Annotated in this window: 481 protein-coding genes, 7 tRNA genes, 1 other RNA gene, 10 pseudogenes, 1 riboswitch and 1 other annotated feature (2 of these 501 only partly in view); of the genes and pseudogenes, 159 read left to right on the top strand and 340 right to left on the bottom strand. The window is 59.3% G+C overall.

Features of this window, described 5'->3' with window-relative positions; genetic code table 11:
- The 8 genes from B5G34_RS03135 to B5G34_RS03100 all read left to right on the top strand — a co-directional run.
- Window positions 1-202 carry the 3' portion of a DUF6054 family protein gene (locus B5G34_RS03135; protein WP_087334130.1) on the top strand. 137 nt of this gene lie to the left of the window's left edge, so 202 of the gene's 339 nt are visible here — the last part of the coding sequence; its start codon lies off the left edge, out of view; the stop codon is at window positions 200-202.
- Between the two features lie 12 nt (window positions 203-214).
- Entirely contained in the window at window positions 215-1270 is a 1056-nt protein-coding gene (gene ruvB, locus B5G34_RS03130; protein WP_087334129.1) for a Holliday junction branch migration DNA helicase RuvB, read from the top strand.
- 69 nt (window positions 1271-1339) lie between these two features.
- Window positions 1340-1618, top strand: coding sequence for an SdpI family protein (locus tag B5G34_RS03125; RefSeq protein ID WP_087334127.1), 279 nt, complete (start codon window positions 1340-1342; stop codon window positions 1616-1618).
- Window positions 1619-1624: 6 nt separating this feature from the next.
- On the top strand, window positions 1625-2977 hold the full coding sequence (glmM, locus tag B5G34_RS03120; protein ID WP_087334126.1) for a phosphoglucosamine mutase: 1353 nt from the start codon (window positions 1625-1627) through the stop codon (window positions 2975-2977).
- A gap of 75 nt (window positions 2978-3052) precedes the next feature.
- Entirely contained in the window at window positions 3053-3688 is a 636-nt protein-coding gene (locus tag B5G34_RS03115; RefSeq protein ID WP_087334124.1) for a sigma-70 family RNA polymerase sigma factor, read from the top strand.
- 71 nt (window positions 3689-3759) lie between these two features.
- Entirely contained in the window at window positions 3760-4041 is a 282-nt protein-coding gene (locus B5G34_RS03110; RefSeq protein WP_087334122.1) for a zinc-ribbon domain containing protein, read from the top strand.
- 133 nt (window positions 4042-4174) lie between these two features.
- Window positions 4175-4648 (top strand): spore coat protein CotJB, encoded by a 474-nt coding sequence (locus tag B5G34_RS03105; protein ID WP_087334120.1) that lies wholly within the window; start codon window positions 4175-4177, stop codon window positions 4646-4648.
- Window positions 4648-5253, top strand: a complete 606-nt coding sequence (locus tag B5G34_RS03100; protein ID WP_087334118.1) for a manganese catalase family protein — start codon at window positions 4648-4650, stop codon at window positions 5251-5253. Before B5G34_RS03105 ends, B5G34_RS03100 begins: the two co-directional genes overlap by 1 nt.
- Window positions 5254-5295: 42 nt before the next feature.
- Here the strand turns inward: B5G34_RS03100 and B5G34_RS03095 are convergent, their stop codons facing one another.
- From B5G34_RS03095 to B5G34_RS03065, 7 genes are all read right to left on the bottom strand, one after another.
- The gene (locus tag B5G34_RS03095; protein ID WP_087334116.1) at window positions 5296-5676 is read right to left on the bottom strand and encodes an S-layer homology domain-containing protein; all 381 of its coding nucleotides are present in this window, start codon (window positions 5674-5676) and stop codon (window positions 5296-5298) included.
- 26 nt (window positions 5677-5702) lie between these two features.
- On the bottom strand, window positions 5703-5924 hold the full coding sequence (locus B5G34_RS03090) for a hypothetical protein (RefSeq protein WP_140397182.1): 222 nt from the start codon (window positions 5922-5924) through the stop codon (window positions 5703-5705).
- A gap of 196 nt (window positions 5925-6120) precedes the next feature.
- Entirely contained in the window at window positions 6121-7824 is a 1704-nt protein-coding gene (locus B5G34_RS03085; protein WP_087334113.1) for a recombinase family protein, read from the bottom strand.
- Window positions 7825-7909: 85 nt separating this feature from the next.
- On the bottom strand, window positions 7910-8194 hold the full coding sequence (locus B5G34_RS03080; RefSeq protein ID WP_087334111.1) for a hypothetical protein: 285 nt from the start codon (window positions 8192-8194) through the stop codon (window positions 7910-7912).
- Window positions 8195-8243: 49 nt separating this feature from the next.
- A complete protein-coding gene (locus B5G34_RS03075; protein WP_087334109.1) occupies window positions 8244-9554 on the bottom strand; it encodes a relaxase/mobilization nuclease domain-containing protein in 1311 nt (436 codons plus the stop codon).
- A gap of 1 nt (window position 9555) precedes the next feature.
- Window positions 9556-9873 (bottom strand): hypothetical protein, encoded by a 318-nt coding sequence (locus tag B5G34_RS03070; protein ID WP_087334108.1) that lies wholly within the window; start codon window positions 9871-9873, stop codon window positions 9556-9558.
- The gene (locus B5G34_RS03065) at window positions 9861-11048 is read right to left on the bottom strand and encodes an AAA family ATPase (protein WP_087334106.1); all 1188 of its coding nucleotides are present in this window, start codon (window positions 11046-11048) and stop codon (window positions 9861-9863) included. The genes B5G34_RS03070 and B5G34_RS03065 overlap by 13 nt, the downstream gene beginning before the upstream one ends.
- 157 nt (window positions 11049-11205) lie before the next feature.
- Here B5G34_RS03065 and B5G34_RS03060 point away from each other — a divergent pair, with 157 nt between their 5' ends.
- The 4 genes from B5G34_RS03060 to B5G34_RS03045 all read left to right on the top strand — a co-directional run bounded on the left by B5G34_RS03060 (window position 11206) and on the right by B5G34_RS03045 (window position 15304).
- On the top strand, window positions 11206-12330 hold the full coding sequence (locus B5G34_RS03060) for a DUF6076 domain-containing protein (protein WP_087334104.1): 1125 nt from the start codon (window positions 11206-11208) through the stop codon (window positions 12328-12330).
- Window positions 12327-13289 (top strand): sigma-70 family RNA polymerase sigma factor, encoded by a 963-nt coding sequence (locus B5G34_RS03055; protein WP_087334102.1) that lies wholly within the window; start codon window positions 12327-12329, stop codon window positions 13287-13289. Before B5G34_RS03060 ends, B5G34_RS03055 begins: the two co-directional genes overlap by 4 nt.
- Window positions 13290-13375: 86 nt before the next feature.
- Window positions 13376-13717 carry a hypothetical protein gene (locus tag B5G34_RS03050; protein ID WP_087334100.1) on the top strand — a complete coding sequence of 114 codons (342 nt, stop codon included), beginning with the start codon at window positions 13376-13378 and terminating at the stop codon, window positions 13715-13717.
- Between the two features lie 30 nt (window positions 13718-13747).
- Window positions 13748-15304: a hypothetical protein gene (locus tag B5G34_RS03045; RefSeq protein WP_087334098.1), complete on the top strand. Its 1557-nt coding sequence runs from the start codon at window positions 13748-13750 to the stop codon at window positions 15302-15304.
- Here B5G34_RS03045 and B5G34_RS03040 read toward each other — a convergent pair.
- The 7 genes from B5G34_RS03040 to B5G34_RS03010 all read right to left on the bottom strand — a co-directional run bounded on the left by B5G34_RS03040 (window position 15299) and on the right by B5G34_RS03010 (window position 22842).
- Window positions 15299-15601 carry a DUF6809 family protein gene (locus B5G34_RS03040; protein ID WP_087334096.1) on the bottom strand — a complete coding sequence of 101 codons (303 nt, stop codon included), beginning with the start codon at window positions 15599-15601 and terminating at the stop codon, window positions 15299-15301. The genes B5G34_RS03045 and B5G34_RS03040 overlap by 6 nt on opposite strands.
- A gap of 93 nt (window positions 15602-15694) precedes the next feature.
- The gene (locus B5G34_RS03035; RefSeq protein ID WP_087334094.1) at window positions 15695-16378 is read right to left on the bottom strand and encodes a TIGR02391 family protein; all 684 of its coding nucleotides are present in this window, start codon (window positions 16376-16378) and stop codon (window positions 15695-15697) included.
- A 21-nt stretch (window positions 16379-16399) separates the two neighbouring features.
- Window positions 16400-18388, bottom strand: coding sequence for a site-specific DNA-methyltransferase (locus B5G34_RS03030; protein ID WP_087334092.1), 1989 nt, complete (start codon window positions 18386-18388; stop codon window positions 16400-16402).
- Window positions 18378-19010 (bottom strand): hypothetical protein, encoded by a 633-nt coding sequence (locus B5G34_RS03025; protein WP_140397181.1) that lies wholly within the window; start codon window positions 19008-19010, stop codon window positions 18378-18380. Before B5G34_RS03025 ends, B5G34_RS03030 begins: the two co-directional genes overlap by 11 nt.
- Before the next feature lie 5 nt (window positions 19011-19015).
- Window positions 19016-21874 (bottom strand): DEAD/DEAH box helicase family protein, encoded by a 2859-nt coding sequence (locus B5G34_RS03020; RefSeq protein WP_087334089.1) that lies wholly within the window; start codon window positions 21872-21874, stop codon window positions 19016-19018.
- Window positions 21874-22068, bottom strand: a complete 195-nt coding sequence (locus B5G34_RS03015) for a DNA-binding protein (protein ID WP_087334087.1) — start codon at window positions 22066-22068, stop codon at window positions 21874-21876. Before B5G34_RS03015 ends, B5G34_RS03020 begins: the two co-directional genes overlap by 1 nt.
- Window positions 22069-22374: 306 nt before the next feature.
- Complete coding sequence (locus B5G34_RS03010; protein ID WP_087334085.1) at window positions 22375-22842, bottom strand: YhcH/YjgK/YiaL family protein; 468 nt, start codon at window positions 22840-22842, stop codon at window positions 22375-22377.
- A gap of 150 nt (window positions 22843-22992) precedes the next feature.
- Between B5G34_RS03010 and B5G34_RS03005 the strand changes: the two genes are divergently transcribed.
- The 8 genes from B5G34_RS03005 (at window position 22993) to B5G34_RS02975 (ending at window position 29723) form a co-directional block, all read left to right on the top strand.
- Entirely contained in the window at window positions 22993-23700 is a 708-nt protein-coding gene (locus tag B5G34_RS03005; protein WP_087334083.1) for an N-acetylmuramoyl-L-alanine amidase, read from the top strand.
- Window positions 23701-23715: 15 nt separating this feature from the next.
- Window positions 23716-25077 (top strand): DNA repair protein RadA, encoded by a 1362-nt coding sequence (gene radA / locus B5G34_RS03000; protein ID WP_087334081.1) that lies wholly within the window; start codon window positions 23716-23718, stop codon window positions 25075-25077.
- Between the two features lie 87 nt (window positions 25078-25164).
- Window positions 25165-25371 (top strand): DUF1858 domain-containing protein, encoded by a 207-nt coding sequence (locus tag B5G34_RS02995; protein WP_087188762.1) that lies wholly within the window; start codon window positions 25165-25167, stop codon window positions 25369-25371.
- Window positions 25372-25426: 55 nt separating this feature from the next.
- Complete coding sequence (locus B5G34_RS02990; RefSeq protein ID WP_087334079.1) at window positions 25427-26140, top strand: class I SAM-dependent methyltransferase; 714 nt, start codon at window positions 25427-25429, stop codon at window positions 26138-26140.
- Window positions 26128-26925, top strand: a complete 798-nt coding sequence (locus tag B5G34_RS02985) for a Nif3-like dinuclear metal center hexameric protein (protein WP_087334077.1) — start codon at window positions 26128-26130, stop codon at window positions 26923-26925. The genes B5G34_RS02990 and B5G34_RS02985 overlap by 13 nt, the downstream gene beginning before the upstream one ends.
- A gap of 71 nt (window positions 26926-26996) precedes the next feature.
- Window positions 26997-27725 (top strand): YebC/PmpR family DNA-binding transcriptional regulator, encoded by a 729-nt coding sequence (locus B5G34_RS02980; RefSeq protein ID WP_087334075.1) that lies wholly within the window; start codon window positions 26997-26999, stop codon window positions 27723-27725.
- A gap of 276 nt (window positions 27726-28001) precedes the next feature.
- Window positions 28002-28334, top strand: a complete 333-nt coding sequence (locus B5G34_RS18350) for a hypothetical protein (protein ID WP_140397180.1) — start codon at window positions 28002-28004, stop codon at window positions 28332-28334.
- A gap of 516 nt (window positions 28335-28850) precedes the next feature.
- A complete protein-coding gene (locus B5G34_RS02975; protein WP_087334073.1) occupies window positions 28851-29723 on the top strand; it encodes a hypothetical protein in 873 nt (290 codons plus the stop codon).
- A gap of 58 nt (window positions 29724-29781) precedes the next feature.
- Here B5G34_RS02975 and B5G34_RS02970 read toward each other — a convergent pair whose 3' ends face one another.
- The 3 genes from B5G34_RS02970 to rnpB all read right to left on the bottom strand — a co-directional run bounded on the left by B5G34_RS02970 (window position 29782) and on the right by rnpB (window position 34437).
- Complete coding sequence (locus tag B5G34_RS02970; RefSeq protein WP_087334071.1) at window positions 29782-32988, bottom strand: S-layer homology domain-containing protein; 3207 nt, start codon at window positions 32986-32988, stop codon at window positions 29782-29784.
- Window positions 32989-33241: 253 nt separating this feature from the next.
- Entirely contained in the window at window positions 33242-33880 is a 639-nt protein-coding gene (locus B5G34_RS02965) for a MerR family transcriptional regulator (RefSeq protein ID WP_087334069.1), read from the bottom strand.
- 105 nt (window positions 33881-33985) lie between these two features.
- Window positions 33986-34437, bottom strand: an RNA gene (gene rnpB / locus B5G34_RS02960) — RNase P RNA component class A.
- Between the two features lie 120 nt (window positions 34438-34557).
- On the opposite strand from rnpB, the gene murD reads away from it, so the two are divergent.
- The 8 genes from murD to ligA all read left to right on the top strand — a co-directional run bounded on the left by murD (window position 34558) and on the right by ligA (window position 43735).
- Window positions 34558-35949, top strand: a complete 1392-nt coding sequence (gene murD, locus B5G34_RS02955; RefSeq protein WP_087334067.1) for a UDP-N-acetylmuramoyl-L-alanine--D-glutamate ligase — start codon at window positions 34558-34560, stop codon at window positions 35947-35949.
- A gap of 33 nt (window positions 35950-35982) precedes the next feature.
- Window positions 35983-36996: a M42 family peptidase gene (locus B5G34_RS02950; RefSeq protein ID WP_087334364.1), complete on the top strand. Its 1014-nt coding sequence runs from the start codon at window positions 35983-35985 to the stop codon at window positions 36994-36996.
- Window positions 36993-38018 carry a M42 family peptidase gene (locus B5G34_RS02945; RefSeq protein ID WP_087334065.1) on the top strand — a complete coding sequence of 342 codons (1026 nt, stop codon included), beginning with the start codon at window positions 36993-36995 and terminating at the stop codon, window positions 38016-38018. Before B5G34_RS02950 ends, B5G34_RS02945 begins: the two co-directional genes overlap by 4 nt.
- A 4-nt stretch (window positions 38019-38022) precedes the next feature.
- Complete coding sequence (locus B5G34_RS02940; protein ID WP_087334063.1) at window positions 38023-39021, top strand: M42 family metallopeptidase; 999 nt, start codon at window positions 38023-38025, stop codon at window positions 39019-39021.
- Window positions 39022-39090: 69 nt separating this feature from the next.
- Window positions 39091-40338, top strand: coding sequence for an aminotransferase class I/II-fold pyridoxal phosphate-dependent enzyme (locus tag B5G34_RS02935; RefSeq protein ID WP_087334062.1), 1248 nt, complete (start codon window positions 39091-39093; stop codon window positions 40336-40338).
- Between the two features lie 44 nt (window positions 40339-40382).
- On the top strand, window positions 40383-41057 hold the full coding sequence (gene yunB, locus B5G34_RS02930) for a sporulation protein YunB (RefSeq protein ID WP_087334060.1): 675 nt from the start codon (window positions 40383-40385) through the stop codon (window positions 41055-41057).
- Between the two features lie 64 nt (window positions 41058-41121).
- Window positions 41122-41811: a VanZ family protein gene (locus tag B5G34_RS02925; protein ID WP_087334058.1), complete on the top strand. Its 690-nt coding sequence runs from the start codon at window positions 41122-41124 to the stop codon at window positions 41809-41811.
- Window positions 41753-43735, top strand: a complete 1983-nt coding sequence (ligA, locus tag B5G34_RS02920) for an NAD-dependent DNA ligase LigA (protein ID WP_087334055.1) — start codon at window positions 41753-41755, stop codon at window positions 43733-43735. The genes B5G34_RS02925 and ligA overlap by 59 nt, the downstream gene beginning before the upstream one ends.
- Before the next feature lie 53 nt (window positions 43736-43788).
- Here the strand turns inward: ligA and B5G34_RS02915 are convergent, their stop codons facing one another.
- From B5G34_RS02915 to purB, 7 genes are all read right to left on the bottom strand, one after another.
- Complete coding sequence (locus tag B5G34_RS02915; RefSeq protein WP_087334053.1) at window positions 43789-44808, bottom strand: tyrosine recombinase XerC; 1020 nt, start codon at window positions 44806-44808, stop codon at window positions 43789-43791.
- Window positions 44809-45090: 282 nt separating this feature from the next.
- The gene (locus tag B5G34_RS18665; RefSeq protein WP_158100239.1) at window positions 45091-45621 is read right to left on the bottom strand and encodes a tyrosine-type recombinase/integrase; all 531 of its coding nucleotides are present in this window, start codon (window positions 45619-45621) and stop codon (window positions 45091-45093) included.
- Between the two features lie 92 nt (window positions 45622-45713).
- Window positions 45714-46715, bottom strand: coding sequence for a hypothetical protein (locus tag B5G34_RS18660; protein ID WP_162609407.1), 1002 nt, complete (start codon window positions 46713-46715; stop codon window positions 45714-45716).
- Window positions 46716-47946: 1231 nt separating this feature from the next.
- A complete protein-coding gene (locus B5G34_RS02900) occupies window positions 47947-48618 on the bottom strand; it encodes an ATP-binding protein (protein ID WP_087334049.1) in 672 nt (223 codons plus the stop codon).
- Window positions 48619-49101: a replication initiator protein A gene (locus B5G34_RS02895; RefSeq protein ID WP_087334047.1), complete on the bottom strand. Its 483-nt coding sequence runs from the start codon at window positions 49099-49101 to the stop codon at window positions 48619-48621. It lies immediately after the preceding gene.
- 120 nt (window positions 49102-49221) lie between these two features.
- Window positions 49222-50205 carry an ATP-dependent 6-phosphofructokinase gene (locus tag B5G34_RS02890; RefSeq protein ID WP_087334046.1) on the bottom strand — a complete coding sequence of 328 codons (984 nt, stop codon included), beginning with the start codon at window positions 50203-50205 and terminating at the stop codon, window positions 49222-49224.
- Between the two features lie 34 nt (window positions 50206-50239).
- The gene (gene purB, locus B5G34_RS02885; protein WP_087334044.1) at window positions 50240-51679 is read right to left on the bottom strand and encodes an adenylosuccinate lyase; all 1440 of its coding nucleotides are present in this window, start codon (window positions 51677-51679) and stop codon (window positions 50240-50242) included.
- 152 nt (window positions 51680-51831) lie between these two features.
- Between purB and pap the strand changes: the two genes are divergently transcribed.
- A complete protein-coding gene (gene pap / locus B5G34_RS02880) occupies window positions 51832-53304 on the top strand; it encodes a polyphosphate:AMP phosphotransferase (RefSeq protein WP_087334042.1) in 1473 nt (490 codons plus the stop codon).
- Window positions 53305-53359: 55 nt separating this feature from the next.
- On the opposite strand, the gene B5G34_RS02875 is transcribed toward pap, so the two are convergent.
- A complete protein-coding gene (locus B5G34_RS02875; protein ID WP_087334040.1) occupies window positions 53360-54097 on the bottom strand; it encodes a hypothetical protein in 738 nt (245 codons plus the stop codon).
- Between the two features lie 12 nt (window positions 54098-54109).
- A complete protein-coding gene (locus B5G34_RS02870) occupies window positions 54110-55438 on the bottom strand; it encodes a Mur ligase family protein (protein ID WP_087334038.1) in 1329 nt (442 codons plus the stop codon).
- A 199-nt stretch (window positions 55439-55637) separates the two neighbouring features.
- Between B5G34_RS02870 and B5G34_RS02865 the strand changes: the two genes are divergently transcribed.
- The 3 genes from B5G34_RS02865 to B5G34_RS02855 are packed head-to-tail and all read left to right on the top strand — an operon-like array spanning window position 55638 to window position 58798.
- Window positions 55638-56015 carry a BlaI/MecI/CopY family transcriptional regulator gene (locus B5G34_RS02865; RefSeq protein ID WP_087334036.1) on the top strand — a complete coding sequence of 126 codons (378 nt, stop codon included), beginning with the start codon at window positions 55638-55640 and terminating at the stop codon, window positions 56013-56015.
- Window positions 56012-58564 carry a M56 family metallopeptidase gene (locus tag B5G34_RS02860; RefSeq protein ID WP_087334033.1) on the top strand — a complete coding sequence of 851 codons (2553 nt, stop codon included), beginning with the start codon at window positions 56012-56014 and terminating at the stop codon, window positions 58562-58564. The genes B5G34_RS02865 and B5G34_RS02860 overlap by 4 nt, the downstream gene beginning before the upstream one ends.
- Window positions 58565-58618: 54 nt before the next feature.
- Window positions 58619-58798 carry a hypothetical protein gene (locus tag B5G34_RS02855; protein ID WP_087334031.1) on the top strand — a complete coding sequence of 60 codons (180 nt, stop codon included), beginning with the start codon at window positions 58619-58621 and terminating at the stop codon, window positions 58796-58798.
- 57 nt (window positions 58799-58855) lie between these two features.
- Here B5G34_RS02855 and B5G34_RS02850 read toward each other — a convergent pair whose 3' ends face one another.
- Window positions 58856-59362 (bottom strand): amidase domain-containing protein, encoded by a 507-nt coding sequence (locus B5G34_RS02850; RefSeq protein ID WP_087334029.1) that lies wholly within the window; start codon window positions 59360-59362, stop codon window positions 58856-58858.
- Between the two features lie 97 nt (window positions 59363-59459).
- Window positions 59460-60425 carry a class II fructose-1,6-bisphosphate aldolase gene (fba, locus tag B5G34_RS02845; RefSeq protein ID WP_087334028.1) on the bottom strand — a complete coding sequence of 322 codons (966 nt, stop codon included), beginning with the start codon at window positions 60423-60425 and terminating at the stop codon, window positions 59460-59462.
- A 132-nt stretch (window positions 60426-60557) separates the two neighbouring features.
- Between fba and B5G34_RS02840 the strand changes: the two genes are divergently transcribed.
- Window positions 60558-61799 carry a 6-phosphofructokinase gene (locus B5G34_RS02840; RefSeq protein ID WP_087334027.1) on the top strand — a complete coding sequence of 414 codons (1242 nt, stop codon included), beginning with the start codon at window positions 60558-60560 and terminating at the stop codon, window positions 61797-61799.
- Window positions 61800-61855: 56 nt separating this feature from the next.
- Here the strand turns inward: B5G34_RS02840 and B5G34_RS02835 are convergent, their stop codons facing one another.
- The 4 genes from B5G34_RS02835 to B5G34_RS02820 all read right to left on the bottom strand — a co-directional run bounded on the left by B5G34_RS02835 (window position 61856) and on the right by B5G34_RS02820 (window position 66177).
- Complete coding sequence (locus B5G34_RS02835) at window positions 61856-63502, bottom strand: acyl-CoA dehydratase activase (protein ID WP_087334025.1); 1647 nt, start codon at window positions 63500-63502, stop codon at window positions 61856-61858.
- Window positions 63499-64779 carry a 2-hydroxyacyl-CoA dehydratase family protein gene (locus tag B5G34_RS02830; protein ID WP_242956777.1) on the bottom strand — a complete coding sequence of 427 codons (1281 nt, stop codon included), beginning with the start codon at window positions 64777-64779 and terminating at the stop codon, window positions 63499-63501. Before B5G34_RS02830 ends, B5G34_RS02835 begins: the two co-directional genes overlap by 4 nt.
- A 94-nt stretch (window positions 64780-64873) precedes the next feature.
- On the bottom strand, window positions 64874-65773 hold the full coding sequence (locus tag B5G34_RS02825; protein ID WP_087334024.1) for a DNA/RNA non-specific endonuclease: 900 nt from the start codon (window positions 65771-65773) through the stop codon (window positions 64874-64876).
- Entirely contained in the window at window positions 65770-66177 is a 408-nt protein-coding gene (locus tag B5G34_RS02820; RefSeq protein WP_087334022.1) for a ribonuclease Z, read from the bottom strand. The genes B5G34_RS02825 and B5G34_RS02820 overlap by 4 nt, the downstream gene beginning before the upstream one ends.
- Before the next feature lie 205 nt (window positions 66178-66382).
- On the opposite strand from B5G34_RS02820, the gene B5G34_RS02815 reads away from it, so the two are divergent.
- The gene (locus B5G34_RS02815; RefSeq protein ID WP_087334020.1) at window positions 66383-67699 is read left to right on the top strand and encodes an MATE family efflux transporter; all 1317 of its coding nucleotides are present in this window, start codon (window positions 66383-66385) and stop codon (window positions 67697-67699) included.
- A gap of 62 nt (window positions 67700-67761) precedes the next feature.
- Window positions 67762-68427 carry a hypothetical protein gene (locus tag B5G34_RS02810; RefSeq protein ID WP_087334019.1) on the top strand — a complete coding sequence of 222 codons (666 nt, stop codon included), beginning with the start codon at window positions 67762-67764 and terminating at the stop codon, window positions 68425-68427.
- A 49-nt stretch (window positions 68428-68476) separates the two neighbouring features.
- Here the strand turns inward: B5G34_RS02810 and B5G34_RS02805 are convergent, their stop codons facing one another.
- The 14 genes from B5G34_RS02805 to trxA all read right to left on the bottom strand — a co-directional run bounded on the left by B5G34_RS02805 (window position 68477) and on the right by trxA (window position 80602).
- Window positions 68477-69667 carry a pyridoxal phosphate-dependent aminotransferase gene (locus B5G34_RS02805; RefSeq protein WP_087334017.1) on the bottom strand — a complete coding sequence of 397 codons (1191 nt, stop codon included), beginning with the start codon at window positions 69665-69667 and terminating at the stop codon, window positions 68477-68479.
- Between the two features lie 171 nt (window positions 69668-69838).
- On the bottom strand, window positions 69839-70423 hold the full coding sequence (locus B5G34_RS02800) for an ECF transporter S component (RefSeq protein ID WP_087334015.1): 585 nt from the start codon (window positions 70421-70423) through the stop codon (window positions 69839-69841).
- 251 nt (window positions 70424-70674) lie between these two features.
- The gene (locus tag B5G34_RS02795) at window positions 70675-71463 is read right to left on the bottom strand and encodes a type III pantothenate kinase (RefSeq protein WP_087334013.1); all 789 of its coding nucleotides are present in this window, start codon (window positions 71461-71463) and stop codon (window positions 70675-70677) included.
- 344 nt (window positions 71464-71807) lie between these two features.
- Window positions 71808-72686 carry a site-specific tyrosine recombinase XerD gene (xerD, locus tag B5G34_RS02790; RefSeq protein ID WP_087334011.1) on the bottom strand — a complete coding sequence of 293 codons (879 nt, stop codon included), beginning with the start codon at window positions 72684-72686 and terminating at the stop codon, window positions 71808-71810.
- 25 nt (window positions 72687-72711) lie between these two features.
- A complete protein-coding gene (locus B5G34_RS18655) occupies window positions 72712-73344 on the bottom strand; it encodes a hypothetical protein (RefSeq protein ID WP_162609406.1) in 633 nt (210 codons plus the stop codon).
- Between the two features lie 442 nt (window positions 73345-73786).
- Window positions 73787-75166, bottom strand: coding sequence for a thioether cross-link-forming SCIFF peptide maturase (gene scfB / locus B5G34_RS02780; protein WP_087334007.1), 1380 nt, complete (start codon window positions 75164-75166; stop codon window positions 73787-73789).
- A 68-nt stretch (window positions 75167-75234) separates the two neighbouring features.
- Complete coding sequence (gene scfA / locus B5G34_RS02775) at window positions 75235-75375, bottom strand: six-cysteine ranthipeptide SCIFF (RefSeq protein WP_087188745.1); 141 nt, start codon at window positions 75373-75375, stop codon at window positions 75235-75237.
- A gap of 58 nt (window positions 75376-75433) precedes the next feature.
- Entirely contained in the window at window positions 75434-75859 is a 426-nt protein-coding gene (locus B5G34_RS02770; RefSeq protein WP_087334005.1) for a TIGR04086 family membrane protein, read from the bottom strand.
- A gap of 61 nt (window positions 75860-75920) precedes the next feature.
- The gene (gene yajC, locus B5G34_RS02765) at window positions 75921-76226 is read right to left on the bottom strand and encodes a preprotein translocase subunit YajC (RefSeq protein WP_343286547.1); all 306 of its coding nucleotides are present in this window, start codon (window positions 76224-76226) and stop codon (window positions 75921-75923) included.
- Between the two features lie 164 nt (window positions 76227-76390).
- On the bottom strand, window positions 76391-77521 hold the full coding sequence (gene tgt / locus B5G34_RS02760) for a tRNA guanosine(34) transglycosylase Tgt (RefSeq protein WP_087334003.1): 1131 nt from the start codon (window positions 77519-77521) through the stop codon (window positions 76391-76393).
- A 108-nt stretch (window positions 77522-77629) separates the two neighbouring features.
- Entirely contained in the window at window positions 77630-78907 is a 1278-nt protein-coding gene (locus B5G34_RS02755; RefSeq protein ID WP_087334002.1) for a cytochrome c biogenesis protein/redoxin, read from the bottom strand.
- Window positions 78904-79338 carry an Rrf2 family transcriptional regulator gene (locus B5G34_RS02750; protein WP_087334000.1) on the bottom strand — a complete coding sequence of 145 codons (435 nt, stop codon included), beginning with the start codon at window positions 79336-79338 and terminating at the stop codon, window positions 78904-78906. Before B5G34_RS02750 ends, B5G34_RS02755 begins: the two co-directional genes overlap by 4 nt.
- A gap of 16 nt (window positions 79339-79354) precedes the next feature.
- A complete protein-coding gene (gene trxB, locus B5G34_RS02745; protein WP_087333998.1) occupies window positions 79355-80272 on the bottom strand; it encodes a thioredoxin-disulfide reductase in 918 nt (305 codons plus the stop codon).
- A gap of 15 nt (window positions 80273-80287) precedes the next feature.
- The gene (gene trxA / locus B5G34_RS02740; RefSeq protein ID WP_087333996.1) at window positions 80288-80602 is read right to left on the bottom strand and encodes a thioredoxin; all 315 of its coding nucleotides are present in this window, start codon (window positions 80600-80602) and stop codon (window positions 80288-80290) included.
- A gap of 259 nt (window positions 80603-80861) precedes the next feature.
- Between trxA and B5G34_RS19060 the strand changes: the two genes are divergently transcribed.
- The 12 genes and pseudogenes from B5G34_RS19060 to B5G34_RS19050 form a co-directional block, all read left to right on the top strand.
- The gene (locus tag B5G34_RS19060) at window positions 80862-81155 is read left to right on the top strand and encodes a hypothetical protein (protein ID WP_242956776.1); all 294 of its coding nucleotides are present in this window, start codon (window positions 80862-80864) and stop codon (window positions 81153-81155) included.
- Between the two features lie 482 nt (window positions 81156-81637).
- Entirely contained in the window at window positions 81638-82582 is a 945-nt protein-coding gene (locus B5G34_RS02730; protein ID WP_087333992.1) for a DUF6017 domain-containing protein, read from the top strand.
- Window positions 82583-82618: 36 nt separating this feature from the next.
- Entirely contained in the window at window positions 82619-83092 is a 474-nt protein-coding gene (locus tag B5G34_RS02725; RefSeq protein WP_007860263.1) for a PcfB family protein, read from the top strand.
- Window positions 83089-83388 (top strand): annotated as a pseudogene (locus B5G34_RS02720) (type IV secretory system conjugative DNA transfer family protein); the annotation flags it as partial. The gene B5G34_RS02725 and the pseudogene B5G34_RS02720, both read left to right, overlap by 4 nt.
- Window positions 83389-83444: 56 nt before the next feature.
- The gene (locus B5G34_RS02715) at window positions 83445-85295 is read left to right on the top strand and encodes a recombinase family protein (RefSeq protein ID WP_206197938.1); all 1851 of its coding nucleotides are present in this window, start codon (window positions 83445-83447) and stop codon (window positions 85293-85295) included.
- A 78-nt stretch (window positions 85296-85373) separates the two neighbouring features.
- Complete coding sequence (locus tag B5G34_RS02710; RefSeq protein ID WP_005930684.1) at window positions 85374-85553, top strand: transposon-encoded TnpW family protein; 180 nt, start codon at window positions 85374-85376, stop codon at window positions 85551-85553.
- 134 nt (window positions 85554-85687) lie between these two features.
- The gene (locus B5G34_RS02705) at window positions 85688-85984 is read left to right on the top strand and encodes a hypothetical protein (RefSeq protein ID WP_005930687.1); all 297 of its coding nucleotides are present in this window, start codon (window positions 85688-85690) and stop codon (window positions 85982-85984) included.
- A gap of 185 nt (window positions 85985-86169) precedes the next feature.
- Complete coding sequence (locus B5G34_RS02700) at window positions 86170-87003, top strand: methyltransferase domain-containing protein (protein ID WP_002584969.1); 834 nt, start codon at window positions 86170-86172, stop codon at window positions 87001-87003.
- Between the two features lie 131 nt (window positions 87004-87134).
- A complete protein-coding gene (locus B5G34_RS02695) occupies window positions 87135-87431 on the top strand; it encodes a DUF3847 domain-containing protein (RefSeq protein WP_016147288.1) in 297 nt (98 codons plus the stop codon).
- Between the two features lie 321 nt (window positions 87432-87752).
- A pseudogene (locus B5G34_RS19055) lies at window positions 87753-87947 on the top strand (topoisomerase); the annotation flags it as partial.
- A gap of 86 nt (window positions 87948-88033) precedes the next feature.
- A pseudogene (locus tag B5G34_RS02680) lies at window positions 88034-88285 on the top strand (type IV secretory system conjugative DNA transfer family protein); the annotation flags it as partial.
- Window positions 88282-88491: pseudogene (locus B5G34_RS19050) on the top strand (ArdC family protein); the annotation flags it as partial. The pseudogenes B5G34_RS02680 and B5G34_RS19050, both read left to right, overlap by 4 nt.
- Here the strand turns inward: B5G34_RS19050 and B5G34_RS02670 are convergent.
- The 3 genes and pseudogenes from B5G34_RS02670 to B5G34_RS02660 form a co-directional block, all read right to left on the bottom strand.
- Window positions 88488-89033 (bottom strand): annotated as a pseudogene (locus B5G34_RS02670) (relaxase/mobilization nuclease domain-containing protein); the annotation flags it as partial. The pseudogenes B5G34_RS19050 and B5G34_RS02670 sit on opposite strands and share 4 nt — an antisense overlap.
- Window positions 88994-89323 carry a plasmid mobilization relaxosome protein MobC gene (gene mobC, locus B5G34_RS02665; protein WP_002584958.1) on the bottom strand — a complete coding sequence of 110 codons (330 nt, stop codon included), beginning with the start codon at window positions 89321-89323 and terminating at the stop codon, window positions 88994-88996. The gene mobC and the pseudogene B5G34_RS02670, both read right to left, overlap by 40 nt.
- Window positions 89324-89524: 201 nt before the next feature.
- Window positions 89525-89881: a helix-turn-helix transcriptional regulator gene (locus B5G34_RS02660; RefSeq protein ID WP_002584957.1), complete on the bottom strand. Its 357-nt coding sequence runs from the start codon at window positions 89879-89881 to the stop codon at window positions 89525-89527.
- Between the two features lie 398 nt (window positions 89882-90279).
- On the opposite strand from B5G34_RS02660, the gene B5G34_RS02655 reads away from it, so the two are divergent.
- The 8 genes from B5G34_RS02655 to B5G34_RS02615 all read left to right on the top strand — a co-directional run bounded on the left by B5G34_RS02655 (window position 90280) and on the right by B5G34_RS02615 (window position 96572).
- A complete protein-coding gene (locus tag B5G34_RS02655; protein ID WP_003431289.1) occupies window positions 90280-90465 on the top strand; it encodes a cysteine-rich KTR domain-containing protein in 186 nt (61 codons plus the stop codon).
- 16 nt (window positions 90466-90481) lie between these two features.
- Window positions 90482-91465 (top strand): 23S rRNA (adenine(2503)-C(2))-methyltransferase RlmN, encoded by a 984-nt coding sequence (rlmN, locus tag B5G34_RS02650; RefSeq protein WP_002584956.1) that lies wholly within the window; start codon window positions 90482-90484, stop codon window positions 91463-91465.
- Between the two features lie 473 nt (window positions 91466-91938).
- On the top strand, window positions 91939-92376 hold the full coding sequence (locus B5G34_RS02645) for a sigma-70 family RNA polymerase sigma factor (RefSeq protein WP_002604474.1): 438 nt from the start codon (window positions 91939-91941) through the stop codon (window positions 92374-92376).
- Window positions 92360-92602: a helix-turn-helix domain-containing protein gene (locus B5G34_RS02640; protein WP_002604473.1), complete on the top strand. Its 243-nt coding sequence runs from the start codon at window positions 92360-92362 to the stop codon at window positions 92600-92602. The genes B5G34_RS02645 and B5G34_RS02640 overlap by 17 nt, the downstream gene beginning before the upstream one ends.
- A 47-nt stretch (window positions 92603-92649) precedes the next feature.
- The gene (locus B5G34_RS19045; RefSeq protein WP_242956774.1) at window positions 92650-93333 is read left to right on the top strand and encodes a DUF6870 family protein; all 684 of its coding nucleotides are present in this window, start codon (window positions 92650-92652) and stop codon (window positions 93331-93333) included.
- Window positions 93334-93428: 95 nt separating this feature from the next.
- Window positions 93429-95111 carry a recombinase family protein gene (locus tag B5G34_RS02625; RefSeq protein ID WP_007860184.1) on the top strand — a complete coding sequence of 561 codons (1683 nt, stop codon included), beginning with the start codon at window positions 93429-93431 and terminating at the stop codon, window positions 95109-95111.
- 81 nt (window positions 95112-95192) lie between these two features.
- Window positions 95193-95438, top strand: a complete 246-nt coding sequence (locus tag B5G34_RS02620; RefSeq protein ID WP_087333986.1) for a hypothetical protein — start codon at window positions 95193-95195, stop codon at window positions 95436-95438.
- Window positions 95439-95498: 60 nt separating this feature from the next.
- A complete protein-coding gene (locus tag B5G34_RS02615; RefSeq protein WP_087333984.1) occupies window positions 95499-96572 on the top strand; it encodes a glycosyltransferase in 1074 nt (357 codons plus the stop codon).
- Window positions 96573-96625: 53 nt separating this feature from the next.
- On the opposite strand, the gene B5G34_RS02610 is transcribed toward B5G34_RS02615, so the two are convergent.
- From B5G34_RS02610 to B5G34_RS02590, 5 genes are all read right to left on the bottom strand, one after another.
- Complete coding sequence (locus B5G34_RS02610) at window positions 96626-96922, bottom strand: STAS domain-containing protein (protein ID WP_087333982.1); 297 nt, start codon at window positions 96920-96922, stop codon at window positions 96626-96628.
- Between the two features lie 23 nt (window positions 96923-96945).
- Window positions 96946-98118: an anti-sigma factor antagonist gene (locus B5G34_RS02605; protein WP_087333980.1), complete on the bottom strand. Its 1173-nt coding sequence runs from the start codon at window positions 98116-98118 to the stop codon at window positions 96946-96948.
- Between the two features lie 58 nt (window positions 98119-98176).
- Window positions 98177-98740 carry an HD domain-containing protein gene (locus tag B5G34_RS02600; RefSeq protein ID WP_162609405.1) on the bottom strand — a complete coding sequence of 188 codons (564 nt, stop codon included), beginning with the start codon at window positions 98738-98740 and terminating at the stop codon, window positions 98177-98179.
- 349 nt (window positions 98741-99089) lie between these two features.
- On the bottom strand, window positions 99090-100115 hold the full coding sequence (queA, locus tag B5G34_RS02595) for a tRNA preQ1(34) S-adenosylmethionine ribosyltransferase-isomerase QueA (protein ID WP_087333976.1): 1026 nt from the start codon (window positions 100113-100115) through the stop codon (window positions 99090-99092).
- Entirely contained in the window at window positions 100112-101794 is a 1683-nt protein-coding gene (locus B5G34_RS02590) for a SpoIID/LytB domain-containing protein (RefSeq protein ID WP_242956772.1), read from the bottom strand. The genes queA and B5G34_RS02590 overlap by 4 nt, the downstream gene beginning before the upstream one ends.
- 95 nt (window positions 101795-101889) lie before the next feature.
- Window positions 101890-102062, top strand: a riboswitch (Lysine riboswitch).
- 154 nt (window positions 102063-102216) lie between these two features.
- On the opposite strand from B5G34_RS02590, the gene asd reads away from it, so the two are divergent.
- From asd to dapB, 3 genes are read left to right on the top strand one after another with little or no spacing between them, the layout of a single operon-like run.
- Window positions 102217-103302: an aspartate-semialdehyde dehydrogenase gene (gene asd / locus B5G34_RS02585; protein ID WP_087333973.1), complete on the top strand. Its 1086-nt coding sequence runs from the start codon at window positions 102217-102219 to the stop codon at window positions 103300-103302.
- Between the two features lie 7 nt (window positions 103303-103309).
- Window positions 103310-104203, top strand: a complete 894-nt coding sequence (gene dapA / locus B5G34_RS02580) for a 4-hydroxy-tetrahydrodipicolinate synthase (protein WP_087333971.1) — start codon at window positions 103310-103312, stop codon at window positions 104201-104203.
- 22 nt (window positions 104204-104225) lie between these two features.
- Window positions 104226-104993: a 4-hydroxy-tetrahydrodipicolinate reductase gene (dapB, locus tag B5G34_RS02575; protein WP_087333970.1), complete on the top strand. Its 768-nt coding sequence runs from the start codon at window positions 104226-104228 to the stop codon at window positions 104991-104993.
- Between the two features lie 32 nt (window positions 104994-105025).
- On the opposite strand, the gene B5G34_RS02570 is transcribed toward dapB, so the two are convergent.
- The 26 genes from B5G34_RS02570 to B5G34_RS02445 all read right to left on the bottom strand — a co-directional run bounded on the left by B5G34_RS02570 (window position 105026) and on the right by B5G34_RS02445 (window position 128518).
- Window positions 105026-106219: an AI-2E family transporter gene (locus B5G34_RS02570; protein ID WP_087333968.1), complete on the bottom strand. Its 1194-nt coding sequence runs from the start codon at window positions 106217-106219 to the stop codon at window positions 105026-105028.
- Between the two features lie 147 nt (window positions 106220-106366).
- Window positions 106367-107596 (bottom strand): tyrosine--tRNA ligase, encoded by a 1230-nt coding sequence (gene tyrS / locus B5G34_RS02565; protein ID WP_087333966.1) that lies wholly within the window; start codon window positions 107594-107596, stop codon window positions 106367-106369.
- 93 nt (window positions 107597-107689) lie between these two features.
- Window positions 107690-107933: a binding site (T-box leader), on the bottom strand.
- Window positions 107934-107999: 66 nt separating this feature from the next.
- Window positions 108000-109697, bottom strand: a complete 1698-nt coding sequence (recN, locus tag B5G34_RS02560) for a DNA repair protein RecN (protein ID WP_087333963.1) — start codon at window positions 109695-109697, stop codon at window positions 108000-108002.
- Window positions 109698-109751: 54 nt separating this feature from the next.
- Entirely contained in the window at window positions 109752-110204 is a 453-nt protein-coding gene (locus B5G34_RS02555; RefSeq protein WP_087333961.1) for an arginine repressor, read from the bottom strand.
- Between the two features lie 3 nt (window positions 110205-110207).
- On the bottom strand, window positions 110208-111071 hold the full coding sequence (locus B5G34_RS02550) for an NAD(+)/NADH kinase (protein ID WP_087333959.1): 864 nt from the start codon (window positions 111069-111071) through the stop codon (window positions 110208-110210).
- Window positions 111068-111889 (bottom strand): TlyA family RNA methyltransferase, encoded by an 822-nt coding sequence (locus B5G34_RS02545; RefSeq protein WP_087333956.1) that lies wholly within the window; start codon window positions 111887-111889, stop codon window positions 111068-111070. Before B5G34_RS02545 ends, B5G34_RS02550 begins: the two co-directional genes overlap by 4 nt.
- Window positions 111876-113720: a 1-deoxy-D-xylulose-5-phosphate synthase gene (gene dxs, locus B5G34_RS02540; protein ID WP_087333954.1), complete on the bottom strand. Its 1845-nt coding sequence runs from the start codon at window positions 113718-113720 to the stop codon at window positions 111876-111878. The genes B5G34_RS02545 and dxs overlap by 14 nt, the downstream gene beginning before the upstream one ends.
- A gap of 45 nt (window positions 113721-113765) precedes the next feature.
- A complete protein-coding gene (locus B5G34_RS02535; protein ID WP_087333952.1) occupies window positions 113766-114227 on the bottom strand; it encodes a divergent PAP2 family protein in 462 nt (153 codons plus the stop codon).
- A 7-nt stretch (window positions 114228-114234) separates the two neighbouring features.
- Complete coding sequence (locus B5G34_RS02530) at window positions 114235-115116, bottom strand: polyprenyl synthetase family protein (protein ID WP_087333950.1); 882 nt, start codon at window positions 115114-115116, stop codon at window positions 114235-114237.
- Window positions 115113-115349, bottom strand: a complete 237-nt coding sequence (gene xseB / locus B5G34_RS02525; protein WP_087333948.1) for an exodeoxyribonuclease VII small subunit — start codon at window positions 115347-115349, stop codon at window positions 115113-115115. The genes B5G34_RS02530 and xseB overlap by 4 nt, the downstream gene beginning before the upstream one ends.
- A gap of 30 nt (window positions 115350-115379) precedes the next feature.
- The gene (gene xseA / locus B5G34_RS02520; protein ID WP_087333946.1) at window positions 115380-116567 is read right to left on the bottom strand and encodes an exodeoxyribonuclease VII large subunit; all 1188 of its coding nucleotides are present in this window, start codon (window positions 116565-116567) and stop codon (window positions 115380-115382) included.
- On the bottom strand, window positions 116564-117496 hold the full coding sequence (locus B5G34_RS02515; RefSeq protein ID WP_087333944.1) for a DNA-binding protein: 933 nt from the start codon (window positions 117494-117496) through the stop codon (window positions 116564-116566). Before B5G34_RS02515 ends, xseA begins: the two co-directional genes overlap by 4 nt.
- The gene (nusB, locus tag B5G34_RS02510; RefSeq protein WP_087333942.1) at window positions 117496-117984 is read right to left on the bottom strand and encodes a transcription antitermination factor NusB; all 489 of its coding nucleotides are present in this window, start codon (window positions 117982-117984) and stop codon (window positions 117496-117498) included. Before nusB ends, B5G34_RS02515 begins: the two co-directional genes overlap by 1 nt.
- A gap of 187 nt (window positions 117985-118171) precedes the next feature.
- A complete protein-coding gene (locus tag B5G34_RS02505) occupies window positions 118172-118552 on the bottom strand; it encodes an Asp23/Gls24 family envelope stress response protein (protein WP_087333940.1) in 381 nt (126 codons plus the stop codon).
- A gap of 86 nt (window positions 118553-118638) precedes the next feature.
- Window positions 118639-119223 (bottom strand): SpoIIIAH-like family protein, encoded by a 585-nt coding sequence (locus B5G34_RS02500; RefSeq protein ID WP_087333938.1) that lies wholly within the window; start codon window positions 119221-119223, stop codon window positions 118639-118641.
- A 12-nt stretch (window positions 119224-119235) separates the two neighbouring features.
- Entirely contained in the window at window positions 119236-119781 is a 546-nt protein-coding gene (locus B5G34_RS02495; protein WP_087333936.1) for a stage III sporulation protein AG, read from the bottom strand.
- On the bottom strand, window positions 119778-120269 hold the full coding sequence (locus B5G34_RS02490; protein WP_087333934.1) for a stage III sporulation protein AF: 492 nt from the start codon (window positions 120267-120269) through the stop codon (window positions 119778-119780). Before B5G34_RS02490 ends, B5G34_RS02495 begins: the two co-directional genes overlap by 4 nt.
- A gap of 4 nt (window positions 120270-120273) precedes the next feature.
- Window positions 120274-121365, bottom strand: a complete 1092-nt coding sequence (locus B5G34_RS02485; protein WP_087333932.1) for a stage III sporulation protein AE — start codon at window positions 121363-121365, stop codon at window positions 120274-120276.
- Between the two features lie 27 nt (window positions 121366-121392).
- On the bottom strand, window positions 121393-121779 hold the full coding sequence (locus tag B5G34_RS02480) for a SpoIIIAC/SpoIIIAD family protein (RefSeq protein ID WP_087333930.1): 387 nt from the start codon (window positions 121777-121779) through the stop codon (window positions 121393-121395).
- A 2-nt stretch (window positions 121780-121781) separates the two neighbouring features.
- Window positions 121782-121976: a stage III sporulation protein AC gene (gene spoIIIAC / locus B5G34_RS02475; RefSeq protein WP_087333928.1), complete on the bottom strand. Its 195-nt coding sequence runs from the start codon at window positions 121974-121976 to the stop codon at window positions 121782-121784.
- 13 nt (window positions 121977-121989) lie between these two features.
- Complete coding sequence (locus B5G34_RS02470) at window positions 121990-122502, bottom strand: stage III sporulation protein AB (protein ID WP_087333926.1); 513 nt, start codon at window positions 122500-122502, stop codon at window positions 121990-121992.
- Complete coding sequence (locus B5G34_RS02465; RefSeq protein ID WP_087333923.1) at window positions 122499-123410, bottom strand: stage III sporulation protein AB; 912 nt, start codon at window positions 123408-123410, stop codon at window positions 122499-122501. Before B5G34_RS02465 ends, B5G34_RS02470 begins: the two co-directional genes overlap by 4 nt.
- Window positions 123411-123649: 239 nt before the next feature.
- Complete coding sequence (gene lgt / locus B5G34_RS02460; RefSeq protein WP_087333921.1) at window positions 123650-124720, bottom strand: prolipoprotein diacylglyceryl transferase; 1071 nt, start codon at window positions 124718-124720, stop codon at window positions 123650-123652.
- A complete protein-coding gene (locus B5G34_RS02455; RefSeq protein ID WP_087333919.1) occupies window positions 124717-125997 on the bottom strand; it encodes a pitrilysin family protein in 1281 nt (426 codons plus the stop codon). Before B5G34_RS02455 ends, lgt begins: the two co-directional genes overlap by 4 nt.
- A 4-nt stretch (window positions 125998-126001) precedes the next feature.
- Window positions 126002-127336: an insulinase family protein gene (locus tag B5G34_RS02450; RefSeq protein WP_242956770.1), complete on the bottom strand. Its 1335-nt coding sequence runs from the start codon at window positions 127334-127336 to the stop codon at window positions 126002-126004.
- Window positions 127337-128518, bottom strand: coding sequence for an FtsW/RodA/SpoVE family cell cycle protein (locus B5G34_RS02445; protein WP_087333914.1), 1182 nt, complete (start codon window positions 128516-128518; stop codon window positions 127337-127339).
- A 140-nt stretch (window positions 128519-128658) separates the two neighbouring features.
- On the opposite strand from B5G34_RS02445, the gene tsaE reads away from it, so the two are divergent.
- The 3 genes from tsaE to upp are packed head-to-tail and all read left to right on the top strand — an operon-like array spanning window position 128659 to window position 130434.
- Window positions 128659-129087, top strand: a complete 429-nt coding sequence (gene tsaE / locus B5G34_RS02440; protein WP_087333912.1) for a tRNA (adenosine(37)-N6)-threonylcarbamoyltransferase complex ATPase subunit type 1 TsaE — start codon at window positions 128659-128661, stop codon at window positions 129085-129087.
- Window positions 129084-129794: a tRNA (adenosine(37)-N6)-threonylcarbamoyltransferase complex dimerization subunit type 1 TsaB gene (gene tsaB / locus B5G34_RS02435; protein WP_087333911.1), complete on the top strand. Its 711-nt coding sequence runs from the start codon at window positions 129084-129086 to the stop codon at window positions 129792-129794. The genes tsaE and tsaB overlap by 4 nt, the downstream gene beginning before the upstream one ends.
- Window positions 129795-129804: 10 nt before the next feature.
- Window positions 129805-130434, top strand: a complete 630-nt coding sequence (upp, locus tag B5G34_RS02430; RefSeq protein ID WP_087334356.1) for a uracil phosphoribosyltransferase — start codon at window positions 129805-129807, stop codon at window positions 130432-130434.
- Window positions 130435-130487: 53 nt separating this feature from the next.
- Here the strand turns inward: upp and B5G34_RS02425 are convergent, their stop codons facing one another.
- The 3 genes from B5G34_RS02425 to B5G34_RS02415 all read right to left on the bottom strand — a co-directional run bounded on the left by B5G34_RS02425 (window position 130488) and on the right by B5G34_RS02415 (window position 133632).
- Complete coding sequence (locus B5G34_RS02425; RefSeq protein WP_087333909.1) at window positions 130488-132695, bottom strand: ATP-dependent RecD-like DNA helicase; 2208 nt, start codon at window positions 132693-132695, stop codon at window positions 130488-130490.
- Between the two features lie 62 nt (window positions 132696-132757).
- Complete coding sequence (locus B5G34_RS02420) at window positions 132758-133093, bottom strand: hypothetical protein (RefSeq protein ID WP_087333907.1); 336 nt, start codon at window positions 133091-133093, stop codon at window positions 132758-132760.
- Window positions 133094-133140: 47 nt separating this feature from the next.
- Window positions 133141-133632 carry a small multi-drug export protein gene (locus B5G34_RS02415; protein ID WP_242956769.1) on the bottom strand — a complete coding sequence of 164 codons (492 nt, stop codon included), beginning with the start codon at window positions 133630-133632 and terminating at the stop codon, window positions 133141-133143.
- 167 nt (window positions 133633-133799) lie between these two features.
- On the opposite strand from B5G34_RS02415, the gene pyrE reads away from it, so the two are divergent.
- The 7 genes from pyrE to B5G34_RS02380 all read left to right on the top strand — a co-directional run bounded on the left by pyrE (window position 133800) and on the right by B5G34_RS02380 (window position 143020).
- On the top strand, window positions 133800-134474 hold the full coding sequence (pyrE, locus tag B5G34_RS02410; protein WP_087333905.1) for an orotate phosphoribosyltransferase: 675 nt from the start codon (window positions 133800-133802) through the stop codon (window positions 134472-134474).
- Between the two features lie 35 nt (window positions 134475-134509).
- A complete protein-coding gene (gene radC, locus B5G34_RS02405) occupies window positions 134510-135184 on the top strand; it encodes a DNA repair protein RadC (RefSeq protein ID WP_087333904.1) in 675 nt (224 codons plus the stop codon).
- A 64-nt stretch (window positions 135185-135248) separates the two neighbouring features.
- Window positions 135249-137210 (top strand): excinuclease ABC subunit UvrB, encoded by a 1962-nt coding sequence (gene uvrB / locus B5G34_RS02400; RefSeq protein ID WP_087333902.1) that lies wholly within the window; start codon window positions 135249-135251, stop codon window positions 137208-137210.
- Window positions 137211-137234: 24 nt separating this feature from the next.
- On the top strand, window positions 137235-137783 hold the full coding sequence (locus B5G34_RS02395) for a hypothetical protein (RefSeq protein ID WP_087333900.1): 549 nt from the start codon (window positions 137235-137237) through the stop codon (window positions 137781-137783).
- Window positions 137784-138020: 237 nt separating this feature from the next.
- Window positions 138021-139034 (top strand): aldo/keto reductase, encoded by a 1014-nt coding sequence (locus B5G34_RS02390; RefSeq protein WP_087333898.1) that lies wholly within the window; start codon window positions 138021-138023, stop codon window positions 139032-139034.
- 29 nt (window positions 139035-139063) lie between these two features.
- Window positions 139064-141889, top strand: a complete 2826-nt coding sequence (gene uvrA, locus B5G34_RS02385) for an excinuclease ABC subunit UvrA (protein ID WP_087333896.1) — start codon at window positions 139064-139066, stop codon at window positions 141887-141889.
- A gap of 186 nt (window positions 141890-142075) precedes the next feature.
- Window positions 142076-143020 (top strand): 3-hydroxyacyl-CoA dehydrogenase, encoded by a 945-nt coding sequence (locus tag B5G34_RS02380; RefSeq protein ID WP_087333894.1) that lies wholly within the window; start codon window positions 142076-142078, stop codon window positions 143018-143020.
- A gap of 48 nt (window positions 143021-143068) precedes the next feature.
- On the opposite strand, the gene B5G34_RS02375 is transcribed toward B5G34_RS02380, so the two are convergent.
- Window positions 143069-143524, bottom strand: coding sequence for a pyridoxamine 5'-phosphate oxidase family protein (locus B5G34_RS02375; protein ID WP_087333892.1), 456 nt, complete (start codon window positions 143522-143524; stop codon window positions 143069-143071).
- A gap of 165 nt (window positions 143525-143689) precedes the next feature.
- Between B5G34_RS02375 and B5G34_RS02370 the strand changes: the two genes are divergently transcribed.
- Genes B5G34_RS02370 through B5G34_RS02360 form a run of 3 tightly spaced genes read left to right on the top strand, consistent with a single transcriptional unit; the run spans window position 143690 to window position 146155 of the window.
- Window positions 143690-144052 (top strand): metalloregulator ArsR/SmtB family transcription factor, encoded by a 363-nt coding sequence (locus B5G34_RS02370; protein WP_087333891.1) that lies wholly within the window; start codon window positions 143690-143692, stop codon window positions 144050-144052.
- 15 nt (window positions 144053-144067) lie between these two features.
- Entirely contained in the window at window positions 144068-144289 is a 222-nt protein-coding gene (locus B5G34_RS02365) for a cation transporter (RefSeq protein WP_087333889.1), read from the top strand.
- 12 nt (window positions 144290-144301) lie between these two features.
- Window positions 144302-146155 (top strand): heavy metal translocating P-type ATPase, encoded by a 1854-nt coding sequence (locus B5G34_RS02360; protein ID WP_087333887.1) that lies wholly within the window; start codon window positions 144302-144304, stop codon window positions 146153-146155.
- Between the two features lie 38 nt (window positions 146156-146193).
- Here the strand turns inward: B5G34_RS02360 and B5G34_RS02355 are convergent, their stop codons facing one another.
- Both B5G34_RS02355 and B5G34_RS02350 read right to left on the bottom strand, forming a co-directional pair.
- Window positions 146194-147324: an S-layer homology domain-containing protein gene (locus tag B5G34_RS02355; protein ID WP_087333885.1), complete on the bottom strand. Its 1131-nt coding sequence runs from the start codon at window positions 147322-147324 to the stop codon at window positions 146194-146196.
- Window positions 147321-147953, bottom strand: a complete 633-nt coding sequence (locus tag B5G34_RS02350; RefSeq protein WP_087333883.1) for a redox-sensing transcriptional repressor Rex — start codon at window positions 147951-147953, stop codon at window positions 147321-147323. The genes B5G34_RS02355 and B5G34_RS02350 overlap by 4 nt, the downstream gene beginning before the upstream one ends.
- A gap of 129 nt (window positions 147954-148082) precedes the next feature.
- Between B5G34_RS02350 and B5G34_RS02345 the strand changes: the two genes are divergently transcribed.
- The 3 genes from B5G34_RS02345 to B5G34_RS02335 are packed head-to-tail and all read left to right on the top strand — an operon-like array spanning window position 148083 to window position 150235.
- Window positions 148083-148472 (top strand): spore cortex-lytic protein, encoded by a 390-nt coding sequence (locus B5G34_RS02345; protein ID WP_087333881.1) that lies wholly within the window; start codon window positions 148083-148085, stop codon window positions 148470-148472.
- 12 nt (window positions 148473-148484) lie between these two features.
- Window positions 148485-149705, top strand: a complete 1221-nt coding sequence (locus B5G34_RS02340; RefSeq protein WP_087333879.1) for a peptidoglycan-binding protein — start codon at window positions 148485-148487, stop codon at window positions 149703-149705.
- A complete protein-coding gene (locus tag B5G34_RS02335; RefSeq protein WP_242956767.1) occupies window positions 149702-150235 on the top strand; it encodes a peptidoglycan-binding domain-containing protein in 534 nt (177 codons plus the stop codon). Before B5G34_RS02340 ends, B5G34_RS02335 begins: the two co-directional genes overlap by 4 nt.
- 22 nt (window positions 150236-150257) lie before the next feature.
- Here the strand turns inward: B5G34_RS02335 and B5G34_RS02330 are convergent, their stop codons facing one another.
- The gene (locus B5G34_RS02330) at window positions 150258-150506 is read right to left on the bottom strand and encodes a hypothetical protein (RefSeq protein ID WP_087333877.1); all 249 of its coding nucleotides are present in this window, start codon (window positions 150504-150506) and stop codon (window positions 150258-150260) included.
- Between the two features lie 105 nt (window positions 150507-150611).
- Between B5G34_RS02330 and B5G34_RS02325 the strand changes: the two genes are divergently transcribed.
- Window positions 150612-150836 carry a helix-turn-helix transcriptional regulator gene (locus tag B5G34_RS02325; RefSeq protein ID WP_087333875.1) on the top strand — a complete coding sequence of 75 codons (225 nt, stop codon included), beginning with the start codon at window positions 150612-150614 and terminating at the stop codon, window positions 150834-150836.
- Between the two features lie 58 nt (window positions 150837-150894).
- On the opposite strand, the gene hisE is transcribed toward B5G34_RS02325, so the two are convergent.
- The 31 genes from hisE to B5G34_RS02170 all read right to left on the bottom strand — a co-directional run bounded on the left by hisE (window position 150895) and on the right by B5G34_RS02170 (window position 181660).
- Window positions 150895-151224 (bottom strand): phosphoribosyl-ATP diphosphatase, encoded by a 330-nt coding sequence (gene hisE / locus B5G34_RS02320; RefSeq protein WP_087333873.1) that lies wholly within the window; start codon window positions 151222-151224, stop codon window positions 150895-150897.
- Complete coding sequence (gene hisI, locus B5G34_RS02315; RefSeq protein ID WP_204245894.1) at window positions 151221-151547, bottom strand: phosphoribosyl-AMP cyclohydrolase; 327 nt, start codon at window positions 151545-151547, stop codon at window positions 151221-151223. The genes hisE and hisI overlap by 4 nt, the downstream gene beginning before the upstream one ends.
- A 12-nt stretch (window positions 151548-151559) precedes the next feature.
- Complete coding sequence (locus B5G34_RS02310; RefSeq protein WP_087333870.1) at window positions 151560-151793, bottom strand: hypothetical protein; 234 nt, start codon at window positions 151791-151793, stop codon at window positions 151560-151562.
- Window positions 151794-151815: 22 nt separating this feature from the next.
- Entirely contained in the window at window positions 151816-152571 is a 756-nt protein-coding gene (gene hisF, locus B5G34_RS02305; RefSeq protein ID WP_087333868.1) for an imidazole glycerol phosphate synthase subunit HisF, read from the bottom strand.
- Window positions 152565-153287: a 1-(5-phosphoribosyl)-5-[(5-phosphoribosylamino)methylideneamino]imidazole-4-carboxamide isomerase gene (gene hisA, locus B5G34_RS02300; RefSeq protein WP_087333866.1), complete on the bottom strand. Its 723-nt coding sequence runs from the start codon at window positions 153285-153287 to the stop codon at window positions 152565-152567. Before hisA ends, hisF begins: the two co-directional genes overlap by 7 nt.
- On the bottom strand, window positions 153284-153895 hold the full coding sequence (gene hisH, locus B5G34_RS02295; protein ID WP_204245893.1) for an imidazole glycerol phosphate synthase subunit HisH: 612 nt from the start codon (window positions 153893-153895) through the stop codon (window positions 153284-153286). Before hisH ends, hisA begins: the two co-directional genes overlap by 4 nt.
- A complete protein-coding gene (gene hisB, locus B5G34_RS02290) occupies window positions 153892-154467 on the bottom strand; it encodes an imidazoleglycerol-phosphate dehydratase HisB (RefSeq protein WP_087333862.1) in 576 nt (191 codons plus the stop codon). Before hisB ends, hisH begins: the two co-directional genes overlap by 4 nt.
- A 12-nt stretch (window positions 154468-154479) precedes the next feature.
- Complete coding sequence (gene hisD / locus B5G34_RS02285) at window positions 154480-155754, bottom strand: histidinol dehydrogenase (protein WP_087333859.1); 1275 nt, start codon at window positions 155752-155754, stop codon at window positions 154480-154482.
- Window positions 155751-156392, bottom strand: coding sequence for an ATP phosphoribosyltransferase (gene hisG, locus B5G34_RS02280; protein ID WP_087333857.1), 642 nt, complete (start codon window positions 156390-156392; stop codon window positions 155751-155753). Before hisG ends, hisD begins: the two co-directional genes overlap by 4 nt.
- Window positions 156389-157558 carry an ATP phosphoribosyltransferase regulatory subunit gene (hisZ, locus tag B5G34_RS02275; protein ID WP_087333855.1) on the bottom strand — a complete coding sequence of 390 codons (1170 nt, stop codon included), beginning with the start codon at window positions 157556-157558 and terminating at the stop codon, window positions 156389-156391. Before hisZ ends, hisG begins: the two co-directional genes overlap by 4 nt.
- Before the next feature lie 119 nt (window positions 157559-157677).
- Window positions 157678-158190, bottom strand: a complete 513-nt coding sequence (locus B5G34_RS02270; RefSeq protein WP_087333853.1) for a ferritin — start codon at window positions 158188-158190, stop codon at window positions 157678-157680.
- Window positions 158191-158276: 86 nt separating this feature from the next.
- Window positions 158277-162431 carry a PolC-type DNA polymerase III gene (locus tag B5G34_RS02265; protein WP_087333851.1) on the bottom strand — a complete coding sequence of 1385 codons (4155 nt, stop codon included), beginning with the start codon at window positions 162429-162431 and terminating at the stop codon, window positions 158277-158279.
- Between the two features lie 16 nt (window positions 162432-162447).
- A complete protein-coding gene (ispG, locus tag B5G34_RS02260; protein WP_087333849.1) occupies window positions 162448-163485 on the bottom strand; it encodes a flavodoxin-dependent (E)-4-hydroxy-3-methylbut-2-enyl-diphosphate synthase in 1038 nt (345 codons plus the stop codon).
- Between the two features lie 15 nt (window positions 163486-163500).
- A complete protein-coding gene (locus B5G34_RS02255; protein WP_087333847.1) occupies window positions 163501-164574 on the bottom strand; it encodes a site-2 protease family protein in 1074 nt (357 codons plus the stop codon).
- 18 nt (window positions 164575-164592) lie between these two features.
- Entirely contained in the window at window positions 164593-165732 is a 1140-nt protein-coding gene (locus B5G34_RS02250; RefSeq protein ID WP_204245892.1) for a 1-deoxy-D-xylulose-5-phosphate reductoisomerase, read from the bottom strand.
- Between the two features lie 2 nt (window positions 165733-165734).
- Window positions 165735-166559, bottom strand: coding sequence for a phosphatidate cytidylyltransferase (locus tag B5G34_RS02245; protein WP_242956765.1), 825 nt, complete (start codon window positions 166557-166559; stop codon window positions 165735-165737).
- Complete coding sequence (locus B5G34_RS02240; RefSeq protein WP_087333843.1) at window positions 166560-167303, bottom strand: isoprenyl transferase; 744 nt, start codon at window positions 167301-167303, stop codon at window positions 166560-166562.
- A gap of 74 nt (window positions 167304-167377) precedes the next feature.
- Window positions 167378-167932, bottom strand: coding sequence for a ribosome recycling factor (gene frr, locus B5G34_RS02235; protein ID WP_087333841.1), 555 nt, complete (start codon window positions 167930-167932; stop codon window positions 167378-167380).
- Between the two features lies 1 nt (window position 167933).
- The gene (gene pyrH / locus B5G34_RS02230) at window positions 167934-168656 is read right to left on the bottom strand and encodes a UMP kinase (RefSeq protein ID WP_087333839.1); all 723 of its coding nucleotides are present in this window, start codon (window positions 168654-168656) and stop codon (window positions 167934-167936) included.
- Between the two features lie 175 nt (window positions 168657-168831).
- Window positions 168832-170697 (bottom strand): cation-translocating P-type ATPase, encoded by a 1866-nt coding sequence (locus B5G34_RS02225; protein ID WP_087333837.1) that lies wholly within the window; start codon window positions 170695-170697, stop codon window positions 168832-168834.
- A gap of 101 nt (window positions 170698-170798) precedes the next feature.
- Window positions 170799-171092, bottom strand: coding sequence for a thioredoxin family protein (locus B5G34_RS02220; protein ID WP_087333835.1), 294 nt, complete (start codon window positions 171090-171092; stop codon window positions 170799-170801).
- 13 nt (window positions 171093-171105) lie between these two features.
- A complete protein-coding gene (locus tag B5G34_RS02215) occupies window positions 171106-172119 on the bottom strand; it encodes a permease (protein ID WP_087333833.1) in 1014 nt (337 codons plus the stop codon).
- A 56-nt stretch (window positions 172120-172175) separates the two neighbouring features.
- Window positions 172176-172460 carry a metalloregulator ArsR/SmtB family transcription factor gene (locus B5G34_RS02210; RefSeq protein ID WP_087333831.1) on the bottom strand — a complete coding sequence of 95 codons (285 nt, stop codon included), beginning with the start codon at window positions 172458-172460 and terminating at the stop codon, window positions 172176-172178.
- 111 nt (window positions 172461-172571) lie between these two features.
- Window positions 172572-174119 (bottom strand): phosphodiester glycosidase family protein, encoded by a 1548-nt coding sequence (locus B5G34_RS02205; RefSeq protein ID WP_140397178.1) that lies wholly within the window; start codon window positions 174117-174119, stop codon window positions 172572-172574.
- A 140-nt stretch (window positions 174120-174259) separates the two neighbouring features.
- Window positions 174260-176221 carry a YgiQ family radical SAM protein gene (locus B5G34_RS02200; RefSeq protein ID WP_087333827.1) on the bottom strand — a complete coding sequence of 654 codons (1962 nt, stop codon included), beginning with the start codon at window positions 176219-176221 and terminating at the stop codon, window positions 174260-174262.
- A 10-nt stretch (window positions 176222-176231) separates the two neighbouring features.
- Entirely contained in the window at window positions 176232-177395 is a 1164-nt protein-coding gene (locus B5G34_RS02195; RefSeq protein ID WP_087333825.1) for a bifunctional histidine phosphatase family protein/GNAT family N-acetyltransferase, read from the bottom strand.
- Between the two features lie 36 nt (window positions 177396-177431).
- Entirely contained in the window at window positions 177432-178349 is a 918-nt protein-coding gene (locus tag B5G34_RS02190) for a dihydroorotate dehydrogenase (protein WP_087333823.1), read from the bottom strand.
- On the bottom strand, window positions 178342-179121 hold the full coding sequence (locus B5G34_RS02185; RefSeq protein ID WP_087333821.1) for a dihydroorotate dehydrogenase electron transfer subunit: 780 nt from the start codon (window positions 179119-179121) through the stop codon (window positions 178342-178344). The genes B5G34_RS02190 and B5G34_RS02185 overlap by 8 nt, the downstream gene beginning before the upstream one ends.
- A 19-nt stretch (window positions 179122-179140) precedes the next feature.
- Window positions 179141-179395 (bottom strand): hypothetical protein, encoded by a 255-nt coding sequence (locus B5G34_RS02180; RefSeq protein WP_087333819.1) that lies wholly within the window; start codon window positions 179393-179395, stop codon window positions 179141-179143.
- A 12-nt stretch (window positions 179396-179407) separates the two neighbouring features.
- Complete coding sequence (gene pyrF, locus B5G34_RS02175) at window positions 179408-180334, bottom strand: orotidine-5'-phosphate decarboxylase (RefSeq protein ID WP_087333817.1); 927 nt, start codon at window positions 180332-180334, stop codon at window positions 179408-179410.
- A 45-nt stretch (window positions 180335-180379) separates the two neighbouring features.
- Window positions 180380-181660, bottom strand: a complete 1281-nt coding sequence (locus B5G34_RS02170; RefSeq protein WP_087333815.1) for a dihydroorotase — start codon at window positions 181658-181660, stop codon at window positions 180380-180382.
- A 212-nt stretch (window positions 181661-181872) separates the two neighbouring features.
- Here B5G34_RS02170 and B5G34_RS18860 point away from each other — a divergent pair, with 212 nt between their 5' ends.
- Complete coding sequence (locus B5G34_RS18860) at window positions 181873-182049, top strand: hypothetical protein (protein ID WP_204245891.1); 177 nt, start codon at window positions 181873-181875, stop codon at window positions 182047-182049.
- Between the two features lie 42 nt (window positions 182050-182091).
- Here the strand turns inward: B5G34_RS18860 and sigE are convergent, their stop codons facing one another.
- The 5 genes from sigE to B5G34_RS02145 all read right to left on the bottom strand — a co-directional run bounded on the left by sigE (window position 182092) and on the right by B5G34_RS02145 (window position 185411).
- The gene (gene sigE / locus B5G34_RS02165) at window positions 182092-182814 is read right to left on the bottom strand and encodes an RNA polymerase sporulation sigma factor SigE (RefSeq protein WP_087333813.1); all 723 of its coding nucleotides are present in this window, start codon (window positions 182812-182814) and stop codon (window positions 182092-182094) included.
- Window positions 182815-182826: 12 nt separating this feature from the next.
- Window positions 182827-183675, bottom strand: coding sequence for a sigma-E processing peptidase SpoIIGA (locus B5G34_RS02160; RefSeq protein ID WP_087333811.1), 849 nt, complete (start codon window positions 183673-183675; stop codon window positions 182827-182829).
- A gap of 136 nt (window positions 183676-183811) precedes the next feature.
- Window positions 183812-184153, bottom strand: a complete 342-nt coding sequence (locus B5G34_RS02155) for a DsrE family protein (protein WP_087333809.1) — start codon at window positions 184151-184153, stop codon at window positions 183812-183814.
- A gap of 2 nt (window positions 184154-184155) precedes the next feature.
- Window positions 184156-185220 carry a histidinol-phosphate transaminase gene (hisC, locus tag B5G34_RS02150; protein ID WP_087333807.1) on the bottom strand — a complete coding sequence of 355 codons (1065 nt, stop codon included), beginning with the start codon at window positions 185218-185220 and terminating at the stop codon, window positions 184156-184158.
- The gene (locus B5G34_RS02145; RefSeq protein ID WP_087333804.1) at window positions 185217-185411 is read right to left on the bottom strand and encodes a DUF951 domain-containing protein; all 195 of its coding nucleotides are present in this window, start codon (window positions 185409-185411) and stop codon (window positions 185217-185219) included. Before B5G34_RS02145 ends, hisC begins: the two co-directional genes overlap by 4 nt.
- Before the next feature lie 145 nt (window positions 185412-185556).
- On the opposite strand from B5G34_RS02145, the gene B5G34_RS02140 reads away from it, so the two are divergent.
- The 4 genes from B5G34_RS02140 (at window position 185557) to B5G34_RS02125 (ending at window position 190533) form a co-directional block, all read left to right on the top strand.
- A complete protein-coding gene (locus B5G34_RS02140) occupies window positions 185557-186492 on the top strand; it encodes a S1 RNA-binding domain-containing protein (protein ID WP_343286546.1) in 936 nt (311 codons plus the stop codon).
- Between the two features lie 147 nt (window positions 186493-186639).
- Window positions 186640-187338, top strand: a complete 699-nt coding sequence (locus B5G34_RS02135) for a response regulator transcription factor (RefSeq protein ID WP_087333802.1) — start codon at window positions 186640-186642, stop codon at window positions 187336-187338.
- A complete protein-coding gene (locus B5G34_RS02130) occupies window positions 187313-189355 on the top strand; it encodes a HAMP domain-containing sensor histidine kinase (protein ID WP_087333800.1) in 2043 nt (680 codons plus the stop codon). Before B5G34_RS02135 ends, B5G34_RS02130 begins: the two co-directional genes overlap by 26 nt.
- Window positions 189352-190533 (top strand): DUF4358 domain-containing protein, encoded by a 1182-nt coding sequence (locus tag B5G34_RS02125; RefSeq protein ID WP_087333798.1) that lies wholly within the window; start codon window positions 189352-189354, stop codon window positions 190531-190533. Before B5G34_RS02130 ends, B5G34_RS02125 begins: the two co-directional genes overlap by 4 nt.
- A gap of 57 nt (window positions 190534-190590) precedes the next feature.
- Here the strand turns inward: B5G34_RS02125 and B5G34_RS18650 are convergent, their stop codons facing one another.
- The 11 genes from B5G34_RS18650 to B5G34_RS02075 form a co-directional block, all read right to left on the bottom strand.
- Complete coding sequence (locus tag B5G34_RS18650; RefSeq protein WP_162609374.1) at window positions 190591-190737, bottom strand: hypothetical protein; 147 nt, start codon at window positions 190735-190737, stop codon at window positions 190591-190593.
- A 159-nt stretch (window positions 190738-190896) separates the two neighbouring features.
- Entirely contained in the window at window positions 190897-192135 is a 1239-nt protein-coding gene (locus B5G34_RS02120) for a PepSY domain-containing protein (protein WP_087333796.1), read from the bottom strand.
- The gene (locus B5G34_RS02115; protein WP_242956761.1) at window positions 192132-192716 is read right to left on the bottom strand and encodes an RNA polymerase sigma factor; all 585 of its coding nucleotides are present in this window, start codon (window positions 192714-192716) and stop codon (window positions 192132-192134) included. Before B5G34_RS02115 ends, B5G34_RS02120 begins: the two co-directional genes overlap by 4 nt.
- Window positions 192717-192950: 234 nt before the next feature.
- On the bottom strand, window positions 192951-194570 hold the full coding sequence (locus B5G34_RS02110; protein ID WP_087333794.1) for a recombinase family protein: 1620 nt from the start codon (window positions 194568-194570) through the stop codon (window positions 192951-192953).
- Between the two features lie 279 nt (window positions 194571-194849).
- Window positions 194850-195413 carry a site-specific integrase gene (locus B5G34_RS02105; protein WP_343286549.1) on the bottom strand — a complete coding sequence of 188 codons (564 nt, stop codon included), beginning with the start codon at window positions 195411-195413 and terminating at the stop codon, window positions 194850-194852.
- 33 nt (window positions 195414-195446) lie between these two features.
- Window positions 195447-195731, bottom strand: coding sequence for an IreB family regulatory phosphoprotein (locus B5G34_RS02100; RefSeq protein WP_087286488.1), 285 nt, complete (start codon window positions 195729-195731; stop codon window positions 195447-195449).
- Between the two features lie 64 nt (window positions 195732-195795).
- Window positions 195796-197112, bottom strand: a complete 1317-nt coding sequence (locus tag B5G34_RS02095; RefSeq protein ID WP_087333791.1) for an ATP-binding protein — start codon at window positions 197110-197112, stop codon at window positions 195796-195798.
- Between the two features lie 95 nt (window positions 197113-197207).
- Entirely contained in the window at window positions 197208-197702 is a 495-nt protein-coding gene (locus tag B5G34_RS02090) for a DUF6075 family protein (protein ID WP_242956759.1), read from the bottom strand.
- An 84-nt stretch (window positions 197703-197786) separates the two neighbouring features.
- Complete coding sequence (locus B5G34_RS02085) at window positions 197787-198623, bottom strand: tyrosine-type recombinase/integrase (protein WP_242956757.1); 837 nt, start codon at window positions 198621-198623, stop codon at window positions 197787-197789.
- Between the two features lie 197 nt (window positions 198624-198820).
- Entirely contained in the window at window positions 198821-199069 is a 249-nt protein-coding gene (locus B5G34_RS02080) for a helix-turn-helix domain-containing protein (protein ID WP_087333787.1), read from the bottom strand.
- A 1-nt stretch (window position 199070) separates the two neighbouring features.
- A complete protein-coding gene (locus B5G34_RS02075) occupies window positions 199071-199487 on the bottom strand; it encodes a sigma-70 family RNA polymerase sigma factor (RefSeq protein WP_087333785.1) in 417 nt (138 codons plus the stop codon).
- A gap of 378 nt (window positions 199488-199865) precedes the next feature.
- Between B5G34_RS02075 and B5G34_RS02070 the strand changes: the two genes are divergently transcribed.
- The 3 genes from B5G34_RS02070 to B5G34_RS02060 all read left to right on the top strand — a co-directional run bounded on the left by B5G34_RS02070 (window position 199866) and on the right by B5G34_RS02060 (window position 202270).
- Window positions 199866-200225, top strand: a complete 360-nt coding sequence (locus tag B5G34_RS02070; protein WP_242956803.1) for a helix-turn-helix transcriptional regulator — start codon at window positions 199866-199868, stop codon at window positions 200223-200225.
- A gap of 990 nt (window positions 200226-201215) precedes the next feature.
- Complete coding sequence (locus tag B5G34_RS02065; RefSeq protein WP_087333781.1) at window positions 201216-201728, top strand: hypothetical protein; 513 nt, start codon at window positions 201216-201218, stop codon at window positions 201726-201728.
- A gap of 41 nt (window positions 201729-201769) precedes the next feature.
- The gene (locus B5G34_RS02060) at window positions 201770-202270 is read left to right on the top strand and encodes a hypothetical protein (protein WP_087333779.1); all 501 of its coding nucleotides are present in this window, start codon (window positions 201770-201772) and stop codon (window positions 202268-202270) included.
- Between the two features lie 110 nt (window positions 202271-202380).
- Here B5G34_RS02060 and B5G34_RS02055 read toward each other — a convergent pair whose 3' ends face one another.
- On the bottom strand, window positions 202381-202962 hold the full coding sequence (locus B5G34_RS02055) for an SOS response-associated peptidase (RefSeq protein ID WP_087333777.1): 582 nt from the start codon (window positions 202960-202962) through the stop codon (window positions 202381-202383).
- 159 nt (window positions 202963-203121) lie between these two features.
- Between B5G34_RS02055 and dinB the strand changes: the two genes are divergently transcribed.
- Together dinB and B5G34_RS02045 are read left to right on the top strand one after the other, a co-directional pair.
- Window positions 203122-204372, top strand: coding sequence for a DNA polymerase IV (gene dinB, locus B5G34_RS02050; RefSeq protein WP_087333775.1), 1251 nt, complete (start codon window positions 203122-203124; stop codon window positions 204370-204372).
- A gap of 5 nt (window positions 204373-204377) precedes the next feature.
- On the top strand, window positions 204378-204620 hold the full coding sequence (locus B5G34_RS02045; RefSeq protein ID WP_006573122.1) for a hypothetical protein: 243 nt from the start codon (window positions 204378-204380) through the stop codon (window positions 204618-204620).
- A 48-nt stretch (window positions 204621-204668) separates the two neighbouring features.
- On the opposite strand, the gene B5G34_RS02040 is transcribed toward B5G34_RS02045, so the two are convergent.
- The 17 genes from B5G34_RS02040 to B5G34_RS01960 form a co-directional block, all read right to left on the bottom strand.
- Entirely contained in the window at window positions 204669-205091 is a 423-nt protein-coding gene (locus tag B5G34_RS02040) for a response regulator transcription factor (RefSeq protein ID WP_087333773.1), read from the bottom strand.
- Window positions 205092-205158: 67 nt separating this feature from the next.
- Window positions 205159-205527: a metal-dependent transcriptional regulator gene (locus tag B5G34_RS02035; RefSeq protein WP_087333771.1), complete on the bottom strand. Its 369-nt coding sequence runs from the start codon at window positions 205525-205527 to the stop codon at window positions 205159-205161.
- Between the two features lie 12 nt (window positions 205528-205539).
- Window positions 205540-207168 carry an ABC transporter substrate-binding protein gene (locus B5G34_RS02030; protein ID WP_087333769.1) on the bottom strand — a complete coding sequence of 543 codons (1629 nt, stop codon included), beginning with the start codon at window positions 207166-207168 and terminating at the stop codon, window positions 205540-205542.
- 3 nt (window positions 207169-207171) lie between these two features.
- Window positions 207172-207900 (bottom strand): dipeptide/oligopeptide/nickel ABC transporter ATP-binding protein, encoded by a 729-nt coding sequence (locus B5G34_RS02025; RefSeq protein WP_242956755.1) that lies wholly within the window; start codon window positions 207898-207900, stop codon window positions 207172-207174.
- Window positions 207873-208676 carry an ABC transporter ATP-binding protein gene (locus B5G34_RS02020; RefSeq protein WP_087333767.1) on the bottom strand — a complete coding sequence of 268 codons (804 nt, stop codon included), beginning with the start codon at window positions 208674-208676 and terminating at the stop codon, window positions 207873-207875. Before B5G34_RS02020 ends, B5G34_RS02025 begins: the two co-directional genes overlap by 28 nt.
- Window positions 208673-209455 carry an ABC transporter permease gene (locus B5G34_RS02015; protein WP_087333765.1) on the bottom strand — a complete coding sequence of 261 codons (783 nt, stop codon included), beginning with the start codon at window positions 209453-209455 and terminating at the stop codon, window positions 208673-208675. Before B5G34_RS02015 ends, B5G34_RS02020 begins: the two co-directional genes overlap by 4 nt.
- On the bottom strand, window positions 209452-210387 hold the full coding sequence (locus B5G34_RS02010; protein ID WP_087333763.1) for an ABC transporter permease: 936 nt from the start codon (window positions 210385-210387) through the stop codon (window positions 209452-209454). The genes B5G34_RS02015 and B5G34_RS02010 overlap by 4 nt, the downstream gene beginning before the upstream one ends.
- Before the next feature lie 17 nt (window positions 210388-210404).
- Window positions 210405-212141, bottom strand: coding sequence for an ABC transporter ATP-binding protein (locus B5G34_RS02005; protein WP_087333761.1), 1737 nt, complete (start codon window positions 212139-212141; stop codon window positions 210405-210407).
- Complete coding sequence (locus B5G34_RS02000) at window positions 212134-213894, bottom strand: ABC transporter ATP-binding protein (RefSeq protein ID WP_087286408.1); 1761 nt, start codon at window positions 213892-213894, stop codon at window positions 212134-212136. The genes B5G34_RS02005 and B5G34_RS02000 overlap by 8 nt, the downstream gene beginning before the upstream one ends.
- Window positions 213895-213972: 78 nt before the next feature.
- Complete coding sequence (locus B5G34_RS01995; protein ID WP_087286703.1) at window positions 213973-214158, bottom strand: cysteine-rich KTR domain-containing protein; 186 nt, start codon at window positions 214156-214158, stop codon at window positions 213973-213975.
- Window positions 214159-214166: 8 nt separating this feature from the next.
- Complete coding sequence (locus B5G34_RS01990) at window positions 214167-214802, bottom strand: TetR/AcrR family transcriptional regulator (protein ID WP_087333759.1); 636 nt, start codon at window positions 214800-214802, stop codon at window positions 214167-214169.
- 72 nt (window positions 214803-214874) lie between these two features.
- The gene (locus B5G34_RS01985; protein WP_087333757.1) at window positions 214875-215300 is read right to left on the bottom strand and encodes a winged helix-turn-helix domain-containing protein; all 426 of its coding nucleotides are present in this window, start codon (window positions 215298-215300) and stop codon (window positions 214875-214877) included.
- 61 nt (window positions 215301-215361) lie between these two features.
- Window positions 215362-215742, bottom strand: coding sequence for a metal-dependent transcriptional regulator (locus tag B5G34_RS01980; RefSeq protein WP_087333755.1), 381 nt, complete (start codon window positions 215740-215742; stop codon window positions 215362-215364).
- Window positions 215732-217234 carry an ABC transporter ATP-binding protein gene (locus B5G34_RS01975; protein ID WP_087333753.1) on the bottom strand — a complete coding sequence of 501 codons (1503 nt, stop codon included), beginning with the start codon at window positions 217232-217234 and terminating at the stop codon, window positions 215732-215734. The genes B5G34_RS01980 and B5G34_RS01975 overlap by 11 nt, the downstream gene beginning before the upstream one ends.
- A 12-nt stretch (window positions 217235-217246) precedes the next feature.
- A complete protein-coding gene (locus tag B5G34_RS01970; protein WP_087333751.1) occupies window positions 217247-217978 on the bottom strand; it encodes an energy-coupling factor transporter transmembrane component T in 732 nt (243 codons plus the stop codon).
- Window positions 217978-218565 carry an MptD family putative ECF transporter S component gene (locus B5G34_RS01965; protein WP_087333749.1) on the bottom strand — a complete coding sequence of 196 codons (588 nt, stop codon included), beginning with the start codon at window positions 218563-218565 and terminating at the stop codon, window positions 217978-217980. The genes B5G34_RS01970 and B5G34_RS01965 overlap by 1 nt, the downstream gene beginning before the upstream one ends.
- Window positions 218566-218689: 124 nt before the next feature.
- Window positions 218690-219307, bottom strand: a complete 618-nt coding sequence (locus B5G34_RS01960; RefSeq protein ID WP_087333747.1) for a TetR/AcrR family transcriptional regulator — start codon at window positions 219305-219307, stop codon at window positions 218690-218692.
- Window positions 219308-219433: 126 nt separating this feature from the next.
- On the opposite strand from B5G34_RS01960, the gene B5G34_RS01955 reads away from it, so the two are divergent.
- The gene (locus B5G34_RS01955) at window positions 219434-221185 is read left to right on the top strand and encodes an ABC transporter ATP-binding protein (protein WP_087333746.1); all 1752 of its coding nucleotides are present in this window, start codon (window positions 219434-219436) and stop codon (window positions 221183-221185) included.
- The gene (locus tag B5G34_RS01950; protein WP_087333745.1) at window positions 221178-222902 is read left to right on the top strand and encodes an ABC transporter ATP-binding protein; all 1725 of its coding nucleotides are present in this window, start codon (window positions 221178-221180) and stop codon (window positions 222900-222902) included. The genes B5G34_RS01955 and B5G34_RS01950 overlap by 8 nt, the downstream gene beginning before the upstream one ends.
- Here B5G34_RS01950 and B5G34_RS01945 read toward each other — a convergent pair.
- From B5G34_RS01945 to B5G34_RS01925, 5 genes are all read right to left on the bottom strand, one after another.
- Window positions 222897-223316: a winged helix-turn-helix domain-containing protein gene (locus tag B5G34_RS01945; protein ID WP_087333744.1), complete on the bottom strand. Its 420-nt coding sequence runs from the start codon at window positions 223314-223316 to the stop codon at window positions 222897-222899. The two genes, B5G34_RS01950 and B5G34_RS01945, sit on opposite strands and share 6 nt — an antisense overlap.
- A gap of 68 nt (window positions 223317-223384) precedes the next feature.
- Window positions 223385-223753, bottom strand: a complete 369-nt coding sequence (locus tag B5G34_RS01940; RefSeq protein WP_087333743.1) for a metal-dependent transcriptional regulator — start codon at window positions 223751-223753, stop codon at window positions 223385-223387.
- Between the two features lie 31 nt (window positions 223754-223784).
- Window positions 223785-225176, bottom strand: a complete 1392-nt coding sequence (locus B5G34_RS01935) for an ABC transporter ATP-binding protein (RefSeq protein WP_087333742.1) — start codon at window positions 225174-225176, stop codon at window positions 223785-223787.
- On the bottom strand, window positions 225173-225865 hold the full coding sequence (locus B5G34_RS01930) for an energy-coupling factor transporter transmembrane component T (RefSeq protein WP_087333741.1): 693 nt from the start codon (window positions 225863-225865) through the stop codon (window positions 225173-225175). Before B5G34_RS01930 ends, B5G34_RS01935 begins: the two co-directional genes overlap by 4 nt.
- Window positions 225862-226464: an MptD family putative ECF transporter S component gene (locus tag B5G34_RS01925; protein ID WP_006573090.1), complete on the bottom strand. Its 603-nt coding sequence runs from the start codon at window positions 226462-226464 to the stop codon at window positions 225862-225864. Before B5G34_RS01925 ends, B5G34_RS01930 begins: the two co-directional genes overlap by 4 nt.
- Before the next feature lie 190 nt (window positions 226465-226654).
- Between B5G34_RS01925 and B5G34_RS01920 the strand changes: the two genes are divergently transcribed.
- Window positions 226655-227614, top strand: coding sequence for an AraC family transcriptional regulator (locus tag B5G34_RS01920; protein WP_087333740.1), 960 nt, complete (start codon window positions 226655-226657; stop codon window positions 227612-227614).
- A 23-nt stretch (window positions 227615-227637) separates the two neighbouring features.
- Here the strand turns inward: B5G34_RS01920 and B5G34_RS01915 are convergent, their stop codons facing one another.
- The 11 genes from B5G34_RS01915 to B5G34_RS01865 form a co-directional block, all read right to left on the bottom strand.
- Complete coding sequence (locus B5G34_RS01915; protein ID WP_087333739.1) at window positions 227638-229401, bottom strand: ABC transporter ATP-binding protein; 1764 nt, start codon at window positions 229399-229401, stop codon at window positions 227638-227640.
- A gap of 16 nt (window positions 229402-229417) precedes the next feature.
- Window positions 229418-231211: an ABC transporter ATP-binding protein gene (locus B5G34_RS01910; protein ID WP_087333738.1), complete on the bottom strand. Its 1794-nt coding sequence runs from the start codon at window positions 231209-231211 to the stop codon at window positions 229418-229420.
- A gap of 58 nt (window positions 231212-231269) precedes the next feature.
- Window positions 231270-231887 carry a TetR/AcrR family transcriptional regulator gene (locus B5G34_RS01905; protein WP_087333737.1) on the bottom strand — a complete coding sequence of 206 codons (618 nt, stop codon included), beginning with the start codon at window positions 231885-231887 and terminating at the stop codon, window positions 231270-231272.
- Between the two features lie 182 nt (window positions 231888-232069).
- The gene (locus B5G34_RS01900) at window positions 232070-232300 is read right to left on the bottom strand and encodes a hypothetical protein (RefSeq protein WP_087236158.1); all 231 of its coding nucleotides are present in this window, start codon (window positions 232298-232300) and stop codon (window positions 232070-232072) included.
- A gap of 57 nt (window positions 232301-232357) precedes the next feature.
- On the bottom strand, window positions 232358-234466 hold the full coding sequence (locus B5G34_RS01895) for a heavy metal translocating P-type ATPase (RefSeq protein WP_087333736.1): 2109 nt from the start codon (window positions 234464-234466) through the stop codon (window positions 232358-232360).
- A 57-nt stretch (window positions 234467-234523) separates the two neighbouring features.
- A complete protein-coding gene (locus B5G34_RS01890) occupies window positions 234524-234784 on the bottom strand; it encodes a DUF6110 family protein (RefSeq protein ID WP_087236630.1) in 261 nt (86 codons plus the stop codon).
- A gap of 217 nt (window positions 234785-235001) precedes the next feature.
- The gene (locus B5G34_RS01885) at window positions 235002-235883 is read right to left on the bottom strand and encodes an AraC family transcriptional regulator (protein WP_087236154.1); all 882 of its coding nucleotides are present in this window, start codon (window positions 235881-235883) and stop codon (window positions 235002-235004) included.
- Window positions 235884-235921: 38 nt separating this feature from the next.
- The gene (locus B5G34_RS01880; RefSeq protein WP_087236152.1) at window positions 235922-236170 is read right to left on the bottom strand and encodes a heavy-metal-associated domain-containing protein; all 249 of its coding nucleotides are present in this window, start codon (window positions 236168-236170) and stop codon (window positions 235922-235924) included.
- A 127-nt stretch (window positions 236171-236297) separates the two neighbouring features.
- Window positions 236298-237113 carry a class I SAM-dependent methyltransferase gene (locus B5G34_RS01875; RefSeq protein ID WP_087333735.1) on the bottom strand — a complete coding sequence of 272 codons (816 nt, stop codon included), beginning with the start codon at window positions 237111-237113 and terminating at the stop codon, window positions 236298-236300.
- A 17-nt stretch (window positions 237114-237130) separates the two neighbouring features.
- Window positions 237131-237643 (bottom strand): hypothetical protein, encoded by a 513-nt coding sequence (locus B5G34_RS01870; protein ID WP_087333734.1) that lies wholly within the window; start codon window positions 237641-237643, stop codon window positions 237131-237133.
- A 38-nt stretch (window positions 237644-237681) separates the two neighbouring features.
- Window positions 237682-238332, bottom strand: a complete 651-nt coding sequence (locus tag B5G34_RS01865) for a class I SAM-dependent methyltransferase (RefSeq protein WP_087236145.1) — start codon at window positions 238330-238332, stop codon at window positions 237682-237684.
- Window positions 238333-238568: 236 nt separating this feature from the next.
- On the opposite strand from B5G34_RS01865, the gene ahpC reads away from it, so the two are divergent.
- The 8 genes from ahpC (at window position 238569) to B5G34_RS01825 (ending at window position 244575) form a co-directional block, all read left to right on the top strand.
- A complete protein-coding gene (gene ahpC / locus B5G34_RS01860) occupies window positions 238569-239132 on the top strand; it encodes an alkyl hydroperoxide reductase subunit C (protein WP_087236143.1) in 564 nt (187 codons plus the stop codon).
- Between the two features lie 3 nt (window positions 239133-239135).
- Window positions 239136-240755 (top strand): FAD-dependent oxidoreductase, encoded by a 1620-nt coding sequence (locus B5G34_RS01855; protein WP_087333733.1) that lies wholly within the window; start codon window positions 239136-239138, stop codon window positions 240753-240755.
- Between the two features lie 273 nt (window positions 240756-241028).
- Complete coding sequence (locus B5G34_RS01850) at window positions 241029-241580, top strand: DUF3793 family protein (RefSeq protein ID WP_087333732.1); 552 nt, start codon at window positions 241029-241031, stop codon at window positions 241578-241580.
- 42 nt (window positions 241581-241622) lie between these two features.
- Window positions 241623-242045 carry a flavodoxin gene (locus B5G34_RS01845; RefSeq protein ID WP_087333731.1) on the top strand — a complete coding sequence of 141 codons (423 nt, stop codon included), beginning with the start codon at window positions 241623-241625 and terminating at the stop codon, window positions 242043-242045.
- Between the two features lie 142 nt (window positions 242046-242187).
- Entirely contained in the window at window positions 242188-242886 is a 699-nt protein-coding gene (locus B5G34_RS01840) for a class I SAM-dependent methyltransferase (protein ID WP_087333730.1), read from the top strand.
- A gap of 11 nt (window positions 242887-242897) precedes the next feature.
- The gene (locus B5G34_RS01835) at window positions 242898-243218 is read left to right on the top strand and encodes a hypothetical protein (protein WP_087333729.1); all 321 of its coding nucleotides are present in this window, start codon (window positions 242898-242900) and stop codon (window positions 243216-243218) included.
- A gap of 29 nt (window positions 243219-243247) precedes the next feature.
- Window positions 243248-243892 carry a GNAT family N-acetyltransferase gene (locus tag B5G34_RS01830; RefSeq protein WP_087333728.1) on the top strand — a complete coding sequence of 215 codons (645 nt, stop codon included), beginning with the start codon at window positions 243248-243250 and terminating at the stop codon, window positions 243890-243892.
- Complete coding sequence (locus tag B5G34_RS01825) at window positions 243889-244575, top strand: DUF2249 domain-containing protein (protein WP_087236128.1); 687 nt, start codon at window positions 243889-243891, stop codon at window positions 244573-244575. Before B5G34_RS01830 ends, B5G34_RS01825 begins: the two co-directional genes overlap by 4 nt.
- 89 nt (window positions 244576-244664) lie before the next feature.
- Here B5G34_RS01825 and B5G34_RS01820 read toward each other — a convergent pair whose 3' ends face one another.
- The 4 genes from B5G34_RS01820 to B5G34_RS01805 are packed head-to-tail and all read right to left on the bottom strand — an operon-like array spanning window position 244665 to window position 247670.
- Window positions 244665-245243 (bottom strand): ABC transporter ATP-binding protein, encoded by a 579-nt coding sequence (locus tag B5G34_RS01820; protein WP_087286301.1) that lies wholly within the window; start codon window positions 245241-245243, stop codon window positions 244665-244667.
- Window positions 245244-245246: 3 nt separating this feature from the next.
- Entirely contained in the window at window positions 245247-245996 is a 750-nt protein-coding gene (locus B5G34_RS01815) for an ABC transporter permease subunit (RefSeq protein ID WP_087333727.1), read from the bottom strand.
- 5 nt (window positions 245997-246001) lie between these two features.
- A complete protein-coding gene (locus tag B5G34_RS01810) occupies window positions 246002-247048 on the bottom strand; it encodes an MqnA/MqnD/SBP family protein (RefSeq protein ID WP_087333726.1) in 1047 nt (348 codons plus the stop codon).
- 46 nt (window positions 247049-247094) lie between these two features.
- Window positions 247095-247670, bottom strand: coding sequence for a Crp/Fnr family transcriptional regulator (locus B5G34_RS01805; RefSeq protein WP_242956753.1), 576 nt, complete (start codon window positions 247668-247670; stop codon window positions 247095-247097).
- Window positions 247671-247918: 248 nt separating this feature from the next.
- Between B5G34_RS01805 and B5G34_RS01800 the strand changes: the two genes are divergently transcribed.
- Genes B5G34_RS01800 through B5G34_RS01790 form a run of 3 tightly spaced genes read left to right on the top strand, consistent with a single transcriptional unit; the run spans window position 247919 to window position 250283 of the window.
- The gene (locus tag B5G34_RS01800; protein WP_087286295.1) at window positions 247919-248632 is read left to right on the top strand and encodes a GTP-binding protein; all 714 of its coding nucleotides are present in this window, start codon (window positions 247919-247921) and stop codon (window positions 248630-248632) included.
- Window positions 248620-249363 carry an ATP-binding cassette domain-containing protein gene (locus B5G34_RS01795; RefSeq protein WP_087333724.1) on the top strand — a complete coding sequence of 248 codons (744 nt, stop codon included), beginning with the start codon at window positions 248620-248622 and terminating at the stop codon, window positions 249361-249363. The genes B5G34_RS01800 and B5G34_RS01795 overlap by 13 nt, the downstream gene beginning before the upstream one ends.
- Entirely contained in the window at window positions 249360-250283 is a 924-nt protein-coding gene (locus tag B5G34_RS01790) for a hypothetical protein (RefSeq protein ID WP_087236116.1), read from the top strand. Before B5G34_RS01795 ends, B5G34_RS01790 begins: the two co-directional genes overlap by 4 nt.
- Window positions 250284-250584: 301 nt before the next feature.
- On the opposite strand, the gene B5G34_RS01785 is transcribed toward B5G34_RS01790, so the two are convergent.
- The 7 genes from B5G34_RS01785 to B5G34_RS01760 form a co-directional block, all read right to left on the bottom strand.
- Window positions 250585-251751, bottom strand: coding sequence for an alpha/beta fold hydrolase (locus B5G34_RS01785; RefSeq protein WP_087333723.1), 1167 nt, complete (start codon window positions 251749-251751; stop codon window positions 250585-250587).
- A 66-nt stretch (window positions 251752-251817) separates the two neighbouring features.
- Window positions 251818-252579, bottom strand: a complete 762-nt coding sequence (locus B5G34_RS01780; protein WP_087333722.1) for a helix-turn-helix transcriptional regulator — start codon at window positions 252577-252579, stop codon at window positions 251818-251820.
- Window positions 252579-253439, bottom strand: coding sequence for a class I SAM-dependent methyltransferase (locus tag B5G34_RS01775; protein ID WP_087333721.1), 861 nt, complete (start codon window positions 253437-253439; stop codon window positions 252579-252581). The genes B5G34_RS01780 and B5G34_RS01775 overlap by 1 nt, the downstream gene beginning before the upstream one ends.
- 8 nt (window positions 253440-253447) lie before the next feature.
- On the bottom strand, window positions 253448-254239 hold the full coding sequence (locus B5G34_RS01770) for a class I SAM-dependent methyltransferase (protein WP_242956751.1): 792 nt from the start codon (window positions 254237-254239) through the stop codon (window positions 253448-253450).
- Between the two features lie 69 nt (window positions 254240-254308).
- The gene (locus tag B5G34_RS01765; protein WP_087286271.1) at window positions 254309-254686 is read right to left on the bottom strand and encodes a hypothetical protein; all 378 of its coding nucleotides are present in this window, start codon (window positions 254684-254686) and stop codon (window positions 254309-254311) included.
- A 29-nt stretch (window positions 254687-254715) separates the two neighbouring features.
- A complete protein-coding gene (locus B5G34_RS18335; protein ID WP_140397177.1) occupies window positions 254716-254898 on the bottom strand; it encodes a hypothetical protein in 183 nt (60 codons plus the stop codon).
- A 150-nt stretch (window positions 254899-255048) separates the two neighbouring features.
- Window positions 255049-255336: a DUF4491 family protein gene (locus tag B5G34_RS01760; RefSeq protein WP_306792531.1), complete on the bottom strand. Its 288-nt coding sequence runs from the start codon at window positions 255334-255336 to the stop codon at window positions 255049-255051.
- Between the two features lie 146 nt (window positions 255337-255482).
- On the opposite strand from B5G34_RS01760, the gene B5G34_RS01755 reads away from it, so the two are divergent.
- The 6 genes and pseudogenes from B5G34_RS01755 to B5G34_RS19035 all read left to right on the top strand — a co-directional run.
- Window positions 255483-256100, top strand: a complete 618-nt coding sequence (locus tag B5G34_RS01755; RefSeq protein WP_087333719.1) for a TetR/AcrR family transcriptional regulator — start codon at window positions 255483-255485, stop codon at window positions 256098-256100.
- 78 nt (window positions 256101-256178) lie between these two features.
- Window positions 256179-257927: an ABC transporter ATP-binding protein gene (locus B5G34_RS01750; protein WP_087333718.1), complete on the top strand. Its 1749-nt coding sequence runs from the start codon at window positions 256179-256181 to the stop codon at window positions 257925-257927.
- The gene (locus tag B5G34_RS01745; RefSeq protein WP_087333717.1) at window positions 257924-259675 is read left to right on the top strand and encodes an ABC transporter ATP-binding protein; all 1752 of its coding nucleotides are present in this window, start codon (window positions 257924-257926) and stop codon (window positions 259673-259675) included. The genes B5G34_RS01750 and B5G34_RS01745 overlap by 4 nt, the downstream gene beginning before the upstream one ends.
- 150 nt (window positions 259676-259825) lie before the next feature.
- On the top strand, window positions 259826-260449 hold the full coding sequence (locus tag B5G34_RS01740) for a TetR/AcrR family transcriptional regulator (RefSeq protein ID WP_087333716.1): 624 nt from the start codon (window positions 259826-259828) through the stop codon (window positions 260447-260449).
- 84 nt (window positions 260450-260533) lie between these two features.
- Window positions 260534-261397: pseudogene (locus B5G34_RS19040) on the top strand (ABC transporter ATP-binding protein); the annotation flags it as partial.
- A 63-nt stretch (window positions 261398-261460) separates the two neighbouring features.
- A pseudogene (locus tag B5G34_RS19035) lies at window positions 261461-262852 on the top strand (ABC transporter ATP-binding protein); the annotation flags it as partial.
- 142 nt (window positions 262853-262994) lie between these two features.
- On the opposite strand, the gene B5G34_RS01730 reads toward B5G34_RS19035, so the two are convergent.
- The 8 genes and pseudogenes from B5G34_RS01730 to B5G34_RS01700 all read right to left on the bottom strand — a co-directional run bounded on the left by B5G34_RS01730 (window position 262995) and on the right by B5G34_RS01700 (window position 269478).
- Entirely contained in the window at window positions 262995-263438 is a 444-nt protein-coding gene (locus tag B5G34_RS01730) for a winged helix-turn-helix domain-containing protein (RefSeq protein WP_087333714.1), read from the bottom strand.
- 61 nt (window positions 263439-263499) lie between these two features.
- Window positions 263500-263868, bottom strand: coding sequence for a metal-dependent transcriptional regulator (locus B5G34_RS01725; protein ID WP_087333713.1), 369 nt, complete (start codon window positions 263866-263868; stop codon window positions 263500-263502).
- Window positions 263869-263880: 12 nt separating this feature from the next.
- Window positions 263881-265215 (bottom strand): annotated as a pseudogene (locus B5G34_RS01720) (ATP-binding cassette domain-containing protein); the annotation flags it as partial.
- Complete coding sequence (locus tag B5G34_RS01715; RefSeq protein WP_343286545.1) at window positions 265205-265975, bottom strand: MATE family efflux transporter; 771 nt, start codon at window positions 265973-265975, stop codon at window positions 265205-265207. The pseudogene B5G34_RS01720 and the gene B5G34_RS01715, both read right to left, overlap by 11 nt.
- On the bottom strand, window positions 265972-267021 hold the full coding sequence (locus B5G34_RS19030) for a hypothetical protein (RefSeq protein ID WP_275532286.1): 1050 nt from the start codon (window positions 267019-267021) through the stop codon (window positions 265972-265974). The genes B5G34_RS01715 and B5G34_RS19030 overlap by 4 nt, the downstream gene beginning before the upstream one ends.
- A gap of 455 nt (window positions 267022-267476) precedes the next feature.
- Window positions 267477-267782 (bottom strand): TnpV protein, encoded by a 306-nt coding sequence (locus B5G34_RS01705; protein ID WP_242956800.1) that lies wholly within the window; start codon window positions 267780-267782, stop codon window positions 267477-267479.
- Window positions 267783-268859: 1077 nt separating this feature from the next.
- Window positions 268860-269021: a replication initiator protein A gene (locus B5G34_RS18330; RefSeq protein ID WP_140397175.1), complete on the bottom strand. Its 162-nt coding sequence runs from the start codon at window positions 269019-269021 to the stop codon at window positions 268860-268862.
- A 106-nt stretch (window positions 269022-269127) separates the two neighbouring features.
- The gene (locus B5G34_RS01700) at window positions 269128-269478 is read right to left on the bottom strand and encodes an RNA methyltransferase (protein WP_204245890.1); all 351 of its coding nucleotides are present in this window, start codon (window positions 269476-269478) and stop codon (window positions 269128-269130) included.
- Here B5G34_RS01700 and B5G34_RS01695 point away from each other — a divergent pair.
- Together B5G34_RS01695 and B5G34_RS01690 are read left to right on the top strand one after the other, a co-directional pair.
- Window positions 269431-269541 (top strand): annotated as a pseudogene (locus B5G34_RS01695) (helix-turn-helix domain-containing protein); the annotation flags it as partial. The gene B5G34_RS01700 and the pseudogene B5G34_RS01695 overlap by 48 nt on opposite strands.
- A complete protein-coding gene (locus B5G34_RS01690) occupies window positions 269538-270755 on the top strand; it encodes a HAMP domain-containing sensor histidine kinase (protein ID WP_087333709.1) in 1218 nt (405 codons plus the stop codon). The pseudogene B5G34_RS01695 and the gene B5G34_RS01690, both read left to right, overlap by 4 nt.
- Window positions 270756-271204: 449 nt before the next feature.
- On the opposite strand, the gene B5G34_RS01680 is transcribed toward B5G34_RS01690, so the two are convergent.
- From B5G34_RS01680 to B5G34_RS01670, 3 genes are read right to left on the bottom strand one after another with little or no spacing between them, the layout of a single operon-like run.
- Complete coding sequence (locus tag B5G34_RS01680; protein ID WP_242956749.1) at window positions 271205-272581, bottom strand: HAMP domain-containing sensor histidine kinase; 1377 nt, start codon at window positions 272579-272581, stop codon at window positions 271205-271207.
- Complete coding sequence (locus tag B5G34_RS01675) at window positions 272566-273231, bottom strand: response regulator transcription factor (RefSeq protein ID WP_087333707.1); 666 nt, start codon at window positions 273229-273231, stop codon at window positions 272566-272568. Before B5G34_RS01675 ends, B5G34_RS01680 begins: the two co-directional genes overlap by 16 nt.
- 9 nt (window positions 273232-273240) lie before the next feature.
- Window positions 273241-274101, bottom strand: coding sequence for a TraX family protein (locus B5G34_RS01670; RefSeq protein ID WP_087333706.1), 861 nt, complete (start codon window positions 274099-274101; stop codon window positions 273241-273243).
- A 270-nt stretch (window positions 274102-274371) separates the two neighbouring features.
- Here B5G34_RS01670 and B5G34_RS01665 point away from each other — a divergent pair, with 270 nt between their 5' ends.
- A complete protein-coding gene (locus tag B5G34_RS01665; protein ID WP_087333705.1) occupies window positions 274372-275703 on the top strand; it encodes an AAA family ATPase in 1332 nt (443 codons plus the stop codon).
- A gap of 129 nt (window positions 275704-275832) precedes the next feature.
- Here B5G34_RS01665 and B5G34_RS01660 read toward each other — a convergent pair whose 3' ends face one another.
- The 15 genes from B5G34_RS01660 to B5G34_RS01595 form a co-directional block, all read right to left on the bottom strand.
- Window positions 275833-277404, bottom strand: coding sequence for a hypothetical protein (locus tag B5G34_RS01660; protein WP_087333704.1), 1572 nt, complete (start codon window positions 277402-277404; stop codon window positions 275833-275835).
- Window positions 277397-278104: an ABC transporter ATP-binding protein gene (locus tag B5G34_RS01655; RefSeq protein ID WP_087333703.1), complete on the bottom strand. Its 708-nt coding sequence runs from the start codon at window positions 278102-278104 to the stop codon at window positions 277397-277399. The genes B5G34_RS01660 and B5G34_RS01655 overlap by 8 nt, the downstream gene beginning before the upstream one ends.
- Window positions 278105-278145: 41 nt before the next feature.
- Window positions 278146-278316: a hypothetical protein gene (locus tag B5G34_RS18645; protein WP_162609404.1), complete on the bottom strand. Its 171-nt coding sequence runs from the start codon at window positions 278314-278316 to the stop codon at window positions 278146-278148.
- A gap of 53 nt (window positions 278317-278369) precedes the next feature.
- Entirely contained in the window at window positions 278370-279311 is a 942-nt protein-coding gene (locus B5G34_RS01650) for a hypothetical protein (protein ID WP_087333702.1), read from the bottom strand.
- 364 nt (window positions 279312-279675) lie between these two features.
- Entirely contained in the window at window positions 279676-280200 is a 525-nt protein-coding gene (locus tag B5G34_RS01645; protein WP_087333701.1) for an XRE family transcriptional regulator, read from the bottom strand.
- An 84-nt stretch (window positions 280201-280284) separates the two neighbouring features.
- Window positions 280285-280818, bottom strand: coding sequence for a sigma-70 family RNA polymerase sigma factor (locus tag B5G34_RS01640; protein ID WP_087333700.1), 534 nt, complete (start codon window positions 280816-280818; stop codon window positions 280285-280287).
- Between the two features lies 1 nt (window position 280819).
- Entirely contained in the window at window positions 280820-281284 is a 465-nt protein-coding gene (locus B5G34_RS01635; protein ID WP_162609403.1) for a zinc-finger-containing protein, read from the bottom strand.
- A gap of 447 nt (window positions 281285-281731) precedes the next feature.
- Window positions 281732-282286 carry a hypothetical protein gene (locus B5G34_RS01630; RefSeq protein ID WP_087333698.1) on the bottom strand — a complete coding sequence of 185 codons (555 nt, stop codon included), beginning with the start codon at window positions 282284-282286 and terminating at the stop codon, window positions 281732-281734.
- A gap of 17 nt (window positions 282287-282303) precedes the next feature.
- The gene (locus B5G34_RS01625) at window positions 282304-283833 is read right to left on the bottom strand and encodes a S1 RNA-binding domain-containing protein (RefSeq protein ID WP_087333697.1); all 1530 of its coding nucleotides are present in this window, start codon (window positions 283831-283833) and stop codon (window positions 282304-282306) included.
- 49 nt (window positions 283834-283882) lie between these two features.
- Window positions 283883-285232 carry a type IV secretory system conjugative DNA transfer family protein gene (locus tag B5G34_RS01620; RefSeq protein WP_242956748.1) on the bottom strand — a complete coding sequence of 450 codons (1350 nt, stop codon included), beginning with the start codon at window positions 285230-285232 and terminating at the stop codon, window positions 283883-283885.
- Between the two features lies 1 nt (window position 285233).
- Window positions 285234-285896, bottom strand: a complete 663-nt coding sequence (locus B5G34_RS01615; RefSeq protein ID WP_242956747.1) for a cell wall anchor protein — start codon at window positions 285894-285896, stop codon at window positions 285234-285236.
- A 40-nt stretch (window positions 285897-285936) separates the two neighbouring features.
- The gene (locus tag B5G34_RS01610; RefSeq protein ID WP_087333696.1) at window positions 285937-286329 is read right to left on the bottom strand and encodes a hypothetical protein; all 393 of its coding nucleotides are present in this window, start codon (window positions 286327-286329) and stop codon (window positions 285937-285939) included.
- 190 nt (window positions 286330-286519) lie between these two features.
- Window positions 286520-287146 (bottom strand): hypothetical protein, encoded by a 627-nt coding sequence (locus B5G34_RS01605; RefSeq protein ID WP_087333695.1) that lies wholly within the window; start codon window positions 287144-287146, stop codon window positions 286520-286522.
- Window positions 287115-288182, bottom strand: a complete 1068-nt coding sequence (locus B5G34_RS01600) for a hypothetical protein (RefSeq protein WP_087333694.1) — start codon at window positions 288180-288182, stop codon at window positions 287115-287117. Before B5G34_RS01600 ends, B5G34_RS01605 begins: the two co-directional genes overlap by 32 nt.
- 1061 nt (window positions 288183-289243) lie before the next feature.
- The gene (locus B5G34_RS01595) at window positions 289244-290560 is read right to left on the bottom strand and encodes an ATP-binding protein (RefSeq protein WP_087333693.1); all 1317 of its coding nucleotides are present in this window, start codon (window positions 290558-290560) and stop codon (window positions 289244-289246) included.
- A 527-nt stretch (window positions 290561-291087) separates the two neighbouring features.
- On the opposite strand from B5G34_RS01595, the gene B5G34_RS01590 reads away from it, so the two are divergent.
- The gene (locus tag B5G34_RS01590) at window positions 291088-291837 is read left to right on the top strand and encodes a metallophosphoesterase (RefSeq protein WP_087333692.1); all 750 of its coding nucleotides are present in this window, start codon (window positions 291088-291090) and stop codon (window positions 291835-291837) included.
- Between the two features lie 153 nt (window positions 291838-291990).
- On the opposite strand, the gene B5G34_RS01585 is transcribed toward B5G34_RS01590, so the two are convergent.
- From B5G34_RS01585 to B5G34_RS01575, 3 genes are read right to left on the bottom strand one after another with little or no spacing between them, the layout of a single operon-like run.
- A complete protein-coding gene (locus B5G34_RS01585; protein ID WP_087333691.1) occupies window positions 291991-292719 on the bottom strand; it encodes a DUF3226 domain-containing protein in 729 nt (242 codons plus the stop codon).
- Window positions 292716-293849, bottom strand: coding sequence for an ATP-binding protein (locus tag B5G34_RS01580; protein ID WP_087333690.1), 1134 nt, complete (start codon window positions 293847-293849; stop codon window positions 292716-292718). Before B5G34_RS01580 ends, B5G34_RS01585 begins: the two co-directional genes overlap by 4 nt.
- Before the next feature lie 2 nt (window positions 293850-293851).
- A complete protein-coding gene (locus B5G34_RS01575; RefSeq protein WP_087333689.1) occupies window positions 293852-294151 on the bottom strand; it encodes a helix-turn-helix transcriptional regulator in 300 nt (99 codons plus the stop codon).
- Between the two features lie 383 nt (window positions 294152-294534).
- On the opposite strand from B5G34_RS01575, the gene B5G34_RS01570 reads away from it, so the two are divergent.
- Window positions 294535-294843, top strand: a complete 309-nt coding sequence (locus B5G34_RS01570; protein ID WP_242956746.1) for a hypothetical protein — start codon at window positions 294535-294537, stop codon at window positions 294841-294843.
- Between the two features lie 69 nt (window positions 294844-294912).
- Entirely contained in the window at window positions 294913-296112 is a 1200-nt protein-coding gene (locus B5G34_RS01565) for an ATP-binding protein (RefSeq protein ID WP_162609402.1), read from the top strand.
- A 167-nt stretch (window positions 296113-296279) separates the two neighbouring features.
- On the opposite strand, the gene B5G34_RS01560 is transcribed toward B5G34_RS01565, so the two are convergent.
- From B5G34_RS01560 to B5G34_RS01550, 4 genes are all read right to left on the bottom strand, one after another.
- Window positions 296280-296672, bottom strand: a complete 393-nt coding sequence (locus B5G34_RS01560) for a sigma-70 family RNA polymerase sigma factor (protein ID WP_242956797.1) — start codon at window positions 296670-296672, stop codon at window positions 296280-296282.
- 20 nt (window positions 296673-296692) lie between these two features.
- The gene (locus B5G34_RS01555; RefSeq protein ID WP_087333686.1) at window positions 296693-298357 is read right to left on the bottom strand and encodes a recombinase family protein; all 1665 of its coding nucleotides are present in this window, start codon (window positions 298355-298357) and stop codon (window positions 296693-296695) included.
- The gene (locus B5G34_RS18640) at window positions 298344-298505 is read right to left on the bottom strand and encodes a hypothetical protein (protein WP_162609401.1); all 162 of its coding nucleotides are present in this window, start codon (window positions 298503-298505) and stop codon (window positions 298344-298346) included. Before B5G34_RS18640 ends, B5G34_RS01555 begins: the two co-directional genes overlap by 14 nt.
- 85 nt (window positions 298506-298590) lie before the next feature.
- Window positions 298591-299964, bottom strand: coding sequence for a VWA domain-containing protein (locus tag B5G34_RS01550; RefSeq protein ID WP_087333685.1), 1374 nt, complete (start codon window positions 299962-299964; stop codon window positions 298591-298593).
- A 185-nt stretch (window positions 299965-300149) separates the two neighbouring features.
- On the opposite strand from B5G34_RS01550, the gene B5G34_RS18635 reads away from it, so the two are divergent.
- Window positions 300150-300296, top strand: a complete 147-nt coding sequence (locus B5G34_RS18635) for a hypothetical protein (RefSeq protein WP_162609400.1) — start codon at window positions 300150-300152, stop codon at window positions 300294-300296.
- 30 nt (window positions 300297-300326) lie between these two features.
- On the opposite strand, the gene B5G34_RS18630 is transcribed toward B5G34_RS18635, so the two are convergent.
- On the bottom strand, window positions 300327-300473 hold the full coding sequence (locus B5G34_RS18630; protein ID WP_162609399.1) for a hypothetical protein: 147 nt from the start codon (window positions 300471-300473) through the stop codon (window positions 300327-300329).
- 25 nt (window positions 300474-300498) lie between these two features.
- On the opposite strand from B5G34_RS18630, the gene B5G34_RS01545 reads away from it, so the two are divergent.
- On the top strand, window positions 300499-300837 hold the full coding sequence (locus B5G34_RS01545) for a hypothetical protein (protein WP_140397174.1): 339 nt from the start codon (window positions 300499-300501) through the stop codon (window positions 300835-300837).
- 175 nt (window positions 300838-301012) lie between these two features.
- Complete coding sequence (locus B5G34_RS01540; protein ID WP_087333683.1) at window positions 301013-302122, top strand: hypothetical protein; 1110 nt, start codon at window positions 301013-301015, stop codon at window positions 302120-302122.
- Window positions 302123-302175: 53 nt separating this feature from the next.
- On the opposite strand, the gene B5G34_RS01535 is transcribed toward B5G34_RS01540, so the two are convergent.
- The 11 genes and pseudogenes from B5G34_RS01535 to B5G34_RS19360 all read right to left on the bottom strand — a co-directional run bounded on the left by B5G34_RS01535 (window position 302176) and on the right by B5G34_RS19360 (window position 315917).
- The gene (locus tag B5G34_RS01535; RefSeq protein ID WP_087333682.1) at window positions 302176-305607 is read right to left on the bottom strand and encodes a serine/threonine-protein kinase; all 3432 of its coding nucleotides are present in this window, start codon (window positions 305605-305607) and stop codon (window positions 302176-302178) included.
- Between the two features lie 85 nt (window positions 305608-305692).
- The gene (locus tag B5G34_RS01530) at window positions 305693-307978 is read right to left on the bottom strand and encodes a protein kinase (protein ID WP_087333681.1); all 2286 of its coding nucleotides are present in this window, start codon (window positions 307976-307978) and stop codon (window positions 305693-305695) included.
- A gap of 1 nt (window position 307979) precedes the next feature.
- Window positions 307980-309353 (bottom strand): trypsin-like peptidase domain-containing protein, encoded by a 1374-nt coding sequence (locus B5G34_RS01525; RefSeq protein ID WP_087333680.1) that lies wholly within the window; start codon window positions 309351-309353, stop codon window positions 307980-307982.
- Window positions 309354-309369: 16 nt separating this feature from the next.
- The gene (locus B5G34_RS01520) at window positions 309370-310077 is read right to left on the bottom strand and encodes a protein phosphatase 2C domain-containing protein (RefSeq protein WP_087333679.1); all 708 of its coding nucleotides are present in this window, start codon (window positions 310075-310077) and stop codon (window positions 309370-309372) included.
- A gap of 46 nt (window positions 310078-310123) precedes the next feature.
- Window positions 310124-311305, bottom strand: coding sequence for a PP2C family protein-serine/threonine phosphatase (locus B5G34_RS01515; protein ID WP_162609397.1), 1182 nt, complete (start codon window positions 311303-311305; stop codon window positions 310124-310126).
- Window positions 311298-311990, bottom strand: coding sequence for an FHA domain-containing protein (locus B5G34_RS01510; protein ID WP_087333677.1), 693 nt, complete (start codon window positions 311988-311990; stop codon window positions 311298-311300). Before B5G34_RS01510 ends, B5G34_RS01515 begins: the two co-directional genes overlap by 8 nt.
- Before the next feature lie 30 nt (window positions 311991-312020).
- Complete coding sequence (locus B5G34_RS01505) at window positions 312021-312626, bottom strand: FHA domain-containing protein (RefSeq protein WP_204245889.1); 606 nt, start codon at window positions 312624-312626, stop codon at window positions 312021-312023.
- 451 nt (window positions 312627-313077) lie between these two features.
- Window positions 313078-313947, bottom strand: coding sequence for a radical SAM protein (locus B5G34_RS01500; RefSeq protein WP_087333675.1), 870 nt, complete (start codon window positions 313945-313947; stop codon window positions 313078-313080).
- A 97-nt stretch (window positions 313948-314044) separates the two neighbouring features.
- Window positions 314045-314254 (bottom strand): annotated as a pseudogene (locus tag B5G34_RS01495) (RNA polymerase subunit sigma-70); the annotation flags it as partial.
- A gap of 61 nt (window positions 314255-314315) precedes the next feature.
- Window positions 314316-314828, bottom strand: a complete 513-nt coding sequence (locus B5G34_RS01490) for a hypothetical protein (RefSeq protein ID WP_087333674.1) — start codon at window positions 314826-314828, stop codon at window positions 314316-314318.
- A 282-nt stretch (window positions 314829-315110) separates the two neighbouring features.
- Entirely contained in the window at window positions 315111-315917 is an 807-nt protein-coding gene (locus B5G34_RS19360) for a MerR family transcriptional regulator (protein ID WP_087333673.1), read from the bottom strand.
- Window positions 315918-315992: 75 nt separating this feature from the next.
- On the opposite strand from B5G34_RS19360, the gene B5G34_RS01480 reads away from it, so the two are divergent.
- A complete protein-coding gene (locus B5G34_RS01480) occupies window positions 315993-317342 on the top strand; it encodes an MATE family efflux transporter (protein WP_242956744.1) in 1350 nt (449 codons plus the stop codon).
- Between the two features lie 53 nt (window positions 317343-317395).
- On the opposite strand, the gene B5G34_RS01475 is transcribed toward B5G34_RS01480, so the two are convergent.
- The 16 genes from B5G34_RS01475 to B5G34_RS01400 form a co-directional block, all read right to left on the bottom strand.
- Window positions 317396-318223: a Cof-type HAD-IIB family hydrolase gene (locus B5G34_RS01475; RefSeq protein WP_087333672.1), complete on the bottom strand. Its 828-nt coding sequence runs from the start codon at window positions 318221-318223 to the stop codon at window positions 317396-317398.
- A complete protein-coding gene (locus tag B5G34_RS01470) occupies window positions 318220-319167 on the bottom strand; it encodes a transketolase family protein (protein WP_087333671.1) in 948 nt (315 codons plus the stop codon). Before B5G34_RS01470 ends, B5G34_RS01475 begins: the two co-directional genes overlap by 4 nt.
- 3 nt (window positions 319168-319170) lie before the next feature.
- Window positions 319171-320016 (bottom strand): transketolase, encoded by an 846-nt coding sequence (locus tag B5G34_RS01465; RefSeq protein ID WP_087333670.1) that lies wholly within the window; start codon window positions 320014-320016, stop codon window positions 319171-319173.
- Between the two features lie 129 nt (window positions 320017-320145).
- On the bottom strand, window positions 320146-321483 hold the full coding sequence (locus tag B5G34_RS01460) for an MATE family efflux transporter (protein ID WP_087333669.1): 1338 nt from the start codon (window positions 321481-321483) through the stop codon (window positions 320146-320148).
- A 158-nt stretch (window positions 321484-321641) separates the two neighbouring features.
- Window positions 321642-323039, bottom strand: coding sequence for an NADPH-dependent glutamate synthase (gltA, locus tag B5G34_RS01455; protein WP_087333668.1), 1398 nt, complete (start codon window positions 323037-323039; stop codon window positions 321642-321644).
- A 14-nt stretch (window positions 323040-323053) separates the two neighbouring features.
- Complete coding sequence (locus B5G34_RS01450) at window positions 323054-323911, bottom strand: sulfide/dihydroorotate dehydrogenase-like FAD/NAD-binding protein (protein WP_087333667.1); 858 nt, start codon at window positions 323909-323911, stop codon at window positions 323054-323056.
- 212 nt (window positions 323912-324123) lie between these two features.
- The gene (locus tag B5G34_RS01445; RefSeq protein WP_242956742.1) at window positions 324124-325026 is read right to left on the bottom strand and encodes a HAMP domain-containing sensor histidine kinase; all 903 of its coding nucleotides are present in this window, start codon (window positions 325024-325026) and stop codon (window positions 324124-324126) included.
- A gap of 64 nt (window positions 325027-325090) precedes the next feature.
- On the bottom strand, window positions 325091-325834 hold the full coding sequence (locus tag B5G34_RS01440; RefSeq protein ID WP_087333666.1) for a hypothetical protein: 744 nt from the start codon (window positions 325832-325834) through the stop codon (window positions 325091-325093).
- A 23-nt stretch (window positions 325835-325857) separates the two neighbouring features.
- Window positions 325858-326613: an ABC transporter permease gene (locus tag B5G34_RS01435; RefSeq protein ID WP_087333665.1), complete on the bottom strand. Its 756-nt coding sequence runs from the start codon at window positions 326611-326613 to the stop codon at window positions 325858-325860.
- Window positions 326606-327526, bottom strand: coding sequence for an ABC transporter ATP-binding protein (locus tag B5G34_RS01430; protein WP_087333664.1), 921 nt, complete (start codon window positions 327524-327526; stop codon window positions 326606-326608). The genes B5G34_RS01435 and B5G34_RS01430 overlap by 8 nt, the downstream gene beginning before the upstream one ends.
- Before the next feature lie 82 nt (window positions 327527-327608).
- Window positions 327609-328298 (bottom strand): response regulator transcription factor, encoded by a 690-nt coding sequence (locus B5G34_RS01425; RefSeq protein ID WP_087333663.1) that lies wholly within the window; start codon window positions 328296-328298, stop codon window positions 327609-327611.
- Between the two features lie 11 nt (window positions 328299-328309).
- Window positions 328310-330034, bottom strand: coding sequence for an NFACT RNA binding domain-containing protein (locus tag B5G34_RS01420; protein ID WP_087333662.1), 1725 nt, complete (start codon window positions 330032-330034; stop codon window positions 328310-328312).
- Window positions 330025-330438 carry a ribonuclease III domain-containing protein gene (locus B5G34_RS01415; protein ID WP_087333661.1) on the bottom strand — a complete coding sequence of 138 codons (414 nt, stop codon included), beginning with the start codon at window positions 330436-330438 and terminating at the stop codon, window positions 330025-330027. Before B5G34_RS01415 ends, B5G34_RS01420 begins: the two co-directional genes overlap by 10 nt.
- A 61-nt stretch (window positions 330439-330499) precedes the next feature.
- Window positions 330500-331039 (bottom strand): hypothetical protein, encoded by a 540-nt coding sequence (locus tag B5G34_RS01410; protein WP_087333660.1) that lies wholly within the window; start codon window positions 331037-331039, stop codon window positions 330500-330502.
- Between the two features lie 90 nt (window positions 331040-331129).
- Window positions 331130-331834 carry a DUF6320 domain-containing protein gene (locus B5G34_RS01405; RefSeq protein ID WP_087333659.1) on the bottom strand — a complete coding sequence of 235 codons (705 nt, stop codon included), beginning with the start codon at window positions 331832-331834 and terminating at the stop codon, window positions 331130-331132.
- Between the two features lie 15 nt (window positions 331835-331849).
- Complete coding sequence (locus B5G34_RS01400; RefSeq protein ID WP_087333658.1) at window positions 331850-333142, bottom strand: hypothetical protein; 1293 nt, start codon at window positions 333140-333142, stop codon at window positions 331850-331852.
- Between the two features lie 142 nt (window positions 333143-333284).
- Here B5G34_RS01400 and B5G34_RS01395 point away from each other — a divergent pair, with 142 nt between their 5' ends.
- Complete coding sequence (locus B5G34_RS01395; RefSeq protein WP_087333657.1) at window positions 333285-334229, top strand: alpha/beta hydrolase; 945 nt, start codon at window positions 333285-333287, stop codon at window positions 334227-334229.
- Between the two features lie 46 nt (window positions 334230-334275).
- On the opposite strand, the gene B5G34_RS01390 is transcribed toward B5G34_RS01395, so the two are convergent.
- The 12 genes from B5G34_RS01390 to glgB all read right to left on the bottom strand — a co-directional run bounded on the left by B5G34_RS01390 (window position 334276) and on the right by glgB (window position 348197).
- The gene (locus B5G34_RS01390; RefSeq protein ID WP_087333656.1) at window positions 334276-335124 is read right to left on the bottom strand and encodes a bifunctional 5,10-methylenetetrahydrofolate dehydrogenase/5,10-methenyltetrahydrofolate cyclohydrolase; all 849 of its coding nucleotides are present in this window, start codon (window positions 335122-335124) and stop codon (window positions 334276-334278) included.
- Window positions 335124-335741, bottom strand: a complete 618-nt coding sequence (locus tag B5G34_RS01385; protein WP_087333655.1) for a cyclodeaminase/cyclohydrolase family protein — start codon at window positions 335739-335741, stop codon at window positions 335124-335126. The genes B5G34_RS01390 and B5G34_RS01385 overlap by 1 nt, the downstream gene beginning before the upstream one ends.
- A gap of 55 nt (window positions 335742-335796) precedes the next feature.
- Complete coding sequence (locus B5G34_RS01380) at window positions 335797-337467, bottom strand: formate--tetrahydrofolate ligase (protein ID WP_087333654.1); 1671 nt, start codon at window positions 337465-337467, stop codon at window positions 335797-335799.
- A 199-nt stretch (window positions 337468-337666) separates the two neighbouring features.
- Window positions 337667-337879, bottom strand: coding sequence for a cold-shock protein (locus B5G34_RS01375; protein ID WP_009259878.1), 213 nt, complete (start codon window positions 337877-337879; stop codon window positions 337667-337669).
- Window positions 337880-338111: 232 nt separating this feature from the next.
- Window positions 338112-339032, bottom strand: a complete 921-nt coding sequence (argF, locus tag B5G34_RS01370; RefSeq protein ID WP_087333653.1) for an ornithine carbamoyltransferase — start codon at window positions 339030-339032, stop codon at window positions 338112-338114.
- A gap of 31 nt (window positions 339033-339063) precedes the next feature.
- Complete coding sequence (locus B5G34_RS01365; protein ID WP_087333652.1) at window positions 339064-340242, bottom strand: aspartate aminotransferase family protein; 1179 nt, start codon at window positions 340240-340242, stop codon at window positions 339064-339066.
- A gap of 9 nt (window positions 340243-340251) precedes the next feature.
- On the bottom strand, window positions 340252-341106 hold the full coding sequence (argB, locus tag B5G34_RS01360) for an acetylglutamate kinase (RefSeq protein ID WP_087333651.1): 855 nt from the start codon (window positions 341104-341106) through the stop codon (window positions 340252-340254).
- 37 nt (window positions 341107-341143) lie between these two features.
- A complete protein-coding gene (gene argJ / locus B5G34_RS01355) occupies window positions 341144-342406 on the bottom strand; it encodes a bifunctional glutamate N-acetyltransferase/amino-acid acetyltransferase ArgJ (protein ID WP_087333650.1) in 1263 nt (420 codons plus the stop codon).
- Between the two features lie 19 nt (window positions 342407-342425).
- Entirely contained in the window at window positions 342426-343367 is a 942-nt protein-coding gene (gene argC / locus B5G34_RS01350) for an N-acetyl-gamma-glutamyl-phosphate reductase (protein WP_087333649.1), read from the bottom strand.
- A 212-nt stretch (window positions 343368-343579) separates the two neighbouring features.
- Window positions 343580-344965 (bottom strand): argininosuccinate lyase, encoded by a 1386-nt coding sequence (gene argH, locus B5G34_RS01345; RefSeq protein WP_087333648.1) that lies wholly within the window; start codon window positions 344963-344965, stop codon window positions 343580-343582.
- 94 nt (window positions 344966-345059) lie between these two features.
- The gene (locus B5G34_RS01340; RefSeq protein ID WP_087333647.1) at window positions 345060-346280 is read right to left on the bottom strand and encodes an argininosuccinate synthase; all 1221 of its coding nucleotides are present in this window, start codon (window positions 346278-346280) and stop codon (window positions 345060-345062) included.
- 156 nt (window positions 346281-346436) lie between these two features.
- Window positions 346437-348197, bottom strand: coding sequence for a 1,4-alpha-glucan branching protein GlgB (gene glgB, locus B5G34_RS01335; RefSeq protein WP_087333646.1), 1761 nt, complete (start codon window positions 348195-348197; stop codon window positions 346437-346439).
- Between the two features lie 175 nt (window positions 348198-348372).
- Between glgB and B5G34_RS01330 the strand changes: the two genes are divergently transcribed.
- Genes B5G34_RS01330 through B5G34_RS01320 form a run of 3 tightly spaced genes read left to right on the top strand, consistent with a single transcriptional unit; the run spans window position 348373 to window position 350878 of the window.
- Window positions 348373-349263, top strand: a complete 891-nt coding sequence (locus tag B5G34_RS01330; RefSeq protein WP_087333645.1) for a metal ABC transporter substrate-binding protein — start codon at window positions 348373-348375, stop codon at window positions 349261-349263.
- The gene (locus B5G34_RS01325) at window positions 349260-350030 is read left to right on the top strand and encodes a metal ABC transporter ATP-binding protein (protein ID WP_087333644.1); all 771 of its coding nucleotides are present in this window, start codon (window positions 349260-349262) and stop codon (window positions 350028-350030) included. The genes B5G34_RS01330 and B5G34_RS01325 overlap by 4 nt, the downstream gene beginning before the upstream one ends.
- Window positions 350030-350878, top strand: a complete 849-nt coding sequence (locus tag B5G34_RS01320) for a metal ABC transporter permease (RefSeq protein WP_087333643.1) — start codon at window positions 350030-350032, stop codon at window positions 350876-350878. The genes B5G34_RS01325 and B5G34_RS01320 overlap by 1 nt, the downstream gene beginning before the upstream one ends.
- Window positions 350879-351231: 353 nt before the next feature.
- Here the strand turns inward: B5G34_RS01320 and B5G34_RS01315 are convergent, their stop codons facing one another.
- Window positions 351232-352674, bottom strand: coding sequence for a sigma-70 family RNA polymerase sigma factor (locus B5G34_RS01315; protein WP_087333642.1), 1443 nt, complete (start codon window positions 352672-352674; stop codon window positions 351232-351234).
- A 149-nt stretch (window positions 352675-352823) separates the two neighbouring features.
- On the opposite strand from B5G34_RS01315, the gene B5G34_RS01310 reads away from it, so the two are divergent.
- From B5G34_RS01310 to B5G34_RS01290, 9 genes are all read left to right on the top strand, one after another.
- Window positions 352824-353504, top strand: a complete 681-nt coding sequence (locus B5G34_RS01310; RefSeq protein WP_087333641.1) for a VTT domain-containing protein — start codon at window positions 352824-352826, stop codon at window positions 353502-353504.
- Window positions 353501-354151: a lysoplasmalogenase family protein gene (locus B5G34_RS01305; protein ID WP_087333640.1), complete on the top strand. Its 651-nt coding sequence runs from the start codon at window positions 353501-353503 to the stop codon at window positions 354149-354151. The genes B5G34_RS01310 and B5G34_RS01305 overlap by 4 nt, the downstream gene beginning before the upstream one ends.
- Before the next feature lie 4 nt (window positions 354152-354155).
- Window positions 354156-354809 (top strand): TIGR01906 family membrane protein, encoded by a 654-nt coding sequence (locus B5G34_RS01300; RefSeq protein WP_087333639.1) that lies wholly within the window; start codon window positions 354156-354158, stop codon window positions 354807-354809.
- Between the two features lie 105 nt (window positions 354810-354914).
- Window positions 354915-355088: a hypothetical protein gene (locus B5G34_RS18625; RefSeq protein ID WP_162609396.1), complete on the top strand. Its 174-nt coding sequence runs from the start codon at window positions 354915-354917 to the stop codon at window positions 355086-355088.
- Window positions 355089-355099: 11 nt separating this feature from the next.
- Window positions 355100-355288 carry a hypothetical protein gene (locus B5G34_RS01295; RefSeq protein ID WP_087333638.1) on the top strand — a complete coding sequence of 63 codons (189 nt, stop codon included), beginning with the start codon at window positions 355100-355102 and terminating at the stop codon, window positions 355286-355288.
- 167 nt (window positions 355289-355455) lie between these two features.
- The gene (locus tag B5G34_RS19355) at window positions 355456-355581 is read left to right on the top strand and encodes a hypothetical protein (RefSeq protein ID WP_275532285.1); all 126 of its coding nucleotides are present in this window, start codon (window positions 355456-355458) and stop codon (window positions 355579-355581) included.
- A 116-nt stretch (window positions 355582-355697) separates the two neighbouring features.
- Window positions 355698-355958: a hypothetical protein gene (locus B5G34_RS18320; protein WP_140397171.1), complete on the top strand. Its 261-nt coding sequence runs from the start codon at window positions 355698-355700 to the stop codon at window positions 355956-355958.
- Between the two features lie 16 nt (window positions 355959-355974).
- Window positions 355975-356349: a hypothetical protein gene (locus B5G34_RS18315; protein ID WP_140397170.1), complete on the top strand. Its 375-nt coding sequence runs from the start codon at window positions 355975-355977 to the stop codon at window positions 356347-356349.
- Window positions 356330-356587 (top strand): hypothetical protein, encoded by a 258-nt coding sequence (locus tag B5G34_RS01290; RefSeq protein ID WP_162609395.1) that lies wholly within the window; start codon window positions 356330-356332, stop codon window positions 356585-356587. Before B5G34_RS18315 ends, B5G34_RS01290 begins: the two co-directional genes overlap by 20 nt.
- A 120-nt stretch (window positions 356588-356707) precedes the next feature.
- Here B5G34_RS01290 and B5G34_RS01285 read toward each other — a convergent pair whose 3' ends face one another.
- From B5G34_RS01285 to B5G34_RS01115, 37 genes are all read right to left on the bottom strand, one after another.
- Window positions 356708-357160: a phage holin family protein gene (locus tag B5G34_RS01285; RefSeq protein ID WP_087333636.1), complete on the bottom strand. Its 453-nt coding sequence runs from the start codon at window positions 357158-357160 to the stop codon at window positions 356708-356710.
- A 1-nt stretch (window position 357161) separates the two neighbouring features.
- A complete protein-coding gene (locus tag B5G34_RS01280) occupies window positions 357162-357917 on the bottom strand; it encodes a peptidoglycan recognition family protein (protein ID WP_087333635.1) in 756 nt (251 codons plus the stop codon).
- Window positions 357910-358350, bottom strand: a complete 441-nt coding sequence (locus B5G34_RS01275) for a hypothetical protein (protein WP_204245888.1) — start codon at window positions 358348-358350, stop codon at window positions 357910-357912. Before B5G34_RS01275 ends, B5G34_RS01280 begins: the two co-directional genes overlap by 8 nt.
- Before the next feature lie 18 nt (window positions 358351-358368).
- On the bottom strand, window positions 358369-358524 hold the full coding sequence (locus B5G34_RS18310) for a hypothetical protein (RefSeq protein WP_242956740.1): 156 nt from the start codon (window positions 358522-358524) through the stop codon (window positions 358369-358371).
- Between the two features lie 55 nt (window positions 358525-358579).
- Window positions 358580-358906: a toxin-antitoxin system toxin subunit gene (locus B5G34_RS01270; protein ID WP_242956739.1), complete on the bottom strand. Its 327-nt coding sequence runs from the start codon at window positions 358904-358906 to the stop codon at window positions 358580-358582.
- Window positions 358890-359981, bottom strand: coding sequence for a sigma factor-like helix-turn-helix DNA-binding protein (locus B5G34_RS01265; RefSeq protein WP_087333634.1), 1092 nt, complete (start codon window positions 359979-359981; stop codon window positions 358890-358892). The genes B5G34_RS01270 and B5G34_RS01265 overlap by 17 nt, the downstream gene beginning before the upstream one ends.
- Complete coding sequence (locus B5G34_RS01260) at window positions 359978-360232, bottom strand: hypothetical protein (RefSeq protein ID WP_087333633.1); 255 nt, start codon at window positions 360230-360232, stop codon at window positions 359978-359980. The genes B5G34_RS01265 and B5G34_RS01260 overlap by 4 nt, the downstream gene beginning before the upstream one ends.
- Window positions 360233-360236: 4 nt before the next feature.
- Window positions 360237-360884, bottom strand: coding sequence for a hypothetical protein (locus B5G34_RS01255; protein ID WP_087333632.1), 648 nt, complete (start codon window positions 360882-360884; stop codon window positions 360237-360239).
- Window positions 360881-361189, bottom strand: coding sequence for a hypothetical protein (locus B5G34_RS01250; protein ID WP_140397167.1), 309 nt, complete (start codon window positions 361187-361189; stop codon window positions 360881-360883). The genes B5G34_RS01255 and B5G34_RS01250 overlap by 4 nt, the downstream gene beginning before the upstream one ends.
- A 10-nt stretch (window positions 361190-361199) precedes the next feature.
- Entirely contained in the window at window positions 361200-361466 is a 267-nt protein-coding gene (locus B5G34_RS01245) for a hypothetical protein (protein ID WP_140397166.1), read from the bottom strand.
- A 6-nt stretch (window positions 361467-361472) separates the two neighbouring features.
- Window positions 361473-361838: a PF13754 domain-containing protein gene (locus B5G34_RS01240; protein WP_087333629.1), complete on the bottom strand. Its 366-nt coding sequence runs from the start codon at window positions 361836-361838 to the stop codon at window positions 361473-361475.
- Complete coding sequence (locus B5G34_RS01235; RefSeq protein ID WP_087333628.1) at window positions 361831-362715, bottom strand: Ig-like domain-containing protein; 885 nt, start codon at window positions 362713-362715, stop codon at window positions 361831-361833. Before B5G34_RS01235 ends, B5G34_RS01240 begins: the two co-directional genes overlap by 8 nt.
- Before the next feature lie 18 nt (window positions 362716-362733).
- Complete coding sequence (locus B5G34_RS01230; protein WP_087333627.1) at window positions 362734-363306, bottom strand: putative phage tail protein; 573 nt, start codon at window positions 363304-363306, stop codon at window positions 362734-362736.
- Window positions 363307-363319: 13 nt separating this feature from the next.
- Window positions 363320-364402 carry a baseplate J/gp47 family protein gene (locus tag B5G34_RS01225; protein ID WP_087333626.1) on the bottom strand — a complete coding sequence of 361 codons (1083 nt, stop codon included), beginning with the start codon at window positions 364400-364402 and terminating at the stop codon, window positions 363320-363322.
- Window positions 364389-364817 (bottom strand): DUF2634 domain-containing protein, encoded by a 429-nt coding sequence (locus tag B5G34_RS01220; protein ID WP_087333625.1) that lies wholly within the window; start codon window positions 364815-364817, stop codon window positions 364389-364391. Before B5G34_RS01220 ends, B5G34_RS01225 begins: the two co-directional genes overlap by 14 nt.
- Window positions 364814-365269, bottom strand: coding sequence for a DUF2577 family protein (locus B5G34_RS01215; protein ID WP_087333624.1), 456 nt, complete (start codon window positions 365267-365269; stop codon window positions 364814-364816). Before B5G34_RS01215 ends, B5G34_RS01220 begins: the two co-directional genes overlap by 4 nt.
- Complete coding sequence (locus tag B5G34_RS01210) at window positions 365266-366252, bottom strand: hypothetical protein (protein ID WP_087333623.1); 987 nt, start codon at window positions 366250-366252, stop codon at window positions 365266-365268. Before B5G34_RS01210 ends, B5G34_RS01215 begins: the two co-directional genes overlap by 4 nt.
- Window positions 366249-366902: a LysM domain-containing protein gene (locus tag B5G34_RS01205; protein ID WP_087333622.1), complete on the bottom strand. Its 654-nt coding sequence runs from the start codon at window positions 366900-366902 to the stop codon at window positions 366249-366251. The genes B5G34_RS01210 and B5G34_RS01205 overlap by 4 nt, the downstream gene beginning before the upstream one ends.
- Before the next feature lie 10 nt (window positions 366903-366912).
- A complete protein-coding gene (locus B5G34_RS01200; protein ID WP_087333621.1) occupies window positions 366913-369015 on the bottom strand; it encodes a tape measure protein in 2103 nt (700 codons plus the stop codon).
- A 33-nt stretch (window positions 369016-369048) separates the two neighbouring features.
- Window positions 369049-369180 (bottom strand): hypothetical protein, encoded by a 132-nt coding sequence (locus tag B5G34_RS19350; RefSeq protein WP_275532284.1) that lies wholly within the window; start codon window positions 369178-369180, stop codon window positions 369049-369051.
- A gap of 29 nt (window positions 369181-369209) precedes the next feature.
- Window positions 369210-369629, bottom strand: a complete 420-nt coding sequence (locus B5G34_RS01195) for a hypothetical protein (RefSeq protein ID WP_087333620.1) — start codon at window positions 369627-369629, stop codon at window positions 369210-369212.
- Between the two features lie 12 nt (window positions 369630-369641).
- Complete coding sequence (locus tag B5G34_RS01190) at window positions 369642-370070, bottom strand: phage tail tube protein (protein WP_242956737.1); 429 nt, start codon at window positions 370068-370070, stop codon at window positions 369642-369644.
- Complete coding sequence (locus tag B5G34_RS01185) at window positions 370067-371149, bottom strand: phage tail sheath C-terminal domain-containing protein (RefSeq protein ID WP_087333619.1); 1083 nt, start codon at window positions 371147-371149, stop codon at window positions 370067-370069. Before B5G34_RS01185 ends, B5G34_RS01190 begins: the two co-directional genes overlap by 4 nt.
- The gene (locus B5G34_RS01180; protein ID WP_087333618.1) at window positions 371150-371608 is read right to left on the bottom strand and encodes a DUF6838 family protein; all 459 of its coding nucleotides are present in this window, start codon (window positions 371606-371608) and stop codon (window positions 371150-371152) included.
- A gap of 4 nt (window positions 371609-371612) precedes the next feature.
- Entirely contained in the window at window positions 371613-372059 is a 447-nt protein-coding gene (locus tag B5G34_RS01175) for a hypothetical protein (protein WP_087333617.1), read from the bottom strand.
- The gene (locus tag B5G34_RS01170) at window positions 372059-372622 is read right to left on the bottom strand and encodes a hypothetical protein (protein ID WP_087333616.1); all 564 of its coding nucleotides are present in this window, start codon (window positions 372620-372622) and stop codon (window positions 372059-372061) included. The genes B5G34_RS01175 and B5G34_RS01170 overlap by 1 nt, the downstream gene beginning before the upstream one ends.
- Window positions 372623-372625: 3 nt before the next feature.
- Window positions 372626-372934, bottom strand: coding sequence for a DNA-packaging protein (locus B5G34_RS01165; protein ID WP_087333615.1), 309 nt, complete (start codon window positions 372932-372934; stop codon window positions 372626-372628).
- Window positions 372935-372938: 4 nt separating this feature from the next.
- The gene (locus B5G34_RS01160; protein ID WP_162609394.1) at window positions 372939-374111 is read right to left on the bottom strand and encodes a phage major capsid protein; all 1173 of its coding nucleotides are present in this window, start codon (window positions 374109-374111) and stop codon (window positions 372939-372941) included.
- A gap of 19 nt (window positions 374112-374130) precedes the next feature.
- Window positions 374131-374790, bottom strand: a complete 660-nt coding sequence (locus tag B5G34_RS01155; protein ID WP_204245887.1) for a hypothetical protein — start codon at window positions 374788-374790, stop codon at window positions 374131-374133.
- A gap of 1 nt (window position 374791) precedes the next feature.
- Complete coding sequence (locus tag B5G34_RS01150; protein WP_087333613.1) at window positions 374792-376087, bottom strand: phage portal protein; 1296 nt, start codon at window positions 376085-376087, stop codon at window positions 374792-374794.
- Window positions 376084-376305 carry a hypothetical protein gene (locus B5G34_RS01145; RefSeq protein ID WP_087333612.1) on the bottom strand — a complete coding sequence of 74 codons (222 nt, stop codon included), beginning with the start codon at window positions 376303-376305 and terminating at the stop codon, window positions 376084-376086. The genes B5G34_RS01150 and B5G34_RS01145 overlap by 4 nt, the downstream gene beginning before the upstream one ends.
- 9 nt (window positions 376306-376314) lie before the next feature.
- Window positions 376315-378120 carry a terminase TerL endonuclease subunit gene (locus B5G34_RS01140; RefSeq protein WP_204245886.1) on the bottom strand — a complete coding sequence of 602 codons (1806 nt, stop codon included), beginning with the start codon at window positions 378118-378120 and terminating at the stop codon, window positions 376315-376317.
- Entirely contained in the window at window positions 378110-378625 is a 516-nt protein-coding gene (locus B5G34_RS01135; RefSeq protein ID WP_087334331.1) for a P27 family phage terminase small subunit, read from the bottom strand. Before B5G34_RS01135 ends, B5G34_RS01140 begins: the two co-directional genes overlap by 11 nt.
- Before the next feature lie 215 nt (window positions 378626-378840).
- Complete coding sequence (locus B5G34_RS01130; RefSeq protein ID WP_087334329.1) at window positions 378841-379206, bottom strand: HNH endonuclease; 366 nt, start codon at window positions 379204-379206, stop codon at window positions 378841-378843.
- 300 nt (window positions 379207-379506) lie between these two features.
- Complete coding sequence (locus tag B5G34_RS01125) at window positions 379507-380301, bottom strand: hypothetical protein (RefSeq protein WP_087333610.1); 795 nt, start codon at window positions 380299-380301, stop codon at window positions 379507-379509.
- Complete coding sequence (locus B5G34_RS01120) at window positions 380285-380545, bottom strand: hypothetical protein (protein ID WP_087333609.1); 261 nt, start codon at window positions 380543-380545, stop codon at window positions 380285-380287. The genes B5G34_RS01125 and B5G34_RS01120 overlap by 17 nt, the downstream gene beginning before the upstream one ends.
- On the bottom strand, window positions 380545-380748 hold the full coding sequence (locus B5G34_RS01115; RefSeq protein WP_087333608.1) for a hypothetical protein: 204 nt from the start codon (window positions 380746-380748) through the stop codon (window positions 380545-380547). Before B5G34_RS01115 ends, B5G34_RS01120 begins: the two co-directional genes overlap by 1 nt.
- Before the next feature lie 64 nt (window positions 380749-380812).
- Here B5G34_RS01115 and B5G34_RS18620 point away from each other — a divergent pair, with 64 nt between their 5' ends.
- Window positions 380813-380986 (top strand): hypothetical protein, encoded by a 174-nt coding sequence (locus tag B5G34_RS18620; RefSeq protein ID WP_162609392.1) that lies wholly within the window; start codon window positions 380813-380815, stop codon window positions 380984-380986.
- A 21-nt stretch (window positions 380987-381007) separates the two neighbouring features.
- Window positions 381008-381199 (top strand): hypothetical protein, encoded by a 192-nt coding sequence (locus tag B5G34_RS01110; RefSeq protein WP_087333607.1) that lies wholly within the window; start codon window positions 381008-381010, stop codon window positions 381197-381199.
- Window positions 381200-381423: 224 nt separating this feature from the next.
- Here B5G34_RS01110 and B5G34_RS01105 read toward each other — a convergent pair whose 3' ends face one another.
- The 11 genes from B5G34_RS01105 to B5G34_RS01055 form a co-directional block, all read right to left on the bottom strand.
- Window positions 381424-381765, bottom strand: coding sequence for a hypothetical protein (locus B5G34_RS01105; protein ID WP_087333606.1), 342 nt, complete (start codon window positions 381763-381765; stop codon window positions 381424-381426).
- On the bottom strand, window positions 381762-383585 hold the full coding sequence (locus tag B5G34_RS01100) for a PcfJ domain-containing protein (RefSeq protein ID WP_087333605.1): 1824 nt from the start codon (window positions 383583-383585) through the stop codon (window positions 381762-381764). The genes B5G34_RS01105 and B5G34_RS01100 overlap by 4 nt, the downstream gene beginning before the upstream one ends.
- 8 nt (window positions 383586-383593) lie before the next feature.
- Entirely contained in the window at window positions 383594-383932 is a 339-nt protein-coding gene (locus tag B5G34_RS01095) for a hypothetical protein (RefSeq protein WP_087333604.1), read from the bottom strand.
- Window positions 383929-384903 (bottom strand): DUF3102 domain-containing protein, encoded by a 975-nt coding sequence (locus B5G34_RS01090; RefSeq protein WP_087333603.1) that lies wholly within the window; start codon window positions 384901-384903, stop codon window positions 383929-383931. Before B5G34_RS01090 ends, B5G34_RS01095 begins: the two co-directional genes overlap by 4 nt.
- A complete protein-coding gene (locus tag B5G34_RS01085) occupies window positions 384890-385675 on the bottom strand; it encodes a ParA family protein (RefSeq protein ID WP_087333602.1) in 786 nt (261 codons plus the stop codon). Before B5G34_RS01085 ends, B5G34_RS01090 begins: the two co-directional genes overlap by 14 nt.
- Before the next feature lie 12 nt (window positions 385676-385687).
- Complete coding sequence (locus B5G34_RS01080; RefSeq protein WP_087331157.1) at window positions 385688-385888, bottom strand: hypothetical protein; 201 nt, start codon at window positions 385886-385888, stop codon at window positions 385688-385690.
- A complete protein-coding gene (locus B5G34_RS01075; RefSeq protein WP_087333601.1) occupies window positions 385885-387366 on the bottom strand; it encodes a DnaB-like helicase C-terminal domain-containing protein in 1482 nt (493 codons plus the stop codon). Before B5G34_RS01075 ends, B5G34_RS01080 begins: the two co-directional genes overlap by 4 nt.
- Entirely contained in the window at window positions 387360-388163 is an 804-nt protein-coding gene (locus B5G34_RS01070) for a helix-turn-helix domain-containing protein (RefSeq protein ID WP_087333600.1), read from the bottom strand. The genes B5G34_RS01075 and B5G34_RS01070 overlap by 7 nt, the downstream gene beginning before the upstream one ends.
- Window positions 388164-388304: 141 nt before the next feature.
- Window positions 388305-388613, bottom strand: coding sequence for a hypothetical protein (locus tag B5G34_RS01065; protein WP_087333599.1), 309 nt, complete (start codon window positions 388611-388613; stop codon window positions 388305-388307).
- Window positions 388614-388748: 135 nt separating this feature from the next.
- Window positions 388749-389210 (bottom strand): helix-turn-helix transcriptional regulator, encoded by a 462-nt coding sequence (locus B5G34_RS01060; RefSeq protein ID WP_087333598.1) that lies wholly within the window; start codon window positions 389208-389210, stop codon window positions 388749-388751.
- Between the two features lie 39 nt (window positions 389211-389249).
- Entirely contained in the window at window positions 389250-389459 is a 210-nt protein-coding gene (locus B5G34_RS01055) for a helix-turn-helix transcriptional regulator (RefSeq protein ID WP_087333597.1), read from the bottom strand.
- 121 nt (window positions 389460-389580) lie between these two features.
- Here B5G34_RS01055 and B5G34_RS01050 point away from each other — a divergent pair, with 121 nt between their 5' ends.
- The 6 genes from B5G34_RS01050 to B5G34_RS01025 all read left to right on the top strand — a co-directional run bounded on the left by B5G34_RS01050 (window position 389581) and on the right by B5G34_RS01025 (window position 394580).
- Window positions 389581-389835 carry a hypothetical protein gene (locus tag B5G34_RS01050; protein WP_087333596.1) on the top strand — a complete coding sequence of 85 codons (255 nt, stop codon included), beginning with the start codon at window positions 389581-389583 and terminating at the stop codon, window positions 389833-389835.
- 303 nt (window positions 389836-390138) lie between these two features.
- A complete protein-coding gene (locus B5G34_RS01045; protein ID WP_162609391.1) occupies window positions 390139-390693 on the top strand; it encodes a helix-turn-helix transcriptional regulator in 555 nt (184 codons plus the stop codon).
- Between the two features lie 119 nt (window positions 390694-390812).
- On the top strand, window positions 390813-391736 hold the full coding sequence (locus B5G34_RS01040) for a BRCT domain-containing protein (RefSeq protein WP_087333594.1): 924 nt from the start codon (window positions 390813-390815) through the stop codon (window positions 391734-391736).
- Window positions 391737-391768: 32 nt separating this feature from the next.
- Window positions 391769-392209, top strand: coding sequence for a PH domain-containing protein (locus B5G34_RS01035; protein ID WP_087333593.1), 441 nt, complete (start codon window positions 391769-391771; stop codon window positions 392207-392209).
- A gap of 93 nt (window positions 392210-392302) precedes the next feature.
- Complete coding sequence (locus tag B5G34_RS01030) at window positions 392303-393787, top strand: recombinase family protein (RefSeq protein ID WP_087333592.1); 1485 nt, start codon at window positions 392303-392305, stop codon at window positions 393785-393787.
- Window positions 393788-393968: 181 nt separating this feature from the next.
- A complete protein-coding gene (locus B5G34_RS01025) occupies window positions 393969-394580 on the top strand; it encodes a hypothetical protein (protein WP_242956735.1) in 612 nt (203 codons plus the stop codon).
- Window positions 394581-394628: 48 nt separating this feature from the next.
- Here B5G34_RS01025 and B5G34_RS01020 read toward each other — a convergent pair whose 3' ends face one another.
- Window positions 394629-395813 (bottom strand): MFS transporter, encoded by a 1185-nt coding sequence (locus B5G34_RS01020; RefSeq protein WP_242956793.1) that lies wholly within the window; start codon window positions 395811-395813, stop codon window positions 394629-394631.
- Here B5G34_RS01020 and B5G34_RS19010 point away from each other — a divergent pair.
- On the top strand, window positions 395713-395979 hold the full coding sequence (locus B5G34_RS19010; RefSeq protein ID WP_242956807.1) for a hypothetical protein: 267 nt from the start codon (window positions 395713-395715) through the stop codon (window positions 395977-395979). The two genes, B5G34_RS01020 and B5G34_RS19010, sit on opposite strands and share 101 nt — an antisense overlap.
- On the opposite strand, the gene B5G34_RS01015 is transcribed toward B5G34_RS19010, so the two are convergent.
- Window positions 395942-396029, bottom strand: a tRNA-Leu gene (locus B5G34_RS01015). The genes B5G34_RS19010 and B5G34_RS01015 overlap by 38 nt on opposite strands.
- Window positions 396030-396200: 171 nt before the next feature.
- Between B5G34_RS01015 and B5G34_RS01010 the strand changes: the two genes are divergently transcribed.
- The 6 genes from B5G34_RS01010 to B5G34_RS00980 all read left to right on the top strand — a co-directional run bounded on the left by B5G34_RS01010 (window position 396201) and on the right by B5G34_RS00980 (window position 401847).
- On the top strand, window positions 396201-396524 hold the full coding sequence (locus tag B5G34_RS01010; protein WP_087333589.1) for a helix-turn-helix transcriptional regulator: 324 nt from the start codon (window positions 396201-396203) through the stop codon (window positions 396522-396524).
- Window positions 396521-397801 (top strand): DUF2812 domain-containing protein, encoded by a 1281-nt coding sequence (locus B5G34_RS01005; protein WP_087333588.1) that lies wholly within the window; start codon window positions 396521-396523, stop codon window positions 397799-397801. Before B5G34_RS01010 ends, B5G34_RS01005 begins: the two co-directional genes overlap by 4 nt.
- A 27-nt stretch (window positions 397802-397828) precedes the next feature.
- Entirely contained in the window at window positions 397829-398548 is a 720-nt protein-coding gene (locus tag B5G34_RS01000) for a DUF2812 domain-containing protein (RefSeq protein ID WP_087333587.1), read from the top strand.
- 544 nt (window positions 398549-399092) lie between these two features.
- Window positions 399093-400214 carry a DUF2812 domain-containing protein gene (locus tag B5G34_RS00990; protein ID WP_087333585.1) on the top strand — a complete coding sequence of 374 codons (1122 nt, stop codon included), beginning with the start codon at window positions 399093-399095 and terminating at the stop codon, window positions 400212-400214.
- A 31-nt stretch (window positions 400215-400245) separates the two neighbouring features.
- A complete protein-coding gene (locus B5G34_RS00985) occupies window positions 400246-400851 on the top strand; it encodes an NAD(P)H-dependent oxidoreductase (RefSeq protein ID WP_087333584.1) in 606 nt (201 codons plus the stop codon).
- Window positions 400852-401847 (top strand): asparaginase, encoded by a 996-nt coding sequence (locus B5G34_RS00980; protein WP_087333583.1) that lies wholly within the window; start codon window positions 400852-400854, stop codon window positions 401845-401847.
- Between the two features lie 47 nt (window positions 401848-401894).
- On the opposite strand, the gene B5G34_RS00975 is transcribed toward B5G34_RS00980, so the two are convergent.
- Both B5G34_RS00975 and B5G34_RS00970 read right to left on the bottom strand, forming a co-directional pair.
- Entirely contained in the window at window positions 401895-402320 is a 426-nt protein-coding gene (locus B5G34_RS00975; protein WP_087333582.1) for a flavodoxin, read from the bottom strand.
- Window positions 402321-402343: 23 nt separating this feature from the next.
- Window positions 402344-402907: a DUF3793 family protein gene (locus tag B5G34_RS00970; protein WP_087333581.1), complete on the bottom strand. Its 564-nt coding sequence runs from the start codon at window positions 402905-402907 to the stop codon at window positions 402344-402346.
- A gap of 193 nt (window positions 402908-403100) precedes the next feature.
- Here B5G34_RS00970 and B5G34_RS00965 point away from each other — a divergent pair, with 193 nt between their 5' ends.
- From B5G34_RS00965 to B5G34_RS00955, 3 genes are read left to right on the top strand one after another with little or no spacing between them, the layout of a single operon-like run.
- Entirely contained in the window at window positions 403101-404054 is a 954-nt protein-coding gene (locus tag B5G34_RS00965; RefSeq protein ID WP_242956791.1) for a tRNA-dihydrouridine synthase family protein, read from the top strand.
- Window positions 404055-404059: 5 nt separating this feature from the next.
- A complete protein-coding gene (proC, locus tag B5G34_RS00960; protein WP_087333580.1) occupies window positions 404060-405130 on the top strand; it encodes a pyrroline-5-carboxylate reductase in 1071 nt (356 codons plus the stop codon).
- A 10-nt stretch (window positions 405131-405140) separates the two neighbouring features.
- A complete protein-coding gene (locus B5G34_RS00955) occupies window positions 405141-406130 on the top strand; it encodes a DUF4085 family protein (RefSeq protein ID WP_087333579.1) in 990 nt (329 codons plus the stop codon).
- Window positions 406131-406146: 16 nt separating this feature from the next.
- Here B5G34_RS00955 and B5G34_RS00950 read toward each other — a convergent pair.
- A tRNA-Gly gene (locus tag B5G34_RS00950) sits at window positions 406147-406220 on the bottom strand.
- Window positions 406221-406411: 191 nt separating this feature from the next.
- On the opposite strand from B5G34_RS00950, the gene B5G34_RS00945 reads away from it, so the two are divergent.
- The gene (locus B5G34_RS00945; protein WP_087333578.1) at window positions 406412-407047 is read left to right on the top strand and encodes a TetR/AcrR family transcriptional regulator; all 636 of its coding nucleotides are present in this window, start codon (window positions 406412-406414) and stop codon (window positions 407045-407047) included.
- A gap of 64 nt (window positions 407048-407111) precedes the next feature.
- On the opposite strand, the gene B5G34_RS00940 is transcribed toward B5G34_RS00945, so the two are convergent.
- Window positions 407112-407615 carry a GreA/GreB family elongation factor gene (locus tag B5G34_RS00940; RefSeq protein WP_087333577.1) on the bottom strand — a complete coding sequence of 168 codons (504 nt, stop codon included), beginning with the start codon at window positions 407613-407615 and terminating at the stop codon, window positions 407112-407114.
- 1 nt (window position 407616) lies between these two features.
- Entirely contained in the window at window positions 407617-408015 is a 399-nt protein-coding gene (locus B5G34_RS00935; protein WP_087333576.1) for a DUF3783 domain-containing protein, read from the bottom strand.
- 101 nt (window positions 408016-408116) lie between these two features.
- Here B5G34_RS00935 and B5G34_RS00930 point away from each other — a divergent pair, with 101 nt between their 5' ends.
- From B5G34_RS00930 to ppk1, 3 genes are read left to right on the top strand one after another with little or no spacing between them, the layout of a single operon-like run.
- The gene (locus B5G34_RS00930; protein WP_242956734.1) at window positions 408117-408332 is read left to right on the top strand and encodes a DUF6774 domain-containing protein; all 216 of its coding nucleotides are present in this window, start codon (window positions 408117-408119) and stop codon (window positions 408330-408332) included.
- A gap of 37 nt (window positions 408333-408369) precedes the next feature.
- The gene (locus B5G34_RS00925) at window positions 408370-409284 is read left to right on the top strand and encodes a hypothetical protein (RefSeq protein WP_087333574.1); all 915 of its coding nucleotides are present in this window, start codon (window positions 408370-408372) and stop codon (window positions 409282-409284) included.
- Window positions 409274-411415: a polyphosphate kinase 1 gene (gene ppk1 / locus B5G34_RS00920; protein ID WP_343286544.1), complete on the top strand. Its 2142-nt coding sequence runs from the start codon at window positions 409274-409276 to the stop codon at window positions 411413-411415. Before B5G34_RS00925 ends, ppk1 begins: the two co-directional genes overlap by 11 nt.
- Window positions 411416-411467: 52 nt before the next feature.
- Here ppk1 and B5G34_RS00915 read toward each other — a convergent pair whose 3' ends face one another.
- Window positions 411468-412742, bottom strand: a complete 1275-nt coding sequence (locus B5G34_RS00915) for an adenylosuccinate synthase (protein ID WP_087333573.1) — start codon at window positions 412740-412742, stop codon at window positions 411468-411470.
- Between the two features lie 293 nt (window positions 412743-413035).
- Here B5G34_RS00915 and B5G34_RS00910 point away from each other — a divergent pair, with 293 nt between their 5' ends.
- The 9 genes from B5G34_RS00910 (at window position 413036) to B5G34_RS00870 (ending at window position 417104) form a co-directional block, all read left to right on the top strand.
- Entirely contained in the window at window positions 413036-413344 is a 309-nt protein-coding gene (locus B5G34_RS00910; protein WP_087333572.1) for a YerC/YecD family TrpR-related protein, read from the top strand.
- Entirely contained in the window at window positions 413334-414080 is a 747-nt protein-coding gene (locus tag B5G34_RS00905; protein WP_087333571.1) for a class I SAM-dependent methyltransferase, read from the top strand. The genes B5G34_RS00910 and B5G34_RS00905 overlap by 11 nt, the downstream gene beginning before the upstream one ends.
- A 4-nt stretch (window positions 414081-414084) precedes the next feature.
- Window positions 414085-414963 (top strand): Hsp33 family molecular chaperone HslO, encoded by an 879-nt coding sequence (gene hslO / locus B5G34_RS00900; protein ID WP_087333570.1) that lies wholly within the window; start codon window positions 414085-414087, stop codon window positions 414961-414963.
- A gap of 98 nt (window positions 414964-415061) precedes the next feature.
- Window positions 415062-415137 (top strand) — tRNA-Val (locus B5G34_RS00895).
- A gap of 36 nt (window positions 415138-415173) precedes the next feature.
- Window positions 415174-415250, top strand: a tRNA-Asp gene (locus B5G34_RS00890).
- Between the two features lie 60 nt (window positions 415251-415310).
- Window positions 415311-415386, top strand: a tRNA-Phe gene (locus B5G34_RS00885).
- 95 nt (window positions 415387-415481) lie between these two features.
- Window positions 415482-415557, top strand: a tRNA-Gly gene (locus B5G34_RS00880).
- A gap of 42 nt (window positions 415558-415599) precedes the next feature.
- Window positions 415600-415673, top strand: a tRNA-Cys gene (locus B5G34_RS00875).
- Window positions 415674-415955: 282 nt separating this feature from the next.
- Window positions 415956-417104: a site-specific integrase gene (locus B5G34_RS00870; protein WP_162609390.1), complete on the top strand. Its 1149-nt coding sequence runs from the start codon at window positions 415956-415958 to the stop codon at window positions 417102-417104.
- A 39-nt stretch (window positions 417105-417143) separates the two neighbouring features.
- On the opposite strand, the gene B5G34_RS00865 is transcribed toward B5G34_RS00870, so the two are convergent.
- From B5G34_RS00865 to B5G34_RS00765, 31 genes are all read right to left on the bottom strand, one after another.
- On the bottom strand, window positions 417144-417770 hold the full coding sequence (locus tag B5G34_RS00865; protein ID WP_087333568.1) for a hypothetical protein: 627 nt from the start codon (window positions 417768-417770) through the stop codon (window positions 417144-417146).
- A gap of 20 nt (window positions 417771-417790) precedes the next feature.
- Window positions 417791-418102 carry a hypothetical protein gene (locus B5G34_RS00860; protein WP_087333567.1) on the bottom strand — a complete coding sequence of 104 codons (312 nt, stop codon included), beginning with the start codon at window positions 418100-418102 and terminating at the stop codon, window positions 417791-417793.
- A gap of 19 nt (window positions 418103-418121) precedes the next feature.
- Window positions 418122-418469, bottom strand: a complete 348-nt coding sequence (locus tag B5G34_RS18300) for a hypothetical protein (RefSeq protein WP_140397163.1) — start codon at window positions 418467-418469, stop codon at window positions 418122-418124.
- A gap of 14 nt (window positions 418470-418483) precedes the next feature.
- Entirely contained in the window at window positions 418484-419335 is an 852-nt protein-coding gene (locus B5G34_RS18295; RefSeq protein WP_140397162.1) for a hypothetical protein, read from the bottom strand.
- Window positions 419336-419459: 124 nt separating this feature from the next.
- Window positions 419460-420512, bottom strand: a complete 1053-nt coding sequence (locus B5G34_RS18290; protein ID WP_140397161.1) for a hypothetical protein — start codon at window positions 420510-420512, stop codon at window positions 419460-419462.
- A 233-nt stretch (window positions 420513-420745) separates the two neighbouring features.
- A complete protein-coding gene (locus tag B5G34_RS00850; RefSeq protein ID WP_087333565.1) occupies window positions 420746-421417 on the bottom strand; it encodes a hypothetical protein in 672 nt (223 codons plus the stop codon).
- Between the two features lie 187 nt (window positions 421418-421604).
- Complete coding sequence (locus tag B5G34_RS00845; RefSeq protein WP_087333564.1) at window positions 421605-421985, bottom strand: hypothetical protein; 381 nt, start codon at window positions 421983-421985, stop codon at window positions 421605-421607.
- Window positions 421985-422878, bottom strand: coding sequence for a hypothetical protein (locus tag B5G34_RS18285; RefSeq protein ID WP_140397160.1), 894 nt, complete (start codon window positions 422876-422878; stop codon window positions 421985-421987). Before B5G34_RS18285 ends, B5G34_RS00845 begins: the two co-directional genes overlap by 1 nt.
- A 101-nt stretch (window positions 422879-422979) precedes the next feature.
- Complete coding sequence (locus B5G34_RS00840) at window positions 422980-423231, bottom strand: hypothetical protein (protein ID WP_087333563.1); 252 nt, start codon at window positions 423229-423231, stop codon at window positions 422980-422982.
- 14 nt (window positions 423232-423245) lie between these two features.
- Entirely contained in the window at window positions 423246-423503 is a 258-nt protein-coding gene (locus tag B5G34_RS00835) for a hypothetical protein (RefSeq protein ID WP_087333562.1), read from the bottom strand.
- A gap of 25 nt (window positions 423504-423528) precedes the next feature.
- Window positions 423529-423783, bottom strand: coding sequence for a hypothetical protein (locus B5G34_RS18280; protein ID WP_140397159.1), 255 nt, complete (start codon window positions 423781-423783; stop codon window positions 423529-423531).
- 1 nt (window position 423784) lies between these two features.
- A complete protein-coding gene (locus B5G34_RS00830) occupies window positions 423785-424243 on the bottom strand; it encodes a putative ABC transporter permease (RefSeq protein WP_242956732.1) in 459 nt (152 codons plus the stop codon).
- Window positions 424244-424253: 10 nt separating this feature from the next.
- Window positions 424254-424835: a hypothetical protein gene (locus tag B5G34_RS00825; RefSeq protein WP_087333561.1), complete on the bottom strand. Its 582-nt coding sequence runs from the start codon at window positions 424833-424835 to the stop codon at window positions 424254-424256.
- A gap of 2 nt (window positions 424836-424837) precedes the next feature.
- Window positions 424838-425107, bottom strand: coding sequence for a hypothetical protein (locus tag B5G34_RS00820; RefSeq protein ID WP_087333560.1), 270 nt, complete (start codon window positions 425105-425107; stop codon window positions 424838-424840).
- A gap of 1 nt (window position 425108) precedes the next feature.
- On the bottom strand, window positions 425109-425510 hold the full coding sequence (locus B5G34_RS18275) for an isoaspartyl peptidase (RefSeq protein ID WP_140397158.1): 402 nt from the start codon (window positions 425508-425510) through the stop codon (window positions 425109-425111).
- Entirely contained in the window at window positions 425491-426660 is a 1170-nt protein-coding gene (locus B5G34_RS00815; RefSeq protein ID WP_087333559.1) for an RNA-directed DNA polymerase, read from the bottom strand. Before B5G34_RS00815 ends, B5G34_RS18275 begins: the two co-directional genes overlap by 20 nt.
- Window positions 426661-427090: 430 nt before the next feature.
- Window positions 427091-427549, bottom strand: a complete 459-nt coding sequence (locus tag B5G34_RS00810) for a hypothetical protein (protein WP_087333558.1) — start codon at window positions 427547-427549, stop codon at window positions 427091-427093.
- Window positions 427550-427676: 127 nt separating this feature from the next.
- Window positions 427677-429464 (bottom strand): DUF6273 domain-containing protein, encoded by a 1788-nt coding sequence (locus tag B5G34_RS18270; RefSeq protein ID WP_140397157.1) that lies wholly within the window; start codon window positions 429462-429464, stop codon window positions 427677-427679.
- A gap of 53 nt (window positions 429465-429517) precedes the next feature.
- Window positions 429518-430405: a hypothetical protein gene (locus B5G34_RS00805; RefSeq protein ID WP_087333557.1), complete on the bottom strand. Its 888-nt coding sequence runs from the start codon at window positions 430403-430405 to the stop codon at window positions 429518-429520.
- A 59-nt stretch (window positions 430406-430464) separates the two neighbouring features.
- Entirely contained in the window at window positions 430465-431730 is a 1266-nt protein-coding gene (locus tag B5G34_RS00800) for a hypothetical protein (protein ID WP_087333556.1), read from the bottom strand.
- 21 nt (window positions 431731-431751) lie between these two features.
- Window positions 431752-432807, bottom strand: coding sequence for a hypothetical protein (locus tag B5G34_RS00795; RefSeq protein WP_087333555.1), 1056 nt, complete (start codon window positions 432805-432807; stop codon window positions 431752-431754).
- A gap of 17 nt (window positions 432808-432824) precedes the next feature.
- Entirely contained in the window at window positions 432825-433397 is a 573-nt protein-coding gene (locus tag B5G34_RS00790; protein ID WP_087333554.1) for a hypothetical protein, read from the bottom strand.
- Between the two features lie 12 nt (window positions 433398-433409).
- Window positions 433410-433652 (bottom strand): hypothetical protein, encoded by a 243-nt coding sequence (locus B5G34_RS18265; protein WP_140397156.1) that lies wholly within the window; start codon window positions 433650-433652, stop codon window positions 433410-433412.
- A gap of 4 nt (window positions 433653-433656) precedes the next feature.
- Window positions 433657-434406, bottom strand: coding sequence for a hypothetical protein (locus B5G34_RS18260; protein WP_162609389.1), 750 nt, complete (start codon window positions 434404-434406; stop codon window positions 433657-433659).
- A 9-nt stretch (window positions 434407-434415) separates the two neighbouring features.
- Window positions 434416-434823 carry a hypothetical protein gene (locus B5G34_RS18255; RefSeq protein WP_140397154.1) on the bottom strand — a complete coding sequence of 136 codons (408 nt, stop codon included), beginning with the start codon at window positions 434821-434823 and terminating at the stop codon, window positions 434416-434418.
- Between the two features lie 13 nt (window positions 434824-434836).
- Window positions 434837-435181, bottom strand: a complete 345-nt coding sequence (locus tag B5G34_RS00785; RefSeq protein WP_087333553.1) for a hypothetical protein — start codon at window positions 435179-435181, stop codon at window positions 434837-434839.
- Window positions 435165-435332 carry a hypothetical protein gene (locus B5G34_RS18615; RefSeq protein WP_162609388.1) on the bottom strand — a complete coding sequence of 56 codons (168 nt, stop codon included), beginning with the start codon at window positions 435330-435332 and terminating at the stop codon, window positions 435165-435167. Before B5G34_RS18615 ends, B5G34_RS00785 begins: the two co-directional genes overlap by 17 nt.
- 18 nt (window positions 435333-435350) lie before the next feature.
- Window positions 435351-436580 (bottom strand): fibronectin type III domain-containing protein, encoded by a 1230-nt coding sequence (locus tag B5G34_RS00780; RefSeq protein ID WP_087333552.1) that lies wholly within the window; start codon window positions 436578-436580, stop codon window positions 435351-435353.
- 21 nt (window positions 436581-436601) lie between these two features.
- Window positions 436602-440018: a hypothetical protein gene (locus B5G34_RS00775; protein WP_087333551.1), complete on the bottom strand. Its 3417-nt coding sequence runs from the start codon at window positions 440016-440018 to the stop codon at window positions 436602-436604.
- 13 nt (window positions 440019-440031) lie between these two features.
- Window positions 440032-440817 (bottom strand): phage tail domain-containing protein, encoded by a 786-nt coding sequence (locus tag B5G34_RS00770; RefSeq protein ID WP_087333550.1) that lies wholly within the window; start codon window positions 440815-440817, stop codon window positions 440032-440034.
- A 41-nt stretch (window positions 440818-440858) separates the two neighbouring features.
- A protein-coding gene (locus B5G34_RS00765) for a phage tail tape measure protein (RefSeq protein ID WP_162609387.1) crosses the window boundary here: on the bottom strand, window positions 440859-445095 show its 3' portion. It continues 1565 nt past the right edge of the window; only the last 4237 of its 5802 coding nucleotides appear in the window; its start codon lies off the right edge, out of view; it ends in the stop codon at window positions 440859-440861.

Genomic DNA, 445095 nt, shown 5'->3' with positions numbered 1-445095 from the left:
CGTCCGGGTGTATGAGCGGTACAGCATGATCGGCGGCAACCGTGTGAGCCTGAACCTGACCCTGGTAGGGGAGGGGAACCGGGTTTTTGTGTCCGCCATCACCTCCGGCGGCAGTCAGGCCGTGCTGTTCAAGATCAACACCCTGGGAGAGGGCGCCTTCCTGGACCAGGTGGAGGAGCTGCTGGACGGCTGGCAGGGATAAGGAAGTGAGACTTTGAGCATTGCATTTTCTGAAGACGGATTTGAGACCGAGGAGCCTCTGGTGACCACATCCCTTACCCGGGATGATGAGAACGAGGGCTCCCTGCGGCCCAAAACCTTACATGAATACATCGGCCAGGAGAAGGCCAAGGGCAACCTGGAGGTCTTTATCCAGGCCGCCAAAATGAGAAATGAGCCCCTGGACCACGTGCTGCTCCACGGCCCGCCCGGCCTGGGCAAAACCACCCTCTCCAACATCATCGCCAATGAGATGGGGGTCAACATCCGCATCACCTCCGGCCCCGCCATCGAAAAGCCCGGCGATCTGGCCGCCCTGCTCACCAATCTGGCGGAAAACGATATTCTGTTCGTGGATGAGATCCACCGGCTCAACCGGTCGGTGGAGGAGATCTTATACCCCGCCATGGAGGACTTTGCCATCGACATCATCATCGGCAAGGGGCCTTCCGCCAACTCCATCCGGCTGGATCTGCCCAAGTTCACCCTTATCGGAGCCACCACCCGGGCGGGCCAGCTGTCCGCCCCGCTGCGGGACCGGTTCGGGGTGACCCTGCGGCTGGAGCTGTACACCCCGGAGGAACTGGCCCTCATCGTCACCCGGTCGGCGGGCATCCTGGAGGTGCCCATCGAGCCCGACGGCGCCATGGAGATCGCCAAGCGCAGCCGGGGCACCCCCCGCATCGCCAACCGGATGCTCCGCCGGGTGCGGGACTTTGCCCAGGTAAAGGCGGGGGGCGTCATCACCCGGGAGGTGGCCGACGTGGCCCTGTCCGCCCTGGAGGTGGACCACCTGGGGCTGGACGCCATCGACCGGCGGATGCTCCATTCCATCATCGAGCACTACGGCGGCGGCCCGGTGGGTCTGGAAACTCTGGCCGCCACCATCAACGAGGAGGCCGTCACCCTGGAGGACGTGTACGAGCCCTATCTGATGCAGATGGGCTTCCTCACCCGCACCCCAAGAGGCCGGTGCGTCACCCGGCGGGCCTATGAGCACCTGGGCCTGTCCGTCCCCGGCGGGGTGGGCATGGACCAGCTGAGTCTTTAATAAAATGAACGGGCGACCGTAAAGGTCGCCCCTACAGGGGTTTGCGGGCAGCGGAAAGGGGAGAGGACGATGGGCTTCTGGATCTTCTGTCTGGCCATGAATCTGCTGCTGCCCGTGATTATGCTGGTGTTCGGCCGGCTCTTCCAGACCCGGCCCCCAAAAACCATCAACGGCCTGTTCGGCTACCGCACCGCCCGATCCATGAAGAGCCAGGAGGCCTGGAACTTCGCCCACCGGACCTGCGGACGGCTGTGGTTCAAGCTGGGTCTGGTGGTGCTGATGGGCAGCATTCTTCCTGTAGAGCGGGCTTTGAAACAAAACTTTGACGATTTCGGCAGAAAGAGGTAATCATATATGGGTAAACTGTTTGGAACCGACGGCATCAGGGGCGTGGTCAACGCCGGTCTGGACGCGGAACTGGCTTACGACGTGGGCGTGGCGGCGGCCTATGTGCTGGCCCAGGCGAAGGGGGAGGGCCGTCCCCGCTTCGCCATCGGCAAGGACACCCGCATCTCCTCCGACCTGCTGGAGGGTGCCCTCATCGCCGGGCTGTGCTCCGCCGGAGCCGACGTGCTCCACCTGGGCGTGATCCCCACCCCCGGCGTGGCCTGGGTGACGGTGGACAGCGGCTGCGATGCCGGCATCGTCATCTCCGCCTCCCACAACCCCTTTGAGCACAACGGCATCAAGATCTTCAACGGTCAGGGCTTCAAGCTGTCCGACGAGCTGGAGGGCAAGATCGAGGACATCATCCTCAACAAGGTGGAAGTACCCCGCAAGACCGGCGGCGACATCGGCCGGGTGGTGTACGCCGACCAGAAGGAGAGCCAGGACTACATCGACCACCTGGTATCCACCATCGACTCTGACCTGTCCGGGCTGAAGATCCTGGTGGACTGCGCCAACGGCGCCTCCTCCGCCACCGCCGGCCGGCTCTTCGATTCCTTCTCCGACCTGCACACCGACATCATCAACGCCGACCCCGACGGCGTGAACATCAACAACGGCTGCGGCTCCACCCACCTGGAGGGCCTGAAGGCCATGGTCACGGCAGGGAAGTACGACCTGGGCATCGCCTTTGACGGCGACGCCGACCGCTGCCTCATGGTGGACGAGACCGGCGAGGAGATCGACGGCGATCAGGTCATCGCCGCCTGCGGCCTGGACCTGCTGTCCAAGGGCCAGCTGCCCGGCGGCGCCATCGTGGGCACCGTCATGAGCAACCTGGGCCTGCACGTCTTCTGCCGGGAGCATAACATGGAGCTCTTCTGCACCGCCGTGGGCGACCGCAACGTGCTGGAGAAGATGGAGGCGGAGGGCTGGGTCCTGGGCGGCGAGCAGTCCGGCCACACCATCTTCCGCAAATACGCCACCACTGGTGACGGCCAGCTTACCGCCCTGCAGTTCCTGGCCCTGCTCCACCGCTCCGGCAAGAAGGCCTCCCAGCTGGTGGAGGGGTGCAAGCGCTACCCCCAGACCCTCATCAACGTGCCGGTGGCCGACAACGCCGCCAAAGAGGCCATTATGAACGACGCCGACATCATGGCCGCCGTGGCCGAGCAGGAGAAGCTGCTGGCAGGCACCGGCCGGGTACTGGTGCGCCCCTCGGGCACCGAGGCCCTGGTGCGGGTCATGGTGGAGGCCCAGAGCCAGGAGAATGCAGAGAAAGTTGCATCCCTCTTGGCAAATGTCATAAAAAATCGCTGAGAATCCCGAAGTATTTTTTCGGAATCGCTTGACAAATTCAGGTATCTACGCTTATAATGTGCAAGGAGAAACGGCATGAAAGCTGACCATTTCCAACCGCTGGAGCCGGACGACGAACAGCTGTGCGCGCTGGCCGCCTCCGGTGACCGCCAGGCCGAGGAGGCCCTGGTGGTGCGCTACAACCGCCTGGTGCGCATCTGCGCCCGGCCCTATTTTCTGGCCGGCGGGGACAGCGAGGATCTGATCCAGGAGGGAATGGTGGGGCTGCTGGCAGCCATCCGGGAGTACGATCCGGAGAAGGCTGCCTCCTTCCGCACCTACGCGGAGGTCTGCATCAAAAACCGTCTGTTCTCCGTTATCAAAGCAGCAGCAAGAGATAAGCACATACCGCTGAACAACTCCGTCTCGTTCGGGAACCCTCTTTTTAGTGGGAACGGCGATCCATTGGCGTTCGGCGCGTCTGACGGTCCGGAAACCGACCCGGAGGAGATCCTCCTCAGCCGGGAATCCTTCCGGGAACGTCTGGAGGCGCTGATGGGCCAGCTGTCCGGCTTCGAGGCAAGCGTACTTCGGTTGTATCTGAACGGTCTGTCCTACTCCGAAATTGCAGCCGAGGTAAACAAGTCCCCCAAATCGGTGGACAACGCGGTGCAGCGTATCCGGCGCAAGCTGGCGCAGCAATCTTCTTCCGGCGACATCAGCAAAGGCTGATCGCAATATTACACTGACCCAGCACATGGATCATCCGGACCTGGGCAAAGAAGCAAAGAGAGGGTAACATCATGTACGAAGACAAGACTCTGGTATGTAAGGAATGTGGCCAGGAGTTCGTGTTCACCGCCGGTGAGCAGGAGTTCTACGCTGAGCGCGGCTTCCAGAACGAGCCCCAGCGCTGCAAGGCTTGCCGTGACGCCCGCAAGGCTGCCTCCCGCGGCCCCCGCGAGTACTTCACCGCTACCTGCGCTGCCTGCGGCGGCGAGGCCAAGGTGCCCTTCGAGCCCAAGTCCGATCGTCCTGTTTACTGCAGCGACTGCTTCGCCCGCATGCGCGGCGAGCAGCACTAATCTGCAACCGAAAGGCCGCCCCTGTTGGGGCGGCCTTTTTCTGTCCTCTCGGTGTCCCCGGCCCGGGCCGGTGCATAGGATGGTGTGGACGGGGCTCCCGTCCCGTCCCATTCTATAGGAGGAGGGACACCCCTTGTATCCCGAACTGGATCCAAACGTCAAAGATTCCGGCGCCTGTGACGACAGCTGCGGCACGCTCCCTGCATGCGCGCCCCTGGCCGTTCCCTATGTGCCGTTTCAGCAGAAGAATCCCAAGCGCTACTCCCAGCAGGACGCCCTTGCCAACGGCACCCTGTTTCCCGGCCTGAACCTGCCCTTCCACATCAAGGCGGAGGCGGTGAAGATGCTGGGCACCCAGCTGGCAGAGCTCCAGGCCCTGGAGTTCGTGCTGCAGGAGCTGGGCCTCTACCTGGACACCCATCAGGATGACAGCGAGGCCTTCAAGCTCTTCCAGCAGTACACCGCAATGGAGGCCGAGGCCCGCAAGCGTTACGAGGCCGCCCACGGCCCCCTGACCCAGAGCGCCGCCGCCAACGCCGAGAGCTGGAGTGCCTGGCTGGAGGGCGACTGGCCCTGGCACTACACCGCGGAAGGAGGGGCCAAGTAATGTTCCAATACGAGAAGAAGCTGCAATACCCCGTACGCATCAAGACCCCCAACCCCAAGCTGGCCGCCTGGGTCATCAGCCAGTACGGCGGACCGGACGGCGAGCTGGGCGCCTCGCTGCGCTACCTGTCCCAGCGGTACGCCATGCCCTATCCCGAGCTCAAGGGCCTGCTCACCGACATCGGTACCGAAGAGCTGGGCCACCTGGAAATGATCGGGGCCATCGTTCATCAGCTTACCCGGGGTCTCACCCAGGAGCAGCTGAGGGAGGGGGGCTTCGCACCCTATTTTGTGGACCACACCACCGGCATCTATCCCACCGCCGCCTCCGGCGCACCCTGGAACGCCGCCGGCATCGGCGTCAAGGGGGATGTGATCGCCGACCTCACCGAGGATATGGCCGCCGAGCAGAAGGCCCGGGTCACCTACGACAACATCCTGCGCCTCAGCGACGATCCCGACGTCAGCGACGTCATCCGCTTCCTGCGGGAGCGGGAGGTCGTCCACTTCCAGCGCTTCGGTGAGGCGGTGCGCCTGGCCAAGGAGAAGATGGACCAGAAGAACGTCTACTTCACCAACCCCGCCTTCGACACCGCGAAGAAATAACAAAAGAGGCCGACCCTGATGGGTCGGCCTCTTGTCATAGGCTCAGGCTACGTTCTCCAGGAAACGCATGAGGATGGTGGCCAGCTGAGAACGGGTGAGGGTATTGCTGGGGAGGAAGGTGCCGTTGCCGGCGCCGTTCATGATGCCCTTTTCCGCCACGTAGCTCACAGCGTCGGCATACCAGGCGGAGGCATCCACGTCGTCAAAGGTGTAAGCCATGTCCATGGAGTAGGTGGGCATCTTGTTCTCGGTGAGGTCGGCCAGCTTCTCCACGCCGTCCCGGGCGGACTCGGCGGACATCAGGATCACAGAGGTGAGGGAGATCTCACAGATGCCGGTGTCCACCAGGGGATCGGCGGCCTTCACGTTGTCGTTGTTGGAGGTGGACACCGTGGCGCTGACGGACACGCCCTTCTCGTTCATGCCCGCCTCGCCGTAGGCCTCCGCGATCAGATTGCCGTCTGGGCGTGATCGGCCGCCGGGCGCACCTCAAATACCTTGTCGTACAGCTTGCCGATGTCCTCCGAGCGGCCCACATAGGTTGAGCCGTTTTCCGACTGCTGGCTGCCCACATAGAGGCCGCAGCACGCATTGGCGCTGACGCCGCTGCCAATTACCATGGAACCGGCCAGCACCACCGCTCCAAGCTGTTTGTACCATTCAGCCCGCAAGCGTGCGCGCTGCGCGCGTGCGACGCAGCGGGCTGCATCCCCTCGAAAAAATGCTGGCATTTTTGAGAAGCGTGTCGAGACTTCTCGACACGCGAAAACGACCGCCCCGTGTGATAGTTCCCATAGGTACATTTTCTGAACCTTGTGAATTGTCAGGCACACAGGCGGACAGCGGAAGCTGTCCGCCTGTTGTGTTTTATGCCAGCAATCGCTTGATTTCTTCAATATCTGTAATCTGCTTTGTGATATGCGGTATGTGCTCACCTTCCTGCATAGGGCTGTCCACTCTGCCGATGTCCCTGTACACGATCCTGATACTTTGTCCTGCGGAGCGGGAATACTTTTGGCTCCGTTCTCCCACCTCAATCCGCTGGATGAAGAGCCGCAGCAGCTCCGGCGTCAGTTCGTCGATGGTAGTGTACCGTTTGGCCTTCTCAATGAAGGCGTCCACATTGGCGGCTGAGGCTTTCAGTTTCTCCAACTGTTCCTCCTTGGCTGGAATGGCGACAGACAGATTTTTTTGCTCGGCGTTGTAGTCTGCGGAGAGCATGCGGAACTGTTCATTGGTCACCCGTCCCAGAACATTGTCTTCGTAGAGACGCTTGAACAGCGCGGACAACTCATCGTATCTCCGACGCATAGAATCCAGTTCCTTCTGCAGACGGTTGATCTCTCGGCGCAGTTCTGCAGTGTTCCTCTGGTTGATATACTGGGCGAACTGCCGCTCTTTCATCCGTGCGAAGTGTGTGACTCTGCGCAGGTCATCCAGCACGATGGCTTTCAGATCCGCCTCCCGGATCTGATGGGGTGAGCAGGCGCTTTTCCCGCGCTTGCTGTAAGTTGAACACCGGAAATAGTACTGATCCTCCCGCATCTTTTCCGTCCGACAGAGCACCATGTATTTTTTGCAGTCGGCACAGTAGACCAATCCGGAGAACAGATTGGGTTCCTCCATGTGCTTGGGTGGCCGCCGCTTGTGCGCTCGCACATCCTGCACGATCTCCCAGACCTCCATGGAGATAAGCGGCTCATGGGTGTTCTCCACGAGGATCTGCTCGCTCTCCGGTTTCTGGATCTGCTTTTTGTTTTTGTAGGAGAGCGTTGTTTTCTTCATGTTGAGCGTATGCCCGATGTAAACCTTGTTTTCCAAGATCTTAGCCACTGTCTTGCCAGACCAGGTGTAGGGACGTGTGGTATCCAGATTGGTGCAGGCGGCTCCGGTAGTCTGGTAGTACTGGTTGGTCGGATTCAGCACCTGCTCTCGGGTCAGGATTCTGGCGATCTGGTTTGGCCCTTTCCCCGCTGCACACAGGTCAAAGATCTGACGCACAATGGGGGCGGTTTCTTCATCGGGGATAATCTCCTTGGAGTCCTTGTCCTTTTTCTTGTAGCCGTAAGGCGGTTTGCCGCCCAGCCGCTCTCCGCGCTCCGCTTGCATCTTCTTGATGGCGCGTACTTTCTTACTGGTGTCCTTGGCGTGGAGTTCGTTGGCCCAGTTACGGATAGGATTAAAGTCGTTGCTGCTCTCCACCAGGGAATCCACGCCATCATTGACCGCGATAAAGCGGACACCCTTTTCCGGAAAGTAGATCTCCGTGTACTGTCCCACCTGAAGGTATTCTCGTCCCAGGCGGCTGAGATCCTTGACGATGATGGTCTCCACCTCGTCCCGTTCCACCATTTCTATGATCTTCTTCCAGGCCGGACGGTCAAAGTTTGTACCGGAGTAGCCATCGTCCGCCAGGAACAGTGTGTTTTCAAATCCATGATCCGCTGCGTACTGCTCCAGGAAGAGTTTCTGATTGTGGATGGAATTGGACTCTTTCTGCCGGTCATCCCTCTGCCGCTCATCCTCCTGACTGAGTCTTCCGTATAAGATATTATATTTTTGGCTTGCCATATATCTGTAACCTCCTTTTACTGGGGCAAGCCGGTATGGGGTACGGACAGTATACCCCACCGGCCTGCACAAGTCCACGGAAACCTTACGCGCTGTGGGCTTCCTTCTTTAGGTCTGCGTCAATGAGCGAGAGCAGTCTGTCTGTGGGTGTCGCTGTGGCCTCAATCGGGAACACGGAGGTCACATGAAAGACCTTCCCTCCAATGAGCATCTCCCTTTGATTGATGTTGTGATCGCCCTGGTGCTGGTAGCAGGTGTCACGAAAACTGGTCAGTACCTCTCCGCTTTCCGTTTCCCGCAGTATTGCTCCGCCGGGATCGTACCCGCCCAGCATTCCAGTATCCCGGTATTCCTCGTATTCTGTTCTCATAGAACTCCTTTCCTCCGGACATGATCCGGACAATAAAAATAGCAGACCGTCACATGGTCTGCTGCCAAGTTGGTTCTTCTTCGTGATCGTCCGCCTTATGACCGAGGGCGATTTTTATTTGCCGTTCCCGACGGAGCGTTTTTCGGTCCGTGTGCTGGTGCATGGTGGTGGCATCCCTTATGGAATCAGCAGCTTGATCACGCTCCAGAGAGCGGCCAAGCCGGACCAGATCACCTGCAAGACCACCGTACCCACCATAGTTCCCAGCAAAATCAGAGCCAGCCATACCATGACCGACATTGCCGTTCCCAGACTGGGCGGAGAAATAGAAATCTCTTTCCTCTTCCCAGCCTGTCGCAGCAATGCCTGTATCTCTGCCACATCCCGCGCCAGCGCCTCCGTCTGCTCCTGAGTGGGGTACAGTTCCCTCCGGCTGGAAGCCTCCCGCAGAAGGGCTGTGTGTGCCGCTGTGTGCCGCTCCAGCTCGTCCAGCCGATGGAGCAGCTCCTGCCACTCCTCCTTGCTGGGACAGTTCTGCGGTATCATACTCTGCGGAGCGTTCCTCCGCTTCAATTCCTCCATGGGCAAACGCTGCCCGGATTCTGAACTCATGTTCCATGACCTCCTTTGTGTACTTTTCCTCGTGGAGCCGGTCGTCCCGGCACTTCATTCCCGTGGGCGTGGTGTAGGTGATGTTCTTCCGGCTGTCCGTCCAGCGCACCTGATACCCCTCACTCTCCATCAGGGAGATAAATTCCTCCTTGCTGGCAGCGTACCGCATGCACTGGTCGATGGTGTTCATGAGGCGGAATTTCCAGCTTTCACCTTTCACGGCAGAGCGGTACTCCCTGGTGCTCATCCGCTTTTGCTTGACCTGTTTCTGTGGCGGCGGAAGAATCTCCAAGCCATGTGCAGCACATATTTCATCATTGGCAATCCGGTGGGTTTGCAGGTCAGCGGCACTCTGGTGAAGCTTTTTACCATCCTGAAAGCTCACACTGTTCACCACCAGGTGATTGTGGAGATGCTCTGTGTCCACATGGGTGGCCACCAACACCTCAAAGTTTGAAAACTCACGCTGGGCCAGTTCCAGCCCCATAGCGTGAACTTCCTGTGGGGACAGGTCATCCTGCTTGTCAAAGGACTGCACGAAATGATAGTACTGTCTGCCATCTGTCTTATGGAACCGCTCCTTGGTGAGCTGCATTTCGGAGCAGACACTTTGGGCGGTGCAGTTCCAGCCGGAGACCAGCCGACGATCTTCCCATGTGGCTTTCTCCTCCTGCTGGACATAGCGCAGAACACCGCCCAGAGCACCTCTGCCACCGCCACGATTTTTGATTGCGGTGAAGGTTGCCATCTCAAGTCACCTCCCGCAGCAGCTCCCGGAGCTGTTCATAAATTTTTCCGTAGTTTTCTGCCAGCGCGTCACCCTTCAGAACTGTTACCCTCCCCATGTTGGCCAGGGTTGTGAGCTGATTCAGATTTCGCCCCTGGGCTTTCAGTTCAGACAGCACTTGTTCTAACCCTTCCACCCGCACGATCTCTTTTCCCAGTCCGCTGTAGCACAGGTAATCGGTGACTGTCAGGCCAGCAGCCCTGGCTCGTTCCCGGATAGCTTCTTTCACACGGGGCGTCACCCGCAGGGTGATGATCTCGCTCTTTTTTACTCTCTGCATTGCTCTTCCTCCCCCTCAGGGGCCGGGTACGGGGCAGCGCCCCGAAACTGTGCGCGGCGTATAGCCGGGCGCGATGCTTGCCCTCCCCAAAGGGAGGAATCCGTCTCCACAGCCCCCGCCGCGCCCTCTCCAGACGGTTGGTCAACAGCAGTAGGGTCGATAGGGACGATTTCTCCGGCACCCTCCAAATCGACACTATCGGCACGATTCAGCTCGATTACACGCTTGCCGTTGCTTCGGCGGATCACTGCAGCAATTCCGTTCTTCCTTAGGGCCTCAACGCTTTGCAGGATCAGCCTTGAAATCTTTTTGGGCGTTACCCCTTCGGCCTTATCAGGGTCGATCTTTTCGGAGAGCTCCGTGGGAGTGCCGATAAATACTGTTCTGGTGCTCATAAATGCGGAGATGAGAACGACGATCCGATCCTCACGCAGCACGGGTTCTTCTCTGCTGTCCGAAACCAACTCCCACACATTTTCCTCGCTGCGTCGAAGCTCCAGCTCCCGGTATTCGATGTCCCGGCCCACACAGGTCAGTCTGGCTCTGCCGCTGCCCCGCTTTTCTTCCACCAGGGTGAAGCTGGAATCCACTGCACCGCTGATGGCAGTGGTCCCGGAGATCCGGTGGAACACATCTTCCGCCTTTTCTTTCCGCAGATGGTGGATGAGCAGGATGGCGATGCCGTGCTTGTCCGCCAACCGCTTGAGCACAGACAGATCCCGGTAGTCGTTGGCGTAGGTGGCATCGTGGACTGGGCGGACCATCTGCAGGGTATCGATGATGACCAGCACGGTGTCCGGGTGGGCGGTGAGGAATGTTTCTATCTGTTCCTCCAGTCCCTGACCGATGAGGGCGCACTCGGTACAGAAGTGGACGCTGCTTGGTGCGTCCTCCGTGATCTCAAACAGCCGGTTCTGGATGCGGAGGACGGAGTCCTCCAGACAGAGATAGAGGGTGGTACCCTGCCTGGTGGTCATGTTCCACACCGGTTCTCCCTTGGCCACTGTCACGGCCAGCCACAGAGCGAGCCAGGACTTGCCCACTTTCGGGGAGCCTGCCAGGATGTGCAGGCCCTGCGCAAGCAGGGTGTCCACCACAAAATTGGGCGAGTGAAGTGGTTGGCTCATCAAGGTTGCTCCATCCACTGTGCGGAGCGGTGCGTTGTTTTTTCTCATAGTCAATTCCTCCTTGTTCTGAATATGAAAAGCGCCCACATCAGTGAGCGCTTCCGGGAAAGGTATTTTTCCTTTCACTTGATTATTCTGGGAGTTTTGATAAAATGAGAATATCACAAGACAGGGCTAAAACAGATATAGGACAGGAGGAGGACACATGCCGCTGGGGATCAAGCAGAACAACAACCTGCTGTACCTCACACTGGACGTGTGGCAGGATTTAGTTTTTCTGAACGAGCAAGCCTATCCCGCCGGATATTTCGCGGCCAATATCATGAATCAGGATCAGGCAACCCTTCAGGCCCTGATCCATTACGGCGGTGCCATCAGCAAAGAGGCGGAAGCACTCCTGAACGCAGATCGGGACACCTTTGCCCGTCTGCTCCCACAGGTGCGCTCAGATGTGTCCGCCCTGCTGGATGTGCTGTGGACATACCCGCCCTTCTGCTTTCTGGACAAGTCTGGAGAACTGGAGGTGCTGGATCAATATTGCCGCGAGAACATGGTGGATGCCCTGATGTCGACCGAGGCCCCGTATCGGGATTTTTTCTTGCACTACCTGGCCGCCGCCTTTGCGATCCCCCTGGGGATCTATCATTTTGTTGTAGCGGCGGACTACTTTGAGCGGGGATATCTCTACCGGCTCAAGGAGCGGAACGAGACCTTCTTTGCCATTGCCGCCCACGACTGTTTCACCAGCGACGACTTCTGGCATGTGATGGACGCCCTCCCCTTGCCGGATATTGAAAAATTTACGGTGTCCCCAGTCATGGAGTCCACGTACATCTTTGCCAGGAACCCTACCCAGGAAGAAAAGATGGTGTTTGTCCAGCGCGTCCGCTTTCACAGGATCATGTCGTTCTACTGCTTCGACCTGATGAACGGGCTGCATCATGGCCACGCCCCCTGCGTGTGTCAGAACTGTGAGAGGTATTTTCTTACCCGCAGCGGGCACAAGCCTAAATACTGCAGCGGCATAGCTCCCCAGGACAGCCGCCTGACCTGCCGCCAGTACGGAGCCATGATGCACCAGAAGGAGCAGAACAAGCAACACCCTGTCTACCGTCTGTTCAGTACCCGCACCAACACCATCCGCAAGCATCACCAGAGAGGAAAAATTTCCGACGAGCTGCGGCGGGAAGCACTGTATCTCGCGGAGGCCTATCGGGACCGGGCGCTTATGGACAACGACTATGCCGCTGGAGACTATGCCCACGATATGGAACAGGAGACACTCTACGCCCAGGCCAGGCAGCGGCTTGCCCAGGAGGACAAGCCATGAGCATGTATCTCTGTGACGCGCCCTGTCCCAGCAACGAGGAGCTTGCCCGGCGTATACAGGCAGGCAATCCAGGGGCCGCTTCGCTTCTGCTTTCCCAGAACGAGGGATACCTGACCATGCTGGCCGCAAGCTACTGCGAACAATTTTCTCAGGATTTTCTGGTGGACGATCTCAAGCAGGAGGGTGCGCTGGCACTGCTGGACGCGGCACAGCGGTTTGAGCCATCCATGGGAACCAGGCTGCTGACCTACGCCACGCCTGCCATTGAATCAGCCATGAAGGACTGCGCCGCCCAAAGTTCTTTTTCTCTGTCGCTCCCGCTGGACCGTTACTACCAACTGCGCCAGGTAGCGTTCCTCTATGCCACACACGAGCAGGACACCGAAGCAGATCTTCTGACCGCCATTCAAGAGAAGCTGGAAGTCTCCGTCAAAGTGGCCAAGCGTCTGCTGGAAGAATATCGCACCGTGTTTCAGATCGAGCCACTGGGTGATCGTGTCTTCGATATTAGTTTCGGCGGTGATCCCGCCAGGGCCTATGACCGTTTCATGCGCCGGACGCTGCTTCTCCAGCGTATGGAGGAGGTGCTCAAGCCCAGAGAGTTGAACTTGGTGCGCTGTTATCTGGGGATCGGCCAGCCCAATGAGCAGGGCATGACCTTTCAGGAACTGGCCATTCGGCTGAACTACAACGGCCCCAGCGGGGCGGAGAAGGCGTATAAGAGCGCCATCCGGAAACTTAGAAAACAGTTGAACGGCGGCACTTACGGTCAGTGGCTCTCCATCCAGAAAGCGATTCAAGCTGCACGCCGGGAGGCCTGCGAGGTAAAAGCGTACAGTTCACCTCAGGCCACATGGATGGATGAACAGAAGCTGGTTCATGGCTTTTTGTGCAAAACTGCGGTATTATCAGATGTGTATTGTGTCCTACATGAAGCGTGGGAGACAAATGGGCCGTAACGCAACCGGTCTGTACACCAGAGTACATCACTCGTTTCTTCCTGCATGCCGGTACTTTTTGCTTCATTTTACGAGGAGATTTCTCTATGGAGTATGTTGCTTTTGATTATAATGAGCCCACCAATCAGTGCTGGAAGGAGATCATGGCGGAAAAGCTGAAAACTGCCTCCACTTTTGAAATCCACTGTTGGACGGAGGAAACAGAGGAGATCACCATGGCACTTCCGTTTGGAACATTCAAAGAAAGCACCTGGCAATACGGAAAAATCATTGAAGGTACGGTAACGCCGGAATTTACTTCTTTTTTATTGGGCTTACCCAAGCCCACCGATACCGAGATCTATAACAAAATGACGCCGTTCTTTACCATTGCGTTGGACAACGGCTTTTGGTCGGAGCATTACGGCAGCGAACTGGACGGCATTTGACGAAACCCTACTTACCGGGAGGAGATTCCAATGAAACTTACCTATCTGAAATTCTTAAAGTATGGCATCGATTTGGCTCCTCTGGGGCTGGAACGGAGTACCGGGGACGAGACCTATTTTTGCACCCCCAAGGGGGCCAAAGTCATTGGCTGGGCTGGAGCGGATGGGATTCACTTTTGCTTTATTCGCGGCTTTGGCGAGATGGTGTTTGCCGTCAGCCCCATGAATATTGCGCCCGACTATGTCCACCCTCTGGCGCGAAATTTTCCTGATTTCCTGCGTCTGCTGCTTGCCTGTGGCGATAGTGCGGCACTGGAACAGTCGTGGCAATGGAATTTCGAACAGTTTCAGGCGTTTCTGGCGGATAATCCGCCCACAGAGGAGCAGAAAACTGTGCTCGCACAGATTTCCCGTCAGACCGGCCTCTCTCCCTTAGAGGAGCCGTGGCAGTATCTCCATGAACTACAGAACACATTTGATTATAGCAAAATCAAATATACAGAGGAATTCTATGACCTGGATCTGAATCCGGATGCACCTCAGCAACCTCCGCAGTGGAAGGTATTCTATGACGGAAACTTCTGGGGTCATTCCGGCCGCGGAAGAGCCGGAAAAGAGGTGGCCATCCATAAGGAATTTGACTGGGCGGGCCGTCATTGGCTCATTCCTTCCATCTACCTGTGCGGCAAAGGGCTGGTCGTAGATTTCTGTATGCAGGTAGCGCCTTCTTATATCCGAGCGTTCATGGAAAAGTGGGATCTGTACCCAGAAACCGAATCTCTCCGAGAATTCACCCAGGAACAACGAATGCAGATCGATTTGGACAGCCCGATGAATCTGGATTTTCACGCCATCCTGCACCTGAACGGGAAAGATCTAAACCCAGACAATGGCTGTGGAACCGCCTACAACCCCTGTCTGCCCCCGGAGTATTCCGTGGGAGACGAGGCCAGACTGGCTGTGGAACACTATGGCCTGGACCCAAATTTCGGGTGGATGCTCTGGCGCTCCGCCTATCCCTGGGCGACCAAGCGCAAGCCGGAGATTCGCAGCCTTTCCCTGACAATCATCCAGGACCCAGTCTCTATCCCTGGCCCACATTTTCAGGTAAGATGTCCGGGGGATACCGCTGTCTTTTCCCATGGCGGCACGGAGCATATCCTGACCGTGCAGGAATATGAAGCCCAGGCTATGGACTGGAGCCGTATGCCGGACACTGGGCTGGAGCACCCCAGCCACTATGTGGCCATGAGCTATACTGTCACCCCGGAACTACCAGACGGTGTTTTGACCATTGTGGACTGTGACGATGGCGACCGGCCCAGGCAGGCTCCTTCCTCCCCCGATCAGCCTGTAGCTACCTCGTGCACTGTGGTCATGGGGATTATCGGCGGTGCGGACGGTCCTACAGCAATCCTTTACGGGCCGGATAAACATGGAAAACTTCACGCAGTCTGTTCTTCGCTGCATTTTGAGCCTGTGGAACAGGTAGAGTGGCGGTTGGTATTTCATGAGAAGCAGTTTGAGGATACGGTCATTGATCTATTCCATAATGCCTCACCTATACCCGGAAATTTCATTCTATAGCATAGAACAGGCATCCGTCTCAGCTTCTTCAGCTGACAATGGATGCCTGTTCGCTTCATAATGATTCAGTTCGTTTGCCATTTCCCACGCCAGACGAAAACCGCAGATGAAGCTATCCACGGAGCGTTGTTCTATCATCAGATTCTGGGCGTCGATGATCCGCAGCACCAACTTCCGCTCCGGCTTGTCCAATCGCTCAATGAGCTGCCGGTGGCAGTTTTCCACTTCCTGTTCTGATTCCACCATAGGCAGAGGGGTGTAGAATCTGTCATACAGCAATCGCAAAGTTTCATTCATGTGTCTCGCCTCCTTATAGCACGACACAATAGCACATGTCAGGGGAAATAGCCATCATTTTATCTGTAAATGCATATTGAATCTTCAGAAATTTCAATCCTCTGACAACCGCGTGTAACGAATTGCTTCATCAACTTTTTCCATCAGCAAACTCGCAAGGATGAGTCGTTTTATTGCATCTTCCCGTGAAATATATGTATTTTCATGGGCTTTAGGATTTCGTATCCCTTGAATCGCACCAGCAAAAATCTGCATATATCCTTCCTGCACATTTTTCCCACTCTCAGTGTCCAAGCCTTCAAAAATAAGAAATGGATTTGACGGAGAAAATGTTTTTCGCATCAAATCCTGCCCATCCTTTTCTTCCCCTCGATAACGCCTATAAATTCGTTTTATTCGGGAATTGACTTCCTTCATTGCAGACTCAACCGCATCTGCATAAAACCCTTGGTTGAATTTGTCTCCTGAAACCTTATAAATCAGGGGATGAAGGTAGGACCAAAACCCTTCGTTTTGCCTTGACAGAATTCTTCGTTTCAGAGAATCAAGTTGAATCAAAATTTCATCTGCTTCGGATCGCGTCATATACTGAGAAGATTTGTATACAAGATTTTCGGAGATTTTTTGCCATTCTGGTGTCATTTCAAAATGATTCTCATATATAAAATGCTGGAGATCATTGTGAAATTCTTCGTATACGGGAAGATTGAACCGAATGGTTTCTTTGACATTGTATAGTGCTTTCAACTTGGAAATTAATGTATCAATTTCTATCATTCCTATGATCACCCCTTTGGTTTATAGCTCCCACACCGTCTCATCTCCGCAGATATTGCGGATCTTCAAGCGAAGGGGGTTCTTTTCACCGCAAATGGTCCCATCCCAGAATTCTTTGGTTTTCTCACCGTTGCGGATGACATGGCCGTTTTTATCAATTTTAATTTCACTGTCCGAGTGCCATTCTCCCTGGGCTGCGGAGCAATCCAGGCTCAGGTATTCGATGAGCTCCAGACCGTCATCGCTGACCTCAATAGGTTTAAAGGGCTTCTTTGCTGTGGCGTTCATCCTGGCTTTCTCATTGAATTCGGTGATCTTCTGTAGTACACGGTCGCTGATAAAGGTATCTACCACCACGGCATAGCCACCGAAAAGGTCACCCTTCCGCTCCTCGATATGGAATTTGGCATAGTCGCCGATGACCACATCATCCAGAACGGTTTTCAGATCACGCAACTCAATTTCCACGGTGGTGCTGTCGTCCTGGTCAATGAATCTGCGGATCTCCTCCTCGCTGGTGATGTCGATGTAGTAAACGATGACTTTTTTGATACCGGCGTCCAGGTCGGGGATGGCCTGATGGATGATACGGTTCATCAGCACCACATCCAGCAGCTTGGAGGTGCTGTCCATCAGGTTGGGAACATAGACGGGGATAGTACCCAACTTGCTGTCGGTGATGGCACCCTCCCAGAAGGAGTCCAGGGAGTCCTCGTTTTTCAGGCCAGGAATCAATGATTTGATCTTGTCCATGGTCTGAACGGGGTTGCGATAGAGCTGCACACCATCCTTGATCTCCAGCACATCAAACTGCGCCCCGTCTACTTTCAGCCGATCTCGAGTGGTCTGAATGGAGTTGAGGCCAATGTCACAGTGGATGAAACGACGGCCCAGCTTGTTGGCCACCGTAGCGGAGACGCCGCTGCCGCCGAAGAAGTCGGCGACACACATTCCTTTATTGGAGGATGCATTAACAATGCGTTCTAAGAGAGCGGCTGGTTTTTGTGTAGCATAGTCAGAGCGCTCTACCGCCTGTGAATTAACCGGATTTATATCCATCCACATAGATTGTACTGGCATTCCAGGTAATTCGTCTAAATATAATTTTCGACGAATGCCACCATTTTTTGTGAAATACAGCCGTCCCTCTGAGTCAAGTTTTTCCATAGTTTCTATCGGACATCTCCAGAGGGATGTACACCCCTTATACTCATAGGTGTATCCTCCTCCTTGCAATCCTTTTGCAGAAAGGTCACGATCATCCCACTTGCGTCCGTCTGGGTCACTTCGCCTGAACCGAGCTGCATAGTCTTCGTCATATGGTACATAAACAGTATTGAATACATATTGTTCTTGAGATTTGGTATAGAAGTATATACAGTCAAAATTGTTTCCATAAAACTCTGCATCGCTGTGTGCAGTTGCGCGTTTCCAGATAATCTCGTTTCGGAAATTATCTTCTCCAAAGATCTCATCCATTAGAACTTTCATATAATGCCCGATGTGGTAATCCAAATGCACATAAATGGACGCAGTTTCGCTCATCACACTTTTAATGGACATGAGGTTCTCGTACATCCAGTTGAGATATTTTTCTTTATCCCATACATCGCCGTACATCTTTTCCTCAAAGGCTTTCAGTTCCTCGATGTCCAGCTCCTGCTCCGCCTGGTCGATGGCCTCGGCCACCTTGGGGTTACAGCGGAGATACACCTTCTTGGCATAGTCGGCGCCGCTGGCAAAGGGCGGATCGATGTACACCAGGTCCACCTGGATACCCTGCTCCTTCAAATAGGCGCAGGCGGAGACGCACTCTCCACGGATGACCAGGTTGCCATCCTTGTTTTCCCCCACGGTCTCCTGTTTTTCCATCTCGTACAGGGGCATTCCACGCTGGAGCACCATGGACATATCATCCGCGCCCTTATACTTGAGAATGCGGTTAAAGTTTCCCAATACAGCCTGTCCTTCCACAGGCTCCGGGATAAACGGTACATATTTAATCGGCATGGTCATGCTCCTCCTTGGAGTTTTTCCCTTTTCGAATATTGTAGTAATTCATGTGGTAGGAAAGCTTATCCAATGCTTCTTGAAGACACTTTATCTGTTTTATAGAATCACCGCTTGTATACTTAAAAGTATAACTTCTTATTTCATCTTCCGATATATCTCCTATGAGAAACTGACAAACTTTACTGTTGTCTTCTACCACGAGCAAATAAACCTTCCTAACAGATTCCCAGATCTCTTTGATTATCTTAGTAAGTTTGAAATGTTTATTCATTGAGAGTAACTGGCATATATAAAAATAAACCTCTTTTTTGTAGACTTTTTGCATCTCTTCAAGATTGTCTTTCAACTCATATATTCCAATCCTGTTGTCTACTCTCAGGTTCTTATTTAGAGCTTCCATAAAGTCATGGCAACCGTTATATAGAGAAAGCACCGCACGATTTCTCTCGTAAAAATAAGTTACAATAGCTGTTCCACATATTAAAATTCCACTCGAAAATAGGCCTAAAGAAAGATTGCTTGCAAATGAAAACTCGAAAAAATTTAAAATAATAGCTACAACTAATGAAAGAAGAGACAATATGCCAGATAAAGCGGCAATTCTACGCTGTAAATTCAAAGTTATCACCTCTGAAAAAATTCACAAATTTTCCTCTGCGTCATGACAAGCCTGTCCCGCTCGGGCAGCGTATCCTCCAAATACAGATACTCAAACCGCGCATAGCCAAAGGCGGCGTTGTTTTGCCGAAGGAACTCCGTCTCCACGAAGGCCTTTTTATCCTTAAATTTTGGATCGTTGGCATAGGCTTCGCCCTTGGTCTCGGCGATCATAGCCTTATGGATCTTGCCGTCTTTGCGCTGGAGAATGAGGAAGTCCGGCGTATACATCCCTACATACTGCCAAGCATTGCCGCTTCGTTTGTAGCACTTGATCTTAAACTCCGTCATGGACCGGTCACCGTTGTAATAGACCTCCAGGCCCAAACGCTCGATTTCGGGAAAGGTCAGCACTTCCCGCAGGAATATTTGCTCAAAGCCGCTGTCCGTGTGGTAGGGCAGGTAGTGGAAAGAGCGATCCTTTTGGGGGTGGGAAGAATACTTTTTGCGGAGCATGGTCAGGACATCTTCCTGCCCCATCTCCTGGGCCAACTCCATCATCGCCTGTGCCTTCTTGTCTAATTTCAGTTTACCCTGGTCATCCAGAACGATTTTTTGTGCCGTCTCCTGGTTGGGATAGTAATCCTGGGGCCGTTCTGTCTCAACTGTCTGAGTAAAGTTGGCGATATTCAGCAGGCTGGCCGACTGAGGTATCCGCTCTTCACGGGTCTCGTAGGAGCGAAGAGCGCAAAAGGTCTTGCGGATATTCGCCTCCACCTGGCGCAGATCATATTTGGAACTGAAATACCGCGAGTCATTCCGTTGATAAGTGATTTCCTCAAAGATAGACCTCAGTTGGGCATCATAGGGCTGCAATTCCTCCATGGTAAGAGTGTAGAGGGAACTGCGGACGATGCTATAAAGCCAGGCAGAATAAGACGCTGGGACAGTACCGTGTTCCTCATTATCCACTCTGGTATCCGTTACCTCCATGGAGAAATCGGTGGTTTTAATGGTGCCTGCTACAATACTTGCATTTTTGTAAACATCCGGGAGTGTTTTTTCCGGCTCAGCGGGGTCTACGATCAAGGTCTCATAGTGGATCTTCAGCTGATAGAAGTCTACCTTGGGCAGATGGAGATGATCGGTGCGGTCATACCGAGCCAGTGACACTTTATGGTGATCTGCTTCACAAAACTCTTTCAGAGAGATATGGTGTTGTTTCAGCAGTTGAGCGTTTAGTTTTTCAGCATTGCTGTTGTTTAGATAGATCAGAGCCGTTTCCAGTGCGTCTTTCTGTACCTGACGCAGGCAGCGGCAAGCGGTCTGCAGCACCATGTTTTTGGGGCAATCTCCCTCTTGGGAGAGAATGATTCCCGTCAGGCTGCGGCAATCCCAGCCCTCTTTTCCGATCTGCACCAACAGCACAATGCGGATTTTTGAGAAAGGCTGATCCAGGCTGTCAAACTCCATCTGGCTATCGGCTGGCTGGGGATACTGCTTATTTCCTTTGTGAAATTTCAAAACGGCATCGCCGGAAAGCCCATACTCCGACGCGATACGAGCTACTATGGGGTAGACCAGCTCCTCCAGTTTTTCAATAGTTCCGCAGTAGATGCCCAGCTTGGCCAGTGTCCCGCCAGGATATACAGTGTCCTGATAAGCATCGAGAAAATCTCTGACGCCATTTTCAATAATGCGGCTACTGTCAGGAATATCTGCAATCTTCACAATGGGCCGCTTGAGAAAGTTTCCTACGCCGTCGATAAGCGGATAGTAATAGACAATATTGGAAATCTCCGCCGAGGATACTAAGAGACCATCAGTCACCTTGATTTTCTCCGCCTTTTCCAGATAGGGTGTACCGGAAAAGCCGACCACAGAATTGACGGTCTGATTCGTCGCCCACTTGCTGACTACGGCACGGAGCTTGATCTCGTCGCTGACCGCATGGTGGACCTCATCGATGAAAATGGACAAGCCGGGGAGTTTTCCGATTAGGTTGCGCAACTCATTGGCCTGCCGATCCTTTTCGTCATCGCTCTCTTCAAACATACTAATTTGCCCCAACTTCTCCTGAATACGATCCAATATCACCTTTTCCGCGTTGGTGACGGCCACCAAGCCAAACAGTTCAGACAGCGGTTGATGGTTGGCGATCTTCTGCACATTGGGATTCTTCGTCTTATTGGATTTGTTGGCGGTCTTGCCTTGATCCAGCACTTCAAAGGAGATCTGACGCTTGATTTCCGATGCCGCTGGTTGTGGGATCACCCAAGAGGGATCAAATCGCTGGATGGTTTTCAAACTGGGCACAACCGAGGATTTCAGCCCAGAGGGAGCGAAGATCATGAAGTTATGGGCAAAGGCAGGATTATGGGGCTCGTTTTTGGCAAAGTATAGATCCAGATAAATAAATGCGGCCATCAGGTAGGTTTTTCCGGCACCCATGGGCAGGCTGAACAGATAGTCGGTATAAGATACCCCGTAAAAGGCGGATTGGAAAAAATCTTCATAATCTATGCTCTCCGGGTCTTTGCGTATCTGCTTTTCCAGCTTTTCGGAAACCTGTTCGCCGGAATCGGTTTTCAAACAGGCGTACTCGAACAGTGCGGCCGCGGCCGGATGGCTAAGTAAAAAAGTCCTTGTCTTTGCAGAAAGTTCCTCTTGCTCCAAATCCATAGTGTTGAACGCTCCCTGGCAGAATAATTTTGCCAGAGGCGCACAACCGCAGGCAATTTTCAGATACAGATAGGTTTTAATGGCATCTATCTGGGCATCGCGCATCTGGTTTGCTTTTTCAATATAAGCGATGATTCCCTGGGCAGTACACTCGGAGGACGCAAACCAACGGTTCCGTGCGTTGGTGATCATTTGGTAAAACATCAGCAATCTCCCTTTTGTGATTCTTTTGCTTGGCGCGTTCTACCGTCCAGGGGCTTTCTGGCATCCTTTGGAATGGCCCACACACGGCCCAGACGATACGCTCCGGGGATACGGCCATCCCCACATAGAATTTCAACACGTCGTTGTGTAATGCCCCATTCTGTTGCTTTATCCTTTGGCGTTACATACTCCATATCGGCAGGCTCCTTATTGTGCATCTAACTGTTTAATCGCATTATACATCCTTTGAACGAACAATACAACTTAGAAAAGACATTCGCAAACCTCTTAACTATTAAAGTTGGATGCCTTGATATATGCGCATGAAGCTCCACATCCTTATGGATACTGTATTATTCTTTTGCATTGGGATGTAAAAGGACCCGTCGCAGAAACTTTTAATTCTGCGACGGGTCTTTTCCCCATACGCGGCGGCCCCATAGGTCCACATTGTGTACCTATGGGGCTTAACCTGTGGGGGGCGGCCGTTTTTCCGGGGGTCAGGAGAGCTTCACCTTTGCCACGATGACCTTCACGGGCACGGGGGACTCCAGCGCCACGCGGGGGGCGTGGAGGTCCTGGGGCCAGACGATGTAGAAGGTGCCGGGGCGGACGGTGATGGTATCCCAGTCGGTGGTGAAAAACTGGATGTCGGGGGTGTACTCGCTGAGCTGCGTCAGGGGCGCGTCGGGCAGGGAGTAGCCCATGCCCTCGGTGCCGGACACCACATACTGGATATCGGCGTAGTTGCGGTGGCACTCCAGCTTGCAGTCGGCGGCAGGCTTGGTATCCACGTCAAACCGGGTGGCGTACACGTTGTCGCCGTCGATATCCACCCGCTGACCGGGGGTCAGGCTGTCCGGGTCCACCTGGGCCAGCCACTCCAGGGCCTGCTGGAACCGCTGGCCCAGACCGTAATACAGAGAAGCGTTTTTCATCTTATCAATGACCATTGCTCTCACCTCCATGGTTGCTGCTTCCAGTTTAGCCCCTGGGCGGTAAAAAGGCAACAGAAATTTGGACAAGCGGGGCGCTTCATGGTAGAATAACAGGGACGGTTTCTTCTATCCCGCTCTGCCGCCGCATATCCTTCCTTGATCTGAAAAGGGGGGAGCGGTATGAAGCGTGTGGGACAGTGGGCCCTGCTGTGGGTGCTGGCTCTGGCCACCGCCGGTTATTTGGTGTTCTGGCCGGGGGGTGCGGTCCAGACTGTAGGACCTGTGGACAGCGGACGGCCCGTGCTGGTGCTGGACGCGGGCCACGGCGGGGAGGACGGAGGCGCAGTCTCTTTGACCGGCGTGCCCGAGAGCCAGATCAATCTGGCCATCGTCCAGAAGCTGGACCTGCTGCTGGGTCTGTGCGGCCGGGCGCCGGTGGTGCTGCGGCAGGAGGACGTGTCTCTCCACGACCCGTCGGCGGATACATTGCGAGAGAAGAAGTCCTCCGACCTGAAAAACCGGGCGGCGGCGGTGGAGGAGACGGAAAACGGGGTGCTGCTGAGCATCCATCAGAACATGTTCACCAACGCCAAATACCACGGGGCCCAGGTGTTTTACGCCCCCACTCAGGGCAGCCAGGAGTTTGCCGTTTACACCCAGGAGGTGCTGCGGCAGGCGGTGGACCCGGCCAACGAGCGGCAGGCCAAGCCCATTCCGGACACGGTCTATCTCATGAACCACATCACCCGCCCCGCCATTCTGGTGGAGTGCGGCTTTTTGTCCAACCCGGAGGAGGAGGGCAAGCTGCGCTCGGAGGGCTATCAGCTCCAGCTGGCCGCCGCCCTGGCGGGGGCCTGGCTGCAATATGAAGGAAATTTCATCCCGTAGGAGGATTATCCACCCATGAAAGCCAAAACCATGTTTTACTGTACCGAATGCGGCAATGAGCTGCCCAAGTGGGCGGGCCAGTGCCCCGCCTGCAAGGCGTGGAACACCATTGTGGAGCAGCCCGCCGAGACCAAACGAAAAGGCCCTGTCGCCGCTCCCGTAGGAGAGCGGCGTGGCAGTATAAAACCCCGGCGGATGGACGAGGTGGAGACCACCAGTGAGCTGCGGTTCCAGACCGGCATGAACGAGCTGGACCGGGTACTGGGAGGGGGCGCGGTTCAGGGCTCCCTGGTGCTGGTGGGCGGCGCGCCGGGCATCGGCAAATCCACCCTCATGCTCCAGATCTGCCAGAATCTGTGCCGGTTCGCCAAGGTGCTCTACGTCTCCGGCGAGGAGTCCGAGCGGCAGATCAAGCTGCGGGCCGAGCGGCTGGGGGTGCGGGGAGAGGAGCTCTACCTGCTGGCCGAGACCAGCATGGACGACGTGGCCGAGGCGGTGACCGCCCTCCAGCCCGACGTGCTCATCGTGGACTCCATCCAGACCATGTACAACGGGGAACTGTCCGCCGCCCCCGGCAGCATCGGCCAGGTGAAGGACTGCACCATGGCCCTGATGAACCTGGCCAAGGGCCGGGGGATCACGGTGTTCGTCATCGGCCATGTCAATAAGGAGGGCTCCATCGCCGGACCCAAGGTGCTGGAGCACATGGTGGACTGCGTGCTCTATTTTGAAGGAGAGCAGCAGAACTCCTACCGCATCCTGCGGGCGGCCAAGAACCGCTTCGGGGCCACCAACGAGATCGGGGTGTTCGAGATGGGGGACGCCGGACTCACCGAGGTGCCCAATCCCTCGGAAATGCTGCTGTCCGGACGGCCCCAGGACGCCCCCGGCACCTGTGTCACCTGCGTCATGGAGGGGGTGCGGCCGGTGCTGGCGGAGGTCCAGGCCCTGCTGGCCCCCACCAGCTTCAACGTGCCCCGGCGCACCTGCAACGGCTTCGACTTCAACCGGGCCAACCTGCTGCTGGCGGTGCTGGAAAAGCGGGGCGGCCTGATGGTCAGCTCCTGCGACGCCTACATCAACGTCATCGGCGGCCTCAACCTGGACGAGCCCGCCGCCGACCTGGCCATGGTGGTGGCCCTGGCCTCCTCCTTCCGGGACCGTCCGGTGCCCGGGGACCTGGCCGCCATCGGGGAGGTGGGCCTCACCGGGGAGCTGCGGTCGGTGAACGCCCTGGGCCAGCGGCTCAGCGAGGTCCACCGGCTGGGCTTCACCAAATGCCTGGTGCCCCAGCGCACCGGCGCCAAGCTGGAGGTGCCCGACGGGCTCCAGCTCATCCGCGTCCGCAACATCCGGGAGGCCCTGGCCTTTCTGTAACGCCCAACTTTTTTCATCTCTCTCTTGCAAAAAGCGCAAAAATCGGATATACTACCAATATCCTAGAAATTTGGAGGTATTCCCTTTATGGCTCAGATCACCAAAGATACCATCATCGGCGATATCCTGGACATCGCTCCCGAGACCGCTCCCATCTTCCTGTCCATCGGCATGCACTGCCTGGGCTGCCCCTCTTCCCGCGGTGAGACCGTGGAGGAGGCCTGCATGGTCCACGGCGTGGATGTGGACGAGCTGCTGGCCAAGATCAACGCCAGCGTGGGCGCTGCTCAGTAACAAAGGCAAAAAAGGAGCGGTCAGACCGCTCCTTTTTTCGTAGGAGGTGACTGGGATGCGTCCCATGGAACTGACCCCCAGGCTGCGCTCGGTGGCCCAGCTGGTACCCCAGGGGGCCAAATTCGCCGACATCGGCACTGACCACGCCTATCTGCCGGTGTGGCTGCTCCAGCACGGCGTCATCACAAGGGCTCTGGCCTGCGACCTGCGGCAGGGGCCCCTGGACCGGGCCCGAGCCACGGCGGAGAAATACGGCCTGACGGAGCACATGGACTTCCGGCTGTGCGACGGGCTGGCCGGGGTGGCTCCCGGTGAGGCCGACACCATCGCCGTCGCCGGCATGGGAGGGGAGACCATCGCCGCCATTCTTTCCGCCGCACCCTGGGTGTGGCGGGAGAACTGCCTGCTGCTCCTCCAGCCCATGAGCGCCCAGCCCCAGCTGCGGCGCTGGCTCCAGGAGCACGGCTTTACCATTGCCCGGGAAATATTGACCCGGGAAGGGGATACCATTTATACCACCTTCCGGGTGGAGGCCGGACCCATGGCGGAGCTCACCGCCGGTGAGCTGTGGGCCGGGCGGCAGAGCAGGGGGGAGGACGACCCCCTGCGGGAAACATACTTAAACCGGCTCATTGACCAGACCGCCCGGGCGGTGGAGGGGCTGCGCCGCTCCACCCGGAGCGCCGACGGGGCACGGCTGGAAGAGCTGGAGCAGGTCCACCGGGATCTGCAAATGATGCGAGAGGAGTGGCTGTCATGGCAACCGTAAGAGAGATCTATCAGTATCTGGACACTCTGGCCCCTTTTTCCCTCCAGATGGATTTTGACAACGCGGGCTTTCTGGTGGGCCGGGGAGACCGGCAGGTGGACAAGGTCCTGGTGAGCCTGGACATCACCGAGGAGGTGGTGGCCGAGGCCGCAAAGCTGGGCTGCCAGCTCATCGTGTCCCACCATCCGGTGATCTTTTTCCCCGCCAAGTCGGTGACCGACGCCACCCCCGACGGCCGCATCCTGCTCTCCCTGGTGGAGCATAACATCGCCGCCGTGTGCGCCCACACCAACCTGGACGCGGTATGGGGAGGCGTCAACGACGCCCTGGCCCGCAAGCTGGGCCTCACCAGCGTGGAGCCCCTGAAGCAGGACGGGGTGGACGCCTCCGGCCGGCCCTACGGCATCGGCCGGGTGGGCAACACCGCCGGGGTGCCCATGTACGCCCCCGCCTTCGCCGCCTTCGTCAAGGAGACCCTGGGGGCAAACGGGGTGCGCTTCGTGGACGCCCGCCGCCCGGTGCGCCGGGTGGCCGTGGGGGGCGGAGCCTGCGCCGACATGCTGAAGGACGCCCTGGCCCTGGGCTGCGACACCTTTGTTACCGCGGACGTGAAGTACAACGGCTTCCTGGACGCCAAGGCCCTGGGGGTCAACCTCATCGACGCCGGCCACTATCCCACCGAGCAGGTGGTGGTGCCCGTGCTGGCCAAGTGGCTGGCCGACGGCTTTGCCAAGGTGGAGGTGCTCACCACCCAGACCCATAAAGAGGTGTTTTCCTACCTGTGAGGGCTTGTCAAGCGCCCGAAAAAGTGATAAACTAGTTGCGCTGATTTTCGACGAGAAGGGAACGAGTACCAATGTCAGGACATTCCAAGTGGCATAATATTCAGAAGACCAAGGGCGCGGCCGACGCCAAGCGCTCCCAGATCTTCACCAAGATCGCCCGCGAGATGATCGTGGCCGTCAAGACCGGCGGCAGCGGCGACCCCAACAACAACTCCCGTCTGGCCACCGTTATCGCCAAGGCCAAGGCGGCCAATATGCCCAACGACAACATCAAGCGCACCATCGACAAGGCTCTGGGCTCCGGCAACACCGACAGCTACGAGAACGTGGTGTACGAGGGCTACGGCCCCTCCGGCGTGGCCGTCATCGTGGACGCCCTCACCGACAACCGCAACCGCACCGCCCCCGAGGTCCGTCACCTGCTGGACAAGTACGGCAAGGGCCTGGGCGCCACCGGCTGCGTGTCCTGGTCCTTTGACCGCAAGGGCGTCATCATCATCGAGAAGGAAGACCTGGACGAGGACACCGTCATGATGGACGCCCTGGACTGCGGCGCCGACGACATGCAGGTGGAGGAGGACGTGTTCGAGGTGTACACCGACCCCGACTCCTTCGGCACCGTGCTGGCCGCCATGGAGGAGAAGGGCTACACCTTCGTCCAGGCCGCCGTGGAGATGGTGCCCCAGAACTATGTCAAGCTGGAAAATGAGGACGACATCAAGAACATGGAGAAGCTCATTGACCTGCTGGAGGACAACGACGACGTGCAGAACGTCTGGCACAACTGGGATCAGGACTAAAAGTAGCAAGATCAATTAAGTATCAAGAAGATTGCTAAATTTTAAGTGGCAAATGATTATTTGTCTAACTTTTCTGCTTAAATAATTAACTTTTAAAGCACCCTTTTCTGATTTGTGTAAACAAGCAGAAAGGGTGCTTCTTTATCTTAACTACTGATTATATCCATGGCCAATAGTAACCTTCAAATTTACAAATGCTTGCAAAGCACCAGATAATGGTTGACTTATTTATTCAACAAATATAAGATTATAAAAAACAATTAGGAGCTGATTTAATTGCGAGATAGATTTGTTAAAAGATTTGACGGTACAATGACAAAATTCGCAGAAGACGAATTAAATAAATTTTTGGATGAAAATCCTGATTATAGGATTTCGGCTATGACATACGTTAATCAAGGTGCTTTTTACTTGGGATTAGTGGTATATTTTGAGAAAATTGATAATACTGATAAAATAAATACAAAATCCAATTATATTGCTCCCACAAATAAAACGTATGCAATTAGCTCGACAAATCAGCCTAGCAAGGGAATGATCACCTGCCCCGAATGTAAGACTACCCAACCCAAAAGAGACAAATGTTGGCAATGCGGATATAAATTTTGAGTTCAAGAGAAAAACTAGTCAATTTCATTATTTTATAAAAATATTTAACTCTACTCTACCAAGAGTAAAACAGCATATAAAAGGCCCCTCCAATGTCAAATTGAGAGTTTGACCTGGCCCAGGATAAACGTTACCGCCTTGGTAATCTTCGCCAGTGTTGGCAGACGATTTCTACTTTTCCATAACGGATACGAGTATACTCACGTACTTTTACCATAAGGTTTCACCTCCATCCTGAATCAACGGAGGGGCACTAATATTGTAACACAGATAAACGGTATAAACAATTTATTCATAAGGGATATGCTCTAATGCATTACCACTTGTTTTTTTCTCAAATTATGATATACTTAACTTATATCATGTTGAATGCGACTCACAGAATTATAAATGCAATAACGACGTGCAGAACGTCTGGCACAACTGGGACCAGGACTGAGCACACAACCATATCACCCAAAAAGGAGGACCTGCACCAAAGGTCCTCCTTTTTTCTTCTGAAAAGGAGGCGCTGTCTTGGGTCTGAACCTGATCTGTGAATTTATCCTTCAATTTTTCCTGTTCTCCTGCCTGGGTTGGATCACCGAGGTGACCCTGAAATACATACAGTTCCACCGGTTCATCAACCGGGGCTTTCTCATCGGGCCCTACTGCCCCATCTACGGCTGGGGAGCCGTGACGGTGACCCTGGTGGTGGGCGGCCTCATCGCCCGGAAGGGCACGGTGTGGGAGACCTTTTTGGCCGGTATGGTGCTGTGCGGAGCCCTGGAGTATTTCACCTCCTGGTACATGGAAAAGCGCTTCCACGCCCGCTGGTGGGACTACAGCCAGAAGCCCATGAACCTCCACGGCCGTATCTGGATCGGCAATCTGCTCCTGTTCGGGGCGGCCTGCGTCATCATTGTTCAGGTCATTGACCCGGTGATTTTTGGCTGGATGGACCGGTGGAGCCCCCTGGTCCTGCGCATTGCCGCCCTGACGGTGGCGGCGGTCATGCTGGCCGACTACACCACCGCCCACTTCCTCATGGGCATGGTGCGCCGGAGCATCGACGATCAGCCCGGCGACAACACGGAGGAGATCACAAAGCAGGTCCATATTCTGCTGCACAACCGCACCCTGCTGCTCCGCCGTCTGCACCAGGCCTATCCCGACCTGCGCGCCTATCCCCAGCGGCTGACAAAGCAGCTTCAGGAGACCCGCAAGGCCTACAAGCAGGCGGCAAAGCAGGCCGAGCAGACCCTTCGTCAGGCCGCCAAGGCCAGAAAGCAGGGCCTGGAGGAAGGTCTGGAGGCCCGCCTGGAGCACGCCATGGCCGTCAAAAAGGAGGCCCGGGCCAAGCTGAAGGAGATCCAGCAGCGGCTGGCCCTCCATCGGGACGAGGATTGATCTTTGTAAAAAACACAACCACCAGCTCCGGAAAGCTGGTGGTTGTGTTTTTGTTTGTTTACCAGGTGAAAACGGACTGCTGCACGCCCCGGTAGAGCAGGGCGACGATCTGGCCCCGGGTGCAGTCCTTGTCGGGGCTGAAGCGGTTGGCGCCGGTGCCCTGGGTGATGCCCTGGGCGCTGGCCCACTGGGCGGCGGCGGCATAGTAGCTGCCGCTCTTCACGTCGGAGAAGGCGCTGGCCGTCCGGGCGGCGGGGGAGCCGGCGGCCCGGTGGAGGAGGGCCACCGCCTGGGCACGGGTCACCACCAGGTCGGGGCTGAAGGTGTTGGCCCCGGTGCCGCCGGTGATGCCCTTCTCCACCGCCCAGCATACCGCGTCATAGCAGTAGTCGCCGGACTTCACGTCCCGGAAGGGGAGGGTCCGGTTCTTGGGGGCGGGGGAGCCGGCGGCCCGCCACAGGAAGGTGACCACCTGAGCCCGGGTGCACTGAGCCTCGGGGGAGAAGGTGTTGGCCGAGGTGCCCTGGGTCACGTTCCTGCCCACCGCCCACTGGACGGCGGCATAGCAGTAGTCCTTGGGGGACACGTCCTTGAAAGGCACGGCGGCAGGGGTCGCCGGAGTGACCGGGGCCGCGGGGGTAGTGGGGACCGTGGGAGTGACGGGGGCCGCAGGCTTAGCGGGCACCAGCGGGGTTGCCGGCACTGCGGGCTTGGCCGGTTTGCGGGCGTCGGACTCCTTCACGAAGCTGGCCTGGATGGTAACGGCGGAGGCTGGCATGGCAAAGGTGTACTTGTTTTCGCTCTTCTGGGTCAGCTTGACCGCCTTGCCCTTCTGGTCGGTGACGGTAAGCTGGTTCAGAACATAGCCCTTCTCCGGCTTGACCATCAGACGCAGCAGATCGCCCTCTTCTGCCTGGCTGTCTTTGACGGACACGCTGCCATGGGAGGCGGCGGACACCCGCACGGTGTAAACGGTGTTCTTTCCGGAGGGCTTGGACTGGCCGGTGCCGGGTCGCTTATCGCCGGGCTTGCCCGAGCCGGGCTGGGTGGGCTTGGCGGTGGGAGCAGTCTGGGCGGTCACATAGGAAATGATCCGCTGGGCGTCCAGATAGCCGGGGGCGGAGGAGGTCCACCGGGGGATGCGGGGGTTCTCCCGCTCATTGCGGTAGGTAGGTCCGTCGTTCTTCACCGCTTTGGGGGCGTACACCCCGGTGGTAACGGCCTTGCCGCCGGTGCGGAAGGCCGTGCCGTTGAAGCTGGCTCCGCCCTGGAGGTAGGCCTTGGCCACCGAGAGGGTGCCCCGGCCGCTGACGGCGTCGCCGCCCCGGTCGTAGGAGCCGTCGCCGCCCACAGCCACCAGCGTGCCGCTGCCGGTGATATCGCCCCGGTCCAGCTGGATGGCGTCGGCTCCCGCGGTGGCTGCCATCTGCATCCCGCCGCCGTAGACCGCCAGCAGGGAGTTCCGGTCCAGAGTCAGGGTGCCGCCGCTGACCAGCAGGCCGGTGCGGCCCGTATAGCTCTTGCCGGTGCGCAGGCCGCTGCCGGTGAGCACCTCATCCCCCCGGAGGTAGACAGAGCCCTTCACCGTAACGTCGCCCTGCACCGCCACCACAGGCTGGGTGGCTCGGGCGGTCTGGCTGGCGGCCGCATAAATGGCGGCATTCTCCAGCACCGCGCCGGTCTTGAGCCGCAGCTGGCCGTTGATGGCGGCGCCGGTGAGGAATTTGCCGTTGTCATAGTTCATGGAGAAGGAGCCACCCTTCTCTACCTCCACCACGCCCTCAACGGTGGTGTTCCGCAGGGTGAGCCGGCCGCCGGACTGCACCACTACCTTCACGCTGCCCAGCAGGTCCATGTGCTCCATGGTCAGATCGCACCCGGCGGGGACCAGCAGGGTCTGGACAGGCTCACGGCCCTCAGGCAGGGCGTAGCCCAGCGTGCCCCGGGCTCCGGCGGTACCGGACCAGGTGCGGATCTGGGCGGGGACGGTCACCGTCTCCTGGAGGCCGCCGAACTCCTTGATGGCCTGGGCGGGCATCTGGAACCGGTAGCTGCCGTTCTGCTCCCGGACGCTGTTGCCCAGGGTGAGCCGGTCGGACAGCTTTTCCCCGACGGCGTACACCTGGAGGGGAACGGCGGTGGTGACGGCCTTGCGGCCCTGGCTGTCAGTGACGGTGACCGCCACCTGATAGGACCCGGCCTGGGCGGGGGTGCCCGTCAGGGTAATTGTGCCGTCGGCGGGGGAATAGGTGCCGGTCAGGCCGCTGCCCTGGGGGGTGATGGCCACAGAGGCCCCCTCCTGTGCCAGGATCAGACCGCTTTTGTGGAGGGGCTTCCAGTCATTTTCAGCAGGGGAGGCCCCCTTCTGGGCCAGGGCGCACTGTACCTCCAGGGTATTTTTGCCGTAGGCCTGGCCTGCCGGGGCGGCCGGAAGGGAACCGGCCAGACGCACATGGAGCACCTGCTCATCCGCGGGCTGGGGCTGCTCCTCCCGGAAGACCTGGACCTGATAGCCGTCGCCGGAACGGGTGATCTTCAGCAGCAGGTCCTTGTACTGGCCGCTGGTGATGCGCAGGGTGTCCCCGTCCTTGAGTGCGGGGTTCATGGCGTCGAAGTATACCGCGGATTCCGCCCCGTCCAAAAAATAGGTGGGGCCGTCCACATGGGTCCTGTTGGGGACCGCCGCCAGATCCGCCCCGCTGCCGTCGGGGGATGTGCGCCGGATGGCGGTGATGCCGTCCACATAGCCCTCCGCTCCGGTGATGGTCAGCTTCAGATAGACCGACATGGCCTGCTCCAGAGAGGCGCTCATGCCCCCGGGAAGCTCTGCGGCAGGCTGGGTGCCGGTGGGGGCGGGCGGGTTGACCGCCACGGTAGATGTGCTGGTATCCAGAGACAGGTTCAGCTCCTCATAGCCCTCGGCCCGGATCACACAGGTGACCTTGCCGCTGAGGCCGGGAGGCAGCACGATACGCCCGTCGCTGGGCTGTACCACATAGGTGCCGGTTTTGAGATAGATGGTGCTGCTCACCTTCTCGTAGGGCACACCATCCACCGAAAGGGCGGTGATGCGCTCCATCCAGCCGGAATTCTGATAGCCGAAGTCCAGCTTGAAGGCGTGGCTGAACTGGTCGCTGTTTACCGTGGTCTCGGGAACGGGGGGCTGCTGACCTGCCGCCGCCGCGTGGGCTGGGACCATCGTCAGCACCATGGCCAGCGACAGGGCCGCGGGCAGCAGGCGGTGTTTGTTGGGTTTGCGTTGCATGTGTTGTACTCCTTCCGGTCATAATTTGCGTACCATCCACCTCTCACAATGCTGGAATTGCCGCCAATCACCTCCTTATGGAATCAATGGGGACAAATGGTTAGAAATGGCTAACTTCTAAAAAAGCAACAGGCAGCGTCCCGGAGGACGCTGCCGTCAGAAAGCTGAGCCGTTTGTCCCTTGGATGGGCACAGTATAGCCAAAGGGGGCGGCCCTGTCAATTTCTCTTACCGAATCTTAAGGTAAGGGTCATTTATGGTACATATTCGAAGTGCCGGTAGATCCATTTGCCCAGCTTGCTGCCCGCCACCAGGGCGATGGGCAGGATTAAAACGGCGAAGGGCAGGATCACCATCAGGGGGTTCCAGGCGGCAAAAGAGATGTAGAACGAGACATCGGACAGGACGTCCCACAGGAAGGCGTACAGCCGCAAGGCCCCCAACACACACAGTACCATGCACAGGGTCTCCAGAATGGATTCCCAGTTCAGCCGGGAGGCGGGCCGGAAATCCCGCCGGGGCAGGGGCGTGCTCTTCACCTCCCGCTCCAGCAGGGCGGCATAGTCCTCCAGGTTGTCCGCTTCGCCGGTGTCGGTACCGCAGAGCCGCTCATAGGACGCGATGGACTCCCGCAGCCGCTGCCGCAGGGCGAAGGCGGCCCCGGCGGCGTTGGTTTGATAATTCTGGGTCATGGCGCGGATCTCCTCCAAGGTGAAGCCCGCCTTCCGCAGGGTGGCGATGGCGCGCAGCCTGTCCACGTCGGCGGGGGAGAAGTCCAGCCAGGTCCGCCCGCCCCGCCGCTGGGCCTGGGGGGTGAACAGCTTCTGCTGGATGTAGAACCGCACCGCCCGCTCCGTCAGGCCGGTCTGGGCGCATACTTCCTTGATTTTCATGGGTATCCCTCCTTGGGTAAGGCCAGTGTACCATCTGACGTAAGGGAAGAGTCAAGGGATTTTGCAAAAAAGACGGACCGGAGCTGTACGCTCCGGTCCATCATATCTGCAAGTAAGCCTGTAAGCCGGGTTCTGTCCTTTAAGACAGCCATCTATCTCGACGCACCGTTGCCGGTACGCTCAAGCCGCCTCCCCGGGACGGCCGGGCCGGCCTATGTGTCCCTCCACGGCGTTGCTCCGGATAGAGTTTACAGCGATGGACGCTTGGCACGCCATCGGGTGAGCTCTTACCTCGCCTTTCCACCCTTACTGGCCGGTCGCCTCCATCTGGAGGCGGTCCTGTTCCTAGTTTCGGAAAATGGGTGTATCACGTCGGCCTGAGGCCGCCGTGATGCATCCGCCTCCACATGGAGGCGACCGGCCAGCGGTTTATTTCTGTTGCACTTTTCCTAGGGTCGCCCCCGGCGGATGTTATCCGTTATCCTTGCCCTGTGGAGCCCGGACTTTCCTCACCTGCGGGCCTTTCGCCCCGCAGGCGCGGCTGTCCAGCTTGCTTGCCCGACTATTTTACTCTATCCCGCACCGATTGTCAAATCAAAAGCCCACTGCTTCCATTGAATTTTTCGCCCGGTTGGGATATAATAAATTGGTTAATCTATGAAAAGGGAGGAACTGTCATGAAGCGTTCCACCATACAGGAATACCTGGCGGGGCTGAAGGGCAAGCGGGTGGCCGTCATCGGCATCGGCGTGTCCAACACGCCCCTGATCAAAATGCTGCTGCGGGCAGGGGTGAAGGTCACCGCCTGCGACAAAAAGCCCATGAGCGCCTTCGCCGGTCTGGCCGAGGAGCTGGAAAGCCTGGGAGCCACCCTCAAGCTGGGGGAGGACTACCTGGAGGACCTGGACTTTGAGGTCATCTTCCGCACCCCTGGCATGCGGCCCGACCTGCCCCAGCTGGTGGCCGCCCAGCAGAGGGGGACCATCCTCACCTCCGAGATGGAGGTCTTTTTCCAGGTCTGCCCCTGCCGCACCGTAGCCGTCACCGGCAGCGACGGTAAGACCACCACCACCACCATCATCGCCGAGCTGCTCAAGGCCGCCGGTGAGACGGTCTACGTGGGGGGCAACATCGGCAAGCCCCTGCTGCCCGACGTGGACGGCATGGAGCCTGGCGACATCGCCGTGCTGGAGCTGTCCTCCTTCCAGCTTATGACCATGGACCGCAGCCCCGACATCGCCGTGGTCACCAATCTGGCCCCCAACCACCTGGACGTCCACAAATCCATGGAGGAATACATCGACGCCAAGAAGAACATCTTCCTCCACCAGGACGAGAAGGGCCTGCTGGTGGTCAACGCCGACAACGACATCACCCGCAGCTTCGCCGGGGAGGCCCAGGGCCGGGTGGCCCTGTTCAGCCGGGTGTCCCAGCCCGCCCGGGGGGCCTTCCTGCGGGACGGGGTCATCTGGGTGCGCAACGAGATGCACGAGCGCCCGGTGCTGCCGGTGGCCGACATCCTGCTGCCCGGCACCCACAATGTGGAGAACTACATGGCCGCCATCACCGCCCTGGACGGCATCGTGCCCGACCCGGTGGCGCGCACCTTTGCCCAGAAGTTCGCCGGAGTGGAGCACCGCATCGAGCTGGTGCGTACCCTCAACGGCGTGAAGTACTACAACGACTCCATCGCCTCCAGCCCCTCCCGCACCATCGCCGGTCTGCGCTCCTTCCACCAGAAGGTGATCCTCATCGCCGGCGGCTACGACAAGCACATCCCCTTTGACGTGCTGGGCCCTGAGGTGACAGCCCATGTAAAGGAGTTATTCCTCACAGGTGATACCGCCCTAAAAATCCGCGCCGCAGTGGAAGCCGCCCCGGATTACAGCCCCGAGGCGCTGCCCATCACCGTCATTGACGACTTTACCCAGGCGGTGCTGGCCGCCCACAGGGCCGCCAAGCCCGGCGACGTGGTGATCCTGTCCCCGGCCTGCGCCTCCTTTGACAAGTTCAAGAACTTCATGGAGCGGGGGGCCGCCTTCAAGAAGATCATCTACGAGCTGGCCTGAAATCAACCTCACAAGGAGGAATCACATTTGGATATGAAACATGTGCTGGAGACCCTGTGCGGCTGCACAGCGCCCTCCGGCTTCGAGGCCCCGGCGGCCCAGGCCGCCCGTGCCCTGCTGGAGCCCCTGGTGGACCAGGTCTCCATTGACCGCATGGGCAACGTCATCGGCGTGCGTAGCTGCGGCAGGGAAGGGGCCAAAACCATCCTGCTGGACGCCCATCTGGACGAGATCGGCCTCATCGTCACCGGGGCGGAGGAGGGCTTTCTCCGCTTCTCCACCATCGGCGGGGTGGACCCCCGGATGCTGCCCGGCCGTGAGGTGATCATCCTCACCGATCCCCCCATCCCCGGCATGGTGGCCCCGCCCAACCCGCTGCAGGACGACGAGAACAAGGCCGTGCCCATCGACCAGCTGGTGGTGGACGCCGGTCTGACCCAGGAGCAGGCCGAAAAGCTGCTGGGCACCCCCATGGTATACCGGGGCGCCTGCTTCCCCCTGGGGGAGGACCAGATGTGCGGCAAGGCCATGGACGACCGCTCCTGCTTCGCCGCCCTGCTGCGGTGTATGGAGCTGCTGAAGGACAAAACGCTGGACGTGGACGTGTACGTCATGGGCTCCACCCGGGAGGAGGTCTCCGGGGTGGGCGCCACCGTGGGCACCTGGTCGGTGCAGCCCGACTGCTGCATTGCCGTGGACGTAACCCACGGCCGCACCCCCGACGGCCCCTCCGACAAGACCTTCGTGCTGGGGGGCGGCCCCGCTGTGGGCGTAGGCCCCAACATGGCCCGCTGGATGACCCAAAGGCTTCTGGATAAAGCAAAGGAAAGGGAAATTCCTTTCCAGCAGGAGGTCATGAGCGGCCACACCGGCACCAACGGCTGGGAGATGCAGATCAGCCGGGAGGGCGTGGCCACGGCGGTGCTCTCCCTGCCTCTGAAGTACATGCACAGCCCCATTGAGGTGCTCTCCCTCACCGACCTGGAGCACACCGCGGCCCTGCTGGCCGCCTTTGTGGAGGATCTGGGAAAGGAGGGTCAGCTGTGAAGGAACTGCTGAGACGACTGTGCTCCCTGCCCGGCGTGGCCAGCTGGGAGGACCAGGTGCGGGACTGCGTCATGGAGGTGGCCGGTCAGTACGCCACCGAGCTGCGCTTGGACGCCATGGGCAACGTCATCGCCTTCAAGGAGGGCGCCAGGGCCACCGGCAGCAAGCTGCTGCTCACCGCCCACATGGACGAGGTGGGCCTGATGGTGCGCGCCATCACCGACGAGGGCTACCTGAAGTTTTCCGCCGTGGGGTCTGTGGACCGCCGGGTGCTGCTGGGCAAGCGGATGCTGGTAGGCCCCCGTCAGATCCCCGCCGTGGTGGGTCTGAAGGCCTACCACCTGGTGAGCCGGGACGAGGAGAAGAACGTCCCCAAGCTGGACGATTTTTATCTGGACATCGGGGCCAAAAGCAGGGAGGAGGCCGCCAAGCTGGTGGTCCTGGGCGACGTGGCCGCCTTTGACAGCCCCCCGGAGGAGCCTGTCCCCGGTCTGCTGAAGGGCCGGGCCCTGGACGGGCGCATCGGCTGCGCCGTGCTGCTGTGGCTCATGCGGGAGGAGCTGCCCATGGACTGCACCTTCGTCTTCACCGCCCAGAAGGAGGTGGGGGCCAGAGGTGCCTTTGGCGCCGCCTTCTCCGTGAAGCCGGAGATCGCCCTGGTGCTGGAGGGGGCTGCCGCCGCCGACATGGCGGGGGTGCCCGCCCACAAAAAGGCCTGCGCCCTGGGCAAGGGCGCGGTGCTCCCCTTCATGGACAAGGGGGTCATTGTAGACCGGAAGCTCTTTGAGACCCTGCGGAGCCTGGCGGAGGAACAGCACATCCCCTGGCAGCTGCGGGAGGACACCACCGGCACTGGCGACGCCATGGCGGTCCAGCGGGCTGCCTCCGGCGTGCGCACGGCGGTAATCGCCGCCCCGGTGCGCTATCCCCGCACCCCCGCCACCCTGGCCAACGCCGCCGACATCGAGGCGGTGCTCAAGCTGACCCGGGCCTTTATCACTCAACTGTCCAAGGAGGACTGACGATATGGATATGTTAGCGATCATGCAGACCCTGAACGCCTGCCACGGCCCCTCCGGCTGCGAGGGCCCGGTGGCGGACGCCATCGCCCAGCTGGCCCGTCCCTACGTGGACGAGATCACCACCGACGCCCTGGGCAACCTGATCTGCCATAAGAAGGGGACCGGCCCCAAGGTGATGTTTGCCGCCCACATGGACTCCATCGGCTGCATCGTCACCCACATCGACGAGCAGGGCTATCTCCGCTTCGGCCAGGTGGGCGGCCTGTCCGCCCACGATCTGCCCGGCACCCCCGTCCGGTTCCAGAACGGCACCCGGGGCGTCATTGCCGCCCAGGGCAAGGTGGAGCCCAAGGACTGGAAACTGGATCACCTTTACATCGACGTGGGCGCAAAGGATCGGGACCAGGCGCTGACCATGGTGCAGGTGGGTGACATCGCCGTGTTTGACACTGTGCCCTTCGTCAGCGGCAGCAAGCTGTTCTCCCCCTATCTGGACGACCGCATCGCCTGCGCCATCCTGCTCTCCGCCATGGAGCGGGTCAAGCGCACCGACAACGACCTGTACTTCGTCTTCACCGTCCAGGAGGAGGTGGGCCTCCGTGGCGCCCGCACCGCCGCCTACGGCATCGACCCGGACTACGGCATCGCCGTGGACGTGACCGACTCCGACGATATCCCCGACGCCCCCCATGAGTGCTCCAGCGTGGCGGGAAAGGGGGCCGCCATCAAAGTGATGGACAGCTCTGTGATCTGCCACCCCGCGGTGGTGAACCAGCTGAAAGAACTGGCACAGGCAAGGAATATTCCTTTCCAGATGGACGTGCTCCGCTTCGGCGGCACCGACGCCGGCGCCATCCACCAGAGCCGTGCCGGCGTGTACACCGGCGGCATTTCGGTGGCCTCCCGGTATATCCATACTCCCATGGAGATGGCCGACCTGGACGACATCGAGGCCTGCGTGGCCCTCACCGCAGCCTTCGCCCAGGCCAAGCTGGAGGGGTAATGGAGCGGGCCGTCCCCGACGGCCTGCAAAACCCGCAAACCATAGATAGAACAGGATGGATCAAGGAAAATGTCTTTACAGATCAGTGAGAAAGTAAAAGCCCTGGCGGCTCAGGCCCAGACCGACCTGGCGGAGCAGTTTGCCCGCATTGACGCCATTGCCGAGGAGAACACCCAGAAGGTGCTGGCCGCCTTCCAGAAGCACCGGGTGGCTGAGGCCCACTTCGCCGGTACCACCGGCTACGGCTACGACGATCTGGGCCGGGATACCCTGGACCTGATCTTCGCCGACCTCTTCCACACCGAGGACGCCCTGGTGCGGGTGCAGTTCGTCAACGGCACCCACGCCATCTCCTGCGCTCTCTTCGGCGCCCTGCGCCCTGGCGACATTCTGGTGTCCGCCGTGGGAGCCCCCTACGACACCATGCTGGGTGTCATCGGCGTGGTAGACAAGGGGCCCGGCTCTCTGAAAAGCTACGGCATCGAGTACAGGCAAGTAGATCTGGTTGACAATGCTCCCGACCCGGTGGGGCTGGCGGAGGCCGTCAAAGACCCCCGGGTGAAGGCGGTGCTCATCCAGCGCTCCCGGGGCTACGCCACCCGGGCCTCCCTGTCGGTGGCCGAGATCGGGGCCCTTGCCAAGGTGGTCAAGGACAACAACCCCAATGCCGCCGTGCTGGTAGACAACTGCTACGGCGAGTTCGTGGAGACCATCGAGCCCACCCAGGTGGGGGCCGATCTGGTGGTGGGCTCTCTCATCAAGAACCCCGGCGGCGGTCTGGCCCCCACCGGCGGCTACATCGCCGGACGCCGCGACCTCATTGAGGGGGCCGCCATGCGGCTCACCACCCCCGGCATCGGCAAGGAGTGCGGCTCCACCTTTGGTGCCAACCGCAGCCTCTATCAAGGACTTTTCCTTGCCCCCCACACCACCGCCCAGGCCGTGAAGACCGCCGTCTTTGCCGCCCGGATCATGGAGCTGCTGGGCTACCAGGTGGAGCCCGCCTCCGACGCGGTGCGCCACGACATCATTCAGATGGTCCACTTCGGCTCCCCCGAGCCCCTGAAGAAGTTCTGCAAGGGCATCCAGTTCGGCGCCCCGGTGGACTCCTACGTCACCCCCGAGCCCTGGGACATGCCGGGCTACGACTGCCCCGTCATCATGGCCGCCGGCGCCTTCATCCAGGGCGCTTCCATCGAGCTGTCCTGCGACGCCCCCATGCGGGAGCCCTACACCGCCTATTTCCAGGGCGGCCTCACCTATGAGAGCGGCAAGGCCGGCGTCATGCTGGCGGTGGAGGAGCTGCTCCGGGCATAAGACAACCACAGAGGCGCATAGTCTGCCCCAAAGGGGGTGAGGCTGTGCGGCCTCTGCGCACCTATCTGCCCCGGCGGGCCCGCCCGCCCAAAGGGCAGGGAAGGGGCCTGCTGTTGGCGGCGGCCGTGGGGATCGGTCTGGCCCTGCTGGTGATCTGTCTGGTGGACGCCGCCCTGCGGCCCGCCGTCACCACCCTGGCCTCGGTCCAGGCGGAAAATGAGATCACCGGCATCATCAACGACGCCGTGGCTGCCACCCTGGCCGACCAGGGGGTGGCCTATTCCGACCTGGTCACCGTGGAGCGGGACGAGAGCGGCAAGGTGAGCCTGCTGGCGGTGGATTCTGTCAAGTTGAATTCCTTGCGCACTCAGATATTGGAACAGGTTCTGGCGGAAGTGGAGGGGCTGGACGCCCAGGAGCTGGGGGTGCCTCTGGGCAGTCTCACCGGGTTTGCCACCGCCTCCGACTGGGGGCCGGTGCTGCCGGTGGGGGTGCTGACAGCGGCGGTGCCCAGGGCGGAATTCTCCAACCAATTCACCGCCCAGGGCATCAACCAGACGTTACACCAGATCATGCTGGACATCACGGTGGAGCTGACTCTCCTCATACCCGGCGGGCGCACCGAAACCAGCGTCACCGCCCAGGTGTGCGTGGCCGAGACCCTGCTGGTGGGGGAGGTACCGGACACCTATCTAGGATTGTCGGCCGCCGGTTCGTAAGAAAAGCGTAAGACACGCCCTCTTTTTTCTGTGGTATCATGTTTTCAGAAAAAGGAGGGATCTTATGGACACCCTGCTGTGGTATCTGGAGATCACACTGGACTATATCAAACAGATGCTGCCCTGCATGGCCATTGGGGCGGTGTGCTTTCTGGCCCTGCTGCCCCGCCGGAGGAAGGGCCTGTACTGCCGGGGGCTGGAGAGCGGCCCGGTGCGGGAAGCGGGACTGCTGCTCTTTGTGCTCTTCTGCGCCGGGCTGGCCGCCCTGACGGTGTTCCCGTCCAATTTCTGGACGGTCTATCACTGGCAGGAGGCTTTTCAGGGCCTGCGGCCCTTTTTCCCCATCACGCCCCTGAGCCAGTCGGCGGGGTACATCGGCTGGACGCCCACCCTGTTCCGGGGTGACAGGCTGGGGGAGTGGGGCTTCTATATGGTGCTGGCCAACGCCCTCATCTTCGTGCCGGTGGGCTTCTTTCCCAACCTGCTGTGGCGGCGGCCCCGGTGGTGGAAGGGGCTGGCCGTGGGCTTCTGCGTCTCCTTCGCCATCGAGTTTTTACAGCTGTTTGTCAACCGCTCCACCGACGTGGACGATCTGATCCTCAACACCACGGGGGCCTTCCTGGGCGGGCTTATTGCCCTGCTGCTGGACAAGCTGGTCCCCAAACTGACCCGAAAATTCCAAGTGGAGGTCCGCCATGGACGAAAAACAGGAGATCCTCGACCTGCGCCGGGAGCTGGAGCAGGCCAACTATGAGTACTATGTGCTGGACAACCCCAGCATGTCCGACTACGACTTTGACCACAAGCTGCGCCGTCTGGAGGAGCTGGAGGCCAAGCATCCCGAGCTGATCACCCCCGATTCCCCCACCCAGCGGGTAGGGGGCAAGGTAGCCAATGGCTTTGCCGAGGTCCGCCACCGGGTGCCCCTGGAGAGCCTCCAGGACGTGTTCTCCTTTGAGGAGCTGGGGGACTTCGACCAGCGGGTGCGGGACGCCCTGCCCGGTGGGGTGGAGTACGATGTGGAGCCCAAGGTGGACGGCCTGTCGGTGGCCCTGGAGTACGAGAACGGCCTCTTCGTCCGGGGCGCCACCCGGGGCGACGGCCAGGTGGGGGAGGACGTGACCGAGAACCTGAAGACCATCCCCTCCATCCCTCTGCGGCTGCCCGAGGCCCTGCCCTCCCTCATCGTCCGGGGCGAGGTGTTCATGCCCAAGAAGAGCTTTGAGCAGCTCAACGCCGACCGGGAACTGAACGGGGAGGCCCTCTTCGCCAACCCCCGCAACGCCGCCGCCGGCTCCCTGCGGCAGCTGGACCCCAAAATCGCCGCCTCCCGCAAGCTGGATATCCGGGTGTTCAACGTCCAGTGGGCGGAGGGGAAGACCTTCACCACCCACACCGAAACCCTGGAATACTTGCAGGAACAGCGCTTTAAAGTAATTCCCCATTACACCTGTTCCACCATTCAGGAGGCGGCGGAGCGCATCGCCGCCCTGGGGGACGGCCGGGAGGAGTTCCCCTTTGACATCGACGGAGCAGTTGTAAAGGTAAACAACCTTGCAGATCGAACCACCCTGGGTTCCACCGCCAAATTCCCCCGGTGGGCCGCCGCCTATAAATATCCCCCCGAGCAGAAGGAGAGCGTGGTGGAGGACATTGTGGTGCAGGTGGGCCGCACCGGTGTGCTTACTCCCAAGGCGGTTGTAAAGGCAGTTCGCCTTGCAGGCACCACCGTCACCAACGCCACCCTCCACAACCAGGATTTCATCACCGAGAAGGACATCCGCATCGGGGACACGGTGCTGGTCCAGAAGGCGGGGGAGATCATCCCCGAGATCGTGTCTGTCATCAAGGACAAGCGGCCCGAGGGCACCGTGCCCTACCATCTGCCCGACCACTGCCCGGTGTGCGGGGCTCCGGTGGCCCGGGACGAGGACGGGGCCCACATCCGCTGCACCGGCGCCGAGTGCCCCGCCCAGCGGCTGCGGCACATCGTCCACTTCGCCAGCCGGGACGCCATGGACATTGAGGGCCTGGGCCCCGCCGTGGTGGAGAGCCTGGTGGACGCGGGGCTGGTGAAGGGCCCCGGAGATCTGTACAGCCTCACCGCCGACCAGGTGGAGCCTCTGGAGCGGATGGGTAAGAAGAGCGCGGAAAACCTGATGGCCGCCATTGAGAAGTCCAAGTCCGCCGGTCTGGGGCGGCTGCTCTTCGCCTTCGGCATCCGGCAGGTGGGCCAGAAGGCGGGCAAGGTGCTGGCCGGGCGCTTCGGTACCCTGGACGCCCTCATGAACGCCTCCGAGGAGGAGCTCACCGCCGTGCCCGACATCGGCGGCATCACCGCCAAAAGCCTGCTGGACTGGTTCGCCAATGACCAGAGCCGCCACCTCATCGACGCCCTGCGGCAGGCGGGGGTGTCCTTCGACAGCACCGAGGCCCCGGTGGGGGACAAGCTGGCGGGGAAGACCTTCGTGCTCACCGGCACTTTGCCCACCATGGACCGGAAGGAGGCCGCCGCCCTCATCGAAACCCAGGGGGGCAAGGTGAGCGGCTCGGTGTCCAAAAAGACCAGCTACGTGGTGGCGGGGGAGGCCGCCGGGTCCAAGCTGACCAAGGCCAACGACCTGGGCATCCCGGTGCTCACCGAGGCGGAGCTGCTGGCCCTGCTGGAACAGGCATAAGGATAGAAACCCCCCGCCGCCGGGCGTGATCCGGCGGCGGGGGGTTTGCGATCTTATTCGCTCTGTTTGCTCTTTTTCCGCACCTTACCCAGGGGATTGGCCTTGGCGGCGGCACGGAGGTTTTCGTTGTCCACGTGGGTGTAGATCTGGGTGGTGTTCAGGTTCTCGTGGCCCAGCACCTCCTGGAGGGTACGCACATCCACGCCGTTTTGCAGCATCAGGGTGGCGGCGGTGTGGCGCAGCTTGTGGCTGGAGTAGAGGGACGGGTCCAGTCCTGCCTTCAAAAGCCGCTGCTTTACCATATAATGGACGGCCGCCGTGGTCATCCGGGTGTGGGAGCGGGTGAGGAAGAGGGCGTTTTTGTCCGCCGCCGCCTGGTTGTTCCGCTCCGCCAGCCAGTCATCCAGGGCGTCCCGGCAGGCCTCGTTTAGGAAAATCATCCGTTCCTTGTTGCCTTTGCCCAGCACCCGGAGCTGCTCCTGCCGCACATCGGTCAAGTTAAGACCAACTAACTCCGAAATTCGCAGCCCGCAGTTGAGGAACAGGATCAAAATGCAGTAATCTCTGGCCCGGTTGGGCTCGTCCACGGCCTCCAGCAGCAGGATGGACTCGTCCAGGGACAGATACCGGGGCAGGGATTTTTTCAGCCGGGGGGAATCCAGGTCCTGCATGGGGTTTTCACCGATCAGCTTGGCCTTGCTGGAGAGATACTTATAAAAGGAGCGGATGGCGGCGATCTTGCGGGCCCGGGCGGAGGGTTCCAGGCCGTAGCCGGAGGTGGGGCTGTTGGCGTGCTTGGCCCGGTCCCGGCTGAGGTAGCTCATGTAGCTGTACACGTCGCTGAGCGTCACAGAGCGGGCCAGGTCCAGGTCCAGGTCGTCAATGTCGATCTGGTCCAGGGGCGTGGTCCGGGGCACACGGCCTTTTTCCAGCTTGATGTAGCGGAAGAAGTTGCGCAGGTCCAGATAGTATTCATCCACGGTTTTTTTGGAGTGGCCCTGGATGGTCTCGTGGTAGACCAGGAAATTGCGCAGCAGCTCCGGGGCGGTCAGTTTATAGTCATTGTGGTCCATTGGGGGCTTTTCCCCTCCTCTCAACTCAACAAAATTTTTATTTTGTTGAGTTCGTAGTTTAAATTCATAGCCGTCCCCTCTCGGGGCCGGCTTCTTCAAGGACTGAACTTCCGCGGGCGGTATCGACCCGCCCGCCAACAAAATAGCCGTTTTGTTGAGCGCAAGGCTGCCTGGTGCGGGAGCCCGGAGCGATCCGCAGCACGTCCGTCACGTCGGCACCTCCTCTCAACGGAGCCAGCATACCACAGGCGGGGCCGGTGTGTCAACTGGGAATTGACGATGTCACCAGACGGTGATGCCGCCGCGCCCGGTCTTTGCCTTGCCCTTGGCGGTCATGAGCCGGTCGGCCATGGCGTAGATCATGGTGGTGGCACAGCTGCCGTGGTTGAGCGCCCGGCGCACCCGGTCCAGGTCGCCGTACTTGCGCAGCAGCTCCACGGCGTAGACCTTGCGGAAGCTGTGGGGCCCCACGTTCTGGACCAGCCGGAACGCCTTGGCGGCCCGCTTCACGTCGGCCCATACGGCCTGCCGGGTCCTGGGCTTGGCCGGGTTGCGGCCCGGAAAGGCCCAGACCTCCCCGGCCTGGGCCTTGATGTCGCGCAGCAGGCCCGCAGGCAGGCCCACCTGCCTGCGCTTGCCTGTCTTGCGCTCCACCACCCAGAAGTGGGGCGCAAGCTGCTGCGTCCGTAGGGCCAGCACGTCCCCCACCCGCAGGCCGGTGTGTAAACAGACCCGGCAGACCAGCCGGTTTGACGGCGTGAGGGCGGCCAGAACGTGGCCCACCTCCCGCTCCAACAGGTATCCTGTCCTCATGCATCCTCCCTTCTGCCCCCCGGATTCCGGGGGGCACTTTGCCGCCCCGCCCCGCCTGGGCCCTCTGGGCCCCAGGCTTTGGGCGGTCGGCTTCACTTTCCGAAAATTGTCAACTGCTCCTGATTCTCGAACTGGTATTCGGGCGCTTTGGTCCGCCGCCCAGCGCTCCGCGCACAGGCGGACATAGCCCACGCAGCTGTGGACGGCGCACTGACCCCACCAGGGGCAGCGCAGCGCAGGTCCCATCCCTGCCACTGTGGTTCCTCCTCTCTTGCCACTGGCCGGGTCCGGACCAGGACGAAGGACAGCCCGGCCTCCGGCACGTCGAAGTGGTGGACCCCGCCCTCCGGGGCCAGGTCCACCGCCTCCCGGATGCTCACGTCGGCGAACTCCACCGCCGGGCGCTGGAGATCGCCTCCGGAGTAGTACCATCGCCCGCCGGGCTTGTCGCCCTGCTTGCCGATGTACTTGCAGACGTAGCCCACAGCGGCGTGGTAGTCGCCATAGAGTTCGATGGCGGTGGTGAAGCCCAGGGACCAGGCGGGGAGGTTGTAGACGGGGTGCCCTTCCCTGTCCCTGTGGCCGCTGTCCACGGCCTTCACCGCGTCGTTGAAGAAGCCGTGGAAGTGGATGGCCCCGTCCTTGTGCCGTTCCGGCACCAGGACGTAGGCCAGGCCGTGGCGGCGCACCTGGTTGTCCAACCAGGCGTTGAGCCGCCGGGTGATGCTGGCCATGTCGTAGCGGTCCACCTTGGCCTGGTCCAGGGTGAGGGTGACGAACCAGCGGAAGGGGTTGGCCAGTGCCAGGTCCCGGACCTGGGCCCTGGCCCTGCGCAGGGAGCGGTCCAGATTGTCCCGCCCCCTGACCTCCGGGGGCCTCTCGGGAGTCTCCTGGGCCCGCCTGCGGCGAGGCGGGCGCTCCCCGGCCCTCTCCCATCCCTGGGGATGGAAGATGGCCTGATCGCAGACCAGGACCTCCCTGGAGCCGTCGGGATAGGTCTTGACCCTGGCGGTATGACACAGGCCGCCCCGGCCAGAGCCGGACCGAGCCAGCAGCGCCGAAACGCTCATGGGATTCTTGATGAAGTCGTCCATGGGTCTGGTGGGTGACGGAATACTGTCCCTGTATCAAGTAAGGGAGCCCGGCAGCGTGACCGCATGGAGCCGGGTCCTGCCCCCCGTCGAGGGGGGCGGCCCCGGTTGTTCCGCCGCTGGTGAGCGGCGGAACATCATCGGTATGCTCGGCCTTGGCCCCCCTGCGCTCCGGTCGGCCCGCTGCGGGCCTTGCCCGGCGGCCCGGCCTCCGCTCCGGGCTTGCTCCCGGCCTGGGCCCCTGCGGCCCCCTGGGCCGCGCTGGCCCTGGCTCGGGCCCCCTCCGCTCCCTTTGGGTCGCTGTGGGGGTCGCTTCGGCCTGTCGGCGGGCCGCCTGCGCCCGTCGGCGCGGTCCCGGTGCTCCCCCGGCGGCCCCCGCTGCGGCGTGGGCGGGTCCGGGCGTGGGCGGGCTTGCCTCGCCCCCGCCTCGGCCCCCGGCGTGGGGGTCGTGCGGTCCCCCCTGCGCGCCGCTGCGGGCTCGCTGCGGGGGTGCTCGCCCTTGGGCTGCTCCGGGCGGCCCTTCGCCCCGTCCGCGCCGCGCCGGTGCCCCCTCCCCGGGCCCCTGTCGGGCGGCCCGGCTATCGCCATGGGCCGCCGCGCCTTCCTCCCTCCGGGGGGCGCTGGGGGCGGCCTGCGGCCGCCCTTTGCCGCGCCGCGCCCCCCTCCGTTGGGGTATCAGACCGCGCAGCGGCGGTCAAGGGTCCAGCCAGGCGGCCAGGGGCCGCCCTTGACCGCCTCCCCCGGCCCGATCTTCGGACAGCAAGGGGCGGCGCGGTGGGGCCTGGGTCTTGACAACCTGGAACATCTGTGCTACCATGGGTGATGCAGGGGCGTCCCGCTCTCCACCGCCAGCCGCAAGGCTGGACGTAGGCCATGGTGGAGGGCGGGCGCTTTCTTTTTGCCCTTCCCCCTCCCGTCCCCCCTCCCGTGGGAGGGGGGAGGCGCAGGGGCATGGGGCCGCGCTGCGGCCCCCGCTCCCGCCACGGGCGGGGACGAAAGAAGGGAGTACGGACCTCTCCGCACTCCCTGTTATCTGCACCTTGCCCCGCCTTGTACTCAACAAAACGGCAGTTTATTTTGTTGAGTTTATAGTTGAGGCCCACAGGGGTCCCCCCGGCGGGTCCGGCCCCGGCCAAATTCCGGCCTCCGGCTCTCCGCCGCTCCAACAAAATAAAAAACGCTGTTGTGTGATTTGCATTTGCAAACTCAACGATACCATCCCGCGCCGGCTTTGTCAATCCGCCGGGCCGTCGGCCTCCAGCAGCTCCTTAGCCCGGCGGAGCTTCTGGGCGGCCTTTTCCCGCCGCAGGCTGGGCCCGTCGAAGCACACCGGCACACAGCGCTCCAGCACCCGGTCATGGATACGTCCGTCGTCCCGGTCGGCGTCTTTCAGCTCCTTCAGGGTCAGATTTGTGGTGACGATCATGGGCAGCCCCGACAGATACCGGCGGTTGACGATCTCGTACACCTGCTCCCGGGCGTACGGTGTCCGCCGCTCCACGCCGAAGTCGTCCAGGATGAGCAGCCCGCAGGAGGTCAGCTCCTCCAGATACTGGATGCGCCCCTCGCCGGTCATGCCGAACAGGTTGAGCAGCGCCTCGCCCAGAGTGATGAGCCGCACCTTCACCTCCCGGTCCGTCAGGGCGTTGGCGATGCAGGCGGCGGCGAAGGTCTTCCCTGTGCCCGCCGGGCCCCAGAACAGCAGGCCCATATTCTCCCGGTACATCTCCGGCCAGTGGTCCACATACCGCCGGGCGTAGGACAGCTGGGGCACGCCCCCGCTGTCCCGGTCAAAGGTGCAGTTCATCAGCCCCTGGGCGGAGCCGAACACCCGCTTGCGCTTCTGGGCAATGCGTCGGACCCGTTCCTGCTCCATAGCCTTGCGCAGCAATTCCTCCTCATCCAATTATAAACTCTCCTCCTCTTCATATTGATAAGAAAGGTGGTTCTCTTTTTGCGGTTCCCTTAGGTTGTTAGGGGATCCTTTTTGCACCCGGTCTGGGGTCCTTTTCGCACCAGGTCCCGGGTCTTTTTGGCCCCTGCCCCCGGTGCAAAAAGCGTCCTCGGGCAGGTACAAAAAAATTTGGCTGGCCTCCCCCCGCTTTGGGACCATCCGGTAAATCAAACCTGCCCGCTCCAGTTCGGCCAGCCTGCGCTTGACTGCGGTCGTCCCCCTCCCCAGCGCCGCCGCCAGTTTTGGAATGGGAAAGCGCACGTACACCCACCCCTCCCGGTCCCACCAGCCGTTCTTCTGGGACAGGGTGGCCCGGTCCAGCAGCAGGGCGTAGAGCAGCAGGGCCGTCCCCGACAGATCCAGCTCCAGCAGGGCTCTGGGCAGGGGCAGATAATTGGTCAGCCCCCCTCCCCTGGCATAGCGCACCAGCTTCATGGTCCTCCCCCCTTTCACCTATGGGGTGTTTGGGGGGATTTGTTGCACGTTTGGGTACACCCAAGGGCAAAAAAAGGCGGAGACGCGGCATTTGCCGCGCCTCCGCGCTGAGGTATGTACTTACTGCACGCCGGTGAGGGCCCGCATGACGGTGTAGGTCTGCTGGTCCAGACCCTTCTTCATGGCCAGGGCCTCGTGGATGTCGTAGTCCACATAGGACTCGCCGTCCATGGCCACCACCCGGCAGGTCTTGCCCTCGGCCAGCAGCCGCACGGCCTCATAGCCCATGTAGGTGGCGGCAACACGGTCCCGCAGAGAGGGCGCGCCGCCACGCTGGACGTGGCCCAGGATAGTCACGCGGGTGTCCAGAGAGGTGGCCTCGTGGATGTGCTTGGCGATCTCATAGGCGCCGCCCTCCACGCCCTCGGCCACGATGATCATGAAGTGGGTGCGTCCGGCCAGACGGGCCCGGCGGATGGGCTCGATCAGGTCCTCCTCGTAGTTGACCACCTGCTCGGGCACCACCACGGCGGTGGCGCCGCAGGCCACGCCCACGTTGAGGGCCACATGGCCGGCGTGACGGCCCATGACCTCCACCACGGAGCAGCGCTCGTGGGACTGCATGGTGTCCCGCAGCTTGTCGATGGACTCCAGGGCGGTGTTGCAGGCGGTGTCAAAGCCGATGGTGTAGGTGGAGCAGGCGATGTCGTTGTCGATGGTGCCGGGGATGCCGATGACGCTCAGGCCCTTGTCAGCCAGGGTGAGCAGGCCCCGGAAGGTGCCGTCGCCGCCGATGCCCACCAGGGCGTCCAGCCCCAGCAGCTTGCAGGTGGCGGCTGCCCGCTCCCGGCCCACCTCGGACTTGAAGTCCTCGCTGCGGGCGGAGTACAGCATGGTGCCGCCCCGGCGGGACAGACCGCTGACGCTGTCGAAATCCAGGGGCACAAAGTCGCCGTTGATGAGGCCGTGATAGCCCCGGCGGATGCCGATACACTCGATGCCCATGTGAACGGCGGTACGCACCACCGAACGGATGGCCGCGTTCATGCCGGGGGCGTCGCCTCCGCTGGTAAATACGCCAATGCGTCGAACTGCCTTTTCCATGACAATTACCTCCTTGTATTTCCCGAAACCTTGGTTATACCTTCAGCTCTGCGGTCTTGCCCTCCAGAGCATGGGGATAGCGGGCCAGCACCGGCTCCACCTCTTCGGTCAAAAACTCCTCCACCTGCTCCGGGCAGCGGCCGATGTAGCGGCTGGGCTCCAGATGGGCGGTGAGCTCCTCCCGGCTGAGCATGGCGAAGGCCGGGTCGGCGGCGATGAGGTCGATCAGGTTGTTGGACAGGCCCAGGTCCTTCACGTTGGCCCCCGCCTGCTGGCTGAGCACCCGGATGCGCTCGTGGAGGTCCTGGCGGTTGCCCCCCTTCTTGACGGCGTCCATCATGATGTTCTCGCTGGCCATGAAGGGCAGCTCCTCCAGCACGTGCTTCTCAATGACCTTCTCGTGGACCACCAGGCCGTCGGCTACGTTGGCCCAGATGTTGAGGATGGCGTCCACCGCCAGGAAGGCCTCGGGCACGCTGAGGCGCTTGTTGGCCGAGTCGTCCAGGGTGCGCTCGAACCACTGGCTGGCGGCGGTCACGGCGGGGTTGACCGCGTCGGCCATCACATAGCGGGCCAGGGCGCAGATGCGCTCGCAGCGCATGGGGTTGCGCTTGTAGGGCATGGCGGAGGAACCGATCTGGTTCTTCTCAAAGGGCTCCTCCACCTCCTTCAGGTGGCAGAGCAGCCGCATGTCGGTGGCAAACTTGCTGGCGGACTGGGCGATGCCGGACAGGGTGGAAACCACCTGATAGTCCACCTTCCGGGAGTAGGTCTGCCCCGACACGGCGGCGGTGGCCTCAAAGCCCATCTCGGCGGCGATCTTCTTGTCCAGCTCCCGGCACTTGGCATGGTCCCCGTCAAAGAGCTCCAGGAAGGAGGCCTGGGTGCCGGTGGTGCCCTTGCAGCCCAGCAGCTTCAGATTGGCGATGCGGTACTCCACATCGGCCAGGTCCAGCAGCAGCTCGTTCATCCACAGGGTGGCCCGCTTGCCCACGGTGACCAGCTGGGCAGGCTGGAAATGGGTGAAGCCCAGGGTGGGCAGAGCCTTGTACTGCCGGGCGAACTTGGCCAGCTTGTCCAGCACACGCACCAGCTCGTCCCGGATGAGGCACAGGCCCTCCCGCATGAGGATCACGTCGGTGTTGTCCCCCACGTAGCAGCTGGTGGCCCCCAGGTGGATGATGGGCATGGCGTTGGGGCAGGCCTCGCCGTAGGTGTGGACGTGGGCCATTACGTCGTGGCGCAGCTTCTTTTCGTACTGGGCGGCTTTGTCGTAGTCAATGTCGGTGAGATGGGCTTCCAGCTCAGCCACCTGCTCGGCACTTACCGGCAGACCCAGCTCCATCTCGGCCCGGGCCAGGGCCACCCACAGCCGCCGCCAGGTGGAGAACTTCTTGTCCGGGGAGAAGATGTACTGCATCTGGTCGCTGGCGTAGCGGGAGGACAGGGGACTTTCGTAACGGGCGTGATCCATGGCATAAAACCTCTTTTTCGTAAAATCGACTCAATACAGTATACTATAAAATGGGCCCAGCGACAAGGAAAACTTCCGCCGGGGCAAAGGCTTGTCATGGCAGGCCAGAGGGTGTAAACTGGAACCAAACCCACATAAAGGAGGCATGAGCCATGCTCAGTGACTTTATCTTTCACACCGAACGGCGGACCGAGGCCGAGTGCAAGGCCCTGCTGAAGGTACGCCGTGGAGAGCTGGCCGCCCTGCAGCACCGGCTGGACCAGGCGGGCCTGCCGGTGATCGTGCTGCTGGAGGGGTGGAGCGCCGCCGGCAAGGGCCGCACCATCCAGTCCCTCATCCGGGAGCTGGACCCCCGGTTTTTCAAGGTGATCAGCGTCAACTCCCCCACCGAGACCGAACGGCGCTGGCCCTTTCTCAAGCGCCATTTTGAGACCATCCCCGCCGCCGGCAAGGTGCTCTTCCTGGACACCGGCTGGATGGAGGAGACCGTCCAGGCCTATCTGCGGGGAGATCTGTCCGACCGGGAGTATGAGCACCGGCTGGAGAGCATCAATATCTTCGAGCGGCAGCTGGCCGCCGGGGGCTACCTGCTGGTAAAGCTCTTCCTCCACATCGACCCGGAGACCCAGAAGGAGCGGCTGGACAACCTGGCCGCCGACAAGGACACCGCCTGGCGGTGCAACGAGGCCGACCGGCGGCAGAACAAGAACTACGAACGGCAGCTGGCGGTGTTCGACCGCTATCTGGCCGCCACGGACAAGCCCTGGGCCCCCTGGAAGGTCATCGACAGCACCCAGGCCGCCCAGGCCAATCTGGCGGCGGCGGACTGGCTCCACGACCAGATCTGCGCCGCCCTGAAAAACCGGCCCTCCCCTGTCCATCCGGCCTATCAGTGGCCTCTGGCCCCCACCCTGCCCCTGGAGCAGGTGAAGCTGGACAAGGTGCTGGAGGAGCGGGACTACCGCAGGCAGCTCAAGAAGTGCCGGAAAAAGCTGGCCGCCCTCCACAACGAGCTTTATCGCAAGAAGGTGCCGGTGGTCATCGTGTACGAGGGCTGGGACGCCGCCGGCAAGGGGGGCAACATCAAGCGGCTGGCCTCCTCCCTGGACCCCCGCGGGTATGAGGTCCTCCCCATCGCCGCCCCCACCAAGGACGAGCTGGCCCGCCACTACCTGTGGCGGTTCTGGACGCGCCTGCCCAAGACGGGGCACATCGCCATCTTCGACCGCAGCTGGTACGGCCGGGTGATGGTGGAGCGGCTGGAGGGCTTCTGCACCACCGACGACTGGCAGCGGGCCTTTGACGAGATCAATGAGTTCGAGCAGGAGCTCACCGACAGCGGCATGGTGGTCATCAAGTTCTGGGTGCAGATCGACAAGGACACCCAGCTGGAGCGGTTCAACCAGCGGCAGGCGGACCCGGCCAAGCAGTGGAAGATCACCGAGGAGGACTGGCGCAACCGGGACAAGTGGGACGCCTATCAGGTGGCGGTGGACGAGATGCTCCAGCGCACCAGCACCACCTTTGCCCCCTGGCACATCCTGGAGTCGGTGGACAAGCGCTACGCCCGCATCAAGGCCATGAAGACCGTCATTGAGGCCCTGGAGCAGGCCCTGCGCCCGTAACCCCCACCCACTAACCACAAAAAAATGGCCGCCATTTGGCGGCCATTTTTGCGTTTCACTTCTTTGCCAGGGCGGACAGCTCCTCCAAGGTCACCTGGTAGGCCTGTTCGGCGTGAATCAGCCAGTCCGGCTCCTCCCCGGGCACCGGCAGGATCTCCCCCCTGTTTTGCAGGATGCGCTCGGCGATCCAGGCCAGGAAGGCCGGGTTCTTCACCAGCACCGGCCCGGTAATGTGGGTGCCCACCACATTGCCGTGGCGGAAGCCCTCAGGGCCTCCCTCCTGCTCATTGCCCATGCCCATGGTCATACCCTCAAAGAGGGGCTCCTCCACCCCGTCGGTGTGGGAGCACTTGTTCATAAAGCCCACCACCGGCTCGGGGAACAGGCCGGTTTTGGCAATGGCGTCGTGGGGTACTCGCTTGTCGGTCTCCACGGTGGCAAAGCCCCCAAAGCCCAGGCCCTCATGGGCCGTCCCCTTCTGGTCGGTAATGGAGGCCCCCAGCAGCTCCATGGCGTTGCCGGTAAAGAGCACCACAGCGTGCTCCGCCGCCTCCTTCAGGGCGTCCTTGTAGGGGGCCAGCCAGCCCAGCGCCGCCTTCTGGGTGCGCTCGGTGCCCGCCCCCATGTAGATGAGGTCGGCCCCGGTAAAGTCGGGAGCCTGGTCGCAGTCCACGGCCTGGATCTCCACCTGAGCTCCCCGCCAGGTGAGATAGCGCCCCAGCAGGGTGAGATTGGCGTACTCCCCGTACAGGCTCATGGCCTCGGGGTAGAGATGCAGCAGTTTGATGTTCATGTCCACCCCTCCTTATTCCGTCCGCTGGACCCGGCTGAGCAGCTTGTCCCGGTCGGAGAAGCAGGTGACCACGTACAGGTCCTCTTCCCCGTCCTTCTCCAGCAGCTCCGCCGCCTGGGCCACGGTGTCCAGGCACACGATCTTGTCCTGGGGCACCGCCGAGCAGTCAAACCGCAGGGCCAGGTCGTTGACATACTTGCCGCACAGCACCACCCGCTTCACGTGGGGGGCGGAGAGCTGGTCGAAGTCGATGTCCCACAGCCAGCTGGTCTCGCCGGTGAAGTATTTGCGGCTGATGGCGTCCACAATGACCAGCACCGAGCAGTCCTTGCCGGTATCCTTAATATACCGCAGGTTGGTGTCGTAGGCCACCGAGTTTTCGTGCTTGCTGGTGAGCAGGGTGCCGTGGTGCTTGCCCAGGGTGAAGGTGACCATCCGGCCGTTTTTCAGGATGTAGCTACCCAGCACGTCGGCAATGGTCTTCTTGTCCACTCCGCACAGCCGGCACAGGGACCAGGCCGCCAGGATGTTGTACACGTTATAGATGCTGCGGAAGCTGAGGGCAATCTCGGTGTCCCCGTCCAGCACCAGCTTGCCCTCCTTCAGGTCCAGGCTGGTGGCGGCAAAGTCGGGGTCGTGGCGGTGGTGACCGCAGACGGTGCAGCGGTAGTGGCCCACCTGATTGTAGTGGTAAAGGGTGTACTCCATTTTGCCTTTACACACCGGGCACCGGGCGCCGTCGTGGTAGATGCCGTGATGTTCCGCCGTGGCCCCCTCCCAGGCCTCCAGGCCGAACCACTTTACCTTGTCGTGGCCCTGGGCGAAGCAGGACACCAGGGGATCGTCAGCGTTGAGCACCAGGGTGGTGTCGTCGTGGATGGCGGGCAGGATGGCGTCATACACCCACTCGGGATGGCCGTTGCGGGTGAGCTGATCCCGGTACAGGTTGGTGATGACGAAGTGGGTGGGATGGAACCACTTGAAGCTGTAGCGGGCGTAGCGCTCGTCGCTCTCCAGCAGCAGCACGTCCCCCTTCATCTTCCCCCCCAGGGTGCAGTGGGTGAGGATGAGGGTGGTGACGCCCTCGATCTGGTTGGAGCCCTCAGCGTTGTACACCACGTCCTTGCCGGCGGCCCGCAGCACCGAGGCGATCATCTCCACAGTGGAGGTCTTGCCGTTGGAGCCGGTGACGGCGATGACGTAGGAGGGCAGCTTGACCCGGCGCAGCACGTCGGGACACAGCTTGAGGGCGAACTGACCGGGGAGGCTGCTGCCCTTCCCCACCAGCTTGCCCACGAAGCGCAGAGCCTTGCACAGAATGATGGACAGGGCCATTCTCATGGACATTCACTCCTTATCCGAATGCGTGCCTTATATTATACCCATCATGGTCGGCGGAAGTCAACGGCCCCGAACCGTTTGGCGGGGATTTTGTCGGGATAGGGGGCGGAGCCAAAACATTTGGTTGACAAGTGTCTACCTATGTGATATGCTCCAATCAGAAGAGGTAGACAACTGTACACCAATGGAGGGATGCCCTATGAAGATCCACCTGTCCGACGGCGAATGGAAGCTGATGGACCGCCTGTGGGAGGACGGCCCGGCCACCATTACCCAGCTGACCCACGCCCTGGCGGGGGACACCGGCTGGTCCAAGCACACCATCATCTCCATGCTCTCCCGTCTGGAGGCCAAGGGTGCGGTGACCCACCGGGAGGAAGGCCGGGCCAAGGAGTACACCCCCCTGCTCCCCCGCCAGCAGGCGGAGGAGACCGCCACCCGCCACTTCCTGGACAAGGTATACGGCGGCAGCCTGGGGCTGATGATGAGCACCCTGGTGGACAGCCGGGCCCTGACCCAGGAGGACATTGACCAGCTCTCCGCCATTCTGGAGCAGGCAAAGGAGGCGTCGTCATGAAAGAAGTCATCCTCACATCATCGGTCCTGATCCTGGCTCTCATCCTGTTTCGGTTCCTCTTCCGCAGCACCATCCCACGTCGGGTGCAGTACGCCCTGTGGGCCCTGGTGCTGGTGCGGCTGCTGGTGCCGGTGCAGGTGCCCGACCTGCCCATCGTTTCGGTGCTGGAGGTGAGCCGGCAGGCCGGGCAGCAGATCACCGCCGCTCTGGAGCGGCCGGTGGCACTGGCTCCCGTCCGGGAGCAGACGACGGAGGACCCCGTCCAACCGGCAACCGGTCCGGCCACGGAAAACACCCAGACCCAGGCGTTTGAAGGCCGCCCCACCGCCGGAGAGACCAGCGCCGCCCTCCCCACCTCCACCGTCTCCCCGGCCCGGGTGCTGGACGTGGTGTGGAAGGCTGGCATGGCCGCCATGGCTCTGTTCTTCCTGATCGCCAACCTGCGGTTCCGGCTGGCGCTGAACAGGAGCCGGGTCCCCTTCCCTGTGGCGGACTGTCCCCTGCCGGTCTATCTCAGCGACCGGCTCTCCTCCCCCTGTCTGGTGGGACTGGTCCGGCCCGCCATTTACCTCACCCCCGCCGCCGTCCGGTCGGACCGGCTGGACTATGTGCTCCTCCATGAGCGCACCCATGCCAGGCATCTGGACCCCCTGTGGGCTCTGCTGCGGTGCCTGTGCCTCACCATCTACTGGTTCCACCCCCTGGTGTGGGCGGCGGCCCTCCTGTCCCGGACAGACTGCGAGCTGGCCTGTGACGAGGGGGCCATGGCGGCCCTGGACCACCACCGGCGTCTGGACTACGGCCGTACCCTGCTGGCTCTGGTGCCGGTGTCCGGCCGTCCCGCCAATCCCCTGCTGGCCGCCACCACCATGGCCTCCGGCAGGCGGCAGCTGAAGGACCGCATCACCCGCATCGCCCATCATAAGCGCCCGGTGCTGGCAGCTATACTGGCGGCGGTGCTGCTGGCAGGGCTGGCGGGGGCCTGTACCTTCGCCGGGCCCAGGACCGCCGAGTATGAGAGCGGCACCTTTACCCTGTACGTTTCCGACCTGACCCCCTATACCGCGCCTACCTTCCAGCCCAGCCCGGACGACAGAGCGTTTTCCTCTTTCTGCGCAGGGGTAGACTCCTTCCGGGCCAAGGACGGCAGCGTCTACCCCGCCCTGGCCTCCGCGTCCACAGACGATTCCATTCCCTGGATCAAGCATGCCGCCGCTCCCGTTCTGTCCATTCAGTCCATCCAGCACGACTCCGGGCAGGGGCTGCAGAACACCTACCAGAGTCACTGCTATTCAGGGCTGTTCGGCACCTACGGCCTGATCTCCGTCTACCCCGGCATCCTGCCTGAGCAGCAGGAGAACTGGGTGTATGACTTCTTCGCCATGGACGAGACGCGGGGTGAGCTGTACCTGCTGCTGCGGGCCTGCGGCACTGCCGGCGGTCAGCTGCTGACCCAGGACCTGAACGGGGACGGGACCTATGAGCTATTTACCGACCAGCAGCTCATCCTCCAGCGGGAGGATACCCTCTGCGTCGTGGACTATGCCGGGCTGCTGGCGGAGCACTGGCCCGCCTTCCGCACCCTGGAGGAGGCCCGGCTGGCCGCCGGAGGCAGCTGCATCCTCCTCTCGGGCACCATGGAGGACCCAAACGGCCACACCGCCTCCTTCCTGCGCACCCTCACCCTCAGCGGGGATGCCCTTACGGTGGCGCAGCCCGCCATAGCAGCGGAGGGCGCTGTGACCGTCCCCCTGGCGGAGCTGGCGGTGTATGAAGCGCTCAGCGACCCGGCGCCAACGTCGTGGAGCAGCTCCACCAGGTACGGAGACAATTACAGCGATGATTTTCACTTCGGCATCAACGTCCAGAAGGACGGCAGCTACTCCCCCTATCTCTCCCTGGACAACGACGCCGTGGTGCCCGCCTTTGACCGCTTCCCCCGGGGGATCGTGAACGGCAACCGCTGCCTGGACGACTTCACCGCCCTGTTGGGCTATGAGGGCCTGCTGGTGGGCTGGAGCGCCAACTCTGCCCTGTCGGACAGCGTGACCGACTGGACCATCGACCTGTACCGCTGGAATGAGACGGAGGGCCTGGTTCGCTTCCTGCGGGCAGAGAGCACCTTCCAGCAATCCGTGCGCATCGTGGACCTGGACGGAGATGGGGACTGCGAGCTGGTCACCGATCGGCAGTTCTTCTTCCGCCGGGGCGGGACCGTCTATACCATCGCCTATGAGGACTTTTTAAAGGAGCGCTGGCCCGCCTTCTTCCGACTGGATACCGTCATAGCTGACCCGCTGGAGGGCCGCCTGGTGCTGGCTGGTATCTGCCGGGATGGAAGGGGCGGCACCGCCCCCTTCCTGCACACCCTCACCCTCGGCGAGGATGGTCTGACCCTCACCCGCCCTGACACAGACGGACCGGTGACCGTTCCCACAGAAGAACTGGCGGTGTACCGGCCGGAAAACAGCCCGGTCCCGCCCCCTGACGAGGGCCGGCGGCTGCTGGGCACCACCATCCCGGACCAGCTGAGCGCGGGGATCTATTAGGGCGGAGACCACAGCCTCTATCCGGGGCTGACCGCCCTCTCCCCGGACGGCGTTGTGGCAGCCGACCTGCTGGCGCAGATCCGCCTGGCGGGCAGCGGAATGACCCTGGAGGGCTTTACCGGCCTGCTGGGGCAGGACGGCGTGCTGACCACCTGGGCGGACGAGGACGGAAACGCCGTCTCCTTCCGCCGGTATCTGGACCTGGAGGCCTCCGGCCTGATTCTGCATGATTGAGAAATTACAAAAGGCGGGCAGCCAACTGAACTGGCTGTCCGCCTTTTGCCTCATCTGCTACCCCTCTCGCCAGCCCCCCAGGATGTGGAGGTACCGGACGGCCCGGAAGGAATAATTGCTCAGAGGCTTGCGGTCCACGTCGTAGGAGTGGGCGGCCACCAGGGTATTGCGCAGGGTGGGCTGGGCGCCCGCCTGGACCACAATGGCGGTGTGGGTAAAGCCCTCTCCCCGGGGATTGAACTGGACAAAGTCACCCGGCAGCAGCAGGTCCAGACTTGTCTCCACGGCGTAGGGGCCGGGCCGCACCTGGGTCTGGGTCAGGTAGCGGTAAAAAAACTCCACTCCTGACCAGGCCGGGGCCTTGTTGTTGGCGTCCAGGTAGTACCAGCCGTAGTCCGGGGTGTAGTCCATCACCCCGATGCCGGCGTACAGGCACTGGGAGGCGAAGCTGGTGCAGTCGCCCCCCACCTCCTCATAGTCGTAATAGGCCGGGTTGCGGCCAAAGGCCCACCGGTGGGCGTAGCGCACCGCGGCGCGGCGGTCATAGGGAACAGCTTCCCACATGGCATCTCTCTCCCTTCCCGCCATTCTATGCGGCCGCGGCTCAGGGCGCAAAAAAAGGAGAGGGTCTCCCCTCTCCTTTTATGGGTATGAAATTGGATTACGCCTTGCCGTCGCAGCCCAGAACGTAAACCAGCTTGTGCTTCACCAGCTCCTTGATGGCGGCACGGGCGGGCTTCAGGTACTCGCGGGGGTCGAACTTGTCGGGATGATCGTTGAAGAACTTGCGGATGGTGCCGGTCATGGCCAGACGCAGGTCGGAGTCGATGTTGATCTTACACACAGCGCCCCGGGCGGCCTGACGCAGCTGCTCCTCGGGGATGCCCACGGCGTCGGGCATCTTGCCGCCGTTCTCGTTGACCATCTTCACGAACTCCTGAGGCACGGAAGAGGAGCCATGGAGCACGATGGGGAAGCCGGGCAGACGGCGTACGACCTCGTCCAGGATGTCGAAGCGCAGGGGCGGGGGAACCAGCTCGCCCTTCTCATTGCGGGTGCACTGAGCGGCAGTGAACTTGTAAGCGCCGTGGCTGGTGCCGATGGCGATGGCCAGGGAGTCACAGCCGGTCTTGGTCACGAACTCCTCCACCTCTTCGGGGCGGGTGTAGTGGGAGTCGGCGGCGGACACATTGACCTCGTCCTCCACGCCGGCCAGAGCGCCCAGCTCGGCCTCGACGACGACGCCGTGGTCGTGAGCGTACTCAACCACCTTCTTGGTGATCTCGATGTTCTCGGCGAAGGGCTTGGAGGAGGCGTCGATCATGACGGAGGTGAAGCCGCCGTCGATGCAGCTCTTGCAGGTCTCGAAGCTGTCGCCGTGGTCCAGATGCAGGCAGATGGGCAGGCCGGTCTCAATGATGGCGGCCTCCACCAGCTTGACCAGGTAGGTGTGGTTGGCGTAGGCGCGGGCGCCCTTGGACACCTGGAGGATCAGGGGGGCGTTGACTTCCTTGGCAGCCTCGGTGATGCCCTGGACGATCTCCATGTTATTGACATTGAAGGCGCCGATGGCGTAGCCGCCGTTATAGGCCTTCTGGAACATTTCCTTGGTAGTTACGAGAGGCATATCAGTCATCTCCTTTTTTTATTGCACCATGATTTTAGCAGGTCTCCTTGATAATTTCAAGAGGACGTGATATGATATTCCCGCAAAATCAAAATTTGTAAAAATTTTTTCAACCAACAGGAGGCAACTTTCATGAGTGAACTGAGAGGCGCTTGTATCATCGGCCAGTCCGGCGGCCCCACCGCCGTCATCAACGCCAGTGCTCTGGGGGTCATCCGCACCGCCCTGGACACCGACTGCATCACCCGGGTGCTGGGCGCTGCCCACGGCATCAAGGGCGTGCTGGACGACAAGCTGTACGATATGGGTCAGGAGGACGCCGCCGAGCTGGATCTGCTCAAGTACACCCCCTCCTCCGCCCTGGGCTCCTGCCGCTATAAGCTGGCCGACCCCGACAAGGACGACACCGACTACAAGCGTATCCTTGAGATCTTCAAGAAGTACGACGTGCGCTACTTCTTCTATAACGGCGGCAACGACTCCATGGACACCTGCAACAAGATCTCCAAGTATATGCAGAAGGTGGGCTATGAGTGCCGCATCATGGGCGTGCCCAAGACCATCGACAACGACCTGAACGGCACCGACCACTGCCCCGGCTTCGCCTCTGCCGCCAAGTATATCGCCACCTCCTGCGCCGAGGTGTGGCAGGACGCCCACGTCTATGACACCGGCATGGTCACCGTCATCGAGATCATGGGCCGTCACGCCGGCTGGCTGGCCGGCTCCGCCGCCCTGGCTTCCGTGGCCGGCTGCGGCCCCGACCTGGTCTACCTGCCCGAGACCGACTTCGACATGGACCAGTTCGTCAAGGACGTGACCGACATCTACAACAAGACCGGCAAGTGCATGGTGGCCGTGTCCGAGGGCATCCACTACGCCGACGGCCGCTTCGTGTCCGAGGCTGAGACCTCCGCCACCGACGGCTTCGGTCACGCTCAGCTGGGCGGCCTGGCCGTCAAGCTGGCCGACATCATCAAGAACAAGACCGGCGCCAAGGTCCGCGGTATCGAGCTGTCCCTGCTGCAGCGCTGCGGCTCCCACGTGGGCTCCAAGACCGACATCGACGAGGCCTTCCTGGCCGGCAAGACCGCCGTGGACGCCGCTGTGGCCGGCACCACCGACAAGATGGTGGCCTTCCAGTGCACCCGCGACGGCGGCTACAAGTGCGAGACCGTGCTGCAGCCCCTGGACATCGTGGCCAACTTTGAGAAGAAGGTGCCCCGCGAGTGGATCAACGAGGCCGGCAACGGCGTGAAGCAGGAGTTCGTGGACTACGTCCTGCCTCTGATCCAGGGCGAGGCCAACGGCCCCAAGGAGAACTCTCTCCCCCGCTTTGCCCGCCTGAAGAAGGTCCTCACCGTCGACATGTAATCCAACCGACAAAAAGAGCCGTTCCCATCACGGGAACGGCTCTTTTCTTCTGTCTGTCAGGCCTCCATGGCGAAGAGGGCGGCCCCCAGAGCTCCGTTGAGCTGGGCACGGTCGGAGACAATGAGCTCCACCCCCAGCTCCCGCTGGATGGCCTCCACCACCCCACGGTTCTTGGACACGCCGCCGGTCATCATATAGTTGGCCTCGCCTCCCAGGCGGCGGCACAGAGCGGCGGTGCGGGACGCCACCGACTGGTTCAGGCCGTGGATAATGTCTCCCCGGTCCTTGTTCTGGGCGATGAGGGACACCACCTCCGACTCGGCAAAGACGGTACACATGGAGGAAATGGCGATGTCCTCCTTCCACTCCAGCCCCGCCCAGCTCATCTCCTCCATGGACAGCTCCAGGGTGCGGGCCATCAGCTCCAAAAACCGGCCGGTGCCGGCGGCGCACTTGTCATTCATCAGGAAGTTGACCACGTTGCCCTGGTCGTCCAGCCGGATCACCTTGCTGTCCTGGCCGCCGATGTCGATGATGGTGCGCACAGTGGGGTCCAGGAAGTAGGCCCCCTTGGCGTGGCAGGTGATCTCGGTGATGGACTTGTCCCCGATCTGGATGGCGGAGCGGCCGTAGCCGGTGGTGACGGTGGCGGCAATGTCCTCCATGGTCAGTCCACCCTGCTTCAGGGCCTCCTCCAGGGCCCGCTCGGCCCCCGCCGAGGCCCCCGCGCCGGTGGGCAGGATCACCCCCGCCACCAGCTGCTTGTTGCGGTCCAGAATGGCCACGTCGGTGCTGGTGGACCCGCTGTCGATGCCCACATAATACCGTCCCTTGTTCATCTTGCTTGCTTCCTTTCTCCCCTCGGTGCGGGCCGGGGCCATGGTCTCGGCAAAGGCCTCCAGCCGGGTGCTCAGCTGCCCGCTGCTCCCCGCCGTATAGTCCGATTCCAGCTTGAGCATGGGCACCGTGAGCTCATGGCGCAGCTTGGAGTACTCAAAGCCGTAGTAGTCGCAGAATTTTACCGTGTGGTACACCACCCCCTTGAGGTGGGGGTCGTTGACCAGCTGCCGCCGCCCGGCGGCGTCGGTCATGCGCATGCAGGGGGTCTGCTCCAGCAGAGCCCCGGCGTACCACTCCATGAGGGCATCAAAGTCCAGGCCCGGGGGCGGCGCTGCCACGCTGCGGTTGTGGACGCAGGTGTCGTTGCGCACCGGCAGGGGCAGGGCCTCCTCCATGGCCTGAAAGAGCTTGTCCCCCACTCTCCCCCCCAGCACGCTGAGGTAGGGCTCGGTGGGCCGGTCCAGGGGCTGGAAGGCCGACCGGAAGGCCTTCTCGTCAAATTTCGTGCCCTTGTACGCCCCGTAAGCCTCCGCCAGACGCACCAGCTCCCCCTTCATCCGGGTGCGGGCGCACTGGTCGGTGCAGTGGAGCAGGTCCATCAGGTAGAGGAAGTCCAGCTTGCCGTGCTGGGCCAGAATGTCGTACACGCTGCGGATCACGTCGCAGCAGTTGACCAGCACCAGCTCCTTGATCTGCCCCGACAGGCAGGCCTCCAGCACCGCCTTGCCGAAGCCGCACAGGTTGGGGTGGCCCAGCTGATCGCTGAGGGGGAAGGAGTCGGGCATGTGGTCCAGCACCACGCAGTCGCCCCCCAGGGCGGCCAGCAGCTCCACCGGGGTGTATTTGCAGATATAGTGGGTCATGCCTGCCCCCCCTTTCCCTGTTTCAGCATCTCCACAAAGGCCTCCATGCGGGTGGCCAGCTGGCCCTCGCCGCCGTGGCTGCGGTCGCAGCCGTCCCCGTCCAGCACCAGGGTGGGAATACCGGCGGCCTCAAAGGTCTCCTTGGCCAGCTGGGCGCCGCCCAGGGTGTGCTTGCACCCCCAGTGGCAGAACCACACCGCCCCGTCGGCCTTCACCTGACGGGCGGTCTGTACCCCCTTCTCAATGCGCCGGGCCACCGGGCCGTTGAAGGCGGAGTACACCACCCGCTGGGCCATGGCCTGGTAGGGATCGTCCGAGAAGGAGGGCTGGATGCCCTCAAAGCACATGTCGCAGGCCACCACCTGCACCTTCCGGTTAAAGTCGGTGACCTGCCGGAGGGGTGCCACCCAGAAGGGGGTGGTGTGGTGCCACAGCAGCCGCACCCCCTCCGCCGGAGCCGCCCCCTCTGCGTCCTTCAGGCACTGGAGGGTGAAGGCCTCGGTCTCCGGGGTGCCCAGCAGGTTGTGGAGGGCAAAGGCGGCAAACATCTCCCCCGTCATCTCACAGGGGATGCACTTGTCCGCCTTCAGAGTGAGGTAGCGGTCGTAGTTGGCAAGGCTGCGGTTGCTGCGGGCCACCGCCTCCTCCAGGGCGGACTGGCTCAGCTTCTGACCGGTCTGCTGTTCCAGAAAAGCCACCATGTCCTTCAGCTGGCGGGCCACATGGTCCACGGCGCTCTGGTCTGTGTGGTAGGGGATGTCCAGGGTGAAGTGGGGCACGTCGAAGAACTGGGCCAGCCGCCGGAAGGTGAGCATGTTGGCGTCGCAGGCCAGAGTGGTATTGAGGATAAACCGGGGCTTGGGCATCAGGCCCTTTTCCGCCGCCCCGATGAAGATCTTGTGGTAGGAGCAGAAGGTCTCAGGCAGGCCCTCGCTCTCGGCGTAGCGGAGGAAGGTCCCCTCCGCCTGGGTGCCCGACAGGAAGCAGCCGAAGCCCTCGCAGGAATAGGGGGCCAGCCCCAGCACCTGGAGGGGCTCGCAGGGCAGGAACAGGCTGACCATAGCGGCCTTCTCCGGGTGGGCCAGAGGGGCGATCATGGACTCCATGGTCTGGACCGCCGCCATCTGGGCGGACCTGGCGGTGAGCTTGTGGGGAAAGAGCTTTAATTGCAGGTCTTTGGCCCGGTAGCCGGTGGCAAGCCATTTCCGGGCCTTTTCCGGGTCCTTTTCACACAGGGCCTGGATCCAGGCCCCGAAGGATGTGACGATGTCTTTCATGGGATACCTCGCTTGGGATGAAATGGATACGGGCGACCGGAAAGGACGCCCCTACAAAGAGGCAGGGGCGGGGTTTACCCCCGCCCGCTTCCCCTTAGGGTTTACAGATTCCGCAGGGGTCATACCCCTGATCAATGAGTTCCTGCCGGGTGCCGGTGTAGTCCTGCCGGTTGGCCTGGCTCATGCTCTCCACGCCGGAGCAGTCGGGCAGGTGAAACTTCTTGGAGCTGGTGTTGAGGACGTACTGCCCGTCCTCCTCCGAGCCGCCGGTGGTCTGGGCGGGGGCGGAGACCTGGGGGACCTCCTCCCCGCTGGCGGCGCTGGCCCCGGTGGCGTAGTCGATGGTGACGCCGGGCTGCACGTTGTAGGCGTACACGCAGAAGGTGACCCCTTCCCCGCTGTCCTCCACGCTGTAGCCCTCCATCAGCACGCCGGAGGCCACCAGGTTGTCCCCCTCAAAGATAGGGGTCACCCGGTAGAGCACGTGGTTGTCGGTCTCCTTGACGTAGTCGGCCACCATGTTCTCAAAGGGCAGCATGCCCTCCACGTTCATGTACCGGGTGCCGGTGATGAGGTTCTTCTCGTTGGCGTTCTCCCCGGTGAGCTGGAAGCCGATGAGGTGGCAGCGGTTATAGAGGTACTGGCCGTCGTACTCCACGTTGATCCAGCCGGTGGGCTTCACCGAGCTGATGCTCTCCCGGTCCTCGGTGGGCATGAGATCGGTGCCCACGCAGGCGTAGGTCACCCCGCAGCGGCCCAGTGCGTCCAGGTCGCTGTAGGACTCAAAGGAAGTGGTGGTGTAGTCCTCTTCGGTAAAGTAGGGCACGTTGTCGTTGACTGGCACATAGGGGCTGCCGTCGTAGGCGGGCAGGCTGGTCAGGTCGTAGGACCCGGCTGGGGCGGCGCTGGAGCCTGTGCCGCCGGTCTGGCCGCAGCCCGTCAGCAGGGCGCACAGCATGACCAGGGCCAGCAGGGCGGAAGAAAGGCGTTTCATTTGGTATAGACCTCCTTGGTCAGGGTTTTGTGGGAGGAGCCGGGAAACTCCATGACGGAAGACAGGGTAAACCGGTTTGCCGGGTCAAAGTCCAGATGCCGGTCGGCGGGATAGGTCCGATTCCAGCGGTACAGGATCAGCCCCTCCGCCCGGTCCAGCACCTGAGCCAGGGGCGGGAACTCAGCAAAGCAGTACTCCCCCGCCCCCGCCCGGTCCAGAAAGTCCCCCGACACCCGCAGGCTGGCGGGAGCGGGGTCAAACTGCTTGGCGGTATAGGGGCTTACCCACAGGGGGCGCTCCCCCACGGTTTGCAGCAGGTCGGAGCGCAGCAGCCTGTCCATGCTCTGCCGCCGGCCGTTGAAGGCCATGCCCCCTTTGTCGTCCACGCAGATCACCAGGATCATTCCCATGCCTCCTCTCCTGTATTGGAACGTGCGTTCAATTATAGCACCATCTTTTCCCGGTGACAAGTTGACAAGCCGGGGCTTGTGTGGTAGGATAGCTCTGCTCACTCGGAGGGCAAGCTGTTCAGAAGAAACGGTAAGCCGGATAAGGTGGCAGGCTGAGACGCCTGTTCCTTGTCCGGCTTTTTTGTTTGGAGGGATCTATATGGACTTACTGCGGGACAGGGTGCGTCCCCTCTACTTCCGCTATCTGGCCGCCGCCTTCGGCAGTACCTTTATCAGCTCCATCTACAGCGTGGTGGACATGGCGGTGGTAGGCCAGTACCACGGCCCGGAGGGCACCGCCGCTCTGGCGGTGGTGGCCCCGGTATGGAACGTGATCTACAGCCTTGGCCTGCTCAACGGCATCGGCGGCTCGGTGTGGTACGGCCTGGCCAAGGGCCGGGGCTCCGGGGAGGAGAACCGCTACTTCACCACTGCCCTGCTGGGGGCCATGTTCTGGGCGGCGGTGTGCTGGGCCGCCGTGGTGTTCTGGGACGAGCCCCTGCTCACCTTCTTCGGGGCGGAGGGGGACCTGCTCCCCATGGCTCAGGCCTATCTGGGGCCCATCCAGTATGTGGTGCCTGCCTTTTTGCTGTCCCAGATGCTCTCCGCCTTCCTGCGCAGCGACGGCGCGCCGGGGCTGGCCACGGCAGCGGTGCTGTCCGGCGGCATCTTCAACATCTTCGGCGACGTGTTCTTTGTCTTCGGCCTGGACATGGGCATCCGGGGTGCCGGTCTGGCCACCGCCGTCGGGGCGGTCATCACCCTGGCGGTGGCGTTGAGCCACTTCTTCCGTAAAAACTGCACCCTGGCCCTGGCTCTGCCCGTGGGCCTGCCCAGGCTGCTGGGCCGGGTGTGGACAGCGGGCTTCTCCGCCTTCCTCATCGACGTGGCCATGGGGGTGCTCACCATCCTGTTCAACCGGCAGATCATGGCCTGGCTGGGCACCGACGCCCTGGCAGTATACGGCGTCATCGTCAACATCTCTACCTTTGTCCAGTGCTGCGGCTACAGCGTGGGCCAGGCCGCCCAGCCCATCCTGTCCTTCAATTTCGGGGCGGGCCGCCGGGACCGGATGGCTCAGGTGCTGAAATACGCCCTGTGTGCGGCGGCGGTCTTCGGTCTGGTGTGGACGGCGGCGGTGCTGGCCTTCCCCAACGGCTTTGTGTCCATCTTCATGAAGCCGGAAGCCGGTGTGCTGGCCATCGCACCCGCCATTCTGCGCACCTACGGCCTGTCCTTCCTGCTGCTGCCCTGCAACGTGTTCTTCACCTACTATTTTCAGTCGGTGCTCCGGCCGGGCAGCGCCCTGTTCCTGTCGGTGCTGCGGGGTCTGGCCCTCAGCGGCGGACTCATCCTGGTCCTGCCCACTCTCCTGGGCAGCGGGGCTTTGTGGCTGGCCATGCCCATCACCGAGGCAGTCACCTTCTGCGCCGCCCTGGTGCTGATGGGCCGGGCCAAAACCTTAACGAAATCATAGTGGAAGGGAGCGGACAGGCCGGGTATACTGGGGATGAACATCCAAGTGAAAGGAGCATCCCTATGGTCACACCCCATGCGCGGCGGGCAGGCGCCTGTCTGTTGGCTTTCACCCTGCTTCTGGCCGGGTGTCAGAGCCGGTCCCCACTGCCGGACAGCACCCCCGCGGAAACGACTGCCGTCACCCAGCCCAACACGGTTACCTCCATCGAGCCCCACATGATGGCTGACGGGACCACAGCTTCCATTATCTGCCGTGGGGGCGTCTTTGCCCTCCAGACCCAGAAGGAAACCCCCGGGGAGGTGTACTGCACCTCCATCACCTACGGCTCACAGCGGCTGGAGTTTGCCGAGCCCCTCTATCTGTGCGGGGGCAACTTCCGCAATGAGGTCTTTGTCACTGCTGACGGGGCCCTGGCACTGCTTCTCACCGGCGACAGCGGCTCCGACGGCTATTTCCTCACTAAGGACGCCGTGCATGAGTTCCACACGGCGGACGTGGCCGACGGGGCGGTCTTTCTCTTCCCCGACCGGGAGGGCGGCCTGGGCTACCAAAAGGTGATGGCCCCCTGCCTGGATCTGCTCCAGGCCGCCGGCTACCCGCCCGGGGTGTCCCCGGAGGACACCTACAGTGAGGAGGGCACCGCCGCCCTGGGGGCGGACGGCCTCACCTTCACGGTGGAGCACACCACCACCGTTCAGGAGCGGGTGGCCCAGTTTTCCGCATAAAAAGAGGACCCTCCGGCGCTGCCGGGGGGTCCTTATGTCTGTACAGGGATTACTCCGCCAGGAACTTCTCCAGACGGGCCAGGCCCTCCTTGATGTTGTCCATGGAGGTGGCGTAGGACCAGCGGACGAAGTTGGGGGCGCCGAAGCCGGAGCCGGGCACCACGGCCACCAGGCCGTACTTCAGGAAGGCGTCGGCGAACACGTCGTCGTTGGTGATCTCCACGCCGTGGATGGTCTTGCCGATGAGCTCGCTCAGGTTCATCATCACGTAGAAGGCGCCCTCGGGCTTGATGCAGCTGACGCCGGGGATCTGATTCATCCGCTCCACGATGTAGTTGCGGCGCTCCTCAAAGGCCTTCTTCATGGTCTCCACCTCGTCCTGGGGACCGGTGAGGGCGGCCACGGCGGCCTTCTGGGAGATGGCCACGGGAGAGCCGGTGGAGTGGCTGACGTAGTTGGCCATCACCTTGGCGACCTGCTCGTTGGCGCAGGCGTAGCCGATGCGCCAGCCGGTCATGGCGTAGGCCTTGGACACGCCGTTGATGAGGATGGTGCGCTCCTTGGCATCGGCGCTGAGGGAGGCGAAGCTGGTGAACTCCCGTCCGTCATAGGCCAGGCAGGCGTAGATCTCGTCGGAGATGACGTAGAGGTCGGCCTTCTCGCACACGGCGGCCAGGGCCTCCAGCTCCTCCTTGCTGTACATCATGCCGGTGGGGTTGGAGGGGTTGTTGAGCATGATGGCCTTGGTCTTGGGGGTGATGGCCCCCTCCAGCTTGCCGGTGGTGAGCTTGAAGTGCTCGGCCTCGGTGGCGGTGACCACCACGGGCACGCCGCCCACCATCTTGATCAGCTCAATGTAGCTCACCCAGTAGGGCGCGGGCAGAATGACCTCGTCGCCGGGGTTGACGATGGCACGCAGGGCCAGATACACCAGATGCTTGGCGCCGCTGCTCACCACCACCTGGGCGGGCTTGTAGCTGAGGCCGTAGTCGGCCTTCATGCGGTCGCACACCGCCTGGCGCAGCTCCACGGTGCCGGCGGCGGGGGTGTAGCGGGTCACATTATTCCGGATGGCGGCAATACCCGCCTCCTTAATGGCGTCGGGGGTGTCAAAGTCGGGCTCACCCGCGCCGAAACCGATCACGTCAATGCCGTCGGCCTTCATCTGCTTGAACATGGCGTCGATGGCCATGGTGGTGGAGGCCCGGACGGCCTGGGCGATGGTAGACAGCTCTTTCAATGGAATCTCTCCCTTGTCACACAATTTCTTGACATATTATATGCGCCGACTTGCAAAATTGCAAGTCCTTATTTGAGATTTTTCCCGTTTTTTGAATGAGAAGGTCAAAGAAGATGCAAAAAGGCCGCCGCACGGCTGTGCGGCGGCTCTTTTTCAGACGGTCATGGGGCTTCAGGCGTACTTTCTGGCCCCCACTACCCGGACGATGACGGTGCTGAGCACCAGGTTGATGGCCAGCTCCAGCAGGAAATTGACGCCGGTGAGGCCGAAGATGATGTAGTACACCAGATCGGTGCCGCCGGCCCAGGCCACCAGAGTGTCGTGGAAGAACAGGGTCAGGCCGATGCAGAAGATGCCGGTGTTGACCACCGGGCACAGGATACCGGCGGTGATGGAGGCGGCCATGGGGCTGCGCAGGTCGATGGCCCGGTAGGCCACGCCGGCCACCAGACCGGCCAGGGCGCCCTTGACCACGCACAGCACGGCGGTGAGGAAGGGGTTGGCGGTGAACAGGATGTTGCCGCCCACGTCCCAGCCCGCCACACAGGCGATAAAGACCACCACGCCGAACACGCCGCCCAGCCAGGCTCCGGCGCTGGCGCCGTACAGGGCCGCGCCGATGATGATGGGGGCCAGGGCCAGGGTGATGGAGAAGGGTCCGAACTTGACGAAGCTGGCGACTACCTGCAGGACGATGATGATGGCCGTCAACAGGGCCAGTCCGGTCAGGCGTCTGGTTTTTTCTTGTGCTCTCATTCTCAGTTACCTCCTGCTGCCGCTCCTTTTCAAAAGGATGCAGCGCATAATTGGGAATCTCCGAATCAATCTCCTGCGGCTGAGCGCCGGGCCTTTTGCCCCATTCGTGCAGTTTGCCAAACGGGAAATACATCCAGTATTCCTCCGTTTGCCAAACTTTCGCCTGTGTCAAAATTCCTCGGCGTCAGCTCTCGTCGATTGAATCAGAGCTTCCCTTATTTACCCACGGCAATCTGCCGTTGAGTACATAGTCAAGGGCGCCGGCTCTTGCGGGTGTTCTTCTGATAGAGCAGATAGAGACCCCGCATGACCAGGTCGGCGTCATAGTGGGCGGTGCGTTTGCAGTAGCGCAGGATGCGGGGGGCGCTGCCGCCGGTGGCCACCACGGTGACCGGGCTGCCTGCCGCCTCCTCCAGCCGGTCGATGACCCCGTCCAGCATGGCGGCGTGGCCGTACAGGGCGCCGGAGCGCATGGCCTCCTCGGTGGTGCGGCCCAGCAGCTCCACCGGGGCGGTGGACTCCAGGGAGATGGGCGGCAGGGCGTCCGCCCGGGACCACATGGCCTCCAGGGCCAGGGTGAGTCCCGGCATGATGACGCAGCCCTCATACACGCTGCCCGAAATCAGGGAGGCCGAGGTGGCGGTGCCCAGATCCACCATGACGATGGGGCTGGGATAGGCGGCTATGGCCGCCACCGCCGAGGCCACGATGTCGCTGCCCAGCTGGTTGTGGATCTCCGCCTTGATGTTGAGCCCGGTCTTGATGCCGGGGCCCACCACCATGGGGGTCTTGCCGGTGAGCCGGGTGATGGCGTCGGTAAAGATGGCGGTGAGGGGGGGCACCACGCTGGACAGGATGGACCCGTCCACCGCCCGGATGTCCGCGCCGTACAGGCCGAACACCCCCAGCAGATCGATGGCGCACTGGTCCCGGGTCTTGCTCCGGGAGGTCTCCAGGGTGGCCCGGAAGGTCAGCTTCCCCGTTTCGTCAAACAGGCCCACCGTGGTGGTGGAGTTGCCCACGTCTACCGCCAGGATCATGCCGAGCGCTCCCTTCGTTTGTGGTCTTCAAATCCAAAATATTGTAGCAGTTTTGCCCACCACCGTCAAGGCCAACGCAAACACCGGCCGCGGTTTCCGCGGCCGGTGTGAGGCTGTCGAAAAAGCGGCGCAGCCGCTTTTTCGAGAAAGACGCAGCCCGCCGCGCGCATAATTTGCCCGCTGCAAGCGTGCAAATTCCACACTTGCGGTCTGAGAAGTGTTTTCAGCCACGCACATGTCGCGGCTGAAAACAGATTTGGACTTTCTTCGCACCTGCGGGCGCGAACTCTGCGAGGCTTTGGGGGCAAACGAACACCGGCCGCGGTTTCCGCGGCCGGTGTGATTCATGCTCTGGGATGGGCCTTGTTGTACACGTCCTTCAGCTTCTGGCTCACCAGCTGGGTGTAGATCTGGGTGGAGGAAATGTCGGCGTGACCCAGCATCTCCTGGATGGAGTGGAGGTCCGCGCCGTTTTCCAGCAGGTGGGCGGCAAAGGAGTGGCGGAGGGTATGGGGGGTGATGTCCTTCTGGATGCCCGCCTTCTCCTGATAATGCTTGATGATCTTCCAGAACCCCTGGCGGCTCATCCGCTCCCCGCTCATGTTGACGAAGAGGGCCTTCTCGTCGGGGTGCTCCACCATCCGGGGCCGTACCCGGTCCACATAGTGCTGCAACGCCCGGATGGCCGTCTGGTACAGGGGGATGATGCGCTCCTTCCCCCGGCTGGCGCACCGCACAAAGCCGGCGGACAGGTTCAGATTGTCCAGATTGAGCCCGATAAGCTCGGATACCCGGATGCCTGTGGCGTAGAGCAGCTCCAGCATGGCCTTGTCCCGGCAGCCCTTGGCGTCGGTGGGGTCGGGCTGCTCCAGAAAGAGCTCCACCTCCCGGGAGGAGAGAATGTGGGGCAGCTTGCGCTCCACCTTGGTCTGGGTCAGCCCCCGGGCAGGATTCTCGCTGACCTGCCCGATCTCCATCAGCCAGGAGTAAAAGGATTTCAGGGAGGCCTGGCTCCGGGTCACCGTGGCCGCCGACTTGCCGTGGGCCGTCATGCCCCGGGAGTAGGCCTCCACATCGGCATGGGAGGCCTGGATGGGAGAGAGTCCCTCCTCCCCCAGCCAGCCCAGATACTGGCGTACGTCACGCAGATAGGAACTCAGCGTGTTGGGCGACGCCTTTTTTTCTTCTGTCAGATACCGTTCGTAGCCGTTCAGATATTCCATCCGTCCAACACCTTCCCGCATCTCTCTATCGGTTCAAAAGCACCCCTGCCGCTCCTGAGAGGAGGGCGGGCACCGCGGTCCGTTCCAGCAAAATACACACACACAAAACTCCGCCGCACATGGCGCAGCGGATGAGACAGTCCCGGCCCCAGAGCACCCGGCCCTTGCCGTCGCCCCTGACCCGGGCTGCCAGGGCCCGGGCGGACAGAAAGCTCTGCACCCCCAGCACAAAGAGCACAGGCAGGGACAGGGCCCCGCCGATGCCGAACACCAGACAGGCCAGCAGCCAGCCCGTCCCGCCGAAGGCCCGCACAAAGGAGGCAATGGAGAAGGCCAGCAAAAAGCCCCGCACGGCAAAGAGCACCGGCAGCCCCAGCACACCCAGGGCGGTAAAGCCCAGCAGCAGCGCCGCCAGCGGCCAGCGCAGGGTGTCCCACACCTGGCCCCAAAGGGCGGGAATATCCACGGCGCCCCCCTGGGCAGCCGCCAGAAATGCCTCCAGATAGGCGTGGAGGCTGGTCTCGCCTGCGCCGCCCACCCTGGCGGCCAGCAGGCAGCCCGTCAGGCCCCCGGCTCCCAAGCAGACCGACAAAATGACCAGGGCCGGAGCAATGCCGTCCGCCGGCACGTTCCAGGCCGCTACAATGGTCCTGCGCACATCCTTCACCTCCCGGAAAAGCCTATGCACAAGACCACATTTTCAGACCCGCTTGTTCATTTCTGATTATAACTATACCTGAATGGCAGACATTGTGCAAGGCGCGGCAAGGAAAAAAGTGATTTTTGGTGATTATGCCATATATTTATGTGAACTGTATTATGTAAATCTCGTAAGCAAAACAGCTGCCGGCGGGGTGTTTCCCTTGCCCGACAACGTATTTCAGCCTTCCTTTTCTGTAAAGTGATCCTACTTTTCAGCTCGCCAGGAGCCGCAAAGCGCCCCCTTCATTCTGTCCGGTCCATCAGGGTCCGCCCTCTCCCCCGCTCCGGCTGGCGGCAGCAAAAAAGCCCTGTCTCCCAAGGGTTTGAGCCTCGAGAGACAGGGCTTGCTGCGTTGATTACAATGATTACAGATGGTATAATTACGTTTTGTAATCGGCTCAGTCGGCCATACCGGCGTCGATGGCCTTGAGGGCGATGGCGCACTCCAGCCGCTTGCGCTCCAGCTCGCAGCCCACCTTGTGGGGGTGCTTTATGTCGCCGCCGACAAGCAGATTGGAGGCCGAGCAGCCGCCGGAGCAGTAGAACCGGGCCCAGCAGTGGGAGCACTCCTCACGGGTGTACACGTTGAGGCCGGCGAACTTGGAGGACAGGCTGCTGTCGAAGGAGCCGTCCTTCACGCTGCCCAGCTTGTACTCCTCGTTGCCCACGAACTGGTGGCAGGGGTAGATGTCTCCGTCGGGGGTGACGGCCACGTACTCGCAGCCGGCGCCGCAGCCCCGCAGCCGCTTGATGACGCAGGGGCCCTGCTGAAGGTCCACGTTGAAGTGGAAGAAGTTGGTCTCCCGGTGGTCCTTCAGGTACTCGGCCAGGCGCTCATACTCGGCCTTCAGCTCGGGCAGGTCGGACTCCTGAATGGCGTAGGGATCGGTCTCCTTCCCCACCACCGGCTCCACGGAGACGTTCTTGCCGATGGCGGCCAGGGCCATCACGTCCTCGGCGAAGTCCTTGTGGTAGCGGGTGAAGGTGCCCCGCAGGTAGTAGTCCTTGGTATCCCGGCCGGCGATGAGCTTTTTGAACTTGGGCACGATGACGTCGTAGGAGCCCTTGCCGTTGATGGTGGGCCGCAGGTCGTCGTTGACCTCCTTGCGGCCGTCCAGGGAGAGCACCGCGTTGGACATCTCACGGTTGATGTACTCGATGTTCTCGTCGTCCAGCAGCACGCCGTTGGTGGTCATGGTGAAGCGGAAGCACTTGTCATGCTCCTTCTCGATGGACCGGGCGTACTCTACGGTGGCCTTGACGGTGTCCATGGCCATCAGGGGCTCGCCGCCGAAGAAGTCCACCTCGATATTGCGGCGCTTGCCCGACTTGGCAATGACAAAATCGATGGCCTGCTTGGCGGTGTCGATGTCCATGGTCATCCGCTTGCCGGTGCCGAAGTCGCCGGTGGAGGCGAAGCAGTACTTGCACCGCAGGTTGCAGTCGTGGGACACGTGGAGGCACAGGGCCTTCACCAGGGCCTGCTGCTGCATGGAGGCGGCCTTGTCCCGGTCGATGTAGTCGTCGGCCTCAAAGAGCAGGCCCTCCTGCTTCAGACCCTGCAGCTCCCCCCAAGCCTCGGCCAGGGCGGCGGGGTCGTACTGGGGCAGGGCTTCGGCGGCCCAGGCAGGCAGCCCGCCCCCCAGGCTCTCCCCGTTTTCCTCCCGCTCCGCCAGAGCGGAGAGCAGATCATAGGTCAGCTGGTCCAGCACGTGGACGGCGCCGCTGTTCACATCCACGGCGATGCGCACGCCGAGGCACTGAAAGGTATGTACCATAAATTTTTGTTCCTTCCTCAGAGCATAGCAAAGGGTGGGCTAGCAGCCCACCCTTGCCTTTTTGTGTGTTACCGGTTCTCGCACTTCTGGTTGGCCACGGTGCAAGAGGTCTTACAGGCGGACTGGCAGGAGGTCTGGCACTCGCCGCAGCCGCCGTGGGCGGCGCTCTTCTTCAGAGTAGCGCCGTTGAGCGTCTTGATATGCTTCATTCTGATTTCCCTCCCAAATAGAGACTTTAGGACATTATACCATAGGGTCTTTCCGATTTCAACGCTTTCTGCGTTTTTTCCGTTTGCCCCCGGTGCTGCCGCTCCCCACCAGGCCGGCGGCCGCCCCGCCGCACAGGGCCCCGCACAGCAGGCCGATGCCCCCCGCCTCCAGGGACACGTCCCGGAAGCACAGGGCCCCCAGGGTGAGCACCAGCAGAAAGAGCACTGCCCCGGTGAGCAGACCGGCGGCCAGACCGCCGCCGCAGCGCCTCACCGTCAGCAGGCCCCCGCAGAAGCCGCCCAGTACGCAGCCCACAATGGTGATCTGGTAGGTCAGCTCCATGCCCAGCACGCCGCCGGAGATGGCCATGGACATGCCCAGCAGGAACAGCAGGCACACCCCCAGGGCCAGCAGGCCCCCCAACAGGATGCCAAGGGCGCAGCGCAGCAGCTTCGCCCCCTGGTCTTCCTCCTTTTTCCGCATAAAAAACACCCTCCCTTGCCACAGGTTCCTGATGAAACCTATGCCGGGAGGGCGTTTCTTATTACTTCTTGTCCTTGGCGTCCTTGGACTCGCCAGCGCCGTCCTCAGCAGTCTGAGTGCCGCGGGTGGACACAGCCCACTTGGTGAACTCCATGCGCACGCGATCAGAGCTGGTCTCGATCACGATGGTGTTCTCCTTCACCGCGCAGATGGTGCCCACAACGCCGCCGATGGTGGTGATCTGGTCACCCACGGTCAGCTCGGAGCGCATCTTGGCGGCTTCCTTCTTCTTCTTGTTCTCGGGCCGGATCAGCAGGAAGTAAAACACCGCGACCAGGAGCACCAGAGGAATGATCATGCTCAACATACTACCCGTTCCGCTTGTGGTGCTGGACAACATCGCATTGGTGATCTGTGCTGTCAATACAATCCCCTCCGATTTTTACTTTGACGCTGTGCGTCATCAATGGGACATTATAAAACGATTTGCAGGTTTTGACAAGAGTTTTTCCCTATCTTTCACAAATTGTTTCAGATACGGCCGGCCAGTTTCTCGGAATATTCCGCCCGGAAGGCGGCAAATTCACCGGCGTCCAGGGCGTCCCGGATGCGCTGGGCCAGCTTGTTGTAGAAATAGAGGTTGTGCATCACCGCCAGGCGCATGGCCAGCATCTCGTCCGCCACAAAGAGGTGGCGCAGGTAGGCCCGGGAGAAGTTCCGGCACACCGGGCAGTCGCAGTCGGGGTCGACGGGCCGCTCGTCGGTCTTGTACTTCTCGTTGCGGATGTTCATGGCCCCCGACCAGGTGAACAGCTTGGCGTGGCGGGCGTTGCGGGCGGGCATGACACAGTCGAAGAAGTCCACCCCCCGGGCCACGCCCTCGATGATGTTGGAGGGAGTACCCACACCCATGAGATACCGGGGCTTGTCCTGGGGCATATAAGGCTCCACCGCGTCGATGATGTCGTACATCACCTGGGTGGGCTCCCCCACCGCCAGGCCGCCGATGGCGTAGCCCTCGCAGTCGATCTTGGCGGTCTCCTTCATGTGCCAGATCCGCAGATCGGGGAAGGTGGCCCCCTGGTTGATGCCGAAGAGCATCTGATGGGGATTCACCGTGTCGGGCAGGGCGTTGAGCCGGTCGTGCTCCGCCTTGCACCGCTGGAGCCACCGCAGGGTGCGCTCGCAGGAGGCTTTGGCGTACTCATAGGTGGCCGGGTTCTCCACGCACTCGTCAAAGGCCATGGCGATGTCGCTGCCCAGGTTGGACTGGATCTGCATGGACTCCTCGGGGCCCATGAAGATGCGGCGGCCGTCGATGTGGGAGGCGAAGGTGACCCCCTCCTCCTTGATCTTCCGCAGGCCGGACAGGGAGAACACCTGGAACCCGCCGGAGTCGGTGAGGATGGGCCCGTCCCACCGCATGAATTTGTGGAGCCCTCCCATCTGGCGCACCACCTGGTCGCCGGGCCGCAGGTGGAGGTGGTAGGTGTTGGACAGCTCCACCTGACAGCCGATGTCCTTCAGGTCAAAGGCGGACAGGGCCCCCTTGATGGCCCCCTGAGTGCCTACATTCATGAAAACCGGCGTCTGCACGGTGCCGTGGGCGCAGGTAAAGACGCCCCGGCGGGCCTTGCCCTCGGTCTTGATCACTTCAAACACAGTAAAACCCCTTTATTTTGCAAGTGTTATTTATCATACCAGAAACCAGGGAAAATGACAACGCCCCAAAACCAGAAAGAGCGGCGCCATGCGCCGCTCTTCCCTGCTTTAATTTACACTGTCCATGGTCTGCTGCACCACCGACTCCATAATGGACGCCGACATGGCCCCGGGCACATAGCCGTACACGTTGCCGTTTGCGTCGATCATAAAGGTGGTGGGAAAGGCGGAAATGCCGTACCAGGCGAAAACCTGCCCCGTGGTGTCCATCAGCACCGGGAAGGTGTAGCCGTGATCCGTCAGAAACTGTTCCACCTCGTCCTGGGACACGTCCTGAACGCCGGGGTTGGCCACCCCCAGCACCACCAGGTCCCCGGCGTTTTCGTCATAGGCCTCGTACAGCGCCTGAACGTCGGGCATCTCACTTTTGCAGGGGCCGCACCAGGTGGCCCAGAAGTTGAGGAACACCGTCTTGCCCTTGTAGTCGGACAGGGTGTGGGTGTTGCCGTACTGGTCGGTGAGGGTGAAGTCGGGGGCCGCCACCGTCTGGGGCTGCTGGCTGGCCGAGGGCTCCGGCGAGGGGCTTTCCGAGGCCTCCGGGCTGGGGGTGACGCTCTCGCTCTGGTTGGGCGTCTCCGCCCCGGCGCTCCCCCCGCCTACCCCGGACAGATAGCCGGTAATTCCGTTCATAAAGCCGGTGAGGGTCATGATGCCCATCAGGATGAGCAGGGCCGCCCCCACCTTGCCGGTATACTTGACCACCTTCTGGTGGGTTTTGAAGAAGTTGAGCACCGTACCGGTGAAGACGCCCACCGCCAGGAAGGGGATGACAAAGCCGGCGGTGTACACCGCGATGAGCAGAAAGCCCTTGGCCGCGCTGGCGGCGGAGGAGGCCATCAGCAGCACGCCCCCCAGGGTGGGCCCCACGCAGGGGGTCCAGGCAAAGCTGAAGGTGAAGCCCAGCACCAGGGCCACCAGGGGATTCATGGACCACCGCTCCAGCCGGAAGGGCAGGCGGTGCTCGGTCTCCAGGGCGGCAGCCTTGCCGAAGAAGCCGAACTGGTAGACGCCGAAGAGGATCATGATGATTCCGCTGATCCGGGCAAAGAGGGTCTGGTGTCCGCTAAAGAAGCGGCCGGCGGCGGTAAAGCCCAGACCCAGCACAAAGAAGGCAAAGCTGATGCCCACAACGAAGAACAGGGTGTTGATCAGCACCTTCCCCCGGGGGTAGCGGATATTGCCCTTCTCATCCACCGTCCGGGCGCCCCCCGCCAGATAGCCCACATAGAGGGGCACCAGAGGGAGCACACAGGGGGAAAAGAAGCTGAGCAGGCCCTGCAGAAAGACGGTGAGCACCGGTACACCGGTTTCCAGCTGCAAATTCATAGGGTCTCTCCTTTTTGTATGGATTCCAGCTGCCCCTCCAGGTCGGTGAGGCGGAGCTGGGCCAGACGGGCCCTGCACCGGCCGTCCAGATCGTCAAAGAGGTGATCCATCACCCCGGCCATGCCGGAGGCCACCATGCAGCCGCAGTCCACCCCGCCGCCGCTGTGCCAGGCGGGCTCCACAAAGCGGACCGCCAGGGCGTCGGCCACCACGTCCAGGGTGAGGGCGGCGGGATCGGCGGTCAGCTGGTAGCCCCCGTCGGTGCCGGTGCGGGTGGTCACCAGCCCCGCCTTTTTCAGCTTGGCCATCACCTTGCGCACCCGGGCCGGGTTGGTGCAGATGTTGGCCGCCAGCTCCTCGCTGGAGAGCATGCACCCCCGCTTGTCCAGATAAATGAGGGCGTGGACCGCCACGCAAAACAGGCCGTTCATGACATGGATTTCCCCTTTACACTCGTTTCAGCAGATACTCTTCCGCCCAGTGGGCCGCGCTGGCACCGTCGGCGGCGGCGGTAATGACCTGCCGCAGGGCCTTGGTACGCACGTCTCCGGCGGCAAACACCCCGGGCACGCTGGTACGGCAGCTCTCATCGGCCACCAGGTAGCCCGCCTGGTCGGTCTCCACCTGTCCGGCGAAGAGGGCGGTGTCGGGCACCCGGCCCACCGCCACGAAGAGGCCGTCGCAGGCCAGCTCACTTTTCTCGCCGGTGACCACGTTCTCCAGCTCAATCCCTGTCAGGCGCTTTTCCTTGCGCAGGGCTGTGACCCGGGAGTTCCAGATGATCTCCACCCCCGCCTCCTCCAGGGCCTTGTGGTACACCGCCGAGGCCCGCAGGCTGTCCCGCCGGTGGATGAGGTACACCTTGCTGCACAGCTTGGAGAGATAGAGGGCGTCCTCCACGGCGGTGTTGCCGCCGCCGTTCACTGCCACCACCTTGCCCCGGTACATCATACCGTCGCAGGCGGCGCAGTAGGCGATGCCCCTCCCCCGCAGCTCGCTCTCGCCGGGGAGTCCCAGCTCCCGGGGGTAGGCCCCGGTGGCCAGGATCACCGCGTCGGCGGTAAAATCTCCCTCGCTGGTGTGGAGCACCTTGGGCACCGCGGTCAGCTCCGCCCCGGTGACCTCGGCGTAAATGGTCTCCGCCCCGTACTTCCGGGCCTGCTGCTCCATCTTCTCCCCCAGCTCGAAGCCGTCCACCCCTTCGGGGAAGCCGGGATAGTTGTCAATGGTGGAGGTGGTGGCCATCTGCCCGCCGGGAGACAGCTTCTCCACCACCGCTGTCCTGCGGCCGCTGCGGGCGGCATACAGGGCCGCCGTGTAGCCGGCGGGGCCACCCCCTACGATGAGAATTTCATAATGCGCCATGCCGTCCGCCTCCTTTTACAGTCCCATCCAGTCGATGATCTGAGCCTTGGAGCCGGGGTTCACGATGGGCTCCCCCGTCTCCCCGTTCTTGAAGAGGAACAGGGTGGGAATGACCTCCACCTCAAACTGCTCCTCCAGGCCGGGCTCCTCGTCAATGTTGATCTTGCCCACCACCAGCTGGCCGTCAAACTGCTGGGCGATCTGGTCCAGCACCGGGCTGATCCGGCGGCAGTAGCCGCACCAGGGGGCCCAGAAGTCCACCAGCACCGGCTTGTCGGAGTGAAGCACCACTTCTTCAAAATTGGCTTTGGTAATGGTAATGGGAGTCATATCCATCTTCCTTTCTGTTGTGTCAGGCCGTGGGCCCAATTTATCTTATGCTTTTATCTGTAACTTTATTTGTTTCACTTTCTAGTGTAACTATACCAGTTACAGTTAGTCTTGTCAACCCCCTTTCCCCTACTTTTTTACTATGGCTTTTCCGGAGGCACCGGCGGCCTGTGGTATGCATAGGCTGTCATGTGGCACAGCCACAAGCCAAGCGGATAAAGGAGTACAATATGAACCACTATCTTCCCTCTGATCGGGAGTGGAGACGGAAACAGGAGGGCGCTGCCTGCTGCTGTCCGCCGGGCTGCTGCCCGCCGCCCTGTCCCCCTCCCTGCCCCGTGCCCGGGCCTACCGGCCCCACCGGGGCAACCGGACCTGCAGGTGCCACCGGTCCCACCGGGCCTGCCGGCTCCGGCGCACCTGGCCCCACCGGTCCTACCGGCGCTGCCGGTCCCACTGGTCCCACCGGTCCTGCCACTCCCGGTCCCACCGGACCCACCGGCGCGGCTGGGGCTACCGGGCCCACCGGTCCCCAGGGCATCCCCGGCCCTGACGGCGCCACCGGACCCACCGGTCCTCAGGGCATTCCCGGCCCTGACGGCACTGCGGGGGCCACCGGGCCTACCGGTCCTACTGGTCCCACTGGCCCTGCTGGTGCGGACGGCGCCGCAGGCGCTACCGGTCCTACTGCCCCGTCAATATATGCACAACAAGGAAAATGCCGTAACCATGCGGCTTTCAGCACATTAAAGACAATTAAACAACCCCTATAATTACACCTAAAACGCCGTAGCAAGGTTGGACAAGCCTTGATATGGCGTTTTTAAGTGAGTAGGATATGTCGCCGCAGCTTGAAAAGAGTTGCGGTTTTTTTATGCCCGAAAACAGGCGGTAACGTGGAACGTTAGGCGCGAAAAAGCCCTTGCAATACAAGGCTTTTCAGACACAAAAACGGCAAAGGCATACTGCAATACCAAAACCGCCGAAAACGGCTTTCTAATATTCCACGCAGACCAAGAGAGGAAGTGATGAAACATGGCAGTTTTCAGAGTGGAACGCAATACGGGATATACCGTTATGAGCAACCACCACTTGCGCAATAAGGAACTCACCTTAAAGGCAAAAGGCTTGCTTTCGCAAATGCTGTCTTTGCCCGAAGATTGGGATTATACCCTTGCGGGCTTATCTCACATCAACCGCGAGAAGATCGACGCAATCCGCGAAGCGGTAAAAGAACTCGAAAAAGCCGGATATATCGTGCGCAGCCGGGAGCGCGACGAGAAAGGACGCTTGCGGGGCGCGGATTATGTCATATACGAGCAGCCGCAGCCGCGAGAGCCGGAAGCAGCTACCAGCGGCGAACAGCCGTCTATATCGGATTTACCTACATTGGAAAATCCAACATTGGATAATCCAACATTGGATAATCCAACGTTGGAAAAACCTACGTTGGAAAATCCAACGCAATTAAATAAAGATATATCAAGTAAAGAACAATCAATTACTGATTTATCAAGTACCCATTCCATTCCTTTCCATTCCCCAAACCCCTTGCCCTTTGCACAGGACGAAGCGGCTACGCCGCCGGAAAGGAAAAGAACGGAAGCGAAAAGCAATAGCGCAGTAGAGATTTACAGGGAGATTATCAAGGACAATATCGAATACGACCATCTCATTCAAAACTGTAAAATCGACGCAGACCGCCTAAATGAGATTGTTGACCTTATGCTGGAAACCGTCTGCACAGCCCGAAAGACAATCCGTATTGCCGGGGACGACTACCCCGCCGAACTTGTCAAATCCAAGTTTTTGAAGCTGAACAGCAGCCATATTGAATTTGTTTTGGACTGCATGAGGGAAAACACAACCAAAGTGCGCAATATCAAGCAGTATCTAAAAGCGGTGCTGTTCAACGCGCCGAGTACCATTGACAGCTACTATACCGCCCTTGTCAATCACGATTTTTACGGCGGCGAATGAGCATAGCCACACTTTACCGGGAAAGGAGTTGATACCTTGCAGGAGGAAGTAACCCAAAAAACGATTGCCCTATACGTCAAAGTGGGAAAAGGCGCGGCGCGGCTTACCGAACAGGCGTTGCAGAAAGCAATCCGAAAGTTTTTGGAGCAGAAAAGCAAGCCCGCGCATGGGAAACAGACCATGCGCCAGCTTATGAAGCAGAACGCGGGCGTTTCCAACATCGAGATCACCGACAGCAATATTAAAGCCTTTGAGAGTACGGCGAAGAAATACAACATAGATTTTTCGCTGAAAAAGGTTAAGGGCGAGCAGACCCGTTACCTTGTGTTTTTCAAAGGCCGGGACGCGGACGTTATGACCGCAGCATTTCAAGAGTTTTCCGCAAAGAAGCTGAACCGGGATAAAAAGCCCTCTATCCGCAAAGCCCTTGCCGCTGCAAAGGACAAGGCGAAGCAGCTTAACGCCGCCCGCGACAAGGTAAAGAAAATAGACAGGGGGCGCGAGATATGAAGCAAATAAACTACAAAAAGCTGATACTTCCGAATATCCCCTATGTGTTCTTTGTCTATCTCTTTGATAAAGTCGGACAGGCGGTGCGACTTGCCCCCGGCGCGGATATATCCGCAAAGATACTGAATATCACAAAAGGATTTTCCGCAGCATTTGAAAACGCCTTGCCGAGCGTGTACCCGCTGGATTTGCTTGTTGGCATTGTAGGCGCGGTGGTTATCCGCTTGATTGTCTATGTCAAAGGGAAAAACGCAAAGAAATACCGCAAGGGCGCGGAGTACGGCTCTGCCCGATGGAGTGCATAATTTTAAGTGTAAAGGACACCTACATGGACGCACAGGAGGTTATGCACATGACTGATTATAGCAAAATTACCGCCCTTTACTCCCGCCTTTCCGTGGGCGACGAGGACAGGGACGGCGGTGAGAGCAACAGCATACAGAACCAAAAAATCTTTTTGGAGAACTATGCCAGAGGACAGCACTTAACCAATATCCGGCACTACATTGACGATGACGAAAGCGGCAGATTTTTTGACCGTTCTGCCTATTCCCGCATGATGGACGATGTAGAAAACGGAAAAATCGGTGTCTGCATTATGAAAGACCTGACGCGCTGGGGGCGCGACTATCTCCAAGTTGGCAACGCTATGGAGATATTCAGACGGAACAATGTGCGCTTTATCGCGGTCAACAACGGGATAGACAGCGAGAAGCCCGACACATTGGAGTTTGCGCCCTTTATCAACATCATGTCGGAGTGGTACGCAAAGGACATCAGCAAGAAAGTAAAGACCGGCATTAAAACGAAGGGCATGAGCGGAAAGCCGATTGCCACCGAAGCCCCCTACGGCTATATGAAAGACCCGGACAACAAGGATTTTTGGATAATCGACGAGGAAGCCGCCGAGGTTGTGCGCCTTATTTTCCGTCTGTTTATCGGCGGGAAGAACCGCAACCAAATCGCCGTATATCTGACGCAGGAGCAAATCCCTACCCCTACTTTCTACATGAAAGACCGGGGACGGGGAACGTGTAAAAACAAGGCGCTCAATGAGGATAACCGCTACAAGTGGAACAAAGTCACCTTGACCCATATCCTCACGCGGCAGGAGTATTGCGGCGATGTAGTCAACTTCAAGACTACAAAGCATTTCCGGGACAAGCGGAACCACTATGTAGACCGGAGCCAATGGCAGATAACCGAAAATGTGCATGAGCCGATTATTGACCGCGCCGACTTTGAAACCGCACAGCGGATTTTGGAAAACGCGCCCGTCAGACGCCCCAACGGGGACGGGGAAATCCACCCTTTGTCGGGCTTGCTTTTCTGTAAGGATTGCGGCGCAAAAATGCACATCCGCATAGATTACAGGAACGGCGGCAAGCGGCATGTTGCCTATTGCAGCGAGTATCACAAGGGGAAAGCCAAAAACCCCAAGTGCCATTCCCCACACATCATCGACGCGGACTTGCTCATGCAGACCGTCGCGGAAGTGCTGAAGAAAATCGAGGACTACTCTATCAGCAACCGGGCGGAGTTTGAAGCCTTAGTGAAAAAGAACCTTGCCATGCAGCAGACCGACCAGACCAAGAAGCAGCAGAAACGTATCCCGCAAATCACGACACGCCTTGAACAGATTGACAAGGTGCTGAATAAGCTCTATGAGGACAACGCCCTCGGCACTATCCCGCAAGACCGCTATGAGCAAATGTCGCAAAAATATTCGGAAGAATACTACACACTGAAAACGGAGCTTGCCACACTCCAAGAGCAGCTATCCGCTTATGAGAACGCGGGAGGGCGGGCGCAGAAGTTTTTGAAGCTGACGGAACGCTATGCCGCCTTTACTGACCTGACCCCCGCCATTCTCAACGAGTTTATCAGCCGGATTGAAGTGCATGAGCGCGACAAGAAAAGGGCAAAACAGGCTGTTCAGCACATCGGGATATATTTTAACTATATCGGCAGATTTGAGAACGAAGTGACGCAGCTTGCAGAGCCTACGGAGCAGGAAGTCCGGCAAATGCGGGAGGAAATCGAAGAAGCCCAAAAGGAAAAGAGCCGCGCCTACCACCGGCAGTATTCAAGGGAGTACCGGGCGCGAAACCTTGAAAAGCAACGGGAATATGACCGCATGAAAGCGCGGGAATACCGGGCAAGGAGAAAGGCGCAGGCCGCCGCCGCAGCACCCGCACAGTAAAACAGAATACCGACAACTAAGAGGGATTTTCCGGGCTACGGGAAATCCCTTTTTCGCGCCCGGAGAAAGGAGCCGCCTATGGCAGAACAGACCCCCGACAGTATCATCACGACACAGAAGAACGGACAGACCATCGTTGCGGAATTGTTTTTCAATCACAGCGGCACAGAAACATTCCGCGACAAGCTGCTCAAAGTGATACTTGCCGACAGCTTGCAGGACGGTCAAGAGCCGGAAAAATCGGAAATTTTGCGATAACAGCCGCCCCGACGATACATTCCCCGTCCGGGCGGTTTTTATCGTCAAAAACGCCGTTTTCTCCAAGTCAAGAGCCGGAGAAAACACCCGAAAAATGCCCCTATTGCGTAACAGGGGCGCAGAAAGGAGAGTTTATGCGAACAGGGCTTCCCAAGCAAAAAAAGACCACAGACATCTGGTTTGATGAGAAAGACCCGTTGATCCATATCCGTACCCACAATACCGACTTGAAGAAGCGGCTTGCCGCCTATGCCGAGCAGCACCCCGATGTGTGCCGCCAGACCGACGCAGACCCGGAAACGGGCTGCATGGAGTTTGACATTGAGAAAGGCCGCTTCTCTTTCCGTCTGACCGCCCCATACAGCGAGGAACGGCGGGAAGCGGCGCGGCGGTACGCCAGAGAGAGCAACGCCGCCGACAGGCTGAAATAGAGTGGAAATGTTCATAGTTTTGTGCTATACTTTTTCTAAAAGCAGAGTAATACTGCGGAATTGATTGGAGGACAACACAATGGTTACATTTATGAGATTAAGATAAAACCGCGAGTTATGTTGCGGTTATCCGTATTGCATAACTCGCTTATTGAAGCAGAGATGTAATTACGGAGGAAAAACAAATGAATAATAATTTATCACGCTTTGCAGACAGCAAGGTTTATTTTCAATGCCCAATTTGCACAAAATCAATGGATATACAAGGCAATAGCCTAATTTGTAGACATGGACATTGCTTTGATATTTCAAGATATGGGTATGTAAATTTGTTGTTAAAATCATCGCCCAAAACCAACTACAGCAAGCGGTCTTTTGACAACCGGCACCAAATTTTGGAGTATGGCATGTATGATGTTGTGTTGGAGAAAATCATACAGTTTATTTCTGATACGCCATCTATAAGAAACATTTTAGATGTTGGTTGCGGCGAGGGTTTCTATGCAAGGCAGATACAGCAAAGAACAGAACGAAACATCTTTGCCTTTGACTTGTCAAGGGAGGCAATACAGATTGCATCAAAAAAAGACAAGCGCAAAGCAGTGAAGTGGTTTGTTACTGACTTATCAAAAATCCCTTTGAAAGACGGAAGTATGGATTGTATTTTAGACATATTTTCGCCTGCACACTACAAAGAATTTCAGCGATTGCTATCTCCTAACGGATATGTTGTGAAAGTAATTCCTACGAAAAATCATTTGAGGGAAATCAGGACTAAAGTGCAAGCACACTTGAAAAATCCAGATTATTCAAATGAGTCTGTCGTTGAATATTTTGAGAAATATCTTAAAACCATTTCAAGAGAAACGGTTTCAGCCACCGTACAGTTGTCATCAGAACAAAGAATGTCGTTTATTGAAATGACGCCGCTTCTCTTTTGCGTTGAAAAAGATTGCGTTGATTGGCGTACTCTCACACATTTGACAATCGAAGCTGATGTTTTAATAGGAATGTATTAAAGGGCGTATTGATATTTAATATTCCCATTTATTGAGCAGAACGGAGTAAACCAAACACCCTAATCAAAAGGACAGCCGAGGAAATCGACTGTCCTTTTTCTATGCCGACAGGTAGAAAGGAGTGACCACCCATGACGAAACCGAGAGAAAAAAACCGCGAGGAATTGCAAGCCGAGATTGAGGACGGGAAGAAGAAAATCCGGCAGCTTGAAAACCGGGAAAAGGTGTTGCGGCAAAAGTTATCCCAAGAGGAACGCAGGACGCGCAGCCATCGGCTGATCGTCCGGGGTGCGGTCTTTGAGAGCATTGTGCCGGAAGCCAAGACCATGACCGACGAGGAAGCCGCCGCCTTTCTCCGGCTTGCCTTGACGAGCGAGGAAGCGCGGGCTTATCTGAAAAAACGCACCAAGGGCGGGAAAAGCGAATAATCCCTTTGGCACAAAGGGCGCACTTATACACCCTTACGGGTGCGTGCGCTCTGCCGAGGGCTTGTCGGCACAGAGAGAAAGCCGCTTGCTTCCCTCTCTGACCGACATTGGCGGCTTTGCCGCAACAAGGGGCTGCACCCCTTGCGCCGCTTACGCGGCTATCCCTGCACACCCACAAAAACAGTACACCCGCCGTTGGCGTCTGTACCATTTTTGCGGGTTTTATTATCCTATCCGGGAGGTGATACCCATAGCCATCTACCATTGTAATATCAGCATTGTCAGCCGGGGCAAGGGCAAATCAGCCGTTGCCGCAGCCGCCTACTTGACCTGCTTGCAGACGGGAAAGAGCTTGCCAGCGAGGAAATTGTAAAGGCCGCAGCCGAAGCCGGAATATCTGAAAGGACGGTGCAGAACGCCAAGCGCAACATGGGCGGTGTTTTGGATGCAAGGCGCGTCGGCGGTCAATGGTACAACTTCATCAAGAAGAAGCAGCCGCCCGAACCCGCAAGCTGAAAACGCAAAGTGCAGACCCTTTGCGCTTTGCACTTTCGCGCTTTCACTTTGATTGTGCGTCAATAACTCAAAATAGCACTTGACAAAACGCTTCATGGGGCAACGCCGAAGATATAAAGCCCTACATTGACCCGGATTTTCAGAACAACATCATTTTGACGCAGACCGAACGCCTTACCATGAACAGCCGCCCGAAGCAGCCGAAATATGCGAGAAATAAAAACGTCGTGGTGATCGGCGGCAGCGGCAGCGGCAAGACAAGGTTTTTCGTAAAGCCTAATTTAATGCAGCTTCATTCTTCCTACGTCTTGACCGACCCAAAAGGCACCGTCCTAGTTTGAATAACACTATCCTAATTGCTATGCAGGGCGGCAATTTAGTAATGGGCTTCCGTCAATGGGAAAAGGAGTTTGACCGCCATGTAAAGAAAGGCGAGAAAGGCATTAAAATCTTTGCCCCCGCACCCTACAAGGTGAAAAAGCTGGTTGATAAAATCGACCCCGAAACGAGAAAGCCCATGCTTGACCGCGAGGGAAAAGTGGTATCTATCGCCGTTTTCAGCTTTGCTTTGTAGCTTGTCCCTTGCTTTTCGGCGGTGTATTCTGCATAGCTTTTTCCCTTGTCCTGTCCCGGTACGACGACGGATAGCCCATGCTCTTTACATATCCTGTCGCTGGTGCGCCGGATAAAGTGATAGCTTTGCTTGTTGGAATGGTACTTTTTGTAGTCAACGAAGCTAACCGCGTTGAAAATCAAGTGATTATGCAGATGGTCTTTATCGACGTGAGTTGTCAAAACAAACTCATACTTGCCGCCTAATACCGCCCCGGCAAGTTCCATGCCGATTTTGTGCGCTTCTTCCGGTGTGGTTTCTCCCACCGCAAAGGATTGTATCAAGTGCCGCCCTAAATGTGTGCCGCGATCTCCGGCAGCTTCCCGCGTCCATGCAAACTCAATATCGGCGGTTTCCAGCCCGCAGCCGAAAGAGGACGCAAGCAGCTTCCCGTCTGTCTTTTCGGGATTTAAGATATAGTCTATCGCAGCCTTTAAGGTTGATTTAATAGGGTGCGTCTTTGTAACCGCCATATCTCGTCCACCGCCTTTTTAATGTCCTCTATATCCTGCCTGTAAACCGTCCCCGTCGCATTGGCGCGTTTTGCAATTTGGTTGATGTTCCGGCTCACCGCTTGCAGTTCCCGGATATATGCTTTTGTGTCGCTTCGGTCAACGACAAGAATATACCCGTCTATCGCCATTTTACGGAAGTATGCCCCATACTGCTTTATGGGAAGCTGCTTCATCTTCTCGTCGATCAGCCGCTTTTCTTCTTCCGTAACGTAAAACTTCATCTGTATATTTCTCTTTCGGTTTTCCATTTCCGCACCGCCTTTCGGTATAAGGGTTTGGGATTATCCCAACAAGCATTTTCCGCAAACGGGTACTCGTTTGCTGTGCTTGCTATCTACTCCATACCCCCACCGAAAGGCGGTATTTGTTGCGCGTTCCTTTGATTTTGGACGCAAAAAAAGATTGCAGCCGCCATGCGCTGCAATCTCCCGATTTCTCATATTGTGAGGTTAATCCTCTGCTTTTTCGACTTCCGTTATCTCCCTTGCTGTTGCGGTTACAATCCGTATGCCTTTATCGCTCATACCGTCCAGCAGCGCGTCAAGCTGCCGCCGCCCGGTGGATTTCTCCGCATTGCTGTTCGGGAAGAAAAATTGATCTACCGAAATATGATACCGGGTTACAAGGTCATAGAATACCTGTAAACTCGGCTGTTGTCCCTTGTTCTCGATATTCGCAAGGTAGCGCGGGGAAATATATAACTCGTCGCTTACCTTTTTGCGGCTCTCGCCGTATTCATTTCTCGCGGCTTTTATAGCTGCCCCGAAAGCCTTAAAGTCGTACAATGGTACGGGTCTTTTTGCCATTTTCATTCACCCTGTTACATTTTACAGTTCACCTTTCTTTTTGGATATGTCCACACAATTCATATCATTAGGTTAAATACTTCCTGTTGTGTATTGACAGTAGACTGATTTTCTGATAAAATAAAATTTATGTAAAAGGAGGCGGCGTTTATGTTGCATAGCATGCGTATTAGATAAGCATTGAAAAAAAGGATTTTCCCATTTTCAACATGGGCTTTTTTGTCATGCTTATTTTGCGGATGCTATACAAAAAACTAACGACGTATAGATATAGTATAGACATAGTGCAAGCTATGCCTTAGTTTTGTTGTACTGCTCTGTGCATTATAAATGCAGGTCAATGCTCATGTTGAGGATTGACCTGCATTTTTTTGTGTAAAAAGGACGAGTGAAATATAATGCTTAAAAAATATTGGATAAAATGTCCGATTTGTAACGGAAAGACGAGAGTTCAAGTATTTCATAATACTGTATTAAAAGATTTTCCTCTTTTCTGCCCTAAATGCAAATTGACGCATATCATTGATGTAGAAAAATTAGAGATTGTAATCAAAAATACAGAAAAACAAACTTTTATTATTTAGAAGAAAGGATATAAAAATGAAACGTTTACCTAAATATACGCCTGCGGAAGTACGGAATGATCCATACGGATTTACTTACAAAGAAATGTCGGAAGTTATTGGCGAGAATGAAGCAAAAGCCTTATATGAAGAATTATATAAGCAATTACCACGCAAAAAAAATCTATCAATGTTGGTAAAAAATATTTGCAAAAGCAGTGATACTGAAAAGTATGTTTACGAACTGAAAGACAACAAATACATTGAAACGGTTTTTATCAAGCGGCGAGATGGTGGAACTGTTTGCGTGAGCACACAAGTCGGTTGTCCTGTTGGTTGTATTTTTTGTGAGTCCGGGCGAAATGGCTTTGTTCGTAATCTAACATCGTCAGAAATCGTACAACAGATTATATTGTTGCGTCGAAAAGTAAACCGTATCGTTTTTATGGGTATGGGAGAGCCTTTATTCAATTATGACAACTTGATAAAAGCAATCCATATTCTCCGAGATAGATATGGGCTCAACTTTCCAACCGACGGCATTACCATATCAACAGTTGGTCCGGTCGATCAATTAAAAAAATTGCGCGAGGAACATCTTAAAATTCAGTTGACAATATCTTTACACGCAGCAACACAATCTGCAAGAAATCGTATTATTCCTCACATGCGCATATATGCTATTGAAGATGTTGTTAAGCAAGCCTTATCCTATTCTGAAAGGCATAATCGCAAAATTGTCTTTGCGTATTTGCTTTTACCGGGTATAAATGACCGGCCCTCAGATGTAAGACAACTTGCAAAATGGTTTCGGGGCAAAAAAGTTATGATTAACGTGTTACAATACAACCCAACAAGCAATTCAAGAATTAAAGCACCACAGAAACGGGAAATAGTTGCATTCAAACATCAATTAGAGCAAGCAGGACTTGAAGTTACTATGAGAGTTTCTCATGGCAGAGAGATTAACGCGGCTTGTGGACAGTTAGCTAACACATATAATAAATTCAAAAAAAAATGATTAAAAGTGCCAGACGCATAGACGCAGAGCCGATAACGCATTAGGTCAAAAAACCTATGTGTTATCGGCTTTTTTATTTAATATTGCGCAAAAGCCGCTGTTCCCTATTATAGAATGGATTGCGGGTAGTGTATTAAAGTCGCCCTTTTTTAAGGATACGGCGGTATCGGGGAGGTATCGCCGTGTCCATTTTTATTTACTGTAACCCGCCTAATGCTTTGCGGTCAAAAAAAGCTATGCTCCGCAAGCGGGATATTCCGGCTATGAATGTGAACTGTCAATACATTTAGCTACTGCTTACATTTCCTTTGCGCCCGTCCGCGTCTTGCGGACGGGCGCATTTTGCTTTTTTCAACTTTTTTCTGAAAAGCGCACTCAAGAGCCATCTCCCGAACGGGTACGGAGCGAAAGGGGCAGAGAGGACAAGCCCTTAACTCCCGTCCTCTACTCCACGCGGGAAGGAGGTGAACTCTATGGAGCTATCTTCTTCCGACAAGGAAAGAATACAACATCAGTACGACGCATTAGCAAAGAAAACTTTGGTCGGCGAAGCGAAAAGCCACCGCCGCACTCTTGCGAAACGCGCAGCACGCGAAGTTACTTTTTCGGATTTGAGCGAAAGCGAACTCGCGCAGCTTTTCACAACGGACGAATACGAAAGCGATTATTTCCGTTTTCAAGTGTCCGGCTTTGATGTACTCGTCAAAAATGAACTGCTTGCCGAAGCCCTTAACGCTTTGCCCGAAAGGAAACGCGACATTATCCTTTTGTCCTACTTCTTGGATATGAGCGACGCGGAAATTGGCGAACTGCTGAATGTTGTACGCACGACGGTTTTCCGGCACAGGAAATCCGCGCTTGCGAAAATCAAACAGTATTTGGAGGGAAAAGCAGATGATGAATACCGTTAGGAAGTCTGAAAATCTGTTGCCGTTCCCTGTCATTTCCGCAGCGGCAAACGGCGACACAACCGCCATGTGCGCGATCTTGAAGCACTACGAGGGTTACATAGCGAAACTTTGTACCCGCACGCTGAAAGACGACGCGGGCAATACCTATTCCTATGTGGACGAGGAAATGCGTAACAGGCTGCAAGTGCGCCTTATTACCCGCACCCTTGCTTTTCATGTAGGATAATCTTTTAGCCCATGCGGGGAGCGTGTCCCCTTTCCACGATTCCCGTTATGGGCTATTTGTCGTTCCGCAAAAGCATATCCGCTGTTGATGTGCTTTTGCAGGCCGACAAAGCCTATTGCTTGACAAAGAAAGCGACCTTTGGTGCGCAGCATAACAGGCAACGGGTACATTCCGTCTGTATCGAGCCAGTCGGCGGGTACGCCATGACAGCTTTTCCCCTACGGGGAAAAGTCGAGCGACAACTACCGCGCCGTAAAACAGGTTTAGCAGCTTGTGGGCGACGACATACAAGGCGGCACAATGATACTCCCGCGTTGAACACCCTCAAAGTATTGCGCGGCGCACCCATAAGCATGGGCCGGGGTGAAACTCCCGTGAGGTTGCAGCTAACAACCGCCCGTTTCAGCCTTATTTCTCATATCGTACAAGCCGGAGCGCATATTCTGTACTATGCCGCTAACCGGGAGGGAAAGAAGATGATTACCAAGTTACAACTTCAACAAATGAGAAATGTTGATATTACACAGGTTGACCGCAGCACTTTGGTTGATATTCGTAATATCCATATTGACAGTTCTTTGCCAGCAGCAAAGAAAATGCAAAGCTACTTTGAGCAGATTGTAAATCCATACTGTTTTCTTTGTGGTGATACACCCGTAAGAATACGGTTTGTCGCAGAGGATAGAACGCTAAAGCAATCATTGTGTGATTACTTTTTAAGTCTGAAATAACCGCCGACTTTCCCTAACTCTACGGGTAAAGACCTTGTGATTACGGGGCGAAAATGGTATAATTAACTCGTAATTATAGGGGGAAAGGAGGTATAATGCCCCGCATACGCAAAGACAAAATGGCACGCAGTTATGCAGAGCCGTTTTGGAAAATTGGGCTATACATTCGACTATCCAGAGAGGACGACAACGAGGACGAAAGCGAGAGTGTTATCAACCAAGAAAAGATACTCCGCGACTTTGTAGACAGCTATTTTGAGCCGGGAACCTATGTGATTGTAGACGTGTTTGCCGACGACGGATTGACAGGCACCGACACAGCGCGACCAAACTTCAAACGGCTTGAGGGCTGCATTGTCCGCAAAGAAGTAAACTGCATGATTATCAAATCCCTTGCACGCGGTTTCCGCAACCTTGCCGATCAACAAAAGTTTTTGGAGGAGTTCATACCCATTCACGGCGCAAGGTTTATTTGCACAGGCACGCCATTTATTGACACTTACGCTAACCCCCATTCTGCAAGCGGTCTTGAAGTACCTATTAGGGGAATGTTCAATGAGCAGTTTGCCGCGACCACTTCCGAAGAAATCCGCAAAACATTCAAGATGAAACGGGAGCGCGGCGAGTTCATAGGCGCGTTTGCCCCTTATGGCTACAAGAAAGACCCAAACGACAAAAACAGCTTGATTGTAGATGAAGAAGCAGCGGAAGTTGTCAAAAGCATTTACCATTGGTTTGTCAATGAGGGGTACAGTAAAATGGGGATTGCAAAGCGGCTTAACCAAATGGGAGAGCCGAACCCCGAAGCCTATAAGAAGAAAAAAGGCTTTAAGTATAACAACCCTAATTCCGACAAAAACGATGGTTTGTGGTCTGCCAGCACGATTGCAAGGATATTGCAAAATGAAGTTTATACGGGCGTAATGGTGCAAGGCCGTAACCGCGTAATAAGCTACAAAGTACACAAGCAGATCAACGTCCCCGAAGAAGAATGGTTTGTCGTCCCCAACACACACGAAGCGATTATTGACAGGGAAACATTCGAGAAAGCGCAAGCCCTACATAAGCGCGACACAAGGACAGCCCCCGGCAAACAGGAAGTCTATCTCATGTCCGGCTTTGTCCGTTGCGCGGATTGCAAAAAGGCCATGCGGCGCAAAACCGCCCGTGATATTGCCTACTACTCTTGCCGTAGCTACACCGATAAGAAGATTTGCAGCAAACATTCTATCCGGCAAGACAAGTTGGAAAACGCGGTATTGGCAGCGTTGCAAATGCAAATTGCCCTTGTAGATCGGCTTGCAGAAGAAATTGAACGGATTAACAACGCGCCTGTTATCAACCGGGAAAGCAAGAGATTATCCCATTCCTTGAAACAGGCAGAAAAGCAGCTAAAACAGTACAATGACGCTTCCGACAGCTTGTACCTTGATTGGAAAAGCGGTGAGATTACCAAAGAGGAATATCGCCGCTTGAAAGGCAAGATTGCAGAACAGATACAACAGCTTGAAGCGAACATCTCCTATCTGAAAGAGGAAATGCAGGTAATGGCTGATGGTATCGGAACCGACGACCCGTATCTAACCGCCTTTCTGAAATACAAAAACATTCAGAGCCTTAACCGCGGGATTATGGTTGAACTCGTAAAAGCGGTTTGGGTGCATGAGAACGGGGAAATAACGGTTGACTTCAATTTTGCCGACGAGTACCAGCGAATTATTGATTACATTGAGAATAACCACAACGTTATCCGAGTGATTGAGAACAAGGCAATCTAACGGCTTGCCTACTCAACACAAAGGAAAATCTAATGTTGTGCATAAATACACGGCTCTACTGGTCCTACCGGCCCTGCCGGTATGGCTGGCACCGCAGGTGCCACCGGGCCCACCGGTCCCACTGGTCCTACCGGCCCTGCCGGTACGGCTGGCACCGCCGGTGCCACCGGGCCCACCGGACCCACCGGTCCTACCGGCCCTGCCGGCGAGACCAATGCGGCGGCTACGGTGGCTACCCTCCAGACCAGCGCCAGCCTGACCGACGCCATCAACACCATCAACCAGATCATTCAGAATCTTCAGGCCGCCGGTCTGATGAACTCCTGAACCCAGGGGAGGAGGGAATTTGCGCCCTCCTCCCCCTTCCTGTAAGGAGGAACCATATCCATGAAGATCGTCGTCTATGCCATCTGCAAGAACGAGGCCCAATTTGTGGACCGGTGGATGGACTCCATGGAGGAGGCCGACCGGGTGGTGGTGCTGGACACCGGTTCCACCGACGACACCGTGGCCCGGCTGGAGGCCCGTGGAGCCTCCGTCACCGTGGAGACCATTTCCCCCTGGCGCTTCGACGCGGCCCGCAACCGCTCCCTGGAGCTGGTGGATGAGGACGCGGACATCTGCGTTTGCACCGACCTGGACGAGGTGTTTCACCCCGGCTGGCGGGCAGCCCTGGAGGCTGCCTGGACCCCGGACGCAGGCCAGGCCCGGTACCGCTACACCTGGTCCTTCCGGCCCGACGGGGCCGAGGGGGTGGTGTTCTGGTATGAGAAGATCCATCGCCGCCACGGCTACCGGTGGGTCCACCCGGTCCACGAGGTCCTGCGGTGGGAGGGCACCGGCCGCCCCGGCCCCACAGTGACAGCTTTGGGGGTGCAGCTGGACCACCACCCGGACCCGTCCAAGTCCCGGGGGCAGTACCTCCCCCTGCTGGAGCTGTCGGTGCGGGAGGAGCCGGAGGATGACCGCAACGCCCACTACCTGGGCCGGGAGTACTTCTTCCACGGCCGGTGGGACGACTGCATCGCCACCCTCCAGCGCCATCTGGCCATGCCCACCGCCACCTGGGCCGACGAGCGGGCGGCCTCCATGCGGTACATCGCCAAGGCATATCTGCAAAAGGGCGCGGCCGACCAGGCACGGGGCTGGTTCCTCCGCTCCGCCGCTCAGGCCCCCCACCTGCGGGAGCCCTGGATGGATCTGGCCATGCTGTGCTACCAGCAGGAGAACTGGGACGGGGTGCTCTACTTCACCGGCATGGCCCTGACCATCACCGTCCGGCCGGACACCTACATCTGTGAGGCAGAGGCCTGGGGCCCCCTCCCCCACGACCTGCGCTGTCAGGCCTACTTCCGCACCGGGCGGACCGGCCTGGCGCTGGAGGAGGCCCAAAAGGCACTGGCCCTTTCTCCCGCCGACCCCCGTCTGGCGGGCAACGTGGAGGTTCTGAGCCGCATGTAAAAAAAGACCGGCGTCCCTGTGGGACGCCGGTCTTTTTTGGTCTAATCTATGGGTCACTGGATGTTCAGGATGTCGCTGAAGCCGGTAATGTCAAAGACCTCCATGATCATGGGGCCCGCCCCCCGCACCACCATGGACCCCTGCCGGTTCATGGTCTTCTGGGCAAACAGCACCACCCGCAGTCCGGCGGAGGAGATGTACTCCAGCCCCTCCATGTCGATGGTCAGCGCCTGAACACCGGGCAGGCTGTTTTTCAGTTCCTGCTCCAGCTCGGGGGCGGTGGTGGTATCCAGCCGGCCCTGCAGCTTCAGGACCAGGTCATTGCCGTTACGTTCCTTGATGATCTCCATAGTTCTCTCCCATTTCCTATGATTTAAAAGGTAAGGCTGTCCACCCGGTCCAGCAGCTCCTCCAGCCGCTCCTTGCACAGCTGGATGGTGGCTCTGCCCTCCTCGGTTTCAAAGCCGCTGCGGCGGATGGTGCGGCGCATGAGCCGGGCATAGCCGATGACCATGGCCTTCTCCTCCACCGCCCGGACGGCCTCCGGGTCGTCGGTGCACAGATACTTGGCCAGGGCCTTTTTCCAGAAGAGGCAGGCAGTCTCATAGGGCATCTTCAGGAAATTGACGGCCACGCTCTGGTCCCGCTCGCCGAAGGCCACAAAGGCCAGGTACATGGAGGCCAGCTCAAAGATGGGATGGCCCACGCACAGGGTGTCCATGTCGATGATGAGCACCTCGTTGTTCTGCATGACGATGTTGTTGGTGTGGTAGTCGCCGTGGAGCATGGTGTCCCGCTGGGGCACCTCCTCCACCAGGGCCACCAGCTTCTCCGCCTGAGGGGCGGGCAGGTAGTCCCGCAGGAAATGCACCCAGTCCAGGGCCACCGCCTTCATCTCGGGCATGTCGCCGGGCTTGACGTGGGTGGAGTGCATCTTCTGCAGCAGGTCCACGTACAGGTCCACATAGGTGTCCATTCCCTCGGGGTCGGCGGCGATGAGCTTGGAGAAGGACCTGGAGTTGAGCAGCTCGAACACTGAGCCGTAGCTCTCCCCCACCCGCACCACGTCGTAGGGGATGGCGGTGGGGATGCCCAGCACAAAGGCCTTCCGGGCCAGTTCCCGCTCCCGCTGCACGTCGGGCAGGCAGTCGGAGCTGTGGTACACCTTCACCACCGTGTCCTTGTCGATGCGGTAGACCGCGCCGTTGGCGCCCCGGCCGATGATCTCGCAGCCCTCCACCGAGAGGACCCGTCGGGCCTTCTCCACCGGCATCATCTCGATAAAGCCGGTCATGTCCAGGATCTCATAGACCTCGGCGGAGACGTTGACCAGCTTGAGCTGGGGCTCCCGCTTGCGCACCCGCAGCACCACCCGCAGGCCGGCGCTGGATATGTACTCCAGATCCTTCAGATCCAGCACCAGGCTGCCGTGGGCCTGCTGGTCCAGCATGGCCATGAGCTCGGCCTCCACCTCCTGGGCGTTGCCGGAGTCGATACGCCCGGAAAGGGCGATGCTCAGCGTGTCGTTTTCCATGGTCCCCGTCATTTGGGATTCCTCCTTGCCGCCCAGCCTGCGCCCCGGCGTGGCTGGGCTTTCGTTTGTCTCAGTCTTCGTCAAAAACCCGGCGGATCAGCCAGTCGTATTCCCGCCAGGCCGCCGTCTCCGCCAACGGCAAGAGCACCTGGGCCAGCGTGCGGTAATACCAGTGGTGCTGCTCCGGGTCCTTCTGGTGGAAGCAGTCCCACATAGCCGCCCCCTTCTCCTCCTTCCTGCGGTACAGGGCCCGCAGGTTGGACAGCTTGTCGCCCAGGGTCACCATGGCGGCGCCCGGGTCCTCCTCCGCCTCCAGTCTGGCAATGGCGGCCTCCTTGCGGGCCCGCCAGCTCCGGTCGGGGGGCAGATGGCGCATTTTGTCTTCGGTCTCCGTCCCCACCAGGGACGCTACCCGGTCTCCGAACCGGGCCCGGATCTCCTCCAGGTCGGCTCCCGTGTCCTCCACCGTGTCGTGGAGCACGGCGGCGGCCAGCACCTCCCTGTCATCGGTGAGGGTGGCGGCAATGACCGCCGCCTCCATGGCGTGGAGAATGGCGGGCGTGCCGTCCCCCTTGCGTACCGCGCCGCTGTGGGCGGCTATGGCAAAGGTCATGGCTGCGTCCAGCAGCTCCATTTCCATCCCTCCTCAGGTCGATCAGTATACGTCCGGCTGTGGGTGGACCGGCGCCGCAGCTTGTCATTCATACAGGATATTATAAACAAAATTCTTCCTATTTTCCAGTCCCAAAAAAGACCGGGACTGCCATGCAGTCCCGGCCCGTTACACGATAAATGAAAGCCTCGCAGAGTTCACGCCCGCAGGCGTGAAAAAAATCTGAGTCCGTTTTCAGCCGCGACATGTGCGTGGCTGAAAACACTTCTCAGCCTGTCAGTGTGGAAGCCGTTCGCCAAGGGCGAACGGCTTCTGCGCGCAACAGGCTGCATCCCTCTCTCCAAAGCGGCTCTGCCGCTTTGGAGAAGCGTCAGCAAATAAACATGGCGTCTCCGAAGGAGAAGAAGCGGTATTTCTGCTCCACCGCCTCTTTGTAGGCGGCCAGAACGTGCTCCCGCCCCGCCAGGGCCGACACCAGCATAATGAGGGTGGATTCCGGCAGGTGGAAGTTGGTGATGAGGCAGTCCAGGGTCTTGAATTTGTAGCCCGGATAGATAAAGATGTTGGTCCAGCCGGCGCTCTCCTTCAGGGTGCCGTCCTCCGCCGCCCAGCTCTCGATCGTGCGGCAGGAGGTGGTGCCCACGCAGATCACCCGGCCCCCCTCGGCCTTGGTGCGGTTGATGATCTCAGCGGTCTCGGCGGAGATCATGCAGTACTCGGAGTGCATCTCGTGGTCCAGGATGTCCTCCTCCTTCACCGGGCGGAAGGTGCCCAGACCCACATGGAGGGTCACATAGGCCAGACGCACCCCCATGTCCTCCACCTGCTGCAGCAGCTCCTTGGTGAAGTGGAGTCCGGCGGTGGGGGCGGCGGCGGAGCCCACCTCCCGGGAGTAGACGGTCTGATACCGCTCCGGGTCGTTGAGCTCGGCCTTGATATAGGGGGGCAGGGGCATTTTGCCCAGCTGCTCCAGCTTCTCCAGAAAGATACCCTCGTAGTCGAAGCGGACCAGCCGGTTGCCCCCCTCCAACACCTCGGTGACCTCGGCGGTGAGCTGGCCCTCGCCGAAGGATACTTTGGTGCCCGGTTTCATCTTGCGGCCGGGGCGCACCAGGCACTCCCAGGTCTTGTTCCCCCGGTCGATAAGCAGCAGCACCTCCACCGCGCCGCCGCCGGGCTCCCGGTGGCCAATGAGCCGGGCGGGCAGCACCCGGGAGTCATTGAGCACCAGGCAGTCCCCCGGTCTCAGCAGGGTGGGCAGATCGTAAAAATGCATGTGTTTCGTGGCGCCGGTCTCTTTGTCCAGCACCAGCAGCCGGGAGGAGTCCCGCTTCTCCAGGGGAGTCTGGGCGATGAGCTCCTCCGGCAGGTAAAAGTCAAAATCAGATGTTTTTATGGTGTGCGCACCTCGATTCCGGTATAGTAGAAGGTCAGGATATCAATATAGTCGTAGCCCTGCTGGGCCATGGCGTAGGCGCCCCACTGGCTCATGCCCACGTTGTGGCCCCAGCCGGAGCCGGTGATGGTGAACACGGTGGAACCGTCTCCCCCGCCGGCGGCGGCCTGGCTTACAGAGCCGTTGCCGTCAATGATGTAGGCGTTCCCGCTGAGGGCCCCCACGCTGCCGCTGCCGTCGATGGCATAGGCCCCGTCCAGACTGGTGAGGGAGCCGCTGCCGTCCACCACATAGTCGCCATTGGCAGATGTGGTCCCGCCCCCGCCGGAGCTGGTGACGGTGTAGTGGATGGACCGCAGGCCCAGGAAGGTGCGGCAGTCGTCCCGGATCTTGCTCCAGCTCTTGCCGGAGGAGTCGGTGAAGGTGATCTCAATGGCATTGCCGGTGGGGCTGGTCTTGGTCACCCGGAAATCCACGATGCCCGAGTTGGTATAGCCCTTGGAGTTGAGCAGGTCGGTAAGCTCCTGGGCGGTGTAGGTCACCGTCCAGTTGTAGTTGGGGACCTTGGAGGCCACCGACGCCTCATAGGGGTCGTACTTACCGATGAGGTAGGCCACGTTGCTCCCCCACACGTTGACAGAACTCTCGGTGGCGCCGCCGTCGTGGGAGGAATAGACCGCCTCAATGAGGGAGCCGTTGTACCAGGCATACTCGCCATAGGTCTGGTCCACCGCCTTGCTGCTGCTGGCCGTTACCCGGGCCATGCCCTCATAGACCTGACAGCAGGTGGAGTTGCAGATGTCAAAGCCCTGGCTCTTGTGCTTGCTGGCGGTGTAGTTGCGGTAGGCGTAAGTACGGGCGCACACCGCCTGGGCCTTCAGGGCCTCCAGGGGCCAGGAGGAGCTCATCTCCCGAACGATGACACCCTGGACATAGTCCTCCAGGCCGATGACGTTGCTCACCGTCAGGTTGCCCCCGCTCACCCGCTGGTACTGGAAGCCGCCGTAATAGGTGTTGCCCCGGAAGATGGTCTCGGTCTCTTCCCGGTCATTTAAGCCGGGCTGGATGCCCAGGCACATACTGCTGCCCCCGTCAAACTGGAAGAGGATCTGGCTGGTGCCCGTCTTGACCACCGACACGCCGTAGCTGGAGGTGCCCACCACCTCCCCATCGTACAGGCCCAGACTGGTCTGTGCGGCCTGGGCAGACTCCTTGTCCAGGTAGTTGCCCACTCTGGCCTCCCAGTCCCCGTCGATCCAGGCCACGAAGCCGCCGGGATAGGAGGATGCCTCGTCCCAGGCGTCCTCATAGGAGCGGTAGCTGCCGGGCAGCTTCACATGCCAGCAGCCCACGGCGATGTCGGAGGTAATGGTGTCGTAGTAGCCCGCCCAGTTGCCCACAGTGCCGTAACAGACATTCTGGGTCTTGACCACCGAGATGGCGGTCTCATCGGTGGAGGTCAGCTCCACAAACTCCCGGTCGCTGTCGTAGTAGCCCAACCGGTAGCCGCTTCCCACTTCGTTGAGCAGGTTGGCGCCGGCCAGGGCCGAGCTGCCGTAAAACAGGCCCACCTTCATGGTGGGGTCCACCTCCACTGAGGCGGCGGAGGCGGGCAGATTCCCCAGAGGCAGAGCCACGGCCAGAGCCAGAGCGGCAATCTGCACAAATTTCTTTAACATTCTCCTTCTCATTTGTCGGAAATCCCATCTCGCTTTCGTTGACACTTTGCCAGAACTTGTGGTACAATTTTGCAAACTAAACAGCGAAATTACATTTGCAGGATAGAGGCGCGGCTCTTCAGGAGTAGCGCGGGAAGGGCGCCGGGCCCGGTGAACCGCGTGAAAGGGGAGGCCGCCGAAGGGACGCTCCCGGCAGGGCGTTTGCCTGGTCCCCCGGATAAGATCCGTTGGACTGTCGCCGCGGACGCGGCGGAGTGCTGTCTGCTTTTGTCGGGTAGTGGCAAGGACGCGCTGTCCCTGTCATTATAGTACAAAATCAGCAGTTCTGTAAACTGCTGATTTTCTTTTTTCTGTTTGGTTCCCAGTTTCCGGTCTGAGACAGGCCGGGGTCGGAATAGAATTTGAGCAACGGAGGTATGGTCATGGAAAAATATAAAGTAGGCGTGATCGGCGGCACCGGTATGGTGGGTCAGCGTTTCATTTCCCTGCTGGAGAATCATCCCTGGTTCCAGCTTACCGTCATTGCGGCCAGCAGCCGCTCCGCAGGCAAGACCTATGAGGAGGCCATCGGTTCCCGCTGGGCCCTGGAGACTCCCATGCCCGAAGAGGCCAAGAAGATGGTGGTCATGAACGCCGAGGCCGATATTGAGGCCATTGCCTCCCAGGTGGACTTCGTCTTCTCCGCCGTGGACATGAAGAAGGAGGAGATCCAGGCCCTGGAGGAGGCCTACGCCAAGCACGAGTGCCCCGTGGTCTCCAACAACTCCGCCCACCGCTGGACGGCCGACGTGCCCATGGTGGTGCCCGAGATCAACCCGGAGCACCTGGCGGTGATCGCCGACCAGCGCAGGCGCCTGGGGACCAGCCGCGGCTTCATCGCCGTCAAGTCCAACTGCTCCCTCCAGAGCTATGTCCCCGCCCTGCACCCCCTGCGGGACTTCGGGCTGGAGCAGGTGCTGGTGTGCACCTATCAGGCCATCTCCGGGGCGGGCAAGACCTTCGAGACCTGGCCGGACATGGTGGACAACGTGATCCCCTACATCGGCGGCGAGGAGGAGAAGAGCGAGCAGGAGCCCCTGAAGCTGTGGGGCCGGGTGGAGAACGGCGTGATCGTCAACGCCGGTTCCCCCGCCATCACCGCCCAGTGCCTGCGGGTGCCCGTGTCCAACGGCCACATGGCGGCGGTGTTCGCCCGCTTCCAAAACAAGCCCACCATGGAGGAGATGAAAGAGATCTGGGCAAATTACAAGGGCCGTGCCCAGGAGCTGGCCCTGCCCTCCGCTCCCAAGCAGTTTTTGCACTACTTCGAGGAGCCCGACCGTCCTCAGACCCGGCTGGACCGGATGACCGAGGGCGGCATGGCGGTCTGCATCGGCCGTCTGCGTCCCGACACGCAGTACGACTACAAGTTCGTCTGCCTGTCCCACAATACCCTTCGCGGCGCCGCGGGCGGCGCAGTCCTTCTTGCCGAACTTCTGTGCGCGGAGGGTTACATTTCAAGGAGGTAACCCTATTATGAGAGAGCCTGTTTTTACCGGAGCCTGTTCTGCCATCATCACCCCTTTTGACCACAGCGGCGCCATCAACTACGATCAGTTTGGAAAGCTCATCGACGAGCAGATCGAGCGGGGCCTGGACGCCATCTGCGTCTGCGGCACCACCGGCGAGTGCTCCACCCTCACCATCCGGGAGCATATCGCCGCCGTGGAATACTGTGTCAAGCGGGTGAACGGCCGGGTCAAGGTCATCGCCGGCGCGGGGAGCAACGACACCTCCGCCGCCGTCTACCTGTCCCAGCACGCCCAGGACTCCGGTGCCGACGCCCTGCTGCATGTGACCCCCTACTACAACAAGGCGTCCCAGACCGGCCTCATCAAGCACTACGAATACATTGCCGACCGGGTGGAACTGCCCATCATCCTCTATAACGTCCCCTCCCGGACCGGCGTTTCCTTCACCGCCGATACCTACAAGGTGCTCTCCCAGCACCCCAACATCTGCGGCGTGAAGGAGGCCAGCGGCAACTTCTCCCTGCTGGCCCACACCCTGGCTATCTGCGGCGACGACTTCTACGTCTGGTCGGGCAACGACGACCAGGTGGTCCCCATGATGAGCCTGGGCGCCAAGGGGGTCATCTCGGTGGTGGCCAACATCGCCCCCGAGATCATGATTCAGATGACCCATCTGTGCCTGGAGGGCAAGTTCCAGGAGGCCTCCGCCCTCCAGCTGGGATACATGGACTTTATCGACGCCCTCTTCCTGGAGGTCAACCCCATCCCCATCAAGGCCGCCATGAATCTGGCGGGCTACGACATCGGCTCCCTGCGTCTGCCCCTGTGCGACATGAGCGACGGTCCTCTGGAGACCCTCCGCAGGTCCATGGTCAAGGCTGGCCTGCTCTCCGCCTGAGCCCCGGGAAAGGATGTTGGAAATGCTTCGTTTGATCCTCTCCGGCTGCAACGGCCGGATGGGCCGGGTGGTGGAGCACATCTGCGCCGCCCAGCCCGACCTGGAGATCGCCGCCGGCTTTGACCTGCTGGGCACCGGGGACCGGGACTTTCCCGTCTACTCCTCCCCCGCCGACTGTAAGGAGCAGGCCGACGCCGTAATCGACTTCTCCTCCCCTGCCGCCCTCCCCGCTCTGCTGGAGTTCTGCATGGAGCGGCACATTCCGGCGGTGCTGGCCACCACCGGCTACTCGGAGGAGCAGCTGGCCGCCATCGACCGTGCGGCCCAGATCATCCCCATCTTCCGCTCCGCCAATATGTCTCTGGGTGTCAATGTGCTGCTGGCCCTGGTAAAGCAGGCGGCTGCGGCCCTGGGCAGCGACTACGACATTGAGATCGTGGAGAAGCACCACAACAAGAAGGTGGACGCCCCCAGCGGCACCGCCCTCATGCTGGCCGATGCGGCGGCGGAGGTCCTGCCCTGGCAGCCGGAGTACGTCTATGACCGCCACAGCGTCCGCAAGGCCCGGGAGAGCCGGGAGATCGGCATCAGCTCGGTCCGGGGCGGCGGCATCGTGGGAGATCACGACGTGATCTTTGCCGGCCGGGACGAGGTCATCACCCTGAGCCACTCCGCCATGAGCCGGGAGGTCTTTGCCTCCGGCGCGGTGCGGGCCGCCCGGTTCCTTGCCGGTGCGGAGGCCCCCGGCCTCTACTCCATGACCGATCTGGTCCAGGCCACCCTTTTGTGACAAAAAAAGACCGCCCATTGGGCGGTCTTTTTTTACTCTTCTTTGGGCGGGGTCTGTTCCTTGTCCTCCAGAGGATGGCCGTTGCCGTCGATCTTTTTGGCTCTCAGGCGGTTGTTGACCCACTCCCGAACCAAAGCATAGAGCACAGCGAAGGTGGGCACGCCCAGGATCATGCCGGGGAAGCCAAACAGGCCGCCGCAGGTGACAATGGAGACCAGCACCCAGATGGCGGACAGGCCGGTGCTGTCGCCCAGGATCTTGGGACCCAGAATGTTGCCGTCAAACTGCTGCAGGCCGATGACCAGGGCGAAGAACCGCAGGGCGGCCCAGGGGTCCACGATCACCAGGATGAACAGACAGGGAATGGCGCCGATGATGGGGCCGAAGAAGGGGATCACGTTGGTGACGCCCACGGTAACGCTCACCAGCATGGGATAGGGAATGCGGAAGATGGCGCACAGGATGAAGCAGAGTACGCCGATGATGGCGGAGTCGATGATCTTGCCGTTGATGAAGCCTACGAACACCTCGTTGGCGTGGCTGCAGATCTGCAGCAGCCGGTCGGAGCGCCGCTTGGGCAGGATGGCGTAGAGCAGCCGCTTGAGCTGAGGCACCAGCCGCCCCTTCCCTGCCAGCATGTAGATGGAGGAGATGATGGCGGTGATGCCGGTGATGACACCGCTGCCGATGGCAAAGCCCACATCCACGATCTGGGGCAGGGCCTGGGCCACCTTGGCGCTGACATTGCTCATCATGCTCTGGAAGTCGCCCAGCGCCGTATTGATCCCCTCGGAATCCAGGTCAAACTGCACCGTCAGGTCCTGGACCAGCTGATTCAGGCCGTCCAGATAAAACTGCATGTTGCTGGCCAGGTCCTTCACGCTCTGCACCACCTGGGGGATGATAAGCCCCAGCAGGATGGCCACCACAGCGAAGGCCAGCACATACACCAGCAGGATGGACAGCACCCGCTTGTATTTGGAGTTGGCAAAGAGCTTGCGCTCAAAAAAGCACATGGGTGTGTTGAGCAGGTAGGCAATGGCAAAGCCCACAATGAAGGGGGACAGCACCCCCATGAACTTGTCGATCCGGACGGTCACCACATCGAAGTGATTCAATCCCACATAGAACAGGATGGCCACCAACAGAACGATAAGCAGCTGGATGTGATTTCCGTCCAGGATGTACCATTTTTTCTTTTTTCCCTGATCTTCTTTGTCGGGCACGTCGGTTTCCTCCTTTGCAGCTTGCCACACACAGTCTGGGGATGCCCCGTAAAGCATATTGTATCATGGCCGTACCGCCCCTGCAACGGGGACGATGTAAAAAAACAGAACAGGGGGCCGCCGCCCAGGCGGCGGCCCCCTGCTTACTCAGCCCTGAACAGAGGCCCGGTGGAACACCTTTTTGCCCTTTTTGATCATAACGCCGTCGCCGGAGAGCTGCCCGGCGGTCACGGCGGTATTCACGTCGGTCACCTTCTGGCCGTCCAGCTCCACGCCGCCCTGCTCGATGAGCCGGCGGGCCTCCTTCTTGGAGGGCACCAGGGCGCACTTGAGCATCAGGTCCAAAATACCGATGGAGCCGTCGGTGAGGTCGGCGGACTCCAGCACGGTGGAGGGCACGTTGCTCATGTCGCCGCCGCCCACGAACAGGGCCTTGGCGGCGTCCTGGGCCTTCTTGGCCTCCTCCTCGCCGTGGACCAGCTTGGTCAGCTCGAAGGCCAGGATCTCCTTGGCGGTGTTGAGCTGGCTGCCCTCCCACTGGTCCATCTCGTCGATCTGCTCCAGGGGCAGGAAGGTGAGCATCCGCAGGCACTTGAGCACGTCCTGGTCGCCCACGTTGCGCCAGTACTGGTAGAACTCGTAGGGGCTGGTCTTGTTGGGGTCCAGCCACACGGCGCCCTTGGCAGTCTTGCCCATCTTCTTGCCCTCGGAGTTGAGGAGCAGAGTGATGGTCATGGCATGGGCGTCCTTGCCCAGCTTGCGGCGGATGAGCTCGGTGCCGCCCAGCATGTTGGACCACTGGTCGTCGCCGCCGAACTGCATGTTGCAGCCGTAGTGCTGGAACAGGTGGTAGAAGTCGTAGGACTGCATGATCATGTAGTTGAACTCCAGGAAGGAGAGGCCCTTCTCCATGCGCTGCTTGTAGCACTCGGCCCGCAGCATGTTGTTGACGGAGAAGCAGGCGCCCACCTCGCGCAGCAGCTCAATATAGTTGAGCTTGAGGAGCCACTCGGCGTTGTTCACCATCTGGGCCTTGCCCTCGCCGAACTCGATGAACCGCTCCATCTGCTTTTTGAAGCAGTCGCAGTTGTGCTGGATGGTCTCGGGGGTCATCATGTTGCGCATATCCGTGCGGCCGGAGGGGTCGCCGATATAGCCGGTGCCGCCGCCGATGAGGGCGATGGGACGGTTGCCCGCCATCTGGAGCCGCTTCATCAGGCACAGGGCCATGAAGTGGCCCACGTGGAGGGAGTCGGCGGTGGGGTCAAAGCCGATGTAGAAGACGGCCTTGCCCTCGTTGATCATCTTGGAGATCTCCTCCTCGTTGGTCACCTGGGCGATGAGGCCCCGGGCCTTCAGTTCTTCGTAGCAAGTCATGTTCATTCTCCTTTTTCTTCTGTCATCCGGATTCCTGGTTTTCTCTGTGTCACAGGGCCCTGCCCGCATGCAAAAAGCCCTCTGTCCCTTGGGACAGAGGGCGTAAAAACGCGGTACCACCTCTGGTTCGCCGTTTTCTCACAAAAACGGCCTCAGGCCGTGCCAACACACGGCGGCGCAATAACGGGCGCACCCGACACGGCCCTACTGGGGGGTCTCCCCTGTTCAGGCGGCTGCTCCAGGGTGTATTTCCCAGCCTGTCCCCTCCCCCTCTCACCAAACCGGGGGCTCTCTGGGCGGGACGGGGGTCGGTACTTCTCCCTGTCATCGCAGTGTCATATTGATGAGGATTATAATCGCTCTTGCTCCGTTTGTCAAGCAGAAAAGCGGTACTCAACAAAACCTAACTTTTGTGCAGCTTCTTGTATTCCTCCGCGCTGTCCAGCAGCTCCCCGGCGGCGCCAAGGGTGGCGTCGGTGATGTGCTCGCCGGAGGTGAGCCGGGCCAGCTCCTCGCACCGGCGCTGACGGCTCAGCCGCTCCACCTGGGTATAGGTCCGGCCGCCCCTCTCCCCCTTCTCCACGGAGAAGTGGACGTGGGCCATGGCGGCCAGCTGGGGCAGATGGGTGACGCACAGCACCTGCTTGGTGCGGGCCACGTCGGCCAGCTTCTCCGCCACCTTCTGGGCGGCCCGGCCGGACACGCCGGTATCCACCTCGTCAAAGACCATGGTGCCCACCTGGTCGTTCTCCGCCAGCACGTTTTTCAGGGCCAGCATGATGCGGGCCAGCTCGCCGCCGGAGGCGATCTTCTGGATGGGCTTCAGGTCCTCGCCCACGTTGGCGGACATGAGGAACTGTACCTGATCCATACCGGTGTCGTCCATAGCAAACTCCCCCGGCTTGGGCTGAAATTCCACCATAAACCGCACTTTGGGCATGTCCAGCTGGGCAAGCTCGCTCTGAATACGCCCTTCCAGGGCCTTGGCCGCCTCTTTCCGGACCGCACTGAGGGTCTCCGCCGCCTTCTGTGCGTCGGCCAGGGCGCGGGTCTGCTCCTTCTCCAGCCGGGCAATGGTATCGGTGGAGAACTGGATCTCGTCCAGCTCCTTTTTGCAGCGGTTCAGGTAGTCCAGCATCTCCTCCACCGAGCCGCCGTACTTCTTTTTCAGCCGGTGGAGCACATCCAGCCGGCTCTCGATCTGGTCCAGCTCTCCCGGCTCAAAGTCGAAGGCGTCCCGCAGGTCCCGGATCTGCTCGGCGATGTCGTCGGCGGCGCAGCGGACCTCGGTGAGCTTTTCCAGCAATTCTGCGGCCTGAGTGCTGATGCGCCCGGCGGCGTGGAGGGACTGCACCGCCTCCCCCAGCAGGGCGGCGGCTCCCTCCCGCTCCTCGTCGCCGGACAGGGCCAGATGGGCCCCCTCCACGCTCTCCATCAGCTTCCCGGCGTTGCGCAGCAGGTCCCGGCGCTCGGTGAGCTCCTCCTCCTCCCCGCTACGCAGCTCGGCCCGCTCCAATTCGCCGATCTGGAACTCCAGGCTGTCGATGCGGCGGGCCTTCTCCGCCTCGTCCATCTGGAGGGCGGAGATTTCACGGCGGATGGCGGCCAGCCGGTTATAGGCGGTGCGGAAGCGCTCCAGTTCGGCCCCGGTGGCACCGAAGCCGTCCAGGTAGTCCAGGTGGCAGCGCTCGTCCAGCAGCTGCTGGCCGTCGTGCTGGCCGTGGATGTTGAGCAGCAGCCGGCCCAGCTGGCGCAGCTGAGACACGGTGATGAGCCGGCCGTTGATGCGGCAGATGTTCTTGCCGTCGGGCTGGATCTCCCGCTGGATGAGCAAGCTGCCCTCCTCGTCGGGGCCCACGCCGTTCTCCCGGAACCAATCCAGCTCCGGCAGGTTGGTAAACACCGCGTTGACCAGGGCGGACTTGGCCCCGGTGCGGATCAGATCCCGGCTGGTGCGCTCGCCGATGATGGCCCCGATGGCATCCACCACAATGGACTTGCCCGCGCCGGTCTCGCCGGTGAGGGCGTTGAAGCCCTTGTCAAACTGGATATCCGCCGTCTGGATCACCGCGATATTTTCAATGTGGAGCAGAGAAAGCATACAGGCCACCACCTTGGCAGACCCGCGCCGGGGGGCGCGGGTCTGATATCGATCTTATTTGAGCATTGCGTGGATCTCGTTGCAGAACTCCGCCGCATCCTCATTGGTACGCATAATGAGGATGGCGGTGTCGTCTCCCGCCAGGCTGCCCACCAGGCTGGGAATGTCCATGCCGTCGATGGCGGCGCAGGCCGCCGAGGCCAGGCCGGGCATGGTCTTGAGGACCACGATGTTCTGGGCCACGTCAAAGGAGGTGACCCCCTCCTTGAAGATGGTGCGCAGGCGGCCGGCAATATTCAGGGAGGCCTTCCGCTCTGAAACGGCGTACCGATAGGTGCCGTACCCGGTGAGCTCCTTAATCAGATGGAGCTCCTTGATGTCCCGGGAAATGGTGGCCTGGGTGGACTGCACGCCTCTGGCCCGCAGTTCGGTGAGAAGCTGGTCCTGGGTATCCACGTCCTGCTCTGCAATGATCCGCAAAATCTCCTGCTGCCGTTTCGCCTTCATGGCTTACGCACCTCCCAATTTGTGATTTAAGATCTCATAGAACGTCCGGCCGGTGACCCGGACCAGTCTGGTCTTGGATTTGGAGACCCTGGTCTCCACCACATCTCCCCCGTTGAGCTTGAAGGCCTTGCCCCCGTCCACCGACAGGAAAGCGGTCTTGCGGGCCATCCGGCCCAGCTTGATGGACACCGTCCGCTCATGGCCCAGCACGAAGGACCGGGCGGACAGGGCGTGGGGACAGATGGGGGTGACGATGATGTTCTCCGCCGTGGGCTCCACGATGGGGCCTCCCGCCGACATGGAGTAGGCGGTGGAGCCGGTGGGGGTGGAGATGACCACGCCGTCGGCGGACATCTTGGTGATGGTGGTCTTGTCCCCCAGCACCTCCAGGTCCACCACCCGGGCCACGGCGCCCTTGGTGAGGGCGGCGTCGTTGAGGGCGATGTCGGAGTAGATCACCTTGCCCTCCCGGCGCACGGTGACGTCCAGCATCATCCGCTCCTCCACGTCATACTTGCCCACGGGCAGCTTGGAGAGCATGGACAGCTCCCCCAGCTCCAGCTCCGCCATAAAGCCCACGCTGCCCAGGTTGACCCCCAGGATGGGCACATTGAACTGGTTGGCATCCTTGGCGGCGTGGAGGATGGTGCCGTCGCCGCCGAAGCACACCAGAATGTCGGCGCTCTTCAGCTCCTCCTCCGTCTGCTTGAACTGGATGTGCTTGGGGAACTCCACGTTGCTCCCCTCCACGGAGAAGGGCAGGCAGATGGCGGTCTCCACTCCCGCCGCCTTCAGGATCTTTTCCGCCGCCTGGGCGGCCTTCAGTCCCCGGTCCCGATAGGGATTGGGGCTCAGTACTACTTTCATTGTCCGGCTCCTTCCAGGGCCGCGTGGGAAGCCTCCACCAGGGCCGCCGGATCGCCGGTCCAGGCGTCTCCGCCTCCTCCGGCCAGCAGGTGTCCCAGGTATTCAATGTTGCCCTCGGGTCCTCTGATTGGTGAAAAGGTCATATCCTTTACAGTAAAGTCCGCTTCCGCGGCATGACCGAGAAAATTCTGAATGACTTCCAGGTGGACGGCGGGGTCCCGCACCACGCCCTTTTTGCCCACCTTTTCCCGCCCTGCCTCAAACTGAGGCTTGACAAGGCAAACTACTTGCCCATTCTCCTTCAGCAGGCCCCGCAGGGCAGGCAGGATGAGCTTTAGGGAGATGAAGGACACGTCCACGCTGGCAAAGTCCAACTCGTCGGGGATCTGCTCATGGGTCAGGTAGCGGGCGTTGGTGCGCTCCAGGCACACCACCCGCTCATCGCTGCGCAGGGACCAGGCCAGCTGGCCGTAGCCCACATCCACGGCGTACACCTTCACCGCGCCGTTTTGCAGCATGCAGTCGGTGAAGCCGCCGGTGGAGGCGCCGATGTCGCCGCACACCGCCCCGTCCAGGTGGATGCCGGTGAAGGTCTTCATGGCCTTCTCCAGCTTCAGGCCACCCCGGCTCACATAGGCCAGGGTCTGGCCCCGGACCTCGATGGGGGCGTCCTCGGGGATCTGGGCCCCCGCCTTGTCCACCTTCTGCTCCTTGACATAGACCTGACCGCTCATGATGACCGCCTGGGCACGCTGGCGGCTCTCCACCAGTCCCCGCTCCACCAGCAGCACGTCCAGTCTCTTTTTAACCATTGCCATGTCCGCAGACCTCCAACGCCTTTTGATACAGGGATGCCCCGTCCAGCCCGCACAGGGCCCGCAGCTGACCCACCGAGCCGTGGGTCACAAAGCCGGGGCCGGTGTTGACCAGGGTCGTCCGGGCGGACACCCCCCGCTCCAGCAGACCGGCGGCAATGCGCTGCCCCACGCAGTTGCCGGGGGCGCACTCCTCTGCCGCCAGCAGGCGGCCGGTTTTTCCCACCGACTCCACCAGCAGATCCAGGTCCAGGGGGGTGATGGTGTTGAGCTTGATGACCTCGGCCTGGATGCCGTCGGCCTCCAGCCGTTTGGCGCAGTCCAGCAGGCCGTTGATGGTAATGCCGTACCCTGTTAAGGTAATGTCCTTGCCAGCGCGCAGCACCACGGAGCCTGCCGGCCCGGAGTCCTCCTGATAGTCCCCCTGACCCCCTCTGGGATAGCGCACCGCCACCGGACCCTTTACCTCGTAAATGGCCCGGCGGAGCATGGCCTCCAGCTCGGGGTAGCTGGAGGGGCAGAGCACCGTCATGCCGGGCACCGTGTCCAGGAAGGCGGGGTCGAATACACCATGGTGGGTCTCGCCGTCCTCCCCCACCAGCCCGGCCCGGTCCACGCCGAAGACCACGTGGAGCCCCTGAAGGGCCACGTCGTGGATCAGCTGGTCGTAAGCGCGCTGCAGGAAGGAGGAGTACACCGCAAACACCGGCAGCATCCCCTGCTTGGCCATACCGGCGGCCATAGCCACCGCGTGGCCCTCGGCAATGCCCACGTCAAAGAACCGGTCGGGGAACTGGGCGGCAAAACCGTTGAGGCCCGTCCCCCCCTGCATGGCGGCGGTAACAGCGCACAGCCGGGGGTCCTTCTCCGCCAGACGGCACATGGTCTGGCCGAAGACGGCGGAAAAGTTGGTGCCGCTCCCCTTGAGGACCTCGCCGGTCTCCACGCAGAAGCGTCCCACCCCGTGGAACTGGTCCGGGTTGCGCTCGGCAGGTGTATAGCCTTTCCCCTTTACTGTCCTGACATGGAGCAGCACCGGGCCCTTCAGGTCCCGGGCGTAGGTGAGCAGGCGGGTGAGCCGTTTTACGTCATGGCCGTCCACGGGACCAAGATAGGTAAAGCCCATATCCTCAAACATACTGCAGGGCAGCAGGGTCTCTTTGATGGCCGTCTTGACCTTGTGGGTCACCCTGTAGACCCCCCGGCCCAGGGCGGTGGCCCCCATCACCTTCCGGTAGCCCCGCTTGAAGCGGAGGTACTGGGGCTTGAGCCGCTGGCGGGCCAGATGGTCGGCCACGCCGCCCACGCTCTTGGTGATGGACATGCCGTTGTCGTTGAGGATGACGATGAGGGGTTCCTTGCTGTCCCCCGCGTCGGACAGGCCCTCATAGGCCAGGCCGCCGGTGAGGGCGCCGTCACCGATCAGGGCCAACACGCTGTAGTCCTTATGCTGTAAAGTTCTTACCCTTGCCATTCCAAGGGCCACCGAAACCGAGTTGGAGGCGTGACCGGCAATAAAGGCGTCGGTGTCGCTCTCGGTGGGCTTGGGGTAGCCCGCCAGCCCTCCAAAGGAGCGCAGGCTCTCCATGGCCCCGTTGCGGCCGGTTAAAATTTTGTGGGCGTAGCACTGGTGGCCCACGTCAAAAACCAGCCGGTCCCGGCCGGTATCAAACACACGATGAATGGCAACGATCAGCTCCACCGCCCCCAGGCTGGAGGCCAGATGGCCGCCGGTGCGGGAGACCACATCCAGGATGCGGGCCCGCAGCAGGCCGCACAGGGCCGCGGCCTCGCTGTCGGTCAGGGCGCTGAGATCGTTGGAACATTGCTCCAGACTAAGAATGGTAACACCTCCCGGTGAAGGATGGGACAGGGGGCCTCAGCTCCACAGCCAGGCGCCGCCGATGCCGATGGCCACTCCCAGCAGACCGCCCATGAGCACCTGGAAGGGGGTGTGGCCCAGCAGCTCCTTCAGCTCCTTGCCGAAGATGGCGGGCTTCATCTCCGTCCAGTGCTCCATGATATAGTTGAGGATCTTGGCCTGCTCCCCCGCTGCCTTGCGGACGTTGGCGGCGTCGTACATGACAACGATGGCCAGCACCGCCGCGATGCTGAACAGGGGCGACGACCAGCCGTACATGAACCCCACCGAGGAGGCGCAGGCGCACACAAAGGCGGAGTGGGAGCTGGGCATGCCGCCGCTGGCCATGATGTAGTGCCAGTCCAGCTTCCGCTTGGTGAAGAGCACCACAAACACCTTGAGCACCTGGGCGATGGCCCAGGCCAGGATGGCCAGATTCAGGATCAGATTGCCGGTCAAAAAGTCCACTACATTTCGCATAAATTCCTCACTTATCCCGGCTTGCCAGAGAGCGGGCCAGCCAGCACAGGCTCTCGCTCTCCTCTCCGAACAGGGACAGGGCCTCCACCGCCTCATCGGTAAGCCGATCCACCAGGCGGTGGCACTCCTCCAGCCCCTTCAGGGTGACAAAGGTGTTTTTCTCGCTCTTGGCGTCGGAGCCCACCGGCTTGCCCAGAGTGGCCTCATCTCCCACCACGTCCAGAATGTCATCCTGGATCTGGAAGGCAAGGCCCAGGCGCTCGGCATAGCGGCACACGGCCTTCCGCTGCTCGTCGCTGCCGCCGGCCAGCACGCAGCCCATCTCGGCGGCGGCCCGGATGAGGGCGCCGGTCTTGAGCCGCTGCAGCTCCTCCACCTCGGTGAGGCCCATGGCGTGGCCCTCCCCCGCCATGTCCAGCACCTGGCCGCCCACCATGCCCTGGGCGCCCGCCGCCCGGGCCAGCACCCCCGCCGCCTCCAGCACCCGCTGGGGAGGCAGGGTCACCGACGGGTCCAGCATCCACTCAAAGGCCGCCGTCAGCAGGGCGTCTCCCGCCAGCACGGCTGTGGCCTCTCCGTATACCTTGTGGTTGGTGGGCCGGCCCCGGCGCAGGTCGTCGTCGTCCATGCAGGGCAGATCGTCGTGGATCAGGGAGTAAGTATGGATCATCTCAATGGCTCCGGCAAAGGGCAGAATCTGTTCCGGCTCCCCGCCGCACAGGCGGCAGGTCTCCAGCATCAGCACCGGCCGGATGCGCTTGCCCCCGGCCAGCAGGCTGTAGTTCATGGCGTCATACAGGTCGCCCCGGGGCGCCCGGTCCTGAAAACAGGTCTTGATCCAGGCCTCCGCCATGGCTCTGTGGCTGTCCAGCCGCTCCTGCTCGCTCATACCTGTCCCTCCTCAAACGGCTGCTCCACCGGCTGGCCCTCCGGCCCCGCCAGCAGCTTGCGCACCTTCTGTTCGGCGCTGTCCAGCTGAGCCGAGCAGCCCCCCAGCAGCCGGGTCCCCTCCTCAAAGAGGGTCAGGGCCTCCTCCAGAGGGGCGTCCCCCTGCTCCAGCCGCTTCACGATCTCCTCCAGCCGGCCCATGGCCTGCTCAAACGTCCGTTTTTCTTCCGCCATGCTCAGAATTCCTTTCCAAAAGCAGTTAAGCTAAACTACTTGACAGTTTATCTCCCCATCGGCCACCCGCAGCTTCACCCTGTCGCCGGGGGCCACGTCGCCGGTGGAACGGACCACGGAGCCGTCCTCCCTCCGGGGGATGGCATAGCCCCGGCCCAACACCTTCAGGGGGCTGAGGGCGTCCAGCTTGGAGGCCAGTGAGCCGAAGCGCTGCCGCTCCCGGTTCAGGGCCTGGCTGAGTCCTGCCGCCAGCTTCTCCCGCTGGTAGTCCAGCACCATCCGTTTGTCGTCCACATAGGTCATGGGGTCCTGGAGGGCCCGGCACCGGGCCGCCCGGTCCAGATCCCGCCGGGCAGACTCCAGCCTGCGGCCCATGGCCTGGGCCAGCCGCCCCTCCATCTGCCGCAGCCACACCGCCACCTCGTTCTGATCGGGCACCGCCAGCTCGGCGGCGTTGGAGGGGGTGGCCGCCCGCAGGTCGGCCACAAAGTCGGATATGGTCACATCAGGCTCATGGCCCACCGCCGAGATCACCGGAATGGCCGAGTGATAGATGGTACGGGCCACGTTTTCGTCGTTGAAGGCCCACAGATCCTCCATGGACCCGCCGCCCCGGCCGGTGATGATGAGGTCGGCCACCTGATGCTGGTTGGCCCAGGCAATGGCGGCGCAAATCTCGCCGGGGGCTTCCACGCCCTGGACCCGCACCGGCAGCACAAAAACCTCCGCCATGGGCCACCGGGCCCCCAGGATGCGCAGCATATCCCGCACCGCCGCGCCGGCGGAGGAGGTGATGAGGGCGATCCGTTTGGGAAATCTGGGGATGGGCTTCTTGTGGGCCGGGTCGAACAGCCCTTCGGCATACAGCTTCTGTTTCAGCTGCTCAAAGGCCAGATGGAGATCCCCCACCCCCTCCGGAGTGAGGGCGGAGCAGTACAGCTGGTACTGTCCGTCCCGGGGGAACACCGCCACCCGGCCGAAGGCGATGACCTTCATGCCGTTCTCCGGCCGGAACCGGAGGGACATGGCCTCCCGCTTGAACATGACGCAGCGAATGGCCCCCTCCCCGTCCTTCAGGGAAAAATAGTGGTGGCCCGAGGGATAGGCCTTGTAGTTGGAGATCTCACCCCGGACATACAGGGCGGCCAGTTCCCGGTCCCGGTCCAGCAGGGCTTTGATATACTGGTTGACCTGGGAAACCGTGTAAATGGCGCTCATGTAAGTTCACCCGCCTTTACAGCCCGCCAGGTGAGGATGGCGGTACCCATGGCGTTGTCGGTGGAGAACCGGGGCTGGGCAAACACCGCCCCCAGGGGCTCCATCACCTGCCGCAGCAGGGAGTTGGAGGCCACGCCGCCGGAGCACAGCACCGGCAGGCCGGGATAGCGCTCCAGGGCGGCCAGGGTGGTGCGGCGCACCACGTCGGCCACCGTCAGCAGGGCAAAGCGGGCGATGTCCGCCGGCTCCTTTCCCTGCTCCGCCATAGTCTTTACCTTGTTCTCCATTCCGGAGAGCGAAAACGTAAAGCCGTTCAGCTTTACGGTAAATTTCTGATCCTGACCCTCCCGGGCCAGCTGGTCCACCGCCTTGCCCGCCGGGAAAGGCAGCCCCAGCAGCACGCCGGTGCGGTCAATGAGCTGTCCGGCGGAGATGTCGCTGGTGCCCCCCAGCAGGGTGGCCTTGACATTGACCCCCTCCGGCTCCACATGAAGCAGCTCGGTGGTGCCGCCGGACAGGTGCCAGGCCAGCATGGGCCTGTCCAGCAGGTCCAGCCGCCCCGCCGACCAGGCGGCGGCGGCAATGTGGCCCTGCTGATGGGAGCAGGCAAAAAAAGGCACGCCCAGGGCAGCGGCCAGGGTGCGGCCCTGGCTCTCCCCCGCCAGGAAGCAGGGCATATAGGAGCCCTCCACCGCCCGGGGCCAGGTGGAAGCCCCCACGGCGGCGATGCCGGTGAGCCACCCACCCTCCTTCAGCTGGGCAAAGCGGTCAGGCAGGGCCTTGACGTGCTGGAACAGGGCGTCGCTCTGCCGCAGGCCCAGCTCGCCGGGGCGCACCTCCAGCAGGCGGCCGACGTTCTCGCCCCCCTCCCCGTCAAAGACGGCGGCGGAGGTGGTGTAGTTGCTGGTGTCAATGCCCAGAGTGCGCATCACTCCCCGGCCTCCGGCTGCTCCTTCAGGCCCACGGGATCGGGGATGTGCTCTCCCCGGACAAAGGAGCCCAGAATGCCGTTGACAAAGGAGACCACCTCGGGCTCCTCGTAGTGCTTCACCAGCTCCAGGGCCTCGTTGATGGCGGCAGCGTTGGGAATATCCTGCATATACAGGATCTCATACATGGCCACACGCATGATGGCCACCGCCACCCGGTTGAGCCGGGAGAACTTCCAGCCGATGGCATACTTGGAGATATACTCATCCAGCTCGGGGGCGTGGTCGTATACCCCCTCCACCAGGCGGGTGATATAGGTGCGCTGGGCCTCGTTGGGGAACTCGGCGTAAAGGGGCTCCTCCTCCCCGATGAGGGCAAAGGTCTTGCGATTCAGGGCCTCCTCCAGCAGCTCCCGGGCGGTCTGTCCGGTAAAGCCCAGCTCGAAGGTGAGATGAACGGCGATCTCTCGGGCGGCAGTTCTGGTCATGACGGTTCCTCCATTCCGGCGTCCTGGGCCGGTGATATTCACAGTTACTATGATTATACATCAAATATATACAAAAAGAAAAGGGCTAATTCAAAATTAGACTCCAGATTCCAGCCTCTTTTCCCGGAGCATACCGGCCAAAACGCACAAAAGGCCCGGGGCAGGGATGCCCCGGGCCTTCGGCTGTTTACTTGTGGTCCTTATCGAACACGATACCGGCCACGTGGACATTGACGTGCTCCACAGACAGGCCGCTGGTGTTCTCGATGGCGTTGTACACCGCGTTCTGTACCTCTTTGGCCACGTCCACGATGGTGTAGCCGTATTTGATGAGCAGGGATACGTCCACCCGGACGCTCTCCTCCACCATGGTAATGCGGATGCCCTTGGACAGGTTCTTCTTCCCGCCCAGCAGCTCCGCGATGTCGCTGCTCAGGTTGGTGGACAGACCGCCCACGCCCTCGATCTCAGTGGCGGCCGCCGCCGCGATGACAGCCAGGACATCCTCGGAGATGTGGATGTTGCCCAGCTCATCAGGCCGGGAGATATATTCCTTTCCGTCGCCCATTCCGGTCACGCTCCTTTTGTGTACTATGGACCCATTTTACCACAAATCCGAAAAATTACAACTGATTTTTGGGCGGACGGACCGGCTCAGGGCTGAGCCTCAATGATCTTGATGCTGCTGGCCTCCAGGCCGGTCTCGTCGGTGACGATCTCGGTGATGCGGGCCACGTCGGCATCGGTGAGCCCCTCCTCGGTGGCGGACACCACCACACTGGCGCTGTCGTCGCTGATGAAGGCCACGCAGTCGGCGTAGCCCTTGGCGGTGACCAGGTTCTCGATCTGGGCCTCGGACACGGTGTAGTTGGCCAGGGTCTGGATGGCCGCGCTGCTCTCCTCCTTCATGGTCTCGCTGGCGTTCTCATCGGCCACCGCCTCCTGGAGGATGGACAGGGCGCTGTCTCTGGCCTCCTGCCGGTTGAGCCGGGCGGAATCAAAATAGCCGCTGCCCTTGGCGGCGTCGCTGGGGGCGGCCGACGCCGCCGGAGAGGCCGACGGGTCGGGGCTGGCCGAGAGCAGCGGGTCGGCCGTCTGCATGGACACCAGCTCCGCCTCCCCCAGGGTCTTGCCCGCCGCCTCCGTCTGACCCTTCTGATAGGACCAGTTGAGATACACCGCGCCGCACACGAAGAGCACCACTGCGGCCACCACCGCGTTGCGTTTCCATACGTTCATACTGTTACTGCCTCACTTTCCTTTTGATACTGAGATCTTGTCGGCCCCAAGGCCGGTGAGGGCGGCCACCGCCTCCACCACCCGCAGCCGCACCCCGGGATCGTCCCCGCCGGAGCATACCACAAGGGCCCCCTGATATTGGGGCGAAAGCTGTTGGAGGACTACCGGCTCCTCCGTTCCCGACCCCCGGGAGATCACCACCGTGGTCTGGGAGGACTGGTTCTGATCCTCCCGCACCTCATGCTGGGTATCCTGGGCCAGGACCTGGGTGGGACCGCCCCGCAGGGTGAGCACCACCCGGGCCTGACCCACGCCGTCCATCTGAGACAGGGCCTCCTCCAGACGCCCCTCCAGCTCCTCCGTTCCAAACTCCACCTCCTGGACGCTCTGCCGGTGGGACTCCTCCCGGGTCTCTCCCCCGCCCAGGGCGGGCAGGGCCATGAGCACTACCCCCGCCGCCGCCACCAGCAGCGCGTATTTATATCGCTGGAACAGCTTTCCCAGCCGCTCCTTCCACACGGTCAGGGCCTTGCCGGCCTCCGGTTCCCGCCCCTTCATGGTTCTCCCCCGCTTTCGTAATACTGCCGGTCCGCCGGAATGGCAAAATCGGTCTCGATCTGTCTGGTCAGAGCCTGCCGCTCCTCCCGGCTCAGCGCCCCGGTGATGGTGACCACCTTGGGAACGGGGTATTCCGCCGCCTGGTCAGCCTCCACCTGTACCGTGCATGTGATGCCCAGCGCCGCCGCCTTGTCCTGAATATATGCGGCGGTCTGGGCTTCTATGATGTCCTTCATCAGGGTTTTGTTCTCTCCCTCCAGCGCCTGGGCGGAGTACTCCGCATCCAGGCGGTATTCCGTCATGGCCTGGGTCAGGGCGGACCCGTCCAGACTGAGCAGGGGCTTGACCACCGCCAGCAGCAGGAGCAATCCCCCCGCCAGCCGGGCCGCCCGCTTGGGTCCCCCAGCCGGGGACAGGCCTTCTGCCAGGGCCAGAATCATGGCCGCGCAGGTCACCCCCATCAGCCAGCTGCCCAACAGCTCCACCATATCCTCACCCCCCCGTCACCGACACGGCGGTAATCATGGAAATGAGCAGCAGCAGGGCGCAGGAGCCCGTCATGCCCAGCACCAGGCCGAAGGCCCCGCCGATCTGGTCGATGAGGGCGGCCACCCGGCTGCCCGACAGGGCGGCGCTGAGGGCGGAGGCCACCTTGTAGGTCAGATAGTGGAACCCCAGCTGGAAAAAGGGGATCAGACAGATGCCGATCACCACCAGCATACCAAACACCCCCACCGTATTTTTCAGCACCCCCGCCCCGGCCAGCACGGTTTCCGCCGCGTCGGACAGGATGCCCCCCACCACCGGCACCATGCTGGACATGGTGAATTTAGCGGCCTTGACGGTGAGGGCGTCGGTGGTGCCGGCGATGACCCCGCTGATGGTCAGGTAGGTCACAAAGAGGATGAGCACCCCGGTAAGCACCGTGGTCACCGCCCACTTCAGGGTGGCGGCCATTCGCTTGAGTCCCTCGTTGCCCACCGCCGCCCAGGCCACACAGGCGGCGATGTAGGTGTACACCAGGGGGAGGAGCACCCGGTTGATGAGGGTGATGAGCAGGTCGGAGAAGAGCATGGTGGCCAGCTGCCGGGCCACCGCCCCGCCGGGATTCCCGGCGGCGGAGGCCGCCGCCGTCACCGCGGGCAGCAGCAGCTTGGAGAAGGACTCCATATGCTCGATGGCCTGCCGCCCCATGCCGATGAGGGAATTGGCGTCGGCTGCCGCCACCGCTGTCACCGCCAGAGCGCCTACCAGGGCAGCCGCGTCCACCGGCCCCTTTCCCGCGCCCATGCCCTCGGCCAGGGAGCACAGCAGCACCACCGCCACCAGCAGGGCGCCGCTGCGCAGGGCCTTGCGGATCACGCCCCCCAGCTCGGCGCTGCCGGTGTCCAGGATCTGACTGATGCTCTCGTCCACATCCAGCCCGGCCGTGAGATCCACGTCGGGCACCCATTCCTCTCCCGCCTCCTCCAGCTCGTCCAGGCCCAGGGCCTCCCCCTGGGCCTCCACCACCCCCTGGCTGGCGGAAGCCGTCCCCATCAGCACCACCAGCAGCACCAGAAAAGCCGCCAGATGCCGTATCATGGTCCTCCCCTCCTCTTTGGTACAAACTCACAGCAGCGCACTCACCGTGTCCAGCACCGCCCGCAGCAGGGGCAGGGCGGCGCACAGGGACAGGGCGGTGCCCGCCGTCTCGGTGACGGCGGCGATGCCCCCCTCCCCCGCGTCCTTGCACACCTGGGCGGCAATGTGGGTGAGGATGGCGATGCCCACCGTCTTGAGGACGGGGGCCACCACCGCCGGGGACAGCCCTGCCATGTCCCGTAAATCCTCCGCCATGGCCACCACATCCTCCAGGGCCCCCAGGGCCAGTCCCAGAATGACGGCGGCGGCGGCCAGGGACAGGGCCAGGGACATCTGCCGGGCGGTGCCCTTCACCATGACGGCGCACAGGGCGGCGATGACCGCCACCGCCCCCACCTTCACCATTGTCTCCATGGCTACAGCCCGAACAGGTCCTTGACCAGCTCAAACAGGCTGCTGATCTGCTGGACCACCATCATGAGCACCACCACCAGCCCCGCCAGGGTGGTCATGGTGGCCTGCTCGTCCCGGCCCGACCGGGAGAGCACCTGATTGAGCACCGATACCAATATGCCGATGGCGGCGATTTTGAAGATCAGATCCACATCCATTTTCTTCGCTCCTTCACAGCAGCAGGATCACCACCAGCCCGCCGGAGGCCAGCCCCAGCGTCTGATACATCCTGCCCCGGTTCTCAGCCTCCTCCCGGGCCAGCTCCGCCTCCCGGGTCAGCTGGGCTCCCGCCCGGGCCAGGGCGGCACGCAGGCTTGACTCCTCAAACCGGCCCAGCACCTCCCCCAGCTCGTCCAGCACGGCGGCCCCACGGCCCTCCAGGTCCAGGTCGGTGTCCGCCAGAGCGGAGTGCCAGATCTCCGCCAGGGACCGCTCACCCAGATCCTCCAGGCCCCCGCGGCAGTTGGCGAACAGCGTCCCCACCGGCGGCGGATAGGCTGCCGCCAGCTCCTCCATCAGCTCCGGCATGGGGGTAAGCCGGAAGGAGATCTCCCGATCCATCTGCTCCATGGCCCCGGCCAGCTGCCGGAGCACTCCGGCCCGCCGCCGCAGCCGCCGGGCGGCGGCAAAGCCCCAAAAAGCCCCGCCAGCCGCCGTCAGCAGGGCCCCTATCAGCCGGATCACAGCCCACTCACCCGGCAGGCCCGCCCGGTCTCCTCCCGGGTGAGCACCACCAGCTTCTGAAAACAATGGTTCTCCAGCAGGGGCCGGTACAGGGGCCTGCGCTCCAGATCGGCCAGGTCGGCGGCGTGGGCGGTACACACCAGACTCACCCCGCAGTTGGCCGCCGCCAGCAGGGCGGCGCAGTCCTCCGGGGCGGTGATCTCGTCGGCGGCCAGCACCTGGGGGTTCATGCCCCGCAGCAGCATGAGCAGACCCGTCCCCTTGGGACAGCCGTCCATCACGTCGGTGTGCCGTCCCACCTGAAGCTGAGGGATGCCGTTCCACAGGGCGGCCAGCTCCCCCCGCTCGTCGGCCACCCCCACCCGCAGAGGCGGGTGGCCCTCCCCGTCGGACAGCCGCCGGATCAGATCCCGCAGCAGAGTGGTCTTGCCGCCCCCCGGTGGGGAGAGGATGAGGGTGCTCTGAAAGCGCTCCCCCTCCCACAGCCTGTCCACCACCGAGGCTGCCGCCCCCGGCACCTCATGGGAGATGCGGATGGCCAGGGAGGACAGCTGCCGCAGGTTGTAGACCGCCCCCTCCTTCACCACCGCGCTGCCGCAGATGCCGATGCGGTGGCCTCCCTGCACGGTGAAAAAGCCATCCCGCAGCCGCTCCAGGGCGGTGTGGGCGGAAGCCCGGGTGGCGATCTCCAGCACCAGGGCCAGATCCTCCGGCGTCACCGGCTCCTCCCCCGGCGCCTGGAACTCCCCCCGGGGGCACACCACCGTCATGGGCCAGCCGGAGCGCAGCCGCAGCTCCTCCGCTGCGGCCTGGTCGGCCTTGTCCACCTGCCCGGCCTGCCGCCGCAGATGGGGCGGCAGCAGGGCCGCCGCCTGTAAGTAGCGCTTCCCGTCCCCTTGTTCCCTCATGTCGTCACATCCTTCTTTGGTGTCTGCCCTATCCCTATGAGGGCCCGTCCCTGTTTATGCCCATAAAACTTCATGCGCCTGAGGCACACCACGAAAACAGGTCAAAGTCGGGCGCATGAAGTTTTTGCGCATGTGGGCCGTCCCCGGCCCACGCGCATGACAATCTTTTTTGCTATGCTTCTGCATAGCAAAAAAGCGCCTGCCGCAGACGCGGCAGACGCTTTGTAAAACAGACCGATTTATTTCTTTTTCTCCTCCATGACCAGCACTTCCTTCAGGTCGGAGCGCTCCTTCAGGGCGGCGATCAGCTCCGCCTTGTCCTCCGCCGGGGCGTCGGCAGGCAGGGCGTAGGCCTCGATGCGGGCAAAATCCCGCTCCAGGCGCTTCTTCTGCTTGTCCATCCAGGCCTCTCCTTTGCCCTCCTGGTACACCAGGGCCACCAGCCGGGGATGGGCCTTCATCTGATTGACCCACAGATTGGCGGGGTCGTGCTTCCGGAAGCCCAGCAGCACGATGAGCAGCACGATGGAGATGGCGGCGGTGGCAAAGCCGAACACCTGGCTCACTCGGATGGGGGTGTTGAAGAAGTACAGGCTGTCGGTGCGCAGGCCCTCGATGAAGCCACGGCCCACGCCGTACCAGGCAAAGTAGCTCAAAAAGAGCTGACCGTCGAACTTGCGCCACTTTTTGGCGATGAGGATGAGCAGTCCCAGCCCCACCAGATTCCACAGGGACTCATAGAGGAAGGTGGGATGGACCTCCACGTACTGGCGCACGCCGTCCACATACTGGTAGATGCCCATGCGCCAGGGCAGGTCGGTAGGGCCGCCGTAGGCCTCGATGTTGACAAAGTTGCCCCACCGGCCGATCATCTGGCCGATGAGCATGCCAAACACGCCCAGGTCCGCAAAGGCCAGGAATTTGATCTTGCGCACCTTGCAGAACACAAACAGGGTGATCACCGCGGCAATGACGCCGCCGTAGATGGCAAGGCCGCCGTCCCAGATGCGCACCATGGCCCCGAAGTCCAGGGAGCCGTCCTCCCGGCGGTAGAGATCCAGGTAGAAGATGATGTAGTACAGCCGGGCCCCGATGATGGACAGGGGCACGGCGAAAAAGAGCATGTCGATGATATCATCCTGGCGGATGCCGAACTGGGAGGCCTTCCGGGAGCAGAACACCACCGCCAGCAAAAAGCCGGCGGCGATGATGATCCCGTACCAGTAGACGGGCCAGCTGCCCAGATGGAAGGCCACCCGGTTCAGGGTGAGTTCCAGCCCCAGGCCGGGGAACGAGACGGTGCCCATCATACCGCTCCCTCCCCCGGGCGGACCACGGCCAGGCCGCACCGCTGGGCGGTGGCCCAGCTGCGGATGCAGTCCTCCACACAGGACTGATCGATGGAGTCAAAGATCTCCGGGAACTTGAAGTAGTCCACGCCGGTGAAGTGGGACTGGGCCATGGAGATACAGGTGTACTCAAAGGAGTTGAGCCCCCGTACCTTGGCGCCGTAGACGCCCTTTTTCAGGCGCTGGAACAGGCCGGGGTCGATGCCCTCTCTGGCCAGACGCTCCGCCTCGGCCAGCACCTCGTCCCGCACCTTCTGGGGGTCACGGCTCTCACCGCCGGCCACCATCATGGCGCAGCCGGGGTAGAGCTCAAAGCCGTAGCTGAAATTCTTGTTGATAAGCCCCTGGCTGTACAGCTTGGCATACAGGGGGGTGGAGTTGCCCAGCAGGGCCTCGCAGGCCAGCTCGCCCGCCAGCTCCCGGCGCATCCACTCCTCCCCCGCCTGGGCGGGGTCACACTTGAAGCCCAGCATAAAGATGGGGGTGGACACCTCCATCTTCAGCTCCTTCTCGGCGCAGGCCGCCTGGGGGGCCTCCTCCCCGCCGTAATCCCGCTGGATCTGGCCGGTGGACTCACGGGGCAGGATCTCCCGGGCAATGGCGCACACCTGCTCCGGGTCCACGTCTCCCGCCACGGTGAGCACCATGTTGGCCGGGGTATAGAAGGCCTTGTGGCAGGCGTACAGGGTGCCCGAGCTGATGCGGGAGATGGACTCCTGGGTGCCGGCGATGGGCACCCGGATGGGATGGTGGTCATACAGGCACTCCATCAGGGCGTAGAACACCTGGTTGTCCGGGTCGTCCTCCACCATGCGGATCTCCTGGCCGATGATGCCCTGCTCCTTGTCCACGCTCTCCTGGGTGAAGTAAGGAACAGATACGAAGGAGAGCAAAATCTTCAGGTTATCGAAGAATTTCTCGGTGCTCTCAAAGTAGTAGCCGGTGATGGCGGAGCTGGTAAAGGCGTTGGGAGAGGCCCCGTTGGCCGCCAGGTCCTGGAGGGCGTTGCCGTCCTCGGTGTCGAACATCTTGTGCTCCAGGAAGTGGGCCACACCCGCAGGGGTGTCCTTCCACCGGCCGTCCTGGTGAAAGCGCATGTCCATGCCGCCGTAGTTGGTGGCAAAGAAGGCGTAGCTCTTCTGAAAATCCCGGCGGCGGTCCACGTAGATGTGGAGTCCGTTCTCCAGAATCTCATGAAATACGGTCTCCCCCACACGGGGGTACTGCTTGCTTACCATAGAATCACTCCCTGCCTTTCAGGAAATACACGGTATCCAGGGTCAGGTCCTGGGCGGCCTCCACCACCTGGGCGCGGGTGACGGCCTCCACCTTCTGGGCCACCTGATCGGGGCCCTCAGTGAGCCCGGCGGCACTATGGCCCAGCCAGTAGTCCTCCAGCCGAGCCTGGGTGTCCAGGGTGGTGCGCAGCGTGCTCACCACCGACCGGCGGGCCCACTCCAGCTCGTCGTCGGAAAAGTCGCCGGTCTGGCACTTGTAGAGCTGGGAGAGGATCTCGGCCTCCGCCTGCCCCACCTTGTCAAACTCCACGCCGGAGGAGACCAGCATCACATCTTTATACTTCATCAGCCCCGAGCTGGCGTAGTAGCACAGGCTCAGCTTCTCCCGTACGTTCATAAACAGCTTGGAGGTGGTGGTGCCGCCGTAGATGGCGTTGACCAGCATGAGGGCGGGATACTGTTCGTCCCAGGCGTCGCAGTTGGTGCGCAGGCCCATGGCCAGCTTGCCCTGGGTCACGTCCAGAGCCTCCTCCACCCGGTTTGGCTGCTTGGGGGCCTTCTGCTTGGCGGGACGGGCCAGCTCCGCCCGCTCTCCCTCCGGCAGCAGGTCCACCAGAGGCTGGAAGGCCGCCTGCACCCGCTCGGCCTCTGCCGAGCCGCAGTAGTAGAGCTCCACCCGGCCCCCCTTCAGCAGGGCCTGGTAGCCCTCCCACAGGGCTTTGGGGTCGATGGCCTCCACGGCGGCCTCACTGCCCAGCTTGTCCACGCCGAAGGGCTCCCCGGCACACATCTCGGCCACCACCCGGATCTGGGCGTACTGTCGTTTGTCGTTGACCTGGGCCTTGATGCGGTCGATGAGGTTGGCCTTCTCCTGCCTGGTGTAGTCGGGGCAGAAGGCGCCGTCCACAGTATAAGGGGCGCCGATGAGCTCCGCCAGCAGGGCGGCGGCAGGCTCCAGCACCTGCTCGGCGTTCAGGGTGTAGGCGTCGTCCAGAAAGCTGCCCACAAAGCCCACGCACTGGGTCTCCCCCTTTTTGCGCACCATGGGCTCCAGGGAGCCGCCGTACAGCTCGTCCAGGGCGGCGGACAGGGACTCCATATCGGGATGCTTGGCCGTGCCCCGGCGGAGCACCATGGGGACCAGGGCGTTGCGGGAGGCGTCCTCCGCCGTCAGGGGGGTGAGGAACTGGGCCCCCAATACGCTGGATTTGAATTTCTTGGTCTGTACCGCCGTCAGCCAGACGCCGGGCTGCAATTCGATCCTTGTGACCTTCATGTGCTGGAACCGTCCTTTCTTGTTTACCACCATAGCCTGCCCCGTTGGGCAGACTCTATCCATTTACAGCCTGCTGCGATCCCGCAGCCAGCTGGGCAGAGAGCGCATTTTGATGCTGGATACCACACCCATGGCGGCAAACATGGTAACAATGGAGGAACCGCCATAGCTGAAGAAGGGCAGGGTCAGGCCTACCACCGGGAAGACATAGAGGCACATGCCCACGTTGACGCCCACCTGGGCCAGCAGCATACCGGCATAGCCCATGGCGATGAGGGCGCTCTGGGGGGAACAGGCCCGGCGGGCCACCCAAACGCACCGCAGGATGATGGCCGCCAGCAGGGCCAGCAGCACCAGGCAGCCGATGAGGCCGAACTCCTCGCCGCAGACGGCAAAGATCTCGTCGGTCTCCCGGGCGGGCAGACTGGACTTGTAGCTGCTCTGGGTCTGGATGCCCTGGAGGTAGCCCATGCCGGTGAGTCCGCCGCTGCCGATGGCCAGGATGCTGCGGGTCTGCTGCCAGCCCTGGCCCAAAGTCTGCTCGCTGATGGTATCCGGGTTGCCGGTGATGTGGTCAATGACCACCGTAAAGCGCTTCATGAAATACAAATCCTTCACGTGGGGCCAGATGAGCACCACGCCCACCACGCACACCACCACGGCCAGCAGGAACCAGCGCTTCTTCACCCCCGCCGACCAGGACATAATCACAAAAATGATGAGATAGGTCAGACCCATGCCGAAATCGCCGGAGGTCACCGCAACCACGCCGAACATGAACAGGGTGTGCCCCGCGAACTGGAACACCGAGGATGGCCTGCTGATGCCCCGCTCCTGGAGCCGGCTCATCTGCCAGGCCAGCAGCAGCACGAAGGTCAGCTTGGCGATCTCCGCGGGCTGTAGGTTGACGGGAAAGCCGGGGATGTGGAGCCAGCTGCGGTTGCCGTTGACCTCCACTCCCAGGGGGGTGCGCACCAGGCCGTTGATGACCACGTTGAACAGGATCAGCCATTTCCAGGATTTTTCCGTTAATAGCTCAATGTCCACCGAGGACATGATGATATAGACTGCCACGCCCAGCAGGATGCCCAATCCCTGGACGATCATATTACGGTTGGTTTCCAGGTAGCGAGTGGCGCTGAAAATCAGCACCATGCCATATCCGCTGGCCAGCAGGCACAGCGCCAGCAGCAGCCGGTCACCCTGCTGCCAGAAGGCGCGGATGGAATCTCTCAGCCAGGACAAGGGCTCACCTCCCTCGGTTTTTCTTACGTCAGGCCCACGCTCCGGGGCGTACGTCAAATTAGTTTACCATCTTTTTTGCGTTTGGTAAACAGGTGTGATATAATCTTGTCAGAATCTTCACATTTTTGAAGAGGTGTTTTATGGAAATTATAACCAACTCCCCTACTGAGACCGAGGCAGCAGGTGCCGCACTGGCCGCAGAGCTGAAACCGGGGAGCGTCATCGCCTTCACCGGCGACCTGGGAGCGGGCAAGACCGCCTTTACCCGGGGACTGGCCCGTGGTCTGGGGGTGGAGGAACGGGTGACCAGCCCTACCTTTACCATTGTCAACGAATACGAGGGGGGGCGGCTGCCCCTGTTCCACTTTGATATGTACCGGCTGGGCTCGTCGGACGAGCTCTTCGACATCGGCTGGGAGGACTATCTCTCCCGTGGCGGCGTGTGCGCCGTGGAGTGGAGCGAAAACATTGCCGACGCACTGGAGGAGGGTACCATCCGGGTGGATATCCGCCGGGGGGAGCACGACGACCAGCGCATCATCACCATCACGGGAGGGACCCAACCATGAAGATCCTGGCGCTGGAATCCTCTGCCACCGCCTGCTCGGCGGCTCTGTGCGAGGATGAAAAGCTCATCGCCCAGTCCTACCAGAACAACGGCCTGACCCACTCGGTCACCCTGATGCCCATGACCACTTCCCTGCTCTCCGGCTGCGGCCTCACCCTGGAGGACGTGGACCTGATTGCCGTGGCGGCGGGGCCCGGCTCCTTCACCGGCCTGCGCATCGGCGTGGCCGCCGCCAAGGGGCTGGCCTGGCCGGGCAATAAGTCCTGCGCCGCCTGCTCCACCCTGGAGTCCATGGCCTGGAACCTGGCCCATACCGGGCTGGAGATCTGCGCCGTCATGGACGCCCGGCGGCATCAGGTATACAACGCCCGCTTTGCCAGCGACGGCGAAAGGCTGGAGCGGCTCACCCCCGACCGGGCTATTTCTCTGGAGGAGCTGGGGACAGAATTAAAAATCAGCGGAAAAACGCAATTACTGGTTGGAGACGGCGCGGTTTTATGCTATACTACCCTCAAAGAGCTGGGGCTGGACGTCCGTCTGGCGCCCCCCCATCTCCGGTTCCAGAGCGCGTGGGGCGTGGCCCGGTGCGGTCTGGAGCTGGCTCGGCAGGGCAGGCTCACCGACGCGGCCGGCCTGACACCCGACTACCACCGGCTCTCCCAGGCTGAACGGGAGCGGCTGGCAAAAGAAGAAAGCAAAGGGGAATAGCGCCATGGATATGGAAAAAGTACACATTCTCGATCACCCGCTTCTGCAGCACAAGCTGTCCATCCTCCGGGATGAGAACACCGGCGTCAAGGACTTCCGCCAGGTCGTCTCCGAGATCGCCACCCTCATGTGCTACGAGGCCACCCGCGACCTGCCCATGGAGGAGGTTGAGATCAAGACTCCCATCACCACCGCCAAGTTCAAGACCATCGCCGGCAAGAAGCTGGCCATCGTCCCCGTCCTGCGGGCCGGTCTGGGCATGGTGGACGGCATCCTGACCCTGATCCCCTCCGCCAAGGTGGGCCACATCGGTCTGTACCGTGATCCCGACACCCTGGAGCCCGTGGAGTACTACTGCAAGATGCCCACCGATATCGCCGAGCGCGAGGTCATCATCCTGGATCCCATGCTGGCCACCGGCGGCTCCGCCTCCGCTGCCATCCAGTTCATCAAGAACTATGAGGTCAAGCACATCAAGCTGATGAACATCATCGCCGCTCCCGAGGGCATCGAGCGTGTCCATCACGATCATCCCGACGTGGACATCTACTGCGCCGCTCTGGATGAGAAGCTCAACGAGCACGGCTACATCGTGCCCGGCCTGGGCGACGCCGGCGACCGCATCTTCGGCACCAAGTAAGATCAAAAAAGATAAAAAGGTCCTCTTCCCCACCGGGAAGAGGACCTTTTTATTTATTCTTTCATCTGCACCAGCCGCCACCGCAGGCCGGAATACCGCCGCTGCTGGCGGTCGTTGGCGGTCATGGTGGCCACGACCTCCTCGTCGCCCACCAAAATCAGCAGCTCCCGGGCACGGGTGATGGCGGTGTACAGCACCCCACGGGTGAGCAGCATGGGGGCCCCCTCGCTCACCGCCAGGATCACCGCCCGGTACTCGCTGCCCTGGGCCTTGTGGACCGTAATAGCATAGGCGGGCTCCAGCTCCACCAGCATGTCCTGGGTGTACTCCACCACCCGGCCTTCAAAGTCCACGGTGAGGGTCCCTTCCCGGTTGTCCACCCGGGTAATGGTGCCGATGTCCCCGTTGAAGATGCCCATGCCGCTGTCGCCGTCCTCCCGCCAGAGCACATCGTAGTTGTTGCGCACCTGCATGACCCGGTCCCCCTGGCGGAATACATACTCCCCGAACCGCTTCTCCGGCTTGTCGGGGGCGGGGGGATTCACCGCCTCCTGGATGGCCCGGTTGAGGGAGGCGGTGCCGGTGACCCGCTTGCGGGTGGGGGACAGCACCTGGATCTGGTCGGCGGGTATGCCCATATTGTTGGGCAGCCGGGTCTGGATGAGCTCCACAATGGTCTCGGCCGCCCGGGCCGGGTCCTTCCGGCGGAGGAAGAAGAAGTCGTGCTCCCGGTCCTTCAGGTCGGGCAGCTCTCCCCGGTTGACCCCATGGGCGTTGCGGACGATGGCGCTCTCGGCGGCCTGCCGGAAGATCTCGGTAAGCCGCACCATGGGAATGGCCCCACTGCGGATGAGATCGGAGAACAGGTTGCCCGGCCCCACGCTGGGCAGCTGGTCCGGGTCCCCCACCAGGATCAGGCGGCAGTCGTCCCGCAGAGCGGAGAGCAGCCCCTGCATGAGCACGATGTCCACCATGGAGGTCTCATCCACAATGACGGCGTCCGCCTTCAGGGGGTCGCTCTCGTCGTGGGCAAAGATCAGCTTGCCGGAGCGGGGATCGTACTGGGTCTCCAGCAGACGGTGGATGGTGTACCCCTCCGCCCCGCACAGCTCCCCCAGCCGCTTGGCGGCCCGGCCGGTGGGAGCGGCCAGGGCGGTCTCCAGCCCCAGCTGGTCAAAGAGGGCCAGCACCCCCCGCAAAGAGGTGGTTTTACCGGTGCCGGGGCCGCCGGTGAGGAGCATCACCTGGCTGGTGGCCGCCAGGGCCACCGCCTCCCGCTGCTGGGGGGCGTACACGATGCCCTGATCGGCCTGGATGCGGTCGATGAGGTCGTCCAGCCCGTGGGGGGCCACCAGCTCCCCCCGGGACATCTCGGTGAGCCGCCAGGCCACATACTGCTCGGCCTCGCACAGGGCCTGGAGGTAGACGGCCTCCTCTCCTGCCACCGGCTCCTGGATCACCTCGCCCCGCTCCAGCAAAGTCTCCAAGGCGTCCTCCAGGCTCTCCCCCTCCACGCCGATGAGCTGGCCGGTGGCCATCAGCAGCTTGCGCCGGGGCAGAAAGGCGTGGCCGTTGTCCAGATTGTAGGTCAGTTCAAAGAGAAGGGCCGCCTCGATGCGCTGGGGGTCGTCCCCCTCCATACCCATGGACAGGGCCAGGGCGTCGGCGGTGGAGAAGTCCACGCCCAGCTCCTCGTCCACCATCAGGTAGGGGTTGCCCCGGATGACCTCCAGGGCCCGGTCCCCGTACCGGCGGTACAGGGGCATGGCCAGCTGGAGGGGCACCTCATGCTCCCCCAGAAAGGCCAGCAGCCGCCGCATGCCCATCTGCAGCCGGAAATTCTCCCCGATGGTCAGGGCCTTTTTGCGGGTGATGCCGCGGATGCGGGTGAGCTGCTCCGGGTGCTCCTCCAGCACGGTGAGGGCGTCCTCCCCAAATTCCTCGATCATCCGCCGGGCGGTGGCGGCGCCGATGCCCCGCACCGCCCCCGAGGCCAGATAGTCAAAGATGGCCTTGGCCCCGGCGGGCAGCCGCCGCTCCACCGTCTCCGCCTTGAACTGCTCGCCGTAGGAGGCGTGGCGGGTCCAGCTGCCCTGGACCGAGATGCCCTCGCCGGGGGCCACCCCCGGCATGCAGCCCACCACAGTGACCAGCGCTCCGTCCCCGATGTCAAGACGAAGCACCGTGTAGCCGTTCTCCTCGTTCTGGTAGATGACGGCCGACACGGTGCCCTGCATATAATCCTGTTCCGCCTCCTGCATGGCTGCCCCTCCTTGTATTACTCGGAGAATATGATACCATCTGGCGGCGGATTTGTCGAACGCTATTTTTCTGTGATGTACTGGCTCAGCCGGTCCACGGGACAGACCACCATCCCCGTAGCCCCCGACAGCAGCGCGGCGGCCACAGCCTTCCCTGTGGGGTCCAGTCCGCCGTCGGCAATGATGATGGTGAATTGCTTCCGCTTGTGTCCCCGCAGCCAGAGCAGGCTCTTCACATCCTGTTCCAGATGTTCCCCCTCCCCCGCCGCCGGGACCACGGCGTACACCGGGCCGCTCCAGTCCCCCGGCAGCAGCATCTGGCCAAAGAGTGCCCAGCCCAGGGCCAGCAGTCCGATGGCCGCCAGCAGGGCCAGGATCACCTGTAAAATTCCGTCCAAGTCCCTTCACCTCCGCCCCATCCTATGCACTCAGGGGCAAAAGGGACTCAGCCTCCCACGGTGGATACCACCACACCGGTGGCAAAGGTCATAATGAGTCCGGCGGTGGCCACGCCCAGGAAGATGGAGGGCAGTGCCTTGCGCAGGGGCATATCCAGGAAAGCCGCCGCCAGGGCGCCGGTCCAGGCGCCGGTGCCGGGCAGGGGGATGGCCACAAAGAGCCACAGGCCGATATACTTGTACTTGCTCACCTTCTCCCCCTTCAGGTGGGCCTTTCTCTCCAGCTTGTCCACCAGTCCGTTCAGCCGGGGGGACTTCCGGCGCATCCAGTAAAAGATCCGCCGGATATAGACAATAATAAAGGGGATGGGCAGCATGTTGCCCACAATGGCGGCAATCAGCGCCTGCCCCGGCGCCAGTCCCAATGCGGTGCCGAAGGGCACGCCGCCCCGCAGCTCAATGATGGGCGCCATGGAAACCATCATGGTGAAAAACATTTCGCCCAGATCATTGGACGTAAACCACTCTAATAAATCCAAACTGAAACACCTCGCAACGTCAGTTTCTGTATTGTATCACAGCGCAAGGAAAAAGACCATTTAAAAATGATGAAAGGAGACTTTTCTTTGGACGGCACAGGCTCTTGTTCTGTTCCCCAATAAATGATATAATAGTTCGACAATTTCGGGAAGAGAGGTTTTCTGACATGACCTACAAAGAAGAATTCATTGCCTTCATGGTGCGCTCCGGCGTGCTCACCTTTGGTGATTTCACCACCAAATCCGGCCGCAAGACCCCCTATTTCATCAACACCGGCAACTACAAGACCGGCGCTCAGGCCGCCAAGCTGGGCGACTACTACGCCGCCTGCATCCAGGAGAACCTGCCCGAGGGCGTGACCTGCCTGTTCGGCCCCGCCTACAAGGGCATCCCTCTGGCTGTCACCGCCGCCGCCTCCCTGTACCGCAACTATGACCGTGACCTGCCCTACTGCTTCAACCGCAAGGAGGCCAAGGACCACGGTGAGGGCGGCTCCATGGTGGGCTACAAGCCCCAGGACGGGGACGATGTGGTCATCGTGGAGGACGTGGTCACCGCCGGCACCGCCGTGCGCGAGACCATCGAGCTCTTCAAGCATGTGGCCAACGTGAACATGAAGGCCCTCATTGTCTCCGTGGACCGGATGGAGCGGGGCACCAAGGACTGCTCCACCCTGGACGAGCTGCGGGAGGACTACGGCATCTCCGTCTTCCCCATCGTCACCGTCAAGGAGATCATTTCCTTCCTCCACAACCGTGAGATCGACGGCAAGGTATATATCGACGACGAGATGAAGGGCAAGATGGAGGCATACCTGGCCCAGTACGGTGCCAAGGCCTAACAATATCCAGATGTGAAAGGGGGCGGATTCCGGCCATGGGCACCCACGACGGCCACCGTCAGCGGCTGAAAACTGAATTTCTGGCCCGGCCGGACTCCTTCCCCGACCACAAGCTGCTGGAGCTGCTGCTCTTCTACGCCAACCCCCGCAGCGACACCAATCCCCTGGCCCATGAGCTGCTGGACCGGTTTGGGTCCCTGGCCGGCGTGCTGGACGCCACCCCCGAGGAGCTGCAGAAGGTCAAGGGGGTGGGGGAGCACGCAGCCGTGCTCTTCAAAACCGTCAAGGAGCTGGCGGGCCGCTACCTCACCGCCCGCACCCAGGTGGACGACATTGCCCGGAACGCCCGGGACTACTTCGCCCTGCTCCAGCCCTATTTTTTCGGCGCCCGCAATGAGCAGCTCTGCCTTTTGTGCCTGGACGGCAAGGGCAAGGTGCTGGGCATCCGCAGGCTGGGCGAGGGCAATGTGAACGCGGTCAACGTCACCACCCGCCTCATCGCCGAGGCTGCCCTCTCCCTCAACGCCGCAGGGGTGGTGCTGGCCCACAACCATGTCTCCGGTATCGCCTTCCCATCCGGGGACGACATCGCCACCACCAACAGCCTGGCCCCCATCTTGGCTAAACTGGGGGTGGAGCTGGTGGACCACGTGATTTTTGTGGACGACGACATGGTATCTCTGCGGGACAGCGGCTTCTACAAACCGTGAGGCCTCCAAATAGGGCTTGCATTAGAACATTTGTTTTGATAGAATGGATGTACGAGGTGATGGTATGCCCAAGTTTGAAGTAGTCAGCGAATACTCCCCCGCCGGCGACCAGCCCGAGGCCATCGCCGCTCTGGCGGCAGGCATTGAAAACGGTCTGGACGAGCAGACCCTGCTGGGCGTCACCGGTTCGGGCAAAACCTTCACCATGGCCAAGGTCATCGAGGCGGTCCAGCGCCCCACTCTGGTGCTGGCCCACAACAAGACCCTGGCGGCCCAGCTGTGCGCCGAGTTCAAGGAGTTCTTCCCCAATAACGCGGTGGAGTACTTCGTATCCTACTATGATTATTACCAGCCTGAGGCCTATATCCCCCACACCGACACCTTCATTGAAAAGGACTCGGCGGTGAACGAGGAGATCGACCGGCTGCGTCTGGCGGCCACCGCCTCCCTGATGGAGCGGCGGGACGTGATCGTGGTGTCCTCGGTGTCCTGTATCTACGGCCTGGGCGAGCCGGAGGACTTTGCCAAGATGATGGTCTCCCTCCGGGTGGGCGCTCAGATGGAGCGGGACGAGCTTTTAAAAAAGCTGGTGGCCATCCGCTACGAGCGCAACGATATCGCCTTTGAGCGCAATATGTTCCGGGTCCGTGGGGACACTGTGGAGATCTTCCCCGCCTACTGGAAGGACTCCGCCATCCGGGTGGAGTTTTTCGGGGACGAGATCGACCGCATCAGCGAGATCAACGTGGTCACCGGCTCCCCCATCCGGCGGCTGACCACCATTCCCATCTGGCCCGCCACCCACTATGTCACCCCCAAGGAGAAGATGGACGCCGCTATCCAGGAAATTTATAAGGAACTGGAGGAGCGGGTGGCCTTCTTTGAACAGGAGGGCAAGCTGATCGAGGCCCAGCGCATCAAGCAGCGCACCCTGTACGACGTGGAGATGATGCAGGAGCTGGGCTACTGCACCGGCATCGAAAACTACAGCCGGGTCATCGAGGGCCGCCCCGCCGGGTCGCCCCCCCACACCCTGCTGGACTACTTCCCCAAGGATTTTGTTCTCTTCATCGACGAGAGCCACGTGACCCTTCCCCAGGTGCGGGCCATGTACAACGGCGACCGGGCCCGGAAGACCTCCCTGGTGGACTACGGCTTCCGGCTCCCCTGCGCCTTTGACAACCGGCCCCTGAAATTTGAGGAGTTCCAGAAGCGGCTCAACCAGGTGGTGTATGTCTCCGCCACCCCCGGCGACTATGAGCGGGAGCGCTCCGGCCAGATCGTGGAGCAGGTGATCCGCCCCACCGGCCTGCTGGACCCCAGGATCGAGGTGCGCCCGGTGGAGGGGCAGATCGACGACCTCATCGGGGAGATCAACGACCGCACTGCCCGCAAGGAGCGGGTGCTGGTCACCACCCTCACCAAGAAGATGGCGGAGGGTCTCACCGCTTACCTCACCAACGCGGGCATCAAGGTGCGCTACATGCACCACGATATCGACACCATCGAGCGGATGGAGATCATCCGGGACCTGCGGCTGGGTACCTTCGATGTGCTGGTGGGCATCAACCTGCTGCGCGAGGGCCTGGACCTGCCGGAGGTCTCCCTGGTGGCCATTCTGGACGCCGACAAGGAGGGCTTCCTCCGCTCGGAGACCTCCCTCATCCAGACCATCGGCCGGGCCGCCCGCAACGCCGACGGCCTGGTGGTCATGTACGCCGACTCCATCACCCCATCCATGCGCCGGGCCATTGACGAGACCGAGCGCCGCCGGGCCAAGCAGGACGCCTTCAACCAGGCCCACGGCATCGTGCCCAAGACCGTCATCAAGTCGGTGCGGGACGTCATCGACCTGTCCGAGGACAAGGGCGAGCTGCCTCACTCCAAGAAGGCTCTGTCCAAGAAGGAGAAGGAGGCTGCCATCGCCAAACTGGAGAAGGAGATGCGGGAGGCCAGCAAGCGGCTGGAATTCGAGTATGCCGCCGTCCTCCGGGACCGCATCATCGAGCTGCGGGGACAGGGATGACCTTCTTCAAGGAGGATTGCTGCTATGTATGACCGTCTGAAGAAAGTTCTGCTCATTCTGTTGGTTGTGATCTTAGTGGTGTTTTCTGTCCTTTACTTTTTCATTGGCCGCCAGTATGGCGTGAAGTATCAGGATGCCCTCTACTTCCCCAGCTCCGAGGAGGATACCACGGTGTACTCCGCCAAAGGAGGCGGCCAGCCCGCCTCCTTTACCGTTCAGGGCGACACCGTCACCTACCGCTGGAGGGACACGGTCTACGGTCCCTATACCATCCGGGAGGACCCCACCGCCGCCCCGGTTGTAGAATGGGAGTACCCGAAGCTTATCGGTGTAGAGATCCGCGAGGAGGACAGCATTCTCTTTCGGGGAGGATACACCGAAAATCTGTCTTTGTTGATAGGAGAGGACGACGAGTTTGATTCCAGCATCTCCCATTTCACCTACTCGGTCAACGGTGTCGAACGCGACGCCGACGGCAATGTGGTAGCCCCCCACCAGCCCAGTCTGAAAACCCTCATCCGTTTCTCCCAGCTGCCCAAAGCGGACGCCCATCGTGGCAGCCTGATGTACTGATTCTTTGGACTTTTAATAGCTGGAATTACCGCCCTGCTCATCAGGTTCGACGACACTCTGTTCCGCCTTCACCTGTCTTTCCGGGTCAGGCATCCGGAGGACGCCGATCCCTCCGACTGGGAACTTACCAGCCGGGTTCTGAGCTGGCTTGCATTTACTGTCTTTTCCTTCGGCGTATTTATCGCCGGACTGATGATCATTAACTGACCAAGCATCATAAAAAGTGAGGTTTTTGTCATGAATTACGTCACACTTGGTAAAACTGGTCTCAAGGTCGCCCAGGTTTCCTTCGGCGGCATCCCCATCCAGCGTTCCGACGCCGCCAATACCAAGGCGGTGGTGGACAAGCTGGAGCAGTACGGCATGAATTACATCGATACCGCCCGGGGCTACACCGTGTCCGAGGAGTATCTGGGGGCCGCCCTGGAGGGCCGCCGGGACAAGTTCATCCTGGCCAGCAAGTCCATGGCCCGGGACAAGGAATCCATGGCCAAGGACATCGACATCAGCCTGAAGAACCTGCGCACCGACCACATTGAGGTCTACCAGATCCACAACCTGCCTGAGGCCGAGATCGACAAGGTGTTCGGCGAGGGCGGCGCCTGGGAGGCTCTGGAGGAGGCCAAGGCCGCCGGCAAGATCGGCCATCTGGGCGTCACCGCCCACAACATCGGCGCGCTGAAGAAGATGCTGGAGCTCCACGGCGACAAGATCGAGACCATCATGTTCCCCTACAACATCGTGGAGATCCACGGCCACGAGGTGCTGAAGCAGGCCCGTGAGATGGGCATCGGCACCATCGCCATGAAGCCCATGGCCGGCGGCAACCTGGACGACTGGAACCTGGCCCTGCGGTTCATCGCCGCCTCCGGTGTCATCGACATCTCCATTCCCGGCATGGGCTCCCCCGAGGAGGCCGACCGCAACGCCGAGGCCGCCGAGCACTTCTCCCCCCTCACCCAGGAGGAGCTGGCTGAGTGCGACCGCATCCGCAAGGAGCTGGGCAACGAGTTCTGCCGCCGCTGCAACTACTGTGCCCCCTGCCCCAACGGCATCAACATCCCCAACTGTTTCCTGATGGCCAACTATGCCCGCAAGTACGGCCTGGCCGACTGGGCCAAGGCCCGGTACGACGCCATGCAGTACCACGCCGGCTCCTGCGTCCAGTGCGGCGCCTGCGAGAAGCGCTGCCCCTATAACCTGCCCATCCGTGACATGCTGACCAAGGTGGCTGATCTGTTCGGCTATTGATCTTTTCCCTCCAAAGGAGTACCTGAACCATGCTCGACCATATTTCCGTCAAAGGCGCACGCGCCAACAACTTAAAAAACATCGACGTGGACATTCCCCGGGACAAGCTGGTGGTGCTCACCGGCCTGTCCGGCAGCGGCAAGTCCTCTCTGGCCTTTGACACCATCTATGCCGAAGGGCAGCGCCGCTATGTGGAGTCCCTGTCCTCCTATGCCCGGATGTTTTTGGGCCAGATGGAGAAGCCCGACGTGGACTACATCGACGGCCTCTCCCCTGCCATCTCCATCGACCAGAAGACCACCTCCAAAAACCCCCGGTCCACCGTGGGCACCGTCACCGAGATCTACGACTACCTCCGTCTGCTGTGGGCCCGGGTGGGCACCCCCCATTGCCCCAAGTGCGGCAAGGAGATCCAGCAGCAGACCATCGACCAGATCATCGATCAGGTGCTGGAGCTGCCCGAGGCCACCCGCATTCAGGTCATGGCTCCGGTGGTGCGGGGCAAGAAGGGCACCCACCAGAAGCTGCTGGAGGACGCCCGCAAGTCGGGCTATGTCCGCTGCCGGGTGGACGGCTCCCTGTACGACCTGACGGAAGAGATCGAGCTGGACAAGAACAAGAAGCACAACATCGAGATCGTGGTGGACCGGCTGGTGATCCGTGAGGACATTGCCCGTCGGCTCACCGACTCGGTGGAGGTGGCCTCCAACCTGGCCGGCGGCCTGGTGGTGGTCAATATCGTGGGCGAGGACCGGGACATTCTCTTCTCCCAGAACTACGCCTGTGAGGACTGCGGCATCTCCATCGAGGAGTTATCGCCCCGGATGTTCTCCTTCAACAACCCCTTCGGCGCCTGCCCCACCTGTACCGGCCTGGGGGCCCAGCTGAAGGTGGATCCCGACCTCATTATCCCCAACAAGGACCTGTCCATCCTGGAGGGGGCCATCACCGCCTCGGGCTGGAACAACATCAAGGGGGACTCCATCTCCCGGATGTATTTTGAGGCCCTGTCCAAGAAGTACGGCTTCAAGCTGAACACCCCGGTAAAGGACCTGCCTCCTGAGATCATGGACATCATCCTCTATGGCACCAAGGGGGAAAAGCTGAAACTGACCTATGAGCGGGAAAACGGCCATGGCACCCTGATGCAGCCCTTCGAGGGCATCATCAACAACCTGGAGCGGCGCTACCGGGAGACCCAGTCCGACGCCATGCGCCGGGACCTGGAGGACTGCATGAGCGAGCGCCCCTGCCCCGACTGCGGCGGCAAGCGCCTGCGGAAGGAGGCCCTGGCGGTCACCGTGGGCGGTATCAACATCGATACCTTCTGCCGCAAGTCGGTGACCGAAGCCCTTGACTTTGTGGAGCATCTGGAGCTCTCCGAGCAAAAAATGCTCATTGCCGACCGGATTCTGAAAGAGATCAAAAACCGGCTGGGCTTCCTCCAGAGCGTGGGTCTGCAATACCTCACCCTGAGCCGGGCCGCCGCCACCCTGTCCGGCGGCGAGAGCCAGCGCATCCGCCTGGCCACCCAGATCGGCTCCTCCCTGATGGGGGTACTCTATATCCTGGACGAGCCCTCCATCGGTCTGCACCAGCGGGACAACGACAAGCTGCTGGCCACTTTGAAGCACCTGCGGGACCTGGGCAACACCCTGCTGGTGGTGGAGCACGACGAGGACACCATGCGGGAGGCCGACTACATTGTGGACATCGGCCCCGGCGCCGGGGTCCACGGCGGCCAGGTGGTAGCCTGCGGCACTGCCCAGGAGATCATGGACAATCCCGCCTCCATCACCGGCGACTACCTGTCCGGCCGGAAAAAGATCCCCGTTCCCTCGGAGCGTCGGAAAGGCAACGGCCACTTCCTCACCGTTCGGGGCGCGGCGGAAAATAACCTGCAAAACATCGACGTATCCATTCCTCTGGGCACCTTTACCTGCGTCACCGGCGTGTCCGGCTCCGGAAAGTCCTCTCTGGTCAACGAGATCCTCTATAAGCGGCTGGCATGCGACCTGAACCGGGCCAAGACCCGGGCGGGCAAGCACAAGGCCATTGAGGGCGAGGAATATCTGGACAAGATCATCGCTATCGACCAGTCCCCCATCGGCCGCACCCCCCGGTCCAACCCGGCCACCTACACCGGGCTCTTCAACGACATCCGGGACCTGTTTGCCTCCACCCCCGACGCCAAGACCCGCGGCTACGGCCCCGGCCGGTTCTCCTTCAATGTCCGGGGCGGCCGGTGCGAGGCCTGCCAGGGCGACGGCCTCATCAAGATCGAGATGCACTTCCTCCCCGACATCTATGTGCCCTGCGAGGTGTGCAAGGGCAAGCGGTACAACCGGGAGACCCTGGAGGTGCGCTACAAGGGTAAGAACATCTATGAGGTGCTGGACATGACGGTGGAGGAGGCCCTCCCCTTCTTCGAGCACCTGCCCAGGCTGTACAACAAGCTCCAGACCCTCTACGAGGTGGGCCTCAGCTATGTAAAGCTGGGCCAGCCCTCCACAGAGCTGTCCGGCGGCGAGGCCCAGCGGGTCAAGCTGGCCACCGAGCTGGCCAAGCGGTCCACCGGCAAGACCATCTATATCCTGGACGAGCCCACCACCGGCCTCCACACCGCCGACGTGCACAAGCTTATCGAGGTGCTCCAGAAGCTGGTGGAGGCGGGCAACACCGTTGTGGTCATTGAGCACAACCTGGATGTGATCAAGACCGCCGACCACGTCATCGACCTGGGCCCCGAGGGCGGCAGTGGCGGCGGCACTATCGTAGCCACCGGCACCCCCGAGGAGGTGGCGGCCTGCCCCGCCTCCTACACCGGCCACTACCTGAAGCGGATGCTGGAGTAAGCCGCAAAGCGCTGTCATTTTATTACAAACTGTAGAGAAACGGGCGCGCTGCCCATTGCAGCGCGCCCGTTTTCTGTCAAATTTACGGAAATCCGTTGACAAAACAGTGTTATTGTATTATACTGCTCGTAGTTAAACTATTTAGTTCATAATATAAACGTGAATTTTTTAACAGGAGGCAGCGTTATGAGCATTCAGAATGTGGTTCTCATCGGCGGCGGCGTGCTGGGCAGTCAAATCGCCTACCAGACCGCCTACAAGGGCTTTCACGTCACCATCTGGCTGAGGAGCGACGCCTCCATCGGCCGGGCCCAGCCCAAGCTGCAGCGGCTCCACGACATCTATGTGGCGGAGCTCACCGCCGCCAAGTCCAGCCCCGGTCCCTACAGCGCCGGTCTGCTGGAAAACGGCCGCACCTACACCCCGGAGGAGATCGACGGACGCATCGCCCAGGCGGATGCCGCCCTGGCAAATCTGACCCTGACCACCGATCTGGCCGGGGCGGTGAAGGATGCCGATCTGGTCATCGAGGCTCTGGCGGAGGTACCCCAGCAGAAGATCGAATTCTATCAGATGCTGGCCCCCCTGCTGCCGGAAAAGACCATTGTGGCCACCAATACCTCCACCCTGCTTCCCTCCTCCCTGGCCCAGTACACCGGCCGGCCGGAGAAGTATCTGGCCCTCCACTTTGCCAACAACATCTGGAAGCAGAATACCGCCGAGGTGATGGGCCACGCCGGCACCGACCCGGAGGCCTATGAGGAGGTGGCGCAATTTGCCGCCCGCATCGGCATGGTGCCCCTGCGGCTGAAAAAGGAGAAGAATGGCTACCTGCTCAACTCCATGCTGGTCCCCTTCCTGATGGCGGCCCAGAGCCTGTGGGCGGAGGATATAGCCGACTTCGAGACCATCGACAAGACCTGGGTGCTGGCCACCGGCGCTCCCATGGGTCCCTTCCGCATCCTGGACATCGTGGGCATCACCACTGCCTACAACATCCTCACCAACAATCCCGCTGCCGCCGATCCCAATACCACCTACGGCAAGATGGCAAAGCGGCTGAAAGAGGAGTACATCGACACCGGCAAGCTGGGCATCAACGCCGGTGAGGGCTTTTACAAGTATAAATAAGCACCCATTTCCCAAAGGGGCGTCGCGCAATGCGCGGCGCCCCTTCTCTCATTCCTTGTACAGACGCTCCCGCCCGCTGATCTGCTCCAGGTCGATCCGCCACACTGCGGTGCGGGGCAGGTGCTTCTCAATGACCTCCTCCACCCGCTCCGGGCAGTCGGGGGCATATCTTTTGCAGATGGCCCGCAGCGCCTCCTTCTGCTCCTCCGGGTCGGTCACTTCATGGGCGGCGCCCCGGGCCACGGCGCTGGTAAACTCGGTTTCATAGGCCTCCTGCACCACCCGCTGATGGCCCACGGCGGTAAGGCACACCTGGGGATGGAGCCTCAGGCAGTCCAGCTTCTCTCCCCCCAGCCTGGAGTGGAAATAGACCGACTCCCCCATCCGGACGCCGTTGAGGGGCATACAATAGGGCAGCCCCTCCCCGTCGGTCACCGCCAGCACCATATATTCACACCGGTCCAGGGCCTCCAGCCCTGTCTCCCGTCCATCTGTCCGCTTCATATCCATTCATCCTTTCCGCCCCAAAGAGCCTCGTATCTCCCCCATCATACCCCCGCAGACAGCCCGTCGCAAGAAAAACTTTCATTCCCCCCTTGACATCCTTCCCGGCAAGTATATAATAATATATGAACAATAGCTCATATATTATTAGAAAGGATGGTCACCATGACAGACAGCAATGGCGTGGAGCGGTGCGACTTCAGCCACGTCCACCAGGAGATCGTGGAGCAGGTGGAGCGCACCATGCCGGAGGACGAGATCCTCTATGATCTGGCGGAACTCTTCAAGATCTTTGGGGATTCCACCCGCATCAAGATCCTGTATGTGCTCTTTGAATCAGAGATGTGCGTGTGCGACATCGCCAAGCTGCTGGGCATGACCCAGTCGGCCATCTCCCACCAGCTGCGGGCGCTGAAGCAGAGCAAGCTGGTCAAATACCGCCGGGAGGGTAAAACCGTCTTCTACTCCCTGGCGGACGGCCATGTCCGCACCATTTTGGGCCAGGGCATGGAACACATTGCGGAATGAGAGGAGTTTACAACCATGAAAAAGACCTTTAAGCTGCGTGATCTGGACTGCGCCAACTGCGCCGCCAAGATGGAGAACGCCATCTGCAAGCTGGACGGGGTGAACAGCGCCACCGTCAGCTTCATGACCCAGAAGCTGACCCTGGATGCCGACGACGCCCGGTTTGACGAGATCCTCCAGCAGGCCGCCAGGATCTGCAAAAAGGTGGAGCCCGACTGCACCATCGTCCTGCCGTAAGGAGCACGAACTATGACCAGGAAGCAGAAGCGGATGCTCATCCGCATTGTGACCAGCGGGGTGCTGTTCGGGGCAGCCGCGGTTCTCCCCCTGTCCGGATGGGAGCGTCTGGCGGCCTTTTTGGTGCCCTACGCCGTCATCGGCTGGGATGTGCTGTGGCGGGCCGTCCGCAACATCGCCCACGGCCAGGTGTTTGATGAAAATTTCCTCATGGCCCTGGCCACTGTGGGCGCCCTTGCCATCGGCGAATACCCGGAGGCCGTCTTTGTTATGCTGTTCTATCAGGTGGGCGAGCTGTTTCAGAGCTACGCAGTGGACCGGTCCCGGAAATCCATTGCCTCTCTGATGGATATTCGCCCCGACTACGCCAACATTGAGACGGAGGACGGCCTGAAGCAGGTGGACCCGGAGGAGGTGGCGGTGGGAGACGCCATTATCATCAAGGCCGGCGAACGCATTCCCCTGGACGGCGTGGTGCTGGAGGGGACCTCCGCTCTGGACACCGCCGCCCTCACCGGTGAGTCCCTCCCCCGCCAGGTCCAGCCCGGCGACGACGTGATCTCCGGCTGCGTCAATCTCACCGGCCTGCTGAAGGTTCAGGTGACCCGGGCCTTTGAGGAGTCCACCGTCTCCAGGATTCTGGACCTGGTGGAGAATGCCGGCAGCCGGAAAGCCAGGGCGGAGCACTTCATCACCCGCTTTGCCCGCTGGTATACCCCCATTGTGGTGCTGGCCGCCGTGGCCCTGGCCGTTCTCCCTCCCCTCTTCACCCAGGTGGGCTGGCTGGACTCCATTCAGCGGGCCCTGAACTTCCTGGTGGTGTCCTGTCCCTGCGCTCTGGTGATCTCGGTACCCCTCTCCTTCTTCGGCGGCATCGGCGGCGCCTCCCGGGCCGGTATTCTGGTGAAGGGAGGCAACTACCTGGAGGTGCTGGCCAAGACCGAGATCGTGGTGTTTGACAAGACGGGCACCCTGACCCAGGGAGTCTTCAACGTCACCGCCATCCACCCCGACCACTGCGACGAGGGCCAGCTTCTGGAGCTGGCCGCCCTGGCAGAGTGCGCCTCCGATCACCCCATCTCCCGCTCCCTGCTGGAGGCCTGGGGCCAGATTCCCGACAGCAGCCGGGTGACTCAGGCGGAGGCCCTGTCCGGCCGGGGCGTCCGGGCCGTCATCGACGGCAGAGTGGTCTGCGCCGGCAACGACAAGCTGATGGAGGATATAGGCGTCACCTGGCATCCCTGTCACCATGTGGGCACCACCGTCCATGTGGCTGCCGACGGGGTCTATCTGGGCCACATCGTCATCTCTGACCAGGTCAAGCTGGACGCAAAACAGGCCATTACCGCCCTCAAGGCGTCGGGTGTCCGCAAGACGGTGATGCTCACCGGCGACGCCAAGCCGGTGGGCGAAGCGGTGGCCGCCCAGCTGGGGCTGGATGAGGTCCACGCCCAGCTGCTCCCTGCCGACAAGGTGGAACAGGTGGAAGCGTTGCTCAAACAGGTCTCTCCCAAGGGGGCCCTGGCCTTTGTGGGGGACGGCATCAACGACGCCCCCGTCCTCTCCCGGGCCGATGTGGGGGTGGCCATGGGCGCCCTGGGCTCCGACGCCGCCATTGAAGCCGCCGACATCGTTCTGATGGACGACAAGCCCTCCAAGCTGGCCCAGGCCATTGCCATTGCCCGGCGCACCCTGACCATCGTCCGGCAGAACATCGTCTTTGCCCTGGCGGTCAAGCTGCTGGTACTGGTACTCAGCGCCCTGGGCCATGCCAACATGTGGCAGGCGGTCTTTGCCGACGTGGGCGTATCGGTGATCGCCATTCTCAACGCCATGCGTGCCATGAGCGTCCCCAAAAATCCATAAAAAATGGGAGCCAGAGTGATCTGGCTCCCGTTTTCTATTTAGCTCAGCCGCAGGGCGGAGATTCCATTGAGAATGGCCTGCATGGAGGTCTGGTCATATCCCCCGTTGGAGGCGGTCTTGTCCAGCAGGATGCCGCCGGTCTTGGTGGGGGCGGACAGGGCACACACCGACAGGTAGACCACCTGGGCCCGGCAGAAGCTGCTGCCGGAAAGCAGGGCGGCCTCGCTCTGGCGGATGACGCCGTAGGCCACTGCCGCATCCATGGCGTTCTGCCAGTTGAAGTCGGGATTGGTCCCGCTCTCCGAATAGCCCAGCGCCCGCAGCACAAAGGTCATGTACTCCCCTGCCGAGATGGTATTGTTGGGGCCGAACATCAGCTGCCCCGCGGCGTTGGTGCCGATGCCGGTGGTATAGCCCTTCTCATAGGCGTAGGCCAGATAGCGGTCGGCCCAGCTGGGGCTGTCCGCGAAGGGATTGACCGCCGTGGAGGTCAGGGCGGCGTTCTCCTCGCCCATCAGGCGGATGAACATGACCAGCCCCTCCACCCGGAGAGCCTGCCGCTCCAGCTCATAGCCCGATCCATAGGCGGCCCCGGTACCCTTCAGCAGGCCCATCTGGGCAAGGCCGTCGGCCATGGCGTTGTAGTCCACGTTCCCGCTGGCAGAGAGGGTGTAGCTCCCCTCCAGGCTGAGCACCGCCGTGTCTGAGGTGATGGTCACTGCCGCGGCAGTCTCACCAGCCAGGCAGCGGTGCCGGGCTGTCAGCCCGCCGCCCGCCGCCACCGTGGTACCGGCAGTAGTATCCACCAGCACCCCGCCGGAGGCGGAGGCGCTCCCCGCCAGCAGCATCACGCCGGAGCCGGAGGACAGGGTGAGCACGTCCCCCTTTTTCAAGCGCCGGTCGCTGAGACCGGAGGAGACCGACGTGCCGCCGGTGCTCCCTCCCACTTGGCTCAGATAGCTGCTGTGCTTGCTGTTAAGTTCGTTCAGAGCCTGGTTGTAGGAGGCACTCATCTCCTCCTCCGCCCGCTTGCTCACCTGCTCCAGAGCCTGGGTGGTAAAGGTACCGTCCACATAGCTCTTGCTGACCAGGGACTCACTGGCGGTCACCACCGCCCCACCGCTCACCAGGATGGCCCCGGCAAGCAGGATTGACGCTGCTTTCTTCATGCTTCCTCCGAGATCATATAGCTGAGGGCCAGCAGGCTGTCGGCAAAGTGGACGTCCTCAATGACCACTCCCGGCGCCTCCACCGTCAGCTCGCTGTTGGTAAAGTTCCAGATGCCCCGCACACCGGACCGGACCAGCCGGCCCGCGGTGGCGTTGGCCACGCTGCGGGGTACCGTCAGCACCCCGATGCTGGCAGGATGCTCCGCCAGATACTCCTCCAGCCGGTCCACATGGTAGATGGGCACGCCGGAGCGTACCTGTCCCACGATCTCGGGAGCCACATCAAAGGCGGCGGCCAGAATCACGCCGGAGCGCTCAAAGTGGAAGTTCTCCATCAGGGCCCGGCCCAGGTTGCCGGCGCCCAGGATCACGGCGGTATGGCCCCGGTTCATGCCCAGGATATCCGCCACCTCTCCCCGCAGCTTTTCAATGTTATAACCATATCCCTGCTGACCAAACTCCCCAAAACAGGACAGATCCTGCCGGATCTGGGAGGCAGTCAGACCCATAGACCTTCCCAGAGCGCTGGATGAGATGCGCTCCACCCCCGCCAGATGCAGGTCGGTCAAATGGCGGTAATACCGAGGCAGCCGCCGGATCACCGCACTGGACACTTTTTGCTTTCTCATTGCTCCATCACACTCGTTCCAGAGGATATCTTTCCTATTCAGTTTACTCAAAACTGCCATCGATGTCAACGTCTGCGGGACAATTCCTCCCCTTCCGGCATAGAGTGGAAGGAAAAGGAGGAATGCAGTTTGGCCGCAACAGGAACCATTCTGACCCGGGTTTTCACCTCCCGGGCCCAGATCCCCGTGGCTGGGGCCACCGTGGCCTTCACCCAGCGGAGTACCGAGGGCCGCCATACCCTGCTGGCTCTGCGGGTCACCGACGCCAACGGCCGCACCCAGCCCGTCCGGGTAGGCACCCCGGACCCGTCCGCTAGCGAATCCTCCGGCACCGCAGAACCCTTCGCCGTGTGCGATATCTGGGTGGAGTCGCCGGGCTATGAGCTTCTGGTGGTGGAGAATGTACAGATCTTCCCCAACACCCAGACCCTGCAGGAACTGGAACTGATCCCCCTGCCGGAGCAGTCCGCCACTCTGCTGCCGGAGGACCCGGTGAATGTTCCGCCCCAAAATCTGTAAAGGAGGGATCGTATGCCGGAATCCCTGCCCATCACCCCCTATGTGCCCCAGTACATCACGGTCCATCTGGGACCGCCCGGCTCCGATGCGGAGAATGTGACGGTCTCCTTCCCGGAATACGTGAAGAATGTGGCCTCCAGCGAGATCTATCCCACCTGGGAGACCGCCGCCCTTCAGGCCAACATCCTGGCCATCATCTCCTTTGCCCTCAACCGGGTGTACACCGAGTTCTACCCCAGCCGGGGGTACCCCTTCAACATCACCTCGTCCACCGCCTACGACCAGAAGTTCATCAAGGGCCGCAACATCTTTGAGAACATCAGCCAGCTGGTGGATGAGATGTTCAACTCCTACATACGGCGCATCGGCTTTGTGGAGCCGCTGGCCGCCAAATTCTGCAACGGCACCACCGTCACCTGCGACGGGCTGTCCCAGTGGGGCAGCCAGGCCATGGCGGAACAGGGGGCGGACTACATGACCATCCTGCGCAGCTACTACGGCGACAACATCGAGCTGGTGACCAACGCCCCGGTGCGGGGCATCCGCTACTCCTACCCCGGCTATCCCATCCGCCGGGGGGACAGCGGCGAGGCGGTGCAGCGCATCCAGGTCATGCTCAACCGCATCTCACGGGATTACCCCGCCATACCCAAGGTCTACCCGGTGGACGGCGTCTTTGGTCCGGCCACCGAGGCGGCGGTGAAGAAGTTCCAGGAGATCTTTGACCTGACCCCTGACGGCATCGTGGGCAACTCCACCTGGTACAAGATGGTCTTTCTCTATGTGGGGGTGCTGGACCTGGCAGAGCTCATCAGTCAGGGCCAGACCTACTACCCCGGCGGCAGCGGCCAACCCTTCCCCAGCGTGCTCTCCGAGGGAGCACGGGGGGACTCGGTGCGTACCATTCAGTATGTGCTTTCGGTGGTGTCTGAGTTTTACAGCAACATCCCCCGGGTGGCCATCGACGGTATCTACGGCCCCGCCACCAAAAACGCCGTCATCGCCGTGCAGCGCATGGCCGGTCTGCCCCAGGACGGCATCATGGGCCCCCAGACCTGGGCCGCTCTCTACCGGATGTATGCCGGTATCGTGGATACGGTGGAGACCTATACCAATGTGATCCCCGAACAGTTCCGTCCCGATCTGCCCGAAAGCCAGGCCACCGGCCTGACCCAGTATCCCGGCCAGCCCATGACACTGGGCTCCGCCGACGAGAGAGGAGCCGCCTCATGATCATACCCCAGGAGATCCGTCTCATCGGGCAGCCGGTCCGCAGCCTCCAGACCATGCTGCGGGAGCTGTCCTTCCTCTATGACTTTCTGCCCCGGCTCACCCCCGACGGCATTTTCGGGGAGCGCACCCTGGAGGCCGTCATGCTCTTCCAGCGGGAGTTCTTCCCGCCGGTGACCGGCCGGGTGGACCAGGCCACCTGGGACGCCATCGCCGCCCTCTACCTTCAGGCCAGGGCCCGGCTGGCGGGCCCTCTCCCCTGCCGGGGCTATCCCAACTGTGACTTTTCCGTACAGCCCGACCAGGAAAGCGTTCATCTCTACCTGGTGCAGTCCATGTTCCGAGCTCTGGCCCGGCTGCTGGACGGCATTCAATCCGCCCCGGTCACCGGTCAGAACGACGCCGCTACCCAGTACAATATCCGCTGGGTGCAGCAGCTGGACGGCAAACCCCAGACCGGTGTGCTGGACCAGGGCAGCTGGAATACCATCAGCCGGCTGTATACTCTGTTCGTCACCTACGGGCAGAAATAGCAGAAGAACAAAGGACTGTGCCTTACCCAAAATCGTGTCTTGTCCCGCACCCGCTGCCTAAGTTCTCAAATACGCACACGATCTCCTCGATCTTTTGAAAGCATTCTGTATCATCCAGGCGATCATCCTTCAAGATCGCCTGGATTTTTTGTAAGGCTTGATAGCATCTTTGCTCCATGAGCGTGCTGATATCACAAGACAATTCCGGAAAAGAAATGCTCACAGTCGTATTCTGCAAAATGTGAGCCAGTATTTCCTGATATAGTTCCATCATGCCCTCCTTTATAGTACTTATAAGTACTGTATTAGACATTCTAATGAGAACCTGTTGTATTGTCAATAGTATTCATGAGTACTATTGCGAGGGGGCAAAGCAATGTATTTTCAGCGGCTGCGGGATCTCCGGGAGGACAGGGATCTGTATCAGAAGGATATTGCCGAGGTACTGGGGATCAGCCAGACGGTGTACTCCCGTTATGAGCGGGGCTTCCAGACCATTCCGGTGGTCCATCTTCTGACCCTGGCCGACTTCTACCATACCTCCACCGACTATATTCTGGGCCGCACCAATATCAGCAGCCCCTACGAACGTGCAAAATAAGAAACCGGGTCCTGCCGCTGTTGGCGGCAGGACCCGGTTTTGTCATAACTACAGCTTGTTAAGTCTCGTGATCGACGGTCTTCATCTGCTTCAGATTGCCGATCTTATGGCTGCGGTGCTCCAGCTCGGCCAGCACCGCGTCCAGGGGGATGTTCTGATCGGCCATCATCACCATCAGGTGGTAGATCAGATCAGAGATCTCTCCCACCGTCTCCTCCTGCTTGCCGTTTTTGGCGGCAATGATGGTCTCGGAGCACTCCTCCCCCACCTTCTTCAGGATCTTATCCAGACCTTTGTCAAAGAGATAGCAGGTGTAGGACCCCTCCTGGGGATCGCTCTTGCGGCCCAGCACCACCTGGTACAGGTCCTGCAAAATGGTGTCGCTCATGGTGTTTCCTCCCAAATCGTGTTGAAAAAGCAGCTCCTCGCCCCGGTGTGGCAGGTGGGTCCCTCCGGGGTGCAGAGGTAGAGCAGGGTGTCGGTGTCGCAGTCGGTGACCACCTTCTTCACGTGAAGGAAGTGGCCCGAGCTCTCACCCTTGTTCCACAGCTTCTGCCGGCTGCGGGACCAGAACCAGGCGGTTTTGGTCTTTAAGGTCAGCTCCACCGCCTCGCGGTTGGTGAAACCCAGCATCAAAATATCCCTGGTGTCCGCGTCCTGGATGATGACAGGGATTAGGTCGGACTTCTGGAACAGATCGTTCAGATCCATTATGATATCACCTCAAAATTCCCAGGGCGGCTTCTCTTCCTTCCAGTCCCAGGGGTCTTCACCGCCCCGCCGGTCCCGGCGTGCGGTCAGCTTGGGCGTCTTGTGGGCCGCCTTTTGCGTGGGGCGGTCTGCCGCCCGTTTTTTCTTCTGACTGGGCGAAGGCGTTCTGGGGACTGCTCCGGCCAGAGTGTTGACCTTGTTCTCTCCCAAAAGATCGGATACCAGATCAAAAATATCGTCCAGCATACCATATTCCCCCTTGTGTGAGTTATCGCACCGGGATCTCTCTGGTTGTAAGATACTCCTTTACCTGGGGCACTGTCAACTCCCCAAAGTGGAACAAGGAGGCCGCCAGGGCCGCATCGCAGTTTGTTCCCTCAAATACCTCCGCAAAGTGGGCCAGACTGCCGCAGCCGCCGGAGGCGATGACTGGGATGGACACCGCGTCCGTCACCGCTTTCGTCATGGCCAGGTCGAAGCCTGCCTTGGTACCGTCGGCGTCCATAGAGGTGAGCAAAATTTCTCCCGCCCCCAGGGCCTCGCCCTGCTTGACCCATTCGATCAGGTCCATGCCGGTGGGCTTTCTCCCTCCGGCCACCACCACCTCCCAGTTGCCGTCTCCCCGGGCCCGGGCGTCCACCGCCAGCACCACGCACTGGGAGCCGAACCGCTCCGCCGCCTCGGAGATCAGCTCCGGCCGGGCCACAGCGGCAGAGTTCACCGAGATTTTATCCGCCCCCGCCCGCAGCAGCCGCTGAAAATCCTCCAGGGTACGGATGCCGCCCCCCACCGTCAGGGGGACAAACACCTGAGCTGCGGTGCGCTCCACCACGTCGGCCACGGTGTCCCGGGCGTCGCTGGTGGCGGTGATGTCCAGAAAGACGATCTCGTCGGCTCCCTGGTCCGAATAATATTTGGCCAGCTCCACCGGGTCGCCGGCATCCCGGATATTGACGAAGTTGACCCCCTTCACCACCCGGCCGTCCCGCACGTCCAGGCAGGGGATGATTCGTTTGGCTAACACTGCGCCCCCGCCTCCTTTACCGCTTCTGCCAGATCCACCGTTCCGGCGTAATAGGCCTTGCCGATGATGGCGCCGTACAGGTCCATGGCATTCAGCCTGGACAGATCCTCATTGGAGGACACCCCGCCGGAGGCCACGATCTGACAGTCCACCGCCTTTTGCAAATCGGCCAGCCGGTCAAAAGAGGGGCCGGACAGCATGCCGTCGGTGGCAATATCCGTAAAGATGATGGTCTTTACACCCATTGTCTCCATAGACTTTGCAAAGTCCAGATAGTTGAGGCCGGAGAACTGCTCCCACCCGGCGGTCTTGACGATGCCGTCCATAGCGTCGATGCCCACGGCGATGCGCTCGCCGTACTTGGCCACCGCCTCTTTCACAAACTCCGGGTGGCTGACAGCGGCGGAGCCGATGACGCACCGCCACACACCCAGGGCAAAGACCTCCTCCAGGTCGGCCATGGAGCGGATGCCGCCCCCCAGCTCCACCTTCAGGCCGGAGCTCCGGGCCACCGCCTCCACGATGGCGCCGTTCTGCCGCTCACCGCTGCGGGCGCCGTCCAGATCCACCATATGGATGTGGCGGGCCCCGGCGTCATAAAAGGCCTTGGCGGTGGCCAGCGGATCATCGGCCACCTGATGAGCCGTTGCAAAATCTCCTTTGTAAAGGCGAACTGCCTTACCATCTTTCAAGTCAATGGCGGGAAATAAGATCATGTGTTCAGCCCTCCGAAGTTTCTCAGAATCTGCAGGCCCACCTCGCCGCTCTTCTCCGGGTGGAACTGGCAGCCGTACACGTTGCTCTTTCCCACCGCCGCAACCACGGGAGTACCGTAGTCGGTCTGGGCGATAACGGTGGCCGGGTCGGCCGCCACACCGCAGAAGGAGTGGACGAAGTAGACATAGCTGCCCTCCTCCACTCCGGCAAACAGGGGCGACGGGTTGGGGAAGCTCAGGCTGTTCCAGCCGATGTGGGGCAGCTTCAAATCGGTCTCAATCTTACGGACGCAGCCGCCTACAAGGCTTAGCCCTTTACACTCCCGCACCTCTTCACCCTGATCGAAGAGCAGCTGCATTCCCAGACAGATGCCCAGAATGGGCTTCCGTTCCGCCTGGGCGATGACCACCCGGTCCAGGCCGGTTCCCCGCAGCTTGTCCGCCGCGTCGGGAAAGGCCCCTACGCCGGGCAGGATAATGGCGTCGGCCAGCTCCAGCTCCCTTTGGTCGCTGGTAATGATGGTCTTCAGACCCAGATAGTCCATGGCGTTGGTGACGCTCTTCAGGTTGCCCACGCCATAGTCCACAACAGCAATACGTCCCATCACAGCACCCCCTTGGTGGAGGTGACCCCGGTGCCGGTGATCTGAACGGCCTCTTTCACCGCCACGCCCAGGGACTTGAACAGGGCTTCGGTGATGTGGTGAGCGTTCTTTCCGTAGTGGCACTTCATATGTAAAGTTAATCCACTGTTCACTGCAAAGGCCCGCATGAACTCCTCGGTGAGGCAGGAGTCATAGCCGCCGATCATGGGCTGGGGCATTTCTGCGTCAAACACCAGGAAGGGCCGGTTGGAGAAGTCCAGGGCAGTGAAGCACAGGGCCTCGTCCATGGGAATGAAGGCGGAGGCGTACCGGCGGATGCCCTTCCGGTCCCCCAGGGCCTCTTTCATGGCCTGGCCCAGCACGATGCCCACGTCCTCCACGGTGTGGTGGCCGTCCACCTCCAGGTCCCCCTTGACGGTGAGCTCCAGGCCCAGGCCGCCGTAAAAGGCAAAGGCGGTGAGCATGTGGTCGAAAAAGCCGATGCCGGTGTCCACCTTTACCTCTCCCCCCTCCAGGGTGAGGGAGAGGCGGATGTCGGTCTCCTTGGTGGCGCGGCTCAGTTGGGATGTTCTCATGGTCATTCTCCTTTATTCAAACCGCACCTTGATGGAATTGGCGTGGGCGGTCAGCTTCTCACTCTCAGCCAGGGTGATGATCTGGTCCTTGATGGGAGCCAGGCTGGCCTGATCATACTGGATGACGCTCATGGTTTTCAGGAAGCTGTCCACGCTGAGGGGTGAGAAGAACCGGGCGGTGCCGCTGGTGGGCAGCACGTGGTCGGGCCCGGCCAGGTAGTCCCCCAGAGGCTCCGGGGACCAGGCCCCCAGGAACACGGCCCCGGCGTTTTTGATTTTGGGCAGCAGGGCCCGGGGGTCCTCCGTCACGATCTCCAGGTGCTCCGGAGCCACCTCGTTGGCCAGGGCGGCACAGTCCTCCAGGTTTTCGCACACGATGGCGCAGCCGAAGTCCCGCAGGGAGCACTCCATGATCTCGGAGCGGCTGAGGTAGCCGGTCTGGCGGACGATCTCCCCGTCCACCGCCTGGGCCAGCTCCATAGAATCGGTGAGCAGCACGGCGGAGGCCAGCTTGTCGTGCTCCGCCTGGCTCAGCAGGTCGGCGGCCACAAACTTGGGGTTGGCCTTGCCGTCGGCAATGACCAGCACCTCGGAGGGGCCGGCCACCATGTCGATGTCCAGCTTACCGTAGGCCTGCCGCTTGGCGGAGGCCACAAAGGCGTTGCCGGGACCCACCAGCTTATCCACCCGGGGAATGAACCCGGCGCCGTAGGTCAGGGCGGCCACCGCCTGAACGCCGCCCACGGCGATTACCCGGTCCACCCCGGCGATTTTGGCGGCGGCCAGCACCGCGTCGTTGAGGTTTTCGGTGGGGGGCGTCACCATGACGATCTCCTCCACCCCCGCCACCTTGGCGGGCACCGCGTTCATCAGCACGCTGCTGGGATAGGCCGCCGTACCGCCGGGCACGTAGATACCCACCCGGGTCAGGCCCCGGACGATGCGGCCCACCACCCCTCCGTCGGGGGAGGTCCACTCCATGGTGCGGATGAGCAGCTTCTCATTGTAGTCCTTGATATTGGCGGCCGCCCGCTCCAGGGCGGCGATCAGGTCTGCCGGGCAGCGGTCATAGGCCGCCTGGAGCTCCTCGCCGGTGATCTCCCGGGGCTCGGCCTTGTCGAAGCGGAGGGAGTACTCCCGCACCGCTTCAAAGCCCTTCTCCCGGACGGTCTCCATGATCTCGGCCGCCGCCGCGTCAATGGCCTGGTTGGCCTGGGCCGCCCGGGCCTTCATGGCGGCCATGACCGCTTTTTCGGCGGCGCCGTCTGCTTTTACAATCTGAATCATGTCCGCTTCTCCAATTCTCCCTCACAACGGGCGATAAAATCTTCGATCTGGCTCTTGTACAGCTTCATGCTGGCAGTGTTGACGATGAGCCGGGCGGATACCGGGGCCACATCCTCGATGGGCACCAGGCCGTTGGCCTTCAGGGTGGCTCCCGTCTCCACGATATCCACGATGGCGTCGGCCAGCCCCAGAATGGGGGCCAGCTCCACGCTGCCCTCGATTTTGATGATGTCCACGTCCATGCCCTTGCCGGCAAAGAAGGCGCGGGTCACCTCCGGGTACTTGGAGGCGATGCGCCGGGTCTTGTAGGTGCCGTAGAAGTCGCTCCCCGCCTTGACCGCCAGGGCGAAGCGGCACTTGCCGAAGCCCAGGTCCAGCACCTCGTAGAAGGAGCCCCCCTTTTCCAGGATGGTGTCCTTGCCCACGATGCCCAGGTCGCACACCCCGTGCTCCACATAGGTGATGACGTCGGGGGCCTTGGCCAGCACCGCGTCCAGGGGGTAGTTGGGCACACAGTGGACCAGCCGGCGGCCCGGGTCCTTGATGGGCGAACAGTCCAGCCCGGCCCCCTCGAAGAGCTCCATGCTCTTGTCCAGCAGCCGCCCCTTGGTAATGGCGATCTTCAGCCGCTCGCTCATACCCGCACCGTCCTTTCTCCGTCCTTGTCGTACACCAGCACCATCTCCGCCCCTTTGTCCCGGGCCAGATTGAGGCTGGATTCCAGGGTACGGCAGGGGGACAGCTCGCAGGTACCGGCGGGGCGGCCGTCCACCGCCTCCAAAGCCTGGGCCAGATAGCCCGGCTCATAGTGGACCACGGTGCGCAGCACCGGCAGCACCATCTCGGGCAGGGTGCGGGCCACCGCGTCCACGTCCACGGCAAAGCCGGTGGCCTGGGCCTCCCGGCCGAAGATGCCCACCAGGTTGTCATACCGACCGCCGGAGAGCACGGCGTCCCCCGCTCCCTCCACGTAGCCCCGGAAGACCACGCCGGTGTAGTAGTCGATCTGATGGACCATGCCCAGATCGAAGCGGATGTAGGGGCCGTAGCCCGCGGCGGACAGCTCGTCATACAGCTCGGACAGATAATCCACTGCCGGGGTCTTCCCCGCCAGCTTTTCCGCCTGACCCAGCACCTCCACCCCGCCGAAGAGGCGGCTCAGCTGCTCCAGGGCGGCGCAGGCCGGGTTGCCCCGCCAGGGCTCCAGAAAATCCTTCAGGGCGGCAAAGTTCTTGCCCTCGATGAGGGACCGGATCTCCTCCACGGCGGCGTCATCCAGCTCCAGCCGGCCGGCCAGCTCCCGGAAATATCCGGCATGGCCCAGCTCCACATGGAACTTGGGGGCCCCGCAGCACCGCAGGGCGTCGATGGCGGTGACGATGATCTCCACATCCGCCTTCTTCCCTTTTGCCCCGATGAGCTCCACCCCGCACTGGGGGATCTCCCGGCTGCCGCCGTTGTGGGCGGGGTTGGCCCGGTATACCGTCTGGTCGTAGTACAGCCGCTGAGGCATGGCCACCGCCTTCAGCTTGGTAGCCGCCACCCGGGCAATGGGGGTGGTGGAGTCGGGCCGCATGACGCAGAACTTGCCGCTGGGGTCCCCCACCTTGATCATGCGCTCCTGGGGGATGGCGCTGCCCGACCGGGCAAACAGGTCATAGAACTCGGTCTCCGGGGTGGAGACCTCCAGAAATCCCCGTTGACGGAACAGCCGGGTCAGCTTGGCCTGGACCTGCCGCCGCTCCTGGCACTCGGCAAACAGCCGGTCCCGGGTGCCCTCGGGGGTGTTGATGTTGAATTTCATGGGATCACGCCCTTTGCTTTATCGCTTTACCACGCTAATATACTATGGTATCCGTTTTTTGTCAAGAGCCAACGATATAAAATGAGGGCAGCCCGTGAGGGGCTGCCCGTTTGAGCTGCTTAGAGGACCAGGCTGGGGGCGCTGTATACCCGGGCAGCCATTTCAGTATTGAGCATGTAAAGCCCCTTGGCGTCGTCGCCAAACAGCTTCATCTTCTTGATCATGTCCTCCGCGTTCTTTTCCTCCTCGCCCTGCTCCTTGACAAACCAGTCCAGGAACTGGGTGGTGCGGAAGTCCTTGGCGTTCTGAGCGGCCTCATAGATGGTATTGATCAGGCTGGTGACATACTGCTCGTGCTCCAGGCCAAACTCCAGAACTTCCAGCTTGTCCTTGAGCTCCTTGTCCGGCTTCTGGATGGCGTCCAGCGTGACCTTGCAGCCGTTGTTCTGCAGGTACTGCAAAAAGAGCATGGCGTGGTCCCGCTCCTCCTGGGCCTGGATCCGGTACCAGTTGGAGAAGCCGTCCAGACCGATGTCATCGTAATAAATGGAGAAGTCCAGATAGAGATAGGCGGAGTAAAATTCCTTGTTTACCTGCTCATTGAGCAGCGCGGCAACCTTTTGATCCAACATGGTGATACACCTCTATCATATGAAAAGATGAGTCTATAGTAGCATCCTTCTCTGGAAAAAACAAGTGGAGCGGGACACCCCTTTTCTTAAAATCCGTCAAACAAGGTAATCTGGCTCGTATCCGGCATGCCGTCCAGGGCGCCCACCGCCTTGAGCTGCTCAATGTGGGTCTTGGACACCTTGGGGCAGGCGGCGGAGAACTCCTCCACGGAGATGAACTGCTTGCCCTGCCGCTGCTCCATAATGGACAGGGCCGCCGTCTCGCCCAGGCCGGGGATGGAGGTAAAGGGGGGCAGCAGGGTACCCTTCTCCATATCGGGCAGGAAGTTGATGGCGTGAGACCGGTACAGGTCCATGTGCTCGAAGGAGAAGCCCCGGAGATAGAACTCGTACACCACTTCCAGGGTGACCAGGGTGTCCTCCTCCACGGGGGTGGGCTTTTCCTTGCTCTCGATCTCCTTCATCTTGGCCTTGCACACATCCATGCCCATGCACATGCAGGTGGCGTCGAAGGCCTTGGCCCGGATGGAGAAGAAGGCGGCGTAGAAGGCCAGGGGATGGTGGACCTTGAACCAGGCGATGCGGAAGGCCATCATCACGTAAGCCACCGCGTGGGCCTTGGGGAACAGGTACTTGATCTTCTTGCAGGAGCCGATGTACCAGTCGGGCACGCCGGCGGCCTTCATCTCCTCCTCCGCCCCCTCAGGCAGACCTCTTCCCTTACGCACCGCCTCCATGATTTTAAAGGAGCGCTTCTCCGGCATGCCGCAGGAGATGAGGAAGATCATGATGTCGTCACGACAGCCGATGGCCTGGCCGACGGGGATGCCCTGGTCCACGATCAGGTCCCGGGCGTTGCCCAGCCACACGTCGGTGCCGTGGGAGAAGCCGGACAGGCGGAGCAGGATGTCGAACTGGTGGGGCTGGGTGTCCACCAGCATGCCCCGGGTGAACTTGGTGTTGAACTCCGGAATAGCCACGGCCCCGGTGGGGCCCAGAATGGGGTCGTCCTCAAAGCCCAGCACCTTGGAGGAGGTGAAGATGCTCATGGTATCCTTGTCGTCCAGGGGGATGGTCTGGGGGTCTACCCCCGTCAGGTCCTGGAGCATGCGGATCATGGTGGGATCATCGTGGCCCAGCATGTCCAGCTTCAGCAGGTTGGACTCCATGGAGTGATATTCAAAGTGGGTGGTGATGATGTCACTGTTGGGGTCGTCGGCGGGGTGCTGTACCGGGCAGAAGTCGTAGATCTCCCGGTTCTGGGGGATGACCACCATGCCGCCGGGGTGCTGGCCGGTGGTGCGCTTGACGCCGCTGCATCCCAAAGACAGGCGGTTCTCCTCCGCCCGGGTGCCGTGGAGTCCGTGGTCGTCCAGGTAGTGCTTCACATAGCCGAAGGCGATCTTGTCCTTCACCGTGCCGATGGTGCCCGCCCGGAACACGTGGGTCTGGCCGAACAGCTCAAAGGTGTAGCGGTGGGCGCTGGACTGGTATTCGCCGGAGAAGTTCAGGTCGATATCAGGCACCTTGTCGCCGCCGAAGCCCAGGAAGGTCTCGAAGGGGATGTTGAAGCCGTCCTTGGCGTAGGGAGTGCCGCACACCGGGCAGACGGCGTCCGGCATGTCGGCGCCGCAGCCGATGCCCAACTCCTTGGCCGCCTCAAAGTCGGAGTGCTTGCACTTGGGGCAGCGGTAGTGGGGCGGCAGGGAGTTCACCTCGGTGATGCCCGACATGAAGGCCACCAGGGAGGAGCCCACCGAGCCACGGGAGCCCACCAGATAGCCGTGGTCCAGGGAGTCCTGCACCAGCTTCTGGGCCGACATGTAGATCACGTCGTACTTACATTTGATGATGTCCCCCAGCTCGGCATTGATGCGGTCCACCACGATCTGGGGAGGCTCCTCGCCGTAAAGGGCTTTCGCCTTATCCCACACCAGCCGGGTCAGCTCCTCGGCAGAGTTTTCGATTTTGGGGGCGAACAGGCCGCGGGGCAAAGGCACCACGTCCTCGCACCAGTCGGCCACCAGGTTGGTGTTGCGCACCACCACCTCGTAGGCCTTCTCCTTACCCAGGTAGGCAAACTCGTCCAGCATCTCCTGGGTAGTCTTGAAGTAGAGGGGCAGGGGCGAGTCGGCGTCGTCAAAGCCCTTGGAGGCCAGCAGGATATGGCGGTAGATCTCGTCCTCCGGGTCCAGGAAATGGACGTCACCGGTGGCGCACACCGGCTTGTCCAGGGCGTCGCCCAGGGCCACCACGGTGCGGTTGAAGTCCCTCAGATCCTCCTGGCTCTTCACCATACCCTTGCGCAGCATAAAGGCGTTGTTGCACAGGGGCTGGATCTCCAGAAAATCGTACCAGGAGGCGATGCGCTTGAGCTCGTTCCACTCCTTGCGCTTGACGATGGCCTGGAACAGCTCGCCGGCCTCACAGGCCGAGCCGATGATGAGGCCCTCCCGGTGCTGGTTGATGAGGCTCTTGGGCATGATGGGATAGCGCTTGAAGTGGTCCAGGTAGGAGGCGGAGATCAGCTTATAGAGGTTGCGCAGGCCCAGCTGGTTCTTGGCCAGCACAATGAGGTGCTTGGGCTGCCGCTTGGCCTTGCCGCCCGAGCGCAGTTTGGACATGGCCGGGTTGATCTGCTGCAGGGTGTGAACGCCCATATCGGACAGCATCCGGAAGAAGGGTACCAGCATATAGCCCACCGTGGCCGCGTCGTCATAAGCCCGGTGATGGTTGAAGGCGGGCAGATTCAGGTGGTTTGCCACAATGTCCAGCTTGTACTTGCCCAGATCGGGCAGCAGGTTCTGGGCCAAAATCAGGCTGTCCAGAGAGGTGTTCTCAAAGGGCCGCCCCATCCGGCGGCAGGCCTCCCCGATGAAGCCCATGTCAAACTCCGCGTTGTGGGCAGCCAGGGGCCGGTCCCCCACGAAGTCCAGGAAGGCATTGACCGCCTCCTCCTGGGAGGGGGCTCCCTCCAGCATCTCATCGGTAATACCGGTCAGCTGGGTGATCTCCCGGGTCAGGGGGCGGCCGGGGTCGGCGAAGGTGGAGAACTGCTCCACCACCTCCCCGTTGCGCAGCACCACGGCGCCGATCTCGGTGATGGCCTCGGTGCGTTTGTCCAGGCCGGTGGTCTCGATATCAAAGCAGACGATATCCTGTGTAAAGTTCTGATCCTTGTCACCATGGATGACCACCCGGTCGTCCACGTCGTTGATGAAGTAGGCCTCCACGCCGTAGAGGATTTTGATATTCTTGGCGGAGTGCCAGGCGTTGGGAAAGGAGTGGGCCACGCCGTGGTCGGTGATGGCGATGGCCCGGTGGCCCCACCGCTCCGCCCGCTTCACCACGTTCTTGTCCACGCCGATAGGAGAGTCCATCTTGGACCCTACAGCGGTGAGGGCATCCATGGCGGACATGTTGGTGTGGAGATGGAGCTCCACCCGCTTCTCGGGGGCGTTGTCCATCTTGGGCTCCTTCTTGCCCTCCATGACGGCGAAGGGCTCCAGCACCATGTCGCCCGTGAACCGGTCAATGTTCAGCTTGCCCTGAATGTAAAGGTGCTGACCTTTCTTTACCCCATCCACCAGGGGTTTGCCCTCGTCGCCAGGGAAAAACTTGTTGATGCGCACCGAGCCGGTGTAGTCGGTCATATCGAAGGAGACCACCCAGGCCCCACGCTTTTTCAGCTCCCGGTGGTCCACGGCGAACACGTCGCCCTCCACGATGACGGTGCCCATGTCCAGATCCAGGGTGCCCATGGGAATGGGCTCCTTCTTGATCTCATGGCGTCCATAAAGCAGTTTCCCTTTCCCCTCTTTGGGTGCCTTTTTCTCCACGGGACGAGCGGTCTTCAGGCTCTCCAGGGCCTTGCGGCGGATCTCCTCGGTGCGGCGGAAGGCGGCGGCAGCGTCGTCCTCCACCGGCGGCGTCTGGGGCTTCTGAACGGGCGCCGGCTGCTCCGGGGCAGGCGCAGCGGCGGGTTGCTCAGCCGCTGCCGGTACAGCAATCTCCAGCTCCACCAACTCCACCCGGTAAGCCAGGGCGATGCTGCGCTCGATGCGATGGCGCAGCCCCTCCGGGGGCGGCGCAGCGCACTCCACCTGGGCCTTGATGGACCGGGTATGCTTGTCGATGACCGCCCGGGTCACCAGGTAGTCCTGGGTCATGGCCGCCAGCTGATCGCCGGGCCGCCAGGCGGAAAAGAGTTTGAGAAATGGGATCTTTTGTGCTTCAGGCATAGGACACGCTCCTGCTTTACAGTTGGTCGATGAGATGGAACAGCTCGTCCACCAGCTGTTCCTGGGGTACTTTCTTCACGATCTCTCCCTTGCGGAAGAGCAGGCCTTCCCCCTGCCCGCCGGCAATTCCCACATCGGCGGCGGAGGCCTCGCCGGGGCCGTTGACCACGCACCCCATCACCGCCACGGTAATGGGCTTGTGGACCTCCTTCAGCCGTTCCTCCACTTGGTTAGCCAGGCCGATGAGGTCGATGCGGGTGCGGCCGCAGGTGGGGCAGGACACCAGATTGGGCTCATTTTCCGCCATACCCAGGGCCTTCAGAATATCCCGGGCGGCGTACACCTCCTCCACCGGGTCGGCGGACAGGGACACCCGCAGGGTGTCGCCGATGCCCAGGGCCAGCAGGCCGCCGATGCCGATGGCGGACTTGATGGTGCCCATCCGGGTGGTGCCAGTCTCGGTGACGCCCAGATGGAGCGGATAATCGCTCTTCTCGCTCATCAGCCGGTAGGCCGCCATGGTGGTGACCACCGAGGAGGACTTGAGGGACACGCAGATATTGTGGAAGTCATATTGCTCCAGCAGGGCGATGTGGCCGAAGGCGGACTCCACCAGGGCCTCTGGGGTGACCCCGCCGTACTTGGCCAGCAGGGGTTTTTCCAGGGAACCGCCGTTGACGCCGATACGGATGGGAAGCTTTCTGGCTTTACAGGCCTCCGCTACCGCTTTCACCCGGTCCTCCCCGCCGATGTTGCCGGGGTTGATGCGCACTGCGTCGCATCCCTCCTCCACACAGGCCAGGGCCAGCTTGTAGTCGAAGTGGATGTCCGCCACCAGCGGGATATGGATGCCCGCCTTGATGGCTCCCACCGCTTTGGCGGCGGCCATGTCGGGCACCGCCACCCGGATGATCTGGCAGCCCGCCTCCTCCAAGCGGAGGATCTGGTCCACCGTGGCCCGGACGTCGTCAGTGCGGGTGTTGGTCATGGACTGAATGGTGACAGGGGCACCGCCCCCCACCGGGACGCCGCCCACAAGGATCTGTTTGGTCATTGCGCTTCCTCCCTGTTAAAACAGCTTGATCACGTCGTTGACCGCCACCACCACCATCAGGGCGATGAGGCAGAAAAAGCCCACGGCGTTTACATAACCCAAATACTTTTCATTGATCTTCTTCCGGGTGAAGAGGCGGTAAATGCCTCCCACAAAGACAAAGAGGATCTGCCCGCCGTCCAGGGCCGGAATGGGCAGCAGGTTCATCACCGCCAGGTTGATGGCGATAAGGGCGGTGAAGTCCAGGATATTGATGAACAGGCCGAACAGGCCCGCCGCCTCCGCGCCTGCCTGGCCCACGTCCCCCGCCACCGCCACAATGCCGATGACGCCGGACATATCATTGAGGCCCACCGCGCCGGTGATCAGGTCGCCCAGACCCATCCACACCATGCGGACGTAGTCCACCGCCTGATACCAGCTGTTGCGCAGCAGGGTCAGGGGGGTGTCTTCCTGGAATTGGCCGATATAGATGCCCCGTTTGGTCACCTGGTTGCCGTTTTCATCACTAAGCTGGCGATAGGACAGATCAATGGTGCCCAGGTCCACCTTCTCCCCGTCCCGCAGCACCACCATATCCACCTGCTCTCCGGCCCGGCTCAGGAAAATGGAGGCGTCGGTCTGGAAGTAGATGCGGTGTCCGTCGATGGACCAGATCTGATCGCCGGGCTGCAGGCCGGTCTGGATGATATCCTCGGCCCCCGCCATGAAGCCGGTGACCACCGGCATGGAGGGGCTGCCCGCCGCCAGGAAGATGGCCACAATGATCACCACGCCGGCCACAAAGTTCATGAACGCACCGGCCACCAGAATGATGAGCTTCTTCCACCATGCCTTGTTGCCAAAGGCCCGGGGATCGTCGGAGGACTCCCCCTCCCCCTCCATGGCACAGAAGCCGCCAATGGGGAAGGCTCTAATGGTGTAAAGGGTTTCCCCCTTCTCCTTGTGCAGCAGCTTGGGGCCCATGCCGATGGCAAACTCGTTGACCTTCACCCCCAGAGTCTTGGCGGCGATGAAGTGGCCGAACTCGTGGATGGCGATGAGCAGGCCGAAAAACAGGATGATGAGCACAATGGAAAGTACGTTCATAGACACCTCAAAATCAGATTACTTGCCTGCCAGCGCCCGGGCGGCCTCATCCGCCGCCAGCACATCCTCCAGGGTGGGAGACTGCACCACCGGCACGCCGGCCAGGGCATGCTCCACCCGCCGGGCGATGTCGCCGAAGGGGATCTTCCCCGCCAGGAAGAGACCCACCGCCGCCTCGTTGGCGCCGTTGAGCACCGCGGTGGCGGTGCCGCCGGTTCTGGCGGCCTCCAGCGCCAGGGACAGACAGGGAAACGCCTCATAGTCCGGGGCGTGGAAGGTCAGGGGCGGACAGGTCAGCAGGTCCAGGGGCTTTGCCACCGCCTGGGTGCGGGAGGGCCAGGTCAGGGCGTACTGGATGGGCAGGCGCATGTCGGGCACCCCCATCTGGGCCAGCACCGCGTTATCACAGTATTCCACCATGGAGTGGATGATGCTCTCCCGGTGGACCACAATGGAGATTTTTTCAGGCGGCATGCGGTAGAGCCGCATGGCCTCGATGAACTCCAGGCCCTTGTTCATCAGGGTGGCGGAGTCCACCGTGATCTTGGCCCCCATGGACCAGTTGGGGTGGTTCAGGGCCTGCTCAATGGTAGCCGAAGCAATGCGCTCCTTGTCCCAGCCCCAGAAGGGCCCGCCGGAGGCGGTGAGGATGAGCCGTTTCACCTCTCCCCTGTCTTTGCTGCCCTGGAGACACTGAAAGATGGCGGAGTGCTCCGAGTCCACCGGCACGATCTCCGCACCGTACTGCTCCGCCCCGTCCATGACCAGCTCTCCGGCGCACACCAGGGTCTCCTTGTTGGCCAGAGCGATGCGCTTGCCCTGCCGGACGGCGGCCAGGGTGGGCACCAGGCCCACCATACCCACCACAGCGGTGAGCACGGTGTCCGCCTCCGCCAGGGTGGCGGCCTCCACCAGGCCCTCCGGACCGGAGGCCACCCGGATACCGGTGTCGGCCAGCCGGGTTTTCAGGTCAGCGGCGGCGGCAGGGTCCATCATAACCGCCAGACTGGGTTTGAACTGGCGGCACTGCTCCTCCAGCCGGTCCACGTCCCGGTTGGCGGTAAGCGCGGCCACACGCATGCCACAGGCGGCAATCACTTCCAGTGACTGCCGCCCGATGGAGCCGGTAGAACCCAGCAACGAAATGCAATTACTCATGTTCAGCCCCCCACTGCGGGCAGGAGATGGATCAGCAGCTCGATCAGAGGCGCGCAGAAGATCACGCTGTCAAAGCGGTCCAGCACGCCGCCGTGACCGGGAAAGATATTGCCGAAATCCTTGAGCCCGTATTCCCGCTTGATATAGGAAAAGGACAGGTCGCCCAGCTGGGACACCACGCTGCCCAGGGCGCCGTAGACAATGAGATAGAGATAATTGATCTGCATGGAGAACCCCAGCTGGAGCACCACACCGTAGAGCACCGTACACACGATGGCGCCGACAAAGCCACCGATAGCCCCCTCCACCGTCTTCTTGGGGGAGAGCTCAGGGGCCAGCTTGTGCTTGCCGAAGGCCATGCCCGCAAAGAGGGCAAAGGCGTCGCTGAGGAAGGCCACCACAAAGGGCAGGATAATGAGGGCCATCCAGTGCTCCATCTGCCGGATGCGCAGCAGTGAGGACAGGAAAAAGGGAATGACCACGCTGAGGAAGAAGGCGCCTCCCATTTTTTCCAGGGTGATGCGCTTATGGCTGCCGATGGCCTCGGCAAAGAGCAGCACCACATATACGAACATGCCGCACAGCGCAGGCAGCAGCTCGCCGCTGTAGTACACCCAGAAGGGGACCAGGCCGGCCAGCACAATGGAATAGCCCGACAGCCGGGTATGCTTCAAAAACCCGGTGGACCACAGCACCTCATGCACTGCGATCATGGACAGGGCGGCGATCAGAATGGGCAGGACCACCGGATATGCCGGGGAAACTCCATAGATCAGCACAACAAGCAGCGGAATAAAAATCACCGCCACCATGATTCGCTTCCCCACTCAGACACCTCCAAATCGGCGGGAGCGGCTCTGATAGGCCGCCAGCGCCTTATGCAGTTCTTCCTTGCTGAAGTCGGGCCACAACACGTCGGTGTAGTAGAACTCCGCGTAGGCCGACTGCCACAGCAGGAAGTTGGAGATCCGCAGCTCGCCGCTGGGACGGATCACCAGATCGGGATCGGGCACCCCGGCGGAGTAGAGATAGCCTGAGAAAAGGTCCTCCGTCAACTCCTCCGGGTTCCGCTTCCCGGCCAGGCAGTCCGCCGCGAAGGCACGGGTCGCCCGGACGATCTCGTCCCGTCCGCCGTAGTTAAAGCATACGTTGACCTGCATGCCCTCATACCGGGTGGAGATATCATCGGTACGGACGGTCAGCTCCCGCAGCTCCGGCGGCAGGGCGTCCAGATCGCCGAAAAAGTGCAGCCGGATCTTGTCCTTCTCCATCTTCTCGATGGATTCCAGCAGATATTTCTTCAGCAGCCCGATGATGGCAGAAACCTCCTCCATGGGCCGCTTCCAGTTTTCTGTGGAAAAAGCGTATACCGTCAGGTACTCCAGACCAATTTCCTGGCAGTAGGTGGCAATGGTACGGAAGGTCTCAGCCCCGGCGGCGTGACCTGCGGTGCGGGGCAGTCCCCGGCGCTTGGCCCAGCGACCGTTGCCGTCCATAATGATCGCCACATGACGGGGCAGGTGGTTGAAATCCACTTCCGCCAGCTCCGCCTTTGGTTTGAATAATGCCATGCTTAAACCCGCCTATACGACACCAGTGCGGGACGCATCAGGCGCCCCGCACCGGGTCTTTGTTCATTTTTGGATCAGACCGCCATCAGTTCTGCTTCCTTCTTGGCAGTCAGCTCGTCGATCTCCTTGATCCGCTTATCGGTGAGATCCTGGAGCTCCTTCTCGTAGTCCTTCCGGTCGTCCTCGGTCATCTCGCCCTTCTTCTCCTGGGCCTTGAACTTCTCCATGGCGTCCCGGCGGATGTTGCGGATGGCAACCTTGCCGTTTTCGCCGTACTTCTTCACCTGCTTGGACAGCTCCTTACGGCGCTCCTCGGTGAGCTGGGGGAAGGCCAGGCGGATGACGCGGCCGTCGTTCTGGGGGTTGATGCCCAGGTCGGAGCACTGGATGGCCTTCTCAATGGCCTTCAGCAAGGTGGAGTCCCAGGGCTGGATCATCAGGGAACGGGGATCGGGAGAAGAAATGGCGGCCACCTGGTTCAGGGGGGTGGGGGCGCCGTAGTAGTCCACCGTGATCTTGTCCAGCACGGCGGCGTTGGCCCGGCCGGCACGGACGCTGGCGAAATCGCTCATGACCACATCGATGGTCTTTTTCATTTTGGCGTCAAATTCCTGATTGAGTTCCTTCATTTCACGGTTCCTCCTTCACGATGGTTCCGATTTTTTCGCCCATGACCACCCGCAGAATGTTCTCGGGGTCCTTGAGCGCAAACAGGATCACCGGGATCTTGTTATCCATGGACAGGGACGTGGCGGTGGAATCCATCACCTCCAGGTGCTGGGCCAGCACGTCGTCATAGGTAATGGTGTCATACTTCACCGCGGTGGGATCCTTCCGGGGATCGGCGGAGTACACGCCGTCGATGTTCTTGGCCAGCAGGATGGCGTCGGCATCGATCTCGGCGGCCCGGAGCACGGCAGCGGTATCGGTGGAGAAGAAGGGATTGCCGGTGCCGCAGCCGAAGATGACCACCCTTCCCTTCTCCATGTGACGGATGGCCCGGGAGCGGATGTAGGGCTCGGCAATGGCCCGCATCTCAATGGCGGTCTGCACCCGCACATCCACGCCCTTCTGCTCCAGCACGTCGGCCACGGCCAGGGCGTTGATGGTGGTGGCCAGCATGCCCATATGGTCGGCACGGGTGCGCTCCATCCGGTCGCCGCCGTCCTTCAGGCCGCGCCAGAAATTACCGCCGCCTACCACGATGCCCACCTGAACGCCGGTGGCCACACACTTTTTGATCACGTCGCATACGCTGCCGATCACGTCGAAATCCAGCCCGCGGCTGGCCTCGCCGGCGAGAGCCTCGCCGCTGACCTTCAGAAGGATCCGCTTGAACTGCGGTTCACTCATATGTTCAACCCCTTTTCGGAAAATCATGCTATCTTATTTTAATATAGTTTTCCATTTTTGCATAGAGGTTAGGCTAAAGTTTTTCAAATTATTCACTGTCCGGCCGGTCTGTGCTGTAAAATTTGCCAAAGGCCCCGGAATACAGTCCCTTGGACCGCATCCGGGGCCTTACATTCTACTTTTTTCGCCAGCGCAGCAGCAGGGCAGAATTGAGGATGACCGCCACCGAACCGGCGTTGTGGACCAGGGCCCCCACCACCGGGTTGAGGACGCCGGTGATGGCCAGGGCGATGGCGGCAAAATTCAGGGCCATGGAGAAGGTCAGGTTGCACTTGATGGTGAACAGCATCCGCCGGGACAGCCGCAGCAGGTGGGGCAGCTGACGCAGGTCGTCCCCCACCAGGGCCATGTCGGCGGCGTCCACGGCGATGTCGCTGCCCACGCCTCCCATGGCGATGCCCACCATGGCCTTCTTCAGGGCGGGGGCGTCGTTGATGCCGTCGCCGATCATACACACCGGCCACCCCTGCTCCTGGGTGCGGGCGATCCAGTTCAGTTTGTCCTCTGGGAGACAGTCCGCCTTCACTTCGCCGATGCCCAGCAGTCCCGCGATGTGGGCGGCGGCGCTGTGATGGTCCCCTGTCAGCAGCACCGGCTGTACCCCGGCGGCCCGGACCGCCCGGATGGTATCTGCCGCGTCGGGCCGCAGGGTGTCCGCCAGAGCCAGCACCCCCAGCATGGTCCCCTCACCTGCCAGATAGATGAGGGTGCAGCCCTCCCCCAGCCGTTGGGCTGCAAAGGCCTCCCCCTCCGGCGGCAAAGGAACCGCCAGCTGCTCCATGAGGGTGCAGTTGCCCGCCCACAGGGGCCTTCCGTCCACCGTACCCCGCAGACCCAGGCCGGGCAGCACCTCCACACCCTGTCCCGCCGGGGCCAGATGGGGATAGCGGACCCTGCCGTCGGTGGCCACCGCCTTGCCCAGAGGGTGCTCCGACCAGGACTCCAGTCCCACCGCAGCCGCCCATACCGCTTCCTCGGTCTGACCGTTCAAAGGCAGCACCGCCGTCACCCGCAGCTTGCCCATGGTCAGGGTGCCCGTCTTGTCGAAGGCCACACAGGTAACCCCAGCCAGCCGCTCCAGAGCGTCTCCCTCCCGCACCAGGAAGCCGTGGCGGGTGGCATTTCCGATGGCCGCCATAATGGCGGTGGGGGTGGCCAGCACCAGGGCGCAGGGGCAGAATACCACCAGAATGGTCACCGCCCGGATGAGCTCCCCGGTGACAAAGCCGGTGATGGCAGCGGCGGACAGGGCGATGACCACGATCCAGGTGGCCCACCGGTCGGCCAGACCCACGATCTTGGCCTTGCCTGCGTCGGCGGACTGGACCAGCCGCACCATCCGCTGGATGGAGCTGTCCTCCCCCACTTTGGTGGCCTCCATGGTGAAGGCGCCGTACTGGTTCACCGTGCCGCTGGACACCGGGTCCCCGGGGGCCTTGTCCACCGGCAGGGACTCACCGGTCATCACCGACTGGTCCACCGAGGTACGGCCCTCCTTCACCACCCCGTCCACCGGAATGGTCTCACCGGGCAGCACCCGCAGCAGCTGGCCCACCAGCACCTCCTCCGCGGGCACCACCACTTCCCCGTCCCCGGTGATCCGCCGGGCGGTGCGGGGCGTCAACTTCACCAGCTTTTCAATGCCCGCCCTGGCCTTGGCCACCGTCAGATCCTCCAGCAGGGCCCCCAGCTGCATGATGAAGGCCACCTCGCCGGCGGCAAAGTCCTCCCCAATGATCACCGAGGCCACCAGCGCGATGGACACCAGCACGTCGGCCTTGATGTCAAAGGCGGTGACCAGGCCGATGACCGCTTCCAGAATGATGGGCAGGCCGCACAGAATGATGGCAACCCAGGCTGGGTCCACCGGCAGCTGTTCTCCCCACAAAATGCTGGCCAGCAGGGCCAGTCCTGAGAGCACCAGCAGCGTGAGATCTTTTTTCACGCCGCCCCACTCCAGCAATTCCTCCAGCTTTTTCATCATGACACCTCCTATACCCCCATGGGTATCTCACCCACATTATACCCATAGGGGTATAGGCTGTCAAGCAAAAAGAGGGAGGACGACCCCCCCTCTTTTTCTTACAGCCCTCTGGCCTTTCTAATCAGCTCCATGGCCTCCCCCTTGGTGAGGCTCCGCCCGGCGGAGAGCACCTTGCCGTCCACCACCAGGGCCGGTGTGGTCATGACGCCGTAGGCTGCGATCTGGCTGAAATCGGTCACGTGGCCCACCTCCAGGTCCAGGCCCAACTCCGCCAGGGCCTGCCGGGTCACATCCTCCAGAGTGTTGCACTTGGCACAGCCGGAGCCCAGCACCTTAACCGGCGCGTTGGGGTGGTCCTCCCCCACCTTCTTTTTGCTGCCAAACAGTCCCATGATAAAATCCTCCTTATAAAATAATCCATTGAAAGAGATTGAAGAGATAACCTACCACAATGATCCCCAGGGTACACACCCCGATAAAAGCGGCCAGCAGCCGGGGCTTTACCGCCTTCCGCAGCATAATGAGGGAGGGCAGGCTGAGGGTGGTCACCGCCATCATAAGGGCCAGCACCGTGCCCAACTGGGCCCCCTTGGTCAGCAGAGCCTCAGCGATGGGGATGGTGCCAAAGATATCAGCATACATGGGGATTCCCACCAGCACAGCCAGCACCACGCCCAGGGGATTGCCGTCTCCCAGAATGCTCTGGATCCAGCTCTCCGGCAGCCAGTTGTGAATGACGGCGCCCACGCCTACGCCTACTAGCACATAGGGAAAGACCTTGCGGAAGGTGGCGGTCATCTGCCCTTTGGCGTAGCTCACCCGCTCCCGGCGGGTGAGAGTATGGTCCTCACTTTCCAGGGCTGCGGCATGGCGTACAAAGTCCTCCACATACCGTTCCATGCCCAGCTTTTCCAACACCGTGCCTCCGACCACCGCAATGACCAGTCCCAGCACCACATAAATCACCGCCACTCTGGCGCCGAAAATGCTCATCAGCAGCACCAGGCTGCCCAGATCCACCATGGGGGACGAGATCAAAAAGGAAAAGGTCACCCCGATGGGCAGGCCCGCGCTGGTGAAGCCCATGAACAGCGGGATGGAGGAGCAGGAGCAGAATGGGGTCACTGTCCCCAGCAAAGCGGACAGCAGATTGGCCCACAAGCCGTGAAACCGGCCCAGAATCCGGCGGCTGCGCTCCGGCGGGAAATAGCTCTGGATATAGGACACCACAAAGATCAGGGCACACAGCAGAATGGTGATCTTGAGCACATCATAGCAGAAGAATTGCAAGCTGCCGCCCCATCGGGTGGTCGGCTCCACCCCCAGGGCCTCCAGCCCCCGGCCAATCAGCCCCTCCAGCCACTTCATACCCAGCACCTGATTCTGAACGAATTGCCACCCGGCAGAAATCAGTTCCATATCAACACCTCTCACATCAAGATTTTTTGATGTATTGTCCGGGAAAAAGCAGCTGCTCACGCATCGGGCGTGGTCAGCTGCTCCAGCAGACGAATGGCGGCGGCACAGCCGTCGGGACTGAGCCGGTAGTGGGTCCACTTCCCCTCCTGCCGGCTGTCCACCAGGCCGGACTGGCACAGGATCTTCATGTGGTAGGACACCGCCGACTGGCCCAGCTCCAACTGGTCCATCAGGACGCAGGCGCATTTCTCCCCGCCCCGGAGCAGTTCCAGAATGGCCAGCCGCTTGGGATCACACAGGGCCTTGAACACCCGGGCATTGCGCCGGTGTACTCCATCCATGCCGCTCACCTCACATCAAAATTATTTGATTGATCATTTTAGCACCAGACCTCTCCCCTGTCAAGAGAAAAATCCCCCGCCTTTTGGCGGGGGATTTTCATGGCAGTGACTTTATTCGGACACAAAGACCTGGAGGGTAGAGGTCAGATTACGGCCGGGCGCGGACAGGACCTGACCGTTATAGTACATGGCAGTGGAGGCGCCGCCGTCCAGGTTGATGGCGTCCACGCACCCCAGGGTCAGCATCAGGTCACGCATCTGCTCGATGGTGGCCGCCTTCACATTGACCAGCAGCAGCTTGCCGTCGCTGGTGGTACCCACGGCGGTACGGGGGGTGACGGCGGTGGTGAAGCGGGCCTCGGTGAAGCCGGGGTCCAGATAGGTGCTCTTGACGCCGTCCTGCACCAGACGGGGCGCGCCGGACACGATGGTCTGCACGCCGTCCAGCTGGAAGCCCTCCACGTCGTCCCGCTGCAGGTAGGGACGCAGAGCCACGGTGCGGCCCGCCTCAAACTGGTTGAAGAAGCTGTAGTTGGTGACGGTGTCGCTGGAGTAGAGCACATAGCCGTTGGCGGGAATAGACACTGTCTGCCCGGCGGACACCATCTGGAAGCTGGTGGTCACATTGTTGATCACCGTCAGAACGGAGCCAGGATAGGTGACCTGGAAGGAGGTCCCCCGGGCGGGGGTGTACAGCACCGCCTGGCCGCTGAACTGCTTGAGCATGTTCACCTCATAGGCGTCCCACCAGCGGTAGGCGCCGCCGTCCACCGTCTCGATGCGGACAAAGACCGGCGGCCGGCCATAGCGCATCTCGTTGGTATCGGTGATGCCCAGGGAGGAGATGCCCGAGCTGGCATACACGAACTGGCCGTTCACCATCAGGTGGCCGATGGGGTCCTGAACGGCGCTGTTGCTGTTAAAGAAATTGGCGTTGATCACCGCCACCGCGCCGGAGGAGGCGGCCATGGACTGGAAGCTGGCAGGGGAATTGAGCTTTCCATTGCTCAGGGTGGACTTGACGGACACCCTGGGGTCCTTCATATTCACTGTGATCACATTGGCGCTGACGGTGCCGGAGGCCAGAGCATAGCTCTTGGAGGTCAGGGTCACCGGGGAGGCCTTGGGGGTGGTCTTTTCCACCAGCTTCTGGACCTGGGGCAGGGCAGTCAGGGTGTTTTTGTCCAGCTGTCCGTTGGACACCACCACGATCTGGTTCTGGGGCTCCCACTCCACATACAGGCCCAGATTCTCGCTGACAAAGCGCACCGGTACGAAGGAGCGGTTGTTTTTGGCCCGCATGGGCACATCCATGGTCACCTCTTCCCCGTTCACCAGGGCGGTTGTGGAATCATACTCCAGTTCCACCGAGGTACCGTTGAGGGAGCAGCGCACGCCGTTGGTCTCAGGCACCCACTCCACGGTGCCGCCGTAGGCCTCGATCATCCGGCGGATGGGCAGCATGGTGCGGCCGCTCTCCGACATGAGCACCACGGCGCTGCTCTCCGAGTCGATCTGGGTCACGGTGTCGCCAATGACACACCAGGGACTGTTGAGCCGCATGGTGATCACCAGTGCCTCGGGCGCAGCCAGCGCTCCGGGGATCAGGGATACCATCAAGGCCAGTACTGCCAGCAGGGACAACAAACGTCTTTTCACAAAACACACATCCTCTCATTTTATTTCGCTGGCGGAGATTACCTATATTGTACTACGTTCTATCATTATATCAAGTATTTTCCATGAAAAATAACAAATCCAGCAGGAAGCATACAAACTGCTTCCTGCTGGATGAGTCATCAGGATTTTCCTTTGCGGGGCCGGGCATTTTTCTTGGGTTTGGCCACCGCCCAGCCCGCCTTGCGGGTGGGTCTGGCCTGGGGCTTGGCGTCCTTCCGGACCGTTTGTTTCGCGCCTTTGCCCGCCTTGCCCCGGGCTGCGGGCTTTTCCGTCTGGGCCTTGAAATGCTTTTCCGGCCGCAGCAGACAGTCCTTGCCGAAGCCGATCAGGTCCTCCCGGTGGGTCCGGTGAAGGGCCTCCCTCACCAGAGGCCGCTTTTCAGGCCGCTTCCACTGCATCAGAGCCCGCTGCATGGCCTTCTCGTGGGGGTCGCGGGGCACATACACCGGCTTCATGGTCCGGGGATCAATGCCGGTATAATACATACAGGTGGACAGGGTGCCCGGGGTGGGATAGAAGTCCTGCACCTGCTCGGGCTGACGGCCGGTGCGGTTGAGCCATTGAGCCAGCTTCACCGCGTCCTCCAGGGTGCAGCCCGGGTGGGAGGACATGAGATAGGGCACCAGATACTGCTCCTTGCCGTACTTCTGGTTCAGGGACTCATACTTCCGCTTGAACTTCTCGTACACCTCGATATGGGGCTTCCCCATATAATCCAGCACCGAGTTGACGCAGTGCTCCGGGGCCACCTTCAGCTGGCCGGACACATGGTGCTTCACCAGCTCGGCGAAGAACTCTCCGCTCTTATCCTTGAGCATATAGTCAAAGCGGATGCCGGAGCGGATAAAGACCTTCTTGATGCCGGGGATCTGGCGGATCTTCCGCAGCAGCATCAGATAGTCGGTGTGGTCGGCATCCAGATTGGGGCAGGCCTCAGGGGCCAGACAGGCCTTGCCCCGGCACAGTCCCGCCTTCATCTGCTTTTTGCAGGCAGGCCGCCGGAAGTTGGCGGTGGGGCCGCCCACATCGTGGATATAGCCCTTGAAGCCGGGGTGGTGGGTCAGCCCCTCCACCTCTCTCAGCACGCTCTCATGGCTGCGGGAGGTGATGATCCGCCCCTGGTGGAAGGCCAGAGAGCAGAAATTGCAGGCGCCGAAGCAGCCCCGGTTGTGGGCCACCGAGAAGCGCACCTCCTCAATGGCGGGCACGCCCCCCATTTCGTCGTACATGGGGTGGGGCTCCCGGACGTAGGGCAGCTCGGCCACAAAGTCCAGCTCCGCCGTAGTAAGGGGCATGGCGGGAGGATTGACGATGAGCAGCCGGTCCCCGTGGCGCTGGAGGATGGCCTTCCCCCGCACCGGGTCGTGCTCCTCATACTGGATCTGGTTGGCTACTGCATACTGCCGCTTGTCGGCCCGCACTTCCTCGTAGGAGGGGCACTCCACCTTGGGATAGACGCAGGCAGAGGGGTTTTTCGCAATAAAGGCAGTTCCCTTTACATCCGTGATCTCCCCTACCGGGGTGCCTGAGGCCAGCCGGGCGGCGATCTCACGGGTGGCGGTCTCTCCCATGCCGTACACCAGCAGGTCGGCCTGGCTGTCAAAGAGCACTGACCGGCGCACCTTGTCCTCCCAGTAGTCGTAGTGGGCAAAGCGCCGCAGGGAGGCCTCCAGGCCGCCGATAATCAGAGGAATGTCCCCATAGACCTCCCGCACCTTGTTGGCATACACGATGGAGGCCCGGTCGGGGCGCAGCCCCGCTTGATTGCCCGGGGAATAGGCGTCGTCGTGCCGCCGCTTCTTGGCCACAGTGTAATGGGCCACCATGGAGTCCAGATTGCCGGCAGACAGCATCACGCCCAGGCGGGGCCGGCCAAGGGCTGTAAAGGCCTCCGGCCTGCGCCAGTCCGGCTGGGCCAGAATGGCCACCCGGTAGCCCTCAGTCTCCAGCACCCGGGAGATGATGGCGCAGCCGAAGGTGGGGTGATCCACATAGGCGTCGCCGGTGATGATCAGAAAGTCGTACCCGTCCCAACCACGGGCTTCCATATCCGCCTTGGAGACGGGCAAAAATGCATTCATATCGTTCCTCTTATCCGTTCCTGGCCTCATAGCCGATGTATTTTTCCAAAATGTCCAGGGTCACACGGCCGTGCTCCTCCCCCACCTTTTCAAAGCCGTACTTCTTATAGAACCGCTGGGCCACCGCGTTTTCGGGGGCGCAGCGCAGCCGCAGGCGGGTACGGCCCAGAGGACGGTATACCGATACCGCCTGGCCGATGAGCTGGACGCCCAGCCCCTTTTTGCGGTGCTCAGGATTCATGTACACAAAGGGGATGTAGCCGATACCATCCTCTGCAAAGCGCTCCAGATCCAGTTGGAGCACACCGGCCACCTGATCCCGCTGCATGGCGACTGACAAGGCTTTTTCCTTGTCCTGTTCCCAGCAAGCCCGGGCGTCCTTGCAGAAGCCAGCCCCATCAAAGGGGGCCTGCTCTCCGTGGATGTCCACCCAGGCATCATGCCGGGCCGCCAGGTAGAGCTCCTCCTCCCGGTCCAGATCCAGGGGACGGAACCACATGTTGGCGTCTGCAAGGCTGCCCTCCCGGGCCTTCCACCACTTCTGGCTGGCCAGGGTGGAGATCTCCTCCGGCAGGTGGGAGTTGTCATTCTCAAAGAGGATGCTGATCTGATCCCCCTCCACCTCCATGCAGGTGACAGCGGTGTTGTCGCTGTGACCCAGGCTGTCCATCTCGCCGGGACCCAGGCCCCGGATGGCGCCCTGGAGGCACCGGATGGCGGAGCCGTGGGAGAAGAGGGCCACCGTCTGGCCGGGGTGTTTGGCGGCAATGTCCAGCACCGCCCCCTTCATCCGGGCCTGGACCTGGGCGAAGGTCTCACCCCCCTCCACCTGGAACTCGGGAGAGGCGTGGTTGAAACGGATGAGCCGCATGGCGTCGTGCCGCTCCAGCGCTCCCCAGGGCTTGTCCTCCCAGACTCCCACGCCGATCTCCCGCAGGGCGGGGGTGGTGTGGAGCTCCAGGCCATGGCTGGGATAGATGGCCGTGGCGGTGGTCATGGTGCGGAACAGGTCGCTGGAGTACACCGCGTCAATGTGCACATCGGCAAACCGCCCCCGCAGGGCGGCGATCTGCCGGTAGCCGTTGTCGGTGATGAGGCTGTTGTACCAGCCGTGTACCCGGCGGTACAGGTTGCCCTCCGCCTCCGCGTGACGGATGATATAAACCTTAGTCACAGTATGCACCCTCTTCGGATCAGGATATGGCGGGCATTACCAGGGGCGCACGCCGCCTGTCAGGTCAGAAACCTTGTCAAGTCCCTGGGCAGAAGTGATCTGGGCCAGACCGTCCCGCACCTTGATGGGGGCGTAGGGGTCGGCAAAGCAGGCGGTGCCCACCGCCACGGCAGAGGCGCCGGCCAGCATCAGCTGGGCCGCATCCTCCCCCCTGGCCACGCCGCCCATACCCAGAATGGGCAGGTCCACGGCGCAGGCCACCTCCCATACCATCCGCACCGCCACCGGCAGCACGGCGGGGCCGGACAGGCCGCCGGTGTTCATCTTCAGGATGGGCCGACGGGTGTTCAGGTCGATGCGCATGCCCCGCAGGGTGTTGATGAGGGACAGGGCGTCAGCGCCGGCATCGGCCACCGCCCGGGCGATCTCAGTGATATCGGTGACGTTGGGGGACAGCTTCACCATCACGGGGACGGTGGAGTGGCTCTTGGCCATGCGGGTGACCTCGGCGGCCAGCTCCGGCTTGGTACCGTAGGCCAGACCGCCCGCCTTTACGTTGGGGCAGGAGATGTTGACCTCGATCATGTCCACCCCGGCCGCCGACAGCTTTTCACACATGACGCCGTACTCCTCGGGGGTGTTGCCCGAGATGTTGGCGATGATGGCCAGGTCGTGCTGCTTCAGCTCGGGCAGCTCATGCTCGATAAAGGCGTCCACGCCGGGGTTCTGAAGGCCCACGGAGTTGAGGATGCCCATGGGAGTCTCGGCAATGCGGGGGGGCGGATTGCCCTCTCTTCTGTGAAGGGTAAGACCCTTACAGCAAATGCCGCCCAGCTCATTCAGGTTGTAGAACTGGCCGTACTCCCGGCCGAAGCCGAAGGTACCGGAGGCCACCACCACCGGGTTTTTCATCTTGACGCCCGCCAGATCGACGGACAGATCCACCTTAGACATTCCAGTCCACCTCCTTGGCGTCAAATACAGGGCCGTCCTTGCACACATGCTTCATGGTACCATCGGCCATTTGAACGGCGCAGCCCAGACAGGCGCCCACGCCGCAGGCCATCCGCTCCTCCAGGGAGACCTGACAGGGCACGCCGAATTCCGCCGCTACCTTGGCCACGTTCTTCAGCATGGGCTTGGGGCCGCAGGCCAGAACAGCTGTAAAGTTTTTATCCTTTTCAAGAATGTCCCGCAGCTGGGCGTCCACAAAGCCGTGGCGGCCCAGGGAGCCGTCGTCGCTGCACAGGTAAACCTCTGCACAGTTATCCTGGTAATCCTCCACCAGCATGGCCCGGTCGGCAGAGCGGAAGCCCAGCACGGCAGTGGCCTTCCCGGCGGTATAGACGGCCTGACCCAGCAGGGGCGGCACGCCGATGCCGCCGCCCACCAGCAGCAGCCGGTCGTCAGTGCTGATGGCAAAGCCGTTGCCCAGGGGGCCAAGGACGTTCACCTTCTCCCCCGCCTGGCGCCCGGCCAGCCAGTGGGTACCCTCGCCCCGCACCTCAAAGACGACGCGGGCGGTATCGTGGGGTGCGTTGGCCTCCACCTGGCACACCGAAATGGGACGGCGGAGGAGCAGCCCCTCGCCGCAGGCAATATGGAGGAACTGACCGGCCTTCAGGCCGTGGCGGGTCACCATATCCCCCACCTCCAGGGTGAAGGAGTAGGCGTACTCGTTCAGCTTGGACGCCTCCACGATGGTACAGATCTGTTCAATGGGCATGGTATCCCTCATTTCCAACTTATTTGGCGGACTCGTCCCCATGGACGGTCTCAGTCATGGTCTTCAGGTCCATGACGCTGCCGCACACCGGACAGATCCGGTTGCGGCGCATGAGGCCGCAGGTGGGACAGCGGAAGGGCTCCTCCGCCACCAGTCCCGCAGCGATCTTCTCCTGGAGGAACTGACGCCAGTCCAGTTCCTTATGCTGACCGATCTTCCATTTGCTGACCTCGTCCTCGCGGGAGGCCGCTTTCTCTCTCTCCTGGTCTGACATAGGCAGCTCCTGTTATGCGATGGTGGTAAAGCGGGCAATGTCGTCCCGCATGGCAATGGCGGCATTGCGGGCAGCCTCCTGGTAGTCCATGCCATCCTTTCCGGTCTTCTGCCAGGCGCACATGATGCCCCGGGAGGAGTTGACGATAGCGCCGTGGCCGTCCTTCTGGAAAGCGTACTGCACGTCCTCGGCGGTGCCGCCCTGGGCGCCGTAGCCGGGCACCAGCAGGAAGGTGTGGGGCATCCGGGCACGGATCTTCTTGAGCTCGTCGGGGTGAGTGGCGCCCGCCACGGCGCCCGCCATGGTGTAGCCGTACTTGCCCTCGGTGCCGGCGCCCCACTTCTCAATGAGGTCGGCCATCAGACCGTACACGGTGTCGCCGTCGCCGGCGGGCACGTTCTGCAGCTCGCCGGAGCCGGGATTGGAGGTCTTGGCCAGGACAAAGGCGCACTTGTCCATCTCCTTGCAGGTCTTGAGGAAGGGATTGACGCTGTCGGCGCCCATATAGCCGTTGAGGGTGACGCAGTCGGCGTCAAAGACGCTGAGCATCTGCTCGCCAACCTTGGTCTTGCCCAGCCAGCCGTCGGAATAGGCCTCGGCGGTGGAGCCGATGTCGCCCCGCTTGATGTCGGCGATGACGTACAGGCCCTGCTCCTTGGCGTAGCGGATGGTGCGCTCCAGCACCTCCATACCCCGCCAACCCAGGCGCTCATAGTAGGCGGCCTGGGGCTTGACGGCGGGCACGATGTCCTTCAGTGCATCCATCAGGCCGCAGTTGAAGCGGTAAATGGCCTCGGCGGCACCCTCCAGGGTCTCGCCGTACTTGTCATAGCACTCCTTGCGGATGTGGGCGGGCACATACTCCGGCTTGGGGTCCAGACCCGCCACGGTGGGGTTTTTCTTGGCAATGATGGCTTCCTGCAGACGATCGAAGGACATAATTCATTCTCCTTTTATCTATAAATCTCTTCTCTTGCTTCTTTTTCAGGCATCCTGATAGATGATCTTGCCGCCTACGATGGTGTACTTCACCTTTCCCTTCAGTTCCTTGCCGGCGAAGGGGGTGTTGCGGCCCTTGGAGGCAAACTGCTCCGGGTCCACCGTCCACACCTCGTCCGGGTCGAAGATGACCACGTCGGCGTCGGCGCCGATGGCCAGCCGGCCCTTGGTGGGCAGGCGGAGGATACAGGCGGGGTTGATGGTCATTTTCCGTAAAATATCGGACAGGGGCAGCTCCCCGGTGTGGTACAGGTAGGTGAGGGTGACGCCCAAAGCGGTCTCCAGGCCCACCATGCCGCTGGGTGCCTCAGCCAAAGGCCGGGCCTTCTCCTCGGCGGAGTGGGGGGCGTGGTCGGTGGCGATGGCGTCGATGGTGCCGTCCTTCAGGCCCTCAATGATGGCCTCCACATCCGACCAGGTCCGCAGAGGCGGGTTGACCCGGGCCATGGTGCCCTGGGCGAGGATCTCATCCTCGGTGAGGCTGAAATATTGGGGGCAGGTCTCACAGGTGATCTGCACTCCCTTGCGCTTATACCGCCGGACGATGGCCACCGACTTGGCGGTGGAGATGTGGCAGATGTGGACTGCCGCGCCGGTCTCCTCGGCCAGCATGGCGTCCCGGGCCACCATCAGCTCCTCAGCGATGGCAGGCCGGCCGTTGAGCCGCAGCTGACGGGACACCCGGCCCTCGTTCACCGCGTAGTTCTTCACCATGTCCGCGTCCTCGCAGTGGGACAGGATGGTCAGATTCTGCCGGTGGGCCATGATGAGGCCGTCCCGCATCAGGTTGGCGCTCTGGATGGGCACGCCGTCGTCGGACAGGGCCACCGCTCCCGCTCCCTTCAGGGCCTCAAAGTCGGTGAGCTCCTGCCCCTTCTGCCCTTTGGATACCGCGCCGATGGGCCAGACGTGGACGCCGCAGGCTGCTGCTGCCTTTTTCCGGACGAAATCCACCTGCTCCGGGGTATCCACCGTGGGTCTGGTGTTGGGCATGCATGCAATGGAAGTGAAGCCGCCGTGGGCCGCCGCCGCCGCGCCGGTCTCAACGGTCTCCTTATACTCAAATCCGGGCTCCCGCAGGTGGACGTGCATATCCACCAGTCCGGCACACACGGTCAATCCCGCGGCCTCGATCACCTGGGCGTCCGGCTCGTTGATGTTGCTGCCGATGACAGTCACCTTGCCGTCTTCCATCAGGATGTCCATGACACCGCCGATGCCCCCCACCGGGTCCACCAGACGGCCCTGACGAATCAACAGTTTCACTGGATCACTCCTTTCCGTTCCGCGGGCCCCTTTCTCCCCCAGGGCGCCGCGTCTGCACAGCAAAAAAGGGTACAAGGTCCATCCCCCGTCCCCTCCTGCAAATCGCTCTGTTCATCGTTTTTCATTATAACTTGAATCTCATATTTTAGCAATGGATTTTTCCGCAATCCAGGCAATAATAAATACGGACCATTCAGAAGGGAGCTGAGCATATGACCAACCATACCTTTTTAGGTGGCATGGGCCTTGGCATCCTGGCCGGGGCCGCCATGGGCATGGCGGTGGCCGCCAAGGGGATTCAGAATCCCCAGATGCGCCGCATGGCCAAGAAGGCCGTCCGTAAGATGGACCAGATGAAGGACGATCTGGCGGATACCATGGGCTTCTGAGCCAAACAGAGGAGCGGCCGCCGGTTGGCGGCCGCTCCTCGTTTACATCAGCCGTAAAATCTCCCGCTTGAGCCGGGCGATGATCCGCTTCTCCAGCCGGGAAATATAGGACTGGGAAATGCCCAGGCTGTCGGCCACCTCCTTCTGGGTGCGCTCCGGCTTTCCATCCAGTCCAAAGCGCAGGGTGATGATGTGCCGCTCCCGCTCCTCCAGCTTTTCCAGGGCGTCGGAGAGGAGCTTGCGGTCCACATCCTCCTCGATGGGCTTCATCACCAGATCGCTCTCGGTACCCAGGATGTCGGACAGCAGCAGCTCGTTCCCGTCCCAGTCGGTGTTCAGGGGCTCGTCAAAGGACACCTCGCTTTTCAGATTGGTGGTCTTCCGCAGGTGCATCAGGATCTCGTTTTCGATGCACCGGGAGGCGTAGGTGGCCAGCTTGATGTTTTTGGCGGGCTGATAGGTGTTGATGGCCTTGATGAGCCCGATGGTGCCGATGGAGATGAGATCCTCAATGCCCACCCCGGTGTTTTCAAACCGGCGGGCGATGTAGACCACCAGGCGCAGATTGCGCTCGATGAGCTGGGATTTGACCCCCTCCTCCCCCTGGTCCAGCCGTCGGATGAGCTCCGCCTCCTCGTCCCTGGACAGCGGCGGGGGCAGGGTATCGCTCCCGCCGATGTACATGATCTTACCCGGCAGGCACAGCCCCAACCGCGCCAGCAGCTTTTGTATGCGCCCGTACCAGCGGGCCTTCCAGCTCTCCATAGCCATCCTCCTTTATGCTCCGATGAGGGCGCAGTATCCGCCTCCGTCGGTGAGACTGGTGGGCGACAGCGCCACCAGCAGGGGCCCGTAATCCTCTCCGTCCACCTTCACCCGGTCCGCCCGCAGGGCCAGCAGCAGAGCGCACTCCACCCCCACCGCCTGATAGGGCAGCAGCCGGCACCGCAGGCCGGCACGGCCCAGCCGTTCCAGGGCGGCGGCGGGGTCGCGGAGCTCCGCTTTGGTGGGGGCCGTTCCGGGGGGAAACAGTCCGTCCAGTTTGGTCCCCTCCGCCACCAGCACCGGCCTGCCGGACACCGGATCGGTGAGGGTGTTGCCGGTATCCACCAGGGCGGTAAGGGCCACACGCCGCTCCCCCAGCTCCACCACAGCGGGGGCCAGCTCCCGCCGGGGACTGTGGCGGGCGGCCCGCTGGAACAGCAATGTGATGAGCACATAGCACCCCGCCGCCGACAGCAGCACCAGCTTCAGGTCCAAAGGCGAGGAGATCACCCCGTTGGACAGCACCAGGCTGCGGCTGCCCAGCAGCTGAAGGGCAAAGATCCCCCCGCCGAAGGCGGCGGACACGGCGAAGAATACCAAAGTCACCCGCAGCAGCCTGGGACTGCCGCCATAGCCCACCAGCACCGCCAGCACCCCAGCCCCCACCTTGCACAGGGGATGGATCAGAAAGCCCAGCCCCGGCAGGAACACCGCCCCGGCGTAGGCGGCCCCCAGAGCCGCTCCCAGGGCCAGCCGTCTCCGGCGGAGCACCTCTCCCGACAGCCGGCCGGCGGAGAGCAGCAGCAGGTAGTCCACCACAAAATTCAGCAGGAACACCTCATCCAGATAGACCACCGTCATGCCGCTTCCTCCCCCCTACCGGCGTATTATACCTGCCTGTCTCCATAAAAAAGGTCAGATTGGGGGTAGAGCATAAAAATGGCCCGCCGCGGATTTCTTTCCGCAGCGGGCCATTTTATGACAAATTTTGATTGGATCAGACTGTAAGCAGAGGCGCCCGGCTCTTGATGAGCTCAGTGAGGGGCGGGCCCCAGGAGATGACCTCCAGACCCATCTCCCGCAGGTCCTCCTCCACTCCCAGCTCTTTGGCACAGGTGATGCAGGCGGAGAAGGCCACCCCCTGCTCCATAGCCAGGGCGATGCGCTCTTTCACCGCCGGGTCGTGGGCGGCCAGGGCCGCCGTGTCCCCCCAGAGGATGACGGTCACCTTCTCCCACCAGCCCCGCACCAGGCTGTTGACGGCGTACATCAGCACCATCTTGTCAAAGACGGTGGGATCGGCGTTGGTCCACAGGATATGCAGATGGTTTTCGTCCATACTCATCTGCCCTCCACCAGCTCCGCCATGGCAGCACACAGGGCCTGCATCTCCTCATCGGTGCCCACGGTGATGCGCAGATAATTGCTGATGCGGGGCTTGTCCCACCAGCGCACCAGGATGCCCCGCTGCCGCAGGCCGTCCAGCAACTCCTTGGCAGGAACGTCGGGGTGGGAGACAAAGAGGAAGTTGGCAGCCGAATCGGTGACGGTAAAGCCCAGCTTCTTCAGGTGGGCGGCGGCACACTCCCGGGTGTTCTGGATCTTCATGGAGGTGGCCCGCAGGTAGTCCCGATCCCGCAGGGCCCCCTCGGCTCCGGCCAGGGCCAGCCGGTCCAGGGTATAGGAGTTGAAGGAGTTTTTGACACAGTTGAGGGCGGCGATCAGGTCCTCATTGCCCATGGCGAAGCCCACCCGCAGTCCCGCCAGGGAGCGGGACTTGGACATGGTCTGTACCACCACCAGATTGGGATAGCGGTCAATGAGCTCCACAGCGGAGCGGGCGCCGAAGTCCACATAGGCCTCGTCTACTACTACCGCCACATCGGGGTTGGCCTCCAGTATGCTGCGGATGCCGCACAGGGAGAGCTCCCGGCCGGTGGGTGCGTTGGGATTGGCAATGACGATGCCGCCGTTCTCCTCCATAAAGGGCTCCAGCGGTACGGCGAAGTTCTCGTCCAGAGGCACCTGACGGTAGGTCAGGCCGTACAGATCGGCATAGACCGGGTAAAAGCTGTATGTAATATCGGGGAACAGGATAGGCCGGTCCGGGTCAAAAAAGGCCTGGAAGCAGAAGGCCAGCACCTCGTCCGAGCCGTTGCCCACAAAGACCTGGGAGGGTTTCAGGCCGTAGGTGGCCCCCAGCACCTCCCGCAGAGAGGTGCACTCCGGGTCGGGATAGAGCCGCAGGGTGTCGCAGGCCGCCTCCCGGATGGCCGCCAGCGCCATGGGGGAAGGGGGATAGGGATTCTCATTGGTGTTCAGCTTGATGAATTTCCGGTTCCGGGGCTGCTCCCCCGGCACATAGGGGGTCAGTGCTCTGGCCCGCGCGCTCCAATACTTGTTCATGTCTCGTCCTCCCCGGACCGAATGATCTTTTTAATGCTTTTTTCCGCTTTGCTTCGGGGGATCATCAGCTCATGGCCGCACCCCGCGCAGCGCAGACGGAAGTCCATCCCCACCCGCAGCACCTGCCACCGGCGGCTGCCGCAGGGGTGTTCCTTTTTCAGCTCCAGCACGTCGCCCACATGGATGTCCATGCCCGCTCCCCCTTTGTCCATTCACTTTATCCGTGTAAAGTATATTATAATTTCCCGCCCCTCCCCTGTCAATTCAAGGTTCCCCTTTGCATATAGTTGTCTGGTAAGAAAAAAATCACCCCATCGCAGAAAGGATTTGGTCACATTGACGAACCGTTTTCCACCGGAGGGGCGGCTGCTCCACACGCCGGAAAATCAGGCCGCCTGCGCCGACCCCGTGGGGCTCAGACAGGCCATGGAATCAGGGGTGGTGCTGGAGGGGACCGCCCTGCTGTGTACGCCGGAACACGATCTCATCGTCTCCCTGGGGCCCTTCCGCGGTGTGATCCCCCGGGAGGAGGCGGCCCTGGGCATTGCCGAGGGCGTTACCCGGGACATTGCCATTCTCTCCCGGGTTGGAAAGCCGGTCTGCTTTACAGTCACTTCCCTGGAAGAAGAGGACGGACAACTTCGCCCCCTGCTCTCCCGCCGCTCCGCCCAGCAGCAGGCACTGGCCGCCATGCTGGCGCAGTGGCGGCCGGGTCAGGTGGTGCCCGCCCGGGTCACCCATATGGAGCCCTTTGGGGCCTTTGTGGATGTGGGCTGCGGGGTCCCCTCCCTCATCGGGGTGGAGAACATCTCGGTATCCCGCATCCCCCACCCTGACGCCCGCTTCCGGGTGGGTCAGGAGATCCTGGCGGTGGTACTGGACCTGGACCCGGCCCTGGGCCGGATCTATCTGACCCACAAGGAGCTGCTGGGCACCTGGGCGGAAAATGCCGCCCCCTTCCGCACCGGCATGACGGTACCCGGTATTGTCCGGGGCGTCAAGGAGTACGGCGCCTTCGTGGAGCTCACCCCCAACCTGTCCGGTCTGGCGGAGCGGGACCCCAGGCTCACCGAGGGCACGAGGGTCTCGGTCTACCTGAAGGCCATCCTGCCTGAGCGGATGAAGATCAAGCTGCTGGTCATCGAGCCCCTTCCGACCCTGAACACGCCCCAGCCCCTGCACTACTTCATCCGTGAGGGACGGCTGGAGCACTGGAAATATGCGCCCCCAGGCTGCGTGAAGGTAGGCATGGAGACCATCTTCGGCGACTAGGCAGGACCCCGGACAGTTTTCTGTCCGGGGTCTTCTATTGCCCGCGGCTTCTCCGCTATGGTAGAATTGTAAGAAAGCTGTTAGACTTTTCAAGGAGCACTTGAAAGGATTTTCTGCTATGCTATCCTCACAGAGGAGATGATCACCATGCACGAAACCATTCTTGTGGTGGACGACGACGTTGAGATCGTCCGTGCCATTGCCATTTTGCTGGAGAAGGAGGGCTACCGGGTACTGAAGGCCTACAACGGCCTGGAGGCCCTGGAGCTGGCCCTGGACCCGTCCCTGCGGCTCATTCTGATGGATGTGATGATGCCCAAGCTGGACGGACTGTCGGCGGTACTCAAGATCCGGGAGCAGCGCAACCTGCCCATCCTCATCCTCAGCGCCAAAAGCGAAGATACCGACAAGATCCTGGGCCTGGCCATGGGGGCGGACGACTATATCTCCAAGCCCTTCCACCCCCAGGAGCTGGTGGCCCGGGTGCGCAGCCATCTGCGGCGGTACACCCAGCTGGGCGACGTGAATACCCCCAGCCAGCAGTCGGAGCTGGTCACCGGGCGGCTGTGCTACCTGCCCGACCAGAAAACTCTGCTGGCCGACGGTGCGCCGGTGCGGCTCACCGCCACCGAACTGAAGATCGTAGATCTTTTGATGCGCAACCTGGGCCGGGTCTTCCCCGCCGAGGAGATCTACCGCCGGGTGTGGAACGAAGAGCCTTACGCGGCGGAAAACACGGTGATGGTGCACATCCGCCGCATCCGTGAAAAAATCGAGCTCAATCCCAAAGAGCCGGAATATTTAAAGGTGGTGTGGGGCATTGGATACAAAATCGAAAAGCATTAAGCCCGCCCTGGCCTTTCTGGCCTTTGTGATTGGCATCTGTCTGCTGCTCTACAGCGTCGCGGCATGGACGTATCTGTACGTCTATGTCAGCCCCGCCACCCGGGCCTCACTCATGGACGTGTTCCAGCCGGATTACCAGCAGACCTACACGTTCCGCAGCCGGATCAGCGCAAACCTCTACAGTCTTCTGGATTTTGACTATACCACATACAATGAGGAGGACAACAGCTTCCCCCTGTCCCGGAAGGAGATCAACCTGCTCTACCGGGTGGAAAAGGACGGCCAGTTGCTGGCCTCCAACACCGACGCTTCCCTGGCTTCCCCCGACGCCCTGCCGGAGGGCTACAACTTTCTTCTGATCTGGGACGGGAGCAAGGCATCCATCTGGAAGGACGGGCAGGCCGTTGACGTATATGGCGACGGCTTCTTCCGTGGGGTGGAGGAGGACTGGGACGTGCCGGGTTACTCCAACAGCGCCTCCTCCAGCAATCCGGCCTACGCGGAACTGACCGTTTCCCTGGCCGCGGCAGCCAAGCCCTTCAATCCCGGCGACGACTACGGACTCTACGGCATGGTGCAGGAGTTTGCCCAGGCCCGGGTCCTTATCATCTGGCTGCTGCTGGTGCCCCCGGTGGCCGGCGTGGCCCTGCTGGTCTGGTCCATTGTGTGGCACAAGCACAAGGTACGGGCCGACCAGGCCATCGCCTGGTTTACCGGACACATCTGGCTGGAGCTCAAGCTGCTTCTTCTGGTGCCCCTGACGTTTCTTTGGGTACTTGCGGCATCGTGTACGCTGAACCTGTTCTTCAACCAATTCTTCGGCGGCCCTCTGCGGTATCTCAGCATCCCCCTGGCCCTGTGGTGGTCCTACCTCCACATCAATGACCTGCGGTACAACTTCGGCCATCTGCGAAACAGCAGCTTCTGCACCTCCTGCGCCCGGCTGCTGGGCCGGCAGGAGATGGGCTGGTCGGTGGGGCAGCGGATGGACCGGCGCTCGGTGCTCCAGTTCATCCTGTGCATCCCCTTCTTCCTCTACTGCGCCCTCCAGCTGCCCCTGCTGAACCAGTATTTCAGCCTCCCGATGATGGTCCTTCTGGCCGCGGCGGGCGCGGGCCTCATTGCGGCCCAGGTATGGCTGCTCCGGGAAAACCGCCGGACCACGGCGGACATGGACAGACTGCTCACCCGCATCCGGAGCGTGGGGGGCGACGCCACTACGCCTCTGCCGGAGGACTCCGATCTGCGGGCGGCGGCGGAGGAACTGGACCAGATGGAGGACAAGCTGAAGGCCGCCCTGTCCCAGCAGATGAAGAGCGAAAAGCTGAAGCTGGAGCTCATCACCAACGTATCCCATGACCTCAAGACCCCCCTCACCTCCATCATCAGCTACACCGAGCTGCTGCGGCAGGAGGAGGAGCTGCCCGCCCATGTGAAGGACTATATCCTGGTGCTCTACCAGAAGGCCCTGCGGCTCCAGACCATGGTGCTGGATGTGTTCGACGTGAGCAAGGCGGCCACCGGCAACCTGCCGGTGAACCTGCGGCCCCTGGATTTTGCCAAGCTGCTCCGCCAGACCCTGGCCGATCTGGACGAGGATATCCAGGCCTCCGGCCTGTCCCTCCGTCCCGCCCTGCCGGAGGAACCGGTGTGGATCCTGGCCGACGGCGACCGGCTGTACCGGGTGTTCCAGAATCTCATCGGCAACGCCCTGAAATACTCCCTGGCCGGGTCCCGGGTCTATCTCACCCTGACCACAGCGGACGGCCGGGCGGAGGCCACAGTGCAGAACACCTCCCGGGACGAGCTGCCCTACGGCGTGGACTTCACCGAGCGCTTTGTCCGGGGGGATCAGAGCCGCACCGACGGCGGCAGCGGGCTGGGCCTGTCCATCGCCCGCACCTTTACCGAGGCCTGCAACGGCTCCTTTGCCATCCGCACCCAGGCCGACCTCTTCACCGCTTCGGTGTCCTTCCCCCTCACCGATACCCGTCCGGAGCCGGAGGTGGATGCATGAAACGATTGCTTCTTTTGCTGCTCCCCGCCCTGCTGCTGGCGGGCTGCGCCAAACAGGAACCCACCACCGACGCCACCGCCATCGATCTGGGCAACGCGGTGGCGGAATCCCAGCCGGAGGAGTTCAGTCAGGGGCTCATCCCTCTGTCCACGGACCCGGAGCTGGGCACATCGGAGGAGCTGGAGACCTATCTGCTCACCGCCTACGGCCTGGAGCGGTCGGACTGGACCGACGCCGCAGCCGCCTACTCCCAGGGTTTCCAGGCCAACGAGCTGGCGGTGATCCAGCTGGCTGACGGCATTGATGCCGGAGCCGCGGAGAATCAGCTGGTCAATTATCTGGAAAACCGTCGGGCCGACTTTATGGGCTATGCTCCGGAGGAGGCCGCCAAGCTGGAGGACGCCGTTCTGCTGCGGCAGGGCCGCTGGCTCCTGCTGGCGGTCTGCCCCGACCCGGAGGGGGCCCTGGATGCCTTCATGACCTGCTTTGAGGGCAACACCTCCCAGACCCAGCAAGTAATCCGTCCCTACACGGAGGAACGGGACAGCCGGGGCTATGTAGTCTTCGATCCGCCCAATCAGGAGGAGATGCCCCTCTATGACACCGGTCCGGTGGTGGAAGCCTGGCGCACCGGGGATTCCTCCGCCCTGTCGGAGCAGGACGCCGCCATTCTGGAGGTGTGCCGGCAGGCATTGGAGGAGATGCTCCGCGACGGTATGACCCCGGCGGAACAGGAACTGGCTGTCCACGACTGGATCATTGATCACGCCGCCTATGATGAATCTCATACCTTCCCCAACCGCAGCCATCCCTATGGCCTGCTGGTGGAGGGACAGGCCATCTGCATGGGCTACGCCAACACCTTCCAGCTGTTTATGGATCTGCTGGATATCCCCTGCGTTACGGTGATCGGGGCATCCGGCGGCTCCAGGGAGGATCACGCCTGGAATCTGGTACAGCTGGACGGGGACTGGTACGCCGTGGACACAACCTGGGATGATCCCCTGGGCTCCTATGTTGGCGTACCCGCCGCCAACGAGAAGGAGCATCACCGCTATTTCAATGTGACCAGCGACTTTCTCCGGCAGACCGACCACCAGTGGGATTACGATGCCGTGCAGGAGGCCACAGGTACCCGCTGGACCTGGTCGGTCCTGCGAACTTCCCACCGAACATAATAACAGGCCGGGCGGACATCGCTGATGTCCGCCCGGCTTTATGCTGTGTATCGAGACTCAGCAGCAGCTGTTGCCGCAGCCGCAGCCGTTACCGCAGCTATTGCCACCGCCGCAGCAGCAGCACAGCAGGATGATGATCAGAATGATCCACAGGCAGCTGCCGCCGCCAAAGCCGTTGCCACAACCATTATTGCACCCCATCATAGAAGTACCTCCCGGTTTAAATGATAGAAACCTGGAGCTGGCGGCGGAGCTTTCCGCTGTCCTGCCCGGTCTCAATCCATACTATGCCCCGCCCCCAAAGTGGTGCCTGCCGGGTCAAAAAAATATGGGGCGGCCTCTGGGGCCGCCCCACGGTTTGGATCAGTCATCCCGCTCAGCGCTGAGGATACTGCCGTCCCCGGCGCTGATCTCGTATTCATATTCGTAACGGCCCGCCTTAAACTCCACCTGATAGCAGCCGTCGTCCAGTTCGACCTCCAGCTCTCTCACCTGGTCCAGGGTAACCCCCGCATGGGCCAGGGCAATATCCCGGGCACTCTGGCCGTTGATGCTGCCGCCGGAGCCTCCCTCCGGCGTCTGACCGCTCTGCCAGCCAGATTCTCCGTCCCGCTCGTACTTGAGGATATCCCCGGTGGCGGCGTCAATATCATACTCGTACTCCACGCCTCCCACGGCAAACTCCACTTCGTACACCATCCGGCCGTCCTCGTAGTCGTAGTCCGCCTCCAGATAGTCCAGCTGGTCCTCGGTCACACCGGCATGGTCCAGGGCGGTCTGCCGGGCGGTCTCTGCTCCGATATAGCCGTTCTGGCTGGCTGACCCGGTGGAACGGATGGAGTCGGTCTCCGCGCTCTGGTCCGTCCGGTCGGCCGCCGCCTCCGAATTGGCCAGCAGATTCAATTCATTGATGGACAGCCCCGCCAGCGATTCAAAGGTCAGATGGGTGCTGCTGTCCACCAGGGTCTGGATCAGGGTCGCCTTGCCCAGGGAGATACCGTACTCCTCTGCCTTCTGCTGCAGGGCCTCGTCTCCGGAGAAGGTCTGGGACAGAATAGCCCCGTTGATGGAGGCCGACTCCAGCACCTGGGAGATCTCCCCGGTCAGCTTTTCCTCCAGAGCGGTTCCCCGGGTGAGATCGTCGTCCTCCACCGACACCAGCACGGAGTTGGCCAGCTCATCCACGTATCCGTGCTTGAGCAGGGAGCCGATGATGGCGTTGACTGCCACCTCCAGATCGGTGCCGGTCAGGTCCATGCCGTCCAGGATCTGATTTGCATCGCCGTTCACCGGCGTGGCGGAGAGCACCTTCTCCGCCCGGTTGGCCTCCAGCCGCACGCAGGGGTTCACATCCAGCGACACCACCGAGGTCACCGCGTTGGCCTGCTGATAGCGCACCCCCAGTGTGCCTCCGCCGATGGCCAGCACCAGACAGGCGGCGGCCAGCCAGGGCACGATGTGCTTTCTCCGCTTCCTGGGGGCGGTGATGGGTACGATCTTGTCGTTCTGGGGCCCGCAGCGGGAGAGGATCTCGTCGATGTCATTGGGCGCGGCATGCTCCAGCGCCTGGCGGAGTTTTTGCTCCAGTTCCCGGTCGTTCACGGCTTCTCCCCTCCTTCCAGAATGTCGCGCAGCTTCTGCAGGGCCCTGCGGTACTTGGACAGCACGGTGGACAGCGGCAGGTCCAGCAGCGCCGCGATCTCCTTGTGCTTCCAGCCGGTAACGGCGTGGAGGGTCACCACCTGGCGCTCCTCATCGCTGAGTCCCGCCAGGGCGGCCTGGAGGACCTGCCGGTCCTCCGCCGTCACCAGCGGACTGTCTGCGGCCAGCCGCTCCCACGCCTCCGGCTCCATATCCTCCGTCTTACCCCGGTCCCGCAGCTTCATCAGGGACAGATTGCGGGCAATGGTCAGCACCCAGGCCAGGGGCGTGCCCCGGGGCTGATACTGGTGTACGTTTTCCCATATCCGGACAAAGGTGTCCTGAGTCACGTCCTCCGCGTCGTGGGTGTGCTTGAGATAGGAGAGCGCAAGGCCGTATACCGCGGTGCGGGCCCTATGGTAGAGCTCCGCCAGGGCCTCCTGTTCCCCTGCCTGCATACGGACCAGCAGCGGTTCCAGGATGCCCGGGGCAGTCGCCTGGCGGCTCTCCTCCGCCATGGTCTCCAGCAGGATCAGCATCATATTCTCTCCCCTCATGGATGTAATGCATACCATCGGCCTTTTATTGCATCCCATCCGTATTTTTCTTTTCTGCGGAACCTGCAAGGCTCCGTCTTTGCTATTATACTCCCTGTTCCGGCACAGCGTAAAGTCCTATGTCCTCTCCTCCATGGCGGTCTCCAGCTTTTTCAGGGCTTTTTTCTCAATGCGGGATACATAGCGCCCCGGCTATTGTAAGCGATTTCCTCTGGAAATTTACGCCGTGTGGGACGGCGCAATCCCTTGCGGTATCTGGCTTTCCGCCGTTTCATCCAGCTGGGCGAAGCGGAATTTGATGATGATCTCTTTGTCCTCGGTGAGTTCCACCCGCTCGATGAGGCTCACCAGCAGCTCCCGGCTCTCCCCGGCGGTTTCGATGAAGCGCTGTACCAGTTCCCTGGCTCTGTCCTTACTGCGGACGGGGCTTTTTTGACGCAGTTCCAACTCCTGCCGTTTCGCCTCCAGCTGCTCCCGCTCCAGCTTGATCCGGCTAAAGATGCGCTGGAAGTCCGCTTCGGGCAACAGCCCGCTGAGCCGGTCGGTATACATCCGGTCCAGGTTGGCGGTGAGGCTGTCGATCTTGGATTGGAGCGCTTGGAGTTCCGACTCCAGGCTGCTCTGTTTTCTGGCATTCTCCACGGCTTCCTGTGCCACGGGCAGCAGTTCATCAGGGTTCAGATACGCCTGGCACACCGCCCACACCTTGGCGATCACTGCATCGGTCACGGTTTTCTCCTTGATGGAATGGCAGGTGCAGACCCCAGCCTTAGTGAACCGCTGATAGGTGCGGCAGACGAAGTACAGCACATCCTCTCCCTTGGCGTTTTTTCGGTTGAGGACCGCCAGCGGGTAGCCACACTCGTGGCAGAAGATCAGTCCTTTCAGCAGGAAGTCATAGGTCCGGCTCCGGGTGTGCTTACGGCTGTTCACCAGCATCCGCACCTTACGAAAAGTCTCCGCATCCACCAGAGGCTCGTGGGTCCCCTCTACTATCACCCAGTTGGCCGGGTCTTGTTTCAGGCACTTCTTGGATTTGTAGCTGATTTTCACGCTGCGCCCCTGCACCATGTTGCCGATGTAGGTCTCGTTCTGCAACATATCGGAGATCCGTTCACTGCTCCACAGCCCGGTGTAGGGACCGGGCCTTGCCACCGGAAGGCCTGCGTAGGTGGCCGGGGTAGGCACTCTCTCCTGGTTGAGGAGGGCGGCGATATTCCGGCAGCTCATACCGGAGAGGGCCAGGGCGAAAATCCGCCGCACGATAGGGGCCACTTCCTCGTCAATGACGATCTTGTTTTTCTCCGTGGGGTGCATCTTGTAGCCGTACACCGGCTTGCCGCCGATAAACTGCCCCTTCCGCTGCTTATCCCGTTTGACGCTCTTGATCTTCTTGGAGATATCCTTTGCGTACATGTCGTTCATGATCGCGCGAAAGGGCGTGATATCATTGGCAGTGGAGTCCACACCAGTGTCGATGCCGTCCAGCAGGGAGATGTACCGCACTCGGTGCTCGGGGAAATACCGCTCCATGTAGTGGCCGGTCATAATGTAGTCCCGGCCCAGCCGGGAGAGGTCCTTGGTGATGACCATGTTGACCTTCTTGGCCTCGATGTCAGCGATCATCCGCTGGAAGGCCGGGCGGTCGAAGCTGGTGCCGCTCCAGCCGTCGTCTATATAGGTGTCATAGACGCTCAGCCGGTGCTGCTGCACAAACTCCCGCAGCAGGGATTCCTGGTTCTGGACGCTCTGGGATGGTCCCTCGCTCTCATCCTCCTTTGATAGTCTGATGTATAAAGCCGCATGGTAATCCATGGGCTTGCTTATCTCTAAGTACATGCTATACCTCCTGAGATAAGCGGCCATTCATCATATGGATTACACCCCATAGTTCACCCCTTTGCAACAGATTCCATCTCCCGTCGGAGGAATATTTGAAAAGATTCCAGCAATAATTCCTGAGCACTTTTTCCGTCCTCAGTATAAACACATGTCACAATCAATTCGCTTCTCATTTGACCGCCTCCTTACCTCAAATCAGTAAAGGATATGCGGAAGGCATCCGTGAGTTTACGAAAAAGCGTCCTCCCCGGCTGCGGAGAGGACGCCTAAAATGAATCAAATGATCTTGTATGTTTCTCCCAGCCGCTTGAAGCTGGCAATTTTCTGCTCCAGTGTCACATGGTTGTAAACGTCCATGGTGGTTGTGATGCTGGCGTGACCCATGATCTCCTGGATTACCTTCAGGTTGGTCTCGTGTTCGCAGAACCGGGCACAGAAGGTATGCCGCAGGGTATGCGCTGAAAAATGGGGCAGTAACTGTGGTTCCCGCTGCTCCTGGTTTGCCAACTCCGTTTCCTGGTTATTGTATGCGGTTCGAATCCGCTCAATGGCGCGGTTGACTGTGTGCGGACTCAGAATCCCGCCCGTCTGGCTGGTAAAGATGAAGTTGGAATACCCATCGATCATGATATTTGCCGGGCATACCTCTGTCTGAAACTGGCGCTCCTGCTCCAATGCCCGCTTGACCTCTGTCGCCATGGGAATCACCCGGATCCCAGTTTCCGTCTTGGGCGTGCTGATCAGAAATTCGCAGGCTCCCCCCGGCTCCTTTTGACGGTAAAGCAGGCTGTGATTGATGGAGATGGTTTTCTCCGCAAAATCGCAGTCCTCCCACCTCAGGCCGATATCCTCATTTTCTGTTCCTTAAACAGGTCAGAGGCTTGCATCGCTCCGCTCAAACTGATGTTGCCCCGCGGGCGCTCCCCCGCCGACATGCTCCTCGGTATCGTCAAAGTAATTGGCCACAATATCCGCCAGCAGGCCATACCGGTCAATCTTCCGAATGAGCCTGCGGGCGTCGAGGTGATTGGTGATGTAGGTGGGGTCCTCTGTCAACAGATAACCGACGATCTGGCCAACTGCGTTATACCCCTTTTCCTGGAGCGCCCCATAGACGCGCAGGATATATTCCCGGTTTTCATTTTCCATCGTGCGCATCACCTCTCAGGCATTCCCAGCTGAGGCAAATTCAGATCAGGCGGGCGCGGATCCCGCCCCTGTTTCAGTTAAATGTGTCGCAGACCTCCCAGAGCTGGGAGAGCGCATAGAGGGGCAGATTTATGAGCTTCTCCTGCCTGCGGTAGTCGGACATGGAGGTGCGGACGCCGAAAGGCAGTTCATTGCCGGCGACAAAGTGCTTCAGGCTCTTGGCCTGCAGATTCTCCTCCGCCTTGACCTCCAACGGAATAACATTCCCGCTGTGCTGGAGGACGAAGTCCACCTCTCCGGAGGAATTCTCTGCCGACCAGTAGTAGGGCGTGGCGCCCAGATCGGAAACGAGCTGCTGGCAGACATACTGCTCTGTGAGCGCACCTTTGAACTCCGTAAAGATAGCATTGCCCTTGAGCAGCGTCTTGGCGTCCAGATCCGTCATCGCCGCCAGCAGGCCCACATCCACCAGATACAGCTTGAAGGCCGGAATGTCCTGATATGCCTTCAAGGGAACGGCGCCCTTGGTCACCCTGCCGACCTTGCAGCACAATCCGCAGTCGATCAGCCATTGGATGGCCAACTCAAAATCCTTGGCCCGGGCCCCCTCCCGCAGGACGCTGTAAATGAATTTCTTATTCTCCTTGGCGAGTTGAGAAGGGATGCCATCCCACACCATACGGATGCGGGGAATGACGGCCGTCGGAGCATGCTTGGAAAAGTCCTGCTCGTAGTCTGAGATCAGGCGCTTCTGCACACGGCGTACGGCAGTAAGACTCTGCTTGGGCAGGTAGGCGTTCACCGCCGCCGGCATCCCGCCCACAAAGTAATACGTTCTGAGCAAGTCGATGTACTTGTCCCGGAAGGCGGTGACCATTTCAAAATCCTGCTGCTCCAGGAGGCCGAGCAGCTGTTCATTGCCTGTGGCGGACAGAAACTCGGTGAAGGAAAGCGGATAGAGTTCCATGCTGTCCACCTTGCCCACAGGGAAGGACGTGCCCTCGTGCATGGCGATCCCCAGCAGCGACCCAGCAGCCAGGATATAGTATCTGTGCCGGCTATCCTCACAGAAATATTTCAGGCTCTGCAGCGCGGCCGGCACCTCCTGTATCTCGTCCAGAATAATCAAAGTATTCTCCGGGTCGATCTCCACCCCGCTCTCGATGGCAAGGCCCCGCAGGATCCGATCCACATCAAAATCGCCGGAGAACAGGTTCTGCATCCGCTCATTGCGGTCAAAATTGATATAGGCGCACTGCTCAAACGCAGTCCGGCCAAACTCCTGCATCAGCCAGGTCTTCCCCACCTGCCGCGCGCCGCGGATGATCATAGGTAGGCGGTACGGATCCTCCTTCCACTCCTGCAGACGGTTGATTGCATATCGCTTCATCGCCACACTCCCCCTCGACCATTTGATACTATCAGTATATCTCTTTCTATCAAATAGTCAACCGAAAAAGTGTGTTTAATGTCACAAAGTCCGCATTATTTATGTTGTTCAGCCTGCGGCGTAGGGTTCGCCTCCAGGGCACACAGTGTTCCGTCTGGCTTCCCATCTGCCGGAGGGCCCTGCCGGCTTGGACAACTCACTTCCGGGGGGTGGTCCGTATATTCTGGATGCCGCAGCTTGATTGCCTCATAGAAGTAGGGGGCAAATTCACAGCAGAACAGATTGTCCGGCGTGAAAGCCTCGGACATCCGGCCATCCTGCGCCTCCTCCTCCGACTCGTAGCACCACCCGTTCCAGAGATTGAAGGCCATGCGTACGATCCTCGCTGTACCGCCCGTCTGCCAGCCCTCCTCCAGGGCGGCCGGCCGGATCATCCTTGCCTCCCCGTCAAAGCACCGGGAGAAGTTGGTGCGTGTCTCCTCCGTCATACCGAGCAGGTAGACGAGCGCGCGATAATAGGGGTCTGCGCCGCCGTCCACATGGTGGCGGTAGAAGTCCCGGTGCTGCTCGCTATAAAAAAGTTCTTCCATCAATTCTACACATCCTTTCCTCACACCTCGCGCTGGGTCCTCTGCTTGTTCCCTACCTTATTATATATGGGACGCTTAAATCGCTCAGAGGCGGTTCGCCTTCTCCTTCATCTTCTCCCGGGTGGGGTTGGTGTAGAGCAGTGTGGTGTGGACATTGGAGTGGCCCGCCTGGTTTGCCAGATCGGCAATGGTGTATCCATTCTCCAGGGCATTGGAGCAGAAGAAGTGGCGGAGGGTGTGCGGGGTGATGGACTCTGAATACTCGTTGAAGATCCGGTTGACCTGGCTCCGGGTCAGGTGGCTGTCGCCCCGTCCGGGGAACAGATAGGGATTTTCCGTCTTCGGCCGGTTCCTGAGGTACTCCCGCACCGCGTTGACCACCTTATCCCCGAAGTACACCACCCGCATCTTGTCCCCCTTGCCATGCCGCACCTTGATCTCCCGGGCCGGCAGGGATATGTCCTCCACCCTGAGCGCCAGGCACTCGCTGATCCGCAATCCGGCGTAGGCCAGGATGGTGACGATTGCATAGTCCCGGATGCCGCAGTGCTCCAGGATCTCCTGTCGGAACCGCTCCACCTCCTCCCGGCTCACCGTGCTGGGGCTGGCATAGGCCAGCTGCACCTTCAAATAGTCCTGCTTGTCCAGGACCACCTCCTTTGTATAGCCGGCGGCGATCAGGTAGAGGTTGAAACTGTGCAGGCTGGCCAGCTTGGCGTTGACCGAGCGGTTGCTCAGCCCCTTCACCGTGCGCAGGTAGGAGATGTAATCCAGCACATTGGCCCGCAGGAACATCTTCATCCGCTTCCCAAAGGTCTCCTCGTGCCAGCGCATATATTCCTTCATTCCCTGGCAGTACGCCTTCACCGTGTTCTCCGACTTCCCCTGCCGGCGCAGGTACTCACAAAATCCATCCAGCATCCTTCGGCCCTCCCCAGTCATAAATTATGTTGCATTGAGGTTCTCGGCCGGACGCATCAATTATGTTGCATCCACCTGCTCTATTACACGGATGCCGGGCCGGTTTTGCAACATAATTTACCTTATGGCGCGTGATATGCCCGGGGCGGGCAGATGGAGGGGACGCCGTATACCCGCCCCGGGATGTCGGGGATCTTTTAATCAGGTCTGAACCGCTCCATGATGCGGGCGGTCAGCTTGTCCTGGATGCGCTGCTTCAGTTCCGCATCCACGCCGCGGTAGGACTGGCCATACTCGTCGTAGAAGATCCGTGTGGCCCGCAGCGATATGTAGCCGTCGAAGTGCCGGAGCACCTCGGCCATCGCATCCGGGTCGCCACGGGTCGCGGCGCAGATGGTGTCATAGGGCAGCAGCTTCTCTTCCGGGATATTGCTTTTTCTTTTCATCTTACTCCACCATCCGCTTCTTCAACTCGTTGAACAGGATCTTCCGGTCCTTCTGGATCTTGGACCGGGACAGGCCCAGGAGCGAGGCGATCTCCCGATCCTTGAGCTGGAGGGAGTAGTACAGCAGCAGGATGCTGTACCCCTCGTCGCCGAGCGCGAGGAGGATCTCCGCCAGGCGGTCGTTGCGGATCGGGATCTGATGACCGTAGACGTGGAAGATATACTGCTCCGCCGGATTGCTGTCAAAAGTACAGAGGCTCGTCAGCACGGTTTCCGGCAAATCGGAAAAGGAGGACTCCCATTCCATCTTCTTCATCAGTTTTCGGAGGTAATCACACCGCTCCCCGTCGATGACCTTCATGCAGAAGATTTCAAATTGGTAACGGACTCTTCTCTGGGTGCTCTGTGTGGACTCCATCAAATCACCTCCTCCCCTACCCGCGGAGGCGGTTTCTTCGTCCCCTTTCGCTCCTTTCCCCGAAAGTGGGCGGCGATTTTGCCACACATGATAAAAACCGCCAAGCAAATTCCTTGCTTGACGGTTTGGTGTCGATTATTCAGAACTATTGGTTCATTGTTGACACAGACAGAGTGGCCGCCGGTCAAGCCGGCTTTTTTCAGATGCTCCGGCCGATCTGCTGCATCGGGTCGTACTGCTACTCTACCAGCGTATTCAGTCTCATTCTCTTCCCACCTTTCTCCTGTGATGAACCATTAGAACTGAAATTACGCCACCAATGGAGCATTTCACCTGATTTCTGCACAACATAGAATGTGAGTCGGAGGTGAACCATTGGTGGTAACAAATGATGAATTTAATGGCTGCGGCATGCAGCTGCGTGCGGAGCGGGAGCGGCTCGGCTATACGAGAGATCAAGCCGCTGAACGGGCCGACATCACTTCACGGTATCTGGCAGCCATCGAATTGGGCGAAAAAATTCCAAAGGCCGATGTACTGGTGAAGCTCATCCGGGGTATGGGCGCGTCTGCCAACTCTGTGATCTACGCTTCACAGCAGCAGGCGGATGACGAGTGCGAGCGGCTGGCCCGCCTGTTCCTGCAGTGTACCCCGAGAGAGCGCAAGCTCATTGCGGCCATTATTGATACGATCCTCGACCAGCATCGGCAGGAGGATACGCCAGATGAGAAGGCGTAACCATGTTTTCGCCTTGAAAAAGCATGAAGGGCATTGCTCCATCTTGAGGAGCAATGCCCTTTTTTCACGGGAGCGGCCCGTGTTCACCCTATGCAGGCTCCTCAGCAGTATTTCACGCAGTGTTTACTGTTCAGTAAGGGGAAACCTTTTTGTTATTTTATACCCTCGGTTTCATATCCGTTTCTCATTCACTTCATATTTGTTTCATATTTTCAGCTGCAGGGCGATTGGATGCGCTTTGAGCGAGGATTACTCAATTCTCAGAAGCTCCATGCAGAATTACATAGGAAAATGCGCTGTGTACTTCAGCAAGTTCTTTTGATTTTTTGAGTCCTTTGTGTTATCCTATACAAAAAAGGTAGGAGGGAACTGTTTGACGCCTCAATATTCTCACGTTATTTGAAGGAGGAATAAGCACGGCTCAAGACAAGTTTTCCCGTTTGGATGAATTAGCTGCACCCACCAGCTATGTTGCTCCTTCAACGGAGGAGGAGTTGGGGTACTTGGCTTACTTCCGGCAGGTCTGCAAACGGTACAACATTGTATTTGCGGACGCTGATTCGGATGAGCGTGATTTTGTAATCCGAATGGCCGAAAAGGGATATTATCCCAAACGCGCCTGATGAAACACATTTGATTGAATTTCAAAATAACGCCGCCCGATTCTACCGGGTCGGCGCCGCTTTGTATCCACTTAAAACAGAACCCTTAGTTTCATTCCCCTCTTGCCATTTCTGGCTGGGCAGACTATAATGATTACAACAGTTTCTGATGTCTGCGCCTGAGCAGTCATAGTCGCCGTGTTTCAAAGTACCCGAGAGCCGCAATGGCTGCTTGGGTACTTTTTTTATTTCACCGCCGGCCCCGGAAACCGGGCCGTGTCAACCCAACCCCGGCCGACAGGCCACAAGCGCATGGAAAGGATCTCTCTTTTCCGTGCGCTTTTATATATACATCACAATCATTCCAGTCTTGAGGAGGAACATCACCATGGAACAATTTGAACTTCGCTTCATCGTGTGCGGGAGCGACTTGGCCGCGACCCGCGAGTGCGCCAAAATTTTGTTTGAGGCGCCCCTACCCGGGAAAGTGACGCTGCGCCAGGATAGGAAATTTCTTTTCGGCACCGTGACCATCGGATACGCCGGCACCGCATCGCCCGACTGGCAGGCGGCATTGACCTCCGATCTGCTCACGGAGATCCAGTTCCGGGAGCGGGTGGAGTCCGTGCTCAGCAAACTCGGCCTGCCGTACTGCATCTTCGAGGGCACGGAAATCAGCCCCGACAGCCAGCTGGGCGAGATGGCCCAGGCGCTGGGCGCCGAACTGCTGTTCCAAAGCATCTGGCAGACGGAGCAGATCGACAAATTCTGCTCGAAACACGTCCCCTCCCTGGTGCGGGACGGATGCCTTGACCGCATCCTGTCCTTTGCAAAGAAGGCCCTGGCCCAGCAGGTTTGGGACGATGCCGCCGAGAAGGCGCAGTCGGAGCCGGGGAAATAGCCGGCGCCCATCACATCTGAAAAATATAAGGAGGGATTTTCATGCCGACAAAGCTGATCTGCCACACCCCGGACTGCGTCAGCTGCGGAGCGGACGGCACCTGTAAGCTGGACGGCGAGATCCGGGTGGATCAAAAGCGGTGCCAGTCCTACACACCGCACTTCATCCCATTTATGGAAAAGCCCCTGGCTCTGTCCGAACTCCCTAAAGAGGAGTGGGTCTGCCACATCCTTGAGGAGTCCGGTGCCACCTTCGTCAGTCTGGAGGACTTCTATGAGCCGTACGGAAAGGCGCTGCGCAGTGACCTGATCTGGCGCATCCCTTATGGCTGCCTGGACTTCAGCGGGTGCGTCCTCTGCCTGGTGCAGGAAGGCATCCTCTGCCTACCCTACGACGCGGTGGACAGCCAGGAGTACGAGCTGTTCAAAATGGAGAGCAAGCGGCTTTTGACCAAGGAAAGCCTGTTGGAACTTCTGCAGGAGTTCAACGAGCAGACCGCGTCGCTGGCCACCGTCCTGATGGAGATGGGGAAGCTGGTCTGAGCCATCCATCTCGGTGCCTGCAACCCTGTCACAGCAAGAGGCCGTCGATCCCACAAGATCGGCGGCCTCTTTATTTTTTTCTGAAGGCGCTCCTCCCCTGCCCTACCTCTCTACCACAGGCTGATCTGGGCCTCCGCTGACGCGCATGTCAGCTCCGGGGGCGCCACGGTGAGGATCTCAGTCGCGGCATTGGCGTCGGCCAGCCATCTTTGCCGCTGCTCCCCTGTCAGGATCAGGGGCATCCGGTCGTGGATGGGCCGCATGGATGCGTTGGGCGCCGTGGTCAGGATGCAGTAGCACTCCTCGCTCCCCCGCCGGTCATACAGCCCCGCCATATAGAGGGCGCCCTCCCGGGGCAGGGTGAACAGATACTTCCGCTTCTGGCCGTCCCACTCATAAAATCCTGTGGACGGGATTAGACAGCGCCGGCTTCGGACGCTGTCCCGAAACAGGGGCTTCTCCGCCGCCGTCTCAGCCCGGGCATTGATGACCAGCGTGCCGGGCAGCTGATATCCCCACTTCATCAGCTTTGGGACCGGCCCTCCGGCACCGTCCAGCAGGACCGGGGCATGGTTGGACGGCCGAATCTCCCCCGGCGTCCACGCGCCGGCGCCATACTTGCGCTGGATCGCTTCGGCAATCTGCCGAATTTCTTCGCATTGTTCCGCCGTGAACTGATACCGACCACACATGACTTTGGGCCTCCTATGCAACAAGTTGTACGCGCTGGTACAAAATATAGTGTACCATAAACAGGGATGTGGGAAAACAGCTTCCGGCCATTTTCCAGAAATCGGCTCTTGCGCTTATCAAACAAATGTTCTATTATGAAGGCAAAGGGGGTGACGCCGATGGGCACGCGCCACATTTTACACTGTGATATGAACTGCTTCTACGCCAGCGTCGAGATGCAGCGCCATCCGGAACTGCGGGACACGCCGCTGGCGGTGTGTGGGAGCCAGGAGGAGCGGCACGGCATCGTACTCACCGCGAATTATATCGCCAAGCCCTACGGCGTCAAAACCGGCATGGCCATCTGGCAGGCAAAACAGCGGTGCCCCCAGCTTGTTACCCTGCCCCCCGACATGGATGAGTATATCCGCATCAGCCGCTATGCCAGAGAGATCTACGAGGACTACACCGACCAGGTGGAGCCATTTGGCCTGGATGAGAACTGGCTGGATGTGACGGGCAGCGTTGGGCTGTACGGCTCCCCCATGACCATCGCCCGGGAGATCAGCAGCCGGATCAAGTCTGAACTGGGTATCACGGCCAGCATCGGCGTGGCCAACAACAAGATTACCGCCAAACTGGGGAGCGACTACAAAAAGCCGGACGCCATCACCCGGATCGAGCAGGATAACTACAAGGAGATCGTCTATCCCCTGCCGGTGGAAGACCTGCTCTATGTGGGGCCTGCCACCTCCAAAAAGCTGCGGGCCATTGGGATCGACACCATCGGCCGGCTGGCGGAGTGCCCGGAAGATGTGCTGCAGCGGCGCCTTGGGAAAATGGGGCTGGTCCTCAGTATGTTCGCAAAGGGGCGGGATGTCTCCCCTGTGCAGAAGACGGATCATATTCCAAACGTCAAGTCCGTCGGCAACAGTGCCACTACGCCCCGGGACCTGGTATCGGAAGGCGATGTGCAGCTGATGCTGCTCCTGCTGGCCGAAAGCGTCTGCTCCCGGATGCGGGAACTGGCGTCCCGCTGCGCGGTGGTGGAAATCTATGTCCGGGACACGGAACTGCGCTCCATGCTCCGGCAGCGGAAGCTGCCGGCCCCCTCCTGCTCCAGTCAGGAGCTGGCGGAGGTGGGTTTAGAATTGTTTCGCCGGAATTACCATTGGGAGCGCCCGATCCGGAGCATCGGGCTGCGGGGCGCCGGCTTAGTAGAGGCTGTCGGCACTGTCCAGATGTCCCTCTACGCAGAGGATCAGCGGCGGGACAAATGGGAGCGGATCGACCGGGCGGTGGACCACCTCCGCCGGCGGTACGGCTACATGAGCGTCCGCCGCGCCCTGCTGGATACCGACCCGCGCCTGGGCCATATCAATGTGCGGGACGATCACACCGTCCACCCGGTCGGATACTTTGGAGGATAACACCGATGGAGCGTGAAAAGCGATATGTGCCGGTCATCGTCCGGTTTGACGCAGACGGGAAACTGCGGCCGTTGGAGATCGAGTTTGACGAGAGCCACAAGTACCCGGTGGACAAGATCCTGGATGTCCGGCGGGCGGCCTGCCAGAGCGTGGGCGGCGTTGGGGACCGCTACACCTGCATGATTCAGGGCAGGGAAACTTACCTCTGGATGGAGAAGGGGCGATGGTTCGTCTGTGCCAAGCGATGAGCCGGGAGAGAAAATGAGGCGGTGCCGATGCTGGCGCCGCCTCTATCCTTATCTTGGCTTTTCTATTTTATATCCGCTTCGGATGACCGTCTTGATGTAAACCGGGTGCTTGGGATCGTCCTCTAACTTCTGCCGCAGCCGCCAGATGATATTCTCTACCGCGGTGGTCCCATAGCGGTATTCCTCATGCCAGGCGGCGTCATAGAGCTGATCCTTGCTGAACACCTGCCCAGGAGCACTGGCCAGGAGCAGGAGCATGGAGAACTCTCCGTGGTTCAGGCGCACCTCCTCCCCTGCTTTGAGCACCGTCCGGCGGTCCGGGTGGATCTCTATATCCCCAAAGGTGAGGATATCGTGAGAAGGCGCGGTCATTTCAATAACTTCCGCTCGCCTTCCCCGGAGCGCATCCATGATGGTCTGGAACATACTGCCGTCCGGGTCAGTGGCCCGGATGACGATAATCTCTTCCATCGGATGCTTATCCCCCTTTACGCAAAAAGAGAGAGGCCGCAAGCACGGCCCCTCTCCTTTGCTGTGCTCAAGATTTTTGCTCAGACGTCGCTTTGAGGCGCTGAAAACTCTCATCGCTGATGACGTGCTCGATCCGGCAGGCGTCCCGTTCCGCTGTTGCCGGGTCCACACCTGCTGCAATTAGGCGCTCTGTAAAGAAGCGGTGCTTTTCGTAGATCTGCTCCGCCACTTCCCGGCCCACATCAGTCAAGTGCAGGAAATAGTCGCTGTCCATTGTCAAGAAGCCCCCGTCCCGCAGGGTCGCCACCGCATGGCATACGCTGGGCTTTGTGACCTCCAGGTGCCGGGCGACATCCACGGAGCGCACCATGCCCGTCTTCTTATGGAGAACAAGTATGGCTTCCAAGTAATCTTCGCCTGACGCATGGAGCTTCATTTTACACTCTCCTTATTCAGCGGGTTCCAGAGAAAGAATGTCGAAGAAGTAGGGCGTTCCGGTAAAGGTATAGCCGGAGATCTTGTCTGTGTTATAGACAATCATATCCTTCTGATAGGTCAGAGGAATATCCAGCACCGTCCCCACATCGAAGTTAAACAGGTAGGTATAAGTATTGCGGACCTCCTGCTCATCCACCATGTTCGTCAGATTCTTAATGGTAGCAAGGAATTCATCGGAGCCCTCAATGCCGGGCAGGGAGGGGGTCTGCGGCACCATACTGTCCATGGGGGTAAACCAGCAGTGGGGCGAAGCAAAAGCAAACTGACTGTGCCACAGGGTCAGATCGAACTTACCTTCCAGATAATCAGCGTACCACTGCATCTGCTCGGTGCCGTAGATGGTCACATCAATCCCCACCTCCGCGAGCTGGCTCTTGATGACCTCGGCGGTAGGCATACTGGTTGCACTATAATCAGATTCCAAAGTCAGCAACAGATTCAGCGGCTCACCGTCCTTCTCACGGATTCCGGTGCTCTCATTCATGGCCCAACCGGCCTCATCCAGAAGCTGATTCGCCTTATCGGGGTTATAGTCGTAGGTGGTTTCCAATTCTACATCAGCATAGGGCGTATCACGAGTAACAATCATATCTGCCGCAGGCTCATAACCATTAGAAGTAGCTTGGGACAATTCCTCTTTATCGATGGCGTAAGCCACAGCCTGCCGTACTCGGAGATCAGACATATAGGGACGGGTGGCATTGGTAGTGATAATCTGCACACGGGTGTCCTTATCCGCCATCTGGCCCGCAATACCGTCCATGGTAAGGGCCTGGTCGTATTCCTCATAACTCAGCAGACTGGCACCGTAGATCATGTCGATCTCGCCGGTCTGGAGTGCCTGCAGGCGGGAGGTGGAGTCAGGAATATACTTGACGATGATCTCGTCCCAATAGGGCTTTTCGCCCCAGTAGTCCTCGTTGCGGACAAAACGGGTGTACTCGCCGGCCACATACTCATCATAGATATAGGGACCCGTGCCAGCCACACCGGAAATGGTTTGGAAGTCACCCGGAATAATGAACTCCGGCGCGCTCATGGGGCACACATCCGACCAGCAAAAATCTTGCAGATAGGCATAAAAGGGGTGGTCATAGTGGAGTGTGATGGTGTAGTCATCGACGATCTCCATTTCCGTAATATCGGTGATGCCCTTCAGCGTGTAGAAAGATGGATTGGACTGCTTGTGATCCAAGTTAGTCTTGACCGCCTCGGCGTTAAACGGCTCTCCATTGTGGAAGGTAACTCCCTGCCGCAGATAGAAAGTGAGTTCTGTCTGGTCATCATTATATTCCCAGCTCTCTGCCAGACCGGGGACAATTTCTCCGTTGTCGAAGTCCACCAGATTCTCATACACCAACTTGGATGTGCAGCAGAGGGAGTTGTTCATGTAGAGGGTGGACAGGGATGTGGTTTCCGCTCCAATGGCAAAGGTAAGGACTTTTTCCTCTGTGTCCGCCCCCGTACTGGAGGGCGGGGTGCTTTCGGATTCCGAAGGGGTTGGACTGCTGCAAGCCGTTAGAAGCATAGCGAAGCAGCAAGCCGTGGCAAGGAGACGAGCAAGTTTCGATTTTTTCATGGGTCATGTCCTTTCTTTTGAATTTATGTCAATGTTAGATTGACCGATACGGATGATTTGCCCGTGCTCCAGCTCGTAAATTCGCTGGGACAGGCTGTATGCGAACTTCATATCATGGGTAATCAGCAGGTAGCTGCATCGGTACTCCCGATGGTATGCCTCCAGCACCTCCCGGATCGCCTTTTGAGAAATCAAGTCCAGGCCGCTGGTCAGTTCGTCCAAAATGAGATAATCCGGCCGGACAGCTAAAGCCCGTAACAGAGCTACCCGGCGCTGTTCACCCCCGGACAGGTTTCTTGCAGGAGTGTCCAACAGCTTGCGGCTGGTGGCCGTCAGGTCCATCAGCTCCAAAATCCGTGCTTTCCTCTCTTGGGAGGTCAGTTTGGTCAGATTGCGCAGAGCCTCCTCCAGATTTCGGGCCACAGAGAACTGCCGGTTTAGGCTGCCGGTCGCATCCTGAAAAACAGCCTGTATCTTGGTCCTGTGTCTACGCCACTGGTTGTAGGTCCATTTGCCGGTGTCCTCACCATCTATCAGAATTTTGCCCTGGGTCGGGCGCTCCAGCCCAATCAGAAGGCGGGCCATTGTGCTTTTTCCGCTGCCGCTTTCACCCATCAGGCTGATATTTTCGCCTTTGGTCCAGGTAAAAGAAATGTCACGCAGGGCATGGAACGGCTTGCCGGAGGCATCCGGGAAATCCTTGCTCACATGGGTAACGGTGATTTGCTCCATGTCCAGCCACCTCCTTCCTCTGTACTGGCGAGCCGCACAAATTCTTTGGTCCATTCCTCCCGTGGTGAAGCAAACAGGCTGCCGATCGTCCCCCGCTCCACAATCGTCCCGTTCTGCATGACAAGCAGCTCGTCGCAAAGTGTTCGGATCGCCGCATCATCGTGGGAGACAAACAGAATTGCCGACTGCTGTTTCATCCGCGCCAGTTCCTGAATGAGATACGATTTATTCTCTTCATCCAGTGCAGAGGTAGGCTCATCCGCGAATATGTACCGCGGAGACAAGCCGATCAAAATTGCCATCGTAACGCGCTGGAGCATCCCGCCGGAGAGCTGCCCCGGATAAGCCCGGTAAACACGCTCGCTGTCAGTGAGATGGACCTTTTTCAGCGCCTCCATGCTCAATTTCTGCGCGGTCTTCTTTTCGATATGCAGCCGCTTGCGGAAGGTCTCAGTCATCTGTGCGCCAATCGACACATGGAGATTTAATGCGGCCATGGGATTTTGCGGGATAAACCCTAATGTTGTGCCGCAGAGTTCCCGCCTCACTTTCTCCGCCTGTTGAAGAAGGTCCTTCCCGTCCAGAAGAAGCTGCCCTCCGCAGATTGCAACATCTGGGTCCGAAACCCCCAACAAGGCTTTCAGAAGGGTTGTTTTTCCGCTACCGCTGGCTCCGGTCAGGCCCGTACAGCCACCCGGCTCCAGGACAAAACTCACATGATCCAAAAGGAGCTTTCCCTTGCGTGTCCGGGCGGTCAAATCCTTGACTTCCATCATGCCTGCTCACCTCCCTCCAACTGCTTTGCCAGCAGGTTAAAGGCCAGCGTGCAGAGAAAGATGAACAGGATCGGCAGAAACAGCAGAGAGGGATGAGTCATCAGCATACTGCGCCCCTCGGAGAGCATGGAGCCCCAATCAATCACATCATCGCCCAGCGTCAGGCCAATAAAGGAGAACGCCGAGATATTCATAATCATCTCCGCACAGGACAGGCACAGAAAATGCACCAGCGGCCGGATGATATTCGGTAGGATATGGACAAACAGCACCCGGCTCCGGGAAGCCCCGGAGGAGACGGCGCACAGCACATAGGCTTTATCCAGCTCCAGCTCTGTCTGCGTCTTGACCAGCTTAATCATTCGTAAAATGAGCGAAACGGTCAACGCCACCAGCATGGTAGGGATGCTGTTGCCCCAAATGCCCACGAAGATAATCAGGTATGCCAACGGCGGGATGGCTGTCACCGCGTCCAACAGGCTGCTGAACGCCAGACTTTTGGCGGCGTTTGCCTGTCCGAGCCATAGCCCGATTAAAGTTCCGAGGACAAGTACGATGCTGCCTCCCAGCAGGACGATTCCAAGCGTCACCTTCCCGCCATATAAGAGCCTGGAAAGCTCACAGCGCCCAAACTGGTCTGTTCCCAGCGGAAAGTCCACACTCGGAGCCGCATACTTGTTCACAATGTCCATCGCCTCTGGGTCATTGGGCGCAATCAGGAATCCGAGGAAGCAGAAGGCAATGATGAAAACAGGAATCAGCCATTTTAGATGTTTCATGCCGCGCCCCCCTTTCTGGTCTGGAGAAGCCTCTGGATAATATCTGCCAAAATATTAAAAATCACCAGGGCAAAGGCCAGAAACAGCACCGTGGCATAGATGACCGGTAGATCCCGGTTTGTCAGGCTGTCCACGATACGGTATCCAAGGCCCGGCAGGGAAAAGATGTTCTCTACAATGGCGGACCCCGCCATACACATCCCCATCATCTGCATAAAGGTGGGGACAATGGAGATGACCGCCTGGGGCAGAGCATAGCGCACTACGATGTAGCGGTCGCTGAGGCCACGGCAGCGGGCATAGAGCATGCTGTCCTCATTCATGGCCCGCTGAATGGCCTTGGAGAGCATCTGCCCGAAAAAGGCGATCCCGCTTACTGCCAGACAGAGCGCCGCAGGAAGGTATCGCATCAATCCTGTGTTTCCCGCTACATTTATAAGATTCCAGCGCACCGCTACCACATCAATAAACGATGTCGCCAGATAAAAGGCCGGTATGGAAATTGCCGCGATGGACACGAAGCCCAGCACTTTTCCAGCAAAATTCCTGCGGGCCAGGTAAAGCAGAGTACCTAAAATCAAAGCTCCAACGGCCTGAAGGACAGTCGCCAGCAGAACAATGCAGGCGGTTTCCTTTGCGGCCGTCCCCACAATGAGAAACACATCCTTGTTGTCCACAAGGGAAGTTCCCAAATCGAAGTGAAGCAGATTTCCCAGCCAGTCCAAATACTGCACGACAAGCGGGCGGTTTAAGCCCATTTCTTCCCGGATCAATTCAATTCGGGAATTGTCCACCGTAAAGACGCGGCGCGCATAGGCTTCCGCAGCATCAATCGGAGAGAGCTTCATCAGAATGAAGGCAATCGCCGTCACCAGGAATAAAGTCAGGAACAGTTGTAGGATTTTTTGAAGTAGGAATCGTTTTGTACTCACACCCCCGCCTCCTTGTACTATGCGTTGATTTTCCAGTCTATCGCCGCTCTCCGATTCAAAATGAAGTCGGCATAGATTCCTTGTTGCCCAATGAGCTGGTCATGTGTGCCATGCTGAACGATTTCCCCGTGGTCCAACACCAGAATCTGATCGGCATTTCTTACGGTTTTCAGACGGTGAGCAATCATAATGATGGTCTTGCCTCCGGTCAAGGCTTCGATGGCCTCCTGCAGCTCCGCCTCGTTCTCGGGGTCAACATTGGCCGTGGCCTCGTCCAAAATGATGATCGGCGCGTCCTTAAGCATGGCCCGTGCGATGGAGAGCCGCTGGCGTTCTCCGCCGGAGATCGTGGCGCCGCTCTCACCGATGATGGTATCGTAGCCGTCCGGCAGGGCCGTGATGAAGTCATGGCACCGAGCCGCCTTTGCCGCGGCCACCACCTCCTCATGGGTGGCGTCCGGCTTACCAAATTTGATGTTGTTCTCAATGCTGTCGTTGAACAGGTACACGCGCTGAAAGACCATGCTGAAATTGCGCATCAAACTATCCAGCGCATAGTCCTTCACATCAATGCCGCCCAGCTTGACCGCGCCACTGTCCACATCCCAAAACCTTGCCATAAGACTGGTGAGGGTGGTCTTGCCGGAGCCGGAGGGTCCCACAATAGCAGTTGTTGTCCCTTCCGGGATAGTAAAGCTGACATCGCGGATGATTTTCCGCTCCCCATAGGAGAAGTCCACATGCTCGAAGGAAATATCGCAGTGTTTCGGTGTCTGTACGGAGCCGCCTTCGTCCATCCGGGGTGCGCAGTCAATCTCCTCCACCCGGTCGATAGAAGCGTCGATCATAGGCAGCATGAAGAACATCTCACCGGCAGACTCCAGCTCGCTGTATACCAAGAAAGCGGAAACCACCACCATCAGGCAGGCAAAAAGGGTCATACTGCCTTGCAGGAAAAACCAGATTGAGAGCAGAATCGCCACCACCGCCGTGACGCGCAGGACAATCTGCTCCAGCACATTGTAAGGAATACGCTTGCGCTCCAGCTTGAAATTCTGCTGTTCCGTCTCCTCAATCGTGCGGTTCAGCGTCTGATTAGCCGCCTTATCTCCATGGAAGGCGCGTACCACGCTCATGCCCTGTATGTATTCCAGCACAGCGTCCACAAGTCTTGTCTGGGCTGCCAGCCGTCCCGGAGACAATTCTCTGGATTTCTTCAGTAAAAGCGAATTGACCCAGAGGAACAGGAGCATACCAAGCAGGAAGATCAGCCCAATGCGCCAGTCAAAGCACAGGACCGCCAAAGAGAAGATGGTGGTCCGGATCATGCCCACCACCGTCCGGGCAATTACCGCAAAGGACATGCTCTCCAAGTCCTCCATGGTGGAGGTGGCCACTGCGGTGAGGCTGCCCAGGCTCTGGGCGTTGAAGTAGCCCATAGGCATGTACTTCATTCGTTCTCCGATATGGATGCGCTTCTCCGCACACATACAGTAATCGGCGTGCCCCTCGCTGTTGTGGGCCAGATACCAGCACAGGGCGGCCCCAGCCACGCTGACCGTCATGATCCCAAAAGCCATCCATGGAGTGGCCCCGGTCATGTTCTGCTCTACCAGAGCACGGAGAACAATCAGCAGCGCCGCAAACTGCAGAGCCTCAAAAATGCTCCGCAGCAGTTCAAAGGCCATTCCCTTATACCAAGTGCCTTTCTGCTCCCCGGCAAAACGGAAAAACCGTTTATATGCGTCAAACATGCTTGCCACCTCCTTCTCCCGTATCCGCATCCTTCGCCTGCGTGTGGGCCACCCACATCTGAGCGTAGAGGGGACACCGTTTCAACAACTCCTCATGTGTTCCCGCATCCAGGATTTTTCCCTGATCCACCACAGCGATTTGGTCTGCATCGGTTATGGTACTCAAGCGGTGGGCGATAACGATAAGTGTCTTTCCTCGGGTCAGCCTGCCGATGGCGTCCTGAAGCACCGCCTCGTTCTCGGGGTCTGTGTAGGAAGTCGCCTCGTCCAAAATCACAATCGGGGCATTCTTCATCATGGCCCGCGCAATAGCGACCCGCTGGCGCTCCCCGCCGGAGAGGTGTCCGCCTGCGCCGCCTACCACAGTGTCATACCCGTGATCCAGCCCCATGATGAATTCATGACAGCCGGAGGCCTTCGCCACAGCCTCCACTTCATCGTCGGTAGCCTCCGGCCGTCCCATGCGGATGTTTTCCCGGACAGAGACATTGAACAGGAAGTTATCTTGGGAGACATATCCGATGAGGTCCATTACTTGCTCTGGCGGCAGGTTTTTTACATCCTCTCCGCCGATAGTGATGCTCCCGCTGCCAGCGTCCCAATAGGAGGCGATGAGCTTGGCGATGGTGGATTTACCGGAACCAGACGGTCCTACCAGCGCAGTGGTCGTGCCTTGCCGGATGTTCAGTGTGACGCCGTTCAAAACCTGCTTATCTTTGTAAGCGAATCTCACATCCCGCAGGCCAATGTCCAGCCCATGCAGTTCTTTTCTCTGCACAGGCCGCTCCAGATCCGGCTCGGACAGCACAGCGCCGATTTCCCCGGTGATGGTCGCAATTTTGGAGAAATCATCAGTCAAAAAGATCGCCGCTACCAATGGCCCCACGATACCGAGGGACAGGATTGCAATCGTGATAAAATCCGGGGCGGTCAGGCTTCCATTCCGATAAAAGACGCATCCAATGGGCAGAACGCCGATCAGCACAGCGGGCCAAATAGTCATCATCAGGGCGGAGTAGCCCTGCGTGGACTTCATCCAGTCCAATATAAGATCCGCATTTTGTCGAACCGCATCGGTAAACTTCCCATAGGATGCTGCACTCTGGTTGAACGCTTTAATGACCTCAATACCGTTGATATACTCCACCGTGGTGGCACTCATGTGCTTTCCGGCTTGAACGACCGCACCATATTTTTTCGGATACTCTTTCATCTGGGCCATATAACAGAGCATCCCAATAGGGATGGTGATAAGCGATACTAACGCCATACGCCAGTCCAGGGCGAAGAGGCAAACCACAATAGCGAGAGGGACCAACAGATTAGAGGTCATTTCCGGAATGATATGTGCCAGTGGGACTTCCATCTGCTCCACGCGCTCCACCATGGTCGTTTTCAACCGACCCGATGGTGTATCAGTCAGATAGCCCATGGAAACATGAGTCAACTTATCCGCCACAGCCCTCCGCAACTCCGACAGCACATGGAAAGTGGCCTCGTGAGAGCATCGAGTAGAAATGCCGTGGAGGACGGACTTGAGCAGATAGGCGATCAGGGCTACCATTCCCCAAGTCAGATAAATCGAAAAGTTTTTTTCAGCAGAAATGAGTAGGTTGACCATCTTTGCCACGGCAAAGTATGGCACCATCCCGCTGGCCACGCTGAGAACAGCAAGGACAGTCGAGGCAATAAAACCTGCCCGGTGCGGTCTGATAAACGCCATCAAGCTAAATGGATTCTTTTGTTTCTGCATGGTATCCCTCCTGAAGTTAGCGAACTCTAACCAAATGCCAAAGAAAAAAGCCGATGACTCGCAGGATTATCCTGCACATCATCGGCTCTGCGTCTTGGCGTCTGGCTCTGACAATATGATGTTTTGTCCCTGCACATCAACAATGTGTTCCGTTCCGCATTTAGGACAGAACAGCGGAAAACGCTTTAGAATTGTGTCTGGATTCACCTTAGTACGAGTTTTGTTGCCGCAGGTAGGGCAATGAATCCAGCCACTCCGGTCGATCCACCCGCTCAATGGTTTTCACCTCCATCCCCGAAGAAGATGGATTTCCAGCCAGCGATATAGAAACGTCGCATCCTTTGGATATGCTCGACCGCCTGATCCTTTGGCATATCATGGATGACCACCTCGAACATCCCAGTATAAAAGGCGCTGGACAGTAGATGGCTCAACTCTGGTGTAAGGCGGCCGCTGGAGATTGCGTCGTTCCCAGATGCCTGAATATAGCGCATGGTACATTGATTGTCTATTTCCACGACTCGGTGGAGGAATTCCTGATATGTACTGTTCTCTCCACTGGTCAAAAGCAGCTTGAACTCGTCAAAATGGTCGTAGATATAGTCTACTGAGGCCCAAAAGCCATGATCAGAGAAAGAATACATTTGGCTGGTCTGTTCAGCTCCGGGTAACTGGTTAAACTGCTCCAACGCCGATTGTATCAGGCCACAAAAAGCATCCATGGCAGGCTGTACGAGGGAGCGGTACAGGCTCTCTTTGTCCGGATATCGAATATAGATTGCCCCTTTGCTGGAGCCAGCTTTTTCTGCTATCACTCTAAGAGAGGCATTCTCATATCCATTTGTGAGAAATTCTTCTTTTGCGCATTCCATGAGTTTTTCTGTCACACCTGCTGTTCTTTTCGCCAAGTGACCACCTCATCAATTAAAACCTTCGGTTTCAAACCAGTGGTTTTAATATAGCACAAAAGAAGCGAACAGTCAATAGTCTCCGCTAACTATCTTATATCCACTCCGAAAGACGGTTTTGATATATATAGGATGTCTGGGATCCTCCTCCAGTTTCTTTCTCAGCCGCCAGATGGTATTCTCCACAGAGTTTGTCCCGTGCAGATATTCCTCGCCCCAAGCGGCCTCATAGAGCTGCGCTTTGGAGAACACATACCCTGGTGAACTGGCCATGCAGTAGAGCATGGCATACTCCCCATGATTGAGCTCCACTTCCCTGCCGGCCATGAGCACCCGGCGTTGCTCGTGATGGATCTCCAGATCCCCGATACGCAGCACGGAAGCAGACTGCTCGACAACATCGATCATCTCTGCCCTTTTACCCTTCAGCGCATCCATGATGGTCTGGAACACGCTACCGTCCGGATCGGCGGCCCGGATAACGATAATTTCATCCACGATTTCACCCCCAATGGCAAAGGGAGGCGGCCGCCTGCACGGCCTCCTCCCTTTGCTGTGCTTACGATTCTGTTTTCGCGGCGGCTTTCAGCCTCTCGAAACTTTCATCACTGATGACGTGCTCGATCCGGCAGGCATCTTTCTCAGCGGTTTCCGGGTCCACACCTGCTGCAATTAGGCGCTCGGTAAAGAAACGGTGCTTTTCGTAGATCTGCTCCGCCACTTCCCGGCCCACATCGGTCAAGTGCAGGAAATAGTCGCTGTCCATCGTCAGGAAGCCCCCGTCCCGCAGGGTCGCCACCGCATGGCACACGCTTGGCTTGGACACCTCCATGTGCCGGGCGACATCCACGGAGCGCACCATGCCCGTCTTCTTATGGAGAACAAGTATGGCCTCCAAGTAATCCTCACCGGACGCGTACAGTTTTTTATCAGGAGGCATTGCACGCACCATTTCCTTGCTCGTGGGAGAAGAAAGCCCGCAAGAGACTCACTGCATCCCCGTCCATCGGCCGATGCCACAGCACCTTGCTCCCCTGAATGAACAACAGGTAGGTGCAGCATTTATAAATGAGTTCCGGGTCATGTGTGATCAGAAACAGGCACTTTCCCATCTCTTTTAGGTGGTTTAAGTTGTCCGACACCTCCAGCATATGCCGGTAATCCAATCCGCTGGTAGGCTCGTCAAATATCAGGATCTTTTTGCCCGAAGCTACTGCACTGCCAATCGCCACCCTCTGTTTTTCACCACCGGACAGGGACATGGGGTGCAGTTTTATTTTGTCCAGCAGGTCAAGGCTGTTCAGTATCTCCTTGGCACGGGTCGTATCCGCTTTCTCGTCTTCGCCGCCCATACTGAGCAGCAACTCGTCCAGCACATCTTCCGTAAATAGCTGGTGGTTTACATCCTGCATAACCATATAGGAGATATGCCTGCGTTGCTTTGCGTCATAGGGGACCCCATCCATTTCAAGCACACCTTTTGCTTTTTTATCCAAGCCGCACAGACACCGGGCAAAGGTGGATTTTCCCGCACCGTTATTCCCGATGATGCCAATGATCTCCCCTTGGGGCAGGGTCAGGTCTGGAATATCCACATTGAGGGGGCCGTGCTTTTCATAGGAGAACTGGAACCCCTTGATATGTAGTTGCGGAGCGGCCGGTTTGGGAGCGGCCTCTGGGGGCAGATGGAATGGGTCCAGTGCCCGCAGCCCCATTCCCTGCAATTTATCGGGCGGTAATTTTTGGAATTCTGCCCCGGTAAATTCTTGTACAATACTTCCGTGCTTCATGTAGAGAATTCGGTCTGCATAGGGAACAAGATAATAAAGCCGGTGTTCCGCGACGATCACCGTCTTTTTCTCGGACTGCCAGTGCCGGATCACACCAATTAAATCTTCGATGGTGGCAATATCCAGGTTGGAGGATGGCTCGTCCAGCACAAAGATGTCCGGGTGGATTGCGTCGGCAGAGGCGCAGGCGATTTTCTGTTTTTCTCCACCGGACAGGGCAAATAAGCTCCGATTCAGCAGTTTTTCCAGCTTGAGACTATGAACAGTTTTTTCCAGACGTTCCCTCATTTCCGAGACCGGCAGAGCCATGTTTTCACACCCAAAAACGATCTCGCTGGTAGTATCTACATTGTAGAATTGCGTCCTTGGATTTTGGAATACAGATCCTACCCGCTGTCCGATTTGATAAAGAGGATAGTTTTTTAACTCTTTCCCATCTAAAAGAACTTGCCCAGTCAATTTCCCGCCGTAGTAATGCGGAATCAGGCCGTTGATCAGCCGGGTCAGCGTCGTCTTGCCGCAGCCGGACTCTCCACAGAGCAGGATGGTTTCGCCATCCCGGATTGTTAGGTTGATATGGCTCAGGTTGTTCTCGGTTTCTCCGCTCTCATAAGTAAAGGAAACATCTTTCAATTCGATCACAGTATCACCTCCTTACCATGGACTGAAAAAGTATGTAGAGAGTAGCGCAGTTCCGGCGATCAGTACCGTCAGCAGGTCCCAGCCGGTAAAACCGACCTTTGTGATATTGGTGCGCCGGACCGGGTTATCCAGGCCGCGGGTCAGGGCCGCCGCAGAGAGATCATCCCCGATTTTGACCACCGAGATCATCAGGGGAATAAAACGGTATTCAATCAGGGCCGCGGGGTTTTGCCAGAATTTCTTTGTCCCGAACTGGACCTCCCGCATCCGCATGGCGTCCTTGATGGCGGCCGATTCCTCCTGCATGGTAGGGATAAAACGAAACAGGACGGAGAGCGGAATGGTGATCTGCCGCCCAATATGCATCCTGCCCAGCGCGGTAATGCACTCGCTGGCTGTAGTAGATTTGATGATGTAGGCCCCCATCACAAAGGCCGGAAACAGCCGCAGGACCAGCCCTACCAGCAGAACTACCAGCATATTGACGATCATCGGGAACTGTACCGAGTTCTGGATAGCCTGCACAAACAGCCCCGCTGCGAACAGGCAAAAGAACACGGTTGCCGTCTTATACTGCCGGTTAGTCAACAGCAGGATAAAAGGGATCATCGCCACCACAATCATAAAAGCGGTGTGGCTGTATAGAAATTCTGCGGTAGCGACAACGGCCATCAGCAGCAGCTTGGTTCGTGGGTCCAAGCAAAAGCCTGTTCTGTTTTCAATAACCGCTTGAAGCTGCTCCATTACACAATGCCAGCTCTCTCAAAGTGTTTTTTCAACATTTTATGCCCCAGCAGCGCGCCCAGAATACCGCCCACAAACAGTAGCGCAAAGCCCACATACAACATCCAGGAAGGCATCAGGGATTGCAAGGTGTTTGCGTACTGATCGCCCATAGAGGTGTGGATGTTTTCCCAATACGCTTCGCCGGCAAACCAGAGATTGGCGGGGCAGCCCATGATACCGAGGCAAAAGCAGGCATAGCTCAGAACAGTGACCTTGAATTTCTGATAGCCGCCGATTTTGAGCACGACATCGCTTAGAATGCCGCCGAGCACCCAGCCGAGCAGGCCGATCCAGCCGTAGCCGATCAGATAGAAAAAGATGCCGCCGATGATACCTGTGATGGTCAGCATACCAAACTTCTGAATCTTGGTATAGTAAAGCATCATAGGAATGCCGCAGACGATGGGCCAAATTATGAACAGGAACGGGTAGACCACCGGCAGTGCGGTAAGCAGGCCGACAACAAAGAAAATAACAAGGGTCATGGCTGTGTAAATGCCAACATTGATTAGGTCTTTACCTGTGAGCTTTTTTGTGGTTTCCATTATTGAATATGTCCTTTCTGAAAAGAATTGAGTGTTGCAATACCCCGCGCAAAGGGGACACTGCGGTTTCACCTCCATGTCGTTTAGTTAGTGGATGCTAACTATTGTGCAAAAATTTTGGGGATCAAATCCCCAAAATTGTCTGCCATCCGGAGTTAAAAAAGGATACAAGCGTATGGGCGTATTTCAATGCTGCCTCTTTTGGAAAATCGTGCATGACTACTTCCGCCAGGGATGCAAAATACGAATGGAGCAGAATATGCCATTCCTCTTCTGCCAATTCGCGGACCTGGATACCCCGGGATCTCAGTTCCGCAAAAAATTTCAGCGTGACCTGGGTTTCCAGACAGACAACATCATCCAAAAAGGAGGAATACCGCGTGCCCTCCGCCCGCATAAGAAGTAGCCGGAACACATCAAAATGCTCATAGATGTATTCGATAATGGCCGACAGCGTTTTCTCCGACAGTTTCCAGAGGGATTTCAAGTCATCTGTCTTTGCCAGTTCCATGTGCTCATTTACCGATGCCTCGTAGATGGCCTTGACTTCCTGGACAACAGGCTCCACCAGCGCGCCAAACAGAGCCTCCTTATCTTCAAAGTGGTTATAAAAAGCTCCGTTGGTCACATGGGCGTCCTTGCAGATCTCCCGGATGCTGGCCCGCTCAAAACCATATTCCAGAAAGTGCTTTTGGGCGCAGAGCAAAAGATTTTCGTGGGTCTGCTGAAAGTCTCTTGACATTTGCTGTCCCTCCGTCCTATACTAAAATTACACTGTAATATTACGCTGTAATTTAGATTTTAGCACAGGGTACTTGAAATTGCAATACCCTCCTTGTATTTTTTGTGGCCTGAAAGGAGGCTGGTTATGAAGTCGAAAGAAGCGGGAACAATTCGTCAGCTCTTTGCTTTTGTGGGAGAGAGCAACGGTAAAATGCGTCTCTCCATCTTCCTGGCTGTCTTGGGAGAACTGTTTGGCATGGGCCCGTTTTTAATGGTGGCTGTCCTCGCGGACGCCTTGTACCAGGGGACTGCAACGCCCACGCTGGTATTGTTTCTCTGCGGAGGCTCCGCAGTTTGCCAGATCATAAAAATGCTGCTTACCTGGCGGTCTTCCCTAATGTCCCACAAAATTTCCTTTACCATACTGAAAAATATCCGGGAGGCCATTACGGACCGGATGGCGAAGGTCCCCATGGGTGTCATGCTGGAAACGCCCACCGGAACTTTCAAAAATCTGATTGTGGACAATGTGGCGAAGCTGGAGGACTCCATGGCCCATTTCATGCCGGAACTGCCATCCAACATCGCCGCACCTCTGTGCAGTATTCTCCTAATTTTCCTGTTGGATTGGCGGATGGGGCTGGCTGCACTGGTGACAATTCCACTGGGAACCTTCTTTTTTGCTGCCATGATGCGTGGTTACGGACCTCGCATGGAGAACTATATGCGCTCCGCCAATGAGATGAACAGCGCCTTGGTGGAGTATGTCAACGGCATTCAGGTCATCAAGGCGTTCAACCGATCCGCAGCTTCCTATGGAAAATATGCTGATTCGGTCTGTTACTTCCACGACTCCACCATGGCATGGTGGAGCCAATGCTGGCTTTGGAACGCAGCAGCCCGGGCTGTTCTACCCTCTACGCTTTTGGGGACCCTTCCAGTGGGAGCGTGGCTCTATATGGAGGGAGGTCTTTCTCTCCCTGTCTTTCTGGTAGCTCTGGTAGTGCCTCTGGGTTTTATTGCGCCGCTGATGAAGGTCTCCGAGGCCATGGAGCAGGTCAGCATGATCAAGGGTAATCTGGAACAGGTCACTGCCTTTTTGAAGACGCCGGAACTTGTTCGCCCCACGAAGTCCGCAGAACTTGGATCACAGGGCTTCCAATTTGAGGATGTTCGTTTTGCTTACAACGAAGCCGAAGTCCTCCACGGTATCTCATTCCAGACACAACCCGGTACCATGACAGCCATTGTCGGTCCATCCGGCTCCGGGAAGTCCACGATTGCCAAACTGATGGCCGGCTTTTGGGATGCGACCTCTGGTACGGTCCGTTTTGGCGGGCAGGATATTCGCAGCATTCCGTTCGGACAGCTTATGAGTGAGATCAGCTATGTGGCCCAGGACAATTTTCTCTTTGACAAATCTATTCGGGAAAACATCCGTATGGGAAACCCTGATGCCAGCGACGAGGAAGTAGAGGCTGCCGCCAAAGCCGCCAACTGCCATGACTTTATCATGCAGTTAGAACAGGGCTATGATACCATGGCCGGTGATGCCGGGGACCGGCTTTCCGGTGGAGAGCGGCAGCGCATCACCATTGCGCGGGCCATGCTCAAAAAGGCATCCGTCATCATTTTGGACGAGGCAACCGCCTATGCCGACCCTGAGAACGAGGCACTGATCCAGCAGGCCATCAGCAAACTGGTGGCGGGAAAATCTCTGATTGTCGTAGCTCACCGGCTGAATACGATCCGCAATGCCGACCAAATATTGGTTGTTTCTAACGGCGAGATTGTGGGCCGAGGCATCCAGGAGGAGCTTCTGCAAAGCTGCCCCCTTTATCGAAAGATGTGGCAGGACTACGCCGGCTCTATGGAAGGAGGCGCAGAAGATGTTTGAAATGATTCGTCGCGTCTTTAAGATTGCGGGAAACAGCCGTGGAAAAATCGTTGCAGGAATCGTCTGCAACATTCTGAAATCATTCTTCAACGGGTTTATGATGTTCGGTGTATTCTGGATTCTGGTCCATCTGGATAAACTCTCGCCGGGCATCATCGAGCAGGCTTTTGGCGTAATTCTGGGCAGCGTACTGGGCCATTTCTTTTTCCAGTGGATGTATGACCGCACCATGAGCGGGACTGGCTATGACATTTTTCGGGATTACCGTCTGGAGATTGGGGAACGATTGAAACAGGCACCCATGGGATATTTCTCAGAACAAAACCTGGGCACCATCCAGGCCATGCTCACCACCACGATTGCCGACCTGGAGGGCTACTCCATGCTGGCGATTGAGCAGATGACCAGTGGTGTGGCTATGGCTGTACTGATGTCCGTGATGATGTTCTTTTTCAGCCCGGTGATTGCGGGATTGAGCCTTGTGGGGCTGGCGCTTGGGATGCTGGTCCTGCGCTGGGTGAGGTTTCGTGCTGCTCAATATGCCCCCATTTACCAGGAGGCCCAGGAGCACCTGGTCGGTAAGGTGATGGAATACATACGGGGTATTTCGGTGTTGCGTTCTTTCTCTAAAGGTGACGAAGGACAGCGGGAAGTCCGCGTTGCGTTCCAGAAAAAATGGGATGCGGACTACGGCCAGGAAAAGGCTACGGCTGGTGTCCTCCGTTTCTATGGGCTGACCTTTAAGCTCATGAGTTGTGTGCTGATTGCGGCGGCAGCTCTGCTGTATCTGGCGGGGCAAATCAGCCTGCCTTATTGCCTGACTTTCCTGTTCTGTGCGTTTACGGTTTATTCCGATTTGGAGACAATGGGCAACAGCGCCTTTCTGAGCAAAAAGATCAATACAGAACTGGACCGACTGGAGGAAGTCACCGATATTCCAAAGATGGATACCAGCACGGAGAAACTGATTGTGTCCCACTATGGTATTTCTCTGGAACATATCTCATTTGGCTATGGGAATCGACGGGTAATCTATGATATTTCGATGGAAATCCCGGAGCATACCACCTGCGCGATTGTAGGGCCCTCCGGCAGCGGCAAGACTACACTCTGCAATCTGATTGCCCGCTTTTGGGATGTGCAGGAAGGGACAGTTCGGATCGGCGGAAAAGATGTGCGGGATTATACTGCGGACAGCGTGCTGGAATACATCAGCATGGTCTTTCAGAATGTGTACCTCTTTCACGACTCTGTGGAAAACAACATCCGGTTTGGTCGGCCGGAAGCCACCCATGAACAGGTGGTGGAGGCTGCAAAACGGGCCTGCTGCCACGACTTCATTTTGTCCCTCCCGGATGGGTACGACACGATCATCGGGGAGGGTGGCTCAACTCTCTCCGGTGGAGAAAAGCAGCGTATTTCCATCGCCAGGGCCATTTTGAAAGATGCTCCCATCATCATCTTGGACGAAGCGACTTCCAGCGTGGACCCGGAGAATGAGCAGGCACTTTTATCTGCCATCCAGGAGTTGACAAAAAACAAAACTTTAATTTCGATTGCGCACCGACTGAGTACTGTCAGGAATGCAGATCAAATTGTTGTGATAGATCACGGAAAAATCGTTCAACGAGGAAGGCACGCTGAATTATTACAAGAGGATGGAATATATCGGAAATTCTTATCTCTACGCACAAAAGCAACTGGTTGGCATCTATAATTTATTTAACTTATATCCACTCCGAAAGACGGTTTTGATGTAAACCGGATGTTTTGGATCTGCCTCTATTTTCTGTCGTAGCCGGAAGATAGTGTTTTCCACGGTATTTGTCCCATAGGGATATATCTCGTCCCAGGCCGCCGCATAAAGTTGTTCTCTGGTGTAGACGCAGCCAGGTGTCTTAGCCATACAGTAGAGCATGGCATATTCCCCGTGGTTGAGGCGGATTTCCTTTCCCGCCAGAAGGGCTTGCCGGTAAGCGGGGCGGATTTCCAATTCGCCGAGGAACAGCACAGAGGGAGCAGGAGCAGCGATGTCGATGACCTCTGCCTTTTTCTCCTGAAGGGCGTCCATGACGGCCTTGAACACGCTGCCGTCTGGGTCAGCGACTCGGATAACGATAATTTCTTCCATCGGATGCTTATCCCCCTTTTACGCAAAAAGAGAGAGGCCGCAAGCACGGCCCCTCTCCTTTGCTGTGCTCAAGATTTTTGCTCAGACACCGCTTTGAGGCGCTGAAAACTCTCATCGCTGATGACGTGCTCCATCCGGCAAGCGTCCCGTTCCGCCGCTTCCGGGTCTACGCCGGCTTCAATCAGCCGGTCGGTAAAGAAGCGGTGCTTTTCATAGATCTGCTCTGCCACTTCCCGCCCCACATCGGTCAGGTGCAGGAAATAGTCGCTGTCCATTGTCAGGAAGCCCCCTTCCCGCAGGGTCGCCACCGCATGGCACACGCTGGGCTTTGTGACCTCCATGTGCCGGGCCACATCCACGGAGCGCACCATGCCCATCTTCTTATGGAGAACAAGGATGGCCTCCAGATAGTCCTCGCCGGATGCGTGCAATGCCATGCGTGAGCCTCCTTCCGTTGTATTGCAAATACTATTGGAGCCGTTCCTTTGGCGCCCACTCCGCCGTTTGGGCGCCGCTCTCCCGCAGGAACTCCCCGTCATGGGTGATGACCACCACGCACAGCCCCTGTTTTGCCAGCTCCCGGAGGAGCCTGCTCACCTCCAGCATGTGGGCGTAGTCCAGACCACTGGTGGGTTCGTCGAAGATCAGCAACTCTTTTCCACTGAGGCAGCCGTCCACAATAGCCAGGCGCTGCTTCTGTCCACCAGAGAGCGCCAACGGGTGCGCCTGGGCGTACTGGGCCAGATCCATCCGCTCCAGGATGGCCAGAGCCTCCTGCTCTGTGGCTGTACTGCCCAGCCGCGCTTCCGCCAGCACGCTGTCCCCAAAAAGCTGGAGGTTCACATCCTGCATGATGAGGAAAGCCTTTCGCCGTCGTTCCTTTCGGCCCATGGGGCTTCCGTCCCACAGGATCGTCCCGGCCTGCTCTTTCATCAAACCGCACAGGCATCGGGCCAAAGTGGTCTTGCCCGCCCCGTTGTGACCGGTAATGGCTGTGATCTGTCCCCGGGGTGCGGTAAAGGACACATCCTCCCAGACTGTTCTGCCGCCGTAGGAGGCCCGAAGGCCTCGTACCGTCAGGCCACCCGTTTCCGATGACGGGTGCGGCTCCGGCAGCGGTACCTCCGTCAAACTCCGCAGATCCATGGAGCGCCGTTTCTCTTCCGTCAAAGCCAAGAACCCCGCCCCGGTGTAAATCTGCTCCAGCTGCCCTTCCCGCAGATAAAACACCCGGTCAGCCAGGTCTGCGGCATACCACAGTCGGTGCTCCGCCACCAGGACGGTTTTCCCCGCTGCTTTCAGCCGCCTCAGAATGTCCCGCAGTTGACGGATGCCTTCTCCGTCCAGATTGGAGGAGGGCTCATCCAACACAAACACCTCCGGTCCCATGGCCCATGCGCTGGCACAGGCGATGCGCTGCTTCTCCCCGCCGGACAGAGCAAAGATATTCCGATCCATGAGCGGGCCCACGCCGCAGACCTGAACGGCGGAATCCAGGGCCTGGGACATTTCCTCCCGAGAGGCCCCCCGGCTCTCCAGGCCAAAGAGCACCTCGCCGGTGGTGTCCAGATTGAAGAACTGAGACTTGGGGTTCTGAAACACGGAGCCCACGGTTTGCGCCAGCTCCCACAGGGGCGTCCCGGCCACATCCCGACCGTTGACTGTGACGGTGCCTTCCAAAGTCCCGCCTCCTCCATGCTGGAGCAGCCCGTTGATGAGCTTGATGATCGTGGTCTTGCCGCACCCGCTCTCACCGGTGAAAAGGATCAGTTCTCCCGGTTCTACGGTAAAAGAGCAGTCCCGAAGGCTGGGCTCCGTCTGCCCCTCATAGGTGTACGTCACATGGTCGAAGGTGATCACGGGAGCACCCCCTTGCAGCAGATCCCACCCACGCACAGGGCCAGGAACAGCAAAGTCACGGCCGCATCTTGAACATGAAATCCGATGGGCCGCCAGGAGGACATTTTCCCCGGATGCTCAATGCCCCTGGCGGTGGCCGACTCGCTGAGTTCCTCCGCTGTCTGGGCCGCCCCCATGAGCATGGGGACATAGACACACGCCAATTTTTCCTCCAGGCCGTGGATCCGGCGCAGGGCCATAGCGTCCCGGATATGCCGGAAGTCCTGGCGGAGCGCCGGCAGAAAACGGAGGGTCACCGCCAGAGTGATGGAAAAGCTCCGGGGCGCCCCCAACCGCTCCAGAGCGGCCATGAACTGGCTGACGCTGGTGGTGGCAATGATGTAAACCCCGCCGGCAATGCAGGGAAAGACCAGAAGGAAATAGGTCACTGTGGCAAAGACCGTGGCAAGGGAGCCGGGCAGCAGCGGCAACAGCCAGAACTGCACTGCCACGATGACCAGGTAGACAAGCAGCAGGCCCGCCAGCATCTTTCCCTTCCGCTCCAGCAGGAATAGGCCGAAGTAGGCCAGCATCACGGCGACGCGGAACACCGCCGGAGCCCAGGTGAATACCACCACATTGGCCAGCAGCCAAATCAGGATTTTGGTCCGTGGGTCCAGAAAGGAACCGCGGGCAGCCTGCGCCCTCATTGTGCCAGCCCGGCCTTGACGAAGTGCTTGCGCATGAGCTTCATGCCCAGCAGGGCGCCCAGGATGGACCCCACCAGGATACTCAGCACGATGATCCCGAACACCGGCCAGGTCAGCAGGCCCTCCATGGTGGCCATATAGCCGGCATCCATCATCTGGGCGGCATACTCCAGATAGCTCTCTTTGGTGAACCACAGGGGCAGGAAGTCCCCGATGAATCCAAGATTGAAGCAGAAGAAGCCCAGCACCAGCCAGCTCTTCTGCCTGAACTGCCCGGCCCGCAGGCACAGCTCACACAGAAGTCCGCCCACCAGCCCGGTGATGGGGAACATCCATGTGGCGGCTACCAGCACCACGCCGGTGACCAGGCTGGTGAGCAGAAAGGGACCGTTCTTTCGCACCTTGGCAACCATCAGCATGAACACCGGCCCAATCAGGATGGCGTCGATCAAGTGGGTGGCAAACCACACATAGGGACTGACGCCGCCCACCAGCATAAAAACAAAGCGGATGGCGATGCACACCGCTCCCAGTGCGCCGGCGGTGATGGCGTCCTTTGCTGTCAGTTTCCGTTTTCCCTGTTCCAATGATTGAGACATGTTTCTGTTCCTCCTGTTTCTAATCGTTAGTTATTGCTAACCATGGGACAGAATAGCACATCTCTCTGCCTGTCACCAACTCCATTCCGGCGTTTTGGCTCCAAACAGCATTTGATTTTCCTTGTCCCATTGACGGCCTGCTCCCGGTTCGATACAATCAGAGCAAGAGAACACAACGGAGGAAACGCCTATGTCCAACCTGTCACAGCTCTTTGATGCCGGACGTTTCCCCGGCGGCGTGGAGGTATGTCCCGACGGGAAGGCCGCCGTGATGACACTCCGCGGATCGGAAAACGGCAGTCTGCGGCTGTTCTCCCTGTGGGAAGGTGTGATCCTCTCCTTCAACCGGATTGATACCCAGGTCTGGCCTCTGGCGCAGGCCGAGGCAAACAATATCCTCCTTCTGAATTTCTGTCAGAAGGGCCGCTGTGAGGTGGCCCTGGATGACGGCCAGTTCGCCTTTCTCTCCCAGGGGTATATGGCTGTGGGGACACAGCAGGCCCAGGAGGAATATTGCTATCCCGGAAGTCTCTATGAGGGGATCGAACTGTTTCTTGATCTGGATGCGCTGTCCCGGCGGCCCTATCCGCTCTTTCAGGAGAGTGAGGTCAGCCCAGAGGAGATCATGGAGCATCTGCACACCCACCGCCGCCTGTATCTGGCCTCTACTCCGCCCACCGTTCAGACGGCGCTGGATGAACTGTGGCAGCTGCGGGATTCCCAGGAACTGGGTCTGATCAAGCTGCTCTCCGCCCGGCTGCTCTGGGAAGTGAAGCGCCAGCCTGTGGAGGCCAGTCCGTCGTTCCGCTACTTCACCCGCTCCCAGGTGGCCATTGCCAGGGAAACCCGGGAGATCCTGTGCGCCGATTTGAGCCGGAACTACACGGCGCGGGAGTTGGCAGAGCGGTTTCAGGTGAGCGAAACCAGCCTGAAAAACTACTTCCGGGGCGTGTTCGGGGAAAATCTATCCATCTTCCTGCGGGAGGCACGGATGCGCCGGGCGGCAGAGCTGCTGCGGGACACCGAACTGCGGGTGGCCGAGATCGCGGCACAGGTGGGCTACGAAAATCAAAGCAAATTCGCGGCGGTCTTTGCCAGGCAGTTCGGCTGCCCACCGCTGGAATATCGCAGAAGGGCACGGCTCGATTGAGCCGTGCCCTTTTCCGTCCGGTTTCAGAAAGGTTCTGCCTCCGCACCGTTCAGCCGCCACTGGGCGCTCTCGCTCTGGAGCTCCACCATGCGGCGGTAGAGGCCGCCCTGCTCCATCAGCTCCGCCGGGGCGCCCTGCTGGGCCACATGGCCGTCATCCAGCACCACGATGTGGTCGGCTCCCGCCACGGTACGCATCCTGTGGGCGATGACCAGCACCGTCTTGCCCTGAAGCAGACGGGAAAGGGCCCCCTGTACCTTTGTCTCGTTTTCCACGTCCAGGGAAGCGGTTGCCTCGTCCAGCAGGACGATGGGTGCGTCTTTTAGAAGTGCCCGGGCGATGGAGATCCGCTGCCGCTCCCCGCCGGAGAGTTTGGCGCCATTCTCCCCAATGGGCGTGTCATAACCCTGGGGGAGCCGCTCCACAAATTCATCGCAGTTGGCGGCCTTGGCAGCGGCGCGTACCTCCTCGTCCGTAGCGCCGCGCTTGCCCAGGCGGATGTTCTCCATCACCGTGTCGTCAAAGAGAACCACATCCTGGAACACCATGGAGTAGTCGGTAAGAAGTACCTCCGGGTCCACCGTGGAAATGTCCACGCCGCCCACGGTAATGCGGCCGGCCGTAATATCCCACAGGCGGGCGGCCAGACGCGCACAGGTGCTTTTGCCGGAGCCGGATGGCCCCACCAGAGCTGTGACTTCTCCCTCTTTTGCGGTGAAACTCACGTCACGGAGCACCTGTTTCTTATCGTAGGCGAATCCCACATGGTCAAAGATAATGTCGTGGCCCTGAGGCCGGAAGGTCTCCGCCCCTTTGGCGATAGGGGTTTCGTAGATCTCGTTGATGCGGTCGGCAGATACTTGGGAGATGAACATTTCCGCGATAAGAGCCAGGCTCTGGTCGAAGGGGGCGTACACCCGGGTGATGACCAGCAGGAACAGGAACAGCACCATGAAGTCGATCTGTCCGGACAAAATCAGGCTGGCTCCCGTCAGGATGGTAGTCGCTACGCCCAGGCGCATGATCACGCTGGCGGCATTGACAAACAATCCGGTGGTGAGTTCGCCCCGGATGGTGACTTTTTCGTGCTGGTCGATCTTCTCATAAAGACCGGCCAGATACCGCTCCTCCTGGTTGGCAGCCCGTATCTCCCGGACATTCTCCAACGCCTCCTGGATGCCGTCTGAGACCCGAAGGGCGGCTTTTTTTGTCACTTCGGAGTTTTGGGCGGCGATTTTCCGGCTGCCGAACAGCAGCCCAAAGGCTACCGGCACACCCCAAAGGCAGGCGATCATCAGCCGCCAGTCGTAGAAGAGCAGGCACAGGGCGATGATGGCAGTGGAGATGTAGGCCCCGTACAGGTATCCCAGCACATGGCTCCACACGTGCTCCATCCGGTTTACGTCCCCCATGATGGTTTCAGTTAAGTCCGCCAGGTCCCGCTTACCGAAGTAGCCCAGGGGCAACTTCCGCAGCCGCTCCGCCAGGCGCAGGCGGGTGGTCTTGACCTCACCGTACACCAGGCCGTAGGTGGCCCGGTACTGCTGCAGGTGGGTCACAAAGGACAGCAGGACGAACCCCACGGTCAGGACTGCCGGCAGCGCCGCCCCCGGCAGGGGCGCGCCGTCCGTCAGGGTGCCCATAAAGCCCCCCATCAGCAGGTAAAGGATGCCCATGCCGCCCATGACCACCAGGTTGGTGACGACGGTCCAGAACGCGCCGCTTTTGGTGTTTTTCAGGCCCTGGTCGGTCAGGGCGTATTTGCGCTGAAACGCTTTGCTGAACATTTCCCTTCCCCCTTTCTCACCGTTCGCTGGTGATCTTCCACTGGACCGCCCGGTTGTAGTCCGCCCACATCCTGGCATACAGCCCGCCGGCGGCAGTCAACTCCTCGTGCGTGCCCTGTTCCACTATGCGCCCCTGGTCCATGACGAGGATCCTGTCCGCCCCCACCACGGTGGACAGGCGGTGGGCGATCATGATGACCGTGCGGCCCTTCGTCAGTTGGGCAAAGGCCTTCTGAATCAGGGCCTCGTTCTCCGGGTCGGCAAAGGCGGTGGCCTCGTCCAGCACCACGATGGGGGCGTCTTTCAAGATGGCCCTGGCCAGGGCCACCCGCTGCTGCTCTCCGCCGGAGAGGTAGGTGCCCTCTGTACCGATCACAGTGTCCATGCCCTTTGGCAGCTTTTCCAGAATGTCTCCGCACTGGGCGGCCATGAGGGCGGCGAGCACCTGCTCCCGGGTGGCCTCTGGCCTTGCGGCCCGGACGTTCTCCAGGATGGAGGTCTTGAACAGCCGGCTGTTCTGGAACACAAAGGCAATCTGATCCATGAGCGCGTGGGGGTCCATGTCCCGCACATCCACGCCGCCCACAAGCACCGCGCCGGAGGACACGTCCCAGAACCGGGGGATCAGGCTGGCGGCGGTGGTTTTGCCGCCGCCGGAGGGGCCCACCAGGGCCACGGTCTGTCCCGGCTCTACTGTAAAAGACACATGGCTGAGAGCGGGCGTCTCTGCCCCGTCGTAGGTGAAGCTCACGTCCCGGAACTCTACCCGGCTGCCCTGAGGCGCCCTGGGGCGCTCTGGTGCTTTCAGCTCCGGGGCCTCCATGACCATGCGGATGCGGCCCAGGGCGGTGCCGGCCAGCATGATGCCGGAGGAGGCGAACATGATCCGGGCCAGCGCCGTGGAGATGATGGCGGAGAACACCGCGTAAAAGGCGAAGTCTGTCACGAACCCGGCAAAGCTCCCGGTGGCCAGGGCTCCCGGGGCCAGGAACAGGGCCGCCGGAACCAGGAACACGAAGGCCCCCTCGGTGACGCTCAGGTTGATGGACTGGGGCGTCCGGCACACGTCCGCCTGATAGTGCTCGGCCTTGGCGCTGTACTCCTCAATGGCCTGCTGGAACGCCTTGAAGGAATACACCGTCTGCTGGAAGATCTTCACCACCGGGATGCCCCGGACATACTCGGTGCCCGCCTTGGTCATGCGGTCCTGGGCCGCCTGGTACTCCGCCATGATCTGGGCGTTCTTGCCCCCCATCATGGCGAACATGGTGAGGATGGAGATCACCGCCGCCAGCAGGCAGGCGCAGCCCATCCGCCAGTCAAAGACGAACATCAGCACCAGCATGGCAATAAACAGGGTGATGGTACCCACGATGTCTGCCAGATTGTGGGCCAGCAGGGTCTCGGTGTCGGCCGCCGCCGCGTCCAGCCGTCCCCGGATGAGGCCGGAGGCGTTGGCGTCGAACCAGCCCAGAGGGGCGTTCATCACATGGGCCACGCCCTGCTTGCGGATGTTGGCCGCCGTGCGGAAAGCCGCCAGGTGAGTACACATCAGGCCCAGGAAGTACAGAGCGATGCCCGCAACCGCAAAGGCGAAGGCCAGCCAGCCGTATCGGGTGACCTCCCGGGCCGCCGTCCAGTCCGGCGCCGCGGCGATCAGATCCCGGGCCGCCAGCCAGATGCAGATGTACGGCGCCATGCTCAGCACCATGGACACTGCCGACAGCCCCAGGCCCAGAAAGGTCAGCCCCCTGCGGCTCCCCGCATAGTCCAGCAGGGCGGCTATATCGTTCTTCTTCTTTTGCTTCATGGAAAAACCTCCTTTTGAAAGTTAGCAATAACTAACCAATATCCAAAAAAGACAGGGGTCATCCCCCCATCAATGTCAGCCATCCTCCGGTGTAAAACTGGCGGAACTGTTCCACGTCCCGCTGTGCCTGCTCCCGGGGCATATCGTGGACCACGATCTCAAAGAGGCCGCTGAACATCCCGCTGGCGATGATGTGGCACAGGGACCGGCTCAGTTCCGGCACATCCCACCCCAGATGCCGCAGCACTTCCATATAGCGGAGGGTGGATTCCACCTCCACCTCCACCATGTTGTGGATGAATTGCTCATAGCCGGTGCCCTCCGCCCGGCACAGGAGCAGCTTCACTGCCTGGCGGTGCTGGCAGATGTAGTCCACCATCCAGTGGACACAGTCCGAGGATTCTATCCCCATATGCTCCGGCTGCTGCTCCTCGGGCAACTCAGCAAAGGAGGTCTGGGCCTCCATGAACCGGCCCATCAGTGCCTTGGCGTGGGGTTCTACAATAGAGGCAAATAGAGCCTCCTTGCTGGAGAAGTAGCCATAGAAAGCTCCGGTAGTTACCCCGGCGTTCTTCACGATCTGCCGCAGGGAGGCCCCCAGAAAGCCCTTGTCCAGAAATTCGGTCATGGCCGCCTCCTGGATCCTTTCCAATGTGGTGGGAGTGTTCTCTTCCATTGTGGCAGCCTCCTTATAGCAGCGTTATATAACAATGCTATAGTATAGCTGTCGGATCCATTTGTCAAGAGGTGGAAGGAAATTCTCCACGGAGCACATGGAAGGAAATTCCCCAAAGAGCACGATGAGAAATGCCCCGGCGTACAACTGCACGCCGGGGCATTCGAGAATAAAATCGTTGCTTACGGTTTGCGCCGGAAAAGATACGCCGCGCCGAAGAGTCCCAGAAGAACACCGCCCAGGATCTGAAAGCCCGTTACCGCGCTCTGCATAAGCAGTACATAGCTCTGGGTGTCCATCCCACCATAAACCGAAAGATAATTTCCAATATAGGCGTTTCCCAGCGGTACTGCCAGCAACACCAGCAGCGCACCGGCCACGGCGCCAATCAGATAGAATATTTCCTTCTTCATATTCAACCCTCCGTTCAGTCGATGATGGAAATAAACTCATGCGGGATCTTCCGAACTTTACAGATCCTTCAGCACCTTTGTCGCCTGACCGGCTACCGGTAGTGCGCTCATGCTGTGAAGGCTTACTCCAAGAGTGGACAGGTTATGTAGCATGGCGGAGGTGGCCGGAGGCAGGATACCCACTATGCCCAGGCCGATGAGGGCCCCGTTGAAGCCGATGACAAAGCGGTAGTTGTTCTGGATGCGGTTCATCAGGGCCATGGCCAGCTGCCGCAGGCGCACCAGCTCCCACAGGCTGTCGGCGGCGATGGTGATGTCGGCGATCTCCCGGGCGATAGCCGCCCCGTCACTGATTGCGATACCCGCATCCGCCTCGGAGAGGGCCGGGGAGTCGTTGATGCCGTCTCCCACCATGAGGACGGTATGGCCCTCACGCCGCAGGGCGGACACATAGTCCGCTTTGTCCGCAGGGAGCACTCCGGCCCGAAAGTCGTCTACCCCCAATTCCTTGGCAATAGCGGTGGCGGTGCGGGGGCTGTCCCCGGTGAGCATGACGGCATTTTTCACGCCCAGGCCCCGCAGGGCGGAGAGCACGTCCTTCGCCTCCTCCCGCACGGGGTCGGAGATGCAGAGCACGGCGGAGAGCACCCCGTCGATGGCCAGATACAGCTGGGAGTACTCCGGGGGCAGGGCGTCGAACTTCTCCTGTTCCCCCTCCGGGATGGTCACCTTTTCATCCTCGAAGATGAAGTGGGCGCTGCCGATGCGTACCTGCTCCCCGTCCACCGAACTGGCGATGCCGTGGGCCACCAGATACTCCACCCTGGCGTGGCGCTCCTCGTGGTGCAGCTTGTGGCGGCGGGCCTCCTCCACCACGGCGTTGGCCATGGAGTGTGGGAAATGCTCCTCCAGACAGGCGGCCAGGCGGAGCATCTCCGCCTCCTCCTTGCCGTTGAAGGGGACGATCTTCGCCACCCGTGGGCAGGCGTGGGTGAGGGTGCCGGTCTTGTCAAAAACGATGGTGTCCGCCTTGGCCACCGCCTCCAGGAATTTACCGCCCTTGACAGTGATGTGCTCCCGTCCCGCCTCCCGCATGGCGGAGAGCACCGCCAGGGGCATGGCCAGCTTCAGGGCGCAGGAGAAGTCCACCATGAGTACCGACAGCGCCCGTGTCACGTTCCGGGTGAGGGCCAGGCTCAGCAGGCTCCCGGCAAAGGTGTAGGGCACCAGCCTGTCCGCCAGACTGGACGCCTTGGCCTCGGCGGCGGACTTCATCTGCTCGGAGCGCTGAATCATCTCCACGATCTGGTCGTAACGGCCCTGGCCGGTGGCCTGCTTCACCTCCAGGATGCACTCGCCCTCCTCCACCACAGTGCCGGCGTAGACTGCGCCGCCGGAATGCTTGGCCACGGGGACGGACTCGCCGGTGAGGGAGGCCTGGTTGACGGTGACCTCCCCCTCCGCCACCACGCCGTCCAGGGGGATGACGCCTCCGGCCCGAACCAGCACCCGGTCGCCGGGCTTTACCTGGCCGATGGGAACCAGCACCTCCCCGGCCTCTGTTTTCAGCCACACCCGGTCCACATGGAGGGACAGGCTCTCCGCCAGGTCGGCCACGGACTTCTTCCGCGTCCAATCCTCCAGCAACTCGCCGATCTCCAGCAGGAACATGACGGTGCCGGCGGTTCCAAAGTCCCGGCGGCATGCGGAGATGCCGATGGACAGGGCGTCCAGCAGTTCCACCTTGATTTTTCGCCGCCCCAGGCATCGAATGCCTTTGTGAAGGAATGGTACCATGTGCCAGACCACCCGGGCGATCCGCAGCGGGGCAGGCAAAAACAGGGCGGCGGCCCCCTTCATCAGCACCTTGCCCACCAGTTTTTCTTGAAACTCCCGGTTCAGTTCCCGGGTGCTGTGGCTGGGAAGGGTAACCGCTTCCTCCGCCCCGGCCCAGGTGAAGCCGCCGATAGCGGATAGCACCGTCTCCCGATCTCCCGCGTAGGTCACGATGACGCAGCCGGTGCGCTCATGGACCACGGCCTCTCTCGTCCAAGGTTGGCCCTTCAGCCAGGTCTCCAGCAGGTCTGCCTGCCGGAGGGTCATATTTTTCTGCCGGAGCCGCAGGCGCATCCGGCCCCGGCTCTCATGTACGATGGTCGCTCTCATAATCGATCTCTCCTCATGGAAAAAGGGAGCCGCTTACCGGCTCCCTTCCGCGGTTTTTCAGGCCTCCTGGCCCTCTACCTGAGCCTCGGCTTCCTTGGCGGCCCGGGCCTCGTTGATGTCCTTGGCGGCGGCCAGGATGTCGGCGGCGTTCTCCTGGACAGAGGTAACGGTCTCCATTACGCTGTCCTTCATCCGCAGGCCGGCGGCGGTAATGTGGGTATAGGCCTTCTTGGCGTCCTTGCTGGCAAGCAGCTTCACGCCGGCGGAGCCGAACAGAGCGCCGCCCACGAAGCAGGCCAGTTTGACATAGTGCTTCATCATGAGAGATTCTTCCTTTCTGCTATGTACTTATTTGCGCTTGTAGCCCGTGATCATCACCATGACCATGCAGATCACGGCGCCCCAGGCCCAGAAACGATGCTGCTTCATCAAGATCTCCTCCTATCAGGAAACAAGCTTAGCTCTTAGCGTATTTAAATAGTATAGCAGATATCCCTCTCAAGCACATCTCTGAATCGGTCAAATAGTTGCCTGTTTAGACATTTTTGCGATACTGGCCCGGTGTCAGCCCATATTGCTGCCTGAAAGCAGCGATAAATTGACTGACACTGCTATAGCCCACTGCTTTGGCCACGCCTTCCAGGCTTAGCTCGGTCGTGTGCAGCAACTCCGCCGCCCGTTCCATCCGCCGCTGGCGCAGCCAAGTATGGACCGGCAGACCGTAAAGGCGGCGGAATCCCTCCTTTACGGTAGTGGCGGAGAGACAGGCCCGGCGGCTCAAGGCCGGAATGGTGAGATGCTCGTCCAGGTGTTCCTCCATATACCGGCGGATCTCTGCTAGCGACTGGGCGACACCCCGGTCCAGCATCGGACCCAAGAGGGCTTCCGTTCTCTGTTCATCCTGGGCAGAGAGCAGATAGAGCAGTTCCACTGACTTCCACACGCACCAGCGGGCCCGCTCGCTCTGGGGCAGACGTTCCAGGTCGGCAAAGGCCGCCCGGCTCCAGTGGGTGGGCCCCTCCACGGCGCAGCCGCCCCGGCTGGTCATCCACCGCCGTACCCGGCTTGTGTCCAGGATCAAGCCGCCCAGCAGATTACATATGGTTTCCAAACTCTCTCGGGCGCCCCGGGCGTCTACCGCCACGAGAATTCCTTCCAGAGGCGCATCCACGCTGGCCCCGGTCAGATTGGAGAGATCGGTGAGACTCAGCACCTGCCGGGCGCCAGCTGTCAGGGATGACCCGTCTCGCCGGGTCAAGGTCACGGCGCCCCGCAGACAGAACAGGGTCTCAAAGTGCAGGGGGGCCAGTTGGAGAGGCAGGGGGAAAGTCCCCTCCTCCAGGGAGAACAGGCAGGCCCGTGCGCCGGGCATCACCTGAGCCCAGTCTCCCCGATCCGCCAGAAATTCCGCCAGCAAAATTCTCCCCCCTCTCCATCTGTCGGTATCCCGGCTCTTTACCGGCCGAACAGTCCCTTCTTTTCCCAAGGCTCCTTCCGGATCTCCCCCACCTCATATCCGGTGGCGGAAATGGCCGTGCGCAGGGCATCCTCGTCCAGTTCCGTCTCTGCGATCACCGTGGTCTCTTTTTTACTCCGGGACGAGGTGACCTTCTTCACCGGAAACGCCTTCCGTACCGCGTCGTTTACATGGCTTTCGCACATGCCGCACATCATGCCTTCCACATGGACCGTGTACTTCCACATCGTCTATCCCTCCACTGTTTTTAAAATTCAGTTTGCTGTTTCCAGCATATGCAGCAGCCTCAACGACTTTCGCATCACTGCCGGCATCCTGCTGGAAGATGCGTCAGGGAATGCGTTGCCATATCCATCACTTTCGCCCAACCAGCATCCGAGACTCTCCCAGCATCATCATGGCCGCCCGCCGCTGGGAACCGAACACCTCCGTGGCGGTATCCACCAGCCGCACCTCCTGAAATCCGGCCTCCCGCAGATCCTGGGCAAAGGCCTCCATGTCCCCGTACATCCGGGGCTTCATATCGTCATTCAGGGCAAATACCCCACCGGGCTTTAATACCCGCAGGGTCTCCCGCAGCAGTGCTTGCTTATCCGCGCCGGTAATATTGTGATAGACATAGTTGCTTACGACCGCGTCAAAGGTATCATCGGGGAAGTCCAGCTGATGGGCGTCCCCGTGCTGAAACCGGCACCGGGTCGCTACACCCTCACTGGCGGCGTTCTTCTCGCACATGGGCTGGCCGTAGCCGTATGCCACGCCCCAATAGTCGATACCGGTGACTTGCGCTTCCGGCCAGGTGAGGGCCGCCCGGATGGACAGGGCGCCGGAGCCGCAGCCCACATCCAGCAGCGTCCCCTTGCCATCGAAGCCCAGGTGGGCGAGCAGGCACTGGTGGGTCCGCTCCATCATCCCACCGCCGCCGAAAGCGTATTGTTTGCGTATCCAGCCGCACCAACAGAGCAGGGCCAGAAATGCTGCGGCGGCCACCGAAAAAACCGCTCCTAGCCATGGCAGCCGGAACACTGTGAAGGACAGCACCGCCAGCACAACAGATAGGGCCAGCAGACCGCCAATCATGTAAAAGACCGGGTTGGACATCCAACTTCCATAGTCCTCGCCGTGAGTACCAAGGTGGATCTCCTCATGTCGGGATTTTTCATGTTTCATCCGACCATCTCCTCGTATCATAATTTCTGCAATAACAGTCCCAATCCCGCCTGAGCCGCCGCCAGCAGCGGGCACAGCAAAAGCGGCCACTGGAGCAGATGCTCCGGTAACGCATAATCCTTCATCCATGCCTTGAACTCATAGCCGGGATGTCCCTCTGTGCCAGAGATCACAAAACGGTTTTTCGTCTTTTTCTGGTTCAGCCACACATCAAGGAAAAACAGATCGCCTAGGTTGACCATCATCCACTGGATGTAGCCCGTCAACGCCAGGCGCCAAAAACCATGTGTCCCGCCCGCCACCGCGCTGAGGGCGCCGTAAAGCAACAGCGGGAGCCATTCCCACAAGATGATCCACCGCCAATATCCGGCAGCTTCTCGCTTTGTAGGCGGCTCCTTGGCCGCCTTGATGATGGCGGACGGATAGCAGGGAAACATCAGCCGGGGCTTATACAGTGCAGCCGCTGCGGCGAACAGGTTAAAATAGGCCGCCATAGCGAGCCCGTCCAAGATGCTGCGCGTCCAGTTCATAGAAATCCTCCCGCATTTTTCATAAGGGACCTCTCTTGTTATTTATTGCCTGAACACCCCGCATCCTCCCGGATCGCCAGCACACAGAGCCAGTGTCTTTTCGCATCCCGCTTCACGATGACCTTAGAAAAACCAGCCTCGGTGAGAAAGGTGACAAACTGGCTCCGGTTGAATATCTTCATCCCATCAATGACAGAAAGCCACCTGCTGTCTCGGGGATTTTCTCCGTCCACTTCATTGACGATCAGAAAGATGCCGCCCGGCCGCAAGATGCGGTACACCTCCCGGAAACTCTCCGTGGGGCCGGGCCAGAAATATACCGTTTCAAAGGCAGTCGCCAGATCAAATGCCCTATCCTCGAAAGGGAGGCGAGAAACATCTCCCTGTATGACACGGCAGCGGCCGGCCTGCAGTTCTTCCTGATTGATATTTCTGGCCTTTTCCACGGATATTTCCGAATAGTCCAGGGCGGTGACAGTTGCGGCAGGGTATTTTCGCAGAAGGGCCCGGATGTTTCGGCCGCCGCCGCAGCCCAGTTCCGCAATCCTGACGGGACCTGTTTTCGGCAAACAGCCCAGTCCCCAGTCCGCCAGGGCGGCATGGGCATAATTCATGCTGGCTACCATGCACTTGCCCAGAAAACCTTCCGGTTTTCGTGTGTTGCGAAGGAAAGATCGAAAAAGTTCCATAGGCACCCTCATCCCTCAAAACAGGTTAGCAATAACTAACCCAAGAGCAGTATACACCTGCTTAACGCAAAAATCAAGCCCGCCGACTTATTATAGAAGCGGTTTTATTGAGTCGAGCGATACATATTCAGAGCCGTGCGCACTCCCTCTTGACAAGGAGATAGAAAACCCTATATAATTCTTTTACGGTTAGCGACAACTAACTTCAAGAAATATGAATGGAGGTTGAATCACCCATGTCCCTGATTCAGAAAGAAATTGCCGATTTCACCGTACAGTGCTACCAGAACAACGCTTTCCGAGCTGTCTCCAAGGCGGACATCCTGGGCAAGTGGAGCGTGTTCTTCTTCTATCCTGCCGATTTTACCTTTGTGTGCCCCACAGAATTGGAGGATCTGGCCAATCTCTATGAGAAATTCCAGGCCATCGGCTGCGAAATCTACTCTGTTTCCTGCGATACCCATTTCGTCCATAAGGCGTGGCATGACGCTTCCGAGCGCATCCAGAATATCCAGTATCCCATGCTGGCCGACCCCACCCATTGTCTGGCCAAAGATTTTGAGGTCTATATCGAGGCGGACGGCGTGGCCGAGCGGGGCAGCTTCATCGTGAACCCCGAAGGGAAAATCGTGGCTTATGAGGTCAACGCCGGCAATGTGGGCCGGAATGCCGATGAACTTCTGCGGAAGGTGCAGGCCTGCCAGTTCGTGGCGGAGCATGGAGACGAGGTGTGCCCGGCGAAGTGGCAGCCTGGCGCCGAGACCCTGAAGCCCAGCCTGGATCTGGTGGGGCAGTTGTAAGCCATGGAGCGGATGGAAAATCTCTACGATGTCGTGGTCATCGGAGGAGGGCCGGCGGGACTCACCGCCGCCCTCTATCTGGCCCGGGCCCGCTACCGGGTCGTGGTCGTGGAAAAGAACCACTTCGGCGGGCAGATCACCATTACCGCAGAAGTGGTCAATTTCCCCGGGGTGGAGCGAACCAGCGGCGCCGCGCTCACGGAAACGATGCGGAAACAGGCCGAGTCCTTCGGTGCGGAATTCCTCCTGGCGGAGGTCACCGAACTGGATCTGAGCGGTGATGTGAAGACTGTGCGCACTGGGCGTGGCGATTTGAAGTGCTTCGGCGTCCTGCTGGCCACCGGCGCCCATCCCCGTATGGTGGGGTTCCAGGGTGAAGCACAGTTCCGGGGGCGGGGAGTTGCCTATTGCGCCACCTGCGATGGGGAGTTCTTTACCGGCAAGGATGTCTTTGTGGTGGGCGGCGGCTTCGCGGCCGCCGAGGAGAGCGTGTTTCTTACCAAGTACGCCCGCCATGTGACCATCCTGATCCGGGGCGAGGACTTCACCTGCGCCCAGGCCACAGCGGACGCCACCCGGAACCACGAGAAGATCACCGTCCTCACCAACACGGTGGTGGAGGAGGTGTCCGGCGACACCGCTCTGCGGTTTATCCGCTATCGCAATACAGAAACCGGCCAGGTGACCAAGTACCACGCGGCGGACGGAGAGACCTTCGGCGTCTTCATCTTTGCCGGATATGAGCCGGCCACAGAATTGGTACAGGGCCTGGCGGATCTGAATGAGCAGGGCTATATCCTCACCGACCGTAGTCAGAAGACCACGGCGGACGGCCTGTATGCCGCCGGGGACGTGTGTGTCAAACCCCTGCGGCAGGTGGTCACCGCCGTGGGCGACGGCGCCCTGGCCGCCACCGAGCTGGAGCGGCTGTGCGCCGCCATGCAGGCCAGGACCGGCCTCCATCCTCAGCCGCCGACCAGCCGGGCTGAGGAGCCGGAACACCCGGCGAAAACAGGCAACGGCCTTTTCACAGGGGATATGCTCTCCCAGCTCCATACCGTGTTCGCCCGGATGGCCGCGCCGCTGATCCTGCGGATCTATCTGGATGAAACGCCCCTCTCTGCCGAACTGCGGCAATACATGGAGGAGCTGGCGGCACAGAGCGGTAAATTATCTGTGGAACTGGGCGACCCCGCCGATGTGGATCACCTGCCCTGCGTCCGGGTGTTCCAGGCGGACGGCGGCTGGACGGGCCTTGCCTTTCACGGCGTCCCAGGCGGCCACGAGTTCACCTCTTTCGTCCTGGGGCTCTATAACGCCGCCGGGCCGGGACAGGCGCTGGACGAAGAGAGCCGGACCGCGATCCAGGCGCTCCAAAAGCCAATGGATTTGCAGATCCTGGTGTCGCTGTCCTGTACCATGTGCCCGGAACTGGTGACGGCGGCCCAGCGCATCGCCGCGGAAAATCCCAACATCACCGCCCAGGTCTATGACCTGAATCACTTTCCCGACCTGCGGGAAAAGTACCAGGTCATGAGCGTCCCCTGCCTGGTGGTCAACAGCGGGGAGCAGGTCTCCTTTGGCAAGAAGAGCATCCGGCAACTGTTGGAATTGCTGACTTAACGGAGCCAGCGGTACCCATCATCAATATTGCGCGGAGAAGATTAGAAAAGAGGCGGTACGATGAACGAGGCAGTACAGTCTTTGGGATATGGCTTGGCCTCTTTGCTGTTCTGTACTGTCATCTGCGCGATCTGTCAGATGATCAAAAAGCTCGCATATTGGTTCTTACACCATGAGAAGGCACAGTCTCATGGTGGCCACAAAAAACAGCTTTGACGCGAATACTGTGCAGCGTCAAACAGAAAGTCCATTTCTCTTCGGGGGACAAATCCTATGTCAGAAGATTTGGTCATTCGCCACTGTGCTCCGACTTTGGCAGGGATCAAAACCAGGAACCTTTTTTCCTGTGCCTGCCCATGCAAAGCCGCGCTGACAAAAGAACTATGCCGCTTGAACAGGAAGCTGGTTCCCAAGGGAATCCGCATCCTGCCGCTGAAGGTCCGGAAAGGCCGTGCCCTTATCTATGTCTACCGGCCCAACGCGCTGGAGTGTGATCTGGCAGATCACCGTTCCAGGGGGCTGCTCCTGCGGTATGGTTATACGCCGGGAGATTCCAACCGGTGCGTGATCCACCTGATCCGCCGCCTGCGGTCGGATGGGGAATTTCCCCATGAGATCGGCCTGTTTCTCAGCTATCCGCCGGAGGATGTTCTGGGTTTCATCCTCAATAAAGCCTATAATCACAAGTGCATTGGATGCTGGAAGGTCTATGGCGACGAACAGACGGCCAAAAACATCTTCCGGAAGTACGAGGAATGCAGCAAAATTTATTCCCAACAGTGGGAGCAGGGGAAATCCATCGAGCAGCTCACAGTGGCTGGTTGATGTTTTCCAAATCCAAGAAAAACAGAAAGGTTGTTGATTCTTATGAGTAAAATCGCAGTTGTTTATTGGAGCGGCACGGGAAACACCGAGGCTATGGCCGCGGCGGTCGTGGAAGGCGCCAAGGGAAAGGGGGCCGAGGTGTCCCTGCTCACCGCCTCCGAGTTTTCCCCCGAGCAGGTCAGCGAGTATGACGCCATTGCCTTTGGCTGCCCCTCCATGGGGTCGGAGCAGCTGGAGGAGAGTGAGTTTGAGCCCATGTTTACCGCCTGTGAGGGCCGGCTGAGCGGGAAGAGCATCGCCCTGTTCGGTTCCTACGGATGGGGCGACGGCGAATGGATGCGCAGCTGGGAGGCCCGGTGCAACGACGACGGGGCAAACCTCGTCTGTGACAGCGTGATCTGCAACGAGGCTCCGGATGAGGAGGCCCTGTCGGCCTGCCGGGCCCTGGGCGCGGCCCTCGCCTGAGAAAACAGAGAGGCGCCGGCATCCTTCATGGTCATCTACTCGTTTCTCTCAACACATTTGCTCCTCGCGGGGACTTGCAATCTTTTGCGGGTTGTAGTATCTTATGGTTAGCAGATACTAACCATAAAAGAGGCATCGCACCATGAAGGAATCTGAATTGGCTTTTTGGCAGAAGACTGCCCGGCATTATACCAGGTCCATGGACCGCTCCGCACCGCTGTACGCGGCGGTGTGTGAGCGGATCCGGCCCCATCTCTCCCGGGATATGAACGTGCTGGAGCTGGCCTGCGGCACGGGGCAGCTGTCCTTTCCGCTCTCGCCCTATGTCCGGCTCTGGGAGGCCACGGACGCCGCTCCCACTATGATCCAGGAGGCGAAAAAGCGGATCGGCTCCTCACGCCTCCACTTCTCTGTCCAGGATGCCGCCCATCTGCCCTACGCGCCGGAGTCCTTCGACGCGGTGGTCATCGCCAATGCCCTGCACATCCTGCCGGAGCCGGATCGCGTGCTCCGGGAGATCCAGCGGGTTCTGAAGCCGGGCGGATGGTTGTTTGCCCCTACCTTTGTCCACGGCGGAGGGCGGCTGGCAAGGCTTCGCACCTGGTGTATGGAGCGAACCGGTTTCCATGTTTACCACCGCTGGAACGCTGGAGAGTTTGTCTCCTATCTGTCCATGCACGATTTCTGGGTGGTGGAGCACGCACTGCTGGGCGGCCGTGTGCTGCCCCTTTGTTGCGCCGCCTGCCGGTGGACACCGGCGGAACGGATCACCGCGCAGAGCAGGAGTGAAGGACGCCTGCACGGGAGATATCCAGGAACAGGACTGGGAACCGCTGAATAGGGGGGATTGTTTTGAAACGGTGGAAAACGGTTCTGGCTGCGCTTGCTATCTTTTGCCTGCTAACCGGCTGCGGGATGATGAATCACGGGGATGCAGAAAGCGAGTCACCGTCCCCGTTGGAGGGACCTGCGGCAACGGAAGGATTCACGCCGGCAGCAGACTCCACCTGGGGAGACCTGTTCCGTCACTTTGACCCGGAGGGGTTTTCCAAACTTCCAGCGGATGTTCAATCTGAATTTGACCACACCTTGCTGACAGAACAGTCTCCCCAACTCGTCTTGAAAAAGGGCGGGAAGTGGACATTCGAGTGGCAACCGTTTCGGAATAACTGAAGTAAGACTCACATACGGGGAGCACGATCATGGTGTTTACGATCCGTCCATACGCAGAAAGAGACGCCGCGGCCTGCGGTGAGTGCCTGTATGAAGGCTTTTTTACGGCCCCTATAGATCATTGCGACAAGCTCCTGTTGCGGGATTATGCCCAGGTCTTGATTGAAAAATGCAACTTCACCTTTGTTGCGGAGGCGGAGGATGGGCAGGTCGTGGGGTTCGTTTGCGGGAAATACGACAAAGCCTTCGACCGAACTTTGGCAAACCGATATGGGTGCAAAAGGCACTATGGCTTGTGGTGCAGGATGTTTCTCAAATACTATTTGAAACGTTATAAAATGTCGGAGCGTTTTCAGAAACAATGGGATCATTTCTCCTCCCAATTACAGGAGCGGGACAGCAAGACCTTCGGAGCCTGCGACCTGGAGCTTGTGGCACTTGCGTCCAAAGCAGCCTATCGGAAAGGGCTTGGGACGGCCTTGGTCACACAGTTTCTGTCCAGAGCCAGGGCTGACGGTGCGGACACCGTGCGTCTGCTGACCAATACGCTGGCGTCATGGGAATTTTATGAGAAGCGCGGCTTTGCGAGGGTGGCCGAAACGCCGTTCCAGGATGGCTCCGAAAACCGGACCATTATCTATGAATACCGAATCAAGGGGGCAGACAGCGCATGAGTTACGAAAATTGGAAAGATCAGGCGCCCAACTTCCAGGTCGTCGATGTACGCCATCTGCAGGGGAACTTTTTCCCGGGCCTGAAGCAGAAAGCAATGGGACTGGAAGTAGGCGAGGGCTTCACCGTCATCCAGACCTTTGAGCCCCACCCGCTCTATGCCGCCATGGAGGCCCTTGGGTTTGAACACCATACCGAGCAGGCCGGGCCGGCTGAATTTCATGTTTCGTTCTGCCGTGTGGAGAAAAAGGACGGCGGGGAGGATACGCCCTTCAAGCCCCTGGCCCTGCTCAACTATCCCATGATCGACGAGGAGCTGGGCCGGATCGCGGCGGACTTCTGGTCGCTGACCTGGCAGAGCGAAAAGCGGACGCTGCCTTATGAAATGCGGCTGCTCCTCTCCCTGGCCAACGCCGTGGGCGCCGGACGGATGCGGCAGGCCACAAGAGAGCTGATCAAAGCCTATGCCTGCGGGGTGGAGTCAGCGGCCCTGGACGATGTGTTTGAGCTGCTGGCCTGGAACCAGGGGATCGGTTATTTCAGTTCGGAGATCGGTCCCTCCACTCTGTTCCAAGCCTATAAGCTGATCAAGCAGCAGGAAAAACAGGGGGCGGAGCGGCCCCGGATCTGCCAGATGCTGCGTGAAAAATTCGGTGAGAAGAACGCGGAGGTAACGGTTCTTTGAGCCGCGTCATGAAAAAAGTGGATGCCCTTCCGGCATCCACTTTTTCTGCTTTTCTGCTTTTGTTGTACCCTTGCCGGCACGTCGGGGGTTCAGGACAGCTCCAGCCGCTGCACAGCGCCCAAGGCCTCCAGCTCCGCCGGGTCGTGGGTGACGAACAGCACCGTCCTTCCGGCGCACCGGCGGCGGGTATCCGCCATAACGATCTCCTTGGTCTCCTGATCCAGGCCCTTAAAGGGTTCGTCCAGGAACAGCAGGTCGTACTCTGCCAACAGGGCCCGGAGAATGGCCACCCGGCGGCGCATCCCGCCGGACAGCTCCCGGGCGGGCTGGCGCTGACAGTCCGTCAGTCCCACGGCCGCCAGAGCCTCTGCAGCCGCCGTCCGGCTCAAAGCCGGGGTCACCAGGCGGAGATTGGAGACCGGATTCAGGTTCTCGCACAGCCGGTCCTCCTGGAACACCGCGCTCAGGCGCAGGCCCTCCAAGCCCGTGATGGTCCCCCGGTCCGGCGTCTCCAGTCCCATGAGGATCCGCAGCAGGGTGGTCTTTCCCGCACCGGAGGGGGCCATGAGTCCGGTGACCTGTCCCGCCGGCAGAGCGGCGGAAAAGTCCCGGAGGACCTGTTTCCCGTCAAAGGCCTTGCACAGGCCCCGGATCACAATATCCTGCATGGCTCACATCCTCTCCAGGGCGCGTTCTCCCCGCTTCAACAGAGCCAGGAATACCTTTTCAAATATCAGGCTCACCAGCACGATCACCAGCGTCCAGGCAAACAGGTCCGGCGTGTTCAGATAGATTTTGGCCTGCTGGAGCTGTTCGCCGATGGAGCCGTCTGGCATACCAATGACCTCGGCGGCGATGCCGGACTTCCAGCACAATCCCAGGGCGGAGCCGCAGGCCGACCGGAAGTATGGGAGCACCTGGGGCAGATACACGTAGCGGATGCCGCGGAGTGCGGGGACGCGGAACACCCGGGCCATCTCCAGCAGCTGCGGATTGGCGGCCCGGATGCCGCTCAACAGATTGGTATAGAGGACCGGCAGGACGATCAGGAAGGAGATCAGCACCGCCAGATTCCTGGAGGAAAACAGGATCAGCGCCAGAATGATAAAGGAGGCCACCGGAATGGACTTGATGGCCAGGAGGGCTGGCGCCAGCAGCTCCTCCACCCGGCGGAACCGGGCGGACAGAGCCGCCAGCAGGGTCCCGGCTGCTACTCCCAGCAGGAAACCCGCTGTGATGCGCACCAGGGAATACCCGATGGCGCCCCAAAAATCCAGCGTGGGAACCAGTTCCGTCAGCCGCGCAAGCACAGTGAGCGGGGAGACCAGGATGATGCGCTGATCAATGGCCATGGCACCCGCCTGCCACAGGAGCAACCAAAAGATTACAGCCCAGGCCCGTATGGTTCGGCGGCCTTTCATGAAAGTCAGCGGCTGAAGTAAAAGGCGTCGTCAGGCAGGGCGCCGCCCACGGACTGAGGATTCTGCTCGAACAAAACCGACAGATAGCCGGACAGCTTCTCCTTCATCTCGGCTCCCTCAATGAAAACAATGTTGCACTCCGGCAGGGCCTTCTGTGCCACTTCGGCGGTGACGATCTCATACTGGCCCACCAGCTGGGCGGCCTCCTCCACATTGGAGTTGACATAGTCCACCGACTCCTGATAGTGGTCCAGGAAGGCAGATACCACCTCCGGATGCTCCTCTACAAAGGTGGTCCGGGCCACCACCACGCCAGTGACCAGGGTGGAGGGCGTCTCGCTGTCAGCCTGAAGGGCGTCCCACTCCTCCGTCAGATCCAGCGCCACCCGCAGGCTCTCGCTCTGGGCCTGGGCGGTGGTGACGAAGGGCTGGGGCAGCATGGCGATGGCGTTCTCCTCCGCCATCAGGGCGGAAAGGCACTCGGCCTGCTCGCTTTTCCACTCAATGGTCACATCCGCGGAGGGGTCGATACCGTTCTGGGTCAGCACATAATTCAGGGCGGCCTCCGGTGTGTTTCCCTTGCCGCTGGCGTAAATGGTCTTGCCCCGGAGGTCCTCCACGGAGTGTACCGTGTCTCCGCTCTCCACAATGTAAAGCACGCCCAGCGTATTGATGGCCAGCACCTGCACGCCGCCCTCGGTGTTGTTGTAAAGGACAGAAGCCAGGTTGGCGGGGACGGCGGCGATATCCGTGGTCCCCTGCGCCAGGGCGGCAGACACCTCATCGGTGGCGGCGGTGATATTAAAGTGATAGTTGTTGTCTGTGATCGTTCCACTGTCCGCTTCATTCATGAACTCCACCATGCCCATTGCGGTGGGGCCCTTCAGGGCCATCACGTTGACGTCGATCGGATCGGCCATCTCTGTCACGTCGGATGGCGTGCTGCTCGAACCGGGCGTTTCCGAGGCGCCGGCATCCCCGGCGGTGGAGCAGCCTGCCAGCAGCGCGGCAGACAGGGACAGGACACAGAGCAGAGAGAGCAATTTTTTCATACCGTTGTTCCTTTCTAAATGTTCATCATTTTGTGTCGGAGGGGTGCTAGAGCAGTTCTTCCAGCAACGGGCGGTCCTGGATCCGAATGGAATTTCCGTCCACTGCGGCCGCTCCCATGGACTGGAGCGCGGACAGCTCCCGGAAAAGGGCGGCCCGGCTGACCCCCAGACGGCGGGCCAGATCCTCCCGGGACCCGGCGAGCCTTACCACGCCCTTCTCATCCTGCTGCTCCAGGAGATGGGCAATGAGCCGGCCTCGGCAGGACTGCATCGTAAGCAGCTCGATGCGCCGGAGCAGAAACTGGACCTTCCAGTTGCACAGGGCCGCATAGCGCATGGCAAGTCCTGCATCCTGCTCCATACAGGAGAGTAGGACCGCCTTAGGAATATATAGGACTTCTGTCTCTTCCCCGCATCGCAAGACCGTTTCCAGCTCGGCGCTGGCCATCAGATTACAGACGCCAAAACACTCCCCCGCAGTCAGGGCATTGAGCTGCACATCCTTTCCATCCAGTGCCACGGAATAGACCTCCACCCGTCCGGACACGATCATCCCCACGGTTGAAACGCCGCTCGGCTTGTCGCTGATGATCTGGCCCGCACGGAACCTCTTTGAGGTCACCTGCTCCAGCGGTAGGGATGCGCCCGCCAAAAAGGGTGACGATGCCAGTTTTTCCTGTATGATCATTCGCTCCAGATCACGCCCCTCCTTGGTTAGCCATCGCTAACCTACTGCTATATTCTACTCTGAAACCCCGCCGTAAGTCAAGAAAAAAAGCTTGCCGGCCAGTCTCATTTGATACTGACAATCCTGCATCTCCTGTGGTAAGCTATGGCTAATCAATCGAATTCCAAGATTGGAGGTTCACGATGCCGCGTCAAGTGCTCCTTTTCTCCGGCGCTTCCGCCGTGGGAAAGACGTCTGTTCTGAAAAGCCTGCTCCCGCTGCTGGCCCACGGCGGCATGGCGCCCTGCGTGTGCAAGATCGACTGTCTGAAAACCGGGGACGCGGATGTCTTTCAAAGCCTGGGGCTTCCCTGTGTCACCGGTTTGAGCGGGGATATCTGCCCTGACCATTTCCTTGTCTCTAATCTGTCGGAGCTGTGGGGGTGGGCGGACCGCCTGGGGCGGGACGCCCTGGTCATTGAAACGGCCGGACTGTGCCACCGCTGCTCCCCGGCTACGGAGCACATGGCCGCTGGCTGTGTGCTGGACTGCACCGCCAGCTGCAGGGCGCCGGGGCAGCTGGGTCCCATGCTCACTCAGGCGGACTTTGTGGTGCTCACCAAGATCGACATGGTGTCCCAGGCGGAGCTGGAGATCATCTCCTGGCAGATCCGCATCCTCAACCCGTCCGCGGCACTGTTCCCAGTGGACGGGCTGGCCGGTTACGGCACGGATCTGCTGGCACAGTGGCTGCTGGCCCGGCCGGTATGCACCGGTTTCGAGAGGGACGCCCTCCGACACACCATGCCCAGCGGCGTATGCTCCTACTGCGTAGGCGAGCGGCGGGTGGGCAGCGCGTTCCAGCAGGGCGTGGTGGGCAAAATTTCCTTTGAGGAGGCGCCGGTATGCGGAGTGTGACCATCCTGGCCGGCTGCGGGAAAGACGGCCGACCGGAGCCCTTTGACTCCATATCCCTGGAACGCGGGGGGCTATACACCATTGTTGGCAACACCGGCTCCGGAAAGTCCCGGTTCATCAAGGACATCGAGCAACTGGCCTGCGGAGACTCCATCACAGGCCGCCGGGTCCTGCTGGACGGAGTGCCGGTCCCACTGGCAGAGCGGCAGAGCACATCCGCCCATCTGGTGGCCCATTTGGGCCAGAATATGCGCTTTGTGCTGGATGTCAGTGTGGAGGATTTTCTTCAACTCCACGCCCGCTGCCGTGACCGGAGGGCAGCCCCGGCAGAAGTTCTGGCCCTTGCCAATGAAATCACCCCAGAACCGGTGGCTCTCCGGCAGGGGCTGAACCAGCTCAGCGGCGGCCAGTCCCGTGCGCTGATGATTGCGGATATCGCCCTGATCTGTGACAGCCCTATCGTCCTCATTGACGAGATTGAAAACGCGGGCATCGACAAGGAGCGGGCGCTGGGCCTGCTTCAGAAGAGCGACAAGCTGGTGCTGGTTGTCACCCACGATCCCCACACAGCCCTGATGGCCCGGCGGCGCATCGTTCTGGCCGGCGGCGCGGTGACCGCCGTGGTGGAGCGCACCGCCGGAGAGGCTGCCCTCTATGAAGCGCTGGGCAGGGCTTATCGGGAACAGCGACGCTATCAAACCCAGCTGCGGAAAGGAGCCTACCTGGCATGACGTCTATTTTGCTCTATTGGAACCACATCTGCGTCCTGCACCGCCAGGAGAAGGCTTTCCTGGAGGACCTGGCCCAACGGCTGCGGGGGGACGGCATCCGGCTGGAGGTGCGCTATTTCGGTCTGGGATATCCGGAGCGTATGTCCGAGTACCTGGCCCGGCCGGACGCCATACTTCCGGACCTCATCGTTTCCGCCGATCTGGAGGTGTTTGAGGATCTGCGGATCTTCTCCAAATTCAAGTCGAATCTCTATCCGGCGGCTGACTGGGTCCCGCTGCGGCAGAGCCCCATGCTGAATGCGGTACAGCGGGGCCCCTGTCTTCTGCCCTTTGTCTCCATCCCGCTGGTGTACTATACCCGGGAGCCGGAGGCCTGTGCCAAGACCTCTCTGCCGGATTGGCGCGGGCTAGCTTTCGGGGGCATCAACAATTCCGCGGCAAAAACGGTGGTAAAGTCCGTGTGGGAGCGGTGGGGCCAGGTGGCCGCCGCCAAGCTCCTGGGGGAGAGTCTGGTGGCCGATATGCCAATCGGGGCCTTTCAGGCGGTGCGTCAGGGGCAGACCAGCACCGCCCTGGTTCCCTCCCTCTATGCCCTCCGAGCGGACGGCCGGGAGACCTTTCTCCGCGTCCCCCAGGAGGGGCCGGTCCTGATCCCCTCTTATCTCTGTGCCCGCGCTTCTGCGCCGGAGTGGGCGGCCCGCCGGGTGGCAGAGCGCATTCTCTCCCGTGAGCTTTGCGATTTCTATGCGGCAAACGGGGATCTGATCGTCTACCCCGCCTGCACCGGGCGGCGCAGCGGACAGGAGGCCGATTACGCCCTCTGTCCATCCGCTGCATGGCTGGAACATCTTTCTCATGTGGATTTCTACCGGCTCTATTGCACCAAACTGCCTTCCGCAATCGAGTTTGCCTACGCCTGACAGAAACAGAAGGAGCTTCCCGTTTATGGTTGGGAAGCTCCTGCTCTTTACTTCACTTCAACCGCTCCCAGGTGGCCACTGCCTAGGAAACCCGGAATATCCTGTGCGCCGAGTGGAACACGGACTTACGGATGGCGGAAACCGCGGAGAAGGTAGGCTATAAAAACCTGAGCAAATTGGCGGCAGTCCTTATCAAGCAGTTCGGCTGTCCGCCACTGGAGCATCACAGAAGGGCACGGCTCGAATGAGCTGTGCCCTTCCTCTTGCAAGTCGGTTTCGATTTTATAGGGGCCTGCCGCTGTTATCGTTCCAGCGTCCGGTCGATCCAGTTCAGAATCAGGTCCAGCATAAACCTAGTGTTACCCATGTTGCAGTGGGCCTGGCCGTTTAACGCCCGGCCGGGCACCGCAAACTCCAGGGAGCGGGTGTTTTTCAACAGGTCAATCTCCTGCTTATAGAGGGCGAAGTCCACCAGCAGGTCCTCCCGGGCGCTGAGAAGCAGCACATCCTGGGTGATCCGCTCCGCTACCGGCTCAATGGTGAAGGCCCGAGCCTTTTGCAGATACTCGTACACATCGGAGGTGCCGTAGGCGTAGTTGGAGTGCTGGATGGACCAGCGGAACAGCGGCTCCCGCTCCGCCAGGCCGGCGTAGAGGTCCAGGATGGCGTCCCGGTTGTTCTCGTCCAGCCAGTGCTCCAGCTTCGCCCGGATCTCCGCCGGCTTATCTGCCATCAGCGCGCCATAGATGCTGGGCAGCACGCTCCAGGACACCACCCGCCGGATGCGCGGCTCCATGGCCGCCGCCCGCATGCACAGCTCCCCGCCGAGGGAGACGCCGATGATGGTCACATCTTCCGCTCCGTAGTGGTCCAGCACTGCGCCCACCGGCTTCTCCCACTCCGGCGTGAAGGTCAGGCCGGATTTCCGCAGGGCCGCCCCCTGGCCGGGGCCCTCAAAAGCCAGCACCGTATAGCCGCCCTGGGCCAGGTACAGCAGGGCGTCGGTGAACTCCTCCAGCAGGGAGTCGTTGCCGCCATGGAACAGGATTGCGCCCTTGGAGGTATCTGCGGGCACGATCCGCCAGCAGGGCAAAACGCCGTCCGCATAGGGCACCTCCTCCCGGTGGATGGGGCCGCCTTGCTCCGCAAACAGGTAGGTAAAGTGTGTATAGAAGATCTCCCTGGCCCGGTCATAAGCAGCATGACACTCCGGGGTGTCCGGCGCCATGAAGAACTCCGCCATCCGAAGATATCCGGCGGCGGCCGCCCAGTCCTCCCGGGCTTCCGCCTGGGCGGAAAGCTCCTTTAAGACCCGCTCCCAAGAGGGAAAGTCCGTAATCTCCCCGCCCCGGGCCTGGATCTCCGCCGGGTCTCCGTGGTTCCACATGACCACCCGGTTGAGCTGGAAGTCAAAGAGCGGATGGTCGTTGAAGTGATAGGTCCCTGTGGGAAAAGTCAGTACAGACATCACAATGCCCCTTTCTTGTTGTAAGATAGGGACATTGTAGCAGTAACTTATCTGATTTACTTCTGTTCATCTGCTGTTCTGACCCAGGCCGGTCAGGAAGATCTGCTTCACCTCGGTCATGGACATGCCGTACAGCTTCCGGCTGGTATCCGCCATATGGGACGGGGTGGCAAAGCCCGCGTCCATGCAGACCTGGGTGAGGGAGCGTCCCGTCTCCAGCAGGTAAAAGGCTCGCTCCAGCTTCAGGTTTGCCAGATAGAGATGGGGAGAGATTCCCGTATCCCGCCGGAACAGATGGGTCAGGCGGCTGGGAGACAGGTGGACGGCCCGGGCCACTTCCCGGATGGTCAGCTGCTCCAGGGCGGGGGTTGCTTTCATGTAGGCGGCCGCCTCCAGTATCCGCGGATCCTCCGCAGAGGTACGTTGCTCCTGCAATCCGAGCAGCCGCTCGGTTTCGGCAGCGGCGGCGGCCGCATCCGCCTCCGTGCGCACATCCCGCCACCGCTCCCCTACCTCGGAGGAAACAGACGTATCCAGTGTCCGCCAGGGAGCGCCCCGCAAAAGGGTGTGCTTCACACAGCGGCTCATAGGCGTCAGCTCGTCGATGAACACCACCAGAGTCGGGGCCTCGCTCAAAATCGTGTGGGGGACATCAGAGCCGATAGCGATGCCCGCCGCCTCCACGGATACGCCATTCACCAGGGCGGTGAAGGGCCGCTCCATGGCAAACACCAAATGGGCGGCGAAATGCCGGTGCTCCGCCGGAGAGGGATAGCTTGCCTGGATGTAGTAGCAGTCACTGACACGGAAAATAAAGGGTTCGTTCATCAGGAACTCACCCCGTTTCTGGCTTGAAACTCCATCCGCACGATTTGCAGCTTCATCGGCCCGTCGGCGATCCCGGCCAACAAACGATGGATATTACGGATTCCCGGACCCCGCAAATCCTGATAGCCCAGCATATAACCCCGACTAGATATGGAGATGCGGTTCGACCAGGACGTCAATTCCTTCTCCGCATCCCGGACGGAGAAATACGCCCCCACATCCCGGATACCCGCCTGCTTCACCCAGGTCTTCAGCATCAGCTTCACCGCCGTCGGCCCAGCGGCGTCAAATACCAGTCGCCCACCCGGAAATCGCTCTGCCATGGCCGCGCAGAGGGCGCGCACCTGCTCTGTCCGAAAGTAGTAAAACACGCCGGCGGCAAAGAACACCGCCCCGTCCTCCGTCGGGGCGTCGATGGCGTCGAACCAGGAGAGGTCATTCAGATCGGCAGCCAGGTTTTCCTCCCGCTCCCCGGCGGGGAGCAGCGCCTCCCGCACCGCCATCACGTCCGGCAGGTCGATATTGTAGATGCGGCACTGCCCGTTGTCACAGGAGCGGCCGGTGCTGTCCAGTCCGCAGCCCAGGTTCACCACGGCGGCCCGGGGATGGGCGCGGAGATACTCCCGCACCTCAAAGGCCAGGTCGCTCTGCCGCATAGCGGCCTCCAGGGCGCCGAAGGTCTGCATGAGGCCGCCGGACCTTTGCTCCAGGGCGGAAACATCATAGTCGATTTGCTCCAGCAGCTCCGCCGCCGTCTGGTCGGCAAACAGGTGGGGGAACTTTCTGGAACACAGCGCCCGGCCGTACAGAGGGATCACCAGGGTCTCCTGAATGGAGTTCTTTTCAATGGGGTACCGCATATATCCCCTCACTTCCTGCCCACCAGCAGGGCGGAACCGGAGAGGAACAGGGTCTTTCCCTCCCAGGGCGTCATAAAACTTCCGTACGCCGTGGGGAGCAGCTGCGCCTCTTGAAAGCCATCCTCCCGCAGCTTGCGGAGAAACTCGTCCATATCCCCGTACCGGGAGGGCTCCATCAGGTCATGAATGGCAAAGACGCCGCCCCTCTTCAGTACCCGCAGGGACTCCCGCAGCAGCGTCTGCTTGTCCGCGCCGGTGATGTTGTGGTAGACGTAGTTGCTGGTCACTGCGTCGAAGGTCTCATCCGGGAAATCCAGATGGCGGGCGTCGCCTTGCTGGAAGGTGATGTTGCTCACCCCCTCTGCCCGGGCATTCCGCTCACAGAGTTTCCGGCTGTAGGAGGCGTATTCCACGCCCCAGCGGTCGATGCCCACCATGCGGCCCTGGGGGTTCCGTTTGGCACAGGCGATGGTCAGCGCCCCGCTGCCGCACCCCACATCCAGGCCCACGCCGCCCTCCGGAAGTTCAATGTATGAGGCGACGCCCTCGATGATCTGCCGGGACAACTGCCGCCCGCCCTCGTAGGAAAACATCGCCCGGGCGTACAGGCTCCACGCCGCCCCCGCCAGACATCCCACAGCGCCCAGGCCCAGGACTGCTCCGGCAAGATGCCTTGACGTCCGGTCCAAGGGCAGCCGTGATCTGACTGCAGCCGCGCTTCCCGCCGCCAGTACGCCGGCGGCGGTCCCCAGGCCCATGATCATGCCCTTGGGCATCCAATTCCGATAATCTGGTTTCATGGTCATCTCCCCTTCTGGATTCATCTTCAGTATCCATTTCCGATAATCTGATCTCATTTCACAAATCGCTCAGTCACCATTCCCAACAATAAATGCCCCCACTTCGGGGCCCTCATCCAGTACGGTAAATCCATCTTCTGTCTGCCTCAGCTTATATCCATAGACCTCAATTTCGTCATTACAGCGATACCGATAGCCAACAAGATAAGTGACAGGATCATCCGTAATGAAGCCGCCGGAGGTCAATTCGATCTCATAGTTGTTGATCCCCTTTTGCCCCAGCATATCCTCCAATAATTCATCCGTGAAATCACTGGCGGCAACACTGTTGTCAAATGCAGTCTGAAACCCTGCATCTGATGTAGCGGAAGAGTCCTGCTGCGGTAAGCAGCCCGCTAAGGAAAGGATCAAAACTGCAAAAACTGCAGCCAACAACGATTTTTTCATGCCAATCTCCCCTGTACTAAATTATGCAATCACACTTTTTCTCGCTCTTCCGCGATAGGTTGGTTCTCCTGCCCATGGCGGTGCCGCCCACAGCAAGGGTGCCCTTCGTGATGACAGCAGCAGCCTCCATCCGGGTCGGCAGGGTTCAGGTGCAGAAGATCGACCTTGACAACATGCTCTTGGGTATCCATCTGATTCAAGTGATCCATCATAGCAATGACTCCTTCGGAACTTTTTATTGGTAAGCATTGTATTTGCTTTTAGTTAGTTACCGCTAACCATAGCGCAATTATATAAAATTGTACCCCCGCTGTCAAGAAACCGACTGCCGCAGGACGGAAAATCCTTCCTGCGGCAGTCGGTTATTTTCTTTTAGGATTTTTGGGAAACCATCCACGCTCTACGCGATGGGCCTGTTCCTTCAGCTCCCGGATGCTCCACAGGCAGCCTGCCCCCAAAAGCCCCAAAACAATGGAGATCAGTCCCTGAACGAACAAGGCCCCACAGAGAAAGAGCAGACCCGCAATCAGAAAAACCGGCCAGACCCGCTGGGTGAAGTGGTATTCGCACCAGATTACCAGCGGATGGAATGCACCGATAATCAGCAGGGACGCCGCACCGACGGCGATCCCCTCAAAGTTTAGCTGCATAAGCATCACCTCGGGGCTATCATACCAGAAACGCGGAAAAATGGAAACAGCTCTTTCCGCAGTTTCCCCTTGACAGGTTCCACCCTCCATGCTATATTGATAATCAGATTATCGGTAATCAAATTATCTATTGAGGAGGCGATTGTATGGCAGTGGCGGACCGCTCCATTGATCCCCGGATCCTGGAGAGCGCCCGAGCAGAGTTCCTGGCAAGCGGCTTTGAAAAAGCGTCTCTCAAAACCATCTGCGAGGGAGCCGGCGTCACCACCGGGGCGCTGTATAAACGGTACAAGGGGAAAGAGGACCTGTTTTCCGCCGTGGTGGAACAAACGGTGTCGGACCTGTACGAAGTGGCCCATGCCCGGGGGGATAAGGACCCCGCGGTCATGTCCGATCAGGAACTGATCAAGGCGTGGGACATGGATGGGGCGGACATGATGTGGTGGTTCCGTTTCCTCTACGACCGGCGGGACGACTTCTATCTGCTGCTCTCCTGCTCCCAGGGGACCCGGTACGCCAACTTCCCCCACGACTGGGTGGAGCTTCTGACGAAGGCCACCAGCGCCTATCTGGCGGAGGCCCAGCGGCGGGGCCTGTGCCGGAACGATGTGGAGCCGGCAGAACTGCACATCCTGCTGTCCGCCTTCTGGACCACGATCTACGAACCCTTCATCCACCACTTTACCTGGGAGCAGATCGAGGCCCACTGCCGGATCGTCTGCGGCCTGTTCAACTGGCATGGAGCGCTGCATTTTCAGAAATAGGGAAAGCCTCTCCAGCGGAGAGGTTTTTCACCGGCCAAGAGTTAGCGATAACTAATCTCAAAAAAAGGAGGTTCGACTGTGTTTCAAAAAGTTTTGGAGTATGCGGGCGAGTATCGGAAGACCACCTATCTCTCTATGGCGGTGATGCTCATCGGCATCGTCATGAATGTGCTCCCCTTCTTGTTCATCTACCAACTGATCCGGCCCCTGCTGCTGGGGGAATCGCTGGAGCTTGGATACGCGGCGTGGCGGGTGGCAGCCATCGCCGTCTGCGGGGTTCTATACGCTGTCCTATATGTAAAGGGCCTGTCCCTCTCCCACCGGGCGGCCTACAACACCCTGAAAAACCTGCGGGCTTCCCTCCAGGGAAAGCTGGAGCGGCAGCCCCTGGGCGTGATCCAGGAGAAGGGCGTGGGCGCCCTGAAGAAGATGTTCATTGACGACATCGACTCCATCGAGCTGCTGCTGGCCCATGCCCTGCCGGAGGGGCTGGCCAATCTGGCGGTGCCTGCCTTCGTCTTTCTCGCCATGTTTTTCGTGGACTGGAAGCTGGCACTGCTCTCTCTATGTGCTCTGCCGTTGGGTCTGGTGGCTATGATGGCCATGTACCGCGCCGGCACCAGCAAGATGGGAGCCTACTATGCCTCCGCCCAGAAGATGAACAGCACCATCGTGGAGTACATCAACGGCATGGAGGTGGTGAAGGTCTTCAACCGGGATGGGGAGTCCTACCAGCGCTTCGAGCAGGATGTGCGGGGCTACCGGGACTTCACCCTGGCCTGGTATAAGGTCTGCTGGCCCTGGATGGCCCTCTACAACAGCATCCTGCCCTGTGTGGCCCTGTTCACCCTGCCCATCGGGGCGTACCTGGTTTTGGTAGGATACTCCACCCTGCCGGACTTCGCCCTGGTGCTGTGCATGTCCTTCGGCGTGGGTGCGCCCCTGCTGCGGGCGCTGGGGTTTATGTCCACCCTGCCCCAGATCAACTACAAGATCACCGCGCTGGAGCAGCTGATGGGCGCGCCGGCTCTGGAGCAGACAGAGGCAGGCTTCTCTGGTGAGGATCACTCCGTTTCCTTTGAGGATGTCCGCTTTGCCTATCAGGAGGACGAGGTGCTCCACGGTGTCTCCCTCACCGCGCCGGAGGGGAGCCTCACCGCCCTGGTGGGGGAGTCGGGCAGCGGCAAGTCCACCCTGGCCAAGCTCCTGGTCCACTACTACGATGTGACCGGCGGGAGCATCCGCGCGGGCGGCCAGGACATCCGGGAGATGAGCGTGGAGGCCCTCAACGACCAGATCTCCTATGTGGCCCAGGAGCAGTTCCTGTTCAACATGAGCCTGCTGGAGAACATCCGCCTAGGCCGCCCGGAGGCCACGGACCAGGAAGTGCTGGCCGCGGCGGAGAAGGCCCAGTGCGGGGAGTTCCTCGCCCGGCTGGAGAATGGCATCCACACCATGGCCGGGGACGGGGGCAAAATGCTTTCCGGCGGGGAGCGGCAGCGCATCTCTCTGGCCCGGGCGATCTTGAAAAACGCCCCTATCGTGGTGCTGGACGAGGCCACCGCCTTCATGGATCCGGAGAATGAGGAGAAGATGAACGAGGCCATTGCCGAAGTGATCCGGGGTAAGACAGTCCTCGTCATCGCCCACCGGCTCCACTCCATCGTGAATGCGGATCAAATCTGCGTGCTGGAGCAGGGCACTGTGGCCGATGTGGGCACCCACGAGGAGCTGCTGGGCCGCTGCCCGGCGTATCAAAAGCTCTGGCAGGCTGCGGAGGACAGCGCCCAATGGGGCGTGAATCAGAGAGGAGGCGCGGCACAATGATCCAACTGATGAAACGGATTCTGGCGGTCTCCGGCCGGTATAAGCGGCGGATCCAAATCGCCTTTGTCTTTTCGTTCCTGAAATCCCTGCTGGCCAAGGCGCCGATCATGCTGGCGTTCCTGGTGCTCTCCAGCTTTTACGAGGGGACCATCACCGCCGGCGACTGCCTCTGGTACGGCATCGCCCTGGTGGTCTGCGTCTTGCTTCAGGTCCTCTTTCACCACATCGCCGACCGGCTCCAGTCCGCGGCGGGTTTCCTGGTATTTTCGGACATGCGGATGGATCTGGGCGCCCACTTGCGGCGGATGCCCATGGGCTACTTCACCGAGGGCAACATCGGCAAGATCAGCTCCGTCCTTTCCTCCGACATGGTGTTCATTGAGGAAAACTGCATGACCGTACTGGCGGACATGATGAGCTATATTTTCGCTCAAGCCATCCTGGTGGTATTCCTGCTCTGCTTTGACCTCTGGATCGGTCTGGCAGCCCTTGCGATCATCGGCATCGTGCTGCTCATTGCCCGGGGCATGAAGCGTGAGGCCCTCCAGGACTCCGTGGCGCGGCAGGAGCAGAACGAGAATCTCACCGAGGCGGTGCTGGACTTCGTGGAAGGCATCGGGATCATCAAGACCTACAATCTGCTGGGAGAGAAGTCCCGGGAACTGACCGATAACTTCCAAAGGAGCTGCGACACCAGTCTTCAGTTTGAGGAGGACCACTCCCCCTGGCAGCTGCGGCTGAACCTTGCCTACGGCCTGGGGGCTGCGGCTATCACGGCCATTGCCCTGGCGCTGGAGAGCGCCGGGCTCATGAGCGTCCCCTATCTGGTGGGCATCATGCTCTTTGTCTTTGACCTGTTCGGCCCCATCAAGGCCCTGTATACCCAGGCCACCCGGCTGACCGTCATGAACAGCTGCATGGACCGGATCGAGGCGGTCTTTCACGAGCCGGAGCTGCCGGATGACGGCCGGGACTCCATCCCGGAGGCCAGCGAGGCTCCAGAGGTGGAGTTCCAGCGTGTGCGCTTTGCCTATGGGGAGAAAGAGGTACTCCATGACATCTCCTTCTCCCTGCCCCGGAACCAGATGCTGGCCCTGGTAGGACCCTCCGGCGGGGGCAAATCCACCATCGCCAACCTGCTCACCCGTTTCTGGGATGTGAAAGGCGGCCGGGTACTGGTTCGAGGAAAGGACGTTCGGGAGGTGAAACTGGCCGACCTGATGGACCACATCAGTATGGTGTTCCAGCGGGTTTATCTCTTCCAGGATACCATCTACAACAACATCGCCATGGGCCGACCAGACGCCACTCGGGAGGAAGTGCTGGAGGCGGCCCGCAAGGCCCGGTGCTACGACTTTGTGATGGCTCTGCCCGATGGGTTTGACACGGTGATCGGTGAAGGGGGCGAGAGCCTCTCCGGTGGGGAGCGGCAGCGGATCTCCATTGCCCGCTGCATCCTGAAGGACGCCCCCATCGTCATTCTGGACGAGGCCACCGCCAGCGTGGACGCAGACAATGAGAGCTACATCCAGCAGGCCATCTCAGAGCTGGTGAAGGGCAAGACCCTGCTGGTCATCGCCCACCGGCTGAACACCATCCGGGGCGCGGATCAGATCCTCGTCGTATCCAATGGGGAGATCGCTCAGCGGGGCACCCATCAGTCGCTGATGGAGGAGCCTGGGATCTATCAAAACTTCATCACCGTGCGGCAGCAGAGCCGCGGGTGGAACCGCAAAGCCGGTGCATAGCAGAAAATCCATCATAGGTTTGGGACGCAGGGCCTTTCCGGCACTGCGTCCCTTTTTCTGCACAGGACTTGACAATGAGAATACAGTGTGCTATATTCATAACATCGTTATAAAACAGCGTTTTGAATGTGCTGCAAAGAAGGTGAAGGTATGGCAAAGCAGAAGCCCGGCGTCTATGACCGGGTGCTGGAGTGCGCCAAGGACGAGTTTTTGTCCAAAGGCTTTCTGGACGCCTCCCTGCGGGCTATCGCCCAGGAGGCGGGCACCAGCACTTGCTCCATCTACACCCGTTTCGGGGACAAGGAGGGCCTGTTTCGGGCGATTGTAGAACCGGTGGTGGATCAGTTCAAGGCCATGTTCCGGGAGATCCAGGAGAGCTTCCACCAGCTGGATGGCGAGACGCAGAAAGCGGAGATGGGGCAGTACACCGCCCGCCATCAGCTGGACCTGCTGGACTACATCTACAACCACTTCGACGTGTTCCGCCTCCTGCTGGATGGCGCACACGGCACCCGATTTTCCTGTTTTCTGGACGAGTTGGTGGACATTGAGGTGGAGTACACCTACCAGTACATGGAGATCATCGGCTGCGAGAGCGTGAAGTCCGGCCAAGTGACGGAGGAGTTCATCCACATCATCGTCACCGCCTATTTCAACGGGATGTTTGAGGTAGTACGCCACAACATGGACCGCGCCGCAGCTCGCCGCTATGTGAAGATGCTCAACGACTACCACATGGCGGGCTTCAGCACGGTGTTCGATCCCCAGCCTTGAATCAAGCAGGCTGTCCCCTGCTGGGTACAGCCTTTTGATTTCACAGAAAGTTAGCAATCACTAACCATTAAGGAGGAATTCACGATGAAGCAACAAAATCCCATGCTCCGGCTATGGGAACTGGGTGAGGCACAGCACGGCAGCCTGATCCAGGCCATCCTGTCCGCCGTGGTGGGGGTGCTGTGCGGCATGGCCCCCTACTTTGCCGCAGCTCAGATCATCCTCGGCCTGTTGTCCGGAAACCAGGAATTCTCGTTCTACCTGACCTGGTGCGCCGTGGCCCTGGCGGGGTTTCTGCTGCGGGCCAGCCTTTACTCCCTGGCCCTGTCCATTTCCCACAAGGCCACCTTCTCTATCTTGAAATCCATCCGGGAGAAGATTTTGGAGAAACTCCCCAGGATGCCTCTGGGCACCATCCTGGACACCTCCAGCGGCCAGATGAAACAGGTGATCGTAGACCAGGTGGAGAGCATGGAGCGGCCCCTGGCCCACCTGCTGCCGGAGATGACCGCAAACGTGCTGGGGCCGGTTTGCATTCTCGTCTACCTGTTTGTGCTGGACTGGCGGATGGCCCTGCTGAGTTTGGTGTCCATCCCGGTAGGCATGGCCTTCATGATGGCGGTGATGGCGGGCTACGGCAAGCAGTATGAGGGTTCCGTCCGAACCACCCAGGCTATGAACAGCGCCATCGTGGAGTACATCGGCGGCATCGAGGTCATCAAGGCCTTCAACCAGGGAAAGCAGTCCTACGCCCGGTTTTCCGACAGCGTGAAGGCCAACGCCTCCTACTTCTACCACTGGATGAAAAGCTGCCAAATGCCCATTTCCCTGTCCAAGGCCATCTCCCCCACCACCATGATCACCATTCTGCCGGCAGGCTGGCTCTTGTACGCCGGCGGGAGTCTTCCGGTGGATACCTTCATTACCACCATTGTGCTGTCCTTGGGCATCGCCGGGCCGCTGCTGGCCGCCATGGACTTTGTGGACAGTCTGGCCAAGGTGGGAACTATTGTAGGGGAACTCACCGGCATCGCCACTACCATCCTGGACGAGGTGGAGAGCGCCGGGGCCATGGTGTTGGTCACGATCCTGGGCGGGCTCATCAATTCCGCCGTCATGCTGCTGTGTGTCCTGTTCTGGGACTGGCGCATTGGCCTGCTGGCCTTGGCTGGAATGGCGCTGTACCTGCTGCTCCTCTCCCGCATGGAGAAACAGTCCGCTAAAATCGCCCCCAAGCGCCAGCGGGACGAGGCCCGGCTGGTGGAGGCGGTGCTGGAGCAGCTCCAGGGCATGAGTGTCATCAAATCCTTCAACCTCACCGGCAAGGGAGACAAACGGGTTCGTCAGGCCCTGGAGAACAGCCGCAGCAACAATCTGGCGGTGGAAAAACTGTTCACTCCCTACATCTGGGCTCAGGAAATGGCCCTCCACCTGTTCAGCGTGGTGATCCTGGTGGCCGCTGTGTGGCTGTATCTGAGCGGCGGTCTGACACTGGCCAATGCCCTGATGTCCGTGATCATTTCCTTCTTGATCTTCTCCCAGATCCAGTCCGCGGGCAGCGGCGTGTCCGCCCTGCGCCTGGTGGGCAGCTCCATCGACCACGCCAACCAGGTGGACGGCATCCCTGAGATGGACCAGGACGGTGCGGCGCTCCATCCGGACTCCCACGACATCGTGTTCGACCATGTGGACTTCTCCTACGGCAGCCGGCCCATTCTGAAGGATGTGTCCCTCACCATCCCGGACAGGACCACCACCGCCATCGTGGGTCCCTCTGGCTCCGGCAAGACCACCCTCTGCAACCTGATCGCCCGGTTCTGGGACGTGGAGGGCGGCCGGGTCGCCATCGGCGGCCGGGATGTGCGGGAATACACGTTAGAATCCCTGATGGATCAGGTGAGCATGGTGTTCCAGCGCGTGTATCTCTTCCACGACACCATTGAGAATAACATCAAGTTCGGCTGTCCCAACGCTACCCACGAGCAGGTGATGGATGCGGCAAAGAAGGCCTGCTGCCATGACTTCATCTCCGCCCTGCCGGAAGGGTATGACACGGTCATCGGTGAGAGCGGGGCTACCCTGTCTGGTGGTGAGAAGCAGCGGATCTCCATTGCCCGGTGTCTGCTGAAGGATGCTCCCATCGTCATCTTCGACGAGGCCACCGCCAACGTGGACCCGGAGAACGAGGACCAGCTTCAAAAGGCCATGGAGGCTTTGACCCGGGAGAAGACCGTGCTGATGATCGCCCACCGGCTGAAAACCGTCCGCAGCGCCGACCAGATCCTGGTGCTGGATCAGGGCCGCATCGTCCAGCGAGGCACCCACGGGGAGCTGATCGGCCAGGAGGGCATCTACCGGAACTTTGTAACTCAAAGGGCCGAGGCCGGCAAGTGGTCGCTGTAAATCTTTATGAAAAATCAGCGCCAGGCTGCAACAATCTTGCGCAGCCTGGCGCTGATCCAGTAATTGTGACGCGAGCCGCTGTTTTCACATAAGCCGGATGACTGGAACATCCTTCAGTCTCTGCCTCAGCCATCTGCTATATTCAATTTTTACTTTCCTGCTCTTCGCCATCAATGTCTATTTTATAGCCCATCCCCACCACCGTCTTGATGTATGTCGGATGCCTGGGTTCCTTCTCCAACTTTTTTCTCAGCCGCCAGATGGTATTCTCCACAGAGTTCGTCCCGTACAGATATTCCTCGCCCCAAGCGGCCTCATAGAGCTGCGCTTTGGAAAACACCTGCCCCGGTGAGCTGGCCATGCAATAGAGCATGGCATACTCTCCATGATTGAGTTCCACTTTCCTGCCCGCCATGAACACGCGCCGGTGCTTGTGATAGATCTCCAGCTCTCTGATACGCAGCACGGGGGCGGCCGGGGCAGCGATGCTGACCACCTCCGCCCTTTTGCCATTCAGCGCGTCCATGACGGCCTGGAACACGCTGCCGTCCGGGTCGGCGGCCCGGATAATGATGATTTCATCCACGATTTCACCCCCAATGGCAAAGGGAGGCGGCCGCCTGCACGGCCTCCTCCCTTTGCTGTGCTTACGATTCTGGTTTCGCGGCAGCTTTCAGCCTCTCGAAACTTTCATCACTGATGACGTGCTCGATCCGGCAGGCGTCCCGTTCAGCTGTTGCCGGGTCCACGCCAGCGGCAATCAGCCGGTCGGTAAAGAACCGATGCTTTTCATAGATCTGCTCCGCCACTTCTCGCCCTACATCGGTGAGATGCAGGAAATAGCCCTCGTCCATCGTAAGAAAGCCTCCGTCCCGCAGGGTCGCCACCGCATTGCAGACGCTGGGCTTTGTGACCTCCAGGTGCCGGGCGACATCTACGGAGCGCACCATGCCTTTCTGCCTTTGGAGCACCAGAATGGCCTCCAAGTAATCTTCTCCAGATGCGTGGAGTTTCATGGCGTCCTCCCCTCAGGCGGATATTTTTTGCTCTGCCTGCCACATGGCCGCGTACTTCCCGTTCTTGGCCAGCAGCTCCTCATGGGTACCGGCCTCTGCGATCTTCCCGTCTGCTACCACCAGGATCTGGTCCGCATTCTTGACAATGGACAGGGTATGGGCAATCATCACCACGGTCTTTTTCTCCTTGAGCAGATTGGCAATGGCCTGTTTCACCGCCAGCTCGTTCTCGATGTCCAGGGACGCCGTGGCCTCGTCCAGCAGCAGAATGGGACTGTTCTTCAAAATGGCCCGGGCAATGGAGATGCGCTGGCGCTCACCGCCAGAGAGCAGATTACCATTCTCCCCTGTGGGGGTATCATAGCCCTTCTCCATGCTGCGGATAAAGCCGTCGCAGTTGGCCTCCCGGCAAGCCGCCTCGATTTCCCCATCAGTGGCTTCAGGGCGTGCGTGGCGGATATTGTCACGGATGGTGTCATCAAAGAGGAACACATCCTGATCCACCATGGAGATCTGCTCCAGCACCCGCTCTGCCGCCACACGGCCCGTGGGCCTGCCGCCGATGGATATGGCGCCGCCGCTCGGCTCATAGTATTTGGCGATCAGGTTCAGGATGGTGGACTTGCCGGAACCGGAGTCCCCCACGATGGCGGTGAGCTTCTGGTCTGGCACCGTAAAGGTGGCCTGTTTCAGCACGGGCTCTCCGGGGACATACGCAAAATCCACATGGTCAAAGGTGATCTCATGGGTATCCGTCTGGAACGGCTCCATGCTGCCGCTCTCCTCCGGCTCCTCCATAACGCCCAGGATTTTGCTTTTGGAGATCATCAGGTTTTTGTAGCTGGTGAGGTCCACAAAGATGGTGTTGGCCAGCTTCGCGCAGAACAGGGGCAGCATGCAGATCAGCAGGTAGGACACGGTATCCAGTGTCCCGGCCGCCCATGGCGCATACGCTGCCCAGATGACCAGCGGGCAGGCCAGCCAGGTCAGGATGCTCAGTCCCGCCCCCACCGGGAGCACCTTGGCCTCATACACATAGCTGATGCGGCAGAATGCCCGCATGGCGTCAATGACGGTTTTATTCTTCAGGCCACCCACACCGTAGGCCCGGAAGGTCTGGATACCGGATACATACTCCACAATGCTGCTGACATTCTCCGCACAGATGTCGTTCTTCTCCTGGCCGTATTTCCGCACCATGCGGAAGGATAGCCACAGGCCGGGGATCAGCAGGAGATCAGCTGCCAGCAGGATCAGTCCCGCAGGGACGTAGACGGTCATGACAAACACGATCAGCATGATGGACAGGGCGAAGCTCTTCGCCAGGTCCCCGATCTTATGGGTTAGCGATATTTGCAGCGCCTACCCCAATCGCAAAAGAGTCCAACGTATACATGGCAGCATAAATTAGGCTGTTGACACCACAGCAAACCCGCAGATAGTACACCCCATCATTGATTACTTCAGCACTGGTACTGCCGAAAAGCAGGATCAGTTGTTCGGCAAAAATCTGAACGCCGATTACAACAACAAGAGTTACAGAAATATTCAGCAACAAACCGATCTTAACTACTTTCCGCGCCCGTTTTATCTCCCTAGCACCTATGCACTGGCCTACCATCGCTGTAACCGCTTGCCCGATAGCCCAACAAGGCATACCAGCAAAAGTATTGATCTGCAATCCGACGCCAGAAGCAGCAGATACAGAAGTACCAAATTGATTTAGCATACCTGTTACAAGCAGATAGGCCGTGTTTACTACTACCATTTGAATTGCCGTAGGTAGACCAACTTTAAGGATAGAAACCAGTTTATCTATTTGGAAAGTAAACTTCTTGTGAGCATTAGCAGAGAAAAATACTTTGTGCTTTCTTAAATAGAAAATAGAAATCACAAAAGAAATCCCCTGGGCTGTGATAGTGGCATAAGCGGCCCCGGCCGTTCCCATTCCAAAGGGGCCTACCAGTAAAATGTCCAAAACAATATTGATAATCGTGGCAATCCCTACGAAATAAAGAGGGGATTTAGAGTCACCTAAGCCTTTGAGCACGGAACACACAGCGTTATATCCAAAGACAAATATTGTTCCCCAGCAAATGATCTTCATGTAGGCTGCTGCTTTTCGGCATCTGCCTTCTCCAATTCTTTTATAAATTGAGCGGCAGATTCTGCATCGGGAAAAACCTTTGCCCAGCTATCCTCGTCATAGTAATAGTCCTGTGTTTCTTCATCCAAAATGGCAAATCGCCCACCATCCGGGACATAGGAATCCGTGTCACTGGCTTCTATCACAGAATAGCGGCTATGTGGCACTGCCTTCTCTTGATCCAGTGGTTCCTCCGGCATTGCGTCCATTCCTGTGCGGATGAGGCTGTCAAAATCCAGTACGGAAAGTTCCTGGTCAATCAGGTCTGAGAGGGTTTCGTATTTGTCCTGATGTATCTGTACCCCGTCTATCAGATAGCAGACGGCATAATCCACCAGATCCGCGTCCACCTGAAGGATGTGCTTTTCGTCCTCGGTGGTGGTGCAGGCCAGTCCGATATGCCGCAGGTCGGTAAATTCCACCTCGGAGCCGTATTCCCGTTCGCAAAAATCGGAAATCAGCCCTTTTGCGGTATCAAGCTGGGACTGTCCGTAAGCAGCGGCAGCTCCAGCAAGCATTTCCTCTGTACGCGCTGCCACGGCCAGGTCTTTTTCCTGCTGGTGTTCCACCCATTCCCGCACCACGGCTACCGGCTCACTGCGGAAAATGGGAAATCCGGTTCCAACCGTAAAGGTATCATCCCGCAGACTGACGCGGCCCGCAGCGTAATCGACCTGATCGACGGTAAAAGTGCGCCCATCCTGTTCCAGCTTCATCCCAAGAGGGATAAAGTCAGCCACTTCCAGATTTTTGACAGCCTGATACCGGCCGTCCTGCGGCTCGCCAATGGTGACGTTATGGCCATGAAGCTGCAACTGCTTTGCCAGATGGGGCCAGCCCAGGTTGGTGCCGGTGACGGTAGTTTCCCCAAGACCGGGAATGTCCTGAACCACAGTCTTTAGTCCCAGGTCTGTGGCTGCCTGCTTTGCGTCCTCCCCATAGAGAAGGAAATAGCCGCCAACCCGAACGCTCACCATAGAACCGGGATGATCTGCCTTTAACTTCATGTATTCCGGCACATCCGGGACAAGGGAGGACGGAACGGGGGACTCTGTGGACAGTTTGACCGCTTCGGATGCGCCCGCGCCGGTGGGTTCCGGGGAGGGAACCTGCGGGGGCGGGATTGTACCCTGGCTATCCCCGTTTTGGGGTTCTATCTGTCCACGCCCGGCCGCGATAAAGTCAAAGGATAGCTGCTCATTGGCTGCCGTGCCGGATTGCTCGAACAATTTCCGGCTGGCCGCCTCCAGCTTGTTATCCTTCGGCTTCTCTGGCGTTCTGCGCCTGGAATGGGAAGAAGCGGAGGCCGCAGCCTCCGCTTCCTGGTGGGAAATCTTCTGTATCTGCATTTCCGGCAGGTCAAAAAGGGTGAGCTGCCGGTAGTCCGGTTTGGTGGAAAATGGTGTTTCCATCTCCACGGACGCGGAAACAGCAGGCTGTTCACCTGCCGTTTCTTCCGGATTTAACTGTAAATTAGGTCGCTTCGGATGATCTCCTCCGCCGACTGCCGGATGTTGTTCATCCGCTGCACCCATTCCATCTGATTGCTGGCTTTCAATGCTTCGGTCACGCCCTGTTCCTTCGCCATTTCTGCCACCAGATTGTCCATCTGCTCCTGGGCTGTCCGGTCGATCTCGGTCAGATGCGCCCACAGCCTGCCGGTCAGCAGCATCGAATTGTAAAGTCCCTTGCGGTGCTCCATCAGATATTTCTCCCTGGCTCTTCCGAACCGGCCCAGGGTCTGCGGTTCGTTCTCCACCTCGTCCATCCGGAGATTGGGAACCTGATACCCGTTCTGTTTGCTGTATGTCAATGTCACCATGCTTATCGCTCCTTTCGCGCTTTAATGTGCTAAAGTTTCCTTTATCATTATACGGCCCCACGCCAGACTTTGCAAGAGAATTTTTGACCTTTTCCCGTTCTATTTTCCGTATGGTATCGCCAATCTCCAAAAGCAGCTCCCGGCTCCCTTGAGATACCGCCGTACCCAGGCAGGCCAGGGCAGCGGTGGTATTGAAGTTGGTGATTTCACGGAAATCCTCTGCGTCCAGGTAACGGCTCACATCCAGGCCGCAGCGGGAAAGGACGGCGTACTGGACGCTTGCCCGTAGGGTGTTGCAGAACAGCACCTCCACGTTGAAATCGTCCAGCTCTTCTAAAAAGCTGTCCTCCCGTTCATAAAGTAGATCGGGCAGGTATTCGCCGTAGCTTTCCTGCACCAGCTTTTCCGCTGTCTCCATCAGAAGGTCGCCCAAATCGCCGGAGCCGTCAATCCCAAAAGTGTCGCGCAGCCGTTCCATAACCGGCTCACGGTTTTCCTCCGTCAGTTTCCAGAGCCAGGGGTCTTTACCGCCCCGCACCGGATGGGTGTCAGCCACATCATGCACATAGTCCAGATAAGGCTTGCCGCCGTATCCTTTGCGGATCAGCGCGATAGCCGTGCTGCCTGCATTGACCCACCGGCGCATTTTATTGTTCCAGGTAGGCATATCCGCGCAGGCCGTCGCGTCCGGCTTCTGTGCGTAAATTAAAAGCTGATCGTCAAAATCGTAGGCTTTATAAAAGCGTGCCGCCGTAGTGAGAAAGCGGCACCATTCTTCTGGCGAGTGTGTGACCTTCCGGCTGGTTTCCGCAGCCAGTTCCGAAATGGTCTGCCATTTCTGTGCCATAAGAGCCTCCTTTCCAAAAAGCAGGGCGGCATAGTCACTCCATGCCGCCCCAAATGATTATGCGGATTGCCTGCGCTCCCGATTGCGCTGGTTCATCTCGTCCAAAACCCGTTTCTGTGCTTCGGAGAGCGCCCGCGGCGGTGAGATTTTCACCCACTTTTTAGGCAATTCAAAGGTCAGCCCACCGCAGCGGTTAACATCAAGCCATACAGGATTTTTGCGTCTGCTGTTATACGCCGGAAGCCGGGGTCGGTAAACAACACCTTCGGAATCCGGTAAAAGGTATATTGTTCTGCCTCCGTTCCGTAAAAGTAATCCAATGCACCCGGCTCGGCCATGTTTTCACCCCCCTTTTCTCTCAGACCGGCAAAACAAAAGGCGCTGCCCGAAAGCAACACCTTTTGAAGTGAGCGCCGTCCGAAAACGGCGTATTTATAAAATTTTTCAAATCATTTGAAAATGCTTTAATGCGTCCATAATCGCTGCCTCTTTCTCTGGCGGGCACTGCGGTACTTTCGCATCTTCCTTTTTGGATACGTTATAATTTTTTCTTTCGATGATTCCACACTTTCTTTTTATCTGAGCGATATAAAGCTGGCTTACTTTTAGTCCGTACTTGTTCAAAACATAGGCTTTGATTTCATCGTAGGTTGCTTTACTTTCCGCCGCCGTTAAATCCAACTCATCCATCTTAAGTTCTATTTCGATATGATGGTCGACTTTGAGTTTGGACAATAATACTACCGTCTCCACATCCGCCGCCTGCGGGAGAAGATCGAGGCGGATCCCTCCCACCCGAACTATCTGCTGACGGTGCGGGGCCTGGGCTACCGCCTGAGCCGGGAGGGGACGAAATGAGTTTACGGAGCATTTTCAAGGGGGCCATGCTGGTGACCGCCTCGGCGGCGCTCATCGCCGTCATCACCATAGCGGGCATCCTGGCCCTCGCCTTCTACTACTCTGACGGCGGCCGGAGCTGGAGCGTTTCCATCACCCGTGTCTCCGATGCCCTGACCTATGACGGGACGGAGTATGACTTTTCCGGTGATGCGCTGCTGGGGGATGACCGCTGGGCCATCCTGATCGGAGAGGACGGGCGGGTGATCTGGTCCCTCCGCAAGCCCGCCGACGTGCCGGAGCAGTATACCCTCACGGACGTGGCCTCCTTCACCCGGTGGTATCTGGGCGACTACCCGGTGCAGTGCCGCATCCGGGAGGACGGCCTGCTGGTGGTGGGCGCCCCCAAGGGGAGCATGTGGAAGCACGACATCTCCATGCAGTCCCGTCTGCTCCACGACGCGCCCCTGTGGATAGGCGGCATCTTTCTGCTGGCCCTGGGGTGCGTGCTGCTCCTGGCCTACTTCGCGGTGCGCCGGTGGTTCCGGCAGGCCCAGCAGATGCGGGACGCCGCCCGGTCCGACTGGATCAACGGCGTGTCCCACGACATCCGCACCCCCCTCTCCATGGTCATGGGCTACGCCGCCCAGATGGAGGGGGCGGAGGATCTGCCTCCGGAGCGCCGGAAGCAGGCGGGGATCATCCGCTCCCAGAGCCAGGAGATCCGGGATCTGGTGAACGACCTGAATCTCACCATGCGGCTGGACTGCGCCATGCAGGCCCTGCGGAAGGAGCCCCTCCAGGTGGAGGCGTTCCTCCGCCAGACTGCCGCCGACTTCCTCAACGGCGGCATGGGCGAGGGCTTCGACTTCGAGATGGATCTGCCGTCGGAGCCCCTGCCCCAAATCGAGGCGGACCCCTTCCTGCTCCGCCGGGCGGTGAACAACCTGCTCACCAACTGCGTGCGGCACAACGCCCCGGGCGGCTCCATCCGCCTGGGGGCCAGGGCCGAGGGGAAATCGGTCGTCCTCTTTGTGGCGGGCGGCGCGGCGGCAGGCATTCCGTCGGTGGCCGATCCCGCCCGCCCGCTGGAGGCGGACGGCGGGGCCGCCCACGGCACGGGCCTCAAGCTGGTGCGGCAGATCGCCGAGGCCCACGGCGGGACGGTGCAATTTCGGCAGGGGGCATCCCATGGGCTGGAGGTTTCCATTTCCCTACCCATAAACAATGTCTGAAAGAAGGCGGTCGGTTTTTGGACCGTCCGCCTTCTTGCTTACTCACGGCCGTGATACAGTGGACTATAAGGTACTGAAAAAAGTCTTTGCCCTCGGAGAAATCTTACCAGCGAAATATAAGGAAAGTATCAGGGTTTTCGCAGATCATCTGACAAAAGCAGAATTCTACTTATTCCTCCAGTGTTATTGGGACTATTTCTTTCCTCATTGCCTGAGAGGTAGCGAAAGCATACAGGAGAAAAATGAGTGTAAAAATCAGTAACGCACTCAAAACTACCTACGCGCAAAGTGCAAGAAGCAAAATGTGAATTACAGCGTACAAGCGCGGATTATATGATGTGGATATCGTTACGTGCTGAAAGAAATGGACCGACAGACACCTGCCATCTACGCATTAAGAAGCAGCGCAAAAAGCTGCCGGCTGCCCCTCATGGAACAGCCGGCAGGCTTCAGTTGATCGGCAAAACCAGTTCCGCCCTGGCGCCGTGACCGGTGTTGGCAAGGCGCAGGGCCCCGCCGTGGCGCTTCGCGGTCTGGCCGGCAAAATAGAGGCCCATCCCCATGTGGCCCTCTTGGGGCCGGCTGGCGTCGCTGGTGTAGAAGGCCTGCTCCCCCCGGGCCAGGGCCTCCGGGGAAAAGCCGGGGCCGGTGTTCTCCACGGCGATGGTCAGCATCTCGCCGTCCATGGTCACGGACAGGGTGACGGTGCCGCCGGCGAGCGTGTAGCGCGCCGCGTTGTCCAGCAGATTGCTCACCGCCCGATCCAGGTCCCCCCGGTAGACCGCCAGCTCCAGCCGGGGCACCTCCGGGCAGCGGAACGCCGCCGGCTTTGCCCCGCAGAGGCTCTGGCCCACCTCCCGCCAGCCCTCGGCCAGCGCTGGGAGGGAAACCTTCTCCTTCTCCCGGCTGAGGGCGGCCTCGGAGCCGGTCATGGCCCGCAGCTGGGCCACATAGTCCTGGAGGCGGAGGGCGCTGCGGAAAATGGCGTCCACACTCTCCCGCTGGCCCGGGGTCAAGGCGTCCTCCCCCAGCAGCTCCGCATTGCCGCTGATGACGCTGAGGGGGGTCTTGAGGTCGTGGGTCAGGGCCGCCAGCTCCAGCCGGCGCTGCTGCTCCATGCCCCACTGGCTCTCCAGGGACTCCGCCAGGTTCCGCCGCAGGTCATCCATGGCCTTTAGCGTCGCCCCGAACTCCCGCACCCTCGCCCGCCCGGTGATGGGCACGTCCAGCCGCCGCTGGGCGATGGCTTCTGTGGCGCCGGTGAGCAGGGCGGCGTCCCGCCGCAGGAGGCCGGCGAAGTGATGGGTGGAGATGGCCCCCGCCGTCAGCCAGGCGAGCAGCAGAACGACGGTGACGCAGGTCTGGAACTCCGGCAGGCGGCGCTGGAGCACCTCGGCGCCGTAGGGCATGGAGTAGTCGTACTGGAGCACGCAGGTGGTCCCGTCCGGCAGCTGGGTCAGCCGGTGGTACTGGGAGTAGAACATCCCCTGGGGGTCCCGCTCCCCGGCCAGGGCGGCCTCGGCGTAGGCAAGGTGCTTCTCATCCATGTTCCCCGGGTCCCGTACCTGCCCGTCCCCGTCAAAGATGGCCCAGCGGTAAAAGTAGGGGATCTCCTCCGTGTCCAGTTCCCCGGAGGAGAGGGCCTGGGCCACCGCCTCCACCCCGCTGGCGGCGGTGTTGGCCGGATATACGATGCCATACCGCATCATGGTGGTCATGCCAAACCACCAGAGGACCGCCAGCAGGATGACCACGACGCCGGTGGTGATCAGATACCGCCAGAACAGCGCGGTGAGGCCGGCGGGCCGCCTTATCCGTTTTTCCACTTGTAGCCCACCCCCCAGACGGTTTCAATGGGGCTCTCCCCCGCCGGGCGCAGCTTGGCCCGGATGTTCTTGATGTGCTCTGTCACGGCGGAGGCGTCCGCCTCGCCGTCGTAGCCGAAGGCCGCCTCGTAGAGCTGCTCCTTGGAGAAGGTCTGGCCCGGGTGCATGGCCAGGTACTCACAGATGGCGTATTCCCCCCTGGTCAGCTTCAACGGCGTGTCCTGCCAGTACACGGCCCGCTCCCCCAGGTCGAAGTCCAGTTCCCCCCGGCGCAGGCGGGCATGGGGCGTGCGCTGCTCCCGGCGCAGGTGGGCCGCCACCCGGGCCCGCAGCTCCGCGACGCGGAAGGGCTTGGTGAGGTAGTCGTCCCCGCCCAGCCCCAGGCCGGTGAGCACGTCGGTCTCCTCGGTCTTGGCGGTGAGGAAGAGGATGGGGCAGTCCGCCAGCGCCCGGATGCGGCGGCAGAGGGCGAACCCGTCCTCCCCTGGCATCATCACATCCAACAGGATGCAGTCCGCCCAGCGGCAGGCGGACTCGTCCACCTCACGGCCGCTCAGGCGGGTGGACACCTGGTGCCCGTCCCGCTCCAGGGCGGTCCTCAGCAGGGCGCAGAGATCCTTGTCATCATCCACCACCAGGATATGGGCCATCATGTCACCTCAGTTCAGCAGAAGATAGAGCCCCCAGGAGAGGGCGTAGAGAATGTAGATGTGGGCGGGATAGAAGGCGTAGAACAGCAGCTTGTGCCCGCCGCCCCGCCGGCCATTATACCACAGCATCAGGGGCGCCGCCAAGATGCCGTAGATCTCATAGTACTGGGTGAAGAGCTGCCACCAGACGAAGTCCGGGGCCATAGCGGAGGCTATGGCGGCCATATAGACTACGCCATAGAGGATGTAGTAGACGGAGAAGGCCGCCACCTGCACACCCCGGCGCTTTCTAAACAGGTAGAGCACCAACCCCATCACCAGCACCGGCCAACTGCTGTCCCCGGTGGTGCCCCATGCGGGCAGGACCGAGTAGGCGGCAAAGCCCAGCGGCGTGGCCAGAGCGGGAAAGGCCACAGACAGCTGGCTTGCCAGGATGGGCCAGGCCAGGGGGAGGATCACCGCCGCCAGGCCTGGCAGGATCTTTTTCTGTCCCAGCCAGTCGATGCCCTGCCAGATCACCATGAGCACCGCGAAGGTGGTCATCATGCCGTTCCCCGGGTAGAACCCGTCGGGCCGCACCAGGATGCCGCCGAAGGCCATGAGGAACAGCAGGGCGGACATGGCGGCGGAGAGGATGTAGACCTTGGCGAAGTACTTCTTCCGGCTGTGGGTGTGGGTGAAGCCCTCCACCAGGCAGAAGAGGAACAGGGGCGCTCCCAGCCGCCCCACCATGCTGAACCACTCCGGGATCATGCCGGTGAAGCCGAAGAAGTAGTGGATGTGGTCCATCACCATGGTGACCAGGGCGATCCACTTGAGCCCCGTCTCGGTGATGCCGCCGGTCTTAGTCAATGCGCGTGTCGTTTCCATAGCAGAAGTCTCCTTATCAGATTCTGCCGCTATGGTAACAGGCAATTCTAAGGAAAGTATCAAGATGGATTGGAAAATCTCCAGTCGGACTCTGAAGTTACTCCCTGCTGCCGCCTCCCCCTGCATAGTCATCACCCCGGCGGCTAACTGAGTTCTCTCCGGCGGTCCCTCTATTTGATAAGTTCTGATTTTTGCATATAAATTCTATTGAAAAGTCATACTATATGCAGTATAATCCTATTGAAAAATCTGTTCATCAGGAGGTGCTGTATGCTTTACCGAAAAATAGCCTCTCTGATCGAGGCACATCTGCAATCGGACTCGAACAAGATCCTGCTCATTGACGGCGCCCGTCAGGTGGGCAAGACCTACATCGTCCGCTATGTGGGGCAGAAGCTGTTTGAGAACTACATCGAGATCAACCTGGTGGAGGACGCGCTGGGCGCCGGGCTGTTCGCCAACGTCCGGACGGTGGAGGACTTCTACCTGCAGGTGAGTATGCTCGCCGGCGACAGGATGAAGGAAAAGAAGAATACGCTGATTTTCCTGGATGAGATCCAGGCCTATCCCCACCTGCTCACCATGCTCAAGTTTCTGGCTCAGGACGGCCGGTTCACCTATATCGCAAGCGGCTCCCTGCTGGGCGTCACGTTGGCGCAGATCCCCTCCATTCCCATGGGCAGCATCCGAAAGGTCCAGATGTTCCCCCTGGATTTTGAGGAGTTCCTGTATGCGAATGGGCTGAATGAATTTGCCATCACCGCTATGCGCCGGAGGTTTGAGGCATTGGAGGCGCTGGACGAGGCGACGCATAACAAGGTAATGGATCTGTTCCGCAAGTATCTGCTGGTCGGCGGGCTGCCCGATGCGGTCAATACCTATCTGGCGGAGAAGAACATCCAGACTGTGCGGGAGATCCAGCGGGAGATCCATGACTACTATGCCGCCGACGCCTCCAAATACGGCGAAGAGCGGAAGCTGATGATCCGGCGCATCTACGACCTCATCCCCTCCAATATGGAGAAAAAGAAAAAGCGCGTGGTAGCCAAGAGCATTGAGGATAAGAAGGGAAAGACCTTCCGCGATTACAGCGACGAGTTTGAGTATCTGATCAGCGCCGGGATTGCCCTGCCCGTTCAGGCCATCTCCAATCCGGTTTTCCCGCTGATCGAGTCCGCAGGGAAAAACCTGCTCAAGCTCTATCTCAACGATGTGGGACTCCTGACGTGCCTTCTTTACGGGAACAATATCCGCGCCGTCCTGGATGATGAAAAGAGCATCAATCTGGGATCCGTCTATGAGACTGTCGTCGCCAGCGAACTGGCCGCCCATGGCTATAAGCTGTACTACTATGACAACCGCAGCAAGGGCGAGGTCGATTACCTGATCGACGATTACAGCAGCCTTTCCGCCGTCCCCCTTGAGGTCAAGTCCGGCAAGGACTATACCGTACACAGCGCGCTCAACACCTTTGTCCAAAATGAGGACTACCATATCAAGAAGGCATTCGTACTGTCCAATGAGCGCAAGGTATCCAGCAAGGGGAAGATCACCTATCTCCCGATCTACTATGTCATGTTCTTCTCCGCGGCCTCCGGCTGAGGTATTTTCTCTGATTCTGCCGCCAAGCCGCCAAACTCTTCCCATCGCAGTCCTGCAAACCAAAAAAACAGGGGAGCTGCGCCATTCGGCACAGCTCCCCCGCTCTTTTCTTCGGTGATACGCTCTATATTACGTCCGTAGCCGGAAGGTCCGGGGCGCGAACTTGTAGACCAGGATGCTGGCCACGATGGAGTACGCCACGCAGAAGGCGATGCACATCGCGCCGAACATCAGGATGGGCATACGGACGTTGATCATGGCGTAGCACACCACATAGGTGAGGACCATCACGATGCGGTAGGTCCCGCTCTTCATCTCCGTGCCGGCCGTGTAGGGCTGCAGCAGGTAGTAGACGGTCAGGTAGTGGATGGAGAAGAAGGCGCTCATGGCGAGGATCGTGACCACCAGCACCACATAATTGAGGGGGTTGTCCGTCCCGCCGGAGACATAGAGGATCAGCGCCAGGCCGCACCCGATTACCAGCGCCGGCACGGCATTGACCTTGATGATCTCCCGCAGCCGGATGCGAAACAGCCTGAGCACAAACCCCGGACGCTTGTAGAAGGAGTAGGTCAGAAGGCTGTGGTCGCAGTTCATGAACAGGGCCTGGGTAAAGCCGGTGCCCCGGTTGATGAGATACATGATGAAGGCAAAGTACGGCAGCCACGTCATGACCATCTCGTTGATGTCCGCCTTGGTGCCGGGCTGGATCACCATGAGAAGCACTGCGCCACAGCAGAGAAACAGGCAGACATAGGCGATGCGCAGGGCGGATTTCCACAAAATCTTCCGGTGCCGCTTGACGAACAGGTCGTTGAGGAACTCAAAGCCACTCTTCCGGCTGGTGATGGACGTGTCGGCGGAGATGTTCTTCTCATTGGCCGTCTTGACCGCCGCTCTGGCCTTGTCCATCTGGCCCGGGATCTGGGCCAGCAGCTCCTGATTCATCTCCCGGTAGTAGCGGAAGGTCACCACCCGCCTAAGGCTCAGGAGCCCCAGGGGGATCCAGACCAGGAACAGCGCCGCCGAGGCCCAGAGGGGCAGGACGAAGCCCGCGGCGGGCGGCACATAGGCCAGGGCCAGCAGGAGCGCCGTCAGCAGCCAGGCTATCTTCTGGAGGTTATTCTCATTGCGGACATAGCCGTGCTTCTCATAGTCCCGCAGGGAGTCGGCGGCCACCGCCACCTTCGCGCCGGCGATGCAGACAGGGATCAGCAGGCACAGCCACAGCGGCACGCCCCGGTCCAGGCCAAAGAGGATGGTGAAGGGCAGGAACCCCACCACGACCTTCCCCAGGGCGTAGCCGTAGTTAGACAGGGTGTAGGACCGGGCGTTCATCCGCAGAAGGATCATGGCGTAGTACTTGTCCCGGGTGGGGTTGAAGAGGCTGGTATTCATATACGAGCCGATCAGCGTCAGGAACAGCAGGATGTGCAGGAACCCGAGTCCCGCCGGCGCCCGCTCGTAGAGGAGCCCCACGCCGCAGACCATAGTGAGAAAATAGAGGAACTTCCCCAGGAAGATGGACACGATCTCCCACAGCACCGAGAGGACGTTGGCGAAGTTCTTCAGCCCCCGCACTTGATAAAGCCGGTCGGGCAGCACCTGTTTCAAAAGGGGGATCTGCTTGAGGGAGTGCAGGATGCCGTTGACCCGGTACGTATTTTTCAGGGCGAATGAGATGCGCAGTGTTTTAAGCATAGCTCTCCTCTTTCAGCGCCGCGATGATCTTCTCCTTGAAGGCGTGGTCGTCCAGGTTGGACTTCTCCACCACCTCCAGCTCCCCGTGGCTGAGCAGCACGATCTCGTCGCAGAGATCCAGGGCCAGATCCAGAATGTGGGTGGAGAAAATGGTGATCCGCCCGTCCTTCAGCGACCGGAGCAGATTCTTCATCTCCTCGGCCACCACCACATCCAGGCTGGTCAGCGGCTCATCCAGGAGCAGGATGTTGGGCTGGGCGATGATGTTGACCAGCATCTGCATCTTGTTCTTCATGCCATGGGAGTAGTCCTTCAGCAGCTTGTCCCGGTCCTCCGGGGCGATGCTCATTTCCTCAAAATACTCGTCCAGGGGCTTGGGATCCCGGATGGAGTCAGAATTGATGTCCACAAAGAACTTGAGGAACTCCCGGCCGGTGAGGAACTCCGGCACCGTGGGCGTGGAGAGAACATACCCGATGTCCTCCGCCGCCACTTCCCTGCGAACGCCGTTTTCTTCGATGTAAAAGCTGCCGCTGTCAGCCTTGATGTCCCGGTTCAGGCAGTTGAAAAGCGTTGTCTTACCGGCGCCGTTTCGGCCCAAGAGGCCGTAGATCCTCCCCTCCTCAAAGGTAAAGTCGATGTCCTTCAGCACCTCTTTCTGCTCAAAGCGCTTGGACAGGTGCTCAATGATAAATTTCATGGGTTGCTCCTTATTTTGTTGAATCGTTTCTCAGCAGTCTCTCACTGGATGCGAAAGCCGTTGGAGGTCTTCTGGAACACATACGCCAGCATGGCGTCGTGGTCGGGGAACGCCACCGGCTCAAGCCCCTCTTCCCGGTGGAAGGATACCACCTGGTCCGTCCAGTTGATCCAGAGCAGCTGGGGCGCCTGGGCGCCCGCGTCATCATCCATACTCGTTATTCTCCTTATTCCCTCTTGTTTCCCATACCGCTTAGCGATTTATCCTACATGGGCACGCTGCTGACCAGGCCCTCGATCTCCTGCCGCAGTCCGGCCCGCTCCCGCTCCGCCTGGTCCGTCATCTGCCCCAGGCGGTCCAGGACGGCGCAGATCTGCGCCCGGGTGTCCTCCACCTGGGCCTGGGCCTGGTTGATCCGGTCCAGCACCGCCCAGTCGGCGAAGATACCGTCGAACACATAGTCAGCAAAGCGGAGGAAGCCGTCGATATTGACCTGGAAATCGGCGCTGATGGTCACGTCGGCCAGCTCCGTCCGGAAGGCGCGCAGCTGCGACTGCAGGTACTCCACCGCCGCCTGTGCCTCATCCAGCTTGCTGTGCTTGGCCAGGTCGGCGATGAGCCCGCCGCCCACCAGGTCCCAGGTCCCCCAGCCCTCCGCGCTGCTCAGGCTCTCCAGGATCTCATCGGCCGTCGCCAGGGCGCTCTGCCCGGCGGCGGACGCCTCCCCCAGCTCCCGCTCCTGGCTCTCTAAGTAGGCATCGCGCTCCTCCATGCGGAGGATCTGTTCCGCGACCGCACCGCCGGCGGCCTTGACCGCCTGGGTCTTCTCTCGGAGCAGCGCGGCGTACCGCTCCTCGCAGCCGCTTAGGACGTCCAGCTCCGCCTGACACCGGGCCAGATCCTCCTCCGCGCCGGCCAGCTCCCGGGCCGCCGCGTCATACCGCACCCGGGCGGCGTAGGCCTCCTGCCGCTCCTGCGTCAGCTTTTCGTCCATCTTCCCTACCACGTTGTAGAAGAAGGCGGCCAGGCTCCGGCCCTCCAGCCGGTCCACATCCGCCTGCTCCTCCCACATGGCCTCTTTCAGCTCCTCCGCCCTGGCGGCGTAGGTATCCCGCTGGCGCCGCAGCTCCGCGGCCGAGGCCTCCAGTTTCTTCTTGCGGGCGCACTGGGCGAGCAGCTCCTTCAGCTGCTGGTCATAGCCGTTCATCTCGTTTCGCTCCTTTCCCTTCCCAAGGCATCAATTCTCTCTGCAAAAGAGGGCTTCACCCAGCTGTGAAGCCCTCAGCCGCCGCCGGATCGGGATGGGAACCCAACCCTTCAGGCGGATCTCTTCAAGGTCACCTGGACGCCCAGTGTCTGGGCGTAAGCGGGATTTTTCCGGAGGTTCTCCATCAGGCGGATCGCCAGGAGTCTCGTTTTTGGATCCATCGCCGTCACCTCGCTGCGCAAACTTCACAGGAGCGTCTGCTCTCTCTGCTTACCCGTATTCTACCATCCAGCACCAGCGGCTTCCAGCGTCGGTTTGGCAAATTAAGGCCCACTATTTCCACTGCTGCGGCAAAATACCCGGTTCAATCCCGCTCCGCACGCCGGCGCTCATAGGCCTCATACTGCTCTGGGTTGATGGCGCCGGTGGCCAGCATCCGCTCCGACCACAGCTGCAGCGTCTCTACCGCGATGGAGATGCGCTCCAGCTCCTCCCGGATTCGGATGAAGTCCTCCAGCTCGTCGTCGCTGATGACGCCGTCGGCGGTGATCTCGATCAGCCGGTCCTTGCGCCGGTTCATGGAATTGAGGGATGCCAGCATTTCCAGGACGATCTGGGAGAGGTCCTTGATCTTCACCTCCGGCACATACTCCTGCCCGATGGGGCACTGATTGGCGCAGTAGTAGTTGCAAAGGCCCGGCTGCTTGTACTTCTCCGCCATGGTCAGCACCTCGTCCGGGTGGGGCAGGGACCGCTCGTTCTCGATCTTCTCGATGCGCTCGGGCGGAATGGACTCCAGCAGCTCACCGGCGGCCTCCCGGGTCAGGTGCAGCGCCTCCCGGGTGGTCTGATAGATGTTCTTATTCTCTCTCGTGGATGCTCTCCCCATGGCCGAAACCTCACAAACACAAAATCTAAGTGCCATTATAGGTGGTTCCGTCCGGAAAAGCAATTCTCATTTCTCACCTGCCCATCACTCTGAAGCGCCGAGGGCCTTGCGGGCCCTGGACACCCACGCCGTCACATGGTTTGCCGGCACGCCGAACATCTCCCCGATCTCCCGGTTGGTGTACCCGTCCATCAGCATCCGGATGGCCTGGAACCCCTTGGCCGTCACGCCGGCGGCCCCGGCCTCCGCCCGCTCCAGGCGCGCCAGGAGCGCCGAGCAGGCTTCCCGCTGCTCCGGGGTATCATCGTCCAGCACCGTGCAGGGCAGCTCGGCAGGATCTGTGGCAACCTCCCGCCCCCGGCGGGTGGCGCGCTCCAGTTCGGTATAGATCTCATTGCGGATGAGCCGGTAGGCGTAGGTGGAAAAGGCCACCGTGTGCCCCGGTTTATCCGTCTGGGCCGCCTTGCAAAGCCCCAGGCAGCCGATCTGGAACAGGTCGTCGTAGTCGAACATGCTCCCGGCGCCCAGGGTATGGACGCAGTCCTGGATCACCTTGCCCACCAGTCCCATGTTCTCTTCTACCTTCATCCACTGCTCCTTCGTAAGCGGCGACAGCATATCATACACCTCCTGCTACCTCTTTCAATTTGTTTTGCTGCTCCAGCCGCTCCTGGAGCAGTTTCCGGCTCTCGTCAATGACCACCTGACAGTAGTACTCGCCCAGATGCCCGATATGGGCGTGGGCCATGGGTGCCTGTACGGTCATGGCCAGCCACTGGTAGGCGTCCCGCTTGCTCATGAGTCCGGACTGATACAGTTTGTTGAACTCCCGATGCGCAGCATAGCGCAGCTGCCGCAGCTTCGGCCCTGCCAGGCTCCCCATGGGCTCCAAGGTACCCGGGTGCGCCATTACATAGGAATCGCACACCGGGTACCGGGAGCAGACATAGGCCATCGCACCCGGCCGGTGCGTCCTGCAAAGGCCCTCCGCGCTTCGAAGCACAGCGGGGCTGCAGCAGTGGCAGCGCAGGCGTCCGGCGCCGGGCAGCACCCCTGTCCGGCTGCGTCTTGATCTCTTGCTCACCTTGTATCCCACCTTTCCGGAAGAGATCTTCCATAGTTCCTACTCGCACCGGCCTTGTCACAGCCGGCAGAAAAACAAAAAAAGGCCGGAAGCCCGCTGAAAAAAGACAATGCAGAGCCAAGCGCTGGAATAGTGGTGTCGCATCCAGCCATTGACTCTGCACTGTATTTCAGCGGCCTTCCGGCCACATATTTTATCAACAAGACCTGCGCTTTGTGGGGCCGCGGGACAGCGGCTCCGTCACGATTCCCCGCCTGCACCGGCAGGTCTGACGCCAAGGCGCCCCGGCGTATCGAGAGCCTGCGCGCAGTATCTTGCTACAATGAAATTATAACAGGATGCCGGCAAATAGTCAATGAAAAAACGCAGTTTTGCCGCGATTTCCGCCACTCTTTTGCCCATCTCAGTCTGGGAGATTTTATCTCAGTCTGGGGCGGTTTTTGCCGGTCAGTACTGCTCCTCATCCTCCTCCGCCCACTCGTCGTAGTCGGCCTGCTGGCGGCGCCGCTTGGCGAAGTAGAGGGCCACGAGGCCGCCGATCCCGCAGGCAAGGCCGATGAAAAATACCACCATAGGAGCGATGGGGACGCCGGCAGGATCTCCGGCGGGGACCTGCTCCTGCGGCTGCTGTACCTGTCCGGAAGGCTGCTGGGCTGAGCTGTCCGGCTGCTGCTGGGTATCAGGGACCTGCTCTGCGGGCGGGTCAGGGATGGGGACGGTGGAGTTGATGCAGCTGAGGGTGTAGGTGGTGCTGCCGCCCAGATCCATGGTCAGAACACCCGTCTCGTCCACTACGATGGGGGCCGGGAAGACACCGGCGTCGGTGCGCAGCTCAAACTCCACGCCTGCCCAGCGCGTGCCCAGCTGAAGGACCAGCTGGTCGGGCTGCTGGGTAATCTTCGGCTCGGTGCCGTCCGTATCCGCGAAGGCCGTGGTGCAAAGGCACATGGCCAGGCACAGGGCGGTCAGGAGGGTCACCCGGAGCCGTCTCTGGATCGTCATGGTCCGCTTCCCTCCCCTCAGCGCGTGGTGGACATGTGGGTGATGACGCCCCAGATCCGGTTGTTCTCGTGGTTGATGCCCAGGATCCGCACCGTCGCTCTGGCGCCCCGGGGCGGCCGGCCGCGCTTGGGATAGGTACACAGGCAGTCGATGCCGCCGTCCAGGGACACGAACACGCCGTTGAGATCGACCATGCTGACGGTGCCCACATAGCGGTTGCCCACCACATACTTCTTCAGCGCCTTCTCATAGGGGTTCTCCATCGCCTGCTTCACCGAGGCGGTCACCCTGGGACGGCTGCGGTCGCTGCGGTCCACCTCCAGCACCCGCACCAGCACGCGCTGGCCGGGCTGATAGTGCTGCGCGGCGTCCACCCAGCGCTGGTAGGACAGTTCCCGGAGGGGGATATAGCACTCCGCGCCGAACAGGTCCACAAAGATGCCCGCCCGGATGACGGAGATGACCCGTGCCTCGGCGCGGATGCCCTCATAGATCTGGTAGTTGCCGTCCCGGTCGGTACGGAAGTAGTACTCCCTGCGCTTGAGCGCCATGGCCTCCAGCCGGCTGGCCGCCACCACGTTGTGTTCCTGGTCGATGCCCTTGACGATGTAATCCACCTCCGCGCCCAGCCGCTTGTTGAGCAGGTAGTGGAGCACGTCGCCCTTGGGCTGGCCACGGTAGTCCTCCGGCTCCTCGATGGCCTCCAGCACCGGGATGATGACTTTGAAGTCGCCGTGGTAGATGACGGCATAGGACATCTCCGGGTTATCCGCCAGCCGCTCCACGCCCTGGATCGTACCGGTGAGGATCTTCTTGCTCTTGAGGGACTCCACCAGGTCCAGCAGGTCGTTGCGCAGCCGGTCCGTATCCGTCTCCACCGTCCGCTCAGCGTCGATGGATACCACACGCTGGCGGCGCCTGCCCGGCATGCGGAGTTTCTGGGGCTGCCCGGATTCGGATTGCTCCTCCTCCGCGGGCACATCCTCTCCCCCATCCTGCGCCTCCTGCGGCTCTGCCGCCTTCTTGCGGGAGGTGCGGCGGCGCCGGGGCGGGGCAGGCGGCTCGGCGTCCCCTTCAGCCGCAGCGTCCCCTTCAGACTGGGGCGATGCTTCGTCGTCCGGTTCTGTTTCCGGCTCAGTCTGGGAACCGAGATCGGCCGTGGGATCAAATGCCTGGCCATCGCCGGATTCTTCAGCCGGTTCCAGGTCAGTCTGGGAACCGGCATTCGAGTCGGCGGATTCCATGTCAGTCTGGGATGAAAAGGTCTCTTGGCCAGGCTCAGACTGGCTATCCGGGTCCCATTCCGGGTCAGTCTGGGGCGGAGCTGCCTGGCCATCGGGATCGTCGCCCGATTCCAGGTCGGTCTGGGGCGCGTCGGGATCCAGGCTCTTGGCAGCCGCCAGCTCCAGGTCCGTCACACCGGCATTGGCCACCTCGCCGGGCGGCGTATCCTGCTCAGTCTGGGGGACGGGATCAGACTCAGTCCCGGTGGTTTCCTGCTCCGCATCGGGAGCCTGTTCCTCAATCTCTTTCTTGGTTCTTGCCATGGTATGGGTTCCTCCTTTGGTTGATGATGTGGGTTATGGGGGCGGACAATTAAAAATCCGCCGGCGGCCGGGAGCTCTCGTAGAGCGTCTTGGGCCGTTTGGCGGGCTTTGCAGGGAGTTCCGAGGGCTGACCGCCGGATGACGGTGACTTTTGGTCGGGCGCCTTCGGCTTTGCCTGGGGCGGTTTAGGTTTGGCAGGCGGCTTTGCGTCGGCAGGCGCCGGTCCGGGCGGTTTGTCCATGTCGGGCTCAGCAGGCATGGACTGAGCCGGTGGCTCCGGCGGCTGAGCCGGTGCCGGGTCGGATTGGTAGTGCTGGATACTGGTGCGCTCGCACTCTTTGGCATAGGGATGCTCGGTGAAGTCGAACTTCTTGGCCCGGAGCACCTTCTGGCCGCGCAGGATGATCAGCAGCTCATCATTGGGCAGCCGAAGCACCTCGTCCGGGGTCAGCACCCGCCGCCGGCCGATCCCCTCCGTGTAGCGGTACTGGGGGATGACCTGCGCCAGGGCGAGGCTCTGCCGTGTGGTCATGGTGGAGTTGACCTCCACCGTCATGTCCCCGCTGCGGGCGCTGAAGTACTCCGCGGTCACGTCATCCGTGGCGCCCAGCATGATCTGGGTGTCGGCGTTGCCCAGCAGCTCCGCCCACAGGTTATTGGGGTAGCGGTTTTGCAGCTGGGGAAGGCTTTGCGAACACATGATGACCTGGAGCGCTCTCGACCTGATGGTGGACAGCCGCCTGCCGAAATCCTTGATGGTGCCGATGTTGTTCATCTCGTCCAGGATGATGTTGACCGGCACCTTGCAGCGCTGTTCCGGAGTGCTGTCGGCGTAGCGCACGAGCTTGATGAACAGGAAGGCGAAGAACAGGGCCGACAGGAACTCCAGGGAGGAGTTCTGATCATCCAGGATGATGTAATAAGCACACTTGCTCCAGCCCGGCTCAGACAGGTCGATGTCGGAGCTGCGGGTGATCCGCCGTACGGCCTCGCTCTGGAGTACCTGGAGTCTGGTGCCAAGGCCCAGAACGATGCCTGCGCGCACGGTGTCGCTGGCCTGGCTGAACAGGCTGTACGGCCCCTTGGCCGGATGGCCGATGGGCAGCCGGTCAAAGAGCATGGTGAGTTCCTTCTCCGTGTGCTGAGTGAGCATCTGATAGACGGCGGCCAGGTTCCGCTCTTCCGGCGTGCGGGTGCTGTCCAGGTCCACATAAAGGATCAGGCTCTTGAGCAGATTGCTCTCGCCGTTGTCCCAGAAGTGGTCGCCCTTCTCATCGCCCTTCGTGTTGGAGATGATCACGTCGGTGAGGATCTGGGCCATGAGTGTGTCGCCGCCCAGGTCGAACATGCAGTTCCAGGAGTCGCTGTACTCCGGCTGCAGGAGGTTATAGACCCGCACCTTAGCCCGTCACATAACTGACCGTTTTGCTCCCGCCGTAGGTGCAGACAGCAGTAAAACGGTCCCCGATCTCATAGTCATCGGCGTTGTAGGTGTTGTCCGTCTGCCACTGGACATCCTGGAGCGTCAGGGTCCGTCCGCCCTCAGTGATGCTTTTCGGCAGATGGTTGAGGTCTTGGTTTGCAAGATTGGGGTAGGTCCTGGTGGCTGTGACCGGCTGGGTGCTGCTGCCATACCCGGCCGCTTCGGTCTTGATGCTGTCCAGATCCAGCGTGAGGGTGCCGGTAAACCCCTCTTCCGTGGTGACCTCTTTCTCCTGGGGCAGCAGGGACAAAATCGTGTCCATGTCCTTTTTGTCGCTGTCCACCTTCTCTTCCTGGGTGATGACCTGCGTCTCACTGCCGATGATGACCTCTCGCAGCACATCGGTGCAGTCGTACAGGAGGCCATCCCGCTCAAACTGCCCCATGGGGAGCGTGGAGGGGTCGGTGTTGGGCGAGAGATCATACACCTTGCGGATCTCCTTGTTGTCCTGGTCGAGGATGATATCGACCGGGAGCATGGCGTCAGGATCCGTCACGTCCAAGCTGACCGCGCCCGCAGGCAGCGTCAGCATGGTCAAAAGCAGGAGCGATGCGGTGAGAGATAAGATTTTGTTCTTCACTGACATATCCTCCTCAGGTTTGATTTTGCTCTTTCTGGAATCAGGGAGTAGTCGACGGCGTGTACTGCCCGCCCTGGATCAGCGGCTGCAGGTAGGCGACCACAAAGCCCAGGGTATTGAGCACGATCCAGGTCACGACGATTCTCTTCAGCCAACTGGTCGCCTCTGCGACGGCCCGCTCATTGCGGGAGATCATCCGCACCAACAGCGCCACCGCAGCCGCAGTCACTGCCACGATGGTGGAGATGCCCACCAGCTCGCCATAGACATCTGCGATAATCGTGCTGAACCGTGTCCACATGGTGTCCGCAGCAGCCGCCGGCTGGGCGAACAGCACCATCATGTAACAGGATACCGCCGCCATCTGGAAAGCGTTGCGCAGCCGCTGGGACGCCTTCACCCAGCGATCCTTCCTGCTCTCGTCCTTTGCCATTTGCTTCCCTCCTTTTCGTCATATTTGCAACAAAGAGCCGCCTCGAAGCGACTGTTCTCAATCACTTCAAGGCGGCTCCCTGCCGTCAGGTCCACTTTTGGACGATAACAGGATAGCACATCTGCACTCCCCTTGTCATCCGCACCGACCTTGCCAATTTTCTGCCATTTTTCTGCCGCAGAGTAGGACATCACCCCTCCAGCAGCGTCAAAAGCTCCAGCCAGGCATCCAGACAGCCGGCCGGGGCCGTCCACAGCCGGATGGATAAGATGTTGACCGCCTGCTGGCGGAGCCGGTAATAGTGCCGCTCCGAGATATCCAGCCGGTACAGGATATCCGTATGGCTGGGCTTGTCCGGCGTGATGAACGTCTGGAAGATGATGTTATACATCAGCTCCCCGTTGCCCGGCTTATGGCGCAGGACCGTCAGAGCCTCATTGATCCGGTCCAGCAGCAGGCGGGACTTCCGAATGCTGAGCAGCCGGTGCTCCAACTTCGCGTTCCCCAGCGCCACCTGCGTGTCCACTACGCTGAGCAGCGCGTCCAGATCCTTCAGCGGCTGATCCAGCTCCTGTGCGACTTCACTGGGGAAGCATTCCAAGGCCCAGACGATGTCCCGGTAGTGCTTGAGCATGACCTGGGTGTTATGGTACATATTCCGGCGAAGCTCCTGCTCCGCAAGCCGGGCTTTCGCATTGGGGATGTCCGGATCTCCCACGATCCCCCTGCGCTCCAGCAAGGCGCGCAGCTGCTCCTGGGGGATCGCACTATCCTGATTCGGCAGTTCACCACAGAGGGATGCCTTCAAATCTGCCATTTTCAATACCTCCATCATCCTGATCCGCAGGCCCGGCCCGTGGCAAGGTTCCGCGGAATAATTCAAAATTTGGCGTCGCTGGAGATATCCCTTGGCAGTCCTCCCTAACATACTCTAAAATCTTACACGGAGAAAAATACACGCGCGTAATATAGCAGTCCTCAGATGCAACACGACGCTCCTCTTGTTCCCGGGGCACCACCGCACGACTGTACCAAGCGACCAGTTTGCAGATGCGAGCATGGTCGCTCTTCTGGTTTTCGTACGTATTCCCGTCTTTTGTGCGTATTTCTCTCAAAATGCGCTCGACCTTGTCCTGGGACGGCAAGGTGAATTGTTCTCCAGTCGGATAGACTGCATTGAAGATGAGGCAGCCGAAAGCGCCTGGCAGCTTATACAGCGGGAAGGCATCCGCATGTTTTCTGAAAAAGCGCCAGACCTTCGTCTTTTCCCATCCCCAACGCCTGCCAAGGGATTCCAATGTCAAAACAGCGCCGTACTGCCCAAACTGAACAGCCGGCGCCGAGAAGGAAAACGCATTGCTGGGCTCCTGCCAAACTGTGTGGCACCAGAGGTCGAGCCATGCGTCTGCCTCAGCAAATTGATAATGCCGCTCTGCAAGCCTCTGTGTGACGTTTCTGGGCAGGCAGAGGAATCCATACCCCTCTGTCGCATAAACCGCCTCACGGCCCATACAGGGCTCGCCAGAGCATCTTACGACCCAATCTGTGACTTGATAGGTCAGTCTCTTTGTTTTTGTGTCCAGTGAGTAGGCAATATAACCGAGGTCAGCCAGAGTGTCCATATGTTCAAGGGCCTGCCGCCGACGTTTGATAGCCAGGATACTCTTCAGACCGACGATGCCGCCTGCCCAGCCCCCGGCACTCACTTTGTTGGTGTAACCACAGTACCGGGCCTGCCCAGTCCTAAAGGCTGCACGGGAGGCCAACCGAGCCCAAGAGCCCATAATGCCCTTGCCGGGCGGAAGCTGATTGCGGGGTAGTTTGACCCATTGATATTTGAGCAGGCACTTCATCTCGCCGGCCTCCCTCCTGATAGATTGAAAAAAGCCCCGCTCCGTGCTACACTGGTAAACACGAAAGCGAGGCCTGATTGAAATGCTATATGCCTGTGATAATTGTCATTACCTGTTCCTTAGAACGTCTGAGGATACCTGCCCGGACTGCGGAAAGGCCATGATCCGGCCGGCAACTTCTGAAGAGCAGGAAGAATATAAAAATCGTGAGAAAGAAAATCTGTGGACAGAGGATTCAAATAGCTGCCGTGTGTAGCCGGTCATTTCACCCCCGCGCAATGGCTTCTAATTAAACCCATTTCATTTGTTGCACCGCCGTGTATAAAAATAACTGAAAAAGTATAAAAAAAGTGCCCGTAGCTCAACTGCCACGGGCACTTTCTCTTTTAGGAGGCTCTCTAAAAACTGGTGTAAAATCAGGTGTAAAAACGTGTTACTGCTGAATCCAACTGGTGTAAAACTGGTGTAAAACCGCTCTTTCAGGCTCGCGAAAAACCCGCAAACCCTTGCGCCGCAACGGGTCTTTAATCCAGTGGCTTCATCGTGGGGAACAGTCTGACATCACGGATGGTATATGAAGTAATCAGCAGCATTTGCAGCGGGCGTGATCACGATGTTGAATCATTCAAATGAAGCGAAAACATACCCTTTCCTATTTGGGTCCTGCTACACTACGAGATTATAGAACGGAAGCCGACAAGGGACGCTGCAGAATAGCAACCCGCAGCGTCCCTATTTTGTGACTGTTAGATTAAAACCAGTTGAGAAAAGCATTTTGCGAGAATCTCTGAACGTTCCTATTGCACAGAACAAATCTGCTCATCCATGAAGCGGAACTCTTTCCCAGGCGACTGGATGGCCCAGGTAACACCCAGGCGAGTTTTCAACTTCAGGCGGTCCTGTCCGATATACTGCTAGCCGACAATCTGGCTGACTGCATGATACCCCTTTTCCTGGAGCGCCCCTTAGACACGCAGTATATTTTCATTTTCCATCGTGCGCATCACCTCTCGGGCATTCCCAGAATGAGATAAATTCAGATCAAGTGAGAGCGGACTATTTCAGTGAAATGCGTCGCAAATCTCCCAGAACTGGGAGAGCGCATAGAGAGGCAGATTGATAAGTTTATCCTGCTTGCGGTAGTCGGACATAGAGGTGCGGACACCAAAAGGCAGTTCGTTGTTGGAAACAAAGTATTTCAAGTTCTTGGCCTGCAGATTCTCCTCCGCCTTAACCTCCAGCGGGATCACATTCCCGCTGTGCTGGAGAACGAAGTCTACCTCCCCGGATGAATTTTCCGCCGACCAGTAATAGGGCGTGGCACCCAAGTCGGAAATGAGTTGCTGGCAGACATACTGCTCCGTAAGCGCACCTTTGAACTCCGTGAAGATGGCATTGCCCTTCAGTAGTATCTTGGCGTCCAGATCCATCATAGCCGCCAGTAGACCTACATCCACCAGATACAACTTGAAGGCCGGGATGTCCTGATACGCCTTCAGGGGAACGGCCCCTTTGGTCACACGGCCGACCTTGCAGCACAATCCGCAGTCGATCAGCCACTGAATGGCCAGTTCAAAGTCCTTGGCCCGCGCCCCTTCCCGCAAGACACTGTAAATGAATTTCTTATTCTCCTTGGTCAACTGAGAGGGGATGCTATCCCACACTATACGGATGCGGGGAATGACGGCCGTCGGGGCATATTTGGAAAAATCCTGCTCGTAGTCTGAGATCAGACGCTTCTGCACACGGCGTACGGCAGTAAGACTCTGCTTGGGCAGGTAAGCATTTACAGCCGCCGGCATCCCACCCACAAAGTAGTACGTTCTGAGCAAGTCGATGTATTTATCCCGGAATGCGGTAACCATTCCGAAGTCCCGCTGCTCCAGGAGTTCGAGCAGTTGGTCATTGCCTGTAGCGGACAGGAACTCGGTAAAGGAAAGCGGGTACAGATCCATGCTGTCCACCTTTCCCACAGGGAACGATGTACCTTCGTGCATGGCTATTCCCAGCAGCGACTCCGCAGCCAGAATATAATAACTGTGCCGGTTGTCCTCACAGAAATATTTCAGGCTCTGCAGCGCAGCCGGCACCTCTTGGATCTCGTCCAGAACAATCAGCGTATTCTCCGGATCAATCTCCACCCCGCTCTCGATGGCGAGGCCCCGCAGGATGCGGTCCACATCAAAGTCGCCAGAAAACAGGTTCTGCATCCGCTCATTACAGTCAAAATTGATATAGGCACACCGCTCAAATGCGGTTCGGCCAAACTCCTGCATGAGCCAGGTCTTTCCCACCTGCCGCGCACCGCGGATGATCATAGGCAGGCGGTTCGGATCCTCTTTCCACTCTTGCAGGCGGCTGATTGCATATCGCTTCATTGCCGCACCACTCCTGGACCGTTTGATAGTATCAGCATATCATCTTCCATCAAATAGTCAACCGGAAAAGTGTGATAATTGTCAAATAGTCCGCATTATTAGGGTATTTACCGCCCACCCGTTTGCGCAGATTCTTTTTTCTGTTTCATGATTGCTTCCTCCTTTTATTATTGCGGGGATATGCCCCGTCTAAAATTGTAAAGGAGTGGCAGGGATCTTCCCACGACAGAACCTGTCAGGTATGGAAAAAAGTAGAATATCCCCTTTCCCGAATTGATGAACAGAAAAACATTCGTTATAATGGAAAGGAAATGGGACAAAGACCATGGAGATAAAACGTAAAAAAGGGGTGGCACCGCCGCGGTGCGATGAGGCGTTCAAGGCTGGATCCATCCGGATGGTAACGGAGCAGGGCCGCCCGAGCACAGAGGTATCACCATACCCAATTCGCATACAACATATGGCAATGGAGCGATTTCGCCCGTAAATTGACTTGCCTACGTTTCAATCGTAAAGGAGGCTTGTTGATGCGTTATTATGTGACCGCTGACATCCACGGATTTTATACGCCGCTGATCACTGCTTTAACCAAGGCCGGCTTCTTCGCCGACTCTGCACCGCACAAACTGGTCATTCTGGGAGACCTGTTTGACCGCGGTAAGGAAGCGCTGAAACTGCAGGCTTTTCTCTCTGCGCTATTGGATCAAGATAAGGTCATTCTGGTTCGCGGCAACCACGAAGATCTGTTTGAAGAACTTGTCACGATCGATACAGGTCTGCCATATCGCCACCATGTCGACAATGGCACTTACGATACCGCTCTTCAACTCACCGATTTCGATCCCCACCTCGCCCCTACTTTGCACGATGACTTCGCTGAAGCAGCCCGGAATACCGTGTTCTATCAAAAAATCATTCCTGCCATGCTGGACTATTTTGAAACAGAACACCACATATTTGTCCACGGCTGGATCCCCTGCATTCAGGAGCGCAACGGCTATAGTAGTATTGGTGACTGGCGCAATGCCTCTGCGGATCTTTGGGAAAAAGCCCGCTGGATCAACGGCATGGCTGCCTTTCGATATGCCTATGAGGATGACAAAACCATCATCTGTGGCCATTGGCACACCTCTTTTGGTCATTCTACAATCGACCATGCCGGTTCTCAATTCGGCCCAGATGCCAATTTCCGCCCCTTTTACGGCACAGGCATCATTGCTTTAGATGCCTGCACCGCTGTCAGCGGCTTTGTAAATTGCATTGTAGTGGAAAACTGAACAGGTGAGGTTATTCACATTGGTATGCTGTTTTCATTTCAATCATAGTCTATCCGGGTGGACAAGCCTCCTCCTATTGGAAGGCCGGCAAGATCTAAAAATGTGGTAAGGGACACTGCAGATGTTGTTCTGCAGTGCCCCTCTTTGTCACTGTCAAATGAAAACCAGTTGCGAAAAACATTTTGCCAGAACATCTGAGCGTTCCCATCGAACGGCCCGGATCTGTTCATCAATAAAATGGAACTCCTTCCCCGGTGATTGGATTGCCCAGGTGACCCCCAGACGGGCTTTCAGTTTCAAGCGGGCTTGTCCAATATAGCGTTCCGCGTAAGGCCCGATTTCTTCCACAAACGCTGTACTGCGCGTAACGATCTCGCGGTCATATGGGTCTTCCGAGATCGCCTCCAGCAGCAGCGACTCCAAAGCGCCCTGCTGGTTGGTCGGGATAATCAGCAGCAAAAACGACAGCGTTTGTTTCTGTCCGAAACCATCCTGATAAGTATTCTCGACCCAGTGATTTTGTTTGGCCTGCGTGATGGCCGGAGCAAAAATCCGGCACACTTCTGCCGTAATATCCTCCTCTTGCCGATCATCCCGGTCGGTGACCAGAGCGACTTTGGAAAACACTTGGGCGTCAAGGATCGCCGCCCGTATCTTATCTGCAAAAAATCCGCCGAACTTATCCTTCCCGCCCACACCGCAAATCAGCAGGCGATCCTCTCCCCGCTGATACCAATAAGCCGATTCACCAGATTTTTCATCCACAGAGATTTGGAAGTTTTTTGGCCCACGCTTGCAGGGAGTCCATTGCCGAACGCATCCCAAATAATAACTGAGCAAAATGGCGTCGGTCTTGCCTTCACACAGAATCAATTTGTTCATAGGCGCACCTCGAAGCCAAACTGCTCCCGGTTCTGGTGAACGTGGCAGCCGGACAGGACCCGGGCATAGCTGAGGGAAGAACTCCAATCTTTTTTGAGCGTCACAACGCTGATAGGGTCCTCCTGTTCGGTCGTCTTCTCATAATCCACAATGGATAGGAACCCGTCAATCGCTTCGATGCTGTGAGAGGTGATAAAGACCTGCACATCGAATTTGCGGCATGCTGAGGCAATGAAACGGAAAATATCTTCAAAATAGCGTGAGTGGATGGCTGTCTCCACCTCATCGATCAGCAGTACACCATTCACAGCTCTTGCGAGCCCGCTGGCGATAGACAAAACCTTCTTGATGCCGTCGCCGTAGTTGGACAGAGGCATTATCCCCAGTTCCTTGTGCTTGACACATTCGATGGGGCGGTTGGTATTTTCGTTTTTCAGCATCAGCAAGTCTGTAATGCCGGGATCAAAAAGCTGTAAGATCTGTACGCAGAGCTCCTTATAGGGATCATTTGTTAAGATACGGGAAAAATTCCCGCCCCGCAGATGATCGAACGGCGCCAGATAGACCATGTTCAGAAGATGGCGGTTGGTAATGTCCCGCCCAGATACGGTGGAATATTCATGGAATCTTATCTCAGTTGTCTCCTGGTTGTTGCCTGTGCGAACCAGCAAGTTTCCCTGAAACGCCTGACATTCTGAGGGAATGGAATCCTTGAACTTACGGAAATTCCGCATCGAATAGCGGGGAATCCGGTTTTGCTCCTCCAAGTCCAACATAATGGTTTTCACGTTGCCCTCCAGCGAATAGAGGACGTCCTCTCCTCTGCAGCGAGCCTGCAGGGACAGCATACGGGCGGTTTCCTCCTCATTGCTGCTGTGTGGAAACAGGGTAAGCAGACTTTCATAGGCGGAAATTCCGCCGTACATGGCCAGGCTGTCCCGCATACGCGCAATGCGCAAGGTATTGGTAAAATCTCCGGGATCGCGCAGCAGAAGAAGGGCTTCCAAAAAGCTGGTCTTGCCGCAGTTGTTGTCGCCGACAATCAGATTGATATGGTTCAGGTTCGGAACAGATAACTGCCGAATCCCGCGGAATTGTTCGATCTTCAAATTTTCAATATGGATCGCCACAGTTACACCTCCGGGTCTTCAAAACTGACCACCAACCGTTTTCCCAACGCGCCCGCGATTCGCTTTAATGTGGACAAGCTGGGCTGATAGTTCCCATTTTCAATTTTGCTGATGTTCGCCTGGGATACACCCGAACGCTGCGCCAACTGCTTCTGCGTCAGATTGGCCGCGCTGCGGGCAGAGATTACCAAGTCGCGCACTTCGGCGTCGATATCATATTCTTCCATCTCGGGAGTGTCGTCAACAGGCGTCAAATTTACTTTCTCAAGTGCCTGATCCAGTAATTTTTGAAAATCGCTCATGCTACATCCCTCCAAACTTATAATATGTCATATCAAACATAATGTCAACGAGAAATATGGCGTAAAGAATATATTCCTTGCTAATATACGATTGGCTGTGTACAGAACTGAAGACAATATCCAGAGGATAGCAGGCTGACATATCACGCCATATCTATCGCATTAAGTTTCGTATTCATTGAAAAGATGAGCAGTATATGATAAAATAAATCCAAATATTTGCAGCTACGCATTTCGGTACGAGCTGGAAGTAATCCACCCTTTTGCTGATGGAAATGGCTGTGTGGGCCGCTTGTGGCATACGCTGCTACTTTCCAAATGGAATCCTGCCTTTGCCTGGCTCCCGGTGGAGTACATCATCCATGACCGCTAGCAGGAGTATTATGACGTCATCAACGTCTCCAATAATGCGGGTATTTATCAAGTTCATGCTCTCCGCCATCAAAGCATCGCTCATGGATGCCATCAATACGAGTGATGCAATGAGCGATGAGAAATTGGATAAAGCCACACTCCGCTGGAACAAGATTCAGGAGTATTTGAAGACCCACGACTATATTATGAATGCCGATGTGCGGGAACTGTGTGGGGTTTCGGCAGCAACGGCGAATAGAATTCTTGCTGGTTTGGTGCTTGAAAGAAAACTTGTAAAGGTTCACCTTGATGGACATTGGCAATATAAGTTGCTGTAACAAATACGTGTTCTACCATAATAACTGATGTCAGACACAAAGTAATGCTACAAAATCGGGGGTAGTATTTTGATTAATATTAATAATAAGCAATGGGAAAAACTTCGGTTTTCAGATATTGAAAAATTGCTAGCTGGTACTGATGATGAAACATTTTTCTTTGAATTTAAATCCGATAAAGAATCCCCAGCAAAGTTAGTAAAAGAAGTGTCAGCTTTTGCAAATACATATGGTGGTTATATATTATTAGGAATAACTGATGACAAAACTATTGAAGGTTGTAAACAGTGGACAGAGCAAAGAATACATACCACAATACACGACTCTATAACTCCTATTCCGAATTTTGATGTAAAAAGGCTGAGATCTGGAGCCATTACTATCTTCGTAATAAAAATAAATGAAGGAACCATGCCGCCTTACATAACGAATAAAGGGCAAATTTTTGAGCGTGTATCTTCAGGTTCTTTTCCCATCAACGATTCTGCTAAACTTTCACAACTATATAGCAAAAGAAGTGACCAACTGAAGTGTATAAAAGATAAGATTGAAATAGAGCCGATAAGAATTGATTCATCATGCCCCAATAATCTCTGTGGCTATTTAGATCTAGGGTTTAGCACCACACTATCTAAAACAACAAAACTTCAGAATACATTTTACACATATGACTTCACTCCAGTTACAGAAATCTTGAAATCCCATACTGCAGGTTTTAGTATATCTCGATTAGGCTATTCAATTTTAATCAGTGTTGGCATTGCATCTGCTTCTTCAGGAGATAACAAAACTACATTACTAAACTCTGGTATACATAATTTTATTGAAATAATGTGCGATGGCAGCGTACGACTACGTGCTATTTTGATTTCAGAATCAGAAAGTGAAAAAGTAGATATTAGCACAATTACTTATCTTAGAGTCATTGCAGAAAAAGTTTACACGGAAATTTTTCAAGAAAATTTTTCTAGTATATTTATTAGCGCCCAAAAGTACGAAAAACTAACTGTGATTAAGCAATTTATCCCATATTACAACTTAACTGGTTCGGGAAAAGAAGTTGAATTGCTTAATGCTTATTTACCTAAACATATAGAGAAATATGGGAATAATTTAATGGTGGAAAATAGCCGGCTTCCTAAAAGCGACTATTTTATTATTGACAAGCGTTGGTTTGATACACGAAAAATTAAATACAATACAAAAAATTTAATAGATGAATTATTTCACTCTGATTACTCTAACCTTGGATTTATTGATCGGATATAATTTATAAATCCTGTTGCAAAATAAACTACCCATCATCTAGTTAATTGGGATGAACAGCCGCTTATCTTCCCAAAATTCCCACTACTTACAATAACCGCAGTGCTATCCCCAGTTGCACTTGAAGCCCGGAGCTCTTGTCCCACAAGGCTTTCCGGGCTTCGCTTACATTAGCGGCGGCGGGATACATAGGACCGGCTGATGCCGCACCGGGACGCCACCTCCCGCTGGGTCAGGGGCTGGCACTCGTTGAGTCCGTACCGCAGGGTGATGATCATGGCCTCCCTTGGGTCCAGACACTGTTTGACGCACCGGCGCACCCGTACACAGGCATCCTTGGCGTCCAGTTCCTCCAGCATATTGTCATCCACACTGATGGTATCCATGAGGGAAAGGGCATTGCCGTCTCCGTCGCCGTCGATGGCGTCGGACAGAGAGACCTCCCCCTGAGTCTTGCGCTGTGCCCTGAAATGCATCAGGATTTCGTTTTCGATGCACCTGGAGGCGTAGGTAGCAAGCCTTACCTTTTTGTCCGGTTTAAAGGTACTGATCCCCTTGATCAGTCCTATGGTGCCGATGGAGATCAGGTCGTCCTGGTCTCCGTTGGGGGTATAGTATTTTTTAAAGGACTATTGCAAAGGACCAATCCGCCCCGCTGAAAATGGGCTGAAGCCTGCTGCCCCAGCCGCAGATAGATCTCTAAATAGATTTGCTTGTCGCTGCTTTGCTCCAGTACCACAATGTGATCCAGGATGGCTGCCACCACTTCGGAGCGGACCCCGTTGGTAAAGTTCAGTTCCTCCCACAGGGCTTTTTCCAGAACTTTTTGGTCCACCTCTGCTCTCTTGTGCATCTGCTCCCGCTGTCTCAGCGCCATCCGCTGCTCCTCCAGCGCGGAGATCTGGCGGTTGAGGCGTCCATTGCGCTCTTTGAACTCCTGGAGGGTAATGGCATCCGCCATGCTCAGCTCCAGCAGCTTATCTTTTTTCTCCTCGATCTGGCTGATCTGTACCTCGATCCGCCCAATCTGCCCAGCGTAATCCGCCCCGCAGGTCGTCTCCCCAATGCTGTCCAGCACCAGCCGGATGATCTGCTTTTTCTCTGTCACCACCTTCTGAAAGAGGTCGGCCAGGACCAGGTCCACTTCATGGGTGCGAATTGCCGGGAGACTGCACCCGCCCCTCCCCTGCTGCCGGTAGGTTTTGCAGCGCCAGAATTCCGTCTCCCCCTCCAACGTCTTGTAGGACTGGCGGTGAAAGCTGGTGCCGTGCCTGCCGCAGATGATTTTCCCGCTGTATGGATATCGGTTGTGGTAGCTGGTGGCTTTCGTCCGCACCTCACGGCTCCGCTGCTGAAAGATGGCGTTGGCCCGGTTCCACAATTCTTCTGAGACAATGGCCGGGATGTTGGGATCGGGGTACATAACCCACTCATGCTCCTCCAAAAAGGCCTTTTTCTTGGTGCGGTAGTCCAGGGACTGGGTCTTGTTGCCGCAGTACCAGCCCTTGTACTTGGGGTTGGTCAGGATATGTTTGATGGTCAGCTGGTTGAATTCATTGCCCAGCAGGCTGGTGTGCCCCCGCCGGGTCAACTCCCGGGCAATCCTGCGGATCCCATACTTCCCGGTGGCGTAAAGCTCAAATATGAGCCGCACCGCCTCGGCCTGCTCCGGGATGATGGTCAGTTTACAGTCCTTCTTATCGTACCCCCACAGGCGGTTGTTGCCCAACACACGGCCCTTCTTGATGGACTGCCGGAACCCAAATTTCAGGCGCTCAGACAGCTTCCGCACCTCGTCCTGGGCCACCCCCGCCATCACCACCAGGCGAAACTCGCTGTCTGTGTCCAGGGTGTTGATGTTGTCGTTTTGAAAGAGGACGCCCACATTGGCGTCCAGCAGCTCCTGGGTATACTGAATGCTGTCCAGGGTACTTCTGGAAAAGCGGGAGATCTCTTTGGTGATGATAAAGTCAAAGAGGCCCCGGTGGGCGTCGTCGATCATCCGCAAAAAGCTCTCCCGCTTGTAGGTGCTGGCCCCTGAGATGCCCTCGTCCACATACCCCTGCACGAAGGTCCAGTTGGGGTTTTTCTGTATGAATTCTGTGTAGTACTGAACCTGATTCTCCAGGCTTCCCTGCTGCTCCACTTTCTCCGTGGATACACGGGCGTAGTAAGTAACCCTCAGGGAAAGGTCGTAGATGGACCTGCCCATCCGCAGCTGTTCCCGCAGCTCCCTAAGGGTGGTCATACCGCCGGACCTCCTCATCGCTGGCAAAATGTTTTCTGTCAAAGAACCGGGAACGGCTGGCGGATCGATAGAGCTCCTGGTCGATCAAATCCCTCTGCCACAGTCGTTTCAACAGGACAAGCCCGATCTCGCGGTCAATCTCATTCATCGTCAAACCTCCTTTTCGGTAAGCTATGCGGACCGGGCAGGGGCTATGATATGTACCACCGCCCGGCAGGGCGGTGGTGTGCTTGTCAAAGCGTGATCTCAGACTCGCAGCAGCGGTAGTCGGTATCGATGTTGTTGGCCAGAAAGCGGGCCTTGAATTTACGGGGGGTACACATGGCCCCGCCGGACACGCTCAGATCCTCGGGCACCACAAATTTGATGCACTTGACCAGCACATCCCGACACACCGGGAAATTATGGGCCGGGATGGTCATGGCCTTCATGCCCCGCTGGTACTCCATGCCGTCCCGATCCACCTCTGTCAGGATGGCCGCCAAGGCCACCCGTTTCCCGGGGCAGACATTTCTGATGGTCACATCCATCTGAATGATCCGCCCCTGAGACTCCAGAGAGACGTCGCCCAGGTCCACCACAACAGAGTCCCGGCAGCCCGTCACCGCCAACTCTACCGGCTCGGGACACTGCTCCGGGTAGACTACGATATCACATTCCACCGATACGGCAGGCTCAGGGAACAAGACCACGTTTCCCTCTTGATCGGAATATGTGATGGACTGATTGACCAGCTCGGTTCCAGGCTGTTGGCCGATATGACGGATGAAAAAGTCCAGCGTGGCGCTTTCGCTGGCGGTCACCCCCAGCTGCGGGATGTTCCACCGCAGGGAGTGGGCGTCCAGCATGGTGGCGGAGCCCTTGGTGGGCGACAAAATACTGGTAATGATAAAGTTGGAGTTGACCACCTCATTGATGACAATATCGGTGGCGCCCGGCTTGGAAATGTTGGCGGCCAGCTCCGCAAAGAGGGCCTCCAGGTCGGCGGCATCGGGTGTCACCGCCACATGAGAGGCATCCGGGTCGGTGGCCCAGTTGTTCAGTGCGTTGATGTCCAGTCCGTCGGACCCGATCAGCCCGATACAGTAAATGATGATCCCCTGTGCTCTGGCCGCTGCGGCCACAGGAGCGGGTGGCGCACCGGTGGTGGTATTGCCGTCGGTAAACATGATCATAACCTTGGCGTTGGAAGAGGCCGGGTCAAACAGCTGCATTCCCTTGGAAAATGCATCGGCATGGTTGGTGCTGCCTCCGGCGGACAGGCTGTCTACAGCGGCTTTCAGCGTGTCCACAGAGGTGATCAGCTGAGTGTCTGCCACAGCGGTATTGGAAAAGCTGACCACTCCGATCCGGCTGCCCGAGCCGATCTGACCGTCTTTGCTGCTGTCGGTGGCCTCGTCGATAATGTCGATAAAGGTCTTGGCCCCCAGCTTCATGGCTGCCAGAGGGGCGCCGATCATGCTGCCCGAGCGGTCCAGGATCAAAACGATATCCGTGGGATTGGAAATAATGTCCGGCGCAGCGGTAAGCGCCAAAGTGACACGCAGAGTACCGCCGCAGGGGATGCGGTCGGTATTGATCAATTTGTTGGAATTTGTAACACCCATGTGTGTTACCTCCTTCTGGGATAGAATCCCACCTCATACTATGCACACGCCACCGGACTGTCCATCCTGTCATAACTGGCACTTAACAAATTTACTTTTTTATGCATAGATAGTATGATTTAGGGAAAGTCCAGAGGCACTTACGGGCTTGGAGAACCTTTATTTGGCAGGGCAAGGAGGAATGGATGATGGAGACCACTTTTTACACCCTCTGCGCCTATCTGCCCATCCATCTGCTGGGTGTTGCGTGGGTCATCGCCGCCGACAGACCGGAGCTGGTACCCGCGGTGGCATGGTCATGGTGCCCATCTCCCTGGCGCTGTACTTTTTGAATATCCGGCTGACCCCCGGAAAGCTGCTGTTCACCTATGTGCTGCTTCAACTACCAGAACATCGCCCTTGGCGTGTCCGCCTTTCTGGCCGCCCGGCAGGTCTACCGCATTGACGCCCCCCCGGCTGTGGCGGGTCATCTGGCTGCTGCCCGCCATGATGAGCAGGATCGTTACCATATTCACCGGAATCCTGGAGGTGGATATGGTAGGCACCTGGCAGTTTCTGTTGACACGGACCAGCCTGCTGCTGTGTGTGGTGGTGGTCTACTGGGTGCTGCTGAGCGCCCTGGATGGGCTCCGGCAGCAGCGCCACGATCTGCGCCATCAGCTCAACGCCATCCGGGGACTTGCCGGCGAGGACAATCACCCACTGAACCAGTACATTGACAGCCTGCTCCATGACATCCCTGTGGCTCCCCGGACCTACTGTGAAAAACAGGCTGTCAACGCCATTGTCTCTCACTATGCCGCTCAATTTACGGACAGGTGCGGCAGAGGGACGGGAAATACCTCTCCAGCAAGCGGGACGACTTCGGCGTAGGGCTCAGCTCCATCCAGGCGGTGGCTTACAAACGGGGCGGTGACGCCCGGTTCGAGCCCGACGGGCGGGTGTTCTGCCCCTCGGTGTATGTGAGCGTGTAATTGCCTTTCCGCTTGCACAGAAAGCGGTTTTTTGCTATTATGTTTCTATTGAAAATATTTGGGAGGGATATGGGTTGAGTATTGAACTGACCAGCCTGTCGGCCAATGAATATGACAGACTGCTCTCGGGACAGCTGACCCCCGCTATGGCCGCCGAGTATCTGAAGGAGGAGCGCATCTCCCTGCGCAGTTTTGCCGATACTCTGCAGGAGCTCTACCCCTATCCCGATCTTCAGACCAGACTGATCAACGCCTTTTTGGCGGGAGAGCCGGAGGCCAAGCCCGACTCCGTCAGCCGCAAGGTGCGCAACTGGCTGTCTGGCCAGAACCGCCCCACCAACCGGGAAGAGATCTTCCGCATCGCCTTTGCGCTGGACCTGAGTGAGGCCCAGGCCAGCTATCTGCTGGGCCTGTGCACCGACTACGGCATCCACTACCGGGAGGGCCGGGATGTGGTCTACGCCTGGTTTTTGCGCACCGACCGTGGCTATGGAGAGGCCCGGGAATTTTACGCCTCCCTGCCCCCTGCCCCTTGGTGGGACCAGCCCCTGGACAATCCCATCTCCCATGTGACCTACGAGCTCCGGGGCGCCTTCAACCAGGTCCAGACTGTAGATGAACTGCGGCAGTGCTACCTGGCCCACCTGGACCAGTTCGGCATGCTGCACATGCGCGCCTATACCTATGTTCAGAAATATCTGGACCAGCTCATCCACCCCGCCTCCGCTCTGGGCGGTCTGCGGGAGCCAGACTACTCCCTGGAGGCGGTGATGGACTCCTACCTCTCCCTGAAAATGCCCAGCGGCAAGGACCGGCAGGGTTATTCCCTGGTCCAGAAACTCATCAAGCGCAACTGGCCCAACACCACCTCCCTGAAGAACATCCGCAGTCAGAAGGAGGATGTGCCCCGGAAACTGCTGCTCCTGCTCTATGTCATCACCGAGAACATCATGGAGGACGGATACAGCGAGATGGACGAGGAATACATCTCTCCCCAGGAGAAGCTGGAGGACCACTGGTGGTCCCTCAACGCCATCCTCACCGACTGCGGCATGCCCACCCTGGACCCTCGCAACGCCACCGACTGGCTGGTGCTGTATGCCATCACCGCCTCGGAGGAATCCATGAGCGAGCGGATGGAACAGGTCATCGACGGCATTTTTTCCGACGTCGCCCCCAACTGAGCAAGAAACGGCCCCGGCCTGCAAAATGCAGGCCGGGGCCGTTTGACGCTTCGTTACTGCCAGTCGGAGAAAAGCATCGAATTGACGTCGTTGTCCCACCCCTCCTCCGGATTGCCGGTGGCGCTGCCGCCGGCCAGGGTCAGTCCACAGTCGCTGCTGAACAGCATCCGTTCCTGGTTATTCAGCTGGCCGGTCACCCGGAGGGTCACCCCTCTCATGGCCATCAGGCCGTAGTTGGTCACGGCGCCGCCCAGGGTGACATTCTCCTTAAAGCCCCACAGATTCATGACACCCCGGTTGGTCACCACCGCACCGTCCCGGAACTCCAGGTTGGCGGTGGGGGCTCTGTACAGATAGCTGTCCGAGTCGATCTCCAGGGCACCTCCCCGGACAAGCAGATGGCTACCGCCATCCAGCTGACCCATTGTTTCCAGCTGGGTGGTGACGCCCACCAGTTCCAGGCCGCCCAGGTTGAAGTAGGCGCTGTCCCGGATCCGCAGGGTGGTCTGCTCCAGGGTCTGATAGCCCAGATGGGCCAGACGGGCCCCGCTCTCCAGCAGCAAATCGCCGCAGTTGACCAGCTCCACATAGTACAGGTTGACCATGGACCGGTCGGTTACCGTCACCTTGCCGCCGTTCATGCTGATCGGCCCCCAGCTGGCCAGGGCGCTGGCGTCCGAGATGGAAAGGCCGCCGCCCTGTACAGTAAGCTGCATATGGCTGAACAGGGCACCGCCGTCGGAAATCTCCACCGCTCCGGCAGAAAGGCTGTTATAGCTGTACATCTGGACGCCCTGGATGGTGAGGGTACCGCCCACGGCAAGGGAGTTCTCCTCCGTCACCAGCAGGGGCTTGGTCACGTTCAGATCCCCCGCTACCGAGAGGGCGCCGGTCACCCGGATGCCCTGCACCGACGGATCGGCCAGCGCATCGGCCAGCTCCTGGGCGGTGGTCACCTCAGCCTCAAAGACCTGAGTCGCCTCCCGGCTGTGGAGCACAGTTCCCCGGGGCAGGGCCACATTGTTCAGGGTGCAGTAGGTCTCCAGCTGATAGGCCCCGGGGCCCTTGAGTTCGCCCCCCTCGGCCCGGGTCAGGGTGCCGTTGGAGAAGAGCTCCACCAGGCCGTGGTTGTTCAGACGCCCCCCGTCGTCCACCACCACCTGGCCGCAGGAGACCAGGTAGCTGTACAGCTCAAAATCAGCTGACAGGGTCATGGTACCGGTGTTGCCGAAGCGGACATTTTGATAGAGGGCACACTCTCCCGACTCTACCACGAAGTCCTTCAGGTTGTAGAATAGACCCCCGGTCAGGTCGGTGCTGCCATTCAGGCGCATGGTACCCAGGTTATAACCCCGGGACTGATTGAACCGGGTATAGTCGGTCAGATTCATCTCTCCCAGATTCACCAGGGTGGCTTCGGGCTCCAGCCACAGCTGGCCCGCAGGAGAGATCGTGCCGTAATTGATCACGGTGTTCTCTCCCAGATCCCCCATCCACAGTCTGGTACTCAGCGTCCCGCAGTTGACCAGCGGGCCGCTCGTCACCTCCAGGCCGGGCTGGTTGTCCTCTGTCCAAGTGCCTTCCTGGGGCGTGGAAATGGAGGCTCCCTGGGCGATCATCACCGGTTTTCCCACCTGAATGGCCTGGTCCAGCACCACATCCCCCTCCACCAGAACGGCGGATACTTCAGGGTTCTCCAGAGCCTGGGTCAGCTCCTGAACGCTGTTCACCCGGGCCGTCTGGGCAAAGAGCTCCTCTTCACACAGCACCAGTGTTCCCTGCCCCAGAGTGGTTTGCCCGGAACCCTGGACGGTCAGATCGGCCTCATGCTCCAGCCAAACCTTGGTTATGGAGCTAAAAGTCCCCGTGTCGGCTACCACCAGCCCGCCGCCGGCGGTGGTGCGGAGAAAGCCCTCCGCATATACGTCCCCCTCCGTCCACAGGCAGGCGCTCTCCCCCTCCAGGGTCAGGGCACAGTTGACGCTCAGATTGGCGCCCACTTCCACCATCAGAGGTTTCCCCACCACAAGGTTCTCCTGTTGCAGATCCAACGATGCGCCCTGTGGAATGATCACGGCGGGCACCGACGGGTCGGCCAGCAGCTCCCGGAGCTGGGCCTCGCCGCGCTCCAGCGTAACGGCCCCGGCAAAGAGGGCCTCCCGCTCCCACCGGTCCTCCCCATTCTGGGGCGCTGCCGAGGCCGTGACAGTACCCGCCGGGCTGTGATCGCCAGGCTGTTCTGTCCGGCTCCCGCCCCCCAGCAGGACGGCGGCCAGCACCACCACACCAAGGGCGGCGGCAGTACAGCCGATGGCCAGGGGCTTATGCCTGTTCAGCCAGTCCAGGGCGGGCTTGTGCTCCGGCTCTTCCCGAGCGGTTTTTTCCTGATGTGGCTCCTCCGTCCGGGGCCGATCCTCCGGGGGCTGCTGCCGTGTCTCCGTTTGCTCCGGTACCACGGCGCTCTCCACCACCCTTTGGATATCCTTCAGCCGGTCCGGCTCCAGCCGTTTGGGAATGCCGCTGATATCCTCCAGATAGAGGGCGGTATGAAGCTCCTCCACACTCTGGAATCGCCGGCGGGGCCGCACCCCCATGCCGTACAGCAGGGCCCGCTCCTGTTTTTCGCTCAGGTCCACGCCCAGCTTCCGGGGAAGGATCAATTCGTCCTCGCACAGCCGGTCCAGGGCCTGGGGAGGCGCCTTGCCGGTGAGGCAGTAATAGATGGTGGCCGACAGGGCATACACATCGGTCCAGGGCCCCTGACCTTTGTTCTGGTACTGCTCGATGGGGGCATACCCGTGTTTGAGGGCGATGGTCATGGTCTCGGTGCCGGTGGCGGACTCCCGGGCGCAGCCGAAGTCCAGCAGCCGCACCGCACCCTTCTCCAGCATCAGATTGTCCGGGCTGATGTCCCGGTGGATGAGGCCCAGGCTGTGCATGGTGCTCAGGGCGGAGAACAGAGGCTCCATCAGGTAGAGCAGCTCCCCCGCCGGGATGCGCCCCCCCTTCTGGGCCACCAGGTCCTTGAAGTTGGTGCCCTCCACATACTCCATGACGATGTAGGCGGTATTATTGGCCTCAAAGAAATCCCGCACTGATACGATCTGGGGCTGCTTATCCATCCGGGCCATGGTGCGGGCCTCATAGAGAAAGCGCTCCTTCCCCTTCTCATAGCTGCGGGCCGCCGCCCCAGTGTACTGGGACACCGCCAGCGAGGTGGCGGCGTGGCGGGACACCCGGTCGGTTGGGAAATACTCCTTGATGGCCACCTTCAGCTCCAGCCGCAGGTCGCAGCCGATGTAGGTGATGCCGAAGCCCCCCTCTCCCAGCACCCGGCCCACCAGATAGCGGTCCATCAGCACGGTGCCCGGCGGCAGATGGTGGGGAGAGGGCGTATAGCTGCCCTCAGTGAGCCCGCAAACGGGACAGCTTTCCCCCGGAGCCACAGGGCTCATGCAATAGGTGCAGAATTGACTGGACTTCACGGGCTCACCTCCTCTCCGCCACAGATATTCTTATTGTATAACATTCTTTTCCACTTCACAATATCACATCCAAAATCGGACTTTCTCAGTCCACCGTGCCCAGGAAAGCCAGATAATACAGGACCTCCTTCGCCTCGGCCGCCCCCACTTTGGTAACGTAGCCCCCTTTGCTGACCTCATCCACAAAACTGGGCGCCGATTCCACGATACACTCCAGGAAACCATTGTCTTCAGATTCACCGTAGAGGTCGATTTCCTGCTCCATGTAGGAGAAAGGCTCGTCATATTCCCGCTGAATGGTCTCCCAGTCCGCTCCGTCCGGGCGGTAAAGACTGCTGTATTTTTCGGTCAGCTCCTGGGCCCGAACCTGGGCCAGCTCCACCAGGGGCAGATAGGGCTCCGCCTGGGGCTTGCCGCTGCCCCGCAGCTCATTGATGGCCAGCGCCGTGAAGCAGCTGTACACCCAGTCCCGCGCCAGGCTGCCCCGCGTGATGGTCAGGGTGGAGATATCGGTCAGCGTGTCCATCATGGAGTAGGGGAAATAGCAGTTGTCCGCCAGCGCCAGTCTCTCCATGCCCTCGGGATCGGCAATGCTGCCTTCCGCCAGGTAGCGCAGCGTATACTCCTCCACCGTCTCGGGCAGCTCCAGCTCCGTAATGCCGGCGGGCACATGGAGGAGGACCGACCACTCCTGGTCGGTCAGGCCGTAAAGGACCTGCTCCTCCCCCACCACCAGCTTTGTCAGTTTGCCCACCTCGTCTACCTGGTCCGTCTCATAGATCCTGCACCCCTCGGGCAGATCCACATCCAGATCTACCCCGGGGTCAGCCAGGATGCCCCGCAGCTGGTCACAGCCGTCAAAGAGGTCGTAGGGAGCCTCGATCCGCCGGTCTTCCCCGGGCAGGACCACCACCTGCAGACCGGAGCAGCCCCGGAACAGATCATCCCCCAGCTGGGTCACCCCCTCAGGCAGGGTCACCTGGGTCAGCTTGTCCTCACCGGCAAACAGCTCGTCCTCCAGCACCGTTACCGGACGGTCCCGGATGGTATCGGGCACATCCACCTGCTCACGCCACCCGTTGTAATCGGTGAGGTGAACTCCGTCCCGCTGGATCACATAGGAGAAGTCCCCCAGCACGCCCCGGCTGCCCCGCCACTGGAGATAGAAGATCAGACAGGCCACCGCTGCCGCCGCCAGGATGGCCAGCAGAAGGAGCTTTCGCTTGTCCCGGGGTAGGGCCGGGGTTTTGGGAGGCTCCTGGACCTCGGTCTTGGCTTCCGTGTCCCCCTCTGTCCCCACCTGGGTCTGGCTTATAGTCTGGCCCTCGGTCTGGACCTGGGTATGCACGACGGTCTGATCCGCCGGCTGATCCACAGCCTGCTCTTGGGTCTGGCCGACGGTCCGCTCGGCGTTTGCAGGCATACTCTGCAAAAACCTGGTGGCAAACAGCTCCATATTGGCGGGCCGGGAGCGGGGCTGCACCTCCAGGCCCCACAGCAGGGCCTGCTCCTCTTCCGGGGTAAGGGCCGCCCCCAGCTGGGTGGGGGGACGGAGGGTATCGTTGTCCAGCCGCTCCACCGCCGTGGGGGGGATCACCCCGGTCAGACAGTAGTAGATGGTAGCCGCCATGGCGTACACGTCGGTCCAGGCGCCCTGGCCTCTGGTCTGGTACTGCTCCACCGGGGCAAAACCGTGCTTGAGCATGACGGTCATGGACCGGCCGTCCTCCATGGACCGGGCGCTGCCGAAGTCCAGCAGCTTCAGGGTGCCGTCGGGCATCCACATCAGGTTATCCGGGCTGATATCCCGGTGGATCACACCCGCCTGGTGGAGGAGGCTCAGGTCACGCAGCAGGGCAGGCAGCCGGGGCATCAGCACCTCCGCCGGGATCTTGCCCTCCTTGGCCAGCTTCTGGTGGAGAGGCATCCCGTCCAGGTACTCCATCACCAGGTAGGCCGTACCGTTGGTCTGGAAAAAGTCCAGTACATGGACCACCGAGGGCAGGGGGTCCACCCCCGCCAGCATACCGGCCTCCTTCAGGAAGGAGTCCATGCCGCTCTCATAGAGTCTGTCCCCCTCCGTGGTGGCGTCCGCCCGGCCGTCGGGCAGGCGGCGGGCACACCGACTGGGAAAATACTCCTTGATGGCCACCCGCTGGCCCGACTCCAGGTGGAGGGCCACATAGGTAATGCCGAAACCGCCCTGGCCCAGGGCAGCTCCAACCCGGTAGTGCTGCTCCTTGCCGCTGGAGAGTACCGTCCCCACCGGCAGCCGGTGAGGGGAGGAATCATAGTATACACTGCGGCCGCAGTTGGTGCACACTGTACCCGACACAGGGGTCAGGCAGAAGGGACAATAGGTCTGTGTCATGTCATACTCCTCCCCTTCCGGTGATCACAAAGCATTCCGCCTCCGAGCCCAGCCAGAACCGGTCCCCCATCTTCAGCTGTATGCTCTCGTTGGCGGCCAGCCGCCGCCCGTCCCCCAGAAACGTGCCGTAGGTGGAGCCCAGGTCCTTCAGATACAGATTGCCTCCGCTGAGAGAGAGCATACAGTGGACGCCGCTGACCCCCTGGGCCCCCGCCGGATAGACCAGGTCATTGCGGGCGGGGTCACGACCAATGCGCACCGTGCCGTTGATGGAGAACCGACGGCCGGCCAGCGCGCCGGAGAGGGCCTGGAACCGCAGGCCGCTGTCCCCGGGGATGGGGGCGGGCTGAGGCACGGGCTCGGGATCGGGCGCGGGGAGCAGCTGGTCAGAATCCGCCTGTCCCTGAACGGGCACCCCTTTTCTTTTCCGCACCACCAGGAGGACCACCACGACCACCGCCACGGCGCCCACAGCGGCCAGGATCATCACCGGCAGAGCGCTTCCGGCGCGGTACTGGGTATACGTCAGATCCAGCTGGTCCAGCATCCGCATGACGTATGCGGCGTCCACCGCGCCGTAGTGATCCGCCGAACTGGAGGTCATACCGTCCAGATTGAAGGAGATGGTGTTCACGCCCACCACGGCCCCATCCTCCGTAATGAGTGCGCCGCCGGAGTTGCCCGGATTGATGGAGGCGGTATGCTGAACGATGCGGCAGTTCTGATTGCTGTAGTCCACCAGCCGGGAAACCACGCCTTTGGTCACGGTCTGGCTCTCCACGCTGGCAGAATAGGAGGTACTTCCCTCATCGGTGGAGGCGGCATCCGCGCTGTTGGGATATCCCAGGGCGTACACCGTCTGACCGGCCTCTACGTTCCCGTCCGCCTTGAGCAGAGGAAGGGCCACGCGGCCCTCCACCGGCTCGGCCGCCCGGAGTACGGCCAGGTCGGGCTCGTCGCTGTCAGCCTCGTAAAGCACCGTACAAGGGACCGCACGGCTGGTATCCAGCCCGGTGGAATCGGAATAGGCGTTGTCATCCAGCAGCAGGTAAGCCTTGACCAGGGTGAAGTCCAGCTGGGCAACAGAGCCGTCCGTCAACTGGAACTGGTCGCTGAAATCTCCCACTACATGGCGGTTGGTGACAAATACATCGGTCTCCTGCCCCGCCTCGCCCACGCCGAAGGCAGAACCCCGGCCCACGATCTGGACGCCCTCATAGGGCTCCGTGGTGCACTGGAAGATGCATAACACACACATGACGCCCTTTCTGGCCTCCTGCACCTCAGAGCCGTCTGCACTGCACCCCGACAGGGTCAGCACACAGAGCAACGCACAGGCCATCACCGCCGCACACAGCTTTTTGATCCGCTTCATCTCGTTCTCTCCTCTCTCAAAGCCACACGGCGGCCGCCGTATGGTTGTCGTTGGAGCCGCTCACCCGCTCCTCCAGCCGGGCACGCATCCGTTCCAGCCATTGGCCGGGCGTGGATGCCGCCGCCAGGTCGGCCTCCATTTCCCGCTCCAGCACATACTCCCAGAATCCGTCGGTGCACAGCAGGAAGGCATGGCGTCCCGGTCCCAGGGGGGCCTCCCCGCCGGTTTCCACATTCAGGCTGCCCTCCTGCCCCAGCGCCCGGAGCACCCGGTTGCGGTCCTCATGAAAGCGGATCTGATCCACCGTGATGTCCCCCAGGGCCACCGCGATCTGGGAGGCGCTGTGGTCCCTGGTCTGAAAGGCCAGCTTCCCGTCCCGGAACCAATAGAGCCGGGAGTCCCCGGCGTGGGCCCAGCCTGCGGCGCCCTCTGCCAGGACCAGGGCCACCGCCGTGGTCTTCATGGCGCAGCGCCCAGTCTGCATCCCCTGCACCCGGCGGTGGGCCCGCTGGATCAGGCCCGCCAGAGCGGAGGGATGGGCGCTGCCGTCCCAGCCGGCACAGATCTCCTCCGCCGCCGCCGCAGACGCCAGCTCTCCCCCGCCGTGGCCGCCCAAACCGTCGGCCACCACCAGGCACAGCCCGTCAGGCTCCAGCTGCCGGTATCGTACCGTATCCTCATTGCGCGGGCGTCCGCCCACGTCGGAATATGCGGCTACTTCCATGCTGTCAAACCGCCCCTTTCCCCTGATCTGCTCCCCACGGGCCTGGTCAGCAGGCCAGAATCACCGCGGTGTAGTTATCCTGCTTGGCAAACCGCTTGCCCTGAATACACTGGCCAATGGCCTGGGCCGCTTCCTCCCCGGTGGAAAGGTCCAGTGCGGCCGTCAGCTCCGGCTCGGTGACGGCGTTGTACACCCCGTCGCTCATCAGGATGAACCGGTCCCCCGGCAGCACGGTCACCGGCTGGGCAGGCAGGTCCACATACTTCAGCTTGCCCATGCCCAAAAAGCTGGTGAGACCGGAGGCCTGGCTGTTGGTCCACGCATCCTGAAAGCTGCCCTCCTGGTTGACCGCCCGGAGCGCCAGCTCATGACGGAAAATATGCTCCCGGTTGAGCTGGTAGAGCTGTCCATCCCGGTAGAGACAGATCCGGCTGTCTCCCACCGACAGGCTGTAGAACCGCCCCTGCTGAATCAGCCCCATCACCAGCGTGGAGCCGCTCTTCTTCTGCCGGTCCGGACCCAGAAAGGTGTTGACCGCCTGGTTGGCCTGCTCCAGCAGATAGAGCAGCAGCTGCTCCCCCTGGGCGTCAGCCAGATAGAAGCCGTTCATGGCGGCCTCCACTGCCGTCTGACTCACCTTATCGCCCTGTTCCAGGCCTCCCATGCCGTCGGCTACCACCGCCAGCAGTCCCTTCTGGGCCATCACGCTGGGATCGGACACGGAGAAGCAGTCCTGCTGGCTGCTCCGGGCCCCCTGCTGGTGGAGCTTGCCCACCGACAGGCCGCCGCCTGTTTCTCCGGCGGGTACAGTTGGCCCGGAACGCCGGCTCTTCCGCCGGAACAGGGCCCAGCCCACTGCCACGGCGGCCAGGACCACGATCACGCCCAGGCCCATCCACAGCCACATCCCCCCGCCGGACGTCATTTCATCCGCCGCCGGGCTGGGGCTGGGAACCAGGGTCTGGGCCACCGTCTCTGCCGCCGGCGAGGGCACAGTCTCTATGGTCTGTTCTCCCGGCAGTTCCCCCTCCTCAGGAAGCAAAACGGTAGGCAGCGGGCTGGCCAGCTGGGCAGGCAGGGTCTGTTCCGCAGCGGGACCGGCCGATTCCTGGACGGCGTGTTCCTCATTCCCCTGCGTCTCTCCGTCTGCCTGTCCCACCCGGTTTTCTTCCAGAACCTGGAGCGCCCACTCCTGGATGCTTTCTATCACCTCTGTCAGCTTACTCATGGCTGTTCTCCACATCCCAACGGAAGTGCTCCCCGCACAGGGCCACAAACATCAGCTTGGTGGTACCGATGGAAATTACGTCGTAGCTGTGGATCTCCACCGCGTTGAGCACCGTCTTGCCGTTGACCTTGATGAGGTTGCGCCCGGCAGAGGGGCCCACATAGTAGGTCAGCTCACTGCTGTCAAAGGCGATCATGGCATGGTTCTGCCGGGAGATCTGCTGGTCGCCGTGGATGTGGATATCCCCCGACTCCCGGCCGATGTAGTTATATCCGGCGTGGATGCGGAAGTCGGTGCCACGGACGGGGCCATCCACGCACACCAGCCAGCCCACCACCGGCTCCACCTGGCCGTCGGCGGTCAGGTCGCCGCCGATGGAGGTCTCCCGCTCAAAGGGGTCTGCCACCACTCCGGCGTTCCAGCTGCCCACCGGCACCGTCACTCCGCCGGCGTAGCCCCCCATCTGTCCAGGGGCCTCGGTGGGTGCAAAGGCGCCGCTGCCGCTCCGGTTGGGCGCCTCGGTGGGCTGGAAGGAGCCCACACCGCCGCCCATCTGCCCGGGGGCTTCGGTGGGAGCGAAGGCGCCGCTGCCCTGGGCGCCGGCACAGATGGGGCAGCTGGCATGCAGGGCCGCATTGTAGTAGTGACCGTTGGGGCATTCCACAGGCTTACTTTTGATTTCCATATCTCATATCCTCCTGTCTTTTTCTATGGGTCAGCCCAGTTCGATCTGGAACATGACCCCGGTATTGGCCAGATAAAAACGGGTGCCCACCGCCAGGGCGGCGGGATTGTTGGGGGGCAGCTGCCGCCCACCGCTGAGGAAGGTACCGTAGGTGGAGTTCAGGTCCACCAGCACCGGTGTGTTCCCCTGCCAGCGAATGGCACAGTGGTGGCGGCTGATGCCCGGGGTCTCGCCGGGAAAGCAGACGGCGCAGTCGTTGTCCCGGCCGAACATGAGCCCCTTGGGCCCGATGGGGTAGCTCCGTCCCCGCAGGGGCCCGGTGAGGCAGGTCAGCCGCAGGGAACCGGCCTGTGGCTGCGGGGTGGGGGCGTAGGTCGTTTGGTAGCTCCCGCCGGACTGGGCGGCAGGGCTCTTGCGGATAACCAGGTCATGCTTGCTCAGGAAGATCCAGCCCAGGAACACCAGCGCCAGCAGGACCGGCAGAGAGATGTGGAACAGACCGGACAGAGCACAGCACAGCAGTCCCAGCTGTCCCAGCACCGGCTTGCCCATAAACCGCCCCACCAGGAAGGGCACCAGCCCGATGAGCGCTCCCGCCAGCAGGAATGTCAGGTACACCACCAGCAAGTCTCCCATAATCGCATCCTCTCCTTCTCTTTTGGTCGGATTTTCTTTCCCTTTGGGGAAGTCTGTCATAGTTCGTCCTTTCGGGTGTTATCACAATGTCTACTGAATAAACCGCATCGCGGTTTATTCGCGCGGCTATAGCCGCGCAATTCTATAAAAACGGCCCAAAGCATCCGTTTTTATAGAATTCAGGCATTGCTGCAATGCGTATTTCCGTTGGTGCGCTTAGACGCACCAACGGAAGGTGCAAGGTTTTCCAAAAACCTTGCACCTGAACAAAGCTAACTGACCTTGAAAGCTGGTGCTTTCGAGGCATTTGCTTTGTTCTATGCGCATTATCATAGCACCTGGTATTTTCTGTGCGTCCATCCTGTTTCCGACACGAAAAAACACCGGCGGAGTCCCCTGTTCAGGGGACTCCGCCGGCGTCAGTCCGTCGAAGCGATCTTATTTTTCTTTGTCAGACCCGGCGGCTGAACTCCGGGCGGATCTTCCGTTTTCCCTCCAGGGCGGCATCAATGGCCGCCAGGAACCGCTCCCGCTCTTCTGACAGGGTTCCCTTCAGCGGAAGGTAGTTGGAGGCGTGGTCGCAGGTGAAGTGCAGCGGGTCCACCGTCAGGTTGGCCACCAGATACCGCACCTCCTCCAGAATCTCCTCCGGTCCGCAGGGCACAAACCGGCCCTCCCTCCAGTCGGCATACAGCCTGGTACCCGGCTCCAGCACCAGAGTCAGCAGCGAGAGGTGTCTGGGCTTCATGCGGTTGATGAGCTCTGTGGTGGCTCCGGCATGGTCCAAGCCTGCCCCGCTGCCTGCCAGCCCCAGCAGCACCATGGCCCACAGGTCCAGTCCGGCCTCCCGCAGCATCACGCCGGCCCGGAGCATCTGCGCCCCGTCCACTCCCTTCCCGATCTGCCGAAGCAGGGTATCACTGCCCGTCTCCACCCCCAGATAGGCACGGGTCAGCCCGGCCTTCCGCAGCGCCCGCAGCTCCTCCGGCGTCTTGCGCAGGGTGGAGCAGGGACCGGCGTAAATCCCCACCTTCTGCAGGGAGGGAAAGGCTTCGTAAAGGGCCCGGAGTATCCGCAGCAGGTCCTCCGTTGGCATGCCGATGGCGTCGCCGTCACACAGAAAGACCCGGGTCAGGTCTCCGTAATAGGCCTTGGCCATCCGGATATCTTCCAAAATATCCGCTGTGGGGCGGACATGAAATACTTTATCCTTATACATTCCGCAAAATGTGCAGGCATTGTGGGAGCAGCCCACCGTTGCCTGGAGCAGGTAGCTGTGCCGCTCCCCCGGCGGGCGATAAATGGTCCCCTCATACCGCATGTTGTCTCCTCCGCTCCTGTTTCTTTTCATTGATCCTTATCATAGCATATCCCGTGCTTTCTGAACAGAGCGATATGCGGCTGATTGGTCCTTTGCAATATCCCTTCTTAACGATATGGGCCACCAGGCGCAGGTTGTGCTCAATGAGCTTGTTGCGTGCCTCCAGGTCTCCCTGGGCGGCCAGTTCCAGACATTGCCGCTCCTCCTCCGCCTTCAGGGGCCGGGGAAAGGAGCCGTTTCCCCCGCCGGACAGGCGCAGGGTGAAGAAAAACTGGTTGAGCAGCAGCAGGATCCATGCAGGAATCATTTGTCACACCTCCATGGTCCCACTGTATTCCGACAACCTTTGTCCCTATACGGTTCTCGGTCTATTGGCCGGTCAGCCCATGAATCAGCTCCTGCTGGCCGATGCCCCAGAAATGGTCCTGAGAGATCTCCTCCTCCGTCCGGGCAAAATACCGCCATTGGCTCTCATCCTGCCGCCCGGCGTCCCACGTGGTATCAAAATAGCGGTATGCTCCATCCAGCAGGGCGCAATTCCACATATGCTCCTCCCCACCAAGGGCGGCATTGGCCGCCTCCACCAGCTCCGCCAGGCTGCCCACCTCCACCGCGCCCTCCGGCACACCGTCCGGGTAGCCCAGCCGGTAGGGCATATAGGAGATCCTGCACACGGTCCCCTCGGCGCCATCCGTACACTCCAGTGCATAGGCATATTTCAGTTCCGGCCGGTCGCTCAGCACCTGGTTGGAAGCATTCTGGAGCAGAATGGAGCGGTCCTGAAGGGACATATCTTCCTGGGCAAAGCGGAAGGTCAGCTCCCCCACCAGCCCTTCATAGGCCCGCTCCAGGATCTTGGCCGCCTTCTCCTGAGAACGCACCGGATAGACCTCATCCATCGGGTCCGAAGGGACAGGCGTCTCGCACTGGACGGGGGACGGAGTCACAGGACCGGGCTGCCGGTTTTCACGGCGTCGGGCGGAGTCTGGGAACAGCCGCCCAGGCATATTGCGGCCAAAATCGTCAGGACAGCGGCGGTCATACCTCTTGTTGCCATATTCATATCCTCCTGCCAAGCATTGCATCCGACGGGAGACCCCCGTCATCTCATAGACGGGACGCCGCTGTAAAAAGTTGCCTGGGAGCCATCCTGCGCCCCCCTTTTACGGGGTACACAGCCGCACCTGAAGCTCGGTGACATATTCCTCCGGGTGGTTGGTGTCGTGGGCGTCGATGCGGTAGAGCTCCAGGGGCGCCCCCTCCGGCGCACGGCCTGCCGCCCGGATCCCGGCCAGCAGGGTGCCCATATGCTCCTCCATCCGGTCATATTCCCCCCGGTAGTACAGCCGGGCATACTTCCCCGCCGGCAGCACGTCGTCATAGGGCAGCCCGGGGCTGGTCAGGAAAAACACCCGGGAGAAGTGGTTAAAGATCCCTTTTTTCAGGCTCTCCTCGTCCACCTGGGCCCCCATGCACTGGCTGCCGATGACCTGGATGTAGTCCTGGTGGCGCTGCTCCAGCCGCTTGAGCTGGAAGTCCACCTCCTTCTCCAGGATAAAATCTTTTTCCAGAAACACATAGGGCCGCTCCGGCTCCCGGACCAGCTCCACCTGCCCGGCCTCCACCTCCCGGTAGCGCTCCAGCCGTGCCCGGCGCTCCGCCGCCTCCTTGCGGGCCGCCTCCAGCTCCTCCATCCGGCGCTTGAGCAGCCCCTCCTCCCGGTCCAGCAGCTCCAGGGTCTCCCCCACGCTCCGCCGCTCCAGATAGGCCCGGATGGAGCGGGTGGGAATGCCCAGCTCCCGGAGGGCACGGATGATATTTAAGGTACACACGTCCTGAATGCCGTACATCCGGTACCGGTTCTCCCCCCGTACCGGGTGGAGCAGCCCCTTTTCCTCATAATACCGCAGGGTATCCGGACACAAGTCAAACAATTTTGCCAATTCATGGATCTGATAAAACTCTTTCAACTTTTTTGCCTCCCGCTCTTGACTCTCGGATAGTACGAGGGTTTATCATATTCCCAACAAGAGGAGGTTTTACCCGTGAATCTGGTCTCTAAATTTTTCAAGTTCACCATTCCGTCCATCGTCTCCATGTGGATCTTCTCCCTCTACTCCATGGTAGACGGCATCTTCGTCTCCTGGGGCGTGGGAGAGCACGCCCTGACGGCGGTCAACCTGTCCCTGCCCTTTGTGTCGCTGATCTTTACCCTGGGCATCCTGCTGGCCACCGGCACCTCCACCATCCTGTCCATCGCCCTGGGGCAGGGGGATGTGGAGAAGGCGCGCAACTATTTCAACCAGAACCTGTTTGTAGTCATCGTCACCACCGTGATCCTGTCGGTCATCGTCCTGCTCAACCTGGACTGGGTGGCGCATTTCCTGGGCTCCGCCCCGGAGAACCACCACCTGGTGAAGGAGTATGTGGGCGTCATCGCCGCCTTCTCCGTGTTTTTCACGGTGTCCTATAACCTGGAGGTACAGGTCAAGGCCGACGGCGCCCCCCATGTGAGCATCATCGGCGTCACCTCCTGCGGCCTGATGAACGTGCTGCTGGACTATATTTTCGTCATGCACTTCCACTGGGGGGTGTGGGGCGCGGCCCTGGCCACCGGCCTGTCCCAGGCCACGTCCACCCTGGTGTTTGTGGTCTACTTCCTGACCCACCGCTACCCCCTGCGGTTCGGTAGATTCAAGCCCGACTTCGGGGCCTACCGCCGCATCATCCCCCTGGGCACCGCCGACGGCCTGAGCGAGCTGTCCAACGGCTTCGTCATGTTCCTGTTCAACCACATCATCCAGCGGGTCATCGGCCTGGACGCCCTGGTGTCCTACACCATCATCGGCTACGTGAACACCCTGGTGATCAACTGCATGATCGGCATTGCCCACGGCATTCAGCCCCTGTCCAGCTTCCACCTGGGGGCCGGGGAGCGGCACATGTGCCACAAGTTCCTTGCCTTCGGCGTGCGCACCGCCGCCGTGTTCGCGGTGATCTTCTTCGCGGGCTGCCAGCTGCTGGCCGCTCCGATTGTGGGCATGTTCCTGGAGCATGACAGCGCCCTCTTCGCCAGCTCGGTGTCCGCCCTGCGGCTCTATTCCTTCGCCTTCCTGCTGGTGGGCTTCAATGTGGTGGTGTCCGGATTCTTCACCGCCATGGAGCATCCGTTCCCCTCCCTGACCATCTCCTTCGGCCGGGGCCTGGTACTCATCGCCGGGTGCCTGCTGGTGCTCTCCTCCCTCTTCGGTGCTACCGGTATCTGGCTCTCCCCCCTGGCGTCCGAGGCCATCTGCCTGGTGTCCACGCTCTTCTTCCTGGTGCGGTATTTCCGCCGCGTCCGGCAGGAGGACGTGGTAAAGGAGCAAACCCCGGAGACGGAACCGCTGGCATAACCCTCCCCCTGTGAAAACGGCGCATGGCTGAGGCCATGCGCCGTTTTGTTGTGTCAGGTGTCCAGGAAGTACCGCTCCACCGCCATGGCCACGCCGGCCTCCGTGTTAGAGCCGGTGACATAGCGCGCGGCGGCCTTGGCCTCGTCGCTGGCATTGCCCATGGCGAAGGACCAGCCCGCCCAACGCAGCAGCTCCAGGTCGTTGCCCGCGTCGCCGAAGGCCATGACCTGCTCGGGCGCCAGGCCCAGCCTGGCGCACAGGGCCTGTACCGCCGAGCCCTTGTTGACGCCGGTGGCGGTGAGCTCCATGTTCTCCCCAAAGGAAGTGGTCACCGCCAGGGGGCCGCAGGCGGCCACCGCGTCCAGCAGCTCCTGCCGCCGCTCAGGAGGCACATGGAAGATGTGGATCTTCTCCACGTCCTTCCCCTCCAGGGCGGCGTTCAGATCCTCCGGAAAGTGGGAGCAGGTCCGCAGCACCTGGGAAAACTCCGGAGACAGGGCGCTGCTCACCACCTGCTCGGTGCGGTCGTGCTGGATGTAGTTCTCCCCCTCGCAGTAGACCTCGAAGGGCAGGCCCCAGTCCAGCAGCAGGGTGAGGATGGTACGGCGGGCGGAGGGGTCCATGGGGCGACGGTAGAGCCACTCCCCTGACGGGATGTCCAGCACCGCCGCGCCGTTGGAGAGCACGGCGTACCGGGTGACCCCAATCTGGGCGTGGACCCCCTGGAGGAGGGCCCAGGCCCGGCCGCTGGCGATGGCCACCGCCGCCCCCCGCTCAGACGCGGCACGAAGGGCCGCCACATTGCGGGGAGGCACCGTGGCGTGGTCGTCGTCCAGCAGGGTGCCGTCCATATCCAGGCAGATCAGACGGATATCGCTCATTTCTTCAGCTTCAGGGCCTGGCGCACCTTCTCAATGATGCCGTTGGTGGTAAGGCCGTAGGCCTCCAGCACCGCCTTGGCCTCGCCGGAACGGCCGAACTGGTCGTTGACGCCGTGGCGCACCACGGGCACGGGGCAGTGCTCAGCCACAAACTCAGCCACAGCGGAACCCAGGCCGTTGATGACGCTGTGCTCCTCGGAGGTGACGATGCAGCGGGTCTCCAGGGCAGCCTTCAGCACGATCTCCCCGTCCAGAGGCTTGATGGTGTGCATGTCGATGACCCGGACAGAGATGCCCTCCTCCGCCAGCTTCTGGGCGGCGGCATAGGCCATCTGAACCATCATGCCGGTGGCGATGACGGTGACGTCGCTGCCGTCCCGCAGCAGGGAGCCCTTGCCCAGCTGGAAGGTGTAGCCGGGCACCTCGTCGGTGATGCTGTCCACCGCCAGGCGGCCCAGGCGCATGTAGGCGGGGCCGTCATAGTCCAGCAGAGCCTTCACCGCCAGGCGCATCTCGGGGCCGTCGCAGGGGGAGACCACCATCATGTTGGGGATGGAGCGCATGAGGGCGTAGTCCTCGATGCACTGGTGGGTGGCGCCGTCCTCGCCCACGGACAGGCCGCCGTGGGAGCCCACGATCTTCACGTTGAGCCGGGGATAGGCCACGGAGTTGCGCACCTGCTCATAGGCCCGGCCGGCGGCGAACATGGCAAAGGTATTGGTGAAGGGCTTCTTGCCGCAGGCGGCCAGACCGGCGGCCACGCCGGTCATGTTGGCCTCGGCAATGCCCATGTTGTAAAAGCGCTCGGGGAAGGCCTTGGCAAAAAACGCGCTCTGGGTGGAGCCGGACAGGTCGGCGTCCAGCACCACCAGGTCGGGATACTGCTCGCCCAGCTCGGCCAGGGCCTTTCCGTATGCCACGCGGGTGGCGATCTTCTCACTCATGGCTTACTTTCCCTCCAGTTCCGCCAGCGTCGCGGCCAGCTCCGCATGGGCCTGTTCATACTGCTCGTCGTTGGGGGCCTTGCCGTGCCAGCCGTAGTTCCCCTCCATGAAGGAGACCCCCTTGCCCTTGACGGTCTTGGCCAGCAGCACGGTGGGCTTGCCCCTGCAGGCGGCAGCGGCGTTGAAGGCCTCCTCCAGGGCGTTGAAGTCGTGGCCGTCCACGTGGATCACGTTCCAGTTGAAGGCCTCGAACTTCTTGTCCAGAGGCTCGGAGGGCATGACGTCGGCGGTGGCGCCGTCGATCTGCAGGCCGTTGACGTCCACGATGGCGCACAGGTTGTCCAGGTGGTACTTGGCGGCGGACATGGCGGCCTCCCACACCTGGCCCTCCTCGATCTCGCCGTCGCCCAGCAGGGCATACACACGGTAGTCCTTCTGGTCGGCCTTGCCCGCCAGGGCCATGCCCACGGCGGCGGAGATGCCCTGGCCCAGGGAGCCGGTGGACATGTCCACGCCCCTGACGTGGCGCATCTCAGCGTGGCCGGACATCTCACCCTTGATGGAGCGGAAGAGCTTCAGGTCCTCCACGGGGAAATAGCCCTTCAGCGCCAGATTGGGGTAGAGGGCGGGGGTACAGTGTCCCTTGGACAGCACGAAGCGGTCCCGGTCGGGGTCCCGGGGATGGGCGGGATCCACCCGCATCACATGACCGTACAGGGTGGTAATGATGTCCATGGAGGACAGGGAGCCGCCGATGTGGCCGGAGGCCGCGTCGTGGACCATGTCCATCGCCAGCAGGCGGGCACGGGCAGCTGTGACGGCCAGTGCGTGGACCTTTGACTGTTCCATTCGATTCACCTTTCCATTCTGTGGGCCCGGAGGGCCAATATTATCTGAATCCTAGTATACCTGAGAAAACTGCACGTTTCAACCATCGGCTTACAAAAAAACGCGGGTATTCCACCCGCGTTTTTTGTCTTACTGAACATGCTTGGGCTTCATCCAGCGCTTGGAGCGGTAGAACCAGTATCCCACCGGCACCGAGCTGGACACGGCAATGCCGCAGGCCAGATAGACGCCGTAGATGCCGATGAAGTGCTCCAGCACCACCGCCAGCACCAGCCGCACCACGATGCAGTTGAGGAAGGAGTTCCACATGATGAACACCGTGTGGCCCGAACCGGTGGCCAGGGTATTGTAGGTGAACATGCCGGCGTAGAAGAGCTGGCAGATGATCTCGATGCGCAGGTTGATGACCGCCCAGTGCTGTACCTCCGGGTCGGGGGTAAAGATCATCACCAGCCAGGGGGCCAGCACCTCGGCCAGCAGGATAATGACGGCGGCCATGCCCAGGGAGAGCTTCATACAGGTCTTCATCACCTGCTCGGCACGGTCATACAGCTTGGCGCCCAGGCACTGGGCGCACATGGTGCCGGCGCCGGTGGTGAGGGCGGACAGGAAGAGCTGGCAGAAATCCCGGATCTTGTTGGAGGCCCCGTTGGCGGCGGACACCACCACGCCGTACTTGTTCACCAGGGTGAGCACCACCAGCCAGGAGACGCTGGCGATGGTCCACTGGAGGGCCACCGGCAGGCCCAGCTTCAGGGTGGCGCCCACCATCCGGCGCTCCGGCTTCAGGTAGCGCAGCTGCAAACCCAGGCTCTCCCGGTGGCGCAGGCTGAACACCAGGGCGGTGACAAAGGACACCGCCTGGCCGATGATGGTGGCCAGGGCGGCACCCGCCACCCCCATCCGCCACACCGCTACAAAGAGGATGTCCAGGATCACGTTCAGGCTCACCGACGCGATGATGCAGTACAGCGGGATGCGGGAGTTGCCCACGCCCCGCAGGATGGCCGACAGGGCGTTATAGCCGAAGATGAACAGCAGGCCGATGCCGCAGATCCCCAGGTAGGCCACCGATTCCTCCATGGCGGGGGCCTTCAGCAGCACCAGGAAGGGCCGGGCCAGCAGCAAAACCATGGCGGTAAACAGAATACCGGCAATGGCGCCCACCGTCAGGGTGTTGCCCGCCGCCTTCTTCCGCTCCTCCTCATCGCCGCTGCCGAAGTAGCGGCCCACCAGGATGTTGCCGCCTACCGTCAGGCCGATGGCCAGCTGGGTCAGCATATTCATAATGACGCTGGAGGTGTTGATGGCCGAGATTCCCACATCACCGATGAAGTGGCCGGCAATGATGATGTCTGTAATGGAATAGATGGCCTGCAATAAGCTGGAGGCCACCAGGGGCATGGCGTAGCGGATCAGCTTCCTGCTGACGCTGCCCTGGGTCAGGTCATTTTGAAGGGCGGGCATTCCACTCTCTCCTTTTTCTCTGTCTCATACGGAGTATAGTGTACCTCTCCCCCGCCCCGCCCGCAACCCCCACCTTTTGCACAGCAGCTTTCCTTTTAGTAACTGTTCTGAATGGAAAAAGGGACCCGCCCCGGCTATGGGGCAGGTCCCTTGGAAGCTTACTTGCTGTGCTTTTTGGTGAGGTACTCGTGCATGGAGGCGGCGGCCTTCTTGCCGGCGCCCATGGCCAGGATGACGGTGGCAGCGCCGGTCACGGCGTCGCCGCCGGCGTACACGCCCTCGCGGCTGGTAGCCATGGTCTCCTCGTCCACCTGGAGGCAGCCCTTCTTGTTGGTCTCCAGGCCGGGGGTGGTGGACCGGATCAGGGGGTTGGGGCTGGTGCCCAGGCTCATGACCACGGTATCCACTTCCAGGTTGAAGTTGGAGCCCTCCACCACCTTGGGGGCACGGCGGCCGCTCTCGTCGGGGGCGGCAAGGCGCATCTTCACGCACTCCAGGCCGCCCACCTTGCCGGTGCCGTCGTCCAGCACCCGCACGGGGTTGGTGAGGAGCATGAACTCGATGCCCTCCTCTTTGGCGTGGTGGACCTCCTCCTTACGGGCGGGCATCTCCTCCTCGTCACGGCGGTAGAGGACATACACGTGCTTGGCGCCCATGCGCTTGGCGCAGCGGGCGGCGTCCATGGCCACGTTGCCGCCGCCGATGATGGCGGCGGAGCCGGAGATCTTCAGGGGGGTGTCATAGCCCTCCCGGTAGGCCTTCATCAGGTTGATACGGGTCAGGTACTCGTTGGCGGAGTACACGCCCGCCAGGGTCTCGCCCTCGATGCCCATGAACATGGGCAGGCCGGCGCCGGAGCCGATAAACACGGCCTCGTAGCCCTCCTCAAACATCTCGTCGATGTCGAAGGTCTTGCCGATGACCATGTCGGTCTCCAGGTCCACGCCCAGAGCGGTCAGCTTATCCACCTCGTTCTGGACAATGGCCTTGGGCAGACGGAACTCGGGGATGCCGTACACCAGCACGCCACCGGCAGTATGGAAGGCCTCGAAAATGGTAACCTCATAGCCGTGCTTGGCCAGGTCGCTGGCGCAGGTCAGGCTGGCAGGGCCGGAGCCCACCACCGCCACCTTGATGCCGTTGGTCTGGGGCTTTTCCGGCATGGCGTTGATGTTCTCCCGGTACCAGTCGGCCACAAAGCGCTCCAGACGGCCGATGGCCACCGGCTCGCCCTTGATGGCCCGGACGCAGCGGGCCTCACACTGGCTCTCCTGGGGGCACACCCGGCCGCTGACGCTGGGCAGGGCGTTGGTGTCGGAGATGATATCATAGGCGGCCTTGAAATCGCCCTCGGCCACCTTGGCAATAAACTCGGGGATGCGGATGTTCACGGGGCAGCCGCCCACGCAGGGCTTATGCTTGCAGTTGAGGCAGCGGGTGGCCTCCTCCATGGCCATCTCGGCGGTATAGCCCAGGGAAACCTCCTGGAAATTGTGGTTGCGCACATTGGGGTCCTGCTCCGGCATGGGGACCTTCTTCAAACTCATATTAGGCATGTTGTCAGTCCTCCTTACTGGATCATTTCCTTGGCAAGCTGGTCCATGCGGCAGGCGTGGCGCTCCTTCTCCTCCGCCTCCTGGGCACGGTACACGGCGTTGCGGTTCATCAGCTCATCAAAGTCCACCTCGTGGCCGTCAAAGTCGGGGCCGTCCACGCAGGCAAACTTCATCTTGCCGCCCACAGTGACGCGGCAGCCGCCGCACATGCCGGTGCCGTCGATCATGATGGGGTTCAGGGACACGATGGTCTTGATGCCATAGGGCTCGGTGGTCTTGGACACAAACTTCATCATGGGGATGGGGCCGATGGCGATGACGGCGTCATAGTGGACGCCGGAGTCAATGAGCTCCTTCAGCTTCACGGTGACGAAGCCCTGCTCGCCGTAGGAGCCGTCGTCGGTCATGATATAGCAGTGGTCGCTCACCGCCTTGAACTCGTCCTCCAGGATCACGATGTCCTTGGAGCGGAAGCCGGCAATGACGTCCACCTCGATGCCCTCGGCATGGCAGGTCTTGGCCTGGGGATAGGCAATGGCGCAGCCTACGCCGCCGCCCACCACGCAGACCCGCTTGGCGCCCTCAGGCAGCTCGGTGGGCAGGCCCAGGGGGCCCACGAAATCCTGAATGTGGTCGCCCTCGTTCAGGTCGGCCAGCAGCTCGGTGGTCAGACCCACCTTCTGGAAGATAATAGTAATGGTGCCCTTCTCCCGGTCATAGTCGGCGATGGTCAGAGGGATGCGCTCCCCCTGCTCATCCAGGCGCAGGATGATAAACTGCCCGGCCCGGGCCTTCTTGGCAATGAGAGGGGCCTCTACCTCCAGCAGGGTGACGCTGGGGTTGAGTACCTTTTTCCGTACGATCTTTACCATGTTGATTCAACCTCTTCTTCTCTGCGGTCTGTAGTGCGGCCCTTCCTGGGACGCCGCTTCCAGCCATTCCAATTATGACTGACCAGTTTAAAATCCTACAGCCCCAACGGTTTGCGGCCTTTCCAGTCATACGGATACACGATATCAGCTTTCCCCTGCTTTGTCAAGCGGGAATCACCGCCTTTGGCGGTTATGACAAACAAACCCACCCCTTACAGAGGCCAGGTCACCCGGATGGCAAACATGCCGTCCTCCAGGGCCGCCGTCACCCCGCAGCCCATCTGCTGGGTCAGGGTCTTGACGATGGCCAGACCCAGGCCGGTGTTGCGGCCGGTGCGCATCTTATCCGAGGTAAAGAACCGGTCGAACACCCGGGGCAGATCCTCCTCGGTCAGCTCGTCGGTCTCATTGGCAAAGAGGCTCACCACCTGCTCCCCCTCCCGGTAGAGCTTGATGGTCATGCGTCCCCTGCCGTGGTCCAGGGCGTTGCGGATCAGGTTGGTGAACACCCGCAGCACCCCGCCGCTGTCGGCCTGCACCGGGGGCAGGTTCTCCTCCAGCTCCACCGTCATGTCAAAGCCCTTATCGGTGAAATCGTTGTAGAAGGCGGCCAGCAGGCCGGACAGGCTGGTATAGAGATTGACTGGCTCCCGCTCCAGGGGGTACTCGCCCCCCTCCAGCCGGGACAGATCGTAAAAGCCGGTGATGAGGCTCTGGAGGGCACGGGCACGGCTCTCCACCACCGCCAGATACTCCCGCCGCTCCTCCTCCGGCAGGTCCTCCCCCTCCATCAGCTGGAGGTAGCCCAAAATGGAGGTCAGAGGGGTGCGCAGGTCGTGGGACACGTTGGCGATCTGCTGGCGGAGGGAGCGCTCCCGCTCCAGCCAGTGGGACTGATCCTCCCGCCGCTGCTCCAGCAGCCGGTTGACCTCCTCCAGCAGTTCCTCCGCCGCCCGGTTGGGCACCGCCATCCGCAGCCGGGTGGTGCTGTCTCCCCGGACCAACTCCTCCAGCTGCGCCGCAGCCTCCTTCAGAGCCCTGTGCTGGGTCCACACCCACAGTCCCAGGCCGGCGCAGACCACCGCCAGCAGGATGCATAACAGGACGATCCCCATGGTCCCCTCTCCTTTCCAGCCCAAGCGGGCGTGCCGCCATTGCGGCACGCCCGTCGGCTCCTTCTTATTTGATTTCCTTTTTGCCCAGACAGAACAGGCCCAGGCCCGTGGTGGCCGCCAGCCAACCCAGTCCGATGGCCCAGCACCACACCTGATACTCCCAGGTAATCCAGCCCGACAGATAGTTGGGCATCAGCAGGGACATGGGCATCAGGACGGCCTGGATCAGGTTGCTCATTCGGCCAGTGGTAAAAGTGGCAATGAGGGCCACCAGAATGGGCTGGCCGAAAAAGGTGAGCACATAGTAGATGGACAGCCACCCTGCCGTACTGGGGATGAGCATGGCCATCATATGGCACAGGCTGTACACGCCGCACCAGATGGGAAGGGCCCCCAGCAGGGTGAAGCCCACCACGCCCAGGGCTGTCAGGTCCTCCTCCGGGCTGTGGGGCAGCACCAGCCAGCCCGTCAGCAGATAGCCCCCCAACAGCAGCAGGCACAGCCCCAGCCCCAGCAGCAGGCCGGTGACCAGCTTGCCCAGATAGATCCGCCCCCGGCCCACGCCGAAGGAGACCTCGTTCTTCAGGGTACTGATGGAGCTGCCGTCCACCAGCTGAGTGAGCAGCGGTGCCACCAGCAGCCCCAGCAGCATGGTGGTGGTAGCGGCAGAGGCCATCTGGTAAAAGGCCTCCGCCGACAGCATCAGCACAGTAAACAGGCCGGTGAGGACCACCAGAATGAGGACCAGCACATAGGTCCCCTTGTGCCGGAAGGCTTTCCACAGCTCGGCCTTACTATAATTGAGCACGGTCTTCCCTCCCGGCTCCGCCCTCAGCGGATCTCTTTTTTCTGGAACACGATCATTCCCACAACAATGGAGCCCACCAGCAGGGCCAGACCCACGATCCAGCACTGGCCCACATAGTCCCACTGGAAGGCGTGATTGCGCAGGGCTTCCAGCATCACGGCAGGCATGAACTGCCGGATGGTCTCAAAGACGGGGTTTATGAGCAGGCCGCACAGCTGAAGGACGGGGGGCAGCACGCCCAGCAGGGCCACCGCCACAAAGGCGGCCAGGGTGGTGTTGCGCACCAGGAAGTAGCAGGCCAGCACCAGGCCCTGAGCGCCCAGCCACAGGGGCAGGGACCCGGCCAGGGTGTAGCCGATGGCCTGGAGCGCCATCCCATCGCTTTCGTTGTGGGGCAGCAGCAGCCAGCAGCCGCCAATGTAAAACACGGTCATCACCACGGCGGCGACCAGCGCCACCAGGGTGGCCACCGTCAGCTTGCCCAGGTAGATGCGCCAGCGGGGCACTCCAAAGGCCACCTCATTTTTCAGGGTGTTGTACTTGTACTGCTCGGAAAAGACCATGTCGCCGGTGAGGATGGTGGCGTACAGGCCAATGCTCAGCAGCATGACCATGGTGATGGCGGCGGAGTAGAAGTCCATGCCGGTATTGCCGTTGGACCAGGTAAACCAGCTGCCCCACACGATGAGCCCCTCCAGGGCCAGCGCCACCAGCAGGGACAGATAGAAATACTTTCTATGAAACACTTTGTAGCATTCAGCGGCCAGATAGTTACGCATGGCGGACACCTCCGATCATGGACAGGAAGTAGTCCTCCAGGTTGGCGCCCCGGCTCTCAAGGGAGTGCAGGGCCACGCCCCCCTCCACCAGCACACGGGACACCGTCTGGGGCTGGTCCAAAAAGCTGTACAGCCGCAGCGTGCCGCCGGGCAGCACCTCATAGTCCCGGGTGCCCAGCTGCTGCTCCAGCACCAGGGCGGCGGCGGAGGCGTCCCCCACCTGGACCTCGATGCAGGCCCGGCACTTCTCCTCCAGGGCCCGGGCGGTGATCTGCTCCAGCATGACTCCCTTGTCGATGAAGCCGTAGCAGGTGGCCAGATTGGCCAGCTCGGGCAGGATGTGGCTGGAGATGAGAATGGTGGTCTGCCGCTCCTGATTGAGCTTGAGCAGCAGGTTGCGGAACTCCACGATGCCCTCCGGGTCCAGGCCGTTGATGGGCTCGTCCAGCAGCAGGAAGTCGGGCCGGTTCATCAGGGCCAGGGCCAGACCCAGCCGCTGCTTCATGCCCAGGGAGAAGTTTTTAAAGACCTTCTTCCCGGTGTCCGCCAGGTCGGTCTCCTCCAGCACCTGGTCCACCGTCCCCTTGCCGGGGATGCCCCGCTGGAGGCGGTAGTACTCCAGATTCTGCCGGGCGGTGAGGTAGGGATAGAAGCTGGGGGTCTCCACCATGACCCCGGTGCGGGCGCGCAGCTTCAGCAGGTCCTTTCCCGTGGCGCCGAAGAGGGAGATCTCCCCCGCCGTGGGCGCGGTCTGTCCGGTGATCATGCGGATGATGGTGGTCTTGCCTGCGCCGTTGCGGCCCACCAGGCCGTAGATCTGACCCTTCTGTACGGTAAGCTCCACCCGGTCAACCGCCAGGTGGGAACCGTATCGCTTGGTCAGGCTCTTGGTGGCCAATACGGTATCTGTCATTGGGCATCAGCCTTTCTCTTGGATTGTGATGCCAGTATACAGGCAAGTCAATAATTGGTCTTTAAGCAAAGGTGAAGAATGTTTAAAGATCGCTGAGCTTGAAGCCGATACCCCACACCGTTTTGATATATTCAGTGGGACTGGCCTTGGCCAGCTTGGAGCGCAGGTTGGAGATGTGGACGTTCACCGTGTTGTCGTCCCCCATGTACTCCCCGCCCCACACCTGCTGGTAGAGCTCCTCCCGGGTGAACACCTTCTTGGGATGCTCCATGAGCAGGGCCAGAATACGGAACTCCCGGGCGGTGACGGCCACCGGCTTGCCTGCGGCGGTGACGGCCACCCCCTCCTTGTCCAGCTTCAGGTCCCCGTGGGTGAGCACTGCGCCGCCGGTGCCCCGGTCGAACTGCTTGTACCGGCGCAGCTGGGCCTCCACCCGGGCCAGCACCTCCATATTGTCAAAGGGCTTGGGAATGAAGTCGTCCGCCCCCAGTTTGAGCACATTGACCCGGTCCTCCAGTCCCGCCTTGGCGGAGAGGACGATGATGGGCATGGTCTTGCGCTGGCGGAGCTGGGCAATGAACTCCTCCCCGGTGAGGCCGGGGAGCATCAGGTCCAGCAGCACCAGGTCGTAGTCGTACTGCTCCGCCCACAGGGCGGCCTCGCTGCCGGAATAGGCGGGGCGGCAGTCATACCCCGCCCCGGTCAGAATCCTGCACAGCAGATTGTTGATGTCCTGGTCGTCTTCCACCACTAAAATATGACAGGTCTCCATGTCGCTCCTCCCTATTTGACCCTCAAACGGCGGGCCAGTTCGTGGTCCGGGTCCACCACGGCGGTCTGGTAGGTGGTGTACACCACCATGCCCGGCCGGGCCCCGGCAGGCTTCTTCACATACTTCACCGGCGTATAGTCCACCGGCACCCGGGTGCTGTCCCCCGCCTGGGAGAAGGTGGCCGCCAGAATGGCCGCCTCGGTGAGGCTCTGGGCGTCGGCCTCGCCCCCCTCCAGCCACAGGATCACATGGGAGCCGTGGATCTTCTGGGTGTGGAGCCAGATGTCGCTCTTGTAGGCCAGCTTGGTGGTGAGCTGATCGTTCTGGCTGTTGTTCTTGCCCACGGTGATGCGCAGACCGGCGGTGGAGCGGAACTCCATAGGCTTGCCCGCCACCTTTTTCTCCCGCTTGGCGGCGGTCTTGGCACGGCGGAGATAGCCGGTGTCGGTGAGCTCCTGCCGGATCTCCCCCAAATCCCGCTCTCCCTCCGCCAGGCGGATGTTCTCCAGCACGCTGTTGAGATACTCCAGCTCCTTCTCACCCTTCTCGATCTGAATGGTGAGCATCTCCTCCGCCTTCTTGGCCTTGTTGTAGTCCTTATAATATTTGGCGGCGTTCTGCTGGGGGGTGAGCAGGGGGTCCAGCCTGATGTCGATCTCCCCATACTCCGGGTCGTAAAAATTCTGGGCATGGAGCACCGCCATCCCCTTCTCCATCCGGTGGAGGTTGGAGGTGATGATGTCCCCCTGCTCCCGCAGCTTTTCCCGGTCAAAGGTGGCAGTCAGCTCCTTCTCCTGGTTGGCCAGCTTGCGGGCGGTGCGGTCCCGGGCGTTGCTTACCGCCTTCACCAGATCCTGGCCCCGCTGGCGTACCCGCTCCGCCGCCTCCCGGCGCTCATAGAAGCCGTCCAGCAGGGCGGAGAAGCTGTCCTGGCGGATGCTCTCGGTCTCAGGGCCGTACTGGAGGATGGGCAGGAAGGAGAAATCCACCGGCTTGCCCTCCCGGACCAGCAGATAAGCTGTAAAGTCATTTCGCTGTACAGTATTTTGCAGCTTGAGCAGCTCCCGGACCAGGCCCTCCTCTCCCCCGGCCCGGAAGACGATTTCCCGGGCAATCAGGGGAGAAAAGCCGGTAAAGGTGTCCATCAGCAGCTTTTCCGGCTCTTTTCCCATGGGATTGTCCAGCGCCGCACGCAGCTGCTCTTCATCAATCGTAAAGGGATTCAGCTTGTCAGGCGCGGCAGGAGGCCGGTAGAACAAACCGGGCAGCACCTGCCGCTGTCCCTTTGAGAGATCGCCGTCAATGCGGCGGATGCAGTCGATGATCCGCCCCTCCCCGTCCAGCAGGATCAGGTTGGCGGAGCGGCCCATGGCCTCCAGCACCAGGCGGCGCTCCACCCGGTCTCCCAGCTCGTCGATGGTCTCCAGTTTGAAGTCCAGAATGCGCTCCAGAGGGGGCTGGTTCAGCTCCAGGATGCGGCCGCCCAGCAGGTGCTTGCGCAGCAGCATGCAGAACATGGGGGGCTTGTCCGGATTCTCCCGGTTCAGGGCGGTGAGGTGAGCTCTGGGGTGGCCGGGATTGGCGGAGAGCAGCAGCTTCAAATTCTCCCCTTGCCCACGGAGGAAGAGCACGATCTCATCCCGGGTGGGCTGATAGATCTTGTCGATCTTCCCTCCCACCACGGCCCGGCGGAGCTCCTCCGCCACGGCGGTCAGGCACAGTGCGTCTAACGGCATTCCTCTTCCTCCATCATCACGGCAAACAGTTGGTTGAGCCGGTCGGTGCGGCCCTGGAGCCACAGCCAGCCGAACAGGGCCTCCAGGCCGGTGGCGGCCTGATAGTCCGCCCGGCTGGCGTTCTGGGGCACGCTGTGGGGGCTGGTGTTGCGGCCCCGGCGGAACACGTCGTGCTCCTCCTCCTCCAGCAGGGGGAGGATCTTCTCCACCGCCCTGGCCTGGGCGGGAGCGGCCACATAGCGGACGGTGGCCCGGTGGAGGCCCTTGGAGGTGGCCTTGCCGTGGAGGCACAGCCAGGAGCGCACCATCAGCTCAAAGACCCCGTCCCCCAGATGGGCCAGGCCCAGGGAGCTGATCCCCCGAATGAGCTCCGGCTCGGCATTTAAATGAAAATAGTCGGTCATAGTCCATTCCTCATTTGTAGATGGGATTTCATTGTGCCAGTATACCGCAAATAGGCACAAATTACAACTCTTCCAGCCGGGGACAGCCGCCGCTCCGGAAGGGAAAGCGCAGATAGGGTCTCCCCTCCAGCTCCTCCAGCCGGGCAAAGCAGAACAGGGGCGTCAGGGGAAAGGGCCGGTCGGGCCGGTAGGGATAGGCCAGAGAAAAGCCCGCCGCCTCCTGCCGCAGCAGAGCGGGACCACCTGCCGCCTGGGCCAGCAGGGGCTCCCCCATGAGGCGGCCGGGGGCATGTTCCCGCACCCAGCCCCGGGGCGGCGGCTGCTCCCCGCCGAAGGAAAAGGCCAGCACCGCCTGCGCCCCCTCCGGCGGCCAGGCCCCCTGCCGCTTCAGCTCATCCACAGACAGGGTGCGCTCCAGCCTCAGGCAATCCCCCTGGGGCACAAAGGTGCCCAGCAGGGCCATCCCGCCGGGGCCGGCAAGCCAGCACTTGTACAGGCCCTTGCTGTCATTGGGCAGTTGGGCCTGGCACCGGACCCGTCCCTTCTCCTCCCGGACCGTGAGCCAGCCCCCTCCCTCCGCCAGCGGAAACCGCTCCTCCATATGCCCTCCCCCCTTTCTGCCATTGTATGCGCCCCTTCTCCGGGGCAGAAGAAAAGGGCGGCGCCAATGCGCCGCCCTTACAGAGCCATTTCAGGTATGGAACCGGCGGCGTACCTCCTCCCGGAAGGCGGGAATATGCCGGATGATCACCAGAGGAATGACGGTGCACACGCAGATGGTGAGCACCACCAGGGACCAGGACAGGTCCACACCGCCGGTGAGCCACCGGTCGATGAGAAATTCCACCCCCACCAGGAACACCCCCAGGCTGCCGATCAGGATGGCGGCGGCGCTGATCACCGAGCGGCGGTACACCCGCAGCATCAGGGCCAGCAGCAGCCACACCGCTCCGCCCCACAGGATGATGGGCACCGCCAGTCCGATATACCAGCTCCAGCCGTTGAGATCCACCGACATGAGGTAGACATAAAGTCCAATGGCCGCCACATTGATGACGCTGCGCAGCAGCAGGGGGAGCTTGCGAAACAGCAGGGGGAGCACGATCCACAGCCACAGCATAATGGTGGCTCCAATGACGTACAGGGACCAGCCCCGGTCCGGCTTGAGAAAGAGATTCAGCAGACCGCAGCCCACCGCCACACAGGCCAGCATGGCGGTGATGGCCGCCGCCACCGCCCCCTTGGTGATGGGGGGCACCTCCCCCCGCTCGGTGGGAAAGGGCTTGGGTGACTGGATATCCACCGGCCTGCCCGGGTCCACCACTTTGGTATGGCACAGGGGGCAGACATTGGCGGTGGCGTCCAGCTCCACTCCGCAGTGAACACAGTATGACATTGCAGCGTTCCCTCCTTACTGGGCGCGGTTGCTCTCCACCTTGACGTGGATGCCGTCCCGTACCAGAAAGCGGAAAAACTCCCGCTCGGTATCCGATTCCTGCTGGGTCCCTGCAAAGGTGATCTCCATCAGATCCCCATAGCTGATGGAGGCGCAGTGGACCCGGGGCATGGTGGCCTGTCCCAGGATGACCTCCATCCGCTGGATGTGGGGGCGCATCTCCTCCGGTACCTGGAAGGGACCGGGATTGGTGTAGGTACCCGAGAAGGGCCGCACCCCCGCCATCCAGTAGCCGAAGGCCACCAGAGGATTTTTCAGGGCCACCGGAAGAATCTGAATCAGTTTATTGTGGGCAAATTTCACATTGCCCGCCAGCTCCGCCTGCATCTGCTGCCGGTTGATATTTAAACGCAGATAGTGGTGGACCTGGCTGATGATCTCCTCAAAGGTGTACTCCCCCAGGCTGGGATCGATGGAGGGCCGCACCGTGAGAATGAAGTTGCGCAGGCTTTCACTGGGAAACCAGGAGCGCAGATTGATGGGAATGGCCAGGGCCACCGGCAGCTCCTTCTTGGGCCGCTCCCGGTGCTGCTTCTCCACCAGCACCTTCAGCAGCACCGCCGTCAGATACTCGGTGATGGAGGCGCCGTGCTCCTTGGCCTTCTCCTTCAGCTGCCGCACAGAGCAGAAGCCCATGGTCACGTTCAGCGTATAGAAGGGTTCCGCCGTCCCCCGGTTCTGGTAGGCCTTTTTCAGAGTTGTAAAGCGCCGCGCCTTGACAGTCGCATACCTGGCATAGGCGTCCTCCAGCTCCTGCGGTCTGGGGGGCTGATCCACGTCCAGCACGCCGCAGGTGTTGGGGATCTGATAGCCCAGCTCCCGGAGATAGACCGCCAGCAGGGTACGCAGCAGATAGACCGCGCCGCCGCCGTCGCTGATGGCGTGAAAGACCTCCATGGAGATGCGCCGCTCATAGTAGAAAAAGCGCACCAGCCAGCCGTCGTCCTGGTCAAAACGCACCGGCTGGCATGGGTTGGCGATGTCCTTTTTCACAAAGGGGCCGGGGGCGTCGTTGAACTCCGAATAGTACCAGAACAGGCCCTGCTTGATGCGCACCCGAAAGCCGGGAAAGCGGGGCATGGTCTTGTCCACCGCCCGCTGGAGGGCATCCGGGTCCACCGGCTGGTCCATCACGGCGGAAAAGCGGTACACCGCCGAATAGTTTTCCTTCTGGATGGCGGCATACACCACGGCGGCATTGTCCAGGCGGTACCATTCCTTATGCTTTTTCTCCCGTCCCGGGGCCATGGCGCTCCCCCCTTTCCTGAGAAAAGGATACCACATTCTACTGTCGCCCACAAGAGAAAGAGGGACCCCACAGCCCCGCTTTCCTTTTTCATCGGGCTATGATATAATAGCTTTATTCTGCCATAGAAAAAGGAGTGGCTCCATGAAACATTACAGCAGACGAGAGGAACTGGCCGGACAGCGGGCGGAAAAACAACGCCTGGCCCCCTTCATGCGGGCGCTGAAGGCCATCCACAGCGCCGCCACTCCCGAGGTCATGAACGTGGAGGACCTGGAAAAGCAGCGGAAGAATCAGGAGCTGCTGGGCCGCCTGGTGGCCCCCATGGGGGGGATGAACTGGGAGACCTTCTCCCTGGACGGGATGGACTGCGCCTGGATCCGGCCCCAGCGGGGATACGATCACCGGAAGGCCATCCTCTACTGCCACGGCGGCGGCTACACCAGCGGCACCCTGGGCTACTCCCGCATCCTGGGGTCCAAGCTGGCCATGGTCACCGGATTGCAGGTTATGAGCTTTGAATACCGGCTGGCCCCCGAGCACCCCTACCCTGCCGCGGTGGAGGACGCCCTGCGGGCCTGGGACCACCTGATGCATCTGGGGCTGGGGGCCCGGGACGTGGTGGTGGCCGGGGACTCCGCCGGCGGCAATCTGGCTCTGGTACTCACCCACAAGCTGAAGGAGGCGGGGCGGCTGCTCCCCCGGAATCTGCTCCTCTTCTCCCCCTGGACCGACATGACGGCCAGCGGCCGCTCCTACCAGGAGCGGGAGGAGATCGATCCGGTACTCACCCTCAACTATATCTACGCCACCCGGGACGCCTACGCCCGGGGACAGGATCTGTCTGATCCCTGCCTGTCTCCCCTCTTTGCCGACCTCACCGGCTTCCCCCCCACCCTCATCCAGGCGGGCACCAACGAGCTGCTGCTCTCCGACTCGGTGCGCCTGCGCAACCGGATGCTCAAGGCCTCCGTTCCCTGCAAGCTGGAGGTGTGGGACAAGATGTGGCACGTGTTCCAGACCTTCCCCATGAAGAAGGCCAACGAGGCCATGGAGCATGTGGCCGACTTCCTGATGGGCACTATGTAAGTTTACAAGAAAAAGGCGCTGCCAATGGCAGCGCCTTTTTGTGCGTCTATCCGATCTGTTCCGCGGCCTGGAGCACATGGGCCGCCAGCACCGAGGTGGTGACCGCCCCCACGCCGCCGGGCACGGGGGTAATTGCCGCCGCCACTTCGTCCGCAGCGGCAAAGTCCACGTCGCCCACCAGATTGCCTTCCTCATCCACGTTGATGCCCACATCCAGCACCAGCTGGCCGGGGGCCAGGTGGTCCCGGCCAATCATGTTGGCCGCACCGGCGGCGGCGATGAGCACCTCCGCCCGGCGGCACTCGGCAGCCAGATCGGCGGTGCGGGTATGACACAGGGTGACAGTGGCGTTCTTCCCCAGCAGCAGCATGGCCAAGGGCTTGCCCACCACCAGACTGCGGCCCACCACCACCGCCCGCTTGCCGGTGAGATCACAGCCGTAGTGCTCCAAAATCTCCATGCAGGCCTGGGCGGTACAGGGGGGATAGCCCGCGCCGCTGCCGGTGAACACCGCCGCCAGGGAACCGGCGGTGATGCCGTCCACGTCCTTGGCCGGGTCCAGAGCGGCACAGACGGCCTCCTCGTCCATGTGCCGGGGCAGAGGCCGGAACAGCAGACAGCCGTGGATCTCCCGGTCGGCGTTGATCTTCTCAATGATCTCCAGCAGCTCCTCCTGCCTCGCCTCCTCCGGCAAGTTGAACTGCTTTACATGGATACCCACCTTCTCGCACCGCTTCAGGGCGCCCCGCTCATAGGACAGATCCTCGGGCCGCTCTCCCACCCGCACGATGGCCAGGGTGGGGACGATGCCCTGCACCTTCAGCCGTCCGGCCTGCCGGATGAGCCGCTCGGTCAAAGCCTGGGCCACTGGGGCCCCCTTCCAATGCTCCGCCATCAGGCAAACCTCCCCAGCACAGATTCATAAACACGTTCGGCAATCTTCCGGTACCGCTCCATCAGGGCGTCCACCTCGTCGTTCATGGCCTGGGCATAGGCCCGGTCGGCCATGCTCTTGGTGTTCACCTTCACGTTGAGGGCGGCGCCGTACAGGGCGCTCCAGCAGAAGATCACCCCGGTACCCACGTCGGAGAGCATCATGACGCTCCCCTTCTCCAGCATCTCACTGTGAAGGTCAATCGCTTCACAGCTTAACCGCAGGATCTCCATGGGGGTGGCGGCGGCGTCCCGCAGGCAGGCCTCCATCACCTGTTCCCGGTTGGGGTCGTCCTTGGGGATGGCGTAGGCTTTGGACAGGGGCTCAAAGGCGGCGGCGTCGGCATCCACCAGAGCCAGCAGGCGGGCGCGCAGAGCCTCCGCTTTGGTCATCAGGCCCTTCACGTCCTCCTCCACCTGGGCGTACTTCTTCTTGCCCACGGTGTAGTTGCCCACCATGGTACACAGGGCGGCGCCCAGGGCCCCCACCAGGGCGGAAGCCCCGCCGCCGCCGGGGACCGGGGCCTTGGAGGCCAGGGCGTCCAGAAAGTCGCCGCAGGTCTGGTTGGCGGTATTCATCGCAATCAACTCCTTATTACAGCGGGCGGGTGTCACCACCCGCCCGCTTTTTCTTTTAGAACAGACCGGAGATCCTGCCGTTCTCGTCCACGTCCACCTTCTCGGCGGCGGGGACCTTGGGCAGGCCGGGCATGGTCATGATGTCGCCGGTGAGGGCCACCAGGAAGCCAGCGCCGGCGGACACCTTGATGTTGCGCACCGTAACGGTAAAGCCCTCGGGGGCGCCCAGCAGATTCTGGTCGTCGGAGAAGGAGTACTGGGTCTTGGCCATGCAGATGGGCAGGCCGCCGAAGCCCAGGGCGGTGAGCTCCGCCGCCTGCTTCCTGGCGGCGGGGGTGAGCACCACGCCGTCGCCGTGGTACACCTTCTTCACAATGTCGGCCAGCTTGGCCTCAATGCTCTGGTCCAGGTCATAGGCAAAGGTGAAGTGGTTGGGCTCCTCGCACAGGCGGATGACCTCCTGAGCCAGGGCGATACCGCCCTCGCCGCCCTTGGCCCACACCTCGCTGAGGGCCACGTTGACCCCCAGCTCCCTGCATTTGTCCTCCACCAGCTTGAGCTCGGCCTCGGTGTCGGTGGGGAACCGGTTGATGGCCACCACGCAGGGCAGGCCGTACACCGTGGTGATGTTCTCCACATGGCGCAGCAGGTTGGGCAGGCCCTTCTCCAGGGCCTCCAGGTTTTCGTTGTTCAGGTCGGCCTTGGCCACGCCGCCGTGGTGCTTCAGGGCGCGGACGGTGGCCACCACCACCACAGCGGAGGGAGTCAGGCCGGCCAGGCGGCACTTGATGTCCAAGAACTTCTCCGCGCCCAGGTCGGCGCCGAAGCCGGCCTCAGTGATGGCGTAGTCCCCCATCTTCATGGCTACCCGGGTGGCCATGACGGAGTTGCAGCCGTGGGCGATGTTGGCAAAGGGGCCGCCGTGGATGAAGGCGGGAGTCCCCTCCAGGGTCTGGACCAGATTGGGCTTGATGGCGTCCTTCAGCAGGGCGGCCATGGCGCCCTCGGCCTTCAGGTCGTGGGCGGTGATGGGGGCGCCGGAGCGGGAATAGGCCACCACCATCCGGCCCAGCCGGGCCTTCAGGTCGGCCAGGCCGTCGGCCAGGCAGAGCACCGCCATGATCTCGGAGGCCACGGTGATATCGAAGCCGTCCTCACGGGGCACGCCCTGCATCCGGCCGCCCAGGCCGCACACGATGTTGCGCAGCTGGCGGTCGTTCATGTCCACGCACCGCTTCCAGGTGATGTGCTTGACGTCGATGTCCAGCTCATTGCCCTGCTGGATGTGGTTATCCAGCATAGCGGCCAGCAGATTGTTGGCCGCGCCGATGGCGTGGAAGTCGCCGGTGAAATGGAGGTTGATGTCCTCCATGGGTACCACCTGGGCATAGCCGCCGCCGGCGGCCCCGCCCTTGACGCCGAACACGGGGCCCAGGGAGGGCTCCCGCAGGGCCACCACGGTGTTCTTGCCCAGCCGGCGCATGCCGTCGGCCAGACCCACGGTGGTGGTGGTTTTTCCCTCCCCCGCGGGGGTGGGGTTGATGGCGGTGACCAGCACCAGCTTGCCGTCGGGCCTGCCTTCCCGGTCGGCCAGCAGCTTCAGGTCGATCTTGGCCTTGTACTTGCCATAATACTCCAGATAGTCCTCATCCACCCCGGCCAGGGCCGCAATGTCACGGATGTGCTTCATCTCACAGGCCTGAGCGATCTCAATATCCGTTTTCATGGTCCTTCACTCCTTCATCCTTCCATTTTCCAACGAAAATGCGCCGGCTCCGCCATGCTGGCAAACCGGCGTTTTGTTCCATTTTCAATGGCTCATCTATGTAGAAATGTACCATTCTTTCCCCTGCTTGTCAACGGAAATGAAAAAGCAGACCGACAGGTTTTGTCGGTCTGCTTTCTGTGGCTTTATATCTTTACGATCAAGCGGCCACCACGTTGACAGCGCGCAGCTTGTCAGCGTTCTTGGGATCGGGCTCCACGTCGTAGGTCACCTTCTGACCCTCCTGAAGGGTCTTGAAGCCGTCGCACACGATGGCGGAGAAGTGCACGAACACGTCGTCGCCGCCCTCGTCGTTGGAGATGAAGCCGAAGCCCTTGGTCTCGTTGAACCACTTGACAGTACCGTGATACATAATAATGGTACCTCCTGCAAAAAATTTCGTGCTAAATGACAAGAAAACTCACACTTTTGGGCATCGTCTGAAGAAGCGACGATGACTACAAAAATGTGAGTTCAGGCCGTACATTTAGACTACCAGAATACTATAACACTGAACCGGCCCTCCGTCAAGAAAAAAACATACCGGTGCGTAAGAAAACAGAGACCGGCCCCGTGGGTACGGGGCCGGTCTGGTGGGAAACCCTTTACTCGTCGCCCTTCATCAGCAGGTACATGACCGCCTTCTGGGCGTGGAGGCGGTTCTCCGCCTCGTCAAAGATCTCCTGGGCGTGGGCCTCGAAGACCTCAGCGGTGATCTCCTCCCCCCGGTGGGCGGGCAGGCAGTGCTGCACCATGGCGCCGGGATTGGCCACCGCCAGCAGTTCATCGTTGATCTGGTAAACACCCTCAAAGACGGCCCGGCGCTTTGCGGCCTCGCCCTCCTGGCCCATGGAGGCCCACACGTCGGTGAACAGGGCATCGGCGCCGGCAGCCGCCTCCTTGGGGTCCCGGCACAGGGTGAACTTGTCCCCGTAGGTCTGGGCAAACTCCAGTACCTTGGGATCGGGGTCGTAGCCCTCGGGGCAGGCCACGGATACCGTCATACCCACCTTCAGGCCGCCCACGATGAGGGAGTTTGCCATGTTGTTGCCGTCGCCCACATAGCACAGCTTCAGGCCCTCCAGCCGGGACTTGTGCTCCCGGATGGTCATCAGGTCGGCCAGCACCTGGCAGGGGTGGGCAAAGTCGGTCAGGCCATTGATGACCGGAATGGAGGAATACTTGGCCAGGGTCTCCACCTCGGCCTGGCCGAAGGTGCGGATCATGATGCCGTCGCAGTAGCGGCTGAGCACCCGGGCGGTGTCCTCGATGGGCTCGCCCCGGCCGATCTGGCTCTCCTTGCCGGAGAGGAAGAGGGCGTGGCCGCCCAGCTGGAACATACCGGTCTCAAAGGAGACCCGGGTACGGGTGGAGTTCTTCTCAAAGATCATGGCCAGGGTCTTGCCCTCCAGATAGTGGTGGGTCAGGCCATGCTTCTGGTTGTATTTCATCTGGTCGGCGGTATCCAGGATCTTGACGATATCAGCGGGGGTCAGGTCCAGCAGCTTGAGCAGATCTTTTTTCATTGTTTTCACCTCGTCTATTCTTTTCCGGTCGTTACAGCAGGGTCTCCTGCATAATGGCAAGGCCCTTGTCGATCTCCTGCATGGAGATGGTCAGGGGGGGCAGCAGCCGCAGGGCGGAGCCCGCGGTGAGTACCAGCAGGCCGTTCCGAATCAGCCGGGCTGCCAGCACCTTGTTGCTCTCCTCGCCCCGTACCTCCACGCCGATCATCATGCCCAGGCCCCGGGTCTGGCCCAGGCTGGACAGGCCCATGTGCTCGATGCGGGTGCGGATATAGTTGCCCTTCTCGGTCACCTGGGCCAGGGCGTCCTCGTCCAGGGTGTCCAGCACCACCTGAGCGGCGGCGGCGCAGATGGGGTTGCCGCCGAAGGTGGAGGCGTGGGTGCCGGGACCCAGCACCTCCCGGCAGCGCTCGTTGGCCAGCACGCCGCCCATGGGCAGGCCGCCGGCGATGCCCTTGGCAAAGGACACCGCGTCGGGGATGATGCCGTACTGCTGGAAGGCAAACAGGGTACCGGTACGGCCTACGCCGGTCTGCACCTCGTCCACCAGCAGCAGCCAGTCCCGCTCGGCGCACAGCACCGCCAGATCATGGACATAGGCCGGGTCCATGGGGAGCACGCCCCCCTCCCCCTGCACCAGCTCCAGCATGACGGCGCACACGTCGTGGCCCGACACCTCCTGGAGGGAGTCCATGCTGCCCGCCTGAGCATACCGGAAGCCCTCGGTAAAGGGGAAGAAGTAGTTGTGGAACACATCCTGGCCGGTGGCGTTCAGGGTGGTGATGGTACGGCCGTGGAAGGAGTTTTTCAGGGTGATGATGGTACCCCGTCCCTTGCCGTACTTATCATAAGAGTATTTCCGGGCCAGCTTGATTATACCCTCGTTGGCCTCGGCGCCCGAGTTGCCGAAGAAGGCCGCCGCCATGCCGGAGCGCTCACACAGCGTCTGGGCCAGCCTGGCATAGGGCTGAGAGTAGAACAGGTTGGAGATATGGCCCAGCTTCATGGCCTGGTTGGCAATGGCCTCCACCCATCTGGGGTTGGCGTAGCCGATGGAGTTGACGCCGATGCCGGAGGAGAAGTCGATGTACTCCTTCCCCGCCAGGTCATACAGGGTGGCGCCCTGGCCGTGGTCGATATCCACGTCGAACCGGCCATAGGTCTGCATCATATACTGGTGGTCCAGTTCCACCAATTCCTTATGGTCCATCATATCACCTCACAGCAGCATGGTGCCGATGCCCTCGTCGGACAAAAGCTCAATGAGAATGGAATGGGGGATGCGGCCATCCAGAATGATGGCGTTCTCCACGCCGGAGCGCACCGCCTCCACACAGCACTCCACCTTGGGGATCATGCCCCCCTTGATGACCCCGTCCTGCACCAGACCGGGCACCTGGGACAGGCGCACCACCGGCAGCAGGGTGTTGTCGTTCTTGGGGTCCATCATCAGGCCCCGCACATCGGTGAGCAGGATCAGCTTCTCCGCCTTCAGCGCGGTGGCCAGCTTGGCGGCGGCGGTATCGGCGTTGATGTTGTAGGCGTTCTCGTCGTCGATGCCCTGGGCCACGGTGGACACCACCGGGATATAGCCGTCCTTCAGGGCGTCCACCACCAGCTGAGGCTCCATGGCGGTGATCTCGCCCACCAGGCCGTACTTCTCATCCAGCTTTTTGGCCTGGAAGAGCCCGGCGTCCATGCCGCACAGGCCGATGGCCTTGCCGCCCATCCGGTTGAGGGTGGCCACCAGGTTCTTGTTCACCTTGCCGCACAGCACCTGCTGGACCACTTCCATGGTCTCCTCATCGGTGTAGCGCAGGCCGTCCACAAACTTGGACTCCTTGCCGATCTTGTTCAGCATCTCGGTGATCTCCGGCCCGCCGCCGTGGACCACCACCACCCGAATGCCCACCAGATGGAGCAGGATGATGTCGGAGATGACGGCCTGGCGCAGCTCGTCGGAGATCATGGCGTTGCCGCCGTATTTCACCACCACGGTCTTGCCGTAGTACTTCTGAATATAGGGCAGGGCCTCGGCCAGTACCTTGGCCCGGTCCACCTCGCTGAATGACATGGGAATCCCCCCAGATAATATCAAAGATATGGTCCGATCAGGTGCGGTAGTCGCCGTTGATCTTCACGTAGTCGTAGGTCAGATCGCAGCCCCAGCAGGTGGCCTCGTGCTCCCCCTCGTGGAGGTCCACATGGATGACCACCTCATCCTGGGACAGGATGCTCTTGGCGGCCTCCTCGTCAAAGTCCACCCCGGCGCCCTGCTGGCATACCAGGATCTCACCCACGGCGGAGGAGAAATGGACGTCCACGAACTCGGGCCGGAAGGGGGCCTTGGAGTAGCCCATGGCGCACAGCACCCGGCCCCAGTTGGCGTCGGAGCCGAACATGGCGGCCTTCACCAGGGAGGAGCCCACCACCGCCTTGGCAAGCCGCTCGGCGCTCTCCTCGCTGCGGGCGTTGGTGACAGTGCAGGTGATGAGCTTGCTGGCGCCCTCGCCGTCGGCGGCGATGGAGCGGGCCAGCTGCTCAAAGACGTAATAGAGGGTCTTGTAGAAGACGGTGTAGCTGTCATCCTTCCACTCGATGAGCTCGTTGCCCGCCATGGAGTTGGCCAGCACCACGCACATGTCGTTGGTGGAGGTGTCTCCGTCCACCGTCACCCGGTTGAAGGTGCGGGGGACGATCTCATGGAGGGCGTCGGTGAGCATCTCGTGGGTGATGGCGCAGTCGGTGGTGACAAAGCACAGCATGGTGCCCATATTGGGGTGGATCATGCCGGAGCCCTTGGCAATGGCGCCGATGGTCACCGTCTTGCCCCCGATGGAGCAGGTCACCGACAGCTCCTTCTTCACCGTGTCGGTGGTCATGATGGCGTTGGCCGCGGCGTCGGAGCCGTCCTTGGACAGGGCGGCGGCGGCGGCAGGCATGCCCTGGGCGATGGCGTCGATGTTCAGCTCCTGGCCGATGACGCCGGTGGAGGCCACCACGAAGTCGGAGGCCTTCAGGCCGGTGGCCTGGGCGGCCAGCTGGCACATGGTCTCGGCGTGCTCATGGCTGTTGGGGGCGCAGGCGTTGGCGTTGCCGGAATTGGCCACGATGGCCTGAGCCTCGCCGTTCTCCAGGTGGTCCATGGTAACGTACAGAGGGGCGGCCTTCACCCGGTTCATGGTGTACACGGCAGCCGCCACACAGGGCTGCTCAGACACGATGAGGGCCAAATCCTTTTTGCCCTCCAGCACCTCGGGCATCTTGCTCATGGGGGGCTGATTGCCGTCCCCCTTGCCTTTCTTCACGCCGCAGTGGACGCCGGACGCGGTAAAACCCTTGGGGGCGGTGACGCCGCCGGGGATCTGTTTCATATCGTTCACTCCTCTTTTCTTACAGCGCCAGGCCGCAGGTCTCCTCAAAGCCCAGCATCAGATTCATGTTCTGCACCGCCGCGCCGGAGGCTCCCTTGCCCAGGTTGTCAAACCGGGCGGTGACGATGGACTGGCCCTCGTGGCCGCTGACGGTGAGCTCCAGCCTGTCGGTGCCCGCCAGGGCGTTGGCCGCCAGATAGGCGGGCTCCTCCGTATAGGGAGCCACGCTCACCAGGGGCTGGCCGGCATAGTAGGCCAGCAGGATCAGGCTCAGTTCCTTGGCGGTGGGCTGGCCCACCAGGTAGCGGTTGTGGAGGAAGATGGTGGTGGCCATGCCCTTGTAGTAGTCGTCCACCACCGGGGTAAACACCGGCGGAGTGTCCAGGCCGGAGATCTTCTGCATTTCAGGCAGATGCTTGTGCCGGAGGGTGGTTCCGTACACTCTCGGGCTGTAAAGCTCTTCCCCTTTCTCCCCTCCCTCATACTGGGCGATCATCTTCTTGCCGCCGCCGGAGTAGCCGGTGAGGGAGTAGCAGGTCAGGGGGTAATCCTTGGGCAGAATGCGCATGGACACCAGAGGGGCTGCGGCAGCCAGGAACCCGGTGGCGTGGCAGCCGGGATTGGCCACAAACCGGGCCTTCCCGATCACTTCCCGGGGGTTTTTGTACAGCTCCGGGAAGCCGTACACCCAGCCGGGGGCGGTGCGGTGGGCGGTGGAGGCGTCGATGACCCGGGTACGGGAGTTCTCAATGAGTCCCACCGCCTCCACCGCCGCGGCGTCGGGCAGGCAGAGGAACACCAGGTCGGCCTCGTTGATAAGGTGCTTTCTTTCTGTCAAGTCTTTTCGCTTGTCAGGATCAATGACCAGCAGCTCGATATCCTCCCGGCCCGCCAGCCGGTCATGGATCTGAAGACCGGTGGTGCCCTCCTGACCGTCGATGAATACCTTGGGCTTACTCATGGACTCTCTCCTCCACAAAGGCCTTGATGTTGGCGATCTGCTGCTCCACGGCCTCCTTGGCGGGGCCGCCGTAGTTCCCCACGGGGCAGGCCCCGCGGGGGCCCCAGTTTCCTTTCCATGCTCGGCGGAAGTGAATTCCGCCTGCGCCAAGGTTTTGCCCTTGGCAAAACGCTTGTACGCGCCGCTTGACGCGCTGGTCTACGGCGGCACAACTAACCATGGACTCTCTCCTCCACAAAGGCCTTGATGTTGGCGATCTGCTGCTCCACGGCCTCCTTGGCGGGGCCGCCGTAGACCTTGCGGCCGTTGACGCAGGTCTTGAGCTCCAGAGCCTGATACACGTCGGCGTCGAACAGGTTGGAGATAGAGCGGAAGTCCTTCAGGGGCAGGGTGTCCAGGGTCTCACCCGCCTTGATGCACAGGTTGACCAGCCGGCCCACGATCATGTAGGCCTCCCGGAAGGGCATGTCCTTCTTGGTCAGGTAGTCGGCGCAGTCGGTGGCGTTGATGAAGCCGCCGGAGGCCGCGTTTCTCATATTCTTGGGCAGGACGGTGAGGGTGTCCAGCATGGCGGTAAAGACAGGAATGCACATCTCCACGGTGTCGATGGCGTCAAAGACGGGCTCCTTGTCCTCCTGCATGTCCTTATTGTAGGCCAGGGGCAGGCCCTTCATGACGGTGAGCAGGGTGATGAGGGAGCCGTACACCCGGCCGGTCTTGCCCCGGACCAGCTCGGCCACGTCGGGGTTCTTCTTCTGGGGCATGATGGAGGAGCCGGTGGAGTAGGCGTCGTCCAGCTCCACATACTCGAACTCCCAGGAGCACCAGAGGATGATCTCCTCGGAGAACCGGGACAGGTGCATCATGAGAATGGAGCAGGCAGACAAAAACTCAATGGCAAAGTCCCGGTCGGACACGGAATCCATGGAGTTGTCGGTGGGCTTTTTGAAGCCCAGGGCGGCGGCAGTCTGGAACCGGTCCACGGGATAGGTGGAGGTGGCCAGGGCGCCGGCGCCCAGGGGGCACTCGTCCATCCGCTCCAGGCAGTCCTCCAGCCGGGTCACGTCCCGGCGGAGCATATTGGCGTAGGCCATCATGTAGTGGGCGAAGGTGGTGGGCTGGGCCCGCTGCATGTGGGTGTAGCCCGGCATGACGGTCTCCAGGTTGGCTTCCGCCTTTTTGATGAGGACCTTCTCCAGGTCCAGCACCATGTTGATGATCTTGGGGATCTCCTGCTTGACATACAGCCGGAAATCCACCGCCACCTGGTCGTTACGGGACCGGCCGGTGTGGAGCCGCTTGCCGGTGTCCCCGATGCGCTGGGTGAGCATGGTCTCAATGTTCATGTGGATATCCTCGTTCTCCAGAGAGAACTCCACCTGCCCGGCGTCGATGTCCGCCAGGATAATTTTCAGGCCCTCGATGATCTTTTCCGCCTCGTGCTCCTCAATGATGCCCTGCTTGCCCAGCATGGTGGCATGGGCGATGGAGCCGGCGATATCCTCTTTATACATCCGGGCGTCGAAGGTGATGGAAGAGTTGAAGTCGTTGACCAGTGTATCGGTCTCTTTCTGGAACCGTCCGGCCCATAATTTCATAATTGATCGCTCCCTATCTGGATTGCGGGCGACCACAGGCCGCCCCTACGGTAATGGTAGGAACGGCCTGCGGCCGCCCGCAGAAAATGTCGAATTACTTATTCAGCTTACCCTGGTCACGGAGGGCGAGAACGGTATCAGGCAGGCCCCACAGGTTGATGAAGCCGGTGGCATCGTTCTGGTTGTAGTCGCTCTCCTGGAAGGTGACGATGTCCTCGGAGTAGAGGGTCTCGGGAGAGGTGACGCCGGAGGTGATGATGTTGCCCTTGTAGAGCTTCAGCTTCACCTGGCCGGTGACGTGCTTCTGAGTCTCGGTGGCAAAGGCGGACAGGGCCTCCCGCAGGGGGGTGAACCACTTGCCGTTGTACACCAGGTCGGCGAAGTCCACCGCCAGCTTGCTCTTCATGTGGGCGGTATCCTTGTCGATGGTGATCATCTCCAGCACCTCGTGGGCCCGGTACAGGATGGCGCCGCCGGGGGTCTCGTACACGCCCCGGTCCTTCATGCCGGTCATCCGGTTCTCCACGATGTCCAGCAGGCCAATGCCGTTGTCGCCGCCCAGCTTGTTCAGCTTGCGGATGATGTCGGAGGCCTTCATCTTCTCGCCGTCCACAGCCACGGGCCAGCCCTTCTCAAAGTCGATGGTCACATAGGTGGGGGCGTCGGGCGCCATGGCGGGAGACACGCCCATCTCCAGGAAGCCGGGCTTGTCGTACTGAGGCTCGGAAGCGGGGTCCTCCAGGTCCAGGCCCTCGTGGGACAGGTGCCACAGGTTCTTGTCCTTGGAGTAGCTGGTCTCACGGTTGATCTTCAGAGGCACGTTGTGGGCCTCGGCGTAGTCGATCTCCTCGTTCCGGCTCTTGATGGACCACTCACGCCAGGGGGCGATGATCTTCATCTCGGGGGCGAAGCGCTTGATGGCCAGCTCGAAACGGATCTGGTCGTTGCCCTTGCCGGTGCAGCCGTGGGCAATGGCGTCGGCCCCTTCCTTCTTGGCGATGTCCACCAGACCCTTGGCAATGACGGGCCGGGCAAAAGCGGTGCCCAGCAGATAGTCCTCATACTTGGCGCCCATCTGCATGGAGGGGATGATGACGTCGTCCACCATCTCGTCCACCAGGTCCATGACGTACAGCTTGGAAGCACCGGTCTTGATGGCCTTCTCCTCCAGGCCCTCCAGCTCGTCGTTCTGGCCCACGTCGCCGGCCACGGCGATGATCTCGGGGTTGCCGTAGTTCTCCTTCAGCCAGGGGATGATGATGGATGTATCCAGACCGCCGGAATAGGCGAGTACCACTTTCTTAATGTCAGCCATGGTAAAAACCTCCGTTTGTTTATGTTGGAGACAGTGTACCACAGCCCACTGGAAAATGCAAGAGTAATATCGCATAAATATGCGTATTTTTCCGGGGCTCATTGGGCAATATTTTGGCTATTCCGTATAATATTCATTTTGCAATGAATATTCGCTTCATTTCATGCGGTACAGCTGGCCGGAATAGGGGGGCAGGCACACCGTAAGCACGCCTCCGGCGGGCCTGGGCGCCTTCCCCTCCGGGGTGCGGCCGCCGAAGCGCTGCCAGTCGGTGTGGAGGAGCAGCTCGGCCCCCGACCGGGCGGGCATCTGGTATTGCCGGGCCTGATCGCTGAGGTTGAGGAGGGCCGCCAGCCGCTCCCCGCCCCCCTGCCGCTGGATGGCGTAGACACAGGCCTCCTCCCGGCGGCAGTCCAGCCAGGCGAAGCCCTCCGGCCGGTAGTCCCACTGGGAGAGGGCCGGGTGGTCCAGATAAATATGGTTCAGCTCCGATATGTAATGGTAGAAGGCGTCGTGGATGGGATAGTCCAGCAGCAGCCAGTCCTGCTCCCGGCGTTCGTCCCACTCCCGGAAGTGGCCGATCTCATTGCCCATGAAGTTGAGCTTCTTCCCCGGGTGGACCATCATATAGAGGTAGAGGGCCCGGGCCTGGGGGAACTTCCCGTCATAATCCCCGTGCATCTTCTGCAAAATGGTGGCCTTGCCGTGGACCACCTCGTCGTGGGACAGGGGGAGCAGGTAGCGCTCCTGGGGAAAGTAGTGCATGGAGAAGGTGAGCTGGTGATACCGCCCGGGCCGCTGATCCGGGGGCGTCTGGAAATAGGACAGGGTGTCGTGCATCCACCCCATGTCCCACTTGTAGTCAAAGCCCAGTCCCCCCTGGTCCGCCGGGGCGGTGACCTTGGGGAAGTTGGTGGAGTCCTCCGCCGCCAGGATGCAGTCGGGGCACAGCTGCTTCAGGCCCCGGTTCATGGTGCGCAGGAAGGCCACCCCGTCCCCGTTGACCCCCCGGGCCTCATCTCCCTGCCAGTAGAGGATGCGGCTGATGGCGTCCATCCGCAGGCCGTCAAAGTGGAACACCTCCAGCCAGTACCGGGCGCAGGACTGGAGGAAGGAGCGCACCTCCCCCCGGGAGTGCATGAAGTTGTGGCTCCCCCACTCGCTGACCTCCACGTCCCGGTGGGGGTACTCATAGAGGGCGGTGCCGTCATACCGGGCCAGGCCGTAGTCGTCCACCGCAAAGTGGGCGGGCACAAAGTCCAGGATCACCCCGATCCCCGCCTGATGGAGCCGGTCAATGAGGGTCATCAGCTCCTTGGCGGTGCCGTACCGGCTGGTGGGGGCGTAAAAGCCGGTGATCTGGTAGCCCCAGCTCTCGTCGCAGGGGTGCTCACTGAGTGGGAGAAACTCCACATAGTTGTAGCCGCTCTCCTTTATATAAGTAATGAGGGGCTGGGCCAGCTCGTCATAGCGGTACCAGCCGCCGTCGGGCTTTCTCCGCCAGGAGCCCAGGTGGAGCTCGTAAATGTTCAGCGGCTCCTCGATACGGCTGCTCCGCCCTTCCATCCAAGCCTCATCCTGAAAGGTGTGCTCCGCCAGATCCCGCACCACCGAGCGGTGGTCGGGCCGCAGCTCCATGCCGAAGCCGTAGGGGTCGCAGTGGTCGGTATAGCCTCCGTCCCGGCGGTAAATGCGGTACTGGTAGCAGTCCCCCGGCTCCACGCCGTCGGTCCGCAGTTCATAAAAATTCCCGTCGTGGACCCGCTCCATGGGCAGCTCCCGTCCCCCGTGGAGCAGCACCACCCCCGCCGCTCCCGGCGCGAAGGTGCGGAAGACCCACCCCTCCTCCTCCCGGTGGGCCCCCAGCCAGGTGTATGCGTCAAAGCACTGCCCGGTATAAAATGCGTAGTAGTCCATAGCTTGGCTCCTTTTCTTTCTGATCCTTGGACATCTATTACATAACACTGTAATTTTATCATTCTTTTGTGGCTTTATCCAGTACACAGAGCAAATATTTTGTTTTACAGCAGGCGAAAAAAGCAGTATAATATAAAGTTGTCATCGATTCAATTTTACTGATAAGGGGAACGATATGAAAAAACTGATTGCGCCCCTGTGCGCCCTTGTCCTGCTGCTCTCCGCCTGCGGACAGCCCGCCCCCGCCCAGGACGAAGATACCCTCCACATTGTGGCCACCACCTACCCGGTCTACCTCTTCACCACCGCGGTGACCGAGGGGGCGGAGGGGGTGGAGGTGAGCCTGCTGGTGAACCAGCAGACCTCCTGTCTCCACGACTACACCCTCACCGTCAGCGACATGAAGGCCATTGAGGGGGCCGACGTCATCGTCATGAACGGCGCCGGGCTGGAGGACTTTATGGACGACGCGCTGTCCGCCTCGGACGCCACGGTCATCGACTGCTCGGCGGGGATGGACCTGCTGCCTGCCCAGGGCCATGAGGGCCACGACCACGACACCGAGTACGACCCCCACATCTGGATGGACCCTGCCAATGCTCAGGTCATGCTGGGCACCATTGCCGACCAACTGGGTCAGATCACCGGTCAGGACCTCCAGGCCAGCTGTGCCGCGGTGCAGCAGCAGGTGGAAGAGGCCGCACAGCAGTGGAAGGAGCAGCTGACCACCCTGTCTGCTCCCAAGCTGATCACCTTCCACGACGGCTTCCAGTACTTTTCCCGCTCCTTTGGTCTGGAGCTGCTGAAGGCCATTGAGGAGGAAGAGGGCAGCGAGGCCAGCGCCCAGGAGATCCAGGAGATCGTCTCTCTGGTGGATCAGTACCAGCTGCCCGCCATCTTTACCGAGGTCAACGGTTCCGAATCCACCGCACAGGCCATCTCCAGAGAGTGCGGCTGCGGTGTCTATCAGCTGAACATGATCATGAGCGGCGACGGCACAGGCATTCAGCCCTACCTGGACGCCATGCAGAACAACATTGACACCATTGTGGAGGCGTTTGGATGAGCGTACACAAACACGGCGATTCCGGGCCGGGCTGCGCCGGGTCCTGCTGCCTGAAGGTGGCCGACCTGGGGGTCAACTTCGGCAATGAAGAGGTCCTCCACGACGTATCCTTCCACCTGCACTGCGGGGAGATCGTGGCCCTCATCGGCCCCAACGGAGCGGGCAAAAGCTCCCTCTTCCGCACCATTTTAGGGCAGATCCCCCACACCGGCCTCATCGAGTTCCAGCGGGCGGGGGGTGACAAGACCCGGCCCCTCATCGGCTACGTGCCCCAGTCCCCCAGCTTCGACCGGGGGGACCCGGTGAGCGTCTTTGACTTTTTCTCCGCCGCCATCTCCCGCTGGCCGGTGTTCCTCCCCTCCCCCAAGAAGCTGCGCACCCGGGTGGCCGACTGTCTGGCCCGGGTCCACGGGGAGAGCCTGATGGACAAGCGGATGGGAGCCCTGTCCGGCGGCGAGCTCCAGCGGGTGCTGCTGGCCCTGGCCCTGGAGCCCCTGCCCCACATTCTCATTCTGGACGAGCCTCTCTCCGGCGTGGACATCGACGGCGAGAAGCAGCTGCTGGACATGCTGGACGAGATCCGCACCCGGTTCGACCTGTCCATCCTGCTGTCCACCCACGACTTTGCCACCCTGGACCAGTACGCCGACAAGGTGATCCTGCTGAAGAGCCAGGTACTCAAGGTGGGGCCCCCTCAGGAGGTCCTGTCCTCCCCTGAATTTCAGGAGGTCTTTCACCTGGCCCTGGGGAAAGGAGGGCAGAAGTAATGGAACTGTGGTATTCCCTGGTGGAGCTGCTCCCCTTCGAGTGGGCCGCTCCCGGCACCATGTACTTCATGAAAAATGCCCTACTGGCGGTGCTGGTCATCTCCCCCCTGTTCGGCATCCTGTCCACTATGGTGGTCACCAACCGGATGAGCTTCTTCTCCGACGCCCTGGGCCACTCCGCCTTTACCGGCATCGCCATCGGCACCCTGTGCGGCCTGGCCGACCCCATGTGGGCCGCCATCCTGCTGGCCGCCGCCTTCGCCCTGCTCTTTACCTACGTCCAGCGCCGGTCCAACATGGCCAGCGACACGGTGATCGGGGTGTTCTCCTCCACCGCCGTGGCCCTGGGCATCTTCATCGCCACCTTTGACAGCGGCAGCTTCACCAAGTTCAACAGCCTGCTCATCGGCGATATCCTCAGCGTGGAACCGGGCAAGATCGCCCTGCTGGCCGTCATCCTGCTGGTGGTGATTGTGCTGTGGCTGTGCTCCTTCAACGGGCTCATGCTCTCCTCCGTCCACCCCGCTCTGGCCGACAGCCGGGGCATCCAGGTGTTCTGGCAGGAGGCCGTCTTCTCCATGGCCATCGCCGTGGTGGTCACTGTGTCCATGACCTGGGTGGGCCTCATGGTCATCAACTCCCTGCTGGTCCTCCCTGCCGCCGCCGCCCGCAACCTGGCCCGGAACATGCGGCAGTTCCACCTGATCTCCATTGCGGCCGCCGTGGTGGCGGGCATCGCCGGACTGATGACCTCCTACGAGCTGGGGTCCTCCGCCGGCGCCTCCATCACCCTCTATCTGGCCCTGTGGTTCGCCATTACCTTCCTGCTGCGGAAAAAGCGGATGTAACGATTTGAAAAGCCGTTCGGACCCTTTACAGGCCCGAACGGCTTTTTGACTGTTTCCAAGTGCAAACTTTATGTGAACTTTACCAAGGTCCTCTTGTTCTTTACCTGGGTGGGGCGTATACTGAGTTCAGTGAAATCAGACAGGAGGTGATAGTAAGATGACCGAGTACAACTACAATGCCAAGGACGTGGACGAGCTGATCTTTGACGGCGACCAGCAGGTGGTCTCCAGCGAGCGGTAAGTCCCTTTCATCTATGGACAAGAACCACACCTTCGGGTGTGGATTTTTGCGTTTTTAGGGGGCCGCCCCTGTTCTGCCCACAGGCATTTCCGTTCTGGGCAGCGCTCCATGTTCAACGAAATTCCCAGGTCATTCCATAGTCATCACTGTACAAATAAATCATCTCCACAGCACCGTCAGACTGGTTGCACACCTTGATCGGGTAGACCCCGCTTGAGCCGTGAAACGCAGGAGATTGCGGTGTGAACACGTATTCTTCCCCTGTGTATTGCTCCGGAAGCGGTACCGTCAACTCTCGCCAAGTGTCTCCTCCGTTGGAGGTCCACCAGATATCCGGACCTGCATCCTCATAATAGCGATAACTGATAAATCCAATCTGATCGGTAGAAAATCCTGCGCCGGTCAGCACACAGTAGTGTTCCCCGGCCTTGTAGGGGTTTCCGATTTCCGACCAAGTCTCTCCGCCGTCGTGGGTCAGGTAGATTCTCATGGGCTGGTTGCCCATTGCAACAGGAGCCGTAAGTACGAGATAACCGCCGTCCCCCCAAAATCCGATAAATCCGCCTGTAGGAACCACATCTTCCTTCCATTCCCCCCAGAGGATCATTTTGTCGCTCCCCGTAACCACAGATTCCTTCCAGGTTTTTCCACCGTCATGACTCAGTAAAATTTTTGTGGGCGACTCCGGCAGAATGACGGCAATATTGTCATCGTTCAAATACACCCACTGCCCTTCCTGCATCTGTTCCTGGATCACCGCCGCACTGGGCCCATCCTCATTGGCAGAAAACGCAGATAGAATCCACCCTATGGGATCATATCCCAGTGTCGCCGCCAGAGCCACCGTTCCCATTGACAGCACAAGGAGGAAGCAAGCTGCCACAGCACCCCACTTTATCCAACCCGTTCTTTTTGCGTTCTTCTTGTAATGGAGCGCTTCCTCCACATATTTGATATCAAGCTCGCTCATAGCGTCAGAAAACTTTTTTGCGTTCATACAAACACCCCCCCTTTCTATCAAATATTGTTTCATTTTCTTCCGGATACGGGTCAACCGGACGGAGACCGTTTTCTCCGAAAGGCCCACAAGCCCGCCTATGTCCTTGTAACTGTCGGAAAACCAATAGCGGCGCATGAAAATAGCCCGGTTTTCATGGGTCAGCGTGTCCAAAAAGTCCTCAATGATTCGGGCCAGCTCTTTGGCTTCCAGCTCATCTTCCATGGTTTTCCGGTCTGCGAGACAGGCCTCCATTTCCTGCATGGCGATTGTGTATATACTGTTTCGCTTGGCCGCATTCTTTCTCCAATAGAGTTTGAGAGAAATGTTCCGAACGATTTTCACGAGATAGGAAAGCAAGGGGTCGGGCCTTTCCGGTGGAATGGTGTTCCATGCGCCTAAGTACGCTTGATTGACGCACTCCTCTGCGTCCTGGCTGCTGTTCACAATATTGTACGAGACGGCGTGACAGATTTTCCCGTATTTCATGTCCAGCTCCCGGATCGCCTGCTGGTCACGGGCGAAAAACAGTTCTATGATTGTCTTGTCGTCTGCCATCTCAACACCTCCTTTCCGGCTTCATCTATATACTACCGTTTTCGCGGCAAAAACTACATCCCTGTAAAAATTCAGAAAATCTTAATGGCCTTTCCTGTCCCGATGTGATAGCCTATAGGACAGAACACAGAAAGACGAGGCGACACAGCTTGAAGAAACAGCACACCTGGCTCCCAGCGCTGCTGCTGGCCCTCCTGCTGGTGGGGGGCAGCGGACTGCTGCTGTGGCAGACCGGCTTCTTTTCCTCCCTGGGCTCTCTGGAGGAAATGCGGGCCTATATTTCCCGCTTTGCCCCCTTCACCCACCTGTTTTACTTTGTGATCCAGCTGCTGGGCGTGGTGGTGGCCCCCATCCCCAGCAACGTCACCGCCCTGGCCGGCGCCCTGCTCTTCGGCACCTGGCCCGCCTTCCTGCTCACCTGGGCGGCGGTGGTGGCGGGCTCCACCCTGGTCTTCTGGCTGGCCCGGGCCCTGGGCCAGCGGTTTGTGGACCGGCTGGTGAGCCAGAAGGTGTCGGAAAAATATCTGGACATCATCCGCCGCAAGCGGGACGTGTTTCTCTTTCTGGCCTTCCTCTTTCCCTTCTTCCCCGACGATCTGCTGTGCATTCTGGCCGGTCTCACCGACATCCCCCTCAAACGCTTCTTTGTGCTGGTGCTGGCGGCCCGGCCCTGGGGGCTGCTGGTATCCTGCCTGGTGGGCGGCTCGGTGCTGGCCATTCCCTACTGGGCCATGGCCCTGCTGGGGGCCGCCGGTCTGGCCGTCTTCCTGGTGTGCATGAAGTACGGCGACCGCTGGGAGCAGAAGCTGCTGGAGCGGTTCAAGAAATGAAGCGCAGCCTGTGGTTTCCCCTCCTGGAGGGCTGCCTCTACGCCGCCTTTCTGGCCCTGGACCTGTTTTGGCCGGGCAGCGGCTGGGATATCCCCCTGAAATATCTCTCCATCCTGCTGTGTTTCCTCTTTGTCCTGAGGGTAGGCCGCGGCACGGACGGCGCTCTGATGAAAGCGGCCCTGGGCTTTACCGTGCTGGCCGACCTCTTTCTGCTGGTGCTGGACCGGTGGTATCTGGCGGGGGTGGCCTGCTTCTGCGTAGTGCAGCTGCTCTACCTCACCCGCATTGCCGCGGTACGCCGGGAGCAGTTCCCCCTCCGGCTGGCCCTGCGGGGATTGCTGGTGCTGGCGGCCTGGATTACGGCGGGCGGGCTGGGGGCTCTGGACGGCCTCACCGCCCTCTCCCTGTTCTACTTCTCCCAGCTGACGGTCAACGTGCTGGAGAGCCTCATCCTGCGTCCCCCCTACCGCGGCTTCGGAGTGGGGCTGCTCCTCTTTCTGTGCTGCGATCTGTGCGTTGGCCTGCAAAATCTGTCCGCCTGGTTTCCGGCGGCAGGGGGCCCGCTGGTACAATTTGCCCGGGTGGGCATGTGGCTGTTCTACCTGCCCTCCCAGGTGCTGATCTCTCTGTCTGTCAAAAGGAAGTGATCCCATGCGACTGCCCAAAGCCGCCTCTGTCCTGTGCGCCGTCATACTGGCGCTGCTGATCCTCAGCTTCTCCATCGCCCTGCCCATCCTGTTCCGCCCCTTCTACTATATCCAGATCAAAACCCTGGATCTGCCGGAGCGCACCGGCTGGTCGGAGGAGGTCATCCGGGAGGCCTATGACCAGGTGTTGGACTACTGCGTGCTGGGCAAGCCCTTCGGCACCGGTCAGCTGGCCTGGTCGGAATCGGGCTACAGCCACTTTGCCGACGTGCGGGGGCTGTTCCTGCTGGACTTCTGGGTGCTGGGCATCACCGCCGCCCTGTGCGCCCTTCTGCTGGTCCTGCGGCTGTGGAAGAAATGGGTCTTCCGTCCCCTGCTGGGCCACGGCCCCGGCTTCTGGGCCGGGGTATGCACCGGCGGGGTGATTCTGGTGGTGGCCGGTCTGGCGGCGCTGGACTTCAACCGGGCCTTTGTGGTCTTCCACGCCATCTTCTTCCCCGGCAAGGACAACTGGATCTTTGATGAAAACACCGATCAGATCATCCAGGTGATGCCGAAGGAATTTTTCTGCAACTGCGCCATTCTCATCGGGGTGGCGCTGCTCACCTGCTGCACCGTGCTCATCCTGGCGGACCTCATCCGCCGCAAACGCGCTTAAACCTGTACCGGGCCGGGCCTGAGGGCCCGGTCCGGATTTTTTTGCTTTTCCTTTGGGCTGATAAGCGGGCGCAGTGTGGGCAAGCTAACGGCAGGAGGTGATCGCATGGAATCCACATACAGCGACCGATACGCTCATCTGATGGAAGATCCGGCCATGGAGGCCTATTTTTCTCAGCTTCCCGGTTATATCCAGGCTCAGATCCGGGCCCGCAAGCAGCAGCCCGCCACCCTGGAGGACCTGAAACGGATGGCCGAGGAGGTCAAGCAGCTGTTTTAGGAGGTAATTGTATGGCCAAGCAAGGCATGGCGCGTCCTGAACGCACCCACACCCAGCCCCGCAATGCAGAACCTCCCGTGCCAGAGCTCCAGGGGAAGGCCAGGCATGGGAAGCATCGGGCAAAATCCATCATCCCTGGCACCTCCGGTCCCGGCCTGAAGGTCTTCCATCAAAGCCCTTCCGCCGAGCAAGAGGACTGATTTCAAAGAGAACGCGCCGCCCTCTCAGTCCGGCGCGTTCTCTGTCTTCCCAATAGCCGATCAGCATTGGATCACAGGCAGGCCTGTCCGGGAACACCAAAACGCGGGGGACACATAGAATGGAGCGGAAGGGAACGCCCCTTCAATATCTGCTAGGAGGTATTGCAATGCCCGACAAGATGATGCCCGGTCCGGTCCAGGATGCGGCCTGCATCCGGGAGGCCGTATGCATACACACGAAAAAGATCTACGATTCCTGTAAGGAGAAAGATATAGCTTATTATATAATTTAAGTAACTCACATTATTGTAATTAAATAAAATTTTTGCTTTTACATTCAGCAACACTTGAAATAGTCATATTTTTCTTATAAAATTCTAATATACACATAAGTGAAGGAGGAACTTTTATGAGTAAACCTCAATATGCAAATGCTTTTACCGTTTCATTCAATAAGAATCTGAATGAAGTCGTTATTGGCTTTGCACAAGAATATCCACACGCAGAGGTTTCTTCCCCAGTATCTGAAAACAACGAAACCACCCCGCCGCTTGAATTTTCAACTATTCGGGAAGATATTTGTGGGGTAGTTATTCCCGAAGAAATAGCTCGACAGCTAGTTACTATCTTAGGGAACACCTTAAATCAGCAGGAATCCGCAGGTCATTAAATTGGATGTGTAATTAATGGCAAAAAAATTTGAAGCAAAAGATCCTCGCGGAGTTACAATATATTGCGAAGAGGACCAATGGACCAGGCATATTGTCAATCCTTCTACAGGCCATCCAATTATGGAAGATAACGTGGATGCCATCATTGAAACAATAACATCCCCTGAAGTCATTTATGAAAGTCATGACAGTTTACCTTCTCTTAATTACCGTGAAGTGTATTGTAAGAAATCAGAAAGTTCCACGTACTATTTTAGTAATGCCCCATATACTAAAGTAGTCGTTACTACATGTGGTGGTAGCGGGGAGGTAATAACGGCGTACCCGGCTAGAAACGCTGAGGGCGGGACAAAAGGGGATGCTATTTATCGTGAACAAAATGAAAATTAATATTGATTACGACAAGCGTTTTGATACTTTATACGTTGCTCTCGGAAACAAATCGAATTCCTATGGCGACGATAGTTCGGATGGCATCATTCTAATGCGAGATTTAATTACAGATGCTATAACCGGGTTTACAATCTTAAGTTTTTTCAAAAAATACCACTCAAACTCCTTGCCAAAATTGCCTGATTCGCTTGGATTTTCAATCGAGAAAGATATTATACCAAAAATTAAACAGTAACGGAATGAGCCTACATCAGTTCCTCATCTTTATGTATCAATGGACAATAAAGATGAGGAATTGATGTTTTACTTACAACTCTTTTCCCCTCGGCTTTGAATTTTAAAGCCGCAAAATGTGTTAGTGTTTCACAGCCTGATCCACCTTGTCCTCCAGGGCCGTAATCATTTTGGTGAGCCACGCCGGAATAGGCGCACCCAGGGCGCCGGCGTTCTCGATGATGGAGCCCGCCTCGGTGAGGATGTACCAGATCACTACCAGAGGGCAGAGCAGTACCGTGTAGGTGAAGGGCAGCTCCACCCCGGGCACATTGCCCAGCAGGTGGCCGATGACCGTGTCCAGAATGGCAGCTACGATGACGGCCACCACGCTGCCCAGCTTGTGCCAGATCCCGTCCCGTGCAGATTTGCTGGACCACTCTCCCGCCCGCAGGGCAGCAGCGGAGCCGGTGGCATAGTCGATAATCATACAGCCGATCCAGGCCACCACAACCCAGCCGAACCAGCCCCACAGGGCGGTGAGAGCAGCACACACGGCGGCCACCGCCGCCTTGAAAGTATTGATGTGCTCCATGTCAGCCACCTCCATCCGGCAGCAGGCCCAGCCGGTCCAGCACCAGAGCGGCCTGCTCCCGGGACAGAGGAGCCTGAGGTGCGGTACCGTCAAACACCCCGGCAGCCTCTGCCCTTTCCCAGGCCTCCTTGGACCAGCTGCTGCTCTCCTTCTCCCGCTGCTGGGTCAGGTAGACCTCCATCATGGCGTTGAACTGTTCCTGCGTCACTTCTTCCCCCTCCTCCAATCGCTTGTTGACCGCTGCCGCGATGTCCCCCTCCAGGGCATACAGGTAGTCCCCCGGACATGCCTTGGCGGCAAAGTCCCGGTGACAGGTCATGTTGCACCCACCCCGGTGGTTCACCCGATCGGCCTTGCTGTTAGACCACACCAGGCTCTTGATACCGTTCCGACCGCAGATATCCGTCAGCAGGTCAATGAGGGCCGCCAGCGCCTTTTCCGTGACCTTGTAGGGACTCACCGCCTCGCTGGACACCTCGATGGTAATGGCCCGGTGGTCATTCTCCCGGTCGGAGCTACACCAGGACCGGTCCCTCTCGTCCACACACAGGCCGATGCTGCCGTCCTCCCCCACAGCATAGTTGCAGGACGCACCATTATCCGGGTCGTAGCCTGTGAAGTGGGACATGTTCAAGATCTGCCGGGCAGTTCCCTGCCCGGCAGTACAGTGGATGGTAATGGTGTCAATGGCGTGGTTCCGGGGACTGGTCCGGTTGGGGGACAGCCTGGTGCAAGTCACCAGCGGGCTGTTACTCACTGGTCTCGCCGCCGTCCTCAGTGCCGCCGGTCTCCTCACCGCCCTCGGTGTCCTCGCCGCCGTTCTGCTCCTTCTCCCATTCCTCCCGGGCGGGCTGAGAGATGGGGCCGGGGTCGGCGGTGGCCTCCATCAGATCGATCATGCCCTGATAGTCGCCCTCATTCCACAGGGGCTTGAGCTGGACCATCAGCGCCATGCGCTTGCGGATGTAGGCGTTGAACTCGCCGTTCACGGCAGCCAGGTCGGGGTTCTCCTCATGGAGCTTGGCCCAGTCGGGGCGGAAGGCACGGGGCAGCACGGTAGCGCCCTTGTGCTCATCTCTGCCCAGCCGGATGTTGTTCTGCATCATGGAATCGCCCACGCCCAGGTCCACACCGTTGGCGTTGGCAATAGCATAGCAGACAGGAACCAGTTTATTGTAGTTGATAGACATGTTCTTTCTCCTTTCCTTTTACTCCGCGGTTCCGCCGAACTCGGCGGGCACCAGCTCCGGCATGCCGAAGTCCTTGATGATGATGTCGGCCACCTGCTGCTTCAGCAGCCGGGGCACCTGATCAAACTTGGTGCGCTCCTCCACCACACGACACGCAAACAACATAGCCATCATTTCTCTGTCTCCTTCCAAATATAAATATATTCCCAAGGCCCAGCGGGCCAATAGGTCACGCATAGACCACCGATGCCATCTCCACCAGGCAGTCCTCCAGGAACTGATTGGACTCCGTCAGCGCAGTTACCTTTGCCTGCAGCTCTTCCACCGTGGGGGCAGGCTCCTGCTCCGGCGGCGTGGGGACCTCTCCCGGCGTCAGGCCCACCAGCACTCCGTCCTGAATGTCCAGCGTGCAGTAGCCGCAGCAGTCCCAGGCCGCCTTCTCCAGCTGGGGCGGCACCGCGACCCACCCCTCCAGCCAGCACTCTGTCCGGTGGCTCTGGCTCTGCAGGCCGTGGCCGCCGTCCTCTCTGGCCGCGATCTCAATGATGGTCAACATCCAAATCCCTCCTGATCCATGTAAATAAGCGATACAGCAGCCGGCGCAGCAGAGATTTCCTGTCCTGCCGCCCAGACACCCGATCCTCCAGCCAGGCCAGCAGCACCCCGGAGCTCCAGCCGCCCGGCTGTACCTCCAGCTCAGGCCCAACCGCCCCCGCTGTCCGTACCCGGCCGTCCCGCACAAAGCGCAGCAGCAAGTCCTTCAGGTGGATGGGCGCAGGCTTCGGGATAGTTTTGCCCCGTTTCTGATAGGTCCGCTTCTCCCGCGTCTCCTCCTCCAAAGGTAGATCGTTGAAGTGAGCCATGAGCCGCTCCTCCAGGCTGTCCAGCCCCCGCACCTCCACCTGCTCCCCCAGAGCCAGGCTCTCCATCCGCCGCAGACCGCACCGGATGGACCGGAGCACCGAGGCGTGATCCACCCCCAGCAGGGCGCCGATCTCCCGCAGGCTGAGCCACTCGCCATAATAGAGGTACAGATAAGTCTGCTGGCGCTGGGTCAGCCGGTCCAGGACAGCTTTCAGCACCTGCGGCTCCCCCAGATCCACCACCAGGGGGCCGCCCTCCCGGCGGCTCAGCAGATCATAGAACACTCTGGCGTCCTCCGCGATCCTGTCCTTTCCCCGCTGTAGGGTGCGGCAGACGGTGGAGCGGTGCTTCCCCGCCTCCCGGGCCACCTGGGCGGGGCGCTTGCCCCCATCTGTCTGGGCCAGATAGGCCTCCTGGGTTGGGGTAAGTCCGGCCCGGGCCGTCCGCACCGCCAGGCGCATTTTGTCCTGTTCCGTGGGGCCCTCCGGGTCCTCGCTCCCCTCCAGCTCCGCCCAGGTCTGGTACTGGAGCTTGTCCCACTGCCAGCCTTCCAGGCCGGACCAGGTTCTGCCCCGGCTGATCCTGTGTTGTGGCATCAGCTCCCGCAAAAGCCGGGCGCAGTCCACCAGGTCCTCCTCCACGGCAGCCAGCTTCAACCGAAGGTCCGCAGCCTCCCGACCCCGGGCCGCCGCCAGCTTGGCCTGAAGGTCCGCCTTTTCCGCCCGCAGGGCCTTGGCCCGCTCCTTGATCTCCCCGGCCCGGTTCATTTTTTACTCGTGTCTATCCGGGGCGCCCGGAGATCGGATGTGGTATAGGCCCCATCTCTTGGCCGGGTGTAATACCCCTGAGTAAGCTGCCGCAGATCCCGCATCTCCGCCAGCATCTGCCGCAGGATTGCCAGCTCCCGGGCGGCAACGGAGTTCCCCTGCGCAGCCTGTTCCTTCCGGTCTTCAATGGCCAGCCGCAGACGCACAGCTGCCTCCCGATATTCTTCTGCCAATTCCGTCAGCTTGGCCATATTCTCACCCCGCGCCCGGTTTTCCGATATGCTCGATCTCATACCAGGTCTTGCCGTCCAGGCCGCCCCAGGTATACCCCATAGCCTCCAGCACGTCCCAGGTCGCTCCATACTTGAACACCAGGGCGGTGGAGCCGGTGGCCGACAGGGTAAGCCCCTCCTCTCCCACGGCGCTCACCCGGATGGTGGCGGTAACCGATGTCTCCCCGTTTCCGTGGATACGGATGCTGTCAAGCGCATTCTGCCCGTCGAACCTGGACATACCTCCCGCCGGCTGGTAGACCGCAGTTACCCCGCCGTTTTTCTGCACTGTCCATCCGGGGGCCTCTACAGTCAGTGTGGCAGCACCCTCTCCGGTGATCTCCATACGCAGCGCCCTGATCCTGCACAGGGCGGTGATGCTGCACATACCGGCAAACTCGGCCACCTCACCAACTCCGAAGAAGCCATAGGAGACGTCAAACTCCGGTGTCAGCGCCGCCCGGAAGACCTGCAGCGACGTGTCGCCCTGGGCAATGCGGAGTACCTTCGGTATCAGGGTCTGCAGCGGCTCGTCTGCAGTAGCAGACACCCCCATCCGGGCCAGATTCTCCGCCAGTTCCTCCCGGAGCCGGCACAGCAGAGAGACATACGGCGTCAGGTTCGTACTCACGACGGCACCCCCACCACCTGCTCCAGCAGCTCAGCCAAGCCGTCCAGGGCCTCCATGCAGCTGGCCGCATTGGCCACCGCCTCATCCAGCTCAGCGCCCGTACAGGTCAGCTCATATTCGGTTGCCATACTATCCCTCCTCACCGCCAGGCGTTTTCCGTCCCGCAGCCGGGCAAAGGAGCCGTCCGGCAGGATCACCCTGGCGCTGTCCGTTGCCTGGACTCGGACCGCGATCCGCCCACCCACTTCTACCGGGTTGGGCAGAAGTGAGACCGCCAGGATCACCGGGGGAAACCTGTCCGCCATACCGCTCACCTCACTTGCCCACCTGGATAGAGACCCGCTTCTTGATGATCTCGGTACCCACCGAGAAGGTCACAGTCAGTTGATAGAGGCCGGTGCTTTTGGGCTCCACCTCGACTCGAAGGTCGTGATCCACGATCTCGACTACGCCCTCCTCCGAAGTGCCGCCGCCCTCCAGGAGCCAGGTCCCGTCCCGAATGGTAAAGGCGTCACTGTCCCGGATCGTGACCTGCAGCGTCAGCCGCCGGCGCTCCCCCAACAGCATTCTGATCTCCTGCACTGTAACTCACCTCCCACACAACTGGCAGCGGATCAGTTCTACCGTGATCTCATGAAGCTCCGCCGTGATCCCCACCGGGTCCGGCAGAAGCCGGGCAGAAATCTCACGCCGGGTCAGTACCGCCGCCACCTGGTCCGCAGACCAGTCCGCGCCCACCTCCAACAGCTGCACCCTGCAGCACAACTGGGTGATATCGTAGGTCATGAGGATGGAGCAAAAATAGCTGCGGTTTCCCGCGTCATCCTCCGCCCACAGCGCTACGGTGTACTCCCCGGTGGGCCTGGCGGGGACCGTGGTCTCCCACAGGCCCTCCTGTCCCGGCCGGAGCAGGATCTCCGCGCCGTCACAGCTGCCCCAGATCCGCTTAATCATCGGTAGCCTTGACCCGCAGGATAAAGGTAGCGCCGCAGTCCACGGGATTAGGCGTCATGGATACACTGACGAACACAGGGGCGTTGGTATCCAGATAAACGGTGCGGGTGATCACGGTCTGTTTGCCTGCCGCATCGGTGGCCTTGATCGTGATCCGGTTCTCCCCCTCGGTCAGGGTGACCTCGGTGGAGAAGGTACCGCCCTCGTTCACCACCACCGGGCTGTCGTTGACCGTCAGGGTGACAGGGCCGGAGGTCACGTCGTTGGTCTCGCCGCTGACCACCAGCTTGCTGCTGTTGGTCTTGAAGCCCTCCACGGGTGCCGTGACGTTCAGGGTAGGCGGCACGGTGTCCGTGGTGAAGGTAACAGAGGCCTGCTGGGCCGCGTTGCCGTCGTGGTCCGAGGCGTCCACCGTAATGGTGTGGGGGCCGTCCTCCAGGCCGGAGGCCGCAGCGGTAAACAGATACCCGCCGTCTGTGGCCTCGCTGGAGAGCTGCTCCAAGGGCTTGCCGTCCACTTTGACCACTACCGTGGCGGTGTCCACGCCGGAGTCGTTGTCCGTCACCTTGAAGGTAATCGTGGGGGCTGCCGTTCCCAGATAGGCGTCCGCGGTGGGCGAAGTGATGGCAATGACCGGGGCCACCCGCTCCTTAGCCTGCAGGCGCAGATTGGTGCCGAAGGTGGAATGTTCGTCATCAATGGTGGTGGAGTTTCCGCCCTCATCGGTTGCCGTCAGTTCCACCGGGTAATAGTGCCCCTCCTGGTTATAGCTGGACAGCATGGGAGCCTGGATCTGTACCACCCAGTCGCCGCTGCCCTCTTCCTGGGTCAGCTGATAGGTTTGGCCGTTGATCCTGGCCGTCATGGTTTTGATCATGTGTTTTCCTCCCAAATATCAGGTCATTTTCGGGTGACAGTAAAAGGACAGTTCAAAGTCCGCCCAGGTTGGGAAATGCTCCTCCATCTGGGCCCAGGTGAGCCCCGCCGCCTCCAGATCTCCCCAGGTGATTGGGTTAATGATAAATTGCAGGTGTGCAGGCTTGACCAGCTCCACGGAGTCCCGGAGCAGCCTGGCGTCCACACGGATAAACCCCGCCTGATCTCCATAAAACCGCAGAGAGAAGGTATACTGGGAAAAATTCTCCGTCACCTTCACGTCATAGCCCGTCAGGGCCTTGGCCATGGACTCAATGAGGGCCACGTTGGCGGTACCGCCGGCGCACAGCTGGGCCACCACCGCCTGCCGCCGCTCCTCCAGGGTAGCCCCCGGAGCGGGGGTACGGCCGGTGAGCCGCTCCCACTCCGTCAGCCCTGCCTCATTGGCCGTGTGGGCGTAAAACTCCAGATAGAGCCGCCTGGCCCCCTCCAGCAGTTCCTGGGACAGGTCCGCCATGGGGTCCGACACCCCGGCGGTATAGGGGCTGTCCCGCAGCCGCCGGGGCAGCCGCTCCAGTATGTCGCGTGTCATCTCGGAGCCCCTCCTAACCCGTGGTGATGGTCACAGTACCCAGCACCGGCACCTGCTCCGCCGTCTTGGCCACGTTGGCAGCCTGCCCGTTGAGCCGCAGGTCCCCATAGTCCACCACGCCGTCGCAGGACAGCAGCCGCAGGGCCACCTGGTTGAACCGGACCGGATCACCGGTGCCGAAGTCCATAGCCTCAAACATTTCCTCCAGCAGGCCGGACAGCTGGGTCTCTACGGCATCCGCCCGGACGCCGCCGTCCAGAGTGCAGGCGGCGGTGACGGAGATCTCCAGAGCCTGGGCGGACACCGCCGTTACATCCGCCCCGATGACCCGCCCCTCGTCCAGGATCTGCTGGGCCTGAGTGACGATGAGCTCGTCCACCGGCTGCTTGTCCGCGCTGGCCAGCACCACCTTCACGGTGCCGGGGCCGTCCCACAGGGGGATGGTCTTGGCCTGGCCCACGCCGGGAGTCTGGCGGGCCAGCTGCTCGTAGTAGTACACGTTGCCGCTGGCCACCGGCTTGGAGAGCCTGGTATAGATCCGCTCATAGAAAGAGGCATCGCTCTCGGCGTCGGCCCCTCCCTCGCCGGGGCCGGCGTTGGTGACCCCATCCACCCCCGGAAGGGTCACCAGAAATCGGACCACACTGCCGGGAGCCACGTTGTACACCTCCCCGGCGGCCTCCGCCGTGGCGGGGACCACCGCGGTGCCGCCGGAGATGGAGGCCGCCAGGTCGGTGGTAAACCGCAGGCCGGAGGCGGTGAGACATACCGTACCTGCCGGAATGACCGCCCCGTCATGACCGTTAAATGTGAGGGTAACATGGGCGGTGGAGGCGAGGGTGCGTTCCATGCCGTACTGCCCGGCAAAGAGATCCAGAAAGGGCCCGGAGTCCGGTCCGGGCACGGCGGCGGCCAGCAGCACCTGAAACTGCTGCCAGGCCTTATAGATCTGATAGGCCGCCTCGGAATAGATGAGGTCGGTATAGGAGCCCTCCCGGGTGTCGATATCCAGCCCGGCGGCCGTCAGGCGGCTCATCAGCTCCGCCTTGACGGTCTCCGGCGTGACCTCGCTGCTGAATGCGCTAAAGTCCAACATCCACGTTCACCTCCCCGTAAATAGTACTGACCATGCACCGCAGGCTGAGGGTGGAACCGGAGAAGTTCACTGCGATCTGCCTCACATCGTTGATGTAGGGATTGACCTTCAGGCACTCCTGCACATAGCGCACCGCCTCCGCCTCCTTGACCTCGGCGGTGTAGGGCCGTCCGGTGAGCTCCTGGAGCTCGCAGCCGTAGTTCCGGGTAAAGAGTACCAGATGGCCCCGAACGGCGTGGAGGGCGTTCCACGCCCAGGTGGCCACCGCCTGGGCCCCGGTGACCCACACCGGGCTGCCGCCTCGCCAGCGGGGCCGGTCCGTCTCAAAGTCCCAGGCCACCTCCCGGTACAGGGGGAGGGCCCCCGTCCCCAGCCCCGCCTGGTCCGGGGCTTCGATCAGCGGAAACAGCGTCACGGCTCTCCCTCCTTCCCCACCGGCGTGACTTTGCACAGCACATAGTAGATCTGGCCCTCACGGTCGGGCAGCAGCACTACCTGGTCTCCCTTGGCCAGACGGCGGCTCTTCAGGGTGACGGTGACTGTTCCGGACAGGGTGCCGGGCAGGTTAAACAGCGTGATGCTCTCCGCCAGACACTGGGCCAGGCAGGCCACCACACGGTTGACGCCCAGCGTCACCTCGCCGCCGGCGGAGGAATAGGTGGCCTCCACCTCCTCGCTGTAGTCGTACAGCAGCATGGGATTGACCATGAGATCCCGTTCGTCCAGATCCATGCCGTCTGCCCGGATCACCAGGCGGTCCTCCCCCACGTCCAGAACGGTACCCAGGCACCAGCCCGGCGGCTGGGCCTTTTGGGCCCGCTTGTCTACCTCCAGCAGAATGCCGGCGTAGGGATCTTCCGGATTCATGTCACGTCACCTCCCGATTCTGTCTGATACATCACGTTGCGCAGGTTGAGGGTCAGCTGCACGGTGTAGCCGTTTTTGTCCCAGCGGTGCTTGTCGGCGTCGATCCAGAACACTCCGGACAGACCGGTCACCGGTTGGTGCACGATCACCGTCCTGCCGGTGGTGAGCCGGACATCTCCCAGACAGCTCACCGTCACCTTCTGGGCCAGGCCGTTGTCCTCCAGCAGCCTCCTGGCCTCGGTCTGGGCGTCCTCCCCCTCCCGCTGGGTGATGTGCTGCTCCAGCAGGCCGTACAGATCCACCGCGGACTGATCCCGCACCGTGGTCAGCCGCACGCCGTCGGCGTCGTAGATGCCCACGCTGTTGACCATGTCCTCAATGGACTGGGTGGTGGTGGAGGTCAGCAGATTGGACTTGGGGCGGATCACCAGGCTCTCCCCCCTCTCGCTGCGCTCCCGGACGGTAAGCCTGTCCCACTCGAACCGGGCCAGATACTGCTTCCCCGTCTGCCGGGAGGCCAGGGTGTACAGGGTACTGATGATTCGCCACAGATCAGTGCCGGAGAATTTGCGGCTCACCGACACCCCGGTGGCCGCCAGCTCCCCCACGGGGATGCCGTAGCTCTGGCACAGGCGGCGCACCGCGGTCTCCGGAGTCTCCCCCCGCACCTGCAGGGTGCCCTGGTTGCCCGCCAGATAGAGCCCCCGGTCCATGGCGGTGACCGCCACAGTGGGCTTGGTATCGCTGAGGGTGCGGGTCACCACCGGCCCCTGGAAGAGCTGGGCCCCGCTGTCGTCCCAGAAGCCCGCCATGGCCCCCACCGGGCATTCCACCGCCGGCAGGTTTGGGTCGGCCTGGCCCACCGCCAGATCAAAGGAGAGGGTACGGGCCGCCCGCTGCTTGTCTCCGCTCCACTCCACATTGCCCACCAGTCCCCAGGCGTTCTCCACTGTCCTGCCGCCGGAGGTAAACTTCAGGATCATCCGCTCACCCCCAGTTGGCTGGCGGGAGGCAGAGTAAGCACCTGCCCCGGAAAGATCAGATGGGGGTTCTTGATGCCGTTGTAGGCTGCCAGTGCGTTGTAGTACTTGGCGGTACCGTTGCCGTAGAACCGGCGGCAGATCACCGACAGGCAGTCCCCCGCCGCCACCGTGTAGGTCTGGGCCTGCCCGCTCTGCTCCGCCTCGCTGCGGCCGCCGGTGCCGCCGGTACCGCCGGTCTGGGAAGTCACCGCCTCCAGAGGCTGGGCCTCCTTCAGATAGAGCTTGGCATACACGTCCCCGGTGCCGTCCCGCTCCTCCCAGGCGATCTCCTCCAGCACCACCTGGGTGTTGACCACGCCGGGCACCACATAGCGCACCACCTTTTTACCCCGCACCCAGGCCATGAGCTTGTTGACATAATAGTAAGGGTCTGACACCGCGCCGGGGGCGCTGTAGGGCCGCACCCCCGCCGGGAAGAGGCACTCCAGCACCCCGCTGTAGGCGGAGGGGTCCCCGGGCAGATAGACGGTGCCCGTGCCGTTGACGGTGAGCTCCCGGACGTTCTGCCCGGCGCTCCACCCGAAGGGCAGGGGCGGCACCGGGAGCCGCAGCTCCTCACCGTCCGCCAGAAATGAAAAGGTCAGCGACATGGTCTCCCCCCTATCCGTAGGCTCCGGCCAGGCCGGCCTGTTTGATCTTCACCAGCAGACTGGAGGCAATGGCGTCGATGTCCGACTCCTGCCGCACCACAAAGGTGTTGCCCGAGATGGTGACTCCGCCGGCGCCGCCGCCCCTGTTATAGGAGCGGGCCTCCGCCGCCGTCAGCACCCGCTCGTCCTCGTGGAGCAGGGCGGGAAAATCGTTGTAGGGCACCCGGCCCAGGCCGGTAGCATAGCGGTACGCATTGTTTTTCCGGATCTGATTCCCCTCACCGTCCGACCCAAAGGCAGACATGACCGCTCCCGCCAGCCCTTTGGTAAAGGCCTGCTGCAGGTCGTACTCCGCCCGCCACCCGTCAAAGGACGCGGCCAGCCCCCGGATCGACTCGATCAGATCCAGCTCGCCCTCATGGACCATCAGATAGGCCTCGCTGGACTCATAGGCCGCTGTACCCAGCGCCTCCGCCTGCCGGCGAAGGTTATCCATCGTGATGCCTGCCTCATAGCTGCCGTTTTCATAGTCGGCTGAGGCCTGGACAAATTCCCCCCGCATATCCTGGAGGGCCTGGAGCTGGTCGTCGGTAAAGAGCCCTCTGGAGGTGTCCTCCCCCAACAGCACAGCCTCCAGGGCTTCTCGTGTATACTGTTCGGAGAGGTTTTCCATGTAGGCCGTATTATTTCCGGAGATGCGATTCAACTCCGATATGGCATCTCCCAATGCCCCGTCGTAAGCCTTCTGCTCCGCCTGAAGGCCGTATTTTCGGGTCTCGTTATAGCTGTTGCCTCTGGCGGCGTCGATCTCGGTCATGGTATCCTCCAGGGTGGAGGTCAGGCCCTCGAAGGTCTGGGCCATGGTCTCCATTGCGCCGCCGTACATGGATTCCATGCCCGCCTGGATGATGTCCACCGCGTCTCCGCCCTTGATCTTCCCCTTGGAGATCATGTCGTAGATCTCGCCCTGGGTCTTGCCGTAGGCGTCGGCCAGCATGCCGATGACGTTGACGCCCCGCTCCTGGAGGATGTTCAGGTACTCCAGGCTGGCCTTGCCGGAGCCCTGCATCCGGCTCATGGCCTGGGCCATCATGGTCATATCCTGAGCGGTGACGCCCACGGCGCTGCCGGCGTCGCCGATGGCCTCCATCAGCTGCAGCATCCGCTCCGGGCTGTCTCCGAAGCCGGTGGCCAGGGCCCGGCTCATGCCGGTCAGGTCGCTGTACTCCATGGGGGTCTCAGCGGCCAGTGAGCGCAGGTCGGACAGGTAGGTGGTCCCCACCCCGTCCCCCAGCAGGCGGTTGAAGGCGATCTGGTCCAGCTCCCGCTGGGAGGCGGTGGCCGAGCCGCTGGTCAGGCTCTCCTCTGCCGCACTTTGCCCCTGCTCATAGAGCTGCTGATAGTACTCCTTGAAGGCCTCGTCCTGATTCTCGTAGGTCTGGGCCGCGCCTCCTGCCAGGCCCACCAGGCCGCCCAGAGCGGCGCCAATGGCCGTACCGATGCCAGGAGCGATCATACTGCCGATGGCCGCGCCGCTGCCGGCGCCGGCCAGGGCGCTGGAGAACAGGCTGCCTGCATCGCTGCCGAAGGCGGAGCCCACCAGGGTATTGGCCCACTGACTGGCCGCATCCCCCAGCAGGTTCCAGGCCCCCGCCTGCCCCAGGGCCCTCAGGATACCGCCGGAGGAGCCGCCTGTGGTGTCCGGATCCGGATTTGGGTTCCCTGACTCCTGTCGGGCCAGCCGGTCAGCCTGATTCTCCAGTTCCCGCAGGGCGTTCTGGGCATCCCGTGAGGCATCTGTGGTCTCCCGCAGCACCGTGCGCAGCGATTCATAACGCTCCGCCGCCCGGGTCAGCGCCTCCGCATCTGCCGCAGAGCCGGTATCCCGATAGGCCTTTTCAGCCTCCTTCAGTGCCCTTTTCGCATCCGCAAGCTCAACCTGGAGCCGCCCCTGCTGCTGAATCAGGCCGGACAGTCTGGTCTCATAGGCCTGGGCCCTCTGCCGCAGCGTTTCAAATTCACGCCCCAGATCGGCGTTTGCGCTGCGCAGCTGCTGCAGCCGCGGGCTGTACTGGTCCCGCAAGGTTAACAGGATACTGGCTTCTCTGGACATTGGGCCCTCCTTCGTTCTTCCCCTGGGCGGGGGTCAATGGCGTGCGGCTTCCATGCGCTGCCGCATCTCACGAGACAGGAAGGCCCGTACCAGAGCCTTCTCGCCGGCGGACAGGGACCAATACTGTCCGGGAGACCAGTTTTTCTCCCGGAACAGCAGGTACATCACCGCCAGCTCCCGGTCCCCGCCCTCGGTCAGTTTTTTTCCAATTCCTCCGCCGCGGCTCCCTCGGCGTCGGTGACCTCACCCTTTCCCCAGGGCAAAACCACCGCCTGGCGGAAGCCGCTGAGCCGTTCCACCTCAATGGACACCGCCCGAATCTCGCCGGGCAGCAGCAGAGATTTGACCGCCTCCGCCGGGGTGGGGCCGTGGGCCATCAGCAGCTCCGGCGACTTCCAGATACCGGCGGCGTCACCCGCCAGCACCGTCTGGATCTCATAGTCCGCCATGTCCTTCAGCTCCAGAGCCTTGCCGTAAGGCAGGCCCTTCAGCTCCAGCACAAAGGGCTCGCCATAGAGCCGGCTCAGACGCAGCACCTCATAGCTGCCACGGGGCAGGTCCTTCTGCACATCCGGCGTCTCAGGCCGGAGCAGCAGGTCCAAAATCTTGCTCATCTCAGCTCCTCCTTACGCCGATTCCAGGTACTTGTGGCTGGTGAAGGTGAAGGGCACCTCATCCTTCTGGACGGTCTTGCGCTCCCAGTTCACGATGGGCACCTCATCCAGGCTGACCCCGTAGAGGGCCACCCGCTCAGCCCCGTAGGCATCCGGGTCGTCCAGCTTGCTCACCATGGTCACCCGCACATCCTTGCCGTCCCGGATGGCGTCGGCCATATCCCGGAACCGGCTGTACACCTTGTACAGGCCCATGGAGCCGGTGCCCTTGGAGCCCATGACCTTGCTGTCCTCCACCATCTGCCGGGGCAGATTGATGGCCTCCTTGCTGTTGGTATACTTAGCGGTAAACTTGTAGCACTCGGCCACCAGGTCGCCGTCCCACCAGAGCTCACCGAAGGTACCGGACATCACTCTCTTGGCGCTGTCGATGGTACTCATACGGCCTCACCTCCCATGTAGTAATCCAGGTCGAAGTCCTCCATGGCGTCCAGCACCACGCCGCCCATCTTGATGAAGACCCAGGAGCCGGTGTCGGCCTTCAGGATCTCCTGGTCGGTCATGCCGGACACGTCCACGCCGTTGTTCTTCAGGAACTGCTTCTGCTTGTCCAGGTTGAGCTCCACATAGCTGGACCCGGCCTGGATAACCCCCTCCCCCTCCAGGGTCTGGAGGAAGGCGTGGATCTCGCTGACCAGCAGCATCTTGTTGTCGTAGCTGTTGGCCATGCGGATGTACTTGTCCTCAATGACCGTGCGGCACTGGCTGCGGATCAGGTCCAGGGCCTCCACGATCTTGATCTTCTTCAGGCTCTCGCTCATATCTCCCGACACGGTGGTCAGGGAGTTCACCGCCCGGCCCAGCTTCACCTTCCGGCCGTCGTGGATCAGGATGAGCTGGCCGCTGTCGGCGGCAGCATCCGGATCTGCGATCTCGTCCACGCCGCTGACCTCCTCCAGGGGGGTGGAGGTGGCGGAGGACTCAATGGGGGTGCCCGCCAGCACCCCGGCGATCCGGCTGCAATAATCCCCGGCGGTGTAGGTCTGGCCGCCGGCCACAATGCCGGTGGCCACGAAGTCCACCACCGCCATGTTGTCCGCCTTGTGGTTGGGCAGCACCAGCTTGCCGATGCAGTACTTCTTCCGGGCCTCCTCCAGCCAGGTGACGGCGGCGGCCATGTCCTCCGCCTCCACATCCGCCGGACAGGCCAGGTAGTCGAAGTCGCTGGAGGCCAGGGCCGCGCATCCCACCTCCACCAGGTCGTCCTCGGCTCCGATGACCGACAAAAGCACCTTCTGGGGCTTGCCGTCGCCCCCCAGGAAGGCCCGGGTGATATAGGCCTGGACCTCCGCCCCCAGGCCGCTGGGCACATCCTCCGGGTCGGCCAGGGGATACAGGCCGGCAGTTGCCCCCTCATCCCGCACGATCAGGGCCACGATTCCGTTTTTCAGCCGCCGCACCACCTCTTCCGCCGCCTTGTGAAAAGTGATGGTCAGGTTGGGCTGTCCCATACCAGCCATTTACGTCTCCTCCTTCACGTTGAAATTCATATCGAACTGCTCCATAGGGGATACCTGTACCTCCTCCAGATCCCGGTCATCCTGCCAGGACAGGGTGAAGGTCAGCTCGGCGTAGTCGTTGAACACCTCGCCGGCAGCGTCGGAGAGATCCAGGAACCGGTCCCCTACCCGGATGGCCCCGCCGCTGTACAGGGCCAGGGCCGCCGTCAGCCGGTCACTGAGGGTCTCGATCTGACTGTCGTGATAGTCGTCCACCGTCTCGAAAAAGGTCACCTTCACCTGGGCAGTGCGCTCCACGGTGCGCCGGGTGGCGTCCTCCATGGTCTGCCTGCCCACCTCCACCAGGAAGGAGGGCCGCTCAAAGTTTTTGCGCACCAGGTTGCGGTAGTGCTTCAGCCCGGGGAAGGCCTCCGCCGTCAGCTCCTCCACCCCGTCCAGAATGGCATTGATCCTCAGCATGGTCTTATCCCTCCAGATTCTGTGCCAGACGGAGGGCCAGACTGGCCGCCGCCTGGTCCACCGCCGCCCCCATATCCGTGCCGGCATACATCCGCTTGGCGGGGACCTTGGCCTTGTGGATGCGGGGTGTATACCGCTTGGCTCTTCCGCTGGGCGGCCTGATCTTGTGGCCTGATTCGATGGCGTTGGTGATATAGCCCACCGCCCGGCCATATTCATCCTTGGTATTCTCCGCCGCGTGGATCGCCACATAGCCGCCGCCAGAGCCCAGATGGACGTGCTGCCACCGCTGCACCTTCCCGGTACCGCCGATCCTGGCCTTGACGCCTGCCAGCAGCTGCCGGCCCAGCTCAGCCAGAGCCTCCCGCTTGATCTCGGGCGTCTGGCCCATGGCCTGGGCCAGTTCCTGGTCCAGCCGCTCCAGTTCTCTGATATCCATCTGCAGCGCCATCACAGATCCTCCGTCCGCACGATCTCATATTCGTTCTTGTAGGGGTCCAGGGTGTGGGCCGCCTGTACCTCATAGTTGACCCCCGCCACCGCCGTCAGGCCGCCCCGCTGGAGCACGATCCCCTTGGGGGTCACCAGAACGTAGGTCAGCTGGTTGACGGAGTAGGGCTCCGGCTGGTCCCATTTGGCGTACTTCTCGGTGAGCACGCCGGGGAACCTGGTCCCGTCCTCTCCCTCGTCGGCATCCGCCCGGCATTCCACCAGATCCACCAGGGCCGCTGCCACGTCCAGGTGGTTGCGGTCCCGGCGGGTGATGGAGGTGAGGAACAGGTGCTGTCCCTTCCAGCGCAATGCCTGATGCAGGGTGAGATGCTGCCGCCGGAGCACGATGGCGGCGTCCCTGGCCCCCACCCCCACCTTGCTGAAAAGGTTGGTCTTGGCGGTCTGCTCCACCTGGCCCCAGGCCCGGCGGACGGCCACCCATTCCCACACCCCGGCGGAGGTCTCCCGCAGCTCCAGCACCTCCAGGGGCTGGTCCAGCCTGCCCGCTCCGATGTAGGCCATAGGTCAGGCCTCCTCTCTGGGCTCGGTCAGCTTGAGCTGGGTGATGAGCCGCCGGAAGGCGGGGTTGTCCTGGATGGTCCCATTTACCTCCGCGTCCCGCAGGTCGAAATCCCGCAGCACCATGAAGTTGACGGCCAGGTCATACTGGGCCCGCCGTGGGGTGCCCTCCGGGGGCAGGGAGATCCCCGCCCCCTCCAGGTAGCCCACCGCCGCGTCATACAGGGTCTCCAGGGTGAGCAGTTCCTCCGAGGTGGGCTCCTCCATGCGGCAATAGGCCAGCAGCCCGGCCCGCCGCTCCTCCGTCATGGGCATGGGCTCAGCCGGCCGCGGCGGCGGTGTCGATGTATCCGTTTACCCAGGCCTCGGTGTCCCAGGAGGTACAGTCGTCCCGCAGGCTGCCCCGCCAGATGGTCAGATCCTGCTCAAAGGCGTTGAGCTCGCCCACAGAAGCCACATCGCTGACCTTGATGGTGAACTGGCGGCGATCCCAGTAGGCAACGCCCTCCTTCAGATCGCCCAGGATCATGGGGATCTTGGTGCCGGTGCTGGGCATGGTATCGTTGTCGTAGGTCTTCACCGGCAGGATGTAGGGACCCACACACAGCTGGAGCTGCTTGGGCTCGGCAGGGTTGGGGGTCAGCAGCTGCCGGCCGTTGGCGTCCTTCAGGGTGCCCAGCCAGAGCAGGCCGTCGTCGTTGGTGAGCAGCTTGCTGGTGGCCCGGAAGGTGGAGCCCAGGCCCACCCATGCCTTCAGAATGCCGTCCAGGTCGGTCAGATCGGTGGAAGCATTGGTGGCCACGATGGTCATGATCTCCTTGTTGGCGGTGACCCGGGCCTCATCACCCAGCCACTCCTCTGCCACGGCGGCGATGTTGCTGTCGCTGTCCTCCATCAGTTCGTTGGTAACGGGCAGATAGCCGCCACGCTTCTCGATGTCATAGCTGACGGTGGTGAACTGGGGGGTGGCCGCCTTGCCGTACTTGGCCGCCTCGGCCACGGTGGCAAAGCCGGTGTGCTGGCCCCGCTTCTTGAGGGTGCGGCGGCCGGACTTGGTGGTCACGGGGATCACCCGCACCTCGCTGAGCAGGCTCTCCTTGCTGTCACGCAGGTTGATGATCCGGGTCACGATGTCCTGGGGCACGGCATAGCCGCCGTCAGCCTCCACCCCCTCCTGCATCATGTCTCCTGCGGCCTTGGCCACCCGGAAGCCGCTGCGGGCGGCGTCGGCAAAGCTTTTGACCGCTTTGGCGTAGCCGTCCTCCTGCCCTTCCTGCTCCAGACCGGGAGCACTGGGTTCCTGACCGGCAAAGCGCTCCTGCTCCCGGAGCAGCTTCTCCACGCTCTCGATCTGGGTATTGTAGCCCTTGACCTCGGCCAGCTTGGCCTCATACTCCTCCATGTTCCCGGCATCCAGAGCGGCGTCCGCCGCCTCCAGCACCTGGTTCCGGGCATCCTTCAGGGTGTACAGCTTCTGCTTGTCAATTTTCATGTGGATTCCCTCCATATCCTCAAAATCTTGCTTTCTCCAATTCCAGCCGGGCCTTGGCCCTCTGGACAAATTGGGTCTGATCCTCCTGGGGCTGACGCAGGGCTTTGACTACGCCCGCCTTCCGCTGGGCGGGTACCGCCACAAAGGACCACTCATAGGCGTCGGCAGGCTCCTCCAGGTTGAAGAAGCACAGCTGTCCGTCATAGACCTGTCCCCGGCGGTGGCCGCAGCTGCCCGCCACGCTGCCGCAGATGGAGCAGGTGGAGCGGTTCACGGCACAGCCCACGCTGATCTCCTTCTTGATGCCGCCCTCGATCTCTGCGATCAGGTCCCGGTTGGCCTCGGTGCGCACCATGTAGGCATAGCCCTTCAGCCACCAGGCGGAGTCTCCCGCCCCTGTGGTCTGGCCCGGCTCCTCCACCACCTCGGTCTTATAGAGCCGGGCCGCCTGGCCTTTGGCCGACCATTGATGGTCAAAGATGCCGCTTTTGCCCACAAAAAGCTTGGCCAGGGCCTCCAGGCTGGCCCGGGGGAACCGCTCATAGTCCCGGTCCACCTCGTTGTCGCACAGCCGCACCGCAAAGGTGTAGATCTGATCCTCTGTCAGCTGGGTCTTGGCCAAAGCGTTGATGGCATCCAGATCCGACGGGGTCAGCGGCGTTTTCACAATGGTTTCCATCTCATTCTCCTTCCGGGGCCTGTCCGCCCAAGGCCCGAATGATACTCAGTGCATCCCAGTTTGCCAGGGGACCATAGTTCCAGCTGGCATACCGGCTGTCCCCACCGGGTACGTCCGGCAGATCTTCCAGGGCACGGATGTCATTGACGCTGTATACGCCTGCCTCCCGCATCCCCTTGTACAGCGCGGTCTGGGCCGCCGTGTCGCCCCGCAGCAGTCCCTTCAGCTCCCGCCGGATCCGCAGCCCATCCGCCCGCTCCCGGGGAAGCAGCAGCTTATAGCTGTCCTCCTGCTCCCGCTGGATGACCAGGGGCTGGAGGGTAAACCGGGTGAACTCAATGGCGTTCTGTTCGTTGGAGGAATAGGCCTGCTTGCCGGCATACACCATATGCAGAGGCGTTCCAAAGAATCGGCACACATCGGCCACCCGGATGTCCTCGCTCTCCACGAACTGGGCGTCGGAGTTGCTGACGGAAAGGGCCTGATACTTGAGGCCGTTGTCCATGACAGCCACCCGGAACCCGTTGCCCGGCCCGGCGTGGATCTTCTCCCATTCCCGGCGGATCAGTTCCTTCTTGCTGATTTTCTCGGTGGAGCCGTCACTTTTCGCAACCGCCACTTCCCCGCCGATATCAGTATCGGTGGTCAGCACGCCGGAGGGCCGCCCTCCGTTCTGGTACATGGCCCGCTGGTACTCCTGAGCCGCCAGGCCCGTCTGGATGGTCAGGGCCGCCCGGTGCAGGATGGAGATACCCTCGATGCCGTCCAGGGAATAGGCCTTGTAGTGGAGCACGTCGGCGGGGGACAGACGGAACATCTGTCCCGTCCTGGGATTGGTGTAGATGTACCAGAGGGAGCTGTCCAGAGCCACATAGGGGGTCACATGATCGGGCTGCAGGGGGATGAGCTCCACCGGGTATCCCGTCCTGTTGTCCCGGCTGATCCAGGCATAGGCATTTCCCCGCAGGTCCAGATTGACCTGCATGAGCCGCTCATAGTCGAACCGGGTCATGGCCTCGTTGGGCCGCCCCCATAGCACCCCGGCCAGCCGGTGGTCCCGCAGGCGCTCCTTGGTGGACTCCCGCATCAGATAGACTGGCAGAGCCGCAATGGTGCAGCTGCGCACCTCCACGCATCGGTTCACCGTGGACAGCTTCATGGCCCGGTCCCGGCTCAGACTGATGTTCTCCACGTCCAGGAAGCCGTCCGGCCCGTAGACAGCGGTGGACGTCAGCACGCCGCCCAGGGCGGCGCCGGGGCCGCTTGCCGCCTTACGAATGCCGCGCAGGATGCTCACTTGCCCTCACCTCCTCCGATGGTCCCCAGGATGCCTCCAAGGATGGCCAGCACGCCCCCCGTGATCCATCCGGCAGGGGGATAGATGAGAGCCGCCCCCACGGTGAGAGCCATCGCGCCCCCGCACAGCAGCATCCCCGCGCCCCATTTCTCCCAGGTCCCGGCTGCCAGCGCCAGGATACCGGGGCGGTCTCTCTGCTTGATCTCGTTTTGTTCCATGGTTCCTCCTCAGAATGTGAAGTAGCCCCGATCCAGGGCGGTGTTCAGGTCCGTTATATTCCGCTTCACCAGAACCCGGGCCAGGGCGTTCATAGCAGCCGCCACCGGGTCGATGCGCTCGGTGTCGTCCTTGTGGCGTTTGGACAGCTTCAGGTCCCCGTAGTTGTTCTGGATCTCGATGGCGTTCTGGAGGCACCACAGCACCAGCGGGCTCTCTTCCAGCACCACCCGGTCCTGGAGCAGCAGCTCCCGGAAGGTCTTCACCGCCAGGTTCTGTCCGGCGCAGGTCTGGGACACCTCCACACAGAAGTCCTCCCGATTCCGATCCTCGTTCATGCGGATGGCCAGGTCGGTGGCGTTGTGGCCGTCGTAATCCACCTCGTCCACCTTCCAGCCGTGGCCCCGCTCACCCTCACAGATCCAGTTGTACACATAGCTGTTGTCGGTCACATCGCCGGGGGTCAGGGTGCAGTAGCCGCCCTGGGCCCAGAACTTATAGGGCACCCGGTCCGTCTTCTCGTGGCGGTCGGCCCCGTTCTCCGGCATGAAGCCGTGCATTTTGATGCCGATGCGCCCGTCCGGCAGGTCAAACACCGCCGCCGCTCCGGACAGGTCGATCCGCTTGCCCAGGTCAAACCCGCAGTGACAGCGGAGACCGTCGGTGAGGGCGGCAAACTCCGCCCGGGGCACCATGGCCTTCCTGGCCTTGGCCATACAGTTCTCATCCAGGTAGTGGTTGACGCTGCCCACCTGCCACAGGCACATCCGGCGGGTGAGAAACTTGCGGATCTTGTTGGGATCGTTGGACGCATAGGCCGCGTTGTGCTCATCCCGAATCTGCTTGAGCAGGATCTCACTGTACGGGCTAGGATACCGCAGGCAGGGGTTAGGCTTAGCCCATGCCCCCTCATTGTGGGGGTTGTCCCCCTCGTCCAGCTCCCGGATCATCACAAAATAGCTCTCGTCGATGACCGTTGGGTCCTCCAGCACCCGCTTGGCGTACAGTTCCTCCTCATAGCAGGGCTTACTGCCGGCGTCGTCGCCGGCGGTGGTAATCACGTCCAGCAGGGACTGGGCCCGCTTGCCGAAAGAGTTGGTGCCCAGATCGTAGATCTCCGAATTGGGGTGGGCATGGTACTCGTCTACCACGAAGTAGGTAGGGGCGCCGCTGTCCTTGTTTTTGGTGTCCTTGGACAGGGCCCGCATAAAGCCGCCCCTGGTGCGGTGGACGATGGGATTGGACCGGGGAATGAGCAGCCGCTTGGCAATGTTGGGACTGGCAAGGGCGATCTTCTTGGCGTCGCCCAGCACCCGCATGGCCTGGCCCCGGTCCACGGCGGCGCACTCCACCTCCGGCTCCTGCTCGAACTTGGCCAATTCAGGATGATAAGGCGGATAGATGGCGTCGCCGCACATATGGTGCAGACCCTGACAGGACTTCTCGCTGGACTTGTAGTTGCCCCGGGCCCGCTTGTTATAGGTGTGGGTGAAGCGTCGGGCGCCGGTGTCCTTATGGACCCATCCGTAGGTGCAGCCCAGGTCGAATACCTGCCAGGGCTCCAGCTGGATGGGCTTCCCCGCGTCCACGCCCCGCACCTGGATACACTGGCCGAACCACCGGATGATCCGGTCGGCCCGGGTGGTGTCGAACACATAGGGAAAGCCCTCCGTCCCCTGGCGCTTCAGGTCGTCCAGGTGCCGCTGGCAGGCCAGGATCTCATACTTGCAGCACTGATCCCTGAGGCGGCCCTGGGTCACCTGTTTGGCATAGACCGAGACGGCGTGATGGAGGCCGGACTGCCATCTAATCGCCAAAGAGATCACCGTCCGGATCTGCCCGGTCCTGGGCAGCTGCCCAGGCCCGCTTCTGAGCCAGCCGCACCCGGCCGGAGGGGGTAAGCCCCAACTTCTCCGCATACTGGAGTATGTTGCGCTCCAGGGACTGCATCTTGCCGCTCACCGCGTCCAGCTTGGCCACGGCGTCGGAGGCCGTTTCCGGATCCTCCCCGGCACTCTTCAGCACCTTGGTCACTTGGGCCAATACTTTGCACTGCTGCTCATACCTGGCCAGCATGACGCAATACACGCCCAGGGCATCGCTGTCCAGGTCGTCCAGGATCACCAGACCATCCATCCGTTCCAATACCTTCCGCCAGTAGCGGGCTGCGGCAGCGTTTTTGGTCATGATGGCCGGCTTTTCCATCCGGCTCTCCCGGCCACGGTCGGGGATCACCCCCTCCTCGGCCTGTTCCCGGAGCTGCCGCTCCTCCTCGGTCAGATTTTTGCTCATGTTGTCCAGCGTCTTGGCTGGCGTCGGCATGATGCTCACCTCCTGTCCACCGCCCACCGGGTCAAAACCCTGATGGGGGAGATTTTCTCACATTCGAGGGGCCACGGGGTCTTGCACACCTTCCCCCAAAACCTTCTTTGGGTGGGGGGAGGGTCGGCAAGCCAAGGGCTTGCCCCCGGGCGCGCCCGGGCGGACCCACACGCCCGCGCTCAGGCGCGGACGTAGCTTCCCGCAAGATCTGCCCCTCAGTTTCGGCGGCTGTTTCGCCGCTCTTCCGTCTGCTCCCGGGCGGTCTTCTGGTCGTGATGGTGCTTGCACAGGCTCTGGAGATTGGCCCGGTCGATGAACCTGGCCCAGTCCCCCCGGTGGGGCTCCACATGGTCCACCACCGTGGCCCGGGTGCGGACACCGCGCTTGGCACACTCCCGGCACCAGGGCTCCCGCAGGAGCTGGGCGGGCCGCAGATCGTCGGTCCAGACGGACAGGCTGTACCAGGCGTGCCACTCCGCCGACGCCTTTCTGGCCGCTGGCTTTGGCTTGTGCCTGTCACAGTACCCCTCCCGGGTGAGGGCGGAGCACCCAGGGTGCCTGCATGGTCGGAGGGGCTTCATGGCCACGGGCTATCACCTCCGGGCAACAAAAAAAGCCGGCACCGACGCTCCCCCACTCGGGAAGTCATCGGCACCGGCTTACAACGAAGCACTGGCCACGGTCGATATTCACGATGTACTCTGCCTTGCAGCTCCTGCACCAGAGGATCAGCCCACGGGCTTCAGTTTCGGGGTCTGCTTTCTGGTTGGTCGTCTGCTTGCAGTTGGGACAGACATACCGTCCGTTCCTTACGGATAGTTTACCACACTCACGGTCCTTTTTCAACTTTTCCACTCACTTTCTATGGGCTTTTTTACTTGTTACACCTGGTTTCCAGACCGAATAAAGACGCGAGGGCTGTTTTGTTGTCGCTTGCGCGGCGGCCTGGTCCCTTTCCGCTCCTTTCTCACTGGCAAATAATATTTGATGGTGGTAAACACCCCGAACTCGTTCTCCACCGGCGGCGGCGAGCTGAGGATGATGGCGCCCGGCGGCGCCGCTACCGTGATGTTGTCCTTGACGATTTCATTCTCCACTTTGGGCTTCTTCAGCCCGATGGAGGACGCCCAGGTCCGTGCCCCGCTTTCCGCCTTGCCGCAATCCCGGGGCTCTTTGGTCAGGTACTTGGCCAGGGCCTCGTAGCCCTCCCACAGGTCCAGCGTCTCCAGTTCCACCTCGCCGTAAGGCCACAGGGAGCGGAGCACCTCCAGATCCGCCCCGGTACCGTTGAGGATCATGTGGTGGTGGAGCCGCCCGCCTTCGGCGCTGAGCTGTTCGGTCACATAGATGTAGCGGGTCTCCTGTTCCCTGGCTTTCCGGTGGGCCCGCAGCAGGCGGATCATCTTCTTGAGCCGCTTTACCGCCTCCGGCCTGGACTCCGGCAGGTGGTCGTCGTCGTATGTAAAGACCAGGTGGAGATCCCGGCGGGTAAAGTTGGCGGCCAGCTCCACCTCCAGCTTCTGCCACGATCGCTTCAGGTTCATCCGCTCCTGGGCGGCGGAGGAGATCTCCCGCAGGGCCTGCCGCTCCCGGTCCGAGCTGCGGGGCGTTGGGATGGTGTAGCAGCCCACAATCACCAGCCGCCCGGCAGTGATGGTCTTAATCCGTTTTGCCATTCTGCGCCTCCATCTCCACCAGAGCTCTGGCCCCGTCGTACAGCTGACTAATTCCGTGGATGGTCAGCACGTCGATGCCGGTGTGGAGCTCAATGGAGGCGATCCTGGCCCGTGCGGTGCCGTCTTTAATCCCCAGCGCTTTGGCCGCACCGGAAATGCAGAGGTCGGCATCATGGAGCGCCACAATCAGCCGGACCTGGTCCATGGTCAGGATCCTGTCATTCCGCGCACTGGAGCGTCCCATCACTTACACCTCCCAAAGCGGTTCAAGTAGTGGGCCTTCCAGAGGGCCTCCGGCTGGCGGAGGGAGAGCATTCTGTCCCGCACCAGCTTGTCCATCACCCGGCCGATGCTGGGCTGGCCGTCCATCTGGGCCAGCTTTTCCAGGTTGGCGGCAGTCTGGGCTGTGACCAACACAGAGATTCGTCGCAAATTTTTGTTTTTCATCCAATCCCTCCGTTTGAAATGAAGTGCGCTGTCCGTGGGCAAGCTATCACTGGAGGTGAATCGCATGGAGCCCACATACAGCGATCGATACGCCAATCTGATGGAAGACCCGGCCATGGAGGCCTATTTTGTCCAGCTGCCCGGCTATATCCAGGCCCAGATCCGCGCCCGCAAGCAGCAGCCCGCCACCCTGGAGGACCTGAAACGCATGGCCGAAGAGGTCAAGCAGCTGTTTTAACACAAAGATCGAGGTGATACGATGGCCAAGCAAGGCATGGCACGTCCAGAACGAACCCACACCCAGCCCCGCAATACGGAGCCTCCCGTGCCCGAGATCCAGGGCAAAGCCAAGCACGGAAAGGAACATGCAAAGCCCATCATCCCAGGCACCTCCGGCCCCAACCTGAAGGTGTACCACCAGAAGCCCTCTGCCGACCAGGAAGATCTGTAATGTTGTTCGCCAAAGTACCGCCCCGTTGTGGGCGGTACTTTGCTGTTCCGGCTCTCTGCCGGGCACCCCGCAAGCAGCAGGGCCCCGGTCAGAGAGAAAAGAGAGGTCCGGGTGAGCGAAGACTCTCACCCGGCAGAGAGCCGGAGCAAATGTTACATACGGTCCAGGATCTTCATTGCCTCCTGCAAACCGCACAACATACAATACCCACGGACATCTCTCCTCTACATTTGATCATATTTTCTCAGGCACTTATCAGCAGCCTTCCAATACCGTCTTTGCTCTTTTGATGCCTGCAGCATGATCTGCTCCAGATTTGCCCCCTTTTTACACACATCTCTTGGAATCGATGAGATCGGAAGACCCATGTATGGAGACAACAGTGCAGAATATTCTGCCAATGCCTTGGAATATCGCTCCCCTGCTATATGCGCCTTGTCGTTAAATTGTCGGTAGCGGCGAAACATAATGTCAGATTCAAAGTGCTTCAGCTCATATTTCAACTCAACAGCATGCTCTTTGATCCACCAGATCAGTTCCTCTTTGGTGGCATCTTCCAAATTCATGCTGCACCCACCTCCGCTTTCCGCTTACCGGACTTCTTCATATTTGTCCCTGCTCTCCGGTCGGCAAACCATGGCATCAAGACCTCGCGCTCCCAGCGGTCGCAGAAGTCCCGAACCTTTTGCGCGATTTTGTGGCGATACTGCTTGTGGTCCCCGTGGTGCTCATTGCCGTAGCCGTGCAGCTGGACCTCCACCGGAATCGCCTTGTTCATGTTGATCTGCAAGGTGTAGTAGCTACGCTCCGGCCGGCGGCGGCGGCGAATGAAAAAGATTGGATTCCCGGAGCAGTGCTGGTTTCCATAGGTCCCCACGCAGTGCCGCAGGGTCCTGCCCTCCGCCACAAGGTCCTCCTCCGTCTGAGGGAGCACCACACACAGCTCCCCGTCTGTCCACTCCAGATCTCGGTATTGGATGTAGGTGCTAGTAAATCCCATCTGGTACGAGGCATTTCCACGACCTGTCCAAAGCTGGATGACCCGATCATGGGCCGCCATCAGATCGCGGGGCCAGAGGGTCTCTTCGTCTTCCGCCAGACCTGCGTCCCGCAGCATTTTACGGTAGTCAATCAGCAGCTGCACTCCATCCTGAAGGGCATCCTGCTTTTTCAGATACCGAACCACCTGAACAGGTGTCAGATCTTCCCACCCAGCGGCGACCATTTCCAGAAGATGTCCCACAGCCTTACCGCCGATGTGCTCCCGGCAGTGCTCAAACTCCAGGGCGTCAGCCCTTGGGAACTGACGCCGGTATCTGTCCCAGCATCCTACATCTTCAGATCCCCAATTCTTTTTGCGGATCTCGCGGAACGCCGTCTTACTCATGTGCAGCATTCTGTGTGGCTTGACCTCCGTCCAATCCGCCCATGAAATAGGCGGCGCATCGCACAGATCGGTCTTATATGTCGCGCAGTCGAGCTGCCTGTCAATGGTTTGCACCACAGCCTCCGCAAATCCCTGACGCATCAGGTTTTCCACCTGCGGGTACCTTTCCCAGACATGAAGATATGCTCCAGGCCAGCAGCCATCGGCCCCTATATACGCATCAAGAGCGGTTTTTTCTCCGGTATGGCCAGCCAGATCCGGCCCATAGGTAAGCGTCCATCCGCCTATCTTCCGATGATTAGCAGCCTCGCAGGAATAATAGGCTATCTGCATCGGGTCTCTTGACCATTTACAGGGAATCCACACCGCCTCCGACACGTCGCCGCTGTGCAGCTCGGCCCGGAACCGACGCAGCTTGCCCTCCTCATCCACAATCAGGGCCGCGTGGGGTACAAAGACCGTTGTATCGGTCCCATCGGCATCCTGCCACCTGCGCACCATCCAGTACATGACCGCCGTATAGCGTTCAATATGGACAACCTCTGCCTGTAAAACCTGGTACGTCCTCCCTTGGCGTAGCTCTGAGCGGCGGGTCACCGTAGCGGCAGTCCAGCAATGAGGGCACACAGCTTCATCGCCATCCAGATACACCGAGGAATCCGGTCCCTGCTCCGCATACCCCTCATACGTCTGGCCGTCCGGCCCTTCCGACAGGACAATGCCGTTCTTTACATAGCCGGCGATAAAATCTTCCCCGCAGGCGGTACAGGTGCAGCGGGCACCCCAGCGGCGCTTTTTCGACTGCTCCCAGTGCGCCCAGTCCTGCGGATCCATAATCTGCCCAATCTCGTCTGCCAAGCCGACCGATTCCCGGTGATACAGGATCAGATCACCGCCAAGATCGTGCATATCGTAGATGCCCATCAATACGTCTCGCTTCAGCTCGTCGCAGGGCTGGACAGGAAGCATTGCGGCGAGTGATTTCCAGTTCATATCCATGCCGCACCTCACAGGAAGTCCGCTAGGCTGAGAACCTTCGGAGTATCCCCGCCGGCCGCAGCGGAGGCGGCGCCAAGCCCATAAAACTCCCGCAGGATCTCCTCCGCCTCCAGCGGCGTGACGCAGGAGAAGCCGCCGGTCTTATGGCTGTCCGCAAAGGACTTGATCTTCTTCTCAGCCTGAACGATCCCCATTTGTGGATTTTCCAAGTCCTTTGCCAGCAGCTCCGCGCTCTCGGGTTCTCTCCGGCAAATGTCCTTCAGCTGCTCCGCCACCATCCAGGGTGCGGAGCGCTCTTTAACTTTGCTCTGCTGCTCATTCAGCAGCTTGATTGCCCGATCAATCATTCGGCATACCTCCCGAAGATCTCGGCTAGATACTTCATGGCCTTCTCCATGTCCTGGGCGGCGGTCTGATCCTCCCGGCCCCGGGCTTTGAGCAGATAGCCCTGCATCTTGTTGGCCAGCTCCTGGCCTTGGATAAACAGCACATCGAACTGAGTCAGTTCCTTGTCTCCTGCAATGGCAGCTTTCTTTTCTGATTTCTCCCGCTCCTCCAGGTAGCGCTTTAAGTCCTCCGTCTTAGCCTCAGCCTCCTGCTGCCGGTACTTAGCCTTGGCCGCTGCCTCCTTGGCCTTATCCAGCTTGGCCTGCATCTCGGCAATGGCGTCGGCCCGGGCCTTGTCAATGGCGGCCTGGTCCACCACGGTCTCCACCGCCACGTCCACCGGTTTGGCCTTCAGGTCAGCAAGTTCAGCCTCCAGGCGGGCCACATTCTCCATGGCCTGCTCCCGGTCCTCACGGACCCCAGCCAGACGGGCATTGAGCAGCCGCATATCCTCCGCCATCTTATCCCGGGCCTGCTCCGCTGCGTGCTGATCCGCCTCGGCCCGTTCGGCGGACGCTCTGGCCTCATCCCGCTCCTTGATGGCCTGCTCCAGTTGGCGGGCGCTCATGTCGATGACATTGTGGTCCTCCAAAAACGCATCCCGCTCCCCTTCCGGTAGAGCAAGCAGCATTAATGCCTTTGATGCCCCCAAATCCGCCAACGTGTTCGGATTTGACCATTCCCGGGCCAATTTCATAAATTTCTGAGCTGTTCTCTCCGACAGTTCCACCTGCTCATTGAGCCAGGGGAGCCATTCTCCATGCCGAAGCATATCCTTGGCCTCGATGAGACACCGGCCAATGGTGAGGATGGCCTCTCCCCCGGCCCGCTTGGCATCCAGGATCTCCCCGGTGATAACCTCGATGGTCCTGTCCTCGGCAGGCGGGGCCATCGTCCGGGCAATGAGCGCCCCCAAGTCAGGCTTGCCCATACTGGATCCCCTCCTTTGCCGCCAGCTCCGCCACCCAGGCCCGGTAATCCCGGGCCGCCGAGCAGAAGGGGCTCCAGGCCTGGACCGCCATCCGGGCCCAGCTGGACTCGGGCACCTTGTCGGTGCGGCGGATCACCGTGTCATAGACCGGCACCATGCCCTCCTCCCGGAGATAGGCTACCGAATCCTCCACCACCGGGGAGCGGTGCCACTGGTTCACCAGCACCCCGGATACCCTCAGCGCCGGGTGGAGGGAGCGCAGGCTGGCGATCTGATCCACCAGATCCCCCACGCCGGTGGCCGAGCAGGCATCGGACAGTACCGGGATGATGACGGCGTCGCTGGCCAGGATGGACGATACGCAGGCAGCCGACAGGTTGGGCGGGCAGTCAATGACCATCACGTCATAGGCCTCGTCCTCCTCCAGAGCCTCCCGCATATCCCGTAAAGCCCGGTAGCTCCGGCCACGGTCGCCGCCGGCGGCCTCCAGATCCAGCGCCCACAGGTCCTCCGCCGCCGGCAGCACGTCCAGGCCGGGCACGTCGGTCTGCTCCACCAGCTCATCGTAGCAGATGCTCAGCCCCCGCAGCAGGGCGCCCAGCCCGGCATATTCACCGGGCGGCAGCAGGATCTGAGTGGCGTTTGCCTGCCCATCGGCATCCACCAACAGCACCCGCAGCCGGCAGCTTGTCGCCAGCACATAGGCTAAATTGACGGCGGTGGTGGTCTTCCCCACCCCGCCCTTTCGATTGACGATTGCAAAAGTCTTCATGCACGAACACTCCTATCTGTTTTCCATCGGGAAGCACTCCCGGATGGTCTCATTGCCCACTTTGGCTTCCGCCATGTAATACCGCCGGGCCGGATGGATGTAGACGATCCGTCCGGTTACCGACCGCAGCTTGCGCTGCCTGTTCGCCCGCTCCCCACTGAGCTCATGCTCAAAGGCCGACGGGGTCCAGGTGATCTTCTGGCCTTTTCTCATGCTGTTCCTCCTCCAGAGCCTGGACCGCCAGAGTCAGCGCCTGGGCCACCTGCAGGTGATCCACTGGGAAGCTGCTGGCCCGTGCCAGGGCCTCCCGGCGCAGGATCTCCAGCCGCAGCAGCTGGGCCGCTCTGGCCTTGTCCATGCTGGTCTCCTTTCTCTGCAAACGGATCGTCCGGATCCTCCAGGATCTCCGTAAACTGCACCTGCCTGTACTCCGGCTCCCGCCGTTTCCTGGGGGCTGGAGCATCCACCGCCGACTCATACAGCCGCTGATGAGCGCCGTCAAAGGCCAGATAGATCTTGCCGGTCTCGCCCTCCTTGTTCTTGGCGATGTGCAGAACCCGGCGGCTGTGTGGGGTGTCCTCCTCCTTGTAGAGCAACATGGCCACGTCGGCATCCTGCTCGATCTGCCCGGACTCCCGCAGGGAGGCCAGGGTGGGGGCCTTCACCCCATCCCCGCCCTTCTCCGGCCGGGACAGCTGGGACAGGGCTACCACCGTGATGCCGGTGCTCTGGGACAGCTGGTGCAGCCCGATGCTGATCCCAGCCACCTCTTCGGTCCGGCTGCGCCGCTTATCCCCCTGGATGAGCTGTAAGTAGTCGATGAAAATGGCGTCATACCCCCGGCTGAGGGCAGAGGAGCGGATCTCGTCCACCGTCATGCCGCTGGCGGGCACCCACTCCAGGGCGGGCTGGATGAGCCGCTTGGAGGCTATGGCCAGAGCCTTGTAGTCCTCTTCGGTCAGCTCGGAGCGCTTGATCTTACCGAAGTCCAGCCGCATGTTGTAGGCGATGAGCCGGTCCTCCAGCTTGGCCTCACCGGTCTCCAGGGAGTAAAAGCCCACCTTCCGGCCCAGCTTGGCCCAGTGCCAGGCAAACTGGATGGCCAGCAGGGTCTTACCTGCGGAGGCGTAGCCACCCAGCACCACCATGTCGCCCCGGTCCACAAAGAGCCGGTCGTTGAGCTTGTCCAGCCCCCAGGTGAGGTACTCCTTCCTGGTCTTGTGCCGGTCGTAAAAGTCCAGCAGTGCCTGCTCCATGGTGACGTAGCGCAGCCCCGGCTTGTCCACCATCAGGGCGTTGCCGTCGGCCAGACATTTGGTGGCGTCCTCCATGCTGCCCGCCTGAGCCAGCCGCTCCCCCAGCAGGCACAGCTGATAGAGCCGGGCCTGCTCCTTGAGTATGGGCACATACTCCCAGATGTTGGCCGCCGTAGGGGTCTTGTCCATCAGGTCGATGAGGTACTCCCGCCAGGGCTGCTGCTCCGACGCTCCCAGCAGGGGGAGCAGCAGAACAGGGTCTACCGTTTGCCCCGTCACAAACAGCTGGCGGATGGCCTGATAGGTCATGCGGTGCCTGGGGTTGACGAAGTCCCGGTCCTGTACCTGGACCAGCACCTCCCCCACCAGATCCGGTGAGATGAGCAGGGAGCCAAGCACCGCCTCCTGGGCGGCCTCCATGTCCTGGATCACCATACCGGCACACCGTCCCTCTCAACCACCCGCCGGGGCGGCGGCGTCTGTACTTGAGGCTGGGCCGGTACATCCTCCCACCGGCGCTTGCGCAGCCACCGGCAGGCGTATGGGATACCGATGCCCCGCTGCCACTCCTCGCTGGCCTTCTGCCGGGCCAGTGCCCGGGCCATCTGATCGATGAGGGCATCATCCGGCCGGAGCTTGTCCCACTCCTCCACGGCCCCCATCCGGTCCTCTCCTCTGGGGTAGTAGTCCCAGAAGGCCTCAAAACGCTCGGGCTTCCAGGTGGGAACCGACTTGAGCCTACGCTGCCGTTTTTTCCGCTGGGGCTTGTCCCCTTCTAGGGGACTATAGGGGTTTATTAAGTCTTTACTTAGTCGTTCTTTATTTAATTGCGTCGGATTTTCCGACGACGGTTTTTCCAATGTTGGTTCACCCGTCGTCGGTTTTCCCGACAATGGTTCTTCTTCCACCATAGTCGGGTTTTCCGACAATGGCTCAGCCTGGTCCCGGATGTTGTAGATCACGCCTGTAAACTTGCCACCCTCTCCATGGGAGCGGGTGCGGGTCAGATAGCCCGCCTGCTCCATCTCACCCAGAGCGGATCGGATGGCGTCCCGGCCGCAGCCGGCCACCGTGGCCAGCCCGGCCACGCTGTAGTCCCAGTCCTCCGGCAGGGAGAGAATGATGGCAAACAGCCCCTTGGTCTTGAGGGACAGTCCGGTATGCCGCAGGATGCCATTGGGCAGGACGGTGTACCCGCCGCTGCGCTGGACACGAATCACGCCGTCAGCCATTTCTCATCACCTCCCCTTGTAAATACCGGCCATTTGTGGTATCATAATAGTGGTTTTCATGCACGAAACCATTTGGCCTCTCTGTCTGCGCCCACAGACAGGGGGGCCTTTCTTTATGCCTTTTCACGGGACTCCCCTCCCCTACCAGATTCCCATGTCGATCATCACCTTGGTGGCCACCTGCCTGATCCTCTCCCGGTTGGCCGCCCGCTCTTCCTCACTGACCACCACGTCGCTGTGGGGGGTAAAGCACAGGGTTGTGCCCAGCTTTGGCCCGGAGTCCATGGTGGCGCTTTCATCCACCAGCACCCGCGCCCCAGACATATCTGTGAGCCAGTGCAGACCCTTCCGCCGGGTGATGACGGTATCCGTCTCATATCTGCCGATCTTCTCGTGGACGGTCTTGACCGTGACCACCAGCTCCTCCAGGGGCTCAATGTTGAGATCCATATGTAAACACCTCCTCTTTCCTCTTATGCTGCGGCAAGGCTGTCCTATCCCATCCAGTTGGGTAGGCCCACCGCGACGATGATGCAGCCCAGCCATACGGCGCTGCCCCAAAACGGATGCCATCTGTGTTTCATGTCAGCCTTCCTTTCCACAGATCTGGTTTGCACACCGCAGCTCCAGCGCGGCCTCCACAATCTCCTGCAAATCCTCCATAATGGCGTCAAACTCCGGACGCTCCTGGGCGTCGATGATGTTGTCCTCCGCGATCCGCAGCAGCCGCCGGTCGGCGTGGGACTCGGCAAAGGTAAAGATCCGGTTGGTCAGCTTGGCACTGGCCTCCAGCACGGACTTGGGCCGGACCTCCGGCACCACGCTGCTGTACAGGGCGTTGGTCTCCCGCAGATGCTGGTAGGCAAGGTGCTGAGCGTTGTACAGGATCACCATCAGCTCCACCACCTCGTTGGGCGGGACCCGCTGGCCGGTCTCGTAGGCCCGCAGGCTCTCCACGCTGATGTCCAGCCGCTCCGCTGCCGCTTCCTGGGTCAAACCGGCGGCCATGCGGCAGGTTTTGTAGATATTCCGGTAATCTCCCGGCATGGTTATCTCCTCCTCTTCGGGGTAAAATGGATGTGGGGATCAGCTGGCGTCCCGCTCCTCCGGCCTGTCCCGGCCATAGAGGGCGTCGATAGAGCAGCCCAGCAGGTCAGCCAGGGCGGGCAGCTTGTCCGCGTTGGGCATGGCCAGGCCCACCTCCCACTTTCGCACGGCGACCTTGGTCACCCCCAGCCGGTCTGCGACCTGGATTCTGGTCAGGCCCATGGCCTCTCTGTACTCTTTGATCCTCATGAAGCCTCACCTCCCTTTTAGGCTTGTTCGCCTCTGTTCTATGTGATAAAATGGAACCACAAGTTTCCATGCCACTCTATTGGGACTCACTTATTCCTTGAGAGAAGGAGGCGGAAACTGTATGTCAGAAGCCTATCTTACTGAAGCCGAATACCAGGAACATTGCTGGGCCTATGGCGCCATCAGTTTGGAGATCAGCAAGCGCTTTGACCCAAATCCTTGGATTTTCAAAGCATGCTTCCGCCCCAATCCCCACGAAAATAGATTTGTTGTAGTTTTCCGGGATTTTGAAGGTGAAAAAGAGCTGACTGTTACCTATACACTGGTGGACGGATCTGAATCATACACATTTCAGCAGAAGCCCACTCCACTTTGACAGCTCCCCAACCATCTGATTCTTCCGGGTCATACAAGCCAGTCATTCCGACTTTTTCCACTCCCTGGAACAGATAGACGGTCAGATTTTTTGGCTTACACAGCAAGAAAACCCGTCGCTTCGCTCGGTATATAAATCTTTGGAACCATTTCATATTTGGCACCCCCTTCCTACCTGCGGAGCAACCTGTGGTTTACTCTGAGATAATCATAAACTCGATATTGCGCATTGTCAACCAAATTGCTCAATATTGCGCATATTTTGTCATATTGCTCACTTTCTTTTTATAAGGAGTGTATACGCGTGGATGTTCAGACTTTTGTGCAAAATGTAAAATTGCTGTGCGCAGCTAGAGGTATTAGTCCTACCTCTGCTTGCAAGGAAAGCGGCGTCGGAACCAGTTTTATCCCCGATATCAAACGTGGCAGAATCCCGTCTATTGATAAATTCGAAAAATTGGCACTTTATTTAGGTGTTACCATCAGCGAACTTCTTGGCGAAACAAGAACAGATCTTGCTGTTGTCTCCTATGATGTACCACCGAAGGATACCATCGAAGAAGTCTTTGAAGTAATAGACCTTATGAAGGGCCATATACTCAGTGATTTTCGCACATTTGTTAATGCCAGCAACCCTCCCATTTCTTCAAAATCCGCTGGACCATATTCATTTGTTCTCGAAGCAAAACTTCAAAGTTACACTCACACTCCTATAAGTTCCACAGAAGGTGTAGCCTCTGACACTTCATCTCCTAAGGAAGCTGAACTTATTGATTTGTACCGGAAATTGGCTCCTGCGCAGCAAGATACACTTTTGGAAGTAGCCCAGGCATTGGTTTCCAAGAACGATCACTTGTAAATTATCTTTTATCTGATCGCCCATAATATTGTTTCATTAAATCGATTCGACATTTTTCAACAACTATCCAATGGCAAAATAAAAGTGTCCTGTCTGGACACACAAGGGAGATGGATACTATGCCCACAAAAGACTTAGAGGACTACCGCCGCTATACAAAACCCGCAGAGCTGCACAAGGCGGTCAACACGCTGCGGGGCCTGGTGGCAGGCATCAACTCCGATATGGATGTGAGCTCCAAGGAGGTCGCAGAGCTGGTCCATTGGTGTGAGATCCACGCTGAATTTCGTGACCGCCATCCTTTCTCCGAAATTCTGCCCGTGGTGGAACGGGCCACCGAGGATGGGGTGGTGACGGAAGAGGAAGCGAAGGATATTTTGTGGCTCTGCAATAACTTTGCTGATAACAACGCCTATTATGACATGGTTACCTCCTCCATCCAGTTCCTGGCCGGAATGCTCCACGGTCTTCTGGCAGACGGTGAATTGAGTGACCGGGAGATCATGACGCTCAAGGCCTGGATCGATGCCAACGACTTTCTGGCCGGTACTTATCCCTTTGATGAGATCAACAGCCTGCTCCATGTGGTTCTGGCGGATAAGAAAATTACGCAGGAGGAGCGGGAAACACTGATGGCATTGTTCGGAGATGTGATCGACTTCACTTCCTCCTACAATCTGTCCGAGAAAGAGTTCTCCCGGCTCCGGGAAACCTACAGTATCGGCGGTATCTGTGCCGTCTGCCCTGAGATTACCTTCCAGGATAAAACCTTCTGCTTTACCGGGGAATTTTACCGTGCAAAGCGCTCCGAAATTGCCGACATTGTAGTGCAGCTGGGCGGCAAAGCCCGCACCTCTGTGTCCGCCAAAACTGACTATCTGGTGGTGGGTAATGCAGGAAATCCCTGCTGGGCCTATGCCTGCTACGGCCGTAAGATCGAGCAGGCGGTTAGTCTTCGCAAGGAGGGTGCCGGGATCGTGATCGTCAATGAGACTGACTTCTGGGACGCTGTTGACGATGCAGATATCAGAACGGATGACTAAGTCATCTTTAATAGGAAAGAGAGGTTTTTATTATGGGACTGTTCGGTAATCTGACCCAGGGTATTATGGGCAACATGAGCGAAGTATCTGTGGACGAGCTGACCAAGGAATACGGCGCCTATCTGATGGACGGCGAGACCATCCAGACCGGCTTCCGTCTGGTCCGGGACGTGGTGCTCTTCACCGATAAGCGCATCGTGGACTTTGACAAGCAGGGCGCCACCGGCCAGAAGATGCGGGTGGACTCCATCAATCTCTCCAGCATCATCCATGTCTCCGCCGAGACCTCCGGCTTTGGCATGGATGACAGCGAGATCAACATTTCCTATATCTCCTCCCCCTACTACCGGGCCAGCGGCGGGGTGTCTGTGGCAGAAAAGAAATTCGAGTTCCCCAAAAAGTACAGCATCCAGCCGCTGTATAAGCAGCTCCAGGAGATCGCATATGAGAACCACGAAAATCTGAACAAGTAACTTCATCATAAGACAATAAGAGCCGGGGTTCACGCCCCGGCCTCTTAAAACGCCAAAAATCGAACTTTTGTGCCACGAAAGCAGGTGAATCTGATGGACGCAGCCCAATATCTCCGCAAGTCCCGCATGGAGGAAGGCATGGATACCGAGGAGGTGCTGGCCAAGCACCGCAAGGCCCTGGCCGACTTTGCCGCCTCCCATGACATCCACATCATTGAGACCTACTATGAGGTGGTCAGCGGCGAGAGCCTGTACGCCCGCCCGGAGATGCTCCGGCTGCTGGAGGACGTAGAGGAGGGCCGCTACGACGCTGTGCTGGTGATGGATCTGGACCGGCTCTCCCGCGGCCGCATGAAGGACCAGGGCATCATTCTGGATGCCTTCCGGGACTCGGGCACCCTCATCGTCACCCCGGAAAAGACCTATGACCTGTCCGACGATTTGGACGATGAGATGGCGGAGTTCAAAACCTTCATGAGCCGCCGAGAGTACAAGATCATCAACAAGCGGCTGCGGCGAGGGCTGAAGCAGACCATCCGGGACGGCTGCTATGTGGCCAATGCCCCCTATGGCTACCGGAAGGTCACGGTGGACCGGAAGCCCACCCTGGAGATCTACGAGCCGGAGGCCAAGTTCGTGCGCATGATGTACGACCTCTACCTCCAGGGCTACGGCTGCGTCTCCATCGCCCGGTATATCAATTCCTTGGGCGCCAAGCCCCACCGCTCGGCGGAGTTCACCCGCAACAGCGTGGCCCACATTCTGCGCAATCCCACCTTTGCCGGCAAGATCGTGTGGGACCAGAAGACCCACATCCGCAAGGGGGCCAAGGGCAACCCCAAGCACATCACCATCTACAATCCACGCGATCAGTGGACCATCGTGGACGGGATGCACCCGGCCATCATCTCCCAGGAGACCTACGACCAGGTCCAGGCCGTCCTGGCCGGCCGGTATATCCCCTCCCGGAACGACGGCACGGTGCGCAGCTCTCTGGCCGGGCTGGTGAAGTGCGCCAACTGCCGCCAGAACATGCAGCGCATGACCATGAAAGGCACCCCTTACCTGCTCTGTACCAGGCCCGGCTGCTGCGCCAGTACCAAGTTCGAGCTGGTGGAGGAGCGGGTGCTGGCCTACCTGGAGGAGACCCTGGCCCGCCTGGAGTTGCAGCAGCAGACCGGTATCAGCCGGGACACCTCCGTGCAGGAGGCGGCACTGGAGGCTGTCAAAAAGGAGCTGGCCGCCGCCCAGCGGCAGAAGAGCCGTCTGTATGAGCTTCTGGAGATGGAGGAGTACGACCTGCCCACCTTCCGGGAGCGGATGGCTGCGGTGAAGGAGAAGATCTCCGGTCTGGAGCGCCGCCAGCGGGAGGCCCAGCAGGCCATTGAGGACGCCAGGACCGCGGACCCCGCTTCCCTGGCCAGGAAGATCCGGGCGGTCCTGGACGCCTACGGCGCCGCCGATCCAGCCGGCCGCAACGCCATGCTGAAGGGCGTCATCTCCACCATTCAGTACCAAAAGGAGAAGAAAACCAGGCCCACCGAGTTCCAACTGGCTTTTGAGCTGAAACCCTTCTGATTGCAACCCATTGGGGCGCAATGGTTTCAGCGGTATATAAGACGCTATATCTTCCGATAAAGATTGTATCGAAGATCTGCGTTTCTACCCAACCCAAAGTTCCCAGGCGGCCATTGAGCGGGCCGTCAGCATCAAGGCCGGGAAGGCCGAGCTGCTGTATGTCTACATCGATGTGGAGCCGGTGGGCTTCAACCGCGGTTTCTACACCGTTGACGTGCGCTACTTCTATCGAGTCACCGCCGACGCCTTTGTGGGTGCCGCCCGGCCTGTAGAGGTCAGCGGCCTGTGTGTTTTCGACAAGCGGGTGATCCTGTTCGGCAGCGAGGGCACCGCCAAGATTTTCTCCTCCCAGACCTCTCTGGACGGTCTGGATGAGCAGCACATCCGCCAGAGCAATCTGCCCACCGCCGTGGTGGAGGTGGTGGACCCCATCGTCCTGAATATGAAGCTGGTGGATGTGTGCGAGTGCCACCACTGCGACTGCGAGCTGTCCGATATTCCGCCCTGCATTTGCGGCTGCTTCAATAGCGAGCTGTGCTGCGGCAGCGAGAGCAAACGGATCTACGTCACCCTGGGTCAGTTCTCCATCATCCGGCTGGAGCGCGACTCCCAGCTGCTCATGCCGGTGTACGACTACTGCATGCCCGAGAAGGAGTGCGCCTGCGGCAACTGTGAGGAGGACCCCTGTGAGATCTTCCGCCATGTGAAGTTCCCCGTCAACGAGTTCTTCCCCCCCAGCGCCCCCTCCGCCGGCCCTGACTGCCATCCCCAGCTGAAGGGCTGCTGCTCCTGAATCACCTATAAAAAGTCCGGCGCGGCATTTCTGCCGCGCCGGTCCTTTTTAGCCCATGCGTTTTGCCGCTGCAATGTACAACGGAATGGCCGCAAGCTGTGCCGTCACAGAGACTGCAATCATGGCCGGAAGGCTGACGTCATACAGCACCCCCAAAAGCCAGCTGCCCAGAAACCAGAACACGCCGAAGGAACATTCAAAAATACCGTACCCGGTAGCGCGGCTGGTTTTGGGCACCATGTTTGTCACAGCCGCCTTCAAAATGGATTCCTGTGCGCCCATCCCAATCCCCCACAGCGCGATCCCCAGAAGCAGCATGGGTACACTATGGGCACCGAAGACAAAAACCGCAAAGGGCGCCGAGAGCAGCGTGGACCAGACCAGCGCTCGAATCCCCTTCTTATCAAAGAGCATCCCAAAGAAAAGGGCGGCAACCGCATCCACCAGCATGGCTCCGGCATACAGAAGGGGCAAGGTCCCGCTGCTGACCAATGCAGAGGTCTCTGCAAGTCCAGCCGCAAGTTCTGTGTAAGTGCGGGAAACATGCATCAGAATAATGGAATAGTCAATAAAACCAAAGGCAAACAAGCTGATCCCGCCAATATACAGGAGGAACTCTTTTTTCAACCGAAAGGGCACATATTCTTTGGGCGTGGGCTCAAATTGCTCCGGATTTGGGAATTTGCGTCTGGTGAGCAGCAGCAGCAGGATGGTAATCGCTCCCGGAATGGCCAGGACCGCAAAGCATGCGGCATAAATTTCAAACGCAGTTCCCTCCGTCCGGAACAGCATCACCAGATACAACAGCACAGGTCCCAGAAAGGCGCCGATCTGGTCAAGGGCCTCCTGGATCCCAAAGCTCTTTCCCACGCCCTCCTGAGAGGCGGCAAAGGACATGATGGTATCCTTGGCAGGCTTTTTGATGGCCTTTCCCATGCGCTGGATCACCAGCAGGACGCAGGCCGCGATCCAGCCGTGTTCCCCCACAAGGGCAAGGGCGGGAACCGCCAAAACATCCAGAATATATCCCGCCACGGTCATGGGCCAGTATTGCTTGGTCTTGTCCACCCATTTTCCAAATACATAGCGCATGGAATAGCCGATCAGCTCGCCCAGCCCGGAGATAAAGCCGATGACGCCTGCCGACGCCCCCAGCAAATCCAAATATGCCCCCCGAATGCTGGAGGCTCCTTCGTGGGTCATATCTGAAAACAGGCTGACCACGCCAAACATCAAAATAAACAGCATGGCCTGGGAGATTCTTTTCTTGCCCTTCCTCATCTTCCCTTTTCTCCCCCAATCTCAGCCGCTGGCGTCTAATATAGAAAAAAGTCGGAGCAAAGCGAACTTTGCTCCGACTTTGGTGCGCGAGGCGGGACTTGAACCCGCACGTGCGTAATGCACACTAGAACCTGAATCTAGCGAGTCTGCCAATTCCACCACTCGCGCGTCTTGTTTTGGGGCGCTGTCGTTCAGCGCGAGATTTATATTACCACGTCGAATCCGGATTGTCAACACTCTTTTTCATTTTTCTCAATTATTTTTTGTATCGATATTCGATATTGACTTTATATCGAATATCGTTATACAATGAACCTGACAGAAAGGGGGCGGTGATGGTTGGCGCGCAAGAAGTTGGAAACGCTGACGGAGCAGATGTTCTATGTACTGCTGGCTCTGCGGCAGGAGCGGCATGGCTACGGCATCATGCAGACCATCACCGCCCTCACCAACGGCCGGGTAAATGTGGGGGCGGGCACCCTGTACGCCCTGCTGGAGCGGTTTGAGCAGGACGGGCTGATCTGCCTGACCCGGATGGAGCTCAACCGGAAATACTATCAGCTCACCCCCCAGGGGGACAAGGTGCTCCGGGAGGAGTACCAGCGCATCCGGCAGCAGGCGGCGGACATGGAGCAGGTCTTGCGGGAGGAGGAAACCATATGAAGGGGAAATGGACGCTCTTTACCTATCCTGTCATGGATATCAAGGCGGCGGAGGCCATGCTCAACCGCCGGGCGGCGGAGGGCTGGCGGCTGGAGAAGGTGCATCTGGGCGCGCTGGCCCGCTTCGTCCCTGCGGAGACGCCGGTGTGCTACTGCATCGACTGGTACGACCCCAACCGAGAGGACGGGCTGGATTACCGCCATCTGCTGGCCGACGCTGGCTGGCATCCGGTGGGCCAGTTCAGCTACTGGAACCTGTATGAGGCCCCGGCGGGCACCCCTCCCATCCAGACCGACGGGGAACTGGAGTACCAGCGGTTCCGGAAAAAGTCCCTGCGGCGGATGGTCATCAGCTGGGCTGCGGTGGGGGTGCTGGCGGCGGTGATCCTGCTGCTGGCCCTGCTGGTGGGTTTGAAGAAACGGGATTACCTTCTCACCTTCCTCACCGATCTGAACACAGGCGCCTTCCTGGCTGCCCTGCTGCCCCTGCTGCTCCCCGGCGAACTGCTGTGGTCGGTGCGGCTGCTGCTGCGGCTGGGCCAGTGGAGGCGGGCCATTGCCCGTGACGAGCCCTTCCCGGTGCCCGGCCGGGCCAGCGCCCTGGCGGCCCGGCTGTTGGTTTTGGCCGGCTATCTGCTTCTGGTACCTCTGGTGCTGGCCATTCTGCTGGACGCCATGGCCGGGTCCCTCAGCCTGGGGTGGATCATCGGCATGATCATCGCCTGTCTGGTGATCCTGGGCAGGGAGCCTCTGGTGGAGTACCAGCGCAAGCGCCGGTACGCCAAGGGCACCGTGGTCTGCATGGCGGTGCTGCTGGCGGCATGGCTGCTGCCTCTGTCCGGCGTGGCAGCTGCCCTGAGCGTCAGGCCTCCCCTGGCGGACCAGTCCCTTTTGCCGGAGCGGCTGGAGGGCGGGACGCTGGAGACCCGCGCCACCCTGCTGGCCGCCCGGACCGAGTGGTATGAATGGGGCCCGATGATGGCGGCCGGAGCGGGTAATGGCTATGCCGAGGGCCAGGCCTGGGTCCTGCCATGGTCCTGGCTGGCCGACTGGGTGACGGAGCAGTACCTCACCGATATGGGCACCCCTCACCCGGAGGAGCTGCCCGGCTACGAGGACGTGTGGCTGTCCCGGGCCAGCCTGGGCAGTACCAATTACACGGAGGACCTATGGCTCATCCGCCGGGGTAACACCCTTTTGTGGGTGGAGACCAACGCAGGCCCTCTGGACACCCAATGGCTGGACGGCATCCTGGCGCGGCTGGAAGAGGCGGCATAAGAGCTCGGCAAAAACGGAGGGATTGGGATGAAAACACGGTGGAAGCTGTTTACATACCCCCTGATGGACATCAAAGCCGCTGAGGCCATGCTCAACCGCCAGGCTGCAGAAGGCTGGCGGCTGGAGAAGGTGCATCTGGGCGCCCTGGCTTCCTTTGTCCCTGCGGAGACGCCGGTGTGCTACTGCATCGACTGGTACGACCCCAACCGGGAGGACGGGCTGGATTACCGCCGTCTGCTGACCGACGCGGGCTGGCATCCGGTGGGCCAGCTCAGCTACTGGAACCTCTACGAGGCCCCGGCGGGCACCCTTCCCATCCAGACCGGCGGGGAGCTGGAGTACCAGCGGTTCCGGAAAAAGGCCCTGCGGCGGATGACCACCGGCTGGAGCATCCTCCTGGCCATGGTGCTCCTGCTGGTGGTTCTGGCACCTGTGACTGCGTGGCTTGGGCTGAGCTCGGTATGGCAATACTGGCTGGAGCTGCCGGCCCAATACAATACCGTGGCCCTGCTCCTTTTGTTTCTCCCCCTGCTGCTTCTGGGGGCCTGCTGTGGTCGGCGCGGCTGGTGCTGCGGCTGGGCCAGTGGAAGCGGGCCATTGCCCTTGACGAATCCTTCCCGGTGCCCGGCCGGGCCAGCGCCCTGGCGGCCCGGCTGCTGGTGCTCGCGGGGGATCTTCTGCTGGTGCTCTGTCTGCCCTGCTTCGTGCTGGATGCCGCAACAGGCGCGTTGGGCCGCCCCTGGATAATCGGCACCATCATCGGCGCGCTGATCGTACTGGGCACCAAGGAGGGGATCAAATACCAGCGTGTCCGCCGCTATAAAACGGGCATGGTCATTGCCGCGGCGGTCCTTCTGGTGATCAGCCTGCTGCCGCTGTCCTGGCTCACCGCCCGGCTGCAGGTGCCCTCCCCCCTCAGCGGCCCCAATCTGTTTCCATGGGCCGAGGTGGAAAAGCGGGAGGACTCCACCACCTTCCTGGCCGCTCACACCAAGTGGGAGGAGTGGTGGTACCCCAAAGGTCTGCCGGAGCGTGCCTATACCGTGACCGCTTGGGCGGAGGGCTGGGTCCTGCCCTGGACCTGGCTGGCCGACTGGGTGACAGGGCAGTATCTCAAGGATATGGGTGTCTCTGACTCAGAAGAGCTGCCCGGCTATGAGGATGTGTGGGTCTCCGATGATCTGTGGCTCATCCGTCGGGGAAACACCGTTTTGTGGGTGGATGGCGACATGTCCCCCCTGGACACCCGGTGGCTGGACGGCGTCCTGGCACGATTGGAGGAGGATATCACATGAAGGAGCAACAGATCCGCTGGTTCCGCTATACCGCCGAGGACGCCAAGGCCGCCCAGGCGGAGCTGGATGAGCTGGCGGACGGGGGCTGGGAGCTGGCGGAGCTGGGCATCTTCACCGCCGCTTTCCGCCCCTTGGAGGAGCCCCGCCGCTGCTGGGTGGAGCCCGCCCGGTGGAAGAGCAGCAGCCGGAAGGACGAGCAGGCCCGGGAGGACTACCTGGCCCTGTGCGCCCAGGCGGGCTGGGACCTGCTGGATGAGGCGGGGGGCCTGTTCTATTTCCAGGCCCAGCCCGGGACCCACCCCGTCCCCATCCAGACCGACGGCAGCATGGAGTGGGAGGAGGTTTTGAAAAAGAGCCTGTGGAACCAGGCCTATACCTTCTTCGATCTGGTGATCTACTGGGTAGCCTGGTCTGCGGGGCGCTATTTCCTGGACCGGCCCCGGCTGTGGGAGGTCTTCTTCTCCAACGGGGCCATGGCGGCCCAGCTGCTCCTGCTGGTGTGGGTGGCTCTGGAGCTCTTTCTGGGTCTGCGGGTGGTGCGCTACCGGCGCAAGTGCCGGAAGGCGGCGGAAACGGGCGCTCCCATGCCGGTCCCCGGCCGCAGATCCGCCCGGTTCCGGGGCGCGGCTCCCCTGTGCTATGTGGTTCTGGCCCTGGGGGTGGGCCTCAGCCTGCTGATGAGCTTCTCCGACAGCCATACCTCCTTTGAGGGGGGCGAAAGGCTGACCGCCGGGGGCTCTGTTTTGGGACAGACGGCGGAATACCGCCGGTTCTCCCAGGAGGACGGGGACCTGTGGATCGAGTCCTACGACTGCCGCACCGGCTGGCTGGCCGATATCGTGTGCCGTGACCTGGGGGCCACCGAGGGGGACAAGGACCGTCTGGACCGCTATCTCCACCTCCACGGCCCGGTGGAGCTGACTCCGGCGGAGCTGGGCTATGACCAGGCCTGGACCTACCGGTGGGCGGATGGCAGCGGGCTTCTCTTCCGGCAGGGCAACCGGGTGGTCCATATGGAGTCGGCGGTGCTGGACCTGACCGACAACGCCCTGGTGTCCTCCCTGCTGGCCGACCTGGACGGGGCCGCTTGCGCCCTTCTGGAATCTGTGATAGCATAGACGGGAAAAAAGACGCGGGAGCGTGAGACAAATGGAACAACTTCTTTTCATCAACGCCTGTGTGCGGGGGGAGCAGTCCCGCTCGCTGAAGCTGGCCCGCCGGTTCCTGGAGGGCTGGCAGAAGGCCCACCCTGACGGAGCCGTCACCGAGGTGGACCTGTGCAGGGACCGTCTGGTACCCCAGTACCCCGAGGTGCTGGCCGAGCGGGACGCTCTGTGGAGCGCGGGCAAGCTGGACGACCCCATGTTTGCTCCGGCCCGGCAGTTTGCTGCCGCCGACAGGATCGTGATGGCCGCCCCCTTCTGGGAGCTCTCCTTCCCTGCCATCCTGAAGATCTATCTGGAGCGGATCACCGTCACCAACATCACCTTTGGCTATGACGCCGACGGCAGAAATGTGGGCCTGTGCAAGGCCAAGAAGCTGCTGCTCATCACCACCCGGGGCGGAGACTTCTCCAGACCGGAGACCGCCTGGATGGAGATGGGGGCCCGGCAGCTGGAGGCCCTGTGCGCCATGTACGGCATCCCCTCCTTCCAGTGTCTGGCGGCCGAGGGGCTGGACGACGTAACCCGGGATAAGGAGGCCATTCTGGCCGAGGCCATGGGCCGGGCGGACGCCCTGGCGGAGGTGTTTTAAGTGAAGAGCCGCATCCTGCTCCTCACCACCGGCGGCACCATCGCCTCCCTGCCCACCGAGGAGGGCCTGGCCCCCGGGCTGGACGGGGAGGATCTGGCGGAGCTGCTCCCCCGGGGCGTTACCGACTCCTACGACATCACCATCCGGGACATCCTCCATCTGGACTCCTCCAACATCCAGCCGGAGGAGTGGCAGACCATCGCCCGCCGCGTCTTTGAACAGCGCAGCGCCTATGACGGCATCGTCATCACCCACGGCACCGATACTATGGCCTATACCGCCTCCATCCTGTCCTTCATGCTGCGAGGCATCTCCATTCCGGTGGTGCTCACCGGGGCCCAGCTGCCCATGACCCACCCTCTCAGCGACGGCATGGAGAACCTGCGCACCGCTCTGGCCATGGCGGCCTCCGGGGTGGCGGGGGTGTTTCTGGCCTTTGACCGGAAGGTGATTTTGGGCTGCCGGGCGGTGAAGACCCGCACCACCGACTTTGACGCCTTTGAGAGCGTCAACTGGCCTCTGGCCGCCTCGGTGGACGGCAAGGGCCTTCAGATCCGTCGGGAGGCCATCCCCACCACCGCCGGGGCCTGTACCCTGCGGGATAAGCTGTGCGACAAGGTGTTCCTCATCAAGCTCACCCCCGGCCTGGACCCGGAGATCTTTGACATGCTGCTCCAGATGCACTACCGGGGCATCGTCATCGAGGCCTTCGGGGCGGGCGGGCTCCACTTCGTCCGCCGGGACCTGATCTCCAAGCTGCAAACGGCGGCTCAGGCGGGCATGACCGTGGTGGTGTGCAGCCAGTGCCTCTATGAGCCCAGCGACTTCTCGGTCTACGAGGTGGGCCAGAAGGTGCTGGCCCAGGGGGTCATCCAGGGCCGGGACATGACCACCGAGGCGGCGGTCACCAAGCTCATGTGGGTGCTGGGCCAGACCGACGACCCGGAGATCATCCGGGACTATATGGAGCGCTCCCTGGCAGGAGAAATGGCATAAATACAACAAGAGCGTGCTGCTTCGGCAGCACGCTCTTCTGCTTTTGATCAGCCCACCAGGGCCTTGCCCAGCGCCCGGCAGGCATCGGCTGCATCGCCGTCGGGGGCCTCATGGGCGATCACCGGCTCATCGGCCATCTTGCAGCCCAGGTCCTCGCACTCCTCCGCCCAGGTACGCATCCACTCCCCGTCGCCCCAGCCGTAGGAGCCGAAGAGGCCAATGGTCTTGCCGCTCAGGCTCCCCTTCACGGCGTCAAACATGGGCTGGAACTCCCCCTCCTCCAGCTGCTCGGCTCCCATGGAGGGGCAGCCGAAGGCGATGGCGTCATAGCCGCTTACCAGGTCGGGGGTGAAAATAGCGGGCGGCAGCAGGTCAGCCTGTCCACCGGCGGCCAGGATGCCCTCCTCAACCAGCTTTGCCATGGCCTCGGTATTGCCGGTGCCGCTCCAATAAACCACTGCGATCTTGCTCATAAAGTCTCATCCTTTCTGTTTTTTCATGCCGCCACCGTCAGCTGCTTCAGGGTAGCCCCTCCGGCAAACCGGCGGCGGTAATCGCTGGTGCAGTCCTTGAACCGCCGGAACTGCCGGGCCGCCTCCTTGGGATCGCCGTAGCACTTCCAGCAGCCGCAGAGGGTGAAGTTCTTCCCCTTGTGGCGGATGAAGCCCTTCACATCCGCCAGGGGATAGCCCAGAAACACCCCGATCTCATGGGGGAACTCCCCCTCCAGGCACAAACGGGCGGCCAGCTGGCGCAGACAGCCCCGGCTGTCCTTCCAGGGCGCATAGCCCATTTCCCGCAGGAAGTCGGCGTGCTCCCCCCGGCCCAGCAGCGCCTCCAGCTCCGCCTTTCGATAGAGGTAGACCAGGTAGGCCCCCGTCTTCCGGCAGCCCTTCAGCAGGGTGAGCACCAGCCCCCGCCCCTCCAGCTCCCGCCGGCAGGAGAGAAACTGGGCCACAAAGTCAGCCTCATCCTCAGGCTGAACGCGGAACAGGCTGGCGGGCTTCAGCCCCGCCAACGTAGGGGAACCGTGCTCGATCAGGGCAGCTTGCAGGGACATGTCTGGTGCTCCTCTCCGGGTTAGTTTAAGCTAACCATTAGTCATTTATTTTGGTTAGCTCTCGCTAACCATGTGATTAAAATAGCATAGTTCCCCGCTCCTGTCAATCCTTTTTTTGCCCATAGGGCCGCTTGACGGGGGCGGTCCGCCCTGCTACAATTTGCTACAGCAAGTTAAAGGAGCGAGTTGTTTGATGGTATCCCTTGCCCCCATGGAGGGGCTGACTACCGTATATTACCGGCGTGCCCTGGCCCGCTGGTTCGGCGGGGTGGACAAGTACTTCACCCCCTTCCTCACCCCCACCCAGGACCACCGCTTCACCAAGCGGGAGTTAAGGGAGGTCCTGCCGGAGCAGAACGACGGCCTGCCCACGGTGCCCCAGCTGCTCACCCGGAACGCCCAGGACTTTCTCTGGGCGGCGGGGGAGCTGGCCGCCATGGGCTACCGGGAGGTCAATCTGAATCTGGGCTGCCCCTCGGGGACAGTGGTGGCCAAGGGCAAGGGCTCCGGCTTTCTGGCCCATCCGGAGGAGCTGGACGCCTTTCTGGAGGAGATTTTCTCCAAGGCCCCCTGTGCCCTCTCGGTCAAAACCCGGATTGGCCTGAAGGACCCGGAGGAGTTTGCCGCCCTGCTGGCCATCTACCGCAAATATCCCCTGGCGGAGCTCATCGTCCACCCCCGGGTGCGCACCGACATGTACAAAAATCCCCCCCGGTGGGCCTGCTTCGGGGAGGCTCTGGAGGGCTCCCCCTTCCCGGTGTGCTATAATGGGGACATCTACACGCCCGACGACGCGGACAGGCTCCGCTCCGCCTTCCCGGCGGCGGACCGGCTCATGCTGGGCCGGGGGCTGGCGGGGGACCCGGCTCTGGCCCGGCGGCTCAAGGGCGGCCCCCCGGCAGGCCGGACGGAGCTGAGCTGCTTTGTGGACCAGGTCTATGAGTCCTACGCCCAGGCCTTCGGCAGCCGCCGCAACGCCATGCTGCGGATGAAGGAGGTCTGGTTCTACCTGATCCGGCTGTTTCTGGACGGAGACAAGCTGTCCAAGGCCATCAAGAAGGCCCGGGACCCTCTGGACTACGAGAGTGCGGTGCGGTCGGTGTTTGCCGATCTGGAGCTCTCCCCCGTCCTCCGGCCGGACTGGTAAGGGCCATGGCGTACTGGGTCTATATTCTGCGCTGTGCCGACGGCACGCTGTACACCGGCACCGCCGCCGACGTGGACAGGCGGGCGGCGGTCCACAACCGGGGCAAGGAAGCCAAATATACCCGCTCCCGCCTGCCGGTGGAGGTGGTCTACCGGGAGAGCTGTCCCCATAAGGGGGCGGCCCTGAGCCGGGAGTACGCCATCAAACAGCTGAGCCGGCGGGACAAGCTGGCTCTTATCTCACAATATGAAAGAAAGCTGGGATCATGTATGAAGAAAGCGGCATTCATCGGCGCCGGCAATATGGGCGGCGCTCTCATTCAGGCGGCCTGTCAGGCCATGGGCGCCGATCAGGTCATCATCACCAACCGCTCCGCCGCCAAGGCCCAGGCTCTGGCCGATACCTGCGGCTGCGCCGTGGCGGCGGACAACGCTGCCGCCGCCCGGGAGGCGGAGTACGTCTTCCTGTGCGTCAAGCCCCAGGTGATGGAGGGTGTGGTGAAGGAGCTGGCCCCCGCCCTGCGTGACAAGCCGGACACCGTGCTGGTCTCCATTGCCGCCGGGCTTCAGATCGCCACCCTGCGGCAGTGGCTGGGCCTGCCCAATCCCATCCTGCGCATCATGCCCAACACCCCCGCCTCCATCGGCATGGGTATGCTGGCCCTCACCGGCGAGCCGGACGCCAGGGAGGAGCACTATCAGGCGGTGGAGACCATTCTGGCCAGGGCGGGCCGGGTGGAGCGGCTGGCCGAGCACCAGATGGACGCCTTCTCCGCCGTGGCGGGCTGCGGCCCCGCCTTTGTTTACCCCTTCATTGAGGCTCTGGCCGACGGCGGGGTAAAGGTGGGCCTGCCCCGGAGCCAGGCCATGGTGTACGCCGCCCAGATGGTGCTGGGCTCGGCCGCCCTGGTGCTGGAGAGCGGCAAGCACCCCGGCCAGCTGAAGGACGAGGTTTGTTCCCCCGGCGGCTCCACCATCGCCGGTGTGGCGGCCCTGGAGGCCCGTGCCCTCCGCTCCGCCGCCATCGAGGCGGTGGAGGCCGCCTACCACCGGAACGTGGAGCTGGGCAAGGTATAAGGGCACTCCCATGCGCTACTATACCAAAGAATGGTACCATCTGATGCAGCACCAGCACGACCTCAGCGGCTTTCGTAAAATTCCCGACAAGGTCTACTCTGACCGGGAGATCCGCGCCTTCTATGAGCAGGACCGGAAGGCGGCGGTGGCCGCGGCCCGCCGCAGCTACAACACACCCCCCGATTTCCGCTGGTATGAGGAGCTGCTTCAGCCGGACCGCTTTGATCCCCGGAATTTTCTTCTGACCGATCCCCAGACCGGGGCCGACTTTCACCCTGAAACCCCGGAGGCGGCCCGGCGCTGTCTGGAGGCGGAGGCCCGGGCGGAGGAGGCCCGCTTCGCCGCCCGTCCCCCCTTTGACCCGGCGGAGGCCGACAAAGAGTTTCAGGAGACCTACCGGGGACAGCTGCGCTGGGGCGGGAACCACTTCCCCCAGTGGGTGCGGGACACAGTGGATAAGCGGCTCATCGCCCTGAACCGGATGCCCGAGCAGGCCTACCGCCGCCTCCGGCAGGAGGAGCGGGCCCACCGCCGGGCCTTTGCGGCCATCAACAAAAAGGCGGAGCAGGTGCTGGAGGCCCAGGATATCCCGGAGTGGCTGCGCGCCCGTTTTTTCTTTCATGACGCCGATGTACTGAGGCTCCGGAAGCAGGGCGGCGACGCCGTTCTCCTGCTGCGTAATGACGGCCGGCCGGAGACGCCCTACTGCGCCGTCACCTTCCACGCTGTCTCTATGCTGGACCGGGAGCGGGGCCTGGTACTCCGTCCCCGTCCGGACGACGAGGGCCTGCTGATCTCCAACTGCCAGTACCTCTATGAGGAGCTCTACCGCACCGGCCAGGGCTATGAGATCCACATGCTTTTGTGGACCCCCTCCGCCCTGCGTTACCTCACCGTGGGCTGCCGGTCCGTGAGCATCCGGGCGTTGGATGCCTCCGCGCCGGAGATCTGCGCAGTTCTATCCGCTTTGTCGGTAAGCAAAACGAAGGACACGACATAAGTCGTGCCCTTCTTTTTGGAGCAGGTAAAGGGAATCGAACCCTCATATTCAGCTTGGGAAGCTGACGTTCTGCCACTGAACTATACCTGCAATTTAATTGACTTTGGTATTATAGCATGCCCTTCCAGCTTTGGCAAGGCCTTTTTTGTCGAGCCCGTCAAAACCCTTCGCCCTCTTCTCCGAAAATTCACAAAAAGCCTTGCAATCATTACCAAAGCATGATATCATTTCTTAAACCAAAGGTATAATAACTGAAAGGGTATGGAAAGGTTGGAAGTACGATGAGCAAAAAACAGGCGCTGACTGAATTCCATCGGGGCTCCATCCTGGCCGCCGCCGAGCGGCTTTTCGCGGAGAAGGGCACCGAGAAGACCACCATGGACGACATCGCCCGGGAAGCGGAGTACAGCAAGGCTACGCTGTACGTCTATTTCCAGAGCAAGGAGGAGATCATCAACGCCATTCTCCTCAGCGGTATGGTCCTGCTGAAGAAGAAGCTGCATGAGGCCATTGAGAGCCATACCGACTGGTTCCAGGCCTACGACGCGGTATGCCAGGCCATTGTTCGCTTCTATGATGAAAACCCCACCGCCTATGACGCGGCCACCGGCGCCATCCCCCTGTCCCAGGGCGGGGAGTCCGTTCAGAAGGGGATAGCCGACATCATCCGGGTCAGCGATGAGATCGAGCAGGAGCTGGCCGATTTCCTGGTCCGCGGTGCGGCGGACGGCGCGGTCCGTTCTCAGCTGCCCCCCATGGAGACCGTGCTGCTTTTCTGGTCCGCCCTGTCCGGTATGGTCCACACCGCCGAGAAGCGAGAGGCATACATCCAGCGCACTCTGGGCCTCACCCGGGAGGAGTACCTCCAGCACGGCGCCCGCCTGCTGCTGGCCTCTCTCACCAAGGCCAACATGTAACGGTCCACACCAAAACGCCGTCCCCTGCATGGCAGGGGGCGGCGTTCTGTATTTTGGCATACTTTCAGAAGCCGGTCAGCGGGGCGGAGCCGTCGTCCTCCCCCTTTTCGATGGCCAGCACCTTGGCGTCATAGCCGTAGCTGTCGTTGACCTGGATGCGGAAGGTCTCCCCCACCTTGCGGCCCAGCAGGGCCTTCCCCATGGGCGACTCCTTGCTGATGAGCCCGTGGAGGGCGTCCTGCCGCATGGTGGTAACGATCTGGTAGGTCTCGGTGTCCCCCTCGTCCTCCAGAAAGACGGTCACCTTGTCATAGAGCCCCACGCCGTCGGTCACCGGTTCGTCGGGCAGCACCTTGGCGGTGCGGATCATGTTCTCCAGGTAGCGGATGCGGCTTTCGTTGCGGTTTTTCTCCTGCTTGGCGGCCTTGTACTCAAAATTTTCGCTCAGGTCGCCGAAGGCCCGGGCCTCCTTCACCGCCTCCAGCAGCTGGGGCCGCAGCTGAATGCGGCGGTAGTCCAGCTCCTCCCGCATCATCTGGATATCCTTTTTGGTCAGTTCGTTGTGCATATCAAATCCCCTCTTTTCCAGCATGGGCGGCCTGTCCCTCCTGAATGGCCTGCCGCTCCCGGAGCAGCTCGGCATGGAGGGCGGCGGAATCCCAGGTCCGGTTGGTGGGGGTCAGCACCGCCTTGAGGGCCACCGGCGGGATCTTGTTGCGGCGGAAGCCCTGGAGGAACCGGTCCAGCAGGGGGCCGGTGCAGTTAACCAGCACCAGCATCTCATCGGAAAAGCCCTCCCCCTCCCAGGGCGTCTCGGGGGCGGCCCCCTCCACCAGCTCGCCCAGGGGCAGGCCGTACTCCTCCGGCTTCACCAGCCGGGCACGCAGCCCCAGCGGCAGGCACATCCGCCGGATCTTGGCGCCCTTGGAGTTATCCAGGTTATAAAGCAAAATCAGAGGCATATTCATGGTGTTCTTCCCCTTTCGTCTCTCCATTGTACCCACAACCGCCGCCGCCGTCAACCCGCATCTCCCGCCGCCATACATTATAAAGAAGGGAGATGAGGCCTGTGTACACACCGCCCTCCGGTGAGACGCTGCTGGCCGCCGCCGCCCTGGCGGGGGCTCAGCTGGCAAAAAACCGCTCTGCCGAGGAGCTGGCCGTCCTGTCCGCTTTTTTCTGCACCCTGGGAGACGGCCTGGCTCTCATCGCCGCCCGCCGGGCGATGGATGAGGCATGTAAATCTTCTGTAAATCCCATTGATAATGCTTCGGAAATCGCGTAAACTTAGAAGGAAAGTCTAAAGAGAGGTGCATCCGACCATGAAATGCGGAATTGTGGATGTTGGCTCCAACACCATCCGCCTGTCCATCTACCAGTGGGAGGGCAGGACGTTCAAGCTGCTGATGAATAAAAAGGAGATGGCCGGCCTGGCCGGCTATATCAAAAACGGGGTGCTGTCCGACAGCGGCATCCTGGTGGCCTGCCGGGTGCTGGCCGGCTTCAAGGAGCTGCTGCACAACTTCGATATCACCGATCTCCATGTGTTCGGCACCGCCTCCCTGCGCAATATCGTCAACACCGAGGAGGCCCTGGAGACCATTGAGGCGGTCACCGGCGTCAAGGTGGAGGTGCTCTCCGGCGCCGACGAGGCCGCCTTCTCCTTCCTGGGGGCCACGGTGGGGGGCGGCGCGCCGGGCACCGGCCTGCTGGCCGACGTGGGCGGCGGCTCCACCGAGCTGGTGGCCTACCGGGACGGGGCCATCACCTCGGGCTGTTCCCTTCCCATGGGCTCCCTGTCCCTCTTCACCCGGTATGTCTCCGGCCTCTTCCCCACCCGGGAGGAGCGGAAGGCCATCCGGACCGAGGTGAGCACCGAGCTGGAGAAGGCCCGTACCGCCGGTCTGCAATGCGACCATCTCACCGGCGTGGGGGGCACCTTCCGGGCGGCCGCCAAGCTGTGCAACGACCTGTCCGGGGCCGACCCGGACAATAAAATCATACCGGCGGAGGAGATCCGGGCCCTGTACAAGGGTCTGAAGAAGGGGGATCAGGATACCCTGAAGCAGATCCTCCGCTCGGTGCCCGACCGGGTCCATACCATTCTGCCCGGTCTGGCCATTCTCAAGTCCATTCTGGACGCCTATCAGGTATCCACCGTCACCGTCAGCGCCTGCGGCGTCCGGGAGGGCTACCTGCTTCATCGAGTCATGGGGGTAACAAGTCATGATGCATAAAGAGATCGACACCCGCTATACCCAGGAGCGGGAGCTGTCCTGGCTGCGCTTTAACGAGCGGGTGCTGGAGGAGGCCAGGGACGAGAGCGTCCCTCTGTTTGAGCGGCTGAAGTTCGCCTCTATTTTCACCAGCAATCTGGACGAGTTCTTCATGATCCGGGTGGGGTCCATTTACGACATGACCCTGTCCAAGCAGACCCATGTGGACAGCAAGAGCGGCCTCACCCCCACCGAGCAGCTTCAGGCCATCTTCAAGGCGGTGCCCGCCCTCTACAAGCAGCGGGACAAGATCATCTCCCAGCTGGAGAAGCGGCTGCGCACCTGCAACATCTGCAATCTCACCCCGGCGGAGCTGGACGGCAAGGAGCGCAAGCAGACCGAGCGGTGGTTCAGGGACTATGTGCTGCCCATCCTGTCCCCCATGGTGGTGGACAGCCACCACCCCTTCCCTCACCTGCCCTCCAACAGCCTGACCATCGCCCTCACCCTGCGGCTGGGCAATAACCGCTGCTTCGGCCTGGTGCCCATTCCCAAGGCCCTCCCTCTCTACTACCAGCTGGAGGAGCAGGGGCTGCGCTACCTGCTCACCGAGCAGATCGTGCTCCACTACGCCGACCAGCTCTTTGAGACCTATCAGGTGGAGGAGAAGTGCGTCATCTCGGTGACCCGCAACGCCGACATCAGCCCCGAGGACGAGGATTACGACGTGGGCGAGGATTTCCGGGCCCATATGCAGAAGGTGCTGAAAAAGCGGGCCCGGCTGGCTCCCGTGCGCCTGGAGATCCAGGGGGAGGCCTCCGCCGAGCTCCAGCAGTTTTTGTGCCAGCGGCTCAACCTGACCGCCGAGCAGGTGTTCAGGTCCAAGAGCCCCCTCATCATGGGCTACGTCTATTCTCTGGAGGGCAAGCTGCCCAAGGAGAGCGCCGCCGCCCTGTGCTATCCCCCCTATACCCCCCAGTGGCCCGCCGGACTGGTGAAGGGGGAAAAGCTCATTCCCCAGATTTTACGGCGGGATACCCTGCTGTTCTACCCCTTCCACTCCATGGAGCCCTTCCTCCAGCTGGTGCGGGAGGCCGCCAACGACCCGGCGGTGCTCTCCATTAAAATCACCATCTACCGCCTGGCCTCCACCGCCAAGCTGGTGGAGTACCTGGCCGCGGCGGCGGAAAACGGCAAGGACGTGACGGTGCTCATGGAGCTGCGTGCCCGGTTCGACGAGCAGAACAACATCGCCTGGGCCCAGCGGCTGGAGGAGGCCGGCTGTACCATTCTCTACGGCTTTGAGCACTTCAAGGTCCACTCCAAGATCTGCCTCATCACCCGCCGGGAAAAGGGCCACATCCAGTACATCACCCAGATCGGCACCGGCAACTATAACGAAAAGACCGCCAAGCTGTACACCGACTTCTGTCTCATGACCGCCAGCCCGGCCATCGGCGGCGACGGGGCGGCCTTCTTCCAGAACATGGCCACCTCCAACCTCCACGGCGACTATCACCAGCTGCTGGTGGCCCCCTACAGCCTGAAAAACCGCATTCTGGAGCTGATGGACCGGGAGATCGAGAAGGCCCGGCAGGGTCAGCCCGCCCGTATCTTCTTCAAGGTCAACTCGGTCACCGACCGGGACCTCATCGACAAGCTGGCCCAGGCCAGCCAGGCCGGGGTACCGGTGACCCTCAATGTGCGGGGGATCTGCTGCCTGCGGCCCGGCGTACCCGGTCTCACCGACCGCATCCGGGTCTTCTCCATCGTGGGCCGCTACCTGGAGCATCCCCGGATCTATGCCTTCGGCGTGGGCGAGGGCACCCGACTCTATATCGGCTCGGCCGATCTGATGACCCGCAACACCGAGCGGCGGGTGGAGATCGCCTGCCCGGTGGTGGACCCGGACGTCCGCCGCCAGATCCGCTCCTATGTGGAGCTCTTCTGCTCCGACAACGTGAAGGCCCGCAACATGGGGCCCGACGGGGGCTACTCCCCCGTTCCCCGGGAGGAGGGGGCCCCCGCCCTCGACGCCCAGGCGGCCCTGATGGCGCGGGCGGTGCAGGAGGCCCAGGCCGCCGCCAGCGCCCCGGTCCCCCAGGAGAAGAAGGGCGGCCTCTTCCACCGCCTGTTCCGCAAGCGCTCCTAAAGAGACAAAAACAGCCGCCGTCCATCAGGACGGCGGCTGTTTTTCATATCTCTCAGCGATAGCAGATCTCGTGGCGCTTGGGGCCGGTGGAGACGATGGTGATGGGGCACTCGATCTCCTGTTCCAGGAAGGCCACATAGTCCTTGGCCTGCTGGGGCAGGGCGTTGAAGTCGGTGACGCCCCGGATGTCGCACTTCCAGCCGGGCAGGGTGGTGTAGACGGGCTTGGCATGGTCCAGCATGGCGGGCACCGGGAAGTCCCGGGTCACCTTGCCGTCGATCTCATAGCCGGTGCACACCTTGATCTCATCCAGATAGCCCAGGCAGTCGATGGCGGTGAGAGCCACCTGGGTGGTACCCTGCACCATGCAGCCATAGCGGGTGGCCACGGCGTCGAACCAGCCCACCCGGCGGGGGCGGCCGGTGGTGGCGCCGTACTCGCCGGCGTCGCCGCCCCGGCGGCGCAGCTCCTCCGCCTCATCGCCGAAGAGCTCGCTGACAAAGGCGCCGGCGCCCACAGCGGAGGAATAGGCCTTGGTGACCGTCACAATATCCTTGATGGACGTGGGAGGCACAGCGCCGCCCACCGTGCCGAAGCCGGCCAGGGTGTGGGAGGAGGTGGTCATGGGGCAGATGCCCAGGTTGGGGTCCTTCATGGAGCCCAGCTGACCCTCCAGCAGCACCTGCTTGCCCTCCTTCAGGGCCTGGTGCACGAAGGTGACCGCATCCCCCACGTAGGGCTCCAGGATCTTCTTGTAGCCCATCAGCTCCTGGAACAGGGCCTCGGGGTCTAGGGCAGGCTTGTGGTACAGGTGCTCCAGCAGCACGTTTTTCAGGTCACAGATGTGCTTGATCTGCTCTCTCAGCCGGTCCTCGTGCCACAGGTCGGCCACCTGGATGCCGATTTTGGCATATTTATCGGAATAGAAGGGGGCAATGCCCGACTTGGTGGAGCCGAAGGCCGCGCCGGCCAGGCGCTCCTCCTCGCAGCTGTCCAGCAGCACATGATAGCTCATCAGCAGCTGGGTGCGCTGGTCCACGATGATGTGGGGGGCAGGCACGCCGCCCTCCTCCAGATGCTTCAGCTCGGCGGCAAACTTGTTGACATCCAGCGCCACACCGTTGCCGATGATGTTGGTGGTGTGGGTGTAGAACACGCCGGAAGGCAGCTGATGCAGGGCAAACTTACCATAGTCGCAGATAATGGTATGGCCCGCATTGGCGCCGCCCTGGAAGCGGATGACCACATCGGACTTCTCCGCCAGCAGATCGGTGATCTTACCCTTACCCTCGTCGCCCCAGTTGGCGCCTACGATCGCTTTCACCATATTTGGTTCCTCCTGCCGCGGGGATTCGCACATTGGCCTTTTCCCGTCGGCAATCCATGGGGTCAGTGTTCCCCAGGCGGTATTATATTACGCTTTACCCTGTGAATCAAGGCAAAAAAAGAGAAAAAATGTCACAAATTCTCTCCCAGCCCTTTCCATGCCGTCATGTACTGTTGGAAAAGTAAAAAAAGAGGTTTACTTCCACACTTCACTTTGATAAAATAGGAGAAACGGGCGGTCTTTTCTCCGCCCGACGGTTTCCGAAAGAGAATCATCAGGAGGGCAAACACTCTATGACGAAAAACGAAAAACGGGAACACAGTGACCTGCTCTATCAGGCCATCCTCACGCTGAAGGATCTGGACGAGTGCCGCAAGTTCTTTTCCGACCTGTGCACCGTGGCGGAACTGCGGGCCATGGAGCAGCGCTTCGAGGTAGCCATGCTGCTGTCCGACGGCATGATCTACAACGACATTCTGGAGCGCACCGGCGCCTCCAGCGCCACCATCAGCCGGGTGAACCGCTCCCTGCAATATGGCGCCGACGGCTATCAGGCGGTGCTGCCCCGGGTGAAGGAGAAGCAGAACGGCAATGGCGTATGAATATCTGGCCGGCTGCTACGACCGGTTCACCGCCGACGTCCCCTACGCCGCCTGGGCGGACTATCTGGAGAAGCATTTTGCCCGCAGCAAGCTGCCCATCCATACCGTGCTGGACCTGGCCTGCGGCACCGGCTCTCTGACCTGTGAGCTGGCCCAGCGCGGGTATGAGATGATCGGGGCCGACCTGTCGGAGGAGATGCTGGCCCAGGCCGCCGAGAAGGCCCGGGACCTCTCCGGCACCCTCCCCATCTTCCTCCACCAGGCCATGGAGGAGTTGGACCTGTACGGCACCATTGACGCCTGCGTCTGCTGTCTGGACAGCGTGAACTACGTGACCCGGCCCAAAAAGCTGGCCCGGGCCTTTCAGCGGGTTCACACCTTCCTGATGCCGGGAGGACTGTTCCTCTTTGACATCAACACCCCGGACAAGCTGCGGGGACTGGACGGCCAGCTCTTCATGGATGAGGATGAGGACGCCTGCTGCATCTGGCGGGCGGAGTACTCCCCCCGGCGGCGTATCTGTACCTACGGCTTCGACCTCTTTTTCCGCACGGAAAACGGGCTGTGGGACCGGATGGAGGAGGTCCATGAGGAGTACGCCTATGAGCCGGATGAGCTGGAGGACATGCTGCGGCAGGCCGGCTTCCGGCAGATCAAGCAATATGGCGAGCTGAAGATGCGCAGACCCGCACCGGGGGAAGAGCGCATCTTTTTCGCCGCACGAAAGGAATTTTAATCGTATGTCAGATTCGATCATTCGCGTTCTGGCCAAGGACGCTCCCATCAAGGCCTCCGCCATCTCGGCCCGTGCCATGGTGGAGCGGGCCAGACAGATCCACAAGACCCTGCCTGTGGCCACCGCCGCTCTGGGCCGCTCCCTGATGGCCGCCTCCATGATGGGCAACCAGCTGAAGGAGGAGAACGGCTCGGTCACCCTGCGCATCAAGGGCGACGGCCCTCTGGGCGGCATCACCGTGGTGTCCGACAGCGCCGGCAACGCCCGGGGCTATGTGGTCAATCCCCTGGTGGACCTACCCCTGAAGGGCCCCGCCAAGCTGGATGTGGGCTCCGCCGTGGGCAAGGACGGCTCTCTCACCGTCATCAAGGACCTGAATATGAAGGAGCCCTACGTGGGTACCATCCCCCTGGTGTCCGGCGAGATCGCCGAGGACATCACCTCATACTTTGCCGAGAGCGAGCAGATCCCCTCCGCCTGCGCCCTGGGTGTGCTGGTGGATGTGGACCAGAGCGTGCTGTGCGCCGGCGGCTATCTGATCCAGCTGCTGCCCGGCGCCGACGACAGCGTCATCACCGCCATTGAGGAGGGCATCAACAAGGTGGGGCCCGTCACCGAGGCCATGCGCAACGGCGAGAGCGCCCGCAGCCTGGTGGAGCGTGTGCTGTCCGCCTTTGACCTGGAGATCCTCAGCGAGGAGCCGGTGGAGTACCGCTGCTACTGCAGCCGGGAACGGGTGACCCGCGCCCTCATCAGCATGGGCCGGGAAGAGCTGGAGTCCCTCATCAAGGATCAGGGCAAGGCCGAGCTTACCTGCCAGTTCTGCGACAAGGTATATAACTTTACAGGCGAGGAATTGCAGGCACTTTTAGCCTCTGTTTGATTTTTCTGAAAAAAATCGAAAAAAGTTGTTGACAACTGGGGGTCGTTCTTGTATAATAAATTTCGTCGCTTGGCCCGACGCAAGCAAGACAAGAGCGAGGGAGCATAGCTCAGCTGGGAGAGCGCATGCCTTACAAGCATGATGTCACAGGTTCGAGCCCTGTTGTTCCCACCACTCCCTTTCTGGGAGCTCCCGTACCCCCTACCGTCTGGCGCGGTAGTTCAGTTGGTTAGAACGCCGGCCTGTCACGCCGGAGGTCGAGGGTTCAAGTCCCTTCCGCGTCGCCATTTTTCTTCTGATGTGGGCATCCGAAGGATGAGGCAAAGGCCCCTCCCACATCGCAATTTGCCTCTGTAGCTCAGTTGGTAGAGCAGGGGACTGAAAATCCCCGTGTCGCTGGTTCGATTCCGGCCGGAGGCACCACCGTTCCCGGTGGATACCGCAAGGTATCCACCGGGGGCACCTTCAAAAAGTCAAGCATACTCCTCTCCCCTTCTGCATAAGATGGGACTGGATATGCAGGTGTAGCTCATCTGGTAGAGCGCCACCTTGCCAAGGTGGAGGTAGCGAGTTCGAGCCTCGTCACCTGCTCCAAAAATGATAAAAGGAAGGTTTCTCCCTTCCTTTTATCCATATGGCGACATAGCCAAGTGGTAAGGCAGAGCTCTGCAAAAGCTCCACCCCCAGTTCGAATCTGGGTGTCGCCTCCAAAAAACCGACTATCGAAAGATAGTCGGTTTTCTTTTGTATCCATTGTGCCGCAATGGTTTCAGGCGCTTTAGGTTGTTAAAGTAGGCAAGCACTACATACTTCCTCTCTTCCCTTCCTTAAGCAAGACTTCACTGTTTTTTACTGTTTTTTGCTGTTTTCTACTGCGCAAATTGGTGCAGTAAATGGTGCAGTAATTGGTGCAGTAATTGGTGCAGTAAATTCGCATCGTTTGCATGTTTAATTTTTCTGAATTGTTGCTTAGGATGGTATGGGAGGTAAGTATGAGAAAGAAAAAAGCAACGTATGGGAATGGATCTATATATCAGCGGGCTGATGGGATGTGGACGGCCAAATATAAGCCAACCCCTTACAGCAAAACAAAGTACCTGTATGCAAAAACTGAAAGAGGTGTAAGGCAAAAACTAAATGACCTCAAAAATGCTCCAGAAACACTTATCACTATTTCTCCAAAAGACATCTTGCTTATAGACTACATCGCGATCTGGTTCCGCACATATAAGAGGCCAAAAATAAAACAATCAACTTTCGACCGACTCGATGCAGTTATTAGGAACCAAATTACTCCTAAATTTAAGTATAGGCTACTCAAGGATATCTCATCGGATGAATTTCAGCAATTTATCAATGACCTTGTTGAATCTGGCCTATCATATTCCGTAGTGAAAAAAACCTATGATATCTTGAACAGTTGCTTAAAGCACGCCACTTTAAAAGGCGATATACCTAAAAACCCAATGGAATTGGTACAGGGTCCGTCCCCTTCCGGGTTTGAGTCTAAGCAAGTTCGGGCACTTACAGCAGAAGAAGAAAAAGCTATACTCCAGGAGCTTGAAACAAAATGGACTACAGGCAATCTTAGGTACCCATACAAGGATGCATTCATCATCATGCTCAATACCGGACTCCGTGAAGGTGAGTTGGTGGCGCTTGACTGGGACGACATTGATTTTGAGGGTAAAACCATTAAAGTCCATAAAACAACCGTCATGATAAAAGACAGGCTTCCAGATGGTAGATTGTCTGGCAAATGCCATCAAGAGGTACAGTATACCCCAAAGACAAAATCCGGCAACAGAGATGTTCCAATCAATAATCATGCTCTCGCGGCTCTGGAGCGCCTACACGAGGCGAACAGCGGCTCCCAGTATGTTTTATCAACAGAGAACAAAAACCGCCCTGTGGTCAACGTATTGTACAAACAGCTCAAACGAGCAGCAGACAGGTGTGGCATATACGGAATCAGCCCTCACACGCTCAGACATACTTTTGCAACACGTCTATTTGAAAAGGGTGCAAACGTCAAAGATGTAAGTGTTATTCTTGGGCACTCAAATGTGAATATTACTTACAACACCTACATCCACGTTATTCGGGAACGAAAAGATGATGTTGTTGCTCTACTTAACTAAAACGTAAAAAATAAGAGGCACATTTTGTGCCTCTTATTTTTATTCTGAACTATCTCTCGTGCCCTCAATAAAAGTACGAGTCTCTGTCCGCCTTTTATAAGCCTCTTTGATGATGTCGTACACAATATTGATCTCGCCGTTTGTCATCCCGCGCATATCAAGAAATTTCTCATACTGATCATACACCTTAAAGATGCGATTAAACTCTTCTCGCGAGATTGGGGTCTCATCATCAGCAGCTCGATGAGAAAAATCAATAATGCGGTCTCTACTGCTCTGGATGAACATCTCTTCGGTGAGCCGCGTGTTGGCATTCAAAGCTGCCGTCACGTCCCCCAGTGTTGTTTTAAGACTAGAGATTGCATCATCATAGGCTTTCGCTCGACTATCTACCCAGTGCATCCATTTATTTCGTTTAGCGATATTATCATCGGAATATCTAGTATTCACATCCCGTAGAAGCACCTTAACCTCTTGCAATGTATTTTCAATCCGCGCTCTCTCTTCTTTTTTTCGTGCAAAGTGCTTTCTTATTTTAAAAAATTCAGGGACTACCTTCCCTTTAAATTCCAGTATCTCTCCGATGAGTTGCATGACAAAAAAACATGCAATGAGAATGATAGCAACTTTAACCGGTATGTTTAGGTACTCGACATATGATATCATAGCCAATCACCCGCCTTTACTTAGGCGGACTCATGACTTTTGTTAGTCTCATTCCAATTCATGATTTCCTTAAGTTTGTCAAATCCAAACATAGCCGCATAAGCCACCATAAAGCCGGCAACAACCAAAGCCAAAATAATGTACCAGGTGAGTGCGATCGCGTTAATCTGGCAATACATAATCCCTGCGCAAATCGTAAGTGCCTCCGCGATCATCAAGGCAAGCAGATTGGTCGGGAGTTTATCCCAAGTAGCCTTTTTCAACACCTCAACAACAACATTAGTCAGTGCAACCAACACACCAATTGTAGCAATCAAAACAGAAATTTCCATATCATACACCCTTTCTATATTAAATAGGCGGACTATTTATAAACCGCTCATCTTGTTGAAACCCATTTGCTTGCGCTTGAGCATACTTAATACCCTCTCCATTCGGTCCTGTATTTTCAGCTTTGCTCTTATCAACAATTTTTGATAGAACAATACTGCAGGCTGTTCCTATAGGAGTGAACACCACCGTCCAGCACATCAATGCGCCAGTATATCCAACCTCAATGCTCTTAAGGGCTAAATAAAAGCCGCCACCTAAACCGGCGGCGAGCATCAGCAGAATATAAACAGCAAATCGATTTGTGAACCCAAGTCTCGCAAAATGGCCTCTTTTTTTCTGCAACCTCTTTGCTTCTGGCTGTGACATAATGTCACCCCCAATCAAGCCTGTCCCATCATCTTAGCGAGCCGATACATCATTTCAACAAGAGTCTCCCTAGTGGGCATATCTTCCCACATATAGTTTGGTTCTCCGTTCGGAAGGGTTCCACTTCCTTTAACAAGACCAGTAGAAATAGCCCACTGTCTTGATTCCTTTGACCAATCGCCAGCGTCATTGTCCCGCAAAGTAGTACGGTACTCATTCATCAACTCGGTAAACCGATTCAGATCCATATCATCATCCTCCTGTACTCCATTTAAAATATCTTGAACTTCTTTACGAAGTGCGTCCATGCTCTTCCCATGCTTTGGCAACCATTGTCCCATATCAGCATGAGCAGATCCATACCCGGCACGAGATGCTTCTGCATGGTCACTAATTCCAGACACCGGATAGCCAAGCTTCATGACACAATATACGTTCCATGCAACCAACATCTGCCACATACGATCGAAGTATGCCTGATTTTTAGCGACATCATAATTCACCATAGTGCCGCCATTATAGGTATGTCCTGCCGGTTCACAAACTTCCCATTGCACTTTTGAGTTATTCCATGAACCCTTCTTCCCTGCTCCGCATCCCCATGGGCGTGCAGTCAAAGGCATAGCAAGAATAATCTTTCCTTCACCTAAATGAAAATCGCCCAGAATGGCGTTCACACCCCATCCGGACGATTCTTTGTTCATTAAGTTAAAAATCACATCAGCGCTCGGTTGAGCAACACCAATCGAGTGATTGACTGCACCAACCGGAGTAATATATCTCTTTGCTTTGTAGGCACCGTTTTTGGTCGCATAACGAGTTTCAAGATGGGCTTCTACATAAGTAATACATTCTTGTTTAGTCAAATATCATCACCTTCAGTAAATAACAATATCATATCAAATGATTTTGTTAGAAATTTTATCGTAATTTGTATCAAAATATTGCTACACTTACTGTGTATAATTCTAAGAAGCCTAAGCAGTACACTTAAATATATCTAGCAACCCAAGCAATCTCAAGATTTGATCTATGTGGATACAAATATGTTGACATAACATCCTCAAATGCTGTTGGGAATCCTGTAAGCCCAATCGTAATAGTATTACCAGAAGACACACTAACAGATCCTCCATGTACTAAGTAATAACGCTTGTTGGAGTCATTATTTCTACAGCATCCAATACAAGTTTCAAAGCCATCATTATATCCATAATAACTTGGATATGCAAAAATAACATCAGTAGCCTGCGACGAGCTTAATCCATCTCCACCTCTTACATTAAGAACAAACCCAAGTAGTTGTTTAATAGTATGGTTAACGGTGAAATTAAATTGTGATTGTGTCATACTATATCCTGTAGTAATAAAAGGCACATTTGTTGTTGAACTATAATCACTAATAATCGTAGATCCACCTTCAAAGGACCCTGCAACACCAAAAATACTAATGCCCTTCTTAATATTTGCGGCAACTAAATTTGCATCACCTTTAATTGTTTGCGTTCCAGTTAAATATCTTCCACTCGCAATCGTTTTGTTGCTGGTTCCAGGAGTAATTGTTTGGGCCCCTTGTGTTGGAATTGTGCCTGTAATCTTACCTGATGCACCATATGCTGTTTTACCAGTCAAGATATCAGAAGCAACAGCAGTCGCATCACTTGTGTCTATTCCGGTTTTAATTGCCCTGACAGCGGCAGGGTAAGTGCTAAACACATCATTCACGCTTTGTCCCTTTTCAGCTAATACTGTTTTCAAATCTGCTTTTGTTGAATCGACAACTTCTAACTTCTCCATAGTGGTAATGCCAGAAGTATCTCCTTTAATCTGATCAATTTTTGTGTTTACCTCTTCCAAAGTCGATCCACTCAAAATATTCTCTAAAACAGTATTTACATCTCCAAGTTTTGCATCAGTTTCAGCTTTAGCATTTTTAATCTCGACATCAATTGTTGATCCAGAAGATGTATGAACTGCTTTTGCAACAGTTCTAGGATGGATTTCTATGTCTCCATCTTTTAATGTACGAATTTCAGAAGCCAATTAAATACCCCCTTTTTATTTAGCCTATAAAAGTTCACCTTTATTGTTTTATTAGAATTGTTGGTAATTTATTTTATATCCGATCGTTCAGAATGTAATCAGTGCAGATTTCAGATTTGACATAAAACAAGGGTTGCGGCAGTTAGCTACGATGATAGATAGGTGGAAAACAACGGGGAATATTGATAGATGAAATTTGTTTCACTGTTTGAACTCCAATATTAAAGTTTTTATTACAGAAATCCTATCGAAAAGTTGTTTTCTGTAACTTCAACAACTCGAATAAATCCATCAGTCATGCCTGTTTTATCAAATTCAAAAAGGAGATTTCCACCAGAGCAGACAAAACTTGCCGGTGAGTTCTCATCCCTTGTAATAAAAACAACACTTCCTTTTGCTACATCTCTACTTTCAAACGGTGAACCGCCTACCGATTGAGCAGAATCGCCATCAAAATAATAAAAATCAGTCATGCTACCCAAGAACTTTCCAGATACCGTTTCAACTCCTGTTTTAATCGCCCTCACATTTGCCTCAAGAATGTCAAATGGAGCGTCCGACGGAGTCTGCACGCCCTTTTCAGTAATAGCGGATGCTATGCCTGCCCTGCCATCAGCAACAGCGGTCGAGTAGTTAACGAAAATATCGCCTACTGTATTGCCGCTGCCATTGATAGCAGCTTTTAAATCATTCTTAATGTTCTGCAACTCTGTCAAACTTTGAGTAACATTATCAGCAGGCGTTCCATTTACTGTATTCAATGTATTTGCCGTACTTTCCACAGGTACACTAATAGAACTAATATCATTCTCAATCGGCTCGCCATTATCATTCATAACAGCGGCTAAAGTAGTTCTTGGTAAAACTTGTGTTTTATTGTCTTTAAGTGTTTTAATATCTGCCAATTTATTTACCTCCTTTTTTTAATCACATACATTTTTGTGCCGGATGTTGTTCTGCATTATGGAATCGCCCACTCCAAGGTCCACGTTGTTGGCGTTAGCAATGGCGTAGCAGGCGGGTACAAGCTTGTTGTAGTTAATGGACGTGTGATAAGTCTCCCTTCGTTAATTTATATCTTATTATTATTAGCTAATCAGATACAAAAATAATGTAATCTGACATCATATCGTTATAAGATTCAACAATCTTAGCGCCTTCCACAAATATATTTCTAGCAACTCCAGATCCACATTTGCAAAAAATAAGTTGTCCGCTTAGCACTGTTTCTGAGAAAGACTGCCTAATATAATGTTTTAGTTCGTTGTCAGAATTTACAAAATAAAATTCTGCTGATGCAGCTAAAAAATCATAAGTAATTATTGTTTTTTTACCACCTGTTTCAATCGCTCTCACAACAGCCGGGTAGGTGCTGAACACGTCCCCCACCGTCTGGCCCTTCTCAGCAAGTGCGGCTTTCAGGTCGGCTTTGGTGGCCGCCAGCTTCGCCAGCTTATCAGCTATTGTGCCCATTATACAACCTCCCCGTTGATAGAGTCCAAAAGTGCGCCAATATCACCAACAGCACTGTCTACATAAGCTTTTGTCGCATAATCCGTAGAAACTACCCCTCCAAGAGTATCTGCATCAACCAATGCAGGCTCATCAGGCAAACCATCATCACTTGTAATCCACCCCATGTTTGCATGAGCATCAGAACTTGTATTATGAGCATTGATCTGTCCACTCACATCAGGGGTTGGAATAGCTTCAATCTGTTGATCTGTGTAAGTCTTTGCATCCTGTAGAGCCTGAGCAGCGCTTCCGGCAGGGTCAGCACCGACTTCAGCTGCATTAGGAGTCCAGGTATTAGGACGTGCTCCAACTTGATCAGCGGTCACTTCATGCGGATTCTGCTTATTCTGAATATGTGTATCTAAATTACCCTGTACGGCCGCTGAAGAACCAGCAGGATCTGCCCCAACTTGAACCGCAGTTACGCTATGAGGATTATTTTTGTCTGCAGTGTGTGCATCAAGTTTACTTTGAACTGCAGCCGCAGCTCCAGCAGTTTCCTTCCCATTCAAAGCTTCTCGGATATCGCTGTGAGCTTCCGGACTTGCATTATGCTCAGCAATTTGCCCACTCACATCGGGAGTTGGAATTTGCGAAATTTTCTGATCCGTATATGATTTTGCATCGTTTAAAGCTTGAGTAGCACTTCCGGCAGGATCAGCTCCGGCCTGCTCCGCAGTTACACTATGGGGGTTCTCCTTGCTGGAAATATGGCTCGCCATATCAGAAAACTTCTGTTCTGCGGTTCCGCCGTCTTCCGTCTCTACAATCTTTGCTTTAGTTTTACGGTACACATTATCATAGCTACCAGCATCATTTTTCTTATGCTCATGAATCAATAAATCTGCCATTCTATCACCTACCCAACAATATATTCTCTACTTCCTCCCGCCAAAGAGTAGGTACTTGTTCAATAGTCCACAGACCGCGTTGAATGAGATCAGCGTACAATTTAGCCATTGTTCGCACCTCCCATGGTCATCATCGCCACACCCAATTCCGCCACGGCCAACTCCAGAGCGGTGAGGCGGTCCTCATCGCCTATGCTCTCCAGACCATGCTGCTTGGCCAAGGCAATCAGCTCATCGGCCTGCTCCTGGGTGATCTCCAGGTTGTCTGCCAGGGCGTTGATACGCGCCAGCGCCGCCTCCACGGTGTAGGGCACACCGTTGGTCAGGCGGTTTTTCAGTACGTCATAGCTCATATGATTATCCTCCTTTACAAATTGGTTGCCGCTCCCTCCAGCGCGGCAATCCGGGTAGCGAGCTGCTGGATGATGGTATTGGGGTCAGCACGGCCGGACACGGTGGTGTCGCCGGTGTCGGTATAGATGGTATTCGTGCCAGACAGGGCTATAATTTCCTGTGGCGTGAGCTGGATTGTGATGGGATTTTCGATTTTGTAAACAATTTGTACATTTTGCGTGTCCAACCATGCCTTAAACTCATCTATTGAGTCAATCCCCAATTCGTCCATAACCCCAACCCAATATAAATTCGGATTATTTACTCCAATCCAAAAATATGACGTGTTCACCTAAATGAAAATCGCCCAAGATAGCGTTTACACCCCATCTGGACGATTCTTTATTCATCAAATTAAACATTACATCAGCACTCGGTTGTGCAACACCAATCGAATGGTTTACTACACCAGCCGGTGTGATGTATCTCTTTGCTTTATAAGCCCCATTTTTGGTCGCGTAGCGAGTTTCAAGATGGGCTTCTACATAAGTAATGCATTCTTGTTTTGTCAATTCAAATCACCTTCACTTGATAATGCGGTTTTACTCCACCCTGTACCGCATAACGCATCCAGTCAAATACGACAATAGCAAATGCAGATAGAACTGCCCAGAGTCCCATAAACGGGATACAAATCTGCCCCCATAAATTAAACGGCATCGCGGAGTAGTCCCATACGTTAAGTCCTAACCATATGTTTAGTATGCATCCAACAACGAATTCAGTTGCAGTAATACCAATCGCGCATAAAACGGACTGGACTAACAGACTCATTTCCCACGGCAATTCGCACCCCAATCTTTCCAAAGGGATGCAAAGGAATATAGCAAGCAGGAGCATTGTCCAACTAATCCCATCCTGATTCCCGCTTAATGTTTTCCAAACAACCTCAACGAAGAAGTAGAATGTGCCTCCAAATACCCACAAGAGCATTGAAAACACCCATTCCCCGGTTCGTTCCATTCGGCCCATTTACATCACCTTATGATTCTTTATAGACCCCAATACGATTTAAAATCACCTGCATCTGTTCTTCTGCCACAGCTAATTTAGTCAGAAGTTCTTCCTTGTAAGGTGCCGGCAATTCATCTCCGTATTTGACCGCCGAAATCTCATCTACATCAGATAGGCTGTTCACATATTGTTTCAGGGCGTTGTGATAGGCGGTATTTTTTGTGATATGTCTTTGGGCGGTGACATAAATGGATGTGATCTCCTCAGCAGAATAAACAGAACACTTACCACCGTCTGCTTGGTAGATGTACTCCGTACCTCCCAGCTCAACAACCTTAAACAAGCTATCAATGTTGTTTTGGTCATTATTGGACAGATTGAAATGATCTATCCGATCTCCAATCTGGACGTCAACCCCAGATTCAATTGTTACATTGCACATTCTGGAGATCTCAGCAAGCTTTGCGGTGCGCACCGTTTCTGTGGCATTTTCATCTCCAAGGATTTCAGCTACATCTGCAATAGTAATCCATCCACGCACCGCTGCTTTGAACAATCCAGATGCCTCAACAACACCAGACTTATACATATCCATAAGCTTTTTCTTCATCGTCATACCTCCAATGCAGCGAGAATAAGTTCATCAACAAGGTTCTGTTGCTCATAAACCATGCTTCCTCCATCGGTCTTTGATACAACTACAGTATCAGCACCCTCGATATCTTCATGCCCAATCAGATTATATGGCTCACTATTGAAGGCAACACCGATGGCATCCTCTTCGGTAGCGTTAACATAGCTACCGCTTTCACTGATTTTGATATATGTTACAGAATCCGTAATACCAAGCTCTGTACCATCAATCTTAATAATGCGATACATCTCACATAACCTCCTTTACACCGACTAATTGAGCAATATGTCGCAAGTCATCAATGCTTGCATGAAAGAATTCGTGGTTCCATAACCAGTAATCTTCATAGTCGGTACGCTTATACTTTTTACATACATTGTCATCCCACACCATGTCCCATCTATCCTGATAATCGCTATCTCGTTTTGATAAAGCTTTTTGGATGGACTGCGTGAGATGGCCTCGAACCATGCCCATACCATCGTCATTCCGGGAAAAGTATTGATGCGCATTCTCACTGGTTTCGCAGCAGATAGTTTTACCTTCATATGTAATGAATCCATCGTAACTCTCACATTCTGTAAGAGCGGGTAGGTTCACATCACCACATATGGCTTTGTTCTTAAATCTTTTATGAACAATATATTTCACCTTTTATTCCTCTTTCTCTAAAGTTTTCAATCCGCTCTGGAGAGAATCCAAATATTGCATAGAACAGTCTACGAAGTCGCAAGACTCTCTTATGGTCGTTATAACATTCAAAGTAGGCGAGCATTCCATTTACAGAAGTCCATAAGTCTTCATATGACATCTCACCGTTTTGAATCTTATGATAGAAAGCTTTTATTTTCTTGCGTGCCCGTTTAACACCATCCCTATTTCCGTTAACAACAACCTTCCCTGTTTCTGTCAGGTGATATTTTGCTTTGCAATATCGAAATGGTTTTGTTAGCGGTACAATTCGAGACTTTGAGCGGCTGATTGTTAGCTTCAGGCTCTCAGCTTTTTCGACAATCAAATTCATGATTTCTTTCGCATCTCTATCAGGAGGGACGATGATATAATAATCGTCCATATAATGTCCCGCACATTGAATTGATAGCTGGCACTTAATGTAATTATCCAAAGCGGAGGGAAATGCAATCATTTCAGCTTGGCTTGGTTCAACACCTAATGGTAGCCCCTTGCCACCCGGAACGGTGTTTACAATACTATCGCCAAGCTCTCTCAAATCATTGTTGTTTAGGAGTTGATTATGGCGTTTGAATATCATCTCGTGTGATACAGATGGGAAGAACTGCTTGAAGTCCAAAAGCATTACGCTGCCATTCGTTCCGTATCTTCTGAAATGAAAGCGCAGGTCTTTTCGTAGTTCTCTCTTGGAAAACTCAAACCCTTTGCCAGGTAGACTTGCGCCATTGTTCCATATCATACTCGGTAAATAAAGAGGCAGCAGAACCTTTTGTGTGAATACCTTATGTATCTGTCTGTCTTGGATACGAGGAGCGTCAATAGGACGTGTCTTCCCACGCTCAGAAATCATAAAATGAACATATGCAGCTGGCTCCCATTTTCGCTCTAAAATAAGCCGTCTGCGTCGTGCAGTACCTGAGAATAGGTGCAACTCAAATCGTTGTGTACTGTTCTTCCAGCGTACAGCATTGCAGCACTGTTTACCGGCGCTATATAAATCATGGTAAGTAAATACCTCGTTCAGTCCACCTACATCTAAACTTCGCTGCAATCTGTTCGCTTCTCGTTTTGCTTTACGGCGCTCGTAACGGCCGCTTCGTCTGCTCATAAAGTTATTCGCCCTCCGTACATATATCTTGTAGGGTATCGTCTAATATGCTTTGCTCCCACACATGAAACGGGGTAAGATACATCACCCGCCATGCACGCTCGATTTCTCGGCGGCGTCCGTGTCTGAGCATCAAAGGGCAGTTTCGGACTTTCGTCACGGGAAGTATCTCTCCTTTCGTAAAGGTCGTAGTTCACTCTGGTTCGAGCTACTGCGTTTGACCCTAACCATTTCTGGTTTACGAAATCCGGGGCGAGCCCATTGGAATTCCTTGCGTTGTTGTTGTTCGCGTTGCCGTTCGTGTTCACATTGCAGAAGTTGTTGCTGTTGTTGCAATTAGGAGAACGCTCCCACCAATTAGCAGTGGAACACGGGAGTACGAATAAACACACTCACCGACAGGTTTTACAGAGATACACCCATATTTTCATTATTTCCTGCCTTTGTCGCTCTTCAGCACACTTGTTAATAACCCGTTCTCTCGGTCGATTAGCTCGCCGAGTTCTTGTGCCATATGTTCTAATTTCTTTTTGGCATCTGAAGCCTTAACGATGTTTCCGCTTCCTGTCGTAAAACATCCTGACGGGTTGGTCATCATCAGTTCATAACAATGGCTAAGATGAACATCGAGTGCCATCAGGGATGCTCGTGCTTCAAGTAAATGCGTCTTACGAAGTTCTTTCCTCATTGCATCAGAAGGATAGATGCTATTTGCCTTTTCAGTGTGGTCTAACACCTCCGAGGCAAGGGAAGACACTTCTGACGCAACAAGTCTTGAATAGCGCGAGGACAGGCGTGACAGGAAGTTGATGGTCTGAATGTAGATTTTGTTGGCGACATTGATGTACTCTGCCTTGCTTTCAGACCGATGTGCTTTCAAAACTGACATAGAAATCTCCTTTCGTTCTTTTTATTGTGTTGTCCTCTTGGACTAATCACAAAGGGGCAACCCCTTATATAGTTTCACCTGCTATGAATCCGCCCACTGTCGTGGGCTTGATTCATTTGGTTCAAGATTAGACCCTGAAAGCCGGGGCGAGCCCACAGGAATACCTTGCGTAGCCGCTGGTCGCGTTGCCGTCCGCGCCCACAACGCAGAAGGCGCCGCTGCCGCCGCAACCAGGAGAACGCCCCCACCAACGAGCAGCGGAACTTGTTGAGCTGTGACGGTATTTCACCTTGCTATTACCATTTTTGTAGTATTGGTACTGTTGCTGGTAATTTTTCTCCGCATCATTAGCGTAGCCGCTACCACTATAACCATATCCATCGCCAAAAATCTCACATTCGGCCAGAAGAGGAAGATAATCAACCGACTTTGTGACATAAGAAGCGGTGTTGGAACCTCCACCCGTGTTGTCGGTGTAGATGTTCATCGGCTTCATGACGGCACGAAGGTCGCTTGGGAGAGCTGCCATTAAGGTTCCAGAAATAGGAGATGTCGCACATGTGGCCGTTGCATCACCATTATTTACGTTGGTGCTACCAAGCACATCGTACCGAAGGTCACAGCCATTCCATCCGCCGGAGTTAGTATTGGAGCTATGGTTCATGTTGAAATACTTGGTACCATTAGTTGAGGAGCTACCATACTGACCATCAACAAGACAAATATCAGTACCACCACTCAGAGCTGTTTTGAACGTACCAAAAGTAATGCCAGTTCCTTCGCGAGAACTGTTGTGGTTAAATCCGAGAATGTAAACATAATAAGTACCGTTAATGGCTTGGGTGCCGACAGTTCCGTTGACAGTCACAGCCTTACGGTCGCCGACAGACCAATAGTTACCGCCTTGGTTTGAATCTGCGACACTCTGAATAACAGACCATTCATTGTCGTTAAGAACCGTACTGACAAACTTTGCTTCAACACTAACAGTTTTGCTTGAAGGTGCAGTATAGTTTGTACCTGCTGTACAGCTTACGGTGATTGTAGTCGAACCGGTAGTCTGGTTCACATGCGTAACAGTTACAGTAGAACCGCTACGGGAAACAGTAGCAATACCTGTATTGTTTGAAACAACACTTAATGTACCGTCATGATTGCCTCCGATAGTAAACGTCGTAGACAGTGTAGACATATTTAATTCGACAGAAGATTTGCTTACAGTCAGAGTACCAGTTGCCTTGCCAATAGACCATGACACAGTCTTGGCAGTGGTAGTTCCATCGCTCCATCTATAGTCTGTTTTCGGAGTGAAGGAAGCATTATAGCTTCCAGCATTGGTTCCAGACGTTGTGCCGCCAATAGTCATTTTTATGTTATCATATCCAGCCCAAGTGGGCGACTTAATATCTCCGTCATATATTAAACTCCCACTCTGTGTTGGGACATCAATACTGGCCCTTTCGATAGTCCAATCCACCGATTTGTCTTCAACGGTTCCATCGTCCCACTGAGTTCCAATTTTATCTTTCAGAGAAAATATTGTTTGATATGATCCTGCATGAATTGCTGATGTTGTGCCTCCGATTGTCATTTCAGAACTTTCATATCCATTCCATGAAGGTGATTGTTGTGTTCCGTTATAAATAAAACTACCAGTATATGTTGGAACTTGAAAAACCTCCGTCCGGACAGTAATTGGTTGCATAGCACTTGCTGTTACGCCAGATTCAGTGTAAACAATTTCAATATTATTTGTGCCAGCCTGAATGGCACCAGACGGATAATATGTCCATCCAGTTGCAAGCAATGTTGCTCCGTTGGTATACGTAGCGACCACTTCCATCCCGGCTGGATCGAAAATTTGTCCAGGGCGATATATCGTTTTAGTTGGTCCTTTTGCGATGTCAATAGACACTAACTTAATCCCCCTGCCAGATCCCCCAGTCATATTGAACACTTTCCCACTCATTATGCGGAAACCTCCATTCGCACGATTTTAACCACAATATCAGAGCTTGGTTGCTCTTCACATATAAAATTCATTTTCCCGGCTTGTTCAACATCTTTTCCACGCACAATACAATCATTCCAAGATATAAAATTTTCGTCACTAGGATTTATAAGATATGCATATCCAGATGTTACAAAACCGATATCCGATACAGTTTGAGAATTATCTACCCAGTTAGATGCAAGAAGTGTAATATAAAATACATATCCTGGTTTTGCGGCACCTATTTGATCAGCAGCCACACTATGCGGATTCTGCTTATTCTGAATGTGCGTATCTAAATTGCCCTGCACAGCATCAGCAGACCCAGCAGCATCAAAAGCAGTCGTGTCCTGATAGGCGGCAGATTTCAGTCCGTGAACAGCAACATCCACACCATTAAACTTCACTGTACCGTTTGTCTCGCCTTCAGTCAAGTTATAGGTGATTTCAATTGTGGTTACATCCGCCCACTCATCCCCATTCTTTTCTTTTGACTGCAACTTAAAGGATGTGTCGCTCACTCGCACAAGCTGATACTGGGTATCTGTATCCTTGATCTGGCCAGAGATGTAATCATCAAGCCCCTGAATTTCACTTGCCTGGTAAGTGGGCTTCTGAGCCTGCATAGCCCAGTCATAAACATCAGCGCTCTTTGCAGACATAAACTGCAAATCATTGTAGTGAGAAGTACCATCACCAAACTTAACCAGAACAGCAGGTTCTCTCTGAACCGCGCCTGTTTCTCCTGGAACAACCGTAACGGCAGCCTCGCCAGCAAGCAGGACAGGGTTGTTGCTAGTCCAGTTAGCATAGGTATCACATTTAAGACTAAGACGAGCATTAAGTGTTTTATTTCCCGCCATATACAATCCTCCTTATGAAAGAACCCCGGAGCAATCCGGGGTTCCAAAATTACGCACAATTAAGCATTTGTACTGTTCCCGCAATCCAAGACCAAACGCTCATCGCCAGCCTGAACAAGCTTATTCACATTTACAGAATTGATGCTCATCGTTCCGTCTTCAGCAACAGCAACACCATTCTCGGTGGTTACACCCTTCACGACACCAAGAACGCTGGCAGAAGCGACAGGAATATTAACAGCCTTCCCTTGAATTTGTGCCGCTTCTCCGTTAATCTGAATACTCTCAATCACGTTGGCCTGAGCGCCAGCGGCAATACCATTCAGTTTCTCCAAAAGAGTGGAAGTGAAATTTTCCTCAGAGAGTCCTTTACCTGGTTCAACATTAACCTTTCCAGCAAGAGCATCAGAGAGGCCAGTTACTTTACTTTGGTCAACCGCCTTAACCTGCAGAACGCCACCTTCAGCAACTTCGAGTTCATCAGATACACTCTTGACCTCCAGCATACCTCTCAGTTTCTGAATCAGAGTTTCCTCAACGAGAGAAGAGCCTTCAACTACATCAACCTTCTCGGCCAAACCCTCATCCACATATTCAGTAGTGGCATACGCACTCAGATCAGTGACACCAGTCAAAACATCCCACTTATATACGCCGTCACTCGCTTCGATACACACAACATTTGTGCCAGCAGAGAACTTCTTGCCAGCACCATCAACGAAGTCATCTGTGGTAGTGAAATCGTTTGAAATATTGTAGACTTTGCCTTCAATTGCTGCGCTCAGTTCAGGAAGATCTTCAAAGGCGACGGAACCACCAGGCTTATATGTAGCTCCAATGGCGGCGGCAATCTTAGTGTCGATCTGGCTATCAGTCGCAGTCTTATTATAATAATTGCTAGACAGATTCTCGCTCAGCGCAGTATCGGCGGCCTCATAAGCGGCCTTGACTTCCTCAATTGCATTCCACACATCAGTAGCAACAATCGCACTCTCTGCACCCTTCTTACCAACCAATGTCTCAAGCGCAGATACCTTGCCCTGCAGTTCAAGAACATCTTCTGTCAGATCTCCAGATGCTGTAGTAGAGGCGAGCTTAATCAGGTTTCCGGCAGCATTCTGAATCATGTATGCGTTGACTGTCGATTGTTCCTCATCAACATGAACCAGGATCTGGCCAACGTAAGCTACGGGATTAGACTGTGCATATGCAACAAGTTCCTCATAGTCGTACCAAACAGCAGACTCATCAAGGGGCAGTGGATTTCCTCTGCGAATCTTCAGAGGAAGCGCCATATAGTTGCCTTCTTTGTTAATAACAGCCATCTTATCACTCCTTCCTTCTAATTACTTGCCAATTGTAATCTTGTGAACCTCAGCGGCATCATAGGACGCAGGCTGGTACACATAAACATCATAGTCAACGGCAGTATATCCCTCTGCGCCTTCAACCTGAATAGGATCAGGATTCTTGACATAGTTTCCAGTAATATCAGCGTTCATGCTGGAGGTCAACAGAACCTGTTTCACCTTCAAGCCAGAGGCAGTCGGAAGCGCTACGATGCTACGAATAGCACCAGCGCTTGAGTTAACCGTAAGAGTGGTTGCCGCAGCGGCTCCAGCGCTTCCAGTCAGGCCCCGGATCAGAGCGCTGTTAATCTCGCCGGAAGTCTTATCAACTCCATAGAAATAACGCCGATAGCCCTTCAGGGCTCCAGAGGTAGCGGTCTTGGTTCCGGCCTTAATTTGACCTTCTTTATACTCCTTTTCAAGAGCAGTCCACGGCATAGCTCCATCTCCGTGCGTAGCTTTTGCGACAATTTGGAGATTCATAGCGTCGGTCACTTGGATAGGAGAAAATGAACCAGAATTTGTGTCCTTGCTCTCTTCGTTAAAAGTAACTTCCCATGCGGTTGCAGTAATACCGGTGGCAGGACCGAACTCATAGGAACCAGGATTCAGACTAGCCGTATAGCTTGGCGTCACCGTAGTTCCGGCTTCATAAGACTTCATAGCGCTGGCGCTAATAGAAGCGGAAGGTTGGGTGATTTGAGGATTGATATCCTCCGAATATGCATCATTAAATAACTCGACATTGTTTTTTCCTGTAGCAGGAACTGTCACCTTTCCGGTTGAATCAGGAACATACTTGCCGAAAGGACGAGTGAACACAAAGTCCTGAGTGTAGTAAACGTTAGATGCATCCAGTTCTGACAAGTCTCCAGAACTATAAGGAAGATTCTCCCATGTAGTAGTTCCATCACCCCACTTAACTTGACCCTTATGTTCCCCATCAAGGGTCATTGCAGGCTCGCCAGCAGCAAGGACTACATCCTTATTAGCAAGCCATTCCTCTTCAGTTGCTCTGCGCACCTGAATCGTAGTTTTTAATACGTTTGCCATCTAACCCCCTCCATTTTTTATTTTGCGGCTCCGCCGCCATCTATGATGTTATAACTGCCGCCAGCAACAGTTACTTCATCCCCAATAGGATTGCCAGATGCAGATAGTTGCAAAGAGCCATCTTCCGCATCAAAAATCAAATTATCTGCTTTTGTATTTTTCAAATTAGAAACCTCAACTTCCAATCTATCAAGTTGATCAAGATCTTCTGGAGGAAGATATTTTTCGATTTCTGGGCTTGGCTTAACTTCAACAGATAATTCTCCGGTTTTAAAAATAACCGCATCTTGATATGAGATACATGAGAGCCATAATGTGATATCACCAGCCTCTGCCGTCATATCTGTATCAACATCAATTGCATATTGCAAATATCCGTTATACATTTCCGGAAGAAGTTTTAATTGCTCAGAGTGACCAATTTGATTTGGCGTAATATACCGTAACATTACAGAGCATCTTGCGATTTCCGTTTCTTCATATTCTGAAGGAACTAAAAATACAATAGTGTCTGCGCCTGCTTCTCCCTTATAAATCGTCGAAAAAACAGTTACAATCAATGATTTGTCATTCTCCACTTTGACATACATTCACACCCCTCCTTATTCTTCTAGTATTTCATTCCATGTGTCGCCAGGCTTTTGATCTTCTGGTTGCAGCTTATCCCATACAACACCAGCCAACTGCCTCGTCTGCAAATCATAAATTGCTTGGTCGATTATGTGCATATTTGAAGTGTCTGCATCTTCCGCAATAGCTCTGAATGCATCTCTCACCAAAATGACACCTTCATCAGATTGAGGGAAAACATTGAGTCCTAAATGTTCAGTTTTGCTTAATGCCATTTAGTCACCCCGTTTCTGTAAAATATAATTCAGACAAAGACAAATTACCTATTTCTGAGATCGTGAAAATTTTCGTGTCAGCAATTGTTCTGTAAAACGCAACAACTATTTCAGGATCATCCACCAATAAAGAAATCGCACATTCTTGCGCATTAAGCGTAGAACGTGCGATTTGATACCCAGACAACACAAACTCAATACAATCATCTGATGACACATACATTCCTGATATTAGAGATGTGTAATCAATATCAACACAAATGTGTTCATCTCTTTTTTCAGATAATAAATTTGTCACTTTATTATGGATTGAATTAGAAAGTATATTGATGATAGATTTAGAAGCTTCAATAGCAGTTCGTTTTTCTTCACTCAACATTACATCTACAGAAACACAATTCTCTCCTGATATCTTCATGGTGGCGCATACATTGGAACAATCATCAATGATCTTAATAGAGCAAGGAAGCGCATATATCCTTGATAAAATAACAGGCAAAATTCTTTTTGTCAAAATAGTTATTGACGCCTGAGCGGATGCAATAATCCGCAACGGCATATCGCCCATAACAACAGAACTTTTAACATATGGGCAATCTGCAATCAATCCACTTGTAATTTTATCAAAAGGACCATACCCACTTACGACCACACGATCGAACGCTTGCTCAAGATCTGTACGCACATGATCATTGTAGAAGTGTGATGGAATAAAAAAATCAAAGACAACAGTGTTATTCCCCGTAGCGTCCACCCCCATCCACTACACTACAGAAATTGTGAGCTCTCCTGCAGGGAATGAGATATATGTGTCGCTCTCAATTGTGCGAGGCTTTTTTAATTCACCATAAATAACCAAGTTTCCATTGCTCAGCGCATCAAAAATAACATAATGTGTCGCAGGGCTGCCCGACGGGAACCAATCGGTTTCTGCTTTTGCAAACGAAATATCTGACTGGTTTTTAATTACACCATTCTCTGGATTAGACAAATGATCTAATTTTACCCTTGTATAACCAGTACCAGAAGTATCTGGCTCAGTTGAGTTGAGTCCAGACTCATTAGGTTCGGTCGAGGAAAGACCGATGTAGTATTCTGTTGGAAACTCTGGCTGTGATCCAACATTAAACACATTTCCTGCAATAATATTTCTAAAATAAGTTGTCGTCATATACTCACCTCCGTTATTGCGCTAATACATCTGGGTTAATGTTTTTCCATATCGTCAATAACCCCCTGGCACAATATGTTGGGCCGTCTTGATCAATCACAGTAAATTGGTAGATGTATTTCCCGTTCATATTGGCGCTTTCCTCAGAAGTAAGCTCAGCAGTTACTTTTTCTGCAGCAACAGTGCCTGCCTTGCTCACAATTGGATCACCTTCGTTTATATATTCAGACACACTAAAAAACACCTTTGCGCCAGTTAAAGTAATAGGTTCGTTGAACTTATTTTTAGGGTACATTTCAAATACTTTATATGTTCCGGCCACCAAAGATCCTTCTTGTAACTCATACGGAATCTGCACCTTCTATCCCTCCATTCTCTTCAGAGGATATGATTTGTAGAATATTCCTAACTCGAGAAATTGCTTCAGCAACAATTAAAATATCCTCCCCGGTTGGATGTGTCATCACCAATAAGTTGTTGACATTAGCTAATTCTTTCTTATAATCCATATAAACCTCCATGTTTTATTATGGAATCGCTTTATTGATTGCATCAGTCAATGCAGTGAAATAAGAACCAAGGATAACTTCTCCTGGCGCTCGTGGGTTTGGTCCCAAGCCAACTGTAACCATTCTGGATAAATTCCACCATACCGCATTAAAACGAGCTGCTGTCATTGTTTTACTAGCGGATGACATCGCCGTGCTCGATTTAGTGCCATACGTATTGTCCCAAGTCAAACTTCTTGCTGCCAGTACAGTATTTGTTTTATTCACAATGTCATTCCAAACAAGATAACTAAAGTCGCTTAATTTCCCCTTTTGTGTAACGGCATTATATGCAGTTTTGGTTTGTGTGGCTGTTGCCGATCCGTTTGATGCATTCCAATCCCACGGATCTATACTCTGCTTTGTCTTTACTGTAAGTCCCGTTGGCATAAATGGACCAGTAGATCCATAACTATCAATGCCATAGTAATTCAAAATATATGTTGTATTTGGCAGCAATCCCTGAATGGTATTTGTCATCTTGTTTGTGGTGATATCGACTTCAGCCCCAGAAGTTGAGTTTCTACATAAGATATAATACGACACTGCATTTTTGATAGGAGTTATCGTAACCGTAATAGAGTTCATAGTTACTGATTCTAAAGTCATGCTTCCGTAATCAGTGATTAGTTTTTCTGTTGTTACATTCACTCCAGTTGACATATACGGGCCTTCACTGGATGAGTTGATTCCACGATAATTTATGGTATATGTTGTGTTTGGCTTCAGTCCAGAGATGGTATAAGATGTAGAAGGTGTATAAGCGTAATCAACGTCCCCATCTTCGCTTCTGTAAATTATCTCATAGCTAGTTGCTTTATCGATTCTAGTAAGCCTTACGGAAATCGATGTGGCTGTCTTCGAAGAAATCGATAAACTTCCAGAGTCTGTGATTTGATTATTCTCTTCTACTACAACAGTAGCAGATCCAGCTGGCCAATAAGTTCCGTGGGAGTCTTTTGTATATGCCCAAAACGTATACTCACCAGGGGAATAAGAAACTGTCTTTGCAGAAGTAGATGTAGACGTTCCGGTCGATGTGGGGTACACCTTAGAAACAACGCCGAATATACTAGTAGAAGATTGAGTAAATCGATTATATGTGATTCCAGCTTCTGTGTATCCGTTGCTTTGTGTAAATGGCTTGCTAAGTCCCGTAATCCGCCAAGAAAATTCCTCAATTCCTCCAGTTAAAGAAAGAGTTGCCATACCTTCCTCCTTCTTCTTAGATTATCCGAATGTTGCAGAAAGACCTTCCACTGTAGCGGTAGAGAAATCCCACACACCTTCAGCAGTAGTTCTCCTACTAACAGCGCCAGCTGTTAAAATTCTATTTCCATATGCAGACATTGATATTGACCCAATATTATCGTACAGCTCAAATGCGACCGTAGAACCACTATATAAAGCAAGATCAGCATAACTTCCTATTGATGACCTTGGATTTAACTCAAGTTTAGTATGGCCAAGATCGTCATAATACAATCCACCGTATATTTCAACGCCAGTTATTTTTCCTCCAGAAATATTGGGTGAAATGATGTTTGTCCCATCAATAAACGTATATCCTGTGTATGTGCCATTAGCAAGTCTCTTGACAGCATTTGCCGCTGCAACAGCATCGTCAGAAGCACCTTCAGCCAAACGCAATGCATTGTCTGCATCCGACTGTGCGTTGTTTGCTGCGTCTTGAGCGTCTTGAATTTGCCGGTCAATTTCTTCAGTTCCAGTCACAGACCCCCAAGAAATAAATCCATTATTGATTGTGACTCTACCTTGCTCATCTATAATAAAATTGTTGTTTACATTCAAGCCTTTCACATTCAGGTATTCTGAATCCCATTGACCATTCGTCATCATATTGTTTCCATTTGCATCCAGGAAGGCAGACGCTTGAACTGTTCCTTTAAAGATGCCACTGGTTGCGTTAACTTCACCATTGAAGTAACCATTCTCTGCATAGATGCTTCCACGAAAATACGCTTTCCCATCCAATCCAATATACACATTAGTATCTTTAGGAAACCCATCATCATCAAAGATCAAATCACCATTCTCGTCCTTGCATGATGGTTTGATAATTCCAGTATCGGTCACAGAAAACAGTGCAGATGTTCCAGCTAAGAATCCATGTTCAGGGTCAAGGCCAATACGACCTCCTGCATCACTCTGCAAATACAATCTACTGTTGTTTAAAAATGCTCCAGTGGAATCAAATTTAAACTGCGTGATTTTGCCATCCGGGCTAAAACACTCCATATGCATGTTCTTTCCGGCAAATAATGTTCCACCAATAACATCAGCCAAAACCCCGTTGAAGTCAGTTTGGGTCGATGAATTATAAAAATGGCCAATAGCTGCTTTTGTTTCTTCAGTAGATGGATCAATGATGGCAATCATACCATTTGCCAGTTTGATGTATTCGGAGCTATCAGTTGCTCCAACTGTAATGCCGCTGCCATTGATCACAACTGTTTGATCTTTTCCGGCTGTCACCTGCTGGTATGCAGCATCCATACCATTTTGCAAAAAGTTCGACAGAGCACTTTCAGCGCCACTTACTTCATATTTCCCAAACTCATATCTTGAAAGATCAAATGATTTACTGGCGTTGCTCGATGCATCTAAAATTTCACTTAATTTATTGACTGCATCATGCCGCTTAGATTGAAATTGGTTAGAAAACACCATTTCAAACTTTGTGAAATCATCAAAATCCAGATGCACTTCAAGCAAAACCGGTCTTAGAGATAAAGAATCAGTTATCTTTAAATATACTCCACATCCCAGCTCAAGTTGCTCGCGGAAATATAAAAACTTTTCAGCATATACAATATTAGCACTGTCGATTTCAAACTCCGTAATAGGGTATGCCATCTTATCAATTATGCCTGTTGCATAATCGTATAGCTCTTTCTGAACGGAATATTTTTGATATTCAGTAGCGTTTCTTGTAGTATACATCTTCCCAGCCATAGAACTTATGCTGATTGTACCAGTGTAGTAATACTTAGTGTACTGCACACCTGTGTCATCATCTTCGATTACTTCTGTGTGTTTTACCATATTACTTAAGTAAGAATCAATTGGTAAGCCAGAGTCAAACGTGATAGAAATATTCGCACTCTGGATCTTTTCGTCTCCAATTGTGCCTGAGCCAACAAATAATGAGCACACAGACTGATTATCCCATGTATCCATTGTGGCATGCATCAATTCTGCGGTAATTTTCTTTGTACCATCCATAGAGAATTGTCCGCCAGCAACATCCAAAATGCGATGCGTGCTCCCCTCCGGCATTTTAACATCAATAACAGTTACATCAGAAAGTAAAATGGTTTCATTAGACAAATCATCATAACTGTCGTCTTCTCCGGAGATATCGACATCAAATGTTGCAAACGTAGAATCGCTGTATGTGCCCTCAATAAACAACTTGTCTAAGATTTTTTGCTCATCTTCTGTAAACCAAGATGTAAGCTTAAGTTCATCTGTAACAGCTATAGCATCAGCAACATATTGATCATAGTCAGTTTGAATTTCTTCAATAAGCTTCTCTTGTTCTGCAATATCTTGTTTCACATCCGCTTGCTCCGCCAATATTTCTTTGAGGCGTTGCTGCATATAATCAATAGTTTCTTGTTGCTTGGCTGTATTTAACATCTGGAGTGTTGTAGACTGGGTGTTTTCAAGCTCAGTAAGTTTCCCTTTCAAATCTGTCAACTTTGCTTTCTCTGCCAGCAATCTGGATGCAGTAGAGTTACGCAAAGAAACAATTCCAGTGTAATAATCCTGTTGGGCTATGATTGCAGACTGCCAAGCTATATACTTGTCCGCTAGATCTCCAGACAAATCACCAGTTGACAACGCATACCCAAGATTGATAATTTCTGTTGTTCCGGTTGGGTTAACATCACGAATATCGACATTATCTGCTCCATACACAGAAACCTTATTCGCCACATCGGAATCGTTCGTGGTTAATTTCTGCTCCTTAATTACATTATCAGATGACAAATACACAGGAATCATTTTTGTATCAGCTGTCGCATCGACAAAATTGATAGTCCTGTTCTTTGTATCGAACACTACCACACAACCATACGTCTCTTGAACCACATTATACAAAAAATCAAGAATGCCTTGTTCAGTTTGGGTGAACGTGCGGTACTTTGTCCATAAGGATGCATCCACAGTTCCAATCTTCCAATTCAATGTCTTTTCTAAAACAAATTTTGCAATTGAGTCTGAGTTATCTGTAGGAGAATATAATTTATATGTTCCTGCGGCAAATACGATCTGTTTGTTTGTCAACTCGTATTCAAGTGAATTCATTGAGATAGACGCAATCCATCGGCCATCCTCTTCCTGCTCATCGATATCGGAAATGATAAACTTCCCGTAAGGCACAATCTCTACGATGCGTCCAATAGTAAGTTTTGGATATGCTTCTTGTGGAACGCCGTCTACTTCTCTTGGATAACTAAATTGTGCAGTAGAAAGCTCATTGTATTTTAGCTCAACTGATACATCAAAAGCATATTGCAAATAGCCAATTGGAGTATCGTCCGCTTGGTATAGAATCATCGCTGGCCGCTCAATGTGACCATATGCATCAACCTGAATGCCTGAAAATTTAAACTGCATATAATCACTCCTTTTAGCTACCAATATCCATAGGGAATTCACAGTTTACGTTAACAGAAAAATTCCCTGTCAAAATCAACTTATTGTCTCCTCTAAGCAACCTTAAAAAATTAAAGTTGAAGTATTTATACATATCTGATCCGTCTTGACTTTTAACAATGCCTGTGTTTCCATCAGAGGTTATCTGCAAACTAGATGATGGTAATCCAGTAAACTTCAATTCTCTCTGGTTGTCTGTTTCATTCACAATAGATATATCTCCGCCACTTGAAGTTATAACAACCTCTGGGTAGTAGTATCGATTGACGTTGCTGTAGTTATGAAGCAACACAGTGGAAGATCCACTGCAGGAAAATTCCATCTGCGTCGCAGACAAATAAGCATATGGGCTATCACATATTGCAGTTGCCTCAATGCCAATCGTCTCTAATCCAATTTTGATAGGTGAGATTTTTGTAAAGATGCACTTATAGTGATATTTTTCCATATCGGGCTGAACAATTTTCAAAACACGATATGTCGGCTTTTTTAGCCATCCTGCAATCCTGGCTATATCAAACCGATCCAAGCGCTTATCACCTTCTGGAACAACACATACTATTTTGAGTTCGAGTGCCTCATTCTCCGATGTCCCATAGTGAAGAGGGAGATAATGGCCCCAAATGCGATCTTCACTTATTTCAACTTCACTTCCAATTGTTCCATCCTCTTGCTCATGAGAATCAAGGTCATAAAGCATTAGCCCGAATTCTTCGCAAGGGACGCCATCAAATATAAAACTCGTACCATAAAACGACATTATGACCTCCTAACAAAAAATAAGAGGAGGGAAACCTCCTCTTATTTTTTCAACACAAGCTTATTCAAAATGTTTGCCACTTTTCGCTGATTTTTGGTGATGGTATTGAGAACAACGTCATCAACCATACCTCCCTGAACAGTGACAGAAGCGTCAATGGAGACGATCTTGCTTTGGTTGTCTTCCTTTTCTCTGATGAGTTTGTTATAGACATTGCTTCGGTCAGGTCGTCCGAGCACCACAGAAAACAGGGACGCCAAATTATTCTGTTGCTTTTCGTTCAACATCATTTCTCCCTTTTCAGCCAAGATCATCATTTCTTTTTGTTTAATGGTTGGGGCGTTTCCTACGATTCCGCCAGTGTGGAATACGCGTGTTCCTCCGACTGCACCATAATACCAATGCCCATCTCCTCCGAGTTTCAGAGGAATGCCCAGGATTTCAGATATTTCTGCAGCAAGCTCTACATTTCTATCCTGAAGATCTTTTCTCTCGGACGCACTTGCGGTATGCCACTTCTGGCTATTTGCTTTCATCTCATTTACCTTAGACTGAACAGAAACGGGAGTTCCATTTTCAGAAATATCAATTTCTGTAGACATATTATGCAATGCATTTGATAAAGACCCATACTCTTTAATTTTTGCGATCGCATTGTCCCACATATCAATAAGTTCTCTTCTTGAAACATCCGTATATTTCAGGCAATATTCCAACAACTTATCAAAAGCCTCTTGCCCGCCGTTTTCGATATTCTTATATGCAAGATCTGTTAGCTTTTGCTGATCATCAAGAAAGTCTCTAATTTCATCAATCCTATCTTGATAGCTATCTTTAAACATATCAAGCTCTTCATCAAGAGCATCTTGTGTGTTTTCGATTGCATAATCGTGTTGAGTATCATCTAGTTCTTTCTGCTTCTCCGCAATCTGTTCCAGAATTTCCGCTCTTTGGAGTTGGGCAGACCGGCTATCATCAAGTGCTAATGCATCTGCTTTTGCTTGTAATTTTGCAATCTCATCAACTGCATCAGAAACTTCTTCCTCGTAAGACCGCTCTCTTTCCTTCAGATCGAGCAATTCTTTCTGTCTATTGATAATCTCATCGTATGCATCAATCTCAGCTTGCAGGTTATCGATCATGTCCTCTCCTGCTTGCTTTATACGATCCTTTTCTAATTCAACAAGGTCTTCTAATAGATCATACGATTTTTTCATTGCTTCCATTCGTTGCTCGTAGACTTTTTGCTCAGCTTCATACAACTGCTGATTTAGGTCGTAGATCTTCTTTTGAATGTTCCACCATTCCTCGGAACCATCAATGTTAGCATCCGCATACTCCTCCGCTTTTTCGATAAGATCTTCGAGAGCTTTTCTTAATGTATTAGTTGCTTCTTGATCGAAGACTCCATTTTTATATCCGGAAATAGTGTTAATCTTTTCGATGTTATTAACCCAAAATTCATTTGTATTAGCGTCATACGTTGCACCAAGCCCGTACTTATTCAGTTCTTTAACAATTTCAGCAATCGATGCGTCTCGTTCATTATTAAGATCATGTAGGGCTTGTTGTTCTTGTTGATATAGTGCAATCAGCTTATTGATTGCAGTTTTCTGAGCATCTACATCATCCTCATCGATCATATCAAACTTTATCTCTTCGATGCTAATGGCATTCTGAACATCCTCAAGTCGCTTCAGTGCTTCTCTAAACTCTTCTATTGCAACCGTATATTTTTCTATAGACTGAGTTGCCTTATCTGTTGTACTTGTTGTAGATGGAGAAAAATCAATCCCCTCAAAAGAAAAGTCAATATTCTCTCTTAGAGCTTGGATAAGCTTAAGTTCATTAAGCTGTTGATCAAAAGTATTCCCCATCGCCTGGAACACGCTGCCCATAATGATATTGGTTGAGCTAGATGCGGCTGATGTGAACTGCCCGCGCAGTGCCTCCAAACTTTTGATGTCTGTGGCAAGCGCTTCATTGGACATGTTGTAATATTTCTGCCAAAGAGTAGACAAACGATTAACAAGAGTCTGATCAACAGTCCATTTATTTGTCGCATTATTCTTCCAGTTAGTGATATCATTCTTATAACACTTTGCCAATGCCTGCTGGAGAGAATTAGAGTTATTGATTGTTTGTGTTAACCATTTTTCATTCGATAAGAGCATAGCTCCATATGCACTCTCCGCAGTAACTTTAGTATCTTCAAGCGCCTGTGTGAGTACAGCTTGAGCGTCAGAAACAGAAGTAACTTGTCCAGCAACCTCAGGAAGCAATTCATACAATTCAGACAAGAAAGATCCTGTCAACTTTCCACTCTTATTTTCTTTGAGATCAGTTAACAAAGAGTTGATTTTTTCAATTTTTGAGGTAGCATTGCTAAAAGCCTCGATCTGAGAACTTAAATCAATAGTCTCTTCTGTCGCATCCTCTGTAACCCCGGCGAGCCTTTCAATAACAATTACTAAGTCCTCTAAATCACTTTTCGAAGATGCAGATATAATCCCAGCTTCGTCAAGTGCATTAACGAATTCTTGGTACGCTGGATCATTCATCGCATCAGCTGTTAAAGATCCCTGTTGAGCCAAATCAATCAATGATGCTTTAATGGTAGAAAATCTATCTTGACTAAGCACAGACTCTATTCCAGACGCAAAATTTGATGATTCAAACTCTTGTAGAATTTTAGCTCCTTGGGCGGCTAAGTCCATCCACTTTTCGTACTGTTCTGTGTACTCGCCATAGTCACCATCAACATCTTGCAAAGCATCTGCTTGATCACTAAAATACGTGGACAACTCTAAGATATTTTCCTTAGCTTTTTCGAGCTGTTGTTCATTGTAATCAATGCTGTTTCTAAGGGTTTCTCTTTCTTTTTCAGACATCGAATCATATTGAGTTGAATATTGCTCAAGCAGGTTATTTCTGCTTTCCAAAAATCCTTGATAAGAGTCTAAAGAATACTGATAAAATTCCTCACGAGTTCCGATAAAGTCAGAATAATTATACCCGTCCCAATTTGAATCAACATTATCTTTTAAATCTCCAGATGCAATCTTTTTGTTTACATCATTCGCTGCTAAAATTTGCTCTTGCTTTAAAAGATAAAGTCGGTCTTCCAAATATTTATTGTACTGCTTTAACCTTTCTAGTTCAGATTGTTCAACAGTAGTTAAGCTATCATAGCCAGAAAGTTCTTTAATTTTGTCTCTTGTGTCATCAAGTTCTGTATTTAGCTCGGTTATTTGCGTTTCGGTCTCAGAATATTTCTGTTTTAAAGTATCGAGAGAATTTCCAAAAACATTTTTGAAACTCATTAACAACGGGATCACAGTTAATAATGTAGTAACAAGGAACATAATTGGATGTGCTTTAATCACAGTTCCGAGACCAACTAGAGCATTTTTAAATCCAATCGTAGAAACAGTTGCTCCTGCTGTTGCGGCTTGATCCGTTTTTTTTGCAAGAGAAAGTTCATAAAGAGCAAAAATTTCTTTTCGTGTTTCACGTTCAAGGCCTGCTCGTTGTAATGTTTCAGCAAGTATTTTCCTATCGACTTGCTCTGTAACAGCAATTTCAGCTATTTGCGCCTTTGTAAGAAGACCAATCGAAGCAGTAAGCTGTTCCGTAGACAAGGAAGCTAAAGATTGACTTCCAGAAAACACTTGTGTGGCAACACCCATTGCACTTAGAGTAGGAACAAAGCTAGTCAAAGATGCAAATGAACTCTTAAATGCTTCTCCAAAAGAAGATGCGGCCAACGCTTTAAACGCTGCGCTAAGCCCCAAAACAGCTGTTGTAACACCAACAATAGTGATCGGGATTCCTCCCAGGGCAGATCCAACATTCAATGCCACTGTCGCAAAATCCAAAAAGCCTCCGATAAGCCCGCTAGGCAACAATGCCATAGAAAGCTTTTCAAAGGCGGCTGTCGCTCTTTCTGTTTTTGCTTCAAGGCTTTCCTGATATACGCCGAACTTCTCTGTTGCTGTTCCGGCAGAGTTTGCAGCAACTTCAGTGTATTCCAAAGCAGTTTTCCAGTTAGACATCAAAGATAAAAATCTCGTTTGCTGTCTAGTGCCTGCGAAAGCTGTGGCTATGGCACGTTGCTGAACAGAATTATAAGACTCCCACTTTGATCCGACTTCATCAAGAACATCTCCAAAATTTCTAAATTCAGAATTGCTATCTCTCAGCCGGATACCAAGACCGCTTAAAGTGGTCTCGACGTCGCTCAAAGATTCTCCAGTGTCTGGATCTTCCAAGCGTCCT

Origin of the sequence: Flavonifractor sp. An82 (genome assembly GCF_002159265.1) — a bacterium.
Classification (GTDB): Bacteria; Bacillota; Clostridia; order Oscillospirales; family Oscillospiraceae; genus Flavonifractor.
This window is presented reverse-complemented; position numbering and strand designations above follow the sequence as displayed.

What these genes read in the sequence shown, in the direction of transcription:
- B5G34_RS03125 (WP_087334127.1), top strand. Translation starts at nt 1,340, where the DNA reads ATGGGCTTCTGGATCTTCTGTCTGGCCATGAATCTGCTGCTGCCCGTG.
- glmM (WP_087334126.1), top strand. Translation starts at nt 1,625, where the DNA reads ATGGGTAAACTGTTTGGAACCGACGGCATCAGGGGCGTGGTCAACGCC.
- B5G34_RS03115 (WP_087334124.1), top strand. Translation starts at nt 3,053, where the DNA reads ATGAAAGCTGACCATTTCCAACCGCTGGAGCCGGACGACGAACAGCTG.
- B5G34_RS03110 (WP_087334122.1), top strand. Translation starts at nt 3,760, where the DNA reads ATGTACGAAGACAAGACTCTGGTATGTAAGGAATGTGGCCAGGAGTTC.
- B5G34_RS03100 (WP_087334118.1), top strand. Translation starts at nt 4,648, where the DNA reads ATGTTCCAATACGAGAAGAAGCTGCAATACCCCGTACGCATCAAGACC.
- B5G34_RS03095 (WP_087334116.1), bottom strand. Translation starts at nt 5,676, where the DNA reads ATGAACGAGAAGGGCGTGTCCGTCAGCGCCACGGTGTCCACCTCCAAC.
- B5G34_RS03085 (WP_087334113.1), bottom strand. Translation starts at nt 7,824, where the DNA reads ATGGCAAGCCAAAAATATAATATCTTATACGGAAGACTCAGTCAGGAG.
- B5G34_RS03080 (WP_087334111.1), bottom strand. Translation starts at nt 8,194, where the DNA reads ATGAGAACAGAATACGAGGAATACCGGGATACTGGAATGCTGGGCGGG.
- B5G34_RS03075 (WP_087334109.1), bottom strand. Translation starts at nt 9,554, where the DNA reads ATGGCAACCTTCACCGCAATCAAAAATCGTGGCGGTGGCAGAGGTGCT.
- B5G34_RS03070 (WP_087334108.1), bottom strand. Translation starts at nt 9,873, where the DNA reads ATGCAGAGAGTAAAAAAGAGCGAGATCATCACCCTGCGGGTGACGCCC.
- B5G34_RS03065 (WP_087334106.1), bottom strand. Translation starts at nt 11,048, where the DNA reads ATGAGAAAAAACAACGCACCGCTCCGCACAGTGGATGGAGCAACCTTG.
- B5G34_RS03060 (WP_087334104.1), top strand. Translation starts at nt 11,206, where the DNA reads ATGCCGCTGGGGATCAAGCAGAACAACAACCTGCTGTACCTCACACTG.
- B5G34_RS03055 (WP_087334102.1), top strand. Translation starts at nt 12,327, where the DNA reads ATGAGCATGTATCTCTGTGACGCGCCCTGTCCCAGCAACGAGGAGCTT.
- B5G34_RS03050 (WP_087334100.1), top strand. Translation starts at nt 13,376, where the DNA reads ATGGAGTATGTTGCTTTTGATTATAATGAGCCCACCAATCAGTGCTGG.
- B5G34_RS03045 (WP_087334098.1), top strand. Translation starts at nt 13,748, where the DNA reads ATGAAACTTACCTATCTGAAATTCTTAAAGTATGGCATCGATTTGGCT.
- B5G34_RS03040 (WP_087334096.1), bottom strand. Translation starts at nt 15,601, where the DNA reads ATGAATGAAACTTTGCGATTGCTGTATGACAGATTCTACACCCCTCTG.
- B5G34_RS03035 (WP_087334094.1), bottom strand. Translation starts at nt 16,378, where the DNA reads ATGATAGAAATTGATACATTAATTTCCAAGTTGAAAGCACTATACAAT.
- B5G34_RS03030 (WP_087334092.1), bottom strand. Translation starts at nt 18,388, where the DNA reads ATGCCGATTAAATATGTACCGTTTATCCCGGAGCCTGTGGAAGGACAG.
- B5G34_RS03020 (WP_087334089.1), bottom strand. Translation starts at nt 21,874, where the DNA reads ATGTTTTACCAAATGATCACCAACGCACGGAACCGTTGGTTTGCGTCC.
- B5G34_RS03015 (WP_087334087.1), bottom strand. Translation starts at nt 22,068, where the DNA reads ATGGAGTATGTAACGCCAAAGGATAAAGCAACAGAATGGGGCATTACA.
- B5G34_RS03010 (WP_087334085.1), bottom strand. Translation starts at nt 22,842, where the DNA reads ATGGAGGTGAGAGCAATGGTCATTGATAAGATGAAAAACGCTTCTCTG.
- B5G34_RS03005 (WP_087334083.1), top strand. Translation starts at nt 22,993, where the DNA reads ATGAAGCGTGTGGGACAGTGGGCCCTGCTGTGGGTGCTGGCTCTGGCC.
- radA (WP_087334081.1), top strand. Translation starts at nt 23,716, where the DNA reads ATGAAAGCCAAAACCATGTTTTACTGTACCGAATGCGGCAATGAGCTG.
- B5G34_RS02995 (WP_087188762.1), top strand. Translation starts at nt 25,165, where the DNA reads ATGGCTCAGATCACCAAAGATACCATCATCGGCGATATCCTGGACATC.
- B5G34_RS02990 (WP_087334079.1), top strand. Translation starts at nt 25,427, where the DNA reads ATGCGTCCCATGGAACTGACCCCCAGGCTGCGCTCGGTGGCCCAGCTG.
- B5G34_RS02985 (WP_087334077.1), top strand. Translation starts at nt 26,128, where the DNA reads ATGGCAACCGTAAGAGAGATCTATCAGTATCTGGACACTCTGGCCCCT.
- B5G34_RS02980 (WP_087334075.1), top strand. Translation starts at nt 26,997, where the DNA reads ATGTCAGGACATTCCAAGTGGCATAATATTCAGAAGACCAAGGGCGCG.
- B5G34_RS02970 (WP_087334071.1), bottom strand. Translation starts at nt 32,988, where the DNA reads ATGCAACGCAAACCCAACAAACACCGCCTGCTGCCCGCGGCCCTGTCG.
- B5G34_RS02965 (WP_087334069.1), bottom strand. Translation starts at nt 33,880, where the DNA reads ATGAAAATCAAGGAAGTATGCGCCCAGACCGGCCTGACGGAGCGGGCG.
- murD (WP_087334067.1), top strand. Translation starts at nt 34,558, where the DNA reads ATGAAGCGTTCCACCATACAGGAATACCTGGCGGGGCTGAAGGGCAAG.
- B5G34_RS02950 (WP_087334364.1), top strand. Translation starts at nt 35,983, where the DNA reads ATGAAACATGTGCTGGAGACCCTGTGCGGCTGCACAGCGCCCTCCGGC.
- B5G34_RS02940 (WP_087334063.1), top strand. Translation starts at nt 38,023, where the DNA reads ATGGATATGTTAGCGATCATGCAGACCCTGAACGCCTGCCACGGCCCC.
- B5G34_RS02935 (WP_087334062.1), top strand. Translation starts at nt 39,091, where the DNA reads ATGTCTTTACAGATCAGTGAGAAAGTAAAAGCCCTGGCGGCTCAGGCC.
- B5G34_RS02925 (WP_087334058.1), top strand. Translation starts at nt 41,122, where the DNA reads ATGGACACCCTGCTGTGGTATCTGGAGATCACACTGGACTATATCAAA.
- ligA (WP_087334055.1), top strand. Translation starts at nt 41,753, where the DNA reads ATGGACGAAAAACAGGAGATCCTCGACCTGCGCCGGGAGCTGGAGCAG.
- B5G34_RS02915 (WP_087334053.1), bottom strand. Translation starts at nt 44,808, where the DNA reads ATGGACCACAATGACTATAAACTGACCGCCCCGGAGCTGCTGCGCAAT.
- B5G34_RS18665 (WP_158100239.1), bottom strand. Translation starts at nt 45,621, where the DNA reads ATGAGGACAGGATACCTGTTGGAGCGGGAGGTGGGCCACGTTCTGGCC.
- B5G34_RS18660 (WP_162609407.1), bottom strand. Translation starts at nt 46,715, where the DNA reads ATGGACGACTTCATCAAGAATCCCATGAGCGTTTCGGCGCTGCTGGCT.
- B5G34_RS02895 (WP_087334047.1), bottom strand. Translation starts at nt 49,101, where the DNA reads ATGAAGCTGGTGCGCTATGCCAGGGGAGGGGGGCTGACCAATTATCTG.
- B5G34_RS02890 (WP_087334046.1), bottom strand. Translation starts at nt 50,205, where the DNA reads ATGGAAAAGGCAGTTCGACGCATTGGCGTATTTACCAGCGGAGGCGAC.
- purB (WP_087334044.1), bottom strand. Translation starts at nt 51,679, where the DNA reads ATGGATCACGCCCGTTACGAAAGTCCCCTGTCCTCCCGCTACGCCAGC.
- pap (WP_087334042.1), top strand. Translation starts at nt 51,832, where the DNA reads ATGCTCAGTGACTTTATCTTTCACACCGAACGGCGGACCGAGGCCGAG.
- B5G34_RS02875 (WP_087334040.1), bottom strand. Translation starts at nt 54,097, where the DNA reads ATGAACATCAAACTGCTGCATCTCTACCCCGAGGCCATGAGCCTGTAC.
- B5G34_RS02870 (WP_087334038.1), bottom strand. Translation starts at nt 55,438, where the DNA reads ATGAGAATGGCCCTGTCCATCATTCTGTGCAAGGCTCTGCGCTTCGTG.
- B5G34_RS02865 (WP_087334036.1), top strand. Translation starts at nt 55,638, where the DNA reads ATGAAGATCCACCTGTCCGACGGCGAATGGAAGCTGATGGACCGCCTG.
- B5G34_RS02860 (WP_087334033.1), top strand. Translation starts at nt 56,012, where the DNA reads ATGAAAGAAGTCATCCTCACATCATCGGTCCTGATCCTGGCTCTCATC.
- B5G34_RS02850 (WP_087334029.1), bottom strand. Translation starts at nt 59,362, where the DNA reads ATGTGGGAAGCTGTTCCCTATGACCGCCGCGCCGCGGTGCGCTACGCC.
- fba (WP_087334028.1), bottom strand. Translation starts at nt 60,425, where the DNA reads ATGCCTCTCGTAACTACCAAGGAAATGTTCCAGAAGGCCTATAACGGC.
- B5G34_RS02840 (WP_087334027.1), top strand. Translation starts at nt 60,558, where the DNA reads ATGAGTGAACTGAGAGGCGCTTGTATCATCGGCCAGTCCGGCGGCCCC.
- B5G34_RS02835 (WP_087334025.1), bottom strand. Translation starts at nt 63,502, where the DNA reads ATGACCCACTATATCTGCAAATACACCCCGGTGGAGCTGCTGGCCGCC.
- B5G34_RS02830 (WP_242956777.1), bottom strand. Translation starts at nt 64,779, where the DNA reads ATGAAAGACATCGTCACATCCTTCGGGGCCTGGATCCAGGCCCTGTGT.
- B5G34_RS02825 (WP_087334024.1), bottom strand. Translation starts at nt 65,773, where the DNA reads ATGAAACGCCTTTCTTCCGCCCTGCTGGCCCTGGTCATGCTGTGCGCC.
- B5G34_RS02820 (WP_087334022.1), bottom strand. Translation starts at nt 66,177, where the DNA reads ATGATCCTGGTGATCTGCGTGGACGACAAAGGGGGCATGGCCTTCAAC.
- B5G34_RS02815 (WP_087334020.1), top strand. Translation starts at nt 66,383, where the DNA reads ATGGACTTACTGCGGGACAGGGTGCGTCCCCTCTACTTCCGCTATCTG.
- B5G34_RS02810 (WP_087334019.1), top strand. Translation starts at nt 67,762, where the DNA reads ATGGTCACACCCCATGCGCGGCGGGCAGGCGCCTGTCTGTTGGCTTTC.
- B5G34_RS02800 (WP_087334015.1), bottom strand. Translation starts at nt 70,423, where the DNA reads ATGAGAGCACAAGAAAAAACCAGACGCCTGACCGGACTGGCCCTGTTG.
- B5G34_RS02795 (WP_087334013.1), bottom strand. Translation starts at nt 71,463, where the DNA reads ATGATCCTGGCGGTAGACGTGGGCAACTCCACCACCACGGTGGGCCTG.
- xerD (WP_087334011.1), bottom strand. Translation starts at nt 72,686, where the DNA reads ATGGAATATCTGAACGGCTACGAACGGTATCTGACAGAAGAAAAAAAG.
- scfB (WP_087334007.1), bottom strand. Translation starts at nt 75,166, where the DNA reads ATGGTACATACCTTTCAGTGCCTCGGCGTGCGCATCGCCGTGGATGTG.
- scfA (WP_087188745.1), bottom strand. Translation starts at nt 75,375, where the DNA reads ATGAAGCATATCAAGACGCTCAACGGCGCTACTCTGAAGAAGAGCGCC.
- B5G34_RS02770 (WP_087334005.1), bottom strand. Translation starts at nt 75,859, where the DNA reads ATGCGGAAAAAGGAGGAAGACCAGGGGGCGAAGCTGCTGCGCTGCGCC.
- yajC (WP_343286547.1), bottom strand. Translation starts at nt 76,226, where the DNA reads ATGTTGAGCATGATCATTCCTCTGGTGCTCCTGGTCGCGGTGTTTTAC.
- B5G34_RS02755 (WP_087334002.1), bottom strand. Translation starts at nt 78,907, where the DNA reads ATGAATTTGCAGCTGGAAACCGGTGTACCGGTGCTCACCGTCTTTCTG.
- B5G34_RS02750 (WP_087334000.1), bottom strand. Translation starts at nt 79,338, where the DNA reads ATGAACGGCCTGTTTTGCGTGGCGGTCCACGCCCTCATTTATCTGGAC.
- trxB (WP_087333998.1), bottom strand. Translation starts at nt 80,272, where the DNA reads ATGGCGCATTATGAAATTCTCATCGTAGGGGGTGGCCCCGCCGGCTAC.
- trxA (WP_087333996.1), bottom strand. Translation starts at nt 80,602, where the DNA reads ATGACTCCCATTACCATTACCAAAGCCAATTTTGAAGAAGTGGTGCTT.
- B5G34_RS02730 (WP_087333992.1), top strand. Translation starts at nt 81,638, where the DNA reads ATGGCAGTTTTCAGAGTGGAACGCAATACGGGATATACCGTTATGAGC.
- B5G34_RS02715 (WP_206197938.1), top strand. Translation starts at nt 83,445, where the DNA reads ATGACTGATTATAGCAAAATTACCGCCCTTTACTCCCGCCTTTCCGTG.
- B5G34_RS02710 (WP_005930684.1), top strand. Translation starts at nt 85,374, where the DNA reads ATGGCAGAACAGACCCCCGACAGTATCATCACGACACAGAAGAACGGA.
- B5G34_RS02705 (WP_005930687.1), top strand. Translation starts at nt 85,688, where the DNA reads ATGCGAACAGGGCTTCCCAAGCAAAAAAAGACCACAGACATCTGGTTT.
- B5G34_RS02700 (WP_002584969.1), top strand. Translation starts at nt 86,170, where the DNA reads ATGAATAATAATTTATCACGCTTTGCAGACAGCAAGGTTTATTTTCAA.
- B5G34_RS02695 (WP_016147288.1), top strand. Translation starts at nt 87,135, where the DNA reads ATGACGAAACCGAGAGAAAAAAACCGCGAGGAATTGCAAGCCGAGATT.
- mobC (WP_002584958.1), bottom strand. Translation starts at nt 89,323, where the DNA reads ATGGAAAACCGAAAGAGAAATATACAGATGAAGTTTTACGTTACGGAA.
- B5G34_RS02660 (WP_002584957.1), bottom strand. Translation starts at nt 89,881, where the DNA reads ATGGCAAAAAGACCCGTACCATTGTACGACTTTAAGGCTTTCGGGGCA.
- B5G34_RS02655 (WP_003431289.1), top strand. Translation starts at nt 90,280, where the DNA reads ATGCTTAAAAAATATTGGATAAAATGTCCGATTTGTAACGGAAAGACG.
- rlmN (WP_002584956.1), top strand. Translation starts at nt 90,482, where the DNA reads ATGAAACGTTTACCTAAATATACGCCTGCGGAAGTACGGAATGATCCA.
- B5G34_RS02645 (WP_002604474.1), top strand. Translation starts at nt 91,939, where the DNA reads ATGGAGCTATCTTCTTCCGACAAGGAAAGAATACAACATCAGTACGAC.
- B5G34_RS02640 (WP_002604473.1), top strand. Translation starts at nt 92,360, where the DNA reads ATGATGAATACCGTTAGGAAGTCTGAAAATCTGTTGCCGTTCCCTGTC.
- B5G34_RS19045 (WP_242956774.1), top strand. Translation starts at nt 92,650, where the DNA reads ATGGGCTATTTGTCGTTCCGCAAAAGCATATCCGCTGTTGATGTGCTT.
- B5G34_RS02625 (WP_007860184.1), top strand. Translation starts at nt 93,429, where the DNA reads ATGCCCCGCATACGCAAAGACAAAATGGCACGCAGTTATGCAGAGCCG.
- B5G34_RS02620 (WP_087333986.1), top strand. Translation starts at nt 95,193, where the DNA reads ATGGCTGGCACCGCAGGTGCCACCGGGCCCACCGGTCCCACTGGTCCT.
- B5G34_RS02615 (WP_087333984.1), top strand. Translation starts at nt 95,499, where the DNA reads ATGAAGATCGTCGTCTATGCCATCTGCAAGAACGAGGCCCAATTTGTG.
- B5G34_RS02610 (WP_087333982.1), bottom strand. Translation starts at nt 96,922, where the DNA reads ATGGAGATCATCAAGGAACGTAACGGCAATGACCTGGTCCTGAAGCTG.
- B5G34_RS02605 (WP_087333980.1), bottom strand. Translation starts at nt 98,118, where the DNA reads ATGACGGGGACCATGGAAAACGACACGCTGAGCATCGCCCTTTCCGGG.
- B5G34_RS02600 (WP_162609405.1), bottom strand. Translation starts at nt 98,740, where the DNA reads ATGGAGCTGCTGGACGCAGCCATGACCTTTGCCATAGCCGCCCACAGC.
- B5G34_RS02590 (WP_242956772.1), bottom strand. Translation starts at nt 101,794, where the DNA reads ATGTTAAAGAAATTTGTGCAGATTGCCGCTCTGGCTCTGGCCGTGGCT.
- asd (WP_087333973.1), top strand. Translation starts at nt 102,217, where the DNA reads ATGGAAAAATATAAAGTAGGCGTGATCGGCGGCACCGGTATGGTGGGT.
- dapA (WP_087333971.1), top strand. Translation starts at nt 103,310, where the DNA reads ATGAGAGAGCCTGTTTTTACCGGAGCCTGTTCTGCCATCATCACCCCT.
- dapB (WP_087333970.1), top strand. Translation starts at nt 104,226, where the DNA reads ATGCTTCGTTTGATCCTCTCCGGCTGCAACGGCCGGATGGGCCGGGTG.
- tyrS (WP_087333966.1), bottom strand. Translation starts at nt 107,596, where the DNA reads ATGACTTGCTACGAAGAACTGAAGGCCCGGGGCCTCATCGCCCAGGTG.
- recN (WP_087333963.1), bottom strand. Translation starts at nt 109,697, where the DNA reads ATGCTTTCTCTGCTCCACATTGAAAATATCGCGGTGATCCAGACGGCG.
- B5G34_RS02555 (WP_087333961.1), bottom strand. Translation starts at nt 110,204, where the DNA reads ATGAAGGCGAAACGGCAGCAGGAGATTTTGCGGATCATTGCAGAGCAG.
- B5G34_RS02550 (WP_087333959.1), bottom strand. Translation starts at nt 111,071, where the DNA reads ATGAAAGTAGTACTGAGCCCCAATCCCTATCGGGACCGGGGACTGAAG.
- B5G34_RS02545 (WP_087333956.1), bottom strand. Translation starts at nt 111,889, where the DNA reads ATGGCAATGGTTAAAAAGAGACTGGACGTGCTGCTGGTGGAGCGGGGA.
- B5G34_RS02535 (WP_087333952.1), bottom strand. Translation starts at nt 114,227, where the DNA reads ATGCGAAATGTAGTGGACTTTTTGACCGGCAATCTGATCCTGAATCTG.
- B5G34_RS02530 (WP_087333950.1), bottom strand. Translation starts at nt 115,116, where the DNA reads ATGAGCGAGCAGGAGCGGCTGGACAGCCACAGAGCCATGGCGGAGGCC.
- xseB (WP_087333948.1), bottom strand. Translation starts at nt 115,349, where the DNA reads ATGGCGGAAGAAAAACGGACGTTTGAGCAGGCCATGGGCCGGCTGGAG.
- xseA (WP_087333946.1), bottom strand. Translation starts at nt 116,567, where the DNA reads ATGAGCGCCATTTACACGGTTTCCCAGGTCAACCAGTATATCAAAGCC.
- B5G34_RS02515 (WP_087333944.1), bottom strand. Translation starts at nt 117,496, where the DNA reads ATGCGCACTCTGGGCATTGACACCAGCAACTACACCACCTCCGCCGCC.
- nusB (WP_087333942.1), bottom strand. Translation starts at nt 117,984, where the DNA reads ATGACCAGAACTGCCGCCCGAGAGATCGCCGTTCATCTCACCTTCGAG.
- B5G34_RS02505 (WP_087333940.1), bottom strand. Translation starts at nt 118,552, where the DNA reads ATGGGCGACGGAAAGGAATATATCTCCCGGCCTGATGAGCTGGGCAAC.
- B5G34_RS02500 (WP_087333938.1), bottom strand. Translation starts at nt 119,223, where the DNA reads ATGAACGTATGGAAACGCAACGCGGTGGTGGCCGCAGTGGTGCTCTTC.
- B5G34_RS02495 (WP_087333936.1), bottom strand. Translation starts at nt 119,781, where the DNA reads ATGAAGGGGCGGGAACCGGAGGCCGGCAAGGCCCTGACCGTGTGGAAG.
- B5G34_RS02490 (WP_087333934.1), bottom strand. Translation starts at nt 120,269, where the DNA reads ATGGTGGAGCTGTTGGGCAGCTGGCTGATGGGGGTGACCTGCGCGGCC.
- B5G34_RS02485 (WP_087333932.1), bottom strand. Translation starts at nt 121,365, where the DNA reads ATGATACGGCATCTGGCGGCTTTTCTGGTGCTGCTGGTGGTGCTGATG.
- B5G34_RS02480 (WP_087333930.1), bottom strand. Translation starts at nt 121,779, where the DNA reads ATGGAGACAATGGTGAAGGTGGGGGCGGTGGCGGTCATCGCCGCCCTG.
- spoIIIAC (WP_087333928.1), bottom strand. Translation starts at nt 121,976, where the DNA reads ATGGATGTGGATCTGATCTTCAAAATCGCCGCCATCGGCATATTGGTA.
- B5G34_RS02465 (WP_087333923.1), bottom strand. Translation starts at nt 123,410, where the DNA reads ATGAGGGAACAAGGGGACGGGAAGCGCTACTTACAGGCGGCGGCCCTG.
- lgt (WP_087333921.1), bottom strand. Translation starts at nt 124,720, where the DNA reads ATGATGGGCACCGTCTCGTTCCCCGGCCTGGGGCTGGAACTCACCCTG.
- B5G34_RS02455 (WP_087333919.1), bottom strand. Translation starts at nt 125,997, where the DNA reads ATGGTAAGCAAGCAGTACCCCCGTGTGGGGGAGACCGTATTTCATGAG.
- B5G34_RS02450 (WP_242956770.1), bottom strand. Translation starts at nt 127,336, where the DNA reads ATGGATAGAGTCTGCCCAACGGGGCAGGCTATGGTGGTAAACAAGAAA.
- tsaE (WP_087333912.1), top strand. Translation starts at nt 128,659, where the DNA reads ATGGAAATTATAACCAACTCCCCTACTGAGACCGAGGCAGCAGGTGCC.
- tsaB (WP_087333911.1), top strand. Translation starts at nt 129,084, where the DNA reads ATGAAGATCCTGGCGCTGGAATCCTCTGCCACCGCCTGCTCGGCGGCT.
- upp (WP_087334356.1), top strand. Translation starts at nt 129,805, where the DNA reads ATGGAAAAAGTACACATTCTCGATCACCCGCTTCTGCAGCACAAGCTG.
- B5G34_RS02425 (WP_087333909.1), bottom strand. Translation starts at nt 132,695, where the DNA reads ATGCAGGAGGCGGAACAGGATTATATGCAGGGCACCGTGTCGGCCGTC.
- pyrE (WP_087333905.1), top strand. Translation starts at nt 133,800, where the DNA reads ATGACCTACAAAGAAGAATTCATTGCCTTCATGGTGCGCTCCGGCGTG.
- radC (WP_087333904.1), top strand. Translation starts at nt 134,510, where the DNA reads ATGGGCACCCACGACGGCCACCGTCAGCGGCTGAAAACTGAATTTCTG.
- uvrB (WP_087333902.1), top strand. Translation starts at nt 135,249, where the DNA reads ATGCCCAAGTTTGAAGTAGTCAGCGAATACTCCCCCGCCGGCGACCAG.
- B5G34_RS02395 (WP_087333900.1), top strand. Translation starts at nt 137,235, where the DNA reads ATGTATGACCGTCTGAAGAAAGTTCTGCTCATTCTGTTGGTTGTGATC.
- B5G34_RS02390 (WP_087333898.1), top strand. Translation starts at nt 138,021, where the DNA reads ATGAATTACGTCACACTTGGTAAAACTGGTCTCAAGGTCGCCCAGGTT.
- uvrA (WP_087333896.1), top strand. Translation starts at nt 139,064, where the DNA reads ATGCTCGACCATATTTCCGTCAAAGGCGCACGCGCCAACAACTTAAAA.
- B5G34_RS02380 (WP_087333894.1), top strand. Translation starts at nt 142,076, where the DNA reads ATGAGCATTCAGAATGTGGTTCTCATCGGCGGCGGCGTGCTGGGCAGT.
- B5G34_RS02375 (WP_087333892.1), bottom strand. Translation starts at nt 143,524, where the DNA reads ATGAAGCGGACAGATGGACGGGAGACAGGGCTGGAGGCCCTGGACCGG.
- B5G34_RS02370 (WP_087333891.1), top strand. Translation starts at nt 143,690, where the DNA reads ATGACAGACAGCAATGGCGTGGAGCGGTGCGACTTCAGCCACGTCCAC.
- B5G34_RS02365 (WP_087333889.1), top strand. Translation starts at nt 144,068, where the DNA reads ATGAAAAAGACCTTTAAGCTGCGTGATCTGGACTGCGCCAACTGCGCC.
- B5G34_RS02360 (WP_087333887.1), top strand. Translation starts at nt 144,302, where the DNA reads ATGACCAGGAAGCAGAAGCGGATGCTCATCCGCATTGTGACCAGCGGG.
- B5G34_RS02355 (WP_087333885.1), bottom strand. Translation starts at nt 147,324, where the DNA reads ATGAAGAAAGCAGCGTCAATCCTGCTTGCCGGGGCCATCCTGGTGAGC.
- B5G34_RS02350 (WP_087333883.1), bottom strand. Translation starts at nt 147,953, where the DNA reads ATGAGAAAGCAAAAAGTGTCCAGTGCGGTGATCCGGCGGCTGCCTCGG.
- B5G34_RS02340 (WP_087333879.1), top strand. Translation starts at nt 148,485, where the DNA reads ATGCCGGAATCCCTGCCCATCACCCCCTATGTGCCCCAGTACATCACG.
- B5G34_RS02335 (WP_242956767.1), top strand. Translation starts at nt 149,702, where the DNA reads ATGATCATACCCCAGGAGATCCGTCTCATCGGGCAGCCGGTCCGCAGC.
- B5G34_RS02330 (WP_087333877.1), bottom strand. Translation starts at nt 150,506, where the DNA reads ATGGAACTATATCAGGAAATACTGGCTCACATTTTGCAGAATACGACT.
- B5G34_RS02325 (WP_087333875.1), top strand. Translation starts at nt 150,612, where the DNA reads ATGTATTTTCAGCGGCTGCGGGATCTCCGGGAGGACAGGGATCTGTAT.
- hisE (WP_087333873.1), bottom strand. Translation starts at nt 151,224, where the DNA reads ATGAGCGACACCATTTTGCAGGACCTGTACCAGGTGGTGCTGGGCCGC.
- hisI (WP_204245894.1), bottom strand. Translation starts at nt 151,547, where the DNA reads ATGGATCTGAACGATCTGTTCCAGAAGTCCGACCTAATCCCTGTCATC.
- B5G34_RS02310 (WP_087333870.1), bottom strand. Translation starts at nt 151,793, where the DNA reads ATGCTGGACGATATTTTTGATCTGGTATCCGATCTTTTGGGAGAGAAC.
- hisA (WP_087333866.1), bottom strand. Translation starts at nt 153,287, where the DNA reads ATGATCTTATTTCCCGCCATTGACTTGAAAGATGGTAAGGCAGTTCGC.
- hisB (WP_087333862.1), bottom strand. Translation starts at nt 154,467, where the DNA reads ATGAGAACATCCCAACTGAGCCGCGCCACCAAGGAGACCGACATCCGC.
- hisD (WP_087333859.1), bottom strand. Translation starts at nt 155,754, where the DNA reads ATGATTCAGATTGTAAAAGCAGACGGCGCCGCCGAAAAAGCGGTCATG.
- hisG (WP_087333857.1), bottom strand. Translation starts at nt 156,392, where the DNA reads ATGAGCGAGCGGCTGAAGATCGCCATTACCAAGGGGCGGCTGCTGGAC.
- hisZ (WP_087333855.1), bottom strand. Translation starts at nt 157,558, where the DNA reads ATGAAATTCAACATCAACACCCCCGAGGGCACCCGGGACCGGCTGTTT.
- B5G34_RS02270 (WP_087333853.1), bottom strand. Translation starts at nt 158,190, where the DNA reads ATGTTGGATCAAAAGGTTGCCGCGCTGCTCAATGAGCAGGTAAACAAG.
- B5G34_RS02265 (WP_087333851.1), bottom strand. Translation starts at nt 162,431, where the DNA reads ATGCCTGAAGCACAAAAGATCCCATTTCTCAAACTCTTTTCCGCCTGG.
- ispG (WP_087333849.1), bottom strand. Translation starts at nt 163,485, where the DNA reads ATGACCAAACAGATCCTTGTGGGCGGCGTCCCGGTGGGGGGCGGTGCC.
- B5G34_RS02255 (WP_087333847.1), bottom strand. Translation starts at nt 164,574, where the DNA reads ATGAACGTACTTTCCATTGTGCTCATCATCCTGTTTTTCGGCCTGCTC.
- B5G34_RS02250 (WP_204245892.1), bottom strand. Translation starts at nt 165,732, where the DNA reads ATGAGTAATTGCATTTCGTTGCTGGGTTCTACCGGCTCCATCGGGCGG.
- B5G34_RS02240 (WP_087333843.1), bottom strand. Translation starts at nt 167,303, where the DNA reads ATGGCATTATTCAAACCAAAGGCGGAGCTGGCGGAAGTGGATTTCAAC.
- frr (WP_087333841.1), bottom strand. Translation starts at nt 167,932, where the DNA reads ATGAAGGAACTCAATCAGGAATTTGACGCCAAAATGAAAAAGACCATC.
- pyrH (WP_087333839.1), bottom strand. Translation starts at nt 168,656, where the DNA reads ATGAGTGAACCGCAGTTCAAGCGGATCCTTCTGAAGGTCAGCGGCGAG.
- B5G34_RS02225 (WP_087333837.1), bottom strand. Translation starts at nt 170,697, where the DNA reads ATGAAAAAGCTGGAGGAATTGCTGGAGTGGGGCGGCGTGAAAAAAGAT.
- B5G34_RS02220 (WP_087333835.1), bottom strand. Translation starts at nt 171,092, where the DNA reads ATGGGACTGTTTGGCAGCAAAAAGAAGGTGGGGGAGGACCACCCCAAC.
- B5G34_RS02215 (WP_087333833.1), bottom strand. Translation starts at nt 172,119, where the DNA reads ATGGAACTGATTTCTGCCGGGTGGCAATTCGTTCAGAATCAGGTGCTG.
- B5G34_RS02210 (WP_087333831.1), bottom strand. Translation starts at nt 172,460, where the DNA reads ATGGATGGAGTACACCGGCGCAATGCCCGGGTGTTCAAGGCCCTGTGT.
- B5G34_RS02200 (WP_087333827.1), bottom strand. Translation starts at nt 176,221, where the DNA reads ATGAATGCATTTTTGCCCGTCTCCAAGGCGGATATGGAAGCCCGTGGT.
- B5G34_RS02190 (WP_087333823.1), bottom strand. Translation starts at nt 178,349, where the DNA reads ATGTCTAAGGTGGATCTGTCCGTCGATCTGGCGGGCGTCAAGATGAAA.
- B5G34_RS02185 (WP_087333821.1), bottom strand. Translation starts at nt 179,121, where the DNA reads ATGCCCATTGAACAGATCTGTACCATCGTGGAGGCGTCCAAGCTGAAC.
- B5G34_RS02180 (WP_087333819.1), bottom strand. Translation starts at nt 179,395, where the DNA reads ATGTCAGACCAGGAGAGAGAGAAAGCGGCCTCCCGCGAGGACGAGGTC.
- pyrF (WP_087333817.1), bottom strand. Translation starts at nt 180,334, where the DNA reads ATGTCCTTCGATCGTCTGCAGGAAGCCATCATTGCCAAGAAAAACCCC.
- B5G34_RS18860 (WP_204245891.1), top strand. Translation starts at nt 181,873, where the DNA reads ATGACCAACCATACCTTTTTAGGTGGCATGGGCCTTGGCATCCTGGCC.
- sigE (WP_087333813.1), bottom strand. Translation starts at nt 182,814, where the DNA reads ATGGAGAGCTGGAAGGCCCGCTGGTACGGGCGCATACAAAAGCTGCTG.
- B5G34_RS02160 (WP_087333811.1), bottom strand. Translation starts at nt 183,675, where the DNA reads ATGACGGTGGTCTATCTGGATGAGGTGTTCCTGCTGAATTTTGTGGTG.
- B5G34_RS02155 (WP_087333809.1), bottom strand. Translation starts at nt 184,153, where the DNA reads ATGGACGAAAACCATCTGCATATCCTGTGGACCAACGCCGATCCCACC.
- hisC (WP_087333807.1), bottom strand. Translation starts at nt 185,220, where the DNA reads ATGAACAAGTATTGGAGCGCGCGGGCCAGAGCACTGACCCCCTATGTG.
- B5G34_RS02145 (WP_087333804.1), bottom strand. Translation starts at nt 185,411, where the DNA reads ATGGACATCCATGTGGGCGACGTGCTGGAGCTGAAAAAGGAACACCCC.
- B5G34_RS02135 (WP_087333802.1), top strand. Translation starts at nt 186,640, where the DNA reads ATGCACGAAACCATTCTTGTGGTGGACGACGACGTTGAGATCGTCCGT.
- B5G34_RS02125 (WP_087333798.1), top strand. Translation starts at nt 189,352, where the DNA reads ATGAAACGATTGCTTCTTTTGCTGCTCCCCGCCCTGCTGCTGGCGGGC.
- B5G34_RS18650 (WP_162609374.1), bottom strand. Translation starts at nt 190,737, where the DNA reads ATGATGGGGTGCAATAATGGTTGTGGCAACGGCTTTGGCGGCGGCAGC.
- B5G34_RS02115 (WP_242956761.1), bottom strand. Translation starts at nt 192,716, where the DNA reads ATGATGCTGATCCTGCTGGAGACCATGGCGGAGGAGAGCCGCCAGGCG.
- B5G34_RS02110 (WP_087333794.1), bottom strand. Translation starts at nt 194,570, where the DNA reads ATGTACTTAGAGATAAGCAAGCCCATGGATTACCATGCGGCTTTATAC.
- B5G34_RS02100 (WP_087286488.1), bottom strand. Translation starts at nt 195,731, where the DNA reads ATGCGCACGATGGAAAATGAAAACCGGGAATATATCCTGCGCGTCTAT.
- B5G34_RS02095 (WP_087333791.1), bottom strand. Translation starts at nt 197,112, where the DNA reads ATGAAGCGATATGCAATCAACCGTCTGCAGGAGTGGAAGGAGGATCCG.
- B5G34_RS02090 (WP_242956759.1), bottom strand. Translation starts at nt 197,702, where the DNA reads ATGGAAGAACTTTTTTATAGCGAGCAGCACCGGGACTTCTACCGCCAC.
- B5G34_RS02085 (WP_242956757.1), bottom strand. Translation starts at nt 198,623, where the DNA reads ATGCTGGATGGATTTTGTGAGTACCTGCGCCGGCAGGGGAAGTCGGAG.
- B5G34_RS02080 (WP_087333787.1), bottom strand. Translation starts at nt 199,069, where the DNA reads ATGAAAAGAAAAAGCAATATCCCGGAAGAGAAGCTGCTGCCCTATGAC.
- B5G34_RS02075 (WP_087333785.1), bottom strand. Translation starts at nt 199,487, where the DNA reads ATGGAGTCCACACAGAGCACCCAGAGAAGAGTCCGTTACCAATTTGAA.
- B5G34_RS02065 (WP_087333781.1), top strand. Translation starts at nt 201,216, where the DNA reads ATGGAACAATTTGAACTTCGCTTCATCGTGTGCGGGAGCGACTTGGCC.
- B5G34_RS02060 (WP_087333779.1), top strand. Translation starts at nt 201,770, where the DNA reads ATGCCGACAAAGCTGATCTGCCACACCCCGGACTGCGTCAGCTGCGGA.
- B5G34_RS02055 (WP_087333777.1), bottom strand. Translation starts at nt 202,962, where the DNA reads ATGTGTGGTCGGTATCAGTTCACGGCGGAACAATGCGAAGAAATTCGG.
- dinB (WP_087333775.1), top strand. Translation starts at nt 203,122, where the DNA reads ATGGGCACGCGCCACATTTTACACTGTGATATGAACTGCTTCTACGCC.
- B5G34_RS02045 (WP_006573122.1), top strand. Translation starts at nt 204,378, where the DNA reads ATGGAGCGTGAAAAGCGATATGTGCCGGTCATCGTCCGGTTTGACGCA.
- B5G34_RS02040 (WP_087333773.1), bottom strand. Translation starts at nt 205,091, where the DNA reads ATGGAAGAGATTATCGTCATCCGGGCCACTGACCCGGACGGCAGTATG.
- B5G34_RS02035 (WP_087333771.1), bottom strand. Translation starts at nt 205,527, where the DNA reads ATGAAGCTCCATGCGTCAGGCGAAGATTACTTGGAAGCCATACTTGTT.
- B5G34_RS02030 (WP_087333769.1), bottom strand. Translation starts at nt 207,168, where the DNA reads ATGAAAAAATCGAAACTTGCTCGTCTCCTTGCCACGGCTTGCTGCTTC.
- B5G34_RS02025 (WP_242956755.1), bottom strand. Translation starts at nt 207,900, where the DNA reads ATGGAGCAAATCACCGTTACCCATGTGAGCAAGGATTTCCCGGATGCC.
- B5G34_RS02020 (WP_087333767.1), bottom strand. Translation starts at nt 208,676, where the DNA reads ATGATGGAAGTCAAGGATTTGACCGCCCGGACACGCAAGGGAAAGCTC.
- B5G34_RS02015 (WP_087333765.1), bottom strand. Translation starts at nt 209,455, where the DNA reads ATGAAACATCTAAAATGGCTGATTCCTGTTTTCATCATTGCCTTCTGC.
- B5G34_RS02005 (WP_087333761.1), bottom strand. Translation starts at nt 212,141, where the DNA reads ATGTTTGACGCATATAAACGGTTTTTCCGTTTTGCCGGGGAGCAGAAA.
- B5G34_RS02000 (WP_087286408.1), bottom strand. Translation starts at nt 213,894, where the DNA reads ATGCAGAAACAAAAGAATCCATTTAGCTTGATGGCGTTTATCAGACCG.
- B5G34_RS01980 (WP_087333755.1), bottom strand. Translation starts at nt 215,742, where the DNA reads ATGCCTCCTGATAAAAAACTGTACGCGTCCGGTGAGGATTACTTGGAG.
- B5G34_RS01970 (WP_087333751.1), bottom strand. Translation starts at nt 217,978, where the DNA reads ATGGAGCAGCTTCAAGCGGTTATTGAAAACAGAACAGGCTTTTGCTTG.
- B5G34_RS01965 (WP_087333749.1), bottom strand. Translation starts at nt 218,565, where the DNA reads ATGGAAACCACAAAAAAGCTCACAGGTAAAGACCTAATCAATGTTGGC.
- B5G34_RS01960 (WP_087333747.1), bottom strand. Translation starts at nt 219,307, where the DNA reads ATGTCAAGAGACTTTCAGCAGACCCACGAAAATCTTTTGCTCTGCGCC.
- B5G34_RS01955 (WP_087333746.1), top strand. Translation starts at nt 219,434, where the DNA reads ATGAAGTCGAAAGAAGCGGGAACAATTCGTCAGCTCTTTGCTTTTGTG.
- B5G34_RS01950 (WP_087333745.1), top strand. Translation starts at nt 221,178, where the DNA reads ATGTTTGAAATGATTCGTCGCGTCTTTAAGATTGCGGGAAACAGCCGT.
- B5G34_RS01945 (WP_087333744.1), bottom strand. Translation starts at nt 223,316, where the DNA reads ATGGAAGAAATTATCGTTATCCGAGTCGCTGACCCAGACGGCAGCGTG.
- B5G34_RS01940 (WP_087333743.1), bottom strand. Translation starts at nt 223,753, where the DNA reads ATGGCATTGCACGCATCCGGCGAGGACTATCTGGAGGCCATCCTTGTT.
- B5G34_RS01930 (WP_087333741.1), bottom strand. Translation starts at nt 225,865, where the DNA reads ATGAGGGCGCAGGCTGCCCGCGGTTCCTTTCTGGACCCACGGACCAAA.
- B5G34_RS01925 (WP_006573090.1), bottom strand. Translation starts at nt 226,464, where the DNA reads ATGTCTCAATCATTGGAACAGGGAAAACGGAAACTGACAGCAAAGGAC.
- B5G34_RS01920 (WP_087333740.1), top strand. Translation starts at nt 226,655, where the DNA reads ATGTCCAACCTGTCACAGCTCTTTGATGCCGGACGTTTCCCCGGCGGC.
- B5G34_RS01915 (WP_087333739.1), bottom strand. Translation starts at nt 229,401, where the DNA reads ATGTTCAGCAAAGCGTTTCAGCGCAAATACGCCCTGACCGACCAGGGC.
- B5G34_RS01910 (WP_087333738.1), bottom strand. Translation starts at nt 231,211, where the DNA reads ATGAAGCAAAAGAAGAAGAACGATATAGCCGCCCTGCTGGACTATGCG.
- B5G34_RS01905 (WP_087333737.1), bottom strand. Translation starts at nt 231,887, where the DNA reads ATGGAAGAGAACACTCCCACCACATTGGAAAGGATCCAGGAGGCGGCC.
- B5G34_RS01900 (WP_087236158.1), bottom strand. Translation starts at nt 232,300, where the DNA reads ATGAAGAAGGAAATATTCTATCTGATTGGCGCCGTGGCCGGTGCGCTG.
- B5G34_RS01895 (WP_087333736.1), bottom strand. Translation starts at nt 234,466, where the DNA reads ATGAGAGCGACCATCGTACATGAGAGCCGGGGCCGGATGCGCCTGCGG.
- B5G34_RS01890 (WP_087236630.1), bottom strand. Translation starts at nt 234,784, where the DNA reads ATGAAGCACTATGTCAAACTGGCCTGCTTCGTGGGCGGCGCTCTGTTC.
- B5G34_RS01880 (WP_087236152.1), bottom strand. Translation starts at nt 236,170, where the DNA reads ATGTGGAAGTACACGGTCCATGTGGAAGGCATGATGTGCGGCATGTGC.
- B5G34_RS01875 (WP_087333735.1), bottom strand. Translation starts at nt 237,113, where the DNA reads ATGAAACATGAAAAATCCCGACATGAGGAGATCCACCTTGGTACTCAC.
- B5G34_RS01870 (WP_087333734.1), bottom strand. Translation starts at nt 237,643, where the DNA reads ATGAACTGGACGCGCAGCATCTTGGACGGGCTCGCTATGGCGGCCTAT.
- B5G34_RS01865 (WP_087236145.1), bottom strand. Translation starts at nt 238,332, where the DNA reads ATGGAACTTTTTCGATCTTTCCTTCGCAACACACGAAAACCGGAAGGT.
- ahpC (WP_087236143.1), top strand. Translation starts at nt 238,569, where the DNA reads ATGTCCCTGATTCAGAAAGAAATTGCCGATTTCACCGTACAGTGCTAC.
- B5G34_RS01855 (WP_087333733.1), top strand. Translation starts at nt 239,136, where the DNA reads ATGGAGCGGATGGAAAATCTCTACGATGTCGTGGTCATCGGAGGAGGG.
- B5G34_RS01850 (WP_087333732.1), top strand. Translation starts at nt 241,029, where the DNA reads ATGTCAGAAGATTTGGTCATTCGCCACTGTGCTCCGACTTTGGCAGGG.
- B5G34_RS01845 (WP_087333731.1), top strand. Translation starts at nt 241,623, where the DNA reads ATGAGTAAAATCGCAGTTGTTTATTGGAGCGGCACGGGAAACACCGAG.
- B5G34_RS01840 (WP_087333730.1), top strand. Translation starts at nt 242,188, where the DNA reads ATGAAGGAATCTGAATTGGCTTTTTGGCAGAAGACTGCCCGGCATTAT.
- B5G34_RS01830 (WP_087333728.1), top strand. Translation starts at nt 243,248, where the DNA reads ATGGTGTTTACGATCCGTCCATACGCAGAAAGAGACGCCGCGGCCTGC.
- B5G34_RS01825 (WP_087236128.1), top strand. Translation starts at nt 243,889, where the DNA reads ATGAGTTACGAAAATTGGAAAGATCAGGCGCCCAACTTCCAGGTCGTC.
- B5G34_RS01820 (WP_087286301.1), bottom strand. Translation starts at nt 245,243, where the DNA reads ATGCAGGATATTGTGATCCGGGGCCTGTGCAAGGCCTTTGACGGGAAA.
- B5G34_RS01815 (WP_087333727.1), bottom strand. Translation starts at nt 245,996, where the DNA reads ATGAAAGGCCGCCGAACCATACGGGCCTGGGCTGTAATCTTTTGGTTG.
- B5G34_RS01810 (WP_087333726.1), bottom strand. Translation starts at nt 247,048, where the DNA reads ATGAAAAAATTGCTCTCTCTGCTCTGTGTCCTGTCCCTGTCTGCCGCG.
- B5G34_RS01800 (WP_087286295.1), top strand. Translation starts at nt 247,919, where the DNA reads ATGCCGCGTCAAGTGCTCCTTTTCTCCGGCGCTTCCGCCGTGGGAAAG.
- B5G34_RS01795 (WP_087333724.1), top strand. Translation starts at nt 248,620, where the DNA reads ATGCGGAGTGTGACCATCCTGGCCGGCTGCGGGAAAGACGGCCGACCG.
- B5G34_RS01790 (WP_087236116.1), top strand. Translation starts at nt 249,360, where the DNA reads ATGACGTCTATTTTGCTCTATTGGAACCACATCTGCGTCCTGCACCGC.
- B5G34_RS01785 (WP_087333723.1), bottom strand. Translation starts at nt 251,751, where the DNA reads ATGTCTGTACTGACTTTTCCCACAGGGACCTATCACTTCAACGACCAT.
- B5G34_RS01780 (WP_087333722.1), bottom strand. Translation starts at nt 252,579, where the DNA reads ATGAACGAACCCTTTATTTTCCGTGTCAGTGACTGCTACTACATCCAG.
- B5G34_RS01775 (WP_087333721.1), bottom strand. Translation starts at nt 253,439, where the DNA reads ATGCGGTACCCCATTGAAAAGAACTCCATTCAGGAGACCCTGGTGATC.
- B5G34_RS01770 (WP_242956751.1), bottom strand. Translation starts at nt 254,239, where the DNA reads ATGAAACCAGATTATCGGAATTGGATGCCCAAGGGCATGATCATGGGC.
- B5G34_RS01765 (WP_087286271.1), bottom strand. Translation starts at nt 254,686, where the DNA reads ATGAAAAAATCGTTGTTGGCTGCAGTTTTTGCAGTTTTGATCCTTTCC.
- B5G34_RS18335 (WP_140397177.1), bottom strand. Translation starts at nt 254,898, where the DNA reads ATGATGGATCACTTGAATCAGATGGATACCCAAGAGCATGTTGTCAAG.
- B5G34_RS01760 (WP_306792531.1), bottom strand. Translation starts at nt 255,336, where the DNA reads ATGCAGCTAAACTTTGAGGGGATCGCCGTCGGTGCGGCGTCCCTGCTG.
- B5G34_RS01755 (WP_087333719.1), top strand. Translation starts at nt 255,483, where the DNA reads ATGGCAGTGGCGGACCGCTCCATTGATCCCCGGATCCTGGAGAGCGCC.
- B5G34_RS01745 (WP_087333717.1), top strand. Translation starts at nt 257,924, where the DNA reads ATGATCCAACTGATGAAACGGATTCTGGCGGTCTCCGGCCGGTATAAG.
- B5G34_RS01740 (WP_087333716.1), top strand. Translation starts at nt 259,826, where the DNA reads ATGGCAAAGCAGAAGCCCGGCGTCTATGACCGGGTGCTGGAGTGCGCC.
- B5G34_RS01725 (WP_087333713.1), bottom strand. Translation starts at nt 263,868, where the DNA reads ATGAAACTCCACGCATCTGGAGAAGATTACTTGGAGGCCATTCTGGTG.
- B5G34_RS01715 (WP_343286545.1), bottom strand. Translation starts at nt 265,975, where the DNA reads ATGAAGATCATTTGCTGGGGAACAATATTTGTCTTTGGATATAACGCT.
- B5G34_RS19030 (WP_275532286.1), bottom strand. Translation starts at nt 267,021, where the DNA reads ATGAAGTTAAAGGCAGATCATCCCGGTTCTATGGTGAGCGTTCGGGTT.
- B5G34_RS01705 (WP_242956800.1), bottom strand. Translation starts at nt 267,782, where the DNA reads ATGGACGAGGTGGAGAACGAACCGCAGACCCTGGGCCGGTTCGGAAGA.
- B5G34_RS18330 (WP_140397175.1), bottom strand. Translation starts at nt 269,021, where the DNA reads ATGGCCGAGCCGGGTGCATTGGATTACTTTTACGGAACGGAGGCAGAA.
- B5G34_RS01690 (WP_087333709.1), top strand. Translation starts at nt 269,538, where the DNA reads ATGAGTTTACGGAGCATTTTCAAGGGGGCCATGCTGGTGACCGCCTCG.
- B5G34_RS01675 (WP_087333707.1), bottom strand. Translation starts at nt 273,231, where the DNA reads ATGGCCCATATCCTGGTGGTGGATGATGACAAGGATCTCTGCGCCCTG.
- B5G34_RS01670 (WP_087333706.1), bottom strand. Translation starts at nt 274,101, where the DNA reads ATGGAAACGACACGCGCATTGACTAAGACCGGCGGCATCACCGAGACG.
- B5G34_RS01665 (WP_087333705.1), top strand. Translation starts at nt 274,372, where the DNA reads ATGCTTTACCGAAAAATAGCCTCTCTGATCGAGGCACATCTGCAATCG.
- B5G34_RS01660 (WP_087333704.1), bottom strand. Translation starts at nt 277,404, where the DNA reads ATGCTTAAAACACTGCGCATCTCATTCGCCCTGAAAAATACGTACCGG.
- B5G34_RS01655 (WP_087333703.1), bottom strand. Translation starts at nt 278,104, where the DNA reads ATGAAATTTATCATTGAGCACCTGTCCAAGCGCTTTGAGCAGAAAGAG.
- B5G34_RS18645 (WP_162609404.1), bottom strand. Translation starts at nt 278,316, where the DNA reads ATGGATGATGACGCGGGCGCCCAGGCGCCCCAGCTGCTCTGGATCAAC.
- B5G34_RS01650 (WP_087333702.1), bottom strand. Translation starts at nt 279,311, where the DNA reads ATGAACGGCTATGACCAGCAGCTGAAGGAGCTGCTCGCCCAGTGCGCC.
- B5G34_RS01645 (WP_087333701.1), bottom strand. Translation starts at nt 280,200, where the DNA reads ATGGGGAGAGCATCCACGAGAGAGAATAAGAACATCTATCAGACCACC.
- B5G34_RS01640 (WP_087333700.1), bottom strand. Translation starts at nt 280,818, where the DNA reads ATGCTGTCGCCGCTTACGAAGGAGCAGTGGATGAAGGTAGAAGAGAAC.
- B5G34_RS01630 (WP_087333698.1), bottom strand. Translation starts at nt 282,286, where the DNA reads ATGACGATCCAGAGACGGCTCCGGGTGACCCTCCTGACCGCCCTGTGC.
- B5G34_RS01625 (WP_087333697.1), bottom strand. Translation starts at nt 283,833, where the DNA reads ATGGCAAGAACCAAGAAAGAGATTGAGGAACAGGCTCCCGATGCGGAG.
- B5G34_RS01610 (WP_087333696.1), bottom strand. Translation starts at nt 286,329, where the DNA reads ATGGCAAAGGACGAGAGCAGGAAGGATCGCTGGGTGAAGGCGTCCCAG.
- B5G34_RS01605 (WP_087333695.1), bottom strand. Translation starts at nt 287,146, where the DNA reads ATGGCAGATTTGAAGGCATCCCTCTGTGGTGAACTGCCGAATCAGGAT.
- B5G34_RS01600 (WP_087333694.1), bottom strand. Translation starts at nt 288,182, where the DNA reads ATGAAGTGCCTGCTCAAATATCAATGGGTCAAACTACCCCGCAATCAG.
- B5G34_RS01595 (WP_087333693.1), bottom strand. Translation starts at nt 290,560, where the DNA reads ATGAAGCGATATGCAATCAGCCGCCTGCAAGAGTGGAAAGAGGATCCG.
- B5G34_RS01590 (WP_087333692.1), top strand. Translation starts at nt 291,088, where the DNA reads ATGCGTTATTATGTGACCGCTGACATCCACGGATTTTATACGCCGCTG.
- B5G34_RS01585 (WP_087333691.1), bottom strand. Translation starts at nt 292,719, where the DNA reads ATGAACAAATTGATTCTGTGTGAAGGCAAGACCGACGCCATTTTGCTC.
- B5G34_RS01575 (WP_087333689.1), bottom strand. Translation starts at nt 294,151, where the DNA reads ATGAGCGATTTTCAAAAATTACTGGATCAGGCACTTGAGAAAGTAAAT.
- B5G34_RS01570 (WP_242956746.1), top strand. Translation starts at nt 294,535, where the DNA reads ATGACGTCATCAACGTCTCCAATAATGCGGGTATTTATCAAGTTCATG.
- B5G34_RS01555 (WP_087333686.1), bottom strand. Translation starts at nt 298,357, where the DNA reads ATGACCACCCTTAGGGAGCTGCGGGAACAGCTGCGGATGGGCAGGTCC.
- B5G34_RS18640 (WP_162609401.1), bottom strand. Translation starts at nt 298,505, where the DNA reads ATGAATGAGATTGACCGCGAGATCGGGCTTGTCCTGTTGAAACGACTG.
- B5G34_RS01550 (WP_087333685.1), bottom strand. Translation starts at nt 299,964, where the DNA reads ATGGGTGTTACAAATTCCAACAAATTGATCAATACCGACCGCATCCCC.
- B5G34_RS18635 (WP_162609400.1), top strand. Translation starts at nt 300,150, where the DNA reads ATGATGGAGACCACTTTTTACACCCTCTGCGCCTATCTGCCCATCCAT.
- B5G34_RS18630 (WP_162609399.1), bottom strand. Translation starts at nt 300,473, where the DNA reads ATGGTAACGATCCTGCTCATCATGGCGGGCAGCAGCCAGATGACCCGC.
- B5G34_RS01545 (WP_140397174.1), top strand. Translation starts at nt 300,499, where the DNA reads ATGGTAGGCACCTGGCAGTTTCTGTTGACACGGACCAGCCTGCTGCTG.
- B5G34_RS01530 (WP_087333681.1), bottom strand. Translation starts at nt 307,978, where the DNA reads ATGACACAGACCTATTGTCCCTTCTGCCTGACCCCTGTGTCGGGTACA.
- B5G34_RS01525 (WP_087333680.1), bottom strand. Translation starts at nt 309,353, where the DNA reads ATGAAGCGGATCAAAAAGCTGTGTGCGGCGGTGATGGCCTGTGCGTTG.
- B5G34_RS01520 (WP_087333679.1), bottom strand. Translation starts at nt 310,077, where the DNA reads ATGGAAGTAGCCGCATATTCCGACGTGGGCGGACGCCCGCGCAATGAG.
- B5G34_RS01515 (WP_162609397.1), bottom strand. Translation starts at nt 311,305, where the DNA reads ATGAGTAAGCTGACAGAGGTGATAGAAAGCATCCAGGAGTGGGCGCTC.
- B5G34_RS01510 (WP_087333677.1), bottom strand. Translation starts at nt 311,990, where the DNA reads ATGGAAATCAAAAGTAAGCCTGTGGAATGCCCCAACGGTCACTACTAC.
- B5G34_RS01505 (WP_204245889.1), bottom strand. Translation starts at nt 312,626, where the DNA reads ATGGGAGACTTGCTGGTGGTGTACCTGACATTCCTGCTGGCGGGAGCG.
- B5G34_RS01500 (WP_087333675.1), bottom strand. Translation starts at nt 313,947, where the DNA reads ATGCGGTATGAGGGGACCATTTATCGCCCGCCGGGGGAGCGGCACAGC.
- B5G34_RS01475 (WP_087333672.1), bottom strand. Translation starts at nt 318,223, where the DNA reads ATGAGCGATATCCGTCTGATCTGCCTGGATATGGACGGCACCCTGCTG.
- B5G34_RS01470 (WP_087333671.1), bottom strand. Translation starts at nt 319,167, where the DNA reads ATGAGTGAGAAGATCGCCACCCGCGTGGCATACGGAAAGGCCCTGGCC.
- B5G34_RS01465 (WP_087333670.1), bottom strand. Translation starts at nt 320,016, where the DNA reads ATGGAACAGTCAAAGGTCCACGCACTGGCCGTCACAGCTGCCCGTGCC.
- B5G34_RS01460 (WP_087333669.1), bottom strand. Translation starts at nt 321,483, where the DNA reads ATGCCCGCCCTTCAAAATGACCTGACCCAGGGCAGCGTCAGCAGGAAG.
- gltA (WP_087333668.1), bottom strand. Translation starts at nt 323,039, where the DNA reads ATGCCTAATATGAGTTTGAAGAAGGTCCCCATGCCGGAGCAGGACCCC.
- B5G34_RS01450 (WP_087333667.1), bottom strand. Translation starts at nt 323,911, where the DNA reads ATGGTAAAGATCGTACGGAAAAAGGTACTCAACCCCAGCGTCACCCTG.
- B5G34_RS01445 (WP_242956742.1), bottom strand. Translation starts at nt 325,026, where the DNA reads ATGGGGATCGTCCTGTTATGCATCCTGCTGGCGGTGGTCTGCGCCGGC.
- B5G34_RS01435 (WP_087333665.1), bottom strand. Translation starts at nt 326,613, where the DNA reads ATGCGTAACTATCTGGCCGCTGAATGCTACAAAGTGTTTCATAGAAAG.
- B5G34_RS01430 (WP_087333664.1), bottom strand. Translation starts at nt 327,526, where the DNA reads ATGACAGATACCGTATTGGCCACCAAGAGCCTGACCAAGCGATACGGT.
- B5G34_RS01425 (WP_087333663.1), bottom strand. Translation starts at nt 328,298, where the DNA reads ATGGAGACCTGTCATATTTTAGTGGTGGAAGACGACCAGGACATCAAC.
- B5G34_RS01420 (WP_087333662.1), bottom strand. Translation starts at nt 330,034, where the DNA reads ATGCCGTTAGACGCACTGTGCCTGACCGCCGTGGCGGAGGAGCTCCGC.
- B5G34_RS01415 (WP_087333661.1), bottom strand. Translation starts at nt 330,438, where the DNA reads ATGACCGACTATTTTCATTTAAATGCCGAGCCGGAGCTCATTCGGGGG.
- B5G34_RS01410 (WP_087333660.1), bottom strand. Translation starts at nt 331,039, where the DNA reads ATGGAGGAGCGGTTTCCGCTGGCGGAGGGAGGGGGCTGGCTCACGGTC.
- B5G34_RS01405 (WP_087333659.1), bottom strand. Translation starts at nt 331,834, where the DNA reads ATGTCATACTGTGTTCACTGCGGAGTGGAGCTGGACGCCACCGCCAAT.
- B5G34_RS01400 (WP_087333658.1), bottom strand. Translation starts at nt 333,142, where the DNA reads ATGGCCCCGGGACGGGAGAAAAAGCATAAGGAATGGTACCGCCTGGAC.
- B5G34_RS01395 (WP_087333657.1), top strand. Translation starts at nt 333,285, where the DNA reads ATGAAACATTACAGCAGACGAGAGGAACTGGCCGGACAGCGGGCGGAA.
- B5G34_RS01390 (WP_087333656.1), bottom strand. Translation starts at nt 335,124, where the DNA reads ATGGCGGAGCATTGGAAGGGGGCCCCAGTGGCCCAGGCTTTGACCGAG.
- B5G34_RS01385 (WP_087333655.1), bottom strand. Translation starts at nt 335,741, where the DNA reads ATGAATACCGCCAACCAGACCTGCGGCGACTTTCTGGACGCCCTGGCC.
- B5G34_RS01380 (WP_087333654.1), bottom strand. Translation starts at nt 337,467, where the DNA reads ATGAAAACGGATATTGAGATCGCTCAGGCCTGTGAGATGAAGCACATC.
- B5G34_RS01375 (WP_009259878.1), bottom strand. Translation starts at nt 337,879, where the DNA reads ATGTATCACGGTACTGTCAAGTGGTTCAACGAGACCAAGGGCTTCGGC.
- argF (WP_087333653.1), bottom strand. Translation starts at nt 339,032, where the DNA reads ATGAAAAAAGATCTGCTCAAGCTGCTGGACCTGACCCCCGCTGATATC.
- B5G34_RS01365 (WP_087333652.1), bottom strand. Translation starts at nt 340,242, where the DNA reads ATGGACCATAAGGAATTGGTGGAACTGGACCACCAGTATATGATGCAG.
- argB (WP_087333651.1), bottom strand. Translation starts at nt 341,106, where the DNA reads ATGTCATTCAGCGAGGTGGACCGGGCCAAGGTACTGGCCGAGGCCCTG.
- argJ (WP_087333650.1), bottom strand. Translation starts at nt 342,406, where the DNA reads ATGAAACAGATCCCCGGCGGCGTCACCGCCCCCAAGGGTTTTACCGCG.
- argC (WP_087333649.1), bottom strand. Translation starts at nt 343,367, where the DNA reads ATGAGTAAGCCCAAGGTATTCATCGACGGTCAGGAGGGCACCACCGGT.
- argH (WP_087333648.1), bottom strand. Translation starts at nt 344,965, where the DNA reads ATGAAATTATGGGCCGGACGGTTCCAGAAAGAGACCGATACACTGGTC.
- B5G34_RS01340 (WP_087333647.1), bottom strand. Translation starts at nt 346,280, where the DNA reads ATGGCTGACATTAAGAAAGTGGTACTCGCCTATTCCGGCGGTCTGGAT.
- glgB (WP_087333646.1), bottom strand. Translation starts at nt 348,197, where the DNA reads ATGGACTACTACGCATTTTATACCGGGCAGTGCTTTGACGCATACACC.
- B5G34_RS01330 (WP_087333645.1), top strand. Translation starts at nt 348,373, where the DNA reads ATGAAAAAACTGATTGCGCCCCTGTGCGCCCTTGTCCTGCTGCTCTCC.
- B5G34_RS01325 (WP_087333644.1), top strand. Translation starts at nt 349,260, where the DNA reads ATGAGCGTACACAAACACGGCGATTCCGGGCCGGGCTGCGCCGGGTCC.
- B5G34_RS01320 (WP_087333643.1), top strand. Translation starts at nt 350,030, where the DNA reads ATGGAACTGTGGTATTCCCTGGTGGAGCTGCTCCCCTTCGAGTGGGCC.
- B5G34_RS01315 (WP_087333642.1), bottom strand. Translation starts at nt 352,674, where the DNA reads ATGGCAGACGACAAGACAATCATAGAACTGTTTTTCGCCCGTGACCAG.
- B5G34_RS01305 (WP_087333640.1), top strand. Translation starts at nt 353,501, where the DNA reads ATGAAGCGCAGCCTGTGGTTTCCCCTCCTGGAGGGCTGCCTCTACGCC.
- B5G34_RS01300 (WP_087333639.1), top strand. Translation starts at nt 354,156, where the DNA reads ATGCGACTGCCCAAAGCCGCCTCTGTCCTGTGCGCCGTCATACTGGCG.
- B5G34_RS18625 (WP_162609396.1), top strand. Translation starts at nt 354,915, where the DNA reads ATGGAATCCACATACAGCGACCGATACGCTCATCTGATGGAAGATCCG.
- B5G34_RS01295 (WP_087333638.1), top strand. Translation starts at nt 355,100, where the DNA reads ATGGCCAAGCAAGGCATGGCGCGTCCTGAACGCACCCACACCCAGCCC.
- B5G34_RS19355 (WP_275532285.1), top strand. Translation starts at nt 355,456, where the DNA reads ATGCCCGACAAGATGATGCCCGGTCCGGTCCAGGATGCGGCCTGCATC.
- B5G34_RS18320 (WP_140397171.1), top strand. Translation starts at nt 355,698, where the DNA reads ATGAGTAAACCTCAATATGCAAATGCTTTTACCGTTTCATTCAATAAG.
- B5G34_RS18315 (WP_140397170.1), top strand. Translation starts at nt 355,975, where the DNA reads ATGGCAAAAAAATTTGAAGCAAAAGATCCTCGCGGAGTTACAATATAT.
- B5G34_RS01285 (WP_087333636.1), bottom strand. Translation starts at nt 357,160, where the DNA reads ATGGAGCACATCAATACTTTCAAGGCGGCGGTGGCCGCCGTGTGTGCT.
- B5G34_RS01275 (WP_204245888.1), bottom strand. Translation starts at nt 358,350, where the DNA reads ATGTCTATCAACTACAATAAACTGGTTCCTGTCTGCTATGCTATTGCC.
- B5G34_RS18310 (WP_242956740.1), bottom strand. Translation starts at nt 358,524, where the DNA reads ATGATGGCTATGTTGTTTGCGTGTCGTGTGGTGGAGGAGCGCACCAAG.
- B5G34_RS01270 (WP_242956739.1), bottom strand. Translation starts at nt 358,906, where the DNA reads ATGTTGACCATCATTGAGATCGCGGCCAGAGAGGACGGCGGCCACGGC.
- B5G34_RS01265 (WP_087333634.1), bottom strand. Translation starts at nt 359,981, where the DNA reads ATGAACCGGGCCGGGGAGATCAAGGAGCGGGCCAAGGCCCTGCGGGCG.
- B5G34_RS01260 (WP_087333633.1), bottom strand. Translation starts at nt 360,232, where the DNA reads ATGGCCAAGCTGACGGAATTGGCAGAAGAATATCGGGAGGCAGCTGTG.
- B5G34_RS01250 (WP_140397167.1), bottom strand. Translation starts at nt 361,189, where the DNA reads ATGGCGGACAGGTTTCCCCCGGTGATCCTGGCGGTCTCACTTCTGCCC.
- B5G34_RS01240 (WP_087333629.1), bottom strand. Translation starts at nt 361,838, where the DNA reads ATGATTAAGCGGATCTGGGGCAGCTGTGACGGCGCGGAGATCCTGCTC.
- B5G34_RS01235 (WP_087333628.1), bottom strand. Translation starts at nt 362,715, where the DNA reads ATGATCAAAACCATGACGGCCAGGATCAACGGCCAAACCTATCAGCTG.
- B5G34_RS01230 (WP_087333627.1), bottom strand. Translation starts at nt 363,306, where the DNA reads ATGACACGCGACATACTGGAGCGGCTGCCCCGGCGGCTGCGGGACAGC.
- B5G34_RS01225 (WP_087333626.1), bottom strand. Translation starts at nt 364,402, where the DNA reads ATGTTGGACTTTAGCGCATTCAGCAGCGAGGTCACGCCGGAGACCGTC.
- B5G34_RS01215 (WP_087333624.1), bottom strand. Translation starts at nt 365,269, where the DNA reads ATGAATCCGGAAGATCCCTACGCCGGCATTCTGCTGGAGGTAGACAAG.
- B5G34_RS01210 (WP_087333623.1), bottom strand. Translation starts at nt 366,252, where the DNA reads ATGATCCTGAAGTTTACCTCCGGCGGCAGGACAGTGGAGAACGCCTGG.
- B5G34_RS01205 (WP_087333622.1), bottom strand. Translation starts at nt 366,902, where the DNA reads ATGTCGCTGACCTTTTCATTTCTGGCGGACGGTGAGGAGCTGCGGCTC.
- B5G34_RS01200 (WP_087333621.1), bottom strand. Translation starts at nt 369,015, where the DNA reads ATGTCCAGAGAAGCCAGTATCCTGTTAACCTTGCGGGACCAGTACAGC.
- B5G34_RS19350 (WP_275532284.1), bottom strand. Translation starts at nt 369,180, where the DNA reads ATGTACCTGCTGTTCCGGGAGAAAAACTGGTCTCCCGGACAGTATTGG.
- B5G34_RS01195 (WP_087333620.1), bottom strand. Translation starts at nt 369,629, where the DNA reads ATGAGCAAGATTTTGGACCTGCTGCTCCGGCCTGAGACGCCGGATGTG.
- B5G34_RS01190 (WP_242956737.1), bottom strand. Translation starts at nt 370,070, where the DNA reads ATGAGTACCATCGACAGCGCCAAGAGAGTGATGTCCGGTACCTTCGGT.
- B5G34_RS01185 (WP_087333619.1), bottom strand. Translation starts at nt 371,149, where the DNA reads ATGGCTGGTATGGGACAGCCCAACCTGACCATCACTTTTCACAAGGCG.
- B5G34_RS01180 (WP_087333618.1), bottom strand. Translation starts at nt 371,608, where the DNA reads ATGCTGAGGATCAATGCCATTCTGGACGGGGTGGAGGAGCTGACGGCG.
- B5G34_RS01175 (WP_087333617.1), bottom strand. Translation starts at nt 372,059, where the DNA reads ATGGCGCTGCAGATGGATATCAGAGAACTGGAGCGGCTGGACCAGGAA.
- B5G34_RS01170 (WP_087333616.1), bottom strand. Translation starts at nt 372,622, where the DNA reads ATGGCCTACATCGGAGCGGGCAGGCTGGACCAGCCCCTGGAGGTGCTG.
- B5G34_RS01165 (WP_087333615.1), bottom strand. Translation starts at nt 372,934, where the DNA reads ATGCCCATGACGGAGGAGCGGCGGGCCGGGCTGCTGGCCTATTGCCGC.
- B5G34_RS01160 (WP_162609394.1), bottom strand. Translation starts at nt 374,111, where the DNA reads ATGAAAATTGACAAGCAGAAGCTGTACACCCTGAAGGATGCCCGGAAC.
- B5G34_RS01155 (WP_204245887.1), bottom strand. Translation starts at nt 374,790, where the DNA reads ATGGAAACCATTGTGAAAACGCCGCTGACCCCGTCGGATCTGGATGCC.
- B5G34_RS01145 (WP_087333612.1), bottom strand. Translation starts at nt 376,305, where the DNA reads ATGGAACAAAACGAGATCAAGCAGAGAGACCGCCCCGGTATCCTGGCG.
- B5G34_RS01135 (WP_087334331.1), bottom strand. Translation starts at nt 378,625, where the DNA reads ATGCCGACGCCAGCCAAGACGCTGGACAACATGAGCAAAAATCTGACC.
- B5G34_RS01130 (WP_087334329.1), bottom strand. Translation starts at nt 379,206, where the DNA reads ATGAAGCCCCTCCGACCATGCAGGCACCCTGGGTGCTCCGCCCTCACC.
- B5G34_RS01125 (WP_087333610.1), bottom strand. Translation starts at nt 380,301, where the DNA reads ATGGCAAAACGGATTAAGACCATCACTGCCGGGCGGCTGGTGATTGTG.
- B5G34_RS01120 (WP_087333609.1), bottom strand. Translation starts at nt 380,545, where the DNA reads ATGGGACGCTCCAGTGCGCGGAATGACAGGATCCTGACCATGGACCAG.
- B5G34_RS01115 (WP_087333608.1), bottom strand. Translation starts at nt 380,748, where the DNA reads ATGAAAAACAAAAATTTGCGACGAATCTCTGTGTTGGTCACAGCCCAG.
- B5G34_RS18620 (WP_162609392.1), top strand. Translation starts at nt 380,813, where the DNA reads ATGGAGCCCACATACAGCGATCGATACGCCAATCTGATGGAAGACCCG.
- B5G34_RS01110 (WP_087333607.1), top strand. Translation starts at nt 381,008, where the DNA reads ATGGCCAAGCAAGGCATGGCACGTCCAGAACGAACCCACACCCAGCCC.
- B5G34_RS01105 (WP_087333606.1), bottom strand. Translation starts at nt 381,765, where the DNA reads ATGAATTTGGAAGATGCCACCAAAGAGGAACTGATCTGGTGGATCAAA.
- B5G34_RS01100 (WP_087333605.1), bottom strand. Translation starts at nt 383,585, where the DNA reads ATGGATATGAACTGGAAATCACTCGCCGCAATGCTTCCTGTCCAGCCC.
- B5G34_RS01095 (WP_087333604.1), bottom strand. Translation starts at nt 383,932, where the DNA reads ATGATTGATCGGGCAATCAAGCTGCTGAATGAGCAGCAGAGCAAAGTT.
- B5G34_RS01090 (WP_087333603.1), bottom strand. Translation starts at nt 384,903, where the DNA reads ATGGGCAAGCCTGACTTGGGGGCGCTCATTGCCCGGACGATGGCCCCG.
- B5G34_RS01085 (WP_087333602.1), bottom strand. Translation starts at nt 385,675, where the DNA reads ATGAAGACTTTTGCAATCGTCAATCGAAAGGGCGGGGTGGGGAAGACC.
- B5G34_RS01080 (WP_087331157.1), bottom strand. Translation starts at nt 385,888, where the DNA reads ATGAGAAAAGGCCAGAAGATCACCTGGACCCCGTCGGCCTTTGAGCAT.
- B5G34_RS01075 (WP_087333601.1), bottom strand. Translation starts at nt 387,366, where the DNA reads ATGGTGATCCAGGACATGGAGGCCGCCCAGGAGGCGGTGCTTGGCTCC.
- B5G34_RS01070 (WP_087333600.1), bottom strand. Translation starts at nt 388,163, where the DNA reads ATGGCTGACGGCGTGATTCGTGTCCAGCGCAGCGGCGGGTACACCGTC.
- B5G34_RS01065 (WP_087333599.1), bottom strand. Translation starts at nt 388,613, where the DNA reads ATGGATCTCAACATTGAGCCCCTGGAGGAGCTGGTGGTCACGGTCAAG.
- B5G34_RS01060 (WP_087333598.1), bottom strand. Translation starts at nt 389,210, where the DNA reads ATGCCGGGAGATTACCGGAATATCTACAAAACCTGCCGCATGGCCGCC.
- B5G34_RS01055 (WP_087333597.1), bottom strand. Translation starts at nt 389,459, where the DNA reads ATGAGGATCAAAGAGTACAGAGAGGCCATGGGCCTGACCAGAATCCAG.
- B5G34_RS01050 (WP_087333596.1), top strand. Translation starts at nt 389,581, where the DNA reads ATGTCAGAAGCCTATCTTACTGAAGCCGAATACCAGGAACATTGCTGG.
- B5G34_RS01040 (WP_087333594.1), top strand. Translation starts at nt 390,813, where the DNA reads ATGCCCACAAAAGACTTAGAGGACTACCGCCGCTATACAAAACCCGCA.
- B5G34_RS01035 (WP_087333593.1), top strand. Translation starts at nt 391,769, where the DNA reads ATGGGACTGTTCGGTAATCTGACCCAGGGTATTATGGGCAACATGAGC.
- B5G34_RS01030 (WP_087333592.1), top strand. Translation starts at nt 392,303, where the DNA reads ATGGACGCAGCCCAATATCTCCGCAAGTCCCGCATGGAGGAAGGCATG.
- B5G34_RS19010 (WP_242956807.1), top strand. Translation starts at nt 395,713, where the DNA reads ATGACGCCTGCCGACGCCCCCAGCAAATCCAAATATGCCCCCCGAATG.
- B5G34_RS01020 (WP_242956793.1), bottom strand. Translation starts at nt 395,813, where the DNA reads ATGTTTGGCGTGGTCAGCCTGTTTTCAGATATGACCCACGAAGGAGCC.
- B5G34_RS01005 (WP_087333588.1), top strand. Translation starts at nt 396,521, where the DNA reads ATGAAGGGGAAATGGACGCTCTTTACCTATCCTGTCATGGATATCAAG.
- B5G34_RS01000 (WP_087333587.1), top strand. Translation starts at nt 397,829, where the DNA reads ATGAAAACACGGTGGAAGCTGTTTACATACCCCCTGATGGACATCAAA.
- B5G34_RS00990 (WP_087333585.1), top strand. Translation starts at nt 399,093, where the DNA reads ATGAAGGAGCAACAGATCCGCTGGTTCCGCTATACCGCCGAGGACGCC.
- B5G34_RS00985 (WP_087333584.1), top strand. Translation starts at nt 400,246, where the DNA reads ATGGAACAACTTCTTTTCATCAACGCCTGTGTGCGGGGGGAGCAGTCC.
- B5G34_RS00975 (WP_087333582.1), bottom strand. Translation starts at nt 402,320, where the DNA reads ATGAGCAAGATCGCAGTGGTTTATTGGAGCGGCACCGGCAATACCGAG.
- B5G34_RS00970 (WP_087333581.1), bottom strand. Translation starts at nt 402,907, where the DNA reads ATGTCCCTGCAAGCTGCCCTGATCGAGCACGGTTCCCCTACGTTGGCG.
- B5G34_RS00965 (WP_242956791.1), top strand. Translation starts at nt 403,101, where the DNA reads ATGGTATCCCTTGCCCCCATGGAGGGGCTGACTACCGTATATTACCGG.
- proC (WP_087333580.1), top strand. Translation starts at nt 404,060, where the DNA reads ATGGCGTACTGGGTCTATATTCTGCGCTGTGCCGACGGCACGCTGTAC.
- B5G34_RS00955 (WP_087333579.1), top strand. Translation starts at nt 405,141, where the DNA reads ATGCGCTACTATACCAAAGAATGGTACCATCTGATGCAGCACCAGCAC.
- B5G34_RS00945 (WP_087333578.1), top strand. Translation starts at nt 406,412, where the DNA reads ATGAGCAAAAAACAGGCGCTGACTGAATTCCATCGGGGCTCCATCCTG.
- B5G34_RS00940 (WP_087333577.1), bottom strand. Translation starts at nt 407,615, where the DNA reads ATGCACAACGAACTGACCAAAAAGGATATCCAGATGATGCGGGAGGAG.
- B5G34_RS00935 (WP_087333576.1), bottom strand. Translation starts at nt 408,015, where the DNA reads ATGAATATGCCTCTGATTTTGCTTTATAACCTGGATAACTCCAAGGGC.
- B5G34_RS00925 (WP_087333574.1), top strand. Translation starts at nt 408,370, where the DNA reads ATGAAATGCGGAATTGTGGATGTTGGCTCCAACACCATCCGCCTGTCC.
- ppk1 (WP_343286544.1), top strand. Translation starts at nt 409,274, where the DNA reads ATGATGCATAAAGAGATCGACACCCGCTATACCCAGGAGCGGGAGCTG.
- B5G34_RS00915 (WP_087333573.1), bottom strand. Translation starts at nt 412,742, where the DNA reads ATGGTGAAAGCGATCGTAGGCGCCAACTGGGGCGACGAGGGTAAGGGT.
- B5G34_RS00910 (WP_087333572.1), top strand. Translation starts at nt 413,036, where the DNA reads ATGACGAAAAACGAAAAACGGGAACACAGTGACCTGCTCTATCAGGCC.
- B5G34_RS00905 (WP_087333571.1), top strand. Translation starts at nt 413,334, where the DNA reads ATGGCGTATGAATATCTGGCCGGCTGCTACGACCGGTTCACCGCCGAC.
- hslO (WP_087333570.1), top strand. Translation starts at nt 414,085, where the DNA reads ATGTCAGATTCGATCATTCGCGTTCTGGCCAAGGACGCTCCCATCAAG.
- B5G34_RS00870 (WP_162609390.1), top strand. Translation starts at nt 415,956, where the DNA reads ATGAGAAAGAAAAAAGCAACGTATGGGAATGGATCTATATATCAGCGG.
- B5G34_RS00865 (WP_087333568.1), bottom strand. Translation starts at nt 417,770, where the DNA reads ATGATATCATATGTCGAGTACCTAAACATACCGGTTAAAGTTGCTATC.
- B5G34_RS00860 (WP_087333567.1), bottom strand. Translation starts at nt 418,102, where the DNA reads ATGGAAATTTCTGTTTTGATTGCTACAATTGGTGTGTTGGTTGCACTG.
- B5G34_RS18300 (WP_140397163.1), bottom strand. Translation starts at nt 418,469, where the DNA reads ATGTCACAGCCAGAAGCAAAGAGGTTGCAGAAAAAAAGAGGCCATTTT.
- B5G34_RS00845 (WP_087333564.1), bottom strand. Translation starts at nt 421,985, where the DNA reads ATGGGCACAATAGCTGATAAGCTGGCGAAGCTGGCGGCCACCAAAGCC.
- B5G34_RS18285 (WP_140397160.1), bottom strand. Translation starts at nt 422,878, where the DNA reads ATGGCAGATTTATTGATTCATGAGCATAAGAAAAATGATGCTGGTAGC.
- B5G34_RS00840 (WP_087333563.1), bottom strand. Translation starts at nt 423,231, where the DNA reads ATGAGCTATGACGTACTGAAAAACCGCCTGACCAACGGTGTGCCCTAC.
- B5G34_RS00835 (WP_087333562.1), bottom strand. Translation starts at nt 423,503, where the DNA reads ATGGACGAATTGGGGATTGACTCAATAGATGAGTTTAAGGCATGGTTG.
- B5G34_RS00830 (WP_242956732.1), bottom strand. Translation starts at nt 424,243, where the DNA reads ATGGGCCGAATGGAACGAACCGGGGAATGGGTGTTTTCAATGCTCTTG.
- B5G34_RS00825 (WP_087333561.1), bottom strand. Translation starts at nt 424,835, where the DNA reads ATGAAGAAAAAGCTTATGGATATGTATAAGTCTGGTGTTGTTGAGGCA.
- B5G34_RS00820 (WP_087333560.1), bottom strand. Translation starts at nt 425,107, where the DNA reads ATGTATCGCATTATTAAGATTGATGGTACAGAGCTTGGTATTACGGAT.
- B5G34_RS00815 (WP_087333559.1), bottom strand. Translation starts at nt 426,660, where the DNA reads ATGAGCAGACGAAGCGGCCGTTACGAGCGCCGTAAAGCAAAACGAGAA.
- B5G34_RS00810 (WP_087333558.1), bottom strand. Translation starts at nt 427,549, where the DNA reads ATGTCAGTTTTGAAAGCACATCGGTCTGAAAGCAAGGCAGAGTACATC.
- B5G34_RS00805 (WP_087333557.1), bottom strand. Translation starts at nt 430,405, where the DNA reads ATGGCGGGAAATAAAACACTTAATGCTCGTCTTAGTCTTAAATGTGAT.
- B5G34_RS00800 (WP_087333556.1), bottom strand. Translation starts at nt 431,730, where the DNA reads ATGGCTGTTATTAACAAAGAAGGCAACTATATGGCGCTTCCTCTGAAG.
- B5G34_RS00795 (WP_087333555.1), bottom strand. Translation starts at nt 432,807, where the DNA reads ATGGCAAACGTATTAAAAACTACGATTCAGGTGCGCAGAGCAACTGAA.
- B5G34_RS00790 (WP_087333554.1), bottom strand. Translation starts at nt 433,397, where the DNA reads ATGTATGTCAAAGTGGAGAATGACAAATCATTGATTGTAACTGTTTTT.
- B5G34_RS18265 (WP_140397156.1), bottom strand. Translation starts at nt 433,652, where the DNA reads ATGGCATTAAGCAAAACTGAACATTTAGGACTCAATGTTTTCCCTCAA.
- B5G34_RS18255 (WP_140397154.1), bottom strand. Translation starts at nt 434,823, where the DNA reads ATGACGACAACTTATTTTAGAAATATTATTGCAGGAAATGTGTTTAAT.
- B5G34_RS18615 (WP_162609388.1), bottom strand. Translation starts at nt 435,332, where the DNA reads ATGGATTATAAGAAAGAATTAGCTAATGTCAACAACTTATTGGTGATG.
- B5G34_RS00780 (WP_087333552.1), bottom strand. Translation starts at nt 436,580, where the DNA reads ATGGCAACTCTTTCTTTAACTGGAGGAATTGAGGAATTTTCTTGGCGG.
- B5G34_RS00775 (WP_087333551.1), bottom strand. Translation starts at nt 440,018, where the DNA reads ATGCAGTTTAAATTTTCAGGCATTCAGGTTGATGCATATGGTCACATT.
- B5G34_RS00770 (WP_087333550.1), bottom strand. Translation starts at nt 440,817, where the DNA reads ATGTCGTTTTATGGTACGAGTTTTATATTTGATGGCGTCCCTTGCGAA.